The organism is Campylobacter anatolicus, assembly GCF_018145655.1.
GTDB classification, from domain to species: Bacteria; Campylobacterota; Campylobacteria; order Campylobacterales; family Campylobacteraceae; genus Campylobacter_A; species Campylobacter_A anatolicus.
The window spans coordinates 1-461373 of sequence record NZ_JAGSSY010000001.1 but is presented as its reverse complement, the minus strand read 5'-3'; the positions used below and the strand labels follow the sequence as shown (position 1 = coordinate 461373).

Below are 461373 nucleotides of genomic sequence, written 5' to 3'. Positions count from 1 at the left end.
AACAGTAATAATAACAATGGGTTTTTTAATAAAAATCCTATATTAATATTTGCTATTTTTGCTATCATTATCGTCCTGGCGTTTAGGAGTTTTACTGGTGATAGTATGACAGCTATGAATATAGGTCAGTCGCAAAGTAAAGTCATATCATATTCTGATTTTAAGAATATGGTAAAGGCAAAACAAGTATCTGAAGTCGCCATATCTGACAATACTATAAAGGCTGCTGGAATAGATAAAAACATATATGTAATAAGGCGTGTGAGCGATCATACTCTCATACCTCTTTTAGAGCAAAACGGTATAGAATATAGTGCATATAGCGATACAAACTGGTTTAGCGAGTTGCTATTTTCATGGGTGCTTCCAGTGTTTATATTTTTTGGAATTTGGATGTTGCTTGCAAGTAGGATGCAGCGAAATATGGGTAGTGGCATCCTAGGCATAGGAAGTGCTAAAAAACTTATAAATTCTGAAAAACCAAATGTAAAATTTGATAATGTAGCAGGTGTAGAAGAGGCAAAAGAAGAGGTTCAAGAGATAGTTGATTATCTCAAAAGTCCAGATAAATACCTAAATTTGGGTGCAAAAATTCCTAAAGGAATTTTACTTGTCGGACCTCCAGGCACTGGTAAAACGTTACTTGCACGTGCAGTTGCTGGTGAGGCTGATGTGCCATTTTTTTCAATGTCTGCATCTAGTTTTATAGAGATGTTTGTGGGTGTTGGTGCAAGCCGTGTTAGAGATCTGTTTGAAAATGCAAAAAAAGAAGCTCCTGCGATTGTCTTTATAGATGAGATAGACGCGATAGGCAAGAGTCGTAATAGCGGACCAATGGGCGGAAACGATGAACGTGAACAAACTCTAAATCAGCTACTTTCAGAGATGGATGGCTTTGATGCGGATAAGTCACCAGTTATCGTCATCGCTGCAACAAATCGTCCTGAAATTTTAGACGCCGCACTTTTACGACCAGGTCGTTTTGATAGGCAAGTGCTTGTGGATAAGCCTGATTTTAAGGGACGTTGCGATATATTAAAAGTTCATATGAAAGATGTAAAAATTTCAAAAGATGTTGATCTTGAAGAGATAGGGCGACTTACTACTGGCTTAGCTGGTGCAGATCTTGAAAATATCATAAATGAAGCAGCTCTTTTGGCTGGTCGTAAGTCAAAACCAGTAGTAGAACAAGCTGATTTAGTTGAGGCCGTCGAGCGTTCTATAGCTGGTCTTGAGAAGAAATCTCGTCGTGTAAATCCAAAAGAGAAACGAATAGTAACATATCACGAATGCGGACATGCTCTTATAGCTGAGGTCACAAAGGGTGCAAAACGTGTTACAAAAGTTTCTATAGTTCCGCGTGGTTTGGCAGCTTTGGGTTATACGTTAAATACACCTGAGGAGAATAAATTTTTAATGCAAAAACATGAGCTTATTGCAGAGGTCGATGTATTGCTAGGTGGTCGTGCAGCAGAAGAAGTCTTTATAAAAGAAATTTCAACTGGTGCTAGCAATGATCTTGAACGTGCAACTGATATCATAAAAGCTATGATAAGTATGTATGGCATGAGTGATGTAGCCGGTCTAATGGTACTTGAAAAACAGAGAAATACTTTTTTAAATGGCGGACAAACGATAAAAGATTATAGTGACAAGATGGCTGAAAAGGTAGATGAGTTTGTTAAAAATATGCTTGAGAAGCGTTATAACGCCGTGATAGATACACTTAAAACATATAATGGTGCGATAGAAAATATGGTATCGGCACTTTATGAAGAGGAGACAATCGAAGGCGAAAGAGTTCGTGCTATCATTAAATCTTATGAAGATGAAAACAGTCTTGAAAGTCGCCTAAATGTTTATGAAGATGACGAAACTCAAACAAAAAAAGAGGTGTAAAGATGGGATATGTCGCAAAGTCAAGTTATAAATTTATCGCTTTTTTTACTATTTTGTTTATTGTTGCGTTATTATTTGATATTGCAGTGATATTTTTTGCAGTTATACTTGTCTTTGTAATATACTTTTTTAGAGATCCTGAAAGAGAGCCTTATACGGATGATAAATTGGCTATTTTGGCGCCTATTGATGGTAGAGTTAAAGAGATCTCAACGACTAAATTTGAAGATAAGGAGTTTAGTAAAGTTGTGATAGAAAAGTCATTTTTCGGTGTTGGCTCACTTCGTGCTCCGTGCGATATGAACGTGAGCGAGATACGTCAAAGGCACGGACTTTTCTTATGTAATCATATGAAAATTTCAAACGCTATGAATGAACGCGTCCTTTATGTATGCCAAAATGATACAAATGAATTTATGATACGCATTATCGCAGGAGCTTTGACTCGTAGCATTTATATTAAAAATGTACAAAGCTTAAAGGCTTCTAGAAAATTTGGTTTTTTAAGTAGCGGTGTCGTGGTTATGCTTTTGCCAAAAGATACTAAAATTTGTGTAAGTGTTGGCGAGAGTGTATGTTCGGCTGGACTTTTGGGATATTTTAATAAAAGAGATTAGAAAATGAATAATTTACAAAAACCGCAACTTATGTATATATTACCAAATTTATTTACCGCCGCGAGTGCATTTTTAGGCATTGTAAGTATTATTTCTGCTATTCAAGGTTATTGCTTTGATATCCAAGATGAGCATTTAAAAGCTCAAGGTTATTACTCGCGAGCCATCATATATATCGTGCTTTCGCTTATATTAGATGGGCTTGATGGACGTGTGGCACGACTTACTAAGACGACTAGTAAATTTGGTATAGAATTTGATAGTCTTGCTGATATAATAGCATTTGGCGTTGCTCCTACAATTTTATTTTATCTTGTTATAGGCAATCAGTTTGGGCGATTTGGAGCATTGATCTCAGCGATGTTTGCAGTATTTGGTGCGATTAGGTTGGCTAGATTTAATGTTACAACAGGCACATATGAGCCAAACGTATTTATTGGACTTCCAATACCAACAGCTGCGATCGTGAGTGTGCTTTGGGTTGGCGTGTATTTAGATTATGATATTTTTCGTGGTTTTGAGTGGTTTTATATATTGCTTCACGCTGTTCTTGCTGTATTAATGGTGAGTAATATCCGCTATCCTAGCTTTAAAAAGATAGATCTTAAACAATCTCACGTTATGCGAATTCTTATAATACTTGTGGTGGCGTTTTCTATGCTATATCTTTATCCATTTGAAAGTGCAACAATTGTAATAAGCATTTACGTTTTATATGGTATAATCAGGGCATTAATGATGTTTAGTAAAAATTTAAAGAAAAAGGAGAGTGAATGAGCGAGGTCGGAGTCATCAAATCACGTAAAATTTTACCAAAAATCGAAATCAGAAACTCTCTACTGCTACTTTTAGTAGCATAAAATTACTCTTAACCCAACCAACTTTTCACTATAAAATTATAAATTTAAAAAGGATAAATAATGGATAATAATAAAATAATAATATTTGATACAACTTTAAGAGATGGAGAGCAAAGCCCTGGAGCATCCATGAATACAGCTGAAAAGTTACAGATAGCACTTCAGCTTGAACGTCTTGGAGTTGATGTTATGGAGGCTGGATTTGCGGCAGCTAGTCCTGGTGACTTTGACGCAGTTAATCAAATCGCAAAACAGGCATCAAATATAGTTGTTTGCTCGCTTGCACGTGCAGTTGAACGCGATATAAAAGTAGCCGGAGAGGCACTGTCTCCCGCAAAACACCGTCGTATACATACATTTATTGCAACTAGTCCGATACATATGGAGTATAAGCTAAAAATGACACCAGACGAGGTGATCCGTCGTGCTGTCGAAGCGGTCAAATATGCAAAAACATTTGGCGAAGATGTGGAATTTAGCTGTGAAGATGCGGGTCGTAGCGAGATAAACTTTTTAAAAGAGATATGTGCGGCAGTCATAGAAGCTGGAGTTAATACAATAAATTTACCAGATACAGTGGGCTATCGTTTACCAACAGAGCTTAGTGCGATGATAAGCGAGATGGCTAAATTTATAGATGGACGAGCAGTTATCTCAGTGCATAATCATAACGATCTTGGCTTGGCTACGGCAAATTCGTTATCTTGTATAGTTGCAGGGGCTCGTCAAGTTGAATGTACTATAAATGGCATCGGTGAACGTGCTGGCAATGCTGCACTTGAAGAGATTGTGATGGCTATAAAAACTCGTGCCGATGTGTTTGCACCGCTTTATACAGGCATAATCACGAAAGAAATTTATCCGACTTCACGTTTAATCGCTAGTATAACAGGTATAGAGCCACAACCAAATAAAGCTATAGTCGGCAAAAATGCTTTTGCACATGAGAGTGGCATACACCAAGATGGTGTATTAAAGCACAAAGAGACTTATGAGATTATATCGGCTGAAAGTATAGGACTTGAAAAAAACTCTTTAGTTCTTGGCAAACATAGTGGTCGCCACGCATTTAAGGATAAGCTAAACTCACTTGGGTTTAACCTCGATAATGACGCGATCAATATGGCATTTGATAAATTTAAAGATCTTGCTGATAAGAAAAAAGAGATCTTTGATGATGATTTGCGTGCGTTAGTTGCTGAAGAGATCACGAAAATCCCACAAATTTATGAGATAGTTAGACTTCTTCAAAGTAGCTGTAACGATGCGTTAGCTAGTGCATCTATCAGTATAAAACATAATGATGAGATCACGAGCGATTCTGCACTTGGAAATGGCACTGTCGATGCTATATTTAAAGTTATTGATCGTATAAGTGGTATAAGTGGCATACTTAAAGGCTATCAAGTAACAGCAGTTTCACAGGGCAAAGACGCATTGGCTAAAGTTGATGTTAAGGTTGAATTTGATGGACATAATGCTGTTATGGGGCACGGACTTGATATAGATACGATGATGGCAAGTGCGAAAGCTTATATCGGTGCTTTGAATAGCTATCTAAAGATCAAACAAATTTAAAATTTTATCTTGGCTTCATTGTCGATCATAAAATCATAAAATTCGTTTTTATGATCGATATTTCCGATCTTATTATATTGTATCATCGCGGCTTCGATATTGTTGATTTGTTGATACATATAGCCAAGTGCTATACGGTTTTCGATTGCACTTGGATCTGTTAGTCTTGTAAGCTCTAGTAAGGCGATCGCATTTTGTACCTGGTTTGCTCCAGTGGCAGCAACAGATGCTAAAAATAATGTGTTTGCATCATCTGATTTAAACTCGTCTATTAGCCTGTTGTATCTTGCGAAACTACTCTTAAAATCGTTTGTAAAAATTTCTATATATGCCAAAGTCTGGATTATATTTTGATTGGCAGGTGCATTTTTTAGAGCTTGTCGTAGCTTATCACGTTCGCGATTTATCAGCCCTGAAATTTGCAAGAGTTTGATATATTGCTTGCGTATTATACTTGCTCCGTGATAAAATGCATCAACGTCAAGATCTCTATTTTTAAAATAAATTTGCACCTGTTTTGCATACTCTTTTATATTCGTTGTTTCATTCTGTGCGATAAAATTTAATATATTTACTATGATGTCATTTGGTAAAATTTGCATTAGCTTGTTTGTTTTTTTGTTCATTATCGCATTTTGTGAGAGCATTTTAGCGATTATAGTGTCAAATGCAATATTTAGTATATTCTCCTCTTTTGGCTCTTCAAGCCATCGCATAAGGGCACTTTGGTTTTCATTGATTAAATTTAAAAGAGCATTATAAATATTTATTTGGTCTAAACTTTTATCATTTTCAAGGTTTGTGCTTATCTCTTCTATGAGTTTTTGATCAAGTGTTTGTGTTATATCTGCACTTATTGCACCAAAAATTCCAGCCAAATGGTTATTTGGGTCAAGATGATAACTAGCGATAAAATGCTTTGATGCAAGGCTAAAGTTGCCTAATTGTGCGTAGCTAAGAGCTAGATTATACTGAAGTATCGAGTGTTGTGGATGAGCTTTAGCAAGTGCAGCAAAGTCGCGATTAGCCTCTTTTAACTCGTAGTTTAAGGCTTTTGCGATAGCCGTGCTAAGCTCTATATTTACCTTTGAGATAGCCGAACTTTTTGCTAGATACTCATTTGCAGAATTAGTATCATCTAAAAATACATTTACGCCACCTTTTCTAATGTACTCCATACTTTGCTTTACATCAAAAACTTTGTAAGGCGAGAAGTAAAATAGAGTCTCATAGCGTCTAGTTTTATTAAAAAACATATCATCTTTAAAGTGTATTTGAGCTAAATTTACATCAAAAAGTTCAGGATTTAACACCGTTTTTATCTTATAAATTTGACTTGGTTTAAGCGGATCTTGTTTATAAACATCATTTATAAAACTAGCCGCATCTTTGTAATAGCCAGTTTTTAGATCTATTAAGGCAGCTATCATTTTTATAAGATCTGGATTTGTTGTGTTTTTACTCGCTCGTGCTAGATAATCACGTGCTTTATCATATTTTGCAATATTTGCATAAAGTTGAGCTAGGGTAATGTCGGCATTAAATTCTTTTTGATTTTCTAGTTTTGCTATCGCAGCATCATTGTTGCCTAAAACTGCTAAAATTTTTGCACTCAAATAGTCATATTTATCCTTATAATTTTGCATATTTGGGTGCGAAAGTGAGTGTAGAGCCTCGTAATAATTACCTTTGTAATAATTAATTACTGCGTGATAATAACTATAAAGTGGTGAATTAAGCTCGTTTTGCAAAAATGAATTTGCTAAATTTATGTAGTAGCTAAAATTTTTAGTATTATTTAATTCGAGCGAACAAACAGCTGCGTTTATTGCACTTACAGCGGTATTGTCTTGATCGCTTATGGCTTTGGTAAATGATATAATTGCCTCTTCACACTTATCTTGCTTCATTTGCGATACACCTAGATTGTAATTTGAAAGAGATTGGTTATAAGTAGCGATATTTTCATAAATTTTTAACGCTTCAAATTTATTGCCACGCTCGTAGAGTTGATTTGCCTTATTTATCATATCATCGATCTTTGATGCACCAAAACTTTGCGTTTGGTAGTTTTGCTCGATTTTTTGAGCTAATTCTTCTGTGTCTATTGTATCTTTTTTATCATCTTTTAGTAAAATTATCAGTATGATAAGCAAGATGATAACCGTAGCTGTCCCAATGATAAAAATAAGCTTTTTGTTGCTTTTTTTTACCTCTATGGGTTCAGGTATAATCTCTTGTTCGATATCTTCTTCATTTTCTTGGATACTTTCAATAGAGATCAGTTCTTCGGCATTTTCGATATCTTCCCCACTCTCTTCACTAGGTGGTTTAAGGATTAATACCTCTTCATCAGCCACTACATATACCTTTTAAGCACTTGTGGAATTTCTATTTGACCATCGGCATTTTGGTAGTTTTCCATTATTGCTATTAGTGTCCTGCCTACCGCTAAGCTAGAGCCATTTAACGTATGTACAAGTGAATTTTTCTTGCCATCTTTGTAGCGAATTTTAGCTCGTCTAGCCTGAAAATCACGCGTATTTGAAACCGAGCTTATCTCCCGATATTTGTTTTGTGATGGTAGCCAAACTTCAAGATCAATAGTCTTTGCCGCACTAAATCCAAGATCGCCACTGCAAAGTAGCATATGGCGGTGCGGTAGTCCAAGTGATGTGAGTAGATCGCTAGCACACGTAACCATCTCATCTAAAATTTGCTCACTTTGCTCAGGCCTTGTGATGCTTACAAGCTCCACCTTCTCAAACTGATGTTGGCGGATCATACCACGTGTATCACGTCCAGCCGAACCAGCCTCTTGTCTAAAACAAGCCGAATAGCAAGTCATCTTTATCGGTAAACTCTCGCCATCAATGATCTCGTTGTTATATATATTTGTTACTGGCACTTCGCTCGTTGGTATCAGATAGAGATCCTCATCTTTTACTTTATATAAATCATCTTCAAATTTTGGTAACTGTCCAGTGCCATAAAGTGTATTTGAGCTTACTAAAAATGGTACATTTACTAGTTCAAAACCACGTGAGCTATTAAAATCTATCATATAATTAACCAATGCTCTTGATAACCTTGCACCCACTCCACGTAGTATGGTAAAACGTGAGCCTGAAATTTTAGCCCCACGCTCAAAGTCAAGCCATCCAAGACTCTCGCCAAGCTCATAGTGTGGCTTTGGCTCGAAGTCAAATTTGCGTGGTGTAAGCACCGTTTTAACGCAGACATTATCATCTTCGTTCTCTCCAGCTGGCACGTCATCATCAGTGATATTTGGTACAGATGATGCAATCTCATCAAGCCTGATTTCAAGCTCACGCACTCTTTCTTGTTGTAAACTCATCGCATCTTTGTTTTTGCTAAGTTCGTCTTTTAGTTCTGTTACGTCTGCACCACTTCTAGCTAATACTCCAAGCTCTTTGCTCTTTGAATTTTGCACAGCTTGGTAATTTTCTAAGCTTTGACGTTCGCTTCTAAGTTTGGCAAACGTATCAAGAAGATTTTTAAGCGTCTCTTCACTTACTTTTTTGCCACGAAGTTTGGCTACAAACTCATCATAATTTGTCTCAAGAAGTTTTAAATTTATCATATTTTTTCCTTAAATCTATCTATAAATTCCAGTTGCGTTTCGCACCTTTTCTATCAAAGGAAGTGCAACTTTACGGGCTTTTGCTGCACCATCACTTAAAATTTGTTCCACTTTATCTGTATGGCTTATATAATACGCAAATTTCTCACGTGCAGAGGCAAAATACTCCCAAACAAGCTCATTTAGATACATCTTAAAGTGTCCGTGCCCCTCTCCGCCACGCTCATATCGTTGTTGTAGTGCTATTTGCTCATCAGTGTCTAAAAACAGTCGTGCAATGTTATAGACATTATCATCTTGCCATCGCTTTGGTTCTTCAACTGCGATCGGCTCAGTAACGATTGAGTTTATCTGCTTTTTAAGCGTCTTAGCATCGGCAAATATATCTATTGTATTACCATAACTTTTACTCATCTTAGCCCCATCTGTTCCGGGTACGGTCGCGACATTTTCATCTACTCGGTGCGTTGGTATAGTTAAAATCTCTCCGTGTTCGTTATTAAATTTTATCGCTATATCACGTGCGATCTCAACATGCTGAATCTGATCCTTACCTACTGGTACAATCTCTGAGCTATAAAGCAATATATCTGCTGCCATAAGCACAGGATAGCTAAAAAGTCCGTGCTGAGTGCTAAAACCTTTGGCAATCTTGTCTTTATAGCTGTGAGCACGTTCTAGCAGCCCCATCGGCGTGTATTGGCTTAGCACCCAGTAAAGCTCAAGTACCTCCTTAACATCACTTTGCACCCAAAATACGCTTTTATCTGGATCAATACCTAGCGATAAAAATGCAGCTGCTGCTTCAAGCGTGTTTTGTCTAAGCATTTTAGCATCACTTACTGATGTCATCGCATGATAGTTTGCGATAAATATAAACATCTCGCTGTTTTCTTGTGCCTTAACCATTTGTTTGATAGAGGCGAAATAATTTCCCAAATGTAGTTTACCAGAGGGTTGAAGTCCTGTTAATACTCTCAAATTTTGTCCTTATAAATTTAATGTCCTGCACCAAAAAGTTACAAATAACAACTCCAATGACAATTAGTGCTATACCAAGTAGTGTTATTATAGATACTTTTTCGTGAAAGATAAAAAAAGAAAGCATAGTCGCAAGGATGATACCTAGCCCACCCCAAGTTGCGTAAGCTATACTTAATTTTATGCTTTTTAATGATAGTGCAAGAAAATAAAAACAAAATCCATATGCCAAAAGTGTTGCAAACGAATAATTTAGCTTTGTAAAGCCATCTGAGAGTTTTAAAAAATTTGTCCCAGCCAACTCAAAAACGATAGCTAATCCTAAGAATAAATAACCTATCAATTTTTATCCTTTGCAAGTCTTTCTTTGATCTCTTTTACGATCTGCTTTGGTGTTTTGTTTTCTACATTTATGATGATATCTGCTTTTTTAGTATAAATTTTTTCTCTATTTTTATGTATCTCTCTTGCTCTGTTTAGATCACGTAAAAGAGGTCGCTTGGCAAATTTTTTATCACTATTTGGGCTATTTTTTAAACGCTGAATGATAGCATCAAAGCTTGATTTTAGATAAATGATAGTGCCAATTTTGTTTAAGTATTTGACATTTGCAAAGCCACCGCCTGTTGATATAACGGCATTTTTAACATTAGTGGCTAGAAATTTAGCCAGTTTTTTCTCTAAATTTCTAAAATGTTCTTCACCTTCAGCCTCAAATATATCAACTATCTTTTTATTTTGAGAGCTTTCTAACATATCATCACAATCAAGAAAAAATTTATCCAAATTTTTACTCAAAAGCCGTCCTATAGTGCCTTTGCCAACACCCATAAATCCTATAAAAACTATATTATCATTCTTTATCGTCATCATTTTCTCCACGTTTTTTAGGGATTAACACGAGTGGGACGCCACTTAGCTCAAATTTCTCACGTATTTTGTTGCTTAGATAGCGTTTGTAGCTAAAATGCAATGCTCTTGGGCGGTTCATTATCAGAGCTATTTTTGGCGGTGCGGATGCAAACTGCACAGCGTAGTAAATTTTTACACTTTTGCCCTTTTCGTGTGGGAGTGGATGTGCCTTAGTCGCTTCCAAGATTAGCTCATTTAGTTTTGAAGTTTGCATTTTTTGAATAAAGTTTTTATAAACTTCAAGTATTAGATCATAAAGCTTATGCACACGTTTACCTCCGAGTGCTGAGACACTAATGATCGGTGCGTAAGCTAGAAATTTAAAGCGGTCTTTTATCTCTTTGCAAAGCTTGTCAAACTCTATCTCACTCTTATCCCATTTATTTAGTACTATGATAATTCCTAGGTTAAATTTGCTTGCAACCCCAGCTATTCTCTCATCTAGCTCAGTTAGTGGCTCAGAGCTATCAAGCACGAGCAAAGCTATGTCTGTAGTCTCTAAAATTTTCTCAGTGCGGTTAAGTGCGTAACGTTCTATGCCATCTATCTTGCCACGTTTGCGGATACCTGCGGTATCAACAAACTCATATATTCGCCCATTATGTTCATAAATTTCATTCACCGGGTCTATCGTAGTTCCAGCGATGTCGCTCACAACGGCACGAGAGTCTTTTACAAGTGCGTTTAGTAAGCTACTTTTACCGACATTTACACGTCCAACGATACCTATGCGTATATTTTTATTTTCATAATTTTCTGAGTCGTCAAATTCGCCGTCATCGTTAAAGCTTTCTAAAAAATCATCAAAGTCTTCACTTTCATCATGCTTTATTACGTCTGTTTTTAGCTGTTTAAATATCCATTCGCTAAGCTCATCAATGCCTGTATTATGACTAACTGAGATGTTAAATATAAGCTTTGTGCCAAAGCTTACAAACTCCCATGCACGCTGCTCATCCTTTTTGCTATCTATTTTGTTTACAACTAAGGCAATTGGCTTTTTAAGCTTACTAAGCTCGTAAAATAGGGCTTTATCTTCATCATCTGGTAGCATTTTACCATCAACTAAATAGATGATAGAATCTGAGTTTTTAGCCTCGGCTAATGTTTTAAGCTTTACATTGCGAAATAACTCCGAGCTATCATCAAGCCCGCCACTATCTATGAGAATGCATTCTTTGCCTTCAATGTCAATCACGGCTTTATTTGTATCTCTTGTAGTGCCACTTACGTCGCTTGTGATAGCGATACGTTGCTTTGCTAGGCGGTTAAAAAGAGAGCTTTTGCCAACATTTGGTTTTCCAACTAATATAATCTTTTGCAAATTTATTCCTTTATTGTTGCATATTATACAAAAAATGGCTTATTTTATTAATAAATTTAAACATTTTAAGGCTAAATTTACTAAAATAAGACTTTAAAATTTAAAGGTTTGCTGTGCCAAATAGATTTATAGTGCGTCATCTTGGGATTTATTATATGCTTCTTGCTTGTGTTATGTTTGCTGCCACTGGGGCATTTGCAAAGTATTTAAGCAAGGATTTGCCTTCAATTGAGATTGTATTTTTTAGAAATTTGATAGGCTTTGCCATAATTATTTATTCAATTTATAAATATCCATTCCATCAAAAAGGCGGGCATCTTTTTTTACTTATGTTTCGTGGATTTGTCGGCACAATAGCACTTTTTGCTTTTTTTTATAATATTGCAAATATCAACTTAGCCGCTGCTTTTACATTTTCAAAAACAAGCCCTATCTTTGTCGCACTCATTGCTGCTTTTTGGTTTAAAGAGCGACTTAGTTCAAAAGGGTGGTTTGCGGTATTTGTAGGATTTGGCGGTATTTTGCTAATAATTCAGCCAAACTTAGGTATCTCAAAGACCGATATCATCGGCATTTGGAGTGGTCTTGGAGCAGCACTTGCATACACTAGTGTGCGTGAACTAAATAAAAGCTACGACACAAAGACAATAGTGCTTAGCTTTATGGCGTGGGGAACAGCTCTACCGCTTGTTTTTATGAGTATGGCTGAGTTTATGAGTTATGAGCCACTTGATTTTTTAATATCAAAATTTGTTATGCCAAATTTACATAATGCGATCTTTATACTTTTAGTAGGTATAACGGGGCTTTATTTTCAAATCTTTATGACAAAGGCTTACGCAGCATCCAAAAAGGCTGGAACGGTCGCTGTTGTGAGCTACGCTGATGTTATATTTACTATATTTATTGGCTATTTTATGGGCGATGGGCTACCAAATTTATTGGCATTTTTTGGTATAATGCTCGTTATTATAAGCGGAATTTTAGTAGTAAAGGAAAAATAGTGATACTGATCGCAGGACCTTGTGTTATAGAGAGTGAAGAGCTAGTTTTTGCAGTTGCAGAAAGACTCGTTAAATTTAATGAAGATAAAAGAATTGATTTTTATTTTAAGTCAAGTTTTGATAAGGCAAATCGCACGAGCATTAGCTCATTTCGTGGGCCAGGGCTTGAAAAAGGATGTGAGATTTTAGCTCACGTGAAGGAGAAATTTGGTTTTAAAATTTTAACTGACATTCACGAGAGCTATCAAGCAGCCCCAGTCGCAAAAGTCGCCGATGTGTTGCAAATTCCAGCATTTTTGTGTCGTCAAACCGATCTGCTAGTCGCAGCAGCAAAGACAGATGCTGTAGTAAATATAAAAAAAGGGCAGTTTCTGGCACCAAGTGCGATGAAACATAGTGTTAAAAAGGTGCTTGAGACTCGTTGTGTGAGTGGTGATGGATATGCAGTAGCAAAGCAAAATGGTGTTTGGCTAACTGAACGTGGTAGCACATTTGGATATGGGAATTTAGTCGTGGATATGCGAAATTTAGTACTTATGCATGAATACGCACCAGTTGTTTTTGACGCTACTCATAGTGTTCAAATGCCTTCAGCTCTTGGAGAGAAGAGTGGTGGAGATGCTCGTTTTGTACCTTATCTTGCACGTGCAGCAGCAGCTGTTGGCGTAGATGGATTTTTCTATGAGACACATATAAACCCTTGTGAAGCACTCTGTGATGGGCCAAATATGCTAAATTTAGATGAATTAGAGCAAAATGTAAATGAAATTTTTGCTATAAAAGAGGCTTTAAATTTAAAATAAAAAGGAGAAAGAATGAAAATAATAGAGGGCAAACTTGCACTAAAAGGTAGTGAAAAGATAGCCATTATAAATGCACGCTTTAACCACATAATAACAGACCGCCTTGTAGAGGGTGCAAAAGATGCGTTTTTACGCCATGGTGGAGATGAGAGTAATTTAACCCTTATTCTTGTACCTGGTGCTTTTGAGATACCTATGGCACTTGAACGTGCGTTAGAAAGTGGTAAATTTGATGCTATTTGTTGTGTTGGAGCGGTCATTCGTGGTTCAACACCGCATTTTGATTACGTTTCGGCTGAGACAACAAAAGGCATTGCAAATGTAACGCTAAAATACGGTAAGCCAGTAACATTTGGTGTTTTAACTGTTGATAGTATAGAACAAGCGATTGAAAGAGCTGGTAGTAAGGCTGGAAACAAGGGCTTTGAAGCTATGACAGGCGTTATAGAGCTACTTGATTTATATAAAAATTTGGGGGCGTAAATGGCTACGCGTCATCAGGTCAGACAAGCGGTAGTTTCGCTACTTTATGCGAGTGAGATGGGCAGTGGAAGTGCGGAATTTACAGATGAGTTTTTAAACGAGCGTAAGATTCGTAATGAACGCAGAATCGAAGCAGAGCAGACTTTTGAAAGTGTAGTTACTAAAAAAAATGAACTAGATAAGATTTTGAAAAAATTTTTAAAAGAGGGTGAGATAGAGCGTGTGGGTGCAGTGGAGCTTGCTATTTTACGGCTTGGAATTTATGAGATGAAATTTACCATAACCGATAAAGCCGTGATCATAAATGAAGCTATCGAGCTTGCAAAGGAGCTTGGCGGAGATTCTGCTCCAAAGTTTATAAACGGTGTTTTAGACGCATTAAAGGCTGAGATTTGAAGCTTTGTGTAGCACTTGATCTACCGACTCGTGATGAAAGTTTATCCCTTACTAAAAGCCTTAAAGGGCTTGATGTGTGGCTAAAAGTAGGTCTAAGAGCATATCTGCGTGATGGGGTAAAATTTATTGATGAGCTTAAAAGTTTGGGTGATTTTAAAATTTTTTTAGATCTAAAACTATATGATATCCCAAACACGATGGCAGATGCTGCGGAAGTTATCGCAAATTTAAATGTTGATATGATAAATATTCACGCAAGTGCCGGAGCCAGGGCGATGAGCGAAGTAATGGAGCGGTTAGCAAATTTAAGATACCGTCCATTGGTTCTTGCGGTCTCATCTTTGACTAGTTTTAACAAAGATGAGTTTATGGAGATTTATAACGAGAGTATAAACGAAGCAGTGCATAAAATGAGTATTGCAGCGTTTAATGCTGGGCTTGATGGTATGGTCTGCTCGGTATTTGAAAGCCGTGGGATAAAAAAGGTGACTAGTGATAATTTTTTAACGCTAACGCCTGGGATTCGTCCGTTTGGTGAGAGTGTGGATGATCAGGCTCGTGTGGCCGACATAGTGACCGCAAAGCGTGAAAGTAGCGACTTTATCGTGGTTGGTAGGCCGATATATAAAAGCAAAAATCCGCGTGAAGTGGTAGAGAAAATTTTAGCTCAAATTTAAATTTATAGCCTATTTTGTGTGAGATTTCGGTATAAATTTTCAACGAGTATGCCAAGCAAAAACTATACTCATAAGTGTTGTATAAATGACATTAGATATTTTATGCACATTAGATTTAATACACGCCTTATCAAAAAAGAAATATAAATATAAAGTTAATATATTACTACAGATAAAATTTAAGAAAATATAAGCATTAGATAAGTAAGCAGTATATACACAGCTTAATCTTAAAGCTTCTAGCTTAGTTGGTGCTTATAAATTGCTAAAGAGGTATTGGGCTAATTTTTTGTATCAGTGAGTTATCAATTTAAATGTTTATGATATTCGCGATAGAGTAGTTTTTAGTGGCAAATCTGGTTAAGCCTTTTTACTTTGTACTGATTTGAGCGATATTTGCCATTAGTACATTGTGACTTTAGGTTCAATAGTTTCTGTTTTAAGTAGTGCTAGTTTTTAAGCCATATATCAGCAGGATTTTATTATAATACGATTTCTTATTTTATGGACAGATGGGTGAGTGGCTGAAACCACACCCCTGCTAAGGGTGCAAGTCTTAATCGGGCTTCGAGGGTTCAAATCCCTCTCTGTCCGCCACTACTTGATTTGTTTTACTTCATACCAGTTTAAATTTATTTGTTTTGATTTATATTAATATAAGCAAAAATAACGGACAATTAATAAAAAATTTAATAAATTTAAAGACAGGTGTCCGTAAAAATACTAAACGATACGAAAATCAAATCTTTAAAGCCAAAGGATAAATGTTATAGGGTAGGTTATGGAGATAATATCTTTACGTGCAGATTATGCTAAAGACTTTTATTTTATATATGAGTTAAAGAGTAAAAGCACAGGTAGATATAAACGAATTTTTTGTAAGGGCATTTTTAAATAGCAGATTTATTACTTTATGTTGATTTGTATGCTTATTGTAAGAAGTGGACAAAATTGTAGATAAAAATTTAAAAGCAAAAATTTTAAAGGGTATTGGTGCGAGAGAGCTTATCAGGCATTTTAATAACACTTTTTGGTGGTATTTTATGGGGGTTTAGTGGGGTTTGTGGGCAGTATTTATTTGCTCAAAGTGTGAGTGCTGACTGGCTCGTGCCGTATCGGCTACTTATCTCTGGACTTATATTGATAGTATTTTACGCACTCAAAAGCCCGTGCACAGTACTTTTGCCTATACTTGATGTAAGACTGTTGCCACAGATGCTAATTTATGCAATTCTTGGACTTATGATGACGCAGTATAGTTACTTTTACTCCATTGAACTATCAAATGCTGCAGTCGCAACAACTATACAATATACCGCTCCAACGTTCATTCTAGCTATCGTTTGTTTTAATGAGCGTCGTCTACCACGCCTAACCGAGTTAGTTGCACTTATTTTAGCTATGTTTGGTGTGATTATGCTTGCCACTCACGGTGATTTAACGACACTTGTCATCTCAAAAGAAGCTTTATTTTGGTGCTTAGTTAGTGCGGTTTGCGTATGTATCTATAACTTCGCTCCAACAAAATTAAATTCAAAATACCCAGTTCCACTAGTGCTAGGCTGGGGTATGGCGATAGGTGGCGTAGTGCTGTGTGTGTTTATGCGTGTGTGGCAACTTGATGGGGCTAGTAGTACATCGCAGTGGGCTGCATTTTGGGCTGTGATAACGCTAGGGACGATATTTGCTTTCAGTTTTTATATGCTAGGTGTTAAGCTAATCGGTGCCAGCAAGGCAAGTTTGATTGCTTGTGTAGAGCCACTTAGTGCGGCATTTTTTGCATATTTTTGGCTTGAGACTGAGTTTGTATTTCTTGATTTTGTTGGTTTTGTGCTGATAATGTGTTGTATATTTTTACTAGCTAAAAAGGAAAAATAGGCTTGAGATATTGAGATTAAGACAAAGAGATGAGTTTGAAATTTTTAACAACTTCGATAAATTTTTACTGATTTTTATGGCTTGACGATAATGGCTTTTGATTTTATAAGTCACTATCGTCACTAGCAAAATTTATATCATCTCCAAAAATGCCTCTATACGCGTCTTTATCTGCCCAATATCGCTAGTAGAATAGTCGGTTTCAAGTGACATATATGGTGTCATCACACTAGAACAGGCTCTTTTCATACTTATCGTCTCTACACTGTATGTATGACAGGCTTGAAGTACAACGTCTATCACACCATCTGCATTGTATTCATCGATCATCTGTTTTATCACATTCTCGCGTCCCTTATTTGGTGACATTATTGAGCAAGGTATCGCCATATATCGCTTAGCTATCGCACTTATAGGCTCATCGTTTTCGTCTATTAAATTTTTAAAATTTTTACTACCAGTGCAGTTTTCATAAGCGACTACAATACCACCTGCTTGTTCAATAGGAGCTACTATCTTATCAAATACCCCACCACTAGGACAGCCTGTAATAATTATGCGTTTTGCACCTTTTTTGACTGGACTAATACCTTTTTTTACACGCTCTTTTAGCTTTTCTATGATGATTTTTAGCTCACGAATTTGCTCCTCTTTTTCATAGATAAAGCCATTTGCGTATAAAATTTGATGCAATTCATTACCGTTAAGTGGTGGATTCTCAAGTTGCATAAATGCCTGCAACTCATCCATCAGCCGTCTTTCTTCATTAAATATCGCTATCGACGCCTTAAGATCATCGGTTGAAATTTTAGTGTTGTATTTTTGTTCCAAACTATGCCTTAGTCGCTCGATCTCCTGTGTCCAAAGTTCAAGACTTTTTTGACTTTGCACGTGTGGTAGGTGCATAATATGCACATCTTTAAATTCGCTCATTAGCTCATACATTTTTTTCTTGCCATCACAGGTTGTCTCGCCTATAACTATGTCGGCATTTTTAATAAATGGACATTTATCTTGTTTAGCTAAGCCATAGCTTGCTTTTATAAGCGGACATAAATTTTTAGGCAGAAATTTCTCGCCCTCGTTAGCCGCTGCGTCTCCAGTTGCACAAACAGCTATACTAACAGCATTTGCAGCGTGTATCAACTCACGTGGTGTGTAGGTGCAAAATATCGCAGCGATACGCCTACCACTGTCTTTTAGTCCACCTACTGACTTCGCACTTTCGCTCTTTTGTGCTGCATAAGTAGCACAAATCTCTTCAAAACTCATACTCTCATCTATCATTTTATCTCCTTTTTAGCTTTTTTACGCCTATTAGTGCAGCACCTATAGCACCGCAATATATAGCGTTTTCGTCTGTTTTTATCTCACATCCTAGCTCATTTTGTAAGCACTCTTTCATATAAGCATTTTTACTAAAGCCACCACTTAAAAAATACCGCTCATTTGCCTCTTTTTTGACTAAATTTGCTATTTTATTTACAGCTGATTTGATTACGGCATTTGCAATATTTTCACGTGAGATATTCTGTGCAATTAGGCTGATTATCTCTGATTCTGCAAATACGGTACACATAGAGCTTATCTTGACATCTTTGTTAGAGAGTGTAGCAAGTGTAGTTAGCTCATCAAAGCTCACGCCAAGGCGGTTAGACATCACTTCTAAAAATTTACCAGTTCCAGCGGAACATTTATCGTTCATTATAAAGCTCGTAATTATGCCATTTTCAAGCCTTATAGCCTTAGTATCTTGTCCGCCGATATCAATGACTGTGCAGTCTTTACAGCTTAGGTAGTTTGCTCCCATAGCGTGGCAGGTAATCTCTGTAATGATTTTATGGGCGTATTTTACACTTACGCGACCATATCCTGTGGCGATATAAATCTCATTATCAAGATCTAGTGCATCTAGCTTCTTTTTGATAATTGTTGAAGTATCTACGACACTCCAGCCAGTCGGAAGTATAAAAAAGTGTATAAATTTATCTTTATCTGCGTCAAATACGGCTATTTTTGCCGATGTTGAGCCAATATCAATGCCAATAGAGTGCATTTTGTATCCTGATAATATGTATTTCTAAACTTAGAACTTCTCAGATTATACCAAAAATTTATAAATTTAATAGTATTATTATTTTATAAAAATTTATAAGGAAAACAGTGATATACCTAGCACAGACTGACACAACGGCAGGATTTTTGAGTAAAAACTTAGCAGAGATAAATTATATTAAAAATCGCTCAGCCAATCAACCTTGCTTAATCACGACTTCAAAGTTAAAAGAGTTACAAAATTTCACACGTGTCCCAACTAAATTTAAAAATTTAATCCGTCGTGCCAAAAAGAGTACATTTTTATATCCAAACCACCAAGCCATAAGAGTTGTTAAAGAGTGCGAACACGCTAAATTTTTAGACGCTTATGGCTGGTTTTACTCAAGTAGTGCAAATATACATGGAGAAAAATTTGATGAGAGCTGGGCTAGAGGTGTAGCTGATGTGGTGGTAGATGAAAATTTTAGTGAAAACTCTCCATCAAAAATTTATAAAGTTTCAAATAGTAACATAATAAAAATAAGATAAAAGTTAAGTTTTAAAATTTCTCTAATAAAATTTAAATTTTGTGTAAAATACACCTACAAATTTACACAAAGGACGTCATTATGAACGCATACATAAACAAGATCTTAGAAGATTTAAGGCGGTCGAGCCCGGGACAAGATGTATTTATACAGGCTGCGACCGAGGTACTTTTTAATCTTGAACCACTTTTAAAACGAGAGAATAAATACCAAAAACACGCTATTTTAGAGCGTATAACGATACCAGAACGTGCAATGCACTTTCGTGTTACATACGTTGATGATAGAGGGGATGTGCAGGTGCATAATGGCTGGAGAATTCAGTTTAATTCGGCAATAGGACCATATAAGGGTGGTTTAAGGTTTCATCCTAGTGTAAATGTTGGAATATTAAAATTTTTAGGCTTTGAACAAATTTTTAAAAATTCACTCACAGGTGTGAGAATAGGCGGTGCAAAGGGTGGTGCTGACTTTGACCCAAAAGGTAAAAGCGATAATGAAATTATGAGATTTTGCCACTCATTTATGGATGAACTTTATCGTCATATCGCACATACTACGGACGTTCCAGCTGGAGATATAGGCGTTGGTGGACGTGAGATAGGTTATCTTTTTGGACAATATAAAAAGCTTACTGCGAGATTTGACGGTGTTTTAACAGGTAAGGGGCTAAATTGGGGTGGAAGTCTTGCAAGACCTGAGGCTACAGGATATGGACTCGTATATTTTACTGAAAATATGCTTAAAAAAGCCGGACTTGGCTTAGAGGGTAAAAAGTGTAGTGTCAGTGGTTCAGGAAATGTCGCTATATACACGATAGAAAAGCTCTATCAAATGGGTGCATTACCGATAACTGCGTCTGATTCAAATGGTTATGTTTATGATCCTGATGGTATCGATGTGACATTACTAAAAGAGCTAAAAGAGGTCAAGCGTGAACGTATCAGTGAGTATGTAAAATTTAGAAAAAATGCAAAATACGTGTCAGTCAGTGAATATGCACCTGGACGAAATGGAGTGTGGGATGTGCCTTGCGATGGAGCCTTCCCAAGTGCGACGCAAAATGAGCTACATCTTGCAGATATAAAGGTGCTTTATGCAAATGGTTGTCGCTTTTTGGGTGAGGGGGCGAATATGCCTTGTACTTTAGACGCGACAAATTTTATGCTTGAGAAAAATGATTTTTACTTTGCTCCTGCAAAGGCTGCAAATGCTGGTGGTGTGGCTACTTCTGGGCTTGAAATGATGCAAAATGCAAGTATGGATGCGTGGAGTTTTGATGAAGTGGATCGCCGACTTCATGGTATCATGAATCACATTTTTGAACTTTCATATGCAACTAGCGAGGAATTTGGCGATGCTGGTAACCTTGTGCTTGGCTCAAATATCGCTGGTTTTAGAAAAGTTGCCGATGCTATGATAGATCAAGGATATGTCTAAAATTTAGATAAATTTTTAAATTTTTATGTATAATACTAGCAAATTTAGGAGTATCAATGAAGTTTGTAAACTCTTTTTTTGCTGGTATTATTTTCACTCTAGCACCCATATTTACGCTATTCGTTGGTCTTAAGAACAACTACTTCGATCATTATGGTGTAAATGAATACTTTAATACTATTTTTGTAGACAACGTCCCATTTCTATGGCTTTTGCCGATATTTTTAGCAGTTGGTTATACGATGTTTTATGCTCCCTTTAGACGTATTTTTCGTGCTTTTTATGCCACTTTCTTGCTTTTGTGTTTATTTGGCTGGTATCCTAAATTTGGTCTTATATTGGGCGATATTATATTTATGAGTGAGCCTTATGAGAGAACTATAGCACAGATAGACGGTAGTATTATCGGTATAAATGGACGCGATGTCTATATAGGACGTGATAAAATTTATTTTCTATCATCACAAAACGATAAAGTTTTAAAAATTAAAAAATAATTTAAATGAATGCCTTTATGGCGTTTTGCTTTAAATTTTAACGGAATTTTACTTTTATTTTGTTAGAATTATATAAAAATTTTAAAGGTTTAAAATGCGTCTAAAACTTCCCCATATTCCATATATATCACACAAAATTGCCATCGATCTTTTAAATTGTGGTCTTGTTAAGCTTAATCGTGGTATCGAGCCAGTAGCTCTAAAAGCTAGCGAAATATTAAAAATTGATATACAAAAAGAGAGAGCCTTAGAAGAGCGGACAAATGAACTTTTGGAGAAAAATGAAGATGAGATGGAAAGTATGCAAGTAGATCGTAAGAGTATGTTTAGACTTATTAAAAAACGCCTTGCATCAGAATTTGGCGTGATACTTTCACATGAAGATCGCTTTAGTGATATCGCACATAAAATTTTAGAAGCCACTTGGAAGGCTAGTTTGATAGACTATAGCGTCTCTGAAAATCGCGTAAAAAATATTATTTATAACTCAATGGATGAGTATTTTAAAAACTATGAAAAGATAGAAGATGACGTTATAGAGAAAATCGAGGGCTATAAACGCAAACTTATTCCTGGTACAGAGGAGTATGATGTGGTTTTTGAAAGACTTTATGAAGATGAGCTTAGAAAAAGAGGAATGTTGTAATGAAAGCTTATATATATGTTGAAAATGGCCTATTTTTAGAGGCTAAAGCTTTTGGAGTACACGGTGAATGTTCTGGCGAGCTTGTCTTTAATACTTCAATGACTGGCTATCAAGAAATTTTGAGCGATCCAAGCTATGCTGGTCAGTTTATAGTATTTACCGCACCAGAGATCGGCATAGTTGGGGCAAATGATGATGATATGGAGAGTCTTAGGATACACACAAGTGGTGCGATAATGAGAAATTATAACGAATTTTCGTCAAACTATCGCTCACAAAAGACACTTAGTAAATTTTTTGAAGAGCAGGGTAAATTTGGTGTTTATGATGTTGATACGAGATTTTTAACTAAAATGCTTCGCGACGAAGGTGCGTTAATGGCATATATATCGACAAGTATAAGCGATAAAGATGAGTTAAAACGTCGTCTTGAAAGTAGCGGTCGCATAGAAAATATAAACTATGTCAAAACTATCAGTGCTATGGATGAATATGAACACAAAAAAGCTGCATGGTCTTGCGAGATCAAGGCATATAAATCACCTAAAAATATCGGTAAGAAGGTCGTTGTACTTGACTTTGGTGTAAAGAGAAATATACTAAATGAACTTTGCGAGGTTGGGCTTGAAGTTCTTGTTGTACCACATGATACAAAGGCAGATGTGCTGATAGATAAATTTAAAAATGGTGAAATCAACGGAGTTTTTTTATCAAATGGTCCAGGAGAACCTAAAAATTTGATAGCTGAGATAGCCGAGATAAAAAAGCTTATTGACGCAAGATTACCGATATTTGGCATATGCTTAGGGCACCAGCTACTTTCAAATGCTATGGGCTATCCGACTTATAAGCTTAAATTTGGTCAGCATGGAGCAAATCATCCGGTATTAAATTTACAAACAAAAGCGATTGAGATAACTACGCAAAATCATAACTACAACGTCCCTGAAGAGATCGCTGAAGTAGCCGAGATAACACATAGAAATTTGTTTGATAATACGATCGAAGGTGTGAGATATAGGGACTTTCCAATATTTTCAGTACAGCACCATCCAGAGGCTAGTGGTGGTCCAAATGAGAGTAAATATATTTTTAAACAATTTGTGGAAATATTATGATTTAATGGATTTTGCACAAATTTTAACAATCATAAGTGTTGCTTTTTTAAGTAGCATTAGCCATTGTGTAGGAATGTGTGGTGGCTTTTTAAGCTTACAGTCGCTATTTTTAAAAGATAAAAATGCAGCAAGTGTTGCTACGCTTTCATTTTTTTATCATATCTTTAGAATTTTGGCATATATCCTTATTGGTGCAGTTTGTGGTGCATTTGGCGGTATTATTGCACTTTCAAGTAACTCGCGTGCAGTTTTATTTTTTATAGTTGGTATAGTTTTGATCGTCATTGGTGTAGCACTTTGGATTCGTGGTGAACTTTTAAAGTTTATAGAAAATGATAAATTTTCTAAATTTATAACTAGTTTGGCATTAAAAATTAGTAAAAAAAATAGTATTTTAAATTTTTTAGCACTTGGATTTTTAAATGGATTTTTACCCTGCGGAGTAGTGTATTATTTTGCTGCAATGGCGATAACGAGCCAGTCTGCGTTACTTGGAGCTGGTATAATGGCGGTTTTTGGGCTATCTACTTTACCGATTATGATTATCTTTTTAACACTTTTCAAATTTATAGGGGATAAATTTAAGCAAATAATGTTTAAAATATCACTCATTATTATAATAGCAAATGGGATTTATCTTGCATTTTTAGGATATATGGCAAATGGATAACATAAAGGCACGTTTCGCTCAGTATCAAAATGCGATAGAAGAGAGTAATATCGTATCAAAAACTGACATTAATGGCATAATAACTTTTGTCAATGATGAATTTTGTAAAATTTGTGGGTATTCACGTAAAGAGCTAATAGGCAAAAACCACAATATTGTTCGCCATCCAGATGTGCCAAAGGAGAATTTCAAACAACTTTGGGGAACAATACTATCAAAAAATGTCTATAAGGGAATTGCTAAAAATTTGACCAAATACAAAAAGGTCGTATATTTAAACACGACGATTATTCCAATACTTGATCTAAATGGTGAGATAGAAGAATTTTTAGCTATTAGACATGATGTAACACAAGTCATTGAGTTAAATGAGCAGCTTTTAAAGACGCAAAATGAGCTAAAGACTTTAAATTTAGGGCTTGAGGAGCGAGTTGCGGAGCAGACAAAGGAGTTAACGCAACTTAATGAAAATTTAAAAAGTATCGTTGAGGCTGAGATCGTAAAAAATGAAGAGAAAACACGTATAATGATAATCCAGTCTCATTTTGCGAGTATGGGTGAGATGATAGCAAATATCTCTCATCAGTGGCGACAACCGCTAAATGAACTAAGTATTGCACTTTTTAAGATGAAAAGATTAGTGCAAAGTAGCGACAATGAGTTTGAAAATTTATATAATCGTTGTAAAAATATAATAAAAAATATGTCAAATACGATTGAAGATTTTAGTGGATTTTTTACTATAAATAAACCACCACAAGAGTTTTATCTATCTGACGTAGTAAAAAATTCTATATTTATGCTACAAGGAGCACTTGAAAAAAAGGGAATAAAAGTAAGTATAAATGTAAAAAAAGAGACATATATCTTAGGGCATAAGCGTTATATTGAACAAGTTGTTATAAATTTAATAAACAATGCAAAAGATGTGCTTATAGAGCGAAACATAAAAAATAAACGTATAAAAATAGATATATCAAGCCAAGATAAATTTATTATCGTTGATGTAAACGACAATGGTGGTGGCATAGACAAGAGTATAATAGATAAAATTTTTGAGCCATATTTTACGACAAAACAGACGAAACAAGGTACTGGTATAGGGCTATATATGTCAAAACTGATAATTGATAAATTTAACGGTATTATAGAAGTTAAAAATAAAAAAGAGGGAGCTTGTTTTACGATCAAACTTCCTAAACAAGGAGACATGACAGATGAGTAAGATGTTTAAAAATTTGACTATTTTGATAGTTGAAGATGAAAACGAAGCAAGAAAGCTCATACAAGATGTTATGAGTGCTGAATTTGCTAAAGTTATCACGGCACAAAATGGTGATGAAGGGCTTAAAAAATTTAAAAAATACAACCCAGATATCGTTGTAACTGATATTGCGATGCCTATAACAAATGGACTTGATATGGCAATGGCTATAAAAGAAATCTCAAAAGATACACCAGTGATCGTATTAAGTGCTCATAGTGAAAAAGAGCGTTTGCTAAATGCGATTGATGTTGGTATCGATAAATATGTCATAAAGCCTATCGATATGGATGAATTTTTAGTTACGCTAGAGATCGTTGCTAAGTCAAGGCTAGAGAGTGCAAATTTGATAGAAATTTCACCTAACTATCAGTTTAATCAGATAAAACGTGTACTAATTAGAGATGGAGTAGAGATAACGCTAACAAAAAAAGAGTTGGCTTTTGTTGCACTTTTGATAAAACGACTCGGTACTTTAGTGCTTCACGATGAGATAAAGAGTGTTGTGTGGGTCGGTGAGGGCGTAACAGAAGCAGCTATAAGAACATTTGTAAAACGTGTGCGAGATAAAGTTGGTAATGATTTTATCAAAAACATACCGGGACTTGGTTATAAAATAGATGTAAATTTGTAAAATTTAAATTTTAATTTAAGATAAAATTATATCTTTTAAGTTTTTTCATAGAATTAATGTTATAGAATAACAAAAAATGTATTTTTAGTTAATGTAAATTTAATAAGGAGGACTTGAAATGCAACCAGGTCAGATGCTAAGCTATGATTATAGCGTAGCAAAGTTGTTTATGTTTTCCACGATCTTGTTTGGGTTCGTCGGTATGGCGATAGGCGTTGTCGTCGCTTTTCAGATGGCATATCCTGATCTAAACTATATCGCTGGAGAGTATTCGTTTTTTGGCAGGCTAAGACCGTTACACACTAATGGCATTGTCTTTGGCTTTTTGCTTTCAGGTATTTTTTCAACGTGGTACTACATTGGTCAGCGCGTTTTAAAGGTATCTATGAGTGAGTCACCATTTTTGATGTTTGTAGGGAAACTTCACTTTTGGCTATATATGCTTTTGATGGTGGGAGCCGTTATATCGCTATTTGCTGGCGTAAGTGCAGCAAAAGAGTATGCCGAACTAGAGTGGCCACTTGACATAGCTGTCGTTGTAGTTTGGGTATTGTGGGGAGTTAGCATATTTGGGCTTATTGGAATCCGTCGCGAAAAGACGCTTTATATATCAGTTTGGTATTATATAGCTACATTTTTGGGCATTGCAATGCTTTATCTATTTAATAATATGGAAGTTCCTACACGCTTAGTAACAGGATATGGCTCTTGGTTGAATTCTGTCTCTATGTATGCCGGATCAAACGACGCTTTGGTACAGTGGTGGTATGGACATAATGCGGTTGCATTTATATTTACTGTTGCTATTATAGCCCAAATTTATTATTTCTTGCCAAAAGAGAGCGGACAACCGATATTTTCATATAAGCTTTCATTATTTTCATTTTGGGGACTTATGTTTATATATCTTTGGGCTGGTGGGCACCACCTTATTTACTCTACGACTCCAGACTGGATGCAGACTATGGGATCGGTTTTTTCGGTAGTTTTAATATTACCTTCTTGGGGTTCAGCTATAAATATCTTGCTTACTATGAAGGGTGAATGGGTGCAACTACGTGAGAATCCTATAATCAAATTTATGGTTCTAGCTTCAACATTTTATATGTTTTCAACACTTGAAGGACCGATATTGTCTATCAAGTCGGTTAATGCCCTAGCACACTTTACAGACTGGGTGCCAGGACACGTTCATGATGGAGCACTAGGTTGGATAGGGTTTATGATAGTTGCCGCTATGTATCATATGACACCAAGATTTTTCAAACGTGAAATTTACTCAAAGTCTCTTATGGAGGCTCAGTTTTGGATACAAACAACAGGTATAGTGCTATATTTTGCTTCAATGTGGATTGCTGGTATTACACAAGGTATGATGTGGAGAGCGACCGATCAATACGGTAACTTGCTATACTCATTTATTGATACTGTTGTCGTGCTTATGCCTTATTATTGGATTAGAGCGATAGGCGGACTTTTATATCTGATAGGATTTTGTATGTTTATTTATAACATCTGTAAATCTATGTCAGCACCTAGCATTAGTGCAGAGCCTAAAAATGCGTCTCCTATGGGTGGACGTGCAAACGTGGAGGTGATGTAATGTTTAGTTGGTTGGAGAAAAATCCATTCTTTTTTGCAGTTGCAGTTTTTGTTGTGATCGCTTATGCTGGTATAGTAGAAATTTTACCTGATTTTGCTAATCGTGCTAGACCACTTGAAAGTGCTAAACCTTACAGTGTTTTAGAACTTGCTGGTAAAAATATATATATGCAAGAGGGCTGTAATGCTTGCCACACACAAATGATCCGTCCGTTTAAGAGCGAAACTGATAGATATGGCATGTATTCACTAAGTGGTGAGTTTGCATACGATCGTCCGCACCTTTGGGGCTCAAAACGTACAGGTCCAGATCTTATGCGTGTGGGGGATTATCGTACTACTGATTGGCACGAAAATCATATGAAAGACCCTATTTCTATTGTCCCAGGATCGATTATGCCAGCCTATAAGCATCTATTTAAGAAAAATGCTGATATCGAGACGGCTTATGCAGAGGCTTTGACTGTTAAAAAAGTATTTAACACACCTTATGATATGCCAGATATGCCTAAGCTTGGCACTTTTGATGAGAGCAAAGCTATAGTAAAAGCTGAAGCTGAAGTGATAATAGCAAATATGAAAGATGAAGATGTTAAAAATGCTTTTAAGAATGGTGAGATACGCGAAATAGTAGCACTTATCGCCTATTTAAATAGTCTAAAGTAAGGTGCTAAAATGGAAAATTTAGCACAGTTTCAAGCATATGGATACTTTTTCTTGACAGCCTTTTTAGTGCTTGTTTTGTATGGATATTTTTTTCATCTATATAAGTCAGAGCGTATTGGCAAGAGAAATTATGAGAAGTATTCAAATTTGGCTTTAAATGACAGCTTAACTGATGTTGTCATTGAGCAAAAAAAGTAAAGGGGCTTTTGATATGCAATGGTTTAATCTTGAAGATAACATAAATTTATTATCGCTTATCGGTGCATTTGCTATCATCATACTTACGATATATGTCGCTGGAAGATATGTCAATCAGATGAAACAGGCAAAAGATACTAGCATGGAACTAAGCGAACATGTATGGGATGGCATAGGCGAGTATAAAAATAATCCACCTATTGGTTGGATTATTTCATTTGTTTTAATACTAGTTTGGGCAGTATGGTATTATTTGATTGGCTATCCTTTAAATTCATATTCACAGATTGGCGAGTATAATGAAGAGGTAAAGGCTATGAATGCAAAATTCGCACAAGATCATGCAAATCTTGATAACAAAACACTGCAAGATATGGGTAGTGGAATTTATATAGTTCAGTGTTCAGCCTGCCACGGCATAACAGGTGATGGTATAAATGCTAAAGCAGCAGATCTACGCAATTGGGGTAGTGAACAAGCACTATATGAAGTGATCGTAAATGGCTCAAAGGGCATGGGTTATCCAGCTGGCGAGATGCCAAAAGGTATGGATCTAGGTGTAGATAATGACACTGCAAAAGCAATCGCAGCCTATGTAGCTAAAGAAATTTCAGGCATAAAATCAACTAAAAATGAAAATTTAGTTGAGAATGGTAAGGCTATGTTTGCTATGTGTGCAGCGTGTCATGGAGAGGATGGAAAAGGTGCAAATATGGCTCCAGATCTAACTAAATATGGTACGAGTGAATTTGTTGTAGACGTGCTTAATCATGGTAAATCTGGCACTATTGGAATCATGCCAAAATTTGATAACAGACTTAATGAAATTCAGCAAAAGGCTGTTGGCGAGTATATTATATCACTTTCAAGGGGTAAATAATGGAAAATACAAATAGATCAGTCTTCGCACTAAATGGTGCTACTGGTATGCTAATAGCCACTGTGCTTTTGCTTAGTATTTTGGCAATTCTTACCTATTTTGGGATCTTGGCTCAGCAAGATGTCGCACAAAAGCCATATAAACTTGACAATCCAAGCGGTGTGCAGATGAAAAGCACGTCAAATTCCAAACATATAGTTATAAAGGAGTGATTATGTCAGCTATTTTAGAGAAAGCCACGATAGTGTTAATCGTAGTTACAGGTATCATTTGTGCGTGGTCGGTGCTAACACCAAATCACCTCTTTGTAGGATAAGAGTTGGTTAAATTTATATTAAATGTTATTTTGCTGGGCGTATTGTCTTACGCTCAGCCTAACGCCAACAAATTTGTCGTTAAAAATGATAAGATTTTAAGCGAACAAGTCGTGCAAAAGATCGAACAGATTGGCACAGAACTATTTGGCAAGAGTGGGATTTTTGTCGGTATTTGTGCTTATGAAAACCTTGATGGGAAAAATCTCAAACAAAGCTTTAATGAACTAAATATTAATCCGCCTTACGCAGTCTTAATGATAACTAAAAAAGAACATAAAGTCGATATATTTGCTGATGATGATACGCTAAGACTCTTTGATAAGGAGCAAATTTTAAGCCCATTCCCAGAGCGTGGCACGATACTACCGATACTTACATCAAAAAATGGCAAAGACATCTACAATGCTGCTATATTAAATGGCTACGCTGATCTTAGTGAACAGATCGCTACAAAGTTAAATTTAACATTGGAAAATGGTATAGGAAATGCAAATAAAAATACATTAAATTTGATACGATTTTTCGTTTATGGTTCGATTTTATTTGTGATTTTACTAATATTTTATAGAAAATTTATGGCAAAATATGCAAAATAAAAAGACATTTTGGCCTTATGGCATCGTTTTATCCATCATTGCTTGTATCATTGCTTGTATCGCTACTATCATTATCGCACTTAAACATCCAGTTCAGCTAGATACTTTTTTTATCGATAGATACCAAAATGTTGATGATAATATCACTGAAATACAGATATCACAGAAGAGATTTGATGATAAATTTGAACTTAAATTTGACAACTTAAAGATTTATCCATTGACTAGTGATTTTAAATTTAAAATCATCTCTAAAAATGGTGAAATGCCTAAATTTTTAGCTCAAGCCATACTAAGTAAACCAGAAACAAATGAGTTTAACATAGATATTAACATCACTCAAAATGGTGATGAGTTAAGTACAGATAAGATAAAATTGGCTAAAAATGGGCGTTGGCAGATACTCCTTAAACTAAATGATGGTGTTAATACTAGATTTTACAAGTTAGAGTTTTTCGCTAGATAGACCATATAAAAATTGCAAAAGTCTAAAAATAAAACTAAATTTTAATAAATTTTTAGATATCATCTATCAAATTTTAAAAGGCTAAAGTTTGATAGATAAAATTTTATACGTTTTTACTAATTCGCGTAAAATTCGCGACTTTAATGCTAAATTTAGCGACGAGCTGATCCCAAAGGCGATCACGGTGGCAGACTTTGAGCGAAATGCAGTTTTTGTTCCTAATCGTTTTGAAGCCGATGATGCTTATCTCGTTGTGCTTATGCAACGTGCTTGTGCGGCAGTGCGTGAGGCAAATATAGTACTAAAAATACCAAATGAATTTTTTGCTTTTTTGAAAAATAATGAGTATCTTTTTTCATTTTTTAAGGAGCTTTCGATACAAAAAAAACAGATAAGCGATATCAAATTTAGCGATATTTATGCTGATTTTGAAGAGCATTTGAATATTTTAGATACTATTTTGACACAGTATAAAGCTTTATTAGAAAATGAAAAAATTTATGACGACATAACTTTACCTTATCTTTATGAGCTAAATAGCGATTATATTAGCGATTTTAGTGAGATTATCTTAGAAATTGACGGTTTTTTAAGTGAGTTTGAGTGGGAGCTTATGAGTAAAGTTGCTTCACTCACGACACTTAAAATAATATTTAAAACAAGTAAATTTAATAAAAAAATGACACAAAAATTGGCTCAAATTTCAAATATAAACTTTGATGAGTTTGAACAAAATTCCAAATTTGAGCTAAATTTAACCACTAAAACATTAAAAAAGCTTCAAAGCTTAGAGCATAAAAATATAATACAGACGAGAGGTTTTGCACTTGGTAGTTTGCAGTGTGCTTATGCTATGGCAAAAGTTAGTGAGTTTGTTAGTGATGGGATCGAGCCTGAACGTATCGCTTTGATACTACCAGATGAGAGCTTTGCTGAAATTTTAAGGCTTTATGACACACAAAGGATGTTTAACTTCGCGATGGGTGAGAGCTTTAAGCATACAAAATTTTTTCAAATTTTAAGCTACATTATTCGTGCTATAGACGAGGATAAAACGCCAGTTTTTGATGAAAAAGATGAGGATTATTACGATGAAATAAGCTTTGCTTTACGCTCATTTGGCGTCAGTGTAGAGCTGTTTTACAAATTTAAAAATAATTATGAAAGTGCCTGTGCATTTGAGTTTTTTAAATCACTTATAAGTGAAATTTTAAATTTGCAAAGCGAGTTACATATAGACGAAAAGATAGCTGAGCAGATGTTTATGTTACAAAATTTATCAAGGTATTTTGACTTTAGTTTGCGTCAAATTTGTGAGATATTTTTGATGGGCTTAAGGCGACTTAGTGTAGATGACGTGAGTGGTGGCAAAGTCAGTGTGATGGGGTTGCTTGAGAGTCGTGGTATGAGTTTTGATGGCGTTATTATTATTGATTTTAATGATGATTTGATACCAAAAAGAAGCGTTAGTGAGATGTTTTTAAACTCGCGTGTGAGAGAAAAAGCTGGACTTATAGGCTATAACGACCGTGAAAATTTGCAGAGATTTTACTATGAAAGCTTGATAAATGGGGCAAAAAAAGTTGCCATAAGCTACGTTAGCAATGAAGAGAAGATAGTATCTAGATTTTTAAAGGAATTTGATACGATTTTGGATACTAAATTTAGTGATGGGAGCTATGAGAGGCTACTTGGTGGCGGAAGCACAGGTATAAATTTAAAAAGCAATGAGATCATTTTAAAACATAATTTTTTTGAAAAAACACTCTCTTTTTCTACGTTGGATCGATTTTTAAGCTGTCCAAGAAAGTATTATTACAAAAATATAATGGGTATAAAAGAGCCAAAATCAATAAATGATGAACCAGCTAGCAAATTAGGTGAAGCCCTACATGCTGCACTTTGTGAGTATTATACTAAATTTGATAGATTTTATCTGGATAAGTTTAGCAAAATTTTAAAAAATTATACGATTTTACCACTTGATTATGAAATTTTAATGGTTAAGTTTAGAGAATTTGAATGTAATGAAAACGCCCATTTTGACGATGGATATAAGGTGCTGGAGTGCGAGAAAAATATAGAAAATACTTTTTGTGGTGTCAATATAGTTGGTCGTATCGATCGCATAGATGTAAGAGGTGATGAACTTTGCTTGATTGATTATAAAAGTGGTAAATTTGATACAAAATCATTACAACTACCATTTTACCAGGCTCTTTTAGGACGTGAGTGCGAAAGTTATTTTTATGATCTTTGTGATGAGATGAAGCTTGTGCCATCAACATTAAGTCTTAAAGAGTTACAAAACGAGATAGAAAAGTTAAAATCTATCAATAACACAGAGATAAATTTCGAGCAAAATATTTCACAAAGTTGTAGGTATTGTGAATATAAAATCATCTGCAAAGGCGAACTGTGAAGCCATTTTTAGCTCTAAAAGCCAGTGCTGGTAGTGGCAAGACATTTGCTCTTAGCGTGCGTTTTATTACACTTGTTTTAAATGGAGCAAATGCAAATGAGATCATTGCTCTTACATTTACTAAAAAAGCGGCAAATGAGATGAAAGAGCGAATCATAAACACCTTTTTAGGCTTAAACTCAAACGAATATGAAGCTGAGCTAAATACGATCTGTGATGAGCTTGATATGAGCCGTGAAGAGGTACTTAATCTGCGTGATAAAAGGCTAAATTCTTTTTTGCAGACTAATCTTAAAATTGGTACATTTGATTCATTTTTTGCTACGATATTGCGTCAATTTAGCTTAAATTTAGGACTAAGCTCTGATTTTGATATAAACTCAAATCTTAATAGTTTACAACGCATAAAATTTATAAAAAAAGTTAGCTGGGATGAGAGAATTTTAAGAAGTTTGGCTGAGTTTATTACATTTGCTGAAAGGAGTAAAAGTAGTTTTTTTGAATCACTTGAGATGTTTTACGAGAATTTTGACACCATTGGGGGAGATAATATTACAAAACTTCCAAATACTACCAAAATAGACAACACGTTGGCAAAACTTTATGAGTATGCCATACAGCACAAAGGTTCAAATATTGCGATAAATTCCTTTGCACCAGCGTCGGTGCAAGAGCTAATAAAGCGTGGATTTTTAGACCATGAGAGCTTGGAGTATAAAACTTATACAAAAATTTATACACCAAAAATGGATGAACTATTTTTTGAGCTTAAGACAAATTTAAAGCAGTATTTTGATGAATTCGAGGCTTATAAACTTAGTGAACTTAATAAATTTTTACAAATTTATAAAAATACAAAACTTGAGTTAAATCGTGAGCAAAATATGCTTAGTTTTGGCGATATAAGTAAGTTGACGCATAATTTGTTGGTAGATAATATCGACGCACAAATGCTTTATTTTAGACTTGATGGGCGTATAAACCACTTACTTATTGATGAGTTTCAAGATACGAATGTAACGCAGTATGATATAATGCGACCGCTCATTGCTGAAATCGTTGCTGGATACGGGCAAAACGGACTTGGAAGCTTTTTTTACGTTGGGGATACAAAGCAGAGTATTTATAGATTTCGCGGTGGCAAAAAGGAGCTTTTTGATAAATTAAAGAGTGATTTTCCACAAATTATTGATGATAGCTTAGATACGAATTACCGCAGTCAAAAGGCCTTAGTAAAATTTACAAATTCTATTTTTGCAAGTAAAATTGATGATTTTAAGCCACAAAAAGCAGGCGTGAAAAAGCAAGGGTTTAAAAGTGTTAGTGGCGAATGTGAGTATTTTAACGTAGAGCCAGATGACTATGGCCATTTGAGTGTAGTTGGTAGCAATGACATCGTATTTGAAGCAGTAAATCAAGTCAAAATTTTAATCCAAAACGGCATCAACGTATCTGACATAACGATACTTTGCTGGAAAAATGATGATATAAACAAGATAGCCACAGCACTTGAACTAGAGCATGTGCCTAGTATCGCAGAGGGTAATTTGGCATTACTTCAAAGCCCACTTGTTCGTGCGGTCGTGGAGTATGTGAAGTTTTGTATATTTGGAGATAGATTATACCAGCTAAACGTCCAAGCCATCATAAAAACAAAGATTATAAAGATTGAGATAAATTTCCATAAATCTGTGCCACAAACACTACACTATCTAGTCAAAAAACTTGGCATAGATGGTAGTAATGCCGATATTTTAAGGCTTATAGAGCTTTCAAGCGGATATGAAAATATCATAAATTTTATATTTAACCTTGATAAATTTGATGCTACAGCGAGTGCAAAAAGCATAAATGGTGTGCGGATAATGACACTGCATAAATCAAAGGGATTACAGTTTGAAAATGTCATAGTTTGTGATAAGATCGGTGGCGACAGAAACAACAAGCCAAGCTTTGTCACAGAATACAGTATAAAAAATGGCTGGAACATTAAATATAATGTAGCAAGAGAGAGTTTTGACAGTGATTTTAAAGAGCAACAAGAGCTTATAAAAAAGCTTGAATATGAAGAGAATATTAATAAAATTTATGTTGCTTTTACTCGTGCGATAAACTCGCTCACTATCATAAAAAAGACAAATCCAAATGGTAAAAATCCAAGCTTTTTTACAGCTTATGAGACTGGCAGCGGAGGTAATAAAAAGTTAGTCGAATATCTTGATTTAAAGGAATTTAGCTTTGGTGACATAATACCAAGTCAGGTTCAAAAAATAGTCAAAAATTCGAACTTTGAACATATTGAGCTGGTAAAAATCGCAAAACAAAATATAGATGAAAGTGTGAGAGAAAGTGGTAAAAATTTAAACGCTATATACATAGGTCTTGCACTTCATTATCTGCTTGAGATGAGTGTGAAATTTGATGAGCAACATTTGAGCGTAGCACGGGATTTAATGTGTAATAAATTTCATAAATTTTTATCTCAAAATGAGCTTGATGATATATTTTTGCGTGGTTTAAATTTGATAAATGATAAAAAATTTAAGACTTTAACGAGTAACAAAGAAATTTATAAGGAGCAACCATTTAGATTTGATGGAGCATTAAGACAGCTTGATCTGCTTTGTGTAGGCAGGAGTGAAATTTGTATAATTGATTATAAAACATCACGCAAAAACATCGATGAAAACATACTTCAAGTCATAGGATATAAATCAGCAATGAGTAAAATTTATAGCGATTTTAAGATAAGGTCAGTGATATTTTATGCATTAAAAGATGAAGTTTCTTGTATTGAAGTTTAAATAATACTTAATTTAAGCTATTCATAAGTAATTTTTAAATAAAATCACATTTTAAATTTATTGGCAAAGGTAAAAAAATGACAAAAATAACAAAGCCAAATGAAGTAAAACGTGATTGGATCGTGTTAGATGCGACTGGTAAGCGTTTTGGTAGATTGCTAACAGAGGTTGCAACACTTCTTCGTGGCAAACACAAACCTGGCTATACCCCAAACGTTGATTGTGGTGATTATGTTATCATTATAAATGCTTCTAAGGTTGAATTTACTGGTACAAATAAGGCAGAGCAAAAGCTTTATCATAGACATTCAGGATATTTTGGTAGCGTAAAGAGCGAGAAATTTGGTGAGTTACTAGCAACCAACCCTGTTAAGCTATATAAACTTGCAGTTCGTGGTATGCTTCCTAAGACAAAACTAGGCAAAGATATGATCAAAAAACTTAAAGTGTATGAGGGAAGTGAGCACCCACACACTGCACAAATCGCTAAAAAAGGAAAATAATAATGGCAACAGTTTATGCAACAGGAAAGAGAAAAACGGCGATTGCTAAGGTTTGGATAAAATCAGGTAGTGGTAAAATCGTAGTAAATGGAATGGATCTTAACACTTGGTTGGGCGGACATGAGGCGATAAAGCTAAAAGTAGTTCAGCCACTAGTAGCTACAAAACAAGAGAGTCTAATAGATATAACTGCTACGACCTTGGGCGGTGGATACTCAGCTCAAGCAGAGGCATTAAGACATGGAATTTCACGTGCATTAGCTGCTATGGACGCTGATTTTAGAGCGGCACTAAAACCAAAAGGGTTGCTAACTCGCGATTCGCGTGTTGTTGAGCGCAAGAAATTTGGTAAGAGAAAAGCAAGACGTAGTCCTCAATTCTCTAAACGTTAATATCTTAATTTTGTGAAGCAAGGCTTTGGTTTTTGCTTCACACCTCGTATAAAATTATCATCTCTTTTTAAATTTATTTTTTACTTTTTTGTATTTTTGCATATTTTTTATATTACTATTTATGCCACTATTTATAAATTGTAATAAATTTGTAATATTAATTTTTGCATAAATTAAACAAATATTTATATTTTTTTGCTAAAATATGCAATCTTTAACATAGAGAAAAATTAAATAAAGAAAGGAATTCTATTATGAAAAAGATTGCTTTAGCTATGGTTGCTGCGACTGCACTTTTTGCGTCAAATGCAGCATACAACTATGAGATTACTCCAACTATAAGTGGGGTTCATCCAGAGGATAACCTCGGAACAGACGAGCATTTAGCTATTGGTATAAGAGCTGCTAGAAATCTAGAGGACTTCTTTATAGACCAAATCGAGCTAGGTGTTGATTACTCACACAAAGTAACAGAAAGTGTATTAAAAAAAGGTCAACAACTAGAGAATAAGGGTCGTACTCTTAGATATTATGTAAATGCTGTCAAAGATATCGTAACATTCGATAAAATTGGACTTTATGGACTAATTGGTCTTGGTTATGAAGACGTTCCATCACAATTTATTGATAATGAAGATGGTGGTTTTGGCCAATATGGTTTTGGTGTCAGATATCAAGTAACAGATGTCTTTGCTCTTAAATTAGAGGCAAGAGATGCTATTAAATTTGAGAAAGCTGATCATAACTTCTTCTACACACTAGGATTTGGTATTGGCATTGACTCTAAGATGGCTCCAGTTGTAGCTGCCGCTCCAGTTGTAACTGCAACCGCACCAGTAGTTCTTGATGATGATAACGATGGCGTATTAAACGATGTTGATAAATGCCCTAATACTCCGGCAGGCGTTGTTGTAGATGAGAATGGTTGTGAGAAAGTTATCGTTCTTAGAGATCTAGGCGTAAATTTTGCATTTGATAGCTACAAAGTAAGTCCAACTTATGCTACTGAGATTAAAAAAGTAGCTGACTTTATGGCTAAAAATGATGGCTATAGGGTACTTCTAGCTGGACATACAGATAGTGTTGGTGCTGAAGCTTATAACCAAAAACTATCTGAAAAAAGAGCAGAGGCAGTTGCTAAGACTCTCGAAGATTTTGGCGTAAGTGCTGATAAGATAACAACAGTTGGTTATGGCGAGACCAGACCAGTTGCTACAAATAAAACAAAAGAAGGTCGTGCTGAAAACAGACGTGTTGAAGCTACTTTCAATAAATAATTATTAAACCACTTTTAGGGTTTTGGTCTTTGCACCAAACCCTTTTTAAAGTTAAATCACAAAGATAATCCTTGAAAAAAACTATATTTTTTGATCTTGATGGTACTTTGATAGACTCAACTCCTGCTATACTCGGTGGATTTGATGCGGCTTTTAAAGCACATTCAAGGAAAACTCCTAACCACGACAATGTAAAGTCTTTTGTGGGCCATCCACTTAGTATAATGTTTGCCAAACTTGGAGTAGAAGAACATTTAATAGATGATTTTATAATAGCTTATAAGAGCCATTATGAAAAGGTTTATCTATCCCAAACTACACTTTTACCGTTTGCAAAAGAGGCTTTAGCATTAGCAAATGAGTTTGCCGATATTGGTGTGGTAACTACAAAAACTTCTAAATTTTCTATTATCTTGCTTAAATATCTAGGTATCGCAAAATACGTTAAAACCATTGTTGGACGAGATGATGTTACGCATCCAAAGCCAAACGCTGAACCTATAAATTTAGCTCTTTCTAGACTTAATAAAGATAGTGCAGAGTGTCGCAAATGGACTTTTATGATAGGCGATACTTGTATGGATATGAATGCAGCAAAATCAGCTAATGTCAATGGTATAGCACTACTTTGTGGTTATGGTAGCCTTAAAAATTTACAATGTTGTTCTGATAAAATTTGCAATAATCCTCTAGAAGCGATTGAATACATAAAAAATATATAAAAGTGTGGAAAATTCCACACAATATTAAGCAAAAAGCGGTTTTATCTGTTCTATCCATGCAAGGATTCTACCCTCAGTCTTTTCGCTTTCGTTATCGGCGTCAAGCGCAAGACCTACAAATTTACCATCTCTTACCGAATCTGAACTATCAAAAGTGTAACCGTCAGTGCTAACTGCTCCAACAGGTTTTGCTCCTTTAGCCACTATAGCATCATAAAGTTTTGCCATACCATTGCAGTATTCATCAGAGTAGCTTTCGCTATCACCCATACCAAAAACCGCTACTGTTTTACCAGTAAGCTTTAATCCATCAAAGTTAAATGCATCCCAATCATCTTGTAGATCACCACTACCCCAGGTAGATGTGCCAAGTATTAGCTTGTCATAGCTATTGATCTTGTCTGCATCGACATCTGTAACGTTTAAAACTTCGTTTTCTAGACCCAAATTTTCACTTAAAAATTGAGCAGCCTCTTCAGTATTTCCCATACTGCTACCAAAAACAATACCTATCATCTATTTCCTTTTTTAAAAAATTTTATTACTAATTGTATAAGGCACGAGCTTTATGCTACCATTAACACAGTCGCAATGCTTAATGTCAATATGATGCTTAAACTTGTTATTTCGTGGAAAAACTATATAAATTTTCTCACATTTTTTTGAATTTATCGCTCCAACTGCACGATAAATTTCATCGTTTATATTTCTCATATCGTCTAAATTTATATGCTTAAAGCTTGGCATAACGCTAAGCAAATGCTCTTTGTTTTTAAAAATACTAATTATACCATTTTGAAAAACAATATCTTTATCTAAATGTTTTTTTGATATTTTATCATAAACAAAATGAAAAAACATCTCATTTGCATCAAAACAAATTTCAAAATCACCAGTTATATAAAGCATTTTTATTAGCTTTGCGACTGGATACTTTGGTTCTTTTGCAATAAATTTCAAAATCTCAAAATTTTTATCTAAATAGGCACGAATTATGACATTTGAAACTAAACAAAAATTCCAAGCCACTTTTGCATTTATAGATTTGTGTGTTAAAAGCTCATCTATATGGGCTTTAAATATCTTTTTTATGTTTTTAAATTTTGCATAATGCAGTGGAATTTGCATATCACGCTCTACGTTTGCATTGTAAAGCGTGATAAAAATTTTAGCTTTTGATACAGCACTAGCCTTTGCAAAAATATTTGGAGTTATTTCGCCAATACCTGATAAATATCCGAATTTCATCGATTATTCTACTTTGCATCCGAATTCCTTATCTAGCCCAAAGACTTTGCAATACTCGCAAAATACGCAACTAACACTTCTTTTGGCACATACGATTGGTATGTTGCGTTTTTTAGCTTGAGTTTTTATCGTTTTCATTGTATTGTGATTTAAGAAGCTTGTTAGCATCACTACGCACTCGGTGTCTTGAGGGATAGGTTTGCGATTTACACGATTTTCATTTCTGGCATCCCAATGTTCTATTTTTTGTGCTCCAAGATCTTTTAATACCGCTTTTATTGGTGTTATCTCATCGGCACCTATGACTAATACTGACATATCAAGCTCCTAAAATTTATATTTATTTTGATAGTGATTATAAAAAAAAATAGCTAAAACATTGCTTAATTATGAAATTTATTATCAGTATATAATACCAAAAGTAGCATAAAATTTTTAAGTAGAGTTAGTCCTATAAAATGCCTATGATTATTCGTTTTAAGTAAAAGTTATTTTAGTGAAAGTCTTTTATGATAAAATCATTTTGCTAATTTTTAAATTTAATACTATTTTGTATTGATTTAAATTTATCTATATAAATCATAGCACTATTTATACATTCAGACCAAAAATCAGTCGATTTTATATCCTTTTTAAAGTGTTTTAGTATAATATCATCTACGCTCATACATCCACAATCACGTAAAAATGGCTTATATATATCAATGAATTTATCTCCATCTTCTCTAAATTTGTTAATCAAAAATTGTGATATTAGATAGCCAACTGCATATGGATAGTTATAAATATATTGATCTGTTTTGTAAAAATGTAGTTTAAAATATGGTAAGAAAAGCTCGATGTCATCAGTTGTATCACCATACCATTTACGCCACGCATTAGCAAGTAGTTCTTGTACTTTTGCTGATGTTAAAATTTTTTCACTTCTAAATTTTATAAAAGATATCTCAAAGTCATATCTAACCATAATATGGAGCATAAAATTTGCTGCAGATTTAAGCTCTTGCCATAATATATCAAAAAAAAGTGTATCGTCGTAGCTATTTTGCTGTAGATAATCCCTTAAAACGGCTTCATTAAAAGTGCTGGCTATCTCGGCTAAAGACATAGGAAATTCAGTCTTAATTGTTGGCATATCACGCATTATCCAGTAGTGCCAAGCATGTCCTAGCTCGTGGGCTTGTTGTATCATATGGGCTTGAGTTCCCATATAGCTTGTAAATACCCGAGGTTGCTTAAATTCGTTAAATCTAGTATAAAACGCTCCACCAGCTTTATCGTTTCTATTTTGAGCCTCTATCCAACGATTTTTTATCATCATATCTATAAAATTACCTATTTGAGGGCTTAATGTATTTAAGGCTGATTTTATAGTAAAAATAGCAGTTTTATATGGTATAAGTTCTTTGCTAGAAAATGGCGAAGGTGCTAATAGATCATAGCTTGATAGTCTATCTTTATTTAAAAATTTAGCACGTAGACTTACAGCTTGTCTAATGTTATTAACATTATCAAAAAGTGCTTTATACATTGCATTTATCGCTTCAGAGCTTATCCTATTTTGTTGAAAACTTGGCGTAAAAGGATCGATATTTGCTACTTTAAACTCATTTAGCCTAAAACCTTGTAACATATTTAATACATCGATATATATGGGAGAAAATTTTTCATAATGACTATTTAGCCCATCAGAGATATTTTTTCTTAAAATTGCATCTGGGCTACCCTTTAAAATACCGCTGCATTTTGAGAGATTGTATGTATTTAAATCGCTATTTTTATCCTCTGCCTTAATGCTTATAAGGTTGTTTAAATGAGTAAAAATACTATATAGCGGTATAAAATTACTCTGTTTTAATTCGTTTAAATTTTGGTCATTTAAAGATTTTTTCCAGCTATTTTTATACTCATCATATAAAAATTTCCAACGTTCAAGTTGTGGCGAGTGCCAAATTTTATCATTAATTGATAATGCATCCATTTTATTAAATAAAATTTGTCTTATCTCATCAAGCATAGCAAGGCTTTTTGATATTTTATCTTCATTGATGGCTACTCGATCGTCTTTGGTGTTTTCGCTTAGCTTACAACGACAAAATGCTTTGAGTGAGCTTAGCTTATCAAAAGCCAATTCATATAAGTCTATCATAGTTGTAATAGACTCCATCTCATTTATACCTTTATAAATTTTATTTATAATCTCATCTGCATCTTTGAGTGATTGTATAAATTTATCATTTTCAAAATCTATATAGACATCATCAAATGTCCATTTGGGTAAAATTTCATTCATAGTATTTCTTCTTAAAGTGATAGTAAAAATACAAATATATGGTGACTTACAAGACCGGCAACAGCAGGCACACTACAACGTTTAACTAGCTCTAAAGGGCTGCATTTTAACATACCAGCTATAGCCACTACTACGCCTGATACTGGCGATAGTGGACGAGCTATAGTTGAGGCTTGATGCATTGGTAAAACAAGCATTACGGAGCTGACGTTTAGTTTTGAAGCTATATGTGGCACCATTTCGATAAGCGGATAAAAACTAGCACCATTTGAACCAGCTATAATGGTAACTAGTGTTGTAATGATGACAAATAAGATTGACATTCCAAGTCCGCCAAAGCCTAAAGTATTTGCTAGACTTACGATACTATCAAGCATCCCTAGTGCTTTAAATCCTTGTGCAAAAACACCAGCAGCAACGATAAGCACTACAACGCCACTAAGGCTTTTACCCATAGCTTGAAAAAATGCTTTTAGCCCATCGGCTATCGGATTAAATTTAAATTTGTATCTTATTATTTCACAAAATATCGCAATGATTACCGATAATAGGATAATGGCTGAGATATTTAGCTTTATTGAAGCTAGGCAATACTCAGAAAATACAACAACAAGTATCATCGGCAAAAATGGCAATATAGCATAAATTTTAGGAGCACTCTCATCTGGGCGTTTTACATTTTCACTAAAATCCAAACTCTCGCCGATATGCTCGCTACAAATCCAACCCTCTTTTTTATCTAAATATTTATTCCAAAAAACAAGTGCGATACCTATAACAATAGACGTTGGTAGAGCGGCTGGAATTTTATATGTAAAGACATAATCTAGTATAGAAAGTTGCGTTGCTTTTGCAGCAGCAGCCGTTGAAGCTCCGATTAATACCATTGAAGCAGCCCCTGACATACAACATATTGAACCAATTGTCATTTTATTAAGCCCAAGAGAGATCAATACAGGTCCAAGGAGTGCTAGGCATAATACACCAAGTCCAGCAGCACTAGTAATAACCATGCTAATTAGCTTTGCAATTGCAAATGCTGCAAATATCATAAAGTATGGATTTTTTATCTTTGTAAGACGTTTTGTAGTCATGGATACAAACGCATCGTTTGCACCGATGTGAGTCATATAGTTAGCAAAGCCAACCATAAACATAATAAGCAAACCAAGCTCTGCCATAGTGTTTGAAAACATATAACGTATATACTCGATAATATCTAAGTATTCGTTACCAGTTGGCATCGCTTTTTTTGGCATAAATTTTCCAGTTTTTAATATAGCGGAACAAACCAACATAAAAACACCAGAGGCAAAAAGCACGAGCGGTGCGTATTTGCCTTTAACTATCGCCCAACCAACAGCTATCAATATGATAATACCGATGATAATACCAAGCATTTATTATCCTTTATCACAAAAATTAGAAATTTTATATAAGGATATTATAATATTATTAATATAAAAAGAAACATAAATTTTTAAGCGAATTTAGGCGTATAAAACGCCTAAAATTATTTTGTATTTAAATTTGAGTGCCAAACTGCTATTGAGGTTGAATTTATAGGATCATCAGATAGGCTATTTTCAAGTATCGTATCATCTAACACGATAGTGCCTTTTGAAACAGCACTTTTTAATGCATCTATAAAATTTAAATTCCATTGATTTTCATTAAACATCTCTTTTTGAAGTTTTGTTGTCTCTCCCAAAGTTCTCACTTGAAAACCAAATGGTTCAAGGTGTATGCAACGCACATGTGAAGCGATAGATGCTACCACTTCAAACCAATTATCAGGTATCATAGTTACTTGCTCTATCGTATGACAAGTAAACACAAATGCACGTTTTATCTCACTTGTTAGAAAACTTATTTCTGGATTAAGGTGATTAAAATGGAAAAATTTTATATTCATATTTGGCGTAGCTGCAGCTAACTCCGTTGCTATCTGCACTCCGCTTTGAGTAAATTCCCCGCCATAATACGCCACATCAATAGGACCGCCACGATAAAAAATATCAAATAAATTTCTACCATATCCGCAACCAAGCTCGACTATAGCGTCGTACGGACCAGTTTTATCATAGGCATCTATGAGAAAATCTGCTATAATATTTTTTACATAAAATGGCACATAAAGAGCCTTTCCAAATAGTGAACTTTGACGCATTATAGGAAGTTTCGTAAAATTGAATGAATTTTCGTCTTCAAACTCTCTATTCTCCCATTCAACGCCTCTACCCCAATACATAGCAAGCTCACACATACGCTCCTTTTTTTCGAGTTGTCTTATGATTTGATAGGTGTTAAGACCCCCCCCCCATTTAGCAAACCACGCATAAACTCGGCTCTAAAAGCCCAAGCGTTTTCGTAGAAATTTTGCCACTTTTCTTCTTGATGAGCCATATTTTTCCTTTCAGTTTAAGATATTTTTGTATTTTATAGTAAAGTTATTTAATTTATATTAAATTTATAGCTTTTATGTAAGCAAGAATTTGGCTGTTTTTAGCAGCCAAATTTAGTTAGAGTTATCTATATTTTATGTTTTACTATGCGAGTTGTTCTACGCTATTTTCCGCTTCGATCTCATCACTAAAATCAGCTATGGATAGGCGTTTTAGCTGACGATAGCGACGTTGTGCATCCTGTTTGTTTTTGATTAGTAATTCATCAGCGTGTTCTGGATTGCTTTTTACCAACGCACTATATCGCACTTCGTTTAGTAAAAATTCTTTATAAAGCGACCAGTCTGGCTCTTTGGATGTGATTTTAAGCGGATTTTTGCCTTGTAGCCTAAGATCTGGTTCATAGATATAAGTCGGCCAGTAGCCACATTTTGTGGCTAGTTCTGCTTGATCGCCAGATTGTGTCAAGCCACCTTTTATACCGTGAGCGATACAAGGTGAGTAGGCTATGACAAGACTTGGTCCATCATAAGCTTCAGCTGCTGCGATGGCTTTTATCGTGTTTGCCTGAGATGCGTTTGAGTTTATTTGAGCAACAAAGATATTGCCGTAAGTCATCGCTATGTAACCTAAGTCTTTTTTTTGCATTGGTTTACCTGAAGCGGTAAATTGTGCTATCGAGCCAGCACGGCTTGACTTTGAACTTTGGCCACCAGTATTTGAATACACTTCTGTATCTAGCACAAGTACATTGACGTTTTCGCCACTTGCTAAAACATGGTCAAGTCCGCCAAATCCGATGTCATAAGCCCAGCCATCTCCCCCGATTATCCAATGGGATTTTTTTACAAGATATTTTTTGAGACTTAAAATTTCTTTTACGCCATCAACGTCTAAATTTTGCTCTAATATCGGCACTAAGACTTTAGCTATCTGGGCTGTTTTTGCTCCGTCTGTTTTGTGTGTTAGCCAGTCGGTGTAAAGGGCTGATAGTGCGTTAGGAGCGACGTCTTTTGTGCGTAACATTATATCTTCTATGCGGTGACGTATCGTTTCAGTTGCAACTTTCATACCCATACCAAACTCAGCATTGTCTTCAAATAGTGAATTTGCCCACGCAACTCCATGACCGTCCCTATTTGTCGTATATGGTGTAGATGGTGCAGAACCTCCGTAAATAGAGCTACAGCCTGTCGCGTTTGCCACGATCATACGATCGCCAAATAGTCGCGTTACTAATCCAATATATGGAGTCTCGCCACAACCCGGACAAGCTCCGTGAAACTCAAACAAAGGCTGTGCAAAACTTGAGCCTTTCACACTCTCTTTGCTCATAAGATCATCTTTGTAAGTTACTTGTTTAAATAGATAATCCGCATTTACCTGCTCGTTTTTATTTAGCTCTTCGCCAAGTGGCACCATAACGAGCGATTTTTCTTTGCTTGGGCAGTTTTGAGCACACAGCTCACAGCCTGTGCAATCAAGTGGGCTGACTTGAATTTTATATTTAAGCCCTTTTAGCTCCTTGCCTTTAGCATCTAGGACGTGATCTTGTATACTTTGTGGTGCCGCATTTAGCTCATCGTCATTTATCAAAAATGGGCGTATAACAGCGTGCGGACAGACAAAAGCACACTGGTTGCATTGAATGCAGTTTTCTTCTATCCATTTTGGTACCATAACACCTACACCACGCTTTTCATAAGCAGTAGTTCCAGCCTCAAAGTGTCCATCCTCATATCCTAAAAATGCAGAAACAGGCAGAGTATCACCTTTTGCGGCATTTATGGGTTTTACGACCTTTTCAACAAAGTCGGTGCCTTTATATGCTACACTTTGACTAGTATCAAATTTTAAATTTACCCATGCCGGATCGATGGAGACCTTAATGAGTCCATTTGCTCCAACATCGATCGCCTTATAGTTCATCTCTACGATCGCTTCGCCTTTTTTAGCATAGGCTTTATGGGCGTATTCTTTCATATATTTTTGTGCTTCATCAAACGGTATAATCTCAGCTAGTTTAAAAAATGCTGATTGCATTATGGTGTTTGTGCGATTTTTAAGTCCGATATCGTGGGCTAGTTTGGTCGCATTTATGATGTAAAAATTTACTTTTTTTGCAGCTAAAATTTGCTTTACTCTAGATGGGATTTTAGCAACCGTCTCATCAGCGTCCCAAATGGAGTTTAGTAAAAACGTTCCACCTTCGCGTATACCGTCAACAACATCGTAAATGTCAAGATACGCAGCGACTGAACATGCCACAAAGTGTGGGTTTGAAACAAGGTAGGTTGAACGGATAGGATTTTTACCAAAACGCAAGTGAGAGCGTGTGTAGCCACCGGATTTTTTACTATCGTAAGCAAAATACGCCTGTGCGTAAAGGTCGGTTTTATCACCAATTATTTTTATAGAGTTTTTGTTTGCTCCGACAGTGCCGTCTGCACCAAGTCCATAAAATAGACACTCTTTGACGCCTTCGTCACTAAGAGAAATTTTCTTGCCAACATCAAGTGAAGTAAATGTAACATCATCTATAATACCAACTGTAAAGCCATTTTTAGGCTTTGTAGCTTTTAAATTTTCATAAACAGCTATCATCTGAGCTGGATCAACATCTTTTGAACTTAGTCCATATCTACCACCCACGATCACAGGTGCATTTTCACGTCCATAAAATGCTGCTTTTATATCAAGATATAGTGGCTCGCCAAGACTACCTGGCTCCTTGGTACGGTCAAGAACAGCGATCTTTTTGACTGAATTTGGCACAACGTTAAATAAGTATTTTAGACTAAATGGACGATATAAATGCACCTTGATAACACCAACCTTCTCGCCATTTGCATTTAAGTGATCGATAACTTCTTCAAGTGTTTGAGTAACTGAACCCATCGCGACTACAACGCGATCAGCTTCTGGGTGTCCGTAGTAGTTAAATGGCTTATAGTCACGCCCAGTTATTTTTGAAATTTCTGCTAAATACTCAGCCACTATATCAGGCACAGCGTCATAAAAGCGGTTTGAAAGCTCACGAGTTTGAAAGTAGATATCATCGTTTTGTGCAGTTCCGCGTGTCTTTGGGCTTTCTGGATTAAGTGCTTCGTTGCGGAATCTTTGCACTGCATCTTTATCAAGCAGTCTATCAAAATGAGAATAGTCAATCACCTCTATCTTTTGAATCTCGTGGCTCGTTCTAAACCCATCAAAGAAGTGCATAAATGGCACACGACCTTTGATAGCTGCAAGGTGAGCGACACCGGCTATATCCATAACCTCTTGCACTGATCCGCTTGCAAGCATAGCCCAGCCAGTTTGACGACAGGCGTAGATATCTTGATGATCGCCAAATATAGAAAGAGCTTGAGCTGCTAACGATCTAGCACTTACGTGTATGACACCGGGTAGGAGCTGTCCGGATATCTTATACATATTTGGAATTTTTAGCAAAAGTCCTTGAGAAGCCGTATAAGTAGTGGTCAAAGCACCAACTTGAAGTGAGCCATGCACCGTTCCAGCTGCACCACCCTCGCTTTGCATTTCTACTACTTTAACCGGCATACCAAATAAATTTTTCTTGCCCTGTGCCGCCCACATATCGGTATAATCAGCCATTGGAGAGCTTGGAGTTATCGGATAAATTCCAGCAACTTCTGTAAAAGCATATGCTGCATATGCAGCTGCTTCGTTACCATCCATAGTCTTCATTATTTTATTCATATTAACCCTTTATGACGTAAATTTATTAATTATAAGACGAAAATTTAAAATATCCGCTTAACGTAAAAATCAAATTTAAAAATTTCTAAAAATACTAAGAAATGTCATTTTGTCGAGTTTTATTTCTCTTTCATATTTCTTGCATGAGTTTTTGGCGGGACGTTAAACATACGTGAGTATTCACGACTAAATTGTGATGCACTTTCATATCCAACAGCAAACGCCACATCAGAAGCATCCATATTTTTAAATTCAAGCATACTTTTAGCCTCTTGTAGCCTTAGTGTCTTTTGAAACTGTACCGGGGACATCATCGTAAGCTCTTTAAATTTATGATAAAGTGATGACTCGCTAAGGCCTAGAGTGTGAGCTAGATCTTTCATGTTTATATTTTCGCTAAATTTATTTTTTATCTCACCGATAGCACGTGCGATTTTATTTGTGGTGCTATCAGCTAGGACGTATTGTTTTAAAAACTCGCCACCATCCCCTTGAATGAGTTTAAAAAGTATCTCTTTTATGATGAGTGGGGCTATAAATTTGATATTTTCTTTGCTAGTGCTTAATAAATTTATAAGCCGTGCAACAGGGTCTAATAGCTCATAGTCAAGCTCTCCTAAAAATAGTCCATTATCGACGGATTTTTTATTTTTAGTAGTTTTGATATAGTCGCGAACAACTTCATAAATTTGCTCCATATCAAGTGTGAGTTTTAATCCAATGTAGTTTTGGTCTTTTGATGCTGAAGATATACGTACATAAGTTGGCACATATGTAAGTGTCAGGAGAAATTTTGTCCCATCTGATATAAAAGTTTTTGAACCAAAATTATAAGTTTTCTCACCTTGAAGGATGATACATAAAGATGGTTGATAGATAGTACTGACGAATTCATTTTTAGTACTTGAGGTAAAAAATGTCAACTGTTTTATCTGTGTCTCTATATTGCCCTCTTTTTTAAAATTTGAATTGATGAAATTTACTAGGTCAAATCTAGTTTGTTCTAAACGCGTATCCATCGTGTCTCCTTAATATAGTAAAATACTATAATTTTAACAAAAAATAGTAAATTTTGCAGAATTAGGCAAGAATCGTGCAGAATCGTTCTATCGTTTGGATAGTAAAATTTGTTAGAATATTTTTAAAATTTTAAAAAGATGTAGCGAGAGTTTTGATATGCTTACTATATTTACATTAAATTTAATGAAGTATAAATAGGCGGATTTAAAATAAAGGATAGTTTATGAAAGAAATAGTAAGAAAGAGCTTAGTTGGTGAAAGAGCAATGTTTGAAGCAAGCGATCTAAGGATAGTCGAATGCACCTTTGAAGATGGAGAATCGCCACTAAAACATAGTAAAAATTTACAAATTTTTCAAAGCCTTTTTAAGTGGAAATACCCGTGTTGGTACTCACAAAATTTGAGTTTTGAGAGTTGTATGTTTTTAGAGATGGCACGTGCTGGGATCTGGTATGCAAATGGTGTGATAATGAAAAATTGTACGATCGAATCACCTAAAATTTTTAGACAAACAAGTGGATTGGATTTGCAAAATGTAACTATATTCAAAGCCGATGAAACAATGTGGAACTGTCGTGATATAAAGATGAAAAATATTGTAGCAAAAGGGGATTACTTTGCGATGGGCTCGGCAGATATCGATATAGACGGCTTTGAACTGCTTGGAAACTACTCATTTGATGGATCTAAAAATGTTCATGTGAAAAATGCGAAAATTTTATCAAAAGATGCTTTTTGGAATAGCGAAAATGTCATAATTGAAGATAGCTTTATAAGTGGTGAATATATCGGATGGAACTCTAAAAATTTGACGTTTATCAACTGTATGATCGAGAGTTTGCAGGGGTTTTGCTATATTAAAAATTTAACGCTAAAAAATTGTAAACTGATAAACACAACTCGTGCCTTTGAATACTCAAGCGATATAAATGCCCAAATCATTGGCAGAGTAGATAGTATCGTAAATCCCATAAGCGGAGTTATCGTAGCTGATGAGATCGGTGAAATAACTTTAGACGATAGTAAAATTGATCCAAAAGAGACTAAAATTTCTACAAGTAAGTAAATTTAGATTAATAAAGTAGATAAATTTATTTGCTTTTATGATAAATTTTGTAGAAGAATTTAAGGGGTAAAACCCCTTAAATTTGCATTTGAATTAGTGTAGCTCACTCCAAACTTTACGTTTCCAAAGCCATGCAAATATGCCAAGGATAAAGAAGTATCCCATTATATACCAGCCCAGACTCTCACGTTCAGTTTTTTTGCTATCGCCGACTTTTTGTATATAATTAACTAGCTGATCTTCGCTAACTTTGCTTAATCCCACACGTGGCATAGCTGTGTTTGGTAGCATTTTTTGCGTATCGTTTATAAATTTATGTAGATACTCGCTACCTTTTGAACGTATCACTATAGATAGATCAGGCGGGTTTGAGCCCATATACGTAGCTAGATTTACTTTATTTGAAAGCGTATAAAGCTTGTCATATTTCATATCATGACATCTCTGACATGCATCTGCAAATAATCTCTTATCGCTTATCTTCCCATTTTGCTTCTCAAAATCAGCCGAAACTGACTTTAGATATGCTACAATGTCTGCTATCTCGGCATTCATATCCTCGCTACCTGCACCAAAAAATGTTGGCATCGGATACGGTTGCTCATCGTTAAATTTATGAGTCAACTTTAAAGCCATTGTAGGGTTTTTGATAATCGCTGCTAAAAATCTCTCATCATAAATTTTACCTGCTGTGCTAAGATCAGGTGGAACTACACCATAAGCTTGTGAAGCCGTCTCTGCATCCATAGGGGCTGGTAAATTTGCCACACTTATACCGTGGCAGCCTACACACCCACCAGCCATAAAGGTCTCAGCACCTTTTACTGCATCACCTTTGCTTAAATCAATCTTTTTAACATCATCCCAAAAAGCCATATAATCATTTAAAATTTTCTCTGCTACATCGACTTCATTTTTAGCAGATGCGATCTTACCTTCATCTTTTGATGCTTGGGCTATTGCTAGGTTTGCCTTTTTGCTCTCTAAAATTTTCTTAGCATAGTTTGTGTCTTCTACCGAAAAGTCATATATCGCATCAGTTGTATGTGGATGTAGCTTTGTATGAGCGTATGGTTCTATCCCCCAGTAAAGTATGCCTGAAAGAACAACAACTATGGCAAAAATTTTTAACTCTTTCATAATTATCCCCTTTTTCTTTCAAGTAAAGTAATCACCGGCAATGCTATGATAAATAAAAATAGGAATAATACTGATGAGTAAAATCCTATCCAGTCATTTATCCCGCCTACTGGGAGTTTTCCATAGATGGATAACACAATAAGATCGATGACAAGTATCCAAAACCAGATGAAGAACATAGGGCGTCTGTGAGCCGGTGCTACGACATCACTTCTGTCTAATAATGGAATGATTAAGAATGCTACTCCTGCAAATGCAAATGCTAGTAAGCCGATATTGTAGGCTGAAAATCCAGCTATATCAAAGAAAAATCCACGTAAAATTTCATACTGCCATAAGAAATACCACTCAGGATAGATATGTGGCGGTGTTTTTAGTGCGTTTGCTGGTTCAAAATTTATCGGATCCATTGCAAAATTAAAGTGATAACATACCAAATAGAAGAAAAATATCATAAAAAATGATACATACATAAAGTCTTTTGCTAAAAATCCGGGCCAGAAAGGTATAACTTTCGCCTTTGCTCTATCGCCATTTAAGTATTCGTTTGCCTCTATATCAAAGTCTATCTCTTCACTCTCTAGGTTATTGACGTGTGGAATTCTAAGCGAATAAAAATGTATAACTAAAACCACTATCGTAACAAGCGGAAGCAGACATACGTGAAGCATAAAAAAACGTGTAAGCGTAGAGTCGCCAACAGCGTAATCACCACGTATCCACTCAACTAAAGCATCGCCTATAACTGGCACACCACCAAATAGCTGAGTGATAACAGTCGCCGCCCAGTAGCTCATCTGTCCCCAAGGTAGCATATATCCACTAAATGCCTCTGCTGAAAAGCAGATAAATAGCACCATACCGCTTATCCAGATGACCTCACGACCCTTTTTATATGAACCATAATATAAGCCGGTAAGCAGGTGAATATACATAACTAAAAATATGACTGACGCTGAAACTGCGTGTATGTGTCGCCACAGCCAACCGTATTCAACCTCTTGCATAATAATGTAATTAACGCTATCAAATGCTAAATTTATATCTGGTTTGTAATACATAAGTAGTAAAAAGCCAGTAACTATAAGCAATATGAAAAGTGTTGTAAGGATAACACCCATCGCCCAAAGAAAATTTATATTTTTTGGGATCCAATATTCGCTAACTAAAACTTTCATAAGTTTTGTGAAAGCAAGTCGCTGATCTAGCCAGTCTATAACGCCGTTTGATTTATGAATTTGTGCCATTTTGACCTCCTTATGCTTTGCCTACGAGTTTTTCATACTCAGGACTACTTTCACCTAGCACAAGCTTTGTGCCGTCGATCTTAAACGGAGGTATTTCGAGCGGACGAGGTGGTGGACCGTAAGTTTGCACACCATCTATATTAAATTCGCCACCGTGACAGGCACAGACAAATAATGACTTGCTTACCTTATACTCAGGGATACAACCAAGGTGTGTGCAAAGCCCAATAACAACAGTATAACGAGCTCCATCGACTACTACATCGCGATTATCATTTGGAGCCATTTTGGCATCTTTTTTTAGTATAAATATAGGCTTTTTACGCCACTCCACTTTTCTCATTTCACCCTCTTTCATAGGGCTTAGATCTACGGTTGTAAAGCCAGCTGCTTTGACGCTTGGGAGCGGATCCCACGTTTTTTTAACAGCTACAAGCGATAAAGCACCGCCGACGGCGGCAACTGCACCAAATGCAAGACCGATAAAATCACGTCTTTCTTGTTTTACAGACATTGCTTTCCTTTCTTGATTATTAGACAAATTTTTAGTGTATTATACATTTGTAAAGATTAAAATTTCTTTTTATTTACTAAAATAAGAAATATTTTTAAAATATATTAAAACTAAATTAATAATCAAAAGATGTTATAATAATAAAAATTTGAATATCTGGAGAGCTTATGGATATCACAGCTATAGATCACATCGTGCTAACGGCTAAAAATTTGAAAGAGACGATAGAGTTTTATACGTATATTTTAGGTATGGAGTTGATAGAATTTGGTGAAAATAACTTACGAAAAGCACTTAAATTTGGTAATCAAAAGATAAATTTACACCAGCTAGGTAGCGAGGTTTTGCCAAATGCCATAAACGCAAATATCGGCACACTTGATATTTGTCTATTAACTTCTACGCCACTTGATGAAGTTTTGTCTGAGCTTAAGCAAAAGGGTATTGCACCCATAACTAAGATCGTGCAAAGAAGTGGTGCAAATGGAGCGATAAGCTCTATTTATATACGTGATCCAGATGGAAATCTAATAGAGATAAGTCAATATATTTAAAAGATTTAAACTTTTTTTGGACGCAGGGTAAAACTAGCTACAAGACCAACGATAGCCACTATCCACAAAATTTGCATCGCATTTTCTAATCCATAGTTATCGGCAAATTTACCAACTAGTGGTGTTATGATACCGCCAATGCTAACACCAAGACCTAGAGTAACGCCTGATGCAAAACCGATATTGCGAGCTAAGTAGTGCTGACCTAGTAATACTGTGGCTGAGTAGGGGGCAAATACCGCACCGCCGACAAAAAACAAAAGTAGCGTTGAGAGATAGACATTTGTGCTTTGTGTGAATGCAAAAAGTATCGGCACCATCGCCATATAGGCGTATCGTAGCATTTTTATGTTACCTAGTTTGTCCGTGATAGCACCACCTATGATAGTGACGACAACACCAAATGAAAATAGTATGGCAAGTGCGGAGCTAGCGGTAGTAGTGCTTTGGTGAAGGACGTTTATCCAATAAATTGGTATAAAGGTGTTTAGCGTGAAAAATATGATGGAGCGAGCAAAGATAACAAAGCTAAGACGAGCAAACATCCTCCAGTCATTTGTAGCTACTAAATTTGAAGTATTCTTAACGCTATTTGCAACCTTTTGCGATAGTCTTTTTATGCTCGGTAATGTGTATAAAAATACCACTGCGACACTACTGCATACTAAGCCAAAAGTGATGAGTGCGTAAAATCCTACATAATGCACTATAAATCCAGCTAAAAGTGGACCAACTGCAAATCCGATGTTACCACCTACTGCAAATAGGCTCATTCCCTTTGCTTTGCTGTCTTGTGATGAGATGGAGTTTGTCATTTTAGCAGCTTCTGGGTGAAATATCGCACTACCAATGCCTGAAATGATTGCACATATAAAAAGTGCGTGGTATGAGCTAGTAAAACCCATCAGGCTAACGCCAAGTCCTGATAGAAATATACCAAGGCTGATGAAATATGAGCGTGAAAATTTATCTGAAAAGTAGCCAAAAAATGGCTGCAAAACAGATGAAGCTATAGCAGAAGCAAAAACTAGAGTCGCCGCTTGTGCGTAGCTAAGTCCATACGCTTTTATAAAAAACGGTAAAAGTGCTGGCAGAGCACCGCTACACATATCATTTGAGGCGTGAGAAAGGGTCAGTAGATATATGTGGTGTGGTTTTTTCATTTAAATTTAGCTTTTCATATCGTAATTAATAAAAGTGATAATATTTTTATCTGCTTTCATTTAAAGCTGGTATTATATTGTATATAATATTAAAATTTTATACAACCAAATAACTTATAGATAAACAATTTTATTTTTATTATGCTATTTAATGAGTTATTATTTTAGAATATGTAAAATATTGTAAAAGCATAAAACACTCTTGATGTTAAATACTTTTTATAATATGTATTTTACATATTTTTAGTTTAAATATACATTTAATCAACATTATACTAAATGTGATTAGCATATTTTATAAGTTTTAATTAATATATTAATATGTAAAATACATCAATATTAATACAAAGGCATTTAAATGGATTTTGATGAATTTCTGATAAAACTAAAAGAGGCTAGTTTATCAAAAGAAGAATTTATAAAATTGAGTGGAACAAACATAAATACCTTAAAAGGTTGGGCGACTGAACGACAAGGCAGAAAAGTGCAGCATTGGGTTGAGAGTTGGTTGAATCTATATATTGATAATAAGAAAAAAGATATTGTAATTGAAGCATTAAGGAAATGAAATGACAAATAATGAGAAGAAATTTTGGGATATATTAAATAATCTTTTTGTGGGTGCAGAGGTAAAAGGAAAATCTGGTTTTATAAACCTTATGATTGCAAAGCAGACATACTTTAAAAAAGTAAAAGAAGATTTACTTAAACAGATAAATGAGTTCTGTAAAGACAAAGACAATGAAAATTTTAAAGATGAACTTTATGATAAGCTTTATAGCTTTTTTCATAGATATTTTAGTCAATCAGGTAGTATTTACTACAACTATACACCACTTTTTTACAATATCTACACAAAAGCTTATGGCGAGAGCTCAAATCAAGTTAAAACATTCTTTAGTGATTATGAACGAGTGATATCAAACAAGCAAGATACATCACTTTTTTACAAAACCCAAATGCTTTATTATGTCAAATCAGATAAAATTTTTAAAGACCTTGAAATTGAGATAGAAGATAAAAAGTATATTTTTGATGCTTCAAATATGGAAGGTAAAAGGGCAAATGAGAAGCGAAACCTTGTATATGAATTAAAACAGATAGAAGATAAAACATTATCTTTTAATGTAGCTTATTCTGAAAATGGAAAAATCACAAAAATTGCTGATATTATAAAAGAGGCAAAAAGATCAGATGTAGAACTAAACGAGGAAGAGCTAAAAAAGGCCTTTAGCGTATTTGAAAGACAATCAAATATAGACTATTTTATCAATAAAGATGCGAAAAAATTTTTAAGCGAACAGCTTGATATGTGGATATATCAATATATGTTTAGCCAAGAAGTTGATTTTAATATACAAAGATTTAATCAAATTCAAGGCTTTAAAAAAATAGCTTTAAAACTTATAAATTTTATATCTCAGTTTGAAAATGAACTTGTAAAAATATGGAATAAACCCAGATTTGTATTAAATTCAAACATTGTAGTAACCATTGATAGGTTAAGAGCTAAAGGTTTTGATATAGATAAACTTAAAAATCATCAAAATTTCAAAGAGCAAGAAAAAGAGTGGCAGGAGCTAGGGATAGTTCAAAGTAGCTCACTTTTAGAAAATGAATTTTTACCTATAGATACAAAATATTTTAGTGAGTTTAAAGATGAGATTGAAAGCCTTTTTGAGCCTGATGAGTTTGATGGACTTTTGATTAAAAGTGAAAACTATCAAGCACTAAATTCGATACTTCCTAGGTTTAAAGATAGAGTGGATCTGATCTATATAGATCCGCCATTTAATACAGGAGATGACTTTGCATATATCGATAGATTCCAAGATAGCACATGGCTTAGTTTAATGGAAAATAGGCTTGAGCTGGCTAAAGAGCTTTTAAGTAAAAAAGGGAGTTTTTATCTGCATTTGGATAATAATGCAAACTATATGGGTCGAATGCTTTTAAATAAGATTTTTGGTAAAGAGAATTTTAGAAATGAAATTGTATGGCATTTTAGAACATATCAAGGACAAGTAAAATCGTATTATCCGCGAAAACATAATACAATTTTATGGTACTCAAAAATTCAAAACAGTAAAACATATTTTGAAATAGGTTATTCGTCTAATTATCAAATTACAGTTGATTATGAAAGATGGAAGACATTCTTAGTAAATAATAATGAAATAAGGTATCCTAATTATCCAAAAACAGATAGTCGTTTTGATGGATATTTAAAACGATATTTAAAAACTGTAAATTATAAGCCAAAGGATGGTGATTTAATTATGCAAGTAAATGGATATGTTTTGGATGATGTTTGGGTTGACATACAGGCAATAGACCCTAAAAATTTAGAAGAACGTATTCAATCAGAAGAAAATTTAACCCAAAAACCAGAAGCACTTTTATTAAGAATTATAAAAGCAAGTAGCGATAAAAACTCAATAGTCTTAGATTACCATTTGGGAAGTGGCACAACCGTTGCAACAGCACAAAAACTAGGCAGAAAGTATATCGGCATCGAGATGGGAGAGCATTTTTATAGCGTTATAATACCAAGAATGAAAAAAGTTTTAAGCGGTTTTGAGTGTGGAATTTCAAAAGAAGTAGAGTATAAAGGTGGCGGAATTTTTAAATATTATGAACTAGAACAATACGAGCAAATTTTAAGAAGCACAAAATACAAAGATACACCAAATGATTATCTTGATAGTAAAGATAGCGGTGATATTAATGATTGTTTTTTATTTGATGAAAAACTATCAGATGTGATTATCTGTGAAAATGATAGCTTTAAAGTGGACTTATCAAAGCTTTATCCTGATATCGACTTAAAAGAGACTATTCATAACATCACCGGCAAAAGACCAAAAGAGATAACAGATACAAAAGTAATATTTGAAGATAAAGAGTATGAGCTTCTTGAGATATTAAAACCACTATTACTTTGGTAAGGAAGTTTTATGGCAAAGCAAAGAAAATTAATAGATGAGTATAGTTATAAAATAGTATTACAACAATTAGCTGAAAATGAATACTTAAGCGTTAATACAAGTGAGTTTAATTTTAAAAGCTTTTCAAATGAAAAAACTTTGTTTGAGTATCAAGCCAAGGCTTTAGAGAATGCTTTTAGAGTTTTATTAAAATTTTATAACGATTATAATGCAAATAAGAAGGAATTTTATAATAAAGAGTATAAAAAATATCCACATTCAAATTTAGACTATTTAAAACCAAATGATTTATTGCAAGAGTATTTCGAGCTGCTAGGTAAAAGAATAGAATTTTGTCATTTTGTAAATCGTATGAGTTTTTGGATGACGATGGGAAGTGGTAAAACTATCGTTATTATCAAGCTTATAGAACTTTTAGATAAAGCAATGGAATTTGGTCTAATACCTAAGAAAAATATCTTATTTTTTACAGCAAATGAAGGATTATTGGATAGATTTAAAAAAGAAGTTGATGAATATAATCTGCTTAAAGAAAAAAGCATTGATACGATTAGTTTAAAAGATTATGAAGATAGACAAAGATTTGGCAGTGTATTTGACTCTCAAATTATAAAGCTTTTTTGTTACAGGGCTGATTTAATAAGTGATGAGAGAAAAGAGGCAACGCTTGATTTTAAGGACTATCTTGATGATGGAAATAACTATGTAATCCTTGATGAAGCCCATAAAGGAGATAAACAAGATTCTAAAAGACAAAATATATTTTCAATACTTGCTAAAAATGGATTTTTATTTAATTTTAGTGCAACTTTTACTGATGAATCAGATATCGCAACGACTATTTATAATCTCAACCAAGCAGTTTGGGTTAAAAAAGGATATGGTAAAAAGCTATTTTTATTAGATAATGATTTAAAAGCTTTTAAGGAGAAAACTGATCTAAACGAAAATGAAAAGCAACAAGCTACGTTAAAGTCATTGCTACTTTTAGCTCTTGCAAAAAAATATAAATTATCTAATGCTTATCATGATCCAATGATGGTAGTTTTTACAAACTCAGTCAATACAGTTGAAGCAGATGCGGAGCTATTTTTTAAAACCTTGCAATCCATTGCAAAAGATGATCTTGAAGATACATTTAATGAAGCCATAAAAGATCTAAAAAGAGAATTTAAAGACACTAAATATCTTGTAACGGATAAAGACGGGGAGGGCGTATCTGAATTTGCAGAGCAAGTGGCTAAAATATCTTTTAATGAGTTAAAAGAGTTGGTTTTTTATGCAAAAAATGGAAATATAGAAGCTATTGTAAATCCCAAAGATAAAACAGAGATTGCTTTTAAATTAGATAGTGCAGATAAACCATTTTGTTTAATCAAAATAGGAGATATTAGTTCATGGCTTAAAGAAAAATTAAAAAATATAAAAATTGATGAAACATTTAAAGAAGAGAGTTATTTTAAGTCTTTAGACGATAGTAGTATAAATATCCTTTTAGGAAGTCGAGCTTTTTATGAGGGTTGGGATACAACAAGACCCAATATTATGCTTTTTTTAAATATAGGCATGGATAAAGAAGCTAAAAAATTTGTAACTCAATCCATTGGTAGAGGAATGAGAGTTGAATCAGTTAATGGAAGTCGTCAGAGAATAGATTTTATAGATACCGATAGAAAAGCTCAAATTAGTAAAAATGCAAAAACTTTAGAGACTTTATTTATTGTTTCTACAAACAAAGAGGCTATTGAGTCTATCATATCATGGCAAGAGGAGCAAAATAAAGGCATAGATTGGCACGAAGTAACGCTTAAAAGAGGTGAGATAAATAATAAAATACTTTATATACCTATATATAAAGAACATAAAATAAGTGCGGATAAGATAAGTAGCAAAAAGGCTTTTAAATTAAGCGATAAGAACAAAGAGGATTTAAAAATTTATATCAATAATCTTACTCCTCAGATGTTTGCTTTAAAGCATAAACTTTATAATAAAAAAGAGTATGACTTGTTTGCTCAAATGATAAAAAAAGATGACGCTTTTTTTATCGACAAAAATACTCATTATAAATCTTTAGATGTTTTAATCCAAAAGCTTACAAATAAGCTTTATATCAAACAAAGTGTAGTAGATACATTTAAAGCTTTAAACGATGAGATCATACACTTTAGAAAAATAAAAGTAAGAGAAGATAAAAAAGCGAAGTTTGAAGAAACTGTTTTAAAAGTAATTAAAATGCAAAATTTAACAGATGAAGAAGTAACACAAAAAGCAAAAGAAGATGGCATTTCTTTAAAAGAAGCGATTGATTTATACCAAACAACAGATATATATTTTAATAATGCAAAGTTTCAAAAAATTTTAAATCATTACTATAATCCTGTAATAAGTGGAGTAGATCTTGATTGGATAAAAAATATAATCTCAGAAGAGAGTGAGGTGGTCTTTTTAGAAAAGCTCACAGAAATTTGTAGAGATATTGATAAAAAATATGATTGGTGGATGTTTAGTAAAATAAGCCAATACCACGATAAAGATATCTATATCCCATATACAGAAGATGGGGAAGAGAAACAATTTTATCCTGATTTTATTTTTTGGTTACAAAAAGATAATAAGCAAACAATACTATTTATTGACCCTAAAGGGGATAGATTTGGAGATTATCAGCATAAAATTGACGGATATAATGAAGTTTTTTTAAATAAAAATTTTAATATTGAAAAAACTCAAATTGATGTAAAACTGGCACTAGTAAGGATAACAAATACAACAGTTGGAAAAGAGTATGAGCATTATTGGTTTTTAAAAGATAACTTGTTAAGTATTTTTGATTAAAATTTAATAATGTAACAAACACAAAGGTGCTGCAAATCTTTGTGTTTGTTCTAATCGATAGCTTTTTAGAAAATAAATTATATTATTAAAATACAGATTGGTTTTTGATCGCTAACCTATGCTTATACTAATGATCTTAACCATTATCAAGCTATAGCAAGTCTTTAAGCGAGTATGAGTATGCAAGAAGCACTGAATTTTGCAAAGCGAATATCTGTAAACACTATATGCATAAAATTCATAGGCGATACGATATTTATAGTAGGCGGAATTTGTTTATTTTATATAAATTTGTAAATTTATATTCGGCAGACCTATGCTTAAGGCTTAAAATAAAAACCTATCTCTACCATAGGAATAGGTGTGGCTAAATTTTAGTTTATTGCTTCTAATCACAACATTTTCTCAAATAAAAAATGAAGGGCTTGATTTGGTATTGAAAAATATAAAATTATTGAGCCGTACTTAAACCTGAAAATAGAACATTATTAATTGAATAAATAAATAGCAGAAACTTAACTTTAGAAGCTTTCGAATTTTTATCAAAAAATGACAAAGAAATGATTAATTATTGCAAACAAGATAACTGAATTGTATATCCTGCAACAAAATGTTAAATATTTTTAGATATTTTCAAGCACCGATTCTTTGCTTATTCTGCTAAAAGCATACTCCTGTATTATATTATATTTACTATATTTATTGCTTTTTGTTTTTCTATATTTATCTTATTCCTGCAAATAAAAAGTAACTATTGCTCACTACAAACATAAAAGCACTGCGGGCTGAAAGAGTATTTCCTAAGATGTATAATTTACCTTTTTAAAATAAGGGATAATTTTGCGATTTGATTTTTCTTGTCTTTTACCACAACTTTTGGTTATTTTATTTTTTAAAGTACTCTTTTAGGTTTTGTTTTTATAAATCTCCATTGTCTTGTACTACTATTTTTTCGTGTATTTTCTTATCTCGTTTTTTACTATTTCTTGATTAAGTTTTTTGGAATTTTAAATTGATTGTTCTCTTGTTTTCTTTTTGTATATTTTTTCTTTCTTGCAATAACAAAAGACGACTAGATTTTTATGTTTAATTGTCTTTAAGTAACAATGTTATATATCGAAAAGTTCTGTCGGATCTATTTTAAATTGTAACATATTTGCACTAAGCCTACCGTTATCTCCACCTTTTCTTTGTATTGTAACTTTTCCTAGTTTTATAGATCCTCTAGGACTAATTTCTACTTTCCCATCTGCAAAATAATAATTTATTACTTCATTTATATTTTTTAAAATCCATCTAGCATTTTCTTCTAATTTTTGAGCAACTAATACCCATTCTGCAGAAAATTCACCCCTTCCCTTTAATATATCCGATATAATAAGTAATTTATTATCATTTAACCAATTTAAAACTAAATTTATTTCTTCTTCAGTTAATTCATCCATAAACATTCTCCTATTATCTCTAACATTATTTTTATATGGTTTAAGCTCTCCAGTAAAATATTGTAAAATTTTATATATATCTGAAGGAATATTCCACAATTCATTGTAACTTTTTAGCCACCTTTTATCAACTTGATTAAATCCTTTTTTATTACTGACCAATTTTACTTGTATATTCTCAATGTCAAGAGCATCTTTTAATTTAACTTGAACTTTTACATTTAAATCTGATTTGTAGCCACTAATAACTATTGCTTTTACATAATCTATTCTTTCTAAATTATATCCCATTATTATTAGCCAATCTCTGCCCTCATTATCAATTTCCCAATTATTAAATTTATCAGCAATATGCTGTTCATTCTTAAAACCATCTTTTGCAGTTTTTGATCCTAACTTGACTCTATAAATTTCTCCCATTTTTTTACTCTTATACTTTAATATTTTTAATCATTTCTTTTACTATACTATCTATAACATTTACAGTCATCGCATTACCTGCCTGAGACAATACTTTATTGTTATTTAGTTTGTATTTCTTTATTTTTTCTGCAATATGCTTAGGAAACCCTTGTAGCAAGAGTGCTTCATATCCATTGAGTCTTTTTATTTTATTGTTTTTTATATAAAGTAGCCCATGTCTCCCTGTTCTAAGTGTAGGAAAAGTTTTATCATAACGCCTTAAATCAGACTGGCGCCAATCAATAACAAAATTTTCCCAACTTAATACTTCTTCATTGGTAAATTTATTATAATTATATTTGTTAGATAAATATTTTTGAAATGTTTTATCTAAAATATCTAGTTCTAAATTATTTTCTTTGTCTAAAAAATAGTCAAAATTTTTTTTAGAAATATTTTTAATAGGAAATTCAAATTTTCCATTATCATACTCTTTTTTAAACCCAATAATATATATTCTCTCTCTCATTTGCGGAACACCATAATCAAAGCTATTTAAAACTTTATAATAAATATTGTATCCAATACTTTCAAGTTCACTTTTTATTGTTTTAAATGTATTCCCTTTATTATGGTTTAATAAACCTTTAACATTTTCCAAAATAAAGTATTTCACTTTCTTTTGCTTCATAATTTTTATTAAGTAATATATTATTTGTCCCCGCTCATCTTCAAAGCCAGCCCTTTTTCCAACAATTGAAAATGTTTGGCACGGAAATCCTGCTATCATAAAATCAAAATCTGGTACCTTATTTATTTCTAATTTGGTTAAATCACCATAATTTCTATTATCATCAAAAAATAAATTATAAGTTTCAGCAGCCTTTTCATCTATTTCACAATGTCCCGCACATGTAAGTCCATTATTTTCTAATCCAATTCTTCCTCCTCCAATTCCTGAACAAAAATCAAAAAATTTTAGCATATCATTACTTTCCTATTTTTCAAAATTAATTACTTCTCCGATATTACAATCTAAAGCTAGACATATCTTCTCAATATTCTTTAAAGATATATACTATTCTTTTCCATATTTGCTATACAATTTGTAGTTAAATTAGATTTCTTTAGTAAATCTTTTTTCTTCATATTTTTTGATCATAATAGTTCCCACAATGGTTGATATGATATATGCATACTTTTCTATCTTTATTTAATAACTTTTTCTATTTATAACAAAAACTTGAGTTTTCTCAAAAATACTTTTTTGCCCTAGTGACCCGTAAATTGATCTGCTTTTAAGTAATATTTTTCGATTTGGCTCATATCTTTTACAATAACTGTTTCAATTGCCAATATTTACTTAGTTTCATCATTGATGTAAGACTAGGTCTATCAAATCTTGTTCCACTTGCTCATTTAATTTAAATTTCTTTTTGATAAATCTTTTATAATATCATCCTTAAAATATAAATTTATAAATACATCAATAGTATTTTGTATTGTTTGATCGTGAGAAATAATGGCTCAAGTGTTTGTCAATTTCACTCCTATTTTGTTTTCCGTATTATCAATTTTTATCCTCTATTCCCATCTTGACTTTGAGACATCATCTTTATATATATGTGTAATATATCTATCGCTGCTGGCGTTATACCAGAGATTTCACTTGCGGCAAATAGCGTTGGCGGAGCGAATTTTTCAAGTTTTTCAACCACTTCATTGCTTAGTCCGCTTATGCCACGGAAGTTGAAGCCTTCAGGGATCTTTACGTTCATCATATCTTTCATCTTGTCTATCTGTCGTTTTTGTTCAGCAATGTAGTGGCTGTATTTGCATTCGGTTAGAATCTGCTCCAAGCAAACATCGTCTAAATTTGTAAAAAACTCATCAAGCTTTACTAGCTTTTCGCGTGTAAAGCTCCTGCGTGCAACTATCTTTTGTAGCACTACTTTTTCGCTTATTATATCCTCATCAAGTGAAGCTAAAAACGATAAATTCTCTTTTGATGGCGTGATCTCTTTGGTATTTAAAATTTCAAGCCCTTGCTTTAAATTTGAGCGAATTTTCTCAATCCTTGCAAACGTCGCTTCATCTATCAGTCCAAGCTCACGCCCATATCTACCAAGTCTTAAAATGGCGTTATCTTCGCGTAAAAGTAGACGGTATTCGGCACGGCTGGTAAACATCCTATACGGCTCTTTTGTTCCTTTAGTAACAAGATCGTCTATCAAAACACCAATATATGCTTCATCTCGGCGTAAAATAAATGGCTCTTTGGCGTTTAAGCTTAAAACTGCATTTATACCAGCCATAAGCCCCTGAGCTGCTGCCTCTTCGTATCCTGTCGTACCGTTTATCTGCCCTGCTAAGTAAAGCCCTTTTAGTTTTTTAGTCTCTAGGCTGTGTTTTAGCTCAGTTGGGTCTACGTAGTCGTATTCTATAGCGTATCCGTGGCGAACGATACGAGCCTTTTCAAAACCCTTAATCGAACGTAGCATAGATACTTGAACTTCATAAGGTAGACTTGTTGAAAGACCGTTAATGTAGTATTCTGTCGCTTCAAGTGTTTGTGGCTCAACGAAAAGGTGGTGGCGGTCTTTATCACCAAAGCGATTTATCTTGTCCTCAATGCTCGGACAATATCGTGGTCCAACACCCTCAATCTGTCCTGTAAATAGCGGAGCTTTATCAAAATTTGAGCGTATCGTCTCGTGTGTGGTCTCGTTTGTATATGCGATATAGCAAGGTAGTTGTATGGGGTTGAAATTCTTCGTTCTAAATGAAAATGGAGTAGGAGTGGTGTCGCCATTTTGCAACTCAAGTACATTAAAATTAATCGTTTTAGCGTCTATCCTAGGGCAGGTACCTGTCTTTAGTCGCCCCATATTTAGCCCCAATCTCCTTAAGCTCTCGCTTAAATTTTTTGAACTTAGCTCACCTACGCGACCAGCTTCAAGCTTGTTAAATCCAACGTGGATAAGCCCATTTAAAAATGTGCCTGTTGTTATGATGAGTTTGCTCGTATTATAGGTGTTACCAAGATGAGTTGTCACACCTATGACTTCACCGTTATTTGTTAAAATTTCAGTTGCTATCTCTTGCGTTATCTCTAAATTTGGTGTATTTAGCAGTAAATTTCGCATAAAAACGCGGTATTTATCCATATCTATTTGAGCACGTGAGCCACGCACAGCTGGACCTTTTGATTCATTTAACACACGAAACTGAATACCTGTTGCATCCGTAGTAAGTCCCATCTGACCGCCAAGAGCGTCTATCTCCTTGACTAAATGCCCTTTTGCTAGGCCTCCTATAGCAGGGTTGCAGCTAGCTGCCCCGATCTGCTCGGCTAGTATTGTTATTAAAAGTGTGTTTTTACCCATTCTAGCAGCTGCTAAACTCGCCTCAATGCCTGCGTGTCCGCCACCGACAACTATAACATCATAGTTCATATTTATCTCATTTTTCACTAAATCTGCCTTTAAATTTTTGCGATTTTATCAAATTTGCTATAAAATAAGGCTTTTAAAAATTAAATTTAAACTTATAAAATAAAAATTAATAAGCAAGTATTTTTAAATCAAATTCGAATAATTAAAACAAAAAGGATAAGCCTTGCCCCGCAGATATCAATCCAAGCTTAGACTATCTCACATAAAAACTTTTAGAAGCCATATCAAACTAAATGGCACAAATACCAAATCTAATTTTTAAATATTTTGTGTTTTTTTGATTAAAGTCATTTTCTGATTTTTAGTTTAAATTTAAAATATCTCATAAAAGCTACCGCTAAAAACTCTTATGCTAAAAATTACAAAATTTTAAAGGAGATATATACTAAGCCCAGAAAACACAGTCCAAACTCTTCCAAATTCTATAGTGGATAAGGCTAAAATGCCACTTTTTGATGTGGTGATTTTAGCTATTATGACCGGAGTATTTATAGCTAATGGGAAGTATATTTTGTACTCACAAACTATACAAATATCATAAACTCAATCAATCGGCTTAGCAAATTTCATTGGTAGTATCGCGTTTAGCTGCGGCTTGATCATGGTTGTATTTTACGGTGCTTATCTTTTTTACGAGCTCAGTTTTAAGTGGTGTGAGCGTCTATGATGATAAGCTAAAATTTATGCAGATGTTGCGTTATTACGTAATTGTGTGAGTGTTTTACTTTATCGGTGCAGTGCTTGTAGCATATGCATTTTTACTCAGGATTGCCATTTAATTTGATGAATATATCTTAAAAAGTTTTATTGCAGTGGCTTCTGACAAAGCAGGTGCGGTATTTATAGAGCTATTTTTATGTGCGATATTTTGTAATATATTTGTCTGCACGGCGGTTTGGGCGAGCGAGTAGTACGAGCGATATAAATGGTAAATTTGCAATTATGTGGATGATAGCTACATTTGTGGCTTGTTCGATTGAACACTGTGTAGCAAATATATTTACCATAACTCAAGGCTTGATTGCAAAGTCGCACTATCTAAAACAAGCTTGGCGACATAGAGTCACTTTCGCATAAGTTTACACAGTTTAACTACATCGTATCAAAATCCATGTAGCCTTTTTAACTCAGGATCTATTAACTTTTTCTCGCCTGTTTTAGTAACACTAACATACGTTGCCACCGCACTTGTTACATGCACACACTCACGAAATCCACTCTCATTTAGCCTAAGTGCAGTTACTTCGATACGTGTTGTGATAGATGTTGAGCCTGCTTTTATGATCTTAGCGTAGCAACTAACGACATCACCTATAAAAACTGGCTGTTTAAAAACTATCTCTTGCATAGAGATGGTTACGACACGTTCAGGTGCGATCTCGCGTGCTGCAATCGCTCCTGCAAGGTCTATCTGGCTCATTATCCAACCACCAAAGATATTTCCAGCTGAGTTTGTATCCCTTGGCAGTGCGACTAGTTTTATGCGTGGTTCACCAAAACTTGATAAATTTTCCATATTTTTCCTTTTGCTTTGTTTTTATTGTATTGTAGCAGAAAAATTTGAAATAATATTAAATTATTTTATGATAAAATCTCTCTTTTAAAGGATTTATATGAATGATTTTAAGAGATTAAATGAGCTTGTGCGTGAGCAAAAAGCCCAGCTTAACAAACTTTATAAAAATTTAAATGATGAGCTAATTATTAAGGCTTTAAAAATTTGTGGTTTAAATGGTAACAAAAGTGAGCGTATAGCGGTGCTTCGCCGTATTGTAGACCTTAAAGTTGACCCACTTGAAAATGAGCTAAAAAAGCTTGGCATAGATGAAAATGAGCAAAAACGTATATTAAATTTGATGTTTGAATTTGTGAGAGAATTATATGAAAAACGCCACACAGAGCTTATAACACAGGTGAAAAATGAGAAGATATTAGATGATTTTAATGTGGCTATCATAGAGGCTATGCACTCAGTTGGACTTGCTTTAAATGCGTGGCAGACGGTTTGGCAGGAGCGGATCATCGACACGACAAATAAAGAGTTTGAAGCTAAATTTGATGATATTACAAAGGCAGTTGAGTTTATAAGCAAGAACACTCTGTTTCAAACGGATGCAAATGGTGTAAGAGCAGATAGAACTTATGGTGCGGTTGTAAAGTCAAGCGAAAATGGAGTGGAGAAGTTTAGCTTTGCACCTTATGCGGTGGCGTTTGCAGATGAGGTAAAAGTCGTGATAAATGCCTTTAAAAATGCACTTTTAAATTTAAAAAATCTAGCCAAAACAGATGAGCATAATAAATTTATAATATATTTTGAGCGACTTAAAAACGCCTTTGCCGAGCGTGAAAACGACAAGGTTATCGCAGCGTGGCAAGATGCCGAGATAGCTTGGATGGATGTGCGTGGAGCATTACAACCCGGACATCCGCTTGAGTATTACGAAGATATCTACACTCACGCAGTGGCTTTGGAGTGGGATATACGCTTAGTTGATGACGGTGGCGTTGATGAGAGTGAGTTTAAGGCTCGTGTTAAACGCAGTTACGCTCAAATTTGTGCGGATATAAATTTGAATGATATAGCACTAAATAGGCAGGTAAATGCAAATATTGAGCGAACCCAGCTTTACATCTCTGTGCCGATGATTTACTACGCGGCGGAGCTAAATGGTCTTTTTAGTGCACAGGTCGTGCCAAATGATGAGAGCGTGAGTGTGGCGTGCGGTAAGAAAATTTTTGCCTTTGTCAATCACGTCTATGAGAGTGCTAAAGCAAAGCCATTTATGCGTCTTGGAAGTGAAATTTTTAGCCATGAGTTTTTAAATTTTAACCGAGAGATTTTATTTTTAAAGCCTGATGTTTGGAAGAAAATTTATGAGATTTCAACTATCGGACATGAGTTTGGACATATTTTATTTATCGCAAATGATACAGAAGCTACTATGAATAAAAGCGGTGTGTTTAAATTTATTGAAGAGTATAAGGCTACAACTGGTGGGCTTGTTAATTTCTTTTTACACGAGGATGAGCGGTATAAGATGGGCGTGTTTGCTGAGCTTATCGCACGTTCTGTTGGGCTTGTTGGATGGCGAAAGGTAGATGAGGTTAGGGCGTATTACTGCGAAGGACTTATTCATCTTAGTCTGCTTTTTAAGACCGGGGTTTTGAAATTTGACGGTAAAAGTTTAAATGTAGATATGAGTGAAATGGCATATGAGAAGTTTAAAACGGCTTGTTTGGTAAATTACCGTGACCTAGCCACTCACTACAGCAAAAAGGTTGATGCGAGTGAGTTTTTACATAAATTTTGCGTTAAAGACGGTGTGAGTTACCTACCAAAAGATAGCAAAACGCGAGAGTTTGTGGAGTATTTTTATTCACGATATGAAGCTATTGGCAATGAGCTTGATGAGAGTGGCGAATGGGAGCGATGGCAGAAGTTAGCAAGTAAATTGGGATAAAATTTGATAAAAGTGTTTAAGAGACTTACAAATAACAATACACTATCTTTTTTATACACAGTAGCTCTTTTTACGATATATTTTATTGCTTTGTATAATCAAAATGAGTTTTATAGCAGTGTGATATCTGTTGCTATGAATGTTAGCATAGCTACTATTATAGCTTATAACGTAAAAGATAGTAAAAATTTAAAGCACTATTGGGCGTTGATAGTCACAGCTATATTTACTTGGGCTGTGGCTGATGCATTTATGCTATTTTATAGCTTAAAGGGGCATAATACCGAATGGATGACATATAAAAGAGTCGTTCATATCGTGTATTTGTTGCCATATATATTGTTTTTGATAGCTTGCATAATGATGTTTATAAAAAGTATGAGAAATCGCTTTTGGCTTCAGACATTTCTTGATATAACTGTTGTTGTTTTGTTATATCTTAGCTTTTTTTGGGCCGTAGTATTTAATCACGATATATCTTTGGCGTTTTCATCTATGTTTTTTATCCATACGATATACATTATCATTGATGTCGTGATGTTTTGCTGTGTTTTTATCATCTACTACTCTTTACATAATATTAAGCGTAGACTGTCTTTTTATTTTTGTCTACTTGCTATTGGCACCCTTTCTATTGTCAATACATATTTTAATATCACTTCTATGCACGATCAAGATATTATAAATACATACTTTAGACTATGTTTTGAGATAGTATTTGTGATATTTTTATTTAGCTCTTTTTATATTAGATATAATGAGATGTTTGCGAGATTTGGTAAAAATAGTGATGATTTTCATAAAATTTTAATCAGCAAAGTAGTAATGGCACTATTTTTGATAATTATTTCTATAGGTGCTATAGGAACATTAGACGTTACGTGGTTTATGTTTGTTATGATGACAATACTATTTTATAGTATCTTAACATATAACATATCAAGTATAAAAAATAGTAAAAATTTAATAGAAAAAGATAGACAGATAAGAAAGAAGCTAGACAGAGTAGTAAATGAGCGTATGCAAGAGCTTAATCAAACAAATAAGAGATTAAAAGAGTTAAGCGAGTATGACTTTTTGACAGGTTTGTTAAATAGATCTTGTTTTCTTGATAGGCTTGAAGAGATGATAAAGACTAAAGGTATTGGTGAAAATATATGCGTTTATAATATCGATCTGATACATTTTAAAGCTATAAATGATACTTACGGACACTATGTTGGCGATGAAGTTTTAGTAACACTTACAAAAAATATAAGTGAAATTTTGCCAAATGGTGCATTATTTTCTAGATTTGATGGTGATGATTTATATATCGTTGTAAAGAGTGATAAGTTTGAGTATTTTAAAGAGCTTATTGTAAGAATCTATTCTGTCATAAAAGCTTTGATTACTATAGATGAATATAAAATTTTACTAAATGCAAAGATAGGCTTTAGCATAACCGAAACTAGTGAAATTTTAATTGACGATCTGCTTGCTCAAGCTAGTGCTGCATTAAGTGTTGCAAAACGTGATATAAATAGTGTTTGGGTGTTTTATGATGATGTAAAAGATATTTTGCAAGAGCAAAACCATATCGAAATACTTTTAAATTCGATCGACTTTGATAAGGAATTTGAGCTAAATTTTCAGCCACAGTTTGAGCTAAATACTCAAAATCTTATCGGAGCAGAGGCTCTTTTGCGTTGGCATTCACCTATAAAAGGTAATGTTATGCCATCTAAGTTTATCCCTATAGCCGAGCAAAGCTCTATCATTATAAATATAGACAGATGGGTTGCCAAACAAGCCATAAAACAAATCGGCAAGTGGAATAAAAAATATGGCACAAATTTAAAGATATCAATAAATGTATCTTTAAAACAGATGGATAGTATCGTGTTTGCAAATGAGATATTAAATTTAATGTCAGCTTATGATGTCAACCCAAGTTGTGTTAATATCGAGATATCTGAGAGTAGTTTTGTAATAGCAGACGAGACTTTGCAGAAGGTGGCTAGTGTATTTAAACAAAGTGGCATAGGCGTAAGCGTAGATGACTTTGGTGCTAGTTTTTCATCATTTAACTACATCAAAAAATATATGATAACTAGACTAAAAATATCAAAAGAGCTAGTGGATAATATCGCTACGAGTGAATTTGATAAAGCTGTAATAAATATGATAATATCACTGACAAAAACCATAAATATCAAAACATTAGCTGAAGGCGTAGAAAGCATCATTCAGCTTAAAATTTTAAAAGATCTCGGTTGTGACGAGATACAGGGCTTTATCTGGGGTAGAGCTGTGAATGCAGATGAGTTTGAAAAACTGATAATAAATTCTATCTCACAACGCTAGAATACTCCAAATTTTCATATTTTAAAATATGTTTATTCGAGTTTTTAGCACTTAGGCTTATCATTTTTGTAGTTTCATCATTTCTTGGGATTATGATATGAACTTTCTCACCCAGAAATATAACAAATATATTTTTAAGCTCATAAATTTCACTAATATCGCTAAATGCAAATTTCTCATTTTCTCTTAACTCATCTTTATAATACGCCAAATACTCATCATTTACTTCAAATTTCATTGTTTTTTCTACTTCATTGCTTCTTAGATTTTTTAGTGCTTTTAGTCGTCTATTTTTTAAAAAAAATGGATAGAAAAATACCCAAAATATGCCAAAAGCAACGCCAATAATGGTAAAAATTTGATATCCGGTAAGTTTATCTATCACAAATCCAGCAATCATAGCTTCGCCAAATATACCTATCGTGTTTATCATCATCTGTTTTCTTGCTTTTTTTGAATAAAACAAAACAAATGCTTGATAATCAAGCAAATCCACACTTTTTAAATTTATCTCTTGTGTCATAAATGCTCCAAATTTTTAAATTTATAAGATTATATCAAAAAACAAGGATTTAATTAGTATAATTTGTGTTATTTTTAGGAGATGAGTTTGAGTGCGACTGAATCACTAAAGGCTTACCAAAAGCGATCAGTGTTTATTGTTTTAGTGATTTTTGTATTTGCTCAGATATTTTCTTTGATCGGATATGTCTATATCCAAAAGTTGCTTACTTTTATCGCCTATGGATTTATTATCGTAAATATTTATAAGCATATCGTAACGCCAGAAAATTATAGAGTGCATTGGATATTGTTGTGTTTGGGCGTAGCACTTTGGGGAGCTTGTGATCTTTTATGGTTTTTAAATACTGATCTCTTTATAAAGGACTATGATCGATATGAGTTTTTGCTCATAAGTTATTCTGTGCCTATGCTTTGCATACTTTTTGCTATGTCTATATATTTTTATATAAAATTTAAAGATGCAAGTGAAAAATCAATCATATTGCTTGATACATTTGGTGTATTTTTGATGATTTATACGCTATTTTTTAACGTTATTTTCAACTTAAATATCACTTTGATTTTTAAAAGTATATATGATTTTTGTATATTTTGTGTGATAATTATAAATTTGATCTTGCTTTTTGTTGTGCTAAGCGAATTATTTACGAGCAATTTTATATATATTCGCAAAAGTGGTTTTTATATGATCGTAGCCGTTATATTGTTTACGATGTTGAATTTATATATTTATTATAATAAATTTAAAATGCCACTTTATCAGCCAAATTTATTAGCACCGCTTTATATTTTGCCATTTTGTCTATTAATGATAGGTTCGTTTTATTTACAGACAAATAACTCTCGTGTCGCACAAAAAGACAATAACATAACTATGAGTTCAAAATGGTTACCGATAATAGCAATAGTACCAATATTTATAGAGAGCGATTTCTCTCCTATTCAAGCAGTTGTTTTACTCTGTATTATAGTCATAAATACGCTTACAAGCTACTATGTAAAAAGCTCTACGATAAGCGATAAGCTACTAACCCAAGAAAAGCTAATGCATAACAATCTTGAAAAAATTATACACGAACAGACAAATGAACTAAGACTTGCAAATTTACGTTTGCAAGATATATCTGAACGTGATTATCTAACTGGCGTAGGTAATCGGTTATTTTTATCAGATGGTCTTAAAAATTTATATTCAAGCCTTAAATCCGATGAAGAGCTTGCGGTGTATTATATAAATATCGATAAATTTAAATCAATAAACGCCTCTTACGGACATATTGTTGGTGATAGAATTTTAAGGGCCACTGCAAAAAGGCTATTAAGTCTTTGCAATCAAAAAGACATCATATCTAGAATGAGTGCTGGTGAGTTTGTAGTGGTTACAAAGATTGGAAAAGATGACAAGAGTGGAGCTTTAAATTTCGGTATAAATATTAAGAAAAATTTGCAAGAAAATTTACAAGTAGATAGATTTCATTTTATTATGAGTTGTTTTGTTGGTATAAGTATAGTTTCATACAGACAAGACATAGATATCAAGACGATTGTTAAAAACTCAAATAGAGCAATGTATTATGCTAAGGAAAATCCATCTTTAAATCCTACAATATACAGTAGTGAGATAGACGATCATATACATACGGCGTCGCGTATGGAGATTTTGCTAAGCAAGGTAAATTTAAGCGAAGAGATAAAGGTATATTTTCAGCCTATTTTTAACACAAAGACACTAAAGATAGTTTCGTTTGAGGCACTTCTTAGATGGGATTCAAAGGAGCTTGGATTTTTAGAGGCTTCTCAGTTTATGGATGTTGCTAAAGTAAATTCTGATACGCTTAATGGTATTTGTTCTGTTGCTGCCATAAAGACTGTGCAATACGTGAGTAGTTGGCAAAAAGATGGCATAAATATACCAAAAATCAGCCTAAATATCATTCCAACACAGATAAAAAAGAGTATCTTTATACAAAATATAAACGATCTTTTAAAGCTATATGGCGTGAGTCCAAAGGTTTTTGAGCTTGAGCTTGATGAGAGCGTATGGGTCTATCCGCCGGAGCTTTTAGATAAAATTTTTAATGATATAAATAGTAGCAATATCAGCGTTTGTATCGATGATTATGGTATTGGCTATACCTCGTTTGCCTATATGAAAAAGTATCATATTCGCTGTATCAAGATCGCACGTGAACTTATACAAGATATGTTAAATACAGATATCGATACTCAGATAGTCGCATCTATCATAAATTTAGCAAACAATACAAATTTAAAAGTCACAGCAAAGGGTGTGCAGTCTAAAGATGAGCTAGACAAGCTAATAGAGCTAGGTTGCAAAGAGGCTCAAGGATGTTATCTTAAAGAGCCTATGTGTGCTGAAGAGTTTAAAGAGTTCTTAAAGCAAAATTCATCAAATATAGATCAGATTTAAGCTTCGGCTTTTATCTCTTCGTTTGATTTTACAACCATACCAGATCCATGTATAACGCTAGGTATGCAGCTTGTGCATATATCTACATCTTCACCATTTTTGTGTGCTTTAATAAATACTGCATTTTCGTCATCTGAACTTTTTAAAGCACATACGTTGCATATAACGACATTATTTTCTATCATTTTTTATCCTTCTTGATTAGTAAAGGTGTATTTTAGCGATAAATTTATAAAAATTTAATGATTTAAGTCAAGCCTTGATTTATATTTATCTTTGAATTAATAAAATCTGATATAATTTGTCAAAAATTAAAGGTAAAATATGAATGAAAATGAGATAGTATTACAGATGTTAAAACTTCAGCAAAGTTTAAATGATGAGACAAATGGGCTAGGCTGGGAAAATGGATACACAAATAAAAACAAGCTCATAAGCTGGAAGCGTTGCATATATATGGAGTGTGCAGAGCTAATAGATAGCTTTGCGTGGAAACACTGGAAGAGCATAAATGCAGCGACTGATGAGCAAAATTTACGAGTTGAGGTCGTGGATATTTGGCACTTTGTAATGAGCTTTATGCTACAAATTTATAAGCAAAAAGGGCTAGGGGATGCAAAGATACTAGCTGATAATATCTGTGCAGCAAGTGGCTTTGCAGAGTTTTGCAAAGAGCCTTATAATGTGGCTAGTGAGAGTATATATGAGATAATGAACGATATCGAAAAGCTTATACATGAATGTAGTGGATTTGAATATAACATACATGATATTTTAAAAATTTACTTCAGCGTCGCACTAAAATGTGGCGTAAATTTGTACTCACTTTATGAGTGCTATGTTGCTAAAAACGTGCTAAATCGCTTTCGTCAAAACAACGGCTATAAAGAAGGCACATACAAAAAGCTCTGGGGAGGACGAGAGGATAATGTTGTGATGAGCGAGATTTTAGCTAGTGGTATAAAAAGCATAGATGCTATATATGCTGAGCTTAAAAGTGCTTACGACGCAGCAAAGTAGGTTGAGTTTGTGAGTATTTTTTGGCTTTCGTGGCGTGATTTTTTAACTGCTAAATTTATCACACTCTCTATCTTGCCACTTGTTTTAAGCGTGGCGGTATTAATAAGTGTGATGATGCTTGGTGGGTCTGAGCTGTGGGAGCTACTTTTAGCAGGTGCGATGAGCGGTGAGTATGTATTTTTTGATACAAGTTCGTATCCGTTGGTGGCTAAAATTTTATCTTTTGAGGTAGTACGTTATCTTATTAGTTCCTTATTTTACATACTCTCAACGTTTTTAGTTGTTATTTTAAGTGTGGCTATAGCTTTACTTATCGCTGGATTTTTAACCCCAATCGTAACACGCGAGATCAACGCAAGACATTATAACATAGCTCAAACTAGTATGGTTGGCACTTCAAGAGTTTTGTGGCTTATGACTACAGTGATATTTAAGTTTTTAGGGATTTTACTACTTTGTTTACCTTTCATTTTTATTATACCAATACTAAGCTTTTTTTTCATAAATATCCCGTTTTTTTATCTTTATTATAAATTTTTACTCATTGATGTGGCGAGTAATGCCCTATCAGAGTCTAAATTTGAACTAGTTTGGCTTGAAGGTGGCGGATTTAAATTTATACTTGCTTGTGCAGTATTTTACATTATCTCTCTTGTGCCACTTTTAGGACTATTTTTGCAACTATTTTTCATTATATTTTTAACACATATTTTCTATCAAAAGCAAACAATAGTGAAGTTTTAGTAGTATAAATTTATGGGGAGAGACCCCATATTAAGCATAAACGAAGAGTTTATTTGTAGTATCAAAAAGCCTATCAAATAGCTTTTTGGTATTATTAAGTAGATTTTTATCAGCACGATTTTGCTCTAAAAGTTCATCAAATATTTTTATAGTATTATCTGCGATTAGATTTTTATGATTGTCATTTTTGGGTTGTGGAAGTATCTGTTTTATATTGTTTGCTAGATTTGTTATACTCTCATCACTTCCTGCGATTTTATCGTCATTTTTGACATTTTTCATAAATTTATCTATTTGTGGACTAATGAGTTTTAACGCTTCATCAAGCTCTGCAAGATCTTTTGTGTCAAGTCCATCGCCTTTGTATGAGAAACTATAGCCGTATTCGTGTGTTAGAGTTAGGCTTTGGCTACTGCCACGCGAGTTTTTTTCGCTGACGTATTCTAGGCTTTTATTATCATACATTGAAAAATCTATCTCATCACCGCTACTTGTTTTAAATTTGAAATCCATATTATTATAACTAGCTTGTGAGTATAAATTTGAGAAATTTGTCTGCATTTTTGCTCCTTTTAAACTAAATCGACATAATTTTAAATTTATAAAGCTGTTTTTAACAAGCTTTTTGTAAAATTTAATAAAAAAGGTGTGAAATGTGTTGTTTTGGGACTCGGATATTTTTGCTAATGTTTATCACGATTTTAAGCTTTGTTTTGCATAAATTCTATCCCATTTTGCCAGTTGTTGGTTATTATTTTATATTTGCAAATTTACTTGCATTTACGATGTTTTCGCTATTTTTTAAAGAGCTTTTACCTACATTTGTAAAATCAAAGACGATACACTACTTCTCACTAATTGGCGGCTTTTTAGGCGGATTATTATCAATGGCAATCTTTAAGAAATTTAGTCGTGATATATTTACTTATACTGAGCTTTTTTTGCTTGTATTTTGGCTTGTGATTTTAATGGCTTTAGTAGTCAAATTTAATGAGATAGTGGAGTTTTTAGGCTATTTTTATGATTGATAAGAATATTATTAAATTTATAAAAAAGATGCACCTTGTCTCGGTTGCTGTTATAAGCGAGGATATACCATATGCGTTTAGTTGCTTTTATGCTTTTGATGAGGATAGACTAAATTTATTAGTCGCTTCAAGCTCTACAACTACTCATATAAAGGCTCTTGCACAAAATCCAGAAGTCGGTGGCACGATTGCACTTGATACAAAGATAGTTGGCAAGATAGAAGGCATTCAGTTACGTGGCACTATGCAAAAAGCTAATGAGCAAATGTCAAAAATTTACTTCAAACGCTATCCTTATGCACTTGCAATGAAGCCTGAGATATGGTGCATAAGTTTAAAATGGATAAAATTTACGAGTAACACGCTTGGGTTTGGCAAAAAGCTCATCTGGGAGAGATAAGATCTAGCTAGATGAGCTGATTGTCTTTGAAATTTTAAATAATAAGATGAGACTACTTATTTTAGTGCTTTTTAAGCCCTTTTGCATCTATATCAAGCTTTATACTCTCATTATCTATTATGCCAATACCAGCCTTTAATACGGCATTTGCGATCTCATGGGCCTCTTTTAGTGAGTGCATTTTATAGCTTCCACACTGATACTCGTTTAGCTCTGGTATGTCGCTTTGGCTTAGGACATTTGTTATATCTTTCATCGACGCTTCCCAAGCAGACACGACCTCTTCGCAACTTGGTGAGCCAATAAGACTCATATAAAATCCAGTACGACAGCCCATCGGCGAAATATCTATGATCTCTACATCATTTTTATTTAAATGATCTCTCATAAATCCCGCAAAGAGATGTTCTAGTGTGTGTATACCACGCTCTGGTAACATATCTTGGTTTGGTTTGCAAAAACGTAGGTCAAAGACGCTAATCTTATCGCCCTTTGGTGTATTCATCGTCTTAGCTAGTCGCACACCAGGTGCGTTCATAATGGTATGATCAACACAAAAACTATCAAGTAATGGCATATTTTCTCCTTATTTTATAAAATTTTATTTAAAATCTCACAAGCCTCATCTATCTCTTTTTCGCTCACATTAAACGGTGGGAAAAATCTCACGACATTATTGCCCGCACCAACGAGTAAAAGCCCGTTTGCAAGGGCTTTTGCGACTACATCTTTGGCGGTTATCTTGTTTTCATTAAATTTAATACCAAGCAATAATCCCTTTCCACGAATCTCTGTTATGCTATCAAATTTTTCTTTTAAATTTGCTAGTTTCTCTTTTGCGTATTTACCAATTTTTACTACATTTTCAAGTAGATTATTGTCTATTATCTCATCTAACACAGCGTTACCTACAGCACATACGAGCGGATTGCCTCCAAAAGTTGAGCCGTGATCACCCGGCATTAATACATCATTTGCTCTTTCATAAGTTAGCAAGGCACCTATCGGCACACCGCCACCAAGGGCTTTTGCGATGGTTATCACGTCTGGAATTATGTCAAAATTTTTATAAGCAAAGAGCTTACCGGTCCGTCCCATACCACACTGAATCTCATCAAATATCACAAGAGCATTATGCTTTTTGCTAAGTTGTTTTATAGCATTTATAAACTCATCAGTCGCACTCTCTAGTCCACTTTCGCCCTGAATAGGTTCAAGTATGATCGCCGCCGTTTTGTCGCTAAATTTAGATTCTAAGTCTGCTACATCATTAAACCTACACTCAGTTACATTTGTAATAAGCGGACGAAAAGGAGCTTGATACTTCTCTTGTCCAGTGATAGCCAAAGCCCCAGTAGAACGTCCATGAAATGAGTTTGACATATAGATTATCTCTGTTTTTTCACTTGAAATTTTACTACCAAATTTACGAGCGATTTTGATGGCTAATTCATTTGCTTCTGTGCCACTATTTGTAAAAAATACTCTTTGCATATCACTATTTTGCGTTAGTTTTTCTGCTAGATCTATTTGAGGTTGCGAGTAGTATAAATTTGATATATGCACTAGTTTTTTACTCTGTATAGTCAACGCGTTAGCCACAACATCACTCGCGTGTCCTAGGCAATTTACCGCGATGCCTGAGACAAAGTCTAGATATTTTCTGCCATTTGTATCATATATGTATGAGCCTTTGCCGTGATCAAAAATCACATCAAATCTATTATAAACATTTAGTAACATTTACTATCCTTATATGTCTTTTTTGATGAGCGTTCCGGCACCTTCTGTCGTAAAAAGCTCTAAAAGTAGTGAGTGCTCTAGTTTGCCATTTAGTATGATTACCTTATGTACGCCCATTTCTATGGATTTTAGGCAGGTTGTTACTTTTGGTAGCATACCACCACTTATCGTACCGTCGTTTATAAGCTCTTTTACGCCACTTACGCTTATTTCTTGAATTAATGTTGATCTGTCGTGATAATCAAGCATTATCCCATCAACGTCTGTTAGAAATATCATCCTATCAGCTTGAAGCTTTCCAGCTATCGCACCTGCGACATAGTCGGCATTTACATTATATGTTTGTCCGTTTTCATCGACGCCGATTGATGAGATGACTGGGATATAGCTGTTATCTTCTAATAAATTTATTATATTTGGACTGACCTGTTTTATCTCGCCAACAAAACCGATATCAATCTTTTTAAATTTTTTGCCATCTCTCTGCACTATTTTGCCATCTTCGGGACTATTTAAATTCTCATCGTAGATATATTTTTTCTCAACCATAACAAGGTTATTATCTTTACCGCTTAATCCGATCGCCTTTCCGCCATATTTGTTTATATCAGCGACTATGCTCTTATTTACCTTGCCAGATAGCACCATCTCTACGATCTCCATCGTCTCTTCGTCTGTTACGCGGTTACCACCGACAAAGCGACTTTGTTTACCTATCTTAGCCAACATCTCATTTATCTCAGGCCCTCCACCATGCACGATGACTGGGTTAATACCTACAAATTTCATAAGCACAACATCTTTGATAAACTGCTCTCTAGCTTTTTTATTTACCATTGCTGCACCGCCGTATTTGATAACGATCGTTTTGCCATAATATTTTTTAATGTATGGTAGGGCATTTACTAAAATTTCAGCCTTTAATAAATTTGAAACCATTTTTTACTCTTTTAATTTATTAAGTATGATATTCGGCGTTTATCTTGACGTAGTCATAGCTTAGATCGCACCCCCAAGCAGTGGCGTCAAACTCGCCATCATTTAACTCTATCACCACATCCACCTTTTCGCCTTTTAGTATATTGATTGCTTTTTGAGTGTCAAATTTTATCCCACGCCCATCAGCAGCGACTTGTATCTTTGTGTTTTCATTTGCTAGGTAGATATTTACTCGCTCTATTATAAGCTCAGCCTTTGAGTATCCCACTGCACAAAGTATGCGACCCCAGTTTGGATCAGCTCCAAAAACTGCTGCTTTAAATAAGCTTGATGTTACGACTGATTTAGCGACCATTTGAGCGTCTTTTAGGCTTCTTGCGTTTTTAACGACAACTTCTATGAGTTTTGTTGCACCCTCGCCATCTTTTGCGATTAGTTTGGCTAACTCTTTATTCACATATAAAACAGCTTCTTTAAATTTATTATAGCTTTCACTACTTTCACTTGTTATTTTAGTATTTCCTGCCGCTGCATTTGCTAAAATGCATGCCATATCATTTGTGCTAGTGTCACCATCAACGGAGATCATATTAAATGTATTATCTGCTATCTCGCTAAACATTTTTTGCAATAGCTTTTTTTCTATGTTTACATCAGTTACTACAAATGACAGCATAGTCGCCATATCTGGATGTATCATACCGCTACCTTTTGCAATACCAGCGACCATTACATCTTTACCGTCTATGCTCGTTCGCACGCATACTTTTTTCATAAAGGTATCAGTTGTCATTATCGCACGTGCAGCTTCATCTCCCTCACGCCCATTTTGTTTTATTAAATTTACGATATTTTCTATACCGCTTTCAACTAGTGGCATATCTAAATTTACACCGATTATGCCAGTTGATTGCACTAGTACCTCTTCTACTTTTAGTCCAAGTTTAGCTGCTACACTCGCACACATCGTCTTTGCGTCATTTAGCCCAACTTCACCGGTGCATGAGTTTGCGTTACCGCTATTTATTATGATAGCTCTTGTGTTTGCATTTTTGATATGCTCCATATCAAGCACGATAGGGGCTGCTTTTGCAAGGTTACGAGTAAACACAGCTGCTGCAACTGCTGGGATCTCACTATAAATTAATGCCAAGTCTTTTTTGCCACTTTTTTTAAGCCCTGCTGCGATACCTGCGGCACGTATACCACGAACGTCTGTTATACTTGCATTTTTTAAAATTTCCATTATCTCTCCTTCGCTCACTAAGTATACATTGATAAAAACTCAAGCCCATCACTTTGGCTTAGCCCAAACATCAGGTTCATACTCTGCACAGCCTGCCCACCAGCACCCTTTATGAGGTTATCTATCACTGAGATGACGATTAGATCTCCACTTTGCTCATTATAACGTAGCCCTATCTCGCAGATATTACTATTTTTGACATTTTTTATCTCTGGCAGATCACGAGTGATACGCACAAAGTAGCTATCTGCGTAAAACTCATCATAAATTTTATAAATTTTTTCCTGCGTCATCGTGCTTTTTAGCTCATCTTTTACTTGCAGATATATCGTTGAGAGTATGCCACGATTTATTGGCAAAAGGTGTGGTGTAAATATCAAATTTATATCACTCTTGCTTAGTTTATCCATCTCTTGCTTTATCTCTGGTGTATGGCGGTGTTTTAGTACGTTATATGCTTTAAAATTCTCGTTTACTTCGGTATATAATAGCTCTACTTTCGCACTTCTACCAGCTCCGCTCACACCTGATTTTGCATCTATGATTATGCGATCTGTTTTAGTGATACCTCCCCTTAAAAGTGGTGCAACACCAAGTATCGCTGATGTTGGATAGCACCCAGGAGAGGCGATAAGCTCAGCCTTTTTGATGCGATCTGTATAAATTTCAGGCAGACCATAGACTGCTACTTGATTAATGTGTGGATAGTTGTGTTTTACACCATACCAGCTCTCATAAAGCTCTGAGCTATCTAGGCGAAAGTCAGCTCCTAAGTCGATTACTTTTACACCACTATTAAGTGCCTTTTTAGCTAAATTTTCTGAAAGTCCATGTGGCAGGGCTAAAAATAGCACATCTATATCACTAAATTTACTCTCTGCCTCATCTTGTGAAACGAGCTTTCTTTCAAAGTATTTCTTATAATTTTTATAAATTTCACTTACATATTCATTTGAAAATGAGTGCGATGAGATAAATTTAAGCTCAACTTTTTTATGAGCGTTTAGTATCCAAAGTAGCTGCTGTCCGGCGTATCCTGTTGCTCCGATGATACCTGCTCTTATCATAGATTATCCTTTAAATTTAGCTTAAATTTTGTGGTTTTTATACTATAAAAAAGCGTATTAAACATTACTTAAATTTTTTAATATCTATAAATTTATACAAACAACGTTACTAACAATCCCAAATCACCTTATATCGCATAGTTTTTTCACAGCAAGTGCGGCTAAATTTAGCCCAAAAACTGCCGTTACCCCCATAAAACTACCAAGTGGTTTGCAGCTTGGTGCTTCGGTTGAGAAAACTACGCTAAAATCGCCATCAAACTTAGCTTGTTTTAGCTCATAACGAAACTTACGAGCGAGTGGATCGACACTTGTTTTCCAGATAGAAGTTACGCGGATTTTGCTTGGATCAAAGCGTTTTGCACCGCCCATTGAGCTGATGAGCTTATGAGAGTATTTTTTAGCCAAAGCTACTTTTGCGGGTATGTCATCTATAGCGTCAATTATAAGATCAAAGGGTTCAAAGTCAAAGCTATCTACAAACTCAGGCGTGATAAGTTCATATATCGGTGTTACATTTGGATAAATTTTGGCAAACTCATTTACCTTTACTGCTCCCACATTTTCGCTGTAAATTTGGCGATTTTGATTAGTTATGTCAAAGATATCTTTATCTATTATGGTGATAGAACCTACCCCGGTTCTAGCCAGAGCATCAACACACATACCACCCACGCCACCTACGCCACAAACTAGTACTTTTGCGTTTTGAAGTGTTGCGAATTTCTCATTACCAAATAGCCACTGTACTCTTGTGAAGCGATTTTTTTCTAAATTTTGATTTAAATTTTGCATTCTAGCCTCTTTTTTAGCGTCTTTAATGTTGCACGAGCGGTCATATTTAGCTGTATGGGTGTAATGCTTGCAAAACCCTCATTTACCACACTGATGTCGCTACTTTCCCCTTTTTCATAATCAAGTGAAGCCACACCCAGCCAGTAATACTCCACTCCACGTGGGTTGCGATTGAGTGTAGCGTGAGTAGCGTAGGTGCGTTTACCGGCAGGCACAACAGCAAAGCCTTTGAAGTCTTTGCGTGAAACGGCAGGAATATTTACGTTTAAAAATTCGCGTTCAGGTAGGTCTATCTCACCACTTAGCACCTTTTGTGTGATAGCTTTTACTACATCTTTTGCAAGGTCAAAGCCGAGCCTGTCTATGCTGTCATTTTGATAAAACTGCGAAAATGCAATACTCTTTATGCCATGCAAAACTCCCTCCATAGCCGCTCCGCACGTGCCTGAGTAGGTTATATCCTCACCTAAATTTGCTCCGTGATTTATGCCAGAGATTATAAGGTCTGGTTCATGCTTAAAAAGTGCGTGAAGTGCGAGATACACACAGTCGCTAGGCGTTGCGTCATCAAGCTTAAAAAAGCCATCATCTATTTTTATAAAACGTAGTGGTTTTGTTAGCGTCAGCGAGTGTGCACAGGCTGATTTTTCGCTACTTGGAGCGACTATCGTTACATTTAAATTTGGCAGCTCTCTTAGTGCGTTAGCTAGTTCGCTTAGTCCTTTTGCCTCAAATCCATCGTCATTTGTTATCAAAATTTCTTTCAATTTTATCCTTTTTAAAAGATTTATTTTATCATAGCTTTTGTTAGTCTTTGGTAAAATGTGCTTTTTGGGGGAGATTATGAGCAAAAATTTATTTATTGTCGGCACAGGAACAGACGTTGGTAAAACTTACGTGAGTGCATTAATAGCTAAAAAATTTATAGAAAATTTGCTAAGTCATGGATATTTTAAGCCAGTTGCAAGTGGAAACATTCGCTTTGCAGACGGCACGTTGTCGGTGGCTGATGTGGAGTTTGTGCGTAAATTCGTAAGTGAAAATGCAGCTAATAAATTTAATAATAAATCAGCTCGTTTTATAAACGCTTATGCTTATGAAAACGCCTACTCGCCGCATTTATCAGCCCAAATAGAAGGCAACGCACCAACACTTAAAGCTATAAAAGATAAATTTGATGAGCTTAGTAAAAATTGTGAGTTTATAAGTGTTGAAGGTGCTGGTGGGGTGATATGTCCGCTAAGATACGACTCGCAAAAGATAATGCTAACAGATGTTATTAAATTTTTAAATTTAAGTGTTATAGTAGTTGCAAATTCAGGGCTTGGAGCGATAAATTCTACTGTTTTAACAATAAGATACTTAAAAGATCAAAATATCAATGTAAAAGGTATCATATTAAATAATTATGAGCCAGAAAATTTAATACACCAAAATAACGCTGCGATGATAGAGCATTTAAGTGGCGTAAAGGTGCTTGAGTGCGTTACACATGGAGCTATTAAATTAGATTTAAGTATAGAAAATTTAATAAATTTATATGAGTGAGAAATGACACTATCTCAACTTGATTTAAAGCATATCTGGCATCCTTGTTTACAGATGAAGGACTATGAAGATTTTCCATCTATCGTTATAAAGAGTGACAAGAACGTATTTTTGTATGATGAAAATGGCAAAGAGTATATCGATATCATAAGCTCGTGGTGGTGCAACTTACTAGGACACACAAACGAGCAAATCATCGAAAATATCAAGGCTCAGCTTGATACACTAGAACACGTTATATTTGCAAATTTTACTCACGAACTAGCGATAAATTTAGCCATGAAACTAGCTGAGATTTTACTAGCTGGATTAGTGAAATTTAACTTTTCAGATAACGGTTTGGCAGCGGTTGAGTGTGTGTTAAAGATGGCATTTTGGTATCATTACCAAACGATAAAGCTTCAAAAAACACGCTTTATGTGCTTAATCGATGTCTATCACGGCGAGACGATCGGAGCTTTATCGGTTGGTGCGATGGATCTTTACTATAAAATTTACCGACCAATGTTAATGGATTTGATGCATACAAAAGCACTTGATTGCTACCGCTGTGAGTTTGGTAAATGTTGTGAAACTTGTCAAGCTGAGTGTTTTATCTATGCTAAGGAGGCTTTTACTAAATTCTCGGATGAGACTGTTGCTGTCATTGTTGAGCCACTGTTGCAAGGAGGAAATTACTCATCTCTTTTAAATTTAAGAATAATACTTATGATAATTATAATATTATTTATGAAAGAAAATACATAAGGATTTTAATATGGCTAAGGTATCTTTTATAATTGGGACTCACAATGGTTCTTTAAAACTTCATGATTGTTTTTTAAGCATACTTAATCAAACATATAAAGATTATGAAATTATAGTATGTAATGATGCTTCTAATGATGATACAGCTAATATATTAAACGACTATAAACTTAAGTATCCTAATATATTTAAAGTTATTCATAATGAAAACTCTTTAGGGGGGGGGCTTGCTATAGCATTAAATAAATGCTTAAAATTAGCTAGTGGAAGATATATCGCAAGAATTGATGATGATGATGTTTGTTATGAATTTAGATTAGAAAAGCAAGTGAAATTTTTAGAAGAAAATACAGATATTGATTGTGTTGGCTCTTATATAGATGTTTTTGATGGATCTAAGGTTACTTCTGTAAGAAAAATAGTTTTAAATCCTGATATAAATACTTTACTAAATGGTTTTTATGCTTTTCATCATCCTACAATATTAATTAAAAAAGATGTATTGCAGTTTTTAAATGGTTATGATACAAGTAGCAGATGTCATAGATGCGAAGATTTAGATTTATGGTATAGATTTTTTATTAATGGATTTAAAGGTTATAATTTAGATGAGTCTTTAATTAAATATCATGAAACACTTAAAGATTATAAAAAAAGAACATATCAGTCAGTTAAAATTGCAGTTGATTTAAGAAGATATTATAGAAAAAAATTAAAAAAACCTTTTTATTATGATTTGTTTTATTTAAAAACTTTATTAGTTTCCTTGTTGCCAAATAAAATAAGGTATAATTTAAAAAAGAGAAAAGATTATTAAAATGATTAAAGTATGCTTTATTTCAAATATCCCTTCACAATATAAGGATTAATTTAATGAATTTAATAGGTGAAGAAGTAAAATTAAAATCTTTATTTGTTAAAAGAGTAGAAAATGGTAGAGAAAATAGTTGGTACAATATAAACTTTAATACTTTTGATGTTGAATATTTAGATAAAAAAGCTATCTGCAAAATAGATAAAGCAAGTAAAGAATATGATATTTTACTTAATGCTGATTACGGTAATAAGTATTAGCTATGTATGCTAAATATAAGTTTAAAAAAGAAAATAAGCCAGTTGTTTTATTGGCTGATGGTGGTTTAGTTATAAAAAGAGGAATAATAGATAAATTTATATCAATTGTTATGAAAATTTATCCTAGTATATACCTAAAAAAACTAAGGACGTTTTGTGATAAGAGCAATGTGTTGCTTATCGCTGATGAGATTGCTACTGGTTTTGGTCGCACCGGGCGACTTTTTGCTTGTGATTATGCTGGGATTGTGCCTGATATTATGACGCTTTCAAAGGGGCTAACGGGTGGCTTTATGCCGATGGTTATCACCGCTGTACGACAAAAATTTATGACTCATTTTATGCACCTTATAATGAGAGCAAGGCATTTATGCACTCACATACTTATAGCGGTAACCCCTCTTGGTTGTGTAGCAGCTCTTGGTGTTTTAGCTCAGCTTGAAAGTGGTGAGATTTTAAAAGTAGTAGTAATTCGTGCTAAAAGGCTAAATGAGCTTTTAAATTTTGCTTTAAAAGAGTATAAAAATGTCGGAGATTAGAAGTTTGAGCCTTATAAATGCTATTGAGCTAGTTAAGGATAAAGGTAGTAAAGAGAGTTTTGACGCAGGGCTTAGAGTAGGTTATCAAATTTATAAAAAGGCGTTACAAAAGGGGCTAATACTGCGTCCTTTAGGTAATGTCATATGCTTTAATCCACCGCTTATTATTGATGAGCTTACCTGTGAAAGAGCGGTAAAGATATGCTGTGAGTGTGTTATTGAGATTTTAGGAGAGTGAATGAAAAAGGTATGGGTGCTGTTTAGCACGGAGATGTGGGAGAAGTTTAACTTTTATGGACTAAGGGCGATATTTTCGCTATTTATGGTGCATTTTTTAGGACTTAGTGAGACGGACGCGGCGATATATTATGGTGCATTTTTGGCTCTTAGCTATCTTACGCCTATCGTGGGAGGTGCTTTAGCTGATCGCATTTTAAGCTACAATGCGAGTATTATCATCGGTGCAATTTTACTTAGTATGGCTCAGCTTGTATTTTTTGTAGCTGCGTGTGGAGAGGGATTTGAACGTACTCTTAGTCTTATAGCAGCGGTGTTTATGATATGCGGTAATGGTTTTTTTAAGCCAAGTATTATGGCACTTTTAAGCTCTAGTATCGATGAGTCTTCTAAATTTGATGCGGTGTTTTCAACATACTATTTTTTTCTAAATTTGGGCGTATTGCTTGGTGTCTTTATAGTGCCTTTCTTCGCCGATGTCGTGGTAGATGGTGTCCGCGATATCAGTGCCTTTAAGTGGGGCTTTTTAGCGGCATTTTTTGCTATGCTGATAGGACTTATTATATATTTAAAATTTAGTGAGCGTCATTTAAAAGTTGTGCGTGAAAAAAGTATGAGTTTAACGATAGATAGTCGAAATTTAGTCATTTGCGTGGGTATTTTTGCAGTGGTTTTTATCACTCTTGTCTACTTTGCGAGTGGAAATTTGATAAAAACATATCTCTATCCACTCATATACGCTATTGGCATTAGTTTAGCGACGTATGTATTGCTTGATAAGAACTTAAGCCGTGCCGAGAGAGGTGATGTGGTTACTATATTTATAAGTGCGTTTTTTATCATCTTTTTTTGGGCGACTTTTGAACAAGCTGGGTCATCTCTCACGTTTATAGCAAATAATCAAACAGATAGAAATTTGCTCGGATTTAATGTTCCTGCTGCGATGGTGCAGATGTTTAACCCGCTTTTTGTGTTGATTTTATCTTTGCCATTTGCTGCGTTTTGGAGTTATTTAGATAGACAAAAAAAGAGTGTTTCAAATTTAGACAAACAAGCGTTTGGACTTGTGTTGATGGGACTTAGCTACGCTATTATCGCTTATGGAGTGAGTGGACTTGGGACTAATTTACTTAGCATAAAGTGGCTTATACTACTTTATTTTATGCAAACTTGTGCTGAGATGTTAGTCTCTCCCATTGGTTTTTCGCTCGTGGGTAAACTCTCGCCAAGGCGATTTTTAGGACTTATATTTGGCATATTTTATCTTGCAAATGCTGCAGGATATGCTCTTTCTGGCACTTTAGCAGCTCTTATGCCACCAACTGCAGATAAATTTATAAAAGCAAATGAACTTGGTATAAATTTAAATGATATTTTAAATGGAGCTATCACGCCAAATGCCGAACAGATCGTACTTTTAAACACATACAACTTACCGCTAAACTATCCGCAAATTTTTGGTTATCAGATAGTTAGCTTATATGATTTTTTTATGATATTTTGCGTTATTTGTTTACTTGGCGGAGTGATGTTATTTGGAATTGCTAGGATAAAAACGGCTTGAGAATTTCTCAAGCCGTGCAGTTTAAATTTATTAGAACTTATAGTTATAGCCGATATAAATTCCGTGGTTTGTCTCTTTTGTATCTCCGTATTCTTCTGACTTTTTGTAGTCTGTGCGGTCAAATTTATAACCAAACTCTATCTCGTTATGAGTATCAAAGCTATAAATTCCGCCCACTTTCGCACCTAATACCCAGCCATTTAGCATTGCTTGGTTTTTATCACCGTTAAATTCCTCGGTTAGTCTGTTTGAACTTAACCCTGTATATGCACCAAATGCAATTTTAAAGCTATCATTTATAGCAGGTGTATAGTCAGCTCCAACTAAGAAGTTATGCTTTTTCCAGCTAAATTTTGAATCTTCGCTTTCTTTTGAAGTCTTTAAGTCATAGCCGTATTCGCCATAAATTCTAAATATATCAAAGTCATAACCAGCTTTTAAATTTAAGCCAAATTGACCATCACTAAGTTTGTTATTTTCGTCGTCTTTTAAAGTTGATTTAAACGAATAATCGCCACCAAAGCCTACAAACGCACCATCTGCTAAAGCAACAGAGCAAACTAATGAGCCAATAAGAGCGGCTCTAACTAAAATTTTCATATAAACTCCTTTGTAATAAAATGTGTGAACTATTTTACCCCCCCCCCCCCTAAAATTTAGCTTAAAAATCTTAAAATGTAATTTCTAAATTCAAAAAGCTTAAATTTAGAGATATTTAGCGATAATTACTACCAAAATAAATAAAATCTAGGTTTAAATTTGAATAAAAAGTTACTAATATCTGCACTTGAACCATCTGCAAATTTGCATCTTCAGCAAGTGCTAAAACACGCTAAAGAGTGCGAATTACTTGGCATTTTTGATGAGAGGTTTGGTACTCCATTTTTAAGGAGTAGTGAATTCTCGGCTATGGGATTTGTGGAGGTTTTACCACTTTATTTTAAGGCCAAAAAAGCGTTAAAGCAAATGGTAGAACTCGCAAGAAATGCTGATGTTGTGCTACTTATAGATAGTCCTGCTTTTAATATACCATTAGCAAAAGCGATAAAAGAGGCTGGGATAAAAACGCCGATCACATACTATATCTTGCCTCAAGTTTGGGCATGGAAGGCACATCGTGTGACCGCGGTTGAGAGATATTGTGATAATTTAGCATCCATATTACCATTTGATGCTAAATTTTATAACCGTGCTACCTATGTAGGGCATCCTTTGCTTGATGAGATAAGAGAGCAAAAAACAAGCGTTACGCATAATAATAAAGTTGCGTTTTTACCAGGCTCAAGGCGATCGGAGATAACACGACTTATGCCTATTTATAGGGAAGTTGCGTTAAATTTAAAAGAGCAAAAACTACTTTGTGTGCCACCATTTTTGATGGATAAGCTTGATGAGTTTTACGGAGATGTTAGTGGCTTTGAGATAGTAAATGATACACCAAAAGCTCTGCTACAAAGCGACTTTGCCTTTATCTGCTCTGGCACAGCGACCTTGGAGGCAGCACTGATTGGAACGCCGTTTGTGCTTTCTTTTAAAGCAAAAGCGATAGATGTTTTTATCGCACGTAAATTTGTCAAAGTTCGTTACGCTGGACTTGCAAACATTATGTTTGACTTTATGGGGAAAGCAGCTTTGCACGATGAGTTTATCCAAGAGCAAGTGAGCGTGAAAAATTTATTAAACGCTTATGAGCGTTGCGATAAGCAGAAATTTATATCAGGCTGCAATGAGCTAAGGGAGTATCTAAGGCACGGTAGTAGCGAAGCAGTCGCAAATATGTTAAATATAAAATAGGAGTAAAATATGAATGAGCCAATGACAATATATGGATATGAAAAGATAGAATCTGAGCTAAAGGATCTAAAGTTAAATCAACGTCCGCAGATCGTCATCGAGATAGATATAGCTCGTAGCCACGGTGATTTAAAAGAAAATGCCGAGTATCACGCTGCAAAAGAGAAGCAGTCCTTTATAGACGCACGAATTGCTGAGCTTAGTGCGATACTTGCAAATGCTGAAGTCATCGACCCTAGCACATATGAGCATGATCGTGTTAGATTTGGCTCAAATGTAACGATAATGGATATAGAAACTGAGATCGAGCATACTTATACAATAGTTGGAACACCTGAGAGCAATCTTGATCGTGGATTAATCTCAATCAAATCCCCACTAGCACGTCAACTCATCGGTAAAGCCGAAGGAGACGAAGTTGTGCTAAATTTGCCAAATGGAAGAAGTGATGTAGAGATCGTGTCAATATGTTATAAACCTATTAAATTTGAAGATTGATGCATTTAAACGATAAGATACAGATAAAAGATGGTGCGATCTTTATCTCGGACGCACACGAAAATTCTAATCGCGATGGCTTTTTGAAATTTTTAAAAGCGATTGATAGTGGTGAGATAGCTGCAACGCAGCTATTTTTAATGGGAGATATGTTTGACTTTTTGAGTTTTTATGCTACAAATACTGTACAAATTTATGCCGAGCATATTGCACTGATAAATAAAATTGCCCTTAAAATAGAGGTCATTTATATTGAGGGCAATCACGACTTTAATCTTATAAATTTATTTAAAAATGTTAAAATTTTTCCGATAGAGCTACAACCACTGCGGTGTGAAACACCATGTGGAAATAGTGTGCAGATAGCTCACGGAGATAACTTTTTACCATTCGTTAGCAGATATACACTGCTGTTTTTAAGGCTAAAATGGTTTTTAAAATTTATGAATTTTCTTGATATTTTATGCGGATATAAAATTTCAAATGCTATTTTAAGTTCCCAGATAAATAAAAAGCTTGATTATAAAATACCAAATTTTAAAGACTATATAAGCACTAAAATGCAACATTATAATGCTAAATTTATAATCGAGGGACATTATCATCAAGGTGAGATTTTCGATATAAAAGATAAAATTTATATAAATTTGCCACTTTTTGCATACGACCAAAGTTATTTTATAGTAAAATACCAAGATGAAAAACTAAAATTTGCTCGAAAGAGTCTGAAAGGACATTGATGTTTGGAGACGACGTATTAAAAACGGGCTCAAACGAGATGGAGCTTGTTGATTTTCGTATCTTTAAAAAAAGTGACAACAAAATATATGAGGGTATATATGGTGTAAATGTCGCAAAAGTGCGTGAGATCATAAAGATGCCAAATCTCACTGAGTTACCAGGAGTTCCAGCTTATATAGATGGTATATTTGATCTGCGTGGTGTTGTGATACCGGTTATAAATTTGGCCAGATGGATGAATATAGTTGAGCCAACAGATGGCGTAATAATAAAACCACGTGTGATTATTGCTGAGTTTAGCGGAATTCTTATCGGTTTTATCGTCCATGAGGCAAAGCGAATCCGTCGTATAAACTGGAAAGATATAGAGCCAGCAAATTTTGCTAGCGGTACCGGTGGTGCATTGGATAAGGGTAAGATAACAGGTGTAACACGTATAGAAAATGATGAAGTTTTGCTTATCCTTGATCTTGAAAGTATCGTTGAAGAGCTTGGTATTTACTCACCTAAGCTAGATGTGAAAATAGATGAAAGCAAAAAAGTAAAAGGTATGGCTGTTGTGCTTGATGATAGCTCTACTGCTCGTAAACTTGTAAAAGATGCCCTTGAAAAGATGGGACTAAATGTAGTTGAGGCTAAAAATGGCGTAGAGGGTTTAGAGAGAATGAATGAGCTTTATGAGAGGCTTGGCGATGATATAACTAAAGAGGTGCGTGTCATACTTAGTGATATAGAGATGCCACAGATGGATGGTTATCGTTTTGCAGCACATGTTAAAGATGATGAGAGATTTAAAGATATACCTATCGTGTTTAATTCATCTTTAAGTAACGAATTTACCGCTAATAAGAGCAAAGAAGCCGGTGGAGATGCGTATCTGACTAAATTTGATGCAAATGTATTTTATCAAGAGGTGCTTAAAGTTATAGAAGCACATTCTAAATCTGCAAAATAGGGGTAAAAAATGGATGATATGACAGAAATAACACAAGACTTTTTAGTGGAAGCCTTTGAACTTATTGAGCAGATAGATCATGATTTGGTTGAGCTTGAGGCAAATCCTGAAGATCTTGAGCTTTTAAATAGAATTTTTCGTGTAGCACATACGGTTAAAGGAAGCTCTAGCTTTTTAAATTTTGACGTCCTTACAAAGCTAACTCACCATATGGAAGACGTGCTAAATAAAGCTAGAAAGGGTGAGCTTAAAATAACTCCTGATATTATGGATGTGGTGCTTGAATCAGTTGATATGATGAAAGGTCTATTGCACGGCATACGTGATCACGGTAACGATACTGATGTTGGCATAGATATTAAAAATATTTGTGAGCGTCTGACTGCGATCTCGGAGGGTGATGAATCCGTATCAAGTGAGCCTAAGACAGAAGATAAACCTAAACTAGTTGTAGAAGAGCCAGCAGCAGAGCCTGAAAAAGAGATCAGTGATGCTGAGCTTGCAAATTTAAGTGATGCCGAAGTTGAGGCTGAGATAGAGAGACTTTTAAAAGTAAGAAAAGCTGAAGATAAAGCACGTAGAGCCGCTAAAGGCGATCAGTCAAAATCAGTCGCACCTGTGTCCGCTCAAGCACCTACGCCAAAACCAGTAACACCAAAAGATAAAGATAGTGATAAAAAGGTCCCAGCCAATAGTGGTAGTGCGGTTGCACAAGAGCAAACTATACGTGTTGAGGTAAAAAGACTTGATCATCTGATGAATCTTATTGGTGAGCTTGTTCTTGGCAAAAATAGACTCCTTAAAATTTATGATGATGTTGAGGAGCGTTATGAGGGTGAGAAGTTTTTAGAGGAGCTAAATCAAGTCGTTTCAGCTTTAAGTCTTGTAACAACTGATATACAACTTGCAGTTATGAAAACTAGAATGTTGCCAGTTGCTAAGGTATTTAATAAATTTCCACGTATGATACGTGATCTTAGCCGTGAGCTTGGCAAACAAATAGATCTTGAAATTTCAGGCGAAGAGACAGAGTTAGATAAGTCTATCGTTGAAGAGATAGGTGATCCTCTCGTGCATATCATAAGAAACTCTTGCGATCATGGTATAGAAGATCCAGAAGTTCGTCGTATAGCTGGTAAGCCAGAAAAAGGCACCGTAGAACTTAAAGCATATAATGAAGGAAATCATATCGTTATCGAGATAGTTGATGATGGCAAAGGACTTGATCCTGTTATGCTTAAGTCAAAATCCATTGAAAAAGGTATCATAACTGAGCGTGAAGCTGATACGATGAGTGATAAAGAGGCATTTGGACTTATATTTAAGCCGGGCTTTTCAACTGCGACAAAGGTTACAAATGTAAGTGGTCGCGGTGTAGGTATGGACGTTGTTAAGACAAATATTGAAAAGCTAAATGGTATCATTGATATTGATAGTGAAGTGGGTAAAGGAACGGTTATGAAGCTTAAAATTCCACTCACTCTTGCTATTATTCAGTCGTTACTTGTTGGAACTCAAGAAGAGTTTTATGCTATCCCACTTGCTAGCGTCCTTGAGACAGTACGTGTGCCGATAGATGACATATATACAATCGATGGCAAAAATGTTCTTCGTTTGCGTGATGAGGTTTTATCTCTTGTGCGTCTTTCTGATGTATTTGGAGTTAATCGCGTCTTTGAAGGAGGAGACCAAACATATGTCGTTATTATCGGTGTTGCGGAGGCAAAATTGGGCATTATAGTTGATACGTTGGTTGGTCAAGAAGAGATCGTAATAAAATCTATGGGCGATTATCTACAAAACATACCAGGTATTGCTGGTGCTACGATACGAGGAGACGGACGTGTTACTCTTATAATTGATGTTGGTGCTATGATGGAGATGGCTAAGGAGATAAAAGTAAACATTAGAGCTGAGATGGATGAGTCTAAAAACGTAAAAGAAAAACCAAGTGATTACAAAGTGCTTATCGTAGATGACTCAAAGATGGATAGAAGTATAATGCAAAAATCTCTTGAGCCAACTGGTGTAACAGTTGTTGAAGCTACAAATGGTGTTGAGGCACTCAATATCATAAAATCAGGAGAGCATATGTTTGATGCGATACTTATTGATATAGAGATGCCTAGAATGGACGGCTACACTTTGGCTGGTGAAATTCGTAAGTATTCAAAATACCGAACGCTTCCGCTAATAGCAGTAACTTCAAGAACATCAAAGTCTGATAGGCTACGTGGTGTTGAAGTAGGAATGACAGAGTATATAACTAAACCGTATTCATCAGAATATCTTGAAAATGTTGTTAGAAAAAATATAAAATTAAGCTAGGAGTTGGATATGAATGATAAATTAAATCAGATCTTAGATAAACAACGTGAACAGATTACTGGACCAGAAGTTAAAAATGATGATATAGTCCAACTTGTAGGATTTGTTGTTGGTGAAGAGGAGTATGCGATACCTATTTTAAATATCCAAGAGATCATTAAACCTATTGAATACACTCGTGTTCCAACTGTGCCTGAGTATGTTCTAGGTGTGTTTAATCTCCGCGGTAGTGTTATACCTCTTATAGATTTGCGTAAGAGATTTTCATTAAATGTAACAAAGCAAACTCCAAGCACACGTTATATCGTGATGAAAGATAGCAATAATAATATCGCAGGATTTGTGATAGATAGGCTAACAGAGGCGATTAGAATAAATAGAAATAGGATAGATCCGCCACCAGAAACTTTGGTAAAAGATAAGGGTATGATATATGGCATCGGTAAGCGTGATAACAATATCCTCACGATTTTAAAAGTTGAGAGCCTATTAAAGCGTGATTTCTAAATTAAATTTGATTAAACTTTGCGTATTTGACTTTGACTCTACTATAATGGATGGTGAGACGATAGATATGTTGGCCACCGCTTATGGTGTGGGCGATGAAGTTAGTGCAATTACTAAAAAGGCGATGGCAGGTGAGCTTGATTTTTTTGAGAGCCTAAGTCGCCGTGTCGCCTTACTTAAAGGTATGTCACTATCAAAAGCTACTGAAATTTGTGCAAATCTACCACCTATGAATGGAGCAAAAGAGCTAATAACAAATTTAAAATCTCATGGTATTAGAGTTGTTATATTTAGTGGCGGTTTTCATCTAGCAACTGATGTTATGAAAGAACGACTCGGCTATGATGAGAGCTTTGCAAATATACTACATCATAAAAATGGCGTTTTAAGCGGACTTGTGGGTGGTGAGATGATGTTTGAGGCTTCAAAAGGCGAGATGATGCAACGTTTATCACGACTTTTAAATTTAAATAAAAATGAGATAATGTGCGTAGGGGATGGTGCGAATGACTTGTCTATGTTTGAGTATTCAGGTCTTAAAATAGCTTTTTGTGCGAAAGAAATTTTAAAGCAAAAGGCAGATCATTGTATAGATAGTAAAGATATGCGTGATCTATTAAATTTAATAAAATAAGTAGGAAAATATGTATAATAATGAGGCTAAATTTTCACTTTGGTGTGATTTTATTGAGCGTGATTTTTTAGATAGTGAGTTTGCCAAACTTCTTGCAAATGGTATTATAAACGGAGCTACAAGTAACCCAGCTATATTTAAGAGTGCTTTTGTAAACTCAAATGCTTACAAAGATGTGATAGCCACATCTAGCAAACGTTATCCAAAAGATCTGTATGAAATTCTAGCTACTCAAGACATAAAAATGGCTGCAACAAAACTGTTTTCAGAGTATGCAAGCGGCAATGATGGATTTGTCAGTCTTGAAGTTGATCCAAATTTAAGCGATAATGCTGTAGCTACTATAGATGAGGGCGTTAGGCTGCACGCTACCATCGCTATGCCAAATGTTATGATAAAAATTCCAGCCACAAAAGAGGGTTTTGAGGCGATGAGTGCCTTGATGGCTCGTGGTATTAGTGTCAATGCTACGCTGATATTTTCTCCAGATCAAGCACAGAGTTGTCTTGACGCTTTTGAGAGTGGGACGAAATCTTATCAAAAACGCTTTCCAAATACTAATGTGCCAAAGGGCGTTATAAGCATATTTGTTAGCCGTTTTGATAGACTTTTGGATACTAAAATGTATGAAAAGGGGCTACCAACAGGGCAGGTTGGCATAATGAACGCAGCAAAAATTTATAATCTCATTGAAAATAGAGGCTTAGAAAACATTCGTGCTTTATTTGCTAGTACTGGTGTTAAGGGTGGCGAACTAAGAGCTGATTATTACGTTAGAGAGTTGATGTATAAAAATGCCATAAATACAGCTCCGATAGAGACCATACGTGAATTTATAAAAGAAAAAGCCGATGTTAAAACTCCACCAAGTGATCAAAATATAGATAGCTTTTTTGATGTTGTTAAAGGGTATGGTATAGATATGAATGATGTTTATCGTGAGCTTTTAAATGATGGTTTAAAGGCATTTGTTGTGGCATTTGAAGATATAATCAAAACACTTGGAAAACCACTAGATAAATAATTTAATCTTAAATTTAATATTTTTTGGTAAAATCAGCCTTTATTTTTACGAAAGGACAACAATGTTAGAAGGTATTATTAGAGAGAGTATCGGTAAAAAAGCTTCTAAAGCTTTAAGAAGAGATGGTTATCTAATCGCGAACATTTATGGTAAGGGATTAGAGAATGTTGCAGCAGCTTTTAAAGTCAATGACTTTATTAAAGAGGCTCGTAAAAAGGAGACCCTTGCGTTTGATGTAAAGGTTGGCGACAAAGTATATAACGTTGTTATCGTTGATTATCAAAAAGATGTTGTAACAAACGAACTTAAACACGTTGATCTTAAAGTCGCATTACCTGGCGTTTTATCAAAATATATGATTCCAGTTAAGCCAGTTGGTACTCCAATAGGACTTAAAAATAAAGGTGTTTTGATTCAGTCAAAGAGACGTTTAACAGTAAAATGTACAGCTGAAAACTTACCAAATTCTTTTGATATAGATGTAAGCAAGCTTGACATAGACGATACTATCTTAGTGCGTGATATAACTGCACCTGCTGGTGTTACTATTGTTGATGCTGACCGCGTTGCTGTATGCGGAGTAATTAAAGCTAAGTAACCACGGAGCTTTTGTGATACTTATTGTGGGGTTGGGTAATCCCACCCCAAAATATAAAAACACCCGCCACAACGTAGGCTTTATGCTTGTAGATGAACTAAAAAGTTCAAATTTCTCTGACATTAGTTCAACTAAATTTCAGGGAGAACTCTTTAAATATTCAAATTTATTACTACTAAAACCGACTACTTTTATGAACCTATCAGGAAATAGCGTCAAAGCCGTAAGTGACTTTTATAAGCCAGATCGCATTATCGTTATCCACGATGATTTAGATCTGCCGTTTGGTGCGATTAAATTTAAAAAAGGTGGCAGTAGTGGCGGACATAACGGCATAAAGTCCATTGATAGTTTAATAGGTAATGATTATGAGCGTGTGCGTATCGGTATCGGTCGCAAGGGTAATGCGGTAAATTTTGTTCTTGGTGAGTTTAGCGATGATGAAAAAGGACATTTGAAGCAAATTTTAGCCTATGCAAAGCAAGCAATACAAGAACTTATGCATAGTGACATAGAGAGTGTTTCACAAAAATTTACTATAAAAAAGGGCGTTGTGTGAGCCTAAGCCTATACGCACGTTACATTGGCTGGAGCTATTTTAAGGCATTTTGGGTCATATTTGGAGCTTTGGAGCTTTTTTATGTTGGTATTGATCTGCTTACAAATTTAAAAGATCTGCCAAGCTCAGCAAACATTCAGTTGCTTTATTTGGGTTTGACTGCACTTACGGCGGTAAGCTATGTTATGCCGATTTCGCTGGTTTTTGCTCTAATTTTAACGCATATAAATATGGTTCGCTCAAATGAACTTGTTAGCTTTTATGCACTTGGAATTAGTAAAAATGCCCTAATAAAACCGCCATTTATCATTGCACTTATGATTACGCTTATATATATTGGACTTAACTGCACACCATTTGCATATGCATATGATTATCAGAAAAATATCTCAAAAAGTGCAAGTTTTTCTAAAAGCACAAAGGATGCATTTTTAAAATTTGATGGTAAATTTATCTATATAAAAGAGCTAAATGCCTTTGAAAAGAGTGCAACTGACGTGCGGATATTTGATACAAATGCCACTCTTTTGCACTCGGTAATTACGGCAAACTCAGCTAAATTTAAAGATGATACGTGGCAGTTGAATGATGTAAATGTGACAAAGCTACCTAAGACACTTGTGCTTGGTGGCGAAGGATTATTAGTGCAGAATTTTGAGCATCATAAAGCACTTAGTGGCTTTGCACCAAAGAGTATAGAGAGTGCAAACGCCGCACAAAATGCAAATTTTAGCATACCTGATACGCTTGGATTTATCTTTACGTTTAAAGATGAAGGTGTTGGGCTAAGGAGTGCAAAGTCGGTACTTTATAGCCTTGCGATTGCTCCATTTTTTGCACCATTTTTAATGCTTATACTCTACTATCATCTGCCTGTAACTGGGCGATTTTTCAACCTTGCGTTTTCAAGTTTTATTTTTGTTTTGATTACGCTTATTGTTTGGGGAGTTTTATTTTTACTCACTAGATTTTCTCAAAATTCAGTCATTTTACCTGAACTTGGTATAATGCTACCTGTTTTTTTACTAATATTTTATGCTTTATACTTGCTAAAATCTCATCGTTAAGCCAAATTTTGGCATTTTTTGTGTAAAATCTAACCATTTTAACAAAGGCTATTTTTATGGATTTTAAAGCTCTAGCACAAAAATATGGCACACCACTTTATGTTTATGATTTTGATTATATCTCTTCTCGCTATAACGAGCTAAAAAACGCATTTTCAGCGAGAAAATCTCTCGTTTGCTATGCCGTAAAAGCAAACTCAAATTTAAGTGTATTAAAGCTTTTAGCCTCTCTTGGGGCGGGGTTTGATTGCGTTAGTATCGGCGAAGTCAGACGCGTATTGCTTGCTGGGGCGAAAAAATATAATGTCATTTTAAGTGGAGTTGGTAAGCGTGATGATGAGCTAGCTGAGGCTTTGCAGAGCGAAATTTTAATGATAAATTTAGAGAGCGAAGCTGAGATGTATCGCTTAGAAAATATCGCAAAAAGTCTAAGTAAAACTGCACGCATTAGTATTAGAGTTAATCCTAATGTGGATGCAAAAACTCACCCATATATCTCAACTGGATTAAATGAGAATAAATTTGGCGTTGATATAAACACTGCTAAAAGGATGTATATCCACGCTAAAAATTCGCCAAATTTAGAGCCAATAGGTGTGCATTTTCACATAGGTTCACAACTAACAGACATCGCCCCCATCATTGAAGCAGCTGGTGTTGTGAGTGAGCTTATGCGTGAGCTTAAGGCGATTGATATTGATATTAAATTTTTTGATGTTGGTGGTGGCCTTGGTATCATCTATCAAAACGAGAATCAAGTTAGCCTATATGACTACGCACAGGGTATTTTAGCTAAGCTTGCCGGTCAAGATGTTACCATTGTGTGTGAACCAGGTCGTTTTATCGTAGGAAATGCTGGCTATTTTCTAACTAGTGTTTTGTATGAAAAATTTAATAAAAATAGGCGTTTTGTAATTGTTGATGGTGCTATGAATGATTTAATCAGACCTAGCCTATATGGTGCGTATCACGATATAAATGTGATTGGTAAGGACATTGGTGCTGGAGCTTGTGACGTGGTGGGTCCGGTGTGTGAGAGTGGCGATTTTTTCGGCAAAAATTTAAATTTACCGGTGTGTGAGAGTGGCGATGTGATTGCAGTTAAGAGTGCTGGGGCGTATGGGTTTAGCATGTCAAGCAACTATAACACTCGCTCACGTGCGGCAGAAGTGGCGATACAAAGTGATGAAAATGGTGTAAAAAGTGATAGATTAATACGTCGCCGCGAGAGCTTTGATGATGTTATTGCATTAGAACGTGAGTTTATTTAGGAGATAAAAATGCAAGAGATAAATGAGTTAAGACGCCACATAGATGCCATAGATGATGAAATTTTAAAAAAACTAAATGAGCGTATGGAGTTTGTTAAAAATATTGGCAAATTAAAACAAACTAGCGGAGTTCCGATATATCGCCCTGAGCGTGAAAGGTCTATTATAAATCGCTTAATAAACGAGGGCAAGGATGGACCATTAAACAAGGCTGCGATAGAGGCGATATATCTTGAAATTTTTGCTGTGAGTAGAAATTTAGAAATGCCACAAAAGATAGCCTATCTAGGTCCTGAAGGGACGTATTCGCACCAAGCAGCTGAGAGTCGTTTTGGTGCGATGAGTGAGTATCTGCCACTTGCTAGCATTGAAGCGGTTTTTACAAAGCTATCACAAAAAGAGGCAAAATATGGTGTTGTGCCTATAGAAAATAATACCGAGGGAGCAGTGGGGACTACGCTTGATTGTTTTAGAAAATTTGATGGTATAAAGATAGTGGCTGAGCTTTATCTTGACATTCATCATAGTTTTGTAAGCATTAGTGAAAATTTAAAGGATATTAAGCGAATTTATTCACATCCACAAGGATATAATCAGTGCCGTAAATTTTTAGAAGATCATATGCTTTTAGATATTGAATTTATCCCTGCTAAATCGACATCAGAGGCAGCTTTTTTAGCCTCACAGCAAAGTGATACGGCGGCTATTTGTTCTAAAATCGCAGCTAAAATTCATAATGTACCTATCCTTTATGAAACAATAGAGGACAATATGGCAAATCGCACACGTTTTTTGATACTAAGTGATTTTAAAAATGCACGAACAGATAATGCAAAAACGTCAATATTAGCTAAGACCGATCATAGACCGGGTAGTCTTGTGAATCTGCTACAAATTTTTAAAAATGAAAATATAAACATCACAAAGCTTGAAAGTCGACCACTAAAACAGCGTGAGTTTAAGTCTGTTTTTTATATAGATTTTGAAGGGCATATCGACGATGAACGCGTAAAAAACGTATTTGAAGCGGTCAGTGAATGTGGTGCTGAGATCACTTGGCTGGGAAGTTATTTAAATGGAGATGAGTGATGAGATTTAATGAAGAACTAAAAAATTTAGTAAATTATGAGGCAGGCAAACCCATAGAGCTAGTTGTGCGTGAGTTTGGTATAGAGGCAAAAGATGTGATAAAATTAGCGAGCAATGAAAATCCATTTGGCGTAAGTCCAATGGTAGTTGAGGCGATAAAAAGTGTCGCTATTAACGCACATTTGTATCCAGATGATAGCTATTTTGAGCTTAAAAATGCACTTGCTAATAAATTTAAAGTTGATGCAAAAAATATCATAATCGGAGCAGGAAGTGATCAAGTCATTGAATATGCCATCCACGCAAAAGCAAATGCAAACTCGGCTGTGCTAATGGCTGGTGTAACCTTTGCGATGTATGAGATTTATGCCAAACAAGTGGGGTCTAAGGTGTATCGCACAAGATCGCAAGAGCATAATTTAGACGAGTTTAAAGAGATTTACAGAGCTTATAAAGATGAAATTTCTATAATATTTTTATGTATTCCAAATAACCCACTTGGTGATTGTTTGGATGTGGAAGAGATTTATAAATTTATAAATGAAATTGATAAAGATACGCTCATAGTTCTTGATTGTGCTTATAATGAGTTTGCTAAATTTAAAGATGCTAAAAAGGCTATAGAGCCAAGCGATATTATAAAGCTTAGAAACGTTATATATCTTGGCACATTTTCAAAAGCTTATGGTTTGGGCGGTATGCGTGTTGGTTACGGTATTGCAAATGAAGAGATTATTTGTGAATTTGGTAAACTAAGAGCACCATTTAACATAACGACACTTAGCTTAAAAGCTGCCATTGAAGCATTAAAAGATGATAAATTTGTAGATGATTGTATTAAAAGCAACTTTGAGCAGATGAAACGATACGAGAGTTTTGCCTGTGAAAATGGTATAGAATTTATCAAAAGCTATACAAATTTTATAACATTTAAATTTAAAGAGCAAAGTGCGACGGACATATCGCAAAAAATGTTAAAAAAAGGTATAATTTTACGAGATCTAAAAAGCTACGGCTTAAATGCGTTTCGTATAACAATCGGACAATCGTGGCAAAATGATAGGGTATTTGAAGAGTTAAAGCAAATTTTAAAGTGAGAATATGGATTTTAAGGCGTTACTTCAACAGATAAGTCAAATTTTTCAAAAGCTTACATTAAAGCAAAAGCTAGTTGCGGCTAGCTCCGTAGTCGTAGTCGTTGGTTTTTTAGTATTTTTAAGCATTTATAAAGATATGAAGAGTGATGGTTATGCTGGTTATAGCGTATTGTTTGAAAATATAAATCCAAGCGATTCTGCTTTAATAGTTGATCAATTAAATAAAGATGGTGTGAGCTATAAACTTGCAAATGAAGGCACTATACTTGTGCCAACTAGCGATGTTTATAAGGAGCGTATAGCTGTTGCTACACTAGGAATCCCAAAAGAGAGCAAGATAGGCTTTGAAATTTTTGATAAGCAGGAGTTTGGTGCGACAGACGCCGAGCAACGCGTAAAATATCAACGTGCATTAGAAGGAGAGCTGGCCCGAACTATCGAGAGTCTATCATCTATACAAAAAGCGATCGTGCGTATAGCGATACCGAAAGAGACGGTCTTTACTGAGCGTCAGTCACCACCGACTGCGTCTATAGTTGTTGAGCTAAAACCAGGTGTTAGCCTAAATGCAAAGCAAATTTTTGGTATCAAAAACCTCGTCGCTGCAGCTGTTACAAACTTAAATGCTGAAAATGTAAAAATAGTAAATCAAGATGGCATAGCTTTAGGTGAAGAGGATGGTGAGTTTGATAGTGATATGATAGCACAACAAATTCGCTACAAACGTGAATTTGAAAATAACTATGAACAAAAAATAATCAATGTCTTAACTCCTATCGTAGGCGGTGCAGATAGAGTGGTGGCGAAAGTAAATATAGATTTTGACTTTGATAAAAAAGACATACAAAGTGAAATTTATGACCCAAATAACGTAGTGCGAAGCGAAAGTAATATCGAAGAGAAGCGACAAGGCAGTTCTCCAAATGAAATTCAAGGTGTCCCTGGTGCGGTGAGTAACATAGGTCCAGTGCAAGGGCTTGGAGATAATAATATAAAAGAGCAATACAACAAAAGCTCGCAGCAGACAAATTATGAAATTTCAAAGAAAGTTACAAGTGTCAAAGGGCAGTTTGCATCGATTGTGCGAGTAAGTGCTGCTGTAGTTGTTGATGGCTCATACCAAAATAAAAAAGATGAAAATGGTAACGATACAGGTGAGCTTGAATATGTGCCGCTTACTCAAGTTCAAAAAGACTCTATAACAAATTTAATACGCCAAGCCATAGGTTATAATGCACAGCGTGGCGATGAGGTAACACTTGATAATTTTGAGTTTAAATTAAACGATAGTATTAGTACAACTCAAAAAGTAGATAGCTTTATGCAAACTTATTTAATGCCTTTTATGCCGATATTTAAGTATATTTTTGCTGCATTTTTACTATATCTATTCTATAAAAAAGTAATCTTAATATTTATGCAAAAGATGATCGAGCAAACTCAAGAAGATGATGAGCAGATTTTACAAGATCAGCTTGAAGATATTGAGATGGATACTGAAGATACGCTTGAAAAATTTAAAGCAGCACGCAAAAAAGTCGAGGAGCAGCTTGGCATAAGCGGAGACTTTAACGAAGATGAGCTTAGGTATGATGTATTGCTTGAGAAGATGAAAACGATAGTTGTCGAACGCAACGAAGAGATTGCAACGCTGCTTCAAGATATGGTTAAAAATGATAGCGACTTTAATATGCGTAAGGAAATTTAATGTCAATAAAGCTAACCGAACAGCAAAAGATAATCTACGATGATCTTTCGATGCCAGAAAAGATCGCCATACTGCTTATCCAGCTAGGCGAAGAGGCAACTAGCCTTATATTTTCACATATGGATGTTGATGTTATTACCGATATTTCAGGATATATTGCAACGGCTAAAAATATAGATAAAAATGTAGCAGCAGCTATACTTGAAGAATTTTATGCTCTTATGCAGTCAAATCAATATATGAGAAGTGGTGGTTTAGAGTATGCAAAAGAGATACTTTACCGCACGTTTGGACCAGAGACTGCACAGAAAATTTTAGATAAACTTGCTAAAAGTATGGAAAATACAAAGAGTTTTGGATATCTTGCTAAGATAAAGCCACAACAACTTGCTGATTTTATCATTAAAGAGCATCCGCAGACGATAGCACTTATATTAGCGCATATGGATGCCACAAGTGCGGCTGAGACACTTAGTTATTTTTCAGATGAGCTTAGAAGCGAGGTCGTTATACGTATGGCAAATCTAGGAGATATAAGTCCATCTGTGATAAAGCGTGTCTCAACAGTGCTTGAAGGTAAGCTAGAAAGTCTTACCTCTTATAAGGTTGAAGTTGGTGGTCCTAGAGCGGTGGCAGAGGTGCTTAATAGACTTGGGCAAAAAGCTAGCAAGGCGACTATTGAGCGTATTGAAGAAAGTGATGATAAACTTGCAACAACCATTAAAGAGCTTATGTTTACATTTGAAGATATTGTCAATCTTAATGCAAATGCTATTAGAGAAATCCTTAAAAATGTTGACAAAAAGGATCTTATGGTAGCATTTAAAGGTGCAAGTGATGGCATAAAAGATAAATTTTATACTAATATGTCTCAACGTGCGGCTGATGCTTTCAAAGAGGAGATGGGCTATTTGGGGGCAGTGCGTGTTAAAGATGTTGAAGAGGCACAACGTCGTATTGTAGAAGTGGTACAAGAGTTGGCGAACCAAGGTATATTCCAAGTTGGCGAAGCGGATGAGATGATAGAATGAAAAGTAGCGTAATTACAAACGAAACATCATCGGCACATTTTATTGAAAATTATCGATTTAAAGTGCTTGGCAGCGAACAACGAGTAGATGATCATAGAGATAAAGTGGCTTTAAATGAAAATTCTACGGATAAAGTCGAGCAAGATAGTACTTCAAATTTTATCCAAAATCAGCTAGAACAAAGTCAAAGTTCAGAGCAAAATCAAAGTAATCAAGCTAGAGATTTTAGCAGTTTTGATGTAAATTTTGTCGAAGAGCTACTTAAAAAGACAGATGAATTAAGTGAAAATATCGTAAAACTACAAATGCAGATAGAAAATCAAGAGAGCGAGTTTAATAGACGTCTTGAAGCTGAGGTCGCACGAGCCAAAGATGATGGAAAAGCTGAAGGTATAGCACAAACTAGTAGTGAGTATGAGATAAAATTTAAAGAGCTTGAGACGCGTTTTGTTTCAAGCATAGCAAAACTTGATGATGAATATAACAAATTTGATGAGTTTTTAAAACGTAGTGAAGATGAGCTAAGTATCGCAGCTGTTGGTATCGCAAAAGAGGTGATATTAAAAGAGATATCAGCAAACTCAAATGCTATCGCTTATACCTTGGCAAGTTCGCTTGTGCGTGATCTAAATGATGCAAGAAATATACAAATCAGAGTAAATCCAAGCGATAGCGAATACCTCAAAATTCAGTTTGACAAGCAAGAACACATAAAGATTATCGCAGATGATGCTGTCGGAAAAGGTGGAGTTGTTATAATTAGCGAAGCTGGAAATATCGATGCAACGATACAAACGCGTTTTGAGAAGCTTAAAAATTTGGTTGGCGAGTAATGCAGAAATTTGAGAATTTAAAAAATTTAGACATAAAAGGACTTGAAAAACTCTGCCATAATCTACGAGAGAGAATTCTTCAAGTAGTTAGTAAAAATGGCGGACACCTTAGCTCAAACATCGGTGCAGTCGAGATCATCGTTGCTATGCACTATGTATTTGATGTGCGAAAAGATCCGTTTATATTTGATGTCAGTCACCAAAGCTACGCGCATAAACTATTAAGTGGACGTTGGGAGAGCTTTGATACGTTGCGTAAATTTGGCGGCATAAGTGGCTATACAAAGCCATGTGAGAGCGAGTATGATTATTTTGTCGCAGGACATAGTTCTACATCGATCTCGTTAGCTGTTGGTGCAGGAAAGGCTATAAGGCTAAAAGGGGAAGATCGCATACCAGTTGCGGTGATAGGCGATGGATCGTTAAGTGGTGGTATGGCTTATGAGGCGTTAAATGAGCTAGGAGATCGCAAATACCCATGTGTGATAATCCTAAACGATAATGAGATGAGTATTAGCCGTCCAATAGGGGCTTTGAGTAAATATCTTAGTCAGATGATGGCAGGGCAGTTTTATCAAAATTTTAAAAGTAGAGTGGATAAATTTTTAAGCTATATGCCTGACTCTGCGGCGTATATGGCTCGTAGGATGGAGGAGGGCATACGGCTTATTACTCCTGGAATGTTCTTTGAAGAACTTGGACTTGAATACATTGGCCCAGTTGATGGACACGATATAAGTTCGCTCATTAGCACGATGCAAACGGCAAAGGCGATGGGTAAACCTGTGATTTTACATGCTCAAACACTTAAGGGCAAGGGCTATGAGTATGCTGAAGGTCATTATGCTGGTTGGCATGGAGTCGGTCCATTTGATATAAAAAGTGGAGAATTTATAAAAAAGCAATCAGTAAAATCGGCCACGGCAATATATAGCCAACATCTACTTAAAATGGCAGAGGCTCATAACGACATAGTAGGAGTTACCGCTGCAATGCCCACAGGTACCGGGCTTGATGCGTTAATAGCTAAGTATCCTGAGAGATTTTGGGATGTGGCGATCGCAGAGCAACACGCAGTAACCTCAATGTCAGCTATGGCAAAAGAGGGCTTTAAGCCATTTGTTACTATATACTCAACATTTATGCAACGAGCATATGATCAGCTCATACACGATGCTTGTATTTTAAATTTAAATATCACATTTGCGATGGATAGGGCGGGGATCGTGGGAGAGGACGGCGAGACGCACCAAGGAGCATTTGACATAAGTTTTTTTAATGCCATACCAAATGTCGTGATGTTTGCACCCAGAAGTGAAATTAGTATGAAAAAAATAATGGAATTTGCTTATGAGTATCGCGGTGTTAGTGCATTTAGATACCCACGTGGAGCATTTTTACTTAATGATAGTGAGTTTGGAGTAGACGAGATACGTTTTGCTAAGGGAGAAATTTTACTAGATGCTAATAGCAATGTAGCTTTGATAGGCTATGGTAATGGTGTAGGAAGAGCAAATGCAGTAAGAAAGCTTATAAAAGATGAGCTTGATGTAGCACTTGTGGATCTTATCTTTATAAAGCCACTTGATAAAGAGCTACTTTTAAATTTAAGTAAAAAGTATAAACGTTGGTATGTATTTAGCGATAGTGCGAAAAAGGGTGGCGTGGGAGATATACTAAGTAGCTTTTTGCAAGAGCAGAAAATTTATGATGTCAGTGTGAAAAGCTATGAATATGCCGATGAGTTCATACCGCACGGAGCGATAGTTGATGTTGAGCGACATCTTGGAATTTTACCAGAACAGATAGCAAGTAAAATATTAACAGATAATTAATATTATCTAATAAAGCTAAATTTAAATTTAATTCTGATAGTATTGTTAAAAATAAAATTAGGATAACATAATGCAATACGTTTCACTACTAAAACAATCAGGTCTAAAAGTAACCCCACAACGTATAAGTGTTTTAAAGGTGCTTGACCGCCACACTCATCCGACGATAGATGAGCTTTATGCTGAAATTTTAAAAGAGAGTCCGTCAGTATCTTTGGCAACTGTTTATAAAAATTTAAATACATTAAAAGACGAAGGGCTAGTCATAGAGGTAAATGTAGCCAATCAAAAACCTCGATATGATATATACGAACATCCACATATACACGTAGTTTGTCAGACTTGTGGACACGTTGAAGATGTTGGCTACGACGATGCAAGTATAGGAGAGTATCAGCAGAAACTGGAGCAAAAGATAGGCAATTTTATCGAGAGATTAAATTTAGTTGCGATTGTGAAAAATTGTAAGCATTGCAGGTAAAAGCTGAGATAAAACTATAAATTTAAGCCGCAACTTGCTAGAATATAGGAAAATTTTTAGGAGAGTTGCATGGGCTTAGAGATAGAGCGTAAATTTCTTCTTAAAAATGAAAATATTATTGAGTTTTTAAGTAATGAGGGCGTGAGCTTTAAACGTCTAAATATACTTCAGTTTTATACTAAAATTTCAAAAAACGATGAGATCCGCTACCGTAGTGAGAGTGGCAAATTTATAAAAACTATAAAATTTGGTAGTGATTTGGTGCGTGAAGAAAATGAGAGCGAGTGCGATGAGAGTGAGTTTAAAGATGCTCTTAAAAACCGCATAGGATCACTTATTACAAAGAATCGTTACCTTTTTCGTATAAATAACAACCCTTGCAACATTGACATTTTTGATGGCGATTTGAATGGACTTTGCATCTTTGAAGTGGAGTTTAAAGACGAAGCAGAAGCGGTGTATTATCAGCTACCAAGTTTTCTTTTAAATTTTGTAGCAATAGATGTAACCTGTGATAAACGCTACAAAAACAAACACATAGCACTTTATGGCAACCCACACGCTAGTTTTGAGCTAGAAAGAGTCTTTGACGTGCTTGGAAATAGCACTAATTTGGAGCTAAATTTACCTAAAAATTTAAAAAGCAAGGATGCCTTACGTGTGCTATTTTTTAAACTCTATAAAGAAATTTGTGCGAAAAAAAGTGAGTATGAGAGTAGCGACGATGATGAAGCGTTACATCAGTTTCGTATAAATTTGCGTAAAATACGCTCAATATTAAAAGCTTTTGATGGCGTTTTTGATAAAAAGATCACTAAAATTTTTAGTGATGAGTTTAAAAACTTAGCAAATTTAACAAATACAACGCGTGATTTAGACGTATTTTTGCAGTTTTTAAAAAAACAAAAACATAGCGATGAGATAGTTTCTTTTATCACTCAAGCAAGAGCAGTTCAGAGTAAGCAACTTAAAGAGATTTTAAGCGATGATAAAAAAAATGAGTTTTTAAAGGAGTGGGAGCTATTTTTGCTTGAAGATAGCAGCTTTTATATTGGTGAGTTTGGCAGTAGTAGTATCGTGCAAATTTCTGCAAAGAGACTGCGTAATGAGCTAGTAGCCCTTCAGCGTCAAATTTCACGTTTAAATGATAGTTGTGAAAATGAAAGCTTTCATAAGATTCGCATTGAGTTAAAACGACTTCGCTATGTTTATGATAGTTTCTCTCATCTTTTTTATATTAAAGAATTTGATAAATTTAGTAAACGACTTAGATTTATGCAGGAGCTTTTTGGGGATTTACAAGACCGCGATATATGGCTAGGAATTCTTAAAAATATGCCACTTGGCGAAAATTTAGCTAAAATAGAGAATAAAATTTATAGACAAATTTATAAACTTCGTGAAAAGATACTGAAAAAGAACATCAAATTTATGCGTAGCTCACGCATTATATCACGAAGCTTAAAAATTTATTATATTTAAAAGGCAGTGTTTTGGAAAAACAAGAGAAGATAGTTCAGATGTTTAATGACATCGCACCGACTTATGACATCGCAAATAGAGTGCTGAGTCTTGGGGTCGATGTAAGTTGGCGTAAATATGGCTGCAAATGTATGCTGAAACGTTTTATAGATAAAGAGATAAATATCGTAGATGTGGCGTGTGGCACAGGTGATATGATGGGTATTTGGGATGAGATGGCTAAGCAACTTGGAGTGAATATAAACGAGCTAGTAGGCGTTGATCCATCAAGTGGGATGCTCGCTCAAGCTAAACATAAATTTCCAAATTTTAAATTTATTGAAGCTTATGCGGATAATACGACTTTGTCAAGCGATTACGCTCATATTTTAAGCATAAGCTACGGCATACGAAATGTAGTTGAGCGTCAAGTGGCTTTGCGTGAGTTTAACAGAGTGCTAAAAATGGGTGGTTATGTTGTCGTGCTAGAATTTACAAAACGCCATAAAAATGGGCTTATAACTACTTTGCGAGACTTTTATCTAAGTAAAATTCTCCCACTCATCGGTGGTATAATCTCAAAAAATAAAGAGGCATATGAGTATCTACCAAGCTCAATTGAAAATTTCTTAGACGCTAAAGCATTTTGTGCCGAACTAAGTGATGTTGGGTTTGAAGTGGAGCTTTGTAAGGGATTTAGTATGGAAATTTCAACTCTATTTATTGCACGAAAGGTGGCTGAGTGCTAAGTGTAGCCCAACTTAACGAACAGGTAAAGACACTGCTTGAAAGCACATTTGGTTATGTTGAGGTGAGCGGAGAGATCTCGCGGTTGACAAAGCATGGCTCGGGACATTGGTATTTCACGCTAAAAGATGAGAGTGCTAGTATTTCTGCAGTGATGTATCGTATGAATAATGCAAAACTTAAATTTAATGCCTGCGATGGTATGAAAGTCGTGGTATACGGCAAAGTCTCGCTATATACAGCAAATGGCTCATACCAGCTCATAGTTACAACTCTTAGACCAGATGGCGAGGGCGAGCTAGAGCTTGCGTTTAAACAGCTTAAAGAGCGATTGCAGCGTGAGGGAATGTTTGACATAGATCATAAAAAACCTATACCAAATTTACCAAAGCGTGTTGGACTAGTTACTTCTGTGACATCGGCAGCTTTGCAGGATATGCTAAAGATCGTTCGTGAGCGTTGGAGACTTAGTGAAATTTTGATATTTGATGCACTTACACAGGGCGAAAATGCACCAAATTCACTAACAAAGGCACTTATAAAAGCAGATGACTATGGCTTGGACGTGATAGTTTTAGCACGTGGTGGCGGTAGCAGAGAGGATTTATGGTGCTTTAACGATGAGAGTCTAGCTAGGGTAATATTTGGGTTAAAAACCCCTATTGTAAGTGCGATAGGGCACGAGATAGACTATGTTATCAGCGACTTTGTGGCTGACCGCAGAGCCCCAACGCCAAGTGCGGCTATGCTGGAGCTTTTACCTGATGAGGGTGCTTATTTTCAATACATTGATAGCATTTGTGATGAGATGGATAGAGCTATAAATTTAAAGCTAACAAGTAAGAAAAATGAGTTAGAATTTTTATCGCATAAGTTTTCAAACAAAGTGTTAAAAGCAAAGCTTCAAACCAAATTTACTGAGATAGACAGTATGAGAATGATGTATAAAAATGCATTGTTAAGTAAAATTTTAAAGCTTGGTTCAAATTTAAAATCTCTTGAAAGTGCATATGAAACGGCTGGTAAATTCTTTGAAAGCACAAGTGAGCTGACGCAAATTCGTGTGGCTGGTAAAAAGGTGACACTAGATAGTCTGAAAATAGGCGATGATATAGAGTTAGTATCGCAAAATACGCGTAAAATGGCTAAAATAACAAGCTAAAAAAGGAGATAATGTGAGTAGAATAATAAATTTTAGTGCAGGGCCAACAGGACTACCACTAAGTGTGTTAGAACATGCAAAAGCCGAGTTGACTGACTACCGCGGTGAGGGATATTCTATAATGGAGATAAGTCACCGCTCAAAAACTTATGAAGAGATACACTTTGGAGCGATGGATAAGATCCGCAGACTTTATAGCATCGGTGATGAGTATGAAATTTTATTTTTGCAAGGTGGAGCACACTTGCAGTTTGCGATGATACCGATGAATTTATACCTTGGTGGCGTGGCTGAGTATGCAAATACCGGTGTTTGGACGAATAAAGCAATAAAAGAAGCCAAAACTATGGGTATAAATGTCCATGTTGCTGCTAGTAGTGAGGAGCAGAAATTTTCTCATATCCCCGATGTAAAATTTAGTGATGACGCCGACTACGCCTACATCTGTACAAATAACACGATATACGGCACTCAGTATAAGAAGCTACCAAAGAGCAAAGCACCACTTGTAATTGATGCTTCAAGCGATTTTTTCTCAGAGCCACTTGATTTTAGTGACATTGGACTACTTTACGGTGGTGCTCAAAAAAATGCAGGACCAAGTGGTGTAACTATCGTGATAATCCGTAAAGACTTAACTGATCGTATAATGAATAAAAATGTGCCGACATTTTTACGTTATAAGACTCACGCAGACGCTCAGTCGCTTTATAATACACCGCCTACATTTGCAATATATCTGCTAAATTTAACTATGCAGTGGTTGCTTGATCAAGGAGGATTAGACGCTATAAAAGCACGAAATGCCATAAAGGCAAAGCTACTTTATGATGCGATAGATAGCTCAAATGGTTTTTACAAAGGATATGCAGATATTGCTAGTCGCTCAGTAATGAATGTAAGCTACAATATTGCTGCAAATACTGAGCTAGAGCCGATTTTTGTCGCAGAAGCTTTAAAAGCTGGTATGCTTGGACTTAAAGGTCATCGTTTGCTTGGCGGTATAAGGGCGTCGATATATAATGCGGTTAGTGTAGAAGATGTGAAAACTTTAGTTGAGTTTATGAGAGAATTTGCTAGAAAGAATGGATAGTAACAGCTTTCCTTGTAAATATTTTAAGTGAGCTAAAATTTTATATGTCTAGTCTTACTTAAATTTATGCTGCAACATTTAAAACCATCTTAAAATAAGCGAAGTATTTTTGTTATAGCAAAATGTTCCTTAAAAATACTTCGCCTCATTTCTTATGTTTAAATTTATAAATTAAATTTAAATACTATAACTTTTAAATCTTTATAAATGTTTTGGGCGTATCAAAAAATAGTTATAAGCACTATATGTCCGGTTATTTTGCTAAGTGAGTAGATATAAAAGGTATAACAATACAAGGTAAAAAAGTAGTTTTTATTTTATTGCACTCACGGACAAAGACAGAGTGCTATTTTAGCCTATGTAAAATAAAATTTTTTAAATTTTTCGACTACTTAATAAATTTTATCCTAAAAATATCTTTTTAAGCATTAAACATATCATCACGCCATAAAGCAGTAAAAACCACTTTTTAAGTGTCTTTTTATCAGTTTTATAAGTCATTTTTGTGCCAAAATAAACCCCCACTAACGCCCCAAGTCCTAAGAGCGAACCTTCTAAATACTCAACGTGTTTATAATAAGCTAGTGAGATAAAGCATGAAAGTGAGGCAAGCATTACGAAAAATACGCCCATAGAGATTGCCTTTTTCATATCAAAGCCTAAAAATCCAACTAAAATAGGCGTGATAAATACAGCACCGCCGATACCCACGCTAAGGGCTATGGCTGCTGAAAAAAAGCCGATTAAAAATAGCAATAAATTTGAACCATTCTCTACGCCTGCTCTCTCGGGTGAAAAATAAAGCCTAAAAATAGAGAAGAAAAATATTCCAAGTAATACACATTCAAGTACTATCTCAGGAGCTATACTTATGATATATCCGCTTAAACTCGCACCAGCAAAGCCACCGAGCCCGATATACAAGCCACGATCAAGCTTAAGCAGTCCATTTTTATAGTTCATCACTGAGCCAAATATCGCACCAAAAAGCATCTGCATAATGCTGATACCAATGGCAGTTTTTATGTTGTAGCCAAATGCTAACATAACAGGCACTACTATCGTGCCACCACCTATACCGAAAAATCCAGATATGAAGCCAACTACGATGCCGATAGGTGCGAGCGTGAATAAAGTTACGTCCATTTTGTATCCTTTGAAAGTTAAATTTTAGCAAAAAGGCTTTAAAGTTGTGTAAAATCGGTGTAAATTTAATAATTTTTTTAAATTTTAGAATATGCAAAAGCTTTTTTACTTATAATAGGGTAATCCAAAATTTACGAGGTGCGTATGCTTTTAAAAGAGCCACTATTTTATTATGAAAATTTAAGAAAAAAATTTAAAAATAGCTATCTTGCAGAGGATAAAACTCAAGCTATCATCGGTATAGACTGCTATTATATTGACGCAAATGAGTATAATTTGACCTCGCTTAAGGAGTATTTTGACATATGTGTAAAGGACAGTAAAGCACCATTTGCAGGACTTTTTGGTGTATTTGCTTATGAAGGAGTGCACTATTTTGAAGAAATTTACGAACACGAAAAAAGTGCTTATGAGTTTCCAAAATTTATCTATGCTAATGCTAGGGCATATCTACACTTTGATAAAATGAGTAAAATTTACACATTTTATGGAGATGAGACGAAGTATTATAAATTTTTAGAAACACTTGAGGCACAAAATGAGCCGACAAAGGATAGATTTTATCAAATTTTAACTGATTTAGACGCTGAAAAGAAGCATTTTATAGATATAGTAAAAGCTGCAAAAGAGTATATAAAATCAGGTGATATTTTTCAAGTTGTTCTCTCAAAACAGTTACAAATTCGCTCAAATTTAGATAGCTTTGAGTTTTATAAAAAGCTAAGCGTGGCAAATCCAAGCCCATATATGTTTCATTTTGCTACACCTTATGGTGATGTGGTTGGATCATCTCCTGAGCTGGTTTTTGAGATGAAATCAGAGCAAATTTTTGTCGCACCGATCGCTGGAACAAGAGCACGTGGAGCTGATGCAAATGAAGATGAACGCTTAAAAAACGAGCTTTTAAACGACACTAAAGAGCTAAGTGAACATAAAATGCTAATAGACCTGGCTCGTAATGACATAGGTCGTGTTGCACGCTCTAAAAGTGTTGTGGTTAAAAATCCTTTACATATTCAGTATTATGAGAGTGTTATGCATATCGTCAGCGAAGTCTATGGTAAACTCGCATTAAATTTAAATGCATTTGATGTTTTAGCCAGTATCTTTCCTGCTGGGACGCTGAGTGGGACGCCCAAAATTCGTGCTATGCAGATCATAAGCGAATTAGAAGATCAAAAACGCAATGTCTATGGTGGTGGCATAGGATTTTTGCATTTTAATGGCGATGTGCAGATGGCTATACTTATACGTTCAGCGGTATTTGTAAGTGTTGATGATGATAAATTCGACGTATTTGTAGGTGCTGGAGCTGGCATTGTGTATGATTCGGTGCCAGAGAGCGAATACACTGAAATATGTCATAAAAGAGCCAGTGTAGTAAATGTATTTAAGAAAAATAGCAAGGAGATTAAGTGATACTTTTGATAGATAACTACGATAGTTTCGTCTTTAACGTGCGTCAATACATTAGTGAACTAAGTGATGAAGAGATTTTATGTATTAGAAACGATAAGATAAGTATTGATGAGATAAAAAATTTACGTCCAAGCAAAATAATCTTAAGCCCTGGACCAAAACACCCAAGTGATAGCGGAGTATGTCTTGAAATTTTAAAGGCAAATTTAGATGTACCTATACTTGGGATATGTCTAGGACATCAAGCGATTGGACTTGTAAATAACGCAAGTATCAAGCAGCTTGAAACTCCACTTCATGGCAAGACTTCACTTATTAAAATTTTAAATACCGAGCCACTTTTTAGCGGACTTCCGAGTGAGTTTGAAGTTATGCGTTATCACTCACTTTATGTTGATGATGTGCCATCAAATTTAGAGATCTTAGCGATAAGTGATGATGGGGTTATAATGGCTTTGCGTGAGAAAAATCGCAATGTTTTTGGTGTTCAGTTTCACCCTGAGAGCTATTTTTCGCAATATGGTAAGAAAATTTTAGAGAATTTTTTAAATATTAAAACTGTTAAAGAGTGTCAAAATAGCAATAAAAAAGATCAAGGTATAGTAAATTTATCTCCATTTATGACAAAACTACAAAAGGGATTTCCTCTTGATAGTAACGACTATGAGATTATTTGTAAGGTGATAAATGACAAGGAGTATGATATTGTCCAGCTTGCCGGTCTACTTGTGCTAATTAGTGAAAAAAGCTTATATGCCGATAGCTTGGCAGCATTTGTGCGAAATATCTTAAGATACTCTATAACCTACACTGACACAAGCGATATGTTTGACATAGTCGGCACTGGTGGTGATAAGCTAAAGACGATAAATATTTCAACAACGACTGCATTTATACTCGCTTCACTTGGCGTTAAAGTCGCAAAACACGGCAATAAGGCGATTACAAGCAAGAGTGGTAGCTCTGATGTTTTAGTATCTTTAGGTGTGGAAATCGCTAAAACGATAGAGGAAAACCATAAAAGACTTCGTGAAACTGGACTAACATTTTTTCACGCACCACTGTTTCATAAGATTACAGCAGAGGTTAAAGAGGTGCGAGAACGCCTAAAAATAGGCTCTGTCTTTAATATGCTAGGCCCACTACTCAATCCAAATCTAGGGTTAAAATACCAAATGGCAGGGAACTACCTTGAAGAGGTCAATGAGCTTATGGCTCAAACTCTTATGAAACTCGGACGTAAACACGCAATAGTCGTGCATGGTATGGATGGAATGGATGAGATCACAATTTGCGATGAGACACTTATACACGAAGTAAAAGATGGAAAGATTTTTGAGTATAGGATAACGCCAGAGCAGTTTGGTTTTAAACGAGCGTTTCACGGTGAGATAGAGGGTGGGACACCTGATGAAAATGCTGAAATTTTACGTCGCACACTTAGAGGTGAAGAGCGTGGTGCAAAATATGATATAGTGCTGTTAAATGCGATGTTTGCATTATATACAGCAGATGTAGTAAGTAGCCCTGCAGAGGCAAAACCTATCATAGAAAATGCGATAAAAAGTGGCAGTGTTTATGAGTATTTTTGCAAATATATTAGCAAGAGTGGCTCGTGAAACCATTTATAAAGATTTGTGGTATCAAAAGTGTAGATGAGGCGATATTAGTTGCTTTGCTTGATGTGGATTATCTAGGGGTGATATTTACTAAAAGCAAACGAAGAGTAAGCCCACAAATAGGGAGTGACATATCTGATGTAGCTCATAAATATGGAAAAAAATGTGTTGGAGTGTTTGCTCAGCAAAGTGAATGCGAGGTGCTTGATATCTGCGAAGCAGTAGGGCTTGATGTGGTGCAAATTTATAATGATGTGAGTGAAAATTTAATGGCAAATTTGCATCAGATGGGTATAGAGCTTTGGCGAGTATATAGTGTGAGCGATGTCTTACCTGATGTGAGTGGTGGGCGTTTTGATATGATTATGTTTGATTGCAAGGGTGAGAAGGTCGGCGGAAATGGTGTAAAATTTGATTGGGAAATTTTAAAAGATATTAAATTTAACTTTGCTCTTGCTGGTGGTATCGGTGCAGATAATGTTCTTGAAGCAATCAAGTTTAAGCCATATGTTATAGATGTAAACTCAAAGGTCGAGAATGAAAATGGTATAAAAGTGCCAGAAAAAATAGAGAATATAATAAGGATGATAAAGTGACGTATTTAGAGTTTAGCAAAATACTAAATGAGCGGATTTTTGGAGATGATTTAAACTATGAAATTTTGCTAACCGTGCTTGAAAATCCCAAAAGATACATTGGTCTTTTTAGGGCAACTAATGCAAAAAACAAAGCTTATACAAAATATCACTCAAAGTTTTGAGATTAAATTTGGTGATTTTATGGAGGACATTTTTACTTTATATATAGAAGAAATGGGATATAAAAATTTAGATAAACGTATTAATTTTAATGAAGAAAATTTAAATTTAGATCAGCTTTTTACTGATAATAATGAAATTTATATGATAGAGCAAAAGGTAAGAGACGATCACGATAGTGCTAAAAAACGTGGTCAATGCTTAAATTTTATTAAAAAGATAGAAGCAGTTAAAGTAAAATATCCAGATAAATTTATAAATGCAGGTATGTGGTTTTGCGATGATAGTTTAACAAAAAATAAAAAATATTACACGGAGCAGATAAAAAATAACACATATGATAAAGTCAATATTTCACTATTTTATGGTAGGGAGATTTTTAAAGATTTATTTGAAAGGGTCGATATTTGGGATGAGCTTATAGCTCATTTAAGGCAAAACAAGATGGAGCGAAGTAGTGAAATCTTAAATGTGCCTGACTTTGATACAAGCAATGAAATAAAAATGGCGTTATTAGAAATTAAGAGACGACATCCAAGAATAATTAAAAAATTACTATCTGATAATAGTGATTTTGTAGAGCTTAGATTAGAGTTATTTCCAACTGGTAGAAATTTAAAAGGTTTATAATGGGTAGTATAATACAAGGCGATTCACTCATTGAACTTAAAAAAATAAAAGATAGTAGTATTGATCTTATATTTGCTGATCCACCTTATTGGATGAGAGTAGAAGGCATACTTAAACGTCCTGAGGGGAGCGATTTTAATGGCTGTAATGATGAGTGGGATAATAAATTTATAGATAATGATGACTATGTTAAATTTACAAAAGATTGGTTAAAGCAATGTTATCGCATTCTAAAGCCAAATGGCTCTATATGGGTTATTGGCGGTATGCAGTGTATCTATACGATAGGTGCGGTTATGCAAGAGCTTGGATTTTGGTTTATAAATGATGTGATTTGGCATAAAAGCAATCCAACCCCAAATTTTATGGGAACAAGGCTTAACAACTCGCACGAAACGTTAATTTGGGCTACAAAAAGCAAAAAATCAAAATTTACATTTAATTATAAAACAGCAAAAGAGTTAAATGATGAAAATATAGAGGTAAGTCTATTTGAAAAGGGCGAGAGAAGACAACTTGGTTCAATTTGGAAAATACCAGTTTGTAGTGGAAACGAACGTCTTAAAGATGAAAATGGAGAAAAGCTACATTCAACACAAAAGCCTGAAAGTTTGCTTTATAGAGTGATCGCGATCAGTTCTAAGATAGGTGATGTGGTTCTTGATCCATTTGGCGGAACGATGACAACGGCCGCTATTGCAAAGCGACTTGGACGCGAGTATATCAGCATAGAACAAGATGAGAAGTATGTAAATTTGGATTTAATAGAGTTGAAAAAGAGACTTTTATAGATAACGACATAGCACGTGCAAAATTTGATATAAAGCCACCTAAAGTGAGTATGAGTGAGATGATAGATGCTGACTTTTTCAGAATAAATGAGAAATTTTATCTAAAAAATAGCGATTTTATAGCTATTTTAAATAATGATGGAAGGCTGACATATAAGGGTGAAATTTATGATATGCATACATTGTCCGCAAAGCTAAAAAAACTCAAAGTCAGATAGGCTAAATGGCTTTAAATTTTGGTGTGTTATGCGTGAAAATAGACTAGTTTTAATAGATAAAATAAGAGAAAATTATAGATTAAATTTAATAAAGGCAAAATGATGAATGCAAAGGCATATTTTGGTAAATTTGGGGGACAGTTTGTGCCTGAAACCGCGATGTTTGCTCTAAATGAGCTAGAGAGTGCGTATGAGAGTATCGCTAAAACAAAGGAATTTCAAGATGAGCTTGACGACTTGCTTCGCAACTATGTAGGTCGTCCAAGTCCACTATATCACGCAAAGCGTTTGAGTCAGCATTACGGACATGAAATTTATCTAAAACGAGAGGATTTAAATCATACAGGAGCCCATAAGATAAACAACGCCCTAGCTCAAGCACTTTTAGCTAAAAAAATGGGTAAAAAGAAGGTCTTAGCTGAGACTGGAGCCGGTCAACATGGTGTAGCGAGTGCGACAGCAGCAGCACTTTTGGGACTAGAATGTGATGTGTATATGGGTGCTTTAGATGTAGAGCGTCAGCAACTAAATGCTTATCGTATGGAGTTACTTGGTGCAAATGTCATAAGTATAAACGATGGCTTAAAAACACTTAAAGAGGCGACTACTGCGGCGATACAAGCGTGGGTAAATGAGATAGAAAATATCTTTTATATCATCGGTTCAGCTGTAGGACCACATCCGTATCCTAGTATGGTGCGAGACTTTCAGAGTATTATTGGACGTGAGACAAAGCAACAGCTGGGCGAATACGGCATAAAGGCTGATTATGTTATCGCTTGTGTCGGTGGCGGTAGCAATGCTATTGGGATATTTAACGAATTTTTAACCGATGAGAGCGTAAATTTAATAGGCGTTGAGGCGGCTGGGCTTGGCATAGATACAGCATATCATGCAGCTACACTCACAAAGGGGCGTGAAGGCATCATACATGGCATGAAAACGATCGTGCTACAAAATGAGTATGGTATGATTGAAGAGGTTCATAGCATATCAGCTGGGCTTGATTATCCAGGCATTGGACCACAACACGCACATCTACACGATACAGGGCGAGTGAGATACGAAGCGATAAGTGATGATGAGTGCATAAATGCCCTGCGTCTTACGAGCCGTTTAGAGGGCATTATTCCTGCAATTGAAAGCTCACACGCCTTGGCATTTTTAGACAAGCTTTGTTCTAGTTTGGGGGGCAAAAAGACTATCGTCGTTAATGTTTCAGGCAGAGGAGATAAGGATATGAATACTATAATGAGCTATGAAAAAGGAAAAATTTATGGATAAGATAGCGACAGCATTTAAAGGCAAAAAGGCAAATATCGGTTACATAGTCGCGGCCCATCCTAGTGTGGAACATGCAAAGGAGTTTTTGTTAAATTTAGATAAGAGTTGTATCGATCTGCTTGAGCTTGGACTACCTTACTCTGACCCATTAGCAGATGGTAAGCTTATCGCCGAGGCTAGTTTTAATGCCGTGAAAAATGGTGTAAATACTGATACGATCTTTGATATGCTTAGTGAGGTGCAAGGCAAATTTAGTAAACCGATTGTGTTTTTAGTTTATTTTAATCTTATCTTTGCTTATGGGATCCAGAAATTTATAAAAAGAAGTGCTGAGCTTGGCGTAAGCGGTTTTATCATACCTGATCTACCTTGTGAGGAGAGTGATGAGATAGCTGATTTATGCAGTCGTTACAGCATTGCACTTGTGCCACTTATCAGTGTCACATCAGCATACAGAAGTGACAAAATTTTAAAAATGGGTTCAGGGTTTATCTATGCTATAGGAGCTATTGGTGTGAGTGGATCAAAAAGGGCTGATGATGAAAGATTAAAACGGCTTGTGAGTGAGCTAAAGCAAAAGAGTGACTTGCCTATTGCTGTAGGCTTTGGGATCAAAAATGCAGATGATGTAAAGAAAGTCAAGTCTTATGCAGATGGTGCGATCATAGGCACTGAGATTGTTAGGCTTACATCAAATTTTAGCGGTAGTGAGCTTATGAGTGAGATAGAGCATCTTTTTAAAAATCCTTTTTAAATTTATAGCCTTTTTAGTAAATGCAAAGTATAATAAGAGAGCTATTTTCAAATTTAAGGACATAGAATGAGAGAGGTTATAGACACTGCAACTAGGCATCTTTGTGTCGATACTTTGGGCTTTGAGATAGAGAATGGCTCAAGACTTGGTAGAGGCTTTTACGGTGCTGCGATACCTGTTTATAAGGGGAATACTGAGTTTCATTTTTATCTGTATTTTAAACGCAATACTTTAAAGTTATTTTTAAAGGCATTTTTTGATCGTGATGATCTCGAGGATGCCGATCTAGACGATCTTTGCAAAGAGATAGCTAACCAAATAATTGGTAAAGCTAAAAATTTATTAAATGAGCGTGAGAGTGGGGCATATAAGCTTGGTACGCCTGAATTTTTAGGTGAAGTTGACAAATTCCCTGTTAAGCTTGATGAGAATTTTATATACAAGATGAAAAACCGCACATTTCAGATAGGTTATAAAAAAGTATGAGTGAAGATATAACTGCCGAAGAGGCACTTACGCACGACCATTTGGGACTTTTTAAAAGCTATGATGAGCTTATGGATATAAGTGTTGATTTTATAGCAGAGCTTGGTACGACAAATATTAGTATAAATGAGTTGCTTAAATTTGAAGCTGGTTCGGTTATAGACTTAGAAAAACCAGCTGGTGAAAGTGTTGAATTATATATCAACAACCGTATATTTGGCAAGGGCGAAGTAATGGTTTATGAGCGGAATTTAGCAATCCGTATTAATGAAATTTTAGATTCAAAGTCGGTTATACAATACTTTAAAAAAGAGCTTTTATGAAATTCGTCCTAGTTTTTTTGCTATTTTTATCACAAATTTTTGCATCAAATTTATTGACGTATAATATCTATGAACGTACCGACCGTATTGATATTATGCTTAGTTTTGATGCACCTTATGAAGGAAATATCTTTCAAAAGCGTGAGCGAAACACGACTTCTCTTATACTAAATTCTCTAAATTACGATCAGATAGTTAGCAAAAGTATAAATTCTTCTATATTGCAAGAGCTTGATATAAAACCAAAACAAAACTCGCTCGTTTTAAATCTCCGCTCACGTGAAGCGATCATTGTGAATGCATCAAAAACTACTGATGGTTTTGGACTTCGTATACGTGTAAGCCCTAAAAATACAACTACTAATATAGCAAATATACCGCAAGCTAGTGCAAATATACAAACATCTTCAGCGACACAAACTAGCTCAGAATCACTTGTAGATGGTAGATGCTTTATAGTACTTGCAGTATTGCTTGCTTTACTTGTATTTTTGTATGTGTTTAAGAAATTTATTATTAAAAAACAGGCTAGTTTTGGTGGATTTGGTATGACAAATACAACTACGAAATCGATAAACTGGCTACTGAAAAATAAAAACAATGAAGTTGCTGTGATATATGAAAAGCCACTTGATAGATTAAATAAACTTGTACTTTTAAGCTATGAAAATCGCCGTTATCTTGTGTTAGTAGGTAGTTCAAATGTTATGCTTGATAGCTTTGGAGAGGATAAGATTAAAAACGAACAGGATTTTGCTGCATTTTTTGAAGAAAATAAAAAGAAATTAGGCTCATTTTTAAAAGAGCGACAAAATAGCTTAAATAATTATAAAGATAAGATCAGTCAGGATTGACGCAACTATTATATAAATTTATACAAAACTTATGGCGAAAATTTCTGGTTTTGGCATCTTTTTTATCTCTTTCCTTGCCATAATCAAATTTCTAGCACCATAAATTTGCAAAGTATGATTTATAAATTCAAATTTTAGTTTTGTATCGGCACAATTGAGATTAAGAGCTTTTGCAAGTGCTAAGATAAAGCTTAGCCATCTTATGCACTCTTGACTTGGTAATAAATTTTTATATCGATCATATTCGTATATTACTTTCTTGCCATTTGTTGCAATTATTGTTGCGATAAGAGCTTTTTGTTCGTGGGTAAAACCGAAATTTAGACCATTTAATATAATGTAGGCGGAGTTTTTATGATCACCGTAAAAGCCGATCTCCTGGCCGACATTATAAAGTCTCGCAGCTATAAGTAGTTCGTTTAGATAGTTGTCATCTAAGTTATGTAAATTTTTAAGTGATATAAAAATTTCTTTTGCATATCGAACGATAGTTTTGTTTATCGTTAGCGTGAAGCGATCTTGCAGACTTTTAACGCTTGGGTTAAAATTTTGTGGAAATTTCAAACTCGGTCGTAAAAAATCACTTAAAAATACGCCCTCTCTTACACCAACACCACTAGTAAATACTTTACTTGCTCCAAGTGTTGCACTGATAGATAAAAATATATGCACTCCTTCGCGTATTGTATCGTATCGATCTTTTTTAATAGGAAATTTATTTAGATCTAGCACATTTGCATTTGCTATACTTTCTAAAAAGCTTTTTTGTTCATTTAATCTATATAAAAATCCGTGTAATGTATCAAGTGTATAACTATCTTTTGTCATTATCGCCGAGGACATTGCACGCAATGAACCACCTATAGCTATGATATTATCACATTTAAATTCATTTGGGATTTGAGCAATAGTCTCTTTTAAAAATAGTGATAAATTTTTAGTATTTTTATTGTCGAAAAATAGTTCCTTTAGTCGCACTGTGCCGATATCAAGCGAGAGTGTGTGGGTTATCTTGCCGTTGCTTATCCGTGCTAGTTCGGTTGATCCGCCACCTATATCAACAGTAACGCATTCGTCAATAGGAGCTAATAAATTTTTGGCGGCGATTGCCCCATATGTCGCTTCAGCTTTGCCGTCTATCACACGGAGTCCGATATTTAGGCGTTTTTGTATCATTTTTATAAATTCGCCTGAGTTTGGTGCATCACGAAGTGCCGAAGTGCCGACGCATAAAATTTTATTGCATTTATAATTTTTAATGATACTTTTAAATTCGCTAAGTGCATCATAAGCCTTTCGCATAGATTTTTCACTTATAGCATTATTATTACCATAACCGCCTTCACCAAGACGAACACGCATTTTGTATTCACCAAGTATGAAAAACGCCCAACGGGATGTTCGCTCAAATATTGCCATTCGCATTGAGTTTGAGCCGATATCTATGACGGCTGTGCGTTTTGCCATTGCTTATCCTATTTAAATTTATTTTTTGTATTTCGCTTTGCTTGTGCTCTTTTTTGGCTCATTGGTAGCACTAGAGTAGCTATAGCGCCGCTTCTGTCACACCTATTTTTTATACTTATGCTACCACCAAGTGCTTGAGCTGCACCCTTTGCGAGAAATAGCCCAAGTCCAGCACCGCCTTTATCACCAAAGCGTTTAAATGGTGCAAACAGATCTTTACTTTCATCTATCCCTATGCCCTCATCGATGACTTCGATGATAAAATTTGCATCACTTATGTAAGAGTTTATTAGTATATTTGAACTTTGTGGCGAAAATTTTATAGCATTTTGGACGAAATTTTGTATCACGTGAGTTAGTAGAGTAGTTTGAATCTTTAAGTTTAAAATGCGTGGCTCAAGGGAGAGTATAATGTCTTTACCCTCACCACGTGCTAATATAGCAAAATTATTACCAAGCTTTTGTAAAAAGCTGATGATATCTATGCTTATGGGCTCTTCAAACTGAGCTCCCTCTTGTCGTCCGATCTCAAGGATCGAGCTTATCATCGCGTTCATATTATTTATAGATTCGTTGTTTGACTTAAGAGCTTCGATATAACGCTCACTTTCACGATCTTTTAAAAGCGTAACTTCATTCTTTGTTTTCATAACTGCAAGTGGAGTTTTAAGTTCGTGTGCTACGCCGACAAATAGCTCTTTTTGGTACTCAACAAATGTTTGTATACGCGTTATAAGTTTATTTATACTTTTAAGAAGTGGAGAAAATTCATCTGGGAATTTTTCATCTTCTTCTATCTCTTTTAAAAATTTTTCATCTATTTTTGTCAGCTTTGATGTTAAAATTTTAATTGGTATAAGAAGCATTCTAGATAAAAACATAGCATAAAATATAACAAGTAAAATGGCTATAGAATTTACTATTATAATATCTAAAAATATCTGCTCTACGATATCATGTTGCAAAGTTGTCTCTTTTTTAAGCACCATATATTCGCTGTCATTATACTGATATGTAAGTGTCGTATAACTCTTTCCATTCTCCTGCAATACTTTAAAAAATGAATTTTTATGCCCAAGCTCTCCGCGTTTTATCTCGACGGAAGTTTGAATTTTGTTTGGTATTTGGATTATAAAATTGCTTAAATTTTCAGGATTGTAACTATTGATGTTTTGTTCTATATGTTTGGCTTCGTAGCTTAGCTCTTGAACCGCTGTTTCAAAAACGGTAACCTTGATATAATAATACAACATCACCGATATAACTACAATTAGCATCATTGATGCTGATGCTAATTGTAGTATAAATTTACTTCTTAAGCTTTTTTGGGAAAGCAAAATCTATATCCGCGTCTTCTTACTGTTTCTATAGTTGAGATATTTAGTGGTTTATCCATTTTTTGGCGAATTTGATTGATTGCTACTTCAATGACATTTGGCGTTACTAGCTCAGGTTCTTCCCAAATCGCATCTAAAAGTTGCTCTTTTGAGACAATCTGATCTGAGTGGCGAGCAAGGTGAGTTAATACCTCAAATGGCTTACCTTTAAGTTCTATATCGCGTCCAAGATATGTGATTTTTTCTTCGTCAGGGTTTATGATAAGGTCATCTATCTTTATTATATTTGTACCGCCAAATCTTAAACGAGCTTCTATACGAGCTACTAAAACGTCAAAATCAAATGGTTTTCTTATATAATCATCAGCACCAGCTCTAAGTGCCTTTATCTCACTGTCTTTGTCATCTTTTGCTGAAAGTACGACAACGGAAGTGCGTGGTGATTTGTGCTTTATTATATTGATAAGATCTACCCCATCTCCATCTGGTAACATCCAATCGGTCAAAACTAGATCATAATTTCTAATGCCGATGTAGTATTCAGCGTCCTTAAAATTTTCTGAACTATCAGTTTGGTAGCCAAATTCTTGTAACCCCTCGCCGATTGTTTTATTTAGTGTCACTTCGTCTTCCACTATCAAAATACGCATTTTATTTCCTTTAGTAAAATTTAAAGGGATTATAACATAATTTAAGCAAGATTTCAAGATACTTTAATAAATTTTTAATAAACAATCTCTAATCTTGCACCCACAAGGGCATTTTTGACTATTTCAACCTTTAAAATTTCAAAATTTATTGAAGTTATGGTTTTAAAATTCTCTTTTAAAGCTTTTGTGCTAATCTGCAAACTCTCTTCAACTGAGTAAAATTTACGCTCATTATAAAATTTTTCTATAAATTCAATCACACTAACATAATCAACAAATTCAATGCTCTCAAAGCTTAAATTTATACGAACTTTTTGTGGGCTTGTCCGCTCAAAGTCAAGCATACCAATAATCGTACTAAACTCATAATCTTTAATAATAGTTGTTAAAATTTCTTTCATATTATCTGTTTTTCAGCACCACTTAGTAGGCGTTTTATGTTTGGTATATGCTTATAAACTACTAAAAATGATATGATAAGAAGCGGTGCGTGGCTGTGTATGCCATCTATGTCTGGGCTAATAATAAAGCTTGATATCACAAGTGTAAGTAGTGCTAAAAGTGATGCTAGTGAGCTTATTTTAAGTATTTTGCCAACGACAAACCAAGCCACAAGTGCGATCAAGATCTCAATCTGTAAAAAACACGCTATCACACCAGCACCTGTTGCTACACCTTTGCCACCTTCAAATTTTAAAAACGGCGAGAAGCAATGTCCGACTACGCTAAGAACTGCCATGCCCCACAGCACACTCTCATCCGTCCCAAATGCACGTGCGATAAGTATCGGCACGATACCTTTTAACACGTCAAAAGTCACTGTTAAAATAGCTATTTTTTTGGCGATTTTTGGATTATGCTCTTTTAGTACACGCAAGACATTTGTCGCACCTATGCTACCGCTACCTTCGTTTGTGATATTTATCTTGCCAAAAATTTTACCAAATATCAGTCCAAATGGCACTCCGCCAAGCAGGTAAGCTACCAGATAAAGTAATAAATTTTCATTCATTTTTGCCCTTTTTTTGCATTTAAAAATTTAAATGATATTAAATTGTAGCTGACATTTTTATAAATCAACTCCACAAAAGTACGACATTTTCATCATATATATCACTCTTCTTAGGCGTGATTTGAGTGATATTTAGAGTGATATTTTTTACGTCATTTGCCGATTTTACAGCCTCTATCTCACTTTGAAATTTAGCCATCAACTCATCTATTTGCATATTTATCTGAGCGACATTTTGCTCGCTGAGCTTGACATCGCTTCGCTCTTTTAACACCTTGCTTGCACTCCTTGCACTAGTTGCGATTTTAGTAGCGTTTGAGCTTGAAAGTAGCTTGGTGCCAAATAACGCTCCAAGTATGCTCGTACCTATACTAATCGCTGCATTTAGTCCACTTGTAGCCATATCTTTCTGTTCTTTTTCTAGCTTGATAGTAGCTTTATTTAGTCTATCTTCTAGCTTTGCTCTCTCTTTTTGAAATTTGGCACTCACCTGAGCTGTCTTTTGCTCTAAAATCTCGTTGCACTTATCACTAAGACGTATGTAAAACTCCTCTTTGCTTTCATTAGGAATTGAGTGTAGCCCTAGTGCTTCGTAAAGCTCAAGCTTATAACTTCGAAAAATATACTCCTTAAAGCTCTTTTTAAACTCGTTTAAATTTTTAGCACTCATCACAAAGCTAGGCAGTGGCTGATATGTTGCATTTTGTGGCTCATTATGCTCAAAATTCATGCTCATGCTCACGCTCGCTTGATCCCATTCCACGTTTCGCTCACTCTCATTAAGCACGTAGACTAAGTTTACATCTTTTATAGTATTTATACCTTTTTTTGCGTCGTAAAATCGCACCTTTGCACTAGCAAATAGGCTTGGACTTAGCTCATTCTTGTCGCAATTACAAGCAAAAACTTGCTCTATATCACTAGCAAGTATTGGTTTAGCACCGCCTTTTAAATTTTTAGTTTTTGATTCTGTATTGCTTTTTAAATTTGCTTTTTTCTTACTCATTAAATTTGTGATTTGTTCACGGCTAAGAGGTCCTTTTAGATAGCTTAATGCCCAGCGAGTTGAGATGACAGCAAGTCCATCTTCGTTTATATTTTTAACTAAAAAGTTGCGTTTTGCTAAATTTGAAATAGTCTTTTCTATCTCTGACTTATCTAAATTTGAACCACTTATACCGCTTAGTCCATCTATCACACGAGCCTTATCTTGTGCGGTTTGCAGTCGTCCAATGAACCACGTGCCGATATTGCTAAGTCCTTTGTAATCAATATCTACTGGGTTTTGTGTGCTTAAAACACATCCAATACCAAAGGCACGAGCCTGTTTTAGCAAGGTTAGCATAGGCGTTTTGCTCGGTGGGTTGGCATTTGGTGGAAAAAAACCAAAAATTTCATCCATATATAGCAAGGCTCTAAGCGAGCTAGTTCCCTCTGTACTTCTCATCCATGCGATTATCTCGTTTAAAAGCAGTGTTACAAAAAACATTCGCTCATCGTCATTTAAGTGCGAGATCGTAAAGATATTGCACTTTGCTTTGCCATTTTCATTAAAGAGCATCTTGGCGATATCAAGTTTCATTCCATCGCTCCAACTCTTAAAGCTTGGATTTGCAATGAGTGCGTTTAGCTTCATCGCTAGTTTCATTCGCTCAGCACTCGGATAAAATGTATCTACGCTAAAAACGCCGATCTTTTCAAACGGTGGTGTAGCGATAAATCCGATAAGTTGTTCTAAGCTCACATCTTCGCCGTTTTTAAATTTAGTATCAAATATCGTTGAAATCAATAGCTGCTCTTTTGAGCTCATATCATCATTGTTTATACCGATAAGAGATAGCACCGAAGCAGCGAGTGAGTTTATGTAGTTATTAAAACTCTCATCATCTTTTTCGTTAATGCCTTTAGGGCATACAAAATCACTAAGTAGCGATACGCCAATACCTGCTGAGCTTTTAGGTGTATAGATAGTCATATCAACACTATCTTTTAGCATTTTAACTCGCTCTAAGCTTTGATAGCTACTTTCTATCCCTTTTTGCCATATTTCGCTCTCCTGCTTGGCTACCTCATTCACACTAAGCCCTTTGTTTGTCGCCTCGCTCTCATCAATGTAAGGCCTAAAATCATCCGCACTCATCTGCTCAAAGGTAAGTGCAAGGTTTGTCATATCGCCTTTTGGATCTATTATTATTGATGGGATATTATCTATACAAGCCTCTTCAAGTAGCGTGATACCAAGACCGGTTTTACCGCTACCGGTCATACCGATAATGGCCGCATGAGTGGTTAGATCTTTATTTTTGTATAAAAATGGCTCGTTATTTTTGAGTCCAAGATAAAAAAGTTTTAAGCTCTCTTGTAGGCTTTTCATTTGTTGTCCTCTTTTGTTTTTTAGGATTATAGCAATTTTAACCACCAAGAACCTTTAAATGCATTATCTTATGAAGATATTTGTACTAGGTTTGAGAAAGTAAAATATACTTTTTAAATTAGATAAAAAGATGACTTGATGAGGTAGAATTTTAAGTTTATAATTTAAAGTGAATTAAGTGTTTGCTTGATTTTTAGATTTAAATATATCACACGGATACTTAACTTTTAGAAATTTTATAGCCTATTTTGGATATATTTTCTATCATATTATTATCGGTTTTTAGTCTTATCTTTTTTACTATCATCCTTAAGGCCTCGTTACTCATAGATTTTTCGCCCCAAACAAAATTTTCAATAACTTCATAGCTTACAACTTTGTCTATATTGCTTATTAACAAGAAAAATAGCTTAGCTTCTGTTTTTGGCATAAAAATTTGCTCACTATTTTTAAATAAAACCCTTTGGCTTAAGTCATATTCATAAATTTCTTTAAATTTTAGTCTATTTTCATAAATTTGTTTTGTTGCCATTATGATGGTTGTTTGAAGCTCTTCGATTTTTATCGGCTTTCTAAGATAATTGTAAGCTCCTAGCTCTATACTTGTTAATATATTTTCATTTGTATCATACGAAGTTATGACAATTGAAGTTAAATGCGGAGCTCGCTTTTTTATCTCATCTAGCATTTCAAGGCCATTTAAATTTGGTAGATTGATATCTGTTATAACTACATCAAAGTCATCTTTAAAAAATTGATTAAACCCTTCAAGTCCATCTTTAACGCATACTATCTTTTTGCAGTATAGACTTAAAGATTGATATAGGGCAAGTCTTGTGTTTTCATCATCTTCAACTAAAAGTACAGATATATTTTCAAGCTTTTTTAGTATACTAATATCTAACATTAGACATTTTCCTTTGCTATCGTTAGAGTAAAAATTGTTGGATTTTTACTTTTTTGTAACACCAAATCGCCTTTTAGTTTTTTATTTGCTATAAGTTTTGAGATATAAAGTCCTAGCCCACTACTGTTTTTAGTGCTAGAAAATGGTGTAAAAATTTTACCTATATTTTCAGTTTTTATGCCATCAGCATTATCGATTACGCGTATTATAAATTTATTTTGCTCTTTTGTTATATTAATTACTATTTTTGCATATTTTTTATCCTTTAATGCCTCTTTTGAGTTTTGCACCAAACAGGCGATGATTTGCTTAAATTCATTTATATAATTTATGCAGTTTGTATCAGTTTTACTTTTTAGTGTAACTTTTATATTAACATTTGAATGGTGAGTAAAAAGTATGAAAATAGTATCTAAAATAGCCTGTTTTATGTCAAATTTCTGAGTGGTCGTTTGCAATCTATAAAAATTTTTAAATATGCTCATTGTGTTTGCCATATAGTCTATATTCTCAAGTGATCTTTTAGTGTTTTCATAAAAAATATCATCGCTAAGTTTTCCCAGCTTTTTAAACTGAACAAGATTGCCTAAAAATATGCTAAGCGAATTTAAAGGTTGTATCCATTGGTGTGATATAGCACCTATCATCTGTCCTAATTCTGCCATTTTTGCCTGTGAAAACAGCAAAATTTCATACTCTCTTTTTGTTTTTTCAAACTCGGCCTTTTGTCTATTTATTTTTTTATTGTAAAAATACGCAAGTATTAAAAATAGAAAGATACTTAAAATGTATATTGCAAAATTTATTATAAATTGTTCGTTTATTTTGTCGTAGATATTATTTTTTGGTGTTTTTGCAATCAAAATTAACGTCGAATTTTCTAGCTTTTTAAAGCTTAATATCTCATTTTTTGTTTCAATATGGCTAGTGTCAACTTTATTTGTAGTTTTTAAAAACCCGTAGTTATTTTTAAAGTTATCATTTGGATATATTAGTGGCTTAAAGCTATCGTCTGTTAAAAATATAAAGCCATTATTTTCAAGTTTATAGCTACTAAGCTCATTTTTTATATCATCAAATAGTAATATGCCACACAAGACACCTAAATTTTGAATGCTATTTATCTTTTGACATATCGATACTACTGGCTTTTTAAGCCCAGCATCGATATATGGTTTTGTTATATAAATTCCACCACTTTTTATAGTATTTTGATACCAGGGTCGGTTTATAGGGGCATATCCGCTTGGGCGAATAAATTCCTTGCTTGATATTATGGTTGAGTTTTCATACCCCACATATGTACTTGAAAAATTTGCAATGCTTTCACTTTTTTGCAGTATATCTTTTATGATTTGTTCATCTTTTTCGGGACTAAATTTTGATATTAGTTGATTTATTGATTTTAGACTATGCTTTTTGTTTTCTAGCCATTTTTCTACTTTATTACTTGAATTTTTAAGCATACTAACTTGCTCGTTTATTAAAATTTCTTTAACAAACGAGCGATTTATAGTGTAGTTTATTAACATTAAAGTTAAGAATATGATAGAAAAAATAACAATTATATGATGTCTTTTAAAATTTTCTATCATAAGCTTTTATTTCTACCACTCTCCAACAGGTGGATTTTTTATCTCATAAAGTGTTTTGCCAAGCTCTTTATGTCCTACATTTTTATGGCAGCTTACACAACTTACTTTGTCAGTTTTACTATCTTTAAAATCAATATAAATTTTATGCATATCATCTATATTTTTATTTGTGCTATTTATATCTAAAATAGTTTTATGACAGCTTAAACAGCCACTATTATAGACAAATTTGTCCCTATTTTTTCTATTTTCTTGCCAATTTGCATCTTTTGCGTCGTTAAATGCCATATGAGTAACTTCACTAGCACCATTTAGTGCTTTTTGAAATACATATTTTATATAGCTATCATGTGGAAGATGGCAATCTACACACTTAGCTTTAAAGCCTATCTTATTTGTTCCACCATGAGTGCTTTTTTGATAGGTTTTAACAAAAGGATCCATCCACTCATGGCAGCTTACGCAAAATTTATCATCTCCGGTTGAATGTATTAAAGTATTTCCTCCAAAAAATACAATAAAAGCAAATACTAATAGAAAACAAATTTTTAAAAGTGTTTTTTTCATCACATCTCCTTAAGGCACTAATAAATTTTTCATACTGTCTTGTGAATGACACATAACGCAGTAATTTTTAGATGTTTTATGTGTGCTATGGCATAGATTACAATCCATTTTTGGATAGTGTGGGCTTGCATGTATGTTATCATCATAGCCTAGGTGGCCACTTCTTTCAGCAAGCATTTCATAACTTTTGTGACAACTCAAACACTCATTTGTACTTAAAGCTTTGTAATCATTAGGGTCGCTTTGCTTATGGCAGTTTTTGCACTCAAAATGTAATTTATCATGTGCCTTAAATGGGTAGTTTTCTTTTGTAAATTTATTAGATTCTAATGCATTTAAATTCGCACAAAAGATAAATAAAGATATTAAAAATACTTTAATGATATTTAGCATCTTTTATCCTTTTTTGCTAAATTTGCAGCATTTTTACCAGCAATCCTACCAAATACTAAACAATCTGGTATCGCACAGCTTCCAAGTCTGCTAGCCCCATGTGGTCCGCCAACAGACTCTCCTGCAGCAAACAACCCATTTATAGGCTTATTATCAGTGTCATAAACTCTAGCTTCAGTGTCTATTTTAACTCCTCCCATTGTGTGATGAACTTTTGGAATAGCTCTCCAAGCGTAAAATGGTGGCTTTGTTAGATCAGGAATGATATCTTTAAATTTAAAAAATGGCTTATCAAACTCATCATCTTTGCCAGCTCTTGCATATCTTGTATAATCATATACGCTTTTTTGCAATCTTTCATAAGGTATGTCGTAAAATTTAGCAAGTTCTTTAATAGTATCAAAAACTCTTATAACTTTTTTATGTATGCCTCGCTCAACGTTTGCCTTTGTAGTGCCTTGTGCACCTATGCTATCGCATATTACAATAGGGTGCGTTATACTTCCATCTGGATTTTTATGAATTTTTAAAATAGCATCTGAGCGTATTTTTCTATCTGCTAACTCATTAACAAAACGCTTTCCAGTTCTTGCATCTACCATTATGCCATATGAGAAAGCAGGTATCGCAAATACCGGAGATATGCCAAAGCCTTTCTCATCAGGGCTTCCCCATGGTCCAAGCTGTATCCATTCTAAATCAACGGTTTGTGCTTTATGTTTCATCATTACTTTTAACGCTTGAGCCGTTGCACCGTAGTGATTTGTGCAGTCTAGATCTGCACTTAGGCTAGGATCTATGCTTTGTCTAAAATTTATATCATAAGCAAAGCCACCAGTTGCCATAACAATACCGCCGTTTATCTTATAAAATTTAGTAACTCCACTTTTATTCTCACTCTCATCTTTTAATGGATCAAACTCAAAGTCATAGTTTTCTCTAACTTTTGCTCCAATAATATCACCATTTTCATTACGGATAAAATCATCTAAGATAACTCTAGTGCGTATAGTTGCACCATTTTTCATAGCATATTCTTGCAAAGGTATAGTTATTTTTCCACCTGAGTTAATCTCTGGCCAAATTGTTCGCGGAACACTGTGTCCGCCAAATTGACCAAGAGCATTTCTGTAATAAACGCCCTTTTGAAGCGTCCACTCATAAGCATCGTTGCCGTTTTTGGCTATAACTTCAACAAGATCCATTCTATTTAGATTAAGCCCAGCTTTTAAAATATCTTTAACATAAAGTTCGTAAGAGTCCTTTATGTTTCTATCTTTTTGAAAACTAGAATTTACAACAGCGAATGCACCGCCATTTATAGCCGAATTTCCACCAAGGACTGGCATTTTTTCTATCATAAGTGTTTTTGCACCTTCATCAAGTGCTTGACAGGTAGCGGCAGATCCAGCAAAGCCAGATCCAACCACAAGCACATCCCACTCCTCGTCCCATTTTATGCTATTATTAATAAAAGTGTCAGCATTAGCAAGTGTTGCTGCTCCTAGCAACACTACGCTATTTAAAAAATCTCTTCTACTAGACATTCATAATCCTTAAAAAATATAGCTAATTCCAGCACCAAGCTGAGTTAAGCTTGGGTAGCTGACCTGTTTTTTAAACACTTGATCGTATATGATAAAAGCATTTAAATTTTTCATTATCGGATAGCTAGCCCATACACTAAGCTCATTTTGTCTGTAATTTGTATCATCGCCACCTTTTAATTTATAGCTTGTAGTACCATAAAGTGCAGTAAGTGATAGCTTTTGTATCTGTGTTGAAAACATTGCATAAAGCGTTTTTACATCTCTTTCATACATTACATCGCCCTCTTCAAAAGGCACTATTTGATCGCCATTTAAATTTAAACTTCCCCAGCCTATCTTTTTGCCGGTTTTAACATATCCTAAAGTTAGTTTATTTTCATTGTATTTTGCATATGCTAGACCTTCGAACATACTTCCATCGTTATCTATGGTTTTCTCGTTACTTCTAGCATAATGAAGCGTTGTGCCAACGCCTAGCTCATCATTTATCATATCATCATAAATGATCTTGCCACCAACTCCAGAAAATATATCATCAGCATATAACCCATAAGTTTTTAAGCCAAAACCATTATCAAATTTGTATGTAGCACCTAAGCTAAACATACCTTTGTTGTCATTTATCTTTTTAAACCCCCACATCTCTTTTAGATAAGCTCTACCTTTTGCACGTGTCCATATCGCATCTATTGTTAAATTTGATATAGAGTTGTTTGTAATCCTAACGCCATCGTTTATTTTCCCTATCCAGTCAGTTATCATCTCCTGACGACCTATTTTTACATTTGTATCATTTGCGTTATATTCAAGATATAAATTTGATATTAAATATCTATCATCTTCATAAATTCTCTGAGTAGAATCCCCGCTTCCATGACCTGTTATAAATTTTTTATCACCTTCATAAATTGGTGCTGTTCCCCTAAAGCCAACGACTGCTTTAAAATTTTTATAAAAGTCAGTTTCGTATTTTAAACCTATTGAACCAACAGCCCAAGATGTGTTGTTATAATATCTATTTTTTTCACCACTATTTATATGGCGTCCCTCAAAAAAAGTAGAGATATCTCCGCTAAATTTACCATTTTTAAATGCATCTTCAAGCGTATCACTACTCGCAAAAGCTACACAATAAAGTGTACTTAATAATATTAAGCTCTTTTTCATAAAATCTCCTAGTTATACTCTTTTAAAAATTTAGCTGAGTTTTTAAAGTCATTTGTAAGCGGCCTGTCTATTTCTAAAAATTTAACTACATTTCTATACTTTTCGTAAAGCTCCTTTGTGGCTTTTGATAGTTTTAGATTCGGCTCTTTTTGCATTCGTAAGTCTATAGCTTGAGCTGCATGCATTAGCTCCATTCCTAATATATAGTAGAAATTTTCAATTTGCTTTTGAAATTTTTGTATAACAAACGGTGCGTTTGTAGCCACATCTTCTATCTCTCCAGCAACTGGAGTGTAATCAAGTGAGGCTGGATTTGCTAAAAATTCATTCTCTCCAGCAAGTGATACAAACGGTTTTTGCATAGCCCCAAATGCATGGATTGTGTTTTGTGTGCCTAAAAATCTACTAAGTTTTGTAAAGCCATCATTTGATAATTTTATAGTTCTTAATGCAGACGCTTTTGAATTATGTGCTAAGACAATTGATGCTTTTTCAAACTCGACAACCCATAAAAGTGGCTCAAAATTTGAAGTTGGTACTACTGCACCGCCATTTGTAAATAGCTTGCTTTCTTGAAATTTAGCATTTTGTGGCTTTTTACCAAGATAAATTCCTGGATTATCATCTGATGAGTTAAGTTGAGTTTTCATTAAATTATCAAGTGTATCAATGCTTGATTTTAATGCTGCAAAAAAGTAAGAAGCGTCGCGGTAACTTAGCGGGTCTTGCAGAGCTCTTTGCCCGTCTTGATCCCATAGATAGCTATCTTTTAAAATTTCCCTTATTTGTGCTGTTACCGATACAAAATCTGCAAAAGGTCTAAGTTCGCTAGCCTCTTTTGTAAATGGTGCGACATTGCCATTAAATGCCTCAATGCTTAATGCAAAGACTAGTTTTGATAGTTTAAACACCTGTTTTAAATCTTCCAACGCAAGACTTGCAAGTGCTGCTGAATATGAATTTGAGCTTAAAATGCTAAGACTATCTTTACCGAAAGGAGAAAGTTGTTTTAGATTCGCCTTTTTTAAAGCCTCATCAGCTCTCATTTTTTTACCCTTATAATATACTTCTCCCTCTCCAAGCATGGCAAGTCCTACGTGCCCTAATATAGTAATGTCAGCTTCTCCCATAGAGCCACCACTTGGCATTACAGGGATTATGTCTTGATTTATAAATTCTTTATATAAATTTATAACTTCGCTTTGAACCCCAGCTCCTGAAAACAGCATATTATTTAGTCTTGTTGCCAAAACTGCACGAGCCGTTTTTAAAGGCATCTCTTCGCCAACGCCACCACAGTGTGCATGGATAAGACCTTTATTAAATTCAGTAGAGGCTTTAATAACTTCAGCGTCTAAATTTCCTTTAACATCTACGAAATTTTTGTCTTTATTTAGACCAACACCAGCTGTTAAGCCATAAATTTTTTGTCCGTCTTTTGCTGCGTTTATCAGCACTTCATGAGCCTGTTTTACCTTTTTTATTGCACTATCACTAATTTTAACTTTAGCTCCATTTGAAATTTTTAAAATATCATTTGGAGTTATGCTTGTGCCATCCAAAATGATATCAGAAGCATTTAAGTTAAGTGCTAAAATAGCGACCAAGGATAGGAATTTAAAACCTTTCATGATGTCCTCCTAAGATTAAAGTTATGGTCTAATTTTAAAACAAAATAATTTCTAAAAAGTAATTTTATGTATTTATTTAATATAAAATTAATAATATTAAAATAAATTTTTATATTATTTTGTGAGTAAACCCAATTTATGTAAATATGTTAAATTAGCGGTATTATTATTTTTGTGTATAAATTTAAGATATCTATCCATAATAAAAATATTATAGATAGAATTTATTGATGATTTAAAATAAGTTTAATCTAAGAGTAGGGCGATCTCTCGCCCTTAAAAATTATAGTTTATCAGCGTTATGTGAAAGATAATCAGCAACACCAGCAGTGCTAGCCTTCATACCTGCATCGCCCTTGTTCCAACCAGCAGGACAAACCTCGCCGTGTTCATTTGTAAATAGCATAGTGTCAACCATTCTTACCATTTCGTCTATATTTCTACCAAGTGGTAGGTCGTTGATGACTGCGTGGCGGACTGTGCCATCTTTATCAAGCAAGAATGAGCCACGAAGTGCGACACCAGCATCTTCTATAAGTACATCAAAACCACGTGCGATAGCTTTTGTCATATCAGCAACTATTGGGAAGCGAACCTTGCCTATACCACCTTTATTTACAGGTGTTTCTTTCCATGCAAAGTGTGAGAATTGATTGTCGCAAGAAACTGCGATAACCTCTATACCACGAGCTTTAAACTCATCATATCTTTTATCAAATGCGATGATCTCACTAGGGCAAACAAATGTGAAGTCCATTGGATAGAAAAATACTACCGCTCCGTTTTTACCTATATTTTTATAAAGGTTAAAATCATTTACGATTTGATTATCTCCTAAAACTGCTGCAGCTGTAAAATCAGGTGCTTTTTTTGTTACTAACATTATTTCTCCTTATAATAAATTTTATTAATTACGAAAGTATATCACTAGAATTTTAACAAAATATAAATTTTTATATTCTTTCATCTTTTCATCTAGATAAATTTAGCACAATTTAGTTAATGCTTGGTATTTGTATATATTGATAAGAGTTGTTGGTTAAATATAGGATTTATCTAAATTTTAAAGTTCACTAAAGTTTTTGCCACCAAATTTAAGTATAGCAGAACCCCAAGTAAAGCCACCACCAAATGCGTCTAGTAGTAGCATAGAACCATTTTTAACACGACCGCTTTCATAAGCGTCATTTAGTGCCATAGGTATTGAAGCTGAGCTTGTGTTTCCGTATTTTGACACAGTTAGCACACATTGCTCATCTGTAAAGCTTAGTCTTTGTTTGACCGCCTCTATGATACGGATATTTGCCTGATGTGGGATAAAAAAGTCGATATCGCTACTTGAAAGACCATTGTGTTCTAAAATTTCTACAACGCTTTTTGTTAGTGTCTGAACGGCTATTTTAAAGACTTCATTGCCAGACATATGTATAAAATTTAGCCTTTTTAATAGTGTTTCGCTACTTGCAGGGTAGGCACTTCCGCACCCTGGTGTTATGAGTAGTTTGCCCTGCGAGCCATCACTAGCCGTGTGTACGTCTAAAATTTCATTGCTCTTGCTTATGCTAATAACCGCTGCCCCAGCACCATCACCAAATAATATACACGTACTTCTATCTGTGTAGTCAACTATGCTACTAAGTTTTTCGGCTCCAACTATTAGCACGTTTTTCTTTGCACCACTTTCAACTAGCGATTTTGCGAGCTCCAAAAGATAGATAAATCCAGTGCAAGCAGCACTTATATCAAATGCTGTTACGCCAAAATTTAGCCCTAAATTTGTAGCGATTTTACATGCAGTCGAGGGCATACAAAGATGATCTGGTGATATAGTCGCACATATAATCGCGTCTATCTCGCTTAGCTTTAGCCCTGATCTTTGTATGGCTAGACGAGCTGCCTTTGTGCCAAGGTCGCTAGTAATCTCATTAGTTGCTATGTGTCTTTGTCTTATGCCGGTTCGCTTAACTATCCATTCATCGCTAGTCTCTACCATTTTTTCAAGATCAAAATTTGTTAAAATTTTTTCTGGCACATACGATGCTATGGATATTAAAGAGGCTTTTGGCATAATTTACCTTGCAAAATGTGATAATTCTTCTTCTATTACTTTATTTATATTTGAGTTTGCAAAATTTATAGCTTGAAATATTGCGTTTTTGATAGCTTTTGCATTACTTTTACCATGGCTAATAATAACGCAACCATTTACACCAAGTAGTGGAGCACCGCCATATTCATCGTAGCTAACTTGCTTTTTAAGTGTTTTAAAAACCTTTTTCATTAGTACAGACCCAGCTATGGCAAGAGGCGATCTTTTAACCTGTTTTTTTATGATTTTAGTTATAGCATCGGCTACGCCTTCACTTGTTTTAAGTAAGATATTACCTATAAAGCCATCGCAAACTACGACATCAACGCTACCATCAAAGACCTGACTACCTTCCGCATTACCAGTAAAGCTATCTAACTTTGATATGAGTGTATAAGCCTCTTTGCTTATCTCATTACCTTTGCTTTTTTCCTCACCATTTGATAAAAGTCCGACACGTGGGTTTTTGCGGTTTAAAATTTCTTTTGCATAGGCTTCGCCCATTACTGCAAATTGAAATAGATGTTCGCTCTTGCAATCAACATTTGCCCCAACATCCAGCACAAGTGTTGTGCTATCCTTTGAGTTTGGCATTAGTGTGGCAATAGCGGGCCGTGCGACATTTTTAAGTCTACCGATACGAAGAGTAGCTAGGCTCATAGTTGCACCGCTGTGTCCGGCCGATACCACAGCGTCAGCCTCTTTATCTTTTACGAGTTCTACAGCTTTATATATACTACTTTCTTTGCGTTTGAGTGCGTCAGTTGCACCATCTGACATAGAGATAACTTCAGCTGCTTCAACAAATGTGATGTGTTTTAGGAAGTTGTTTGGTATGAGTGGTTTTATGACATTGCTATCGCCAACAAGTACAGCTGAAAATTCTACATCTTCTAGTGCCTCAATAACACCTGCAACAATAGGCTCAGGACCGAAGTCCCCGCCCATAGCATCAATAGCAATGCGAATCATTTTTAGTATTCACCAGTTGTTTTGTTTATGCGGTGAGGCATCTTCCACGAGCCGTCTTTATCTTTAACAGGTACAGGAAGTGTTACTTTGTAGTGTGTTCTACGTTTTGCTGCACGAGTGTGACTCACTCTTCGTTTAGGTACTGCCATTTTTTCTCCTTTTTATAAATTTTTACAATTTTTACAATAAAAATAATCGCTTTTAAAAGCCTCTACTTCGCTTTTAAAAACTTCGTCTAAATCAATGCTGCCATCAAAAAATTCAACAACATCGCATAGCTTGTTATCAATATCTTTGTAAATCCCATCACTTAAAATCAGCTCAACTGGCTCGTTTAAAACTAAATTTATATCTACGCCACATCTATCGCAGTTATGTGGTGTGTTTCCCTCTATCTTGCCGATACATTTGACCGATTTTATATCGATCTTTTTTAAAATTCCACTAAATTTAAGTTCGCTATCACTTATCATAAAGTCAAAATTTTGCGGAGTAACCTTTAAAAAAGATATTTTCATATATTTATTAGTTATTTATTAGTTATTAGCAAAGCTCTCTTGCTGCAAAGAAGAAATTTATCTCATTTGTTGCATTTTCTAAACTATCACTGCCATGAACTGCATTTGCATCTATACTCTCCGCAAAGTCCGATCTTATCGTACCAGGAGCAGCCTCTTTTGGATTAGTCGCACCCATTAGATCGCGGTTTTTAGCTACTGCGTTTTCACCCTCAAGCACCATAACCACAACCGGTCCGCTAACCATAAAATCAACCAAATCATTAAAAAATGGTCTCTCGCTATGTACTGCGTAAAACGCTTTTGCATCGCATTTACTTAGTTTGATTTTCTTAGCAGCGACTATTCTAAGCCCATTGCTCTCAAATCTATCAATAATCTTGCCTATAACATTTTTCTTAACAGCATCAGGCTTTATAATAGAAAGTGTTCTTTGCATATTTTATCCCTTAAATTTACATTGTTTTTGATGAAGTTGGCAATTATATCAAAAAAAAGTTAAAAAATAAATTAGGCTCAAAAAAGAGCCTAAAATTTATGCCACAACTGGAGTTGTACCAGCACGTAAGTCAGCACTGATCTCACTACGTGATGGTTGACCAGCAAATGGAGCATCCCAGACGATACAGCCATCGGTTGGACAGGCTGATGCACAGGCTGGTTCTGCATTATACCCTACACACTCAACGCATTTATCTGCATAAACATAGTATGCGTCTGCACCTGTTGGGTTATCACTATCATCTACGATAGCCTCCACCGGACACTCATCTATACATGAACCACAGCTAATGCAAATATCTGTAATCTTTACTGCCATTTTTTCTCCTTTGAAAAATTTTTCGTAGAATATCAAAATAATCTGAAAATGATATAAAATTTTCTAAATATTTTCTAAAAAATAGCCATTTACAAGCTTTGTATGTATAATATCTATGTAGCTTTTAACCATCTTTTTAAAGTCATCTTTTGAGTGTGATTTTAAAATTTTATCATTTTCCATAAGGTTTAGTCCACGATCTTTTATAAATTTACCAGTCTGTTTTTCTATAGCTTCAAGTGAGTTTTTGCCATTAAATTGAAGTGCTACAAAAGCGTCAAAAGTTGAGAAATCAGCAATACTGTTTAGTTCGTTTGCCATGCTAATCACCGGCATTTCATTTGCTGAAAAATACTCAAAATATCCTCTAAAATTTTGCTTTAATCTACTCTTTCCGACTTCGTATTTTATAGTTTTTAGTGGTTTTGTGCTTATAGCAACGTGACCTGTTGCAACTATCTCCATTAAGCCCATAAATGCTGATTTAAGTGCGTTTTCATCATCTTTTAGCAAGGCTGCTATATCGGCGAAATTTACACTATCCGGATATACGTCATTAAAGACTTGATAAAGCCAGTTGTATTCAGGCTTCATTTTTAGTCCAAAAGACTCATATCCATCTTCTGTGCGTTTAAATTGACTTGCTAAGTGCAATTTTGCTAGTTCGTTTGCTCCTATCTCAATGTGTGACTCATTGTTAAATAGCTCTTTATGTATTATCAGACTTTGTCTAAATTGCTTATTTACCATAAAATCAAGCATTTGCTCCTTATCTATGCGTGAGCTAACCGTCGAATTTATATACTTGTCAAACTCGTCTATACCAAGATCGGCTTTAAATATATCATCAAGGCTGGTTTCGCACAGATAGCTAAGTCCGTGTTTATCAAGATTTGTGGCAAAATCTTTAAAGTATATCGGATCGTTAAAGATCTCTAAAAATTCATGACATATATATGTATCGCTTTTGCTTAAAAGATCACTTACATGCATATCTAAAAGCTGAGAGTTTAGAAAAATTTTATTTATATCATCTGTATTTTCGCAGTATTTTGTATATTTAACTAAAAAATTTAAAAGCTCTCTTGCTTTTGCTGCTTTGTTTACTTCACCTTTGATGTCACTAACACCAAATGTTAAAAAATCTCGTATGATGTCTTTAACTTTCCAACCTGGATAGACGTTGTATGAGACGTAGGCTATGCCGTTTGGGCTTAGCAGTTTTTTGATACTTGTTAATATCGCGTCTTTAACTACATCAGGCACCCAGCTATAAACGCCGTGGCATATGATGTAGTCAAACTCGCCAAGCTCACGCACATTGGCTTGACTTACTTCACATATGTCTTTTTGTATAAATTTAATGTTATCCACACGCATTTGCTTTGCAAGTTCTTTTGCCTTATCTATTTGCGTTTTGCTTAGGTCTATGCCGACTGCTTTGGCATTTGGGTTTGCTATCGCAAAAGGAAATAAATTCCCACCATAGCTACAGCCTATCTCCAAAACTCGTGAATTTTGGCTATGGGGGGGGGTAAGCGATAAAAATGAAGCTATAGCTTCTATTCTAGTTGGTGAGCATTGAAAAAATGCTGTCGAAAAGTAGGGCAACTCGTCATAACTTTTTTGGATTTCGTCCATTATGTAACCTTAAATTTATTAAATTTTTATAGCTTTGATAATACAATAGAGCTTATTAAATTTAGTTAAAAAATGGATAAAAATGAACGATACGATAAAAATAACTGGTGCAAGAGAACATAACTTAAAGAATATAAATTTAGAAATCCCTAAAAATAGACTTGTAGTTTTTACAGGGCTTAGCGGTAGTGGTAAAAGTACTTTAGCATTTGACACACTTTATGCAGAGGGACAACGCAGATATATAGAGAGTCTTAGTAGCTATGCACGGCAGTTTTTAGACCGCGTTGGCAAACCTGATGTGGATAAGATAGAAGGACTTACTCCGGCTATCGCAATAGATCAAAAAACAACATCTAAAAACCCACGCTCAACGGTTGGCACGATAACTGAGATTTATGACTATCTGCGTCTTTTATACGCACGCGTGGGCGTTCAACACTGCCATAAGTGTGGCAAACCTATATCAAAAATGAGTGCAAGTGATATCATAAATGAAATTTCAAAGCTACCAACCGGAGCGAAAATTGTCCTTTACGCACCTCTTGTGCGTGAAAAAAAGGGGACTTGGGCGGACTTAATAGAAAATCTACGTTCAAAGGGCTTTGTTAGGGCCTTGATAGACGGCGTGATGGTTAGACTTGATGAAGAGATAGAGTTGGCAAAAACAAAAAAACACACGATAAAAGTCGTCATAGACCGCCTTGTAGTGAGTAAAGATAACTCGGCACGCTTGGCACAGGATGTGGAGAAAGCACTTAGTGAGAGCTATGGAGAGATAGAAGTAGAGATCACAAATGCCGATGAGCTAGGGCTTACACAGAGTTTCATACATTATAGCGAGCATCTGGCGTGTTTTGATTGTAAAATTTCATTTACGCCACTTGAGCCACTTAGTTTTAGCTTCAACAGCCCAAAGGGAGCTTGTGAGCATTGTGATGGTTTAGGTCTTCGCTACAGCCTTGATATGAGTAAAGTGATTGATGAAGAAAAGAGCATAGAAGGTGGTGCTATAAAGCTACTTTATGGCTACAATATGAGCTATTATTATAAATTTTTACTTGCATTTTGTGAGCAAAATGGCGTGGATGTAAAGCGTCCATACTACGAACTAAGTGAAGATGAGAAGCGACTTGTGCTTTATGGTAATGTGAAGGAAGTAGAGTTTTTCTGGAAGCGACATAAGCTAATGCGTAAATTTGATGGTGCGATAAAGATAACTTATGATTTGCTTAAAGATTATAAGGATTTTGATGAGTATATGAGTGAGAAGATCTGTTCAGATTGCAACGGACATAGGCTAAAACCGCAGTCTTTAGCAGTTAAAGTGGCTGGACTTGGACTAGGGGATATTTTAGATATGAGTATTGAAAACTGTACGGCATTTTTCTCTGATGTTTCTAAATTTAGCTATTTAAGCAAACAAGAGAGCATTATTGCTGCACCTATATTAAAGGAGATAAATGAGCGATTATATTTTCTTTATGATGTGGGGCTTGGCTATCTCTCTTTGGGGCGTGATGCTAGGACGATAAGCGGTGGTGAGGCACAACGCATACGTATCGCTTCTCAGATAGGTAGTGGCTTAAGTGGTGTAATGTATGTGCTAGATGAGCCAAGTATCGGTCTACACGAGCGAGATACGATAAAACTTATAAAAACTTTAAGAAATTTACAACAAAAAGGTAACTCTGTCATAGTCGTAGAGCATGATAAAAAGACAATAAAAGAGGCAGACTTTGTCGTGGATATAGGTGTGGGAGCTGGGAAATTTGGCGGTAGTGTGATCTTTGCTGGCGGTGTTGATGAACTACTAAAAAGTGGTACTACAACGGCACAGTATCTAAACGGCGAGAAAAGTATAAATTATCAAAAAAATAGACCGCAAGAAAAATGGCTGGAAATCTCAAATATAAATATTAATAATATTAAAAATTTATCCGCTAAATTTCCATTGCGAAATTTAGTTGGTATAACAGGCGTTAGTGGCTCTGGTAAAAGTTCGCTTGTACTCCAAACTCTACTACCAGAAGCACAAGAGCAGTTAAATCGTGCTAAGAAAGTAAAAAAAGTTGCAGGAGTAAATTTAAATGGACTTGAAAATTTAGATAAGGTTATCTATCTAGATCAAAGTCCTATCGGACGCACTTCACGCTCAAACCCTGCGACTTATACGGGCGTTATGGACGAGATAAGAAATTTATTTGCTCAAACCAAAGAGGCAAAGTTGCGTGGGTATAAAATAGGGCGATTTAGCTTTAACGTCAAGGGTGGACGCTGCGAGAAGTGTCAAGGCGAGGGTGAGATAACAATAGAGATGCACTTTTTACCTGATGTAAATGTCATATGCGATGTTTGTAAAGGAGCTAGATATAACACACAAACACTTGAAATTTTATATAAAGGTAAAAATATCGCTGATGTATTAAATATGAGTATTGATGAGGCGATAGAATTTTTCAAGGCTGTACCAAAGATCACAAATAAGCTTAAAACACTCTCTGACGTTGGGCTAGGATACATAACGCTAGGACAAAATGCAGTAACTTTAAGTGGTGGCGAGGCACAACGTGTTAAACTGGCTAAAGAGCTAAGTCGTAGCGATACTGGAAATACACTTTATATCTTAGATGAGCCTACTACTGGGCTTCATTTTGCTGATGTAGATAAGCTTGTAAAGGTACTTCATCATTTAGTGGATCTTGGAAATTCAGTATTTGTGATTGAGCATAATATGGATATTATCAAAAACTGCGATTATATCATAGATATGGGACCAGAAGGCGGTGCAAAGGGCGGTAAGATCATCGCTGTTGGAAGGGTTAAGGATGTCGCTAAAAATCATAAAAAAACCGGAAGTTATACCGGGATGTTTTTAGCGGAGGAGATTGAAGATATGAAAAAAATTAATAAAAAAGCTAAGTAGTGTCAAAAATTTAGTTGATTTTGTCTTAAATTTAAGCAGTTTAGAAAATTTTAATATAAAAATTCCTAAATCAATAAAAGCAGAACAAACATTATGAGCTATCGTAAAGATAGAAAAATTATGCTCTGCTTTGGCTTTAAGCCCAAGTTATCCATAGTTTATGGATTTGATTATGTTGTTGGCGATGAAATTTATTAAAGACTTAAATACACTGTAAAAAGTGATATTAAAGATGGCTGAGGGTGTGGGAGTTTGTCGCTTTGCTATCATTAAAATAATAAAGATTTAATAGCTTTTAAAATATAAATTTATTAAAACAAATGATAAAATTTTAATAGAAAATATCAAACTAAAAGACACAAATAATCCTGCTAAACTAAAATACTAAACTAATTACTTTTAAAGATTTAGAATGAATGTGATTATTCTTTTAAATGTGATTAGTTTTTAGCAGTGCTGATTGGGGTTGACCTTGGCTTTTAAAATGCTGGATTTATCGTTTGTGTCAACGAATATGATAAATAAATTTGGCAAACGTATGAGAAAAGTTATAAAACAAATATTATAAAAGGCGAAATGGGATAGTAAAACCAAAGTTCGCTACCAGGGTGTGATAGTATAATCAACAGTCTACTTTGTCAGTCATCTAGCGAGGCTTGTGCCAGTATGTTTAGGGAATGACGTTGATATGCAAAGAGACCTTGCAAAAAGGTTACTGACTAGTAATTGTTTCAAAAAGCAAGCTAAGCAAATTTAATCTGTAAGTTAGTTTTTGAATTTAATTAGATACTAAACTCTAAAATATTACAATTTTACCTTTTAAAGGTGTCAGTTAGACATGTTACAAAATTTATAAAGGCTTATAATGCTTGATTTTATTAACTCTTTTAAACAAAAATACATTGTAAATTTTTGGGATGTTGGCAAAGCTATGATAGCACTTGCTATTTTGAGTGCTGTTTATTTTGGCATTTTTCGTGGCGTTTGGGCGGTTACTGGTGAGATGACGCGTTGGGGTGGCGAGTTTTTAGAGCTTTTTGGTATGGATTTATCAAGTTATTCATACTATAAAATGCAAAATTTAAATGGTACTCCGCTTACACGTGTTGATGGCATTATGCTTATCGGAATGTTTTTAGGTGCCGCAATCGCTGCTTTTATGGCAAACAAAGTTAAATTTAGACTTCCAGCAAGTGGTATTCGTGTATTCCAGGCCATAGTTGGCGGTATACTTTCTGGATTTGGTGCAAGACTTGCTTTTGGATGCAATCTAGCTAATTTTTTCACAGGACTTCCGTATTTTTCACTCCATACTTGGCTATTTGCTGTGTTTATGATTATAGGAATTTACTGTGCCGTGCAAGTGGGAAAATTTAAAATTTTTCGCCCAAAAGTCGTGTTGCAAAGATATGGAGCAAATGGCAAAGGAATAGAATATGACAAAAATAGGGCAAATAGACATTTTGCTTATGGCGTTGCTATACTTGTGCTTTCTATTATCTGGTTGGTCTATCTTTTTATAAATGCACCCAGCTTCGATCTTAAAGTAAAAGCTAGTATTTTACCACTTGCCTTGATATTTGGTATAGCTTTTGGTTTCATTGTCTCAAAAGGACAAGTCTGCTTTACTTCTTGTTTTAGAGATCTGTTTTTGTTCGGTCGCGATACGGCTACAAAAGGTGCATTTTTTGGTATGATAATAGCAACTTTGATTATTTTCGTATTTGTGTCAAATGGCTATAACTCTAAAATTGTAAATTTTAGTCCGGCGGTGGCTATGGGAGCGTTTTTGTTTGGTTTTGGTATCGTTTTTGCAGGAGGTTGCGAGTGCGGTTGGACTTATAGAGCTGCTGAGGGGCAAATGCATTTTATGATAGTAGGTATCGCAAATTTTGTAGGAACTGCTATCTTGGCACTTAATTACGACCATTTTCCAGACTGGTTTAAAGCAGGTCCGAAAATAAATTTACTAGATACTTTTGGTCCTATTGGCGGGTTGGCTTTAAATTTAAGTCTATTTGTGCTAGTGCTATTGTTGGTTGTCTTTTATAAAAAACGCTTTTTTGCAAAAGGAGGATATTAATGAAAAATTATGAGATAAATTATACTCTTGATATACAAGGCGAGGCTTGCCCGATGCCAGCTGTTGCTACGCTTGAAGTGTTACCGACTATGAAAAGTGGTGAGGTTTTAGAAGTGCTTTGCGACTGTCCGCAGGCAATAAATTCTATCCCTGTTGATGCTAAAAACCGTGGCTTTGAAGTTTTATCAGTAGAGCAAGATGGCCCGACTCTTAGATTTATCATAAGAAAACCGTAGATCAACATGAGTAAATTTGGGCTAGTCTTAGCTCAAATTTTTAAATTTAATAGTGCGGTTTTTGCAAAATCACTTTTAAATTCAAAATCATTTTATGCTTAAGATCAAAGTGAGTTAAAAAACTATGTTTTTCACTTTGATTTCTTATAAAACTTTACATATTTTGTTTTGACTTACGGTTAGATATTTGTATAAGTATAAAACGTTACTTTATTTTTAACAATTTTATCATTTTATATTGGTTAATTTATTATTTTTTGCATATTTATAATCTGAATTTAGTTTATTTCTGCCATAATATCTAGCTTTTTGTATAATTTTATATCTTTTTATATCCAAATTCGCATTTAGTATATAGCTTACAGGATTTTTATTTCTAAATTTCTTCGGACTATGTATTATGCCGGTTTTGTTTGGTAAAATAGCTCTGAAAATATCTTTAAAATAGCTAAAATGAGTAAATTTAAGTATAAGTAAACTGCATTTGGTAGATCAAATAATATCTTTACTAGCAGTTATTGCTAATTATAGGCACTGAAAAACTACTTCTAAGCCCACTTATAATGCACTAATCGCTGTATATCTACGCCCCAAATTAGTCAATAATTAAACACAGTTTAAACAAAAGTGATTTTATACACGATTTGAGTATTATATTTTAATTTTATAAAGCTACTTAAAGATAAAATTATATTGTAAGATACGATAATACTACGCCTAAATGCATTTAAAGATGATAAAGATTGGCTAAATAAATTTATAAGTCTTTATCGTTATTTAAGCATTAGAGAGTGTGTGAGAATACAGTTTTTTGGTAGTTGTTGGTTTATTTATACTAAATTTGATAATGGATATAAAATTATAAAAATGTAGTGCTTGTGAAACTATCTGAGATTTTGCAAAGGCCATTTAAAAATTTTTAATAAACATTAATGATTGTTGATACTTTTTTCTATTTTGCACTATAAATTTACAAACTCTTAGAACTTAGAGTATGAAGCTATTTAAGAAAAGATAATTTTAAAGATCTGATTATTGTAGCTAGGTTTGCATATCGCAAACCTAGAGCTTGTATTAATGTGTTCCTTCACCAGGGAAATAGTTAGGATTTTTCCATGGTCCAAATTTTGTTTTTATAAATAGCATTGGGTCAAGTTGCTGTGGGGCTGAGCCAAAATACTCAGGCTTTATAGACGGTGCTTTTGAGTAAGCTGTGTCTAATCCTGCACGATTTTCTGTCGTCATCATAGGGTTTCTAACAAGTCCGGTATTTACAAAAGCTGCTACATCTAATGCATCTTCAGGCGATAGTATCGGAGCGTCTGCTGTTGCACCTAGTGGCATAGATGAACGTAAAAATCTAGCTAAAACTGGCAGCATAGACATATGTCCGCCATCTGTCCAGATTAGTAGCGATGGATACATATGCCCACCACCATTTTCAAAGTCATCATTTTTAACGCCTTGACCTCTCTCGCCGTGGCAAACCGCACAGGTATCCATATAAATTTGTTTACCTCTTACTGGATCAGCCATACGGTTAGGAAAGTCCATACGAGCTATAAAATCTCCTGTAAGTCTCATACCATCTTTGATCTCATAAGCTTTTTTAAGCCATTTAAAATATGCCATTATGGCTCTCATCTCTTTACTGTCGTTTGGAAATTTAGCAGAGCTTGTGCCACCCATTTGGCGTACTCGATCTTCAAGTGATATGATCTTCATTGTCTCTACATCAAGTTTTGGATAGTTGTTAAAGACGTTTAAAAATGGCATAGTATATTTTTTTGTACCAGGTAGTCCGTTGCCATTATCCTCCATATGACAGGCAGTGCAATTGACGTTGTTATTTGTCATTTTTAGTTTACCTTTTGGTCCAAGAGTACTTTCTGTTTTTGACAAAAGCTCTATGCCGTATTTGATTAGTTCACCTTCTTTAGTATTTGGAACATCATTTATGCTTAGCTCTTTACTAGGCCATGGTTGATGGGCGACCTCGCCATACTCTTTAAAGTATGCAATACCTTCAGCGTCTGTTAGCTGGTCTCCGACTTTGTAGTCAGATATGCTTTTAGCACTTAGGCCAAGGCACACACAGCTGGCAACTAATGCTAATTTAACTAGTTTCATTTGTTCTCCTTGTTTTAAAATGCATTGGAATTATATAAAATTTAAACATATAAAAAATGAAATAATAAGATTTATTTTTTATAATAAATAATAGATTAAGAAAATTATGTAAACCATCTTTATATCTCATATTTTTTGAAATATCGTTTGAGCTAATCTAAATTTTAATAGAAATTTGTATAATTATGTCAAAGGATAAACTAATGAAAACATTAACTATAATCGATACTTTCGGCTTCTTTTTTAGATTATTTTACGCACTACCAAATTTAAAAAACTCCGAAGGTAAGCCAAGTGGTATGATAAGTGGTTTTGCAAATTTCATCGCTAGTTTAAAGGACGAGTTTAGTAGCGATTATATTATTTTTGCACTCGATAGCAAAGGTAAGACGTTGCGTCATGAGATTTTAGGCGAATATAAAGCAAACCGCTCAGAGCCACCTGCAGCACTAAAAGAACAACTTCCGATATGCATAGATATGATAGAAAAAATGGGGCTAAGTGCCGTCTCGCGTGAGGGATATGAAGCCGATGATATCATCGCAAGTGTTGTTAAAATTTGCAAAGAGCAGGGCATTTTTGTGCGAGTTGTAACGCACGATAAAGACCTTTATCAGCTCATAGATGATGGCAAAGTTAGCATTTATAGTCCACAAAGCAAGATAGAGCATAATAGTGAAAGTTGTTTAGAAAAATATGGCGTTAAACCATCGCAAATTCGTGATTTTCTAGCACTTGCTGGTGATAGTTCAGACAATATACCAGGAGTAAAAGGCATCGGTGCAAAGGGTGCAAAAAAGCTTCTTGATGAGTTTGGTAGCTTAGAGGGAATTTATGAAAACTTAAGTTTAGTTCGCAACGACCGCACTCGCGAGATGTTGGCCACCGATAAAGAGAATGCCTTTTTAAGCAAACGTCTAACTTCACTTTTTGATGACGTGCAAGGCGTTTTAAATTTAGAAAAAGCAACCTTTCCAACGCAAAATCCACTACTAAATATCACGGAAATTCTGCGTGAATATAACCTTAATCGCATACTAAAAAATCTGCAAAATAGTGAAAATGTCAGTGAAACAAAGCTCGGTTTTAACGCACATTTGCTCACTAATGAGAGCGAGATAGAGCGATTATTAAGAGATATCACTGATGAAACTATCGTAGCGTTTGATACAGAAACTACCAGTATAGACACACAGAGTGCTGAGCTGGTGGGCTTTAGTTTTTGTTTTAATGGTGAAGATAGTTATTATGTGCCAATCGCTCATAGCTATCTTGGTGTGCCATCTCAAATAAGCTTAAAATTCGCCACTTGGGCTGTAGGACAAATTTATAAAGGCTGTGTTATAGGGCAAAATCTCAAGTATGATTTTAAAGTTATAAAGCGAAATTTAAGACTAAATCCGCCTAAAAATTTTAAAGATACTATGATACTTGCGTGGCTACTTGATCCAAGCTTAAGTGTCGGTATGGATGCCCTTGCAAAGCGACTTTATGATTATGATACGATAAAATTTGAAGATGTAGTAAAGCGTGGCGAGACCTTTGCTAGTGTGAGTGTGGAAAATGCTGCAAAATACGCAAGTGAGGATGCTTGGATAACGCTTAAATTTTATAATAGCCTTTTAAGTTTGCTTGAACCTGATCTTATTAGCCTTGCAAATTCGCACGAATTTCCTTTTATTTTGACTCTTTTTGATATGGAGAGCGAGGGCATAAAGCTAAATCAAGCTAAAATGCAAAATTTATTAGTGCAAAATGATGCAAAGATTAAGGCATTAACGGCTGAAATTTACGAATTAAGTGGTGAGAGTTTTAATATAAATTCTGTAAAACAGCTTGGTGAAGTGCTATTTGAACACTTAAAATTACCTATCAAAAAGAAGACAAAAACAGGCTATAGCACTGATATGAATGTGCTTAGTGAGCTTACAGACGCTCATCCTGTTATTGAGAAAATTCTATCTTATCGTGAGCTTTATAAGCTACAAAGCACCTACTGTGAGCCACTTTTAAATTTTGCAAAAAAAGATGCAAACAGCCGAATTTATACAAATTTTACACAAACAGGCACAAGCACAGGGCGACTTTCTAGTAATAATCCAAATCTGCAAAATATCCCAGCACGTGGCAGTCTTGCTTACGATGTACGTGAGACATTTGAGGCAAAAGATGGTTTTAGCCTTGTTGGGCTTGATTATAGTCAAATTGAGCTTAGGCTTATGGCACATTTTAGTCGTGATGAAGCGTTGCTTGAAGCATTTGCGAATGATGAGGACATACACGCAAGGACGGCTATATCTATATTTGGTGAGAGCAACACTCACAATAGAGCGGTAGCAAAGAGCATAAATTTTGGTCTAATGTATGGTATGGGTTCAAGTAAACTTGCTAATCAAGTCGGCATCTCAAGGACAGATGCAAAGGCTTATATAGAGAGATATTTTAAAGCTTTCCCAACTATAAAGGGCTTTTTAGAAAGCATTAAAACAGCGGCTAAAAATGATGGATTTGTAAGAACCTTGCTTGGGCGAAAATGCTTGTTTAACTTTACAAATGCTACGCCTATGCAAGTGGCAATGTATGAGCGAGAGGCGGTAAATGCAGTGTTTCAAGGCTCAGCAGCCGATATAATAAAACTAGCTATGGTAAAAATCAGCCGTGAGCTAATAAGCGAAAATGCAAAAATGCTACTGCAAATCCACGATGAGCTGATATTTGAAGTAAAAGATGAGTTTGCAGCGGAGTTTGGGGTTAAAGCACAAGCTATAATGCAAGAAATTTATAAACTAAACGTGCCACTTAAAACATCTTTAAACATCGCTAAAAATTGGGGAGAGTTGAAGTAAAATAGGTAAAAGCTAGACTTAAGCTTAAGTCTAGCATATTTTATATTATTTGATTTGTGTCATGTTGGCTCTCTCGTTAGCCGTCGTGTCGCTTAGCAGTTTTATAGTTATGCTCTCTTTTTGAGTGGTTATATTGTCAGCCTTTTCTGGGGCTAGATTCCACATACCGCCAGTTAGCGGATCGACTATTAGTATACCGATAAGTCCGCCAAATATGATGTTACCTATATACCATCCACTCAAGGTTGGTCTTATGTTAAAACTAACTGGTGCGTAGCCATCTTTCATCACAGATACGTTGTAGGTTTTACCTTTGAAGTATCTTTGCTGTTTCTCCAGTGTTACACTTAGTGGAGTTATGCCTTCATAAATTTTTGTATCGTCTGCTTTGTCTATAACGACTATCTTAGCCGCACTCGGATCTGAGTGTATGGTATATTTCTCTGATCCGCCATTGACTATAGACGCACAACCACTTAAAACAAGTGCTAAAGCACCAACTAAAAACAACTTAAATTTTATCATTAATCCTCCTTTTGGTAGTTTTGGAGTTATTTTACCCCCCCCCCCCCTAAAATTTAGCTTAAAAAATATTAAAATTTAAGCTTTAAGTTTAAAAATCTTAAATTTAGAGATATTTAGCAATAATTACTAATAAAATAAATAAAATCTAGGTTTAAATTTATAAAGTATTATATAGAATAGCCCCTAAAATAGGGACTTATGTAGGTTTATTTGATAAATCCAACTTGTTTGATTATCTCACTTGTAGCAGCGTCTTTTCTTTTGTTAAATTCTATTTTATTTGTTTCAAAGAGATTGTTGCCATTAGCGTCTATTGAGACTATAAGCGGACCAAATTCTTCTACTTTGCAGTTCCACAGAGTCTCAGGCATACCAAGCTCCATCCACTCAGCACCCACTATTTGAGTGACCTGTGTAGCGGCTATTACGGCACATCCAGCTGGAAATACGCAGTGTAAAGCACCAAATTCCTTGCATCCTTTCATCGTATTTTCTTTCATTCCACCCTTACCAACTATGAGTCGTACTCCGGTTTTTGCTATGAAGTCATACTCAAATTTTTCCATTCTCATACTAGTCGTTGGCCCAACTGAGACGATCTCATAGCTCTGTTTATCGTCATTTTTGCGGATGATAGGCCCAGCGTGTAGTATAGCTCCGCCGTTTATATCTAGCGGTAGCTCTCTGCCTTCATCTACAACGCGTCTATGAGCTACATCACGGCACGTTACGATATTGCCTGTTAAGTAGATGACGTCGCCTATTTTTATATCTTTTAAGTCCTCTGCTTTTATCGGAGTTGTTAAAATTTTCTTACTCATATTTAAATTCCTTGTGTGATTTTACTTGATAGTTTAGGTTTTTATCCCATACGATATGACCCTTTCTATGCGACCAGCAGCCGATATTTACCGCTACGGCGATGACAGATGGATGACGTGCACTGTTTTCTATATGCACTCCCATTACAGAATTTGCTCCACCCATGCCTTGTGGTCCAAGACCTATAGAGTTTATCCCATCTTCTAGCAACTTTTCAGTCATTGCGGCACGTTCATTTGGATTGTGTGTGCCTAGAGGTCTAAAAAGAGCCTTTTTAGATAGCAGCGATGCGACATCTATAGATGTGCCTATACCTATACCCACGAGCAATGGCGGACAGGCGTTTATGCCGTAGCTTGTCATTATATCCATAACAAATTTAACCACACCTTCATAGCCCATACCGGGCATAAGTACGGTTGCACTACCAGGTAAAGAGCATCCACCGCCTGCCATATATGTATGTATCTCACACTTATCACTATTTGGCTCTATCTGCCAAAATATAGATGGCGAATCCTTGCCTACATTTTTGCCGGTGTTATACTCATCAAATGTCTCAACACTATTATGTCGTAGTGGTGCTTCTTTGGTTGCTATCACTACCGCTTCTCTTAAAAGCATCTCTAGCTCTGAGATTAGTGGGAAATTTGCCCCACATTTTATGAAAAATTGTATCATTCCAGTATCTTGACAAGATGGGCGATCTAGCTCTTTGGCTAGTTTTTGATTTTTAAACATGGTTTCATAGATGGTTTTAGCTAGTGGAGCAGTCTCGCTCTTGCTTAGCTCCTCTAGCTTTGCTATTATATCATCAGGTAAAACTTTGCCACTGTAGCCTACAAATTTAGCCATTACTTCAGTCATTTTTTTACACAATGTGCTATCTTGCATAATATTTCCTTTAAATTTAAATTATTCACAGATGATTGATGATACTTGCGTTATATGCCGCACCGTATCCGTTATCTATATTTACAACTGTTATACCATTGGCACAGCTATTTAGCATACTTAAAAGTGCCGAGATGCCACCAAAGCTTGTACCATAGCCAACGCTAGTAGGCACAGCAATGACTGGGGCCTTTACAAGACCTGCGATAACACTAGGTAAAGCCCCCTCCATACCAGCCACAGCGATGATGACTTTTGCAGATTGTATCTCATCAAGGTGCGAAAATAATCTATGGATGCCAGCCACACCAACATCATTTATCTTTTTCACGCTATTACCAAGAAATTTTGCTGTCTCATATGCCTCTTCAACCACTACCGCATCAGAGGTTCCGGCTGATACGATGGCGATATGGCTTTTTGTTGGCTCTATCTCTTTAAAGATCACGCTTATCACACCAGCTCTTTCATTAAATTTGGCGTTTTTAAATTTTTGCTTTAAGGCTTCGTAAGTTTTTGTATTTGTTCTAGTGATGAGTATATTTTGACAGTTTGTGGATATGTGAGTAGCTATGGATATTATCTCGTCCGTGCTTTTACCAGCCCCATAGATCACTTCGCCAACGCCGTTTCTAAGCTCTCTTTGTTTATCTATCTTAGCACAGCCAATATCCTCAAGTGGATAGTTTTTAAGATATTTTATGACCATTTCGTTTGAGATTTTACCACTTTTTATGCTTTCTATTAGTTTTATTATCTCACTCTCTCTCACTTTAACACATCCTCTCTAAGCCCCTTTAGATCAAGCACTAGTTCAAATTTACCCATTGAGTTTATCGCCTTTATCATATCTTTAAATTTAATATCTGTAATAAATCTTGCCATATCAGCTACGCCCATTTGCAATTTTACATACTTACCGTCAAATCTAGCACGTATGTTTTTATAGCTATTTGTAATTAGAAAATTTTCTATCTTTTCTATTAGGCTTAACTCGTTTTTATTAAATTTATAATTATGTGGCAAACGTGTAAGCAAGCAGGCATAACTAGGCTTGTTATATGTATTTAGTTTAAGCCTTCGTGACAGATCTCTGATCTCATTTTTGCTTAAATTTATAAGCGGAGAGATGACGCCTAGTTCATTCTTTGCTTTTAGTCCGGGGCGGTATTCGTCTAAGTCGTCTTTGTTTGTGCCATCGGCGATGTTTGTAAAGCCAAGCTTATTCGCTTTTTCGATAAGCTTTGTAAAAACCGCCATTTTACAGATGTAGCAACGATTTTCTGGATTTGTTGTTATCTCATCTATGATGCCTACTTGCATTATTTCGTGCTGTATACCATACATTTTGGTAAACTCCACGGTTTCATTTATCTCACGCTCTGACATATAGGGTGATCTTATCGTTATAGCTATACTCTTGTCTTTAAGCACGTCGTGAGCGACTTTTAAGAGTAGTGAGCTATCCACACCACCAGAAAATGCAACTGCGATATTGTCAAGTTTTTTTATCTCATTTTTTAAATTTTGTAGCTTTGTCATAGTTTTTAAGTATCTCTTTTTTTACTTCATTTAGTGTTATATTGTGCTTTATGGCGGCACTTTTGCACTCATTAAATTCAGGCTTTGCCTTAAATTCACTATCATTTATATTTGATACTTTTAAATTTATATCACCAAATTTAGATGAAATTTTGACAAACTCACGTTTTAGCTCGGTCTTTAAAATCTCTATTTCACGCACTCCGATTGATGTTGTATGTTTAAAGATTAGCGATTTTATTTGTTCGGCGTCGCTCTCTTTACAGATGACGTTTAGTTCAAAACCTATGCGACCCTTTTTCATAAAAACTGAGTGGCTAAACACATCTAATGCTCCGTTTTGCAGCAGTGTCTCACAAGCAAAGGCAAAGCTTTCTGCGTCCATATCATCGATGTTGGTTTGTATTAGTTTTTGTTTTAAATTCTTTGTTGTCTCGCTTTCACAAAGCATTATACGAAGGATATTTGCAAACTCAGCCTCTTTATTTCCAGCTCCATAACCAACGGCCTTTATATTAAAGCTTAAGCTTTTACTAAACTCTTTGGTAAACTCACGCACTATTGCGGCTCCAGTTGGCGTGGTAAGCTCAAAATTTGCTCTACCTATGCTAACTGGCACGTCTTTTAAAATTTCACACACGGCAGGGGCAGGTACACTTAAAACTCCATGAGCACACCGCACTGCACCGCCACCAAGCTCTATCTTCGAGCTAATAATCTGTGTTACACCAAGATACTCAAGACAGATACAAGCTCCAACTATATCAACTATGCTATCGACCGCACCGACTTCGTGAAAATGCACCTTTTCAACACTTGTATCGTGAGCTTTTGCTTCAGCTACTGCGATACGCTCAAAAATTTTAATTGACCTATCTTTGCAAAACTCGCTTAAGTTTGAGTTTAAGATGATGCGTTTAATATCTTTAAAATTTCTATAATAAGCCGTTTTTTTAGTAAGTAAAACATCTATTTTAATACTACTTATGCCACGTTTTAAGATATCTTTTTTCTCTAAAACAAACTCATCATCAAGCCCAAGCTTGCTAAGCTCGCTTTTTAAATATTTAAAATCCACTCCAAGTCCCACAAGAGCGGCTAAGTGCATATCGCCACTGATACCACAACTTAGGTCATAATATAAAAATTTACTCAACTTACACCTTTGGCACAGTCATAGAGCCAAACGGCAAGATTATGATAGACGCGTCTGCACCGCGATCTGCGAGTGCGTCATCTAGTGCGATTTGTAGGTCGTGATACGGTTTTAAATGCACCGCTTTCATCTCATCATCACTTAAGTCAGTTACCGCCCAAGTCTTTGCCCAGAGTGAAATCTCAGCCATCTTTGCAGCTTTGTGATAGCCTAGATGAAATTCATCTTTAATCTTTTCTAACACCTTTTGTGGCGTGTCAGCCGATGCCATAAGGTTAAAAAATGGCTTTGGACCAATTCCAGTACGACACTTTGCAACCATTATCAAAACACCATCTTTTGCAAGGGCTAGTTTACCGTTATCAAGAGCTTTTTGTGCCTGATAAAGATCTACATCCATAGGATATGGTGCGACCGAGATGACAATATCAGCTTTTTTAGGGATATTTACACAAAAGACCTCATCAGCTTTTTTAATACAGTCATAAAATGAATCTTGTAAATGCCCGGTGCTGGCGTAATACACACTATGCTCGCTATCAAGCACGGTCATAATAGCAAATACATCAATATCGGCTAAAACTTTCATAGCATCTATCATATCTTCATGTACCGGGTTACCATCAAGACGAAGTGCTTGTGCGTCAGGACTAAGGGCTAGTTTGTGATTTTGCTCTATCGTCTCATACTTTGCAGTGCCTGGTAAAAATGCCTTTCGCCCACCTGTGTAACCTGCAAAATAGTGTGGCTCAACTGAGCCTATTACAATGACTTTTTTAGCTTCGGCGACTATTTTATTTAGATACATCGGAGTTCCGTTTTTACTTTCTCCAAGGTATGTCATCTCATCATTTTTAGAGTCGTGGCTATGTATCTCGCCATTTGGTGCGATCTCTTCATAAATTTCACGCGAAAATATCATATGATATTCATCCTCTGTTGGGTCACGATGGCAACCGTTTGCTATGATGAAAGTTTTGTCTTTGTTGCGTAGTTTTGGATAAATTTGAGCTAAGACCTTTGATGTTGGTGTTGGGCGAGTTCCGTCATTTACTATTATAACTATTTTTTCATCTGTATCTATAAATTTATCAAATTGAGCTTGATTTAGTGGGTTTGCAAGGGCATTTTTGATAAGTTCTGTCTCGTCTTGCTTCTTAACTTTGTTTGGGTCAAAAATGCCTAATAAATTTTTCTCATCTATATTGATATTTAAGACTTCATCTTTACCATAAGCTATGCCTATTTGCATTTTTACTCCTTGAAAATATTTTTAGGAATTATACCTAAAATTTTATTTTTAGCATTTTAAATTATAAATTTTCGTTGATTTGATTTTTAAATTTATAATAAATATAATTTAAAAATTTGAATTTTTTAATTATATTTTAATTTTAATGTAATTATAATTTAAATAATTTTTTAACGTTAATTTTTAGGAAAGGGAGTGAAACTATGGAGTTTCTAACAAGTTTAAGTGAAAGCACACAATTTACACTTCAGTTGATTGTCGTGCTTGGCTGTTTGTTCTACGGAGCAAAAAAGGGTGGTATGGCACTTGGTATTTTAGGAGGTATAGGGCTTATTATCCTTGTATTCTTATTTGATATGAAGCCTGGCAAACCAGCGGTTGATGTTATATTAACTATTTTGGCGGTTGTTGTTGCGAGTGCGACACTGCAAGCTACTGGTGGACTTGATGTTATGTTACAAATGGCAGAGAAGGCACTTAGAAAAAATCCTAAATTTGTCTGTTATTTAGCACCCATTTGCGGTTGGACACTGACTGTTTTATGCGGAACTGGACATACAGTTTATACGCTTTTACCTATCATATACGATGTCTCTATGAAAAGTGGCATACGCCCAGAGCGACCACTAGCAGCAACTACGGTATCATCACAACTTGCTATCATAGCAAGCCCTGTTTCAGTTGCGGGTGTATCTATGGTTGCGGTCTTGCTAGGCACTGGAACGGTTGTTGATGGATTTTCAAGCTATCTTGATTTGCTAAAAGTAACAATACCTTCTACGTTTATAGGTGTTTTAGCTATCGGCACATACTCCATTTTTAGAGGCAAAGACCTTGATAAAGATCCTGAGTTTCAGGCTAAACTAGCAGATCCAGCACAGAAAAAATATATCTATGGTTCTGATGATATCAAGTCATTTATAGGTGTTAAATTACCAAAAGTTCAGTGGAATGCGATGTGGATCTTTTTAGCAGCTATTGTTGTGGTTGCGATTTTAGGATATTTTAAAGAGCTTCGCCCAAGTTGGAGTACTTCAAAAGATGCAGCCATTGTTCAAATAATCGGCGATTTGCCAACTGAACAAAAGGTTTTAAAACAGATAGTCGTAAAAGATGGAAGTATCAGCACAAACTCATCTCAACTAAGTGTCTCAAAGAACAAAATAGGCTCAAACCAAAAGGCACAAGATGTTGAGATAACAAACAAAAAAGGTGAGGTTGAAAAGGTAGTTCGCTCAGAAAATGGCATGGTTTCATACACAAATGCAAAAGGTGAATATTTAACATTTCCTAACGCATATATAAATATCACAAACAAGCAATCAAGCTCTCAACCACTTAATATGGTTTTAACTATTCAAATTTTTATGCTTTTAGCAGCGTCTATTATGATGATATACACAGGCGTTAAGTCATCTAAAATCGCCGAAAATGAGATTTTCCACAGTGGTATGGTTGCTCTTGTTGCGATATATGGAATTTCATGGATGGCTGATACGATGTTTCACTCACACATTGAGATGCTTAAAAGTTCACTCGGTGCTGTTATGGTGGCATACCCATGGACTTATATCATTGTTGGTATGCTTATATCTAAATTTCTTAACTCTCAAGCAGCAGCAGCAGCGACATTTGTGCCACTTGCAGTGCAAATAGGCGTTGATCCTGGCATAATCATAGCGTTTGCGACAGCATGTTATGGCTATTTTATCTTACCAACTTACCCAAGTGACCTTGCAGCTATCCAGTTTGATCGCTCAGGCACAACAAGTATAGGTAAATACGTTATAAACCACAGCTTTATAATACCTGGCTTTATCGGAGTATTCTCATCTTGCTTAGTAGGATGGATATTAGCTAGTCTTTACGGATTTGTTAATTAATAAGCTTATAAGCCCCTACAATGGGGCTTATAAAATTTACTTTAATTTATCTTTAAATTTATTTTGATCTCCCATGTAAACAAAGCTTAGAACTTCTGCCACCGCACGGAATAAATTTACAGGGATGCTTTGATCTATCTCACAAAGCTTGTATAGCTCACGAGCAAGTGGAGGATCTTCAACTATCTGCACACCGTTTTCAGTGGCTATTTTGCGAATTTGTAGTGCCATATGATCAACCCCTTTGGCTAAAACTACCGGGGCTTCTTCGCGAGTTTTATCATATCGGATCGCAACAGCGTAGTGAGTTGGGTTTGTTATGATAACATCAGCTTGTGGGATATTTTGCATCATTCTACGCTTTGCGGCTTGCATTTGCATACGACGAATTCGCCCTTTAACCTGCGGGTCTCCTTCCATCTGTTTATATTCATCCTTTATCTCTTGCTTACTCATCCTAAGTCCTTTAAAATACTGAAAACGAACAATCATAAGATCTATAAGACCTATTACAAGTAAGATAATAAGCATAACACCGACTAAAATAAGCATTTTCTTTTTTAGCCACTCAAGTTGATCAAACATAGATAAAAAGAGCGTATATGGCAGCTCTTTAAGAAATTGCAAGAAAAAGTAAAATCCTACGCCAAAGACGATACTGACTTTTGCGGTGATTTTCACGCTCTCTATCGCTTTTTTCATTGAGAATAAATTTTTAAGCCCATTAATCGGATTGATTTTATTTATATCAGGAGTTATTGGTTTTGTGGTAAATATCAGCCCAAACTGCATAACATTTGCAATCACGCCAGCAATAGCGACACATATACAGATAGGTAGCACTACTAAAAGTGATCGAAAAAGTGTCATTATGACTATCTGATGCACGACCTTTGAAGTGATTTCAATACCTATAAATTTTTGATAATACATATAAAGTGTAATAACTTGATCTCTTATAACCCCAATCATAGCTATAAGTACTAAAATTCCAACAAATAGTGCAGCAAAGCCACTTATATCTTGACTTTTGGGAACGTTGCCGTCTTTTTTGGCGTCATCTATCTTTTTGGAGGTGGGTTCTTCTGTCTTTTCTTGATCGTCTGCTGCCATATACTCTTTTAGCCTAAATTTTTGTCTGATTATAGCTAATATTTTTTAAAATTTATATAAGATATATTTAGTCTTTTTTACTTAAAAATATCTAAAAATAAAATATTAAAATTAATAAAATTTATTATTATTTAATTTGAAATGTAATATAATTGTAACTCGATCTTAAATTTAAGGAGTAATTATGAAGACTAAGTTTAGCTTATTAAGCTGTGTTTTAGTGAGTTCACTTTTTGGTGATAATCTTATCAAGGATGCACTTGATAGCGGTATGGTGGCACTCCCTAGCGACCCAGTAGCTCTTACAAAGATGATAAACGATGCATCACCTGACTCAAAAGAGTATCCAACAACTATGGCTGCTTATGAATTAGGCAAGAGGCTATATTTTGATCCACGCTTATCAAAATCAGGTATAATTAGTTGCAATACCTGTCATAACTTAGGTCTTGGCGGAGTCGATGGAGTTCCAGCTTCAACGGGACACAAATGGGCACCAAATCCTCACCACGTCAATGCTCCGACCGTTTATAACTCTGTGTTTAATGCAGTTCAGTTTTGGGATGGACGTGCAGCACACTTAGCCGCTCAAGCAGCAGGTCCGATGACAGCAGATGTTGAGATGGCAGCTACTCCCGAACTTGTCGTAGATAGATTAAAGTCTATACCGGCTTACGTTGCTGAGTTTAAGTCAGTATTTAATAGTGAGATAAAATTTGAACTTGTAACGACTGCTATTGGGATATTTGAAAGGACGCTTGTAACTCCGTCAAGATTTGATAAATTCCTTGAGGGTGATGCAAATGCCTTAAGCGAAACTGAGAAAAAAGGACTAAAAACTTTTATTGACAAGGGCTGTGTAACATGCCATAATGGCGTGAATTTAGGTGGCACACTTCAGCCGTTTGAAGTGGCGGCTAAGTATAAATTTGCTGATGTTGGTGACTTTAAAGGTGATGCAAATGGTATGGTTAAAGCACCTACTTTACGTAATATTGAGCTTACTGCACCGTATTTTCACAACGGAACTATCTGGTCGCTTAAAGAGGCGGTTCAGACTATGGGGAGTGTCCAGCTTGGCATTGAGATAAGTGATAAAGAGGCAAACTCAATCGTAACGTTTTTAAATGCTTTAACGGGTAAAATGCCAAAAGTAGAGTATCCGATGTTTCCTGCTTCAACTTATACTACTTCAAAACCAGAGCTTGATTATTAAAAATTTAAAGGCGGACTTGCTTCGCCTTTAAATATCAAATATAATTTATATTTTGAGAAAAATAAATTAATATTATAGAAAATATTTTATAGTAACTTATGAATATGTCTGAAAATTTTATCATTTTTATGATAGATGAGATGAGTGCGGACGAAACACAATACAATGTAAATGAGATAATATTTATGCTAAATTTCAAGGGTTATGATAAATATAAAGGCTTTATGAGCTTGAAAGTGTGTAAAAAAGGACAAAAACGACAAGTCTTAAATTCTTTGGCGAGTGGATTACGACAGATGTTACATATACACAGACAAGTGTATTTTATGGCTATAAAAGATAAAAATAATAAAATTTATCACTCTGATGATATTGTGCGATTTACGAAAAATACAGTGCTTAAAGTAGAATAAATTTCTGATGGATTTTACGTAGAACATAGTCTTATAAAGTATAAATTAGCTTAAATTTAGCAAAAATTTATAAATTTTTAGATACAATCCACACCTTAGAACCAATAAAGCTCCTTAAATCTTTGTGTAAACAGAGTGCTTTTTGGTAACTTACCAATTTTAAGAAAGGTAGAGTATGTCAAAATACGCTATATTTAAGCATGGCGGAAAGCAGTATCGTGTCAGCGAGGGTGAATATCTTAAGCTTGATCGCTTTGAAGCTGAGCCAAAATCAAAGCTAGAGATCACAGAGGTTTTAGCTGTGAATGATGGTGAAGTAAAGGTAGGTGCACCATTTGTTGAGGGTGCAAAAGTTGTCTTAGAGGTCGTTAATCTAGGTAAAGACAAAAAAGTCGTAATCTATAAAAAACGCAGACGCAAAGACTCAAAACTCAAACGTGGTTTTAGAAGACAATTCACACGCGTTAAAATCGTAAGTATCGTAGCTTAAGGAGATAAGATATGGCACACAAAAAAGGTCAGGGCTCAACCCAGAATAACCGAGATTCTATAGGACGCCGACTTGGTGTCAAGAAATTTGGTGGAGAGTTTGTAAGAGCTGGAAATATCATCATCCGCCAAAGAGGCACTGCAACACATGCAGGAAGTAACGTAGGTCTAGGTAAAGACCACACTATCTTTGCACTTATTGACGGTTACGTTAAATTTGAAAGAAAAGACAAAAACAGAAAAAAAGTCTCTGTATATCCTGCTGCTTAATACTTGGGGCTTTGCCCCAAACTCTCTAAATTTATTTAATTAAATATAAATTCGATTTGTATCGTAAATTTAATAAAACAATTGTTATAATCTTTTAAAAATTACAAGGCAAAATATGTTTATAGATAGCGTAAGATTAACTTTAAGTTCTGGGCATGGCGGTGCTGGTGCTGTAAGTTTTCGCCGAGAGAAGCACGTGATTTTAGGTGGCCCTGATGGCGGTGATGGCGGTGATGGCGGTGATGTGTATTTCATAGTTGATAACAACACGCATACACTTGCAAATTATAAAGGTAAACGTGCAATGAGTGCTAAAGATGGTGAAGCTGGACAGGGTCGGCGTATGACTGGTAAAAAAGGTGAAAACTTGGAGCTTATTGTCCCGCCAGGCACGGCTGTATATGATGCAAATAGCGGTGAGTTACTACTTGATATGGTAAACGAAGGTGATCGTGCAATGTTTTTAAAAGGTGGCAAAGGCGGACTTGGCAATGTGCATTTTAAAAGCTCAACTAACCAAGCTCCAGAATATGCACAAAAAGGTACTCCTGAGCAGACATGTGATGTCCGTCTTGAACTAAAACTTATCGCAGATGTGGGACTTGTTGGTTTTCCAAATGTTGGTAAGTCAACGCTTATCTCAACTATCTCAAATGCAAAGCCACAGATTGCAAACTACGAATTTACTACGCTTACACCAAAGCTTGGGCTTGTTGAAGTTGATGAGTATAATGGCTTCGTGATGGCAGACATCCCTGGTATCATAGAGGGTGCAAGTGATGGTAGAGGGCTTGGACTTAAGTTTTTAAAGCATATTGAGCGGACAAAAATTTTGCTTTATATGCTTGATTTGGCAAACTATCGTGAGCTAAAAGAGCAGTTTGATACACTAAAGAGTGAGATTAATAAATTCTCGCCTAAACTTGCAAAAAGGGATTACGCTATAGCTCTCACTCGTATGGATGCGGTTGATAATTTAGAAAAAAAGATAGCTGAGTTTTTACGTGAGCTTGGCATTAATAGCGAGAAGCTAGGCTTTAAGCAAGATATTTATGAGTTTGATAACACAAAGCCATACTTTATAATGCCTATAAGTTCTGCTACAAATGAGAATATAAATGAACTTAAATTTAACTTGCTTGAATTAATGCAAAAAGATAGGCTAAAATGAATGTAGTCTTTATGGGGACGCCACAGTATGCAGTGGATATTTTAGATGCTTTAGTAAATAGTAATGTAAATGTAGTGGGTGTTTTTACTCAGCCTGATAAGCCTATAGGAAGAAAGCAAGCATTAACACCAAGCGAAGTTAAAATTTACGCCCAAACGCACCTAAAAAATGTAAAAATTTATGAGCCAAAGACGTTAAGAGATGAGAGTGTAGTGAGTGAGTTGGTAGCATTAAAGCCTGATTTTATCGTAGTTGCAGCTTATGGTAAAATTTTACCAAAAGTGGTTTTAGATATTTCTCCTTGCATAAACCTACATGCCTCAATCCTGCCAAAATACCGAGGTGCTAGTCCGATACAATCAGCCTTGTTAAACGGTGAAAAGCAAAGCGGAGTAACTGCGATGCTTATGGATGAGGGGCTTGATACTGGTGATATGCTTGATTTTGCTTATATTGATTGTCAAAATTTAATGGCTGATGAGCTTTTTAATGCTCTCGGTAAAATCGGTGGAGAGTTAATAGTAAAGACACTTAAAAATTTTAAAAACCTAATCCCTATAAAGCAAGAGGAGAGCTTGGCAACACATTGTAAAAAGATACAAAAGAGCGATGGACTTATAAACTTTGAAGAAAATGCGGAGCAGATTTATAATAAATTTAGAGCTTATATGCCTTGGCCTGGCATCTTTACGCAAAGTGGACTTAAAATTTTAAAGCTTGAATTAGTAGATACTAATGGCAACGTTAAGAGTGGAGAGATTTTTGAAATTTATAAAGATAGTTTTGTCGTTGGTTGTAAAAGCGGTGCGATAAAAATTTTTTACGTTCAAGAACCGAGCAAAAAGGCAGTTGCTGCGGTTGATTATATAAATGGAAAGAGGCTTAGAATTGGAGATTTTATTTATTGATGACTGCCCTTCAACACATCTTTATCTTTGTGATGGAGTAAAAAGCGGTGAGATAAAGCCACCATTTGCGATATGTGCCAAACGCCAAAATGCTGGAGTTGGTAGTCGTGGTAATAAATGGCAGGGTTTAGAAGGTAACCTATTTTTATCATTTTGCTTGGCAAAAGATGAGATGGCTGATGATATTCCAGATGCGTCTATTTCAATTTATTTTTCAATGTTAATGAGAAATTTATTACATGAATTTGGCTCAAAACTTTGGGTAAAATGGCCTAATGACTTTTACCTAAACGAGCGTAAAATAGGCGGAACAATCAGCACTAAAATAGGGCAAATTTATATAGGTAGTATAGGGTTAAATTTAGTCGTAGCTCCTAAAAATGCGGGGATTTTAGATATTAAAGTATCACCAGAGTGCGTAGCTACGGATTTTGTGAATGAGCTATCAAAAAAAAATTCGTGGAAGCATATTTTTAGCAAATTTCAGGTAGAATTTGAGCGTTCAAAAAATCATATCACCCATATTGGCCCTCAAAGCGTGAATCTATCGGACGCACAGCTTTGTGATGATGGAGCGATTTTAATAGATAACAAAAAGGTGTATTCATTAAGATGAGTGAAGTAATAACCATAGCCAATCAAAAAGGCGGAGTAGGCAAGACCACGACAGCTGTAAATTTAGCGGCGTCTTTGGCGGTTGCTGAGAAGAAAGTTTTGTTAATAGACATTGATCCACAAGCGAATGCAACAACTGGAATGGGCTTTAACAGAAGCGATTATGAATTTAATATTTATCACGTGCTAACTGATCGTAAGAAGCTATCACAAATTGTACTAAAAACTGAAATTCCAACGCTTTTTTTAGCTCCATCAAACATTGGACTTGTAGGTATAGAGCAGGAATTTAACGATCAAAACAAGGATTACAAACTAATACTTAGAAACAAGATAGCTGAGGTTATTGATGATTATGATTTTATTATCATTGATAGCCCTCCCGCACTTGGTAGCATAACAATAAACGCTTTAAGTGCAAGCGATAGTGTCATCATACCTATACAGTGCGAATTTTACGCATTAGAAGGGTTGGCACTGATTTTAAATACTGTTAAAATCATCAAAAAAACGATCAATCCAAAGCTTAGCATAAAGGGCTTTTTACCGACTATGTTTAGTTCACAAAACAATCTCTCAAAAGAGACGATAGCAAATTTAAAGCAGCACTTTAAGTCAAAGCTATTTGTTAGTAAAGATAGCGACGATGAGCTTGTCGTCATACCACGCAATGTTAAACTTGCTGAAAGTCCTAGCTTTGGTAAGCCAGTGATCTTGTATGATATAAAATCACCTGGCTCAATAGCGTATCAAAATTTAGCGTATTCTATATTAAACTAAGGAGCGAAGATGGCAAAGAAGAATAGTTTAGGTCGTGGACTTAGTGCGATATTTGAAGATGTTGAAAATGCTTATAAAAAAGAATTTGCTAGTTTGGATAAAAACTCTGATATGGTTGAAGAGATAGCCATCGCTGATATATTGCCAAACCCATATCAACCACGTCAGTACTTTGATAAGGAGGCGTTAAAAGAGCTTAGTGAGAGTATAAAACGTCATGGACTTATCCAGCCTATAATAGTTATAAAAAAAGATGACGGATATATGCTAATTGCCGGTGAGAGAAGATACCGAGCGACAAAGATGTTGGGGCAGAGCCATATAAAGGCTATAGTAGCGGATATGAGTTCACAAAATTTACGTGAGATAGCCCTTATTGAAAATATACAACGTGAAAATTTAAATCCTATTGAACTCGCAAATTCTTACAAAGAGCTTATAAATGAATATAAAATAACTCAAGATGGTTTATCAAGCATCATACATAAAAGTAGAACTCAGATAACAAATACAATGCGTCTACTTTTGTTAAGCGAACAAACACAGCAACTACTGCGTGAAGATAGACTAACACAAGGTCATGCTAAGGTCATTGTTGGGTTAAGTGTAGATGATGAAAAGATGGTGGTTGATACTATTTTAGGGCAAAAACTAAGCGTTAGAGATACTGAAAATCTAGTTCAAAAATTAAAAAATAATACAATAGAAAAAAAGCGAGTTACAGCTATTGCTAAAGAGTATAGTGATGGATTAAACAGATTAAAAGATGTGCTTGATGGATTAAAAATCAAATCAAAAATCAAATCAAAAAAGTTGATTTTAGAGTTTGAGAGTGCTGAAAATATAGATAAATTTATAAAGATACTCAAATAAGTTTTTAAATTTAATCTTATTTTTTACTAAAGTGTTGTAAAATACGGACTAATTTTTATTTTTTAAATGAAACTTAATATAAATAAGGAGAGTTGATGTTAGAGATAGATTTACCTTTAGTAATCTTGACTACTGTCGTTTTCTTGGCTCTTATTGCTATCTTAAATCCTCTACTTTATAAGCCTATGCTTAAATTTATAGATGACAGAAATGCCTCTATAAAGAGTGATGAGGAGATCACTAGCAAAAATGCAAGTGATTTAAGTATGTATGAAAAAGAGATAGAAAATATTATCTTGAATGCTAGGGCGGAGGCAAATAAGATAAGGCAAGATGCACTAAATTCAGCAAAAGAGATTGCAGCTAAAGAGATTGCAGCAAAAAAATCTATGCTTGAGAGTGAGTATAATGAATTTTTAAGTTCACTTAATTTACAAAAAGAGCAGCTTAAGGCTGATTTAGTATTAAAAATGCCTGAGTTTAAGTCTGCACTAAGTGCAAAACTATCCAAAATTTAAGGAGATAGAGTGAGGTTTAAAATTTTATTTTTATTAGTTTTACCTATATTTGCTCTTGCTAGTGATTATAGTGGCACGAACTACGATATAGTTGAGAGAACGCTTAACTTCTTGCTATTTTTTAGCATATTAGCATACTTTGTTGCAAAGCCATTAAAGCAGATGTATCAAAATAGGATAGATGGCATTGCAAATAAACTTGAAAGTATCCAAGAGAAGCTTCGTGCTTCAAAGGCAAAAAAAGATGATGTTTTAAGGCGTGTTGAAGAGGCGAAGGTCAGTGCGAATTTTTTGATTGAGACGGCTCGTGTTGAGGCTACAAATTTAGCTACAAAGATCAAAAAAGAGATGGAACTAGAGATAGCAAATTTAGAAAAAGGTCTTAAAGAACAAAAAGAGTTTGAAGAGCGAAAGATGACAAAAGGTGTTGTTAGCGATATGTTAAATGATATTTTCGCAAATGATGGCTTAAAATTTGATCAAAAAGAGCTTATAAACATAATGCTTAAAAAGGTTAGCTAATGAATGAAATCGTTTCAAAAAAGTATGTAAAAGCAATTTTTAATGATACAAACCTTGATCTAAACTTATTTATAGCAAATTTAAGTGAGACAGCAGTTGCTTTTAGTATTGATAAATTTAGAAATATTATAAATTTGCCAACCCTAAAAACTGCCCAAAAGATTGAATTTATCTTATCTTTAGTAAACAACCCAAGCTCTGAGTTTAAAAATTTTATCAAACTTTTGGGAGCAAACAAAAGACTAGAACTAGTGCCTACGATACTTAGTGAGATAAAGATGACGCAGTCGCTAAAGCAAAATATTTATAGTGGTAGCGTTTATGCAAGCGTCGCTTTAGATAAAGAGCAATTAAGCGTTTTGGAGGATAAATTTTCAAATCGTTTTGATGCAAAAGTTAGACTTGATGGTGAGGTAAATGGCTATAATGGCGTAAAAATTGAGCTTGATGAGCTTGGTGTAGAGGTAAATTTCTCTATGGATAGACTAAAAACACAGATTAGCGAATATATATTAAAAGCAATTTAAAAGGAGTAAAAGCGTGAGTGCGAAAATTAAAGCTGACGAGATTAGTGCAATAATCAAAGAGCGAATCGAAAATTTTGATCTAAGCGTTGATATTGAAGAGACTGGCAAAGTCATATCAGTTGCTGACGGCGTTGCAAACGTTTATGGGCTGAAGAACATTATGGCTGGTGAGATGGTTGAGTTTGAAGGCGGAGAGAAAGGTATGGCTCTTAACCTTGAAGAGAGTAGCGTTGGCATCGTTATTCTTGGCAAAACAAGTGGTATAACAGAAGGAAGTTCTGTTAAAAGACTTAAAAAACTTTTGCGTGTGCCAGTTGGCGATGCACTTATCGGACGTGTCGTAAATTCACTCGGTGAACCAATAGATGCGAAAGGACCGATTGAAGCTAGTGAAACTCGCTTCGTTGAAGAGAAGGCAAAGGGCATTATGGCTCGAAAATCAGTCCACGAGCCACTTCAAACAGGTATTAAGGCGATTGACGCACTTGTGCCAATTGGTCGCGGACAGCGTGAGCTTATCATCGGTGACCGCCAAACCGGCAAAACAACTGTCGCTATAGATACTATTATTAATCAAAAAGGTCAAGATGTCGTTTGTATCTATGTTGCTATCGGACAAAAGCAATCAACAGTCGCACAAGTCGTTAAAAAGCTAGAAGAGTATGGTGCGATGGATTATACCATTGTTGTAAATGCTGGTGCATCTGATGCTGCGGCACTTCAATACCTAGCACCTTATGCTGGTGTAACTATGGGTGAGTATTTTCGTGATAATTCACGCCACGCACTCATCATATATGATGATCTTTCAAAACATGCCGTTGCATATCGTGAGATGTCGCTTATCTTACGCCGCCCACCGGGTCGTGAGGCGTATCCAGGCGATGTTTTCTACTTACACTCAAGACTTCTTGAACGTGCAAGCAAGTTAAATGACGCACTTGGTGCTGGTTCGCTTACAGCTTTACCTATCATTGAGACTCAAGCTGGAGACGTTTCTGCGTATATTCCAACAAACGTTATCTCTATTACAGATGGTCAAATTTTCCTTGAGTCAGATTTATTTAACTCAGGTATCCGCCCAGCGATAAATGTTGGTCTTTCGGTGTCTCGTGTTGGTGGTGCAGCTCAGATAAAAGCAACTAAACAAGTTTCAGGAAATTTAAGACTTGATTTAGCACAATACCGTGAGCTTCAAGCGTTTGCTCAATTTGCAAGTGATCTTGATGAGAGCTCAAGAAAACAGCTAGAGCGTGGTCAAAAGATGGTTGAAGTATTAAAACAGCCACCATACTCTCCATTGCCAGTTGAGAATCAAGTTGTTATTATATTTGCAGGTTCAAAAGGCTATCTTGATGATCTGGCTACTTCAAGTGTTACTAAATTTGAAGCTGAGCTTTATCCATATATAGAGGCTAGATATCCTGAAATTTTTGAGCAGATTAGAAACAAAAAAGTTTTAGATAAAGAGATAGAAGAGCTTTTGCATAAGGCATTAAAAGACTTTAAAGCGACTTTTTCGGTTGCATAAGGCTAAAATATGTCAAATTTAAAAGATATAAAACGAAAGATCAAAAGCGTTCAAAACACACAGAAGACGACACGTGCAATGAAGCTTGTTTCTACTGCCAAACTTAGAAAGGCAGAAGAGGTAGCACGTTATTCTCGTGTATATGCAGTTAAGATCAACGAAGTTTTATCAGAGATAGCTTATAAGATAAATCAATACGCATCCGTTGTAAGTGAGAGTAAATTTTTTGACGTTAAAGAGGATATACAAAAGGTTGATATTATCTTTGTTACCGCTGATAAAGGGCTTTGTGGTGGCTTTAATGTTCAGACCATCAAAACAGTTAGACATATGATAAGTGAGCTAAAGGCTAAAAAAGTAAAGGTGCGTTTACGTGCAGTTGGTAAAAAGGGTGTTGAGTTTTTCAATTTTCAAGGAGTTGAGTTACTTAAAACTTATATAGGAGCTAGTTCATCACCAACTTATGAAAAGGCACAAAGTATCATAAAAGACGCAATCGATGACTTTATCAATGGTATAACCGACAAAGTCATACTTGTGCATAATGGCTATAAAAATATGATCTCTCAAGAGATAAGAGTGAATGATATAGTTCCTATTGAGCCAACAAAAATAATTAGCATTGAGACAAATTCTTTAATGGAATTTGAGCCAGAAGATAACTACCCTGTAATCTTAGACGAGTTGCTTAAAAAATACGTTGAGTATAGTATGTATTATGCAATGATCGATTCGCTTGCTGCTGAGCATAGTGCGAGAATGCAGGCTATGGATAATGCAACAAATAATGCAAAAGAACGCGTTAAAGATCTAAATCTTGCTTATAATAAAGCAAGACAGGCATCTATTACCACTGAGCTTATAGAGATTATCAGTGGTGTTGAATCAATGAAATAAAAGGAGAATTGATGAAAGGTATAATTTCTCAGGTAATGGGTCCAGTTGTCGATGTGGATTTTGATAGTTACCTGCCGAAAATTAACGAAGCGATCGAAGTTTTTTTCGATGTTGAAGGAAGAAAGCATAGGCTGATTTTAGAAGTTGCTGCCCATTTGGGGGATAATCGCGTTAGAACTATCGCTATGGATATGAGTGAGGGTCTTACTCGTGGTCTTATAGCCACTGCACTTGGTACTCCGATAACTGTACCTGTTGGCGATAAGGTTTTAGGTAGAATTTTTAACGTTGTCGGCGATCTTATAGATGATGGCGAAGGTATAGAATTTGATAAAAAATGGTCTATTCACCGAGATCCACCACCGTTTGAAGAGCAAAGCACAAAGAGTGAAATTTTTGAAACTGGCATAAAAGTCGTAGATCTTCTTGCGCCTTATGCAAAAGGTGGAAAGGTTGGATTATTTGGTGGTGCTGGTGTTGGTAAGACAGTTATTATTATGGAACTTATACACAATGTTGCATTTAAACACAGTGGCTACTCTGTATTTGCTGGTGTTGGTGAGAGAACTCGTGAGGGTAACGACCTTTATCACGAGATGAAAGAGTCAAATGTATTGGATAAAGTTGCCTTATGCTATGGACAAATGAATGAGCCACCGGGTGCAAGAAACCGTATAGCACTAACTGGTCTAACAATGGCTGAGTATTTCCGTGATGAGATGGGGCTTGATGTTTTGATGTTTATTGATAATATATTTCGTTTCTCTCAGTCTGGCTCAGAGATGTCAGCACTTCTTGGGCGTATCCCTTCAGCAGTTGGTTACCAGCCGACACTTGCGAGTGAGATGGGTAAATTCCAAGAGCGTATAACATCAACTAAAAAGGGATCTATCACATCAGTTCAGGCTGTTTATGTTCCAGCTGATGACCTTACAGACCCAGCTCCTGCGACTGTTTTTGCTCATCTTGATGCGACAACGGTTCTAAACAGAGCTATTGCAGAGAAGGGAATTTATCCTGCGGTTGATCCACTTGATTCAACATCGCGTATGCTTGATCCACAAATTTTAGGAGAGGATCATTATAAGGTAGCACGTGGCGTACAAGCGGTTCTTCAAAAGTATAAAGATTTACAAGATATTATCGCTATCCTTGGTATGGATGAGCTTAGCGAAGAGGATAAAGTAACTGTTGATAGGGCTAGAAAGATAGAGAGATTCTTGTCTCAGCCATTTTTTGTTGCAGAGGTATTTACAGGTAGTCCTGGCAAATATGTAACACTAGAAGAAAGTATAGCTGGATTTAAGGGAATTTTAGAAGGCAAATATGACCATCTTCCAGAGGCAGCATTTTATATGGTCGGAAATATTGACGAAGCACTTGCTAAGGCAGAAAAACTTAAGGCTTAAATTTAAAAGGAAGCGTGATGGATAAATTACATTTAGAAATAGTAACTCCTCAAGGTCAAATTTTTTCAAATGACGTGAGTAGTGTAGTGCTTCCGGGTAGCGAAGGCGAATTTGGTGTTTTGCCAAATCACGCCTCTTTAATTTCTTTGCTAAAAGCAGGTATTATCGATATAGAAGATAAAGATAAAAATCACGATATAGTTGCTATAAATTGGGGATATGCTAAGATCGATGAAGGCAAGGTGGTTATTTTAGCCGATGGTGCGGTGTATGTAGCTGGAAATAGCGAAAGTGAGTTAGCAAATTCTTTAGATAAAGCAAAACGTTTGATAGAGAGTATGAGTAGTGATACAAATGCATTTGCTGCAACTATCGCAAAGATGGAAAATATGGTGAAAGCAAAATAAAGTGGCTGGAATAGATCTTTTTTTAAATTACATTCAAAGAAGTAGTTTTATAACTATTGTTGTTTTGATTTGGCTTTCTATATATTTTATAGTTAGTTTTACTATACTTTTCTCGCGTATGGCTGGCATGAATGCATGGAAAGCACGAGAGCAAAATGCTCTTGAGTCCTTGATAATGGGTGCTAAAAATATCCCGAATAGCTCATCATTAAGTAAATGTGCATCTACTAAGCCAACGCGAGATAAACTAAATGTCTGCATAAGCGTAGCTGAGCAAAATGCCACTGGTGGACTTACTTGGCTTAGTATTATCGCGTCTACATCGCCATTTATAGGACTTTTTGGAACGGTTATATCGATACTTGAGACATTTTCACAGCTTGGTAGCGGAGCAAATTCATCTTTGGGTGTTATAGCGCCTGCTATATCGGAAGCATTGGTTGCGACTGGAGCAGGAATTTTTGTCGCCATTCCAGCATATACTTTCAACTTGCTCATTAAGCGTAAGGCATATGAAGTGATGAGTGTCATAGAGCGTCAAGCAGATGTGATATTGACACTTAAAAAAGATGATGAGTAGAGTTAATGGCGTTTAAATTTGTTGATGAGAAGCCAGAGTTAAATATTACGCCATTGGTTGATATTATGCTTGTGCTACTTGCTATTTTGATGGTAACGACACCAACATTGGTATATCAAGAAGAGATTGCTTTGCCTGATGGCTCAAAAAGTAAGGTATCAACGGCGAAACAAAAAGATCTGATAGTGTATATAAATATCGATAGAAAAGTCAGGATAGAGCAAAGCGTGATGAGTTTGGCTGAATTTCCTGACAATATAGCTTTAATGAGCGTCAAATACGATAAAACTATGCCTATTTATATCAAAGCGGATAAAAATTTAAAATACGATGACGTAATGTTTGTGCTAAAAACTCTTAAAAATTCAGGATTTAACAAAGTAGCCTTAGAGACCAACGGATAATATGCCAAATAATATTAAATTCCCAACTATTAGCTCATTTTTTGTAGCTTTGTCTATATATTTATTAATAATTTCTGTAGTATTTTTAAAGCTGATATTTTTTACAGAACCGGCTAAAAAATATACTGATGATAAAGATGCTTTTATGGATATTGTAGTTGTTGAAAGCGAAGTAGCAGAAAGCGTGAAGGCACTAGAGCAAAAAAAAGAGATAGTCAAAGAAAATAAGCCTGAGCCTACAAAAGAGCAGGAAGAGGAGAAAAAGGAGACAACAAATAAGCCAATAGTGCCTGATGAACCGTTGCCGACTCCTAGTATCCCAATTCAGTCAGAATTAGCCAAAGTCCCGCCTCCGACTAAAGAGCCAGCAAAAGAACAGCCAAGACCAGAGCCTAAAAAAGAAGAACAACCAAATATCAAGGACCTTTTTAGTGCTATTGATACATCAAAGCTTAAAAAAGATAGCGGTATAACAAAGACACAACCAAAAGAGCAAAGCCGAAAAAAAAGCGAAGAATCAAGCTCAAAAAGTAGTAAGCAAGCAAGCGATATAGTAAAAAGCCTTAAGCTTGATAGTACCGCAAAAGCACCAAAGTCGCAGATGACTGGAACATATAATCCACTAATGGGTGCAATACAAAAGCAAATTCAAAGAAAGTGGCAGAGCTATAGAGCAAATTCAAATAATATAGCTAAGATAAAAGCCATCATAGATATGAGTGGAAATTTTAGCTATGAAATTTTAGAGCTTTCGTATGATATCGAATTTAATGATAAGGTTAAAGAGTGTTTGGAGCGTTTAACGGCTGAAAAATTTCCATTTTCAGCTAATGAAAACATATCTTTAAATGTAAATTTAGAAGATAAATTAGAATAAAACAATGGAGTAGAAAATGAAAAAGATCATTCTTTTTTTATGTTTGGCATTTGGGCTTTATGCCGCTGATGCTACGATATCTGTTATAAACCAAGGCATCGCACTACCAAAGATAGCTTTGCAAGATGCGACAACAGCAATAGGTGATGTAAATCTTAAAGATAAATTTTTTAAGATTATGCTTGGAGATTTAAAGGTTAGTTCGGATTTTGAGATTATAGAAGAGCACGTGCTTTCGACATATGAAGGCTCACCTACTACAAATACAATGAGCGATAAGGGTGCAGAGCTCATACTAAGATACGCACTTGAAAGCTCAGATGGCTCAAATTTAAATCTAAAAGTAAAACTCATAAATGCTAAAACGGCAACTACAAAATATGAGAAAATTTATTCAATGCCAAGTGATAAGTATCCATTTTTAGCACATAAAAGTATTGTTGATCTTACAAATGAACTAGGATTACCGCCTGTTGGCTGGATGGAAAAATTTATAATTTTATCAAAATATACATCAGCACGCCAAAGCTCTATAATAGTAGCAGACTATACTTTAACATATCAAAAGACGATAGTCAGCGGTGGGCTTAATATATTTCCAAAATGGGGTGGTGCAGATCAGAGTAAATTTTATTATACAGCCTACATCGATGGCAATCCAACATTATTTAGATATGATCTAAATAATGGCACAAAAACAAGGATAATAAGTAGTCACGGTATGCTTGTCGCTTCTGATGTTAGTAAAGATGGCACAAAGCTACTTTTGACAATGGCACCAAAAGACCAACCAGATGTCTATATTTATGATATAAACTCAAAAAATTTAACACAGATTACGAATTTTCCTGGCATCGATGTTAACGCAAATTTTGTTGATGGCGATAAAAAGATTGTGTTTGTTTCAGATAGACTTGGTTATCCAAATATATTTGCAACTAGTATAAATAATGGTGGAATAGTCGAGCAGATGGTGTTTCATGGAAAAAATAATAACTCTGTTAGCACATTTGAAAATTATATAGTCTATTCAAGTCGTGAAAGCACTAATGAAGCTGGAACTTTTAATATATATTTAATCTCAACACAGACAGATTTTGTTCGTCAGTTAACAGCAAGTGGTAAAAATAACTATCCGAGATTTTCTAGTGATGGACAAAGCGTTGTCTTTATTAAGCAGATGGGTGGACAAAGTTCGCTGGGTATCATTAGATTAAACGAGAATAGAAGTTTTCAATTTCCATTAAAAGTTGGCAAAATTCAGTCAATTGATTGGTAAAATTTAGAATTTTGTGATATAATTCGAAGTAAATTTTTTAAAAGGATAATGTATGAGAAAAGTAGTTATGGCGAGTGTTGCTGTTGCAGCTCTATTATTTAGTGGTTGTAGCGACAAAAAACCTGAGGTAGATATGAATGCTAATACAAACGTATCAACAAATATGCCTTCAACAATGAGTGATGCAGATAGATTAGCTGCACTTATTGCTAATATCGAGAGTCAAGTTAAAAATGTATATTTTGACTTCGATAAATTTAATGTAAGAGCCGATCAGCAAGGTGTTGTAAGTGCGAATGCTTCAGTATTTAACCAAGTAGATGCCCAGGCGTTATCAGTTAAAGTTGAAGGCAACTGTGATGAGTGGGGAACAGACGAGTATAACTATGCACTTGGTCTAAAACGTGCTAAAAGTGTTAAAGATGCTCTAGTAAGAAATGGTGTAAATGCTGATAGAATCGCAGTAGTTAGCTTCGGTGAGAGTAATCCAGTTTGTACAGATAAAACTAAAGTTTGCGATGCTGAAAATAGACGTGCAGAGTTTAAAGTTCTACCATAACATATTAATGAATAAAAAGTTTATTTTTGTGGCTCTTTTTGGGGCCACACTTTCATTTCCGCTTATCGCTCAAGAGACTTCCGTTTTTGATGCTGGTAATCTAAATAGTGCTAATCCTTATGGACTAACGGACAGTGAAAAAGCACTTTTAAATAACAAAAGAAACGTCCAAAATATACAAGCAAATATGGATAGTGTATCTGAGCAGTTACAAGGTATGCAAAGCCTTATTGAAAGCTTAAGTTTAAGAATGAGCAAACTTGAACAGCGTGTAAATGATATAGAGCTTAAGATAAATGGTGAAGCTGGTGAAGCTGGGACAAATTTAGCTTCACTTAAAGCATATGTCGAAGAGACCAGGGCCATACAAGATAAAAACTACAAAAATATAAATGCTACATTAAATAAGCTTGGTGCAATGATAGATAACAAAGAGGCAACCAAAAGAAATATCAAGTCAAAAGCAACAAGTGATTCAAGCTCAAAGTCAAATTTTACAGGCAAAAATAGTGCTGATATCATGTCTGATTCAATCAAGCTTTTAAACTCAGGCAAAACGTCTGAAGCCGCAGAGGGTTTTGAATATCTGATAAAAAAGGGATATAAGCCATCCACTTCAAATTATTACTTAGGTGAAGTAGCCTATAAACAGAAGTCATATAGCACTGCTATCGGGTACTATCAAAAGAGTATCGAAGGTAATGACAGGGCTGATTATACACCAAAACTTTTATATCACACAGCTATAAGCTTTGATAAGATCGGAGATACTGCAAGTGCAAATCGCTTTTATAAGGCTTTAAAAGTCGGTTATCCTGATAGTAAAGAAGCCAAAGCATCTCCAGATAGAAATTAATCAAAATTTAGAAGTAAATTTAATCTTTTTTAGATATAATCTCACAATATTTAATAAAATTTTTGAGGAGAATATGTGAGTAAAGATCAAGTTATAACTATGTTTTATGAGTTAAAGGACGCTACAACTGGCGAAATTTTAGAATCAAATATGCAAAATGGTGGAGAAATTTCATTCATCACTGGTCGTGGACATATTATACAAAAGCTAGAGGAAGAGGTTAGTAAGCTAAAAGCTGGAGATAGAACTACTATAAATATCAAAGCTACTGAAGGTTGTGGTGAGTATAATAAAGAGGCTGTTCAATCATTGCCTAAAGAACAGTTTGCAGGCATAGACTTGCACGAAGGTATGGAACTTTTTGGTCAAAATGAAGACGGCTCAAGCGTTCGTGTCATAGTAAAAACTATTGGCGATGATGAAGTTGTTGTGGATTTTAACCACCCATACGCTGGTAAAGACTTGTTATTTAATGTTGAAATTCTAGAAATTAGAGAGGCCACGGAGGACGAAAAGGCTACTGGTATGGTTGCTGGAACACATACTTGTGGTTGTGGCGGACACGGACATGATCATGATGATGGCGGTTGTTGCGGTGGACATAGGCATCATCACCATGACGATCATGGACATAGTAGTGGTTGTTGCGGAAGACATCATCATTAAGAGTATATGATGGGATATGCATTTATCTTTGCAGGACAGGGTTCGCAAAGTGCTGGCATGGGACGAGAATTTTATGAAAATTTTAGTGTCTGCCGTGAACTTTTACAAAACGCTAGTGAGTATTTAAGGATAGATTTTGAAAATTTACTCTTTAGTGAAAACGAAAAGCTCAGCATTAGCGAATTTACTCAACCAGCTATTGTTTTAAGCTCCCTTATGGCTTATGAAGCGTTAAAGCAGAGCTTAAATTTAGAGCCTAAATTTAGCCTAGGGCATTCACTTGGTGAGTTTAGTGCATTAGCTGTAAGTGGTGCATTTAGTTATTTTAATGCATTAAAGATTGTCAATTTACGCGGGCGTTTTATGCAAGAGACGTGCGAAGGCAAGGATGCTGGTATGATGGTAGTACTAGGACTTAATGACGCTTTAGTAGAGCAAATTTGTGCCGATGCAAGAAAGCAAGGCTTACAAATTTATGCAGCAAACTACAACTGTGATGGACAGATTGTTGTGGCTGGAGTTAGAGCTGATTTGGCTAAATTTGAGAGCATTTTTAAAGAAGCTGGTGCAAAACGTGCAATGCTTTTAAATATGTCAGTTGCTAGCCACTGCCCGATACTAGTATCAGCAAGTGAGCGATTGGTCGTAGAGCTTGAAAAAAATTTAGCTGATAGTTTTGCTCCTGTTATTTCAAACGTAAGTGCGAAAGTTTACACGAGCAAGAGCGATGCTTTAAATTTATTAAAAGATCAGCTAGTAAAACCTGTGCTTTATAAGCAGAGTATAAAGACCTATGAAGACGGCATAGAGTGCTTTATAGAGCTAGGTACAAATACGCTAAAAGGAATAAACAAAAAAGTAACCGACAAGCCGACATTTAGTATAACAGATATGCCAAGTCTTGAAGAAGCGGTTAAAAATTTGGAGAGTAGATGATAGCGATACTGAGTGCAATGGATGAGGAGATAACACCCGTTTTAGAGCGTGTTGGTGCATATAAGACGATACAATATGCACAAAATAAATTTTATCTAGCCAACTATCACGGTAAGAATTTAGTTCTTGCATATTCAAAAATCGGTAAGGTTAATGCTGCTCTTACGGCTGCGATTTTAGTTGAGAAATTCAGAGCTGAAAAGCTACTTTTTACCGGCGTTGCAGGTGCTTTAAACAATAACTATAAGATAGGCGATCTTATGTATGCTACAAGTTTGGTTCAGCACGATCTTGATATAACAGTTTTTAAACATCCTTTTGGTTTTGTTCCGGGCATAGAAATTTTTGCAAAAAGTGATGAGAGCTTAAATGCCCTTGCTGTTGATATTGCAAAGGAACAGGGTTTAAATTTAAACAGCGGTATCATCGCTACAGGCGATCAGTTTGTATGTGATAAAGATAAAAAAGAGTGGATAAAGCATACTTTTAACGCTGATGCTGTTGAGATGGAGGGGGCGAGTGTAGCCCAGGTATGCACTCAGCTTAGCATACCATTTTTCGTGCTTCGTGCGATCAGTGATGAAGCTGGTGGAGGTGCTGAGTTTGACTTTGATGAATTTTTGCAAAGTTCAGCTAAAGTCAGTGCAGACTTTATGTTGGCGATGGTTGAAAAGCTATGATAGATCTTAGTAAAAAGCTTTTAAGTATTGTTGGTAAAACGAATGCCAGATATAAGATGATTCAAGGTGGAGATAAAATTTTGCTTGGACTTAGCGGTGGCAAGGATAGTTTGGCTCTCGCTCACGTTTTAAAGCATATGCAGTGTGTAACACCTAAAAAATTTGAGTTTAAGGCTGTAACTTTAAGTTATGGAATGGGCGAAGATTATGCGTATCTTACTGAACACTGTAATAGTCATGGTATAGAGCACGAAGTCATAGATAGCTCGATATTTGAGATTTCAAAGGATAAAATTCGTAAAAATTCCAGCTTTTGTAGCTTTTTCTCGCGTATGAGACGTGGCTATCTTTATACTTATGCACTAAAACATGGATACAATAAACTAGCGATTGCACATCATTTAGACGATGCTGTAGAGAGTTTTTTTATGAATTTCACATACAATGGAGCACTTCGTACACTCGCACCAAAGTATATGGCTAAAAATGGCATAGAGGTCATTCGTCCATTTATCTTTGTGCGTGAGAGGGCTTTACATGAAAATGCCGTGCGTAATGAGCTTCGCGTTATCGGAGATGAGGCTTGTCCTGCGATGAGATTTGACGTTAAGATGCCACACGCCAGATATGAGACCAAACAGCTGCTGGCACAACTTGAAAAGCAAAATCCAAAACTTTTCACATCACTTAAAGCAGCCTTTGAAAATATCCATCTAAGTACGTTTTTTGATGAAAAATTTAGTGTATAAATTACTATGATTAATGGCTTAGATACATAAAAAGATAAAATTTTAGTTTTTGAAATGAAGTCAATTTTTTACTTATAGGGAAGCTATCTTAAAAGTGTTAGGCTCTTCCCTCTCAAAAATTAACGTTTATAACAAAAAATTAAAATATACTTTTATTATATAAAACCAAATAAATATTTTAAGATTATAAATTTAAAAAGAAAAATTTATAGTGACTATCTTGCTTACACAAAAATAAATTATATTAATGATAAAATCTCAAATTTTAAACAAAATCATATTGCTAACTAACGCAAATAAAAAGAGAACTCGCAAGTTGCTAAAATTTCATAATATTTTTCATCTATTTTCACATATTTATTGTAATTATAGTGGTAATAAATATAAAAATTTATAAATCATTTTAGCTTTAATTCAAACAATATTATAGTTTTTGAAAATGATAATAATGAGATAAGAAATGCAGTTTTTGCAAATATACCAAGAAAAAATATTATAAAAGTTTAAAAATATAGAAATGATTATTTGCATAAAAATATTATTGGTTATTATGGTTTGGAGTATGTAGGATATGGGAAATCAAATAATCCAGATTTTATAAATGTGTTAAAAAATACATAGATGACATATATGCAAAAAATGTAAATGTCGACAATTGCTTACAGGCATTGTTAGACGTCGGTTATAATATTTTTATACTATAGCAAAAACTATTAAAAAAGGATAATAGGTGAAATATACAAATAATACTTTAAATATATAAAGATATAGGTAATGCTTGAATATTGAAAAATTATAAAAGCAATATGGGCGACAGAGACTTAATTTATCTTTTTGATAAGAAAGGATTAAAATTAGATATTGATAAATTTGTAGACAAAAAGATGAAATTAAATATAAAATAGAACTCTTGTCTGATTGTATTGATGACTACATTGCATTTGGAGATGAAAATTTCTGTGTAAAAATAGAAAATAATGAGAAAAATTCTATTTTTTGTGATACAAAAAAGAGTGCAAATAGAAATAGTAATGCTATATCATTGAGTGAATTTCCTGTGGTTTTGTTTTATAAAGGAGACTTGAGTTTGCTAGAAAATGATATAAATATGCCATTATTGTACTAACGACACTTGGTGCGGATATTGAAAAGTTAGAAAGTGCCGTTGTTGCAGAGTTTGCTAAATATAATGCTGTTATAGTTAGTGGACTGGTTATTGGATGTGATACAATAGCACACAAACAAGCTATCAAAAATAATGTAAGCACGATAGCAATATTGCCAAGCACCTTAAAAATATCATACCAAAAGAAAATAATGAACTTGCAAAGGATATAGTATTAAATGGAGGGTTATTAATAAGTGAATACTATCAAGATGCACGATCAAAGCAAGAACAGATAGCTAGATTTATAAAACGTGATAGATTACAAGCTATGTTTAGCGATATGGTCGTATTAAGTGCTAGTTATTCTAAAGAAGATACGTTGATGAATAAGAAACTTGATAGTGGTTCTCGTCACGCAATGCAAAAGGCAAAAGAGTATGAGATAAAAAGAGCAGTGATGTATGATAGAAATTTAAGCTATACGCAGGAATTTAATCTAAACACCGAGATAATAGAATAAGAAAAGCAAAAGCTTAGGATACTCAAGATTTCTGATATTAATAGGACATCATGTAATTTTAAAATTTTTGATGATACTAATACAAAAAAAATAGTGTATGCTTTTGTTAAATTTTTAAGATATTAAAACCCATCTAAAATAATTTTATAAAGTGTATTTATATCATCGTCATCAAGCTCTATAGTGCTTTTTGTGTCAAATAAATTTTCTATCTTCGTTCTATAAAATTTGCTCTTATTTAGACAGTGCGGATGCGATGGTAGAAAGCCACGTGTGAGCGAGACGATATCATAGATCGGCTCATCGCAAACAAAACACTCAAGCTCAGAATGCAATCTCCCTTCAAACTCTAAGATTTTGATATAACTTTCAATGATAAGACGTTTAGGGTTGGCTAGTTCAAAGCATTTAGCACACAGATCAAGCTCGTTAAAATAAATTTCATCTATACTATCCACATCTTTTAAGTGTTCGTAGAGCAATCGCATAAGTTGTTGCCAGATGATGAGTCTATCTCGATCTATCAGCCATTTATAGCCAAGATGCATAACATTTTTAAGCTGCGGTAGGAAATTTGTATTTTCTATAAGCTCAAAGTCGATCTTATATCCAGTCATCACGCTAGAATGCCTTGCTCCATAAAATCGGTAAGATTTAACCAAATATTGTCGCGTGAGTATATAAACGATTAGATCTTCGTCTTTGACCTTTTGTGTGCGTATGATAAAGCCTTGCATCTAAGCAAAAAATCCCTTTATAAGATCACGCATAATATTAGTGTTATTAATGTGATTTATCTCATTACGAAATGCTGTTGCACCCTCATGTCCTTTGCTGTATTGATGTAGGTGTTTGCGAAATATATTTGCCCCATGTTCGCCATAGTGTGCGATCATCGCATCAAAATGTGCCAAGATTATCTCACGTTTTAACTCATTACTAACACTTGTGCCATTTTTGATCTCAGCAAATATCCACGGGTTGCCTATGCTTGCTCGTCCTATCATAATCGCATCGCAGTTTGTTATTTTTAAAATTTCATTAGCATTCTGTGCGTTTATATCACCATTTGCGATGACAGGGATCTTTACATTTGCTTTTGCTTGAGCTATTGCATTATAATCAACCACGGCACTATATCCACCAGCCTTAGTGCGTCCGTGTATCGCAATGTAATCGGCTCCTGCGTCTTCACAAGCTTTTGCAATTGCAATTTGGTTTTTGTCATTAAATCCAAGCCTAATCTTCACGCTCGTAGAGCTTTTATTTGATGTCTTTTTTATAGTCTCAACTATGCGTTTTAGATGATCTAAATCATTTAGTAATGCCGATCCTGCACATTGTTTTATGACCTTTGGCACTGGACAGCCACAGTTTAGATCTATGCCGTCAATACCATCAAATTTATTTATAATTTGCACTGCTTTTTTGATATTTTGTATATCATTTCCAGCGATTTGGACGATATATGGTATCTCATTTGGAGATTTTTTGACCATTTCAAGTGTCTTTGCACTACTTTCATATACAAGAGCGTTTGCACTTATCATCTCACTTATAGTAACGTCGCAACCAAATTTTTTCACTACACTACGAAGTGGCAGATCTGAAAAACCTGCCAAAGGTGCTAAAAATAGTGGCTTTTTACTAAAATCTATCATTTAAAAAATATTGATGTTGATACGTTTTTGCCACTATCTCGTAAAAATATAAGTGTTTTTAGCTCTTTAAAGTCATCAATGTCGCTATTATCTAGTGCTTCCCTGGCTTGATCTAGCATTTGTAGCTCATAAAGTGCGTATATATAAGCCTCGTCTGCATCAGCGTGAGTATTTTTAAGCTTTTCAAATATACTCATAAATGCATCAGGTTTTAGCTTATTTTTTAGCATAATTGCCGCTTTTGTGTATTGTGCTTTTGTCATCTTGGCATCGTCTAAAAGCTCATAAATTTCATCAGGGCTTATATCCATCTCATCATTTATAAAACGATTTAGCACGAGCATTCTCTCATCTGCACTCATATCTGAATTTAGCTTTTTTATCTCTGTGTAAGGGGCGATTTTTAGTAGTTTATTAAATGCTGTGCGAGATAAAACATCGTTTAGATCGTTTGAGTTTTTTAAAATTTCCATATAATAATTTGGCAATTTTTCTATCTTGTTTAGCTCATTTTGCACACTTAAAGCATTGTCTTTTGGTAATTTAAATTTTTTAAGATCAACCACTTCGCCATTTTTGATGTTTCTTATTATTTGTATTATGTTGGCTATATCGATATTTTCTACACTTAAATCTTTGTAATTACCCCAAGGTGATAGCACTTTAAGAGTTTGAGAAGCAGTTTTGAAAAGATCGGTTTTAAACTCTTTGTTTGACTCTAGTCCAAGTAAAATTTCTTTTATCATATCATTATAGAGCTGTTTGTCTTTTTTGATGTTTTGTTTATTTCGATATATATTAAAACTATTAAAAAGCATATGAAATAGTGCAAGTAGTGCAAAAACTATTAACGGTAACACGACCCACGCGGCGATCGGCATTGTCATTGAAAATCCTAAAATTTCAGGTGACGAATACTCAGTGTTGTTAAGCGAATAGGTTAAAATTCCAACCAAACATATATACACGATAGAATAAATAAGAAATTTTCTCGTTTTCATACCATTCCTTTAAATTTTAGATGTTTTTTCTACGATCTCTCTACACGTTATACAGTATCTAGCATGTGGCTTGACTTTTAGACGAGCTATACCTATATCCTCTTCGCACATTTCGCATATCCCATAAGTCTTGTTTGCTATTTTGTTTAAAGATGTATCTATTTCGTTTAGCTCAGCTCTTTGTTGTGTAGATATTGATTGTTCGATTAGTTGATCTGTGTTTATCGAAGCTATATCAAACTCATCACTAGCACCACTATCACGAAGCCCGCTGACTTCACGAGAAGCGTCGTCTATATTTTTTTTGATTTGATTTTTTCTCTCTTCAAGAAGTTTTTTGAAAAATTCTAACTCATTTTGCGTCATTTGATTCCTTATTTGTGATATGGATGGTTTGCGTTTATGCAAAGCCCTCTAAAAATTTGCTCAAAAAGTACGAGCTTTGCTATCTTGTGGGCTATTGTCATTTTGCTAAGACTAATGACTCTTTGCATCTTTTGCTTTAGCTCATCGCTAAGCCCATAAGCTCCACCTATAAAAAAATTTATTTGAGCGTTATTTTCAAAAATTTTGGCAAATTTATAGCTATCTAGCGACTCTCCACGTTCATCAAGTGCGATGCAAAAACCTTTTAAATTTGGCTCATAAACTTCATTGTAGGCACTTAACGCCTCTAAACGTCCCAAGGTTTGTGCCTTTGCTATCTTGTCGCTAAATATAATCTTATCGTTTATATTAGCAAATTTGGCAGACATTTTTATATACTCTTTTATCTCATTTTCAAAGATATCTGCACGTGATTTTTGTATACTAAATACAGAAATTTCCAACGACTTAACCTTTGCTCTTTAGCTTCAGCTCAAACGGCTTATTGTTTGATTTTTCGTAATCATCCAGATCTAATTGAATTTTACTATCTTTGATGGTATTTTTTTGTTTGTTATCAAGCAAATTGAGCATATCGCTTATAAATTTTTTATGCTCATTTCGTGGCACGATAGCATCTATAAGCCCATGTTCTAGCAAAAACTCAGATCTTTGAAAGCCTTCTGGTAGATCTGAGCCGATAGTTTGCTTTATAACGCGTTGCCCAGCAAATCCTATGAGGGCACCAGGCTCAGCAATAATAATATCGCCCAACCAAGCAAATGAGGCACTTACGCCACCCATAGTCGGATCTGTAAGTATCGATATATAAGGTACTTTTGCCTCATCAAGTAGTTTAAGTGCAGCCGAGGTTTTAGACATTTGCATAAGTGAAAAGGTACTCTCTTGCATTCTTGCACCGCCAGATGCACTTATAATTATAAGTGGCTCTTGCTTTTTGATAGAGCGTTTGATTGCACGAACGATCTTTTCGCCCTCTACCGAAGCTAGTGAGCCACCCATAAAGTTAAAGTCAAAAACAACAAGTTGAATGTTAATTCCATTACATTTGCCTTCACCGCATATCACGGAGCTAGTTCGTCCAGTTTTTTCTTTGCTTTCGGTTATACGTTTTTTATATGATTTTTTATCTACGAAATTTAACGGATCGGTTGGTTTTAAATTTGTATTAAGCTCTACAAAACTGCCTTCATCACATAGTAAATTTATACGATCAATAGGCTTTAATCTCATATGATAACCACATTTTGGACATACGTTAAAACACGCTTCAACCTCTTTATAATACATCAATGAATGGCAACTATCGCATTTTACCCAATGCGTCGGTGCCTCTTCTGGACGTGGTTGTGCTTTTCTTATTTTAGAAAATATATCAGAAAAATTCATATCTAACCTGCTCATTAAGAAAAATTGCTCGATTATATCTAAACTTCACCTTATTTTTTCTTATATGGAGATTTTTAGTATAAAAAGGTGCAAGAAAACCCTTGCACCATAAATTTAAAAAGATTAAAAGCGTCTTCCGATAGTAAATTCAAAAGAGTTTGTCTCGTCGTTATATTTTTTATCAAGTGCTTTGGCAAATATCAGCTGCAGCGGTCCGATCGGTGTTATCCACTCTATACCAATACCAGTCGATGAGCGTTTGATCTCATCAAGATCAGTTTCGCCGATCATCCCATAATCATAAAACAATACGCCTCTCATTTTAACACGTTCGATAAGCGGAAAGCTTATCTCAAATGAGTTGTTAAATGATATTTCACCACCTGTTTCATACCAAGTAAGATCAGAAGCTCTGACTTTTGGAGAGACTGTTCTGCTCTCATATCCGCGTAAATTTCTTATACCTCCAAGATATAGCTTCTCGTTGATAGGTACATATCCACGATTCCAAATTTTAGCAAAACTTGATTTATACCTTAAAATAAGGTCGTAGTCGATATACTCTCTAAGTCCAAAATAGTAGTTAAAACTTGTGCGATTTTTTAGAAATTCTTCATCTCCGCCGAGTCCAGCAAATTCAAATGATGTGCTAGCTAAGATACCCCTACGTGGCAAATAGTAATCATCTGTGCTGTTATATGCTATAGCTGGTATGATAGAGCTTTTTATGTTTGAGCCATCTTTATAGCCGACCTCTTCTTTTAAGACTTTACGTAGCCCTTCGATCTTGCTTTGCTCTATCATATATGTAATGGATGCACTTAAATTTCTAGTGAGTTTTTTACCAAGTGTGGTAGTAAAGCCATATGATTTTTCATCGTAGCTATCCCAGTCATAGTCATTGGCATATATTGTGCCACCAAGGCTATAGTCACTATCAAAAATTCTAGGATTAGTAAGACCTATTTGCCCAGAAAGTTCATCATCGCTTTTGTCTATGCTTATAGTGCCTTGAAGACCAGAGCCAAAAATATTTGTATCAGACACTGAAGCACTTAATAGCAATCCGTCAGAGCTACCATAACCTATACCACCGCTTATAGAACCAGTTGAAGCCTCTTTTACCTCGACCTTTAGATCGATTGTATTTTTGTCCACTCTCTCTTCTTTTATATCAACATCTTCGAAGTAACTTGTCCTTTTTAGGGCGTCTTTTGAGTCTTGCAAGTCAGTGCGATTATATAAATTTCCTTCTGTTAGGTATAGCTCACGACGTATGACGCGATCGACCGTACGATCGTTGCCTGAAATTTCAACATTTCTTATATATACTTGCTCACCAGGTTCGATTTTATACTCTATATCTACTGTTTGATTCTCGTCATATTTTTGTGTTTTTGGATATACTTTGACAAATGCATAACCCTTATCTGCTACCATATCATCTATCTTTTTTATATCCTGACGAAGTCTAGCTGAGTTCATACGATCGCCACTTCTTAGCTTGAAATCTTTTAAAATTTCTTCTGTGTTTAGTTCTAATTCCTCAGGTGCATCTATGCTGACTTTTGCAACATCGTAAGGCTTACCCTCGCTTATATAATACGTAAGATCAGCTTGATAGTTATCGAACGAAGCATTTAGATAAGGAGCCGATACTGTTGCGTCTAAGTAGCCTTTTTGAAAGTATTTGTCTTGGATCCTGGTTGGGTCATTTGGAAGTTCATGGAGTTTAACTTTACCATCATTTCTGCCCCACATCCAGCCCATAAATTCGTAACTTTTGTTTGCCACAATGGGTTCTATATCGCCATAGTCAAATTCTTTGGCCCCGATTAGATGTACATTGTTTATTATCATATTTTCGCCACGGTTTATGTTAAGTGTTAAAAATAGTGAGCTATCATTACCTGCAACAGACTCTTTTTCTACGTCTACAACCGTATCAAAATAACCCTTAGATTCATAATACTGTCGAATTCTCTCTTTAGTTTTTTCGATAGTTAACTCATCATACATATTGCCTGGTTTTATACTTATTAGCGATTCTATTGCGGTTTTATCATTTGTTACCACGCCTTTTAGATCCAACCTTGCTACACTTGGCTTTTCTTTAACATTTATGACTATATTTCCATTATCATCCGCATTTATATAAATGTCGTCAAAGTATCCTTGTTTATATAAATTTAAAATAGCTTTATCGCTTAGATCTCCACTAAGATCTCTACCGACACGAAGCCCCATAATATCGTTAGCCACTTCTGGTGATAGATGTATAAGTCCATTGTAGTTGATAGACTTTATCGTCTGTGCTGACATACCGCTGAGTGCTAAAAAAATCAAAAATAAGCTTTTTTTCATAAGATTTTACCTAAATATTGAGTATAAAGTCGCTATAATAGCATATTTATTTTTGAAAATATATAAAATTTATAAATTTAAAGGCATTTTTATGAAAGTTGGTATAATTGGACTTGGACTCATGGGCGGTTCGCTTGGACTTGCATTAAAAGATGAGAAGCTTATATCTTGCGTCAGTGGATATGATATAAACGAAAAACATCGTGAGAGGGCGTTAGAGCTTGGACTTATACATGAAATTTTAAGCCTTGAGGAAATGAAAAAGAAGTGCGATATTATATTTTTGGCTATTCCAGTTGAAGCTATCATATCGATCGTGCAAGATCTCACAGATATTGATGATGAAACAACTATTATAGATCTTGGCTCAACAAAACAAAAGATAATAGATGCTGTACCGCTTAGCATACGTAAGAATTTCATCCCTGCTCATCCTATGGCTGGCACTGAGTTTTCAGGACCAGATGCTGCGTTTAAGTCATTATATAGTGGTTCAGTTGTTGTAATATGCGACTTTGAAGAAAGCAATGAAAAGCACGTAAAACGCAGTGTAGAGCTATTCTCTTGCCTTGGTATGAAGATAGTATTTATGAATGCCATCGAACACGATCATCACGTCGGTCTCATCTCGCACTTGCCACACGCTATAGCATTTTCATTGGCAAATGGTGTTTTAAATCAAGAGGATAAACGGCATATTATGGCACTTGGAGGCCCAACATTTCGCGGTATGATACGTGTCGCTAAGAGTTCGCCGATAATGTGGAGTGATATTTTTAAACAAAATAAACAAAATTTGATAGATTCTATAAAGATGTTTAAAGATGAGCTTAGCGAGTGTGAAAAACTTATCGCAGACGAGCGTTGGGACGAGCTTAGAGAGTGGATGAGTGATGCACGAAAGATACGTGAAATTTTATGATTAACCGTAAATTTATCGATATTTTTGTAAAATTTGCAAAAATTTTTAAGGTAAGTTGAATGAGAAGAAGAGGAATTGGTGGTTTTAGTATTTTTATGCTATTGTTTTTAGTGACGATCGTTGGTGGTATTGTCTATATACTAAACTCAGATAGTTTTGAGAGAAATGCACCGATAATCGGCATAAAAGATAAAGTTCATTGGAATTTGCGAACTCCAATGAACATTAAATTTAAAGACGATAGTGGCGTGAAATTTGTGCGTATTAGTATGAATGATGGCGTAAATGACTTAAATGTATTAAATCAAATTATCGAAAATCCAAGTACCGATCTTGATATAAATTTAACTTTTCCAAAGACTGCATTTTTTGCCACAAAAGATACATATGAGATGACAATAGAAGCGACTGATACTAGCAAGTGGGGATTTTTCAGTGGAAATAAATCTAGCAAAAAAGTGCAAGTTATCTTAGATACTTCAAAGCCAGACTTGTATATACTATCGCAGTCTTATTCGATCTCAAAAGGCGGAAGTGCAGCGGTGGTATTTCGTGCGACAGATAATCAACTAAAAGAGGTCTATGTACAAACAAGTTTTGGTAAAAAATTTCAAGCAACACCGTTTTATAAAGATGGATTTTATATGTCTTTAGTAGCGTGGCCGGTTCAGGTGGAAAATTTTAGTGCTGACGTCATCGCACGTGATTTTGCTGGAAATGAGAGCAAATCTCATGTCAGATATTTTTATCAGGATACTAAATATCGTGAATCGACAATTGCCTTAAAAGATAACTTTTTAGATGGTAAAATCGTCGATCTTACCGATCAATATGCAAAAGATCCAAATACACTAAATCGCTTAGAAAAGATGAAATTTGTTAATGAAACTTTACGAGACTCAAACGATAATAAGATAAGGGAAGTTACGTCAAACCATGATGGTGAGACAGTACATGAGATAAAGATAAAGCCGTTTTATCCACTTAGAAATGGTAAAAAAGTGGCAGACTTTGCCGATCATAGATTTTATACTTACAATAATGAAAAAGTAAGCGAATCGTGGCATATGGGCATAGACTTTGCTAGTGTAGCTGGTGCATCTATTGTAGCAAGTAATGACGGTAGAGTAACTTTTGCTGGAGAAAATGGAATTTATGGATTAAATATCATTATTGATCACGGATTTGGATTACACTCGCTTTATGCACACTGTTCTAGTGCAAAGGTCAAAGTGGGAGATACGGTAACGGCAGGGCAAGAGATAGGCAACACAGGAACGAGTGGTTTAGCACTTGGAGATCACTTGCATTTTGGAATTTTGGTGCAAGGTGAAGAGGTTAGACCTCAGCAATGGATGGATAAAAAATGGATGCAAGATAATATAACCAGTGTTCTTGAAGCAGCCAAAAAGATGATACAAAAGCAATAATTTTATGATTTATTTGTAAAATTTAGTAAATTTTCGCTATTATAACGCAGATAAAATTTAAAGGAAAGTCGTTGAAACAAACTACGATAGCAAGACGAGTTGAGACCATTGGTATCGGACTTCATAAGGGTGAGCCGATAAGATTGGTGCTTGAGCCACTTGAAGCAAATATGGGTATAGTTTTTTACAGAACCGATCTAAATATAAGCTTTAAAGCCGAGCCAAAAAATGTTATAAATACGCAAATGGCTACCGTCGTTGGTAATGAAAAAGGCTATGTTAGCACGATAGAGCACCTTATGAGTGCGATAAGTAGCTATGGTATAGATAACATTAGAATCAGTCTTGATGCAAATGAAATTCCAGTTATGGACGGAAGTGCGATAAGCTTTTGTATGTTGCTTGATGAGGCTGGCATTAGGGTTATCGATGAAAGTAAAAAGGTCATATTAGTACGTCGCGAAGTTGAAGTTTGTGAGGGTAATAAATTTGTCCGAGCATTGCCTTCACTTAATCCAAAATTTGATTATACAATTAAATTTGATCACCCAGTCATTGGCGAACAAAGATATGTGTTTGAGTTTAGTAAAACCGGCTTTATAAAAGATATAGCACGTGCTAGAACTTTTGGATTTTTAAAAGATTTGCAACATTTGCAAGCTCAAAATTTAGCACTTGGTGCATCACTTGACAACGCTGTTGCGATAGATGATACACATATATTAAATCCTGAAGGGCTTAGATTTGAAAATGAGTTTGTAAGGCATAAAATTTTAGATGCAATTGGCGATCTTAGTCTGCTAGGTGCTCCACTTCTGGGCGACTATGTAGCGTTTGCAGGTAGCCACGATCTAAATCATAAACTAACTTTGGCTATACTTTCTGATGTAAAAAACTATGAAGTAGCAACACTTAAAGGCGAGTTGCTAAAAGAGTATCAAAAGGTTTTTGCATAAAAAATATTGATATTTTGATAATATCGCTCTCATCGCCGCTTATGATAGGACTTTATAAAAATGGCGAGAAATTTGACAGCATAGTATCACAAGAACACGTTAGCGAAGCTCTTGTAGAGGTGCTTGATGAGCTAAATAATAAATTTAATATCCAAAAAATCATCTACGCAAACACACCAGGTAGTTTTATGGGGCTTAAAGTTGCTTATGTTATATTAAAGACATTTTCTATCGTAAAGGGTTGTGAATTTTATGCGGTTAGTGGCTTTGATCTAAACGATAATGCACCGATAAAAGCTAATAAATTTTTAAGTTTTGTTAATAGCGTAGATGGAGTAAGCTTACAAAAAACTAAACCAAAAGAATTTAAATTGCCTTTAAATTTATATAGTTTAAAACTAAATTCCGATACACTTCCAAACTATGTAATCCAAGCGGTTTAGGAGATATTTTGAATATAATAGTTCCAGCAACCAGTGCAAATTTAGGTCCGGGTTTTGACGCTTTGGGGCTTAGTATAGCACTTTTTAATGAAGTTAGTATAGAGCTGTCTAAATTTAGTAGTGTTAGTATAAAAGGTGAAGGTAATGACAATCCAAAGCTTAAACGTAATAATCTTTTTATAAATATTTTTAATGAAATTTTTACTGAACTAACTAATAAAAATGAGAATTTTCGTATAGTTTTTAATAATCAAATCCCATTTTCTCGCGGTCTTGGCTCAAGCTCTGCGGTAATAATCAGTGCGATTGCTAGTGCTTACGCTATGACTGGATTTAAGGTAGATAAGCAAACTATACTAAATAGAGCGTTGACCTATGAAAACCATCCAGATAATATCGCTCCTGCTGTATTTGGTGGTTTTGTGAGTGCAATAATTGAAAATAACTTTGTTTATGTAAATAAAGTTGATATAGATAAGAGTTTAAAAGCAGTTGTTGTGATACCAAATAAACCAATGAGAACGGTAGCTTCGCGTCAAATTTTGCCGAAAAATTATACTATAAAAGAGTGCGTGAATAACCTAGCTCACGCAGCATTTTTGGCGACTTGCTTTAGTGCAAGAAAGTATGATCTTTTACGTGTAGCGTGCAAGGATATGATGCACGAAGAACACCGTATGAACACACTTAGTGAGCTTTTTGAAGTGAGAAAACTAGCCTATGAAAATGGTGCGATTATGAGCTCACTATCTGGTTCTGGCTCAAGTTTTTTAAATATCGCCTATGAGGATGACGCTAAAAAATTAAAAGAGAAACTTGTGAAAAAATTTAATAGTTTTAGAGTTGAAATTTTTTCATTTGATAATGATGGTTTTGTGCTTAAACAAAGCTAAAAAAAAGAAAAAAAAAGATATAATGAAAGAAAATAGCCCCATAAGAATGTGTATTTCGTGTAAGCTTAAAACATCCCAACATCTACTTAAAAGATACCGAGTGATAAACGGCAAGATAGAGTTTGGCAGGGGTGATGGACGCAGTTTTTATATCTGTGATGAGTGTTTAAAAAAAGATGAAAAGACGCTCAAAAAAGTCATTCAAAGATATACAAAAGGTGCTTTGATCTTTGAAGCGTCAAATTTAAAGGAGAAACTCTTAGATGAGCAATGTTAGGATTTCAGAGATAGCAAACGAGCTTGGCTACCCAAGTAAAGAGATAGTTGAAAAGGCTCAGGAGCTAGGACTTAAGGTAAAAACTCACTCAAATGCGGTGAGCTTTGAAGAGGCTGAAGCCATATACGAATACGTTCAAAGTGGCGTTATACCAGATAAATTTAAAAAGAAAAAAGTAGAATCAAAGCCTAAAAAAGCACCAAAAATAGCAAAAGATGAGAGCTTATATACTGATAAAAATAGTTTAAAACAGAGTAAAAAAGAGCCTGTTAAACCAAAAGAACAAGACTCTACCAAAGAGCAAAAAAAACAAGATATAAATTTAGAAAAATCTGAACCAAAAATAGAGCTAAAAAAAGAAGAAAATTTACAAGAAGAGCAGTTAAAACCTACAGAGAGTTTAGCTGATGCAAGTCAAAAACGTCGCGGACTAGTTATAGTAAAAAAGAAAAAAGACATAAATACTCCAGTAGTTAACCCTAGGCGTGAAGATAACGATGCAAACGATGCTCAAAATCTACAAGTAAATAGCCTAAAATCAATGTTTGCAAATGCTGATGAAAATTTAGCTCGTAAAAAGAAAAAAGATAAAAAACCAAATATGGTTACTAAAAAAGATAATGCACAAAAGATGGATCTGCTCGGAGGTGGCGATTTTACCGACATAGTGCTAGAAGATGAAGATGTTGTTGTATTGCCTGATTTTACGTTTAAAACACCAGCACCTCAACCTATACAAAAGGCAAAACAGCCAAACGTGATGAAGCAGTCGCAAAATAACGCATTTAACCCATTTGGCGAAGGTGGCATTCAGCGTCGATCTCGTAAAAAACATAAAAAACCTGAAAATAAGCAAAATAATGAAGTTGTAACGTCAGTAGATATACCAAAAGAGATACGCGTATATGAGTTTGCAGAAAAATTAAATAAACAGCCAAGCGAGATCATAGGTAAACTTTTTATGCTTGGTATGATGACAACGAAAAATGACTTTTTAGATGAAGATGCGATAGAAATTTTAGCTGATGAGTTTAATGTTGATGTAAATATCATTGACGAACAGCATGAATTTGACTATGTCGCAGCTTATGAAGAAGAGATAAAAGACGATGAAAATTTACAGTCTCGTGCTCCAGTTATTACTATAATGGGTCATGTCGATCACGGCAAGACTTCACTTCTTGATTATATCAGAAGTTCGCGTGTAGCTTCAGGTGAGGCTGGTGGCATCACTCAGCATGTTGGTGCATATATGGTAAACAAAAATGGCAAAAATATCACTTTTATTGATACACCAGGCCATGAGGCATTTACTGCTATGCGTGCAAGAGGAGCTGGCGTAACAGACATCGTTATCATTGTGGTCGCAGCTGATGATGGTGTTAAGCCACAGACTAAAGAGGCAGTCGCTCATGCTAAGGCGGCTGGTGTGCCTATTATAATAGCGATAAATAAGATGGATAAAGAGGCGGCTAATCCAGATTTAGTAAAAACGGGTTTGGCTGAGCTTGATATAATGCCTACTGAATGGGGCGGTAACTATGAGTTTGTACCGATCTCTGCAAAAACTGGCATGGGCATAGATGATCTGCTTGAGATAGTGCTTTTACAGGCTGAAATTTTAGAGCTTAAAGCAAATCCAAAGGCAAGTGCAAAGGCATCCGTGATAGAAAGCTCACTACAAAAGGGTCGTGGTCCAGTAGCTACTATCATCGTAGAAAATGGCACACTTAGTGTTGGTGATACAGTTGTAGCTGGTGTGGCGTATGGCAAGATAAGGAGCTTGCTAGACGATCAAGGTCGTCCACTAAAAGAGATAAAGCCAGGAGAGTGTGGCGTTATAGTTGGGCTTAGCGAGATAGCTGAGGCTGGAGAGACACTAATTGGCGTAAAAACTGATAAAGAGGCACGTGAATACGCACAGAAAAAAGCCGAATACATTCGCCAAAAAGAGCTTAGTAAATCAACAAAAGTTAGCATTGATGAGCTTAGTGCAAAGATCGCTGAGGGTGAGTTAAAAACTCTTCCGGTTATCATAAAAGCGGATGTTGGTGGCTCGTTAGAGGCATTAAAAGCAAGTTTGGATAAACTTGCAAACGATGAGATAAAGGTAAATATTATACACTCGGGTGTCGGTGGTATCACTCAAAGTGATGTCTCGTTAGCTAGTGCTAGTAAGGACTGCGTGATACTAGGCTTTAATATCCGCCCAACTGGTGAGATAAAAGAGAAGGCTAAAGAGAGTGGTGTAGAGATAAAAACGTATAATGTTATATATAATCTAATTGATGATGTTAAAGCGCTTCTTAGTGGCATGATGTCGCCGATTATACGTGAGGAGCAGCTCGGACAGGCTCAAATTCGCCAAGTTATACATGTTCCAAAGGTTGGTGCAATCGCTGGCTGTATCGTAACAGAAGGCACGATAAATAGAGGTGCAAAGATTCGCTTGATACGAGATGGTGTTGTTGTGCATGAGGGCACTGTAAGCTCACTAAAACGCTTTAAAGATGACGTCCGTGAGGTGGCAAAGGGCTATGAGTGCGGAGTTGGCATAGAAGGTTACAATGATTTACGTGAGAATGATTATATTGAGAGCTTTAAAGAAATCGAGGAGCAAGTAAATTTATGAACGCAGCTGAGATAAAGCTTATGCGAACAGAGAGCGTGTTAAAAGAGTTAATACCAGAAGCCCTTGCTACACTTGAAGATAGTATGTTAAAAGGGCTTTGTGTTACCGATGTTGAGTGTAAGAAGGGTAGATATGATGCCTTTGTCTATCTTGATAAGATGGCATTTGATGAGCTTGAGCAAAAGTATGTGCTAAACCATCTTAAGCGGGTTACTCGTCATTTACAAAACCACTGTATGGCAGCAGAAGGCTGGTATAGATGTCCAAATTTTCACTTTAAATTTGATGATAGATTAGAGTATCAAAATCATATGGATAGCCTTTTTGATAAAATTTCAAAGGATTTAAATAAAGATGGATAACTTAAATGAGCTTGTAAAAGAGTGTGGCGTAGAGCTTTACGACACTGAGATAACAAATGAAAACGGTAGAGCAATATATAGAATTTACATCACAAAAAATAGCGGTGTGAGTTTAGATGATTGCGAAAAGGTAAGTCGTCTGCTCTCTCCTATATTTGATGTAACTCCGCCAGTTTCTGGAGATTATAATCTTGAGGTTAGCTCGCCTGGGCTTGAGCGAAAACTAGTTAAGCCAAGACACTTTAAGGCTAGTATTGGTGAACTTATAAAAATACAAACAAGCGAGATAAAAATGGCTGGTAGGCTTGTAAAGGCTAATGATGAGAGTATTGCCGTACAAAATGATGATGGAGTATTTGAGTTTTTAATAATGGATTTAAAAAAAGCTAAAACATATTTGGAGTGGTAATGTTAAGTGATATACAGATAACGCATCAAGCAAAATTAGAGCATATAAGTAATGTTGCAGCCAAGCTTGGGCTAAAAGATGATGAGATTGAGCTTTATGGTAAATTTAAAGCCAAAATTACCCCAAAATTTAAACATTCAAACGCAAAACTCATACTCGTAACTGCGACTAACCCAACGCCATTTGGTGAGGGTAAAACAACTATGTCAATAGGACTAGCCGATGCTATGCAAAGGCTAAATAAAAAGGTCTGTCTAGCACTTCGTGAGCCATCTTTGGGGCCAGTGTTTGGCATAAAGGGTGGTGCAGCAGGCGGTGGTTACTCTCAGCTTGCACCTATGGAGGATCTGAATCTACACTTCACGGGCGACTTTCACGCTATAACTTCGGCAAACAATCTTATATCAGCAATGATAGATAATAGCCTTTATCAAGAAAATCCGCTAAAAATAGAGAAAATTTTATGGAAGCGTTGTATGGATATGAATGATAGGGCATTGCGTTTTATCACGGTTGGTCAGGGCGGTAGAACTGATGGTGTAGAGCGGATGGATGGTTTTAATATAACCGCAGCAAGTGAGATAATGGCGATACTTTGCCTAGCAACTGACCTAAGCGATTTAAAACGTAGAATTGCAAATATTATGGTTGCACTTAATAGCGATGGTGAGCCGATATATGTTCGTGATCTAGGCTGCGAGGATGCTGTTTGTATACTTTTAAAAGATGCGATAAAACCAAATCTATTTCAGACACTAGAGCATACTCCGACGCTAGTTCATGGTGGACCATTTGCAAATATTGCACACGGTTGCAACTCTATAATTGCAACTAAAACTGCTCTAAATTTAGCTGATTTTGTGATTACCGAGGCTGGATTTGGCTCTGATCTTGGGGCGGAGAAATTTATAGATATTAAGAGTCGTGTAGCTGGTATAAAACCTGATGTCGTGGTGCTTGTAAGCACGATAAGATCGCTAAAGTATAACAGCGGAGTGGATAAAGAGGCTATCACTCATCCAAATTTAGATGCTTTAAAACAAGGCATAGCAAACCTTGGCGGACATATTGAAAATTTAAAAGAGAAATTTGGACTAAATGTCGTTGTTGCACTTAACAAATTTGGCTTTGATGTGGATAGTGAGATAGAGTTTGTGCGTGAGTATTGTCGCGAGTTTGGCGTTGATATGGCGGTTTGCGAGAATTTTGCCAAAGGTAGCGAGGGTGCGGTAGAGTTAGCAAATTTTGTCTTAAAAGCACTCAAAAGACCAAGTGAGCTAAAATTTGCTTATGAGATGAGTGATGATGTTTGCACTAAGATAACCAAAGTAGCTACTCAGATCTATGGAGCTGGCGAGATTATCTTTGAAGATGCGGCACTAACGGCACTTGAAAACATAAAACGCTTAGGGCTTGAGAGTTTGCCTGTGTGCGTGGCAAAGACGCAGTATTCGTTCAGCGATGATGCAAAGTTGCTTGGTCGTGCAAAGGGATTTAAATTTAGCGTTAAAGACCTAGAGATTCGCACAGGAGCTGGATTTATAGTCGCTGTGTGCGGTAAGATAATGTTAATGCCGGGTCTGCCAAAACATCCTGGGGCTTTGGATATGAGTATAAACGAACAAGGCGAGATAAGCGGACTTGCGTAAATAAACTGATAAATTCAGCTTGATATGGTAGCAATGAGTGATGAGTTTTATATGAGCCTTGCCATAAACAAGGCTTGGCAGTATCAGATACTTACCTATCCAAATCCAGCCGTTGGCTGTGTTGTGTTAGATAAATTTGGTAAAATTTTATCTTGCGAGGCACATAAAAAGGCTGGGTATCTGCACGCTGAACCGAGTGCGATTTTTTCTGCACTTTGTGTGTTGAGTGATAATTTTAGTGATAAATTTATCACTAAATACAATGCCGAGTTTCAAACTACCTTTAAAAATGCTGGTGAGCTTAGTGAAGTCTTGCTTGAACCAAGCTTCACTTATAAATTTATACTTGATAATCACGATGACTTATTATGCGATGCGAAGGCCTACGTTACGCTTGAACCTTGTTCTCATCACGGCAGAACGCCACCTTGTGCGAAGCTCTTTTTGGCTTTAAAATTTAGCGAAGTTATCATAGCACACAAAGATACGAATAAAATCGCAAGTGGTGGAGCTAAGATACTCAAAAATGCAGGAGTGAGTGTAAAAATTGGCGTTTGCAAGGACGAAGCAGCACTACTTTTAGAGCCGTTTTTATCTTGGCAAAGATCACATTTTAGCTTTCTTAAAGTCGCCTTGAGTAAAAATGGAGCATTTAATGGTGCTATCTCGAACGCTAAAAGTCGTACTCATCTGCATAAGATACGAGATGTGATAGAGCTACTTATCATCGGTGGTAACACTGTCCGCACCGACCGACCTACACTTGATACTAGGCTCATTAATGATGGCAAAGCTCCTGATGTGATGATATATTCACGTAAAAATGAAGGCGAATTTGATAAGAATTTACCACTTTTTAACGTGCCTAATCGTAAAGTGAGAGTATCAAAAACACTTGAAAATGATAAAAAACTTGTTATGTATGAGGGAGCAAACGAGTTTTTATCTCTGTTTGCAAAAGGTGAGTTAAATACAAAGTGGCTACTTTTGTATCAAAGCTCAAATTTTAATGATGCACCAAATATCCATATAAAGCTAAATTTAAAACGTATTTTTAGTGGAAATTTTGGAGATGATAGTTATACTTGGTATAAACTTAGCGAGTAAAATAGCTATCAAGATTCTGCATATATCGCCCAATTTTTCCAGCTCATTGTAAAAATATCTGTTTATTAGCTTTTATAAAAGTAGCCAAATCATCTCTTGGCTTAACTTTATAGCAAACTCAAAAATACTGTAATGTAATCTATCCGCGGTAGTGTAAGTTATAAATTCTATAGTAAACAAACAAGGAATTTTGACACCTAGTTGCTTTAAGCTTTTTAAACTAAATTAAAACAAGTAGTTTCTGTGTATCTGCCCTACCATATGTCGCTAAGTCGTGTCTGTCATATTTAACAATAGGTGCATATCTAAAGCTATTGTATATATTAGAATTTTTACAGCCTATCTTAAAGCAGTATAAACTTATACTATCAATGCCTATTACACTTTAGTATAAAAATTAACCAACTATCACCAAATTTCTTCTTCATAGTGGTATCTACGACATCTTACACTCATATCTAATCGCCAATATCGCACACTATTTTTAGCTATTGCTCTAAATTTTGCGGTATTTGTCGTTTAATTTTTTACAATCTATCCGTTTATATAGCATATAACGATATCTGCTTTCTTTAGATACCACTGAGATTATCTTAAATTTGAACTAAAAAATAGTGTTATGAGTGAATTTATTCCAGTTTTTGTAAGATTTTCTAAAATTTTTTCTATCTTTGGCTTCTCTTGCCATACTGGCTCACTTACCTCGCTTAAACGTATCAGCTCATTAACTGCGTCAAAGTATCCGCCTATGTTATCTATCAGTCCCATTTTTAGAGCATCGTTAGCTAAAAATACTCTTGCGTTTGCCCACTCGTCACGCATTTTTATATCTAAATTTCTAGCCTTTGCGACATCGCTTACGAACAGCTCATACGCTCCATCTACAAGCGTTTGTAGACTCTTTCGCTCCATCTGGCTCCACTCTCTTGTAAATGTCCCAGCCTCCTTAAACTCTCCAGCTTTAACAATTTGTTCGCTTATGCCTATTTTATGGGCTAGTTCGCTTATGTTTGGAGCTTGCATAATTACACCTATTGAACCAATAAATGCACCAGGATTAGCATAAATTTTATCAGCCCCAGCCCCAGCATAGTAGCTCCCACTAGTCATTGATCCAGCTGCATAAGCTATGACTTTTTTGCTCTGTTTTAATCGTGATATCTGCATAAATAGCTCCACACTAGGGCTTAATGCACCACCTGGACTATCTATGTAAAGCAATACACCTTTTATGCTCTCATCTACTCTAGCCTTTTCAAGCTGAGTGATAATCTCATCTGTATCAAGTATCATTCCATTTATATCTATCCGCACTAAATTTGGTTGCGTTATTGGCTTATTTGGCACAAATAAAACAAATAAAATCATCATAAAAATCAACACCTTAAAGTAGTTGTTTATAAATTTAAATACTGCTAAAATCGGCGTAAAAATTACCTTTAAAATTTGCAAATTTCTCCTCCTATATATAGTCTTTTTGCTAGTTTTGTATGAAGTATAAGTTGAGTTAAAAGAGTGTCGGTGTCACATTTTGGTGCAGTAAATACGGCAATGTCGGCTAATTTACCAACTGTTATCTCGCCACTTTGTAGCCCTAAAGCCCTAGCACCACCCCTTGTTGCTGCTATGAATGCAGCTTTGGCTAGTTTATTTAGCTCAATACGTGAGTGAGTTAAAAGCACTGCTCTAAGCTCGTCCCATAAATTTAAACTTATGTTTGAGCTAAGACCATCTGTGCCGATGTTTAGAGTAAGTCCTTGCTTTGAGATTTGGTTTAAATTTAAAGACTTTTTGCCAAGTAGCCTATTTGAGACCACGCAGTGTGTAATGCTGTGTAAGTCTTTATCAAATTTAGTAAAGTTATTCACATAAACACAGTGTGTAAAAAGTGTGCGAATACCATTAAATAATGACAAATACTCATTAATTTCATACATCGGCTTTGGTTCAGGCACGAAGTGTTTTAAATGCTCTTTAAATTTACCGTTTCCCTTTTCTAGCCACTGCCTTTCAGCCTTGCTTTCTAAAAAATGTGTTGAAACGATAAGCCCTTTTTCGTGAGCAAATTTCAGTGCTTTTTTGGCTAAATTTGGATGCACAGAGTATGGCGAGTGAAGCGAAAGAGCAGGAGTGAAATGCTCGTTTTTATATTTAACGCTTTCATTAAAGCGTAGCATAAAATTTAAGAAGTTTTGCTCTACAAATTCGCCATTTGAGCCTAAAATCTCGTTAAAAAATATAACCCTAGCGGACGAGAGAGCTAAAATCTGTAAATCTTTACCATAGCTAGATATCGCACCTATCGTCCCAACACCGCTTTTCATCATATTTTTAAGCGTTTGAGCCATTAAATTTTGAGTGCATTTTTTAGCTATTTTTGCTCCATTTATAACAATAGAGCCAAGCCAAGTTATAAAATCACCATAAATTAACTCTGAACGGTTTGAACTAAATTCAAGGTGAACGTGCGAATTTACCAAGGCTGGAGTAATGACGACATTACCTAAATCAGTAAAATCCGCATCTTTAAATTTAGCTCTCATCTCACTCTCATTACCCACCGCCACGATACGCTTATTAAATGCAACGCAGCTATTTTTTAAGATATTAAAATCATTGTCACAAGTGATTATATATTTTGCTTTTAAAATTTGCATATTAGCCTCTTATTTTTTCGTAATTGTAGCAAAAATTTAGGAATTAAAATGTATAATCAAGAGACATTTTAAAAAAAGGTAAAAAATGGATAAGAAATTAAAAATTATGGTAATACAAGGACCAAATATAAATATGCTCGGTGTGCGTGAACCAAGTATTTATGGTGCGATGAAGATGGAGGACATACATACTCAGATGAAGATCGTAGCTGAGCAAAATGGCGTAGATATTGAGTTTTTTCAAAGTAATCTTGAAGGTGAAATAGTGGATAAGATTCAAGAGTGTCTAGGCGAAGTAGACGGCATCATTATCAATGCTGCTGCCTTTACACATACATCTATTGCGATTAGAGATGCTCTTAGTGCGGTTGCTCTGCCAACTATTGAGGTGCATATAAGCAACGTTTATCGTAGAGAAGAGTTTCGCCAAAAGAGTCTGATAGCACCAGTTGCTGCGGGCGTGATTGTTGGTTTTGGACCTGTGGGCTATCATCTAGCGATGGTAGGAATGTTGCAAATTTTTGAGCAGATAAAAGCGATAAGAGCCAACCAAGCACAGCAATGAATGCTATATTAAAGGATGAGAATGCCGTATATTTTGAGTGCGGATACAGCTGTGATAATGAAATTTTAATCATCGCTAATGGAGTGAAGTATTTTCTAACCGACGCTAGATATTATTTTGAAGCAAAAGTGCTTGTAAATAGCGGTGTGATCGTCCTTTTAGCACAGAGAAATTTAATAAAAGAAGCTAGATTGCTTTTAAGAAAACTTAGCTTAAAAAACGTGGTTTTTAATCCTGATGAGTTGAGTGTGAGTGAGTTTGATGCACTCAGTAAAGGGTTAAGGACTAAATTTATCCCAAAGTCAAATTTCTCTCAATTAAAGCGAATTTGTAAGAGCGAAAGCGAAATAGCCGTGCTTAAAGAGGCGGCTAGGTTTGGGGCGAAGTGTTTTGATGAGTTTGCTAAATTTGTGCGTGAAAATGGTGAAGGTATGAGTGAGCGAGAGCTACATTTTAATGCGAGTTTGATATTTAGACAGAAAAACTCGCTTGGTCTTAGTTTTGATCCGATAATCGCCATAAACGAAAATGCCGCAAAAGCCCATGCACTTCCTAGTGATAAGCGACTAAAAAAGGGCGATTTACTCTTGCTAGATGCAGGGGTTAAGTTTAATCGTTACTGTTCTGATCGCACGAGAACGGCGTGTTTTGATGATGATTTTAATTTTTCAAAGACTCAAATTTTTAAAAACGTAAAGCAGCAAGAGATCTTTGATCTTGTATTAAAGGCACAAAAGGCAGCTATTGCGACAGTTAAAGCAGGGATAAAGGCAAAAGATGTAGATAACGCAGCAAGGCAGATAATAGCTGATGCTGGTTATGCTAAAGCGTTTTTTCACTCTACAGGGCATGGTGTTGGCGTTGATATACACGAACTACCAGTCATCTCAGCTAGAAGTGAGACGATTTTAGAAAAAGGTATGGTTTTTAGCGTAGAGCCTGGAATCTACCTTGAAAATGAATTTGGTGTGCGTATAGAAGATGTGGTCGTTGTGCGTGAAAATGGGGCTGAAATTTTATGAAGTTAGTTGGAGCTAGAAGGCTGATAAAAAGCCGTTTTTGTCATGCATATTTTGGCTTTAAAAGTGGATTTAAATTTAGTGCTTTTTTAGGGCTTGGTGGCAACATCGGCGATACACGTAAGAGATTTGACAAGTTTATAAGAGTGTTAATGGATGATAGGCGGTTTCATCTAGTTGAGGTTTCGCCTATTCTTGAAAATGCGGCATTTGGCTATACTGCTCAAGCTGATTTTAGTAACGCTGTTATAAGCTTACAAACGAGTTTAAGTCCAAATGAGACACTAAAGATAATGCAACGTTTAGAGCTTAAATTTGGTAGAAAAAGGAGCTTTAAAAATGCACCTAGGACGCTGGATATTGATATATTGTATTTTAGCACAAAGGTGCGAAAAACTGAGCGACTTATCGTGCCACATAAAGGTTCGGACAAGCGTCTTAGTGTGATAGTCCCACTTGGGCTTATGAGAGTTTTATAAGGTTTAAAAAGGCAAAAGCAAAATGGCAACAAAATTTTACACTTTTACTGGTGAAAGTAGCATAGAGGCGCTCAAAAAGGCTCAAGAGACATGCGGAGAAAAGGCTATACTTGTTACTACAAAGCAAATTCAAGCTAAAACAATAAACAAAAAACCACTTTATGAAATTTTAGTCAGTGTTGAGGAGGATGAGGCGTCGATGAAGCCCAAGCCAAATCCAAAAGCTGTGAGCTATGAAAATGCTTATTCTAAATTTAGTCAAAACTACGAACCGCCAAAGAAATTTAATATCACAGAAAAGCCAAGCGTGGCACAATCTCAGCCAAAAACTATTTCGCCTGAGCCTTATGATAAAAAAATTGATGATAAATTTAGCGATGAGAGTGTACTTTTAAACATCTCTGCTGCTGCAAAAGAGATAAGCGAGATAGCAAATGTCGGAGTTGATGAGATACGCTCAGTGGATGAGCAAATTGGCGTAAATAAGAAGATAGATGACGTGGCAAAACAAGTCAGTGCTATCAGCGAAAGACTGGGGCTTATAACTGATATGATATGGGATGAGAGAGCTCCAAACCGCAACAATCTAGTCATTCCACCTGAGTTTGCCTCAATATATAAAGCAGCAAAACAAAGTGGTATGAAAAGCGAGCATTTAGAAGCAATAATGAACGCTACAATACAAAATTTACCATCAACAATGAAGGCAAATCCAGCTGCTGTAAAGCGGTATTTTTACTCGCTTTTGCGTAATATGCTACCATGTCGCAAAGAGCGTAATGATCGAAAACAACGCATTATGATGCTTGTTGGACCAACTGGCGTAGGCAAGACAACAACTCTAGCAAAGCTCGCTGCTCGGTTTGCATACAGTGGAGATAAACGCTATAAAACAGGTATTATTACGCTTGATACATATAGGATCGGTGCGGTAGAGCAGCTCTTTCAGTATGCTAAGATGATGAAGCTTCCGATACTTGACGTTATTGAAGTTGAGGACTTTAAAGGTGCAATAAAGACATTAAATTACTGTGATATTATACTTATTGACACGACTGGTAACTCACAGTATGATAAAGAAAAGCTTGATAAGTTGGATAAATTTTTAAAGCATAGTGGAGCTAGTATAGATGTAAGTCTCGTGCTTTCGGCTGGATCAAAAGTGGAGGATCTGATAGAAATTTATAATGGCTTTTCTTTTTTAGATATCGACACGCTTATAGTTACTAAATTTGATGAGACAAAAATTTTTGGCAATGTTTTTTCGCTAATATATGAGACAAACACGCCCGTGAGCTACTTTTGTGTAGGACAAGAAGTTCCTGATGATCTTATAGAGGCTAAAAGTGAGTTTTTAGTTGAATGTATTTTGGAGGGTTTTGATAAAAATTTGATGGATGATCAAAATGACTAATCAAGCTCAAAAACTTCAAAGTCTAGTCGCATCTCAAAATAGCAAAAAAAGTACTCATTTTGTCGCTATAACAAGCGGTAAAGGTGGCGTAGGTAAAAGTACTATAAGTGCAAATTTAGCAAATATCTTATCTCAAAATGGTTATAAAGTTGCATTGTTTGATGCTGACATTGGTCTTGCAAATTTAGACGTGATACTAAACGTAAGGATTAATAAAAACCTACTTCATGTTTTAAAAGGTGAGTGTTCGTTGAGGGATATTTTAATACCAGTTAATAAAAATTTAATCCTAATTCCAGGTGAAAGTGGTGATGAAATACTTAAATTTAATAATCAATTCTTATATGAGAGATTTTTAAACGAAGCCAATGAGCTTGATAAGCTTGATTTTATGATCATTGATACAGGTGCTGGCATAGGGGGAAATACACAGCTATTTTTAGAAGCATCCGATGAGGTCATCGTAGTAACCGTGCCCGATCCAGCTGCGATAACTGATGCGTATGCGGTGATAAAGATAGTTTCTAGATTTCGAGATAGTGAGCTATTGCTTTTAAATATGGTAAAAAATGAAAATGAAGCAGTTAAAATTTTTGAAAATATCAAACGTGTGGCAGCAGCAAATATCGGATCAAATTTAAAGCTTAATATGGTAGGCTACTTGCAGTATGATAAGGGCGTGGCAAAGAGTATAAAGCAACGGACGCTATTTAGTGATGACGCACCTTATGGTGTGGCTAATGAGCAGATAAGAGCGATCACATCAAAGCTTTTGTATCGTTTGGAACGAAAAGTGCTTGACGATGATGGTAGCCGAAGTTTTGGTAACTTTTTTAAACGTTTGATAGAACAATTTTAAATTTGGAGTAGTTTGTGAAAGCAGAAAATTTTATAGCATTTTTTACGGTTTGTGGATTTTTTATCGGTATGCTTTTTACACTTATAAAAGTCTATGAACCTATCGATATGCTCGTATATACGCTACTTATAACATTTTTTTTCTATCTAGTTATCCATATTGTGATAATGAACTATGTTGATGTTCGTCGCACGATGAAACTATTTTTTGATAAGGAGCGACACGAAGAGATTGCTGATTATCTCATCTCTGAACTCGCGATTCGTGAGAAACGTATGGAAAATGTGATATTAAAAGTCGCAACAGCTGATAAAAATTTAGGCAAGAATAATGTACGAACTAAAGCAAAAGCAGCTTAATGCCTATCAAAGTGCGATAAAAAAAGAGCAAGATGATATAGTTTTGAAGTATATGCCTGCCCTTCGTGCGATGGCATTTCGTTTAAAGGAGAGATTACCGTCAAATATTGATGCAAATGATCTTATAGGTATCGGTGTTGAAGAGATGATAAAGCTAAGCCGTAGATATGATAAAGAGCAAAACGACTCATTTTGGGGATATGCTAAGAAGCGAGTTTATGGCTCTATGCTTGATTATTTGCGTGATTTAGATGTTGTTAGTAGGACTAATCGTAGGCTTGTTAAAGCAATAGATTCTGAGATAGATGCGTATTTTAATATCCACGAAGATGAGCCAGATGATGAGTATTTGGCTCAAAAACTTGGCGAAGATATAGAGAAAATTCGTGAAGCAAGGGGCGTGAGTAGTATCATTACTCTACTTCCGATAGACGATCAGATGGAGCTTTATGGAGAAAATGAAGTTGAGTCAAGTGTAGAAAAGCAAGATCTTATAGAAAAGATCGAAGTTATACTTGAGAGTTTTGAAGATCGTGATAAATTGCTCGTGCAACTTTATTATTACGAAGAGTTAAATTTAAAAGAGATAAGTGAAATAATGCAGATCAGTGAGAGTAGAATATCTCAAATTCATAAGCGACTTTTAGATAGAATAAGACGAAGTTTGGGGGCTTAATGGCAGATATTTTAAGTCAAGAAGAGATAGATGCACTGCTTGAGGTTGTAGATGAGGGTGGTGATGCTAGTTCGATAGAGCTACCAGAACGCGATCAAAGCGAACAAAAACAGATCATTATATATGACTTTAAACGTCCAAACCGCGTTTCAAAAGAACAACTAAGAGCGATTAAAGGCATACACGATAAGCTTGCAAGAAATTTGGCCTCTCAAATTTCAAGTGTTATGCGTAGTATCGTTGAAATTCGCCTTCATAGCGTCGATCAGATGACATATGGCGAGTTTTTGATGAGCTTGCCAAGCCCAACTAGTTTTAACGTATTTTCCATAAAACCACTTGATGGTAACTGTGTTTTAGAGATAAATCCAAGCATCGCATTTCCTATGATAGATAGATTGCTTGGCGGAACGGGCGAGAATTTTGAGACAAATAGAGAGCTGACTGATATTGAGGTGAATTTATTAGATGCAGTTTTGCGTATGATAATGCAACGCTTAAAAGAGAGTTGGGCGATGATAACTGATATGTATCCAAACGTTGAAGCAAAGGAGAGTAGCCCAAATGTTGTGCAGATCGTATCTCAAAATGAGATTGTTATAATGGTCGTGATGGAGATCATCGTGGGCAATTCAAGCGGAATGATAAATTTATGCTATCCAGTTATATATCTTGAGCCCATTTTAAGTCGCTTAGCTAATCGTGATATAATGCTAGGTGAAACGAGTGCAAAAAAGAGTCGAAATAAGGAGCTAAAAACGCTAATAGGACGTGCTGAGGTGCTTTATGAGGCGATACTTGGCAAGACTATCGTAAGTGTAAATGAGTTTTTAAATTTAAAAGAGGGCGATATACTGAGACTTGATCGTGGTGCTGATGATAAAGCGATCGTTAGCATTGATAAAAAAGAGATGTTTTTAGCTGAGGTTGGGTTGCATCGCTTTAGAAAATCTATAAAGATAGAGCAGCTCATTCGTTCAGATAAAGATGAGATCAAAAATATCTTAGAGCGATATGAAGAGGAGAGAAAAGCTAAGCTTATGGCATATGAACCTGAAGAAATTTTAAAAGAAGAGAATGAATACAATGATGAATGAGTTTTTTAATATATTTTCAAATGAGTTAAAAGCGACAATAGAGGGACTAACTGGAAATACTCCTGAGATAGGCGAACGTAACGACTTTGATGCACCAAGTCAAAATGGCATAAAGGCCCCAGTCGTTGTGGCAAATGTGATGGTAAATGGTGATGTTGCCGCAAAATCTGAGATATTATTTACACCAGTGTTAATAAGTGCTATTAGTGAATGGATGATGGGCGAGGAGGCGATTTCTCGTAATGAAAATTTAGGTGCAGATGAACTTGATGCAGCAAAAGAGATTATATCAAATTTATTAAGTGCCTTTTCAACGGCGATAGCAGCACAAAAACAGTTACCAAAGCTTGGATTTGATATAGTTAGTGTAAATTTTTTAGGTGAAAATGATACTCTAAGCTTGTCAAGCTATGAAAAGCTATTTTTATTTAATGTGAAAATTGGTGATTTAAACGAATTTGTTGGGTTTGTCTGTGATAAAGTATTTGCTGGGTTGTTAGATCCCTCAATTGCAAAAGTCGCTAATAGTGTAAATAAGCCACAAAGCGGACGTGGTGAGTTTGATTCTGAAGAGATGCGAAATATCGATCTAATAATGGATGTTAGATTGCCTATACGTGTGCGTATCGGCTCAAAACGTATGCTTTTAAAGGATGTTTTGACTATGGATATAGGCTCAGTTATAGAGCTAAATCAGCTCGCAAATGATCCGCTTGAAATTCTCATCGGTGATAAGGTTATAGCACTTGGTGAAGTTGTAATAATAGATGGAAACTTTGGTATACAAATAACACAAATCGGCACAAAGCGTGAGAGATTAGAGCAACTAAAATAGGGCGTTTATGAGCACTGATGTGGTTAATGACTTCTTAAAATTTCAAAGTGTTTTAAGACATACAAACAAAAATGTAACTTTCTTTGGCTCGGCTAGATTTGATAAGAATAACAAATACTGCAAAATGGCATATGAGCTTGCGTTTAAACTTGGTGAGCTCGGATTTGCCGTGATTACTGGCGGTGGGGATGGTATAATGAGAGCGGCAAATAAAGGTGCGTATGAAAGTGGTAAAAGTCCAAGTATCGCCTTTAACGTGCGTTTGCCATTTGAGCAAAATACAAATCCCTATGTAACAGCTGGATATCTATTTTCAAGCTTAAACCCACGCAAATTTGCTCTGACTGATAGCTCGGTTGCATTTGTTGTGTTTCCAGGAGGTTATGGTACACTTGATGAGTTATTTGAGATTTTAGTTCTAGCCCAAATAGGTAGTAAAAATGTAAAAATTTTTCTCGTTGGAACACACTTTTGGAATGGACTTGATAAATTTATAAAGACTACACTCGTAGTTGAAAAAACTATAAGTGAGAGTGATATAAATTTATATACTATCACTGATGATCTTGAATTTATAGTAAATGAGATATCAAAAAATTAATAAAAATAAATTTTAATATTAAATTTTCATTTTCTTTTACGTCTAACTTTTTGATATAATGCGACTGAGATTTTAGCTAAGCTAAAACTATAAATCCCCAAAAATTTACCTTTGTAGCACTTTAGGTTTTGCTGTTTGTGCGTTTTGAGCTTTGTATAAAGTCCGGAGTTATCTTTCAAATAATTTCCAAATTTTAAAGAAAGAGGTTTGTTATGAAAATAATGGTTGCAATGAGTGGTGGCGTGGATAGCACGATGACTGCAAAGATATTGCAAGAACAAGGGCATGAGATAATTGGTTGCTATATGAAGCTACACTCAAAGCCTGGTTATCATGAGGAGAATATACGTAAGGTAAATAAAGTAGGCGAATATCTAGGCATAAAGGTGCATATCCTAGACCTTCAAGATAAATTTAATGAGTTTGTTTATAATCCATTTATAAATTTATACAAGGAGGGTAAAACGCCAAATCCGTGTGCGTTGTGCAACCGCTTTATAAAGCTGGGTGCATTATTAAATTTTGCCAAAGAGCAAGGGTGTGAGAAGCTTGCTACTGGGCATTACGTGCAGGTGATAGATGGTTTTATCACGGCTGCAGTTGATCCAAGCAAAGATCAGAGCTATTTTTTAGCACAGGTACCACGCGATGTATTAAAAGATGTGATATTTCCACTTGGAGATAAATTTAAAAAAGATATAAAAGAGATGGCAAAGTCCATACCGGTTTTATATGAGTTTAGCGTTCAGGCTGAAAGTAGTGAGATCTGCTTTGTTGAAGATACATATATACAAGTGCTAAACAAGCACTATAACACTGATCTACCAGGCAATGTAGTGGATAAAAATGGCAAGATTATCGGTCGCCACCAAGGTTATATGCACTATACGATCGGTAAAAGGCGTGGATTTGAGGTGTTTGGTGCACATAAGCCACACTTTGTACTAAACATAAATGCCGATAAAAACGAGATCGTAGTTGGCAGCAAGGATGATTTAATACAAAATGAGGTCAAGTTAGAGAGTATAAATATGTTTATAGATGCAACTGAGTTTGAGTGCGAGGCAAAGATTCGCTATCGCAGTCCCAAACTACACACAAAGGTAGAGATAAATATGACTGACAAAACAGCGACTTTGATATTAGAAGAAAATGCCTTGGGTGTAGCTAAGGGGCAGTTGTGCGTAATGTATAGCGGTGAAAAAGTTATAGGCAGTGGCTTTATTGTCTCTTAATCTTCTATGTTGGTTAAATTTGGTTGAATATTTTTATATTTATCGCAGTTATATAGGGAAGTATAATCACAAATGTGAATGTATTTGTAGTGTTTTTAGACTTTGTGGCATATTGTCTGATCATTTACAAATAGAGAAAATTTAATCAAACTTCTACATAATATATCTTAAAATATAAGATTAAAACCATAACTATAAGATTATTAGTAAGACATTAGTATGCAGATTTTTTGTTTTACTACGCTTGTAATTAAAAAATTAATGAAGCGTAGTTTGATTTGCAAAAATCATAAAACTTCCATTATGTTTTACACCATTTTTTAAAAAATTGAGTAGATAAGCTTATAAATTTATTTTTTTATTGGGATTAAATTTAAAATTTTAAGCTCATTTTGGTAAAATTGCTAAAAATTCATAAAAGGTTTTCTACGATGAGAGGGTATAAAATTTTTTCAGGCACAGCCAATCTTGAGCTTTCAAAGAAAATTTCGCAGTATTTATCATTACCGCTTAGTGAGGTAAATATCAACCGGTTTAGTGATGGTGAGATCAGTGTGCAGATAGGTGAAAGTGTGCGTGGCAAGGATATCTTTGTTATCCAACCTACTTGTTCTCCGGCAAACATAAATTTAATGGAGTTACTCATTTTAACTGACGCCTTAAAACGTAGCAGTGCGAGTTCTATCACAGCTATCGTGCCATATTTTGGCTATGCTAGACAGGATAGAAAGGCAGCTCCAAGAGTGCCGATCACCGCAAAACTTGTGGCAAATATGATGCAAACAGCGGGGATTGACCGTGTTGTTACGATGGATCTTCACGCAGGACAAATTCAGGGATTTTTTGACATTCCAGTCGACAATCTTTATGGAAGCATCGTATTTATGGACTATGTAAAAGCTAAAAATCTACCTAATCCTATCGTAGCAAGTCCAGATGTTGGCGGTGTAGCACGTGCTAGAGCTTTAGCTAAAAATCTAAATCTTGATATGGTTATCGTTGATAAACGCCGCGAGAAGGCAAATGAGAGCGAAGTAATGAACGTTATTGGTGATGTAAATGGCAAGGACGTGATACTTGTTGATGATATGATAGACACGGCAGGGACTATTGTAAAAGCTGCTAAAATTTTCAAAGAGAAGGGAGCGACAAGTGTTATGGCATTTTGTACACACCCTGTTTTAAGTGGCAAGGCGTATGAGAATTTAGCTAAAGGCTATCTTGATGAGTTAGTTGTAACTGATACGATACCACTAAAAGAGCAATTACCGTGTATAAAAGTGCTAAGCGTAGCCCCACTTTTTGGCGAGGTTATCAGACGCGTTTATCATAATGAGAGCGTTAATAGCTTGTTTAATTAAAATTTAATAGATGTATGTCGTATAATAAAAATTATTTTGCTGGTTGTATTAGTAAATTTGTGTATTTTATCTTAATCGCATCGGACAAGATTGGTTTTGAAGCTATGACTGGATTTGTTGGTAATATATATGCTAAACACTCTTTATAAGGCTTTGGTTTAATCTCTGTAATTATTAAGATATTTTTAACGATATTTTCTTGATAGTTATTATTGATGAGTATATTCTAAAGTGCTTTGTGTTGATTATTATCAGTTTTGTATTTATCATTCCACCGTCTATAGACATACTCGTATTGACTATATATTTTTGTATACTCAACATCATAGCAGTCCAAGAAATTTAAAAATGCACCTAGTGTATTCATAACAAAGGCAACAACTTGAGCAACTTTGATTTGATGTAGTTTAAAAATTTGACATTTGATTTTTAAATTTCATATCTATAAACCTTTGTAATAAATTCATACCATCTTCTATTTTTTCTATAAGATTATTATCTATTTTTACATGAACCATTAGTAATTTTACGGCATTAGTTGTATTATTTTCCATTTTTTATTCTTTTTATTTTTATTATTTGTTTGATTTATAGTGCTGGTATTTCAGTTTTTAACATTAAATAAAGCACTACAGTCTATTGCGATCGTTGCTAGTACGATAAAATGCTATAATTGTTTTTTATTTAACAACTCCTTTTGTTTGGCATAATTCAGACATTGGGGGATCTAATATTTCAATCGTTTGTAATTAGAAAATTTAAAGACTACACGCCTTGAACTAAAACCAAATTTTAGACATAAATCATTCCTTTGTGTGAGATAGGTTTATATCTAAAAATACTTGTAAAAATATTACGATTTTGATCAAATTTGTTAAATAGCATTTAAATCCAAATTACATGAGAATTATAATAACTTTTATATTAAAAATTTTTATATAAATTTTCTTAAGAATTTTTTGATTTTGGATTGATTATCATTGATAATTCTTATTATAAATAAATTTTTTGACTTGATTTTTATTTAAAAGATATAGAGCCTAGAACATCTATACAGACTTGTGTTTATGCACTACATTTTCTTTATCACTTTAATTTTACAAACCTTTGATGCTCTAGTTTTTTCATTCAACTTCATATTCATGAGTGAGAGCAGTTTTTTAACTTCTCGCTCCAAGCACTCCATTATCTACTTAGCATACTTTTTACAAGTGCCTTTATAAATTTTTAATTTGTATTTTATGAAGCTTTTGAGCGATAGATCGGCTTTTGCTAGAGATACCATCGGAGTGTTGATCTATAAATTTATTAGGTTGTTCTCGCTAATACATAAAATATTAAATTTAATACTTAAAAGCTAATTTAAAATTTATCTTTTTCCCAACTCATTAAGTAAATTTTGTAGTGTTGTGCCCTTTAGTTCGTTATTTAGTGCATTTTGTGCGTCATTAAAATGTGGTGTTAATAGTGCATCTATACGCCCTCCGAGTGGACATGCTGCGGGGGAGTTTTTATGAATTTTAAATAGGTTATTTTCGCCCTCATTTACCGCCACAAATACATCATATAGGCTTATCTCACTCGGTGCTTTTGCTAAACTAACACCACCTACACCAGCTCTTGTGATTATTAAATTTGCTGACTTTAAAATACTCATTAACTTACGTACAATGACTGGATTTGTCCCAACGCCCTCTGCGATAAACTCGCTTGTTACTTTATCATCCTTAAAATATGCCGCTGAGAGCAAAATATGGATTGAGATTGAAAATTTTGTTCCTATTTGCATTTTTATCCGTTTATTAAATTTTTATCATTCTATCAAAAATTTAATAAAGGCGGACTTTACCGCCATTTTATCACAGCCAGCTTGGTTTTACATCATTTACTAACTCGCCATCGCTATCAGTATATAGCTCTAAGCTATCTTTTTTGGCTTGGATACAGATGTATTTCATACCACTATCTAAAGCTTTAAAGCACCTTTTGCCAACTGGATCTATGCGGATAGCGTCGCCTTGTTTTAGGGCTATCTCATCGCCGTCTATAAAAAGCACTCCACTTCCGCTAAGCACTATGTAAAGCTCCTCGTTTTGCTTGTGTGTATGCACGAAAGGCACACTCGTATTTGCTGATAGTTCGTTTATAGTAGCTTCACAGCCACTTAAGCTTAGAATATTTTTTAGTTCAACTCTTGGCTCACTTGGGATTGATACGATCTTATAATTTGACATTTTTTGCTCCTTAAATTTACTCGCCCAAAACGCTAAAACGCTTTTGGATGAAATTTGCATTTTTTATCTCATCTATCATTGCTATAGCATAGTCTGCATAGCTTATTATGCTCTCGCCCTTTGAGTTTAGCTTAAACTCTTCGCCACCTAAAATATACTTGCCTGTGCGTGGCAGATCTGGCTCAAATTCGGCCGCAGGAGATAGGTAGCTCCACTTCACATCGCTACGTTTTCGAAGTGCGTCAAGTCCCGCTGCCATCGCACTTGCCGTTGGTTTATACTCGGCTGGAAACTCAGGTGTATCCATTAATCTAATCGCGTGAGTCTCATCGGTGTATAGGCTACCAGCTCCGCCAACAACGAGCAAACGAGTGTCGGTGTTGCTTAGCAGGTCGCTTAAGTGTATTAACCCTGTTGTATGTCCGCCACGTGTATCATCGCTCCACGCTGCAAATGCGGTAATAACGACATCAAATTTGACTAAGTCGTCCTTTGTTAGAGCAAAGAGATTTTTGCGGATGATCTGCGTTTTGTCATTTTGATAACTCTCATTGCGAACGATAGCGGTCACCTCATATCCTTGGTTTAAAGCCTCTGTGACTAATGCTGAACCAGCTTTGCCGTTTGCTCCAATGATTGCGATTTTTTTCATTAAATATCCTTTAAATTTAGTTTTAAAAAGGTTTTGCGTTTTAAATTTTATCTTTTGAATTTAGTTTAAAACGTTGTAACATTTTTAATTACATCGAAGTATAACTTAATTTTATTGTAATGTCAATATTTACAACCAAAATATTTTTACTTCTTGTTGTAATCTTTAAATTTTTAGGAGAGAAATGTGCTAAAACACTTGAAAACATAATCTTATTAAATTAAAATGCATATCGTTTACACTCAGGCTTACTCTATTTGGAAATTTATATTCTTGCTCTACTTTGTATTTGTAAGGTTTTATAAAAATCACCTTGTTTAAGTCGTGTTGCTAGTCTTGATATAACCGCCGATTTGAGTTTGGATTCTATCTTTTTCTTATTTATGTCTTGTAGCACCGACAGTATCGGTGTGATTAGTATTATGAAGTGGCATTTTTATAATACAATGTGCCATTTAAGGCGTAGTTATTTGTATAGTTGAGAAAACAGTTTATTTTATTAGTGTGATTGTCTACATTACTATCACTATCGAACTTTTCTAATTTTTTATAGTCTTTGTATTCAAACAAAATTGGAAAGAAGTTTAATTTTTAATCTCATAAAATAATTTTTACGTCTGGGTGGTTTGCTTCGGATTCGCCATTTTTTAGTAAATACTCTTTTAAAGCATTATTGTCTCGCTATTTAATAAGCCGTTGCTCTACTTTACACTTAATCTAATATGCTTTTGTTTATTATTTATAATATCTGTGACTTTTTACTTAACGTTTCAAAGGCATTTATGCATATTTTAAATCAAATTTAGGCAAAATAAATCTCAAATCTTTAAATTGGATAAATTTTTAATGAAAAATATACGAAATTTTAGCATCATAGCTCATATAGATCACGGCAAAAGCACCTTAGCAGATAGGCTTATTAGCGAGTGTGGGGCTGTGAGTGAGCGTGAGATGAGTAGCCAGATAATGGACACGATGGATATAGAAAAAGAGCGTGGTATCACGATAAAAGCACAGTCTGTGAGACTAAACTACACGCTAAATGGCGAAAAATTTATCATAAATTTAATAGATACACCAGGACATGTGGATTTTAGCTACGAGGTTTCACGCTCACTAGCAAGTTGTGAGGGAGCGTTGCTAGTAGTTGATGCTTCTCAGGGCGTTGAGGCTCAAACGATTGCAAACGTCTATATCGCACTTGAAAATAACTTAGAAATCATCCCGGTGATAAATAAAATAGACCTTCCAGCTGCCGATCCGCAACGTGTAAAGGATGAGATAGAACATATCATAGGGCTTGACTGCACGAATGCGATTGAAGTGAGTGCAAAGACTGGCGTAGGCATAAAAGAGCTACTTGAGGCTATAGTTACACGCATACCAGCACCAAGTGGTGATATACAAAAACCCCTAAAAACGCTTATATACGATAGCTGGTTTGATAACTATCTAGGGGCGTTATCGCTTGTGCGTGTCTATGATGGAGAGATAAATAAAAATGATGAAATTTTAGTGATGGGAACTGGTAAGAAACACATTGTACTAGATCTAATGTATCCAAATCCGATTGCACCGATAAAAACGCCTAAAATAGGAGCAGGTGAAGTCGGCATAGTCGTACTTGGACTTAAAAATGTAAGTGACGTTCAGGTTGGCGACACTATAACCTTATCGAAAAATCCGACGAAAGAACCTGTTGGCGGATTTGAGCGAGCAAAACCATTTGTATTTGCAGGGATTTATCCGATAGAGACTGATAAATTTGAAGATCTTCGTGACGCACTTGATAAACTAAAGCTAAACGATAGCTCTATAAGCTATGAGCCTGAGACATCTATTGCACTTGGATTTGGCTTTAGAGTGGGATTTTTAGGTCTTTTGCATATGGAGGTTATTAAAGAGCGACTTGAGCGTGAGTTTGGACTTGATCTTATCGCCACAGCACCGACAGTTACTTATGAAGTGGTGCAAACTGACGGTGTTATCTTGCAAATTCAAAACCCCAGTCAGCTTCCAGCGGTCAATAAAATAGAGATGATAAAAGAGCCTTATGTAAAAGCAACTATCATCACACCAAGCGAGTTTTTGGGTAACATAATTACACTTTTAAACAACCGCCGAGCAGTGCAGACAAAGATGGATTATATCACTCCTGAACGTGTGTTGCTTGAGTATGATATACCGATGAATGAAATAGTTATGGACTTTTATGATAAACTTAAAAGCTCTACAAAGGGTTATGCGAGTTTTGATTATGAGCCGAGTGATTATAGGGTTGGTGATCTTGTAAAGCTTGATATAAAAGTCGCTGGAGAGGCAGTAGATGCACTCTCTATCATAGTGCCAGAGTCAAAGGCGGCTAGTAAAGGTAGAGACTTTGTTAAGGCTATGAAAGAGATAGTTCCGCGTCAACTTTTTGAAGTGGCGATACAAGCAAGCATTGGCAACAAGGTCATTGCACGTGAAAATGTCAAGTCAATGGGTAAAAACGTAACAGCTAAGTGCTACGGTGGTGACATTACACGTAAAAGGAAGCTACTTGAAAAGCAGAAAGAGGGGAAAAAGCGTATGAAAGCAATCGGCAAGGTAAATTTACCACAAGAAGCGTTTTTAAGCGTGTTAAAGATTGATTAGGTCTATTAATTGCTAAAATTTATAAATTTAAAGGATAACAAATGCCATTTGTAAATATCAGAGTAACTAAAGAAAATGGCACCCCAACAGCCGAACAGAAGCGACTTTTGATAGATGGTGTTACAAATTTACTAACAACTGTGCTTGGTAAAAATCGCTCAAGTACAGTTGTTATCATAGATGAAGTAGACACGGATAACTATGGGCTTGGCGGCGAGAGCATAACAAATTTGCGTAAGAAACAAGCAGAGTAAAAGGAGATAAAGTGTTGAAATTTGTAACATCGATTTTTATAGCGGTATTTTTAAATGGTTGTAGTTCGATGTTTTGCTCATCTTGCGTCGCACTTGATGGAAGTCATGGTATTAGCGTGAGTAATGCTGATAAGATGCATTTTGAGGAGGTTTTGCGTATCCAAAGCGATTGTAGTATGTGTAGTCCGAGTGGATCGGATCTGCTTATAAATGGTAGTGAATATACAAGCGATGTAGCGATAAAATGTTGCTTAGAAAAAAATATGATAGATACAAATATAGGACTTAAAAAAGTCTATTTTCACCGCATTACTGACGCAAGAAATAGTGCTAGAAGTATACATTTTGTATCAAAAAAAGGTAAAAAAGAGTTTTTCAACTCAAATCCACGCCTAGAAGTGCTATTTTATCTATTTTTACAACAGGAGCTAAACTCACGCGGTATCATTGTGGTCGATACTCAAACGTCACCTTATACATATAAACTTGATTTTGAGTTTAAATTTTTAGAAGGCAAATATAGCCAAACTAGCGAGATATTAAATGGCAGACTTGATGGAAATTTACGATTTCATAATATAAATTTAAATAGAAATTTAAGTCTTTCAACAAGGCAGCAAGTTAGAGTGCTAGACGCTAAGGAGTCCAAAGACTTTGACTTTTTCATCGCACTTTTAGTAAAACAGGCAGCTATGAAGGTCGCTGATGAGATATCAAAACTTTAAGGAGAGATAGAGATGATGAGAAATTTAAAATTTATAATAGTATTTATTTTTGTAGCGATATTTAGCGGTTGTTCGCCGACTCAAAGTGTGTTAAATTTAGATCCTTACAAGACAAGTATCGTATCATCAAAAAGCTCAAAAGATGTTTTGATAAAAAATATCTATGATAACCGCAAAAATAAAAGTACAGTAGCCACCATCACCGATAGCAAGGGTGGTGTGGATGAGTATGTGGTATTGCAAAATGATATATCAAGTTGGTTTAAAACGTCTCTTGAGAGTGAGTTAAAATCACGTGGAGCAAATATCGGAAGTATGGGTGGGGTGGTTATTGATGTGTATATAAACGAGCTTGGTGCAAATATGAGTGGCTACTCGCAAGATAATATGAAAGGTAATATCAAGATAACGCTTAAAATCACAAAAGGTGAGCAAAATATCATAAAAAATATCGCAGATAATCAAAGCAAATTCCAGCTTATACGCACAGGCGGGGCATTTAAGCCATTTTTGCAAGATATGTTAAATGATACGATAAGGCGATGTGCGGAGCAAATTTTAAATAACTAATGCGTTGTTTTAGTTGCAGTTGTTTTACATTTGGGGTGTTTTGTAGGAGTTGTCGTGAAATTTTATCTACCCCAAATGTGGCTGTGCGTGAAGTAAAAGATAGGCAAAATGAGCTAAGAATTTATAGCTTTTATGATTACTCTGATATAAAATGTCTTATTCATTCAAAACACCAAATGCACGGACTTTTTGCCTATAAGGCATTGGCAAATTTAAGTTTTAAACAATTTGCTTTAAATTTTACCACTCAAACTCCATTAAATGTCGTACCAATAGATGACCGCATAATACACGGCTACTCACATACGGCGATACTTGCACGTGCGATGAAGTCTTTAAATTTAAAGCCACTTTACCGCTGTTTGCACGCTACTTCACATATTAGCTATAGCGGGCAGACGCTTAAATTTCGGCAAAATAATCCAAGGAAATTCAAACTCTTAAATCACCCAAAATACCCAGTTATCTTAGTAGATGATATCATAACCACAGGCACAACGCTGCTTGAAGCCAAAACAACGCTTGAACGAAATGGTTTTGATGTGCTCTGTGGCATTGTTTTAGCTGATGCGAGATACTAAAATATGATATAATGTTATAAAATTTTAAGGAATAATGTATGTATGAGCTTATTAGGGAACTATTTTGTATCCCGCGAAGCATCACGGGACAGGGCTTTCGTGATAGTTTAGATGTGATAGATAGGCATATAGGGGGGGGGTAGCAGACGTTTTAGTATTAAAAGTAAAACAAAGTGTTTTGACTGGACCATACCACCTGAGTGGGTCGTTAAAGACGCTTATATCATTACCCCAGATGGTGATAAAATATGTGAATTTAAGAAAAATAACCTACATCTTTTAAACTACTCAACGCCTATAAATGCAAAAATTAGTCTAGACAAACTACAATCCCATCTTTACTCGCTACCAAATTTGCCAAATGCCATACCATATACTACGAGCTATTATGAGAGACGATGGGGATTTTGCATATCGCAAAATGAGCGTAATAGGCTCAAAGATGGAGTTTATAGGGTTTTTATAGATACCGACTTTAAAGATGATGGTGAGCTAAATTATTGTGAAGTAGATATAAAAGCTACTCGTGATACTAATGAAACTATACTCATCTCAACCTATCTTTGTCATCCCCAAATGGCAAATAACGAGCTAAGCGGTCCTGCTGTATGGTGCGAGCTGATAAAATGGCTTAGAACACAAGATGAGCGAAGATATAACTATAAATTTATAATCATCCCTGAAACTATCGGTTCAATATGCTATATAAGTATGAATTTAGAATTTTTACAAAGCCAAGTTGTTGCTGGATTTGTGCTTAGCTGCATAGGTGATGAGAGAGATTATAGTGCGGTTTTAAGTCCTGATGAGAATTCCTTAAGCGATAGGGCGGTTTTACATACACTTAAATTTATAACAAATGAGCCAAAAATTTATCCGTTTTTATATCGCGGTAGTGATGAGAGACAGTTTAATACCCCACGTTTAAATTTAGGAGTAACTACGCTTTGTCGCTCTAAGTTTGGTGAATATAAAGAGTATCATACAAGCCTTGATGATTTAAATCTTGTAACACCTAAAGGGCTTAAAGGTGGCTTTGAATACGTACGAAATACTCTTTTAAATTTAGAGATAAATGCAACCTACGAGCTTACAACTTACTGTGAGCCAAATTTAGGTTCACGTGGACTTATACAAACTATAAATGCCGATCCAAAATACCCAACCGATATGATGATGCTTAGAAATTTCCTTGCATTTTGTAATGGCAAGATGGATGTTATGGCTATTGCCGATAAGCTTGGTGTGGAGGCGGTAGAGCTAAAATATATAATCAAAAATCTTTTAAAATTTGAGCTTATAAATGAAGTATGATGAGTGAATTGATTAAAAATTTTGAGCTTTGTAAAGGCGATGTGGTAGTTGTTACTGGTGATTTTAATAGGTATATTTTTCAATCAAGAAAAAAGTGTAAAAGTATACAAAATCTATTAAATGATCTTATTGATGAAATGATAGACGCTCTTACACCAGAAGGAACGTTGATATTTCATACATTTACTTGGGATTTTTGTCATGGCATAAACTATGATATAAAACATACAAAGTCAAAAACAGGAGCTTTGGGGAGTGTAGCTTTGATACGAGATGACTTTGTTAGAACTAGACATCCTATATACTCATTTGCTGTGTATGGAAAATACAAAGATGAGCTACTAAGACTAGATAATACGAGCTCATTTGGAGATGATTCTCCATTTGCATTTATCCATAAAATGAATGCAAAAATGGTGATTGTAAATTTGTCATTTGATCATTCATTTACATTTGTACATTATGCTGAGCAACAAAATTTAGTTGATTATAGATTTGAAAAGACCTTTATTGGCGGATATATAGACGAGCTTGGAGAGTTTAGCAAGCGAGAATACTCAATGTTTGTTAGGCGAGATAATGTTTTTACGAATTTAACGCCACTTGAAGATATTTTTCTTAAGCAGAAAATAATGAAAATAAATATAGTAAATAATAACGAAATAAAGATATTTAAAGCAAAATCAGCATATGAGATAATCAAAAAAGACATAAAAGAGAATAGGGCAAGAAATTTATACACTATTAAGCTTTAAGATAGTATTTAGCCAGTTTTTATTAAATTTTGGCTACAATTTACGCAGTTATTTTTAAGGATAAGAATGGAAGAGAATATTTTAAATTTAAACCAAGACATAACTGCAGTTGATATTGAAGATTCGATAAAGGGCAGTTATCTTGACTACTCAATGAGCGTTATCATTGGTCGTGCATTGCCTGATGCTAGAGATGGATTAAAGCCAGTTCACAGGCGAATTTTATATGCCATGAACGACCTTGGTGTAGGCTCACGTAGCCCTTATAAAAAGTCTGCTCGTATCGTGGGTGATGTCATCGGTAAGTATCATCCACACGGCGATACAGCTGTTTATGACGCACTTGTTAGGATGGCACAAGACTTCTCTATGCGTTATCCGACAGTTGATGGTCAGGGTAACTTTGGCTCTATTGATGGTGATAGTGCAGCGGCTATGCGTTATACAGAGGCTAGAATGACGATACTAGCTGAAGAGCTACTTCGTGATATAGATAAAGATACGGTGGATTTTATACCAAACTATGATGATAGCACACTTGAACCCGATGTTTTACCTAGTAGAGTACCAAATTTATTATTAAACGGTTCAAGCGGTATTGCAGTCGGTATGGCAACAAATATTCCTCCGCATAGCCTTGATGAGCTTATAGATGGACTTTTGCTTGTTCTTGATAATAAAAATGCGACCCTTGAAGAGATAATGCAGCATATCAAAGGGCCAGACTTTCCAACCGGCGGTATTATATTTGGTAAAAAGGGTATCATAGAGGCTTATCGCACAGGTCGTGGACGTGTAAAAATTAGAGCTAAAACGCATATTGAGAAAAAGCCAAACAAAGATGTGATAGTCATAGATGAGTTGCCTTATCAGACAAACAAAGCAAGGCTTGTAGAACAGATCGCCGAGCTTGTAAAAGATAAACAGATAGATGGCATAAGTGAAGTGCGTGATGAGTCTGATAGAGAGGGCATACGTGTAGTCATAGAGCTAAAACGCGATGCGATGAGCGATATCGTGCTAAATAACTTATTTAAATCAACGACTATGGAGAGCACCTTTGGCGTTATAATGCTTGCCATTGATAACAAAGAGCCCAAAATTTTTACACTTATTGAACTTTTAAAGTTATTTTTAAATCACCGCAAAACAGTTATCATCCGTAAGACTATATTTGACCTTGAAAAGGCTCGTGCAAGAGCTCATATATTAGATGGTCTTAAAATCGCACTTGATAATATCGACGCTGTTATAGAGCTTATCAGAAATAGTGCTGACACTCAGGTTGCTCGTGATGGATTGATGGCTAAATTTGGTCTTTCAGAGCTTCAGTCAAATGCTATTTTGGATATGCGTTTAAGCAAACTTACAGGACTTGAGCGTGAGAAGCTAGACAACGAGTTAAAAGAACTTATGGCTGAGATAGCAAGACTTGATGAGATTTTAAAGAGTGAAACTCTACTAGAGCAGATCATTAAAGATGAATTGCTTGAGATAAAAAATAAATTTAAAGTGCCACGTGTCACTGAGATTGTTGATGATTATGATGATATTGACATCGAAGATCTCATACCAAATGAAAATATGGTCGTTACGATAACTCATCGCGGATACATCAAGCGTGTACCAAGTAAGCAGTATGAGAAGCAAAAGCGTGGCGGTAAAGGCAAAGTAGCAGTAACAACATATGATGATGATTTTATTGAGAGCTTCTTTACCTCCAACACGCATGATACGCTTATGTTTGTAACCGACCGCGGACAGCTTTACTGGCTAAAAGTTTATAAAATTCCAGAAGGTTCAAGAACTGCAAAAGGTAAAGCGGTAGTAAATTTAGTCCAACTTCAGCCTGATGAGAAGATAAAGGCTATCATTCCTACGACTGATTTTGATGAGAGTAAATCGTTAGCATTTTTCACTAAAAATGGCATAGTAAAACGCACAAATTTAAGTGAGTTTAAAAACATCCGTTCAATCGGCGTTAGAGCTATAAATTTAGATGAAAATGATGAACTAGTAACAGCCCTTATCGTAGATAACGATGATATAGAAGCACCAGATATGGATGAAAATTTAAAAGAGAATTTAGATAATGCGGAGATTATGGAACTTGAAGAGATACAAAACGAAATAGATGAAAACACAGAGGTTGAGGATACTGAAACTAATGAAAAGATGCTATTTATCGTTACTAAAAAGGGTATGTGTCTTAAATTTTATGTCAATAAAGTCCGCCAAATGGGGCGAACGGCTCGTGGCGTAACTGGTATTAAATTTAAAGAACCAGGTGATGAGGTCGTGGGTGCAGCGTTTATTGAGAGTAATACACAAGAGATTTTAAGCATATCTCAAAAAGGTATCGGCAAACGCACAACTGCTGATGAGTATCGCTTGACAAACCGTGGCGGTAAGGGTGTTATATGCATGAAGTTAACTAATAAAACCGGTGATTTAATTGGCGTCGTTATGGTTGATGACGAGCAAGATCTAATGGCTTTAACTTCAAGTGGCAAGATGATACGTGTAGATATGCAAAGCATACGCAAAGCAGGGCGTAACACGAGCGGCGTTATCGTGGTAAATGTAGATGGTGATGAGGTTGTAAGCATTGCAAAATGTCCAAAAGAAGATAGTGATGATGAGCTTGATAGCGATGATGGCTTAGAATTAGAGTAAATTTGTTAAAAGCAAAGGCTTAGAAGTTAAATTTAAAGGTAGAATATGAATACTAAATTTATAACACTCTTTTTAATGGTTGTGCTATTTGGTGGATGCTCTTGGAATGGCTTTTTTGGCGACAGTACAAGAACAGATAACCACAATGTAGTTATCCAAAAGGTTGACAAGGATGACCTTAGAGAGGTGATGAAAAAAGAGAAGATGATATATGATAGCACACCTGTTGAGACGACTATCAGGGCCAGTGGAGAGGGGATAGCACCGCTAAACTCTGTCTCATACGCTCAGTCACTAACTCTTGCTAAACGTGCAGCGATGGCTGATGCGTATAGTCAACTTGCAGGTAAGCTTTATGGCGTGAAGATTAATGCCGAAGATACCGTGCGTGATGCGATGCTAGGCGATTCAAGCATTACATCAAAGGTGCAGGGTCTAGTTAAAAACGCAAACATAGTAAGCGAAAGCTTTAAAGATGGGCTTTATAAGGTCAATATGGAGCTTAGGATAAACCAAGAAAAGTGGCGAGAAGTCTTTGCTTATTAATCTTTTTTATAAAATTTAGTTTTAGCTCAGAGGAGTTTATATTCTGGGCTAAACTATCAAGTCAAAACAATATAATAATCTCACAAGAGATCGCATTTTCAAAGGCGATGACAAGGACAAAAAGCTCATCACTTAAATTTTTATGTCAGATAGATGGCGTAAAGGATGAGAATACAACTGCCGAGCAATTTTTAAATTTGTATAAAGATAAGGTATTTGACTGCTTTTTAGGCACAAAAGTCGGTATATTTAGTGAATTTAAGAACGAAAATAACATTATTACACAAACTTCGGATTTGAAAATTTATCCTATAAATTTTATAATAGAATTTAAGCCAAATTCTGCTATTATCGGCGTATTTAAATAAGGGGGTAAGTGTGAATATCGCAATCGTTGAAGATGATATAAATATGCGAAAGTCTCTTGAGCTTGCCCTTAGCGAGTATGAAGAGCTAAATATAAAAACTTATAAAAGTGCCACCGAAGCCCTTAAAAAGCTTGATGAGAGTGTGGAACTTATCATCACTGATATAAATATGCCAGGCATTGACGGACTTGAGTTTATAAAACAACTTGGAGGCAAATACGATGTTATAATAATGACTGGCAACGCAACGTTAAATCGTGCCATAGAGAGTGTGAGACTTGGCGTGAAGGACTTTTTAACAAAGCCTTTTGATGCTACGACACTTTATGAGGCGATAAAGCGGGTTAAAACGCTAAATGAACGCACTAAAACCCACAAGATAACTACTAAAAAAGCGGATAAAAATTTATTTGATATTATTGACGATGAACTAAGCCAAAACAGTGATTTAAATTTAAAAAATAGTTTTAAAACGCAAAGCAGTAAAAATTTAAAAACAAGTACCAAAAAGTCCATTAAAAATCAAGCAAAGCCAACCTCTGTAGCCTTGCAAAAGACACAGACTATAGCATTAAAGGCTGCCAAAACTGACGCAAATGTCATGCTTATGGGTGAGAGTGGAGTAGGCAAAGAGGTTTTTGCAAATTTTATACACCAAAACTCACCGCGTAAAAATGAGCCATTTATCGCACTAAATATGGCAGCAATACCTGAAAATTTAATAGAGAGTGAGCTGTTTGGCTTTGAAAAGGGTGCGTTCACAGACGCAACGGTCGCAAAAAAAGGGCAGTTTGAGTTAGCAAATGGCGGAACGCTATTTTTAGATGAGATAGCCGAGATGCCTATAAATTTGCAACCAAAGTTACTTCGTGCCTTGCAGGAGCGTGAGATCACAAGGCTTGGAGCGATGAAGAGCATAAAGATAGATGTTCGCATAGTATGTGCGACAAATGCAAATTTAGATGAGCTGATGGCACAAGGCAAGTTTCGTGAAGATTTATTTTATCGCCTAAACACTATACCTATCGTGATCCCACCACTTCGCGAACGCAAAGAGGAGATAATGGCAATAGCAAACAATACACTTAAACAAACTTGCGATGAGTATAAAATTGGAGCTAAGTTTTTTAGTGATGAGGCAGTAATTGAGCTAATGAGCTATAGCTATCCGGGAAATATAAGGGAGTTAATATCTATCGTGCAACGTGCTGCAATACTTAGTGATACCGATGAGATCGGCGTGATGGATCTATTTATAAATAGTAGAAAGATGAGATAAATTTTATAAAAGGGGTTAAGATGAGAAAATTTAATATCGCTGTCGTAGGTGCAACTGGTGCTGTTGGCGAAGAGATATTTAATGTTTTAAGTGAGGTTGATTTTCCAGTAGGCGAAGTCTTGCCACTTGCAAGTGCAAAAAGTGCAGGGAGCCAGATAGAGTTTAATGGCAAAAGCTATAAAGTTGTTGAGCTAACTGAGAGAGTATTTGATGAACATGATATAGATATAGCGTTTTTTAGTGCTGGCGGGTCAGTTAGTGAGAAATTTGTCCCGTTTGCTGCTGCAAGTGGTGCAGTTGTCATTGATAATACGAGCCATTTTAGAATGGATGCTGATGTACCACTAGTCGTGCCTGAATGCAATCCAGAAGATATAAAACTCTGGAAAAGTCGCGGAATTATAGCAAACCCAAACTGTTCTACTATACAAATGGTGCAAATTTTAAAGCCGTTAAATGACGCATTTGGCATAAACCGAGTGGATGTCAGCACATATCAAGCTGCAAGCGGAGCTGGTAAAGAGGGTATGGAAGAGCTAGTCATGCAGATGCAGAAATTTTTTGAGTTTAAGCTTGATGAGTGTGAACCAAAGGTTTTTGCTCATCGTTTGGCACTAAATGTTATACCACATATTGACGTGTTTTTAGACAACGACTATACAAAAGAAGAGATGAAAATGGTCAAAGAGACACAGAAAATCTTGCATAAAAATATAGAAGTTAGTGCGACTTGTGTGCGTGTGCCAGTGCTTAGAAGCCACTCTGAGGCGATCACTATCCACTTTGATAAAGATATAGATGCCGCACGTGCGAGAGAAATTTTATCAAATGCTCCGAGTGTCGTTGTTTTAGACGATCCTTCTAATAAAGCCTATCCTATGCCATTGATCGCAAGTGATACAAATGAGACTTATGTTGGACGTATACGTCGCGATAACTACCGCTTAAATGTCTTGCATCTGTGGTGTGTGGCAGACCAGATCCGTGTGGGAGCTGCGACAAATGCTGTGAGAATAGCACAAAGATGGATAGAGCTACAGGAGTAAAATTTGCTTTGTTCGATTAAAAAATATACAATACACATTTTTAAATTTAAACAAAAGGATCTTAATGCCTAGTAAAATTTTTGAGAAAATTTTACTCTCAAGTAATATTTTTACTATTTTGCCAGTTATTTTTGGACTTCTTGGTGCGGTAGTGCTATTTATCATAGCTAGTTATGATGTAGCTGCCGTTATGGGTGATGTATATGATTATTTTTTCAAAGGTGTTCATCCTGAGAATTTTCACTCTGATGTCGTGGGTGAGATAGTTGGTGCGATAGACCTTTATCTTATGGCGCTTGTGCTTTATATATTTAGCTTTGGAATTTATGAGCTATTTATCTCTGAGATAGATACGTTAAAGGAATCAAGAAATACTAATGTGCTTGAAGTGCATTCGCTTGATGAATTAAAAAGCAAGATAGGAAACGTCATCATAATGGTTCTTATCGTAAATTTCTTTCAACGTGTGCTTCACGCAAACTTTACCACTCCACTTGAAATGGCATATCTTGCAGTTTCTATACTTGCACTTTGTCTTGGATTATATTTTTTGCATAAGGGTGGTCATTAAAATTTATAATGAAAAAGGATTGATATGATATTTGTTGATGCGTGTTTAAAAAAGCCAACGCCTTATACGCCTGTGTGGATGATGCGTCAAGCGGGTCGCTATCTACCTGAGTATATGGCAGTTCGCTCTTCTGCTGGGGATTTTCTAAGTCTTTGCAAGGACTATAAAAAAGCGAGTGAGGTTACTATACAGCCTGTGGATATTTTGGGTGTTGATGCAGCCATTTTGTTTAGTGATATTTTAGTTGTACCACTTGAGATGGGTATGAAGCTTGAGTTTGTTAAAGGCGAGGGCCCTGTATTTCCTAATCCTATAAAAACACGTGAAGATCTAGCTAAGCTTGATATTAAAGAAGCGATTAAAAATTTAAACTACGTATATGACACGATAAAGCTTACTCGTGATAAACTAGCTAAGGATAAAGCACTTATCGGCTTTTGTGGTGCTCCTTGGACTATTGCTACATATATGATAGAAGGTGGTGGCACGAAGACTTACGCCATAAGCAAAAAGCTACTTTATAGCGACCCTGAGTTTATGCACGATATATTAAATAAAGTAACAGCAACACTTATTGGCTATGTTAAAGAGCAAATCCATGCTGGTGTAAATGCTATTCAGATCTTTGATAGCTGGGCGTCAGCATTAGAGATGAGTGCGTATTTTGAGTTTGGATTTAGCTATATTATTAACATAGTAGATGCAATAAAGGCAGAGTTTCCTGAAATCCCAGTCATCGTTTTTCCAAAGGGAATAAGTGGATATTTGGATAAAATTTATGGAAATTTTGATGTTTTTGGTGTTGATTGGAGTACGCCACTTGATCTAGCACGTGAAAAACTAAGCCCACAATACGTCCTGCAAGGCAATATGGAGCCAGCTCGTCTTTACTCTGTTAAAGCCATTGATGATGGCATAGATAAAGTCTTTTCAGCGATGAAAGGTATGCCACATATTTTTAACCTAGGACACGGTATACTACCTGATATACCAGTAGAGCATGCAAAATACTTCATAAAACAAGTGCAAGAAAAAAGTAGAAAGTAAACTTTATAAAGCTAAAAGCCAAATTTTTAGGCTTTTAGCCTATCTTAAGTCTTTTTAGTTCATCTTTTAAATTTATATGTCTAGATTTTAGTTCATCTATATTTGTGAGCTTTTCTGTTTTTATCTGATTAAATTCACACGCAAGTTCATTGAGAATTTTGTTTAAAAAAGATGCATTTGAGAGCATTTCATTTTCAAATTCATATAAATTTAGTGACGTTAACACACGCTCGTATGTTTCGTTAAAACTTGGGATAAACAGTGCAAAGTGTAATGGATCTTTAGCGTAAGAAGTTGCTGCAATATCGATCTTTTCTTTGATAAAATATACAGCTATCTTAATCGCACTTTCGTAATTTGTCGCAACTTTTAAATTTAATTTTTCAAAAAATAGTGATATTTTCTGCTCTTTTGCAAATTTAGTTGTCTCAAAATCACGCAAAAATATCTCATATACCTGTCCGGCGTGTGTGCGAATATTTGCAAATTCCACATCAGATTGTGTGGCTACCTCTTTGCGTATATTTTCAAACTCGGATTTATATATCATAAATTTACATTCAAGTTCATTATAAATTATGTTTATATCTTGTTTCAGCTCATTTTCAAGCTTGAGTAAAGATCTTTTATAAGCCTTAAAAAATTTAGAAATTTTGACATCATTGTAGATGAGTTTTGAGAAAATTTCATCACTATCAAAACTCATCATCTCGTATTCGTTTTTGCTCCAGCTTTTACCACGAAAAAAACTTTTTTTTGGCTCATAATGTGATATTTTTTTAGATTTTAAGCTTGAGATAATTTCACTACTTATAAATTTGGCAATCTCTTTTATCTCATTAAAGGAGGCTTCAAGCTTAGGCTCAAATTTGTTCTTTATCTCGTTTAAATTTCCTTGTAAATTCGCATCAAATTCGGCCAAAATTTCAGCTGCTTTTTGATAAATTTCAGCCATATATTCATGTTGGGATATTGAATTGGTTAATAAAATTTGACACTTTCGCTTAATAAATCTCTCTTTGATATCTTCATTGCTAAAATTTACCCTTATCGCATCAATTACCGCATCAAAATTTGAACTTTCATATAAATTTTGATCACTATTTTGTTTAGCTAAAACCGCTTGTTTAGCTGATATAGCGATGATTTGATTAAAAATTTTATCATAAGTTAGTTGTGCATGAGAAAGGATATTTTCAAGTTCTGTTTTATTTAGTTTATCTTTTTGATTTAATACGCATATTGCTATCTTATCAGATTTGTTTAAAAATTCGTACAAGTCAGCTAACTCACTTGCACGAGCGGCATTATCAATTAGACTCAACCATACCACGCCAGCAACGCCATCTATCACGTCTTTTGTTGTGCGTGTATCTGAGCTTGAAAGTGAGTTTAGCCCCGGCGTATCAATAAAGCTAAAATGCTTTAAAATTTCACTTGGTGCATATATGCAAAGCTCTTTTATGTCATCTAAGCTCTCGCGTTGATCGACAAATCGTGATATTTCACTCACATTTAAACTAAGCTCTCTGCCATTTTTATAATAAATGTGAAGCGATAGGCTCGGAGCGTATCTAATGTGCGTTAATCGTGCAGTAACTGGAGTAACACCGGTAGGTAGAATCTCAAAGCCTAAAAGTGCGTTTAAAAATGTTGATTTACCACTTGAAAATTGCCCTACGATCGCGATAGTAAGCGGTTCACATATAAATAGATCAAGTTTTTTTAGTTCATCTTTTAACTCAACGCTTGGATGTAGTTTTGGCTCACAAATAGCGTTTGCAAATCTTTTAAATTTACCATAAAAATCATCACCAAATACTTGAAAATAGGCACTTTTATAGGCATTGATAAAGCTTTTAAACATTAAAAAGCTCCATTTTTATATTTTTTAAAGCTAATTCTAAATTTTTTAGTCTTTCTAGCTCATTTATCGCTTCGTTAGTTTGTCCTTTTAAGATAGTTAATTCATACATTAAACGCTCTTTATTTTTGTTAAATATCTCTAATTTTTCATTCATTTTTATCGCAACTAACTCTTTAAATTTATCCTTTTCAAACTCACAAAGCTCATACGCGAAGTCCTTTATTTTCTCATCTTGTAAAAACTCACTTAAAGCTTTATCCACTCTGTTTGCAAGCTCATTTGAGTTTATAAATTTATCTATATATTCACATACTTTATCATATTTAAATGTGATATTTTTAAGGCGTAGATACTCATTTATACTAAAAATTGTTTGATCTAAACTTATAAAAAGATCAGGAAAATTTAGTCGTATATTATCCGCACAGCTTTTTATTTGCGATAAGATCGCGTTGCGATTTTGTCGCATTAGTGCGATGATACCATCATTTAGACTACTTTGGATTATGTAATTTATCCGTTTTAATTCAAGTGGCTTTTTGCTGTTTTTAGTGAAATTTATCTCACTTAAAATCCGCTCTTTTGTGCTTTGCACTAGCGATCTTAGCCCAAGATCCCATTGTTTTTCAAGCTCATCAATGCTTATCTTACTAAGCTCTTGATCTGTAAAAATTTGTGCTTGTTTTACAGATACATTAAGTTCATTTTCATATAAATTTAGCTTTTCAAGTTTTTCGCTAAGCTCTAAATTTGAGCTATTTAAATTTAGCTTTTCATTTTGCGTAATCTCTAAAAACTCGGTGCAAATTTTAGTGAGTTCATTTTTATAGCCATTAAGTGCAAGTGTTGATTTTTCACTATCAGCACTGAAAAAAATCTTATATATATGGTTTTTAAAACTCTGTATACCACTATCATTTTTACCTTCAAAATACCGCTTTGCACTTATGCTAAAAAGTTCGATTTTGACATTGTTTTGAGGATTTAGCTCATTTTTTATACTTTTTTGTGTGTATGCTATGACCTCGTTTAACTCATCTTGTGAGAGCAAATCTGTGTGAGTTAGGACGATTATGAGCCGTACTATACGTGATCTATGAAGTGAGTTTTTGATAAATTCTATATCTTTTTGTGTCATACTTTGTGATACATTCATTAGATGAATCATCAAATCACACTCATTCATAAACTCTCGCACTAGCTGCTCTCGTAAAAATACTGCATCATCGATACCTGGAGTATCGACTATACATATGCCGTCCTTTAAAATATCTAAATTTTCAAACAGCTCAACGCTTTTTACAAATTTTGCTATCTCGCTCGTGGCTGAAGTGTAGTTTTTAAGCTCATTTAGTTTGATATTTAAGCTCTTAAAATTTAAATTTATATCTGTTTTATACACAATGTCAAGCTGTCTTAGCTCACTCTGGCTCCAAAAATTTACCACTGCGTGTGGCGTATCTGAGTGTTTTAAAAGCGTGAGATTTGTTGTCTCTGGGACGTTTGAAGTGCCTAAAATTCGTGCGTTTAAAAGAGCATTTAACATAGTTGATTTACCAGCATTTATCACGCCAGTTACCACGATATTAAAGTGTAGTTCACTCATCTTTTGCATAGCAGTTTTTAATCTTTTAGTAAAAATTTGCTCACTATCAAGATCTAATAAACGCAGACAAATTTGATGAAGTATATCCGTGCTTTGGTGAAACTGTTTTGCAAGTGTTGTGTGGTCGCTATCTTGTAATTCGTCTTGTTCGTTTAAAGAGATTATAAAATTTGATATTTGCTTATATTCATCTTTATTTAAGATATTTTCATCTTGGAGATTTTTAAGCGATAAAAGAAGCTTTGACCTTGAGATTTTTGAGCTTTTTATAGCGTTTATTATGCCTATTTGTGCGGTTTGTGTGCCGTATAAATTCGCTTTTAGCCCAAGTGAGCGAATAATGTTTTTAAACTCATTTAAGGCGATAAATCTATCATAATTTTGTGCATTTGTAGCGATGATTATTGCAAGTATACTCTCATCCGCTGTTATCGTCGTTTGCTCATTTAAAAATAGTCTTAAATTACCCCAAAAATGTTGCAGGAAATCATCCATTTAAATAGCTCTTTGCGTATAATTTTTGTGAGATTTTAGTATATTTTTGCTTAAATTTATAAACTAGCATATAAAAATCAAAATTTGTATGATATAATACATAGCAAAGCGTTATTGTATTGATTTTAAAATAGAATAATTACTTAAATTTTATAAGGAGTTTATAATGAAACTAAGAAGACTTAGTCTAGTTACAGCAGTTGCTCTTGGTTGCTTAAGTAGTGCAAATGCTGCAGATACACTAGCAGAAGCTTTTACAAATGGTAAGCTAAGTACAACTTTAAAAGCAACTTATGCAGATCAAACAAGTGAATTTGCTGCTAATAAGCCATTAAATAACGAGCATATATTTGGTATTGGTGCTGAGTTGGGGTATGTTACCGATCCGTTTTATGGATTTAGGATAGGCTTGACAGGCCAGACTTGGGGTAGTATAAGCCCAGAGAAAAATGCTAAAACTATGTATAAAACAGAGTGGTATGCAAATGGTGCTGTGCTTTCTGAATTGTTTTTAGGGTATGGTGTAGGCAAAACTGATATTAAATTTGGACGCCAGTATGTCTCATCTCCGCTAGTAGCTGGCAACCCAACACGTGCCTATAAAGAAGCTTTTGAAGGTCTTAGTATAACAAATAAAGACATCCCAGATACTACATTATTTGCTGGATGGTATTATAAATTCCAAGGCAGAAGCAAAACTGCTATGCAAGGAAGTGCTAATAGCGATGTAGGTGCACCGGTATTTAAAGATAGAGTTATTGTTTCTGGTATGAGCGGTCCATATGCTTTAAAATTTGATAATATCTTTACAGGTGCTATAATAAATCAATCAATCCCTGGCTTAAAGCTCACAGGTGCATATGCTAGAGGAACTGATATAAAGAGATCTGTTGATGTAAAAGGAGATGTAGATACATTTTTAGTCGAGGGTAATTATAGACTTCCGGTTAGTAATTTTAAACTCGGTTTTGACGCAATGTATAAAGGCTCACGCGTAGATAATGCATTAGGAACTTATGACGGTGATATGCTAGGATTTAGAGCTGGTATATATGATTTTTATGGATTTGGTTTTAGTTATGCGTTTACAACAGTTAGCGATGATGATGGACTTGTATTTGGTTTTGGTAACGGACCAGCATCGTATACTATGCTACCTATCCGCGGACCATATGTCTTTACTGGATATGCTGGTATGAATACACATAAGCTAACGCTTGATTATGACTTTAGCTCTATCGGTGTAAATGGACTTAAAACATCACTTCAATATGTAAAAGGAGAGCAAGATACCCCGTCAGCTCAAGCTGGTTCGACAGCTGCGGGCACACATATGGATGTAGAGGGTTGGTCGATTGTAGCTAACTATGCCGTACAACAAGTAAAAGGTCTAAATGTAGCTATCACATATACTGAGCTTGACAGAGAGAATTATAACGCGTCAAATGTGAGAACAGATACTGATAATGACGAACTTTGGGTCAAATTATCTTATAAATTTGATCTACTTGGCAAATAATCCCTTATAATTTTAGGTAGATGATGGCTCGTCTGCCTAAAATTTATCATCTTGCATAAACTTTTTCAAACAATAATCTTGATAAAACTAAAGCTAAAAAATTAAGATAAAATTTAATAAAATGTCTATTTTAAGATAAAGGTATATTTGTGAGAGAGCAAGAGAATATAAAATTTTATACAATCATCGTTATACTCAGTGTTTTGATGGTAATGCTTGGAATAAATGTCTATCAAAGTGCAAAAACACAGATTGTCGATCTCTCAAATAAAGATAAAGCAACTATCAGTAAAAATATCGTGCAAAGCTTCAGTATATGGGTAGATGAGCGGATAAACTCACTCCAAAGAGCATCTAAATTTATAGAAAATGGCGAGATGGTTGGCGATGATAATGAGATCAAAAAATTTATAAAGATATTTTCACAAAATGCAAAGGAATTTGATGCGGTTCAGTTGATGTATGATGATGGCAAAATTTTTATAAATGGTGAATACATCACGTCTGTAAAAGATGATGTAACAAAGCGACATAATCTTATATGGTATGCTGAGACCAAAGATAGCGGTAAGCCAACGATAAATTTTATGCCACGCCACAGTTTGCTAGATGAGCCTACACTAAATTTATGTGTGCCGACTTATAAAGGCAGAAGCGGCCAGATTGTGGCGGTGCTTTGCGGTATCGTAAAGGCAAAAAGTATATTTGATAATATAAAAAATTTTAAACTCCCGCCAAATGCATATTCGTTTTTGATAACGCATAGCGGTGAGATGTTGACTCCAATGAGTAATGAAAAGCTTAAAAATGATATAGAGCGATCGTTTAAAGAGATGTTTTTAACAGGTGATCCGCAAGGCGATCTAGTGCTTGGGACAAATTTTATCTCACTTGAAGAGATTCCATCGCTTAATTGGTTTATTGGTGCTGGAGCGGATAATGAGATGGAGATAAATGAGCTTTTAAACGTAGTTAGCAAAAATGCATTTGTATTATTTTTAGCATTTATCATACTTGTAGCGGTGTCAAATTTCTTACATAGCTTTATGTATAACACTATGAATAAACGTAAAAAAGAGTATGAAATAATACTGTCTCACAAAGCAAGAGTGGGCGAGATCGGAGAGCTAATAAGTGGTATAAATCATCAATTTATACAACCAGTAAATTCACTTAAGCTTATGATATCAAGTCTACAAATGCTACAAAATGAGAACAAGCTTGATAATGATACGCTAAAAAGTATGCTAAATAGTGGCTCAAGATCGGTTGCACTTTTAAGCAAAACGATAGATATATTTAGAAATTTTTACAAAACTAGTGAAAATATAAGTGAATTTGGCATTAGGCAAAGTATCATCAATGTCTTAACACTAGTGCATTCAGAGCTTTCATATGCAAATGTATCAGTTATACTTAAAGACTTCGAAGATAAAAAAGTAAATCAGATAGAAAATATAATACAACAAATTTTACTCATTCTAATACATAATGCAAAAGACGCACTAGTCGATAAATTCGAAGATATTTCACAACGTGAGATAATCATAGATGCTAAATTTGATACAAAAAAATGCTATATTTTAGTTAGTGATTTTGGTTATGGTTTGAGCTATGAGTTAAGTATGCGGATATTTGCCGAACCAAAAACGACAAAAAAACATGGTAATGGCATAGGGCTTTACTTTGGTAAAAAATTTGCTAATGATAATATAAATGGTGATGTGCGATTGATAAATCGTGTCAATCCAACCATGTTTGAGCTAAGTTTTGATATAGATTTAAAGGATAAAAAATGACAGATGATACACTAAAAATTTTATCGAAATTATCCGTTTTGATAGTTGAAGATGATGATATGGCACTAGAGCTACTTATAGGTGGGCTTAAGCCTTACTGTGGTGCAGTATATGGTGCAAATGACGGCTACTCTGGGCTTGAGTGTTTTAGCAAGGTATCACCAGATGTCGTAATGACTGATATACATATGCCTGATATGAATGGCTTTGAGATGATGAAGCGTATCTTAGCACTTAAGCCACATCAAAAGATTATCGTATTTACCTCAAATGACACTGATACAAATTTATTAAAGAGTGTTGAGCAGGGTGCAGCACTATTTCTTAAAAAGCCTATTGATATAAAGGAGCTTCGTTCGATGATAATAGCACTCACATATGAGAGCGATGAACAGGTGATAAAGATAAGCAATGAGATAAGTATAAGATTAAAAAATGAGAAAATTTATAAAAATGGCGATGAGATTTATCTTACATTTTTGCAAAATAAGCTATTTTGGCTACTTGCGTATAACTTAAATAAGCTTGTTACCTATGAAATGATAGAAGAGTTCGTATACGAAAACGAATCGGTCAGTAAAAGTGCGATACACAACGCCGTTATGCGTCTAAAAAAAGAGCTTGGCGTGAAATTTAAAAATGTCTCTGAGTCCGGATATATACTGATCTCATCGTAAAAATATAAAATTTATAAATTTGTAGGATTATTTTAACACTGAAATTTTTAAAATAGTTATGATTGTCTTAAAATCCTTAAAGTGCACAAGTTTTATTCTGATAAATAAATGGATAAATTTTGCAGAGAAGTTAAGAAGCATTTTATAATATTATTATGCACAAAAACCAAATTTATAAAATAGATATAAAGAGCAATGAAATTTAACCACAATATTAAAATGGCTAGAGATGAAGTTTTATCTTTGTTGTAGTAAAAATTTGTATTTGAAGTATGAAATAAATAAACAAGAATTTAAAGAAAAACTTTGAAGAGTATTTAAAAGGCTTTTTTGAAAAAGTAAAAGAGATACTTCAAAAATTTGATTTTAATAACCAACTTGCTAATATGACAAATTATGCCTTTTTCAAAAACTAATCCTGCGTGACTTTTTGCATTTTTTAAATCTATCAATCTAAAACTAAATCATTTTTTCAAAAATTCAGAATATTGTTTTATCTTTTTGTTCCCCAATGACTCGGTGCTTTCTTTGGTTAAGGTAGATTTGCTTCTTTATGACTCTTATACTTATCTATAAATCCTATCCAATACCTAATTTTTTAATTGGTATGTAATCTGCTAGGGCTAAATTTAAGCATTATATTAAAAAAATAAAATTTAAAAATGCCGATATGGATTTATTGAGTGAGGCGACCTTGAGTGTTTTGTAGAAGTTTTTATAAAATTTAAATTTAGAAAATATCTTGGTTTATTCTTTTGGAGTAAACCAAGATAGTAATGAATTAGTTATTATTTTTCGAATGCCTTTTGAAAATTTATAGGCATTGCTTGATAGCCCGTGCTACCAACGCCTGTAAATCTCATCTGGACACTTGGCTCTGTTGCTCCCCATTTAAACTCATCTATTTCAGGCTTTGGAGCACTTAGTGGTTTACCAGCTTTAAAATCAAACTGCATACCAGCCGTGGCTGAATAGACCATAATTGAGTTTTTATCGACTTGATACTCTGCTAGTGATGTTACTGGACTATACCACTCCTTGCCACGCTCTTTGCCATATTCCCAAATTTGCTCAACAGTTTTAGCTTTTTCATCCACTTTATACACAACTGCACGAGAGTATTTCATATCTGGTATCGCAGGTTGTTCAAAGCCACGACTATCACCATTATCAAAGACGGTAAGATAAACAATGCCCTTTTTAGACTTGCTATCTATCCTAAATGCTGTATGTTGTGTGTATGTCCAGTCAAATCCACCATTAGCTTCATCTGTATAGCCTGGACATTTTGTATACTCGTCATCACAAATGATCTTATTGCCTTTGCTATCAACTGGTTGAAGTAGTTTAGAGACAAACTCACCTTTCCAGCCTTTATGGCCGCCAAGTATCCACTTTACTTTTTTATCGCGTCCGATTTTGATAACAGCATTTTGATGGCGTGAGCTTATGATGATACTATCATCGCTTGGATCATAATCAACGCTATTTACGTGAGCCCAGTTGCGACCTGCCCCTGTTCCTGCTATGTCACCAAAACTATCACTAGCATCCATTTTAGCTAGATCTTCCTCGCTTAGCGTATGCCCTGCTTGTGATGCGTCTATATTTAGACAAACTGCACCTTGATCTAGAACTTTAACTACATCACTACGATACTGATCTAGTATGTCAAATAATCTCCACTCATCTACGACATTGCCCTGATGATCAACTTCAATTATGACATCGCGTACAGTGCGGACATTTTTTCCGTCAGGACGTTTATAATTTGAACTAGCTACGCGTAAAAGGTAGTTGCCATTTTGCATATTATCCATTGAATGTGAGAAGTCTTGGTAGCCTATAGGAAGTCTGCGGTTAAAAATTTCACGCCCTACAAAGTCATATTTAACATATCTTTGCCCAAACCCCCAGCTTAAAGCACCATCTGAATTTTGCCTAAACCCCATCATAATGCCAGTATTATAAATATTGTTATAATCAAGCAAATTGTCTGAGTTTATATACCATCTAATCTCACCTTTTGTATCAACTACAAAGGCATTTGATGGATAGTTCCATTCAGCTGCACCGCCTACTGGGCTGTTCCATACATAGCTTCCGCTTCTTATGGCAGTTTTTCCACGTATGTTATTTACAAGATACATCCTATCTTTAAATTCTGGATCTACTTTTGAAATTTCAACGCTTACAAAAGGATTGCCGACTTTACCAGCCGAACCTGCACTTATTTGATAAAATGGCGGAGTTGTGATATTATAAGTCTCTTTTACCTTTTCATCTTGACCTTTAAAAACTTTTGTATATTCAACTTCTACTTGATTTTGATAATCCGCATAAAGCCCTACTACTGGGATACCACCATAAGTTTTTAGGCTTTGCGGACCTACTTTGTATCTTATAGTTACGCCATCTTGTTTTGGTAATATGGTTACTTTTGCCTCTTTTATGATGTAGCCACCATTTAAGATAATCGCACTTAAAGGTGTAAGCTCGTAAGGATCCATATATATGCCACCAAGTTTACCCGTGACTTGATAGTCTGTCTTTGCTCCGCTAGTACCCCCTATAGCTAAGGCTGATGTGCTTAAACCACTTATTAACACACCCGTAGCTACGAATGACGAAAGAAATATTTTTGCTTTCATTATTTCTCCTTATTGGTAGTAAAAATTTATTAAATTATAAGTTATCTTTCTGCCAAACTAATGACACAGAGCTTAAACTATGATAATTTATACAATTATATACAAAACTTTTATCTTAAAAGTTATATCAAAATTAAAACAAATTTAAAAAATAGTATAAAATGCAAATTTATTATATAATAGGTTAAAAGTCATAAAAATACAAAAATGAAGAGCATAAACGATAATATAAAAATTTATATCACCATTTTTATAGCCAGTGTATTTGTCATAATGCTTGGTGCAAATGCTTACATGAGTGCTAAAAATGCAATGATAGAGCTGTCAAACAAAAATAAGATAAGTGATAGTGAAAATATCATAAATATGTTTAGTCAATGGATAGATGAGCGATTAGATTCGCTTGTTGTCGCTTCAAAGCTCATAGAGCGTTCTGGTATAGTGCAAGACGATGAGAGCGTGCAAAGCTTTATAAGAGTGCTGAGTGAGATGTCTAGTGAGTTTGATGTTGTGCAGTTTTTAGTAGATGGTGGCGGTATATGGGTTAACGGCGATAGAGTGGAAACTAAAAAGAGTTATTCGTATATATCGGGACTTATATGGTATGTTGATACTAGCACAAACCTAATGCCGACTGTGAATTTTATGCCAAAGCATAGGATGTTGGAGCAGGGGACTTTGAATTTTTGTGTTCCAAATTTTTACAATGGCGAGTTTAAAGCTGTTTTGTGTGGAGTTGTAAAGGCTCAAAGCTTGTTTGATAATATTAAAAACTTTAATTTACCATCAAACTCATACTCATTTATAATAGCAAATGATGGAGAGATTTTAACACCGATGAGCGATGAGAAGCTAAAACAAGAGATACAAAAGGAATTTAAAGAGCAGTTTTTAAAAGAGAGCATAACAAGTATAAATATAGGCTCAAATTTTATATCGCTTGCTCCGATAAAACACTTAAATTGGTATGTAGGAGCTGGTGTGGATAATAAAAAAGAGAGTGCCCATCTACTTGATCGTATCAGCAAAAATGCTATCATCTTGTTACTTGGATTTATAGCTTTGGCGACTTTTGCTAATCTCGCTCATAACTTTATGTATGCACGGATAAATCGGCGTAAAAACGAGTATGAGTTGCTTTTAGTGCATAAAAGTAGGGTGGGTGAGATAGGTGAGCTAATAAGTGGCATAAATCACCAGATCATTCAACCTATAAATTCATTAAAATTAATAATATCTGCATTGATTATGTTAAAGCGTGAAAATAGGCTAACTAATGAAAAATTAGAGAATATGCTTTTAAATGGTAAAAAGTCTATATCTTTATTAGCTGATACGACTGAAATTTTTAGAAATTTTTATAATACCAATGAAAATATAAGTGAGTTTAGTATTCGTCGTAGTGTAGAAAATCTTTTAACTCTTATGCATACTGAGCTTAGTTATGCAAATACTAGCGTAACGCTAAACGACACTAAAGATAAAAATGTAAGGCAAATGCAAAATATTATACAACAAATTTTGATTGTTTTGATACATAATGCCAAAGATGCGTTAGTGGAAAAATTTAAAGACGATATTAAGCAAAGGCATATATTTTTAAATATTAAATTTTTTAATGATCAATGTTTTATAGATGTGATTGAAAATGGCGTTGGAGTTGATAAAAACGTAAAAATATTTAGTGCTCCAAAAACGACAAAGAAATTTGGTAGCGGGCTTGGACTTTATTTTAGTAAAAAATTGGCAAATGAGAAGATAGGTGGTGATATTTTGCTTATAAATCCAAAAAATCCTACTATTTTTAGGCTCAAATTTAAAACAAATTTAAAGGATGTGGATGACTAATGAGACATTAAAGCTTTTAGGAAACATTAGCGTTTTGATTGTAGAAGATGATGATATAGCGTTAGAGACTCTGTACGATGGGCTTAGTCCATATTGTAAGTCTGTATATATAGCAAACGATGGGTATAAAGGTTTAGAGAAGTTTAATAAATTTAATGCTGATATAATTCTTGCAGATATACACCTGCCAATTATGAATGGCTTTGAGATGATGAAACAAATTTTAAAGATAAAACCTAGTCAAAATTTTATAATTATCACATCATATGACACTGATATAAATTTGTTAAAAAGTTTGCAACATGGAGCAACATTATTTTTAAAAAAGCCTTTAGATATAGAAGAGCTTCGCACTGCGTTAATAACACTCACTCATAAAAATGAAAATCAAATAATTAATATTAGTAAAAATTTAAGTGTAAATTTAGCTAAAGAGAAGATATATCATAATGGCGAAGAAATTTATTTAACATTTTCTCAAAATAAGCTATTTTGGCTATTGGTGTATAATTTAAATAGTTTAGTAACATATGATATGATTGAAGATTTTGTTTATGAAAATGAGCCGGTAAGTAAAAATACTATACAACACGCAATTTCAAGATTAAAAAAATATCTTAATATAAATATAAAAAATATCTTTGAAAGTGGCTATATGCTAAATGCATAAACCAAGCTCTACTCTAAAATTTTAGAGTAGAGCAAGATAATTTTTATTAGAAAGGATGGGAGCATTATCGATTTAAAGACGATAATGCAATAAGTTTTGCTATTATTTAGTGAAAGCTTTTTCTACGCTAAATGGAAATGCTTGATAGCCCATAGCATTTGTCATCTTAATCTCTATAGATGGCTCTTTTGCACCCCACTCAAATTCATTGATATGTGGGCTAGGAAGACCTACTGGTCTACCTGTTGCTATGTCAAACTGCATACCAGCAACAGCTGAATATACCATAACGCTATCTAAGTCATCTTGGTATTGTGTCAAGCTTGTAACTGAGCTATACCACTCTCTGCCACGCTCTTTGCCATATTCCCAAATTTGCTCAACAGTTTTAGCTTTTTCATCTACTTTATACACAACTGCACGAGAGTATTTCATACTCGCTATCGCAGGTTGTTCCATACCACGACTGTCGCCATTATCAAATACTGTTAGGTATACAATGCCTTTTTTAGATTTACTATCGATTCTAAATGCCGTGTGCTGAGTGAATTGCCAGTCAAACTCACCCTTAGCTTCGTCTGTATAACCTGGGCATTTTGAGTAGTCATCTTCACAAATGATCTTGTTACCTTTGCTATCAACTGGTTGAAGTAGATATTGTTTAAATTGATCTTTCCAACCTTTGTGGGCACCGAGTATCCATTTGATCTTTTTATCACGTCCGATTTTGATAACAGCATTTTGGTGGCGTGAGCTTATAATGATACTATCATCGCTTGGGTCGTGATCTACACTATTTACGTGAGCCCAGTTTCTGCCCGGTCCAACACCGACTATATCGCCCCATTTATCTAGTGTATCCATAGCCATTAGCTCATCTGTATTTGCAGTATGCCCTGCTTTACTAGCATCGATATTTAAACAAACTGCACCTTGATCTAAAACTTTGATAGTTGTATCTCTGTATGGATCTAAAATTTCATACAATCTCCAATCATCTACGGCATTACCGTCTCTGTCAACTTCAACGATTACGTCGCGAACCGTGCGAACATTTTTACCATCTTTACGCTTTAGGTTAGCATTTGCAACACGAAGCAAGTAGTGTCCGTTATCCATAACGTCCATTGAGTGTGAGAAATCTACATAACCTGCCGGTAGCTCTCTGTCAAATATCTCGCGTCCCATTATGTCGTATTTAACATATCTTTGTCCATGACCCCAAGTCATAGCACCATCTGAGTTTTGTTTAAAGCCCATCATAACACCGGCGTTAAATGGCTGTTTTAGATCATATATTTTGCTTGGCTCCAGATACCATCTGACCTCGCCTTTTGTATCAAGGATGAAGTTATTTGGAGTATAGTTCCACTCTAAAGCACCGCCAGTTGGGTTATTCCATACTACTTTTGTGCCTTTACCTGTTTTATTTACAAAGTTATTTACATAATAAAGCCTATTTGCAAATTTGGCACTTGGAGCTTTTACAACTTCAATTTTATCAAAAAGTGCTCCTTTTTGATTAGGCATACCGGTGCTTTCTAGATAGATAGCTGGAGCATAAATTTTATATGTCTCTTTTACTTTTTCTGGATTTGTTCCACCTATACTTTTTGTGTATTCAACTTCAATGGTGTTTTGATAGTCTGGATACATACCAAATACCGGAATACCACCGTGTGTGCGGATATGCTTGTCATTTACTACGTAGCTTATGGTTTGACCACCCGGTTTTGGAACGATGGTTACTTTAGCATTTGTAACTGTGTAACCGCCATTTTTAATAACTGCTGTTAATGGTGCAGTGTCGTAAGGATTGACGACTACTTCGCCTAGTTTACCGGGGATAGCGTAGTCAATGGCTGAGCCACTCGCTCCGCCGATAGCCATAAGAGCTGTTGGGCTTAATAGTGCGATTGCACCAGCAACTGCTACCGAAAGAAACATTCTTTTCATACTAATTTCTCCTTATTGAAATGTTTGATTGTGGTAATTGTATATAACAAAACTGTCATAAAACTAACACAGAAGTTAAAAATAGCTTAAAAGTATAAAATTTTAATAAATTTCATAAAATTTAAGATATAGATATAATGTTTTATATAAATTTAAGTTTTATTTTAGTTTTTGATAATGATTATAAAGTATTATATTATATAAAATAAAAATTTAGCCCCAGATTTGAGGCTAATGCTTTATTTAAATGTCTTTTGAATATCTATCGGCAATGAGCGGTATCCGATTGTATTTGAATTAACAAATTTCATCTCAAATTCAACCTCTTGTGTGCCGTATTTTATCTCCTCTAAATATGGTGTAAGCTGAGCTTTACCGGCACGGAAAGCAGCAACATCTCCAAGACCAGCAGTAGCTGAATAGATAAACATTGTATTGCGACTAGGGATATATTCTGTTACTGATGTGATAGGACTATACCATTCAAAACCACGTTGTTTACCATATTCCCAAACTTGCTCGACAGTCATATTTTTCTCATCAACTACGTATTCAACTGCACGGCTATATTTCATATTTATCATCGCAGGTTGTTCCATGCCACGACTATCGCCGTTGTCAAACACACTTATATGCACCTTATCGCCCTTTGATTTTTCATTGACTTTATATGCGGTGTGTTGCGTCCAAGTGTAGTCAAATCCACCTTTTTCATTCTCATATCCAGGGCATTTTGATCCACTTGCTCCGCAATCTATCTTGTTACCTTTACTATCAATCGGAGTTAGTACTTTTTTAGCTAGTTCGCCAGTCCAGCCCTCTTTGCTAGCAAGTATCCATTTTACTTTTTTATCACGAGTGATTTTTACAACGGCACTTTGATTTCTAACTGAAAGGATAATACTATCATCATGTGCGTCATAATTTACTGAGTTTATGTGAGCCCAGTTACGACCTACGCCAACGCCAGTTACATCGCCAAACGAAGCCTTCTCATCCTCCATCTCTTCTTTGCTTGCTGTCTGACCTGCCTTGCTTGCATCAACGTTTAGGCACACTGCACCTTGATCAAGTGCAAGCAAATTTACATCTCTATATGGATCAAGTATATCCATTATCTTCCATTCATCTATCACGTTGCCATTTGCGTCAAGTTCAATGATAACATCACGCACACTACGGACATTTTTACCATCGACTCTTTTATAATCAGCAGATGCAACACGCAATAAAAATGTCCCCTTTGAAGTCTCTTCCATATGATGAGAGAAGTCTATGTAACTCTTTGGTAGTTCACGTTGGAAAATTTTACGTCCCATTAGATCATAGCGGTTCATCATTTGGCTTTGTCCCCATATTATGTCACCATTTGCTGTTTGGTCAAAGCCCATCATATTGCCCTTTTTCTTGATGTTATCAGGATCTCTAAATTCATCTGTTTTTAAAAACCATCTTATATCGCCCTTGCCATCAACTGCCCAAACATAGCTCTCATAGTCCCACTCTAGTGCACCACCTATAGGGTTATTCCACGTTACTTGTGCTGCATTTGGTAAAATAGAGCTTAAGTGGTTCATTAGATAGATATTATTGTGGTATTTTGGATTATCTTTTGTGATAACAGCATTTGGTAGACTTTGCTTTTGACCTGTTCCAGAGCCATATACAGCGATATTTGGAGCATAAATTTTATAGCTTTCCTTAACCGCTTCGCCATTTCTTTTATAACTTACTTCAACTTCATTGACATAATCAGGGTATAGTCCCCATATCGGGATACCACCGTGTTGAAGTGCTTTTTGATTTGATACATCGTAGGCTATATCGACACCATCTTTCTTGGCTTTTACTACGACTTTTATGTCAGTTAGTGTGTATCCTGCATTTCTTATAATTGCAGTTAATGGAGCTACCTTATATGGGTTCATCTGCACAGCACCTATCTTGCCAACGCCACGATAAGTCTTAGGACCGCTTCCGCCACCAGCTGCAAATGCAAAAATGCCACTAAGTGCCAAAGCTGACACAACTGCAAATGAGATAAATTTAATTTTCATCTGTTACTCCTTAAAAAATATTGTTGTTATTTTAATGAATACAAATGATATAGGTATGACTTGAAAGTTAAAATAAGCTTAAAAATTAAAGAATGTAAATGATCTTGGTTTGATTAACTTAGTTTAATTTTTTTCAGAAAAGATTTAAATCCTTTATTTTGTTAACAACTTTTTTATAAATTTAAATACCTGGGTAAACGCAAATAAAGCTTATAATATAACAATCTATTTTGCAATTTAAGCTTATCTTCATTACTCAATCCTGTAAAGTGTCCATAGACATTTTCTAACATCTTAAGATCTTTGTTGCCCTAGATTTTCTTTAATGATTAAAGGATTCACCTTATCATTTAAAAGAATACTAGCATATGTATGCCTTAAAGAGTGCAATCCTGAATACTTTAGCCCAAGTAAGTTACAAAGGTTAATAAATTGTTGTATGCGAAAAATTAGACCCTTTAAAATTTTTTAATTCATTAAGTTAAGTGGTTACAAAAATATGGGAGCATTAGCTCCCTGGGTGTAAGATAGTATCTTCTTACCTTGAGTTCTTATAAATCTTTTAGCTTCTCTCTATTGTCTTTAAGAGATTTGATTTTATCTTCAGTGAGATTAAGTTCGCTAAGAGATTCATCTAAGCTTATCAAAGCTTCAGCCTTAAGATACTCAGTGCCAGCTTCTAGCGAAGCAACTACATTGTCTATTGAGCCTACAATCCTTGTAGACATTTTCTTAAAAGTTTTCCAAAACATTTTTGGCTCCTTAAAATAATTTAGGTTTACACCATAGACAAAACCTAGCAAATGGCTAGTAAAAAGAATTCTTATATCAGAGTATAGGGGGGGGGGGATAGAGAAATTTTCAGACACACAGGAGAGCTACTACCCTCATATTAAATTATAATTTTTCCTATTAAGTTTTCCTATAAAGTTTTTCTATGAAGTTTTCTTAGGAAGTTTTTCCTTACAAAGTTTCTCTCTCATCTTCTTTATCTTTTTATGTGATTAAAGCCAGACTATCTTATGACATACAAGATAGCAAATGTAACCACTAGTTACAGATAATATATTTGTGTTTTTTTTTGATTTTTTAGTTAATACTTTTTAATTTATTTAGTATAATAAATTTTAAATGAAATGGTTTGAAAAATTTTTAAGAGCTTCTATCGGTTTAGAGTATCTCCTTATAAGAGTTGGTATTAAGGGGATTAAAATATATAAATTTAACAGTTGCAAAATTTAGGGCGTAGTCATAGCGACTACGCTGTTTTAGAGTATCAGACGTTAAATCTAAAATGCATAATATCGCCGTCATTTACGATATAGTCTTTGCCTTCAAGTCGCATTTTACCGTTCTCTTTTGCACCATTTTCGCCTCCATACGCGATATAATCATCATAACTGATAACCTCTGCACGGATAAATCCACGCTCAAAGTCATTATGTATCACGCTAGCCGCCTTTGGTGCTTTCCAACCTTTTGTGATGGTCCAAGCTCTGACTTCAACTACACCAGCGGTAAAGTAACTTATTAAATTTAGTTTTGCAAATGCTGTGTGTATGATTTTTTCTAGCCCACTCTCACTAGCACCAAGTTCAGTTAAAAACTCATAAGCCTCCTCATCGCTCATACCTACAAGCTCCTCTTCCACCTTGGCACATAGCTTTATTACTTCGTGATCTGAGGCTGCTGCAAACTCACGTAGTTTTTTAACATACTCATTATCGTCTGCGATACTGTCCTCATCTACGTTTGCACCATATATCACCTCTTTTGCACTTAGTAGACGAAGCTCTTTGTTTATGGCTATATAAATTTCATTTTCACGCTCACTAAAGCTACTTGCACTCTTGCCATTATTTAAGTGCGAGAGTAGTAAATTCGCCATTTCAAGCATCTCTTTTGCACCCTTTGTGTTAGCTTTTGCTTCGCGAGTTAGACGCTCTATTTTTTTATTTAGTTGCTCTATATCAGCCAGTATCAGCTCTGTTTCTATGATCTCAACATCACGAATAGGATCAACTCCGCCTTCAACGTGTGTGATATTTTCATCATCAAAACAACGAACTATATGCAGTATCACCTCTGTTTCACGTATATTTGAGAGAAATTTATTACCGAGTCCTTCGCCACTACTTGCACCCTTAACAAGCCCTGCTATATCCACAAACTCAATAGTCGAGTATTGTATACGGTTTGGATTTACTATTTTTGCTAGTTCATTTAGCCTTTTGTCTGGTACTGGCACGACTGCTTTGTTTGGCTCTATCGTGCAGAATGGATAGTTCGCACTCTCTGCGTTTTGTGCCTTTGTAAGAGCATTAAAGGTTGTTGATTTGCCAACATTTGGAAGTCCGACTATACCTACTGCTAGACCCATTACAGCTCCTTTACAAGTGCATTTAGATAGTATAGACTCATACGTACGCCAGCACCTGTTGCACCGATTTGATTATATCCCCACGCCTTTTCTAGGTATGCAGGACCTGCGATATCAAGATGTATCCACTTGTCTTTATATTCATCTTTTATAAATTTTTCTAGGAAAAGTCCAGCCGTTATCGCACCGCCATATCGTCCACTAGCTGCGTTACTAATGTCTGCGATATTGCTTTTTATTAGCTCTTTTAAGTATTTGTTAAAGTGAAGTATTGTGCTTAGTTCGCCACTTTTTTCGCTCTTTGCTCTAAATTCAGCTTTTAGCTCCTCATTTACACCCATAATGCCACTTGTATATTCGCCAAGTCCGACCACACAAGCACCTGTTAGCGTCGCCATATCTATAAGCACATCAGGCTTAAAGTCTTGTGCATAGCTAAGACAATCTGCAAGGACTAAACGCCCTTCAGCATCTGTATTTCGTACCTCTATACTAATGCCACTTCGTGAGATAAGCACATCATCTGGTTTGTATGCATTGCCACCTATCATATTTTCAGTCGCACCTAAAATAGCATGAATTTCAAGTGGTAAGTTTAATTCGGCAGCACCAATTATAATACCCATTGCAGCCGCCGCACCACTTTTGTCAGCTTTCATTGTTAACATATAATCAGCCGGTTTTAGACTAAGTCCACCACTATCGTATGTAAGCCCTTTACCGACAAAGATGATACGTTTTTTAGCACCTTTTGGCTTGTATGTTAAATGTATCAAGCGTGGCGGATGTATGCTTGCACGATTGACTGCTAAAAACGCATTCATACTCTCTTTTTCTAAAAATTTCTCATCATAAACTTCACATTTTATAGTAGGGTAGGTTTTAGCTATATTTTGTGCTTCTTCTGCCATTTTTTGAGGAGTATAAATTTCAGGGATTTCATTTACTATGCTTTTAGTAAAATTTGTAGCACGTGCGATTATCTCGCCGTTTGTTATACCTAGTCTAGCCTTTTCTATATCCACTTTTTCGTCGTTAAACTCATCGGTACTAAATATAACTTCGCTTAATTTATAGCTCTCTTTTTTTTCTTTGTATTTATTAAACTCATACGCACCTAACACAAATCCCTCTACGATGGCTTGAAAACTTTGCTTGGTGCAACTTGCAATGTATGAGCCTAGCTTTACACTCTTTACATTTAGGCTTTTAAGCGTATTATATGCCTTTGCAGCTGCTGTGCGTAGCTCATCGTATTCAAGTTTGGCTAAATTTACATATAATCTCGCACTCTCACCTAAAAGTAGTGGATTTTCGCCTTTATAGTTATAAAATTTAAAAGCTTTTTCATCTTTTATAAATTTATGTTTTAAATTTTTATCTACTATAAAAATTAGCTCAATATCCGCTTTTATCGTATCTATGTGTTTGTTTGATATTTTAAATTCCATTATATCTATTTCCCCTTTGAGATAGTATTTTGCTTTCAATTCTTCTAAACATTAAAAATAGTCCACCAAAAAATGCTACGACGATAGGGATCGCAACATACCAGTGTTTTTCAGCGATGTTTATTATATTCCAAATTTCTTTGCCAAAGAACCATGCTAAAAGTATCGTGATTGCTGCCCAGCACCAACCACTTATCAAATTTATAAAGGCATATTTTTTAGCACTATATCGTGTCAGACCGATACTCATTGGGATTATTACGCGAAAGCCATACATATAGCGTTGCAAAAATATTATGGGTGAACCATATTTTTTTAGCATTAGGTGTGCGATAGCGAATTTTCGGCGTTGTGCATGAAGTTTTTTAGCGATGTATTTTTTATTGTATCTGCCAAGATAGAAATAAATTTGATCGCCTACAAATGCTCCAATCCCTGCTACAAATATCGCAAGAGTGACATTTACGTGTCCTTCGTGTGCTAATATACCACCTAATATCAGTGCTAGTTCGCCTTCCATAATACACCATAAAAATAGAATAATATATGCGTATTGATGATAGTTTAGCATTAAATTTTTTAGTGTCTCTTCCATAATCAAATCTCTAAAATACTATAAATTTTTGTAAAATTTTTAAGCTCTTTGCTTCCGCCAAGCTCTTTTAAATCTATCAAGAAACAAGCTTCAACGCAGTTAGCTTTGGTCTGGTTTATAAGCTCAACAGATGCTTTTGCTGTGCCCCCAGTAGCTATTAGATCGTCCATAAGCAGCACTCTTGCACCATCTTTTTGACCAAATGCGTCTATGTGAATTTGCACCTCATCTACGCCATATTCTAGACTGTATTTTTGTGAGATTGTAATATATGGTAGTTTTTTAGGCTTTCGTATTGGCACAAATGGTAATCTTAGACGTGCTGCTAAAGCTGCCCCAAAGATAAATCCACGAGACTCAATGCCGGCGATAAAATCGATATGCTTATCTTCGTAGTGAGCAACTAGGTGATCCATTAAAAAATTAAATGCATCTTTGTTATTTAATAGTGTTGTGATGTCACGAAATATAATGCCAGGCTTTGGGAAGTCCTTGATGGCACGGATAGAGTTTAGCAGATACTCTTTTTGTTTTTCATCTAAATTTTTCATTTTTCTCTTTCATTTTCTTATTATAACAATGCCTCGATCTTGCTCTCAAGCTCACGAATGCGTCCGCGAAGTTTATCGTTTTCTAAGCGGTATTGTGAGTTTCTAGTGCGAAGAGAGGTTACATCATTTTTTGTTTTGTTTAGCTCATCAGTTAGTATATCGATATTGCCAAGACTTCGTTGAAGCTGAATTTGTAGCTTTCTGATGACAATCTCTGTGTCTTTAAGGTTATTTTTCATAAAATCTTTAGTTATTCGCTCTTTTTTAAGTAATGTTTTAAAATAAAATACCATAACAACTAGATATAAACAGATACAAATTAGCAGTGTTAAAAATAGCCACTCAGTCATCACTACTCCTTTTGGCTAAATTTGGCTCGATCTTTGCGATACGCCTCTCGTGTCTTCCGCCCGAGAACTCGGTATTTAAAAAGATATTTAACATCTTTAAAGCCATCTGTTTTTCTATCACTCTTGCACCCATTGCGATGACATTTGCATCGTTATGCTCTCTTGCTAAAGATGCGGTTGTCTCATCGTGGCAAAGGGCACAACGCACGTTATTATGGCGATTTGCAGCTATTGAGATGCCGATACCTGTCCCACATATCAGTATACCGCGATCATCTGGTGTAATACTTTGTGCTAATGCGTGAGCAAAATCAGGATAATCAACGCTATCTTTATCATTTTGTGCTCCAAGATCAACGACTTCATAGCCTAAATTTATTAAATTTTCTTTTATTTCACTTTTTAATGCAAACCCAGCGTGATCGCTTGCTATAAGAATTCTCTTTGATTTCATAAAAATATCCGCAAATTTAAATTATATGAGATTATATCTCAAACCTTATTAAACAAAAATTTTAAAGCAAAAATCTAACTAAACTCAAAACATATCCTATAGGATAGAAAAACTGCTCTTTAAATGGCGAAATCATAATTATGATAAGTATGATAAAGCCGTATCTTTGGCTATTTGCATATGAATTTGCCAACGCGTGAAGTCTAAAAATTCTAAATACATATTCAAGTGCTTTTGAGCCATCAAGTGGCGGTATAGGATAGAGATTAAACAGAGCAAGTATTAAATTTACCGTAAAAAGTATGTATAAAAACTCAGCTAAAATTTGGCTAGGAAATGTTGCCTTTACCGCACCGAATGCAAAAAAAGCTAATACAAAAAGGGTAAGATTATATGTTATTCCAGCCAGTGCAACAGCTATCGCACCTTTATACCCACCATTTCTTATCACAGTATTTATAGCGATCGGCACTGGTTTTGCCCAGCCAAATACAAGCCCAGTGCTAAGATACATAAGTGCTGGTACGACTATAGTGCCGAGTGGATCTATATGATTTATAGGATTTATGCTAAGGCGACCTAAATTTTTAGCAGTGTTATCTCCAAATTTATATGCGACCCAGCCGTGAGCGATCTCATGTCCTACGATGGATATGATAAGCACTATCGTCATTATAATAAGCTGTTTTATATCGATATTATTAATGAAGTCCATCAACTTCGCCCTCACTCACAGCGTATTTTGTAAATTTTTCATCATTTTGTATCGTATCTACAAGACGACCTATGCGTTCCCAGCGAATTTTATACTCACTATCCCAGCTAAAATAGACAAACCAAGGTTTGCCAACTATAAATTTATAATCAACCGCTCCCCAAAAACGACTATCACTTGAGTGATCGCGGTTATCACCCATCATAAAATAGCTATCTTTTGGTACTTTAAAATAAAAAGCATTAAATGGATAATTTTTATTTTGTTCTAGCTCTGGAATGATGATGGGTTTCATAGCGAGTTTACCAGCATTTAGATACATAACCATTTGATCAAATAAATTTACATCTGTATCATAGTGAATGCCACTAAATTTATATGGCTCACGCACAAAAAGTTTACCATTTAATGTAACAATGTCCTTTGCATCGTAGTTTGAGCTGATATACTCATCGCCCTGTGATGGACGTAAGAATGTCTGTTTTTCGATGAAAATAATCTCATCTTCGCTTGTAGCAAAGCAGCGTTTAACATAATGCATCTTCTCATCGTATGGATAACGAAATACGACTATATCGCCACGCTTTGGTCCCGCACCTGTGATTAGATGTCCATTGTTATTTAGCTCTGGAAGTACTTTTACTTCAAGCCAAGGTATACGAGGCGTAGGCACTCCATAGCTAAATTTTTTAACAAAGAGATGATCGCCTATTAAAAGTGTGTTTTTCATCGAGCCTGATGGGATTACAAAGGCTTGAACGAAGAAAAATATCACTAGCAAGACGATTATAATCGTGCCAGTCCAACTGCTCGAAAAGTCGTATAGTTTGTTTAAAATTTTTCTCATTTTTTTGCTTTTTTATAAATTTATACCAAGTTTTTTGGCACGATATTTAGCTGACTTGATCGTGTTGCTTAGTAACATTGCAATAGTCATTGGTCCTACGCCACCTGGTACTGGTGTTATGTAGCTAGTCTTTGGTGCAACTGCGTCAAAGACTACATCACCAACTAAACGCCCATCATCAAGGCGGTTTATACCTACATCTATGACTATTGCACCATCACGTACCATATCAGCGGTGATAAAATTTGGCTTACCGATAGCTGCTACTATCAGATCAGCATTTTGGCAAATTTCCTTTAAATTTTTAGTCTTTGAGTGAGTTATAGTGACTGTCGCAGATGCGTTTAACAACAGATTTGCCATAGGTTTGCCTACAATGTTACTTCGTCCGATGATAACAGCATTTAGACCGCTTACATTTATATTATATTCGTTTAAAATTCGCATTATCCCAAGGGGTGTACAAGGCACAAATCCATCAAGTCCGCTTACCAACCTACCGACATTTATCGCGTGAAATCCATCGACGTCTTTGTCTGGGCGGATTGTTTTTAGTATCGTCATCGTGTCGATATGCTTTGGTAGCGGTAGCTGAACTAAAATACCATCAATGCTATCGTCTAAATTTAAAATATTTATAAGTGCGAGTAGCTCACTTTGGCTTGTGTTTTCGCTTAGGCGGTGCATAACTGACTTGATATTGTTTGCTATACACGCTTTTTCTTTCGATGCGACATAGGTTTGGCTGGCTTTGTCTTCACCTACTAAAATAACTGCCAAAGTTGGTTCAATACCAACATCTTTAAGCTTGATCGCTTGTGCTTTTACTTCCTCTTTAACTTTTACACTGATCGCTTTTCCATCTAAAATAGTCATTTTTGTCCTTATTTAAAAGCTTTTTTAATCACAAAAATAGTATGATATCCAAAATTTAATTAAAATTTTAAAAATTTGGATAATAATGAGAGCAATTTTTTGTATTTTCTTTTTGTGTTTGGCTATTTTTGGAGCTGATTTTATAACAAGAATGGAATATGCAAGGATGCTCTATCTAAATCCACGTGGTATCGGTTGTGACAAATGTCACGGAGCAAATGGCGAGGGCGGTGTGATCTCGAGATTTAAATATTTTAATAAAAAAACTAAACAGATCGTCGACGATGAACTGACTGCTCCGCGTATAAATAATGTTGATTTTGATAAATTTAAAAAGGCTATTTCAGAGCCAAAAAGCATAATGCCAAGTTACTTTTTAACTGATGAAGAGAGTGGCGTATTATACGAATATATCGTTAGTTTAGATAAACAAAATAAAAATAGCAAAAATAAGAAAATTAAAAATAAGAAAGGCGAAAAATGACAAATAAAGATGCTTTTAGTGAAGCTAAAAATTTTATTCCAGGTGGCGTGGATTCACCGGTTAGAGCATTTGGCAGTGTTGGTAGTAATCCGTTATTTATCGAGCGTGGAGATGGTGCATATATATATGATGTCGAGGGTAAAAAGTATCTTGATTTTGTGCAAAGCTGGGGGCCACTCATCTTTGGACATTGTGATAAAGATATAGAAAATGCCGTTATAAATGCAGTAAAAAAAGGCTTAAGCTTTGGAGCACCGACACTTGTTGAGACTGAGTTAGCTAAACTAATATGTTCAAAATTTGACAATATAGATAAAATTCGCTTTGTTAGCTCAGGCACAGAAGCTACGATGAGTGCGATACGTGTAGCTCGTGGTTTTGCTAAAAAAGATGGACTTATAAAATTTGAAGGCTGCTATCACGGACACAGTGATGCATTGCTTATAAAGGCTGGAAGTGGTGCAACGACTTATGGAAATGCCTCAAGTGCTGGTGTGCCAGAAGATATAGTTAAAAATACGCACCTCGCGATATATAATGATCTTGATAGTGTGGAAAAAATTTTTAAAACTCAAAGCATAGGGGTTTTAATCGTTGAACCGATCGCTGGAAACATGGGACTTGTGCCGGGCGATAAGGAATTTTTGCAAGGACTTCGTGAGCTTTGTGATAGATATGAAGCTGTGTTAATACTTGATGAGGTTATGAGTGGATTTAGAGCGAGTGAGCTAGGATCGGTACCATTTCACGGCGTAAAAGCTGATATTATAACATTTGGTAAGGTTATTGGTGGCGGTATGAATGCTGCAGCATTTGGTGGCAGACGCGAGATAATGGACTGTCTAAGTCCAGATGGTGCGGTTTATCAAGCAGGGACACTAAGTGGCAATCCAGTTGCGATGAGTGCTGGTATAGCTGCACTTTCAAAGATATATAACAATAAAAATTTATATCCTAAGCTTACAAATTTAGCCACTTGTTTGATGGATGGATTTAAAAGAGCGGCTGATGCGGCTAATGTAGCATTAGTTACTGATGTGCGAGGATCAATGTTTGGCTATTTTTTCACAGATAAAGCGGTTAAAAACTATAATGATGCTTTAAAAAGCGATACTAAAATGTTTGCTAAATTTCACACAGCTATGCTAAAACGTGGTATCTATTTAGCACCGAGCCAGTTTGAGACCGGATTTGTCTGTGATGCTATGATTCAGGCAGATATAGACTATGCGATAAATGCAGCTTATGAAGCATTCGCCGAGATAAGATAATGTCAAAAGATACAAGACTAAAAAAAATAGTTTCAGGTGCAGATCAGCTAAGTCTTGGCATATCGATCGTCGTAGCTATCGCACTTGGTGTTGGGCTTGGACTTTGGCTAAAAAGCCTTACAAGCTGGAGCTTTATGCTTTGGTTTGGTTTAGCACTAGGCATAGCAGCGGCAATATTAAATGTATATAAGGCTTATAAAATTCAGATAAGAAGCCTTGATGAGCTAAAAGATGAAAAACGCTATAAACCTATAAATGATGAGGATAATGAGTGATAAAAACGCTCGTTAAAATTTATGCCACTTTTTGGCTTGTTTTACTAGTGGTTGGAGCTTTTATATCGCTAGAGTTTTTGATTAGTTCTCAGGTGGCATTTTTCAGCACAGTTTTAATACTCATCACTAGTTTTTATGCATATAAAAGGCGAGTTGAGATAAAACTTGCAAATGAAAAAGATGAAATTTTAGCCCGTGAGCGTGAGCTTGATGAGAGTGAATATGATGAATGGGGGCTTGATAACACAGTAGTACAGACAAATACTGACACAACACAAGAGAGCCAAATATTTATAAAAAATGAGATAAAAACTTCAAAAATGTCTAATATAAATAAGGCTAGAATAAATTTAAAAGATGAAAAAGAACGTCTAAAGCGTAGAAAATATAAGCTAAAAGAGATAAATTTAACCACAGCATTTATGCCGTATAGACTTTTAGCGTATGGTGTTTTTGTGTTTTGCTTTTTAGTGTTAAAACGTAGAGATATGCTTGATATTGTTGGATTTTTGATGGGGCTTAGCACTATGCCTATTGGTATATTTGTCTTTGCATTCTTTAATAGGCAAGATAAAATTTAAAGGAAAGGTATGTCAAGTAGTACACGTGCAATAAATTCGATGCTACCGCTATTTTTAGGTATGAGTTTGCTATTTATCGGCAATGGACTTGTTATAAGCTCTGGTAGCGTGGAGTTAAAACGTATAGGTACGAGCGAGGTTATGATAGGAGCTATCAATACTTGCTTTTTTATCGGTGCGATGATTAGCACGATGACCTCTCACCTTATCGTTTTGCGTGCAGGACATATACGAGCATTTGCGATATTTAGTGCGATATTTAGTCTATCTGCGATGTTCCATAGCTTGAGTATGAATTTATATTTTTGGGCGATACTTCGTGCGTTACTTGGATTTTGCTACTACGCACTTTTGATGGTTATAGAGAGTTGGTTAAATTCAAAGACGCCAAACCGCATACGTTCGCGTATCTTGGCATTTTATGAAGCGGTTTTTTATATAAATTTTGGACTTGGTATATTGATACTTTCGCTTGAACTTAAGACGTTTGAGGTATTTATCATAGGTGCGGCATTTTTAATGCTTTCTACGATACCTTTGTATCTTATACGCATAAAAGAGCCACCTTTACCGCCACGTCAAAGTGTAAGTATGCCTAAAATTTTTACTATCGTGCCACTTGCACTTGTGGGAAGTGTAATCGCTGGAGTATTGATAAACGGCTTTTTCTCAATGTCTAGCGTATTTATTATGCTTCAAGGTTATGGAGCGAAAGAGGTCTCATTTTTTATGACGATAGCGATGTTTGGAGGATTTTGTGCTCAGTTTTTTATAGGAAAACTCTCTGATAAATTTGGTCGTCGTCCAGCGATTATATTTTCTTGTACTATTGCGTTTGTATCGGCTTTGGCGTTTTTGTTTAGTACAAATTTAAAAGTCCAGTATGGTTTGGCATTTTGTCTTGGAATGGGGATATTTTGCCTTTATGGATTATCGATAGCACGTGCAAATGATGCATTAACTGACAGAAGTAAAAGTGTCGAAGTTAGTCGTGCTTTGCTTTTTAGCTACTCATCTGGTTCGCTTATCTCGCCACTTGTTATGGGGGCTAGTATGGATATGTTTGGCACATTTGGATTTATCTATGTTTATCTTACTTTGAGTTTAGTTTTGCTAGTTTTTGCGTTTACTAAAGAGACGATACCAGTAGAGCTTCGCAAGAGTTATCATCCGCACGTTTCACGAACGATTGCTATCGATGGACTAAATACAACGGATAATTTTACCGATATGGAAAATAAAAAGTAAAAAATGGAAATTTCAACCAACCTAAGCACAAGTGTTCAAAGTGCTACGGCTACTCCTTCTCAGATCATTTCTGGCTCGACTAGCGTAGCAAGTCAGATCGCCACACAAAATCAAATTTTTAAATCACAGCAACAAAATACAACGATGAGTCAAACTGTATCAGAAGCATTTGATAATCTTGATAAACTCGTGGCTCGTGTGCTTGACGAGCTTAAAAGTGCTAGTAGTACTAGCAAAACAGCTCAAATTTTACAACAAGTTAAAAATACCCAGATCGCACCAAATTTAGCCAAAGATATGCAAAATCTTGCAAAAGTTTTAGAAGCCCAAGCAAATTTAAACGCAGATAATGATCTTAAAGGTCTAGCTATCAAACTGAAAGAATTTTTAAAACCGATAGCCGATCTAAGTAGTGCTGGGTTAAATGAACAGATAAAAAATTCAGGTATTATGCTTGAAGCAAATTTAAAAGACGCTATCACTGCTCAAAAGTTGCCACCATCGATACAAAAGCTACTTATGGATATAAAATATTTAAATAACAAAGAACTTTTAGCACAGATAATGACCTTAGCAAATGACGAAAACCTGGATAACTCAAAGTCATTTTCAAAGCTAAACACGATGTTGCTAGCTGCACAGGATAAGGCTGAAACGACGCTTAATAACTCAAGTTTAAAGTCGCTTTTTATCGATGTAAATAAGCTTGATAATATGGCTAAATTTTTAGACAAAAGCTTAACAAAGCAGCCAAATGCAGACGTAATAAAAAATCAAATTAGTAAAATACTAGAATTTGTATCAAGTTTGAATGATAAAATTTCAAATCTTCAGTCCGAAAAACTTAACCAAAATTTTTCATTTATTTCAAACTATAAAGATCTAAAAGTAATTCTAGAAAGCCTAGAAAAGAGCCTAAAGGGGATTAATAATATCGGCGATGAGATAGGCTTAGTTAAAGAGTTTCGCACTCAAACCGATGCTCATGGTCAAGGCACACTTCAAGATAAACTAGAGAGTGCAGCACGTAGGTTGGCTCAAACATTAAACGTTGCAGACCGTGATGCTAGTATAGCAAAGATAAACTTAGATGAAACAAGATCACTAATAAAACAGCTCAAACTAGCAAATTTAGATGAAGCAAATATTACACAAAAAAGCTCAGCCGATATAACAAAAACGCTAAGTTTAGATGTTAAAAACACACTTTTAACTATCACTGAAAAGAGCCAAAATGCCCAGATAAACCAAATGGCAAACAAAATGCTCTCACAGATAGAGATGCATCAAATGATTTCAAGTCTTCAAGGAGGAGTGCAGACTTATATGCCTTATATTTGGGATGGTGTTGAGGGTGGAAGTGTGGCGTTTAAGAGTGGAAAAAAAGATAAATTTTATGCTCAGATCAGTCTAAATTTTAAAAAATATGGCGATATAAATGTGATGATAGGGCTTATAGATAAACGTTATATCGATATATCGATCGCGACGCAAACTAAAGAGTTTAAAGAGCTTATAAAAACTGACGCAAGTGAGCTAAAACAGGCTATCTCACAGTTTGGGCTTATAGTGTCAAATTTTAATCTAAAAGCGATGTCAAAAGATGAGTTGTCAAAAAAATTTAAAAATTTTGACGGTTTTGACGTTGGATATGATAAGAAAATTTAATGCAGATAACTAAAAAAAAGGCAGTTGCATTAGGGTATAACAAAGCTAAAGATAATGCCCCTAAAGTCTTAGCAAGTGGTGCTGGAGAGGTCGCAAAAAATATCATAAATATTGCACAAAAATATAATATACCTATAAAAGAGGACCCAGACTTGATTGAAATTTTAAGCAAAGTTGAGATAAATGATGAGATACCGCCAAATCTGTATAAAGCGGTCGCAGAGGTATTTAGCTTTCTATATAAGATTACAAATAAAAAATAAATTTTAATAGTTATTTAAAAAGATTTATATTATTATTAGAAAATAATTTTCCAAAAGGAGTTTTTAATGAAAATTTCCACTAAAGTGGTTTTTATGAGTGTTGCATCTTTACTCGTGTTGTTTGTGGCACTTGTATTTTTAAATAACAATATGAGCAATAAAACGTTACGTAATACAGAAGGTTATCTTAGACAATTTGTGTTACAAGAGAAAGAAGTCGGACTAGTTGAAAACTGTGATATATTTGCTGATTTTATCAAAAATATACAGATTGAATATTTAAAAGCTGGAGAAAGCAATGATGACATCAAAAGCGATATCTTTGAATATATTAAAAATGTAAGATTTGGCCCAGATCGTGACGGATACGCATTTTTAATGGATGATAAAAGTAAAATGATACTCTACCCACCAAATTCAAATCTAAATAACACAGATCAATCAAATATGACAGATAAAAATGGTATTAAGATAATGCAAGAGTATGCAAGAACTAGTACAAAAGATGAATTTGTTCGATATATATACAATGATGATCCTAGGGTTGGTAACAGTAGAAGGGTAAATATAGCAGGAGAAGATATGATACTTGTTATATCTACTAGTTTAGCCGCTGATAAAAAAAGAATAGATGATGCTATTAAAATTTTAAATGCTGATGCAGAGCGAGGTATACGTACTTTTATTATTACCGCTGTTGCGATAGCTATCGTATTTATCCTTGCAACATTGTTGTATTCAAAATTTTCTATAACAAACCCACTAAATACACTTATAGCACGTGCTAGAAACCTATCGAGTGGAGATGGAGACCTAACTCGTAAATTAGAAATTCGTGGTAAAGATGAGATAGCACAAGCTAGTGAAGCTATAAATGACTTCATAGAAAAAGTTAGAGTACTTATATCTGACGCAAAGGGGCTTTCATCTGAAAACTCATCTGTGGCAAATGAGCTGAGTTCAACATCTCTTCATACAGGAAAACGCGTAGAGGATTCAACTACTATAGTTGCTAAAACAAGCAAGGAGTGTAATAATATCCAAACAAATATGAAAACATCCATAGAGATTGCTCAAAATGGTAAAAAAGATCTACAAGAGGCTATAAGATACGTGGATGAAGCGACTAAGGCTATATCAAATTTATCAAGTCAAATTTTGCATTCGGCACAAACAGAGAGCGAGATGGCTATCAAGATAGACCAACTAAGTCGTGATGCAGAGCAGGTAAAATCAGTCCTAGTTGTGATAAATGATATTGCAGATCAGACGAATTTGCTAGCACTAAATGCAGCTATCGAAGCGGCTCGTGCAGGTGAGCATGGTAGGGGATTTGCCGTAGTTGCTGATGAGGTTAGACAACTAGCTGAGCGAACTCAAAGAAGTTTAACTGAGATAAATGCAACTATAAATGTAATCGTCCAAGCCATCACAGAATCAAGCACCCAGATGAATGAAAACTCAAAACAAATTCAGACCTTAACATCTGTCGCAAGTGATGTTGAAAATACGATAAAAGTTATGAGTGAGGTTATGGGTAATGCTATAGGATTGTCTGATAAGACGATACAAGATTACATAAATACTGGTAAAAATATCGATGATATAGTCAAAAATATAGATGGTATAAATGCTATATCAACAGAAAATGCTAGAAGCGTTGAAGAGATCGCGGGAGCTGCCGAACATCTAAATAAAATGACAGATGCACTAAACGCAAAGCTAGGCGAGTTTAGAACTTGAGTAAAGATATATCAGACAAGCTTAGACTTGTCTGATATATAGCTAAGGAGTGCATCATTACTTAAAGTAGCAAGGTATAAGTTTTATTACAAAATGTATAGTAAATTTAATAAAATGTAATACTTAATTTGCTATAATCCGCCAAAATTTAAAGGTATTGTATGGCTCAAAAATTAGTATTAATAGGTGCATCGACAGGCGGACCGGGACATATAAAAAAGCTTTTAAAAGGCGTTAAAATCGGTGATGCCACTATTGTGATAGCTCAGCATATGAATAAGATGTTCATCTCATCATTTGCTACTCAGATAGGTAGAGAGTGTGAGATAGATGTTGAGCTTTTAAGCAAAAGACAATTACTAAAAAATAAAGTTTATGTATGTGATCAAAATTTTACTATAAATGAGACTTTGCCATTTGGTGCTAAACCAAATGCTGATACAAAAACCATCTATACACCAAATGTAGATATGCTATTTAGCTCAGCTGTTGGCATATGCAAAAGTGCAAGTGTTATGGCTATACTTTTAACAGGCATAGGCGATGATGGTGCTACTGGGCTTGATAAACTATACAAAGCTGGTGCAAAATGTATCGCTGAGAGCGAAGAGAGTGCGATAGTATATGGTATGCCAAAACGTGCAAAAGAGCTTAATCCAAATTTAAAATCATTAAATTTAATAAGCACCAGAAAAGAGCTTGAGGATTTTTTAAATGCTATTTAGAAAAAATAATACAGAAGAACAGGTGCAAGAGTCAGCCCCACAAGTCCCTACTGATAAAGATGGCTTTGATGAGTTTATGGATACGATAAGGGTTGTTTGTGGCGTTGATCTTGAACCAAAACGCGATATCACTCTTCAACGTCTTGGTGCGTTTGCTAGAGATAGACGGATAAAAAAATTTAAAGAACTCGCACAGATTATACGCTATAACAATGATACAAGACAGGATATATTAAATTTAGTAACAGTAAATGAGACCTATTTTTATCGTGAATTGCCACAACTTAAAGATGCTGTATCGTATGCTAAAGATCTTGGTGCTGTTAGAATTTTATGTGCCCCTTGTTCTAGTGGTGATGAAGTGTATTCGCTTGCAATGCTTGCATATGAGAGCGGAATGAACCTTGCTAATCTTAGTATAGTTGGTATCGATATCAACTCACAAGCGATAGCATCGTGTAAAAATGCTGTTTATAATGAGCGGAGTTTGCACCGACTTGACGCCTATCAAAAGGAGAGATTTTTTACAAAAGATGGTGATAAATTTATCATCAAAAAGCATATGTTTCCACACTGTGAGTTTAAAATTTTAAATGTTTTTGATGATGCGATATTTTCGCTTGGTAAATTTGATATTATACTTTCGCGAAATATGATGATATATTTTGATGATGAATTTAGATTAAAATGTGTTGAAAGGTTGCACAAGCTACTCAAAGATTATGGTAGGCTTTACACCGGGCACGCCGATATTGTGCCATACACTGATTTATACACTAAACAATTTTCGCTTTCTACTTCGTATTATGCTAAGGCTTAGAGTTTATAAGCCTTGTATATTTTATGATAATAAACTGCCCCTATGAAAAACATCGCTCCCATTAGGGCCGTAATGAGCTGTAAATTTATCCCTAGTTTAAATAAATATCCGACGGCAAGGGAAGTTATAACGCTAACGCTTAAGAAAAACATATCATTATATGCTATAACTCGCCCATAAAATTTCTCATCGCAGTTTTGTTGAATGAGTGTATATGTGTAGCTCCAAAGCGTTGATGTAAAAAACCCAGCCGCCAAAATACCAATGAGTGATATATAAAAGTTAAACTGAAGCATCGCCCATGCTAAAACACCAATACCATGCCCTAAGTAAAAATACACAAGGTTATCTTTTCTGACAAATTTACTAAGTAGCATCGGTGCAAACATCAGCGAGATCGAGCGAGTTGCATTTATAAAGCCGATGACAAGCGACACAGATAAGACATTTGCATATGGATAGTCAGCTAAAAGTGCAACTAGTGCATCATAAGCGGTAATACCTACAAAGCCGTGTAGGACGATAAGGTGTAAAATCAAAGGATTGCTTTTTAGGTATTTTAGCCCATTTTTTAGCATTACAAGACTTGGTTCTGTCAGTTCTTTTGCTATTTTTGGTAAATTTAGCTTAAAAATAAAGTAAAAGCTACAAATATAGATAATTCCGTCAAGTATAAATGCACTTTTGATGCCAAAAAAGTGTATGTAAATCCCTGCTAGTCCCATACCAGCAGTATATGAGACTGCCCATATTATGGAGTGTATTTCATTTGCTAATTTTAAGTTTTCACTACTTAAAATTTTTGGCAGCAGACTCATCTCTGCTTGAAATGTTATCGTACCAGTCCCCATTCTGATAAAAATCAGCATTAAAAGCAACCAAAGATAATCAAGTGAATCAATAAAAACGAGCATAAAAACCGTTATCGTCTCTATCATCATCATAATGATAAGCATAGGCTTCGCACTCACTCTATCTATCAAGACACCGCTAAATGGAGCTAAAATTACAGCGGGTAGATACGCCATCGCAGCACTTAGTGTGATTGCCCAAATGGGTGCGTCAAGGTTGATAAGTAGTGTAAAAATACCAGTGTGTGAAAACCATGCACCAAAGTAGCATATAAGCTGAACTATGCTAAGAAGCCTGAAATTTCGCTCTTCACGCAGAAGTTTTATATATGCGTTCAACTATTCATTCCAAAGAAGTAAAATTTGTTCGCATTTTGCATTTTCATCGATATCTTTGATACTTTTAATATTTTTTTTATTATTATTTTTTAAACGGATAAGCATATTTTCGCTCGGTATTTTTAGGCTTATAACATTATTATTTTTGTCAAATACCGCACTTTGCACCTTTAAATTTGTTTTAATATCCTTAAAACTTGAGCCGATTTTGATGCCATTTGGTGTTTTAAATTTATCCGATATTACCTCTATTTGTGTGATTATGCCGTTTGTGAGAGTGTATTTAAAAAGCGGCTTTTTGCTATCATCAAGCACATAAAAACTCTCTTTTTTCTTTTCGTTGGTATTGCGTTTGATATTTTTAGCACCATAAATACGAACTATGTCAGCATTTTTCATATCTGAAGTAAGATTTGAGATAAAATTTTTACCAAATAAATTTTTCATGCTGCTTTTGTGCCTATACCTACCGCTTATACTATTTTTGCAGATAGTTTTATCAGCGTTTATAAAAATTTCATCTTTTAGCCTATGTAAGCTTACTTGTTCTTTGGTATTTTTAAGATAATATATGCCATTTTTATAACCAAATTCTCCTTCAAACTCACACTCTATCTCACCTTTTTTATTTAAATTTGAGTATGCTTTTAGATTTATACCATCTTTAAAGGGAACTATAACAACGCTTAAAAAGTTATTTTTATCCTTAAATTTAACAAATTCTCCTAAAAAATCATCTTTGTAACTCGCTTTAATCATATCAAATTTATAAATTTCTGCCAAAGCACCTGTGCGTTTTTGTCTACTATCATCAAGCTGCAAAAGGCTATTTTTATTAAACTTAAAATAGCTACTTTTGTTATTGTTGTCTATTAAATTAATTACGTCGTTGTCTATCTTAAACGCCCCATTTTCAGTTATAAACTCGTGAGTTTTGCTTAGACTTAGCATAGTTTTTGTGTAGGTTTTGTCCTTGTTTAGAGTGATAATAGTCTTGATCCCATCGCATTTGTTGCACGGAAGTATGCTATGATATGAATGCAAGATATTATTTGTATTTACTATTTTGTTTTGTATTTTTTGTTTGGTTATGCTCTTATTTTGTTCTATGAATTTTGTGCTTTTTTGTGTAACATGTTGCATACAACCGGTCAAAAACATGGTCAGTAAGACCGCTAAAATCACTCTCATCTTATCTCCTTTTTTAGGATTATTCTGCCTTTTTAAAGATAAATTTATTTGCAAAATCCCTATGTATATCTTTACTATCTTTGTTTAGCATTTTTAAATTTTTACCGTCAAATTTATAGCTGATCTCTTCTTTGTATTCATCTGTTATTGTTATTACATCACCGTCTATTTTATAAGTACCTTTTGATATGCTTACGAAGTCATCTTTGCCTTTGTATATCATTTTATTCTCAAAAGTATTATCAGCATTTAGTATCAAAGTGCTATCTATACCACTACAACTTGCACAAGGAAGCATCGCTTTATATGTTCCGACAACTGAGATAAAGTCGACCGAGCATTTATTATCTTGCACGACTTCGCACGTTCCGTTTGGTATCATCACATTTTGTGAAGATGTCCCGCAACCTACTAAAAATAAAACTATGGTTATAAGTATAAAATTTTTAAATTTCATTGATATTTTTCCTTTGTTTTAAGATTTAAATGTGTATTATAGTAAAAAATATAGTTAAGTTTAATAAATTTAAGGAGAAAGTAATGGAAGTTGAGTTTTTGGGCTTTTTGGTCTTTGTTTTAGCTATTCTTGCGGTTGTATTTTTTAAAGCTGGTATTAAAATAGTATCACAAGCTGACATATTAATCATTGAGCGACTTGGTAAATTTCATAAAGTGCTTGACGGCGGATTTCACCTGATTATCCCATTTGTAGATCAAATTCGTGATACTATCACAATACGCGAACAGCTCGTTGATATAACAAAACAGCAAGTCATTACAAAAGATAATGTAAATATCACGGTTGATGGTATTGTGTTTTTAAAAGTATTTGATGGAAAAATGGCGATATATAACGTGGATAGCTACAAACGTGCGATTGCAAATTTGGCTATGACTACGCTTCGTGGCGAGATCGGTGCGATGAACCTTGATGATACCCTTAGTTCACGTGACCGGCTAAACGCGGCACTTCAAGTAGCCCTAGGTGATGCGGCTGATAACTGGGGTGTGAAGATTATGCGTGTTGAGATCTCTGAAATTTCTGTACCGATTGGTATTGAAGAGGCGATGAATATGCAGATGAAAGCAGAGCGTGAGAAACGTGCCATTGAGCTTAAAGCTTTGGCTGAGAAGGAGGCTTTAATACGCAATGCTGAGGCATTAAAGCAAGAAAAGGTGCTTCAAGCTGAGGCGATAGAGCGTATGGCTGATGCGAAAAAATATGAGCAAATAGCCATAGCAACGGCTCAAAAAGAGGCGATGGATATGATAAATGAGAGTATGAGTAAAAACGCAAATGCAGCTGAGTTTTTGTTGGCTCGTGATAGGGTTGTGGCATTTAATGAACTAGCTAAAAATAGCTCAAAGGATAAGGTATTAGTGCCTTATGAGGCCACTGAGCTTATTGGTTCATTAAGTGTTTTAAAGAACTTTTTGAGTAAGAGTGAGAGCAAGTAGAAAAGATGATAGACGCTTATTTTATGTTGGCTATCGGCGTGGTGCTAATGGTGATGGAGCTTGCTCTTTTTTCATTTTATCTACTCTTTTTTGGGCTTGGATTTTTCATCGTCGGTGTGCTAAATTTTATCATACCTTTTTCGTGGCAGTTTCAAATTTTAGTCTCGCTTGCTATTTCGCTAGTGCTTTTAGTACTGTTTAAAAATAGACTTCGGATCAAATTTGATAAAAAGACGATAAAAGAGGACTTTTTAGATGTTGAGGGTGTTGGGGTTATAAAGGGCGATATGCTCTATTATAAAGGGACATTTTGGCATTATGATGGAGATTTTAAGGATGAGGAACAGGTAAAAGTGATAAAAACTAGTGGAAATAAGGCTGATATACAAAAAATTTAGATTCAAAATGAATCTAAATTTGTCGGCATATATTTTAGTATATTGACGGTTAAGTACTACCCTAATAGTTCTCATTTAAGGTGATCAAAATGAATAAATTTAAACTAGCTTATACTAATTTTATTAAATTTTTGTAAAATTTTAATCCAAATTTTGCTAAACTATCTGAAAATTTAAAGGTAAAAATTTGAATAGACTTAGTATAGAACAAGCGGTTGAACTTATAGAAAATGCCGACTTACAAGAGCTTGGGCGTATGGCGTTAGCAAAAAAGCGTGAGCTACACCCTGATAAAATCACGACATTTATTGTAGATAGAAATATAAACTACACTAACGTTTGCTGGGTGGATTGTAAATTTTGTGCATTTTATCGCCACGCAAAAGAAGAAGACGCATATGTGTTATCCTTTGATGAGATCGGCAAAAAGATAGAGGAGTTAATTGATATTGGTGGGACTCAGATACTCTTTCAAGGTGGCGTTCATCCGAAGTTAAAAATAGAGTGGTACGAGGAGCTTGTAGACTTTATCACGCAAAACTATCCAAGCATCACGATACACGGATTTTCAGCGGTTGAGATTGATTATATCGCAAGAGTTTCTAAAATTTCAACTCGTGAGGTACTAAAGCGTTTAAAGGCAAAAGGGCTTTACTCTATGCCTGGTGCTGGGGCAGAAATTTTAAGTGACCGCGTTCGCGACATCATCGCCCCTAAAAAGTGCGATACGGCTGATTGGCTACGGATACACAAAGAGGCTCATGAGTGCGGTATAAAAACGACTGCAACTATGATGTTTGGTACGGTTGAGACCACTCGTGAGATAGTTAAACATTGGGAGCATATTAGAGATTTGCAAGATGAGACCGGCGGATTTCGTGCATTTATATTGTGGAGCTTTCAAGGGCTTAACACACGCTTGATTGCAGAGTATCCACAGATAGTAAAACAAAGCTCAAACCGCTATTTACGATTACTTGCGGTTTCAAGGTTATTTTTAGACAACGTACAAAATATCCAAAGTAGCTGGGTGACACAGGGTAGTTACGTGGGGCAACTCGCACTTCTTTTTGGAGCGAACGATTTAGGATCAACTATGATGGAGGAGAACGTAGTAAAGGCTGCTGGAGCTAGTTTTAGAATGAACCAAGAACAAATGATAAATTTAATAAAAGATATTGGTGAGTATCCAGCTAAACGTAACACAAACTATAATATTTTGGAGAGATTTTAAATGAAAATAATAAATTTAGATGTAAAAAATGTAAAAATTCCAGCTGTTTTTGAGAGCGACAAGGCTCTGCCTGTCGTATCGCTAAAACTTGTATTTAAGGTAGCTGGAGCGGTTAGAGACATCAAAGCAGGAGTTGCTAAGATGAGTGCAAATATGCTAAATGAAGGTACCTTAAGCCTTGGCTCATACGAGTTTGCAAGATTGCTTGAACAACGTGCGATAAGCCTAAATATCGATAGTGGATTTGAGACGTTTAGCATTGAGCTAAACTGCCTAAAAGAGCATTTTAGCTATGCGTGTGATATGATAAAGCATCTTTTGATAGAGCCAAATTTAACGACTGAAAGTCTAAACCGTTGCAAGGCAGTAACGCTGGGCGAGATAGCGAGTAATGACAATGACTTTGATTATGTCGCTAGGCGTGGGCTAATGGAGCTTTTATATCCCAACACTCCTTTATCACGTGCAAACATTGGCACAAGTGAGAGTGTAGCAAGTATGAATTTAGATGATATAAAGAAATTTATAAAAGAGCATTTGAATTTATCAAATTTATTTATTATTTTTGGTGGAGATGTGAGTGAGACACATACAAGCTTTGTTACCGAGATTTTGAGTGTTTTAGATGCGGGAGAGACAAGAGAACTACCTAAATTTATAACAAGTAACAAAGAGCAAAATAGCGAGATATTGCGTCCTAGCGAACAAGCCTATATCTACTTTGGGTCACCATTTAATGTGGTTGAACAAGAGCGATATAAGGCAAAAGTAGCGACATTTATCCTTGGTGAGAGTGGTTTTGGCTCAAGACTTATGGAAGAAATTCGTGTAAAGCGAGGTCTGGCATATAGTGCTTATGCACGAAATAGCTTTGCTCTAAGTCATAGCGGTATTTTTGGATATATGCAGACAAAGAACGAAAAAAAAGATGAGGCGATTGCCGTTATAAAGGACGAAATTTATAAATTTAGTCAAAATGGAGTAAGTAAAAGTGAGCTAACACAGGCTAAAAATTTTTTGCTTGGCTCACTGCCACTACGACTTGAGACACTATTTAAACGACTAAATATAGCACAAAGTGAATTTTACGAGAGTAGGCCACTTGGTACATTTTTAAGCGAATTAGAGCAAATTCAAAAATTAAGCTTAAATGAACTAAATGAATTTATAACACTTCATAGCGAGATAAATCGGCTAAGTTTTTGTGTATTAAGAAATGAAATTTGATTCAAAAGATAGAGTAGAACTAGCTCATATAGGCGTTGTAAGCTTACTTGATCTTGCTTTAACTCTACCTAAAAATTATGAAGATACAACGCTTTGTGAGAAACCACGAGAAGGAGCTATCTGTTTAGAAGTAGTGATAAAATCAATCACAAGAACTCGTAATGGGATGTTAAGTGGTGTGGCTTGGTGTGAAGCGTGGCAAAGTACGATTAAAATTATAATCTTTAACGCTAAATCTTGGCATTTTGGTGCCTTTAAAACGGGTAAAAAACTTATAATCACTGGCAACGCTACTCATAATTTTGGCTTATGGCAAGTCATAAACCCTAAAATCATCAAAAAAACTGGTGAGATTGTGCCAAAATACAAAACTGAAATAAAGGATGAGCGGTTAAAATCGCTCACAGCAAAGTATCTTAGCTTAGAAACACTTTTAGATGAGGGGCTAAATAAGAGTGAGGTAGAGCTTATTTTAAGTCTGCAAAGCCCTACACAAAAGGGTATTGAAGCACTTGCAAATCTTCGTAAAAACGATAGTAAAAATGAGAGCATTAATACTCTTAAATTTATAGAAATTTATAACTATATAAAAAAATTAAGTAGTAAAAAACTGCACTTTAAAAGTGAAATTCTAAAGCTTTTTGACATAAGCGAGTGGGTAAGAAATTTACCATTTATGCCGACAAATGACCAGCTAAACGCCATAATTGATATACGTAAGGATCTAGTAGAAAGTGAGGCTAAGCGACGTGTAGTAATGGGTGATGTGGGTAGTGGCAAGACGCTTGTGATGCTTGCTGCAGCTCTTAGTATATATCCACGCACAGCGGTTTTGATGGCCCCAACTAGTATATTAGCTGAGCAAATTTATAGCGAAGCGGTTCGGCTTTTGCCCGAATTTATGCAAGTAACGCTAGTAAAAAGTGGTGATAAAAATCCAAATTTAAAAGAGGCAAATCTAATCATCGGCACTCATGTTTTGCTATATCAAGAGCTGCCACCATCGCCACTTGTAATGGTAGATGAACAACATAGATTTGGTTCAAATCAGCGTTCAAAGATAGAGCAACTTACTCAAGATGTCGGTTTGCACCCAAATTTTGTGCAGTTTTCTGCCACGCCTATACCACGCACACTCAGTCTTATTCAGTCATCGCTTGTTGAGTTTAGTTTCTTGCGTGAGATGCCTTTTGAAAAACACATCAAAACACAGGTGGTAAAGTCGTGCGACTTTGGTAGATTGTTTGCTCATATAAAGGCTCAAATTTTAGAAAAAAAACAAGTTATTGTCGTCTATCCACTCGTTGAAAGTTCTGGTTTCTCAAACTATCAAAGTCTTAGTGAGGCTCAAGAGTTTTGGTTGGATAATTTTAAAAACGTATATATTACTTATGGTAAAGATAAAGAGAAAGAGCAAATTTTGCGTGAGTTTCGTCAAAATGGCGACATATTGCTCTCAACTACGGTTGTTGAGGTCGGTATCTCTTTGCCACGTCTTAGTACGATAGTTATTGTAGGTGCTGAGCGACTAGGACTTGCCACGCTTCATCAGCTACGTGGGCGTGTGGGGCGGAACGGCGGAGATGGGTATTGCTTTTTATTTACAAAGCTTAAAAGTGTACCTCCACGGCTAAATGAATTTGCCAATACGCTTGATGGATTTAAGATAGCTGAGCTGGATCTAAAAAACCGTCGGAGTGGTGATATCTTAAACGGAGCTTATCAACACGGGGCGACATTTAACTATTATGATTACGAAGCAGATATTACAGAGATGGCAAAAGAGCGACTAAATGCAAGAAATTTATAAACTTATCGCCAAATAAAACAGTATCACAGTTATATTATATTGTGCCTAGTGGACGATTATATTGTTGTTAAGTAATGAGATTACAAAAATAGTAGTAATGATATCGCATATCTTTAAAAACTTTATATTCCGTATTTTTTATCAGTTTAGTATACAAATGATAAGAATTTCATCTTGAAACATTCAGAGTGGATTTATAAAAACGTGCTAGAATATGCTAAAAATAAGGGAATAATATGAGTTTAAAAGATAAAATTTTAAGCGTTTCAAAACGTGTGATTATCGTAATAGCGGTGCTTTTGCATCTTATGCTTTTAGCGGTAGTAAATTTCATAACACCACATTATGAGATTACAAAGGTAAATGGCGTGGAGGTTAAGCGTGTGGATAAGAATGGTCCGATAACTAAGGCAAATCCAGCCGATGGACCAACTCGTGATGTTTATCAGATAAACACACAAAAGCCTGGTAGCACCGATGTGATGGTGTATCGCAATGAAGATACCCGCTGGAGCTTTCCATTTTACTTTAAATTTGGCTCGGCTGATCTTCAAGCAATGGCTCAAGGTTTTGCAAATAGCGATAGTATGGTTGTTGTGAAATATTATGGATGGCGTATCGTTATATTTGATGAGTTTAGAAACGCTCTAACTATCAAAGAAGCGGTTAGCCCAGAGAGTGAGCCGTTGCCAGTTCTTAGCTATGTTTTATATGTTTTAGTATTTATCTCACTTGTATTAAGTCTTAGGCGGATAGGTAGAATTTTTAGTCCAAAAACTGAGAAAATTTAATCAAAAAGTGAGCGTTCGGCAGTTTTTATCGCTGGATATTCGTGATTTTGTATCTGACTAAGAGAGATGTCTTTGTAGTCTTTTATACCACTTTTGTGTTTTCTTATCGTATTATGAAAGCTAAATGCCACACCTTGTGCTTTGCACTGTTTTTGTAAGCTTAAAATCCACTCAATCTTGCACTCACGTGCATTTGCTCCGCTCTCGGCACCTGCTACAAGCCAATTTATGCCACTTAAATTTAATTCTCCGATGTCACCAACAAGTGGCTCACAGCATATCCACTTTACACTAGCGTCCAAATCTCTAATAAACTCAATGCGGTTTTTCATAGATTGATGCTCAATCGTTGTACCAAGCCATAAATTTAGTGGTGCTTTGCGAGATGAGAAATATTCACGCATACGTTGTGGCCGCTTTGTCAGCATTTGATATTGGTGATGTGGGGTGGCATTTATGACCTTTAAAATTTCATCTAAAAATGTAAAATCCATACGCTCATGGAAAATATCGCTCATTGAGTTTATGAAAAATAGGGTAGAGTGTTTGTATTTTTTTGGTTCGTTTAGCCGCTGTGGCATTAGCTTAAACTCAAATCCATCTTTATAATCTACTACTCCAAGACGCTTAAAATTCAATGCCATACGTTCAGCGTAGCAGTTTTTACAGCCCGTGCTTACTTTATTGCAACCAATTGAGATATTCCAACTAGCTCTTTTAAAATTTAGAAGTTGCATTTGAGCTGTTTTAGCGGTTTAAATTTATATTTTTTAGCAAAGTTCATAAGATTAGTTTTAAATTTAAAAGAGTAGGGCAAAGTTGCCCTAAAAATTTAATAAAGTCCGAATTTGCCGTCTGTGCGTTTATATATCACACGCATTCTAGCATCTATATCGTTAAATACATAAAACTGTAAGTCGCTATTTTTAAGCTTCTCAAGTGCCTCTTCTATCTCAAGTGGCTTGTATAGTTCAAGCTCCATAGGCACGATCTCATCAATGCCTTCAATCTTTTCTTCGCCTATTCTAGCACGTATCTCTTTTCCTTCATCTTTGCCTTTTACAGTTGTTGCCTTGTCATGCTCACGACGAAGCACCTTTGAGGCACGATCTATTGCAAGATCAATAGCCGCATAGAGATCTTTGTCTCTTTGGCGGATAACGATTGTATCTTTATGTGCCATATTTAGTGAAAAGTCAGCACTAAAACCCTTTTTGCCTTGTCTTTCATCCGCCGCTACGACACATCTGCCTGAGATGATATCAAGGTTGTATTTACTGAGAGTATCAAAGGCATTTTGTATATACTCTTTGATAGGTTCTGTTAGTTCAAGCTGTCTGCCTACAATGCTAATATTCATTGCATACTCCTTATATGAAAGTATTTAGATTATAGCACAAAACGTTAAATTAATTTATAAAATTATAGTTTTTGTAAAGTACGTTTGTGAAATGAAATTTTATTTGTCGCATTCGTATCAGGAGAGTATACAAAAACATCGATCATCATCGTGCCTACGCTCTGTGGTGTTTGGATCTTTTCGCCCCTGCAAGCTGCAATATCGCCAAAAAATTTAATATAAACTTCGTAGTTTAGTAATATATTTACGTCATCATTTGTAAATTTTCCACTGATATATTTTATGCAACCACTATTAAAATCGTGTTTAAAAGCTTTTAACATAGCTACTTCCGTTGCTCCTTGTGCTAAAAGTTCTGCTTGTTCTCGTAGATAAATTTCACCACTTTGGCGTGATGTAAAATTTGCAAAACTCAAAGCCAATATAGACAAAGCTGAAACTAAGATCATAAAAAATATAGCAGTTATCAGGCTAAAAGCGTCTCTCACGTTACCGCCTTTGATTTACACACGACTAGTTCGCCATCTTTTAGACAAATTTTTATAATGATTGCTCCATTTTGCTCACTAAAGCTAAATTGTGTTAAATTTTGTGCCAAAATGCTACTCTCACCATTTTTATAATTTTGTCTATGCCACGGGCGATAGTTGTAGTAAAGTAAAAGATCAAATTTATCGCCACTATCGTTTTGTGGAACTAGGGCGTAAGCACTATGAGCTAGGTGGTATTGCTCTGAAATTTTACCACTAAAATCATCTGAAATTTTAAGTGTTGTGCTGTTTTGAATGGCAACTTTTGCTATATCTTTGGCTGGTAATCCATCGTATCCAAATGAACTTTCATTGTAGGCTATACCGCCAAATATCGCGATCACACCGCCATTTACGTCGCTAAAATTTACAGTTTTGTTACTTAAATCAGAAAAAATTTCTTTACCTAAGGTAAGATTGCTAAGTGGCGTTTTAAGCCCATTTTTGCTATCACTTGCCGTAAGATCAGCAAAGCCACTATAAACACCAGCATTAAATGCGTCATGAGAGTAGGCTATAAATTCTAAAATTTTATGATCTTTGTTTATGTTTTGGCTATTTAATAGTTTAAAATCCCCATTTTCGCTCCTTGCTATAACACTATCTTTTATACGATAGCTTAGCCGTTTGGCGATCATTTCTAGTGTTAGTTCTGTTTGATTTTGTAATAAATTTATAGTGCGATTTTGAGCGTAGTTTTGAAAGATCACATTTACTATCTCAAAGCTTGAAATACCGATGATACCGACCAAAACTATAACAAGTACGATCTCAATCATACTAAATGCAGATCTCATCGCCACTCTTTTGTATTTAGCTCGGCAGCATCGCCGATATTTGCGACAAATCCACTTAAATTTATCTGCGTATCATTGTTTGTTGCTATTACTTTTATGTGTTTTATGTCTTCGTTTTCATTAAAAATTTTATTATCATTTTTGACATCTATTTGATATGTTGAGCTTATGATAAAATCCAAATTATTACCATTTAGATTAAAATTTTCGCCACTAAAGTCATTTATGCTTTTTATATCATTTGCACCACAACTTTTGTTTAAATTTACACCATCTTTTGGCATAAAATTTCTACGCCCATCACCTTGTATGTGCCATTTTTTATAAAAGTCTATATATTCGCCATTTGTGCTTAAATTTCCATAAAATATCGGCAAAAGTTCATTTGGGTTATTGCTTATATGCTCACAGGTAAACGGTGCATTTAAGGTGGTTATAAGATAAGTTTTTGCATTCATTACACTCTCTTGCAATAGCGATGTTTTATTAGTTTGCGAGATTTGTTTGATTATAAGTGGAACACCCGTACTTATTAGAGAGATTATAATGATGCTCAAAACTGCTTCTATGAGTGAAAAACCAGCCCTTTTTACCATTGTATTCTGCGATTTGTTGCATCTTTTAAGCTTTTATCACCAACTATATTACCGACACCATTTTTGGCACTTCCAGCCCAGTTGCCACTACTTTTAAATTTGATATTAAACTCGATTTTATTTGCTTTTTTATCAAACTCATTATATATCAGCCAATTTGGTACTTCTGCTCTTATGGTGTCATTTGAGTATCCATTTTTAGATATATTTAAAGCCTGTATTCCATCTATTATGTTACTAGAAACTACTACCCTTTTACCTTTTTGTTCATAGCTATCGATACGACCCTGATCGTTTGTATGAAATTCGTTTATAAACCAACCATTGGTGTGTGGCACTCTTTGCCAGTCCTTATCTTTTTGCGATAGTTTGTATCTTTGAGTATCACAATTATTACAATAAACACTATAATATGCTTTTGCTTCTAGTGTTTTGCTTACTCCTTGCACCAAAGGCACATATATACGTCCGTAATAAAATTTAGCCGAAGTCTTGTCTATTTCAGCTGGTTTTTCATATATTACACCGATTATTTTACCATCGGTAATATTTATAAATTTAAACTCGTCGCTACTTATCTCAAATGGATTTGACTTTTTTGAGCTATCTCTTTTAAAGTTAAACTCTATCTCGCCATTTGCCACACCATTTAAGAAAATACTCTTTAGTGCGGTAAATTTATTGTCTTTTTTATTTTGATCTTTTTTGATAAGAGCTGAGTTTGGTATATAAAAAATATCACTTTTTTGTGTCGCATTAAGATCAATTTCAAAACTAACATCTTTTGCATAACAATTTGTGCTATACATTTTAGCCACTGTGTTATCATTTAACCTTGCAGTGATGTCAAATGTCGCACTTGCATACATATCGTGGTTGTTTGAGAGTGAGTTTAAATAAGTCATCGTACCATTTTGAAAATTTTTAATCTTGAGATTATCTATCATAATATCTTTTGGGATAAATTTAATAATATGCTTTTTGATAGGGATATTGCATCCTATCTTTCCTTCGGCTTCTATGTTAGAATCGCTATCTGCTATGCAGTCATTTTGTGCTTGATCCAGTGCGGTATAAGTGCTATCTGTGCCTTGTATATACACCTCTCCTATATCTTGAAAGCTTAAATTTTTAAGCTTTGCTTTACCGTTAATAAAATCAGCTTTTAATGAAATTTCATCTAAAAATGCAATCGAAGTGTTGCAATCTCGTGGAAGTTTTAACATAAATTTGATATTTTCAAGCGAATTTGAGTAGTTTAAAGCTAGATCATTGTTTGCATTAGTTGCTTTAAGCCCAATGTGATTATAAATTTTTGCTCCGATTAACTCATCACTTGAAAGCGGTTTTTCTGTATTTATATCATATAAAACAAGCTCTTTTGGTCTTACAGCAAATGGCTCAGTTTGGCAAAATTGTTTTATCTTATTTGTGTTTTTATCAAGATATGAGATACGAAAATGCAACTCAGGATAGGCTTTATTGATAACTAAATTTTTAAGAGTGATTAGGTTTTTATTATCCAAATTTACACTTCTAGCTCCGCCTTCAAGCACATTTTGTGAATTTTTACACTCATCATATGATGATACGATGTCTATGCTTATATTGCTATTTGCTTGACTTGACACAAAAGCCTTGTTTTGACGGTCAAATGAGATTAGATTAACATCAAAGGCTTTATTGGCAATCTGTGTAAATAAATTTGTATTATCATTTTGTGTTTTAAAATTTTTATTTACAACCATTATATTGTCTATATTGTCGTCATCATCGTTGATAAATACAAGATGGCTACTAAAACCACATACGCCTATTCTGCCCTGTTTTTTATGATTTGTCTCTTCATTTTTGTATAATACTTCAAAGCTCGTTCGTTTAAATTTATTTCTTAACGACATATCAAGCTGCACTATGGCTTTTGTAGTTTTATCTAAACTACCGCCACGTACCGTATTTATGCTATTTTGTGCACCTTTACCGACACGAAAATACAACGCATTATCATTTGGAATTTGCACAAATGTATCTGAGATCTTGTCCATTTGAGTTACATTAAATACTTCGGTTGTTGGGGCATTTGCAACATAGCTTGAGTTTTGTATATACTCAGCACTCTGTGTATCTATTGTTGCTTTAAGTGTTACGTCAGATACACGGACATCTTTTATGGTTTTTATCTCAAGTTTTGTGCGTAGTATATCGCCACTTTTTGCTGTAGCTATGAAGCCAACCGGTATAAATTCTGTCTCGTTGATTTTTTTGATCTCAAGTACCTCGTCATAACAAAGCTCACTTGAGTTACCAGAGTAGCGAACCACATCGCTACTGCTCTCACTCGCATATGCATAAATAACAAAAAGTAGAGCGATGATGGTTTTATGGGACATAAATTTATTTTTTTTCTATGAAATTTTCTATCTTTTCGGCTTGTCCGTATTGTGGATATGAGACAACGTCTAAAACGACTTGAGATAGTGTCATATTATCCATATTGCAAACTATCGGAGCGATAAAATTTACTGTTGAAGTTTCAAGTGGCAAGGATACTACTATGATGTTATAAACGCGTAGTTGTGAGCTCTCTTTTATCTCCATTAGCTCTTCGTAGTATGTAGGTATGTCAAATTCGTAGTTTCTTAGTGCGAATGGGTTTATCATTGTAAATGTTGTTTTATCATCTTTGCTGACTAATCTAACAAAAAAGTTATCAAGCTCAACAAGCTCCATTGTCTTTATATGTTCAAAGCCAAGTATCGGACTTTTGACTGAAAATATCATATTTTGATCCTTTTAGATTTATCTTTTTTCATATCGTCATATTTTACCATTTTTGTGATAAAAAAACAAAAATTTAAACTTTTATGCAAAAATAATGGCAAAAAATGTAAAATATGCGAAATTTAAATTTATAAGGGAAGTTATGCAGGAGATTTTTAAATTTATATTAAGCATTAGCTTTATAGCAATGCTTGTTGGTTGTTCTGAAAAGGCATCTACTGAGCTTTACAATCTAACCCCAGATGAGTGGTATGCTCAGATTATCACAGACATAAAAGATAGTGACTTAGAAGCTGCCGATAAGCACTATATATCGATGGCAAGTGAACACGTCGCAAGCCCACTTTTAGAGCAAATTTTACTCATTTTAGCTCAAGCACACGCAAATGATGAGGAGTATTTACTTGCAAACTACTATCTTGATGAGTATATCAAGCGTTACGGTGATGGTGGTGCAAAGACAGAATTTGCTCAATATCTAAAAATCAAAGCAAATTTTGATTCGTTTACTCAGCCAAATCGCAACCAAAAACTTATGCAAGATAGTGTAAATGAGATAGAAAAATTTTTATATATGTATCCAAACACGCAGTATAGACCGCTGATAGATACAATGCTTATTAAATTTAAGTTAGCACTTTACTATCTTGATCTTCAGATATTTGACCTCTATGAACGCACTGGTCGTATGGTCTCGGCTGAAATTTATCAGCAAAAGCTAGACGAGTCGCCACTAAAAGATGCAAATATGATAAAGCCTGATCTGGCTTGGTATAGAAAATTGTTTGAATAGGAGAGAAATTGCAAATAAATGATAATAAAATTTTACAGACAGATTTGCCGATAATTGTCGAAGATGAGCTATTTTTATATCCATTTATGATAACGCCACTATTTTTGAGTGACGAAGAAAACCTGCGTGCTCTTGATATGGCGTTGCAAAATGAAACACCGATATTAGTTGTGCCAAGTAAGCCACAAAATGATGGCTCAAGAGAATTTGATGGTATATATGATGCTGGAGTTATTGGCACGATAATGCGTCGTGTGCCACTACCTGATGGACGTGTAAAAATTCTATTTCAGGGTGTTGATAAAGGGCGTATTATAAGTCAAACTAATTCTAATCCACTTCAAGCTATAGTTGATATAATCCATGTAAATCGCCCATCTGCTGCAAAGACTGATGCCCTTATCGTAGTGCTTCGTGAGAAGGTTAGAGAGCTATCGCAGTTTAGCCACTTTTTCCCACCTGATCTACTTAAAACTATAGAGGAGAGTGCTGAGGCTACACGTGTTTGCGACCTTATATCGTCTGCGTTAAGGCTTAAAAAACAGATAGCTTATAACTTTTTCATAGAAGAAAATTTAGAACAGCGTCTGCTTAAACTTATTGATTATGTTATCGAAGAGATAGAGGCAAACAAGCTTCAAAAAGAGATAAAAAATAAAGTCCATTCTAAGATTGATAAGACGAATAAGGAGTATTTTTTAAAAGAGCAGTTAAAGCAAATTCAAGCTGAGCTTGGTACAGATGGTAACCGTGAAGAGGAGCTTGAAGAGTATCGTAAAAAGCTAGAAAATAAAAAGAAATTTATGGGTGATGATGCCTATAAAGAGATAAAAAAGCAGATAGATAAACTCTCTCGTATACACCCAGACTCGGCTGACGCAAATACCATTCAGAGTTATCTTGATTGGGTTTTGGAAGTACCGTTTGAGAACTTAGCTAAGAAAAAGTCATCTATTACCGAAGTTAGCAAACATCTAAATGCCGATCATTATAGTTTAGAAAAACCAAAAGAGCGGATTGAGGAATATTTTGCATTGCGTGAGCTTTTGGAACTTCGTGGCGTGAGTGATAAAGTAAATAATGGGGCGATTTTATGCTTTGTAGGACCTCCAGGTGTTGGCAAAACCAGTCTTGCAAACTCAATCGCAAAGGCATTAAAGCGTGAGCTAGTGCGTATCGCTTTAGGCGGATTGGAGGATGTCAATGAGCTTCGCGGACACCGTCGTACCTACATAGGAGCTATGCCTGGACGTATTGTGCAAGGGCTTATAGAGGCAAAGCAGATGAACCCTGTTGTTGTGCTTGATGAGATAGATAAAGTTGGGCGAAGCTACAGAGGCGATCCTACTGCTGTAATGTTAGAAATTCTTGACCCTGAGCAAAACAATAAATTTAGAGATTATTATCTAAATTTTAACATTGATCTTAGCAAAATTATCTTTGTCGCTACAGCAAATGATGCAAGTATGATACCTGCACCGCTGCGTGACAGGATGGAGTTTATCCAGCTTAGTTCGTATACACCGCAGGAGAAATTTGAGATAGCCAAAAAATATCTTTTACCACAAGAGCTTAAAAAACATGGCTTAAAACCAGCTGATGTTAGTATAAGCAAAGATGGACTCGAACTTATCATAAGTGATTACACTCGCGAAAGTGGTGTGCGTAACTTACGTCGTAGGATAGCTGATATTTTACGAAAAGTTGCTAAAAATATCTTAACAAAAAGAAGCGAGGGTAAAGTCTTAATAACTGCTAAAAATTTAAAAGAGTTTTTAGAGAAAAAGGTTTATGAGATAGAACAGGCTGATAAAAAAGATCAGATAGGGCAGGTAAATGGACTTGCATGGACTAGTGTGGGTGGCGACGTACTTCGTATAGAGGCGATACGCATACAGGGCAAGGGTGCCATGCAGATAACTGGACAGCTTGGCGATGTGATGAAAGAGAGTGCTCAGATAGCATTTAGTGTTGTTAAGGTGTTAATAGATAGTAAAAAACTCAAAGTACCGATGGCTATCGTGCCTAAATTTGACGATGACAAGCGAAAACTTGAGCCTAGTGATGTTTATCGTAGATATGACTTGCACTTGCACGTACCTGAGGGTGCTACACCAAAAGATGGTCCAAGTGCTGGTATAACGATGGTAACGGCAATAGCCTCAATACTAACTAACATCAAAGTAAGGCATGATGTAGCTATGACTGGCGAGATAACGTTAAGCGGCAAGGTATTACCTATTGGCGGACTAAAAGAAAAACTTATAGCCGCACACAAAGCTGGTGTAAAAACTGCTTTAATACCTCGTAAAAATTATGATCGCGATTTGGATGATATACCACAGGATGTAAAAGACGATATGAATATTATTGCCGTTGATATTATTGATGATGTCCTTAAAAATGCACTTGTGATTAAATAAAATTTTTATTTGATTAAAGTAGTAGTTTTATTATCTAAATAAGACTACTATAACAAAATCAGTTATAAGAAAGTTTTGAGTTTGCTAAAAATATAAATTTTTGAGTAAGATAAATAGCCTATCTAATTTGTAGATTTAAAATAGATAGGCTAAATTTGACTATAATCCTTCAAATGGGTTTGTTACTACATCATCTCTATCAACTATATAAGGTATTATAGCAGCTTGGCGTGCTCTTTTTATCGCTTTTTCTACCATTTCTTGGTATTTTTTAGATGTGCCTGTTAGACGGCGTGGCATTATCTTAAATCTCTCTGATAAGCAATACTTTAAAAGTGAAGTATCTTTGTAGTCAATAAAATCTATCTTTGCCTCTGTAAATTTGCAATATTTTCTTGAATATTTTCTTTTCTCTGCCATTTTTTATCTCCTTTGTTAAAACGGTATACTGTCGTCGCTTTCGTATTTATCAGCATCGACATTAATATCTGGAACATCACTATAATCATCTTGAACAGCTTGTTTATTATACTGCTGTATCTGTGGCTTTTGCGGTGCATTTTGATAACTGTTTTGGTTATAGCCACTTTGTCCATTAAAACCTGAGTTGTTTTGGTTTTGATAGCTATTTTGTTGCGAAAAACCACTTTGATTATTTTGAGTGTACCCACCTTGATTTTGCTGAGAATTTGAGCTTAACATCTCCATATTTTCGACGCTTACTGTGTGTTTGCTACGATTTTGTCCGTTGTTGTCTTGCCATTGATCAAATTTTAATCGACCTTCTACGAGTAGCTTTGAGCCTTTTGAAAGATATTGATTAGCTATCTCAGCTTGTTTACCAAAAAATGTAATATCAATAAAGCAAGTTTCCTCACGCTTTTCGCCATTTGTTGTAAAGCGACGAGTTACTGCTATGCTAGAGTTACCAATAGCTGCACCATTTGTAGTGTATCGTAGCTCAATGTCGCGAGTTAAATTTCCTATTAAAACTACTTTATTGAACATCTTTTATCCTTAATTATTCCTCTGTTGAGGTTTGCTCTTCTGTTTTTTCGACTCTTGGTTCACGAGGTGCTCTTGGTTCACGAGTCTCTTTTTTGATAGTTTGTTTAATGCCTTTGCACATTCTTTCCCAAGCTGCGATCTCTCTTTTATTTTCATACTTCACACTTAAAAATCTTATGATGTCTTCTGTGATTCTGATATTTCTAGTTAGCTCAGCTAAAAGTGTAGGCGGTGCTTTATAATATATTACAAAATATGTTCCGCGCTCATATTTTTTGATGGTATAAGCAAGTTTCCTTGTTCCCATCTCTACAATAGTGGCAATCTCGCCACCGTTTTTAGTAATGACCTCTTTTACGAAATCAACCTTTGCTTTAACTTCTTCCTCGGTCAGCGTTGGCTTTAGGATGAATAAAAGCTCATAATGTCTCATTGTCTCTCCTTATGGGTATTTAGCTCACTTTTGTGAGCAAGGATGCTTAGATTAAGCAAGTCTTGGATTATACTCTTTTTTTACTTAATTTTTGCTGTTGATATTAGATTTTGCAGATTTAGGATATTTGAGAGTAAAAAGGCACTTTTGTCTAGTTTTACGTTTGTTTTTAGCTCCAACTCACATAAATTTAGAGTCATAAAAATTTGCCTATAAACCTTTAAATTTATAGACAAACTCTGTGATTTTAAACTCTCTGCGACATTTTGTGGCGGTGCGTAGCCGATAGCTTCTTTGATATCAAATCTTCCGTTTATCTTTATATAAGAGTGTAATTTAAATAGCCTGAAAAATGCTTTGTAAAATGAATTTATAAGTAAAATTTCGTTAAAACTTGGGTCTTGTTCATAGGCAAAAAAGTCATTTTTTATATCTTTTAAACTTATAAATTTATTAAAAAAATCATCAAAACTAACACCACCCAGCCCAAAAACTAGTCGCCTCACTATATCTTGGTCAATGTGCGTGTTTAAACTAGCTAGTTTATTTAGCTCGCTTGCAGCAAGATAGAGATTTTCATTGTGTATAAAGTATAGCTCATATAGAGCATTTTTTGTGATATTTAGTCCTATTTTAGCAGCCGAGCGTGAGAGTAACATTACCGCTTCATCTGGGCTATTTGGCTTAAAAAAACGAGCAAAATTTATGCCAAAAATTTTTTGCGTTTCAAGAGCTATTTTCATATCTGATTCGTAAAATTCAAATAAAAAGTAGTTTTCGCTACTTGTTTCACAAGCTCTTACAAGCTCTTTTAGCTCCTTACCAACTATCTTTTTATCACTTTTTATGTGTAATAAATTTTTACCGCCAAATAGCGATGGCTCGCTGATATGTGCTTTTGCTTTGGCAAAATCATACTCATCAAAATACAAGCTAAGCATATTTGTATCGCTAATATTATATAAATTTAAAATCTCTTTTGCAAAAAGCTCTATCTGATACTCATCTGCACCAAATAGCAAGAAAAAATTTGCTACTTTATTATTTGCAAGTAGTCCTTCAAGCTCTTTTCTATACATTTTGACTCTTTTTATCAAGCTTAGCTACGACTTTACCGACGATCTTTGCGGTTGCTATATCAGCTTCGGTTATACGCACTATTACACGCTGCAAAAGCTCACATGTGTATCCTATGATAAAAATTCTAGCACCCTTTAGCTTATCGTCTAGTTTTGCAACAAGTGTACTTTGATTTTCAATGATGTAGCACTCATAGGTATTGCCAATGTTTTCATTCGCCCATCTAGCAAATTTTCTATCCATAAAGTCAAATGATACCTTATCGGCTTCCCTTTCAAGCTCACTTAAATTCGCACAAGTCTCAGCAATATTTAAAAGCAAGTAATTATAAAATTTATCATCATTGGCTAAATCTGCTTTTAAAAGGCGGTGCAAAATAAGATCTGAATATCGACGTATAGGGCTTGTAAAGTGTGTATATCTTTCAAATCCAAGTCCAAAGTGTCCGTGATTTTCACTTGCGTACTCAGCCTTTTTCTGGGCTTTGATGATAAGTTTGTCTATCTCTTCTCTGTTGCCGATAAGCTCAGCTTTTGCTTGAATTTTACGAATTAAATTTGCCAGATCGCTCTCATAAGCAAATTCAAGTCCAAGGGTAGCTAGATCGTTTAGAAGGTTATTTATCTTTTTTAGATCAGGTGATGCGTGATTTCTAAAAATACCACGTTTTATGCGTTTTGCGGCGGCTTTGTTGGCTAATAACATACAATCTTCAACAAGGCGGTGCGAGTCTGAGTCGCTCTCAAAGCGTGTTGCGTAAACCTTACCATCATCATCTAAGCTCATTCTAAGCTCTTGCGTATGAAAATCAAAGGCTTTGATAAGGCGTTTTTTACGCAGTTTGCTAGTTAGCTCAAATAGTGGTTTTAACCACTCTATCTTGCAAGGCATTGGGCTATTTAAAATTTTATCTATTTCATCGTAGTTAAAACGGTGTTTTGATAGGATTATAGCTTCAAAAAGCTCTTCGTTTATGACTTCACCATTTTCATCGAGTGAAATTTTAAAGCAAAATGCTAGGCGTGGTACGTTTGGTTTAAGCGAGCAGATATTTTCACTCAAAGCTCGTGGCAACATAGGCACGGCAATGTGTGGAAAATAGATAGAAAAGCCACGAGTTTTGGCCTCACTGTCAATGGCTGAGTATGGTGGCACATATTCGCTAACATCTGCTATAGCTACATAAATTGTATTTTTTCCTTTATCAAAATATATAGCATCATCAAAGTCTTTAGCATCAATTGGGTCTATTGTGCAAAAGTTAAGGTGTTGTAGATCTATTCGGTTTGGATACATTGCAGGATCTACTTCATCACCCCACGCAGCCGCCTCATTCTCACAAATCTCACTAAATTTATCATTTTTATTATACATAGCAAGTGAAATTTTATCATCGCTAAATGGGTCGTTTATATTCCCTAAAACTTTAACGATTTCGTTATTTACATTATTTATTTTTAATAAAGTGCCCTGCGGTAAGGCTTTTAGACTCTTTTGCGATGCTTTTAAAGATAGGTTTAAACCAGTTTTTAAATTTACTCCAAGTATGGCAGCACCAAAGCTTTTGGTGTATACTACACTCGTTTCGCTGGCTAGTTTTAGGCTCATTATGACTTTGCCACTATCACGCTTTTTCCTAGTCCTTAAAAGCTTTACAAGCACAATATCACCGTAGTGTGAGTTATTTAAATTTTTATTTTCTATAAGTATATCTTGTTTAAAACGCTTATCAAATGGTATCAAAAAGCCAGTACCATTTGAGCTTATGTCGAGTTTACCACAGACAAAGCCGTCATTTAGATAAAATTTATTTTTGTATTTGCTAACGGCATTTAAATTTAAAAGATTTCGTAAAACTTCCTTGTTTCTAGCAGAAACTTCTTTTTCGCTTATGCCGCTAAGAAGTGCTGTGAGAAATTCCTTCACAGATTGTCTTTGACCTTTGCGGTAGCCATTAAGAATGTATCGTGCCCAAAGCCGTATTCATCTAGCAATGGTAGAGTATTTTGTATGCTTGTTTCATCTAGTTGGTTAAAAATATTTACAGATGTTTTTACAACTTTTAGAGCTTTTGCATACTCTTTGATATGCTCGGGAGCCTCTTCTGGATCACTTGAGTAAAGGATAGAGTTTATCAGCTCATTCTCTAAATTCCACTGTTCAAAAATTTTAGCCGTTACCTCTTCGTTTGTAATCTCTAAAAATTCACTCTCAAGTAGCCCTAGATCGCTTGGATATACGATATTTTTAAGACGAAGTTTAAACTCATCATCAAGCCCACGTTCGATCAGCTCGTGTGAAAGGACGATCTTTCCGACTTCAAGCATAAATGAAGCTGGTGAGAGTATCTCAAGGTTGCGTGGTTTGATTTTAGAATACCAATTATAAGTAAGTGCATTTTGGATAGTTGAAATATTTAAAAAGTCTTGTGATGTGATGCCATATGGATCTAAATTTATAGCAAAGCTCCTTTTTATCGCACTAGCTATTGCAAATCCACGAATAGTCGCCATGCCAAAAAGTGAAATAGCACGAGCGATAGTTGTGATCTCTTGGCTAAAACCATAAAGTGGTGAATTTGCTGAACGTAAAATATTTGCTATAAGCATAGGATCACACTCTACAACCTTTGTTAAGTCATTGATAGAACTGTTTTCATTAGCACATAGACGCTGTATCTCGACGATCGTGTCATCAAGCGGTGGTAGAGTTTTTATCTTTTTATAAATAGAATCATTCATTTGTATTTACTTTCCAAATTTAAATTTTTTAGGCTATTGTATCAAAAATGGCTTTTTATAAAACTTAAATTAAAAATTTTAAAATTTTCAGCGATATTTGATTTCTTTAAATGTATAATCTCAAAAAATTTTAATTACAAAGGGGCATTTATGGCTGTAAATATCTATTATGACAAGGATTGTGATATAAGCTTGATAAGAGGCAAAAAAGTCGCTATCATCGGTTTTGGTTCACAAGGACATGCACACGCAGAAAACTTACGTGATAGTGGCGTGGATGTAGTCATAGGACTTGCAAAATGTGGCAAGAGCTGGGCGAAAGCTGAAGCTAAAAATTTTAGCGTAAAGAGCGTTTGTGAGGCGACAAAGGGAGCTGATGTCATTATGATTTTGACGCCAGATGAACTTCAAGCTGAAATTTATAAAAATGAGATCGAGCCAAATTTAAAAGATGGTGCGGCGATTGCATTTGGACATGGATTTAACGTACATTTTGGCCAGATAAAAGCTCCTAAAAATATTGACGTAATAATGATAGCTCCAAAAGCACCCGGACATACCGTAAGGAGTGAGTTTGTAAAAGGTGGTGGCATACCTGATCTCATCGCTGTTGAGCAAGATGCAAGTGGACAAGCAAAACAGATAGCTCTAAGTTATGCAAGTGCGATAGGCGGTGGCAGAACTGGTATCATAGAGACTACTTTTAAAGACGAGACTGAAACGGATTTGTTTGGTGAGCAGGCTGTGCTTTGTGGTGGACTTTGTGCCCTTGTGAATGCTGGATTTGAGACACTCACAGAGGCCGGTTATGAACCTGAGATGGCATATTTTGAGTGCTTACACGAGCTAAAACTCATCGTTGATCTTATGTATCAAGGCGGCATGGCTGATATGCGTTACTCGATCTCAAATACTGCTGAATATGGCGATTATGTGAGTGGTGTAAGAGTTGTTGGTGAAGAGAGCAAAAAGGCAATGAAAGAGATCTTAAAAGAGATTCAAAATGGCAAATTTGCAAAAGACTTTATCCTTGAGCGTAAAGCTGGATATGTTAGAATGAATGCAGAACGAGGTATATCAGAACGCTCATTACTTAATCAAACAGGCAAAAAACTACGTGCAATGATGCCATGGATAAGTGCTGGAAAGCTCGTAGATCAAAACAAAAACTAGACTTTGAACGATAAAAAACAGACTATAAAAAAGCGTCCAAAAATAAGCAAAAAAAACAAATCTGGACGCTTTGGCAGTAAAATTTATATCGGATTTTCACTACTTGCATTGTTGCTGGTTATCACATTGATTGTAGCTTTAAATAGCGTTAAAAATGGCAACAATATAACTAAAACAGTATCTAGTAATATTAATAAAATAGAAAATAATACAAAAAATATAGATACAAAAAGACAAGAGAAGCCTAGAAAAGAGCATGAAAGACTAAAATATCCTCTTAAATTTGATGAAGATGAAAATTTAAGTAAAATTTTTATAGATCCTGAGCTAGAGTCAAAAAAACAAAAGCAAAAAGCCAGTGATAAAGAGAGCATAAACATTTCAAAATCACAAAATTTAAGTGAAAAAAAGGGGGAAACAAAGCTAGAAAATTTAAATATAGATAAAAGCAAAACCATAGTATCGCTACCGACCCCACATCTTAAGGTAGAATCGGTTAAAATGGAGCTTAATCAGACTAAAGATTATAATCAAACAGTGCATAAAATAGAAAAATCAATAGAAGAAACAGAAAAGGTCGCTAGACATAAAAAAGAAGAAAAGCCACAAAAGCAAAAAGCACTATCTCCTGCTAAAAGCAATATGCAAAGTGAAAAATTTGATGGTAAACCGCGTCTTGTCATAATCATCGATGATGTGGCTACATTTGAACATGCTTTTATGATACGCTCAACTGGGCTTAAGCTCACTCCATCCATATTTCCAGCAACTAAAAACCACCCAGATACGCCTAAAATAGCTGATTTATTCGAGTTTTTTATGATACATCTACCAATGCAAGCAAAGAGCTTTGATCACCCTGAAATAGGTACTTTAAATATTAATGATAGCTTTGAGACTATATTAAAAAGGGTGCAAAAAGTAAGAGCAGACTTCCCGCGTGCAAGGTATATAAATAACCATACTGGCTCAAAATTTACAAGTGATTTTAAAGCTATGGATAAGGCGTATCGTGCTTTTATACAGGAGAAATTTACATTCATTGATAGTAAGACGATAGCGACAAGTGTCGTTGCAAGTGTCGCTAGTAAATACTCACAGCCATATATAGTTAGAGATGTGTTTTTAGACGATAGTGCAACATATGCAGCAGTAAAAAAAGAGTTGGCAAATGCTGTTAGAATAGCCAAAAAACGTGGTTATGCTATAGCGATAGGACACCCTAAAAAATCAACTATTCAGGCAATTAAAGACGCTAAAAATGGTATTTTAAGAGAAGTTGAAGTAGTTTATCTAAAAGATATTTTATGAAAATTTTAGACAAGATTCCAAATGTAGTAAAACGGCTTAAAAATCCACCTAAAATTTTATACTATGAAGGAAATTTAGAGCTTTTAAGCCGTAAAAAGGTCGCAGTTGTTGGCTCAAGAAAAGCCAGCATATATACAAAAGAGTGCGTTGTCCAGCTTTGCGTGAAGCTGAAAAATGCAGGAGTCTGCGTCGTTAGTGGCGGAGCTATAGGTGTCGATATAGCTGCACACAAAGGGAGTATGCCGCTGACTATAGGTGTTTTTGCAAGTGGACTTGACGTGATTTATCCGCAATCAAATGCTAAGTTTATAAAAGAAATTTACACTCACGGTTTGGCGATAAGCGAGTATCCTCCTAAGACATTGCCACTTGGATTTAGATTTTTAGAGCGAAATCGCATAGTTGTCTCTCTTTGTGATGCCTTAGTAGTCGCTCAAGCAGATTTGCAAAGTGGCTCTATGCAAAGTGCTCGTATGGCCTATGAGATAGGTGTACCTATATATGTTTTACCTCAGCGTATTGGTGAGAGTAATGGCACAAATATGCTACTTGCCGAACAAAAGGCTAGTTTGATAAATGATTTTGATGACTTTGTCGCTAGATTTGGCGATATTAAGGCTTTGACACCTGATTTTTTTGATGACGATATCATAGAATTTTGTAAAAATGGCGTATCATTAGAACAAGCTTTAGATAAATTTGGTGACGTAATATATGAATATGAGCTTGATGGACGACTAGAGATAAATCATCTGCGTGTTAAAAGTGTGATGTAGGGGTAAAATGGATAAATTTATAGCGATAGATGTTGGGCTTAAACGTATAGGAGTAGCTTTTGGTGTTGGTAGTGTTGTGCTTCCACAAGAGCCTATTTTGCGTAAAAATCGCAATCAAGCCGCACACGAAGTTAGTGAACGAATCAAAGAATATGGCATAAATGTCCTTGTCGTTGGAATACCACTTGGTGGAAGCAGTGAAGATGAGATGAGGCGTAGGATTGAGCATTTTGTTTCGCTATTAAATTTCAAAGGGCAGATAGTTTATCAAGATGAAGCATTTAGTAGTGATGAGGCTAGTGAAATTTACAGAAATACATCACGCGATGGCAGACTTGATAGCGTCGCTGCTATGATGATTTTGAAGAGATATTTAAAGATAGTTTAGAATTTTAAGACTATCTTGCCATCCCCCCCCCCATTGTTGGTTTTGATAAATTTTGTAAAAATAGTATTTAAAATATAATATGTATAAGGTTGTCTTAAGATTATAATCTGTTTTTTTAACTCTTGGCTAAAATTCTCATCACCTTCGCATATGGCTACGATGATAAAATTTTTAAGTTTTTTAAACTCAAGTAGATTTTTTGCCTTGTCTATATCATCTAAAAATTTCTTTTGAACAAATATCAAATCTGGCTTATATATACCATCTGTCACGTGTCTTTTTAAGCTTTCGTAGTTACTGCTTGGCCTGACATTGATACCGATAAATTTTAGCTGATTGTATAAAATTTTAAATCCAACTTCATCTTCATAGGCTATTATGGCGTTGTATTTTTTAGTATTTTGATCTTTTAAGCTTAATTTATTTTTAAAATTTGCATTGCTTACAGATCTAGCTTTGATTTCGAGTATAATTTTATCATCTTTGTCATTTATGACACTGATATCGGCTATTTTTGCATACTCTAAAGCTTTATTTAAGAGTTCCTCGTTTTTGTGTTCAAATGGTTTGTTTGAGCTGATGGTTACATTGAAAAATAGTATATTATCGCCGTAGCTAACTAGCTTAAAGCTGATTAAAATTTTTGCATTATGCTGCGAGTAGATAAACATTTTTGATATATTTTCTATCACTTTTATCACGTTTGATGCATCTAGCTCATATGTTTCAGGGTAAGTTGGATCGTATTCAAAAAGCAGTGTATTTTCATTTGCTTTTGCGTCATAGTATATCGCTTCAAGAAATAAATTTAGTCGCTCGATAAAATTTATACTTTTCATAGTACAAGCATCCCATCACCATAAGAGTAAAAGCGATAGCCTTTCTCAATGGCGATCTTGTAAATTTGCATAGTTTTTTCAAGCCCGATGAAGCTTGTTACAAGCATTATTAGCGTCGATTTTGGTAGGTGAAAATTTGTCAAAAGATAGTTTTGTCGGATTGGTGGGTTGTTTAAATTTAAAAATAGCTTACAAAAACCACTACTTTTGTGAGTTCTGGCAAATTCTTCCACACATCGTGTAACTGTCGTGCCAACGCCTAAAATCTTCTTATTACTATTTATCAGTTCTTGCGTCGCAGTCGGTATATCGTAAAATTCAGAGTGCATAACGTGATTATTTATATTTTCGCACTCAACACTCTTAAATGTCCCAGCCCCCACGTGTAGTGTCAGATATGCAGTTTCATGCTTTGCTTTGATAGCTTGTAGCATCTCATCGCTAAAGTGCAAACTAGCAGTAGGAGCTGCAACTGCACCATCTTTTTTGGCAAAAATACTCTGATACCAACTCTCGTCATTCTTTGTATCAGCTCTTTTTATATACGGCGGTAGTGGCACATGTCCGATCAGTTCTAGCTCTTTAAATAGATGTGCATTGTCTATTGGTTCGTTGAATTTGCTAAATTTTACCACTCGTGTGCCATCGTCGTTTAGACTTATGACTTGTGCGGATATGTCATTGTCAAAATTCAAAATACTTCGTTCATTTACTCGCCCTCTTATGTAGCAACTAAATTTATCATCATTAAGTGGCTGGTTTAGCATTATTTCCACTGCCCCACCACTTTGTTTATGTCCTAAAATTCGTGCTTTTATGACTCTTGTATCGTTAAATATGATTGCTGTATCATCAGGTATAATTTGTGTTAGATCACTAAATTTAAGGTGTTTTACCTCATCTGTATTTTTAAAATATACAAGCAATCTGGCGTTTTCTTTTGGTAAAACTGGCTGAAATGCTATCAAGTTTGACGGTAAATGATAATCGTAACTTAAAATATTATCTATATCACTCATCTTCTTTGGCTTTATTTTCGTCATCTTGAGCCTCTTCGTCGCTTTTTCTGACGGACTTTGCTATAAGTATAGACATCCCATAAAGTGCAATAAGAGGTGCTGCCATCAAAAACTGACTAAGCACATCAGGTGGTGTAACGATAGCAGCAAATATAAATATAATCACAATTGCGTATCTGAAATATTTTTTTAGCATGATGTCATCTACAAGACCAATTTTTGCTAAGAAAAATGTAACAACTGGAAGTTCAAACGATATACCAAATGCGATCAAAATTTTAGTGAAAAAGCCGACATATTCGCCGATACTTGGTAGTGCTGTAAATAGCTGACCACCAAAATTTATTAAAAATGCAAAGCCTAGAGGTACGACTACGTAGTAGCAAAAGGCTGCACCACATATAAACATAAAAGTTGCTGAGATGACAAAAGGTATGACATATTTTTTCTCATTATCATAAAGCCCAGGTGCCACAAATAACCAAAACTGCCAAAATACAATCGGTAAAGCTACGACTAATCCAGCAAAAAATGCCACTTTCATTGCTGTGAAGAATGGCTCTTGTACCTGTGTGAATATGATATTTGAACCTTGCGGAAGAGCTTGTTTAAGCGGTGCTGTCATCCATGCTAAAAGCGGATTCCAAAATAAAAAGCAGATACCAAATGCGATAAATATCGTTAAAACACTGATGCCAAGACGTTTTCTTAACTCAACTAAATGGGGTTTTAACTCTTCAAACATTATGCCCCTTTATCTTCTAAATTTTTATCATTTTTAGCACTAGCTATATCTGTATCTTTGGGCTTTTTGTCGCCACTAAATACTGCATCTTTTATCGCATTTGTTGGATTTTTTATAGTATCAGTCGCCTTTTTGACGTCGCTTACTACATCTTTTAGACCGCTAGTTACTTCACTCACGCCTTTTTTTATCTCATCAAGCTCTTCAAATGTTAGTTTTTTACGCACATTTTCTGTCGTCTGTGTGATACTTTCTTTGTATTTTCTAGCATCTTCTTTTAGTTCAGCTATCTTAACTTCTTGATCAAAGGTTGATTTTGCATCGTTTATACCCTTTTTAAACATCTTAAAAAACTTTGCGATCTGTACCATAGTGTCAGGAAGCTTATCGGGTCCTAGCACTAAAACAGCGATGACTGCGATAATGAGTATCTCAGAAAAGCTCATACCAAACATAATTATCCCTAAAATTTCAGTTTAAATTTGCTATTTTACCTTTAAAATTCTCAAAATTTGATAAATTTAGCCGTTCAAAAATAACGCCATCTCATCGGCTAGTAAAAAATCATTTGCAAAGTAGCGACCTTTTTTAAATTTAAGCTTACGAGCCTTTCGTAAAAGTTCAGCATTTTTTAGCTGTTGTTCGGTTAAATTTATTGCTTTTACGCCAACTTTACTACGCAATCCCATAAAAATCTGCTCCAACTTCATATCATAGTTGCTTAATCTCTCAACTTGCCTAAAAGTAGGCTCTGCTATGTAGCTGTTTAAGTTATCTTTTGCATAGTGTCTTTGTGAGTTAAAAAAGCCAACTGAGTAAGCCCCAACGCCGATATATTCACGTCTTTGCCAGTAGCCTAGGTTGTGTTTGCAGGTTTTGCCAAAGTTTGAAATCTCATACTGTTTTAGTCCAATACTCTCAAGCTCTTTCATTATAAATTTAGCCAAAACCACACTATCATTTTTAAGCTCATAACGCGTCTGAAATGGCGTATTTTCTTCAAGTGTTAGCGAGTAGGCACTAGCATGAGTAACTTTTAGTTTAGCTAGATTTGCCACCTCTTCACGTAAACGCCTTTTATTATCAAGCTTTGTGGCGTATATTAGATCAACGTTTATGTTTTTAAATCCAGCTTTTTTAGCATTTAAAACGGCCTTATAAATTTGCTCGACATTGTGTATACGACCGAGTAGCTTTAGCTTGTCAGCAAAAAAGCTTTGAGCCCCAAAGCTAATGCGATTAACGCCAAAATCTCTTATTTGTGTTAGCCACGAGAGTGTGGCTGAATTGGGATTTGCTTCACAGCTTATTTCGGTTGCTTTAGTGCAAAGAGGCGAAATATGAGTAAATATTTTCTCATAAAACTTCGCATTTACAGCACTTGGAGTGCCGCCACCTATAAAAACGCTCTTAAATTTATTAGGATTTAACAAATTTATATGAAATTTAAGATCAGTCAAAAGTGCGTCAAAATACGCTTCTGCAAGGCTATCTTGTCCTATATCAGAGCCAAAAGCACAATAAGGACACTTACTCTGACAAAATGGTATATGAATATAAAGTAACAAATTTTCTCTTTTTTGTTTTTATTATTGTAACTGAAATAAATTTAAAGCAAAATAGAGCAAGAGTTATGAGGACTTCATTTATACAAAAATCTTTACTTAATAAATAGCAGTAATGATTTAAAAGCAATTACAGAAGCTATTTCAATGCTGTGATTTACGGCAAAGTAAATGGGTTTTTTGTGATGTTGGTACGGATAGCGTTTATATGCACATATATAAAGGGTGTATTGCTAACCTTTTTACACAAAAGTAAAAAATAAATTTATATAAAAACTAGCGGTAAAGCCGTTTTTTATGCGGTTTTTTATAAAATCATCTAAATTTAAGGAGAGACAATGAAGGCAATAATCACAGTTGTAGGCAAGGACAAAAGAGGTATAGTTGCTGGAGTATCTGGCAAGGTAGCTGCACTTGGGCTAAATATAGATGATATCTCGCAAACTGTTTTAGATGAATTTTTCACGATGATGGCAGTCGTTTCGAGCGATGAGAGCAAGGACTTTACTCTGCTTCGTGGAGAGCTTGAAAAATTTGGTGATAGTTTGGGAGTAAAGATAAATATCCAAAGTGCCGCTATATTTGACGCTATGCATAACATCTAAGGGGCAAAGATGAATATAAAACAGGTAACTGAAACTATCGCGATGATAGAGGAGCAAAACTTTGACATTCGCACGATAACGATGGGTATTTCACTACTTGATTGTATAGACGCAGATATTGACGTGGCGTGTGAGAAAATTTATAATAAGATCACCACTAAAGCAAAAGATCTCGTAAAAGTGGGTAATGAAATTTCAGCCGAGCTTGGAATTCCTATCGTAAATAAGCGAATTTCGGTAACGCCAATCTCTATCATAGGTGCAGCAACAAGTGCACAAGATTATGTTCAAATCGCTAAAACGCTCGATAGAGCAGCAAAATTTGTCAGTGTGGATTTTATCGGTGGTTTTTCTGCACTTGTGCAAAAGGGCTATCAAAAGGGTGATGAAATTTTGATAAACTCAATACCCAAAGCCCTTGCGACAACGGACTTTGTCTGTGCGTCTGTAAATATCGGCTCAACAAAAACTGGCATAAATATGACTGCGGTGCGTGATATGGGGCGTATCATAAAGCAAACAGCAGATCTTTCAAATTTAGGAGCTGCTAAGCTTGTGGTGTTTGCAAATGCGGTAGAGGACAATCCTTTTATGGCAGGTGCATTTCACGGTGTTGGTGAAGCTGACATCGTGATAAATGTGGGCGTTTCAGGGCCTGGCGTAGTCAAACGTGCACTTGAGAAGGTGCGTGGTGAGAGCTTTGATGTGGTGGCTGAGACGATTAAAAAGACAGCATTTAAGATAACTCGTATTGGTCAGCTTGTTGGGCAGATGGCGTCAGAGCGACTTGGTGTAAAATTTGGTATAGTTGATCTAAGTCTTGCTCCTACTCCAGCCGTGGGAGACTCAGTAGCAAGGGTGCTTGAAGAGATGGGGCTTGAGGCAGTTGGCACTCACGGTACGACAGCCGCACTTGCACTTTTAAACGATGCTGTGAAAAAAGGCGGTGTTATGGCATGTAATCAAGTGGGCGGTCTAAGTGGTGCTTTTATTCCAGTTTCGGAGGATGAGGGAATGATAGAAGCGGTTAGAAATGGCTCACTAAATTTAGAAAAACTTGAGGCAATGACTGCTATATGTTCAGTTGGACTTGATATGATAGCTATACCTAAGGATACTCCAAGTGAGACGATAGCAGCTATTATAGCTGATGAGGCAGCCATAGGCGTGATAAATCAAAAGACAACCGCTGTGCGTATCATACCAAAGGGCAAAGAGGGTGATATGATAGAGTTTGGCGGACTTTTAGGTAGAGCTCCTGTGATGAGTGTAAATAAAAACTTATCTGCTGATTTTATCGCTCGTGGCGGACAGATCCCAGCTCCGATACATAGCTTTAAGAATTAAATTTACATATTTGTAGCCATTTTAAGCTTATGGCTACAAATTTATTATAATTGTTTTAAGAAGCTTATATCACTCAAAAACAAAATAAGAATTAGATTAAAGCTTCTGCTATGAGTGTTATTTTTTATATTTTCGTATTTTTTTATATAAATTTAAAAATTCTTGATTTTAATATTCTGTAGTTATACTTTAAATTTAACTTATTATCCCTGTTAGAAAAAGTTTTATAAATTTGCACTTCGCTCAAACCTTATTTAAAACTATATAATATCCATAGAAAACCTAGCACGAACTTTACCTACAATATTTAACTGTTCTAATTCATCTCCTTTAACCACTATATCTTGGTAAAAATCATTCAAAGATGTTAATTAACAATTTTTCTTATAGGGTCTAATAAAATTTTTACATAAATACTACCGCAAAGATTTACAATATGAGGTTGGCTGGAAAGGCTTAAACAGTAATAAAACTTCATTTGGCAAAAATGGTCATCAAGTAGCTACTATAGATAGTGATCCCTATTTAAATCAAAAACCATGGGTTGAATTTGATCTATATAGTAATGAAAATGGCAATTTGGATATGAATGATCTTTATAAAGGTGTAAAAATGTAAATTAAAACTTAGTGAGTTTAATCTCATAATAAAGTCTGATACTCCTAAAGATAAAGACTTCTCTTATAACAAATATCAAAGAGATAGCTTTATGAAGTTTTATAATGACTATTATAAAGAGCTTGATGCTTATACTAAAGATATAGAGTGGTTGAGTAAAAATTTAAAAGATTACAGTGTAGAAAATGCCAATGAATAACTAAATTAAAAGATACTAAATCATCTTTATGCTTGCTATACAAAATGAGTTTAACAAAGCTACAAGATTAGACTTTAATCTCTCAAATTTAGAAAATGTAAAAAGAGCATTAAAACAGACATCAATAAAGCTTCAGTCTCATTAAGTGATAGTGTAATAGCTATGAGAATGAATGCCAATGGAAGCATAACTTAAAATTTGATAGTATTAGAGAGATAGATGTAAGAGATTTATATACAGATACAGGTAAATTAAATACATCAGGAGATAAAAGAGTTAGTATAATCCTTGAAGCTAATAGTATGAATCATAAAGAGCTAAATGAGCTTGAATTTAAAACTATTATTATTAAACAAGATGATAAATTTGTAAGCTTAAAAGAGCTTGGAACAACATCGATAAGTAAGATAGTTAAAAACAATGATGTAAAATTTTAATACATCTAACAAATAATAATATAATAAGCTCCAATGAACTTTATAACATCTCATATCTTAACTATGCTCTAAATAATACCAGCAAGATACAATATAAGGATAGATTTTATAAAAGAGTGGATGTGAGGGTGGTAGGGATAAAGCCAAAGAAAATAAGGTGGGTTAAAAAAGTATGCAAATAAACCATATTTGCATATCATTAAAATTTTAAAATATAATATATGTAGTTTATAAAATTATTTTTTAAAATAGTTATAGTTTGTATAAAATTTTTTATTAAAATAACGGAGTGTTTATATAAAATCGCTCTGGCATTTAACCAGCCTTCGGCTACTCTTATTTTTGTTATAAGCTTTTATTGTATTAAATATAGATTTGCATTAAATTTAATTTATATAATTTGGATGTAAAGTGTAGAAAAGTGGGGCAAAGCCCCAAATTAAAAAGGATTATTTATCTCTTATACTTAACTCAGCGATAAGCTTAGAGTAAGTTGTATAATCTTTGTTTTTAAGATACTTTAAGAGCCTCTTTCTCTGACCTACAAGTTTTAACAAACCAAGGCGTGAAGAGAAGTCCTTTTTGGATATCTTAAGGTGTTCTGTAAGTCCAGAAATACGTGCAGTTAAAAGTGCTATCTGAACCTCTGGAGAGCCAGTATCTCCCTCTTTTCGAGCGAATTTCGCAACTATTTGAGCTTTTTGAGCCGAATCCAAAGCCATGATGACCTCCTGATTGGTAAATTAAAATAAAATGGCGATTATAACATAAAAAACATAAAATTAAATAAAATTTAGAAAAATTAAAAATATACTCAAAATTAATCAAAAATGCAGTAAAAATTCTATAAAATAACAAGTTAAACAATGAAAATCAAAGGTAATTTATGCTTTTTACAAAGGCAAGCGAATATGCACTGCTTTCACTCATCTTAATATCACAAAAATCATCTCCCGTAGATGTTGATACTATATCGAATGAGTTAAAAATTTCAAAGAGTTTTTTAGCAAAAATTTTACAAAATTTAGCAAAAGAGCAAATTTTAAAGTCCTATAAAGGGGCAAATGGTGGCTTTATGCTAAGCACGGACGCACAAAATGTTAGTGTAAAGACTATCATTGAGTGTGCCGAGAGACGTGAAGTTAGTGTATTTGAATGCTCAAGCTCAGTCGATGGTTGTCCGTCGAATAAAGCTTTAAGCTGTCAAATTTGGACTATGTTTAGCGGACTACAAAACAAGGTAGATGAGATGCTTGATGAGATTAAACTAAGCGATATTATTAAAAAATAATGGCAAAACAAAAAAATAACATCCTAACGCTTGTTGCACCATTTCTAGCACCTATTATTAAATTTAAAAGCTTAAGTATAGTTGGTGTAATAATGGCAATCCTTGCTATCATTATAGTGCCATTACCTAGCACGGTGCTTGATTTTTTCTTAGCACTTTCTATATCTGTTTCGGTTCTTATTATCCTAATCTCAATCTATGTGCCAAAGCCAACTGATCTAAGTACCTTCCCAACGCTTATCCTTATCATCACGTTATTTCGTCTCTCTTTAAATATTGCAACAACACGTATGATACTGAGTGAAGGACATAATGGACCTGAAGCTGTTAGTGAGATCATCTCAAGTTTTGGGCAGTTTGTAGTCGGAGGTAACTATATCATTGGCATCATCGTTTTTAGTATACTTGTGCTTATAAATTTTATGGTTGTTACAAAGGGTTCTACGCGTGTGAGTGAGGTGCAAGCACGTTTTACGCTCGATGCGATGCCTGGAAAACAAATGGCGATAGACGCGGATTTAAACGCAGGGCTAATAGATGAGAAAACTGCCAGAGAACGCCGTCAAGCTATCATTGGTGAGGCGAATTTTTACGGAGCAATGGATGGTTCGTCTAAATTTATAAAAGGCGATGCAGTTGCAGGTATAATTATAACCATCATAAATATAATCGGTGGCTTTGCTATAGGCGTATTTCAACACGACCTTGATATGGCGACATCGGCTCAGTTTTATACCATACTTACCATAGGCGATGGACTTGTTAGCCAAATCCCAGGTCTTGTCACATCTACAGCGACCGCTATCATCATCACGCGTGCGAGCAAAGATGATGATAACTTCGCAGAAGGGACGTTAAAGCAGCTTTTGGGCGATTATAAGACGCTACTTATCGTTGGCTTTATACTATTTATGTTTGCCCTTGTACCAGGGCTTCCGACACTCTCGCTTGGATTTATTGCGGTATTATTTTTAGGGCTTGGATATATTATAAAGCAGACGCAAGATGGAAGTTTGGACGTTTTGACAACTTCGAAAAAGAGCAAGATTGGAGTGAAATCTCCTGAACCAGTCAGTGGCACAACAGCTCAAAAAATGCCTAAAAAGAGCGATGAAGAGATAGCTCGTGAAGAAGAGACAAAGATAAATGATATATTAAAGCTTGAAATTTTAGAGCTTGACCTAGGTTATGGCCTGCTTAAATTAGCCGATGTTGATCTAATAGAGCGGATACGTGCTATGAGACGCAATATCGCCTCTTCGCTTGGCTTTTTAATGCCAAAAATTCGTATCCGTGATAACTTGCAACTTCCACCAAATGAATATCGCTTTAAGCTAAAAGGCATAGTTATAGGACAAGGTGAGATATATGCAGATAAATTTTTAGCAATGGATAGTGGGCTGGTGAGCGAGGGTATAGAGGGGATTCCGACAAAAGAGCCGGTATTTGGACTAGACGCACTTTGGATAGATGCAAACATTAAAGAAGATGCAATACTTAGCGGTTATACGATAGTTGATCCTGCCAGTGTCATCTCAACGCATATGAGTGAGCTTATCAAGCAAAATGCTGCCGAATTACTCACTCGCCAAGAGACGCAAAATTTATTAGATAAGCTTAAAAATGATTATCCTGTTATCGTTGAAGACACGTTGCGTATAGCTCCGATTAGTCTTATACAAAAGGTACTTAAAGCCTTACTAAAAGATAATATTCCTATAAAAGACCTACTAAGCATACTTGAATCACTTAGTGATGTGGCTGAAGTGAGTAAAAATTTAGATATGATTATAGAACATGTCCGTGCCGCTCTTGCAAGGGTGATAACTGCACTTTATACTGATGAGCAGGGACAACTTAGCTTTTATATCCTTGAGACATCGGTCCAGCAAAGACTTATGGATGCGGTGCAGTATAAGGATGGAGCGTATCATCTTATGATAAATGTCGCACAAACTTCTGCTATAGTGCAGGCTTTACGCACTGAAAAAGAGAAACGACCGCTAAGTCAACACGGAGCGATGATACTTTGCGTTGAGCCTAGTTTGCGTAAATTTATAGCAAATATATGCACAAATTTTGGCATTGACATCGTCGTGCTAAGTTTTGCTGAGATCTCAGCAAATACACCATTTGAAACGGTTGGTGTCATACAAGTAGAAAATTTATAAAGGACAAAAATGAAATTTTATCACCTTTCGCATACTGATTTGGACGGATATGGAGCACAATTTATTACAAATTTTTATTTTAAGGATATTAAATTTAGCAACTCAAACTATGGTCGTGAGATAGATGAGAAATTCGGTGCTATCGTCTCTGAACTTGGCGATGAAGAGGCGGTCATACTTATAACTGATTTAAATTTAACAATGACGCAGTGCGAGAGCTACGAGACGGCCTTACAAGGTAAAAATGCAAAACTATTTTTGCTAGATCATCACCAAAGTGGAGCTGAGTGTGCGAGTGCATATCCGTGGTATTTTTTAGATAGCTCACGTTGTGCGACAAAGATTACATACGATTTTTTTGCCTCTATGTTTGTGCAAAACACTGAGCTTAAAAAATTTAGCGATGTAGTAAATGCGGTAGATATCTGGCTAAAAGATGATGTAGATTTTGAGATGGGTAAGGTCTGTTTGGGACTTATTGCAAATGCTAAGGAGATAAATAAAGTAATGTTTGAGCGTGAAAACAACCTTTATATGTTTCACCTGCTCTTACATGCACAGCAGTTTTTTAACGCAAAAAACGACTATATCGGACTTGATATGCAGATACATACGATAAAAAAGGAGTTTTTTAAATTTGATAAAGATGATACGCTAAGCAATCTTATTTCGGCTTATGTCGTGCGGTTATTAAGCAAAAATCGTGATAAATTTAGCATAAGATATAATGGCTTTAATGGGATTTTGACTTATAATATAGGAAATACTTCCGTTATAGGCAATGACTTTTTAGTCGCAAATCCAGACTTTGACTTTTTTATAGACATCACAAACAAAAAAACTATGAGTTTTCGTGCAAATGGCAAGATAGATGTGAGTGCGATGGCAAAGCACTTAGTAGGCGGTGGCGGACACGTTAATGCAAGTGGTGGAATGTTTTCAAATTTTAAAGATAGCTTTGAGTATGAGATGATAAAATCGCAAGTTGTGGAGCTAATAAATAAAAAGACACAGGAGGGGTTATGAAAGAAGAGGTAAGTATAGATGAGCTTAGTTACGAGCTTAGCGTAGTACTTGATGGGCTTATGTATTATGCAGGCGTTAAGAAAAGTAAGCTTGAAGAGGCAGCACAGATATATGTGGAGTGCATAGATGAGGCATTGCAAGACTCAGATGCAGAGGGTGTTGATGAGGTAATAGCGATTGTTGAGTTTATGAAAAAGCGACATCCAAAATTATTTGAGAAGTAAGATTAAAAAGGAGAGAGAATGAAAAAATTTGCTATTTTAGCTTTTGTGATTGGTTTTATTGGCATTTCTGCGATGGCAAGTGAAAACTATGCAAAAGCAGAAGAGCTCTTTAAGGCTAGTAAATATGAAGCTGCATATGGGCTTTACGATAGGGCGTGTGGAGAAGGTATTAAACGAGCTTGTACGATGAATGGCATATTGCTTTTTAACGGTGATGGTGTAAAAAAAGACAAAGTCCACGCGGAGCAAATTTTTACAAAAATGTGCGATGATAATGAGCCTATGGCGTGTAGCAAGCTTGGTGAGATGTATGCTTTTGGATCTGGCAAAGAGAAGGTAAATGATGAGAGTAAAGTCCGTGCATTGTTTAAAAAATCTTGCGACGGTGGATATGAACCAGCTTGTGTGTTTGCAACTAAATAACGCTTAAAAGGAGCGAAAATGAGATATAAACGCAAGGATTTAATAGGACTTAGAGAGCTTAGTAAGGAAGAAATTTTATATTTTTTAGATGTAGCAAAGGAGTTTAAAGAGCTAAATTTAAAAGATGTTAAAAAAAATGACTACCTTCGTGGCAAAACTACGATAAACGCTTTTTATGAGAATTCAACACGTACCAGAACCAGCTTTGAGATAGCTGCAAAAAGACTTGGAGCTGATACGATAAATTTTACTGCATCAAACTCAAGTGTAAAAAAAGGTGAAACGCTCATAGATACGATGAATAATATGTCTGCAATGAAGAGTGACATTATCGTGCTTCGCCATCCAAGCTCAGGTGCTGCCAAACTAGCTGCTCAGCATACTGACGCTAGTATCGTAAATGCAGGAGATGGTACAAACGAACACCCATCGCAGGGGCTATTAGATCTATTTACACTTCGTGAATACGGCAAAGCACTTGATAGTAGCACGAGCGTCTCTATCATTGGAGACATCGCACGTAGCCGTGTGGCAAGGTCTGATATATGGGCGATGAGGAAGCTAGGTATTAACGTCAAGCTCTTTGCTCCGCCGATGATGATGCCAAAAGATGCAGAAGTATTTGAATGCCAAATTTGTAAAAATATGGAGGAGGCATGTGAGGGCAGTGATGTCATCATTATGCTTCGAATACAGCTAGAAAGGGCTGATGGGGACGTGGCATTTCCTAGCTCACGTGAATACTCTAAATTTTTCGGACTTAATAAAAATCGTATAAATTTAGCCAAATCTGATGCCATTGTCCTACACCCAGGTCCGATAAATCGTGGCGTAGAGTTAAATTCAGACGTAGCAGACGGAACGCACTCTGTTATATTAAACCAAGTTGAAAATGGCGTAGCTATGCGTATGGCAATACTAAATACACTTATAAATAATCGAGGCTAAAGATGAAAATAGCTATAAAAAACGGCACAGTCGTAAATAGTGATAAAAAATTTAAAGCAAATGTCTTAATAGAAAATGACAAGATAGTCGCAGTTACTAGTGATGATATAATGGCTGATGAGACGATAGATGCATATGGAAAGCTTGTTATGCCAGGACTTATAGATATGCACGTGCATTTTAGAGACCCGGGGTATGAGTATAAAGATGATATAATCTCAGGCTCACAGGCTGCAGTTGCTGGTGGCGTAACGACTTGTATGTGTATGGCAAATACAAATCCAGTAAATGATAATGCCTCAATCACTCGTGCGATGATAGAGAAAGCAAAATTGTGTGGGCTAATTGATCTTTTACCTATAGCGGCTATAAGTAAGGGATTAAATGGCTCTGAGATAGTTGAGATGGGCGATCTTATGGAGGCTGGAGCAGTAGCTTTTAGTGATGACGGCCTGCCAGTGTCAAGCTCAAGCGTTATGCGTGCAGCCTTGGAGTATTCAAAGATGTTTGGTAGTTTTTGTATAAGCCACTCAGAGGACTGTTCGCTTTGTCGTCAAGGAGTAATGCACGAGGGCAAAGTCTCTGCTATACTTGGACTAAAAGGTATGGCACGCGAAAAAGAGGAGATTGCGGTTAGTCGTGATATGCTACTTGCAAAGCTTACGGGAGCTCACATACATATCGCTCACGTAAGCTCTGAATACTCGCTCAAAATTATAGAAATGGGGCGAAAAGATGGCATAAATATCACTTGTGAAGTTACGCCACACCACTTTAGCTTTAGTGATGATGATATATTGCAAAACTCTTATAATGCAAATTTTAAAATGTCTCCACCTTTACGTGAAAAACGTGATATACTCGCACTTCGCGAAGCTTTAAAAAACGGCTTAGTTGATGTTATAGCAACCGACCATGCACCGCATCACAGTGATGAAAAAATAGTTGATTTTGACCACGCACCATTTGGTATCATCGGACTTCAAACACTCGTACCACTGACGCTAAAACTCGTAGATGAAGGCGTTATAAGCTTAGAGCGAATGGTAGAGCTAACATCAACAAATGCGGCAAAGATGTTAAATTTAAAAGATAAAGGACGCATAGAGAGTGGAATGCTTGCTGATATAGCGATCATTGACCCTGATGTGGAGTATATTTACGATGAGAATATAAATCGCTCAAAGTCGATAAATTCACCATTGTTTGGAAAGAAGTTAAAAGGAGCTGCAGTATTAACGATAAAAAGTGGACGCATCGTTTATAAATTTTAATAGCTTATTTTTTACGCTATACGTTGTTGATTTTTGGCTCAGCTTCGGTCATTGTCTATATAGTAACTCCATTGCTTTGCTAAAAATTACCACGTTTAGCGAAAGATATTTCGCCTTATTGTTTATGTTTAATTTTGACGTTACCTTAAAATTAAAATATAGCACAAAGTATTAGCAATCTTGAACATGTATGTATGGTGGTGAGTCAAGAAGACAGTGTTTCGTAGTAAAATCAAATTTTTATCCACTCAAAAAAATATAAGTATAAGAAAATTCATAACGAATAAAGCTAAGTTATGTGTAAGCTTTGCTATCTAGCAAGTAAATATTTCAAAAAGCATATTACAAAATAAGAAAGTAAGATTTTTGAATAATTGTAAGATAGGGTGAAATTTTACTTCGTTGTTTATTAATAGAAATAATATAAATCAGTTATTATAAGTTAAAATACTATAAATTTAACCTCTAACAACTTTTCTTTTTATCTTAAATTTAAGATCGCTAAACTTAGAAAACGCAAGTGAGTAAAATTCCTTGTAAAATTGCATGAATTTAGACTCTTTTTTTGTATAAATCACCGCAAAAACGCTCTCAAGCTCTATACGCTCCTTTTGTGTTAGCCTATCCATTTTTTTCTCCAATTAATTTTCTCATCTTTTTTATAACAAACAGCACTTCGTCATCGTCAAGTTTACAAAGCATTTGGCATACGGCACTAGCGGCTTGTGGCTTTGAAGTACCTAGTCGCCAGTCTTGATATGTCCTCATAGATACGCCAAGCTCTTTTGCCATCTGTGCTTGTGAAATTTTCTTGCCGATATTTTTTGATTCAACTGCATTATGAAGCAGATTGAAAATGTCATTTGTCTCAATCATCGCAAAATTATACAGATATAACTATTAAATATACATTAAATTTATTATAAATATATATATATTGTTTAATATATCTATATAAAATTATAAAATATAAATATTATAGTATATAATATACGTAAAAATGTATAAATTTAAAAATATCTATGTAATTATAGTCATAAAACTTTAGTATATAAGGCTAAATATATATAAATTAATTTTTTTAACTATATGACTTGACAATACTATACTCAATATTGTATAATTACATTAGCAATTAAAAATAAAGAGTGCTAAAAATGCAAAAGTTAAATAAACGTGATTTAGTGTTAAACTCTATCATACAGGCTTATTTAAGCGATAACACACCGATTGGCTCAAGCGAGCTTGGATCTCGGATGAATGTTGCTATGCCTGCATCTACGATAAGAGTTTATTTCAAAAAACTCTCTGATGAGGGTGAAATCACACAGCTTCACATTAGTGGTGGACGCATTCCAACTATAAATGCCATGAGACGCTACTGGAGTGATATATTTTATGGCAAAGATATAAGCGTAGATATAAATAATCCGCTAAATTTAAAGCTACTTTGTGATAAATTTGAGCTTTATTGTATGATATTTGGCGATTTTGATCAAAATTTAGAAGAAATTTTAAATTTAAATGATAGGTTTTTAGTGCTTAGCTTTGAACAAGATGAGATTGTATTAAAATATGACATTAGAGTTGAAAAATTTTTGCAAAATTTATTAGGTGTTAGTTTAAACAAGCTTGAAGTTGTATGTTCGCAAGTTGGCTTAAGCGAACTTAGAAGTAAGATAAGGGAGCTAAAGCGAGCTAAAATTTATTTTCAAGAGAATGAAGTTTTAGCATTTCAGATGTTTGACGATGAGCGTTATAAGATGATTTTTGAACCGTCATTTGCTGCTTTGATGAATGATGGTTTGACATTTGCACCAGTATTTAAAGATGAATTTATGGGATTAAAACTTGATATAAATTTTCAAGGTGATAGTGCCGTTATGATCTGTGCTGGTAGCGTTTATATTGATTATGTAAAATTTATAAATAAAATAAAGGAGGCAGCGTGAGCGAAGAGATAAAAGAGAATTTGCAACAAAATACAGATAGCGACACACAGACAAATGATAGCATAAGCTTTGATGCACTTAGTGGCGATGCGGCAAAGGTTGCAGAGCTAGAAACTCAGCTAAATGAGCTTACAGATAAGTATTATAGAGCAAATGCTGAGTTTGAAAACATAAAAAAGCGTTTTGAAAAAGAAAAAGCAGATATTGCAAACTATGCAAATGAGAGGTTTGCTCGTGATCTTTTACCTGCTATAGACGCACTTGAAGTTGGTGCGAGTTTTGATCCAAGCGATGATGAGTTTGCTCAAAAGATCAAAGAGGGTATGCTTATAGCTATAGATCAGTTTAAAAAATGTTTTGAAAAGCATGGTATGAGCGAGATAAGCACAGATTGTGAGTTTGACCCAAATGTGCATAACGCAATGATGAGAGTTGATAGCGATACTCACAATAGTGGTGCTATCGTGCAGGTTATGCAAAAGGGCTATATGATAAATGGCAGGGTTTTACGCCCAGCTATGGTAACGATAGCGAACTAAATTTAAAATCAAAATAAAGGATAAAAAATGGCAAAAGTAATAGGTATAGACCTAGGAACAACAAATTCTTGCGTTAGTGTTTATGAACGTGGTGAGAGCAAGGTGATCCCAAACAAAGAGGGTAAAAATACTACGCCATCGGTCGTAGCTTTCACTGACAAAGGTGAGGTATTAGTAGGTGATGTTGCAAAACGTCAAGCGGTAACTAACCCAGAAAAGACGATATATTCCATCAAGCGTATAATGGGTCTTATGAGCAATGAGAAAAATGCACAAGAGGCAAAAGCTCGTCTACCGTATCACGTGGTGGATAGAAATGGTGCATGTGCAGTTGAGATAGCTGGCAAGGTATATACTCCGCAAGAAATTTCAGCTAAAATTTTAATGAAACTTAAAGAAGATGCTGAGGCGTATTTGGGCGAGAAGGTATTAGACGCGGTTATAACTGTTCCTGCGTATTTTAATGATAGCCAAAGAAAGGCAACAAAAGAGGCTGGAACGATCGCTGGGTTAAATGTGCTTCGTATTATTAATGAGCCTACTGCTGCAGCTTTGGCTTATGGTCTTGATAAAAAAGAGGCTGAGAAAATTTTAGTCTATGACTTAGGTGGCGGAACATTTGATGTTACTGTGCTTGAAACTGGCGATAGCGTAGTGGAGGTACTTTCAACTGGTGGTAATGCATTTTTAGGTGGCGATGATTTCGATAACCTTGTTATTGACTGGCTTGCAAATGAGTTTAAAATCGAGACTGGCATAGATCTTAAAAAAGATGTTATGGCATCTCAACGCCTAAAAGAGGCTGCTGAAAATGCCAAAAAAGAGCTAAGCTCGGCTCAAGAGACAAGTATAAATCTGCCATTTATCACAGCTGACGCAACAGGTCCAAAGCACCTCGTTAAGACGCTAACTCGTGCTAAATTTGAAGGTATGATAGATGGTCTTGTAGCTGAAACTATCACTAAGATAAATGAGGTTGTAAAAGAGGCTGGACTAAGTAAGGATGATGTCAAAGAGATCGTTATGGTGGGTGGCTCTACTCGTGTGCCGCTTGTGCAAGAAGAGGTAAAAAAAGCATTTGGTAAAGAGCTAAATAAATCAGTAAATCCTGATGAGGTCGTAGCTATCGGTGCTGCGATACAAGGTGCGGTTATAAAAGGTGATGTTAAAGATGTCTTGTTGCTTGATGTTACTCCACTTTCACTTGGCATTGAGACACTTGGTGGTGTTATGACAAAGATAATAGAAAAAGGCACGACTATACCTGTTAAGAAAAATCAGGTATTTTCAACTGCCGAAGATAATCAAAATGCCGTAACTATCCACGTATTGCAGGGTGAACGAGAGTTTGCAAGGGACAATAAATCTTTAGGTCAGTTTAACTTAGAGGGTATCCCTGCTGCACCTCGTGGTGTGCCTCAGATAGAGGTTGAGTTTGACATTGATGCAAATGGAATCTTAACCGTCTCAGCCAAGGATAAAGCAACTGGTAAAGCCCAAAATATCACAATCTCAGGTTCAAGTGGTCTAAGCGATGATGAGATAAACAATATGGTAAAAGATGCTGAGTTACATAAAGAGGATGATAAAAAACGTAAAGAGGCAGTTGAAGCTAGGAATAGTGCAGATGCTCTCGTTCATCAGACCGAAAAGAGCATGAATGAGCTTGGTGAGAAAGTACCAGCCGATGATCGTGCTAACATAGAGGCAGCACTAAATGATCTAAAAGAGACGCTAAAAGATGAGGGTGCTACAAAAGAGCAAATAGATGCTAAAGTTGCAGCTTTAAGCTCTGCAAGTCATAAACTAGCTGAAGCTATGTATAAAAAGGATGATGCACAAGGTGGCGAACAGAGTGGTAAGTCTAAAAAAGATGATGACGTCATAGATGCAGAAGTAGAGTAAGACCAAAATTGAGAGCCGTTTGGCTCTCTTTATAAATTTATATTTTAAACTAAATATACGTTTTTAAATTATCCATTCATCTTTGAGAGTTTTTCATTTTTGAGATTTGCCTCCATTAGCTTTATCTCCTCTTCGCCACTTCGCACGATATCTTTGTCGCACATAAAATTATCCTTGTCTATCTTTTTACGATATTCAACATTTGACAAAATATGCCTAAATATATTTATCCTGGCTTGTTTTTTATTATTTGACTCAATGATTACCCAAGGGCAAGATGGTGTATTTGAAGCTAGTAACATTGAGTATTTTGCTATAGTGTATTGATCCCAAAGCTCTTGTGATTTTAGATCTACTGGTGAGATTTTAAATTGCTTTAAAGGATCGGTTAGACGCTCCTTAAAGCGTTTTTTCTGCTCTTCTTTTGAGACGGAGAGATAAAATTTAAAGAAAATTATGCCAGAGTTTTTTATCATCTCTTCAAATTTAGGCACTTCACGCAAAAACTCTTTATGCTCTTCTTGTGTACAAAATCCCATTACAGGCTCAACCCCAGCCCTATTATACCAGCTCCTATCAAAGATAACGATCTCCCCAGCACTTGGTAGGTGTGCGACATAACGCTGGAAATACCACTGCGACCGCTCAACATCGCTAGGCTTTTCAAGTGCAACTATGCGACATCCACGTGGATTTAGATGCTCTACAAGCCGTTTTATGCTACCACCCTTGCCAGCTGCATCACGCCCTTCCATTATTATAAGTACTCTAAGACCTTGCTCCTTTACGTGATTTTGAAATTTCAAAAGTTCAATCTGAAGCTTTCTAAGCTCGTGTTCGTAGTCTAGCTTATGCTCTTTACCATGATTTTTAGACATCTGCACTCCTTTAAGGATTGGTTTTTATTATTTTATTAAATTTCAGATAAAATTTATTTAAATTTAATATCCACTACCACCACCAAATCGCTACTAAATTATCCTCGCCAAATTTACCACGACTAATGTTAAGCTCGTTTGTGTAACTTGAAAAGGTATTAAGTGATTAAGTTATTTTGATTGTGATGTGATAAATTTGATCTAGTTTTTACTCTGTTTATTTATAAATAATATATTTGCAATTATATTATTTATAAAGATTTTCATGCTTCTTAATCATCGTTACATAATCCTTTCTAACTGCTACTAAGATATTTTCTGTATCTTAAAGTTGTCTTTAAAGTGCCAAGAAATCTTTATCTTGCGAAAAATGTCATACTCATTAAAAAGTCTGTATTTTAGGGATAAAGACAATCTAATAGTTTTATTTATATTTTAGTTGGGAATTTTATACAAATTTTACAAAAATTTAATAAAATTGACTAAAATTAAAAAAGATAAAGGAAAAAAATGGTTAATAAATTTGTTATTTCGATACTCTTTTTTTGTATGAGTATGTTTGCAGAAGTGCTTGATGTTAGCAAGGCTTTTATGATCAGCACAACTACAAATAGTCAAAATTTTGAGATAAAATTTAAATTTGCACAAGATATTTACATTTATAATGATACATTTGAGATTAAGATAGGTGGCGAAAAGATAAATCAAATTTTAAATATGCCTCAAACTCAAATAAGTGGCGAATACAATATAATTCCGCAGGATTTTTCGCTATTTGTGCCGTTTAGTTTGGTAGAGAAAAATTTGCAAAATAACGCTACAAAACTTGAGATTAGTTATCAAGGTTGTGCGAAAAATGGCATTTGCTATCGTCCACAAGAAAAAATTTATCATATTGCTAAAAATGCGGATAAATTTAGCATAAAAGAGCTAAAAAGCGATAAAAACGAGAATGATGATAGTCTAAACGAGGAGCAAAGTATCGCAGCTGAGCTTATGGATAGTTCATTTATCATTTCACTCGTTACATTTTTGGGTTATGGGTTACTTTTGGCATTTACGCCTTGCGTATTTCCAGTGATACCGATACTTTCAGGCATCATTGTATCAAAAAGTGGTGAAAACATGAGTGCAAAGCACGGATTTTTACTATCATTGATTTACGTTTTTGGTATGAGTTTAGCTTATGCTATAGCTGGAGTGATGGCTAGTGTGCTTGGTTTTGGTATAGCTGGTGCCTTGCAAAATGTCTGGGTTTTGAGTGCCTTTGCTATCATTTTTGTCGCACTTGCGTTTAGTATGTTTGGATTTTATGACATTAAGCTTCCATCTAAATTTGAAAATGTGATAAATAAAAATACGCAAAGCTCACAAGGGTTACTCGGCGTTTTTGTAATGGGATTTGCTTCCGCACTTATCGTATCACCATGTGTTGCAGCACCTTTGGCTGGAGCATTGCTTTATATTTCACAAAGTGGCAACGCTATATATGGTGGTATTATGCTCTTTGTGATGGGTGTTGGTATGGGAGTGCCATTACTAGTTATTGGTGCAACATCTAGTAAAATTCTGCCACGTCCAGGAGGGTGGATGGATAGCGTGAAAAATTTCTTTGGATTTTTGATGCTCATTATGGCATTATGGCTACTTGCTCGCGTGTTTGGCGTGATGTTTGAACTTGTTGGATACGGCGTTATAGGTGTGTTTATGGCAGTTTATTTTGGTGCATTTGATACTGCTTTGAGTGGCTGGGTCAAATTTAAAAAATCAGTTGCTATTTTAGTCTTTATCTACTCGGTTTTACTTATTGTTGGTGGGTTTTTAGGTGCAAAAGATCCATTTTTACCGCTTTCAGATTTAAAAGTATCACAAAATTTAGTACAAAATGAGCTAAATTTTAAATCAGTTCATAACTTAACCGAGCTAAAAAGTGTGATTGCGGAGACAAATAAGCCTATTTTAGTTGATTTTTACGCAGATTGGTGTGTGAGTTGCAAAGAGATAGAAAGTATTACATTTGCAGATAGTACGGTGGCTAAAAGGCTTAAGGAGTTTGAGCTGGTGAGAGTTGATGTTACTAAAAGTGGGGCTGATAATGACGCTATGTTACGTGAGTTTGGACTGATCGATCCTCCTGCACTTTTGTTTTTCAAAGGCAAGGATGAGCTAAGAAATTTACGTATTATAGGTTTTATCTCAGTGGATAAATTTTTAGAAAGATTATCAAAGATATTAGATTAATCTACGTTGGAATTTTTAATTATATATAAAAATTCCTTTTATTGTTTTTTAAGTTTTTATCTTTTTAAAGCAAGGACTATCATTCGGCGTAGCAACAGCTTATCTACAATCAATAAAGCTATCTTATCTCTCGTTATCTTTGATTGACTGCGGTATATAGTAAATGTTACTTCAACATCTGATGCTACTATTAAATTTGCTACGCATATCGTCTATGTTTGATATAATACATCTGAATATCGGTCTATTTCTATGCTTTTTGTATCCACACATCAAAAATGAGAGTATCTTGCATTTAAAATGATAGCGATTAAAACTTTATCATTTTTTCACTCTCATTTTAACCACTTTCTAACTATCTTTTTTAAATCAACTTCACATCCCTTATCAGTCCTATAAATTTCCCATAGCCTTGCACTCATGCTTATAAATCCTAGTAGAAGTATTAATTGGATAGAGTTTTAAATTTTATCTGGGAGTGAGTGGGCTAAGTATTACAACGCTTATTCATCATAAATTATAGTATGAAGTATAGTGAGTTATTATTAATTATACATATGAAAAGGGCTTGGTTTAAATGGCTTTTAAAAGGTTGTAAAAGATAGTGGAAAAAGTGTAAAGCTTTTGTAAAGTAATGTAAAATAAAATTTGTTAGTTTGATTTTAAGTAAAATATCTTTTAAACCATATTCTTAGGCTTTTATCGCTAAATTTATATCTGTTTATATATTTTATTAAAAATTTAATTAAAAATTTTAAGTCAAGCTTTAGTAAAAAGTATAAATTTTAGCTACTAATCTAATCACTACTACGTAAAAATAGTCTTTTTATCTTATTAAGTCCAAGCTTCATGCCACTATATTTCATCATCTTAGCCATTCTTTTCCACATATCAAGCTCATAGCAAGGGTGAGGACAGCAGTGGCAACGAGGCTTTTTTATATGCGGACACGCTTGAAGCCTAGCGTATGCATAGCGTAACATTTGCTCACACTCGTGACACAGCTCAAATTCAGTTTTTGTGACATTTGGCACAGTGTCATAGTTCAGATTCTCGCAACACTTGTGCTTTGGTTCATCCTTGTGCTTATCAGTGCAATAAATTTGTATAAACTTAGTAACAGTCGTAACTTCGTATATAAATTTTTCAGTTGTCATTTTTGGCCTTCATATATCAATACTACTTTAATAAATTTTAGCTATTTTTATCGGTCTCTATTAATTTTAGTCGTTTTAATGCAATTTTATAATCGGCTTCGCTATCTATGCCTATGCTATCGCTTTTTATTTCCAGCATTGCGATACATTTTCCGTTTTGTAATGCCCTTAGTTGTTCTAACTTTTCTGTGTTTTCAAGATCGCTTGATTTAAGCGAGCAAAACTCACGTAGGTTTGCTACACTATATCCGTAAATACCAAGATGTGCTTTGTATGCGTCACACTCTGAACGGTTAAAAGGTATGCGTGAGCGTGAAAAATACAGAGCAAATCCGTCAAAATTAGTTACAACTTTAACTAAATTTTTATCATCAACACTACTTTGATCTATCATTTTATAGCACGAAAACATAAAAGCCTTATCGCGTCTACTTTCGCAAAATTCTTTAAATTTAGCGATATTTTCAGGCTCAATAAATGGCTCATCGGCTTGAACGTTTATGATGATCTCGCTATCATTTAGCCCTAAAATTTGTGTAGCTTGATTTATGCGGTCAGTGCCACTTTGATGATCTTTATCAGTCATTACTGCTTTTAGCCCATATTTTTGAGCTATTTTAAATACACCTTCATCATCAACAGCTATACATACATCATCGCAGTCACTCACTCTTTTAGCGGTCGCTATAAACATTGGCACTCCGCCGATGTCGCATAAAATTTTATTTGGAAATCTCGTTGAAGCAAGACGTGCAGGTATGATTATCATTTTTTTATCCACTCTAAAATTTTATCTTCTATCTGACTTTGCTCTATCACATCAGGGTGTAAAATAGGTGCGTCAAATAGCTCTAAGATCTCGCTAGGCACACTATCTTTTAGAAGTTTTGACATTTTTAAAAGTCCAGCTTTTTCATCGCCACTATTTTTTATCTTGCATGCTTTTAACATACTTGGTGTAAATTTTACCCAGTGAGCGGTAGAAGTGATGACGCTTATGCGTTTTTTATCCATCATTTTAAAGCAAGTCGCTGTGTGAGGATCTATAGCAACGCCTCTTTTTGCCCATTTTTTTATAAATTTTTCACACTCTTTGTCAGTACAAAAGTCTGCTTCAAAGTCCGATTTTAACGAATTTAGCTCATCGTTTGTAAGTTTATATACTCTCTTATTTGTCAAATCATCCATTAGCTCTTTAGTCCGCACCGCACCAAATTTATCAAAGAGTAATCTCTCAATGTTTGAACTAATTAATATATCCATCGCTGGGCTTATCGTATTTACAAGGCTTTTATCGCGTAAGTCGTATACGCCAGTTGTGAAAAATTCGGTAAGAATATTGTTTGCGTTTGAGACGATTTTTATCTTGTTGATATTTGCACCCATTTTCTTGGCGTAGTATGCCCCCAAAGCGTTACCAAAATTCCCACTTGGTACTATCACGTCAAAGCTTTCGTTCATTTTTAACTTTTTAAATTTAAGTAAATTCGTATAAGCGTAGGCGTGATAGATGATTTGAAACAGTATGCGACCGAAATTTACAGAGTTTGCTGCACTTAGTTTTAATCCATTTTTATTTATCTCGTTCTTAAAATTTTCACTTTTAAGTAATGTTTTTAAGGCATGTTGTGCATCATCAAAATTACCCTTTATGCCAAAGACTTTTAAATTTTCGCCTTGCATTGTTACCATTTGTAACCTTTGTACCTCACTTGTGCCATCTGCTGGATATAGGCAAACAACTTGCGTGTTTTTATATCCTGCAAATGTTTTTAGAGTAGCTGGTCCAGTGTCACCACTAGTAGCACACATTATTAAGTATTTTTCTTTTTTTTGTGTGGCGAGTTCATTTAAAATTTCACCAAAAGGCTGAAGTGCCATATCTTTAAACGCACGAGTTGGTCCATGATAAAGCTCATTTATGTATAAATTTTTATCTATCTTTTTAAACTGCACTGGCGTATTTGGCAGATCAAAGCCTTTATAGCGTTTTATCGCACATTTAAAAACACTATCTTTTATATCAAATTTAAATAGTTTAATGATATTAAGTGCGAGTTTGGCGTAACTAAGATGTCTAAATTTTTTCCACATTTTATCACTTATATGAGGCAGTTTTGTGGGTGCGTAAAGTCCACCGTGGTTGCTACTAGGGCTTAAAAGTGCAGTACTTAGCTCTACTTTTTGTAGCTTTTCATTTTCGTTGGCCCTCGTTTGGACTAGTTTCATTTGTGTCCTTTCGTTTAAATTTGCGTTGATTATAGCTAAAATAGGCTAAATTTGAGATTGTATCGCGTTTTTTAGATTATCGCTTAGAGTAGTTTTTAGCGTAATGAGCGAAATAGGCAACTTAAAATGCTCCACTTTTACATAGTCTTTTTGTGTCATAAGTAGCGAAGTTGCGTTGTATGTTTTTAAAATTTGCTCTAATTCTGCTTTATTAAATCTATAATGATCAGGAAAAAATATCTGCCCACAAGTTTGTCTAAAAAATGGCTTTAAACGCGTAGGATTGGCTATGGCAGTTACTAGCACCATTTTTGGCGTAGGATCTAAAATTTCACTTTGTCGAAAAAAATCAACCCCATTTTCTGCTATAAAATCAGCAAATTTATAAAAGCTAATGGGATAACGATATCCGCCACTTGGTATAGCAAAGTTAAACGTCGGAGCAGGGTAGGGACGTAGCAAGATATTAAATTTTTTTATATGAAATTTGCCAAATCCATCATCAAGTAATACATATCTTGCTCCTAGTTCTTTTGCCTTTCGTATGGCTATGTCGCGGTTTTCGCTCACGATGACATTTGCATTTTTAACACCCTTTGCATACTCCATAGCTTCGTCACCGCTCACATCAACATCAGTTAAAATTTTACCATTTTGACAAACTATAACTAGTCCTTTTGAAGCTCTTTTATAGCCACGAAGCACGATAAAACCACCGCTAAATTCATTTGCGATCGCGATACAAAGGGGCGTTTTACCACTTCCGCCAAGACTTAGGTTGCCTATGCTTAAAATTTTTATATTAAAGTCTTTTTGACGACTTATAAGCTTTTTACACCAAATGAAAAATGCATAGATAAAACTAAGCGGAAGAAGTAAAAATGCTATAAATTTTTGTGTGAGAGTGGGGTGATAGATATAGCTCTCCACCCATTTATAGGCATTAGACGCGAGATCTTGCAATATCTTTTACCATATCGCAGATATAATACACCTCTTCATCTTTTAGCTCGTTGTAAATCGGTAATGATAAAATTTGCTGATATGTTTTGAGTGCATTTGGAAAGTCATTTACTTTTAGTGAATATTTATTTTTATAATAGCTTAACAGATGGATCGGTATATAATGAAGTGATGTGTGTATGCCACGCTCCAAAAGTTCACGAGCAAATCCATCGCGATTTTTATTTATTTTTATGATGTATTGAGCGTAAGTGTGATCGCGTTTTTTGATAGGTGTAGTGATATTTTTACACTCTGCAAGTTCGCTATTATATATCGCTGCTATTTCGCATCTTCGTGCTATAAATTTATCATTTTTTTCAAGTTGAGCTAACGAATAAGCGGCGTTTAGCGAGCTTATATCATATTTTAAACCAATATCTATAACATCATATATATAACCAAGGTTACCGTATTTATCGATGCCGTCTATCAAAGCGTAGTTGCGAAGGAGCTTTGCTTGTTTTGCGATCTCATCATCATTTGTCGTGAAAAATCCAGATGTTGATATAGGGTGTTGCACTTGTGTATTTATTTGAAAGCAGGATAGAAAATACTCATTATTGCCGATCTTTTTTCCATTGTATGTTAAACCAATTGCACGATTGACATCATCTAAAACTTTTATATCATATTTTTTAGCGATCTTGTTTATCTCATCTATCTGAGCACTTTGACCTGCTATATGGCTGACAAATACGCATTTTAACTTCTTGTGATGATAATCTTTTAACGTCTTTTCTAAGGCTTCTGGACTTATGTTAAAATCATCTTCGTTTATATCGACAAATATCGGTTCTGCGTCAAAATGGCGAATTGCTTGGGCGATGCTAGGGAAAGCATTTACTGAGCATATGATCTTATCTCCACGTTTTATCTGCATAGCACTTAGTGCTAAGTGATGTGCAGAGGCACCATTGTTTGTAACGATAACGTGCTTTGCACCGAAGTATTGTTTTAGATAATTATCAAATTTATCTATTATATTAGTTGTGTCTTGAGTGTGCAATACTTCGTTTATCAGCTCACTTTCGCGTTCTGAAACACTAGGCTTATAAAACGATATTTCTCTCATTTTTGATCCTTTATGTCATTATTTATTTTTGCTATCAGTGGCATTGTGCGTTTAAATTTATTACTTTTCACCATATTTAAAATTTTATCAACTGCTTTCTTGTCTAAATTTTTATCCAATTTTTTTACTAAATTTCCATCATCGTCTATAAATTTTAATATCTCATCTATCACGCCATAACTATATCCGATGTCAGCCTCATCACTTTGTCCATCCCATAGATCGGCACTTGGGGCTTTATTTATTATGCTTTCATCTACGCCTAAATATCTGGCAAACTCAAATATATCACTTTTATATATCTCGCCGATAGGGTTTATCGCACTTGCTAGATCGCCAAATATCGTACCATATCCGAGCATAAGCTCACTTTTATTGCTTGTGCCAACGACTAAGGCGTCGTTTGCAGCAGAATAATCATAGAGTAAACTCATACGTATCCTAGCACTTAAGTTGCCTTTGCGTAGGTTGCTTAGCGTTTCACCAATGACAACTTCGTAAGAATTTAAGATACTTTGTATATCTATAATTTTAAATTTTATATTTAGTTTTTCGCATAAAGCTATAGCGTCGTTTAGATTTTTAGGATTTGAGCTGTTAGTTGGCATTATAAGTGCATAAGTATGTGATGGTAATGCTTGTGTGCAAAGTGTCGCGACCACAGCAGAATCAAGCCCACCACTTATGCCTAAAACCAAATTTTTAACACCAGCTTCTAGGACATAGTTTTTTATAAATGTTACTAGAACATGTTGTATCTTTGCATAATCTTTCATAAACCTACAAACCACTATTTGCTATATTAATACGATTATACACATTTTTTATTAAATTCTTTTTTAAATTTAACAAAAATGTTGTAAAATCTTAAAAAATTTAATTAAAAGTGCAAAAATGGAAATTTTAGTAAAAGCATTCGGAGAATACGACACAAACTGTTATATAGTTAAATTTGATGATTTTAGTATTGTTATAGATCCTGGAAAGGGTGCAAGCAAATGGGTTAAACTAAACGCTTCTGATGCTGTAGCGATACTTTGTACTCACGGACATTTTGATCATATTTATGATGTTGCAACTATCAAAAGAGAGCTAAAAATACCTATTTATATACATAAAAATGACATATTTATGGCACTTGATGATGTCTTTGACTATGGATATGAGTGTTTTAGTCCAGATGTGCTTGTAAGTGATGAAAATTTTATCCATTTTAATGACATTTTTATAAGATTTTATCACTTACCCGGACATACTCCGGGATGTTGTATGGTGCAGGTGTCGCAGGGCATGAATGAAAAAAATGGAAGTGAAAATTTATATGAGAGTTTCACTCTTGAAAATAATATAAATGAGTATGACACAAATAGTATAGGTAGTGATATTAAGGATGATGTGAGTAAGAATAGGGTAAGTAAAAGCGTTATATTTAGCGGAGATTTTTTATTCCGTGGTAGTATTGGACGCTGGGACTTTCCATATTCTAATAAATTTGATATGATTAAAAGTTTGCAAAAATGCAAAGGTATAAATGGCGATTTTGCTGTCTATCCAGGACATGGCGATGCCACCACGCTAAAGGCAGAACAGGCAAATTTAGATATGTGGATAGAGTATATTTATAGAAGTTAGAGATAAATTATTACGCGATTTTTATAAAATCTCATTTTATTTTAATCATTAAAATAAAATGATTTATAACAAATTTATGGCAATATTTTTTAATTTAAATATCAGTGTCATTTATCGTGATAATTTTATTTTAAGTGGTTACAAATGCCTTGATATTTGGCATTCTTGACATAAAAAGCTCTTATCTGTGTAGTTATGTAGTGTATTTTAGAGTACTTTTATGTCGGTTTGACATTTGGGCTAATTGTTTTTAAGATAAGTTTAAATACTTAATTTTAAAGTGAGAGATTAAGGGGCTAGTTCTCCAGCCCCTTTTTTAATCCATAAATTTTTAATGGACTATGCAGTTTGTGAGATTAGAAGTTGTATCTAGCTTCAAATCTTACACGATCTTGTGTAAATTCTTTACCGCCTTTTTCATCTTTAGCTGATGCATACCAAGTTGTGAAGTTAAGTTTTTTGCTATGCTTATAACCTAGTTGGGCATACCATTCGCTTCTATCAGCTTCTACGACAGATAGTTTATGACTGTAGCCTTCACCATCGGTATATCCTGCACCTATGCTGTATTTGTCATAAGTGTAAGATGCATTGACAAACCAGAACTCATTATCATCTATAATATTATTGTAGTAGTTCTTGCTACCACTCATAACACCTTGTAAAATTTTACTTGGATTTATGAATTTGCCGTTAGCATCAAGAGATACAAAAGATTTGCCAACTGTATTGACATCTTTGTCGTCAGCTGAATAGTTTATATAACCAGCATTAAATTTAACGCCAAATGCACCTACGCCAGCTTGGACTCCATAAAAGTCGCCATCTGTGTAGTCTTTGTGGTCTGCTTCATTATGAGCGTATTGACCTTTTAGGCTTAGCTTTATATCATTTATATTAAAATTTAAAGCTATATCACCGGCATATATAGCAGCAACATCAGTTAAATTCGCATACCATACACTAAAAGCAACTGGATCATATGTCCCCATTGCACCGACTAGATAAAGATTTCCATTTGCATCAAAATTATCTGCTTTTATATCTTTTAGTAATGGACCGTCGTTTTCAAAAGTGTAGTTAGAGATAGCGTCAAATGCAGCTGCTGTTAGAGTTAAGCCCTCTATGTCTTTATTCATGATCTTAATACCAGTGCCTGAGATATCGCCATCATCAAAGTATGTTTTGATAAGTTGCTTACCAGCTGTGATAGTGGTATTGCCTATAGAGTAGCCTACATAAGCTTCCCAAACGCCAAATGTGCCTGTGGTATCGGTTAGATCTGTACCTTTTTCTCTACTGCCTGATCCATCTCTGGCATCATATCTAAGACCTAAAACACCAAAGAAGTTATCGTCTATTGCGGCTTTAAATGTTGCTACCACTCTAAATCTGTGATCTGCTTTAGTGTCTTTAACATTTTTGTCTTCATTTGTATCATTTGTATATCGATATCTAGCATATCCTGATACATCTACATTTTTTATAGCTTCTTCAAGTGGTGTAGCACACGCAATACTTGAAAATGCACCTAAAGCGACTATAGTCGCCAAACTTAATTTAGCTAATCTCATAAGAACTCCTTTTTTGGAATATTGCAATCGTAATTGTAACATATAAATAAATTTTTATAGCTTAAAATTTATATAAAATTTAAAAATATCTAATTATATATTAAAATTGATTTAAAATGTATATTTTGCCTCAAATCTAAATCGATCGTGTTTAACCTCTTTATAGTCTTTTTCATCTTTAGCCGATGCATACCAAGCTGTTAAATTTAACTTTTTGCTATATTTATAATCAAACTGCCCATACCACTCGCTCCTATCAGCTTTACGTGCTAGTTGGTAACTATAACCTTCGCCATCGGTATATCCTGCACCTATACTAAATTTATTAAACGTATATTTTGCATTGATAAACCAAAATTCATTTTCTCCTTTTATGGTGTTGTAGTAGTGGGACTCTCCTTTGTTTGTAGCTCCAGAACCAGCACTCATAGCACTATTTAAAATTTTAGTAGAATTTATAAGTTTGCCATTGCCTTCTATAGTCAAAAATGACTTGCCTACTTTGCCATTTTCTGAATCATCTACTTCAAAATTTAAATATCCAGCATTTACTTTTAGCCCAAATGCGTCTACGCCGGCTTTAAAAGCGTAAAAGTCAGCATTATTAAACTCATAGTAGTCTGCTTCGTTATGGACATATTGACCTTGTAGGTCTAATTTTATATTGTTAATATCAAAATTTAAGGCCATATCCGCAGCATATAGCTCACCTACATCTTTAAAATTTGCATACCATGCTTTAAATATTACTGGATTAAAATTTCCCATTACTCCTATAGTGTAGAAGTTGCCAGATATACCATGTTTGTTTTGCAGATATGGTAGCAACGCACCATCGTATTGAGTCGTAGCTCTGTTACTGCCACCATTTACTCCGCTATCAAATTTATCCAAAGCGTCAAAGGCTGCAGCTATCAAAGTTATATTTTTGATATCTTTGTTTATTATCTTTATGCCTACTCCAGATAAAATAGACTCAAAATATGTTCCTATATTTTGCCTACCAGCTGTGATGGTGGTGTTGCCTATGGAATATCCTAGATAAATTTTCTTTAAGCTAAAGCTATTTTCAGTGTAGGATTTGTCTGTAGCTGCATTCTTGCTTCCTGAATCATCTCTTGTATCATATAATAAGCCAACAACACCAAAAAAGTTATCATCTATGGCGGCTTTAAAATCTATAACAAATTTTAGCCTATGATCGGCACTTGTGGATTTGTTTCCTTTGTCGTCTATGTTGTTGTTTGTGTATCTGTATCTTGCGTATCCTGATACATCGACGTTTTTTATAGCTTCTTCAAGCGGTGTTGCGTTTGCGACACCTAAGCTATTACAAAATAAAGTAGCTATAGCTACCAAACTTAATCTAGTCAATTTCATTAGATACTCCTTTTAAATGAGATATTTAATGAAATATTAACATATAAAATAATAATTTTGCTTAAATTTTACTAAGAGTATTAAATATTTTTATTATTTTAAAATAAAAAGATTGAATTAAGAATTCAAATTCTATTTATTTTGTTTTTCACTCTCTTTAGCACGTCTTATAGTAGCCTCTCTTTGGATATTTTTTTGTTGAGCGAAAAATATATGTTCATCAAGCACTACAAGTTGAAAAATACCTTCAAAAATTTTAATGTCCTTGCACTTTCCTACAACACGCACCTCACGTTTTCTGCTCTCTTCAAAACGTGCTGTAGCATCAAAATCAACTATATCGCCAAGCTTAACAGGAGCAAAAAAATTTATCCTTGAGCTTATTGTTACACAAAACTCTTCATTTATCGCCAAAAGAGCTGCGTAGTTTGCCGCTGAATACACAAACCCACTATGCACTAGTCCTTCGCTATCTGAGACCATATCGGCGATAGTATAAAAGCGTGTTTTAGCGTGATTTAGCTCGAGTAAGGTTGCAGTTCCACTTAGATTTATCTTTATAGTAGTTGATGTTTTTATCTCGTTACGGAGCGGGTTTTCGTCCTCTGGTAAAATAACATTTGAGTCTTCGTTATCTTCGTAGATATTTTCATCAGCCATTTTTTATCCTTAAATTTTAATTTTTACATAGACGCGTTTTGGTGCTGGATAGCCTTCTATCGTGCGACTCGCATCATTTGGATCGAGAAAATTTTCTAAACTTTGTCCATCTATCCACTCAGTCTTTCGTTGCTCATCTGCGTCAGTGTCTTTTGTCGCTAAGATCTCAAACTCTTTAAATTTGGCCCTTTCGCACCAGTTTTGCAGTGCTTTTATGGTTGGGACAAAGTAGATATTTGGTATCTTTGAGTAGGTGTTTTTTGGTGTTAGAGCAAACTCGCCATCCATATCTATATACATCGTGTCTAAAAAGACCTCTCCATTTGTGTTTAACGCACCTTTTAACTCTTTTAGCATTTTAATAGGATCGCTTCTATGATAGATCACGCCAAGGCAGAAAATAGTGTCAAATTTACGTCCGTAGTGTGGCAAATGCTCTACACCAAGTGGCTCATAGATGATATTTGAACGCACGAAATGGTTTATAAATTTAAATTGTAAAAGAGTATGTAAACTCGGATCAAAGCCTACTATCTCTTTAGCACCAAGTCCGAGCATTCTAAACATATAATAACCGTTATTGCATCCCACATCCGCTACGCTTTTGCCATTTAGGTTTAAATGCGGTTTTAAAAGATTAAATTTTATAAAGCTTCTCCACTCTGTATCGATGAAAATTTCATCAAGTATAAAAGGACCTTTTCGCCATGGTTTAAGTAGCTTTGCAATGCTATAAATTTGCTCTTTTTCACTCTGGTTTAAGCTTTTAAATTTAATAGCGATAGTATCGTTAAATTCGCACTCGCACTCGTAAGGCTTTAGTGCATCTATGGCAGTTAAAATCTCTAAATTTAAGCCATTTTTTAGTCGCGAAAGTCGCTCGTCTTTTAAATTTTGCAGGTTCATTTATTTCCAGTCAATGACATTATGCGGACACTCTTTTTGATACGTCCCTGTTGCATCGTAATACTCTTTGCAGTCATTATAGTAATGCGTAGAGACACCTCGTTCGTTTAAAAAAAGACAACCGCTAAAAAATAGTGGTATAAGTGTTAAGATGATGACATTTTTCATAACGCCGATTTTAGCATATTTTAACTCAAAAAGCCAAAATTTATATTTGATTGAGTAAAATTATATCCAAAGAGCTAAGGTTTAGCTAGATTAATTTAAGGTATTTTTATGCAAAGAAGAGATTTTTTTAAATTTAGTGGGATTTTAGGTGCGATGAGTGTTGCTCCAAGCGTTGTTTTAGCTACTAGCGAGACAAATTTATGGGCTAAAAGTAGAAGCTTTGATGTAAGCTTAAATCATCATCTACTTGAAAAAGGTAAAGTCGCTAAAATTTGGCTACCACTTATACTAAACACCGAATATCAACACCTTACAAAAGATTATGCGATAAACACAAATGCAAAAGATGTGTTTATATCAGATACGCAGATCCCTACATTATTTGCTCAGTTTGACGAAGATGAGCAAAACGCTAGATTAAATGTAACTTTTCGTGTTCAAACTCAAGAGCGAAACACCGACTTTAGTAGAGTAAATTTTAATCCAAATGAGAAGCTTGAGCCGTATATAGCGAAATTTGTTAAGCCTTCAATACATATCCAAACTGACGGCATTGTACGTCAAAAAGCTTTAGAGATAGTTGGTGGCTTAAAGGGCGATTTGGAAAAAGCAAAGGCTATTTATACATGGGTGGCAAACACTATGGAGCGTGATAATAGCGTGATTGGTTGTGGTCTTGGCGACGTTAAGGCTATATTAGAAAGTGGTAAACTAAGCGGTAAGTGCACCGATATAAACTCTGTATTTGTGGGACTTTGTAGAGCTGTTGGCATACCAGCACGTGAGGTATTTGGTATACGTGTTGGGCAGTCAAGATTTTCAAACGAGATGGGTAAGGCAGTTGATGGCGTAGCGTCTATTTCAGGCGGACAGCACTGCAGGGCAGAGTTTTACCTAAAAGGATATGGTTGGATACCGGTTGATCCTGCAGATGTGGCGAAGGTTCGTTTGGGTGAAAAGCTAACAAATAACGATGCAAAAATAGTAGCACTTAGAGAGTATTTATTTGGTAACTGGGAGATGTGCTGGATAGGGTTTAATTATGCAAGAGACTTTGTGTTAAAGCCAGAACCAGAGCAATCACCGATAAATAACTTTGGCTACCCATACGCTGAGGTAGACGGCAATACGCAAAACTATTATGCACCTAAAGAGTTTAGCTATTCATATAGCTCAACTGAGATAAAAGCATAAATTTGAAGCGAGTTTTTGGGCTAGTGACGGCACTTTTTAGTGCATTTGCAGCAACATTGTGCTGTCTACCAGCTCTTTTATTTTTACTTTTTGGAACATCTTTTTCGTTTCTATCTTGGATGAATAGCTTGTATGAATACCGAACATTTTTAAGTGTTTTAGCGGTGATTTCGTTTGTTCTTTCTGCTTTTTTTGTTCTTGTTTATCCAAAGAGCTGTGTGGTCGGATCAGGGCGTAGAAAGTGGATACTAATCTATATAATGTCAGCTTTTTTAATAGTTATTTTACTTGCTTATCCAGAAATTTTAGGGAGGTTTTATGCGTAAAATTTTATGTATTATTCTGCTTTGTATGAGTGCATTTGCGGATAAAAGCTTAAATATATTTGTAGAGAGTATGCATTGTCCACTATGTACATCTCTTGTTCGCAAAGAGCTTATGAAAGTTGATGGTGTTATAAGCGTAAAAGTGAGTTTGCAAACTAAAACCGCTGTCGTTGTAGCAAGAGATGATGTCAGCGAGAGTGCATTACTAAAAGCCATAGCAGACATTCAGTATCCTGGTGTGATACAAAAATAGTTTAAAATTAAAAAGATAAAAGGCGTTAAAATGAGTGTTTTAAAAAGTGAAGTCTTAACTAAATTTGAAAAGCTATGCGAGATACCACATTGTAGCTATGAGACAGAGCAGATGCGTGAGTTTTTAGCTGACTTTGCACGCTCACACGGCTGTGATGTTCGTATTGACGATGTTGGTAACATACACGCTATAAAGGGTCAGCCAAAAATTTGTCTGCAAAGCCATTATGATATGGTCTGTATGGGCGATGCACCAAACATACATATAGAATACGGAGATGATGGCTTTATGAAAGCAAATAACTCATCTTTGGGTGCAGATAATGGCATAGGCGTGGCTTTGATGATGCAGATGATCGTTGAGTTTGATAATATTGAGTGCTTGTTTACAAATGATGAAGAGGTCGGTCTCATTGGTGCAAATGGCTTTAATGGTAATATAGTGGCTAAAAAGCTTTTAAATTTAGATAGCGAGGACGACAGTGAGGTCGTTACTGGCTGTGCTGGTGGTATAAATATCTTTGCTAAAATTGATGTGGGTGAGCGTGAGACTGTCAAGGGAGAGCTTTATGAGATCGTGGTAAGCGGACTGCCTGGCGGACACTCTGGTAATGAGATACATAAAGACATACCAAATGCGATAAAGGTTTTAGCTAAATTTTTACGACAAAATGAGTGCAAACTCGTTAGCTTTGAGGGCGGTGAGCGAAGCAACTCTATCCCAACATCTGCTAAAGCTGTTGTGATGAGTGAGAATGAGTTAGTTTTTGAGTGTGAAAATATGAGCGTAAAAAAGATCGATGGTAGTGAAAATGTTATAAAAAATGGCGATAAAATTTTAGCCCTAATCAATTCATTTTCACAAGGTGTGAGGAGCTATAATGCTGAGCTTGGCATACCAAATGATAGCGTAAATTTATCACTTTTAAAATTTTATGATAAGAGTGCCGAGCTTGAGTTTTTTGCACGTTCTATGAGCTGGGATGGACTTGATAGGATGGATTTTGAAATAAGTGAGATGGCAAAGGCACTTGGATTTAGTGTTAGCACAAAAGATCGTTCTGTGCCTTGGAAGCCACAGCCTGATGAGTTTGCATACTCGATACTAGCTGAGTTGCAAAAATTTGTCCCAACTGCAAAGCTAAGTGCAATACACGCTGGGCTTGAATGTGGTGTATTGCGTGATAAACATAAAGATATGGAAGCGTGTTCTATTGGTCCAAATATCTACTCACCGCACTCAGTAAGAGAAAGGTGTGATGTGAAGTCTGTAAAGATAATAGAAGAGGTTGTAAGAAGCATACTAAAAAAATACCAATAAGTTGCTTTTGTAGCTTGTATTTTTGCTATATTTTATAAAATATGCTACGCGAGTGGTTTTTATATGCTTTTTAAGGTTTTGATTTCGCTACGTAGATACTTGCTTTATCAATTTATGCTTCAAACTAATACTCCAACTTTTTTAAAATTTATTAGCAAGATTATATCTGATCGCTAAAGCTGTGGCACGAGTAAAAATGAAGCTGTAAAAATAACTCACTATTGAGTGAGTAAAGATTTTAAAAATATTACAAAATAAAATATAGGGCGATTTTTGCTTTACTCGTGACTAATAAGTAGAGCGTAACTCTATCCATCGTTTATTACTATAAAAATTTATAAATTTAATTTGGTAGAGTAATATCTAATCTTTTATCTTTACTCTTGCAAAGGTCGTTTAATAGGCATTTCTCGCAAAGTGGCTTTTGTGCTTTGCAGGTATAGCGACCAAACAACACAAGTGCTTGATGAAGCTTACCAAGATCGGTTTTAAAGGCTGAGCTTAGATCTGATTCTGTTGCTTCTGGTGTCTTTGCATTACTTAAATTTAATCTATGTGCCACACGAAATACATGTGTATCAACAGCCATCACATTTGCCCCAGTTGCTTCAAGCATAACGACGTGAGCGGTCTTTTGTCCTACACCTGCTAAATTCTTAAGTTTATCTTCATCAAGTGGAATAACGCCACTGTGATCAATCATAACGCTTTTTGCCATTTTTATTAAATTTTGTGCCTTATTGTTAAAAAAACTACACGAGTTTATAAGGGCTTTCACGCTCGCTAAGTTTGCATTTGCAAGTGCTTTAACATTCGGATAGGCTTCAAATAGAGCCGGAGTTATCAAATTTACACGTTTATCGGTGCATTGAGCACTTAGCATAACGCAGACAATAAGCTCATAATGGTTGCGAAATTTAAGCTCACTTTTAGCATCTTTAAACGCAGACAAAAGGCGATTTTTGATCTGTAATATGTCCTTTTTATTTCTCATTTGTATATTTTAGCGTAAAAAGTATAAAACTTAATAAAAAGTAACAGTAATCTTTGGTATAATGATTGCTATTTAAATTTTTAAAGGATTTTTATGAAAAAAATTTTATTTCCAGTTTTGAGTTTGGCTGTTGCTATGAGCCTAAATGCCGCTATCGTCGCAAATGTCGATGGTGAGAGTATTACAGACAATGATGTAAGTACGGTTTTAAATGCTGCAATGCCTGGATTTGATTATAGCAAACTTCAACCTGATATGAAAAAGCGTGTTATTGACGATCTTATAAATAGAAAACTTTTGTTAAAAGATGCAAAAGCTAGTGGCGTAGAAAAAGATGCTGAATACTCTAAGGCTATAGATATGGCACGTGAGAGTATTACACTTGATCTATATATGAAGAAAATTTTTGACAGCATTAAAGTAAGCGATAATGAATTAAAAGATTTTTACAATAAGAATAAAGATAGATTTAACCAACCAGCGAGTGCAAAGGCTAGTCATATCTTAGTTGGTGATGAGAAGGCTGCAAATGCTATAATTGCACAGCTAAAAGGGCTAAAAGGTGATGCACTAAGCAAGAAATTTGCTGAAATAGCTCAAAAAGAGTCAATCGATAAGGGTTCTGCCGCAAATGGGGGTGAGCTAGGTTGGTTTGGTCAAAGTCAAATGGTAAAACCTTTTGCTGACGCAGTATTTTCAATGACTAAAGGTAGTATTTCAACTAAGCCAGTGCAATCACAATTTGGCTATCACGTTATCTTAAAAGAGGATTCTAAGGCTGCTGGTGTGGTGCCATTTGATCAGGTTAAAACTCAGATCGATCAAGCTGTGAAAATGGAAAAATTCCAAAGTGCTATCAAACAAAAAAGTGATACACTTCGCACAAAAGCAAAAATCGAATATAAATAAAATTTGAAAGGATAAAAATGGGCGTTTTAGATGTCATAAAAGCTGGCGTGGTAAGCGGCGATGATGTAAATAAACTATACGCGTATGCAAAGGAGCAGGGCTTTGCTATACCTGCTGTAAATGTAGTCTCAAGTAACTCAGTAAACGCTGTACTTGAGGCTGCAAAAATAGCAAATTCGCCCGTTATTATCCAGTTTAGCAACGGTGGTGCGAGTTTTTACGCAGGTAAAAGTTGTCCAAAGGCTGATGTAGTTGGTGCTATTGCTGGTGCTAAGTACGTGCATTTACTAGCTCGTGAATACGGTGTTCCTGTCGTGCTTCACACAGATCACGCAGCACGAAAACTTTTGCCTTGGATCGACGCACTCATTGAAGCTAGCTATGAGTATAAAAAAGCTTATGGAGTGCCACTTTTTAGCTCTCATATGCTTGATTTAAGTGAGGAGAGTTTAGAAGAAAATTTAAGCACTTGTGAGAGATATCTAAAAGAGCTTAGTGAGCTTGGCATCAGCCTTGAGATAGAGCTTGGAGTAACGGGTGGAGAAGAAGATGGTGTTGATAATACAGGCGTGGATAACGCACTTCTTTATACTCAACCAGCTGACGTGGCTTTAGCTTATGAGCGACTTAGTAAAATCAGTGATAAATTTAGCATAGCGGCTAGTTTTGGAAACGTTCATGGCGTTTACAAGCCGGGCAATGTGGTGCTTCGTCCTGAAATTCTTAAAAACTCACAGATTTACGTGGCTGATAAATTTAAAACAGTTAGTAAAAAGCCGGTAAATTTTGTCTTTCATGGCGGAAGTGGTAGTGAGTTAGCTGATATTAAAGATGCCGTTAGTTACGGTGTTATTAAGATGAATATCGATACAGATACGCAGTGGGCGTTTTGGGACGGAGTACGTGAATATGAGGCAAAAAATCGTGCCTACTTGCAAGGTCAGATAGGTAACCCAGAAGGTGATGATAAACCAAATAAAAAATACTACGATCCACGCAAATGGATAAGGTGTGGCGAGGAGAGTATGGTAAAACGTCTTCAAATCACATTTAGTGATTTAAATTGCTTAAATAGGAACTAAAATGCCTAATCAAGATTTTACAGACCTCGTTCTGCCAAAAGCACAGGCAGGTCGTTCTGGTTTTGTATTTTTTAAGATTATCTTTCTACCTTTGATCATTTATATTTTTGCACTGCTTGCATATTGTAAGATTATAAATTTTTCGATTGGACTTCATACTATCGTCATGATGAGTGTGATATTTATATTTGCTTTGATATTTTCGCGACATAGTGCAGAGTTTGCATATACTTTATTTGTCTCTAAAAGTGATGATTTTAAAACTAGTTTGAAAGAATTTATTATATCTCATCTACTTGAATTTGGTGGAGTAAAAAAAGCAAATGCTAAATTTGATGATTTTTTGGATGGATATACAAAGGATTTTAGAAATGACAATCTAGCAGCAATAGGTGTTGCGGTATTTCCTATGCTTGGAATTTTGGGAACATTTATCAGTATCGCTATCTCAATGCCGTCGTTTAGCTCAAGTACTTCAGGAGAGTTAGAAAAAGAAATCGGAGTATTATTAAACGGCGTAGGGACGGCATTTTATGTATCGATATATGGTATATTTTTAGCACTTTGGTGGATGTTTTTTGAGCGTATAGGTATGTCTAAATTTGAGCGATTTGCAAATGAGCAAAAGCAGCTAAGCTATCAGTTTTTTTGGCAAAAAGAAGAGCTAGAGCAACAATATATGAGCACGTCTGTAAGCCACTATGCTGGGTTTGAGAAGATCTTTGCTCGTATCGGAAATGAGGAGTTTTTTAATAGATTAGATGATACGATAGAGGCAAAATTTAATACTTTTAAAGAACTTGAAAATTTAGAACGTAAAATAATCGGCGAAGCAAAAGTTGGTTTTGATGAAAATGTAGGACTTTTAGCAAAGATTTCAAGCCGTCAAGACGAGTTTTTAGCCATTCATTCTAGTATATTAAAAGCTTTAGTTGCATTAAATACAACCATAAAAGAATCGCAAACTCAGTTTGTTCATCAACACACAAAGATAAGTGAGATAGCTCAGAATAGGGCGGATAGCTTTGAGCGAAGTTTGATAAAATTTAATGCGGACTTAAAAACTCTCGAGCTTAGTTTGAAAAATTTTGCAGTTAAAATTTTAGATGAGCAAGATATGGCAATGAAATCATTTAGGGATAGTATATTTCAAGGAGCTCAAGCTTTTAACGCTATATACCAGCAAGAAATTCGTTCAAATGGACGCGAAAAAGAGCGTGAAGTGCTGATAGCAGAGCTAAAAAAGAGCATAAGCGAAATTGATGAAGAGGCTAATCGTATTATCAAAAATTTAGAAAACATAAAAGATGAAGTTAAATAAAAATCAACAAGATTCATCAACTTTTTGGATATCTTATGCAGATTTAATGGCTGGTTTGCTCTTTGTTTTTATGTTGCTTATTGGTGCTATAGTCGTTAAATACGTACTTTCGCAAAATACTTTGGCAAGTAAAGAGCAAGCAATATTAGTCGCTTTGGCTAGTCTTAAAGATGAGCAAGGTAAAAATTTTACTTTAGATAAGATAAACTCGGCTTTAAAGGACGAGCTAAACAAGATTAGCAATGAAAATATAAATTTGAAAAAATCAAATGAAATTTTTGTCATAGAGATAGATGCGTTTAAGAAAAAATTAGAGCAATTATATAGTGAAAATACCGAAGCAAACGCGAGTATAGCAGATCTAAATTCAAATATTTTAGGGCTTAATCAAAAAATAATCGTATTAAATGACGAGTTAGAACGTGCCAAGAATGAAGCTAGTGAGAAAAATGTAAGCAATGAGCAAAATTTACTTAAAATAGCTTATTTGCTCGAGCAAGTAAGTGCTAAAGAAGCCCAATATAACACACTTTTGCGTGATCTAAACGTTACGCAAAATCGCATTAAAAATTTAACCGGTATTCGTGTAAAAGTCATAAGTGAGCTTAAAGACAAGCTTGGCGATAGTATTGCGATCGATCCAAATTCAGGCGCATTAAAACTTAGCTCGTCAGTCCTTTTTGATAAGGCAAGTGCAGAGTTAAAAGATGAGGCAAAGCCAGAGCTTAAACAGACTTTAAAGAAGTATTTTGACGTACTTTTAAATGATCCACAAATTAGTAAAAATATCGACCAGATAATGATTGAGGGTTTTACTGATAGCGATGGCAGTTACCTTTATAACCTTGAGCTTTCGCAACGTAGAGCGTATGCAGTTATGGACTTTATCAATTCATATAACGAAGATGAAAATTTACGTAAGCATCTTATTGCGAGTGGGCGAAGCTATAATGATTTGATTATGAAAGATGGCGTTGAAGACAAGGACGCTTCTAGGCGGATCGAGATAAAATTTTCTATCTCAAATAAAGATGCGATACATGAGATAGAAAAATTTTTGGAGCTTAAGCAGTGATCGAGCCTTTTGAGTTTAGGGATCGTAAATTTTGGCTACTTAGAGATGATTTGCTAGGTGAGTTTAATGGCAACAAAGCACGAAAGTTGGAGTATTTTTTAAATGCTGATTTGAGTGGCTTTTCTCGTATAGTCTCGCATGGCTCAAGTCAGTCAAATGCGATGTATAGCTTAAGCGTATTTGCACGTCTAAAAGGACTTGAGTTTTTATACGTAGTCTCTCATTTGAGTGAAAATTTAAAGCTTAATCCAGTTGGAAACTATAAATTTGCATTGCAAAATGGTATGAAAATTTATATCTCGCTTGATCGCAAAGCTAAAGCAAGAGAGCTTGCAGATATGCCTAATGCGTTATTTATCCCTGAAGGCGTAGCTATGAGCGAGGCAGAGCAGGGATTTAAAACTCAGGCTAGGCTTATTAATGAGTGGAGTGATGAAACTGGCATAAAACCTGATGTTTTCTTGCCATCTGGCACAGGTGCGAGTGCAGTATATCTTGCTAAGCATATTGATTTAAATGTGTTTACTTGTCCTTGTGTAGGCGATACTGCGTATCTAAAAAGTGAGATAAATTTACTTGATCCGCACTCAAAAGTGAAAATTTTAAATCCACCTAGAAAGTATCATTTTGGCGATTTAAAACGTGAGCTTTATGATATGTGGCAGGAGCTTTGTGCGAGTGGCGTGGAGTTTGAGTTGATATACGATCCGGTTGGATTTTTAAGTATTTTTTCAAATTTAGATAAGCTAAAAGATGAAATTTTATATATTCATCAAGGTGGAGTGCTTGGAAATATCAGCCAAAAAGCAAGATATGAGAGAAAATTCAAAGGATAAAATATGCAATTTTTATATACTACAGATAGTGATTTTGAGAGTAAATTTGCAAAGCTTGTACATCGTTCGGATATAGATATGAGCGTTGTTATGCCAGTTGTTGGCAATATAATAGACGAGGTACGAAACGGCGGTGATACAGCACTTTTTACTCAGATAGCTAAATTTGATAACTTTACGCCAACTAACAAACAAGATATACTTATAGATGAAAATGATATGAAACAAGCATATGATGGGCTGGATTATAATCTACGTCAAGCATTAAATTTGGCCTATAATCGTATAAAAAGCTATCACGAACACTCAAAGCCACAGACTTGGACTATAAATGATGAGCTAGATATACTTTTAGGTGCAAAATACACACCAGTAGATCGTGCTGGACTTTATATCCCAGGTGGCAAGGCGGCATATCCTAGTTCGCTTTTGATGAATGCTATACCAGCAATAGTCGCAGGCGTCAAAGAGATAGTTGTTTGTACTCCTGCGATTAACGGAAAGGTAAATACACTTCTTCTTGCAGCTATGTATCTTTGTGGCATCAAAACAGCTTTTAAAGTAGGTGGTGCAAGTGCGATTGCTGCGATGGCTTATGGAACACAGAGTATACCCAAAGTAGACGTTATAACCGGACCTGGTAATATCTATGTAGCTACAGCCAAAAAGATGGTATTTGGTGAAGTAAATATCGATATGATCGCTGGACCAAGCGAGATAGGTATAATCGCTGATGAAACAGCAAATGCACGCCATATAGCCATAGATCTGCTCTCTCAAGCTGAACATGATGAACTTGCAAGTAGTTTTTTAATCACTCCAGTTGAATCTTTTGCTAAAGATGTACAAAAACATATCGAGAATGAGCTAAAAACACTAAAACGTGAACCTATCGCAGCTACAAGCATACGTAATAAGGCAGCTATTATTATAGCTCGTGATATGAAAGAGTGCATAAAACTTATGAATGAACTTGCAGTTGAGCATCTTGAGATAGCTACTGACGATGCTTTTAGTTATATGAATGATATAAAACATGCAGGTGCAATATTTTTTGGACATTTTACACCTGAGGCGATGGGTGATTATCTAGCTGGACCAAATCACACCTTACCAACAGGTGGTAGTGCGAGATTTTATTCTCCACTTGGAGTTGAAAATTTTATGAAAAAAAGCTCACTGATATCAATCAATAAACATGGCATAAAAGAGCTTGGTAAGGCTTGTATGCAGTTAGCACAGGCTGAAGGATTAGGAGCTCATGAGCGATCTGTAAAAGTTAGATATGATGATATTTAGCAAAAATTTAGTCAAAATAAGATAGTATCAAGTAAAATTTAAAAAGGGTTACTATGATTATAAATGGAGTATCTCAATCGTCGCATTTTGATACCACAAACAAGGCAGACGAGCAAAAAGGTGTCACTGATAAAATTCTAGATAAGATCTCTGCTAAACGTGCTCTTGGTGGTGTAGATGGTTCAAATTTAGCCATAGCTGACGCACTTTTAAGTCAAAGCAATGAGCTAGAGCAAGGAGTATCAAACGCAAATGATGCTATAGGAATGCTGCAAATAGCAGATAGCACACTATCAAATTTAAGCTTAAACGCTGACCGCATAAATGAGTTAAATGTCTCATTAAATAATGCCACTTTAAACGATAAACAACGCTCTATGATAAGAGAGGAGATAAGCTACATTGCAGAGTCAATGACTAAAAGTATTGAAAATGCGACGTTTAATGGTAAAAGTATATTTGGCTCGGAGCTTAGTTTTTATACCAATAGTGGTATAAGCAGTATAAATTTAAACACAAGTAGTATAACAAATGTTGCCCCAGACGGCTCAAATATAGATAAAATAAGTGAAAATATTACAATGCTTCGCTCAGATATTGGCTCAGCTCAAAATGGAATTTTATCAGGCATAAATAGCTCAATAGAGCGATCAATAGCGTTAAGATCGAGTGAGAATAATCTGCAAAATAACGATATATCTGAAAATTTAAATACACTTGATCAAGCGATACTACAAATGAACGCAATACTAATTGCAAATGTGCATACAAACTCGACTTTGCAAACTCAAATAAGCCGACTTTTAGCATAACATAAGCCTCTAAAATTGGGGCTTTTTCTTTATCTTTGTAAAATATATTAAATACAAAAGTTAAAGTATCTGATATAGAAGATTATGGATAAAGCACTAGTAATTAATAATATCACTACTTAGCATATATTATAACTTTAAAAGATTATATAATCTTAAGATGTTTAAGCTTAGTAAAGACTTTGCAAATTCTGGCTTAAATTTAAATGCAAACGATGTTTTAAGTATGATAAAAGACTTTAGCTAATAAATGAGTGCTTTACACATTATTTTTGCTTTCACAAAATTCACATAAAATTATAAATTCTTTTTAAAACATAAGCCATAATGTGTTAGAATACGTCTAAATTTAAGATAAAATCTAAGGTTACGCGTGGATATTTTTCAATTTATCGGTTTTTTGGGTATGATATGTATAGTTTTAGGTTACTTTTTGCTTCAAGCAGACAGGATAAGCAACGATGATATGCTCTATCAGGTTATAAATTTAGTCGGTGCAATACTGCTCATCATCTCGCTTTGTGTGCATTTTAATCTTGGTTCGTTTATGATAGAGGTTTTTTGGATATTTATTACGATTTATGGGATAGTAAAAATTTATAAAAGGAAGAGATATGAGAGCTTACGCTGAGTGGGAAAAACAGGAGCTTTTGTTTTTGTCATTACCACACAAGAGCAGTGATTGGAGTGAGTATCTAGATGAGATTTTGGCTAGTTATGAGGAACTTATTGCAGCTATAGTGCCATTTCAAAAGGTCGTGCTAATCGCACCAAATCAGAGCTGCTTTGAACGATTTAAAAAATTTAAAAATACACAGTTTGTCTGTATCGACACAGATGACACTTGGATACGTGATTATGGTATGATCGATGTGCAAAATGGAGATAAGATTATAAGCTATGATTTTAAATTTAACGCTTGGGGAGGGAAGTTTCAAAGCTCGAAAGATAACGCTGTCAATCGTGAACTTGTAAAAAAATATGCTACAAATTTAAAAGAGATTGATTTTATTTTAGAGGGTGGTAGCATTGATTTTAACGGAGCTGGGACGATGCTAACGACATCAGAGTGCCTACTAAATGATAATCGTAATGCTAATTTTAGCAAAGATGAGATAGATGTAAAGCTAAAAGAGCTTTTTGGCTTAAAGCGTATTATTTGGCTAGAACACGGCTTTATAAAGGGTGATGATACTGACAGTCACGTAGATACCTTGGCCCGTTTTATCACAGCTGATACGATCGCTTATGTAAGTTGTGATGATGAGAGCGATGAACACTTTGATGAGCTTAGAAAAATGCATAAAGAGCTTGAAAAAACGGGATTTAAGCTCCTGCCTTTGCCTCTACCGAAGGCAAAGTTTTATAAGGGTAAACGACTTGGCTGCACGTATGCAAATTTTATCTTTATAAATGACGCTCTTATAGTGCCGACATATAATGATGAAAATGATAAACTTGTTCTTGATAGACTTAGTCTTGCTCTACCAGATCGCAAAGTACTTGGTGTAAATTCGCTTATTTTTGTCCGTCAAAATGGCTCACTTCATTGCTCTAGTCAGAATAGATTTTTGGGAGCGAGATAGTTAAATTTAAAGTATGAAATGATAAAGCTAGTGTATAAGTTTAAACGAGATTAAGATGGCAAAGTTCGATTATGAGATAAATAAAAACTTATCTGCTACCAAGCAAGATGATGGAGAGAAAGTCGCTATCATCGTAGCTGGAACGACTGCATTTACTCTTTCTATTATTAAATTTATAGTCGGATTTATTAGTGGATCACTTAGTGTTATGGGTTCAGCGATAGATTCGGCACTTGATTGTATTGTATCGGTGTTAAATTTTTTCGCCCTTAAAAAATCGCGAGCCCCAGCAAATTTTAACTTTAACTTCGGCTACACTAAGCTAGAGGCCATAGCGGCATTATTTGAGGGTATTTTTATCATTTTTGTAGCAGTGTTTATATTTTATGAAAGTATCTTAAAATTTAAAACTCCAAACGCTGACATGAACGCACAAAATGCGATATATGTGATGATATTTTCACTCGTTATTACTGCCATACTCATTATATTTTTAAACTCTGTTGCAAAACGTACAAATAATCTCATCATAAAAGCCGATGCATTGCACTATAAGAGTGATTTTTATACAAATCTAGCCATTATTATCGCACTTGTGATTATCAATTTTACAGGATTAGTGATAATAGACGCTATCTTTGGAGTAATTATCAGTGGCTACATCGCACATTCGGCTATAAATTTGATAAAAGAGAGCTTTGCGGTTTTGTTAGATAAAGCGTTGAGCGGAGAGATGATTGAAGAGATTAAGCGTATCATTAGTGCGAAAAATGAAATTTTAAGCTATCACTATCTCACGAGTAGATACAGTGGAAATATCTGCTTTTTAAGCGTTCATCTTGTTTTTGGGCGACATATTTTACTATTTGATGCACATACGATCTCAGATGAGATAGAGAGCGAGATAAAGCGGAAATTTAGCCAGTTTGAGTGGGAGATAACCTTTCATTTTGACCCTTGTGATGATAGATTTGGCGAGTGTAGATTATAAATTTATAGTCGCAATAAAACTACAAAGATGACTAAAAATGTAATAAATTTAAAAGGAAAAATATGAAAATAGCACTTTTACAGCAAAAATTTCACGGCACAAAGGCGGCGACAAATGCTAAAACGTGTGAGCTAATAGCAATGGCAAAGCATGGTGGAGCAGAGCTTGTCATTTGTCAAGAGCTTCATCAAAGCCAGTATTTTTGTCAGAGTGAAAATACAGAGTTTTTCGATATCGCAAATAAATGGCAAGATGATGTGCAGTTTTGGGCGAATGTGGCTAGGCAAAATGACGTGGTACTAGTAACTTCGTTATTTGAAAAAAGAGCTGACGGACTTTATCATAACACAGCTTTTGTCTTTGAGCGTGATGGCAGTGTGGCTGGGAAATACCGCAAAATGCATATACCTGACGATCCAGGCTTTTACGAGAAATTTTACTTTACACCAGGCGACATTGGCTTTGACCCGATTGATACGAGCGTGGGACGGCTTGGAGTCTTGGTATGCTGGGATCAGTGGTATCCTGAGGCGGCAAGATTAATGGCATTAAAGGGGGCGAAAATTTTAATCTATCCGACTGCAATTGGATGGTTTAATGGCGATAGTGAGGAGGAAAAATCTAGGCAGCTTGAGGCTTGGGTAGCGGTACAAAGGGGACATGCAGTGGCGAACGGTATACCCGTTGTAGCGGTCAATCGCGTTGGATTTGAGCGTGATAGTAGTGGCGTGATGGACGGCATAAAATTTTGGGGTAATAGCTTTGCTTTTGGGGCTCAGGGTGAGCAACTGTTCCGTGCAGATAGCGTGAGAGAAGAGTGCTTTTTAGTAGATATTGATATGAAACGAAGTGAAGAAGTGCGTCGCATTTGGCCTTTTTTGCGTGATAGACGAATTGATGCATATGCAGATATCACAAAGCGGTTTATTGATTAAAAACTAGATTGTATTACAAATTTGGCTAATCTTGTTGTGTGAAATAATAAAGCTGTGGTACTTAATGATATTAATTGGGCTTGATTGTAGTGCCAGTTGTCATATGCTAGGCTAAAAAAGAGAATTTATTTTTAGGCATTATTTAGTATCTATCTTTTAGCCCAACGAAATGGTTTATGGTTATATTGGTTACAAATATGAACTACTCATAAGTGCCGAGTGCAATAGCTATGCAGAGCTTATTAAGATATGAAAATAGTAAATTTATATCTTAAAACGTGTAAAAATGTAAAAATTTAACTGCTCAAAATATAAAATTTAAACTCTTATATTTTAAATTTGTTATTTTTGTGCTACGATATGAAACATATAAATTTAAGGAGTGTAAAATGAAAAAAACTCACGTGACACTTGTTGGTATGCTACTTGCTTCAACGCTAGGAGCTAAAGATTTCGTCAGTATCGGCACTGGCGGTATGACAGGCACATACTATCCGATTGGTGGAGCGATATGCAGACTTGTAAATAAAGATCCAAATATCAAATGCTCAGTGCAATCAACCGGTGGTTCTGTTTATAATGTAAACAATGTGCTTAAAAAAGAGTTGACATTTGGCTTTGTTCAAAGCGATGTTGTGTATGATAAATTTAATGGTACAGGTAAGTTTGAAAATATGGCTGACAATAAGCTACGTGCAGTAGCAGCAATATATCCTGAGCTACTAAGCTTTGTTGTTTCAAAAGAGAGCGGCATAAAAGATATAGATGGTCTAGCTGGTAAAAAATACAATGTAGGAAATCCTGGTAGTGGTAATGAAGTAACGACTTTAGCGGTGTTTAAAGCTAAAAATTTTGACGTTAGCAAACTTACTTATCGTGGTGTTTTGACTGTGCAAGAGTGCCCACACGCCTTGGCTGATAAAAAGATAGATGGATATAGCTATATGGTAGGACACCCAACGGCAAACATCACAGACGCTGCGAATTCACAACCTATAGATATATTAAACATTGAGGGTGCAGACATAGATGCTATGATAGCTCAGTATCCATACTTTGCAAAAGGCGTAATACCAAAAGGAACATATCAAGGTGTTGATCATGATGTAAATAGCATAGGTGTTAAAGCAGTTCTAGTTGCTAGTGATAGCGTAAAAGACGATGTTGTAAAGGCTGTAATAAAGGCTATACTTGATAACTTTGATGAGTATCAGCAACTTCACCCTGCACTAAAAGCGGTAACAAAAGAGAGTATGGTGGAAGGTCTTTCGGCACCACTTCATCCAGCGGCTGAGGCAGTATTTAAAGAAGCTGGTATAATAAAATAATCTTTTAATTTAATGCAAGAGCTAACACTTGTGGCTTTTGCATTAAAGTTTAAAATTTAGCAAATGCTGATTTTCTTGGTTGTTTATGCTAAATGCAAAAATTTTTAGCTATAATTAACATTTTCTAAATTTTAAAAGGTTAAATATGCAAGATACTACGAACCAAAATAATAAAAAAGAATTTGAAGAAGATAATAAAGAGCAGTTTGTAGAGGTAAAAACAAGACAGGTAAAGAGCAACACATACAACTATATTGTTGCATTTTTATGCTTTTTGTGGTCTGTCTTTCAGCTTTATGTCGCATACTTTCCGCTAAATACGAATATTTCACGCTCTATACACCTTGCCTTTGCTATAGGACTTGTATTTTTACTAAATCCTGTCAAATTTCACAAAAAAGCCCAAACAAGTATGCCATTTTACGACATTGTATTTTGTGTTGTAGGTATTGGTGTGGTGCTTTATCCCGCACTTGATTTTTATGGTTTAGCTGAGCGTCCGGGGGATTATTTGGTGCGTGATATAGTGGTAGCATTTATCGCTATGTTTATACTTATGGAGGCCGGCAGAAGAGTTATAGGACCTGCACTTGGTATCATCTGTGCGATATTTTTGATGTATGATTACTTTGGTCCATATATGCCAGATGTCATTGCTCATCAAGGTGCTAGTTTAGAAAAGCTTGCAGGGCATATGTTTTTGACAACTGAGGGTGTATTTGGCGTTCCTATAGGCGTTAGTGTTAGTTTTATATATCTGTTTGTATTGTTTGGAGCATTGTTAGAAAGGGCTGGTGCAGGGCAGTATTTTATAAATTTGGCATTTTCATTGCTCGGTAGATTTAAGGGCGGGCCTGCAAAAGCTTCTGTTATAGCGAGTGGATTGACAGGCATGGTGAGCGGTAGCTCAACAGCAAATGTAGTAACCGTAGGCACTTTCACAATACCTCTTATGACAAAGGCTGGCTTAACTCGCACAAAGGCAGGTGCGATAGAAGTCGCAGCTGGTGTTAATGGTCAACTTATGCCACCTATCATGGGTGCAGCAGCGTTTATTATAGCAGAGTTTTTAGGTATGAGTTATACAAATGTTATGATGGCGGCGATTATACCAGCATTTGCATGTTATATATCTTTGTTTTTTATTGTGCATTTAGAGAGTTGTAAGTTGGGGCTTAGGGGTATAGCACAGAGCGAGTATCATTCAAGGATTAAAATTTTTCTTAGCGGTATCCACTATCTTACTCCTATTGCGATGCTTTTATACACACTTTTAGTTTTAAAAGGCTCACCGATAGCAGCAGCATTTAATGCGATTGGGTTTTTATTTTTGATTATGATATTTCAAGAACCAACTAAAAAACTCGCTATGGGGCAAAAGGTCAGTATAGATGATGTTTTAGTAGGATTTAGTGATATATTTTTGTCTATGGTCTCAGCAGCAAAGAGTATGACGACTATTGCTGTGGCAACAGGCTTAGCTGGTATCATCGTTGGCTCTATCTCGCTTACTGGACTTGGACAAGTGCTTTCAGACATAGTAGAGCAACTTGCCGGAAATAACATCTTGCTTATCTTGCTTTTAACTGCTGTGATGTCGCTTGTGCTTGGCATGGGACTTCCAACGACCGCAAACTATATCGTAGTTTCAAGCCTTGTCGCACCAGTTATTTTACTACTTGCGGCTAAGAATGGCTTTTTAATCCCTGCTATCGCGGTGCATTTGTTTGTATTTTATTTTGGAATTTTAGCCGATGACACGCCACCTGTTGGCATAGCAGCTTATGCCGCAGCTGGAATAGCTAAAGCAAACCCTGTAACGGTCGGACTTCAAGGCTTTTTTTATGATCTTCGCACAGCAATACTTCCATTTTCCTTTTTCTTTAATAGTAAACTTATGCTTATTGAAAGCGTAGATCCTGCTAATCCATATGACGCAAAAAGTATAGTTTGGATGAGTAATCCGCTTGAGATTATGCTTGTTTTTGGTATGGCAGTTGTAGGCATGTTTGCATTTTCTAGCATACTTCAAGGATATTTTGTGACAAAAATGAGATTTTGGGAGCGGTTATTGCTCGTGCCGGTAGTCCCACTTGCACTAGTGCCAAATGTATGTGCGAGATACTCCATTATACCAAATGAATATGCTGGATACGCTATCGGGTTAGGACTATATGCATTTGTTTTTGCAGTACAGTGGATGAAAAATAAAAGCGATAAGACAAAAGAGATTGCATAAGTGGTTATGGCTTAAAGCTTAACCTATACCATTTAGTTCTAGTTCGCGTTTCCTAAAATCAGGCATAATGTCGGCTATAAATTTATAAAAGCTTGACTTATGGTGTGGGTAGATCAAGTGTGTTAGCTCGTGCAGGACGACATACTCTATCAGATGTGGCTTTTTTGCGAGTAGATTGATATTTAAATTTATATAGCCTTTGTATGAGTTGCAACTACCCCATCGAGTTTGCATTTTTCTCACACTTATGCGTTTTATCGGCTTATTTATCAGCGGTGAGAATTTAGTTATAAATTCAGTAAATATCTCACGAGCCTTTGTCTTTTGAAATTTTTCAAGCTCTTTTTGTGAGGTTGCATTAATTATACCATCTTCAAATTTTACACTATCTACACTCTCGTCAAATTTAAGCTTATAAATTTTTCCAAGATAGGCAAATTCATCATCTTTTAGTTGCGTACTTAAAATTTTATTGCAAGTTTTGACTATCCAATGCTCGTATAGACTTAAAAACTTAACTGCCATTTTTTGCGTATAGTAATAGGGTAGACTGACAGAGACTTTACTATCTTTGCTGACTTTTAGACGTATGTTTTTTACATTTGGCTTGAAATTTAAAACCACATCGTAACCATTAAAGTCTATAAATATTGTCTTAGTTTTACGCATATATACCATTTAAAATTTTTGATATTTTAGTATATAATGCCTTATGGTTTAAGAAAAAGGCAGTTCGTTCCGCCTTTAAATTTATATAGTTAAATTTACCATATTGTCATTATTGATTATATTATTATCATTACACTAAACTCTCATTAAACCCGTTTAAATTTAAACTATCGTATTTTTTTAAGGTATTAAGGCGTTACTATTTATCATACTTAAAACATCATTTGCATTTAAATTTAAGCCAGAATTTGCAAAGTCTTTACTAAGCTTAAACATCTTAAGATTATATAATCTTTTAAAGTTATAATCTATGTTAAGTAGTGATATTATTAATTACTAGTGCTTTATCCATAATCTTCTATATCGGATACTCTAACTTTTTAGTAGTAGGTGCAGGATGGAGATGAATTATTCTCCACTTTTTTGACTTATCAAAACACCCTCTATTAGCTTTTTAATATCCCCATCAAGTATTGCGTCTGTTTGACTATATGCTAAATTTGAGCGGTTGTCTTTGACCTGCTGATAAGGGAAAAGCACGTATGAGCGTATCTGATGACCCCAGCCGATCTCACTTTTTGGTGTATTTGCGGTAGCCTCTTGTTGTTTCATTAACTCTAGCTCATACAGCCTTGATTTTAACATTTTCATAGCAGTGGCTCGGTTTTTGTGCTGACTTCTATCATTTTGACATTGCACGACTATGCCTGTTGGAGCGTGAGTTATACGTATTGCACTCTCAGTTTTATTTACGTGTTGACCGCCTGCACCACTAGCACGATAAGTGTCTATTTTTAGATCTTTTTCATCTATCTCAATCTGTATATCATCATCTATTTCAGGACTTACCATAACGCTTGTAAAACTTGTATGGCGACGTCCTGCACTATCGAAAGGGCTAGTGCGAACAAGACGGTGTATGCCATTTTCGGTCTTTAAATACCCATATGCATTCTCACCTTTAACGATAAAGCTCACATCTTTTAACCCAGCTTCATCGCCTTCTTGAAAATCAAGCGTTTCTACTTTAAAACCTTCACGTTCGCAAAAACGTAGATACATACGATAAAGCATACTCGCCCAGTCGTTGCTCTCTGTTCCGCCAGCTCCTGGGTGTATGGTAACGATGGCGTTTTTATTATCATCTTCACCACTAAGTAGCATAGAAATCTCTAAACTTGTTATCTTTTCTTCAAGTGTATTAGCATCATCAAATAGTGAGTTTATCGTCTCTTCATCATTTTCGGAATTTGCTAACTCATAAAGCTCATAAGCATCATCTACGGCAGCTTTAACATGGTTAAATTTATTAAGCATATTTGTTATCTTTGTCTTTTCTTTGCCGATAGCTCCTGCGGCTGCTATATCCTGCCAAAAATTTTCATCGTGTTCTAACGTTTCTATCTCTTTTAGCCTTGCTTTGATACTTTCAGGTTTGATGATAGAGCCGATATTTTCTACCTTTGAGCTTAGCTTTTTTAAAAGTTCGGTGTATTCGTAACTATCCAAATTTTTCTCCATTAAATTTTTACCGCATTCTAGCTAAAATTAACTTATATTTTTAAATTTAATCAGCCATTTAATCCGTTTTTGCTAAAATATACCCTTAAATTTAATAAAAGAAGTAAAAATGCAGGTATTAAAAAGTGTAAAAGAGCTTAAGGAATTTGTATCAACCGCACATGATGAGATAGGATTTGTGCCAACTATGGGGGCATTACATGCTGGACATGAGAGTCTTATAAAACGCTGTGTGAGCGAAAATAATGTGAGTATCGTCTCAACTTTTGTCAATCCAACTCAGTTTTTACCAGGAGAGGACTTAGATAGATATCCACGTACCGAGAGTAGTGACATAGCGATGTGTGAGAGAAATGGCGTTACGGCGATATTTATCCCAGATAGTAGAGAAATTTATAACGATACAGAGCCGCTTATAATAGCACCTAAAAAACTATCAACCATACTTGAAGGCAAGACACGCCCAGGGCATTTTGATGGCGTTTTGATGGTGCTGACAAAGCTATTTAACTTAACTCGTGCAAGACGTGTGTATATGGGCAAAAAGGACGCCCAACAGCTTGTCATCGTGCAAAATATGGTAAAAAGTATGTTTTTAAATTTAGAAATTGTGCCGTGTGAGATCGTGCGTGAGTCTGATGGTTTGGCACTTTCAAGTCGTAATGTATATATAAGTGATGAGGATAAATGCAATGCATTGCGTCTATCTCGTTCGCTAAATAATGCGTTAAATTTGATAAAAAGTGGCGAACTTGATGTGAGCGAGATAAAGGCAAATATGCTAAATACACTTGAACCACTTCAGGTTGATTATGTTGCGGTAGTGGATCGTGAGTTTAATGAAATTTCAAAGATAAAGCCAAATGAGAGCATTATCCTAGTAGCGGCAATGGTTGGCAAAACACGCTTGATAGATAATATATGGGTGTAAAATGACGCACATAAGGCAGGAGAAAAATTTAGAAAAACCAGATAATGGCGGTCAACAAATCGGTAAACTTCACCTTGTTTCGTTGGGTTGTAATAAAAATTTAGTTGATAGCGAGATAATGCTCGGTCGTCTTAGTCATTACGAGCTAACACCCAATATAAGCGAGGCTGACGTCATCATTGTAAATACTTGCGGCTTCATCGCTTCAGCTAAGCAAGAGAGTGTGCGAACGATACTTGAAATGGCGGAGAGTAAAAAACATGGTGCAACACTCGTAGTGACTGGCTGTCTTATGCAACGCTACCGTGAGGAGCTAATGCGGGAGCTACCAGAGGTAGATTTGTTTACCGGAGTTGGAGACTATGATAAGATAGATGAAATTTTGCTTAAAAAACAGAATTTATTTAGTCCTGATGTCTATTTGCAAAGTAGTGAGGAGCGTGTGATAACTGGCTCAAACTACCACGCATACATTAAAATTTCAGAGGGCTGTAATCAAAGATGTAGCTTTTGTGCGATACCGACATTTAAGGGGCAGTTGAAGTCTCGCTCACTTGAAAATATCATAAATGAAGTGCAAAAGCTTGTTAAAAAGGGCTATTATGACTTTAGCTTTTTATCGCAAGATAGTAGCTCATATATGCGTGATAAAGGCGTTAGCGATGGGCTTATCTCGCTCATTGACGCGATTGAGAGCATAGATGGCGTAAAGACAGCTAGGATTTTATATCTATATCCAAGCACAACTTCAAACGAGCTTGTAAAGCGTATAATAGCGTCTAATAAATTTGTAAATTATTTTGATATGCCAATACAACATATAAGTGATAAAATGCTACACGTAATGAGACGTGGAAGTCAAAAAGAACGGATAAAAGAGCTTTTAAATTTAATGAGAAAGGCTGAGAATTCGTTTCTTCGCACTGGTATTATCGTGGGTCATCCAGAAGAGAGCGATGAGGATTTTACTGAGCTTTGTGCGTTTTTTGATGAGATTAAATTTGATAGAATTTCAGCCTTTGCCTACTCACGCGAGGAGGATACGGCAGCGTATAATATGAAACAGGTACCAACTAAAATAATCTCCAAACGTCTAAGCACGGTTGAGAAAATTTTAAAAAGAGACATTGAGGCTAGTTTTGCTGCTCAGGTTGGAAAGGAACTCATCGTGAGCATTGAGGGCGAGAGTAGCGAGGGCGAAATGTTTTTCGGCGGTAAACTTGAGATTTGGGATAAAGATATAGATGGCGAAGTGTTAATCAATGAAAGTGATGAGAGTGACCTTGAAGTTGGCGGAAGGTATCTTTGCCAAATTTCAGACGCGGTTAGCAACAAACTAATCGCACGTGTGATAAGGCGAGTTTAGGCAGTTTGTGATGAGCGGTGACTTGGTGATGTAGGAGTGGCGAGTAATGTGCGAAAACCTTTGTAAATGGCTCTCAAGTAGTGTTTTGAAACGACTAAGAGACGGTAAAAATTTATTGGCATTTTCGCACGGCATAGATAGCACAGCACTTTTTTATATACTAAATGAGCTTGGTATTGGATTTGATATAGCTATGGTTGATTATCATCATAGAGAGCAAAGTAAGGCGGAAAATAACGCTGCCACAAAGCTTGCATTAAAATATAAAAAGCAAATTTATAGACTAAATGTAAAGCTAAGCCAGAGTAATTTTGAGAGCAATGCTAGGGCTGTGCGGTATGAGTTTTTTGATAAAATTTGTATTCAAAATAGCTATACAAACTTGCTTTTAGCACATCAGCTTGACGATAGACTTGAGTGGTTTTTGATGCAGCTTGGGCGTGGGGCAGGGCTTAGCGAGATGCTTGGTATGAGCGAAATTGAGAATAGGGAAAGATACGCTATCGTGCGGCCACTCTTATCTCACACAAAGAGCAAACTTAAGGCATTTTTAGACGAGCGTAAAGTAGAGTATTTTATAGATGAGAGTAACTTTGAGTATAAATATACAAGAAATTTTATCCGTCATAAATTCTCGCAGGAATTTTTGCGTGAGTTTGGTGATGGTGTGGTAAAAAGCTTTGAGTTTTTAGATATAGATAATGAGGTGTTAAAACCTAGTATCGTAAATTTACAAGAGCAGTTTTATATGGTACTAAATAATGCAAATGCAGTACGCGGTGTCGATAAAGTTTGTAAAATGCTTGGTGTTTTAATGAGCGAAGCACAACGCAAAGAGTGCCTAAATAGCGGTGTAATAAGCGGTAAGATTGCAGTTGGTATGAGCGATGAGTTTATATTTATTACGCCATACTTAAAGACTGTGATGGATAAAAAATTTAAAGAGAAGTGTCGAGTTTTGAGTGTGCCAAAGCACAATAGAGCCTATCTGTATGAGATCAAATTTGATCTAAATAGACTTAATAAATTTAAAAGTACTTTTTTATAAATTTAAAAATCCGAGCATAAATCTTTTGATAAATTTAGATCGTAGCTTTAATTTTAAACTTCTTAGACTTACTTTAGGCCATAAACACGAATATTAAAGCTCGTGTGAATTTTATCGTTTTCGCCTTTCATAGTTATAGGAAAGTCTGTTCGCACGATACTTTCGTATTTACTTAAAGCGTCTAAAAAGTCGTAAAATTTTTGTGGTGTATTCATAGATGTTGTAACATTTAGTTGATAGCGAAAGAAACTTTCATTGCTATCCTTTGGACTTACTTCGTTTAGACTGACCTCGTTAAAATATGTAGAAGCAAAGTTTATAAACTTAGTCTTATTAAATTTTACGTCATATGAACTGATGATAAATTTATCCCTCTCCTTTATCATTTCAAGTGTATTAAATTTTGTATCAAATATCTGTTTTATTTTGGTATATGCCGCTATTTGTGAGTTATTTTCACGTGTTAATCCGCGATACTCTTTGATATTTGGCACGAGAAAAGCAAATATTATAACCAAGCACACGACGATAAAGATGAGTATATAAAGTAAAAGCTTTGCTATATCGATATTTTCTAAGCTTGTATCTTTTTTACTCATTATAGCCCTCTGAGTTATCAATCTTGTTTGTGCTAATAAAACCATACCATCCATTTTTTATCTGATAAAAGCTCGTGTTTGATGTGGTAAAAATGGAGTGCAATGGCGATGCTAAAAGTTGGTTAAATACATCTTTGCTGGGCGTTATGCCACGTATTATTAGTGAGTTTTTATCCATGAAAATTTCTTCAAGCGTTATACTATCAGGTACTAAGTCAAAGAGATTTTTGATACTTTGTTTTAGTAGATTGTTTGACGTGTAGATGTCGTTTGCAACACCTATTTGTGTCTTTAATTTTGTGCTTAAGTCATCTATCTGAACTATCTTTTCACTTAGTCTTCCTTGCTCTGTAACTAAATTTGTAGTGCTTTGAGATAGGGCGTAGTTTTTATATACTATTAATAAATTTATTACACAAAGTATAACAAAAACAAAGCCAATAAGCCCAAACCAAAGCTTACTAAATAAGCTAAAAAGTGCTCTAGGCTCTGGTTTTATAAAACTAAAACTCATATTTTTATCTCACTAATCATAAGTTCATTCATAATCTCAAGCGTATTTATAGGATATACAGATGTCTCTACAAATAGCTCAGACTGTAAAAATTGCATAAATGTAGCACTTATTTTTGTATTATCGAGTATTATAACCTGTTCGATAAAGTCGCCTTTGTAGATTGGATTATGGTAATACTCCTTAATAGCCATCGTAATATATCTAAACATGCTCATATCTCGTCCAAATATCGCAACAGACTTAGCCACATCGGCAGAAGCTGGCATGCTTAAATCATAGCCAAGATCTTCAAATTCTTTAAATTTATCGCCATTTAACATCTCATCTAGGCTCTTAAACTCATCTACAGAACCAGCCTCATTCTCCTCTTTTACTATTAGATTGTCTATATCTGTTATGTCCTCTTCTTTAAAATTTTGCTCCATTTTTGGCTGAGTATTTTCGCTTTCAACTATCTTAAAAAATGTTGAAAGTCTCATTTGTCCATTGCTAAATATGCAAAGCGTTAAAGAATCTGTGTGATTGTAAAGATATAGTGTTGTTTTATCGCTTATGCCACGTTTTAAAAGCTCATAATACATCAACGCGATCGGTGAATAAATCAGATCTACACTATCATCGCCAAATGTATCTTTAGCTCTTCTTATAGCCATAATATCGCCATATATGCTCCAGTTATCCTGCATATTTATACTCATTAAATTTAATGAGTTGATATTAAATTTTTCGTATTCATCTTGTCTAGTTGTAGGCAATGCTCCTTGAGACTCATCACTAAAAAATAGTGAAATATATACATTTGAGTATGATTTTTCTAATCTTTTTATATAATCAAAGACTTTTTTGTCGATATTTGTGGGGTCTATCTCTGTAAATTTGGCATTTATAGTATTTATGACTTTGCCGTTTCGAAAGACACGTCCATAAAATTTACACTCGGAGTTTTCTATAACGGCACTTAAAAATAGATTTGAAAAAATGCGACGAATAGAAAATGACATATTTCTCCTAATTTTGTGCGTAATTTTATAATATTACCTAAAATCGCATTAAATAAGATTAAAAAAGCTCATTTTTAAGCTTTATAAAATTATCTCGCATTCTTAAGGCTTTACTTTTTAGCTCATCGTCTAAAAGTGGGCTACTTTTTAGCTCATCATATCCTTCGATCATCACATCGCACATAAGCCTTATACGCTCACGATCTGCGTTAGTTACTTTATTTTGACTTATACTTTTTATACGACTTAGATACTCATCACCTAAACTTATATACTCTGAAAATTTTATAGCCAAACGACTTTGATTGAGCAAAGTGTTTGCCATTTTATTGTATTTATCTAGCTCAAATGCTCTTTGGCTTAGCTCAAGCGAACGTTGGAAATTTCCAATCTCATAATAAAATTTAGCTTTAAAGGATAGCTGGTATGAACCATTTATCTCTAAAAATAGCCAACCAAAAATAATAATGGATATCGAGATAATGACAGCTAAATTTTTACCTTTCATCCTAGCTCTTTCGTGGTGTCGTTGCTCTGTTTTACCCCACTTTCTTGGCTTTGTGTTGAGTTTTTATTTTGTGATTGGCTTTTTTGATTTTTTATATAACTCTCGCTCTTGCCGTATTTTATCTCCTGTTTTGCCCACCACGCTTTTAAATTTATAATAAAGTCTTGTTTATTTTGTTCTACACTTTTACCACCATCTGTCTGGCTAGCTTGCCAAAGTTTGCTTTGTATCAGCTCTTTTGCACTCTCTTTGTCTAAATTTGATAGGCTAAAAGGCTCTGAAAGACTAAAATTTATAGTTGAAAATGGCTTTGGCACGATCATTTGATCCCAGCTTTTAAGCTGCCAAAAACTATCTGCTTCGTAGTTTAAAATTTGAACTGAGGCATTTTGTCTTTGTGCGATTATGATCGCTCCATCTGCTACGCTATGTCTTGGACCACGTGGACCATCTGGTGTGATGATGATATCAATGCTGTTTTTTATCTCACGCAAAGCCTCTATAAGTGCCTTTGCACCGCCCTTTGAGCTACTGCCTCTTATTGTGCCGATGGAGAAAAAATTTATTACTCTAGTGATGATTTCGCCATCATTATGGTCGCTTATGATGACTTTGCCTTGACGTTTGCCACCGCTTTTCTTGCTCCACCAGTGTCGATATGCAAAGCTCATCATCGCAAGTCTGCCATGCCAAAATAGCACAATGCAGGATTTATTGTTTAAATTTGTATTTGTGTAACTCTTTTTGCAGGTTAAAAAAATGAGCCAAATTAGCAGATATAGCCCAAATACTACTACATTTAGATATATTTTTTTAATCGTATCACGCAAGTTCACCATAAAGCACCATTCGCTTTGGATTTTTTATACACACTTTTAAAATTTTGCCAAGCAGCTCTTCGCTGCCATTTATTTGAACTAAAAAGTTGTTAAAGCTCCGCCCAGCAACGCCACCATTTGGGCGTAGCTCTTCAAAATAAACATCCATTATTTTGTCATTTTGCATTGCAGTTATCTCATCTAAAATTTGTGCGTGGCGATTTTGTAGATGACTAAGCCTTGTTGATGCGATATTTTCAGGGATTTGGTTGCTAAACTCAGCCGCTTTTGTAAGTGGGCGAGGCGAATATTTAAAGCTAAAAATTTGCTCAAATCGTACACGCTCTATCACATCCATCGTATCTGCAAATTCTTCGTCGCTTTCGCCCGGAAATGCAACTATAATGTCAGTTGAAATACTCACATCAGGACACATCTCACGAAGTTTTAAAGCCCTATCTAAAAACCACTCTTTTGTGTATCCACGTCTCATCTCACGCAAAACTTTAGTGCTTCCGCTTTGCAGTGGCATATGCATAGACTTGCAAATTTTATCATTTGTACTAAAAACCTCTAAAAATTTATCATCCATATGAAGTGGATGAGGACTAGTAAAACGTATTCGTTCAATGCCACTTATCTCACTGATTTTCACAAGCAGGTCACTAAAATCAATCTTTTGATGAGCCGCAGAGAAACGTTTGCCATAGTTGTTGACATTTTGACCGAGTAAAAATATCTCTTTTGCACCATTATCCGCTGCTTTTTGTACCTCATTGAGGATTAAATTTAATGGTATTGAGATCTCGTCTCCACGAGTGTGTGGCACAATGCAGTAGGTGCACTTTTTATCGCAACCGATTGAGATATTAATATAGCTTTTATAAGGTGAGCTACGAAATTCACCAAAAGCGTACTCGCTCTCATCATGATTTATATCTGTGCTTATAAATTTTGGCGTCTTAATGGCGGTTGAAATTTTACTGACATTTCTGGCCCCAAGAACAAAATCCACATAAGGAGCACGTTTGAAAATTTCACTTCCTAAGTGACTTGCCGTGCAACCACAAACTCCTATTTTCGCACCATTTTTCTTGACTTTTTCAAAGGCACCAACTTCGCTAAATAGCTTATGCACGGGCTTTTCACGCACTGAGCAGGTATTTATGAGTATGAGATCGGCGTCTTCTATATTGTTCGTAAGAGTGTAATTTTCTTTTTGATTTAGCTCAGCGATGATGTGTTCGCTATCACGAACATTCATCGCACAACCAAGCGTTTGGATAAATAGTTTTTTACTCTCTACGCTACTCAAAGAATGTGCACCTCATACATATAGTCATTCTCATCAAGTCCGTATTTAACACTTCTGTGATATACACTTAGCCCTTTTTCTTCAAAATACTCAACAAGAGCGATGAGTTGTTTATGGCTATTTTCTTTATCAAAATAGAAAATTTTTTGACCCTCTTTGCTGACCGCTGCTTCTATTTTATCAAGAGAGATCGCTTTTGCCTTTGCATCTATCTCTGTTCTGGCTAGTTTTAAGTCCATTTTGTATCCTTAACTTTTGCTTTTAGCTTTTTTGAATTCGTGAGTATAGCAAAAAGCTAATAAAACTCACATTAAACTTTTTATTAGTATCAAAATTGTATAATTGCTACACTGCACGATTTAAATTCCCAAAAATTTATCGTTATAAATGGAGAAAAAATGGAGAGAATTTCTGATATTATAGAGTCAATTGCCAATGAAAAAGGACTTGAGATAGATGACGTAAAAGAGCGTATTATACGTGCTTTGATAAATACTGCAAAGCATGTATATGGCGAAAACTATGAGTATGACGTTAGTCTTGATGCAAATAAAAATTTAAAGCTTTATCAAAAAATAGCCATTGTCGCAAATAATGATGAACGTTTGGGCGAAGACAATGAACATTTTATAAGCTTAAAAGATGCAAAAAAGATCGATAGTAGCGTGGAGGTAGGTGATGAGCTGACATACGAGCTAAGTCTTGATAATCTTGGTAGAACTGCCGCACAAACTCTTCACAAAGAGCTTGAATATCACATACAACGTCTGCTTGAAGAGAAAATTTTTCAAAAATATAATGATATGGTTGGACATATGGTTTTTGGCTCGGTTGTGCGTGTAGATAATGATGAGAATACATATATTGAGATAGATGAGTTGCGTGCTATTTTGCCACGTAAAAATCGCATAAAGGGTGAGAAATTTAAAGTAGGCAATGTCGTAAAAGCTGTTATTCGCAAAGTTTTTGTAGATAAAACGCAGGGCATTAGAGTTGAGCTAAGTAGGACTTCACCAAAATTCCTTGAAGCACTTTTAGCTGCCGAGGTGCCTGAGATAAAAGATGGCGGTATAATAATACAAGGTAGTGCGAGGATTCCTGGTGAAAGGGCGAAAGTCGCACTCATCTCAATCACACCAAACATTGACCCAGTAGGTGCGGCGGTCGGCACAAAAGGCGTGAGAATAAACGCTGTTAGCAAAGAGCTACATAACGAAAATATAGACGCCATTGAGTATGCGAGTGAGCCAGCCATCTTTGTCGCACGTGCTATGAGTCCAGCCATAATCAGCTCTGTAGTAATAGACGGCAAAAGGGCTGTTGTGAGCCTAGTGAGTGAACAAAAGAGCAAAGCTATAGGTAAAAATGGTATAAATATCCGTCTTGCAAGTATGCTAACAGGCTATGAAATAGAGCTTAATGAGCTTGGTGCTAGAGATACGAATGTTAATGATAGTGTAAATGGCGATAGCAAAAATGACTTTGCTAAGGATCTAAAAGCACTTTTTGGCGATGATTAAATTTAAAAGACTAGAGCGTCTGCTCTAGTCTTTTGTAATAAATTTAGCCTTATGTATTTTACTTCAACGCTAAACGCAATAGACATCGGCATAATTTGCCACTTTTGTTACTTATGTATCTGTATTAAAGTTTGCTACTAAAATTTTTGCCGATCTCTTTAAAATTTGGTGTAACATTCCATTTTAATTTCTTAAATTTAAAGCGATTTAAAATTTTAGCTATTAAAGTATATATTATAAGATGCTGTTACATCGGTGTTATCATATATGTCAAAATATGTTTTAGAATGAAATTTTATTTTTAAATTTGCTTATAAATTTAGCTATATCCTGCTACTAAATTCACAATCATTTATACTAATCACATAAGATTTTGTGTAGCCAATGAAAGCAAAAGTGTTTATATTCGCTTCTTTGCTCTATGCGATTATGTCATGCTTAACGCAATCAATAAAACTAAAAAGCAAATCAGCCATATTTAAAACGGTTTTAAATTTTTATTCATTTAATATAGAAAGTAACTCTTTATTATCTTTGGTTTTTAACATCTTCGCATATAAAAATTTAAGTGCTTCTATATCATCCATCGTGGCTATCGCTGAGCGTATAGCCCAAATTTTTTGAAGCTCGTCTGGTTTTTGTAGAAGCTCCTCTTTTCTTGTGCCTGATTTTAGCACATTTATGGCTGGGTAAATTCGGCGATCTGAGATGTTGCGGTCTAATACGATCTCACTATTGCCTGTGCCTTTAAACTCTTCAAATATAACCTCGTCCATACGTGAACCGGTATCAATAAGAGCCGTTGCGATAATAGTTAAGCTTCCGCCAAACTCAATATTCCTTGCCGCTCCAAAGAAGCGTTTTGGCTTATGCAAGGCGTTTGCATCCACACCACCAGTTAGTACTTTGCCACTTGGCGGAGTTACTGTGTTATACGCACGTGCAAGACGCGTGATACTATCAAGCAAGATGATTACATCTTTACCCATTTCAACTAGACGCTTTGCCTTTTCTATGACAAGTTCTGCAACTCGTACGTGATTAAGTGCTGGTAGATCAAAAGTAGAACTAAAAACCTCACCCTTTACACAACGTTGCATATCGGTAACCTCTTCTGGCCTCTCGTCTACAAGAAGCACCATCAAATGAGCCTCTGGATGATTTTTAGCTATGCCGTGAGCTAACTCTTTCATAAGCTCGGTCTTACCGCTACGTGGTGGAGCGACTATTAGTCCACGCTGACCCTTACCGATAGGGGTAAATAGGTCAAGAACGCGTCCAGTTAAACGCATAGGCTCATACTCAAGATGTAGTTTTTCAGTTGGAAAAAGTGGCGTTAAGTTATCAAATAACGGTCGCTCTTTGGCTTCTGCAAGTGGCATATAATTAACCGCTTCTATTTTTAGTAAAGCGTAGTATTTTTCCTGATCTTTTGGCTCACGCACCTGTCCTGTTACAATGTCGCCGACACGCAGAGCGAATTTGCGAATTTGCGAATTTGAGACGTATGCGTCATTTGAGCTGTCACTTAAATTTGCGTCAACGGAACGCAAAAAGCCATAACCCTCATTTGTAACCTCTAAAATACCCGTAAATAGGATAAATCCACCCTGTTTTGTCTGTGTCTTTAAAATTTCAAATATCAAATCTTGGCGACGAAATTCACGCGGATTTTCCACACCCACACTGTTTGCGATCTGAACTAGCTCTTCAAGCCCAAGAGTACGAAGCTCCTCTATTTTGTGTCCGTCTACTGGGATATGCGTGCGTGTATTTTGATGTTTTTTTGAATTTTTGGGGGTTTGAGTATTATTTTCACTTGGCTGATTTGCGTTATTTTCCATATTTCCTCTTTAAAATTATGCAATAATGTAGAATAAAATTAAGTTTTCAAAAGAAGTTTTGAAGTTGCTATTTTATATTAAATTTGAAATGTTGTCAAGTTTTGCGAGATTAAGAATTTTATATATTTTAATTAAAATTAACTTAAATTTACAGAATTAGGCAATAATTTTACTCAGTTATTTTATTGTCAATACGCTATTTTACGTTAAACTGTCTCTTTAAAATTTAAAACAAAAATGGCAAATTTTAAAAACACACGAGCCGTTTTCTGAATTGATTAAGTTCTGTCTGTAGGCGGTCTTTTGATATTTTTTGAGTTGTTGGATTAATATTTACTTAAAATATCTAAGCGATGAGGTCTACGCTACGGTTGATTAGTTTTAGATAGTTGCATGGTGCTTATAATCTTGTGGATAAAATTCCTTGTTAATACGGGTGTAAATATGGCTGAGCTAAAAGCTCGTTACGCTGCATACAAAAATATAAAACTAAAGTAGAAAAATCAGCCAAGAAACAATATAGCATAATACAAAGATAAAAGAGTAAAAAATGAAGAAATTTAAATATCTTTTATGTAGCTTAAAAAATATATAAATATATAAAAATTAAATTCATTAAGTTTTTTAATTTTAATTAAAGTAAAATAAGAAAAAGACAATTTATGTATTGCAAATTTTAAAAGAGTATCAAGTATATTTATTTTGATATCATTATTGTACTTCTTTAGTAACCTTTTATAGTTTTTAAAATCAAACATAGCCTAGAAGTACTACAAATATATTACTTCTAGGTTTTAATAATTTAAAATTTTATTTAGTGTTCGCTTTTTAATCCAGCACCGCAAAGCGAGATAATGCTATCGCCGTTTAGCTCGTGTTTTTTGATGTAGCTTTCATATGCCGCATATATCGCAGCTGTCGTATGCTCTACGTAAAATCCGTTAAGAGCTAATTTTTGCCTAGCTGGTATGATAGCGTCCTCTGGTATTGTAATCACCTCACGCTCACCACCGTAGCTACTAGATAAAATTTCAACTCCACGCATAGGCTTGCCAATGGCGATACCTTCGGCGTTTGTTTGTTTTGGATTGATATTAAGTGGCTTATCAATCGCTCCAAAAAACGGTGCACAGTTTTCGCTTTGTACAATAAAAATTTTAGGCAGTTTTTCTATGAGACCTGCCTCAAAAAGCTCAGTAAGAGCCAACTCGCAACCTATCAGCAAAGTGCCATTTCCAACTGGCAAGAAGAAATTTTCAGGTACGCGACCAAGTTGTTCATAAATTTCATAAACATAAGTTTTTGTGCCTTGATAAAATAGCGGATTATATACGTGATTAGCATAATAAATCCCTTCATCACGAGCTTTTTTGCGACACGCATCTGCTGTCTCATCACGAGAGCCTTCATACACAACTGCACTAGCACCAAAGGCTTTTATCATATTTATCTTCTTTTCAGATGTTCCCTTTGGTACAAAAATTTCACATTCAATACCAGCCCTAGCACAATACGCCGCCACCGAATTACCAGCATTACCACTACTATCTTGTAATACCTTTTTCACGCCTATACTCTTACACAGCCATATTAGCACCGCTGCACCTCGATCTTTAAAAGAGAGTGTTGGCATCGCATAATCAAGTTTAAAGTAAAGTTTGTCATTAAATTTAATACTTGCACTCATTCCCTCACCAAGGCTGATCTCACGCCACAGCTCATTTTGTAGTGGCATAAATTTGCGGTAGCGAAACAGACTAAACTCATCTTTATCAATCAAATCTAGTGAAAATTTAGGTGGTGTGTAATCAAGTCTAAAAAGACCACCACAGCTACAACTAAACTCGCGATGTTCTAATGGTGCGGACGCACCACAGCTTGTACATATAAACTTTGCCATTTTATATCCTTATATTTTATATTTAAATTTTACTCGCCAACTGCGACCATAGCTTCTATCTCAACCAAACAACCAAAGTGTAACTTGGTAGTTGGCACTACGACGCGAGCTGGTTTATGAGTCCCAAAAAACGCAGCGTACTCATCATCTATTTCATCCCAAAACGCCACATCAGGTGTATAGACTCTACACATTATCACACGCTCACGCTTTGCTCCCACAAATCGTAAAACTGTATCTAAATTTGCTAACGCTGCCCTTGTATGCTCTCTTACTCCACCTTGTGGCAAATCTCCAGTGGCAGGATCAAGGCTAAGCTGACCCGAGACATAAAGTATGCCGTTATGCTCTACAGCAGGTGCGTAATGAGCTTTTTTCTTTTTTGAAATTTTAGTTTCATAAATTTTCATATTTTTGCCTCTCTCTTAAAATTTAGAATATTTTATTATAATGGCTTTGAAAATAGATAAAATTTTATATTTTTTAGCAAAAATTTACTAAATTTGAGTAAATTTAGATAAAAAATTATATTTTTACTAAATTTAAATAAAATTTTGCTACACTTTTATAAAATTAAAAAGGTAAAATATGCACCCACTTATAAAGTCATTTATCCCAACAGCAGAGCTTATACAAAAAAGCTTTGGCTCGCACTGCGAAGTCGTTTTGCATGATATTACTACACCGCAAAACTCAGTTGTATATGTCACTGGTAGTGTTACAGATAGGCAAGTCGGACAGAGCTTTGATCACCTTATAACGCAAGTGATTTTAAGCAAAGACTTTAAAGATGATCTGACGGCAAACTATTTTTTTACTGCACAAAATGGCAAACCCATCAAGTCATCAACCGCACTTATTAGGGACGCAAATGGCGAAGTAGTTGGAGCAGTATGTCTAAACATTGATATAAGTCTTGCAAATGCTGCGTTTTTAAATTTACAGGAATTTTTAGGTAAAGCAGAGATACAAAATACGCAAAAGAAGAGTGAAAATGAGCCTGATAACGTTATGAAGATCTTAGAAAATTTAATAGATAAAATCATCTCTAAAAATAACAACAAAAAGTTAAAAAAAGATGAGAAAAAGGAGCTAGTGGCATTTATGGATAAGAAGGGGGTTTTTGCTATCAAGGGAGCCATTGATATGGTAGCAGCACGTCTTGGTGTCTCAAAAGTAACGATATATGGCTACATTGACGAGATAAAAAAAGCTTAAGAGAGTTTTTCGTATAATTGCTAAATTTAAATTTGAAAGTAAAATGTAACAAATGAGTAAATTTAAGTGCTCACACTGCAAACTCAGCTTTGACGATAGTGCGGCGATATTAACATCTCAAGGGCAGAAATTTTGCTGTAATGGCTGTAAAAATGTATATGAGATACTACATTCGTCTGGACTTGATGAGTTTTATGATAGGCTTGGCAAAAATACGCTTTCACCGGTCTGTGATACGCAAAATCTAAACAAAAATTTACAAAGCATATACCAGAATTATGTTAAAAATGACAATGGATTTAACAAGATAAATTTAATAATAGACGGCATTCATTGTTCAGCGTGTATTTGGCTAAATGAGAAGGTATTGTTTAATACGCATGGGGTTTTAGAGGCAAATATCAATGCTACAAATAACAAAGCAACTATCGTTTGGGACGAGTCGCAAGTAGGACTAGGCGAGATATTGATGCGTATCAATGCTATCGGCTATAATGCATATCCATATGATGCCGGGCGTGAAGAGACTAGGCTAGAGGCTAAGCGGCGTGAGTTTTACACAAAGCTACTTGTGGGTGTATTTGCAACTATGAATATAATGTGGATAGCGATTGCTCAATGGGCTGGCTATTTCACTGGTATTCGCTCAGATATTAAGGATATTTTAAGTTTTGCTGAATTTTTACTCGCTACACCGGTATTGTTTTATACTGGTAGTGCCTTTTTTTCTGGTGCAAAAATAGCCATAAAGAACAGATTGCCAAATATGGACTTACTTATTGCTACAGGTGCGTCTATGGCGTATCTTTACTCGGTTTATGCGATGTTTTCGCGTCATGGTGAGTGCTATTTTGATAGTGTTGCGATGATAATTACCTTTGTTTTTATAGGTAAATTTTTAGAAATTTTAAGTTGCAAAAGAGCTAGTGACACGATAGATGAGCTAAGTCAGATAGTGCTTAGCGAGGTTGATGTGTTGGTAGATGGAGCGATAGTGCCGATTAGTATCCATGACGTAAAAGTAGATGATACCATTGTATTAAGATCTGGGCAGAAAGCTTTGATAGATGGTGTGATAATTAGTGGTGAGGCTAGTTTTGACCTATCAAGCTTGACCGGTGAGAGTTTACCACTAAATCTATGTGTGGGCGAGGCGATAAAAAGCGGTGCGATATGCCTAAATGGGCGAGTTGAATACAAAGCAAGTGCTAGTTTTGAGAACTCATTTTTAAATAAAATCATAAATTTATTAGAAAATGCAAGCTTGAAAAAGCCTAGTATTGAACTACTAGCAAATAAAATTTCATCTAAATTTTCACTCATTGTAATAAGTATTGCAGTGGTTGTTTTTGCTTTTTGGTATATAAATTATGGCTTTGAAAAGGCGTTAATTGTAGCGATATCGATCATCGTCATCGCTTGTCCTTGTGCTTTGGGCCTTGCAACTCCTGTTAGCACACTTATTGCTCTTGATGTGGGATTAAAACGTGGAGTGATATTTAAGGAGGCAAAAGTAATAGAAAGTCTTGCAAAGTGTGATGTGGTAGTGTTTGATAAAACAGGTACGCTCACAACTGGGCGGCTTAGTGTGGATAGATTTATAAACTTAAAAGATACTGATATCTCGCTTATTTATACTCTTGCAAGTAGCTCAAAGCACCCAGTGAGCGTGGCTGTAGCAAAATATCTAGATCAAAATGTGTCAAGTCTTGCAAATTTACAAAACGTGCAAGAGATCGCCGCAAAAGGTGTGGTAGCAGAATTTGATGGCGTTAGTGTATGTGGTGGCGGTGCCGTGCTTATGCGTGAGTTAGGCATTGATGTTGGACAAAGCCAGACTAGTAGTTACTATGTGGCTATTGGTGGTGAGCTGGTTGCAAAATTTGAGCTAAGCGATAGATTGCGAGATGACGCGGTGGAGTGTGTGCGTGATCTTGTGCGTAGTGGTATGAGTGTTTATATGTTGACAGGAGATAATGAAAATATCGCAAGATCTGTAGCAGATGAGCTTGGGATTACGCATTTTAAGGCGTTATGTCTGCCTGATGATAAAGCAAATTTTGTACAGGAGCTACAAAGTAGTGGCAAAAATGTGATGATGGTAGGAGATGGTATAAATGATGCTTTGGTATTGAGCTATGCAAGTGTAGCGATATGTATGGGAAGTGGGGCAGATGTAAGCCTGGAACGAAGTGATGTTGTGGTGTTAAATGATAGCCTTAGCGATCTTTTGAATGCAGTTAAAACTGCACGGCAGACACTACAGACGATAAAACAGAACTTAACATTTTCACTTTGCTATAACGCCTTAACAATACCGATAGCTGCAATGGGCTACATAATACCGTTGTTTGCGGCTCTTTCAATGAGCTTTAGCTCAATAATTGTAGTGTTAAACTCGCTAAGAATAAGAAACTTAAAGGATATGCGTGGATAGTTCAGTTGTAGCGATTATGCTTTTACTCTCGGTTTTAATGGGAGCTTTTGGGCTTTTTGGCGTGATTTGGGGCATTAAAAATCGTCAATTTGAGGATTATCGTAAATTTTTAGATGGAACAAAATTTGACGATGAGGATGCATTAAATGATGCTTATGAGCTTGAAAAACGCAAAAACGACGCTATAAATCGGCTAAAAATGTGTTGTGGTGGCAGTAAAAATTTAGACGATATCGGCATTAAAGATGTTGCTAAGATGGCTCAAAATAGTGACATAAACGATAATAGTAATGCTAATAAAAACGATGATAAAAGCGTATTAAAAATCGACAAAGGGTATATGCCACCTGATTGAGCCGTGCGGATTAGTCAGTTATTGTTTAATGACATACGTTTTTGGTTTAAATTTTTTATGAATTAATTATATTTAAGTGGCGATAATATTATTTGCATTAAATTTATAATTTACAACTTGTTTATATTTTGGTTGCAAATTTACTCCACTTTTAGTATCGTTGGCTCGCCAAATAGCCTTGTTGCTTCATTTATTATGCCTTGCTCTCTCATCTTCTCAAGCTCTTCTGGGCTTTTTTGAGAGTTAAAATTTATATTTAGTCTTGAATTATTTTGTGATTGTATCTGTGTTGGTGTCTTTGTATTTTGTGTGGTTGGCTTTGATGTAGGATTTTTTATTTGTGGTTGTATGATTTGATTTTGTGATATATCTAGCTTTGATTTTGTATTAGAATTTTCTAAATTTATAGCACTTTCGCTGTTTGACACGCTAGTTTTTGTGAGCTTTTTTGAGATATTTGCTAGCTCATCATCAATGTAGCTTAGCTCATCTCCTTTGCTCTCATTTTGAGTTATTTTAGGACTAGATTCTTCCTTTTTGGCATTTACTATTTTAGCATTTTCACCAAAGATTGAATGCATTATTTTATTTACTATATTCCAGTTTTTGCGGAAAAAGACCATTTGTGGTTCTGGTGCATTAACGATTAGACTAAGTTCATTTTTTTCAAAGCTTACAAATTGCACAAATTTAGTAAAAAACTCTCCAAGTTTATAGTCTCTATTATAAATGCAAGTTACAAACTCTTGATATAGATTGCTTGATGGTATCTGGGTTGCTTGATTTGTCGCAAGTGTGTCTTGGTGAGTATTTTGCATTTGTCGTGTCGATTGATTTATGCTTTGAGCTAGATTATCAAGTTTGTTTAGCGTTTTACTCTCATGCTCTATCTCGCCTATCATATCGTCAATGCTTTTTAAGTTTAATGCTTCAATCATCATAAAAAAAGTCATAATAAATATAAAGCCGTTATCACTTGATACGTTTAACATACCTTTTGCCTGAGCCAAAATACGGAAAAATCGTTCATAGATAAGCAGTGAAAACTTTGCATCATTTTGTAAAAATTTCTGCTTTAAATTTGCGATTAACTCATCTAATATCATCTCGGCATCATAAATTTCAAGTTCACTTATCATATCTTTAATGCCTTCTTTATCGTGTGACATAACTAAATTTAATATATTTTCTATCCGAGCTGGATCAAGCAGTCCAAGCATAGATACCACGCCACTTTGAGTGATCTTATTTGCTTCATAAATTATGGCTTGATCAAGCAAAGTGAGCGTATCACGCAGTGATCCAGAACCACTACGAGCGAGAATTTCTAGAGCCTCACGTTCATAGCTTATATCCTCTTTGCTTAGGATAAACTCAAGGTGTTTGATGATGCTACTTTTGCTTATTTGCTTAAATCTAAAATGTTGCGTTCGTGATAGCACGGTTGCTGGTAGCTTGAGTGGATCGGTTGTAGCAAGGATAAATTTCACATAACTAGGTGGCTCTTCAAGTGTCTTAAGAAGTGCGTTAAATGCCTCTTTAGTAAGCATATGCACTTCGTCAATTATAAAAATTTTATACCGAGCTATCGCTGGTTTGTATCTGGTTTGTTCTATCAGTTCCCGTATATCATCTATCTTGCGATGGCTGGCAGCATCCATTTCTATGATATCCATATGACGCGATTCGTTTGCCATGATGCACTGTGGGCAGGTCTCGCATGGACGAGCAGATGGTCCGTGATCGCAGACTAAGGCCTTTGAGAAAATTCTTGCACTTGATGTTTTACCACTACCACGAAGTCCTGAAAATAGATATGCGTGGCTTATGCGACCATCTTCTAGGGCATGGGCTAAACTCTTGCTAACTGCCTCTTGTCCTATAAGCTCATCAAAATTTTTAGGTCTGTATTTAAGTGCGAGTGCTTGCAAGGCGTTGTCCTTTTTAAATTTAATATGTGATTTTACTAAAAAAAGGATAAATTTATAATAATAAATGCAAAAATACAGGTATAAATTTATTTTGCTAAAAGTATTTTTTTGATAGTATTTGCAAAAATTTAAAAGTAGTATTTTATGAAAAAATTTATCTTAATCTCTATAATAGCACTTTGCACATTAAGTTTTAGTGGTTGCGAACGTAACGATTACCAGCATCCTCTACATCGCTCAAGCAAATAAATTTGAGGCAAAAGCCTCAAATTTTAGCAAGAGTAGCAAGTCTTAAACTCATAAGGTGTAGGTCGTGCCTCGTAAGGCCAAACTTGAGTTTCAAATTTAAAATGCTGATAAGTGTCAATTAGCTCATCACTCATAACTGGTTTTAGATAAGCATTATCACGAATAAGAGCTTCTAGGCTGCCACGAAGCGTATGTGGGAGCTGTTCTATACCTCTTTCACGTATCTCATCAAGATGTAGGATAAATAGATTTTCATCCATTGGACCAACTGGTTCGTGCTTGTTTTTAACCCCATCAAGTCCAGCCATAAGCATAGCAGCAAAGGCTAGATATGGACAAGCTGTGCTATCAGGGAAACGCATCTCGGCTCTGACTGACTTCTCACCTGAGCCATAAGGTATGCGAATAGAAGCTGAGCGGTTTTGGCTAGAATATGTTAAAATAGAAGGTGCTTCAAAGCCTGGTATTAGGCGTTTATAGCTATTTGTGCTAGGGTTTGTAAATGCTGCCACGCTCCTAGCGTGTTTGAGTATTCCGCCGATATACCAGCGTGCAAAGTCGCTTAAATTTGCATAGTTACCCTCGCCATAAAATAAATTTTTACCATCTTTCCATACTGATTGATGTACGTGCATACCACTGCCATTATCGCCGTAAAGTGGCTTTGGCATAAATGTAGCCGTCTTGCCATTTAAGTGAGCTACCATTTTAACAACATATTTATAAATTTGTACATTATCAGCTGCTTCAACCAAATCTCCAAATTTTACGCCTATCTCGCCCTGACCTTGTGCTACCTCATGATGAACAGCAAAGGTTTCAAGTCCAACTTGTTCTAAAACATTTACCATCTCAGCCCTAAGATCTACCATACTATCTGTCGGCTGAACTGGGAAGTAGCCACCCTTTGTGCGTGGACGATGTCCTGTGTTGTAACTGTCAGTAAAATCTCTAGCGTCGTTCCACTCGCCCTCTTCAGTATCTACTTCAAACATCGCACAGTTTGCTTTGTCTATGATCTTGACGTTATCAAATACAAAAAATTCATTCTCTGGTCCAAAGTAGGCGATGTCGCCTATCCCACTATCTTTTAAGTGTTTTAGTGCCTTTTTTGCGATTGAACGAGGGCATTTTTCATACATTTGTCCCTTATAAATATCATAAATATCACAAAATACAATAACTGTAACATCAGCTGTAAATGGATCTAAAAATGCAGTTTGAGCTTCAGGCATTAAGATCATATCTGATTTGTGAATAGGCTGCCAACCACCAATAGAGCTTCCATCAAATGGGATCCCTTTTTCAAACATATTTCTTTCAACTGCTTTTGCACTATATCCTAGGTGGTGCCAAGTGCCGTTTAGATCAGTAAATCTAAAATCAACAAAAGCTACTTCATGTTCTTTACAAAAAGCAAAAAAATCATCAATATTTTTTACAAATTTTCCCATATCATCTCCTTGAAATTTTATTAAATCTGCGTAATTTTACCATTTTATATTTAAGCACTATTTAAATTTTAAAATTTAACAAAATATCTATCACGTTTTTCAAAACAAATACAGCTATCATATCCTATTTCACGTGCTAAATTCTCGCAAATATCGCCATTTGCACCGACTTGATCCACGGCGTGTGCGTCTGAACCAAAGCTTATAGGTATATCAAGCTCATAAATTTGCTCCAAAAGCGTATGGCTAGGATATTGCTCGCCAATAGGTTTTCTAAAGCCCGCTGAGTTTATCTCAATGGCCAAATTTGCTGATTTTATCGCTTTTAGAGCCGGAAGTGCTAAGATGCGAATATCTGTTTTTGGTAAAAATTTAAAAATTTTTATAAGGTCAAAATGCCCTACAATGTCAAATTTGCCACACTTTGCAAGGCTGATTATACATTCAAAATAATCTGTCCAAATTTTATCAATATCTTTATTTTTATACTCGCCGATAAACTCGGGGTTATCGAAGCCCCAGCCACTGATAAAGTGCACTGATCCAATAAGATAATCAACCTTACGCTTAAACACTCGCTCGTCCATAAACCCCTCTAAAAAATCAACTTCATAACCGAGTAAAATTTTTATCTTATCTGCAAATTTTTCACCTGCATCAAGTACTATTTTCTCATATATCTCCATCTGATCAAAACTCATACGATACGCTTGGTCATAATTCATAGGATTATGGTCGCTAAATCCAAAAACTTCAGTCTTACATGCTATTGCCGCACGGATATATTCATCTACACTACCACTAGCGTGGTTACAGAGGTATGTGTGATTATGCAAATCTATTTTCATTTAAAGCCTTTAAATTTTAGAAATTTTATCAAAAAAGTTATTAAAATTTTATCAACTCTCTTTAAATTTAAAGTTAGCTTTTAGCGGATTGATTGTATAATCTCAGTATTTTAATATGCAGGAGTTTTTATGACACAAGAAGAGCTTGATGCACTTATGGCTGGAGGACTTGATGATTTTGATGATACGCCAGAGATTATAAATGAACCAAAAGAGGAGATGACGCAAGAGATAGTCACTGAGCCAGAAAAAGAGAGTAAAAAAGAAGATATAAAGATGTCTATGGATCCGAGTGATTACCGTGTGAGTGCGGAGTCTGCATGGCCACCTCCTCCTCCAACTGATGATCATAAAATGGTTCATCAACTTGATGATGTAACTCGTGATAGCGAGAAAAAGGCTACCGAGATACTTGATAAACTTGACGTTATAAACAATTTTTTTATGGACGCTGAAAGTGTTTGCAATGAGCTAAAGAGTGGAATCGACGCAAATATTGAAATTTTTACGACATTAAAAGATAAATTTCCGCACGTTGGAGCTTTTAGCGAGGCATTAAATAGAAATGAGAGTTTAAAAAATAGTGTAGATGATATCGTTGGTAACTTGCAAATGGGTGAAGATGAGATAATGGCGACTATGGATATGATGCAATATCAAGATATCCACCGTCAAAAAATAGAACGTGTTATTAACGTTATGCGTGCACTTAGCAAATATATGAATACCTTATTTGAGGGCAAGATAGACGATGAGAAGCGTGTGAGTTCTGCGGTGCATATCGCAGGCGATACTACTACTGAAAATTTAGTAAGCAATGATGATATAGAGGCACTTATCGCAAGTTTGGGTAACAAAAAGTGAAGCGACCTGAGCTACTATCTCCAGCTGGGAATTTGACTAAACTTAAAATAGCTCTAGAGTATGGAGCAGACGCTGTTTATGGCTCGGTAGCTAGTTTTTCGCTACGCACACGCTCGGCTCGCGAGTTTAACCTGCAAAGCTTTGAAGAGGCAATCGTATATACTCACGAAAAAGGTAAGAAATTTTATGTGACTATAAATGCGTTTCCGTTTAACTCACAGATTGAATCACTTAAACGCCATATACAGACTATATCAAATTTAAAACCAGATGGCTTTATCGTAGCAACTCCGGGCGTTATGAGCCTTGCAAAGCAAATAGCACCAGAGGTTGATGTGCATTTAAGCACACAAGCAAACGTAATGAACTACCTTGATGCTAAAATTTATCACGATATGGGTGCGTCTCGCATCGTCGTAGCTCGTGAGATGAATTTAAAAGATGTTATAAAGATAAAAGAGTATTTACCGGATTTAGAGATAGAAATTTTTGTGCATGGCTCTATGTGCTTTGCATACTCTGGAAGATGTCTTGTTAGTTCAGTGCAAAGTGGTCGTATGTCAAATCGCGGTAGCTGTGCTAACGATTGTCGTTTTAAGTATGAATTGTATGCGAAAAATCCTGAAAGCGGGACGCTATTTCGTCTTGAAGAGGATGAAGAGGGTGGCACTTATGTTATGAACTCAAAGGATTTAAATTTATCAGCCCATATTGGTGACATACTAAAATCAGGTGTGATAGATAGTTTAAAGATAGAGGGTCGCACGAAGAGTGAATATTATGCTGCTTGTACGGCACGTGCTTATAAAATGGCAATAGATGATGCGATGGCGGATAAATTTGATGCTAAAATTTATGAAGCTGAGCTAAATACGCTGAAAAATCGTGGCTTTACAGATGGATATTTGATACATCGCCCATATGAGCGAACAGACACACAAAACCACGTCAGTAGTCTAGAAGAGGGCACTCATCAAGTCCACGCTATAAGTGAAGATGGTGAGTATTTTAAGTGTAAGTTTAAGATAGTAGAAAATGAACCTTATGAGATAGTCGCTCCGCTTGATACTAAGATCAAGTTTTGTGACAATGATATAGGTAGAGTTTATGAGCGAGATGGTAAATTTTGGCTTGAGTTTAGACGACTCATAACTAAAAAGGGTAAAGAGATGAGCGAGATACACAGTGGAAATGAAAATGAAATGTGTTTGCCTGCAAAACTACCCAAATTTAGCTTTTTACGAAAGGAAATTTGATGAAATTTGTATCTATTATAATGGGAAGTAAGAGTGATTATGATGTTGTGATAAACACTGCAAAAGAGCTTGAAAAATTTGATGTGAAATATGAACTCATTATCAGCTCAGCACACAGAAGTCCTGAGCGGACGCACGAGTATGTAAAAGTTGCTGAAGCAAAAGGAGCTCAAGTATTCATAGCTGCAGCTGGTATGGCAGCTCACCTAGCAGGATCGATTGCGGCAAATACAACTCGTCCAGTTATAGGAATACCGATGGGAGGCAGTGCTTTAAGTGGTGTTGATGCATTGTATTCAACCGTGCAGATGCCAGGGGGTATGCCAGTAGCTACTGTGGCGATAGGAAAGGCTGGAGCGATAAATGCAGCCTATCTTGCTATGCAAATTTTAGCTTTAAATGATAGCGAACTAGATGCAAAGCTAAGAGCAGATAGAGTGGCTAAGGCAGAAGGTGTAGTTAGCGATTCGGCGAGTATTGAAGTCATACTTTAAGGATAAGTCATGCAGACTTTTTTAAAGATAGATGAATTTTGTCAGTTGGTGCATTTAGATCGCGAGGTCATTGAAGGTATGATAAAGCGTGGTGTGCTAAATACAAAGACCGAAGATAATGGCGAAATTTATATAGAGGCGTCGCAAGGCACCATGAGCGTAGTGCCGACTACAAGCTCTGATCTTAGTGTAAATATGAACGCAGTTGTTGGGGAGAGCTTTATTGAAAAGACGATTGGCACGATATTAAATTTACACGAAAAGGTGCTTGACGCAAAGGATGAGACGCTGGATACGTTAAGAAATGAGAATAAATTTTTAAAAGAGGCACTATTTTCTATGCAAGAGTTATATGATGAAGATAGAAAGACGATAGAAACGCTTACAGCACAGCTTAAGCTTTCGCAAGATGAGGTTGAGTTTTTAAAACGTAAGTATAAGCTTATGTGGAATAAAGCAGTTGAAAATTTTAAATCAGAATGATAAATATAAAGCTCTTATAAAAGCTAAACAAAGCAAGCTTGATAACTTAAATATTAAGCTTTTGTGTGAAATTTTACCAGATTTGAAGGATTTCATATATAGTGTAAATAAACTAGGCTCGGCGTGGCAAGGATAATAGATATTAGGATATGTTTGATGAGGTTTTAGACGTATTACTTTTTTAGTATATAGCATTTATAATTAGTAGGACAGCAAGTGGATTTGAGGATTGTTTGCAAGTTGGTGTGATAAATTATATTTATAAAATTTAATAAAGATAAAAATTTAAAAGGATAAAAATGACATTTTCTCGTATTATTTTGACATTGCAAAATTATTGGCAAGAGCAAGGTTGTGTTATACTTCAGCCTTACGATATGCCAGCTGGGGCAGGAACGTATCATCAAGCTACATTTTTAAAAAGCCTTGGCAAAAAGCCGTGGGCGACTGCATATGTAGCACCTAGTCGCCGTCCGACTGACGGCAGATATGGAGATAATCCAAATCGCCTGGGGGCTTATTATCAGTTTCAAGTGCTTATTAAGCCAAGCCCTGAAAATATCCAAGAGCTTTACTTAAAAAGTCTTGAAAGACTTGGCTTAAATTTAAAAAATCATGACATACGTTTTGTTGAAGATAACTGGGAGAGTCCTACGCTGGGTGCATGGGGACTTGGCTGGGAAGTTTGGCTAGATGGTATGGAAGTAACGCAATTTACCTACTTTCAGCAAGTTGGTGGCATAACTTGTGAACTAATTAGTGCTGAGATAACCTACGGTTTAGAGCGACTCGCGATGTATCTGCAAGATGTAGATAGTGTTTATGATATCGTTTGGGATGATAGCAAGGGCATTGTAACCTACGGTGACGTGCATAAACAGGGCGAATATGAGTGGAGCAAATATAACTTTGAAGTAGCTGATACTGTGATGTTGTTTAATCAGTTTGAAAACTCATTTAACGAGTGTAAACGCTGTTTAGAGCATAAAATTTCACTCCCTGCGTATGATTATTGTATGCTTGCAGCCCATACATTTAATGTCCTTGACGCCAGAGGAGCGATAAGTGTAACGCAAAGGCAGGACTATATCCTTAAAATTCGCGAACTTGCTAAAGAGTGTGCCTTGATATACAAAGCTACGATAGATGAAAAAGAGACAAACGTATAGACAGTTTATATGATGAAAGTATCTGAAATTTATAAAATTTTAAATGATATTGCACCGTTTGATACGCAGGAGAGTTGGGATAACAGTGGTCTGATAGTAGGTTCAAATGAGAGTGAATTCGAGCGGATATATCTAAGCCTTGATGTAGATAGTGCACTTTTGGATATTGTTCGGCCAAACTCGCTCATCATTGCTCATCATCCACTTATATTTAAAGGGCTTAAAACAGTTGATTTTAGCACATATCCAGGCTTGATATTACGTAAGATGATAATGAAAAATGTCTCTTTAATAGCGATGCATACAAATGCGGATCTGGCATTTTTAAATGAGTATTTTGTAAGCGAAGTACTTGGGTTAAAAGTATATAAAAAAGATGGCTTTTTGATATACTCTAATCTTAAAATTAGCTTTGATGAGCTCACAAATTTGTTAAAATCAAAATTAAATTTAGTAAATTTAAGAGCTATTTATGCAAAAGATGAGATAAGATCTGTAGCCATTTGTACAGGAAGTGGTGGTGATCTTGTAAGTGAAGTAAGAGCTGATGCCTTTATAACCGGGGATATAAAATACCATCAAGCACTTCAGGCAAAAGAGAATAAACTAAATTTATTTGATGTTGGGCACTTTGAGAGCGAGTGCTATTTTGGGGCATCTTTAGCAAAATATTTGCAAAATCTTAAAATAGAAGTTATAATATCCAATTCTAAAAATCCATTCATGCATTATTAAAAAGGACATAAAAATGAATAAATACTTGCAGCAAGTAATTGAGCTATCTAAATTTGATAAGGCTATAGATGACTTTGCTCCACGCATCGATAGCGTTCAAAAAACATTTCGTGCGACACAAGAAGAGGTTAAATCTTTAAGCGAGAGCATAGAGGCACTTGTTGAAGAGATAGTAGAGCTAAAGACACAAAAATCAAACACAAACGCCCACATAGCCGAGTTTTCAGCAAAAATTAAAGATGTGGCTAAAAAGAGCGGTTCTGTAAAGAGCGAAAAAGAGATTAGAGCATTAAATCTAGAAGAAGAGATTGCTAAAGAGCAGCTTGAGGCGGCAAATGAAGAGATCGCAAGACTAGAGAAAATCATAGATAATAAAAATATTTATAAAGATGAGCTAGAGGCTAAAAAAGCTATGGCAGAGGCTAGTTTGTCGAGTATTGAGAATGAAATTTCGTCTGAGTTAGAGGCGATTGAGAAAGAGCGTGAAGAGGTCTATGATGGCAAAAACAAGCTTATTGGCGATATGAATCAAAAAATTCTTGCATTTTATCAAAAAATTCGCAAATGGGCTCATAACACTGCGGTAGTGCCAGTTAAAAAACAAGCGTGTTACGGCTGTTTTATGCAGATAAATGATAAGACATTTGCATCTGTTGTGCGTGGCGAAGATATCGTTACTTGTCCACATTGTGGTAGGATATTATACAAAGAAAATGTAGAGGCGTAAGCCTTTTGGTCTTTGTGTATTATGTTTTAGCTCTAATAGCATGGCTATTGGGGGCTATTGTCTTGATTTGCGTAAGCTTTAAGCAAAAGTATCACCGTTCCATACCAGCAAGATTTTTTTTGTATAAAAATTTATATTACAAAGCTGCAAAAGTACATTTTCACGCTGCCTCTTTTGGAGAAATCCAAGCCTTAAGTCCCATTTTACAGATGTTTGATGATAAATTTATAAGCGTGATAACAGCTACAGGATATAAGGCAGCAAAACAGATAAGTCAAAATGTCGCGTTTTTACCATTTGAAATTTTCTTGCCTTTTTGGCTAAAAAAAAGCAAGATTTTAGTGATATTTGAAGCTGAGCTTTGGCTTATGCTTGTATTTATGGCAAAGTTGCGTGGCACAAGAGTTATACTAGTAAATGCTAGAATCTCAGATAGAAGTTTTAACAAGTATCAAAAATTTACTTTTTTTTATAAGAGTATTTTTAAATTTATTGATAAAATTTACGCACAAAGTCAGGCAGATAAAGAACGTTTAATACGTCTTGGTGCGAGAGACATTGTCGTGTGCGGCAATATTAAATCAGCTTTTTTACCAAGTGTAAATAAAATTTATGCAAAGCCAAAAGAGCGTCTTATCACCTTTGCTAGTACACACGCTGGTGAAGAGAAACTGCTCTTAGATGAGTTTAAATTTAGACCAAATGACAAGCTTATTATCGCTCCACGCCACCCTGAGAGATTTTGTGATGTGGAGATTTTAGCTTGTGAGTGGGCAGATAAAAATGGATTAAAATTTAATAAAATTAGCTGTGATAGTGAGTTAAACGCACAGGTGATTTTGCTAGATACACTTGGAGAACTTGTAAATATCTATGCTATAAGCGATATAGTCGTGCTTGGTGGTAGTTTTGTGCCAAATGTTGGAGGACATAATCCTATAGAGTGTGCAAGCTTTGGTGCGATGATAGTTAGCGGTAAGCATATTTTTAATCAAAAGGTGCTTTACTCGTTAGTAAGTGGGATAAAGCTCATAGAAGCAAACGAGCTTGATATAGCGATAAATGAGGAGTTTATTCGCTCAAATATCATAAAAAAAGCGGATGCAAATATGATAATAAATGACATTAGGATGGCTTATGAATCAAGAGAAAGCATATAAACTTTTAGCTTTGCAAGAGAGGATTTCAAACAACGAGGCAAAGGCTTTGATTGATGATGGGTTGGTGTCTGCCAAGGGGCAAAAAGTCGTTATCGCAAGGGCTTTAATGGGGGTAAATACTAAATTTAGCATCCAAGAGGTATCTCGTCCCAGTGTGATTTTTGAAGATGAAAATTTAATAGCGATAAATAAACCTGCTTTTATCACATCAGAGCGTGTTAGTGAGGTTTATAAGACCCCACTTTTACACCGTTTAGATAAAGAAACTAGTGGCGTTTTATTGCTTGTTAAAAATGATGAATTTGGCAAAAAAGCAATAAATGAGTTTAAAAACCTACGAGTTAGCAAGACCTATATCGCTATGGTTAAGGGCATAATTAGTGAAGATATTAGTATAAATGAGCCAATACTTACAATAAAAGGTAAGGGCGGTGCAGTCTCTAAAATCTCAAAAGATGGCAAAGAGGCACTTAGCTATGTCTCACCACTTATGATAAGCGGTAAAAAGACACTCGTAAAAGTTGACATAAAGACAGGTAGAACACATCAGATAAGGGTGCATTTAGCAAACATAAATATACCTATTATAGGGGATGAAAAATACGGTAAAAATCGTGCGAATCGGATGTTTTTGCACGCCTATTCTTTAAAAATTTTAGGATATAAATTTAAAGCTACTTTGCCAACTGATTTTAATGCATTTGGGTTTGAGATACCAAAGAAATTTGAAATTTAAACCGCAATAAAGCTAAAATTTAGTAAAATACGCCCTTTAATGATAACTTAGAAAGGTAAAATGTGTTTGAGCAAATCAGCGAATCTTTTAGGCTAGCCCTTAGCAAAGTACGTTTTGTTGATGACGAGAAAGCCCTAAAAAACGCTTTGGAGGTGCTAAAAAAGTCACTACTTAAAGCTGATGTTCATCATAAAGTTACTAAGGATTTATTGGTTGCGATTGAGAGTGATTTAAAACAAAGCAGTATCGGACAAAAGCAGTTTTTAGATGCTATAAAGTCAAATTTAACGCAGATTTTAACCGCTCCTGGCAATCAAGGCTTTGTTTTTGCATCGATTGCACCGACTATTGTATTGATGGCCGGCTTGCAAGGCTCTGGCAAGACAACAACGACTGTAAAACTTGCAAATTATTTAAAACTTCGCAAGAAAAAGGTTTTAATTGCAGCGTGTGATCTACAACGTTTAGCAGCGGTTGAACAGCTTCGTCAGCTTTGTGATGTAAATGAAATAGATCTATTTTATATACAAGATGAGAGTGATCCGATAAAAGTCGCTCGTGAGGCTTTAGTAAAGGCAAAAAGTGGTCTTTATGATGTGCTTTTGATAGATACTGCAGGACGTTTGGCGGTAGATGAAGCTTTGATGAGTCAAATAAAGCAGATTAAAGAGATGATAAATCCACATGAGATATTTTATGTTGCTGACGCTATGAGTGGACAAGATGGTGTTAAGTCAGCTGCTTCGTTTAATGAAGTATTAAATATCAGTGGCGTAATACTATCTAAATTTGACTCAGATTCAAAGGGCGGCGTTGCTATAAGTATTGCAAAGCAGCTTGGTATACCACTTAGGTTTGTCGGTAATGGTGAAAAGGTAGCTGATATTGAGAGCTTTATACCTGATCGTATAGTTAGCCGTATAATGGGTGAGGGTGACCTTGCCACACTTGTTGAAAAGACAAGTGCGATAATAGATGAAAAAGAGGCAAAACGCTTAAACCAAAAGATAAAAAAGGGTCAATTTAACTTTAACGACTTCATTGAGCAGATGGAGAGTGTAAAAAAACTAGGTAGTATGAAGTCTATTATTGGTATGATACCTGGGCTTTCAAACGTGGCAAATCATATAAAAGATATAGATCTTGATAACTCAAAAGAGATTTTGCATATCAAGGCAATGATAAACTCAATGACACAAAAAGAGCGTGAAAATCCAGAGCTCTTAAACAACTCACGTAAAAGGCGTTTAGCTGCTGGTTCTGGACTAAGTCAGATGCAAGTAAATCGCTTTTTAAAGCAGTTTGAAAACGCTTCAAAAATGGCAAAGAAATTTTCAGGCAAGGGCGGTGCAAAGGGCTTAGCAAGTATGTTAGCCCAAGCAAATAACAATATCCCACGTTAAATAAGGCTTAAATTTATTCACAGCGGTGTTTAAATTTAAGCCTTATTTAAAAATTTAAAAGGAGAAAAGATATGGCAACAGTAGTAAGACTAACTAGAATGGGACGTAAGAAAAGACCATTTTATCGTATAGTTGTAACAGATAGCAGAAAAAGACGTGATAGTGGCTGGATAGAGAGCATAGGCTATTACAATCCTATGGTTGAGCCTGAAGTTATCAAATTTGATGCTGAGAAACTTGCTTATTGGAAGAGCGTTGGTGCAAAACTTAGCGACAGAGTTGCAAAAATAACAAGCAAATAAGAAATGGTTGAAGATTTTTTATACGAATATACTAAGCTCATAGCTGATTATCCCGAAAAGATAAAGATAGAGCGAGTTGAACTTGGTGAAAATTTTGCCGAGATCATCATAACTGCGGATAAAGTAGATACTGGTAAGCTTATCGGAAAAGACGGCAAGATGATAAACGCGATAAAAACTGTGATAATAGGTTGCAAAGCAAAAGATGCTACAAGCTACCGAGTGACGGTAAAAGCCTACGAATAATGGATCTCGTTGAAGTTGCAATAATAGGTAAAAGCGTTGGGCTGCAAGGGTATGTCAAACTTCATAATAGAAGTGACTTTCCCGAGCAGTTTAAGGCAAACACAAAATTTTTTACTAAAGATGGCAGAGAGCTTGTCATAAAATTTTATGACAGTTCGCGAGGATTGGCTTTGTTTTTGGGATATGAGAGTGTTGAGAGTGCCAAAACTCTGACAAATATGATGATCTATACTACAAAAGAGCAGACTCGTAAAACTTGCAAACTTAAAAAAGATGAATTCTTTTATTTTGACATTATAGGGTTAGATGTTTTAGAAGATGGCGAAAAGCTAGGTGTTGTTGAAGATATTTTTGACGCCACAAAAGATAATTTGCTATATATTAAAACTGATGAAAGGTTAGTAAAACTAGGCCTTGCAAAGAGCTTTTATATACCTTATCTTGATAACTTTATTGCAAATGTAGATTTGCAAAATAAAACAATCCTTACAAAAAATTCAAAAACACTGCTTGAAAGTTTATGAAATTTACCTTTGTTACGCTTTTTCAGAATTTGGTTAAGCCATATTTTAATGATTCCATACTTGCTCGTGCAGTTGACAAAAAGTTAATAAATTTAGACTTTATAAATCCACGTGATTACACAACCAATAAGCACAATAAGGTTGATGAGTATATGATAGGTGGTGGGGCTGGACTACTGATGCAGACGCAACCGCTTGATAGTGCCTTATCCAAATTTAAAATCGATAATCCAAGCTCGCACATTATATTTCTCACGCCAAGTGCTAAAAAATTTAATCAAAATGATGCAAAGCGTCTTGCAAAAAAGGATCATATATGCTTTGTTTGTGGTAGATATGAGGGCATTGATGAGCGTGTGATAGAGATGTGGGCAGACGAGATTTTTTGTATAGGTGATTTTATTTTGACAGGTGGTGAACTTGGTGCATTGTGCTTAGCGGACGCTATATCGCGAAATGTAGCTGGTGTTCTTGGTAATAATAAAAGTTTGCTTGTTGAGAGCTTTGAGAATGATTTACTAGAAGCACCATCTTTTGCAAAACCATATAATTTTAAAGAAAATTTTGCTGTTTCAGAGTTTTTAAAGGGAAATCACGCTAAAATCGCTTCTTTAAAAAATAATATGGCACTCTATAAAACAAGGTTCTTTCGCCCTGATTTATACAAAAAATTCAAGCCAAAAATTAAGGAATTATAATGAGAAATAAGTATATTGAAGCGTTTGAAAATGCTCAAATTGCAAGTAAGTCTGTGCCTGATTTTCGTGCGGGAGATACTTTGCGTGTAGCGATACGTATCCAAGAGGGCGATAAAACTAGGGTTCAAAATTTTGAAGGTATCTGCATAGCTAGACGTGGTAGTGGTGTTGGCGAGACTTTCATTATAAGAAAGATCGGTGCAAATAGCATTGGTGTGGAGAGAATTTTTCCTATATATAGCGAGAGCATAGAAGAGATTGTGGTTCTTAGAAAAGGACGTGTTAGACGTGCTAAATTATTTTACCTACGTAATCTACGTGGCAAAGCTGCTAAGATCCGAGAACTTAGAAAATAATACTAAATTTATGGGGTGGTGCTATTCACCCCCCCCCCCGTTTTTTTACTTTTTCAAATTTAAATTACTTATCTTAACCTTTGTCAATGAATATAGTTTAAAATCAGACTATAATGCTCCTATAAAATTTATTATAAAGGATAAACTATGCAAAAGATAGTATGGAAAAATGAGAGCTTTAGTGGCGTAACAGCGACAAAGTTACACGAGATGGACGGCGATAAAGAGATATGTATAAATATACAAAAAGGTGCCGAGATGAAAGAACATCAAGCACCTGGTGCGATAATAGTGCAAGTATTAAAAGGCAAGATAGAATTCGCACTTAAAGATGACAAGACCATACTTGATGAGCTAGATATGGTTACACTTGATGCAAATATTCCACACTCGATACTAGCACTCGAAGATAGCATAATAAGACTTAGTCTAAGTAGAAATGATGATGTTAGTCGTGTTTTTAGAGTACTTAAAAAGTAGGTAATTTTGCTTGATTAAATTTAAAATATTTAATCAAGCAAGAGCCTTATAGCTCTTAAATTTGATTGAAAGTTAAAATTTCTTCTTTCTAACGTCAGCAGTTATAGCCTTAGCCATCTCATCTACTTCAGATGTTATTTTGTTTGTTTGATTGGCTATCTCTACATTTTGTTTAGTCAAGTGATCAACTTGTGCTACACCTTGATTTATCATATTGATAGCTTCACTTTGTTCTCTTATTGATTCACTCATCTCATTTATTGATTGAGCTAAGACATTTGTATTAGCCTCTATCTCACCTAGTGATTTTTGAGTTCTCTCTGCTAGTTTTCTAACTTCATCAGCAACAACTGCAAAGCCTCTACCATGCTCTCCTGCTCTTGCTGCTTCTCATAGTAAGTTTTATCATTATTGCAAAGTTTAATAAATGTTAGCTTATGTTATAAGTGGTATTTTTAAACAAATCACGAGTAGTTATATTTATCTTTTGTTAATTCTAAAAATTATGAAGTTTTCCTTTTGAAAATTCAATATCATAAAACGGATTCATTATCTGTAAGTTTACAAACATCTTATTCAAATCAGATGCTATTTAATTTTATAATTTTTTAAATTATTTTCTTGTGGTTTCACCTGCCATAAGATTTAAATTTTTTAATATATCTATTATCAATTCTTTTGTCTTGATATACATTTAGAATGCAAACCATAGAAAAATAAAAGATCTGCGAGATGAATGATAGACTATTTGGTTTGATATTTAAAACATCAAACCGTCATTTTCTTGTTGTTGAATTATCTCATTTCTAGGTACTGTTTGCGGTAGTGGTGAGTCATTAGTATAAAGTTCGATAGAGCCATTGTAATTACCTTTATATACACCATCTGGTTGTTCAAATGCTTTTCGTGAAGTTGGGTATTGTTTCATATAATTTTCCAAAAATCGCTTAAACACAGGAGCTGCTGTCCTGCCACCTCCCTCAACTTTTTTCATAGGGCTGTTATCGTCATTTCCATACCAGATTATCGCTTCTACATCAGGAGAAAAACCACAAAACCACGCATCTATATTGTTATTTGTAGTGCCAGTTTTACCAGCGATTTGTATACCTGAAATTTTCGCGTTGCGTCCAGTACCATTATTGACAACATTTTGAAGAAGATCAATCATAAGATATGCTTGCTCTGGCTTTATGACCTGCCTTCTTTCGCTTTCAAATTCTATAGAGCGACCAAATTTATCCACTACATATCTAATAAGTGTCGGCTCAACGATCTCGCCTTCGTTTGGAAACATTGAGTAAAATTTAGAAAATTCAAGTGGGGATATACCAGCACTCCCAAGTGCGATCGATAAATTTAAAGGTATATCAGTAAAACCCATATCAACAAGCTCTTTATGAACCGAGCTAAGCCCAAGATCGCTTAATAAATTTACAGTTGCAAGGTTGCGTGATTGTGTGAGAGCAGATTTTAGAGTTATGTATCCTTGAAAACCACCACTATAATTTTTAGGGGCCCACTCTTTGCCATTTCCCATATCAAATATCCGTGCGATATCTGGCACTTCAGAGATAACTGAATAGCCACGATTTAGGGCTATTTGATAGATAAATGGTTTAAAGCTTGAGCCCGATTGGCGTTGACTTTGTGTTGCACGATTGTAATTGCTCTTAGTATAATCTACACCACCAACTAGTGCCAAAACATATCCAGTTTGCGGTTGAGTAACGACGATAGCACCATTTAAGACATTTATATTTGCTTTTTTATCACGTTTTAAAATTTCATTGTAACCAAAAATGAGTGCCTCACGTGCCATTTGCTGCACGCCTAGATCGATAGTGCTTTGTATGCGGTAGCCACCTGTTTTTATATCATCAAATTTTTGACTTGCCTGTTTTATGATCTCATCTACAGCATAAGGAGCTCTATTTTTAGTGAGTGTATCATCAAATACTACAGGCTCTTCAATGATTCCTTTTCGGTATTCATCTTCATTTATCCAACCAATGCTATACATACGCTCTAAAACACGATTTGCACGTCCGAGCGATAAGTCAAGGTGCTTTGTAGGGTCATAGGTGCTTGGGGCTTTTGGAAGTCCAACAAGTATAGCGATCTCTTTTATACTTAGCTCTTTTAACTCTTTTCTAAAATATCCATCAGCAGCTGTTTTGATACCATAGTATCCGTGCCCAAAATATACGTGGTTTAGGTATCTTTCTATGATCTGCTCTTTGCTTAGCTCACTCTCTATTTTCATGGCTAAGACAAATTCTTTTGCTTTACGAGTAAATTTTTTCTCGCGTGTTAGGACAAGGTTTTTAACGAGTTGCTGAGTTAGCGTAGATGCACCTTCTACCAGTTTGCCAGCTTTTATATCCTTTATGATAGCCCTCATAATTGCTTCAAAATTTACTCCGCCATGCTCAAAATAGCTTGTATCTTCAATAGCTACAAGTGCTTCTATTATACGTGCTGGTATATCGTCATATCGGACATAAACGCGGTTTTCATCAAAAACATTTGCTATAAGCTCATTGTTTCTATCAAAAATTTGCGTTGCAAGTTTTGGCTTGTAGTCTATTATGCTATATGCTTCAAATCGTACTAACGAATAAATATATAAAAATGCACCAGCTCCAGCCAGTGCAATTAGAGTAAAAAGTGTCAAGATATATCTCATAAAAATGCCTTTAAAAGCTCGATATTTAGCCCACGAGCATTGTTTGTATTGCCTATTTGTTTGATTATATGATTTTTATTAAAGCCCTCAACCATCATCGCACCAGCCTTGCCTATATACTCGCCACTTTTTATGTATTTATCGATCTCGTCATCACTAAAATTATCAAATTTATACTGCGTTTGGCTCACATTTATTACTTCAAATTTTTCACCCATAAATACGAATGCACTAAATACACTAGCAAAATTATTACTTTGAAGCTTTAACATCTGGCGTGCGTGGCATTCGTCTTTTGCTTTGCCTAAAATTTTATCATTGCAGGAGACACAGCTATCTGCGATAAGGACGTTTTTTAAATTTGGATATATTTTTAAAAATTGCTCTTTTTTCGCTTTGATTACCATTTGGACATAGATATTTGGTGGATATGTTTTTGATATGCCACTTTCGTCAAAGTTAAATGAAATTTGTTGAAATTCTATGCCGTTTTCAGATAAAATTTTGGCTCTTGTAGGTGAGCTGGATGCTAAAATGATCATCAAAAATCCTTATAAGATATACCTAAATATACCGCTGTGAGTGACACTATTATGTTAAAAGGAACGAGATAATAGGTAATGACTACTAAAATTTCATCTAGTTCTATAAATTCTCTATTTCTCAATGCATTTAGAGCTTTTTTATACTGAAAATATATATATGTCATATTTATCGCAAGCAGTGTTTCAAGTGTCCATTTTGTCGTGAGTATCGCATTTGCCATTGGGTTTGCAATTTTTATTAGTTTATCACTTTCGTCCGTTAAGATACTTGTTGTTGCAATAGTGATTAAAAAAATAACCAAAAATATACTAAAACGTTTGATTAAATTTAGTGTTGTTATATATTTAAACTCATCATCAAATTTATCTCTCATAAAATATCTGCAAACTATTATGAGTCCAGCTTGCATACCTATAAACATACCAGCTGAAGATATGTTTAAAAATGGCATTATCTGGTCAAGGTGAGCAAATGCGATATCGTATTTTTGCATTAGATTAGTTTTTCCTTGGCAAATTCAAATGCTTTTTCTGAGGCCTCATTTAAAAGTAGTAAATTTTTACCACCAGCAGTTGCAAAGTCGTCTCTACCACCGCCATTTCCGCCTAAGATATTAGCCGTTAGCTTGACCCACTCACCAGCTTTTATATTTGCATTTTTTACACCAGCTGCAATGAGTATTTTATCATCCTTAACTTGCATAAGCAGTATAGCTACACGCTCTTCTGCATTTTTAGCGTTATCTATCATCGTCTTTATATCGCCATTTTCTATAATAGCAACTGCAAGTTTTATCTCGTTTATCTTTGTAAATACGATAGCGTGGGAGTCACCGATATGTTTTAGCTGTTCTTTTAGATCTCTTATCTCATCTTTTAGCTTTTTGATGGCGACTATCGGTTCTGCACCTTTTAGTTCGTTTCTTATCTGACTTATCTCGCTTCTAAAACTCTGTGCTAAATTTAGTGCTGCACTAGAGCAAACTGCCTCTATGCGTCTAATTCCTGCACTTACGCCACTCTCTTTTGTGATGAAAAATGCACCTATTTCATTTATATTTTTTACGTGCGTTCCGCCACAAAGCTCTTTGCTGACATTGCCAAAGCTTAGTACACGTACTTTATCTTCATATTTCTCGCCAAATAGTGCAATCGCACCGCTATTTTTAGCAGCGTCTATATCCATTATCTCAGTCTTTGCTTCTGCACCGTTTGCTATGGCTTGATTGACAAATTGCTCAATTTTATCTAACTCATCGCTAGTGAGTGCCTTTGGATGTGAGAAGTCAAATCTTAGTTTTGTTGCCTCTACGCTTGAACCAGCTTGTGCCACATGAGTGCCTAAAATTTTGCGAAGTGCAGAGTGAAGTAGGTGTGTTGCACTATGATGACGAGCAATCTCACTACGCTCATTGCTAACGACTGCTTTTACCTCATCACCTATACTTAAATCCGTACTCGTCTTTATATAAGATAAATTTAGTCCATGAAATTTCTGTGTATCAAATACATATGCCTTATTTACAAGCTCACCGCTATCACCGCACTGTCCTCCACTTTGAGCGTAAAATGGCGTATGATCTAACATTACCCAACCACACTCATTTGTTTTTAAATTTGAAACTTTTTGGTAATTTTCATCAAGCAAGGCTAAAATTTTAGAATTTGCATTAAGCGTATCATAGCCTATAAAATTATTCTCGCCAAATTCATCTAAAAGTTGCTTGAAGTCACCCTTTGCGATCTTGTCGCCACTACCTTTCCATGCAGCTTTTGCGTTTGCTTTTTGCTCATTCATTAGCTCATCAAATTTAGCTTCATCTACACGTATACCACGATCTCTTAGCATATCTTGCGTTAGATCAAGCGGAAAGCCGTAGGTGTCATGTAGTTTAAACGCTGCCTCTCCACTAAACACGCCATCTTTTAAATTTTTAAGTTCAGCATTAAACAGCTCAAGCCCACTTGCTATAGTGCTTAAAAATCGCTCCTCTTCTAGCTTTATCTGCTCTTTAACCACATCTTTTTTCTCGTTTAGATATGTGTAGTGTCCGCCCATTATCTCACAGAGTTTATCTACTAGTTTATACATAAATGGCTCTTTTATGCCTAAAAAGTATCCGTGACGAACGGCTCGACGTAAAATTCTACGAAGCACATATCCGCGACCCTCTTTATCAAAAGTCATACCTTGTGCTAGCAAAAATGTAACCGAGCGGATGTGATCACTAATCACTCTATAACTAGCACCACTTTCATACTCGTAAGGTTTACCACAAAGCCCTGCTACTTCGTTAATAAGTGGCATAAAAAGATCGCTATCATAGTTGCTAAATTTACCTTGCATTATCGCCGTAACTCGCTCTAGCCCCATACCAGTGTCAATGCTAGGTTTTGGTAGCGGTGTGAGTTTACCGTTTGCATCTCGCTCAAATTGCATAAATACTAAGTTCCAAATCTCTAAAAAGCGGTCGCCATCGCCACCCATATAGTCCTCGTCTGTATTAAAATACTCCGCTCCTTGGTCGTAAAAAATTTCACTACAAGGTCCACAAGGTCCAGTATCACCCATCTGCCAAAAGTTATCCTTATCACCAAATTTATAAATTCGCTCCTTGCTTATATGCTCTTGCCAAAGTGTATAGGCTTCGTCGTCACTCTCGTGAGTCGTTACATAAAGGCGATCTTTAGGTAGTTTTAACACCTGAGTTACAAACTCCCACGCATAAGCAATTGCGTCTTTTTTAAAGTATTCGCCAAAGCTAAAGTTACCAAGCATCTCAAAAAATGTGTGATGACGTGCGGTATAGCCGACATTATCAAGGTCGTTGTGTTTACCGCCAGCTCGTATGCAGGTCTGACAGCTCGTGCGAATAGGTGGAGTAGGGCGTGGCACCTCACCTGTAAAAATACTCTTAAATGGCACCATGCCGGCATTTGTAAATAGTAGTGTCGCATCGTTTGGCACTAGCGGTGCAGAGGCGATTACCTCGTGACCCTTACTCTTAAAAAAGTCTAAATAAGCTTGTCTAACGTCTAAATTTTGCATACATTATCCTAATAAAAATTTAAATTTTGCTAGATTTTACCTAAAAAACGTTTGAAAGTTTATAAAATATAGTTAATTTTAATAAAACGCAGTTTAGTTACGTTTGTTTATATTAAAAAGCTCAGTTTTAGCTCTTAAAAAGTATAATAATAAAATGAAGAAAATTTAAAGGGCTTTGATGAAACTTAAAATCGGCATAGTTGGCTTTAACGACATCGGTAAAAGGCATTATAGTGAGTTGCGACGTTCGAGTGTCTTTGAGATCTGTGGTGTTTTTGACAAAGATGGCTGCGATGAGTTTTGTCGTGCAGAGTGCTTCACTGATTTTAAAAATTTTATAGAGACTGCCCAACCCCAAGCGATCGTGCTTTGTATATCGGCAAATGAGCTAAGTGAGGCATTTATCCAGAGTGCGAAATACTGCCAAAATATCTTGATCGCAAATCCAATATTTAAAGATATAGGTATGTTAAAAGAGATGAAATATATAGCCATAACAAATAAGACTAGAGTTTGTAGTGGTATGAAAGAGCGGTTTAATCCAGTAATAAAGTCACTTCAAAAAGCATTGCTAAGAGAGAGTGAAATTTATAGCATAAATATCTCTGAAATGTTACTAAAACCTGATGCAAATATCACAGATGAAATAAGTCTTAGTAATATCGACCTTGCAAAAACTATCATAAATAGCGAAATAGCCGACTTTTCGTGTATGCAGACAAATAGAACAAATGCACGTTCATCTGATAACTCGATAATAAATTTTAAGTCAAAAAGTCAAATTTTAGTCAATATCACAAACTCCTTATCAAGTCAATTTCGTCGATTTAGTATAAGAGTTGCAGCAAAAAATGGAATATATTTTGGCGATCTTATAAATTATCGTTTGTATCAACTAAATGAAAACGGACAGATAAATTTTAAGATAGACACTGATCAAAACGAGATAAAGGCACAATACGATGCATTTTTTGATCTTTGTATTAGTGGCGATAGTGCTGAGCTTTCGACGCTTGATGATGCGATAAAAATAAAGGAGTTGTTTGCGTGAAAAGGCTTTTGCTTCTTTTAAATATGGGTGGCCCAAGGGAGATGAGTGAAGTTGAAATTTTTCTCAAAAATATGTTTAACGACCCCTGTATCTTGGGTATAAAAAATAAATTTTTACGTAAATTTGTAGCCTTTATGATAACAAAAAAGCGACTAAAAATAGCACAGGGTAACTATGCACATATCGGTGGAAAATCTCCTATATGTGATATAACTCAAGCATTATGCGATAAAATTTTAAGTTTTAGCGACAGATACGCGGTTGATTATGCGATGAACTACACGCCACCATATACAAAAGATGTGCTTAAAAAATATATAAATTTTGATGAGATTATAGTATTACCACTATATCCACACCACTCTATTACTACAATAACATCGAGCTTAAATAGCTTTAATGTAGCATTTAAAGAGCTTGGGTTAAAAAGTAATGTTAAAATTATTAAGCCATTTTATAACGAACCAAGATACAATGAGCTAATCGTAAAAAATATATTAGCAAAAGCAAAAGGGTTAAATTTAAAAGATATAGATCTTGTATTTTCAGCTCACTCTTTACCACAAAAGATTATTGATAATGGCGATATTTACGAAAAACACATAAACGATCACGTGGGTAGAATATCTAAAATTTTAGAGCAAAATGGAGCTAAATTTAAGAGTATAAAACTAGCATATCAGTCAAGACTTGGACCTATGAAATGGCTAAAACCATCCTTAAATGATGTGCTAAAAGATTGTGAAAGTAAAAAAGCACTCATATATCCGCTATCATTTTGTATCGATAACTCCGAGACGGTATTTGAGTTAAGTATTGAGTACAGGCGTATAACCAAATGGCTTGGATTTAAATTTTATGATGTCGTCTATTGTCCTAATGATAGTGATGAATTTGCTAAATTTATTCTTGAGTATATAATGGAATAAAAATTGCTTGTACTTGTATATATAAAATCTTAGAAAGGATATATATGCAAGTAGAGAATAAGACTATTGTTGATTATCTATTGGAAGCTGGTAGTTCCAAAACCACTAAGGCAGACAAGGCAAAAGAGCGAAGCGATAGCTTTGAACATATACTAAATCTCTCGCTTGATAAGGCGGTAGCTAGTAGTTCTGGTACGTCTGATGTAGAAGAGTTTAAGCAAAAGTTAAGCGAACTCGGTGCTTATGGCTATCTAAGTCAGCTAAATTTAGATAAAATAGATGAGAAAATAGAGCAGAAAAAAGAAGAGCTTACTGAACTTTTAGGGCTTAATGATCCTAGCAAGAGCACAGATGAACGTACTGAGTTGAGTAAAATTTTAGAAAAACTTGTGGCTGATTATAGAAAAGAGCTTCAAAGTTCACTATCTAACAACTCGTTGCTTGAAAAACAGCAAAAACTAGCCAGAACATCAAGCTCAAACGTCAATCTAGGCTCTATATTGGCAGAATTTGGTAGAAATTATTAATCCAAGATCTGCTTTTCGTTTTTTTTATTTTTTTGTTTGTCTTTTTTAGCTTCTAGGTCGGCTATTATCTGTGCGTCTGGTACGAGATAGCCATCTTCAATCATGATATCCACTGCTTTTTTAAATGTAGGCAACGCACTTTGAGCACCAAAGTAATAATATGGCTTTTTAGGGTTACGGGCTAAAACTCCTATAGTGTAGCTATTGCCTTTTGTGTCGTTTACAAAGCCAAAAAATGAGCCATTATAATTATTGCTATATCCACCTTTGCCCGATGCGATATGTGCGGTGCCAGTCTTACCGCCGATCTCAAGCCCTGGTGTGTAGGTTTTTTGCCCAGTCCCCTTTTCTACGACCTTTATTAAGATACGTTTCATTACTTTTGCAGTCTCTTGGGAGATGATTTGTTGTGGCTCTGTTCGCGGGATTTCAAATTTTTTACCATTTTTTTCTAAGTAATCCACAATGTGTGGTATGACTTCAATGCCTTTGTTGTTAAACGCATTGTATGCTTTTAAAAGTTGCATAAAAGTCGCTTGTAATCCATATCCGTAGCTAACAGTTGCTTTGTATGTTGATGAGTTTAATTTATTGACCGTTGGGAGCATACCTACTTGCTCATAAGGCATATCTATACCGCTTTTACGTGAGAATCCAAATCCTAAAAGTCCTTTATAAATTTGTGTTCCATCTAATCGTTGAGCAAGCTGTATCATACCTATGTTTGAACTGTATGTTATGATATCTTCGGCACTCATAGATGGCTCTGGATGAGAGTCTTTGATGATCCTTTTGCCTAGTTGATAGCGTCCGTTGTAAGTATTTACTATCTCTAGTGGATTGACTTTTTTCTCTTCAAGAAGTAGAGCGAATATAAATGGTTTAAATACAGAGCCTATTTCATAGGCGTATTCTGTTGCTGTTGAGTTTAATGCACTATAATCTTGCTTTTTAATATTTGATGGATCATATCTTGAACTAGAAGCAAGCGATAAAATTTTGCCCGTTTTGCTATCCATTATACAGATAACTATCTCGTCTGTATTTAAAAATTCTTTTCTTTCATCTAACATTTGCTCTATTTTTGTCTGAAATTTAAGCGGTATCGATAATACAGCATTGTAGCCGTCGATGCGATTTGCTAAATTTGAATCGCTTGTTAGTATGATATTGCTACCGATGTCACGTGGTCCTAAAATTTTAGCATCTTGAATAGGGGCTAAAAAATCTTCATAAAATTTTTCGACACCTTTTACACCGGTTGTCTTTGTTATTCCGTTTTTTTCGACTTTTTTGACATATCCTAGTGCTGGAGTAAGTGCTTTTTGAGTCATATAACCCCTGCTTTCACCACTCTCAACGATACTCATACCTTGAAATGATGCTAGACCGGTTTTTGGATCTTGATATGAGATGAGTATGCTTTTGCGGTTTAGCTTTCTAGCGAGTTCTTGCAGATAGACAGCACCTTTTGCGTCGATCTTATAAGATAGTGTTACTTGTCCCTTTGTGGAGTTTATGATCTTTCTGACCTTTGCTGGATCATCACCACTATAAAGAGAATACAGCTTTATAAACATATCTTTTTTATTTGGATCGATATTGCGTGTATCTACCATTACTTTATATAGTTTTTGACTCGAAGAGACGCTAAATCCGTCTTTTGTGATAATATTGCCACGCAAAGCAGTGTTTATTTCACTAGTTTGTAGGCGTGGTAGACGTCTTTCTATAGTTGCACGATAAAATATAACGCTAACAAACAGAAGTATGCCAAGCGTTATAAATATAAAAAGTATAGTTATTTTTGATTTTTTGGAGTTCATAAAACTTTATTAAATTTGAGTTCTTGAGATCTCTTTGTATGCACTTAGTGCTTTATTGCGAATTTCAAGCATTAGCTTCATACTAACATCTGCTTTGCCGATAGCAAGGGCTGCTTGATGCAAATCTTTAACTTCTCCAGTAGCTAGATCAGCGATAGCTTTATCGGCATTTACTTGCACTTCATTTAGCTCTTTTAGTGAGTTGTTTAGCACGCTTGCAAAGTCATCACTATTTTGTGTTGGACTAATTTTTTTATTATTTTGTAGATTTGATATATTATTTATTTTATCTAATTGGCTTAACATTTTTATGATCCTGATATAAGTTGTATCGCACTTTGAGCGATAGTTTTTGCACTTTGAAATGCTGCGACATTTGCCTGATATGCTCTTGTGGCTTCGACTAGATCGCTCATTTCTATTACTGGATTGATATTTGGAAACGCTACATAGCCATTTGCATTTGCATCTGGATGGCTTGGATCATATTTAAGCTGAAAATCCTTGTCATCTCTGACGACTTTATCTACAATTACACTCATAAGCGATGGATGTGCGTTTTTAGGAGCATCTGGATCGTTAATTGGATTTTCATATCTTAACAAACTATCTGAGTTTTTAAGCTCTTCGTTTAAAATTTTATTAAAATCAACCGCTTTAAATATAACCTCTTGTCTTCTGTACGGGCCACCTTCTGCCGTGCGTGTAGTCTGGGCATTTGCTATGTTTGAGCTGATGACATTCATCCTAAAACGCTGTGCACTTAGTCCATATCCACTTATATCAAAATCATTAAGATACGACATATTTACTCCTAAATTTTTCCACTTGCATCTATAACGTTTTTAAATATCGTTCCGTTAGCTTTATAGGCACTATCAAGGGCACTTAACATTATGCTATTTTTACTAAGTTCTGTTGTTTCGATATCTAAATCTACTGTGTTTGCGTCATTTCTAGCCATATGCCCATCGCGTAAAAATATCTGTGCTTTATCGCTTTGTGGAAAGTCAAGCATTGGTATATGCTGATCGTCTGTTTGGGCTAGTTTTAGTGTTTTTGCACTTGATTTGTTATAAATTTCATTGGCTTTTTCTCTTAAAGTGTCTTCAAAATTTATATCTCTTGCTTTATAAAATGGCGTGTCTATGTTTGAGATATTGCCAGCGATGAGTTTTTGTCGTAGTTCTCGTCCTGCCATCGCAGCTTCAACTAATGGGCGAGACTTTGAACTTTGTAAAACAAACATTTTAAACCTTTTTATAAATTTATCTCTTAGCAACTAAAATACAATTTTGTATTAAAATTCTAGCTGACTTCAAGTTTTAATAAGCAAAAACTATTCCAAAAATAATACAAATTTAATTTGTAGTGTAAATTCTCTCTAAATCTTGTTTCATACTATTCATTTTTATCCCACCAAGATAGTAATGAACGCCAAATTTTCCACTATCGATATCAGTTAAAATTTGATATTTCCCATCTTTTATCACAACTTTAAATGGCAGTGCAATCTCGTGTTTATAGTCTATATCTCGCACTATTTGCTCTACTAAGCGATTGTTTATCTTTTGATCGTTTGTGATAAAATAATAAGCGTTGTATTTTTGGACAAACTCTTTTTGAACATATTCATTGGTTACATTTTCAAAGTGTGTTAGTCCAATTATCTTAAATTTGTCTATATTTTCTATCTGATAGTGCATTATCTCGGGAGCCTCTTTTTGGCAAGGCGGACAGAAAGTGCCAAATATATCGATCATTATAACTTTACCTTCATCGCCTTTTATCACAAAACCATCATTTTTTCGAACTAGAGTTATTTCACCTTGTGCGACACCTTTTAGTATAATCTCTTCACCTTGCGTGAATTCCTTGAAATTTTGTGTTACAGGTTGCTCTTCTTTACTGCAACCTAGTAAAAATACCACTAAACTTGCAACTATAAAAGTTAAAATTTTTTTCATATTTTTCCTTATTTTATATAAATTTTTTCATTGCAGCACGTGCTTCAAGGTCTGCTTCGCGTTTTTTGAGTGTTTCACGCTTATCATGTAAATTTTTACCTTTCGCTAGTGCGATTCGTGCCTTGACGATATTTTTATCGCTTAAATACAGTGAAAGGGCAACCATTGTTAATCCATCTTGCGTAACGCTACCAAACAGTTTATCGATTTGTTTTCTATGCATTAGTAGTTTTCTGGCTGCCCGCTCATCAGGGCGAAAGTGCGAATTTGTAGTATTTAAATGACTTATGTGTGCATTTAATAAAAAAATCTCACTTCGTATTATCCGCACGAAGCTATCTTTTAAATTTGCACGCCCAGCACGTAGTGCTTTAACCTCGCTACCTTTTAGTACGATTCCAGCCTCGTAAGTTTCAAGTATGCTAAAATCATGAAGTGCTTTTTTATTTTTGGCTAACTCTTTTATCATTTTTTATCCATTTTTAATACTAAACATTGAGCTACCGCTGCCACTTAAAAATTTATCTTTATAAATTTTAAGCTCTGGATACAGAGCGATGCAAGGTTTATAAAGGTCGTTTAATTCACTGTTTTTATAGTTTTTTAAAAGCTCTATCGAGCTTAAATTTATAAATTTATTTGCCAAGTTTAGATCGATATTTTGTATAAAATTATCTCTAAATTTTTTATAGACTGTAGGTGTTGAGCAAAAAACGTCAGGCGTAAAAAGCTCTAAGCTCGGTATATCGTCATCAAACTCACGCACTATTTCACCGATACCACTGACATTTGCTGCCCTAAAACCACTTACAAAAAATGCCACATCAGCACCGATATTAGCACCGATTTGGCTTAAACGCTCACGACTTAGATTTAAATTTAACTCATCATTTGCGATTAGTAAAAATGTCGCAGCATTTGAACTACCACCGCCAAGTCCAGCTCCCATAGGGATATTTTTTTCAACCACTATCTTATGCGTTTTAAAAAACTCATCAAGTTCATTTGCGAAACCAGCGTTTTTAAGCTCATTAACTGCTTTTAAAATGATATTGTTTTCTATATTTACATTACTTTCTATGCTAAATTTATCTGATTTTTCAAATTTTATCTCATCAAATATCTCATCGTATCGCACAAATCTCGATAATATCTCGTGATAATTACCATGTGTGCCGACAACTTTTAAGAAAATATTTATCTTGCCAAAACTTTTCATTTTTGTATTTTTTTTGCTAACTCTTCTAAAGTTTCATTTGATATATCTTTGCTTGCTTGAGTATTTTCTTTTTTGATACCATAAGCAAGCTCACTACGAAGTATCATTGTATTTTTGGGTGCCTCTATGCCAAGTTTTACACCACTTTTAGATATACCGACAACTATTATTTTAATATCGTCACCTAATAAAATTTCTTCATTTTCTTTTCTTGAAAGGATTAACATTTTTCAACCTTATTTAGACAGTAGCTAACCATCTTATTTTCTATTTTTATAATGGTTATAAATTTATCATATTTTAGTAAATATATACCATTTTTATCGTTTTTTAGCTTCGTTGTATCTATTTTTTTTCCGTCCATTATGTCGCTGATATCGCCCAAATACTCATTTTCAGGTAATTTTAATACCTCGTCAATTCCTAAAAATCTCTCGTTTTCAAATTTAAATTCACCTTCGCTTACTCTTTTTAATGCACTAAGCGTTGCGTCTACCCCAAGTTTTTGTGCAAAAAGTTTAGCGTATGAACGTATATATCCGCCCTCGCTCACACTAATACGAAAGCTTAAAAATGGATGACAATAGTTTGTAATATCACAACTAAACACCTGCATAGTTTGCGTTTTTAGCTCAAATTCATAGCCATTTCGTGCGAGTTTATACGCTCTTATGCCATCAATATTTTTAGCACTAAATTTAGGTGGTGTGTAGCTTACAATACCAAGTAAGCTTTTGCGTACTATCTCCAAGCTCTCGTTTGCAAAGGGCTTTAGTAAGGTTACTTTGCTTATATTTTCATTATCACCACTTTCGCTTTTTGCCCCTAGCCACATTGTTGCTTCATAAATTTTAGGTGATTTTTCTAAAAACTGAAAAAATTTAGTATAGCTACCAAATGCGACTATTAAACAACCACTAGCAAATGGATCAAGTGTGCCGGAATATCCGGCCTTATTTTCGCCATATTTTCGCTTTAGTCTACTTAAAAACTGATTTGAGCTAAGCCCTGATGGTTTATTAGCGACAAAAATGGCGTTCATACGGCTTTTTCAACGAAGCTTGACATTATCTCTCGCACGTTACCTGCAAAATTTATAGTGAGCTTAAACTCTTTTTTTATCTTGCTGACAGCTGTTACACGACCAATACCAAAAATTTTATGCTTTACTAAATCACCCTTTTTATACTCATCGCTTTTTTCGATAACTAGTGAGCCTTCTGTGACGCCACTTTCGCTTAAAAATCTACTCTTGTTTAGCTTTGTGCGTTGTCCTTTGTAAAAGCGTGAGTTTGCGAAGCTTAGTGTTAGAGCCTTTTTAGCTCGTGTGATAGCTACATATGCCAAGCGTCTTTCCTCTTCGATATCGCTTCCATCACCGATAAGTGGGAAAAATCCCTCTTCAAGACCGATGACAAAAAGGTATTCAAACTCAAGCCCTTTACTCGCATGAACGCTCATTATGCTGATAGCTTCGCCACTTATATTGTCTTGCTCACTAGTAAGAGCTAGCTCATTTAAAAATTCTTCTAGCTCAAAGCTCGGATTTTGTTTGATTTGATCTTTTAGCATAGCGTAAAACTCATCAATATTTGCCGCACGATCGCCACCATCTGGGAGACTTTCGTAGTATTTTTTGATACCAAATTTACTTTCAAGCTTATCGATAAGCTCATATAAACCATCTGCTCTGCTAAGCTCTTTTAAGATGTCTGTAAATTCAAAAAGAGCAGCTTTGATTTTTTTACTAAACGCCTCGTCATTTTCATCAATAGCTAAAATCGCATCAAACATAGATATCTTGCCGTCATACGCCATTTTTTCTAATTTATCAAGGCTAACCTTTCCAAGCCCACGTTTTGGGCGGTTGATGATGCGTTTTAGCGAGAAGTCATCGTTTTGATTTATTACTAGACGCAGGTAGCTTATGATATCTTTTATCTCAGTACGTTCATAAAATTTGACACCACCTACCATTTTATAAGGTATATGCTCTTTATTTAGACCATCTTCAAGTGAGCGAGATAGAGCATTTACGCGATAAAGTATCGCTATATCAGGTGCTAAGACTCCCTTATTTAGTAATTCTTTGATACTTTTTGCGATTTTACCAGCCTCTATGCTCTCATCAAAACTCTCTATTAACATCACGCTATCGCCACTACCTTTGATACTAACTAGCTTTTTACCAAGACGATTTCGGTTGTGATCTATAAGCTCATTTGCTGCTTTTAATATTGCCTCTGTTGAGCGGTAGTTTTGTTCTAGGCGGATTATTTTTGTATCTTTGAACTGATCTTTAAAATTTAATATATTATCAATTTTTGCACCACGCCAACCATAAATACTTTGATCGTCATCGCCAACAACGCAGATATTTTCGTGCGTTAGACATAGTTTTCGAAGTAGCTTATACTGAAGATCGTTTGTATCTTGATATTCATCTACCATTATGTATTTGTAGCGATTTGAAATTTCACGAGCTAGATCATCGTTTTTATCTAAAATTTTATACGTAAGTGCGAGCAGATCATCAAAATCAACAAGGTTGTTTGTACGTAGATATTCTTCGTATTTTTCATACACAGCGGCGACTTTTTGATAAAAGCCATCTTTGCCACGATCATCTCCTAAGAGTGTAGCGTTTTTATGTATCTCTTCAACGCTTAAAAGTGAGTTTTTATAGTTTGATATTTCATTTGCTAGTATCGATGTAGGTAGGGGACTTTCAAAACTCTTTAAAATACGTTTTTTATCGTCAGTATCGATGATTATAAAGTTATTTTTACGACCGAGCTTATCAATGTAAAATTTCAAAAATAGTAGACCAAATTTATGAAACGTGCAAAGCAACGGCGTGAAGCTCTTGTCTGCATTTTGTAGCATCGCTAATGCACGACTTCTCATTTCATTTGCCGCCTTGTTTGTAAATGTAAGCGTCAGAGTATTTGCCGGATCGATACCGACTTCACTTATGAGATAGGCTAGGCGTGTTGTTATCGTTTTTGTCTTGCCACTTCCAGCACCTGCTAGTATTAACATCGCTCCGTCGATATGCGTAGCAGCTTCGCGTTGTGCGTCGTTTAAATTTTTAAGTAGATCTTTCATAATTAGCTTTAAATTTTTATTTAAATTATAGCCAAAAATGCTTAAAAGTAGCCGTATAAATTTATTTTTTGTTAAAAAGTTCCCTATTTTTAGGATTTGACATAAAGACAGACATTGACTTTTGTGCCTCACTTTTTTGTGTCGGCTTTGACTTGTGTATAGCAAAATTTACGAGTATTGGACTATCTTCTATTAAAATTTGCACTATCGCACCGAGTGGCATAGATACAACAGAACCGTAGTTATTCGCACCAAAACCAGCTTCAAAGCTAAGACTCTCTTGCGACAGTTTCACGCTTTCAAAGGTATACCCAGCTAATGTAAATAAAATCACGGGCATAGTAAAGTTTGATGTTATCTCTGGCGGTAGTTCAGGTTCAAATTTAACTAGCGGAAGATTAGACATAACTGAAAAATTTATACCATTTTGTAGCAAAAAATCAATGCATTCATAAACGTGCATCTTCATTAAAAGTCCGAAATCTTGGTTATCTAAAAGATTTTCTAAAACATTATCTAATTGCATTTTATCTCCTTAAATTCGCTAACTAGTTTTGAAACTTCGCCCAATCCTATCTGCCAAAAGCTCTCATCATCTATGTCAAATCCAAACATACCTACAAGCTCTTTTGGGCTACGGCTACCACCAGCACTTAAAAATTCAGTATAAATTTGCACAAAATTTTCGCATTTCTCGCTCTTATAAAGTCCAAAAAGTGCTAAAACTAAAAGCTGAGCGTATGAGTAGGCGTAGCAATAAAATGGCGTGTGTATGAAGTGTGGTATATAGCTCCACCAAATTGCGTAATAATCGTTTAGTTTCACACTTTTACCAAACATATTTTTGCTCTCTTTTAGCCATACTTTATTTATATCATCAAGTGAGATTTCGCCTTTGTGTGCGTGAATCGTGCGTTCAAAGGTAGTAAAGTTTATCTGACGATAAAGCGTTGCAAAAATATCTTCTATCTTTGAAGCTAATAATGCTTGACGCTCTTTTGGTTTTAAGCCGTTTTTAACGTGGTCGAAGACGAGCATCTCGCAAAAAACTGATGCAGTTTCTGCAGTAGTTAGCGGTGTATCTGAGTTTAGATAACTAACGCTGTAGCTTAGTTTTTGATGTATGGCATGCCCTAACTCGTGAGCAAGTGTGAAAAGATCGCGACGTTCGTCGGTGTGATTTAGCAAGATATATGGGTGAGAATCGCTTGAGCCTGAATGGCTAAACGCACCGCCTCTTTTACCCTTGCTTGGATATGCATCTATCCAACCATTTTCAAAGGCTTCACGTGCTATTTTGCCAAATTCTGGGCTAAATTTATTAAAAGCATCTAAGACTATCTCTCGGCATTTTGCAAAGTTAAATTTAGTACTTTTGCTTTCAAGTGGGGCGTATCTATCGTAGTCATATAGCCTTGCAAGGCCTAAAATTTCACGCTTTTTCTCATAAAATTTATGAACTATCTCAAAGCTACTCTCACTCGCTTTTATGAGAGCATCTACGCTTTTTTGTGTTATTTGATTATCCAGATGGCGTGGTGCTTCCGGATTATCAAAATGTCGTAGCTCACATTCTGTGGCAAGGTCTGTTTTTATCATATTATATATGTAGCCTAGCAAGTGTTGGTGCTTTGCTAGTTCGCGACTTAGTGACTTTGCGGCATTTTTTCGCACAGTCCTGTCACAACTGTGAAGTTTGCTTAAAATTTCTTCCTCACTTAGAATTTCCCCCATAAATTTAAATCTCATTGCACTCATACTCTCATCAAACAGCCTTGCAAAGGCACTCGCACCTGTGTTGCTTTTGCGTAAAAGCACCTCTTCCTCTTTTAGACTTAGCTGATGTGGCTTGTGTGCTTTTAAATTTGATAGGTAATAGCCGTGTGTTTTTGAGGCTTTTATAAGCTCATTTTGTATTTTTTCGTCTAGTTCGTTAAATTTTATCTCAAAAAATAGTAGATCTTGTTGTGCTTTTGTGCATATTTCTTCAAATTTAGCGTAAAATGCTCCTTTGGTGGTGTCTTTGGCAAATACTAAAAACGCATAAGTACCGACCTTTGAGATGGCAGCAACAAGCGTTTCATACTTATCTAGGCATTTTAAAAACTCATCTTTATTTAAATTTATAAAACGACCTTCGTATGATTTTCTAAATTCTTTACACCTATTTTGCAGTGAATCTGCTGTATTTTCTAGCTCTTGTTCGTTTTTAAAAAGTGCAGTTAAGTCCCAACTACTCATAATGTATAAATCCTAAAATTTTATTTTTAGTATTTTACACAAATTTGGTTTGAAAAAAATAAAATTAGATTAAAAGGTCTGGTTTTACCAGACCTTTTATACTATAAAAACATAAATACGATAGATAATACAAACAATACAACTAAACCAAAGAGCATATTTGGTCTTTGAAATTTATTTGCTTTAACAAGATTAGAGCCAGAGATGACCGGTATTACGGTTGCAAGAGCCGCGACTGGACCACCTGTTAAATAATATTGCAGCATTGCACTTCCACCAGCAGCCATAACTGCAAGTGGCAAAGGATCGGCAGTACCTAATGCAAGAGCAGCTTGTAAAAATGGTATAGTTATTGCAACTGATGCGGCATTACTTTGTGTTATAAGCCCAGCCAAAGCTGAAACGATAAGCATTGTTTGAAGTGGTGCGTATGTTAGCATTGGCGTAAAAATATCGGCAATAACTTTTGCTAGTCCGATTTGTTTTATTGTCGCACTCATAAACAAAAATCCAATAGTGGCGACTAATGGAATTGCTATTTTACTTACTCCTTCAAGCATATGCTGTTCGCCATTTTTAAAATTTATCGTTGAGAGAAGTATGGTAAATATGGCACTTGCAACACCTACAATAAATACTGGATAACCCAATATAAATCCCATAAAAAGCATTAAAAATGGTAAAAATGCTTTAAAAGTAGGTATGCTTTTTTCATTATATTCAAATTCTTTTACTATTTTTTCAATATCATCTTTTAGAATTTGTACTCCTTCTTGTTTTTGTTGCTTTTTTAATCTAAAAAACGCACAAGCAAAAACCGATAAACTTACTAAAACGCCAATGACGTTTATAATGCCAAAACCGATATTTGTAACTGCTATGACCGCAACTTGTGTTGGATGAGTAAAACCACCATAATTACCAAGTATTCCAGCGTGTCCATGGATACCTGCTGATCTGTGCGGATCAACTCCAAGTTTCATAGATGCCGTTCCTGTAATCACAGCAGTTATGGCTGGTTGCGTAAAGCCTGTTAACATACCTATAACACCAGCTGTCACACCGCCAGCAACGGCTACGCCTCCACCTCCGCCAAGCTTATTACCAAGTCTTACGATAGCACGAATAATGCTATCCATAAAACCACTTGCTTGCATAACTCCGATAAACATCAAGATACCTGTCATATCAGCAATAACGGGGTTTAGACCACTATTAATTAAAGATGTAAGCGATATCGTATCTTTTGGGCCTATAATGGGTAAGCCCGCCACAAGTGCACTTATGGCTGAGCCAACTATTGCCGTTGTGTATAACGGAGTTTTACCGCTTATCATTAATAAAAGTGTTAAAACCATAACACATTGTGCAGCTACTAACATTTTATACCTCCAATATAAAAAATTTTATATTTTGTGTATTATACAATATTTTTAATATATTATATATAATATTTAATGTATAATTATAAAAAAATTATAAAGTGTGTTATAATTTTTTAAATTTTAAGCTAAGGAGAAATGTTATGTCTAAGCCAAAAATTTCCGTTGGTGCACTTGGAGGGACTATCTGTATGAGTGCAAATGGCGGTAGCGGTGGTGTAAAGCCTAGTTTTAGTGCAGCTGATCTTATTGGTGCTGTACCGGTTCTTACGAATATGGCAGAGTTTAATGCTAGGACTATATTGGCTATCCCAAGCGGAAGCATAAAGATAAAAGATCTGATTGAAGTGTATAATTGGGCAAAAGCACAGGTCGCACAAGGGGCTATTGGTGTTATTATAACACAAGGCACTGATACACTTGAAGAGAGTGCATTTTTTTTAAATTTAATATGGGATGAGCCAAATCCTTTGGTTATAACAGGTGCGATGAGAAATCCAGATAATATTAGTTCAGATGGTGCTGGTAATATTTATGCAAGTGTATTAACAGTTTTAAACGAGCAAAGTAGAAACAGGGGTGTTTTGGTTGTTTTAAATGATACAGTCCATAGTGCAAAATGGGCTCATAAAAGTGATACTTTTTCTCTTCAAACATTTGTATCTGTTAATGGTGGCATACAAGGAATTATTGCAGAGAATGATATACATTATATATCGGCACCGATTGAGCGGACGATCTATAAAGTGCCAAAAGATAAGATCGCAAAGGTTGCCATTATTGAAAGTTATCTTGAAAACGAAGGTGAAATGATAAAATTTATACAAAATTCAGACTTTGAAGGTATGGTTATAAGTGGTTTTGGGGCTGGACATGTATCTTACGATATGATGGATGAGATCAAAAAATTTACAAAACCAATTGTTATTGCCTCAAGAACTAGTAGCGGTAGATGTGCAGTTAAAACATATGGATATAAAGGATCAGAGATAGAGCTACAAGAATGCGGTTGTGTGATGTCTGGTTGGCTCTCTTCATTAAAAGCTAGACTTTTGCTTATTGTATTGTTAAGTAGCGGTGCTTCAAGAGATGCTATTAAGCAAGAATTTGCTAAATTTTAAAATTTTTATTTTGGGCTATTTATAGTATAATGTATGCAAAAAAGGTATTATTAAGATATGAATAGCCCAAATAGACCCATCACAACGACCGAGTTTATTGCAAATGAATTAAGAAAAGATATTTTAAGTGGCAAAATAAAATCAAAAGAGCGACTTAGACAAAATGAAATTTCGGCTAATTTTGGTGTTAGTCAAACGCCAGTAAGGGAGGCATTAAAGCTTTTGACGGCTGAAGGGCTTGTGAGTTTTGACTCCTATAAAGGTGCTATAGTAAGAGAGCTTTGCTACAAGGATGCAAAAGAAATTTATGATTTGAGAATTTTATTAGAGCCAATACTTATAGAAAATGGTTTTAAAAATTTTGAGCAGAAGTTTTTAGATGAGGCTTATGCCATACAAGAAAAGATAGAAAATTGTACAGATGTAAATGAATGGGCTATACTAAATGATAAATTTCATAATTGTTTTTGGAAAAGTGAGATTAATAGTAGACTTTTTAGCATTGTTGAAGGCTTAAAGACAGCAGCTATGTCATATGTTTCTCTCTCGTTAATTTATAAACATGATCATATTGCTCTTTCAAACATTGCACATCGTGCGATACTTGAAGCTTGTATGGAAAGGGATTTACCAAAGCTAATAAAACTTAGTGTTGAACATACGGATCAAACAAGAGATATCTTAGAAGACGTTATAAAAAATGTAGTATAAAATTTTGTTCAAATAATATACAAATACAAACGAAATACTAAAACTATAATCAACTGGCTTTATTATCAATTAGATAAAAATAAATTTTAGGGTAAAGTTACCCTAAAATTTGTATTTATATCCTTTTTATTCCATCGTCTCAGATACCACAGCGGTAAAAAGTACGTCAGATGAGCTATTTATTGCAGTCTCTACCGAATCTTGAATTACGCCTATTATAAAGCCAACAGAAACAACTTGCATCGCTATATCATTATTTATACCAAATAATGCACAAGCAAGAGGGATAAGTAGTAGTGAACCACCGGGCACACCAGATGCACCACATGCACCAAGTGCAGCCACAAAGCTAAGAAGCAGAGCATCAGCAAAATCAACTGTGATGTATTCAAGTGAATTTACTGCGGTTAATGCCATGATACTAATAACAACGGCTGCCCCACCCATATTTATAGTCGCACCAAGTGGGATTGAAATAGAGTAAAGCTCCTCTTTTAGACCAAGTTTTTTACAAAGTGCCATATTTACAGGTATGTTTGCGGCTGAACTTCTTGTGAAAAACGCAGTTATTGCACTCTCTTTTAAGCATGCCATTACAAGTGGATATGGATTTTTCTTTGTAACTAAAAATGCTATTAGCGGGTAGGCTACAAATGCAACGGTTAGCATAGCGGCAACTAGGATAACTACCAACTTGGCATAGCCCATAAGTGCCTCAAAACCTGTTGTATAAATATTTATCGTAACTATACCAAAGATACCAAATGGAGCTAGACGAATGATAAATCTAATGATTTTTGTAACGCCATCGCTTATATCTTTAAATACATTTTTAGTCTCTTTTGGGCAACATCTCATCGCTATACCACCAGCGACAGCCCAAGTGATGATACCGATATAATTGCCCGAGCTTAACGCACTAATTGGGTTTTGAACCATCTTAAACACAAGATCTTTAAGCACAGCAAATACATTTTGTGGAGCACTCATGCTTACCTGTTCTAAATCTTTTAATACAATTTCAACTGGAAATATAAAACTAAATATAACACCAACGGCAGACGCTAAAAATGTAGCAAAAAGATATAGTATTACTATTTTTTGCATACCTTTTGCACTACCAAATTCCTTTGTTATGATAGATGTCGCAATAAGCACAAATACTAAAATAGGAGCGACCGCCTTTAACGCACCTACAAATAAGTCGCCAAGGATGGCTATACTGTTTATCATATTATTGATAAACTGCCCTTCAACTACGTTTTTAGCCCCATCAAATACAACCGAGCTATGACCCCAAAAACCAACAACGATACCTAAAACTATACCAATTAAAATTTGAACTATCAAATTTCCATCGGCATATCGCTTAGCTATACTACTAAAAGCACTCATTTTAAACCTTTTTTAAAATATTAATTAATGAAGTATAACCAAAAAAATCAAAAATTTATAAAATTTGGCAGTGATTAATCTAAATTTTATAATAGCGTGTTACAATTTTGAGATTAATTTTAAAAAAATGGTATAAAAAAAGGAAAATTTTATGTATTTATTTACTTCTGAGGTTGTAAGCCCAGGACACCCAGATAAGTGTGCCGACATCATCTCTGATAGCATCGTTGATGCGATACTTACGCAAGATCCAAATGGTAGGGTCGCAAGTGAAGTGTTCGTTGCTGGTAAAAATATCATAATAGGTGGCGAAATAAACTCGAGTGTGAAACTATCTTTTAAGGACTATGAAAAGATAGTTAAAGACACGTTGGCTCACATCGGATATAACGGCAAGTCAAATTTTACTAAAGAGCAGTGTCTACACCCAGATGATATAGAAGTTAAAGTCTATGTAAATCAGCAATCACCTGACATAAATCAAGGCGTAGATCAGGCTGACGGTGAGATCGGTGCTGGCGATCAAGGTATTATGTTTGGCTTTGCGAGTTGTGAGGCAAATGAGTATATGCCAGCGGCTATCACATACGCTAGAATGCTTTGCGATAAGGTTTATAAATTTGCTAAAGCAAATCCAGATAAGCTTGGCGTTGATATAAAGACCCAGGTTACTATTGATTATGGTACGAAAGAAAACTTTGAGAGTTGTCATCCACAAAATATACATACGATAGTCGTTTCAGTCCCTTGTGTAGAGACTATGGATATAGTCGAGCTTAGAGCGTTAGTGCAAAACTTAATAGATGAAACCTCACTTCCAAAAGAGCTATATAATAAAGAAAAAACACTAATTTATATCAATCCAACTGGCAGATACGTCAATCACAGCTCACTCCACGACAGTGGACTAACAGGACGTAAGCTCATCGTAGATAGCTTTGGCGGATACTCGCCGATAGGTGGCGGAGCTCAAAGTAGCAAGGATTATACAAAAGTTGATAGAAGCGGACTTTACGCAGCACGCTGGATCGCTAAAAATATAGTCGCAGCAGGGCTTGCTAAAAAATGTATAGTTCAGCTTAGTTACGCTATTGGTATGGCAAAGCCAACATCTGTTAGTGTTGATACTATGGGTACACACATTAGCAAGATTGATGATGATAAACTTTCAGCTTTTGTAAGTGAGAAATTTGCTCTAACTCCAAGATGGATAACACAAAAATTTGGACTTGATAAGCCAAGCAAAGATACATTTTTATACGCCAAAGTTGCAGCCAAAGGACAAGTTGGAAATGCTAAATACCCGTGGGAAAAGCTTGACGGTGTTGAGATTTTTAAGATACTTTTAAAATAAATTTATAGATATTAAAACTAGCAAAAGAGCTATAGCTATTGCTCTGTTTTAAATTTTCTTAAAATTTACGTTCTTGATATAATTACTTTGTAAATTTAAAAAGATTAAGGATAAAATATAGGATCAAGTTTAGCAAAGATAATGCGATTAATTGGTGCTTTAAAAGGCTATTTAAAATTTGCAATGGCAAGAAAGTCGCTCTAGTATTATTATATGCTAAGCGGAGATAGCTCTTTTGATATAATAATCATAGATTTATAACAGCGAGTCAAGCTTGATCCACGCTTTTTTAGGTACGATAATCCCTGAAGGTGAGCCATTTACGCTGTGATATATCGTTTTTCCGTATTTTGTTGCGAAATATTTTAGTAAAATTTTTTGTAAAACTGGTTGAGTTGATGGCACGAACCAGCCGTTATTTGTAATAGCTATTATCACATCAAATTCTCCAGCATATATCTCATCGCGAGTGGCTTCATAGCAGATCGCATTACGAATTTTAATGCCATCTATGACGTAATCACTCGGTGCTTTTGCTGTTTTAAAATCACTTGCACCACTGAAAAACACTCTATTTATCCAGCCACTTAAAAATTTAGGCAAAGGTATCTCTTCACCAAATGGCACAAGTATCATTTTATCAAGTCGTCGCATTTTACCGTTATCAAAGAGATACGCCGAGTTGTAACTTTGATTATTTTCATATCCAAGCCCACCGGCAATTATTACGATGTGTTTTGATAGTGTTTTTAACTCAGCCATTAAATTTGGCTCATGGTCTATAAATGCAGGGAAGGCACTTTCTGGCATTATGATGGCACGTCTGTTTAGACTTATTGCTCCTGTTATTAAATTTAAGTTCTCGTCTATAAATTTATCTTTTAGTTCATGCTCCCAGCGAGATGATTGAGCGATATTTGTGTTGATTAATTGCACGTCAAATGGTAGCATTTTAGCTTCTGTGCTTTTAAATTGCAACGCACATATCAGACAGATAACTGCTGCTATAAATTTAAATTTATACTTTAAACTAAGGCAAATTGCAGCTAAAAATATAAAAGCTAGTCCTCTTACGCTTGGGTCAAATACGCCTAAAACTAGTGTGGCTTCAAGGTTAAACCAGTTAAAACCAAATGGATGAACGTAGCTTATTAAAAATAGCATGACACCCCGAAGTGGCACAAAGCTAGGAAACGAAGCGAATAAAAAAAGCATTCCATAAATTAATGCGATTACCAAAAATACAAGCGGCACGAGATAAGGTAGGTCGTAATAAATAAAACTAAAACTTATCCAATAAAACCATAATGCACCAGTGAAAAATCCAGCCACAAAAAAACTTGCACGAGTTGAATTAATGATAATAAAAATCCCTGTTAGAGTTAAGAAAGGTGAAATAAAATTTAAAAAAATATTATCAATCAGACTAAAAAATATAACATTTGCTAATAAAAAAGCACCGACAAAGGCTTTTATTATAATTTTAATGCTAAAATATTGTCTTAAAAATTTTAAATTTAAGGAAAACAATGCAAAACGGAGACTTCTTAACTTCACTTCTACCCCTTGTCGTGCTTTTCGCGATATTTTACTTTTTGGTTATTAGACCACAACAAAAACAGCAAAAAGCCCATACAGCTATGATTGCTGGCTTGCAAAAAGGCGATAAGATCGTAACAAGCGGCGGACTTATTTGCGAGGTCATAAAAGCCGAAGATGATTTTATCAAAGTTAAGCTTAACGATGATGTAATCGTTCGTATAGCTCGTGAATTTGTAGCAAAAAAATTAGAAGCATAGTATGCAAAGCTCAAGGATAACGTATAGGTTGATTATATTTTTAATCGCCTTAGTGTTTGGTGTCGGCTTTTCGACGCCATCCTTTTTGCAGACGCAGTTTGGTTCTAAAATTTCACTTGGACTTGACCTGCAAGGTGGACTTCATATGTTGCTTGGTGTTGAGACTGAAGAGGCGATACACTCAAAGATAAAGTCTGTCGCTGGAAGCATAAGCTACTATGCTAAAAAAGAGGATGTGCTTATTGATAAATTTAAGATAAAACAAGATAGTGTTGATTTTACTATTCTTGATAGCGATGAAGCTCCAAAGATAGATGAGATGCTAAAAGAGATAAAAGGGCTTGATGTCCATAAAGATGGGCTTTTTTATTCGATCTCTTTAACAGAGCAAGAGCGTCTTGATACTATAGAATATGCTATATCTCAAGCTGTCGAAACGATCAGAAATAGGCTTGACCAGTTTGGTCTAGCAGAGCCTACTGTTGCTCGTCAAGGCAAAGAAAATATTTTAGTTGAACTACCAGGTATAAAGACGGCAGAAGATGAGCAAAGAGCTAGAGATCTCATAGCAAAGGCGGCACATTTGCAGCTTATGGCTGTCGATGACAAGCGTCAAGATCAAGCCAACACGATGAGTGCAGCAGATGCCGAGAGCTACGGCGATGTGATATATCCTGATGCTAAAAATGATCGGATAAAGTATGCACTTAAAAATGTTCCAGTTTTAGATGGCTCTATGCTTACAGATGCAAAAGTTGCATTTTCTCAGCAGACAAATCAGCCTATTATAAATTTTACACTCAACTCAGAAGGTGCTAGAATTTTTGGTGATTTTACAGGTGAAAGCGTAGGCAAACGCCTAGCTATCGTACTTGACGGTAAAGTTTATTCAGCTCCTGTGATAAATGAACGTATCGGCGGTGGCAGTGGTCAGATAAGCGGTGGATTTACGCTTGATGAGGCTCACGATGTGGCTATTGCACTTCGTTCTGGTGCCTTGCTTGCTCCTGTAAAAATGCTAGAAAAACGTAGCATTGGCCCATCTTTGGGTGCTGAGAGTATTAATCAAAGTATGATGGCACTTGGCTCGGCGATGATTTTGCTCGTGATATTTATGGTTATTTACTACGGTATATCTGGAATTTTGGCAAATATCGCTCTTATAGCTGACGTATTTATACTTGTGGCAGTTATGGCTTTGTTTGGGGCTACGCTAACACTTCCCGGTATGGCGGGTATAGTCTTAACTATCGGTATGGCAGTTGATGCAAATGTCATTATAAATGAGCGGATTCGTGAGCTTTTAAGACAAGGATCGAGTGTGAGAGTCGCCGTGCAAAAAGGATACGAACATGCTATGAGTGCGATTGTGGATTCAAATTTAACCACGATCATAACCGTTGCAGTACTTTATGCGTATGGCACTGGTCCGGTTAAGGGCTTTGCTGTAACCATGAGTATAGGCATAATGGCATCGATGTTAACAGCAATACTTGGCACTCATGGTATATTTGATACACTTATGGATAAGATAGAAAAAAGTGGCAACACAAGCCTTTGGTTTGGTTATAAAAGGGGATAGGTATGCAAATTTTTACAAAGGCTATGGTCTATGATTTTATGAGATACCGATTTGTAGCACTCGCTTTATCGTTGTTTCTATTTTTAGGTTCTATCTTTTTACTTGCAACAAAGGGGTTAAACTACGGTATTGACTTTTCCGGTGGAACTTTAATACAGATAAAATATGAAAGCAAAGCTCCACTTGATAAAATTCGCGAAGCATTTTCTACAAATGAAGTGCTTAAAAACGCTTCTGTTACTGAGTTTGGTTCTGATGATGAGGTGACGGTACGTTTTTCTGGCTCAAGCTCAAATTTAAACAGCGATATTAGCACAGTCGTATCTGAGTTGCTTAAAGATACGGGAACGTTTGAAATACGCCGAGTCGATATAGTAGGTCCAAAGGTTGGTGATGAGTTACGACAAAAAGGTCTTATGGCACTTCTTATTTCATTTGGTGCAATACTTATATATATCGCATTTAGGTTTGAGTGGAGATTTGCTTTTGCCGCGGTTGCAACAGAGATTCATGATATTATTATCACTATCGGTGCAATTAGTCTATTCCAAATAGATGTAAATTTAGACACTCTTGCAGCAGTGCTGACGGTGCTTGGTTACTCTTTAAATGATACTATTATAATCTTTGATCGCATTAGGGAAGGTATAAAAGACAGTAAGAGAACTGATATTGTAGGTATCATAAATGAGTCGGTCTCAGCTACTCTTTCACGTACGATACTCACATCAGGAACAACGCTTATGACTGTCTTGGTACTATTTTTCTTTGGTGGCGATATGATACACGGATTTTCATTTGTGTTGATTGTTGGTATTTTGATAGGAACTGTGAGTTCGATATACATCTCATCGCCGTTTTTGATATGGTTTAAATTTAATGTAGAGCATTATCGTGCAAATGAGACACAAAAACAAAAGCTTAAAAAAGAGCGTGAAAAAGAGCGTGCGATGTTTGAAAAGGGCGTTGTATAAGGAGTTACGATGAACTGGGGAAAAGTTATATACATATTTTTTGCACTAATGAGTCTAACGACTGCGGTTGAGTTTTTGTATGATAAAAATGAGATCGCTCTTTTTATTGCTGCTAGTATAAATTTAGTCTCTACATTGCTTAAGATAGGTGTTAAAAATTTATTGGCAGCTGAGCTTTTTGCAAGCTCTTTAGTGGCGGATCTGCACTTGATACCAGCGTTTGTAGTGCTTCAAGTTTCTGGTAATATGACGCTTTGCTATTCGCTTGTCATAGGTGCGGTGATAGCAAATATCTTTTCGCTTGCTCTTGTTTTAATAGAGTCAAATAAAGCACAAGAAGAATTTTAGGAGATAAAATGGCACAAAACTCAAAATATGAAGCCATAAAAATTGAGAAAAAATGGCAAAAAATTTGGCAAGAAAATGGTGAATTTGAGCCAAAAGATGACTATAATCTGCCTAAAAAATACATTCTAAGTATGTTTCCATATCCTAGCGGACGCATACATATGGGACATGTTAGAAACTACTCAATAGGCGACGCATTAGCAAGATACTACCGAAAAAACGGCTATAACGTCCTTCATCCTATAGGCTTTGATAGCTTTGGCATGCCTGCTGAAAATGCCGCTATAAATCATAAAATTCACCCTAAAAAATGGACTTATGAAAATATTGATTATATGAAAAATGAGCTAAGCTCACTTGGTTTTTCATTTTCGCAAAAGAGGATGTTAGCCACCTCTGATCCGCTTTATACAAAATGGGAGCAGAGCTTTTTTATAAAGATGTTTGAAAAAGGGCTTGTGTATCGCAAGAGTGCCATTGTAAATTGGTGCGAACATGACCAAACCGTCCTTGCAAATGAGCAGGTAGAAGAGGGTTGTTGCTGGAGATGTGGAAACGAAGTTGTGCAGCGTGAACTACCTGGATATTATTTTAAGATTACTCAGTATGCGGATGAGCTTTTAAGTGACCTTAATACCTTAAACGGCAAATGGCCTAATCAAGTCATCACTATGCAAGAAAACTGGATATGCAAAAGTTTTGGACTTGAGTTTAAATTTTACCTTGATGAAAGCTCAAAGGCTGCTTTGGACGATAAATTTGATGGATTTGAAGTTTTTACGACACGCCCAGATACGATTTACGGTGTTAGCTATACTGCACTTGCACCAGAACATCCAATAGTTAAGGCTTTGCTTGAGAGTGAAATTTTGGACTATGAAAAAAAAGCAAAGATAAAATCCATACTTAACCAAAGCCCAAGAGAGCGACAAGCTAGTGAAAAAGATGGTCTATTTTTAGGTATTTACGTAACTCATCCACTAACAAATGAACGTATCCCTGTTTGGGTAGCAAATTTTATTCTAGCTGATTATGGTAGCGGAGCGATAATGGCGGTACCAAATGGAGATCAACGAGACTTTGACTTTGCTACTAAATTTAATTTGCCAATTATTCAAATTCTTAAGCCAAAAGATGGCGAAGCTGATATGAGTAAAGCAATGAGCGAATACGGCATAGCGATAAACTCACCTCTTATTGAAGGGCTTGAGAGTGAAGTAGCTAAGATGAAAATGATAGAGTATTTTGAAGAGCGAAACCTTGGCAAACGTATAACAAATTTCAAGCTTCGTGATTGGGGTATATCACGTCAGCGTTACTGGGGTGCACCGATACCAATTGTGCATTGTCCGCATTGTGGTGTAGTGCCAGAAAAGGATGAAAATTTACCTATTGCTTTGCCAGATGATGTAGAGATTACTGGCGAGGGTAATCCACTTGATAAGCACCCAACTTGGAAACATTGCAAGTGTCCAAAATGTGGAGATGATGCTATTCGTGAGACTGATACAATGGATACCTTCGTTGAAAGCTCGTGGTATTTTGCACGTTTTGCAAGCGATGAGAAAACATGGCAAGAGAGAGCACTTGATAAAAAAAGCGTGGATTATTGGATGAGCGTAGATCAATACATTGGTGGTATAGAACACGCTATTTTACACCTTTTGTATGCGAGATTTTTCCAAAAAGTATTGCGTGATCTTGGATATTTGCGTGATGATGAGCCTTTTTCAAATTTACTTACTCAGGGTATGGTGTTAAAAGATGGTAAAAAAATGAGTAAGAGCAAGGGCAACGTAGTTGATCCTGATGAGATTATCAACCGATATGGTGCTGATACAGCCAGGCTGTTTATATTGTTTGCTGCTCCGCCACAAAAGGAGCTAGAGTGGAATGATAGTGCGGTTGAGGGGGCGTATCGCTTTATAAATCGCCTTTGGGATAAAGCTATGACTATCCAAAAATGCACTCAAATTCCAGTGATAGATCACACAATTTTAGATAAAAATGAAAAATATGCACGACTAAAGGTATATGAAGCACTTAAAAAGGCAAATGAAGTATTTAACGATACTTTTGCATTTAACACGTTAATCGCTGCTTGTATGGAAGCATTAAATGCTTTAAATGCACAGCAAAATGAAGCGGTCAATCAAGAGGGCTTTTTTATCATATTAAATTTACTTGAACCTATCGTGCCACATGTAGCAAATGAACTTAGCGATGAGCTTTTTGATAGGGCAAATTTTGGCAGGATAAAGATACTTGATGAAGTCTTTGTAAAAGATAGTATAAATTTAGCCGTAACCATAAATGGCAAAAAACGTGCAGAGTTTGAAATTTCGACTGATATAAGTGAAGCTGATGTGATAAAAGAGGCGAAGGCTAAAGTGTTAAAATGGATAGAAGGCAAAGAAATTTTAAAAGAAATTTACATCAAAGGTAAGCTTGTGAATTTAGTTATAAAAGGATAAAATTTGAGATATTTTTTAGCTATTTTTATCACTATTTTTCTAATAGGTTGTGGATACAAGCCTGTTTCAAAACTAACTCAAGATACGATGGGTGAGAGCATATATGTTGATGTGGCGATAAGCAAGATAGAACCAAAAAATAGCGTACTTATAAAAGATGCCGTAAAAGAGGGTATGGTCTCGCGACTAAATCGTAGCCTAAGTGATGATAAAAACGCTGATACAAAGATAAATGTGCGTATTGACTCTATTGATTATCAAGCTACTATCTACGATGAATACGGCTATATTTCATCATATAAAGTCGTATTAAATTTAATCTATGAAACAAAATTTAAAGATGGCTCAAGCTCAAATATCACTGTTAGCGGAGAACACGATTTTAGCGTTGCAAGAAGAAGTAAAAGTATCAGATATGCAGATAGTGTCATAAGCGATACTGAAAAATATGAAGCGATAAAAGAGGCGTCAAAAGAGGCTTTTGACGAATATATAGCAAATTTAGCAATCAGAGGTTATAAAAATGGCAGCAATAAGCGTTAGTCAGATAGTTAAAGAGGCACTTACTGAGATTAAAAATCGCCATTTAATGCTCACGCCTGAAAATTATACTGATATTTTTAATGAAATTTCTAAAAAATATGGCTTTGTAACAGAAGAGAGTCGAAAGATTGAAAAGTATATCTCAAGACTTAGTCTTGAATACAGAAATCAAGCTTCGAATTTAAATATAAAAACGATAGATGAATTTGTTGCATTTATGACAGCACGACTTGTAAGAAACTCATCTCAGCAAAATACTCAGACTTCTGCCATAGATGAAAATATATTTAAGTCTTTAAATAGCTTTGCTAGGCGAGTTTTGCAAGCTATCACAGTGCTTCATAATAAAAATGCAAAGATTTTAGCAGAAGATGGAATGAAGTTGCTCGCTCAAAAATACGATGATAAAGACCTAGACGCTATGCGTGAGAAGTGGTTTAAATTTATAGATAGTTACAATCCTGAATTTTTAGATTTTCTTAAGTATTATGGCGTGAGAAGCTTTGATGATCTGCCTATGATGAGTAAGGAGCTTGAAAATTTCTTAACGCTCAAACAAGACAGATCTGGTATCGCACTTATAGCAGATCTTATCATGTTTGCTCTTGAACCAAGTATCACAAATGAACTGACAAGTGAATTAAATGAGTTAAAAAATGAGATAACTCAAAATCCAACTTTGCTTGAAACACAAGAGTTACGAGATAAGATAAAGGGCTTTGTGGAGCGTCGTATTGAAGAGGATAAAGCTGAGATAAAGCAACAGATAGGCTCATTAAATGACGTCTTAGAAAGCATTGGCGATAAAATTTCAGAGATAGTCATTAGTTCAAACTTAAGCTCACAAAAGATGCAAAATATAAGGCAAAACATCAAAGATATAAGTCTAAATACAAACACAATAGGGCAGGTCAAAAATATGATATTAGAGGTCGCAAATGCCCTTGAGATCGAGAGTCAAGAGTTTGGTATAGAGATGAGCAACAATCAAGCAACTATATCTGATTTGCAAAATCGCGTAAGCTCTCTTGAAAAGGAGCTTGAAGCCGCAAAACTTGAGAGTCAAGAGGATTATCTAACCAAAGTCGCAACAAAACGTGCGTTAATGAAAGAACTTGATAAGATTGAAAGCTCATATAAGCGTTACGGACATGATTACTCGCTATGTTTTGTAGATATTGACTTCTTTAAAAATATAAATGATAACTATGGGCACGACGCTGGAGATATTATACTCTCGACCGTAGCTAAAATTTTAAAGAAAAACTTGCGTGATATTGACTTTGTCGGTCGATATGGTGGCGAAGAATTTGTCATACTTCTTCCTAGTGCTAGTTTAAAAGATGCTGTAAAATGTGCAGATAAGCTTAGAGTTATGATAGATGGGTTTAAATTTATATATAAGACGGATAGGATCAAGGTTAGTATAAGCTCAGGCGTGGCGACTAGAGGTGCAAATGCTAGTAGTGCTTTGACACTTGAAGCGGCCGATAAGATGCTGTATGCTGCAAAACAGGGCGGACGTAACCAAGTAATGCCAAAGATCATCGATGAAATTTAATGAAATTAGAGCAGTTTTTACAAGATAAGCCACTATTTTATAAAGAGATAGACTACACGCGTATGCCGCGTGCTTGGGCTAGCATAAAGTTAAATTTAAAGCCATTTAAAATAATACACATAATCGGCACAAATGGGAAAGGCTCAACTGGGCGATTCCTAGCTCAAATTTTACGTCTAAATGGCGTTAGTGTTGGGCATTACACTAGTCCGCATATATTTAAATTTAATGAGCGTTTTTGGCTAAATGGTGAAATTGTTAGTGATGAGCTACTTCAAGACACTCACGAGCGACTTTTGAGTATGCTAAGTGATGAATTTCGCGTAAAAACTAGCTATTTTGAGTATGCCACACTCCTTGCAGCAGTGCTTTTTGAGAGTTGTGATTATTTCATTTGTGAAGCTGGTATGGGTGGTGAGCTTGACGCGACAAATGTTTTTGATAAGTGTTTAAGTGTATTTACTCCCATTGGTATCGACCACATTTCAACTTTAGGTAATACGCTAGAAGCGATCAGTGCGACTAAATTTAAAGCGATGTGTGATACGGCTTTATTAAATGATGATATGAATGAAACAAGCGTTAAGATCGCATTTAACATCGCTAAAAGTTTAGGTTCAAATCTTAAATTTGCTAGTGAAACTTTAAATGATAATGATAAAAAACAGATAAAAATATATGCTGATAAATTTGATTTGGCTGATTTTTTGCATTCAAATTTAACTCTTGCAAGTGCGGTAGCTAAAATTTTGTTAGAAAAGCTAGATATATCAAATTTGACTGATTTAGATCTTCGTGGTAGGTGTGAAAAGATAGCGTCAAATTTATACGTAGATGTTGGACACAACGAGCTTGGTGCAGTTGCGATCGTGAGTAAATTTAGTAGTAATGAGTTTAAAGATAAAAAATTAACACTTATTTACAATACCTTTATGGATAAAGATTTTCACGCGGTTTTAAGCGTATTAAAGCCTATTTTAAAACAGGTTTTGATCTATCATTATGATTGCGATGGGCGTGAACTAGGTGGCAAAAATTTGATAAAAGCTCTTGATAAACTTGGTATCATATATCGTAAGTTCGACAATAGTGATATGAGTGAAATTTTAGTTAAAAATAGTGATGAAATTTATCTAGCATTTGGTTCGTTTTACCTTGTTGAGGCGTTTTTAAGGGATTATTATGCAGGCAAAGGTTTATGAGTATCTTTTAAAAAATAACTGTGAAATTTTAGTTTGTGAAGATGAAAAAGAGGTAAATTTATGTGCGGATGTTGCTGAATTTGCTGGATTTAAAGCGTTTAAGCTTCCTGATTTTAGAGCCCATTTTGGAGATGACCTGCGTAGTTTTAGTCAAGAGCTTTTTGAGATCTCAACTGCTCTTAGTGCGTATTATAAATTTGATGGTAAAAAGCTTATCGTTAGTCCTTTTTCAACGCTTTTAAACCGCCTTCCAGGACAAAAACATCTCCAAAGTCGAGTGATAAGTTTTGGTGATAAGATAAATTTAAGAGAGCTTGTAGATGAGCTTTTACGTTTTGGTTATGAAAACGTAGATATAGTCGAGAGCAGGGGCGAGTTTAGCTCACGTGGGGATATCATCGATATATTTTCAATAAATGCCGATGAACCGACGCGTATATTACTATTTGATGATGAGATTGAGAGCATTCGTAGTTACTCATCAGCTACGCAGATAAGCTCAAAAGAGGAGCTTGAAAGTATTGAAATAACACCTTTCATAGCAAATTTAAATGCACAAGAATTTGACGAAGTAAGTGATAGAGTGCAGAGTATGCAGACTGATGCGATCGTTAGTGATCTAAATTCTCTTGGCTTTTGGGCAATTGATGACTTTGTTGATTATCTAGTAAATTTTAATGCTGTGCTTGTTAAAAATATCGATTTTGACGGCATTGACCGTGATGTAAGTGTGATAAGAAAGCTATCTGTCTTGCCTGAACCACAAATTTATAAAGACCTTGAAGTAACTCCGAGTGCTAGCTTTTTTGAACTAAATGCAAATAAGCAAATAAGCGTTTTGTGTCGCAATGAAGGACTTTTTAACTCTTATGAACTAAATGAGTTTAAAAATATAAAATTTATACAAAGTCCATTGGTTGTTAACTTAACCTCAAGTGATGAGATTATCATTTCACTTAATAAATTTGAGAAAAAACAGCGTAAAAAACGTACGAGTTTAGTTATAGATGAGCTTAAAGTAAATGATTATGTTGTTCATCAAGATTACGGTATAGGGCGATTTTTAGGGCTTGAGAAGCTAACTGTGCTTGGAGCTACAAAGGAATTTGTAATTATTATTTATCAAAATGATGATAAGCTGCTTTTGCCTGTTGAACACCTAAATTTAATAGATCGTTATATCGCTCAAAACGGCTCCGTAGCTGTGCTTGATAGGCTTGGTAAGGCTAGTTTTGCAAAGATAAAAGAAAAAGTGCGTGAAAAACTCTTTGTAATCGCATCTAAGATCATTGCTATCGCGGCTAAACGTGAGCTGATAAATGGCAAATTGATAGCTAAAAATGATCTTGAATACTTAAAATTTAGACAAAATGCTGGGTTTGAATACACTACCGATCAAGAGCGAGCCGTTGATGAAATTTTAACCGAGTTAAAAAGTGGTCGCGTGATGGATCGCCTGCTAAGCGGAGATGTGGGCTTTGGAAAGACAGAAGTTGCGATGAATGCGATATTTGCTTGTGTTAAGTCAGGTTTTCAGTCTCTGTTTTTTGTGCCAACTACGCTGCTTAGTGCTCAGCATTTTAAGAGCTTAAAAGAGCGATTTAACGGTTTTGGGATTAGAATTTATAGACTTGATCGCTTTACTAGCACAAAAGAAAAGTCAGCTATTATAAAAGCATTAAGTGATGGTGAACCTTGTGTTTGTGTTGGTACGCACGCACTTTTAAGCATCAAAGCGATAAATATAGGGCTGATCGTCATTGACGAAGAGCATAAATTTGGTGTGAAACAAAAAGAGCAACTAAAAGAACTCTCTGCTAACTCACATATTTTAAGTATGAGTGCTACACCTATACCGCGTAGTCTAAATATGGCACTTTCAAAGATAAAAACCTATTCTATTTTAACCACGCCGCCTAGTTCAAGGCTAGATGTGCGAACGAGCGTGAGAGAATGGGATGAAAAGGTGATAAAAGAGGCTTTTATGCGTGAGTTACGTCGTGGCGGACAGATATTTTATATCCATAATCATATAGATGATATCGAGCAAACTGCTACAGCTTTACGTCAAATAATGCCTAAAATCCGCATTTTAGTGCTTCACTCAAAGATAAATGCAAAAACAACTGAAGATGAGATGATAAAATTTGAAGATAGACAATATGATGTGCTTCTTTGTACCAGTATTATTGAGAGTGGTATACATCTACCAAATGCGAATACAATAATCGTTGAAAATGCAAATAAATTTGGTATGGCTGACTTGCATCAGCTACGTGGGCGAGTGGGTAGGAGTGATAGACAGGCGTATTGTTATTTTTTAGTAGAAGATAAAAATACTTTAAGTGGTGATGCATTAAAACGTCTTGTTGCACTTGAAAGTAACTCGTTTTTAGGTTCTGGCTCAGTTTTAGCTTATCATGACTTAGAGATAAGAGGCGGTGGCAACATAGTTGGTGAGGCTCAGAGCGGACATATCGAAGCGATTGGGTATTCATTATATTTAAAAATGCTTGAAGACGAGATAAACAAGTTACTAAATAAAGAAAGTATCAAGACAGAAAAGATAGATCTAAAACTTAGCATAAATGCCTTTTTAAATCAAGATTTTATACATGAAGATCGCTTAAGGCTTGAAATTTATCGTAGGCTTAGCAAGTGTGAAAATATAAGTAGCGTATATGAGATCCAAAGTGAGCTTGAAGATAGATTTGGAAAGATTGATGTTTATACAAATCAATTTTTACAGCTAATTATTATTAAAATTTTAGCACTCAAATGTGGATTTAAGGCAATTAGTAATGCTGAGACAAATATTGTTTTGACTAAATTTGATGATGAAAAAGTAAGATTAAAATCGCGAAGCAAAGATGATGACGATATAATAGATGAAATTTTGGTGTATTTAAGAAAAAATTTAAAAGAGGTGAGCTGATGATAGATTGGAGTGTGTGTTATGCCGCAATTTTTAGGGCTAGTAAAGGGCTTATTGAGGTGAAAGATATTGATTTTATCGAGCTTGATTCGCTGCTTGAGATTGATATACAAAAAGAGCAACTCGTATCAAATACTCATAAATTTTTAAACGGCACAGGAGCAAATCACGCTCTTTTATGGGGTGAGAGAGGTTGCGGTAAGTCAAGTCTTGTAAAGGCTGTTTTTACTAAATTTTATAAAGATGGATTGCGTATTATTCAAATTGGCGTTGATGATTTAAAACATCTAGCCGACATAATCGATGAGTTGCGTGAAAGTAGATATAAATTTATAATATTTTGTGATGATTTAAGCTTTGAAAATGGTAGCAGGGATTATAAATTTTTAAAGCCGTTAATGGAGGGTTCGATACAAAAACCACCTAAAAACGTGCTATTTTACGCTACTTCAAACCGCCGACATTTGCTAAGCGAGAGTAAAAGTGATAATGCAAATGTACAAATTTTAGAAGATGAGTTGCATTATGGCGATGCAGTGGAGGAAAAGATATCGCTATCAGATCGCTTTGGGCTAAGTATTAGCTTTTATCAGGGTAGTTTTGAGAGCTATCTTAAAATAGTTGATTTTTATTTTAAGGATATTTCTGTAGATAAAGATCTGCTTTATGAGTTGGCACGCAACTATGCTATGCTTAGAGCAAGTCGTAGTGGTAGGACTGCAAGGCAGTTTTATATAGCTTTTAAGGACAAATTTGATGAACTCAACTGAGATATTTTTGACGCTACTAAACTCAAAAAATCGTGATAATTTAGATGAGTTAAAATGGCCAAACGAAAATACTTTTGAGGTCGTAGTTGGAGCCATTTTGGTGCAAAATACTAATTGGAAAAATGTAGAAAAAGCTTTAATAAATTTGAAAAATGCTGATAAAATTAGTTTAGATAAAATTTTAAGTATATCTGTGCAAAGCTTAGCTGGACTTATAAAGCCAAGCGGATTTTATAATACAAAAGCTAAACGGCTAAATACACTTTGTGTAGCTATGCAACGAGAGTTTGGCGACTTTGAAAGTTTTCGTGAGAGTGTAAGCCGTGAATGGTTGCTTGGTATAAAAGGTATAGGAGCTGAGACGTGCGATACTATACTTGCCTATGCTTGTAGTAGACCTGCAATGATAGTTGATGCTTATGCATTGCGGATTTTGAGCTTTTTGGGGTATGAGTTTGGGAGTTATGACGAAGCTGCAGAGTGGCTTAGTTCGCTTGAATATGATAAAATTTATCAAATTTTGGGTGATAATTACAATGAAACAGAGATATTTAAACTATATCACGCGTTGATTTTAGAATTTTGCAAAGAGCATTTCAAAGGTAAAAACCTAGATGATAGTGGCAAAATGATACTTAGTACAATTTCTTAGATTTATTATAAATTTATTATTAAAATTACGATAAATTTACATTACATTTTTACAAAGGAGATATTATGGTTTATGACAACATCGCTAAAACCATTGGTGGCACACCCATCGTAAAGCTAAAAGCACAAAACGATGAGGCTGAAATTTATGCTAAACTTGAATTTTTTAACCCTGGAGGCTCTGTAAAAGATCGTATTGCACTAAATATGATTGTAAGTATGCAAGCTGACGGTATATTAAAAGATGGAGACACTATCGTTGAACCAACTAGTGGCAATACAGGCATCGGTATTGCGATGGTCGCAGCATCTTTGGGTTATAAAGTTATCCTTTGTATGCCTGAGAGTATGAGTATCGAAAGGCGTAAAATTTTAACAGCTTATGGAGCACAGCTTGAGCTAACTGAAGCTGCTAAAGGCATGAAAGGTGCGATAGCTAGGGCTACCGAGATCGCCACACAGCCAAATCACATAATGCTAAGTCAGTTTGAAAATAAGTATAATCCACAAGCACACGAAAAAACTACAGCAGTTGAGATAATGACCGATTTTGCTCAGCTTGACGCATTTATCGCTGGTGTCGGTACTGGTGGCACTATAAGTGGTGTAGCAAAAATACTAAAATCAAAAGGCTATACAACTAAATTTATAGCTGTAGAGCCAGAAACATCACCTGTATTAAGCGGTGGAAACCCAGCCCCGCATAAGATACAAGGCATAGGAGCTGGTTTTATACCAAATACAATGGATATGAGTATAGTTGATAGTATTGAAAAAGTCAGTAATGATGACGCTATGGCTGCTGCACGTATAGTAGCAAAGAGTGAAGGCATACTGCTTGGTGTGAGCGGTGGAGCTGCGTATGTGGCTGCTCGCCGTATAGCAAAAGCACTTGGTGCTGGCAAGAAGGTGCTATTTATCGCTCCTGATAATGGCGAAAGATATCTAAGTACTGATCTTTACGGAGTACAATAATATATGGTTTGGTGGGAAAATTTAAAGGAGCTTGTTAGCGTTGTTCGTGAAAAAGATCCATCAGTAAAGAACTGTTGCTTTTGGGCGATTGTGATAAATACGCCCGGAATTCATGCAGTATTTTTTCATAAAGTTTCCCACCTATTATACAAACGTGGACACTTTTTTATCGCACGTTTTATATCGCAGATTGGTAGGTTTTTAACCGGTATCGAGATACACCCTGGTGCAAAAATCGGTAGGAGATTTTTCATTGATCATGGAATGGGTGTAGTTATCGGTGAGACAGCTGAGATAGGTGACGATGTAATGCTTTATCATCAAGTAACGCTTGGGGGAACTGGCAAAGAGTGTGGCAAACGTCATCCTACTATAAAAAATGGCGTAACTATATCAGCTGGTGCGAAGGTGCTCGGTGCTATAACGATAGGCGAAAATGCTAAAATAGGTGCGAACTCAGTTGTACTAAAAAATGTTCCAGACAATGCAACTGTTGTTGGCATACCAGCACGGGTAGTGCGTGTGAGTGGGACAAAATTTGAACCTGAATATATAATATAACTTTAAGTTTGGTAATTAACTACTAAAAATAGAAATTGCGATATATTTTAAAGTTATACCTAAGAGACTCAAATATCATTAAACTTGCAAATCGCCCACTTAAAGACATCTAGACTACAAGTAAATTATAATAGCAGATAACATTGTTAGCCATTTATAATTTTGCATAATGATTGAAAAGTCAAATTTACTAATAAGAAAATTAAATGAAAAAAAGATACTCGTGTGTAGTAAACACTATTAGCCTTATGACGTTTGTTTGAATAAATTTGTAATCATAAAGCTTTTAAGAAAATAGGTTAAAATTATTAATATATCCTATGATGGAGTAGTGTAAGAGCCACAGCAACAAAAACATACATCCGCACTGACATATATGTTTAAATAGCAAGTGTAATGAAACAAATAAAAAGAAAGTCATACTTCGATATGCAAATATATTTTATCCAGTTTCATTTGAGTAAATTCTATATTTTTTAGGGGTGAGATAAATTTAAACATATTTAAATTCTTCTGGTTTGTGTTTACTTTTTATCACGCGTTTTGTTAATCGTATGCCCTCGACAGTGCCTATCACTAGTAGCTTTGTGCCGGTACCGATGAGTGTCTCGCCATTTGGCATAGCAATAAATTTGTTATTTATGTCGCGTATCCCAACGACATCAGCATTTGTGATATTTCGTAACCTAGTCTCTTTAAGTCGTTTAAATCGCACCCACGAATAATCAGGTACTAAAATTTCTTCTATATCTATAGGCGAGTTTTTCTTATACAAAAATTGTTCAAGTAAGTTTTCCATATCTGGACGCACGCTCATAGCACTTAGGCGTTGAGCGACGAGACGAGATGGACTTACTACGCTATCGGCACCAAGTTTTTTAAGTCTTTGCGTATTGTCTTCACTATCTGAGTTTGTGATGATATGATATGGCTTACGTCTTTGGATCTCTTTTTCATATAGACGCACAGATGCGATGAGGGCTATATTATCAGCTATATTATCACTAAGTGTTATAAGTCCTTTCGCACTTGAAAGATGTGTTTTTAAAAATGCTATTTGGGTGTGTGGTTGAGCCTTTATAAAGTATGGATATTTAAATTTTTGTGCGATCTCAGCTAGATCTTCACGATCGTCAACGACGACAAATGGTATATGATTTTCACGAAATTGTGCACTAAGTTCAATTGTGTAAAGGTTGTGATAGCATATCACAAAATGATTTTTTAGCCTTGCAATTTTATAAAGCATACTTCTTTCCTTTAAAATGCTTATTAGTGAGCCACGTTTTAAGACCTCTACGACAATACCAATGGAAAATGTAAATATGATAAAGCCTATCAATATAAACGTGATAGTAAATATTCGCCCCTTTGGTGTTATTGGTGCGACTTCAGTAAAACCAACTGTTGTAAATGTCATGCCAGCCTGATAAAAGGCGTCTATTAGTGAGAAGTTGTCGATATAGACGTATCCTAGTGTTCCAAAAAGAAGGAGCAAAACAACTGCAATGATTGGATATCTAAAAGGTTTTAGTTGTTCGTAGAGCTCAGTGTCTAAGCTGATGTCTGGCTTGTAAGAGCTTGAGAAATTGAGGAATTGTTTAAGTCTTGATAATAAAGACATAAATTCCTCTTATTTTTGCATATTTATTTTGACTGCTTTTTCATAGTTCTAAGAGTTGAAGCAGCGACTTTGATCTTTCTCGTTGTGCCGTCTTCTAGCATAACACGGATGGTTCGTAGGTTTGGCATAAATCTTCTTTTTGTCTTATTGTTGGCGTGGCTTACGTTATTGCCAACCATAGGACCTTTGCCTGTTATAGCACATCTTCTTGACATATTTTTTCCTTATAAACAAAAATTTCTGCTGATTGTATCTAAAAAAAGCAAAATCCACGCTTAAAGCATTAAAATAACTTATAAATCTTATTTATTGCTTTTTAAAAAAATAATAGATAAAATCTAAAAATTTTTTAAAGCATGGAAACATATGTTGCAAAAAGAGCAAGTAGATAAAATTTTAAATAATATTTTTAAGACACCAGAAGAGCTAAGCAAGTGTGATGAGATGTTAAGACTAGGCAATATAGCCAATGTTGTAGATATACTAACAAAAGATAAGGCTTTTAGCCTTTATTTTCTGGCTATCGTTAGAAAGGCTGATTTTTACGTAGATACGCAGAGTAAAGATGTGGGTATCATAGCACATTTGTTAGGTGTTGATATGTTTAAATTCATTATTCACTCGTATTTTGTATTTTTAAAACTTCCAAAAGATTGGCGGGTATTTAGCTTAAACACGGTAGTATTAATAGAGCTTAATGCTAAAATTTTATCTGATTGGAATAAAATTTTAATAAATCTTAACTCTAAAACTCAACGTAATCTGCTCTTAGCTCCATATATGCTTACAAATGTAATCGCATACGAAATGGTATTTGCTAATTATATACAAAGCTTAAATGAAATAGTAAATTTTGTAGATATTGATTATATAAATATATTTAAAAAAATGTATAATGTTGATATATTTTTTAAAAGTTGTCTTGCTGCTGGTTGGGATATAAACAAGCTAAACAATAATGATAAAAATATCGTTATGTATTTAAAATTTTTATTATCTTACGAGATATCGCGACCAAAGTTTAATAGTCTTGGTTTGGATAAAATTTTAGATATCAAAACAGATACAACCTTAGAAAATTTAATAAAATTTAAAAAATGTGTTGGTGCTAATGAGTGAGATTAGGCGATGAAATTAACATTTAATGGCTCATTCGCTATCATTCGTCCATTTGGGTTTTTAGAGTCAGACTTGATCGGGCAGTTCTTGCATCGTGATGATATAATGCTATTAGAGGCTAAAAAGCCTATTTGTATTTTATTGTCTTTAAAGGACGTTACGTTTTTTACTCCGGTTTGGTTTGGATATATTATAGATAAGCTAAACGACCTTTCTAAAGGCATTGGTGCACGTATCGGAGTATGTGATTATAGCGATAGTTTATATGAGCTAATGATAAAGACTTGTTATAAGCTTATAAATTTTTCACTATTCCAAACAGAACAGATTGCTACACTTTTTGTGGGGGATAGGGCGGTAAACGGTAGCGAGATATTGCTATTTCATGATAGTTTGGAGCAAAGATCGCTTATAGAGCTTAAGTTAAATAAGCGTGGTTACAAGGTCAAAATAGAGACAAATTTAAAAGAGTTTTTAAGACTTAAGGACAAATATCTGTATGCAATAGATCAAAAAACAAAGCTTTTTTATCCTGAAAAGTTTTTGCAAATCTTTACTATTGATAGTGTTGTGATTTACCGTATAAATGGGCTCATTGATTCGGATTTTGTCAGTAAATTTGATAGCAAAATGCATCAAAATTTACTAAAAACTGGCTATAAATTTTTTATATTTTGGGTCAATATAACGAGTGCGATGAATGCCCTTGGAGCTGATTTTTTGATAAATTTATCAAAACTTAGTTCAAAGTATAACTCTATAATCAGCATATGTGGGCTTAATCAAAATAGCATATCAGCTGGATTAGTTGATGATATGCAACGAGCAAGGATACTTTTGTATAAAAATTTACAAGAGTTTTATGGTGATAACGCAGTTATTTATATAAACAAAAATCCACTTCAAATTCCGCCATCTCATATCACGAAAAACATAGTCGAGATCTTACCAAATGTTATAAAATTTGTATTTGAAACCATATCCACACTATCAAAAAGCGAGATGACTTGTCTAAACACAAAGATACAAACGTATGCTTTGGATGATGAGCTTGAGTATATTCGTGCGTGTGTGCTTTTTTATGGCGATTTTGATATGCGACTTATGGTTGGTGTGAGAAAGTATAAAATAGCTGAAATTTGTAAATTTTTTAGTGGTAAAGATGAGGTAAATTTAGCCGAATATGAGATAATTTTTGGCATAATAATCAATAAAATTTTAAAATTTTTCGTTTTAAAAGGTATGAGCGTTGCTGCCACGATACCTAAGTTTTTTGATAAAGAGCATTTTTTTGATATCACAAGCAAAGGGGCTTTAACCTTAATGAGCGATAAAAATGATGATATAGCGGTGATATTTGTAAGTAAATAAGGAATGTAAATGTATGTAGCTCCAAGTATTTTGTCGGCTGATTTTGGAAATTTAAAGGCTGAGATAGAGGCTATCTGCGAGGCTGGATGTGATCTTATACACGTTGATGTTATGGACGGACACTTTGTACCAAATTTAACTATAGGACCACTTGTCGTGAACGCCGTCGCAAATGTGGCTACAAAGCCACTTGATATTCATCTAATGGTTGAAAATAACACTTTTTTTGCAAATTTGTTTTTGCCACTTAAACCAAAATTTTTAACATTTCACATCGAAGAGGAGAAGCATCCACTTCGCTTGATAGATTATATCCGTAAAAATGATGTAAGTCCAGGAATAGTGCTAAATCCTCACACGCCCGTCTCAAGCCTAGAACACATTATAAATGAAGTCGATATCGTGCTTTTAATGAGTGTTAATCCAGGTTTTGGGGCTCAAAACTTTATGCCGTTAGTTTATGAGAAGATTCGTGCTTTGCGTGAGATGATAGAGCGTAAAAACGCAAAATGTCTCATAGAGGTTGATGGTGGTGTAAATGGATTAAATGCACCAGATCTAGATGAGGCGGGAGCTGATATACTCGTAGCAGGAAATTATATATTTTCATCAAATTCTTATGCGGAGGCGATCCGTGCGATAAAGCTTGAGTTTTGAAACCAAACAAACAACGCCTTGAAAACTTGCTCTCGCTCTTAGCTACTCGTGATTTAAGCTATCGTGATTTTATCGCGATATTTAGCTCAGTTAGTGAGATTACAGAGGTGATAGATATCAAGATTATTGATATGTGGCGGACTTTAGGGCTTGATATTTTTAAAAACGAACATGGCTATATTGAGCTACGCACACGTACGAGAGATATTGCCGATCAGGTTTTTTGCGTAGTAGATATAGAGACAAGTGGTGGCACAACAGACGGACAGATTATAGAGATAGGTGCGATAAAGATAAAAAATGGTATAGAAATAGGGCGATTTGAAAGCTTTGTTGCAGCACCACATATCCCTGAGAGTATCAGTGAGCTAACTGGTATCACAGATGCCGATTTAAAGGACGCTCCATCACTTGCTTCGGTGCTTGAGCGGTTTAAAACATTTTTGGGTACGAGCGTGTTTGTCGCACATAATGTAAATTTTGACTATGGATTTATCTCATATAGTCTACAAAAACTAGGCTTTAGCATACTGCTAAACCGCAAAATTTGCACCATCGATCTAGCACGTCGCACGATACCATCACAAAAGTATGGGCTAGGTGCGTTAAAAGAAATTTTAGGCATCACAAATACTCATCACAGGGCGTTAAACGATGCGATAGCGGCGGCTGAGATATTTAAATATTCTCTTAAACAGCTTCCTTTTAGCGTTCAAAGTGTAGAGGATCTGATAAAATTTAGCAAAACTGCACCGAGTCTTCGCATAAGTCCAAAGGTGGAGACGATCACGCAAGGTGAGCTAAAATTTCAATAGTGATTTAAGTTTATAGCCTTTAAACATAGTGTCTAAAAGTGAAAACATTATAAATTTATTGCACCACCAGATAAACTAACATAGCAAAAGATAAAATTTGGTATCTACTACAATAGACACCAAATTTATAAATCCTTAACTCTCTTTTAATAGCTTAGTAGCGACAAGATCGGCCTTTGCTTTGTCGGTATCTTTTTTTACTGATTTGTAAATTTTGCTTATATAATTTTCTAATACTTCGTGGCTATTTATAGTTTTTTCGCCATTTTTCGGGCAAATTTGCTCGTATTCACCATCATTTTTTAGCTCAAAAGCAAGTTCGTTATCATTTAGCTGAAGTTCTAAAATTTCAAGCAATTTATCTTGCAAGCGTTCATCGAATATTGGTGTCATAAGCTCTAAGCGTCTCTCTAAATTCCGTGGCATCCAGTCAGCACTAGAGATAAATACCCTTGGTGTTGAGTGTTTAAAGTATAAAATTCGTGCATGTTCTAAGTATTTGCCAATGATTGAACGAACATGGATATTTTCACTTTTACCCCTTATATTAGGACGCAAACCGCACACACCACGCACTATTAGGTCTATCTTTACTCCTGCATTTGATGCTTTGCTAAGCTCATTTATCACATCGGCATCAATGAGTGCGTTCATTTTTGCGATTATCCGACCTTCACTACCTTTGCTAGCTTCAAGGCGAATCTTTTCTATTATCCGCTCTTTTATCTGAAATGGCGACATACTAAGCGTATTTAGGCGACGATTTTTATTATATCCTGAAAGGATATGAAAAAATGTCGTTGTGTCGTGGCTAAATTCTTCACGACTTGTAAAGAGACTCACATCTGTATAAATTTTAGCCGAACTTCCATTGTAATTGCCAGTACCAAAATGCATATAAAATTTAAGCTTATCACCGATTTGGCGGATGATTTGAAGTACTTTTGCATGCACTTTAAAGCCCGTGATACCATATATCACGTGTGCTCCAGCATCTTCTAGTGCCTTTGCCCAGTGCAAGTTATTCTCCTCATCAAATCTCGCTTTTAGCTCCACCATTACAGTTACTTGTTTGCCGTCACTTGCGGCATCTATTAATGATTGAATGATTGGTGAGTTTTTATCAACGCGGTAAAGTGTCATACGTATAGAGATGACTTTTGGGTCTTTACAAGCCTCTTTTATTAGATGAACGACTGGATCAAAGCTTTCAAATGGATGTATAATCATAACATCTTCTTTATCAATCGTATCAAATATCGAAATCCCGTCACCAAAAGGAGGTAGAGTTTTTGGCACATATGGGGAGTTAGCTAAGTGGATAAAGTCTTTATTTAATGCAATCTGCCAAAGTGAGCTAAGTGTGAGTGGAACGTTAGAATAGTATATATCTTTATGAAAAATTTTCATATGTGAGTTTAGAAACTCAAGTATGTCTTTATCTGCATCGTGAGCGATTTGCATACGGACAAAAGCACCTTTGCGACGTAGCTTTAGCCCTTGTTCTAGTATCATCATAAAATCATCCGCCTCTTCTTCTTCGATGACTATATCAGCATTCCTAGTTACTCTAAATGCACACGAGCTAAGTAGCTTATATCCAGGGAAAATTTCTTCTGCGTGGCGATGTACAATCGTCTCAATAGGTACATATACATTTTCACTAGGCTGGGTAAAACGCGGCAGGACACGTGAAATGCGTATCATTCCAAATTTTAAAATTTCAGGATGTTCTATATCTGCTAATTTAACTGCTAGTGAAAAGCTTAGGTTGTTTAGATGCGGAAATGGGTGTGTCGCATCGACAGCGATAGGAATGATGACTGGTAAGATATTTGAAAAAAAATACTCATCACATTTTCTCTTTAGTTCTTCATTTAATTCATCATAATTTTTTATAAATAAATTTTGTTTTGCAAGAGCATTTTTAGTCTCGTTATAGTGTTTTTCTACTAGCTTTTGCTCTTCTTGAAGGTATTTTCTGATATCACGAAGTTGTTCAAGCGGGCTCATTCCATCACTACCGCTCGTAACAACACCAGCAGCAAAAAGCTGTTTAAGTCCAGCGATACGTATCATATAAAACTCATCTAAATTTGTTGTATATATCGCTAAAAATTTAAGTTTTTCAAGCAGAGGTATATCTTTGTTGCATTGTGCTAAAACACGTGAGTTAAATCGTAGCCAACTTAACTCTCGGTTGATAAAAAGGGTTTTATCTTGACTCATTAGCTATCCTTTAAATTTTTTAGTTATTTTATGATAATTGACTTTATAAAGCCTTTATTTTATCGTTTTTTGTTAAAAATTTGTTATAATACGCAAATGCTTTAAAATTTTTTAAAGAGGTTAAATGTCTGATTATATTATTTTAGTTGGTGTATTTGTATCCGCAGTTGTTATCTTTGCTATACTTAAAAAAGTATCTTTTTAGGCAAGATTTGAGCTAAATTTAATGGTATATGTGATTTGATTTAGCTTTTATAGCTCGGTATAGTTGTTTGTTAAGTTGTAACTATTATATTTTGCTTTTAAAAATTTAAAAATATAAAATTTGCAAATAAGTTTTTAAAATTTATCTTTTAAATTTTTCTTTCCACCATAAGTAAGCAAAAAGAAGCCCAAACCCCTTTGGTTTGCTTTCATCAAACATAAAATCACGCATACTTTCACGTGGAATAAATACGAGCTCTATATTCTCGCCATCGCAGCCACCACCACTATTTACACGCATACTCTCATCTATCGTAGCGTAAAACATTGTCTGTGTGTTGCCACTAAAGCCAAATGCCCCATAAGTCATAACTACACGTTCAATATCTCTTAGCTCATAGCCCACCTCTTCAACCGCCTCTTCACGTATAGTTTGTTCGCAACTTAGTCCTTTATCCATAAGCCCAGCACACATTTCGTAGGTGTATCCTAACTCAGTTGAACTAATGTTTTCACTATTTTGCGAGTACCACACTGCAGGGCGAAATTGCTTGACAAGTAAAAATGCATCACGCTCTTTATGGTATAAAAATACTGAGACGCTGCTCATCGCTTTTACACAATCCCAGTTACGAAGCTGCCCGTTTTGTTTAAACTGCATACGAAATGGTTTAAGGTATTTTGACTCAGTCAGTGGTAAAATTTCAAGCTCGGTTATAGTAGTATCCATTTTGCAAGTCCTAAAAATGTGAAAAATCCAATCGCATCAGTAAATGTTGTAAGCAACACAGCTGAGCCGACAGCTGGATCTATGTCAAAGCGTCTGAGTGTTAGCGGTATGATCGTGCCAAAAAATCCTGCGAAAAATAAATTTATAACCATACTTGAGCCGATCACAATGCCTAGCATTGCTTTATCAAACCATAGCCAAGCGATTATACCCATTATCATACCAAATATAATGCCATTTGCAAGTGAGATGCTGATTTCACGCTTTAAAACACTCTTTGCATCTTTAAATTCTATCTCGCCCAAAGCTAAACGACGCACGGTAACGGCAAGGGCTTGAGTGCCTGTATTGCCACCCATTGACGCGACTATAGGCATAAGTATTGCTAATGCTACATATGTGGCGATCGTCTCATCAAAAAGTCCGATAATAAATGAACTAAATATAGCAGTTAATAAATTTACACCAAGCCACGCACCGCGTGCCTTTGCTGCCTTAACTAGCGTCTCATCATCCTCAGCCTCATCATCAACACCGACTAGGTTATAAATTTGCTCTGTTGCACTCTCTTGAATAAAGTCGTGTATATCATCGTTTGTGATACGACCGAGCAAAACACCCTTGCTATCAATGACTGGTATAACGTTTAAGTCATAATCTTGCACTACGATGACGACATCTTCTATCTTATCTATATCAAGTGCGGTGTGAGGTTTGTAATGATCTGGTTGTTCGTTTGCGATGATCTCGCTTAAACTTAAGGAGAAATCAAATAAGATGAGGTCCTCAAGTGGTATGCCATACTTAAGCACATCGTTTTCATCAGTAATAAAAAGTTGTGAGATGTTTTCTAACTCACCTTCGGACTTTAGCCGTCTAAGCCTTGCTACTGCGTCCCCTAGTTTTTCATTTAAACGAGCGGAGAAAAGCTCGGTTTGCATATATGCACCAGCTTCGTTTTCATCGTAGCTTCGTAGCCTTAGAATATCATCTTGATCCTCTCTGTCAAGCCCGTCAAAAAGCTCTTTGGCTTTTTCTTCATCTATGTCTTCAATATATTGAAGCAACTCTGTTGCGTCATCGCTCTCTAGCTCTTCAAGTGCTTCTACAATCTTTTCAGACGGCAATGTCTCAATGACATCTTTTAGCATATGATCAGGTAGTTCAATCGCTACATCACCAAGGCTTTGTGCATCAAGCTTCTCAAGATACTCAGTAAATAGCAATTCATCGTGTTTTTTAAGCGTTTTTAGGTGTTGTGCTAGGTCGTATGCACTGATCTCGCTTGCGTCGTTTTTTACATCATCTAGGTGCTGGTCTAACAGCTCTTTTGCTTGTTCTAGTTCGGTATTCATTGTTATCTTTAAATTTAGATTTTTAAAACTCGATCACATCAGGGAAAAACTCAATTTTAGGTGGCTTTTGATTGTTCGCTATCGCTTTTTTCATTAATGTATCGTTTTTAGCCACGATATTTTTAAATTTAGCAGTCTCTTTTTTATCCGCTATATCCTTGACTACTTTTAATGTGTTTTCAGGATTTATGGGTTTATTGTTTAGATATAGTCCAAAGTGCAGGTGCGGTCCAGTACTCATACCGCTTGTGCCTACGTAGGCTATCAGCGTGCCTTGTTTAACTTTGTTGCCGACTTTTATCCCTTTTGCAAAGGCGTTTAAATGTGCATAAAGTGTCTCGTATCCACCAGCGTGCTTTATGATTATGACTTTGCCATAGCCTGTTTTGTTACCGACAAATTTTATTGTGCCGTCCCCTGCTGAGCGTATCGGTGTGCCACGTGGTGCCCCATAATCAACTCCCAAATGTGCCCTATACCGTCTTAAAATAGGGTGCCAACGCTTAAGTGTAAAGCTAGATGTTATGCGTGCATTTAAGATAGGACGAACAAGTAGAAATTTATCGCTCTTTTTGCCATTTTTATCATAAAATTTATCTTCAAATTTATACATTGCATAGCGTTTATTTTTCGTCTCTAACATCGCAGCATATATCTCAGGTGTGCCAAAACTTCTCCCCATACGTATCTTTTGGCGATAAACCATTACGACTTTATCACCCTTGTTTATCTTTTTAAAGTCTATGCCTTCACCTTTAAAGACATTTTTAAAACTAAGTGCTAAAGTCGCTGAGCCGGTATGCTCATATATGTCTTCTGATATTGACTTTTCAACATCTAAGCTTAGCACTTTATCTGATTCTTGATAGGATATAGGCGTAAATTCAAGCTTAAAATTATCCTTTTCATCTCTAAAAATATGAACTTGCAACTCTTCGCTCACTGGTATTAAAACTTGGTTTGGTTTGCCATAAGAATCGTGTGAAATTTGATACGTCGAACCAGCTGTTATGTCAGCTACCAGCTCTTGATCTTCACTTGTTAGATCATAGTAAAGTGATAGTGGAATTTTGTTTTTTTCTAAAAAATTTAAGAATGATATGCCATTTTCCCAACTTAAATTTTCAACACTTGGTTTGATCGCGTATAAATTTAAAAATAAAAATCCAGATAGTATAAGGGCGCGAAGCATCAATGTCCTTTTTTAAAAATCCAGCTGATTTTACTAAAAATTTGCTTTAATTTTGCAAAAAATAAAGCATTTTAGGCTATAATCGTCAAAAATTTAAAATAGGAGAAATTTTTGAAACGTTTTGTTTTGTCTTTATTATTTTGTTTTAGTACACTTTTGAGTGCAGATTTTAACCTAAATGAATACCGATCTCCCATCATCAGCATAGATGAAGATGATACGGCTACTATCATAGATAGCCCTGAAATTCTGATCGGCTCAAGTGGTGTCGTCGTGCATAAATTTGAATACGATAGCTCAATTATCGCTCGTGTTAGTGTTATATCAAAAAATGGTGGCTTTGCAAAAATAAGATTTGAGGTGTTTGATACTCTAGCTCAACCAGCGTTACCGCTACCTGGTATAGCACCACAAGTTGGCGATACTGTCGTGCTAAACTATCTTTATAACCGCTCTTTAATCATCGTGCCAAATAAAGAAATTTATGATGAGATTATAGCAGCATTTCCACGAACAATATTTATCCATCCTGACTTAATAGGAGCGTATCTAAGCTATGAATATAAACCAAATCCAAGTCGTGATGATTTCCGTAAAATGTGCTCACAAAGTGCAGCTGGACTGATATTTATCGCAATGGATAGGCGTAGTGTGTTTGCAGATTGTCAAAGCTTTAAAATTTTAAAAGAGTTTAAAACTGGTGAAGTTGAGTATTATCAGTTGCCATTTTATACGCGTGTAAGTGATATAGATACTGTTTTTTGGAAGCTTGATGCAGCCCATATTAATAACTATGATGAACATTATGATAACCTTTTGTATCAGGAATAAAAAGAGTAAAATATGTGGGCTAAATTTAAAAATACTTTAAATATTGCATTAAATTTAGCCCTAGGCATAAAGGACACTCAGCTTATGCACTACGCATCAAGCCTAAGTTTTCACACCATTTTAGCAGTCATTCCTGTGCTACTTATCTCATTTTCTATCTTTACGCAACTGCCAGCATTTAGTGAGTACTATGCTAAAATTCAAGAGTTTGTATTCTCCGCACTTTTGCCAACTCACCAAAGTATTATTGCTGAGTATTTACAAAAATTTTTACAAAATAGTGTCAGCCTGGGTATTATTGGTTTTATCGCTATTATCTTTACTTCAGCGATGTTTTTTATAGACTATGAATATGTTGTAAATGAGATAATGCAAAGTCAGACTAAGCGTGGATTCTGGGTAGCTTTGAGTGCCTACTGGACGCTTATAACTCTTGCACCCATAGGGCTTGGGCTTAGCTTTTATATATCAAATTTATTACAAAATTTACTAAACTCAACGCAATTTACTAGTTGGATAAATTTTATAAGTATTTTTCCTTATCTCATCATATGGGCTATATTTTGTGTCACATATCTTATATCTGTTTCGCAAGGCATTAAATTCAAAAATGCACTTATTAGCTCATTTGTAGCATCTTTAGTTTGGTATTTAGGTAAGTCAGCATTTGTCTATTATGTCGTATATAACAAAACCTATCTGAGTATTTATGGCTCATTTTCAGTAATATTATTTTTCTTTTTATGGGTCTATATTTCGTGGATTATATTTTTATATGGGCTTAAACTTTGCAAATTTTTAGAGAGTGAAAGATAGGTTTATATAATTAAAACACCAAACGTAGTCGCTCCGATAAGTGCGAGAAATAGGGCTAGACTTTTAAATTTAATAGCTAAAAGTGATATTATATTATAAGTTATAAATACCAAAAATGATACCTCTAGGCTTGACTCTCCTATCCTAAAGTTTAATAAACTAAGCAAATACTCATCAAAAACTCCACCAAAGCCAAATGCATGTAGTAAGGCAGTAAGCGGATAAAATACTATAAATGCGTAGCTAAGCGGGATGACTGCAAACTGCTGAAAGCTAATGAGAGGGAAAAAGTAAAGTATGATGACTTGCATCGTAAAAAATACATAAAAATTTAGCAAAATAGAGTGCATTAAAATATTAAATTTATCCTTAAAATGGTGTAGATACAAAAATATATAAAACACACCAGCAATTGAGAAGTAAAATCTAATATCTAATGCAAGGCTTGGAAATAGGGCAATACAAAAGCAGCATATCATAAAAAGCGTAGTAAAGCTTAGCACTTTTAATCCGCGACATATCAAGTAAAATCCAAACATACTCATAGCAAATGCACGAACAAAACTTGAGATAAAACCGATAAGATAAAAATAAAATACAATAATGCCAAATGCGACAATACTTATATCAAATTTATAATTGCGGTATGGAGCGTAATGCTGCGAAAATACTCTATATATCGGTGCCATAAGAAAAAATAGTGTACCAAATATCACGCTAAGATGATAGCCACTAATGGCTATAAGATGAGCTATACCACAGTGAGCCACATCATCTCTAAGCTCGCCAAATACGGCTGTGCCGAAAAAAAGAGCAGAGTAAAGCTGTGAAATTTTAGGACTTTCGTGCTGCGAACTTATAAATTTAATAGCTCGTTCATTTAAGCTTTGTCTGAGTGATGGTTGCAAATTTGGATTATGAGTGTTTGTAAGATTTTGCTCTAAATTTATGTCATTTCTGGTACTTAAATTTATCCGCTCATAGCTTGGCATATAAAATGTCCCGCGTAAATAATCAGTAAAACTTACATCTATATTTTGCACAGCTAAATGTAAGATATCGCCAACTTTTATGGCTTTATTTTTTGATACAGTAGTGTAAAATTTAAACTCATCATTATCAAGTAGTAAAAGTCGATAGCTTCTGCCATTAGCATTTGTTTTTATATAATCAAGCTTTACTTTGGCAACTACATTATGCTCGCCACGCTGCATAAATTTGTGATACTTTATAAAATTTATATATAAATTTACGCTAAATATAGCCATACAAAATACTAAAAATATAGCATATTCTATACGTTTATCAAATAAATTTTGCATTATTCATTTTGTTGTAATCTCAAAGAATATAAGCTATTGTTTTTAAGTCTTAATGCTGGTTTTTCTATTAAAAACCAGCTTAAAATTCCTGATATTACAGAAAATAATATAATCAATAGTGCATACTTATAGTTTTGAATACAGCCAAGTTCTACGAAAATATTTACAAAAAATGAGTGATAAATGTATATACCATATGTGAAGTCGTTATTTTTAAAAATGTTATTTATACGAGAAAAACTAAATGCAAAAGAGAAAACTACAAAAGAAAAAATAATATAGTTTGTTAGTATATGGATTATAATATTTTGCATATAATGATCTAATAACTTAAATATCAAATATATAAACATATAAATAAAAAAATGATTGTGAATATATATATATATAATTTATGTATTTATAAAAATAAAATCCTATCAAAAATATAAACATATATGGAGCTATTGATACATTTATAAGTTTATTTATAAAAAGATTGTGATCGCTAAAGCGATTATATATAAAAAATACTATAGATATTGCAAAAAATATAAGGAGCATATATCTACTTTTTTTATATATCCAAAAAATTATTGGCAAACTTATATAAAAAAACAGTTCAATTGAGATCGTCCAAAGTGGTGCATTTATCTCACCTGCTCCAAAAATTTTACTTGCATTAAAGTTGTAAAATTGCAGAAATGTTAGTTGGCTAAAAAGCCAACTAAAAAAATCAAGATTAAAATCAAATGGATAAAAGCAGTATAATAATACTATGCCTATTAGTATATTTACATATAATGCTGGATATATTCTTAAAATTCTATTTTTGTAATACATTATCAAATTCGAATTTCTGTCATATGAATAGCTTATAAGAAAACCGCTAATTAGAAAAAATATAGTAACTCCATTGAAGTTGTTTAGAAAAATTGCCAAATAATCACACAAGATATTGTTTGGCTTGATATTATACATAATGTGCCCAAACATTACTTGAAATGCCGCAAATAGTCTTAAAAAATCAAAATTATTATATTTTATATTGTGTATTCCTGTCATTTTTAGCCTTGAAATTCCGCTGTATGAGCTGCACCATAAGGCTTGTCAGCAAAGCGTGAATGCTGCTTGTGAAATAGCACATCAATCGAGCCAGTCTCGCCGTTTCGGTTTTTACCGATAATGATCTCGGCGTTTTCTTGTAGTTTGTTAAATTGCACATTGCTCTTATACTCCTTGCCTTCGGCTCTAGCACGATTTTCTTTCTCTTTTTCTTCTTGTGCGAGATAGACCTCATCACGATAGACAAAAAGGATGACATCAGCATCTTGCTCTATCGCACCTGATTCACGTAGATCGCTTAGCATAGGACGTTTGTTTGCTCGGCTCTCTAAGCTACGATTTAGCTGAGATAGGGCGATGATAGGTAGGTCTAGCTCACGAGCTAAAAGCTTTAGTCCACGCGAGATCTCAGCGATTTGGACATGGCGGTCAGCGAAGTTGTTTGTACTCATCATAAGCCCAATGTAGTCTATTACGCAAAGCGAAATTTCAGGGTGTTGGCTCTTTAGTTTGCGTAACTGAGTGCGGATTTGATGGATATTGACATATCCGCTGTCATGCACAAATAGCTTTGAGTCAGCAAAGTCATTACAAGCGTGGCTTAGGCGTGAGTATTGCTCATCGTCCATTTTAGCAGTCATTATGTCTTGTAGTGGTATGGAGGTTCGGTCTGCCAGCATTCTCATCATTATCTGTTCTGCGGGCATTTCAAGAGAGAAAAATACTACGCCTTTTTTCTCTCTAAGTGTGTGACTTATAAAATTTAAACAAAGCGTCGTTTTACCCATACCAGGACGTGCAGCGATGATAATGAGATCTCCATTTTTAAAGCCTTTTAGCTTCTCGTTTAGCTCACGAAATCCAGTATCAAGTCCAACGATATCCTTATCCTCTAGCTCAGATTGCTTTTTGATATGTTCTATCATTAAATTAATTATTTCACGACTTTGCTTTATCGTACCCAAGCCATTACCATCAACGAGCGAGTAAAACTCCCTGCTTAGCTCATCTACCATATCACGACTGGCTTTGTCCTCGTTCACTTTGCTTGGAATTTGATGTGCGATTTTAATAAGACTTCGCTTTATTGACTTCTCGCAAAGCTCATTTGCATATTTTGCTATATCTATTATGGAATTTGTAGCTAGTATGTCAGCGATTAAATTTTCATCAAACTTCTCGCCCATTTTATTTTTAAGAAACGACGTAGCTATCGGTAGATCAGAATTTAGACACTCGATCATAGCTGAATAAATTTCAGCATGTCCTTTTAGATAGAAGTCCGAGGCTTTTATGATGTCATAAATTTCACTTAGCGTATCGTTGTTTGAGATGATAGAGCTTAGTATCGCTCTCTCCATATCAAGGTCATATAAATTTTGAAACTCCATCTCGTTTATCTTAGTCTTTGCCATTAAATCCTATTATCCTTTTTTGTTATTTAAATCTTTTATAACTCATTTAAAACTTTATATCACAAGCTTTAACTTTACCCACGTGACTTTATCTCATCATCTATCTCCGACAAAAACCTATCCACTAACTCACTTTCAGGTAGCTTAGCGACTACTTCGCCACGTCTTATGATAAGCCCATTACCCTTGCCAAACGCGATCGCCACATCCGCACCCTTTGCTTCACCGATAGCATTTACCACACACCCCATAACGCTCACATTTAGTGGCTCTTTTATGTGTCTGGTTTTTTCTTCAACTAGCTTTATCGCACGCATTAGATCGCTTTGCAAACGCCCACAAGTAGGGCAAGAGATGATATTTAGTCCTTCACGTTGGCGACCACTATCTTTAAGTATCGCCTTTGCGACTTTTATCTCCTCTTCAAGCTCGCCTGTTATGCTTACTCTCATAGTATCGCCGATACCCTCAAGTAGTAGCCCGCCAAGTGCGATAGCTGATTTAATAGTCGCGTGAAATGTCGTCCCAGCCTCGGTAACTCCAAGATGAAATGGATACTCCACTTTTGGGCGAAGGGCACGATACGCCGCCATAGTTCGCTCCACATCACTTGATTTTAGTGATATTTTTATATCAGTAAAGCCAAAGTCTTCAAGCAAATTTATATTATACATCGCACTCTCTACCATAGCTTTAACACTTCTACCATATCTATTCTCAAACTGCTCTTCTAATGAGCCTGAATTTATGCCTATTCGTATCGGTAGATCTCGTTGTTTGCAAGCATCAACGACTGCTTTTATCCGCTCTTTTGAGCCGATATTGCCTGGATTTATACGAATGGCATCCACATATTCGCTCGCTATTAAAGCCAAGCGGTAGTTAAAGTGTATGTCAGCTACGATAGGTAGTGGGCTAAGAGCTACTATCTCTTTAAGTGCTACTGCATCGTCTTTATCAAGCACTGCACACCTTACGATATCACATCCTGCAAAGTATAAGCGGTTTATCTGTTTTAATGTACCAGCTACATCCTTTGTCTTTGAAAAAGTCATAGACTGAACGCTTATAGGTGCGTCCCCACCGATCTTTACATTACGAATTTTTATCTGTTTTGTTGGGTATCTTTGCACGTTTTTTCTCTTTTATAAATTTAAATGTGATTATATAAAATTTGATATTTAAAAAGGATAAATTTAAATTGCCCCTATAAATCTATAGGGGCAGGACGGTTGTGAGTAGGGTTATTTTAAATTTTTAGCAAAAAACTCATCTATCTTATCAAATGGAATTTTATCGCCATTTTTACCGCCATCGTAAAGATCTACGTGATTTGCATTTGGCACGATAAGTAGCTCTTTATTTTCACCCACTAGCTTTTTAAACGCATCTTCACCAAAGTAACGCGAGTGTGCGATCTCGCCGTGCAGTATCATAACGGCATTTTTTATCTCATTTGAGCGTTGCAAAATAGGCATATTTATAAATGGCAAAGACATAGTCGCACTCCAAGCACCATTTGAATTATATGAACGCTTATGAAAGCCACGTTTTGTCTTATAAAAATCATAATACTCAGCGACAAATTTAGGCTCATCGCCGTTTAGTTTATCAGGTAAATTTTTATCTCCAAGGCTCATTTTACCACTTTTGGCATCTTGTGTGCGGATCGCATTTAGCCGCTCTTTTATCTCATAGCGTTGCTCGGCATTTATGCTATCATTATAACCATTTGCCATTACGCGTGTCATATCATACATCGTTGAAGCGACTGTAGCTTTTATGCGAGTATCGATCACAGCTGCATTTATGGCAAATCCGCCAAATCCACAAATACCGATCACTCCGATACGCTCACTATCTACGTTACTAAGAGTAGTGAGATAATCAACCGCCGCTGAAAAATCCTCAGTGTTTATCTCTGGAGAGGCGATATTTCGTGGCTCTCCACCACTTTCACCGATATATGATGGATCAAATGCAAGCGTGATGTAGCCACGCTTAGCCATATTTTGTGCATAAAGTCCAGAGACTTGCTCCTTAACTGCTCCAAATGGACCGCTCACGGCTAAGGCTGGGGCTTTACCTTTTAAATTTTTGGGTACATAAAGATCTGCGACTAAAATAATGCCATAGCGGTTTTTAAACTGCACCTTTTTGTGTTCAACTTTGTCACTTTTGGCAAAAATTTTATCCCAAGTAGTCTCAAGTCTTGGCTTGTTTGTTTGTGTATTGCTATCTTTTGATGTTTTGCTATTTTCATCTGCAAACATTGCTTTTGCACCTACTAGCATAGCTACTGCTGTGCTTATAAAAATTCTTCTTTTCATCTTTTGCTCCTTGTTTTGGTTTTGAAACATTGTAACAAAAAGAGTCTGCAAAGCTATAGAACAATTCTGCAAGATCCTTGCCTGATTCTGCAAAATTAAGTCAAATTTAAGCAAAAATTGAAAAATTTATAAATTTTTAAAGCCAGAGATGTTTAGCTAAAGTTTACTGGGTCAATGTCAATGTCAACATTTGAGTCTTTGCACTCATTTGCAGCAGCAATGAGCGGAGCGTATGAACTTGAACGTATTAAAATTTCATAGCGATATTTTGAGCCGATATACTCAACGCCACATTTACCGTAGCCTACTATCTCAAGTGGTAGTCTTTGTGTTAGCGGAGCCAATCGTGATAGCAAGGTATTCATCGTAGTCTTTGCGTTAGCATCGTTTGTATGGCTTATAATGATACGAAGTAGCCGTTTAAATGGCGGATATAGCTCATTGCGAAAGTTTGTATCATCGGCTAAAAATTTATCATAATCTTGTATATAACTTTCAAAAAACTCACGTTGGCGACTTTGCACTAAAACTCGTCCGACCCCAGCTCGTCCAGCTCGTCCAGCTACCTGCATAGCCAGAGCTAAAGTCCTTTCACGAGAGCGAAAGTCAGGATAGTTTAAAAGCTCATCAACGCCCATTATAACGGCTAATGCAACACTGTGATAATCATGGCCTTTGCTAAGCATTTGAGTGCCAACAAGTATGTCAACGTTTCCATCGTTAAACTCACGAAGTGCCTTTATTAGCTTATTTTGCGTAGTTATCTCATCTCTATCAAATTTAGCTATCCTAGCGTTGGCAAACTCATTTTGCAAAAGCTCCAAAAGCTCAGAAGTGCCGATCTTTTTAGCCTCTATCATTTCACTACCACATTTATCACAAGTCTTAGGCACGGCAGTTTTAAAGTCACAGTATTGGCATTTTAATACATTTTGCTTTTTGTAAAAGCTCATACCGACACTACAAAATGGACACTTGATCGTATCGCCACATTTTTTACAAACTAGGTATTTAAAATTTGCACGAGTTGGTAGACAGATCACGGCTTGTTTTTTGTTGCTTAGACAAAGGGCAATCTCTTGCTTTAAAGTATTGCTAAGACCAGTTTCACTCTCGTCGTATATAAAGCTTTTTTGTGAATTAAAAAATGTCCCACGCATACGAAAAGTAGGTTGTTTGTAAAAGCTAGTAAGGCTTGGTGTCGCAGAGCCTAGTATTACACGTAGATCAAATTTAGATGCTAAAAATAGAGCTAAATCTCTTGCATTGTAGTGCGGACGGCTTGAGTTTTTATAGCTATCATCGTGCTCTTCATCAACCACGATAAGCTTTAAGTTTGATAATGGTAAAAACAGGGCTGACCTAGCCCCTGCTATGAGCTTTATCTTACCATTTGCGATATCTTTTAAAATTTCTTGCTTTTTTTTAGGCGTTATCTTTGAGTGCCATATCGCTACGGCAGTGCCAAAAAAGCTCTCTAAACGTGTTTGCATTTGTGGCGTGAGTGAAATTTCTGGCATAAGAAATAGTGCTTGTGCATTGTCATTTAGTGTTCTTTGAATCGCACTGATATAGACCTCACTTTTGCCACTTCCAGTATCTCCAAAAAGCAAACTCGTAGGGTTTTGCTCTATAAAATTTAAAGCCTTGGTTTGAATGTCATTTAAATTTGGTGTGATATTAAATTTTTTTGTTGTATTATCGCAGCTTATGCTATTTGCTAGTGAAGTTTTGTTTTGTTTTGTTGTGTTGATATCTTTTGTGATTGAGTAAGATTGCTGGGGTAAATCAACTTTAATCTCTAAATTTTCAGGCTCAAAAAGCCCAAGTACTACAGAGATCTCGCAAGTGTAATAATAGCTTATAAATTTGGCTAGTTCTATTTGTGTATCTGTTAATTTAAGCGGTAAAATTTCAGATATATCAAGCGTATTAAAGCTTGGTTTTTCACAACTTTTTAGCACATATCCGAGGACTTGCTTTTTACCAAGTGGCACACGCACCACATGAAACGACTCTATCTCAAACTCACTTTGATAGGTTAGAGCGTTTAATTTTAGTCCATCAAGTGCAACTAAGTAATACTTCATCTTATCTCAAACGTTCACAAAGTGCTCCGCTACTGCACTCAAACACTCCATTTGTAGGACTATATGTGAAATTTGCACTTTGTTTTGCGATTATTAGTGTGTAGCTATTTTGTGCTGTTTTATGCCATCCACTTTTACCCATACCGCTATCTTTTACACCTACATTTAAAATAGCTGAAAATAGCAACTCACCATCATTTTCAAGTTTGGTAGGGTAGTGTGGTGAGCCTTTTAACAAATTTTCATTATATGCCGTAGTAATTGCACTTTGGATAGTAGTGATAGTGGTTTTTGCCGATGTTAACGTGGCGTCATCTCTGGTTACTAGTAGTTTTGGCATGGCTATGCTAACTAAAATACTAAGTATAATTATGACAAAAATAAGCTCAAGCATGCTAAAAGCTCTTTGCATTTTATTACCTATTTTAGAGTGTGGTTTATGTTTTGCATTATCTCTTTTGCGACTCGTTCGCTCTCGTAGTTTTCGTAGCATTTTTCTATAAAAGCATTTAAAAGCTCTTTAGGCTCAATGAATTTTCTTCCACCCATAAATTTTTGCCAATCACGCTCAAATATCGGTGCGAAATCATCATCAAGCGTGATTGTGTAGTCTCGTGATGATATGGTGAGCGTGATCTGTTTCATTATCTACCTAAAACTGCTTCAATCTTTTTAAGCACATCATCAGTTTCACTATTTTTTTTGTTTAAATCCTCTTCTAGACGCATTATCTGATTTGTTTTTGCCTCGTTTTGTGCCTTTAAGGTTATGACTTGATTATGTAATTCTTCGTTTGCTTTGCTTAGCTCATCATATTTTGCAATAAGATCATTTACTTTTTGTGTAAGTGTGCTTAAAATAGTGTCATTTTCAAACATAACATTCCTTTTAAATTTAATAAATTTTAGCTATTTTAGCACGAATGGGCTAAAAATTATATAATATTTTTTATTTTTGAGTTTTTTGTAGTTAATGGCCTGAGTTGTCAATCAAGCCAAATTTGTCAAATTCGATGTTTATAGTATATTTTTTCTATAAATAATCTGCAAACAAAGCTGATTTTGTCATAAATTAATAAATTTAATAGATAAATTTGATAATATTACGAAAAAGCAAAGGCAAAAAGTGGCAGAATTTCAAATCTCATCTAAATTTAAACCAAGTCCAGATCAGAAAAAGGCGATCGATGGCATAGTTAAAAGCATACAAAGTGGTAACCGCTACAATACGCTACTTGGTGTGACCGGTTCAGGTAAGACCTTTACGATGGCAAATGTCATTGCACAGCTAAAAATGCCAACGTTAATAATGACGCATAACAAATCTCTAGCTGCTCAGCTTTATAGCGAATTTAAAGGCTTTTTTCCAAACAATCACGTGGAGTATTTCATCAGCTATTATGATTATTATCAGCCTGAGGCCTATATACCGCGAAGCGATCTTTATATAGAAAAAGATAGCTCTATAAATGACGAACTTGAGCGTATGCGACTATCAGCGACTGCTTCGCTTCTTAGTTTTGATGATGTTGTCACGATAGCTTCGGTTTCAGCTAACTACGGCTTAGGTGATCCAAATGAATATCAAGGTATGGTGCAGTATCTAAATGTTGGCGATAGTATCTCACAGCGTGAGCTTTTGCACCGTCTAGTTGATATGGGTTATAAGCGAAATGACACCTATTTTGACCGAGGAGACTTTCGTGTGAATGGCGATGTAATAGATATCTATCCAGCTTATTGGGGAGATGAGGCACTTAGAGTGGAGTTTTTTGGCGATGAGATAGAGGAGATGTATCATTTTGATGTTTTGGAGAATAAAAAGTTAAAAGATATCACTAAATTTACTCTTTATGCAACAAGCCAGTTTATCGTGCGTGAAGAGCGGTTAAAAACTGCGATAAAAGGTATAGAAGATGAACTTGAAGAGCGACTTAAATTTTATCAAAAAGAGGGTAAGCTAGTTGAGTTGCAGCGATTAAAACAGCGAGTCGAGTTTGACCTTGAGATGCTAACTAGCACAGGAGTTTGTAAGGGTGTGGAAAACTATGCACGCCATCTAACAGGACAAAAGCCTGGCGAGACGCCTTATACGATGTTTGATTATTACGAGCTTTTAAATGGTGGCAAATACCTTGTTATTGTTGATGAGAGTCACGTAAGTTTGCCACAGTTTCGTGGTATGTATGCAGGGGATAGGAGCCGCAAAGAAACACTAGTAGAATACGGCTTTCGTCTTCCATCTGCACTAGATAATAGACCGCTTAAATTCGATGAGTTCATTACTAAAAATGCAAATTTTCTCTTTGTTTCAGCTACGCCAAATGAATTGGAGCTTGATCTTTCACGCGGACATGTTTATGAGCAGATCTTGCGTCCGACCGGACTACTTGACCCACTCATTGAGCTAAAAGATAGCGATAATCAAGTAGAAGTGCTTTATGATATGCTAAAAGCTGTCATTGCACGAAATGAGCGAGTGCTTGTAACAGTGCTAACTAAGAAGATGGCAGAGGAGTTGAGTCGCTACTATACTGAGCTTGGAGTGAAGGTAAAGTATATGCACTCAGATATTGATGCGATTGAACGAAACGAGATCATCCGTGGGCTAAGAAGCGGTGAGTTTGATGTCTTAATCGGTATAAATTTATTACGCGAAGGGCTTGACCTGCCAGAGGTTAGCCTAGTGGCAATAATGGACGCTGATAAAGAGGGTTTTTTACGCTCACGCACAAGCCTTATACAGACGATGGGTAGGGCAGCTAGAAATGTAAATGGCAAGGTTGTGATGTTTTGCAAAAAGATAACAAACTCAATGCAAGAGGCTATGGATATAACAAATAGGCGACGAAAATTGCAAGATGAATATAATAAGGCAAATGGCATAACGCCACGAAGTGCAACGCGAAATATTGAGGAGAGTTTACACATTGAAGATGACGGCGTGGACTATAAAAGGGCGAAAAATTTAGAGAAGATGCCAGCAACTGAGAGAGCACAAATAATTAAAGAGCTACGAAAGCAGATGCTTGAAGCAGCAAATGCTTTAGAATTTGAAAAGGCAGCTGCTTTACGTGATGAGATAGCTAAAATTCGAAAACTTTAATTTTAAATTATTTAAATAAATATCAATTTTTGCTTTGTGTATTTATTGATTTTTCTATTTTATCAAAATATACACCTAAGTCAAATGGTTAAACTAAAAAGCTACCACTAAATTAAAGTATATCCTTTGGTCTAGTTTTACAATCGAATGCAATTATCGGAATTTCAAAATATAACGCTTCTGTCATAACAAGCGGTAATCCGTTGCATCTTGTATTTTTGCTTGAATTTTATTATTTTCTTCTCCATCGCCTATTATATCTAAGCTCCAATCATTATATCTTTTATCAAAAACTACAGGATTATATATTCAAACACTTTTTGGATTTATATTTAAATATCTCGGTTATCATAATATGCAAGTATTGTTGTTATGTTTTACATAACGATATTTGGATTAAAATTTTTGATATTTTTTCGAAGCCAATAGATAAATTTAATCCACTTTATTTTAAATATTTTTTTAATTATGCCGCTTTTAGCAAATAACTCGTTACTATAAGGATAATGTAAAACCGCTTTTCAAATCAAAGTAGATTTACGCTTAAAATCAAAGTGAGTTAAAAATAGCATTTTCTTACTTTGATTTCTAAAGTAAAATATTCTTAATTAAACCCTTTAAAATGCTCTTTAAGACCAATTAATATGATAAGTGTTATAATGTCATACTTAAAATTGTAACAAACTAAAGCAAAATTAGTAGGTTTTATGTTTTTTAAGAAGAGTTAATTTTTGTGTGGAATAATATAATAGACAAAAAAGATATGCACAAGAAAGCATGGGATAAAGCAACATTGACGAAGCTGAATGTATTTGAGGCATTATTGTTTGAGTGGTTAAATATAGCATTAGAGGCAACGAAAAAATTTAATAAGAATAAAGAAATTGCAATATATGACTTATGTTGTGGAACAGGGCATGATGCTTATGGCAAAGAGGGTTCTCCATTAAGAATCATAAATGTACTCACTAAAAAGAAACTAGGTAGCAATATAAAAATTAATATTCACCTGAATGATAAAGAGACATATAAGATAGATAAACTAAAAGATTTTATAGTAAAAAACAATATTGATCAGAAATTAATGAATAAAAATATTTTTATTCATTTTTCATCTTTAGATATCTCTAGATATAGCCTAAATAAAAATGCATATTTTAATTTGATATTTTTAGATCAATACGGTATTGAACATTCACAAAAAATTAGTGAATTTATGTGCAAAGGAACCGATATCTTAATGTTTATATCATCTGCTAATATAAAAAGATTCAAAGATATGGATTCTTTTAAAAAATATTTAGGCAGTGAGATAAGCAAAATTAGCTTTGAAGGAATGACAAATTACGAAACTCATAAGGTAGTAGCCGGATATTTTAAGAAGATGTATCCAAAATACCATATAGGGCAATTTTCATTGGTAAAAGATAACAAAAATACAAATGGATTAATATTTTTCTCAGAGCATAGAAAAGGACAAGAAAAATTCCTAAAAGCTGCATGGAAAGTTGATCCAGCAAATGGAGAAGGAAATAAAAATTTGCATAATGATTTCTATAAACAAGAGGGTTCTTTGTTTTTTGATGAAAATTATCCTACTTCAAAAATGGAAAATTATAAACAGGATTTAATGGAATTTTTGAAAGAATACAGAAATAACATAGAGATTAAATATTTTAGTTTAGATATGGGCTTTTTAACAAAACACACCAATGCAATACTAAAAAAACTAGAAACAAATAACAAAATAGATAGAATAGGCGGCAAAGATAAGGCATTTTACTTATCTGAAGAAAATGAGAAAATGAAAATAAGGCTTAGATATGAAACCGACTAAAATAGAATGGGCTGAAGCTGTATGGAATCCAACCATTGGGTGTAATAAGGTAAGTAGTGGGTGTAATAATTGCTATGCTGAAATAATGGCCAGAAGACTTCAAGCGATGGGAAATGCTGACTATAAAGACGGTTTTAAATTTAAAATGCTCAAAGAGAGACTCAATGAGCCTAAAAATAATAAAAAACCAACACTTTACTTTGTAAATTCTATGAGTGACTTATTTCATGAAAAGATAGAAATTTCTTTTTTAGATTCAATAATGGAAATAATAGCTCAAACGCCACACCATCAATATCAAATTTTAACTAAACGACCGCATAGAATGAGAGAATATTTTATAAATAAAAATATTCCTGAAAATGCATGGCTTGGAACTACGGTAGAATCATATCAAGTTAAAAATAGAATAGATTTAATAAGAGATTTAAATGCCACTATAAAGTGGCTATCTTGTGAACCATTAATCAATGATCTAGGTAGTCTAAATTTAGATGGCATAGACTGGGTTATAGTCGGCGGAGAAAGTGGTTTTAATGCTAGGCCGATGAAGGAGGAATGGGCTATTAATATAAGAAACCAGTGTGACAAGCAAAATATAGCATTCTTTTTTAAACAGTGGGGAACTTGGGGCAGTGACGGAATAAAAAGAAATAAAAAAATAAATGGTTCTTTATTAGATGGAAGGATTCATAAAAATTATCCAGAGTCAAAATTAGTCTTACCATCTTCATGATTTACTATAAACCAGCAAATGAAATGAGAAAATAAATCTCACTGAAATAAGGAAAAGAGACACTTAAAATTCTCTAAACTAACTTTTCTAACTTTTTTCGTAAAAAATTTTTCTCATTTTTCACCTTAATGTAAAAAATGGGAATTTTATCCCTCAAACTCCACATTAATCATATAGCTTGTAGTGCTTAGGTTATGCGATACGCTTTTAATGCTAAACTCGTTATTTTCAAGCCCTGCTATACCTGTTATTTTAAGCTTTCCGCCCGCTCTTAGATCTCTACCGGTGGCTGTAAGTGAGCCATTTATTCCGCCACGTTGCAACTCATTTAGCTTTGCTTCACCTTTTTTAAAAGCTTCATTATCGCTCTTTGGTTCAGGGATTGTGAGTTTATAGGTTTGCTCTCCGTTTCCAATTTTAGTCTGTTTATCTTTGCCATCTTTTAAATCATGCCACTGCACAATTACGGCTGAGTAGCTATTTCGGTTTGCTTCAGTGACTGATAAGCTTTCACAATCGATCAGAGCTATATCAAAGCTTGGTAAATTTTCATTTTTAGGCGTGTTTGATGTTTGGCTCTCATCGCCCTTTGCATCCTTGTTTGTTATAACGATAGTGTTATTTGCTACCTTCATTAAAAAGCCATACTCAAAGCAAAGTCCATATAAAAAGTCAAGATCGCTAATATCGTTTTGCAAGGTTGAAGCTATGGGTTGATCGTTTGTGCTTGTTTTTATGCTTAGTTTGTTTTCATTGGCTATTTTTGAAGCTATGCTAAACAAGCTAGTATTCTCCCAGCTTCTACGTTTAGCTATCTTCCCTGGGCTTGCAAAATTTACAGCTGTTGCTCTTACTTCTGTTGTATTGGCTTTGTAATCACGTGTAGTTGTTTGGACGCTAAATTTACCGCAATGAAATAGATTATCACCATATCCCAACCAAAGCTCCAGCTGATCTCCAAATATAGGTTTAGCATAAATTCCATTAACAACAAAGCTTATCTCATCACTTTCGCTTCCCTCTTTATCTTCATAGTTTAGGCTTATTAAATTTGATTTTATTTTGGCGGTGATGTCGTTGCCTTTAGCTAAAAGCTTGAAATTTGGTTTTTTTACCATAACGTTTTATCGCTTTTTCTCGCTTTTGCTTTTATTTCAGGTAAAAACACCTTATCGCCTGCTTTTAAAATAGTATTTAGATAGCTATTAAAAGCTAAAATTTCACTGAAATTTGCTAATGTGCCGTAGTGTTTATAAACGATAGTATCTAGTCTTTCATTATCTTTAGCTATGTAAATTTTCATATAAGTCCTTTACTGCTCGCTATTGGCGAGCTAAATTCAAAGCTTAGTACCGCTCGTAGTCTCAGTGCGACATACTCGGGTTTTTCGTTCAGGCATGGACGACCAGCAGCGGTCATCCTATAAATGCCTTTACTCATAATCCCTTTTAAGCTCCAAGCTAAACCCTTGCGTAAAAAATAGTCCATTGTCAGTAAAAACAGCTTGGCTTTCACTTATCTTTACGATTACAAACTTTCCTAGATATTTGCCATAACCTGTTACTAGCGGATAGCTTATACCTGCCTTGGCTAGAGCGTAAAGCTCTTTTAATGCATCTTGTCTATCGCCTTGATATGGCAAGGTATGTCCGTCTATTTTTATGCTCTCACTTCCTAAATTTGCACGAAATAGTGCAGGATAGTTTCCTATCCTATCGCTTGAGCTTATACCAAACTCGCTCTCACGGCTTATGCCATCAGTCTGCTTCCAATTAAATTTAAATCCGCCTAATGATAAGACCATAAATAATCCTTTATAATACAAATTGCTTTACGTTTAAGCCTTAGCAAAAACCAAAGTATGTCGCATAGTGACTACAAGCGGTGCTACGCTTTGAATTTACAAGTAGCAAACAACGTTTATTGTCCTATAATACTTCTATTTTTAGCATTCATCTCATCAGTCCTTAAGGCTCTTTTTACACTAGCTACCAAAGCTCGCTCAAACTCAGCCATATCAAATTTGCCGTTATTTGTTGCGATATTAAAGTCGCCACTAAAATTTACATTTATTGTGGCTCCGTTTGTAGTCATTGCTAGTGCTTGAGATTGTGCGGTGGGGGTAAGGCTAGATGATATTAGATCACCGCCGTTACTAAATATACCATTTTGCGTATCATAGCTTTCATCGCCACCAAGCCCAACCCAATCAAGAGCCGTTTTAACTCCGCTTTTTATACCATCAAGCACAGAGCCAACCCAGCTAAATTTCTCTGCTAGCCAGTTAAATAGCGGTTCAAATACTTCTTTTATCCATTCTATGGGCTTTTGAAAAACTGTTGTCATAAAATCAGCCACACCGCTAAATATTGCTTTCCATCCATCGGCTATAAAGCTAAAAAATGAGCCAACCTTGCTCCAAATCTGTTTTATGCCGTTAATAACAGGTTTCCAAACGGGATGTAACCACTCTATGAATGTTATAAACCACGCTTTTACTTTATCCCAGTTTGCAATGATTATTCCGGCGAGTACAGCGATACTGCCAAGCACCAAACCCAAAGGATTAGCCATCATCGCTGCACTAATAGCTCTTATGCCAATAGCTAGAAATTTAAATGCTTTGCTTACTGCACCGGCTGTAAATTTAAGAGTATTTAGTGATACGTTGTAAGCTAAAACAAGGGATTTACCCACAACCCAAAAAGCACCTTTTATGACTTTGCCCAAAGCTTTCATAGCAGAAGTTAGCAGTTTTGTTGTAGCTGTAAGTGCTTTTATTGCTTTGTCTTTTAGCCAAAAAGCAGCCGTTAGCCCCTTTAATTTTATAGTAGCCAATGAGGCTTCAATCTTTAAAAGCAAAAAGACGTTTTTAAGTCTTAACAAACCGCCGCTTACAAAAGCTACCGCATAACCCATAGCCGGTAAAATCACAGCAAAGCCCATTATGGCTACGCCTAAACCACTGATAATCTTGCTTAAAATAGGGGATTTCTCGGTTAATGTGCTTAGCCAATTTGATGCCTTAGCCAGTCCATCTGCCAGTCCTGCAAGAGGCGGCAATAAAACACTACCGATATTTACGCCTAAATTTTTAAGCGAATTTGTAAGGCGTTCTAAGCTACTTTTTGTGGTTTTTAGCTTAAGCTCCAATGCCTCATCTAAACTCTTGCTACTATCTTGCTTTATAAGATTAAATGCGTTGTTTAGTATGTCTTTATTGATAGCTAATGAACCAAGATCATCGCTAAATTGCTTACCGAACATATCGGTTAAGACGCCCATTTGCTCATCGCCTTTTACGTTACTAATGGCTAAAATAAACTCTTGCACTGCTTTTGTGGTGTCTTTTTTTAACGCTATTTTTAAATACTGGGCATCTAGTCCCATTTTGTTTAGAGCTTTATGAAATTTCTCATCTTGCCCATCTAGGTTTGCTAAAGCATTAAACATTGAATTTAGTGCGGTAGAGGCTACTTCAGGAGCTTTGCCTACACTTAATAAACTAGCTCCAAGTGCTGCCGTGCTATCCGCACTAAGCCCTAAAATATTAGCATTTGATGAAGTTCTATTTAGGATATTAAACAGCTCGTTTGATTTTACCATTGACATTTTATCATCTAAAAAATTCATCTGGTTCCCAAGCTTTTCAAGCTCTTTAACGCTTAGTTTAAAGTTATTCATTACGTAAGCTGCCGCATCGCCTGCATCACGCCCGCTCATATCAAATGCTACGCCCATCTTCAAGACGAGCTTTGTATAATCCATAATTTGGTTTGCTTTTAAGCCTTGCTGACCTCCACTAGCAGCTATATTTGCAATATCAGCAAAGCCCACTCCAAACTGTGATGACAGCTGCTTGATTTCGCCTCCAATTTGCCTAAATTGCTCTTCGCTTTCAAATTCAACGTATTTTTTAACATCGACCATCGCACTTTCAAAGTCTATGGCGAATTTTACCGGCAAAGAAAGGCTTACGGCTGTAGCGGCTCTCTCCATAAACTCTGATTTAAAGCCGTCCATCTGACTTTTTATGCGGTTAAGTATAAGGTTATTTGCTTTTATCTGCTTTAACTCTTTCATCAAATAGCGTGCCTCTTTGCCTGCTCCTTTAATAGAAAATGCAAGCTTTTTCATAGAAGCACCGCACATATCGATATTTGCAAGTCCTTTGACCGCTAAATTTAAAGCTATACCTATAGAAGTATCAGCCATTTTTAATCCTTTTTACCGCATAATTACACCCAAAAGAGAGCTAAAATGAATAAAGTTAATAGAGATAAAATAAATGCCGAAGTTAATGCCGATTTGTTTTTAAATAAAGCCTTTGCCGTGCTTATCGGTTTTATCCTCCTTTTTATTTCTATGGATGATAAAAACGATCTTATTTATTCTCTTATCGGTGCTCCGTTTGCTGCACTTCTTTTCTTCCCTTTAACTATTCCTTTGTCGATATTTTGTTCTTTTGTGTTTAAAAAGATTTTTAAAAACTTTTATAAAAGCTTAACACAAATATTTTTTATAACACGCTCTTATTCTTAATGATCTCTTGCGAAATCTTTAAGAATTTTATAAATTCGCTAATTTCCATATCTAAAATTTCGTTGTAACCGAAATTTAGAGTATACCCCACAAGGGCAACGGCTTTTAGTCCGTAACCCCTGCTTTGGTCAAAAAATCCTGTAAGACCTTTTGTAAAGACATATAGTCCTTTAACCCAAGAGCTTCAATCTCCTGCTCAGTTTTATTGGTAAGCGCAGCTATCATGTAAATAGCCTTTTCCATCTCGCCTTCTTTTTTATCTGCGTTTTTTAGCACCCTTACGGTGGGCTCACTCATCTGTAAAATTTCGCCGTTTTTTAGTGTTATCTCTTTCATCTCTTATCCTTTCAAATTTTATTATTCGCCTAGATTACTTCTAACTTTTCCTAGATAATCCACTCCACCTATTAGACATATCATGTTTTCTACGTCAAACAGCACCATAGGTATTTTGCCTATATTTATGTCTAAAAAATGCACCGCAAGTTTAACCGTAACTTCAAGCTCTTTACCACTTTCAAAGCTGCCTGGGTCAATCTCTATAATATCCCCGGTTACTGCCATAGAAAAAGGCTGTGCTTCACCTTTGCCCGCTTGAAAGATACTTGCTTTAAATAAAAAAGGAATTTTATTATTCCAAGTATTAAGCCCGTATCCTAAATACATATTTTTATCTAGCACGTTTAGTTTAAATTCCATTTCCACCGGCTTTATAACTCCGCTTGCAAAGCTACCGCTTAATGCACCTTTGGCTTCTATCATATCTTGCTCTATCTTTGGAATATTAAGTGTTTTAACCACACCTAAATATCCTTGTCCGTTAATATATACGTTAGCCTCTTGGACTACTTGAGGAACTTGTCGTTTAATCATAATTTACTCCTTTATTTATTTAAATCATCCATTAACTGTTTTAAGTAGCTATCTACGTAGATAAAATCTAGCGTTAGCTGTTTTACGATAGGATTGTTTTGCATTCTAATGTCTAGGTAGAACTTACCTGTCGTTACGGTGGCATCTGTGTTTTTCTCGCTCCAAGATAGCTCATAGCCAAGCAATACTTTTGCTCCTACAAGCTGGCGAAGTAGCTCTTCAACGCTTCTTTTTGCGTGATAGAGTTGATCGGCCTTGCGATCAATAGCAAACAATACTCCCTTTTGAGCTGCCTGTGAAATACGGTCAAATACTCTAACACGTGCTAAATCCTGCCAGATACTGTCTTGATCTGATGTCTCACCACCCCAAGTTCTAAAGCCACTCTCTCTAATAATGGTTGAAATTTTAGCAGCTCTAAGCTCATCAGCCGTGCAAGTCTCACCCAGCTCAAAGTCTATATCATCAGCTAATCCTACAACTCCGCCCATTACGCGGTTTGAGTAGCTATCACTATATCCAAATTCACTTTGCCCATCAACGTAAGCTATCATGCCGGCTATGCGTGCTGATTGTGGCGTCATAGCATACTCATTCGTCTCATCATCCCACGTCTTTACGTATGGATAGGCTGCGATCAGGCGGTTTGTGCCAAAGTCTTTCATCTTTAAAATAGCTTCGCTTGCACTGCTTGCTTTTAAATCAATTATGCCCGTAGCTTTTAACCGCTTTGCGACACTTTCAAGCTTTGCTTTTATCGCGTCTTCACCGCTAAACTCAGGTGCTATGATGATATTTGGGCGATAGCTTGTTTTTACTTTTGCTTTTTCAAACAGACCTATTGCATTTAGGCATTCTGAAATTTCATCGTTGCTGTCTTCGTCATCATCTTTACTAAAGACTGATAAGATGATCTGAGTTTGCACCGCTTGATCTGATATAGCTTTTAAAGCTCTATAAATTGAGCCTTTTTTATAGCTCTCTTTAGCATCTTCTTTTGCTTCATATAAGGAATTGAGATAATCAAGTGCCTTATCAGTTGTCATAAAAAAGTGTAAGCCCTTATTTAAAACCTCTTCATAACCTGCAATACCAATAGGCGTGGTGCTTTCAACCTGAATGGGACGTGCCGCTTCTGCTGAAATGGTGACATTTACTCCAAATTTTGCTGCCATTTTTACTCCTTTATTAAAAATTTAAAAACAACCATATAAAAGCTATATCTTGCATGGCTCCATAAAAAACCTCTTGCCTGCCCCAAGCATCATTTACTTGCCATACGCCAAGATCTGTTATCCAGCGTGTGCGGTATCCCAGCTCGCAAGCCATAAGAAAGCCTATTGCAAGTGCTACAGCTAAAAAAGGTGCGATATAAACTCCTACAAACATAAGAGGTATAAATACCGGTAGCCACCAAACAAGACCACGCATAAAAAGACAAACTCTGCAATAATTTAGCCAATGCGTTTGTGGATTAAAAAACTTGCAAGCTATTTGTTCAATAAATTTGTTTTCTGACTCATCTTTGTAGCTACTATGAGATACCAATGCTCCTACCCATACGCCCCATCCTTTTGATTCGCCTACTAAATACCCCAGCCCACAGCAAATAGCAACTATGAAATTTTCATAAAATGCAAAAATTAAAAGTGCAATTAGAACTGCATTGATCTTTGCGAAATAGCTATATTCACCACGTATTCTATTAAGTACTAAAAACATAATCACTCCTTTGCTCTTGTTTTTACAATATCTAAAAACTCATCACTACCTAGATACCAAAAAGGCTTTAAGCCATTCTCATAGCGGAATTTTGCAAAGTCGTCTGGATGAGTAGCAAGGTGGGCTAATACTCTAAGAATATTCATCATATTGCTTTTATCCCATTGCTTACATTTTCTAGCACGTAGAAAAATAGCAAACGGAGCAAAAATCAAACCTAAGATAAAGGCACAAATAAATATTAAAAAATAGCTCATACTACCTCTTTTTCCTCTGCTTTTACCACCTGCTTATCTGCCTTCTCTTTTTTAATCATTTTAGCTATATTGCTTGGACACTCTTTCCACGGACATACACCCTTTTTATCAAGCTTTGAAGCACATATATCGCACCTTTTAACTCTTTTAAATTTAAACTTAGTCATTATCAATATCCTTTAACTCGTTTTGTAGCTTTGCAAGAGCGGCGAGCATATCTTTATACTCATCACGCAGCTCTTTTAAAGACGCTTCATTGCCTATTAATAAAGCTTTGCGTAAAAGGCTCTCTTGCTCTGTTATCTCAGCTTTAAGCTCATTTATATCGTTTTGTTTAAGCTCTTGCTCTGTTATCTTATGCTCTTTTATATAAAGCTAATTTGTCTTTAAATTTATATGCGTAGCGTTTTTATTAATTGCTTTGCTCCACTCTTCATTGCTAAGTGATATATTTGGCGTTGGAATGATTTGATGAATGCTATCATCATAATAGCCTAATATCTCATTTGTTTTATTATCATAGTGTGCGTATTTCATGCTCTCTCCTGTTTGTTTTATCTAATAACCTATTGCAAACCAAAAAAGCTTATAAACTTGTGTTGAGGCTGAATACTCATATATAAATGCATTAAAGCTATCTTGCTTAAAACTCATAAGCTCGGTTATGCAATTATTATTTCTATCTCCGCTATGTCCTGCACCACCGCTTAAGCTAACAGTTAAACACATATTTGGAAATGCTAAGTTAAAAGGTATTGTGTGTTTTCTCTCTCCTACTATATCGCCATTGCCCTTGCTCCATTGTCCCCACTGAATCATTAAATTATTTGGCAGTGTTACATAACCATTTTCGCTAAAGCTTTTGCTTTTATTTAGTAGTTGATAAATACCTCTTTGGCTTATTGCTGTATCACTAGCTGCTCCTAGAGTGTTATCACTAAGCTTTACA

At 35.2% G+C, this 461373-nt stretch carries 459 protein-coding genes, 1 tRNA gene and 4 pseudogenes (1 of these 464 only partly in view); 267 read left to right on the top strand and 197 right to left on the bottom strand.

All coding sequences use genetic code 11. The annotated features are described in order from the left end of the window. From ftsH to KDE13_RS02290, 4 genes are all read left to right on the top strand, one after another. A protein-coding gene (gene ftsH, locus KDE13_RS02305; protein ID WP_212141613.1) for an ATP-dependent zinc metalloprotease FtsH crosses the window boundary here: on the top strand, positions 1 to 1899 show its 3' portion. The gene continues 21 nt to the left of window position 1, outside the view; 1899 of the gene's 1920 nt are visible here — the last part of the coding sequence; the start codon falls outside the window, past its left edge; the stop codon is at positions 1897 to 1899. A 2-nt stretch (positions 1900 to 1901) separates the two neighbouring features. Then, positions 1902 to 2516, top strand: coding sequence for a phosphatidylserine decarboxylase (locus KDE13_RS02300; protein ID WP_212142735.1), 615 nt, complete (start codon positions 1902 to 1904; stop codon positions 2514 to 2516). A 3-nt stretch (positions 2517 to 2519) separates the two neighbouring features. After that, complete coding sequence (gene pssA, locus KDE13_RS02295) at positions 2520 to 3293, top strand: CDP-diacylglycerol--serine O-phosphatidyltransferase (protein ID WP_212140020.1); 774 nt, start codon at positions 2520 to 2522, stop codon at positions 3291 to 3293. Positions 3294 to 3436: 143 nt separating this feature from the next. Beyond that, on the top strand, positions 3437 to 4954 hold the full coding sequence (locus KDE13_RS02290; protein WP_212140021.1) for a 2-isopropylmalate synthase: 1518 nt from the start codon (positions 3437 to 3439) through the stop codon (positions 4952 to 4954). On the opposite strand, the gene KDE13_RS02285 is transcribed toward KDE13_RS02290, so the two are convergent. The 6 genes from KDE13_RS02285 to der are packed head-to-tail and all read right to left on the bottom strand — an operon-like array spanning position 4951 to position 11775. Next, positions 4951 to 7314 carry a tetratricopeptide repeat protein gene (locus tag KDE13_RS02285; protein WP_212142734.1) on the bottom strand — a complete coding sequence of 788 codons (2364 nt, stop codon included), beginning with the start codon at positions 7312 to 7314 and terminating at the stop codon, positions 4951 to 4953. The two genes, KDE13_RS02290 and KDE13_RS02285, sit on opposite strands and share 4 nt — an antisense overlap. Further along, complete coding sequence (gene serS / locus KDE13_RS02280; RefSeq protein ID WP_212140023.1) at positions 7314 to 8558, bottom strand: serine--tRNA ligase; 1245 nt, start codon at positions 8556 to 8558, stop codon at positions 7314 to 7316. Before serS ends, KDE13_RS02285 begins: the two co-directional genes overlap by 1 nt. A 15-nt stretch (positions 8559 to 8573) precedes the next feature. Next, a complete protein-coding gene (gene trpS / locus KDE13_RS02275; RefSeq protein ID WP_212140024.1) occupies positions 8574 to 9539 on the bottom strand; it encodes a tryptophan--tRNA ligase in 966 nt (321 codons plus the stop codon). After that, the gene (locus KDE13_RS02270) at positions 9505 to 9882 is read right to left on the bottom strand and encodes a DMT family transporter (protein ID WP_229204329.1); all 378 of its coding nucleotides are present in this window, start codon (positions 9880 to 9882) and stop codon (positions 9505 to 9507) included. Before KDE13_RS02270 ends, trpS begins: the two co-directional genes overlap by 35 nt. Next, positions 9879 to 10409, bottom strand: a complete 531-nt coding sequence (locus KDE13_RS02265) for a shikimate kinase (protein WP_212141619.1) — start codon at positions 10407 to 10409, stop codon at positions 9879 to 9881. Before KDE13_RS02265 ends, KDE13_RS02270 begins: the two co-directional genes overlap by 4 nt. Next, entirely contained in the window at positions 10393 to 11775 is a 1383-nt protein-coding gene (der, locus tag KDE13_RS02260; RefSeq protein WP_212142733.1) for a ribosome biogenesis GTPase Der, read from the bottom strand. Before der ends, KDE13_RS02265 begins: the two co-directional genes overlap by 17 nt. A 113-nt stretch (positions 11776 to 11888) precedes the next feature. Here der and KDE13_RS02255 point away from each other — a divergent pair, with 113 nt between their 5' ends. From KDE13_RS02255 to KDE13_RS02225, 7 genes are all read left to right on the top strand, one after another. Continuing rightward, a complete protein-coding gene (locus tag KDE13_RS02255; protein ID WP_212140026.1) occupies positions 11889 to 12779 on the top strand; it encodes a DMT family transporter in 891 nt (296 codons plus the stop codon). Then, positions 12779 to 13582: a 3-deoxy-8-phosphooctulonate synthase gene (kdsA, locus tag KDE13_RS02250; protein ID WP_212141620.1), complete on the top strand. Its 804-nt coding sequence runs from the start codon at positions 12779 to 12781 to the stop codon at positions 13580 to 13582. The genes KDE13_RS02255 and kdsA overlap by 1 nt, the downstream gene beginning before the upstream one ends. 12 nt (positions 13583 to 13594) lie before the next feature. Continuing rightward, positions 13595 to 14065: a 6,7-dimethyl-8-ribityllumazine synthase gene (gene ribH / locus KDE13_RS02245; protein ID WP_212140028.1), complete on the top strand. Its 471-nt coding sequence runs from the start codon at positions 13595 to 13597 to the stop codon at positions 14063 to 14065. Beyond that, positions 14066 to 14461, top strand: coding sequence for a transcription antitermination factor NusB (gene nusB / locus KDE13_RS02240; protein WP_212140029.1), 396 nt, complete (start codon positions 14066 to 14068; stop codon positions 14459 to 14461). Further along, positions 14458 to 15138, top strand: coding sequence for an orotidine-5'-phosphate decarboxylase (gene pyrF, locus KDE13_RS02235; RefSeq protein WP_212140030.1), 681 nt, complete (start codon positions 14458 to 14460; stop codon positions 15136 to 15138). The genes nusB and pyrF overlap by 4 nt, the downstream gene beginning before the upstream one ends. Positions 15139 to 15644: 506 nt before the next feature. Beyond that, positions 15645 to 15735, top strand: a tRNA-Ser gene (locus KDE13_RS02230). Between the two features lie 396 nt (positions 15736 to 16131). After that, on the top strand, positions 16132 to 17016 hold the full coding sequence (locus tag KDE13_RS02225; RefSeq protein ID WP_212142732.1) for a DMT family transporter: 885 nt from the start codon (positions 16132 to 16134) through the stop codon (positions 17014 to 17016). A 132-nt stretch (positions 17017 to 17148) separates the two neighbouring features. Here KDE13_RS02225 and KDE13_RS02220 read toward each other — a convergent pair whose 3' ends face one another. Continuing rightward, positions 17149 to 18303: a double-cubane-cluster-containing anaerobic reductase gene (locus KDE13_RS02220; protein ID WP_212140032.1), complete on the bottom strand. Its 1155-nt coding sequence runs from the start codon at positions 18301 to 18303 to the stop codon at positions 17149 to 17151. 1 nt (position 18304) lies between these two features. Then, positions 18305 to 19072, bottom strand: a complete 768-nt coding sequence (locus KDE13_RS02215; RefSeq protein ID WP_212141624.1) for an acyl-CoA dehydratase activase — start codon at positions 19070 to 19072, stop codon at positions 18305 to 18307. A 107-nt stretch (positions 19073 to 19179) separates the two neighbouring features. Here KDE13_RS02215 and KDE13_RS02210 point away from each other — a divergent pair, with 107 nt between their 5' ends. The 21 genes from KDE13_RS02210 to KDE13_RS02110 all read left to right on the top strand — a co-directional run bounded on the left by KDE13_RS02210 (position 19180) and on the right by KDE13_RS02110 (position 38715). After that, a complete protein-coding gene (locus KDE13_RS02210) occupies positions 19180 to 19602 on the top strand; it encodes a Sua5 YciO YrdC YwlC family protein (RefSeq protein WP_212140034.1) in 423 nt (140 codons plus the stop codon). Between the two features lie 80 nt (positions 19603 to 19682). After that, on the top strand, positions 19683 to 21041 hold the full coding sequence (gdhA, locus tag KDE13_RS02205; RefSeq protein WP_212141626.1) for an NADP-specific glutamate dehydrogenase: 1359 nt from the start codon (positions 19683 to 19685) through the stop codon (positions 21039 to 21041). Positions 21042 to 21097: 56 nt separating this feature from the next. After that, complete coding sequence (locus tag KDE13_RS02200) at positions 21098 to 21538, top strand: isoleucyl-tRNA synthetase (RefSeq protein WP_212141627.1); 441 nt, start codon at positions 21098 to 21100, stop codon at positions 21536 to 21538. A 94-nt stretch (positions 21539 to 21632) separates the two neighbouring features. Then, complete coding sequence (locus KDE13_RS02195; protein ID WP_212142731.1) at positions 21633 to 22184, top strand: DUF507 family protein; 552 nt, start codon at positions 21633 to 21635, stop codon at positions 22182 to 22184. Beyond that, entirely contained in the window at positions 22184 to 23302 is a 1119-nt protein-coding gene (gene carA / locus KDE13_RS02190; RefSeq protein ID WP_212142730.1) for a glutamine-hydrolyzing carbamoyl-phosphate synthase small subunit, read from the top strand. The genes KDE13_RS02195 and carA overlap by 1 nt, the downstream gene beginning before the upstream one ends. Then, a complete protein-coding gene (locus KDE13_RS02185) occupies positions 23259 to 23972 on the top strand; it encodes a sulfite exporter TauE/SafE family protein (RefSeq protein WP_229204327.1) in 714 nt (237 codons plus the stop codon). Before carA ends, KDE13_RS02185 begins: the two co-directional genes overlap by 44 nt. Then, the gene (locus KDE13_RS02180) at positions 23965 to 25197 is read left to right on the top strand and encodes a PAS domain-containing sensor histidine kinase (protein ID WP_212140040.1); all 1233 of its coding nucleotides are present in this window, start codon (positions 23965 to 23967) and stop codon (positions 25195 to 25197) included. Before KDE13_RS02185 ends, KDE13_RS02180 begins: the two co-directional genes overlap by 8 nt. Next, on the top strand, positions 25190 to 25870 hold the full coding sequence (locus tag KDE13_RS02175; protein WP_212140041.1) for a response regulator transcription factor: 681 nt from the start codon (positions 25190 to 25192) through the stop codon (positions 25868 to 25870). Before KDE13_RS02180 ends, KDE13_RS02175 begins: the two co-directional genes overlap by 8 nt. Positions 25871 to 25988: 118 nt before the next feature. Beyond that, positions 25989 to 27473, top strand: coding sequence for a cytochrome-c oxidase, cbb3-type subunit I (gene ccoN / locus KDE13_RS02170; protein ID WP_212142729.1), 1485 nt, complete (start codon positions 25989 to 25991; stop codon positions 27471 to 27473). Further along, positions 27473 to 28138 (top strand): cytochrome-c oxidase, cbb3-type subunit II, encoded by a 666-nt coding sequence (gene ccoO / locus KDE13_RS02165; RefSeq protein WP_212142728.1) that lies wholly within the window; start codon positions 27473 to 27475, stop codon positions 28136 to 28138. Before ccoN ends, ccoO begins: the two co-directional genes overlap by 1 nt. 9 nt (positions 28139 to 28147) lie before the next feature. Then, positions 28148 to 28336 (top strand): cytochrome c oxidase, cbb3-type, CcoQ subunit, encoded by a 189-nt coding sequence (locus KDE13_RS02160; protein WP_212140044.1) that lies wholly within the window; start codon positions 28148 to 28150, stop codon positions 28334 to 28336. 13 nt (positions 28337 to 28349) lie between these two features. Next, positions 28350 to 29216, top strand: coding sequence for a c-type cytochrome (locus KDE13_RS02155; RefSeq protein WP_212140045.1), 867 nt, complete (start codon positions 28350 to 28352; stop codon positions 29214 to 29216). Further along, on the top strand, positions 29216 to 29428 hold the full coding sequence (locus KDE13_RS02150) for a DUF4006 family protein (protein ID WP_212140046.1): 213 nt from the start codon (positions 29216 to 29218) through the stop codon (positions 29426 to 29428). Before KDE13_RS02155 ends, KDE13_RS02150 begins: the two co-directional genes overlap by 1 nt. Before the next feature lie 107 nt (positions 29429 to 29535). Next, entirely contained in the window at positions 29536 to 30129 is a 594-nt protein-coding gene (locus KDE13_RS02145) for a hypothetical protein (protein WP_229203766.1), read from the top strand. Next, entirely contained in the window at positions 30119 to 30595 is a 477-nt protein-coding gene (locus KDE13_RS02140; RefSeq protein WP_212141633.1) for a 4-hydroxy-3-methylbut-2-en-1-yl diphosphate synthase, read from the top strand. Before KDE13_RS02145 ends, KDE13_RS02140 begins: the two co-directional genes overlap by 11 nt. Positions 30596 to 30683: 88 nt before the next feature. Next, entirely contained in the window at positions 30684 to 33017 is a 2334-nt protein-coding gene (locus KDE13_RS02135; protein WP_212142727.1) for a PD-(D/E)XK nuclease family protein, read from the top strand. Continuing rightward, positions 33014 to 35821, top strand: coding sequence for a RecB-like helicase (locus tag KDE13_RS02130; protein ID WP_212142726.1), 2808 nt, complete (start codon positions 33014 to 33016; stop codon positions 35819 to 35821). Before KDE13_RS02135 ends, KDE13_RS02130 begins: the two co-directional genes overlap by 4 nt. A 77-nt stretch (positions 35822 to 35898) precedes the next feature. Then, positions 35899 to 36324 carry a 50S ribosomal protein L13 gene (gene rplM / locus KDE13_RS02125; protein WP_212140050.1) on the top strand — a complete coding sequence of 142 codons (426 nt, stop codon included), beginning with the start codon at positions 35899 to 35901 and terminating at the stop codon, positions 36322 to 36324. Positions 36325 to 36326: 2 nt separating this feature from the next. Next, positions 36327 to 36716, top strand: a complete 390-nt coding sequence (rpsI, locus tag KDE13_RS02120; protein ID WP_212141636.1) for a 30S ribosomal protein S9 — start codon at positions 36327 to 36329, stop codon at positions 36714 to 36716. Positions 36717 to 36970: 254 nt separating this feature from the next. Further along, on the top strand, positions 36971 to 37993 hold the full coding sequence (locus tag KDE13_RS02115) for an OmpA family protein (protein WP_212142725.1): 1023 nt from the start codon (positions 36971 to 36973) through the stop codon (positions 37991 to 37993). 71 nt (positions 37994 to 38064) lie between these two features. Continuing rightward, positions 38065 to 38715 carry an HAD family hydrolase gene (locus KDE13_RS02110; protein ID WP_212140053.1) on the top strand — a complete coding sequence of 217 codons (651 nt, stop codon included), beginning with the start codon at positions 38065 to 38067 and terminating at the stop codon, positions 38713 to 38715. Between the two features lie 24 nt (positions 38716 to 38739). On the opposite strand, the gene fldA is transcribed toward KDE13_RS02110, so the two are convergent. The 8 genes from fldA to KDE13_RS02070 form a co-directional block, all read right to left on the bottom strand. Then, the gene (fldA, locus tag KDE13_RS02105) at positions 38740 to 39231 is read right to left on the bottom strand and encodes a flavodoxin FldA (protein WP_212142724.1); all 492 of its coding nucleotides are present in this window, start codon (positions 39229 to 39231) and stop codon (positions 38740 to 38742) included. A 12-nt stretch (positions 39232 to 39243) separates the two neighbouring features. Next, positions 39244 to 39963 carry a hypothetical protein gene (locus KDE13_RS02100; RefSeq protein ID WP_212142723.1) on the bottom strand — a complete coding sequence of 240 codons (720 nt, stop codon included), beginning with the start codon at positions 39961 to 39963 and terminating at the stop codon, positions 39244 to 39246. A 3-nt stretch (positions 39964 to 39966) separates the two neighbouring features. After that, on the bottom strand, positions 39967 to 40281 hold the full coding sequence (locus KDE13_RS02095) for a DUF2325 domain-containing protein (RefSeq protein WP_212140056.1): 315 nt from the start codon (positions 40279 to 40281) through the stop codon (positions 39967 to 39969). A 208-nt stretch (positions 40282 to 40489) separates the two neighbouring features. Beyond that, a complete protein-coding gene (locus KDE13_RS02090) occupies positions 40490 to 42256 on the bottom strand; it encodes a M3 family metallopeptidase (RefSeq protein ID WP_212142722.1) in 1767 nt (588 codons plus the stop codon). A gap of 11 nt (positions 42257 to 42267) precedes the next feature. Then, positions 42268 to 43656, bottom strand: coding sequence for a C4-dicarboxylate transporter DcuC (dcuC, locus tag KDE13_RS02085; RefSeq protein WP_212140058.1), 1389 nt, complete (start codon positions 43654 to 43656; stop codon positions 42268 to 42270). A gap of 113 nt (positions 43657 to 43769) precedes the next feature. Then, entirely contained in the window at positions 43770 to 44522 is a 753-nt protein-coding gene (locus KDE13_RS02080) for a class I SAM-dependent methyltransferase (RefSeq protein WP_212142721.1), read from the bottom strand. Positions 44523 to 44805: 283 nt separating this feature from the next. Continuing rightward, positions 44806 to 48384 (bottom strand): pyruvate:ferredoxin (flavodoxin) oxidoreductase, encoded by a 3579-nt coding sequence (gene nifJ, locus KDE13_RS02075; protein WP_212142720.1) that lies wholly within the window; start codon positions 48382 to 48384, stop codon positions 44806 to 44808. Between the two features lie 119 nt (positions 48385 to 48503). Beyond that, positions 48504 to 49403 carry an AraC family transcriptional regulator gene (locus KDE13_RS02070; RefSeq protein WP_212142719.1) on the bottom strand — a complete coding sequence of 300 codons (900 nt, stop codon included), beginning with the start codon at positions 49401 to 49403 and terminating at the stop codon, positions 48504 to 48506. 224 nt (positions 49404 to 49627) lie between these two features. Here KDE13_RS02070 and KDE13_RS02065 point away from each other — a divergent pair, with 224 nt between their 5' ends. Further along, the gene (locus tag KDE13_RS02065; RefSeq protein ID WP_212142718.1) at positions 49628 to 50470 is read left to right on the top strand and encodes a DUF3737 family protein; all 843 of its coding nucleotides are present in this window, start codon (positions 49628 to 49630) and stop codon (positions 50468 to 50470) included. A gap of 93 nt (positions 50471 to 50563) precedes the next feature. On the opposite strand, the gene KDE13_RS02060 is transcribed toward KDE13_RS02065, so the two are convergent. The 3 genes from KDE13_RS02060 to KDE13_RS02050 are packed head-to-tail and all read right to left on the bottom strand — an operon-like array spanning position 50564 to position 53371. Continuing rightward, on the bottom strand, positions 50564 to 51610 hold the full coding sequence (locus KDE13_RS02060) for a c-type cytochrome (RefSeq protein ID WP_212140063.1): 1047 nt from the start codon (positions 51608 to 51610) through the stop codon (positions 50564 to 50566). 2 nt (positions 51611 to 51612) lie between these two features. Beyond that, entirely contained in the window at positions 51613 to 52857 is a 1245-nt protein-coding gene (locus tag KDE13_RS02055; protein WP_212142717.1) for a cytochrome b, read from the bottom strand. A gap of 10 nt (positions 52858 to 52867) precedes the next feature. Further along, entirely contained in the window at positions 52868 to 53371 is a 504-nt protein-coding gene (locus KDE13_RS02050) for a Rieske 2Fe-2S domain-containing protein (protein ID WP_212141646.1), read from the bottom strand. 167 nt (positions 53372 to 53538) lie between these two features. On the opposite strand from KDE13_RS02050, the gene KDE13_RS02045 reads away from it, so the two are divergent. Then, positions 53539 to 53925 (top strand): VOC family protein, encoded by a 387-nt coding sequence (locus tag KDE13_RS02045; protein WP_212142716.1) that lies wholly within the window; start codon positions 53539 to 53541, stop codon positions 53923 to 53925. A 5-nt stretch (positions 53926 to 53930) separates the two neighbouring features. Here KDE13_RS02045 and KDE13_RS02040 read toward each other — a convergent pair whose 3' ends face one another. Then, a complete protein-coding gene (locus KDE13_RS02040) occupies positions 53931 to 55088 on the bottom strand; it encodes an MFS transporter (protein ID WP_212142715.1) in 1158 nt (385 codons plus the stop codon). A gap of 358 nt (positions 55089 to 55446) precedes the next feature. On the opposite strand from KDE13_RS02040, the gene KDE13_RS02035 reads away from it, so the two are divergent. Genes KDE13_RS02035 through KDE13_RS02025 form a run of 3 tightly spaced genes read left to right on the top strand, consistent with a single transcriptional unit; the run spans position 55447 to position 60874 of the window. Beyond that, positions 55447 to 55656, top strand: a complete 210-nt coding sequence (locus KDE13_RS02035; RefSeq protein ID WP_212140068.1) for an XRE family transcriptional regulator — start codon at positions 55447 to 55449, stop codon at positions 55654 to 55656. Position 55657: 1 nt separating this feature from the next. Next, positions 55658 to 58036: a site-specific DNA-methyltransferase gene (locus tag KDE13_RS02030; protein ID WP_212142714.1), complete on the top strand. Its 2379-nt coding sequence runs from the start codon at positions 55658 to 55660 to the stop codon at positions 58034 to 58036. 9 nt (positions 58037 to 58045) lie between these two features. Beyond that, the gene (locus KDE13_RS02025) at positions 58046 to 60874 is read left to right on the top strand and encodes a DEAD/DEAH box helicase family protein (protein WP_212142713.1); all 2829 of its coding nucleotides are present in this window, start codon (positions 58046 to 58048) and stop codon (positions 60872 to 60874) included. Positions 60875 to 61983: 1109 nt separating this feature from the next. Here KDE13_RS02025 and KDE13_RS02020 read toward each other — a convergent pair. From KDE13_RS02020 to KDE13_RS01995, 6 genes are all read right to left on the bottom strand, one after another. Continuing rightward, a complete protein-coding gene (locus tag KDE13_RS02020) occupies positions 61984 to 62739 on the bottom strand; it encodes a PDDEXK family nuclease (protein WP_212142712.1) in 756 nt (251 codons plus the stop codon). A gap of 10 nt (positions 62740 to 62749) precedes the next feature. After that, positions 62750 to 63706 carry a DNA (cytosine-5-)-methyltransferase gene (gene dcm, locus KDE13_RS02015; RefSeq protein WP_212142711.1) on the bottom strand — a complete coding sequence of 319 codons (957 nt, stop codon included), beginning with the start codon at positions 63704 to 63706 and terminating at the stop codon, positions 62750 to 62752. A 12-nt stretch (positions 63707 to 63718) separates the two neighbouring features. Beyond that, entirely contained in the window at positions 63719 to 63796 is a 78-nt protein-coding gene (locus tag KDE13_RS09485; RefSeq protein ID WP_420838373.1) for a helix-turn-helix domain-containing protein, read from the bottom strand. 502 nt (positions 63797 to 64298) lie between these two features. Beyond that, a complete protein-coding gene (mnmG, locus tag KDE13_RS02005; protein ID WP_212141772.1) occupies positions 64299 to 66176 on the bottom strand; it encodes a tRNA uridine-5-carboxymethylaminomethyl(34) synthesis enzyme MnmG in 1878 nt (625 codons plus the stop codon). Positions 66177 to 67030: 854 nt separating this feature from the next. Further along, a complete protein-coding gene (locus tag KDE13_RS02000) occupies positions 67031 to 67183 on the bottom strand; it encodes a hypothetical protein (RefSeq protein ID WP_212142710.1) in 153 nt (50 codons plus the stop codon). Between the two features lie 95 nt (positions 67184 to 67278). Then, positions 67279 to 67692, bottom strand: coding sequence for an acyl-CoA thioesterase (locus KDE13_RS01995; RefSeq protein WP_212140072.1), 414 nt, complete (start codon positions 67690 to 67692; stop codon positions 67279 to 67281). A 97-nt stretch (positions 67693 to 67789) separates the two neighbouring features. Between KDE13_RS01995 and ciaB the strand changes: the two genes are divergently transcribed. Then, positions 67790 to 69637, top strand: a complete 1848-nt coding sequence (gene ciaB, locus KDE13_RS01990) for an invasion protein CiaB (protein WP_212142709.1) — start codon at positions 67790 to 67792, stop codon at positions 69635 to 69637. Between the two features lie 12 nt (positions 69638 to 69649). Continuing rightward, positions 69650 to 71983, top strand: a complete 2334-nt coding sequence (locus KDE13_RS01985; RefSeq protein WP_212142827.1) for a putative bifunctional diguanylate cyclase/phosphodiesterase — start codon at positions 69650 to 69652, stop codon at positions 71981 to 71983. Here KDE13_RS01985 and KDE13_RS01980 read toward each other — a convergent pair. Next, positions 71967 to 72506 (bottom strand): hypothetical protein, encoded by a 540-nt coding sequence (locus tag KDE13_RS01980; RefSeq protein WP_212140074.1) that lies wholly within the window; start codon positions 72504 to 72506, stop codon positions 71967 to 71969. The two genes, KDE13_RS01985 and KDE13_RS01980, sit on opposite strands and share 17 nt — an antisense overlap. 87 nt (positions 72507 to 72593) lie before the next feature. Between KDE13_RS01980 and KDE13_RS01975 the strand changes: the two genes are divergently transcribed. Then, positions 72594 to 74939: a GGDEF domain-containing phosphodiesterase gene (locus KDE13_RS01975; RefSeq protein WP_212142708.1), complete on the top strand. Its 2346-nt coding sequence runs from the start codon at positions 72594 to 72596 to the stop codon at positions 74937 to 74939. Here KDE13_RS01975 and KDE13_RS01970 read toward each other — a convergent pair. Beyond that, positions 74936 to 75124, bottom strand: coding sequence for a hypothetical protein (locus tag KDE13_RS01970; RefSeq protein ID WP_212140076.1), 189 nt, complete (start codon positions 75122 to 75124; stop codon positions 74936 to 74938). The two genes, KDE13_RS01975 and KDE13_RS01970, sit on opposite strands and share 4 nt — an antisense overlap. Before the next feature lie 139 nt (positions 75125 to 75263). Between KDE13_RS01970 and dut the strand changes: the two genes are divergently transcribed. Then, complete coding sequence (gene dut / locus KDE13_RS01965; protein ID WP_212142707.1) at positions 75264 to 75959, top strand: dUTPase; 696 nt, start codon at positions 75264 to 75266, stop codon at positions 75957 to 75959. 9 nt (positions 75960 to 75968) lie between these two features. After that, the gene (locus tag KDE13_RS01960; RefSeq protein ID WP_212142706.1) at positions 75969 to 76703 is read left to right on the top strand and encodes an EI24 domain-containing protein; all 735 of its coding nucleotides are present in this window, start codon (positions 75969 to 75971) and stop codon (positions 76701 to 76703) included. 30 nt (positions 76704 to 76733) lie between these two features. Here the strand turns inward: KDE13_RS01960 and KDE13_RS01955 are convergent, their stop codons facing one another. Beyond that, positions 76734 to 77264, bottom strand: coding sequence for an ATP/GTP-binding protein (locus KDE13_RS01955; protein ID WP_212141656.1), 531 nt, complete (start codon positions 77262 to 77264; stop codon positions 76734 to 76736). A 92-nt stretch (positions 77265 to 77356) separates the two neighbouring features. Here KDE13_RS01955 and KDE13_RS01950 point away from each other — a divergent pair, with 92 nt between their 5' ends. Continuing rightward, the gene (locus tag KDE13_RS01950; protein ID WP_212141657.1) at positions 77357 to 77731 is read left to right on the top strand and encodes an L-arabinose ABC transporter; all 375 of its coding nucleotides are present in this window, start codon (positions 77357 to 77359) and stop codon (positions 77729 to 77731) included. Continuing rightward, positions 77727 to 78131: a hypothetical protein gene (locus KDE13_RS01945; RefSeq protein ID WP_212141774.1), complete on the top strand. Its 405-nt coding sequence runs from the start codon at positions 77727 to 77729 to the stop codon at positions 78129 to 78131. Before KDE13_RS01950 ends, KDE13_RS01945 begins: the two co-directional genes overlap by 5 nt. A gap of 61 nt (positions 78132 to 78192) precedes the next feature. On the opposite strand, the gene luxS is transcribed toward KDE13_RS01945, so the two are convergent. The 7 genes from luxS to surE all read right to left on the bottom strand — a co-directional run bounded on the left by luxS (position 78193) and on the right by surE (position 84688). Then, positions 78193 to 78708 carry an S-ribosylhomocysteine lyase gene (luxS, locus tag KDE13_RS01940; RefSeq protein WP_212140081.1) on the bottom strand — a complete coding sequence of 172 codons (516 nt, stop codon included), beginning with the start codon at positions 78706 to 78708 and terminating at the stop codon, positions 78193 to 78195. 14 nt (positions 78709 to 78722) lie between these two features. Next, positions 78723 to 79874: an aspartate aminotransferase family protein gene (locus KDE13_RS01935; protein WP_212142705.1), complete on the bottom strand. Its 1152-nt coding sequence runs from the start codon at positions 79872 to 79874 to the stop codon at positions 78723 to 78725. A gap of 9 nt (positions 79875 to 79883) precedes the next feature. After that, positions 79884 to 80813, bottom strand: a complete 930-nt coding sequence (gene argB / locus KDE13_RS01930) for an acetylglutamate kinase (protein WP_212142704.1) — start codon at positions 80811 to 80813, stop codon at positions 79884 to 79886. A 19-nt stretch (positions 80814 to 80832) separates the two neighbouring features. Further along, positions 80833 to 82059 carry a bifunctional ornithine acetyltransferase/N-acetylglutamate synthase gene (gene argJ / locus KDE13_RS01925; RefSeq protein ID WP_212142703.1) on the bottom strand — a complete coding sequence of 409 codons (1227 nt, stop codon included), beginning with the start codon at positions 82057 to 82059 and terminating at the stop codon, positions 80833 to 80835. A gap of 17 nt (positions 82060 to 82076) precedes the next feature. Further along, positions 82077 to 83126, bottom strand: a complete 1050-nt coding sequence (argC, locus tag KDE13_RS01920; protein WP_212142702.1) for an N-acetyl-gamma-glutamyl-phosphate reductase — start codon at positions 83124 to 83126, stop codon at positions 82077 to 82079. A 123-nt stretch (positions 83127 to 83249) separates the two neighbouring features. Continuing rightward, a complete protein-coding gene (locus KDE13_RS01915; RefSeq protein ID WP_212140086.1) occupies positions 83250 to 83921 on the bottom strand; it encodes a tRNA threonylcarbamoyladenosine dehydratase in 672 nt (223 codons plus the stop codon). After that, on the bottom strand, positions 83909 to 84688 hold the full coding sequence (gene surE / locus KDE13_RS01910; RefSeq protein ID WP_212141664.1) for a 5'/3'-nucleotidase SurE: 780 nt from the start codon (positions 84686 to 84688) through the stop codon (positions 83909 to 83911). Before surE ends, KDE13_RS01915 begins: the two co-directional genes overlap by 13 nt. A 76-nt stretch (positions 84689 to 84764) precedes the next feature. On the opposite strand from surE, the gene bioD reads away from it, so the two are divergent. The 7 genes from bioD to KDE13_RS01875 are packed head-to-tail and all read left to right on the top strand — an operon-like array spanning position 84765 to position 89630. After that, a complete protein-coding gene (bioD, locus tag KDE13_RS01905) occupies positions 84765 to 85469 on the top strand; it encodes a dethiobiotin synthase (RefSeq protein WP_212140088.1) in 705 nt (234 codons plus the stop codon). 3 nt (positions 85470 to 85472) lie between these two features. Further along, on the top strand, positions 85473 to 86216 hold the full coding sequence (locus tag KDE13_RS01900) for an aminotransferase class III-fold pyridoxal phosphate-dependent enzyme (protein WP_212142701.1): 744 nt from the start codon (positions 85473 to 85475) through the stop codon (positions 86214 to 86216). Positions 86217 to 86226: 10 nt separating this feature from the next. After that, positions 86227 to 87033: a glycosyltransferase family 2 protein gene (locus tag KDE13_RS01895; RefSeq protein ID WP_212142700.1), complete on the top strand. Its 807-nt coding sequence runs from the start codon at positions 86227 to 86229 to the stop codon at positions 87031 to 87033. Positions 87034 to 87089: 56 nt separating this feature from the next. Continuing rightward, positions 87090 to 87290, top strand: coding sequence for a hypothetical protein (locus KDE13_RS01890; RefSeq protein WP_212142699.1), 201 nt, complete (start codon positions 87090 to 87092; stop codon positions 87288 to 87290). 2 nt (positions 87291 to 87292) lie between these two features. Continuing rightward, on the top strand, positions 87293 to 87829 hold the full coding sequence (locus tag KDE13_RS01885; RefSeq protein ID WP_212142698.1) for an aminotransferase class III-fold pyridoxal phosphate-dependent enzyme: 537 nt from the start codon (positions 87293 to 87295) through the stop codon (positions 87827 to 87829). Further along, positions 87816 to 88067: an aminotransferase class III-fold pyridoxal phosphate-dependent enzyme gene (locus KDE13_RS01880; protein ID WP_212142697.1), complete on the top strand. Its 252-nt coding sequence runs from the start codon at positions 87816 to 87818 to the stop codon at positions 88065 to 88067. The genes KDE13_RS01885 and KDE13_RS01880 overlap by 14 nt, the downstream gene beginning before the upstream one ends. Then, entirely contained in the window at positions 88068 to 89630 is a 1563-nt protein-coding gene (locus tag KDE13_RS01875; RefSeq protein WP_212142696.1) for a peptide MFS transporter, read from the top strand. A gap of 30 nt (positions 89631 to 89660) precedes the next feature. Here KDE13_RS01875 and KDE13_RS01870 read toward each other — a convergent pair whose 3' ends face one another. Beyond that, positions 89661 to 90230, bottom strand: coding sequence for an outer membrane beta-barrel protein (locus KDE13_RS01870; protein WP_212140095.1), 570 nt, complete (start codon positions 90228 to 90230; stop codon positions 89661 to 89663). A 159-nt stretch (positions 90231 to 90389) separates the two neighbouring features. Here KDE13_RS01870 and lpxB point away from each other — a divergent pair, with 159 nt between their 5' ends. From lpxB to serC, 23 genes are all read left to right on the top strand, one after another. Further along, on the top strand, positions 90390 to 91424 hold the full coding sequence (lpxB, locus tag KDE13_RS01865) for a lipid-A-disaccharide synthase (RefSeq protein ID WP_212140096.1): 1035 nt from the start codon (positions 90390 to 90392) through the stop codon (positions 91422 to 91424). A 9-nt stretch (positions 91425 to 91433) separates the two neighbouring features. Continuing rightward, positions 91434 to 91922: a transcription elongation factor GreA gene (gene greA / locus KDE13_RS01860; RefSeq protein WP_212140097.1), complete on the top strand. Its 489-nt coding sequence runs from the start codon at positions 91434 to 91436 to the stop codon at positions 91920 to 91922. Then, positions 91922 to 92662, top strand: coding sequence for a UDP-2,3-diacylglucosamine diphosphatase (locus KDE13_RS01855; protein WP_212140098.1), 741 nt, complete (start codon positions 91922 to 91924; stop codon positions 92660 to 92662). The genes greA and KDE13_RS01855 overlap by 1 nt, the downstream gene beginning before the upstream one ends. Beyond that, positions 92662 to 93618, top strand: coding sequence for a chemotaxis protein (locus tag KDE13_RS01850; protein ID WP_212140099.1), 957 nt, complete (start codon positions 92662 to 92664; stop codon positions 93616 to 93618). Before KDE13_RS01855 ends, KDE13_RS01850 begins: the two co-directional genes overlap by 1 nt. Before the next feature lie 9 nt (positions 93619 to 93627). Then, positions 93628 to 95946, top strand: coding sequence for a hybrid sensor histidine kinase/response regulator (locus tag KDE13_RS01845; RefSeq protein WP_212142695.1), 2319 nt, complete (start codon positions 93628 to 93630; stop codon positions 95944 to 95946). A 9-nt stretch (positions 95947 to 95955) separates the two neighbouring features. Further along, entirely contained in the window at positions 95956 to 96453 is a 498-nt protein-coding gene (locus tag KDE13_RS01840; protein WP_212140101.1) for a chemotaxis protein CheW, read from the top strand. A gap of 7 nt (positions 96454 to 96460) precedes the next feature. Then, the gene (gene serB, locus KDE13_RS01835) at positions 96461 to 97087 is read left to right on the top strand and encodes a phosphoserine phosphatase SerB (RefSeq protein ID WP_212142826.1); all 627 of its coding nucleotides are present in this window, start codon (positions 96461 to 96463) and stop codon (positions 97085 to 97087) included. Positions 97088 to 97097: 10 nt separating this feature from the next. Continuing rightward, on the top strand, positions 97098 to 98111 hold the full coding sequence (locus KDE13_RS01830) for a transaldolase (protein ID WP_212142694.1): 1014 nt from the start codon (positions 97098 to 97100) through the stop codon (positions 98109 to 98111). Between the two features lie 61 nt (positions 98112 to 98172). Further along, a complete protein-coding gene (locus KDE13_RS01825; protein WP_212140103.1) occupies positions 98173 to 98709 on the top strand; it encodes a 50S ribosomal protein L25/general stress protein Ctc in 537 nt (178 codons plus the stop codon). A 13-nt stretch (positions 98710 to 98722) separates the two neighbouring features. After that, the gene (gene pth / locus KDE13_RS01820; RefSeq protein WP_212142693.1) at positions 98723 to 99268 is read left to right on the top strand and encodes an aminoacyl-tRNA hydrolase; all 546 of its coding nucleotides are present in this window, start codon (positions 98723 to 98725) and stop codon (positions 99266 to 99268) included. Then, the gene (locus KDE13_RS01815; RefSeq protein WP_212142692.1) at positions 99265 to 100335 is read left to right on the top strand and encodes an LptF/LptG family permease; all 1071 of its coding nucleotides are present in this window, start codon (positions 99265 to 99267) and stop codon (positions 100333 to 100335) included. Before pth ends, KDE13_RS01815 begins: the two co-directional genes overlap by 4 nt. Before the next feature lie 56 nt (positions 100336 to 100391). Beyond that, the gene (gene lysA / locus KDE13_RS01810; protein WP_212142691.1) at positions 100392 to 101606 is read left to right on the top strand and encodes a diaminopimelate decarboxylase; all 1215 of its coding nucleotides are present in this window, start codon (positions 100392 to 100394) and stop codon (positions 101604 to 101606) included. A gap of 9 nt (positions 101607 to 101615) precedes the next feature. Continuing rightward, positions 101616 to 102695, top strand: coding sequence for a prephenate dehydratase (gene pheA / locus KDE13_RS01805; RefSeq protein ID WP_212140107.1), 1080 nt, complete (start codon positions 101616 to 101618; stop codon positions 102693 to 102695). After that, entirely contained in the window at positions 102695 to 103792 is a 1098-nt protein-coding gene (gene hisC / locus KDE13_RS01800; RefSeq protein WP_212140526.1) for a histidinol-phosphate transaminase, read from the top strand. Before pheA ends, hisC begins: the two co-directional genes overlap by 1 nt. Before the next feature lie 4 nt (positions 103793 to 103796). After that, positions 103797 to 105500, top strand: a complete 1704-nt coding sequence (fliF, locus tag KDE13_RS01795; RefSeq protein WP_212140108.1) for a flagellar basal-body MS-ring/collar protein FliF — start codon at positions 103797 to 103799, stop codon at positions 105498 to 105500. Then, on the top strand, positions 105500 to 106531 hold the full coding sequence (gene fliG, locus KDE13_RS01790) for a flagellar motor switch protein FliG (RefSeq protein ID WP_212140109.1): 1032 nt from the start codon (positions 105500 to 105502) through the stop codon (positions 106529 to 106531). The genes fliF and fliG overlap by 1 nt, the downstream gene beginning before the upstream one ends. Next, a complete protein-coding gene (fliH, locus tag KDE13_RS01785) occupies positions 106528 to 107364 on the top strand; it encodes a flagellar assembly protein FliH (RefSeq protein ID WP_212140110.1) in 837 nt (278 codons plus the stop codon). Before fliG ends, fliH begins: the two co-directional genes overlap by 4 nt. Further along, positions 107364 to 109199 (top strand): 1-deoxy-D-xylulose-5-phosphate synthase, encoded by a 1836-nt coding sequence (dxs, locus tag KDE13_RS01780; protein ID WP_212142690.1) that lies wholly within the window; start codon positions 107364 to 107366, stop codon positions 109197 to 109199. Before fliH ends, dxs begins: the two co-directional genes overlap by 1 nt. A gap of 70 nt (positions 109200 to 109269) precedes the next feature. Continuing rightward, positions 109270 to 109680 (top strand): Fur family transcriptional regulator, encoded by a 411-nt coding sequence (locus KDE13_RS01775; RefSeq protein WP_212140112.1) that lies wholly within the window; start codon positions 109270 to 109272, stop codon positions 109678 to 109680. Positions 109681 to 109749: 69 nt separating this feature from the next. Further along, the gene (locus tag KDE13_RS01770; protein WP_212142689.1) at positions 109750 to 111162 is read left to right on the top strand and encodes a CYTH and CHAD domain-containing protein; all 1413 of its coding nucleotides are present in this window, start codon (positions 109750 to 109752) and stop codon (positions 111160 to 111162) included. Positions 111163 to 111173: 11 nt separating this feature from the next. Continuing rightward, positions 111174 to 111890 carry a bifunctional demethylmenaquinone methyltransferase/2-methoxy-6-polyprenyl-1,4-benzoquinol methylase UbiE gene (ubiE, locus tag KDE13_RS01765; RefSeq protein WP_212140114.1) on the top strand — a complete coding sequence of 239 codons (717 nt, stop codon included), beginning with the start codon at positions 111174 to 111176 and terminating at the stop codon, positions 111888 to 111890. Continuing rightward, positions 111884 to 113050 (top strand): exodeoxyribonuclease VII large subunit, encoded by a 1167-nt coding sequence (xseA, locus tag KDE13_RS01760; RefSeq protein ID WP_212142688.1) that lies wholly within the window; start codon positions 111884 to 111886, stop codon positions 113048 to 113050. The genes ubiE and xseA overlap by 7 nt, the downstream gene beginning before the upstream one ends. A gap of 13 nt (positions 113051 to 113063) precedes the next feature. Next, complete coding sequence (gene serC, locus KDE13_RS01755) at positions 113064 to 114143, top strand: phosphoserine transaminase (RefSeq protein WP_212142687.1); 1080 nt, start codon at positions 113064 to 113066, stop codon at positions 114141 to 114143. Positions 114144 to 114545: 402 nt separating this feature from the next. Here serC and KDE13_RS01750 read toward each other — a convergent pair whose 3' ends face one another. Then, the gene (locus KDE13_RS01750; protein ID WP_212142686.1) at positions 114546 to 115289 is read right to left on the bottom strand and encodes a sulfite exporter TauE/SafE family protein; all 744 of its coding nucleotides are present in this window, start codon (positions 115287 to 115289) and stop codon (positions 114546 to 114548) included. Between the two features lie 144 nt (positions 115290 to 115433). Here KDE13_RS01750 and KDE13_RS01745 point away from each other — a divergent pair, with 144 nt between their 5' ends. The 12 genes from KDE13_RS01745 to KDE13_RS01695 all read left to right on the top strand — a co-directional run bounded on the left by KDE13_RS01745 (position 115434) and on the right by KDE13_RS01695 (position 124425). Beyond that, entirely contained in the window at positions 115434 to 116708 is a 1275-nt protein-coding gene (locus KDE13_RS01745) for an anthranilate synthase component I family protein (RefSeq protein ID WP_212142685.1), read from the top strand. After that, entirely contained in the window at positions 116705 to 118327 is a 1623-nt protein-coding gene (trpD, locus tag KDE13_RS01740) for an anthranilate phosphoribosyltransferase (RefSeq protein WP_212142684.1), read from the top strand. Before KDE13_RS01745 ends, trpD begins: the two co-directional genes overlap by 4 nt. Then, positions 118324 to 118923 (top strand): phosphoribosylanthranilate isomerase, encoded by a 600-nt coding sequence (locus KDE13_RS01735; RefSeq protein WP_212142683.1) that lies wholly within the window; start codon positions 118324 to 118326, stop codon positions 118921 to 118923. Before trpD ends, KDE13_RS01735 begins: the two co-directional genes overlap by 4 nt. Continuing rightward, positions 118920 to 119087, top strand: a complete 168-nt coding sequence (locus KDE13_RS09480; protein WP_229204325.1) for a hypothetical protein — start codon at positions 118920 to 118922, stop codon at positions 119085 to 119087. The genes KDE13_RS01735 and KDE13_RS09480 overlap by 4 nt, the downstream gene beginning before the upstream one ends. After that, entirely contained in the window at positions 119044 to 119715 is a 672-nt protein-coding gene (locus KDE13_RS01730; RefSeq protein ID WP_229204324.1) for an HpyAIV family type II restriction enzyme, read from the top strand. The genes KDE13_RS09480 and KDE13_RS01730 overlap by 44 nt, the downstream gene beginning before the upstream one ends. Beyond that, positions 119715 to 120506 (top strand): DNA-methyltransferase, encoded by a 792-nt coding sequence (locus tag KDE13_RS01725; protein ID WP_212142682.1) that lies wholly within the window; start codon positions 119715 to 119717, stop codon positions 120504 to 120506. The genes KDE13_RS01730 and KDE13_RS01725 overlap by 1 nt, the downstream gene beginning before the upstream one ends. Positions 120507 to 120556: 50 nt before the next feature. Beyond that, positions 120557 to 120724 carry a hypothetical protein gene (locus tag KDE13_RS01720; protein ID WP_212142681.1) on the top strand — a complete coding sequence of 56 codons (168 nt, stop codon included), beginning with the start codon at positions 120557 to 120559 and terminating at the stop codon, positions 120722 to 120724. Between the two features lie 102 nt (positions 120725 to 120826). Next, positions 120827 to 122008 (top strand): tryptophan synthase subunit beta, encoded by a 1182-nt coding sequence (gene trpB / locus KDE13_RS01715; RefSeq protein ID WP_212142680.1) that lies wholly within the window; start codon positions 120827 to 120829, stop codon positions 122006 to 122008. Next, positions 122001 to 122762: a tryptophan synthase subunit alpha gene (gene trpA / locus KDE13_RS01710; RefSeq protein WP_212142679.1), complete on the top strand. Its 762-nt coding sequence runs from the start codon at positions 122001 to 122003 to the stop codon at positions 122760 to 122762. Before trpB ends, trpA begins: the two co-directional genes overlap by 8 nt. Before the next feature lie 66 nt (positions 122763 to 122828). Continuing rightward, positions 122829 to 123248, top strand: coding sequence for a chemotaxis protein CheX (locus KDE13_RS01705; RefSeq protein ID WP_212140125.1), 420 nt, complete (start codon positions 122829 to 122831; stop codon positions 123246 to 123248). Then, positions 123245 to 123571, top strand: coding sequence for a flagellar motor switch protein FliN (fliN, locus tag KDE13_RS01700; RefSeq protein WP_212140126.1), 327 nt, complete (start codon positions 123245 to 123247; stop codon positions 123569 to 123571). The genes KDE13_RS01705 and fliN overlap by 4 nt, the downstream gene beginning before the upstream one ends. Then, entirely contained in the window at positions 123568 to 124425 is an 858-nt protein-coding gene (locus KDE13_RS01695; protein WP_212142678.1) for an excinuclease ABC subunit A, read from the top strand. Before fliN ends, KDE13_RS01695 begins: the two co-directional genes overlap by 4 nt. 18 nt (positions 124426 to 124443) lie before the next feature. Here KDE13_RS01695 and KDE13_RS01690 read toward each other — a convergent pair whose 3' ends face one another. The 21 genes from KDE13_RS01690 to KDE13_RS01590 form a co-directional block, all read right to left on the bottom strand. Continuing rightward, on the bottom strand, positions 124444 to 125892 hold the full coding sequence (locus KDE13_RS01690; RefSeq protein WP_212142677.1) for a Ppx/GppA phosphatase family protein: 1449 nt from the start codon (positions 125890 to 125892) through the stop codon (positions 124444 to 124446). Positions 125893 to 125900: 8 nt separating this feature from the next. Beyond that, entirely contained in the window at positions 125901 to 127169 is a 1269-nt protein-coding gene (locus KDE13_RS01685; RefSeq protein ID WP_212142825.1) for a sensor histidine kinase, read from the bottom strand. 38 nt (positions 127170 to 127207) lie between these two features. Beyond that, entirely contained in the window at positions 127208 to 127879 is a 672-nt protein-coding gene (gene hsrA, locus KDE13_RS01680) for a response regulator transcription factor (RefSeq protein ID WP_212140129.1), read from the bottom strand. Between the two features lie 74 nt (positions 127880 to 127953). Next, positions 127954 to 128280 (bottom strand): dihydroneopterin aldolase, encoded by a 327-nt coding sequence (locus tag KDE13_RS01675; RefSeq protein ID WP_212142676.1) that lies wholly within the window; start codon positions 128278 to 128280, stop codon positions 127954 to 127956. Then, positions 128277 to 128891, bottom strand: coding sequence for a glycerol-3-phosphate 1-O-acyltransferase PlsY (gene plsY, locus KDE13_RS01670; RefSeq protein WP_212141695.1), 615 nt, complete (start codon positions 128889 to 128891; stop codon positions 128277 to 128279). The genes KDE13_RS01675 and plsY overlap by 4 nt, the downstream gene beginning before the upstream one ends. A 64-nt stretch (positions 128892 to 128955) precedes the next feature. Beyond that, a complete protein-coding gene (locus tag KDE13_RS01665) occupies positions 128956 to 131265 on the bottom strand; it encodes a helicase HerA domain-containing protein (protein ID WP_212142675.1) in 2310 nt (769 codons plus the stop codon). 220 nt (positions 131266 to 131485) lie between these two features. Continuing rightward, positions 131486 to 132172, bottom strand: coding sequence for a response regulator transcription factor (locus tag KDE13_RS01660; RefSeq protein WP_212140133.1), 687 nt, complete (start codon positions 132170 to 132172; stop codon positions 131486 to 131488). Then, positions 132172 to 133704: a sensor histidine kinase gene (locus KDE13_RS01655; RefSeq protein ID WP_267873700.1), complete on the bottom strand. Its 1533-nt coding sequence runs from the start codon at positions 133702 to 133704 to the stop codon at positions 132172 to 132174. The genes KDE13_RS01660 and KDE13_RS01655 overlap by 1 nt, the downstream gene beginning before the upstream one ends. A 75-nt stretch (positions 133705 to 133779) precedes the next feature. After that, positions 133780 to 134334: a cytochrome c3 family protein gene (locus KDE13_RS01650; protein WP_212142673.1), complete on the bottom strand. Its 555-nt coding sequence runs from the start codon at positions 134332 to 134334 to the stop codon at positions 133780 to 133782. A 9-nt stretch (positions 134335 to 134343) separates the two neighbouring features. Next, positions 134344 to 134727, bottom strand: coding sequence for a cytochrome c3 family protein (locus tag KDE13_RS01645; protein WP_212140136.1), 384 nt, complete (start codon positions 134725 to 134727; stop codon positions 134344 to 134346). Next, positions 134721 to 136274: a flavocytochrome c gene (locus KDE13_RS01640; RefSeq protein WP_212142672.1), complete on the bottom strand. Its 1554-nt coding sequence runs from the start codon at positions 136272 to 136274 to the stop codon at positions 134721 to 134723. Before KDE13_RS01640 ends, KDE13_RS01645 begins: the two co-directional genes overlap by 7 nt. Before the next feature lie 9 nt (positions 136275 to 136283). Further along, on the bottom strand, positions 136284 to 137444 hold the full coding sequence (locus tag KDE13_RS01635) for an Opr family porin (RefSeq protein ID WP_212141699.1): 1161 nt from the start codon (positions 137442 to 137444) through the stop codon (positions 136284 to 136286). Between the two features lie 8 nt (positions 137445 to 137452). Then, the gene (locus tag KDE13_RS01630; RefSeq protein WP_212142671.1) at positions 137453 to 139075 is read right to left on the bottom strand and encodes an HAL/PAL/TAL family ammonia-lyase; all 1623 of its coding nucleotides are present in this window, start codon (positions 139073 to 139075) and stop codon (positions 137453 to 137455) included. Positions 139076 to 139358: 283 nt separating this feature from the next. Next, positions 139359 to 139958: a peroxiredoxin gene (locus KDE13_RS01625; RefSeq protein ID WP_212140140.1), complete on the bottom strand. Its 600-nt coding sequence runs from the start codon at positions 139956 to 139958 to the stop codon at positions 139359 to 139361. Between the two features lie 180 nt (positions 139959 to 140138). After that, complete coding sequence (locus KDE13_RS01620) at positions 140139 to 141143, bottom strand: beta-ketoacyl-ACP synthase III (protein WP_212142670.1); 1005 nt, start codon at positions 141141 to 141143, stop codon at positions 140139 to 140141. 3 nt (positions 141144 to 141146) lie between these two features. Next, positions 141147 to 142136, bottom strand: a complete 990-nt coding sequence (plsX, locus tag KDE13_RS01615) for a phosphate acyltransferase PlsX (RefSeq protein WP_212140142.1) — start codon at positions 142134 to 142136, stop codon at positions 141147 to 141149. 2 nt (positions 142137 to 142138) lie between these two features. Then, positions 142139 to 142285 (bottom strand): 50S ribosomal protein L32, encoded by a 147-nt coding sequence (gene rpmF, locus KDE13_RS01610; RefSeq protein WP_212140143.1) that lies wholly within the window; start codon positions 142283 to 142285, stop codon positions 142139 to 142141. A gap of 12 nt (positions 142286 to 142297) precedes the next feature. Beyond that, the gene (locus KDE13_RS01605) at positions 142298 to 142654 is read right to left on the bottom strand and encodes a hypothetical protein (protein WP_212142669.1); all 357 of its coding nucleotides are present in this window, start codon (positions 142652 to 142654) and stop codon (positions 142298 to 142300) included. 25 nt (positions 142655 to 142679) lie between these two features. Next, positions 142680 to 143093 (bottom strand): nucleoside-diphosphate kinase, encoded by a 414-nt coding sequence (gene ndk, locus KDE13_RS01600; protein ID WP_212140145.1) that lies wholly within the window; start codon positions 143091 to 143093, stop codon positions 142680 to 142682. Between the two features lie 96 nt (positions 143094 to 143189). Beyond that, positions 143190 to 143474: a DUF362 domain-containing protein gene (locus KDE13_RS01595; RefSeq protein ID WP_212140146.1), complete on the bottom strand. Its 285-nt coding sequence runs from the start codon at positions 143472 to 143474 to the stop codon at positions 143190 to 143192. Positions 143475 to 143537: 63 nt separating this feature from the next. Then, positions 143538 to 145115 (bottom strand): class I SAM-dependent methyltransferase, encoded by a 1578-nt coding sequence (locus KDE13_RS01590; RefSeq protein WP_212142668.1) that lies wholly within the window; start codon positions 145113 to 145115, stop codon positions 143538 to 143540. A gap of 82 nt (positions 145116 to 145197) precedes the next feature. Here KDE13_RS01590 and uvrA point away from each other — a divergent pair, with 82 nt between their 5' ends. The 3 genes from uvrA to yedF all read left to right on the top strand — a co-directional run bounded on the left by uvrA (position 145198) and on the right by yedF (position 150360). Then, a complete protein-coding gene (uvrA, locus tag KDE13_RS01585; protein ID WP_212140148.1) occupies positions 145198 to 148041 on the top strand; it encodes an excinuclease ABC subunit UvrA in 2844 nt (947 codons plus the stop codon). Positions 148042 to 148918: 877 nt separating this feature from the next. Beyond that, positions 148919 to 150124, top strand: a complete 1206-nt coding sequence (gene yedE / locus KDE13_RS01580; protein WP_212140528.1) for a selenium metabolism membrane protein YedE/FdhT — start codon at positions 148919 to 148921, stop codon at positions 150122 to 150124. Further along, positions 150124 to 150360 (top strand): sulfurtransferase-like selenium metabolism protein YedF, encoded by a 237-nt coding sequence (yedF, locus tag KDE13_RS01575; RefSeq protein WP_212140149.1) that lies wholly within the window; start codon positions 150124 to 150126, stop codon positions 150358 to 150360. The genes yedE and yedF overlap by 1 nt, the downstream gene beginning before the upstream one ends. Before the next feature lie 1074 nt (positions 150361 to 151434). On the opposite strand, the gene KDE13_RS01570 is transcribed toward yedF, so the two are convergent. Then, on the bottom strand, positions 151435 to 152490 hold the full coding sequence (locus KDE13_RS01570; RefSeq protein WP_212140150.1) for a c-type cytochrome: 1056 nt from the start codon (positions 152488 to 152490) through the stop codon (positions 151435 to 151437). A gap of 203 nt (positions 152491 to 152693) precedes the next feature. Between KDE13_RS01570 and polA the strand changes: the two genes are divergently transcribed. Further along, positions 152694 to 155336 carry a DNA polymerase I gene (gene polA / locus KDE13_RS01565; RefSeq protein ID WP_212142667.1) on the top strand — a complete coding sequence of 881 codons (2643 nt, stop codon included), beginning with the start codon at positions 152694 to 152696 and terminating at the stop codon, positions 155334 to 155336. 45 nt (positions 155337 to 155381) lie between these two features. Here the strand turns inward: polA and KDE13_RS01560 are convergent, their stop codons facing one another. The 7 genes from KDE13_RS01560 to KDE13_RS01530 all read right to left on the bottom strand — a co-directional run bounded on the left by KDE13_RS01560 (position 155382) and on the right by KDE13_RS01530 (position 161527). Beyond that, positions 155382 to 155861 carry a hypothetical protein gene (locus KDE13_RS01560; protein WP_212142666.1) on the bottom strand — a complete coding sequence of 160 codons (480 nt, stop codon included), beginning with the start codon at positions 155859 to 155861 and terminating at the stop codon, positions 155382 to 155384. Positions 155862 to 156067: 206 nt separating this feature from the next. Beyond that, a complete protein-coding gene (gene ttdB / locus KDE13_RS01555) occupies positions 156068 to 156682 on the bottom strand; it encodes a L(+)-tartrate dehydratase subunit beta (protein WP_212140153.1) in 615 nt (204 codons plus the stop codon). Further along, the gene (ttdA, locus tag KDE13_RS01550) at positions 156675 to 157577 is read right to left on the bottom strand and encodes a L(+)-tartrate dehydratase subunit alpha (RefSeq protein ID WP_212140154.1); all 903 of its coding nucleotides are present in this window, start codon (positions 157575 to 157577) and stop codon (positions 156675 to 156677) included. Before ttdA ends, ttdB begins: the two co-directional genes overlap by 8 nt. 25 nt (positions 157578 to 157602) lie before the next feature. Beyond that, positions 157603 to 158349, bottom strand: coding sequence for a nickel pincer cofactor biosynthesis protein LarB (larB, locus tag KDE13_RS01545; protein WP_212140155.1), 747 nt, complete (start codon positions 158347 to 158349; stop codon positions 157603 to 157605). Next, positions 158346 to 159119, bottom strand: a complete 774-nt coding sequence (gene larE / locus KDE13_RS01540) for an ATP-dependent sacrificial sulfur transferase LarE (RefSeq protein WP_212140156.1) — start codon at positions 159117 to 159119, stop codon at positions 158346 to 158348. Before larE ends, larB begins: the two co-directional genes overlap by 4 nt. Next, a complete protein-coding gene (larC, locus tag KDE13_RS01535; protein ID WP_212142665.1) occupies positions 159091 to 160275 on the bottom strand; it encodes a nickel pincer cofactor biosynthesis protein LarC in 1185 nt (394 codons plus the stop codon). Before larC ends, larE begins: the two co-directional genes overlap by 29 nt. A 1-nt stretch (position 160276) precedes the next feature. Further along, positions 160277 to 161527, bottom strand: a complete 1251-nt coding sequence (locus KDE13_RS01530) for a lactate racemase domain-containing protein (protein ID WP_212141707.1) — start codon at positions 161525 to 161527, stop codon at positions 160277 to 160279. A gap of 203 nt (positions 161528 to 161730) precedes the next feature. On the opposite strand from KDE13_RS01530, the gene KDE13_RS01525 reads away from it, so the two are divergent. Then, on the top strand, positions 161731 to 163410 hold the full coding sequence (locus KDE13_RS01525; protein WP_212140159.1) for an anaerobic C4-dicarboxylate transporter: 1680 nt from the start codon (positions 161731 to 161733) through the stop codon (positions 163408 to 163410). 36 nt (positions 163411 to 163446) lie between these two features. Here the strand turns inward: KDE13_RS01525 and flhB are convergent, their stop codons facing one another. After that, on the bottom strand, positions 163447 to 164523 hold the full coding sequence (gene flhB, locus KDE13_RS01520; protein ID WP_212142664.1) for a flagellar biosynthesis protein FlhB: 1077 nt from the start codon (positions 164521 to 164523) through the stop codon (positions 163447 to 163449). 184 nt (positions 164524 to 164707) lie between these two features. On the opposite strand from flhB, the gene KDE13_RS01515 reads away from it, so the two are divergent. The 26 genes from KDE13_RS01515 to KDE13_RS01390 all read left to right on the top strand — a co-directional run bounded on the left by KDE13_RS01515 (position 164708) and on the right by KDE13_RS01390 (position 184655). Further along, entirely contained in the window at positions 164708 to 165739 is a 1032-nt protein-coding gene (locus KDE13_RS01515) for a cytochrome-c peroxidase (RefSeq protein ID WP_212141709.1), read from the top strand. 104 nt (positions 165740 to 165843) lie between these two features. After that, positions 165844 to 166152: a hypothetical protein gene (locus KDE13_RS01510; RefSeq protein WP_212142663.1), complete on the top strand. Its 309-nt coding sequence runs from the start codon at positions 165844 to 165846 to the stop codon at positions 166150 to 166152. A gap of 175 nt (positions 166153 to 166327) precedes the next feature. Next, complete coding sequence (rplU, locus tag KDE13_RS01505) at positions 166328 to 166642, top strand: 50S ribosomal protein L21 (protein ID WP_212140162.1); 315 nt, start codon at positions 166328 to 166330, stop codon at positions 166640 to 166642. An 11-nt stretch (positions 166643 to 166653) separates the two neighbouring features. After that, a complete protein-coding gene (rpmA, locus tag KDE13_RS01500; RefSeq protein WP_034968623.1) occupies positions 166654 to 166911 on the top strand; it encodes a 50S ribosomal protein L27 in 258 nt (85 codons plus the stop codon). 115 nt (positions 166912 to 167026) lie between these two features. Continuing rightward, complete coding sequence (gene obgE / locus KDE13_RS01495; protein ID WP_212141711.1) at positions 167027 to 168082, top strand: GTPase ObgE; 1056 nt, start codon at positions 167027 to 167029, stop codon at positions 168080 to 168082. Next, positions 168079 to 168990, top strand: a complete 912-nt coding sequence (gene fmt / locus KDE13_RS01490; RefSeq protein ID WP_212142662.1) for a methionyl-tRNA formyltransferase — start codon at positions 168079 to 168081, stop codon at positions 168988 to 168990. The genes obgE and fmt overlap by 4 nt, the downstream gene beginning before the upstream one ends. After that, positions 168971 to 169606 (top strand): biotin--[acetyl-CoA-carboxylase] ligase, encoded by a 636-nt coding sequence (locus KDE13_RS01485; protein WP_229203770.1) that lies wholly within the window; start codon positions 168971 to 168973, stop codon positions 169604 to 169606. The genes fmt and KDE13_RS01485 overlap by 20 nt, the downstream gene beginning before the upstream one ends. Then, positions 169603 to 170385, top strand: a complete 783-nt coding sequence (locus tag KDE13_RS01480) for a ParA family protein (protein ID WP_212140166.1) — start codon at positions 169603 to 169605, stop codon at positions 170383 to 170385. Before KDE13_RS01485 ends, KDE13_RS01480 begins: the two co-directional genes overlap by 4 nt. Before the next feature lie 9 nt (positions 170386 to 170394). Continuing rightward, a complete protein-coding gene (locus tag KDE13_RS01475; protein WP_212140167.1) occupies positions 170395 to 171258 on the top strand; it encodes a ParB/RepB/Spo0J family partition protein in 864 nt (287 codons plus the stop codon). A 95-nt stretch (positions 171259 to 171353) separates the two neighbouring features. Further along, positions 171354 to 171776 (top strand): FoF1 ATP synthase subunit B', encoded by a 423-nt coding sequence (locus tag KDE13_RS01470; protein ID WP_212142661.1) that lies wholly within the window; start codon positions 171354 to 171356, stop codon positions 171774 to 171776. Positions 171777 to 171785: 9 nt separating this feature from the next. After that, positions 171786 to 172298 carry a F0F1 ATP synthase subunit B gene (locus KDE13_RS01465; protein WP_212142660.1) on the top strand — a complete coding sequence of 171 codons (513 nt, stop codon included), beginning with the start codon at positions 171786 to 171788 and terminating at the stop codon, positions 172296 to 172298. Beyond that, a complete protein-coding gene (locus tag KDE13_RS01460) occupies positions 172298 to 172825 on the top strand; it encodes a F0F1 ATP synthase subunit delta (RefSeq protein WP_212142659.1) in 528 nt (175 codons plus the stop codon). The genes KDE13_RS01465 and KDE13_RS01460 overlap by 1 nt, the downstream gene beginning before the upstream one ends. Before the next feature lie 13 nt (positions 172826 to 172838). Beyond that, positions 172839 to 174356, top strand: a complete 1518-nt coding sequence (gene atpA / locus KDE13_RS01455; protein WP_212140171.1) for a F0F1 ATP synthase subunit alpha — start codon at positions 172839 to 172841, stop codon at positions 174354 to 174356. Positions 174357 to 174365: 9 nt separating this feature from the next. Beyond that, the gene (atpG, locus tag KDE13_RS01450) at positions 174366 to 175253 is read left to right on the top strand and encodes an ATP synthase F1 subunit gamma (RefSeq protein WP_212142658.1); all 888 of its coding nucleotides are present in this window, start codon (positions 174366 to 174368) and stop codon (positions 175251 to 175253) included. 11 nt (positions 175254 to 175264) lie between these two features. Then, the gene (gene atpD / locus KDE13_RS01445) at positions 175265 to 176662 is read left to right on the top strand and encodes a F0F1 ATP synthase subunit beta (RefSeq protein ID WP_212141716.1); all 1398 of its coding nucleotides are present in this window, start codon (positions 175265 to 175267) and stop codon (positions 176660 to 176662) included. A 17-nt stretch (positions 176663 to 176679) separates the two neighbouring features. Then, positions 176680 to 177069, top strand: a complete 390-nt coding sequence (atpC, locus tag KDE13_RS01440; protein WP_212140174.1) for an ATP synthase F1 subunit epsilon — start codon at positions 176680 to 176682, stop codon at positions 177067 to 177069. Between the two features lies 1 nt (position 177070). Then, positions 177071 to 177649: a MotA/TolQ/ExbB proton channel family protein gene (locus tag KDE13_RS01435; RefSeq protein WP_212140175.1), complete on the top strand. Its 579-nt coding sequence runs from the start codon at positions 177071 to 177073 to the stop codon at positions 177647 to 177649. Positions 177650 to 177654: 5 nt separating this feature from the next. Then, on the top strand, positions 177655 to 178053 hold the full coding sequence (locus tag KDE13_RS01430; protein WP_212140176.1) for a biopolymer transporter ExbD: 399 nt from the start codon (positions 177655 to 177657) through the stop codon (positions 178051 to 178053). 1 nt (position 178054) lies between these two features. Further along, positions 178055 to 178930, top strand: coding sequence for a TonB C-terminal domain-containing protein (locus tag KDE13_RS01425; protein WP_212140177.1), 876 nt, complete (start codon positions 178055 to 178057; stop codon positions 178928 to 178930). A gap of 16 nt (positions 178931 to 178946) precedes the next feature. Continuing rightward, positions 178947 to 180209, top strand: coding sequence for a Tol-Pal system protein TolB (gene tolB / locus KDE13_RS01420; RefSeq protein ID WP_212140178.1), 1263 nt, complete (start codon positions 178947 to 178949; stop codon positions 180207 to 180209). A 52-nt stretch (positions 180210 to 180261) separates the two neighbouring features. Next, positions 180262 to 180768 carry an OmpA family protein gene (locus KDE13_RS01415; protein ID WP_212141720.1) on the top strand — a complete coding sequence of 169 codons (507 nt, stop codon included), beginning with the start codon at positions 180262 to 180264 and terminating at the stop codon, positions 180766 to 180768. 7 nt (positions 180769 to 180775) lie between these two features. Then, positions 180776 to 181624, top strand: a complete 849-nt coding sequence (locus tag KDE13_RS01410; protein WP_212142657.1) for a tetratricopeptide repeat protein — start codon at positions 180776 to 180778, stop codon at positions 181622 to 181624. 75 nt (positions 181625 to 181699) lie between these two features. Beyond that, the gene (locus tag KDE13_RS01405; protein ID WP_212142656.1) at positions 181700 to 182290 is read left to right on the top strand and encodes an FKBP-type peptidyl-prolyl cis-trans isomerase; all 591 of its coding nucleotides are present in this window, start codon (positions 181700 to 181702) and stop codon (positions 182288 to 182290) included. A gap of 9 nt (positions 182291 to 182299) precedes the next feature. Next, positions 182300 to 183226, top strand: coding sequence for an ACP S-malonyltransferase (gene fabD / locus KDE13_RS01400; protein ID WP_212140182.1), 927 nt, complete (start codon positions 182300 to 182302; stop codon positions 183224 to 183226). Continuing rightward, positions 183223 to 183906: a 5'-methylthioadenosine/adenosylhomocysteine nucleosidase gene (locus KDE13_RS01395; RefSeq protein WP_212140183.1), complete on the top strand. Its 684-nt coding sequence runs from the start codon at positions 183223 to 183225 to the stop codon at positions 183904 to 183906. Before fabD ends, KDE13_RS01395 begins: the two co-directional genes overlap by 4 nt. Next, complete coding sequence (locus tag KDE13_RS01390) at positions 183903 to 184655, top strand: tRNA 2-thiocytidine biosynthesis TtcA family protein (RefSeq protein WP_212142655.1); 753 nt, start codon at positions 183903 to 183905, stop codon at positions 184653 to 184655. The genes KDE13_RS01395 and KDE13_RS01390 overlap by 4 nt, the downstream gene beginning before the upstream one ends. Positions 184656 to 185689: 1034 nt before the next feature. On the opposite strand, the gene KDE13_RS09475 is transcribed toward KDE13_RS01390, so the two are convergent. Then, on the bottom strand, positions 185690 to 185944 hold the full coding sequence (locus KDE13_RS09475; RefSeq protein ID WP_229204322.1) for a hypothetical protein: 255 nt from the start codon (positions 185942 to 185944) through the stop codon (positions 185690 to 185692). Between KDE13_RS09475 and KDE13_RS09775 the strand changes: the two are divergent. After that, positions 185853 to 186085 (top strand): annotated as a pseudogene (locus tag KDE13_RS09775) (DNA-processing protein DprA); the annotation flags it as partial. The gene KDE13_RS09475 and the pseudogene KDE13_RS09775 sit on opposite strands and share 92 nt — an antisense overlap. Before the next feature lie 60 nt (positions 186086 to 186145). Next, positions 186146 to 186283 (top strand): hypothetical protein, encoded by a 138-nt coding sequence (locus KDE13_RS09470; protein WP_229204103.1) that lies wholly within the window; start codon positions 186146 to 186148, stop codon positions 186281 to 186283. Positions 186284 to 186405: 122 nt separating this feature from the next. Here the strand turns inward: KDE13_RS09470 and recO are convergent, their stop codons facing one another. The 7 genes from recO to bamA all read right to left on the bottom strand — a co-directional run bounded on the left by recO (position 186406) and on the right by bamA (position 193085). Then, positions 186406 to 187020 (bottom strand): recombination protein RecO, encoded by a 615-nt coding sequence (recO, locus tag KDE13_RS01375; protein WP_212140187.1) that lies wholly within the window; start codon positions 187018 to 187020, stop codon positions 186406 to 186408. After that, positions 187021 to 187944: a tRNA dihydrouridine synthase gene (locus KDE13_RS01370; protein WP_212142654.1), complete on the bottom strand. Its 924-nt coding sequence runs from the start codon at positions 187942 to 187944 to the stop codon at positions 187021 to 187023. Further along, complete coding sequence (locus KDE13_RS01365; protein ID WP_212142228.1) at positions 187941 to 188945, bottom strand: LapA family protein; 1005 nt, start codon at positions 188943 to 188945, stop codon at positions 187941 to 187943. The genes KDE13_RS01370 and KDE13_RS01365 overlap by 4 nt, the downstream gene beginning before the upstream one ends. Positions 188946 to 188954: 9 nt before the next feature. Next, a complete protein-coding gene (gene dksA, locus KDE13_RS01360) occupies positions 188955 to 189311 on the bottom strand; it encodes an RNA polymerase-binding protein DksA (protein WP_212142653.1) in 357 nt (118 codons plus the stop codon). 8 nt (positions 189312 to 189319) lie between these two features. Further along, positions 189320 to 189775, bottom strand: coding sequence for a 23S rRNA (pseudouridine(1915)-N(3))-methyltransferase RlmH (locus KDE13_RS01355; RefSeq protein ID WP_212142229.1), 456 nt, complete (start codon positions 189773 to 189775; stop codon positions 189320 to 189322). A 4-nt stretch (positions 189776 to 189779) separates the two neighbouring features. Continuing rightward, positions 189780 to 190721 carry an acetyl-CoA carboxylase, carboxyltransferase subunit beta gene (gene accD / locus KDE13_RS01350; RefSeq protein ID WP_212142652.1) on the bottom strand — a complete coding sequence of 314 codons (942 nt, stop codon included), beginning with the start codon at positions 190719 to 190721 and terminating at the stop codon, positions 189780 to 189782. Positions 190722 to 190844: 123 nt separating this feature from the next. Continuing rightward, positions 190845 to 193085 carry an outer membrane protein assembly factor BamA gene (bamA, locus tag KDE13_RS01345; RefSeq protein ID WP_212142651.1) on the bottom strand — a complete coding sequence of 747 codons (2241 nt, stop codon included), beginning with the start codon at positions 193083 to 193085 and terminating at the stop codon, positions 190845 to 190847. A 91-nt stretch (positions 193086 to 193176) separates the two neighbouring features. Here bamA and KDE13_RS01340 point away from each other — a divergent pair, with 91 nt between their 5' ends. From KDE13_RS01340 to ribD, 11 genes are all read left to right on the top strand, one after another. Beyond that, positions 193177 to 194007 (top strand): prephenate dehydrogenase, encoded by an 831-nt coding sequence (locus KDE13_RS01340; RefSeq protein ID WP_212140194.1) that lies wholly within the window; start codon positions 193177 to 193179, stop codon positions 194005 to 194007. Between the two features lie 59 nt (positions 194008 to 194066). Then, positions 194067 to 195437: a peptidoglycan metallopeptidase Pgp6 gene (gene pgp6, locus KDE13_RS01335; RefSeq protein WP_212142232.1), complete on the top strand. Its 1371-nt coding sequence runs from the start codon at positions 194067 to 194069 to the stop codon at positions 195435 to 195437. A gap of 71 nt (positions 195438 to 195508) precedes the next feature. Next, positions 195509 to 196393, top strand: coding sequence for a UDP-3-O-acyl-N-acetylglucosamine deacetylase (lpxC, locus tag KDE13_RS01330; protein ID WP_212142650.1), 885 nt, complete (start codon positions 195509 to 195511; stop codon positions 196391 to 196393). Between the two features lie 41 nt (positions 196394 to 196434). Beyond that, a complete protein-coding gene (locus tag KDE13_RS01325; protein ID WP_212140197.1) occupies positions 196435 to 196836 on the top strand; it encodes a glycoprotease in 402 nt (133 codons plus the stop codon). Between the two features lie 8 nt (positions 196837 to 196844). Continuing rightward, entirely contained in the window at positions 196845 to 197729 is an 885-nt protein-coding gene (gene thrB, locus KDE13_RS01320; RefSeq protein WP_212142649.1) for a homoserine kinase, read from the top strand. A gap of 22 nt (positions 197730 to 197751) precedes the next feature. Then, positions 197752 to 198006, top strand: coding sequence for a YlxR family protein (locus tag KDE13_RS01315; RefSeq protein ID WP_212140199.1), 255 nt, complete (start codon positions 197752 to 197754; stop codon positions 198004 to 198006). Then, a complete protein-coding gene (gene infB, locus KDE13_RS01310; RefSeq protein ID WP_212142648.1) occupies positions 197993 to 200638 on the top strand; it encodes a translation initiation factor IF-2 in 2646 nt (881 codons plus the stop codon). The genes KDE13_RS01315 and infB overlap by 14 nt, the downstream gene beginning before the upstream one ends. After that, entirely contained in the window at positions 200635 to 201000 is a 366-nt protein-coding gene (gene rbfA, locus KDE13_RS01305; protein ID WP_212140201.1) for a 30S ribosome-binding factor RbfA, read from the top strand. Before infB ends, rbfA begins: the two co-directional genes overlap by 4 nt. Then, positions 200993 to 201409, top strand: a complete 417-nt coding sequence (gene rimP, locus KDE13_RS01300; protein WP_212140202.1) for a ribosome maturation factor RimP — start codon at positions 200993 to 200995, stop codon at positions 201407 to 201409. Before rbfA ends, rimP begins: the two co-directional genes overlap by 8 nt. Next, on the top strand, positions 201409 to 203058 hold the full coding sequence (locus tag KDE13_RS01295; RefSeq protein WP_212142647.1) for a formate--tetrahydrofolate ligase: 1650 nt from the start codon (positions 201409 to 201411) through the stop codon (positions 203056 to 203058). Before rimP ends, KDE13_RS01295 begins: the two co-directional genes overlap by 1 nt. 33 nt (positions 203059 to 203091) lie before the next feature. After that, entirely contained in the window at positions 203092 to 204165 is a 1074-nt protein-coding gene (ribD, locus tag KDE13_RS01290; protein WP_212142646.1) for a bifunctional diaminohydroxyphosphoribosylaminopyrimidine deaminase/5-amino-6-(5-phosphoribosylamino)uracil reductase RibD, read from the top strand. A gap of 588 nt (positions 204166 to 204753) precedes the next feature. Here ribD and sppA read toward each other — a convergent pair. Together sppA and mqnF are read right to left on the bottom strand one after the other, a co-directional pair. Then, a complete protein-coding gene (gene sppA / locus KDE13_RS01285; protein ID WP_212142645.1) occupies positions 204754 to 205617 on the bottom strand; it encodes a signal peptide peptidase SppA in 864 nt (287 codons plus the stop codon). Continuing rightward, complete coding sequence (gene mqnF / locus KDE13_RS01280; RefSeq protein WP_212142644.1) at positions 205605 to 206822, bottom strand: aminofutalosine deaminase family hydrolase; 1218 nt, start codon at positions 206820 to 206822, stop codon at positions 205605 to 205607. Before mqnF ends, sppA begins: the two co-directional genes overlap by 13 nt. A gap of 85 nt (positions 206823 to 206907) precedes the next feature. Between mqnF and aroQ the strand changes: the two genes are divergently transcribed. Genes aroQ through KDE13_RS01230 form a run of 10 tightly spaced genes read left to right on the top strand, consistent with a single transcriptional unit; the run spans position 206908 to position 214726 of the window. Further along, entirely contained in the window at positions 206908 to 207387 is a 480-nt protein-coding gene (gene aroQ, locus KDE13_RS01275) for a type II 3-dehydroquinate dehydratase (protein WP_212142643.1), read from the top strand. Then, the gene (locus KDE13_RS01270; RefSeq protein WP_212142642.1) at positions 207384 to 208409 is read left to right on the top strand and encodes a M24 family metallopeptidase; all 1026 of its coding nucleotides are present in this window, start codon (positions 207384 to 207386) and stop codon (positions 208407 to 208409) included. Before aroQ ends, KDE13_RS01270 begins: the two co-directional genes overlap by 4 nt. Then, on the top strand, positions 208406 to 208885 hold the full coding sequence (gene folK / locus KDE13_RS01265) for a 2-amino-4-hydroxy-6-hydroxymethyldihydropteridine diphosphokinase (RefSeq protein ID WP_212142641.1): 480 nt from the start codon (positions 208406 to 208408) through the stop codon (positions 208883 to 208885). The genes KDE13_RS01270 and folK overlap by 4 nt, the downstream gene beginning before the upstream one ends. A gap of 22 nt (positions 208886 to 208907) precedes the next feature. Next, entirely contained in the window at positions 208908 to 210299 is a 1392-nt protein-coding gene (gene flhF, locus KDE13_RS01260) for a flagellar biosynthesis GTPase FlhF (protein ID WP_212142640.1), read from the top strand. Further along, on the top strand, positions 210292 to 211158 hold the full coding sequence (locus tag KDE13_RS01255) for a P-loop NTPase (protein WP_212142639.1): 867 nt from the start codon (positions 210292 to 210294) through the stop codon (positions 211156 to 211158). The genes flhF and KDE13_RS01255 overlap by 8 nt, the downstream gene beginning before the upstream one ends. Before the next feature lie 14 nt (positions 211159 to 211172). Continuing rightward, the gene (locus KDE13_RS01250) at positions 211173 to 211517 is read left to right on the top strand and encodes a hypothetical protein (RefSeq protein WP_212140212.1); all 345 of its coding nucleotides are present in this window, start codon (positions 211173 to 211175) and stop codon (positions 211515 to 211517) included. Next, positions 211489 to 212193, top strand: a complete 705-nt coding sequence (locus KDE13_RS01245) for an RNA polymerase sigma factor FliA (protein ID WP_212140213.1) — start codon at positions 211489 to 211491, stop codon at positions 212191 to 212193. The genes KDE13_RS01250 and KDE13_RS01245 overlap by 29 nt, the downstream gene beginning before the upstream one ends. Further along, complete coding sequence (fliM, locus tag KDE13_RS01240) at positions 212193 to 213290, top strand: flagellar motor switch protein FliM (protein WP_212140214.1); 1098 nt, start codon at positions 212193 to 212195, stop codon at positions 213288 to 213290. The genes KDE13_RS01245 and fliM overlap by 1 nt, the downstream gene beginning before the upstream one ends. Beyond that, positions 213280 to 214125 (top strand): flagellar motor switch protein FliY, encoded by an 846-nt coding sequence (gene fliY / locus KDE13_RS01235; protein WP_212142823.1) that lies wholly within the window; start codon positions 213280 to 213282, stop codon positions 214123 to 214125. Before fliM ends, fliY begins: the two co-directional genes overlap by 11 nt. 7 nt (positions 214126 to 214132) lie before the next feature. Next, complete coding sequence (locus KDE13_RS01230; RefSeq protein WP_212142638.1) at positions 214133 to 214726, top strand: LOG family protein; 594 nt, start codon at positions 214133 to 214135, stop codon at positions 214724 to 214726. A gap of 26 nt (positions 214727 to 214752) precedes the next feature. On the opposite strand, the gene KDE13_RS01225 is transcribed toward KDE13_RS01230, so the two are convergent. After that, complete coding sequence (locus KDE13_RS01225; protein WP_212142637.1) at positions 214753 to 214905, bottom strand: hypothetical protein; 153 nt, start codon at positions 214903 to 214905, stop codon at positions 214753 to 214755. Between the two features lie 33 nt (positions 214906 to 214938). Here KDE13_RS01225 and mnmA point away from each other — a divergent pair, with 33 nt between their 5' ends. Together mnmA and KDE13_RS01215 are read left to right on the top strand one after the other, a co-directional pair. Beyond that, complete coding sequence (mnmA, locus tag KDE13_RS01220) at positions 214939 to 215961, top strand: tRNA 2-thiouridine(34) synthase MnmA (protein ID WP_212142636.1); 1023 nt, start codon at positions 214939 to 214941, stop codon at positions 215959 to 215961. Between the two features lie 431 nt (positions 215962 to 216392). Further along, complete coding sequence (locus KDE13_RS01215) at positions 216393 to 217322, top strand: ribose-phosphate pyrophosphokinase (RefSeq protein ID WP_212140217.1); 930 nt, start codon at positions 216393 to 216395, stop codon at positions 217320 to 217322. 1369 nt (positions 217323 to 218691) lie between these two features. Here KDE13_RS01215 and KDE13_RS01210 read toward each other — a convergent pair. The 3 genes from KDE13_RS01210 to KDE13_RS01200 form a co-directional block, all read right to left on the bottom strand. Then, on the bottom strand, positions 218692 to 219111 hold the full coding sequence (locus KDE13_RS01210) for an RrF2 family transcriptional regulator (RefSeq protein ID WP_212142247.1): 420 nt from the start codon (positions 219109 to 219111) through the stop codon (positions 218692 to 218694). 70 nt (positions 219112 to 219181) lie between these two features. Then, positions 219182 to 219556 carry a cupin domain-containing protein gene (locus KDE13_RS01205; protein ID WP_212142248.1) on the bottom strand — a complete coding sequence of 125 codons (375 nt, stop codon included), beginning with the start codon at positions 219554 to 219556 and terminating at the stop codon, positions 219182 to 219184. 16 nt (positions 219557 to 219572) lie between these two features. Beyond that, complete coding sequence (locus KDE13_RS01200) at positions 219573 to 220208, bottom strand: NAD(P)-dependent oxidoreductase (protein WP_212142635.1); 636 nt, start codon at positions 220206 to 220208, stop codon at positions 219573 to 219575. Between the two features lie 846 nt (positions 220209 to 221054). On the opposite strand from KDE13_RS01200, the gene lepA reads away from it, so the two are divergent. The 14 genes and pseudogenes from lepA to hemE all read left to right on the top strand — a co-directional run bounded on the left by lepA (position 221055) and on the right by hemE (position 234577). Further along, complete coding sequence (gene lepA, locus KDE13_RS01195) at positions 221055 to 222845, top strand: translation elongation factor 4 (RefSeq protein ID WP_212142634.1); 1791 nt, start codon at positions 221055 to 221057, stop codon at positions 222843 to 222845. A 41-nt stretch (positions 222846 to 222886) separates the two neighbouring features. After that, on the top strand, positions 222887 to 223099 hold the full coding sequence (locus KDE13_RS01190; RefSeq protein ID WP_212140224.1) for a 2-hydroxymuconate tautomerase family protein: 213 nt from the start codon (positions 222887 to 222889) through the stop codon (positions 223097 to 223099). An 11-nt stretch (positions 223100 to 223110) separates the two neighbouring features. Then, positions 223111 to 223824 (top strand): hypothetical protein, encoded by a 714-nt coding sequence (locus KDE13_RS01185; protein WP_338083701.1) that lies wholly within the window; start codon positions 223111 to 223113, stop codon positions 223822 to 223824. 12 nt (positions 223825 to 223836) lie between these two features. Then, the gene (locus KDE13_RS01180) at positions 223837 to 224394 is read left to right on the top strand and encodes a YajG family lipoprotein (protein ID WP_229204321.1); all 558 of its coding nucleotides are present in this window, start codon (positions 223837 to 223839) and stop codon (positions 224392 to 224394) included. Continuing rightward, positions 224394 to 224975 (top strand): ComF family protein, encoded by a 582-nt coding sequence (locus KDE13_RS01175; RefSeq protein WP_212142633.1) that lies wholly within the window; start codon positions 224394 to 224396, stop codon positions 224973 to 224975. Before KDE13_RS01180 ends, KDE13_RS01175 begins: the two co-directional genes overlap by 1 nt. Positions 224976 to 225013: 38 nt before the next feature. Next, positions 225014 to 226289, top strand: a pseudogene (locus tag KDE13_RS01170) (DUF4910 domain-containing protein). Beyond that, positions 226289 to 227044, top strand: a complete 756-nt coding sequence (locus KDE13_RS01165; RefSeq protein WP_212142632.1) for an AAC(3) family N-acetyltransferase — start codon at positions 226289 to 226291, stop codon at positions 227042 to 227044. Before KDE13_RS01170 ends, KDE13_RS01165 begins: the two are co-directional and overlap by 1 nt. 66 nt (positions 227045 to 227110) lie before the next feature. Then, positions 227111 to 229720 (top strand): DNA gyrase subunit A, encoded by a 2610-nt coding sequence (gyrA, locus tag KDE13_RS01160; RefSeq protein ID WP_212142254.1) that lies wholly within the window; start codon positions 227111 to 227113, stop codon positions 229718 to 229720. 45 nt (positions 229721 to 229765) lie between these two features. Continuing rightward, positions 229766 to 230266: an LPP20 family lipoprotein gene (locus tag KDE13_RS01155; protein WP_212142255.1), complete on the top strand. Its 501-nt coding sequence runs from the start codon at positions 229766 to 229768 to the stop codon at positions 230264 to 230266. Next, positions 230242 to 230634: a hypothetical protein gene (locus tag KDE13_RS01150; protein ID WP_212140230.1), complete on the top strand. Its 393-nt coding sequence runs from the start codon at positions 230242 to 230244 to the stop codon at positions 230632 to 230634. The genes KDE13_RS01155 and KDE13_RS01150 overlap by 25 nt, the downstream gene beginning before the upstream one ends. A 10-nt stretch (positions 230635 to 230644) precedes the next feature. Continuing rightward, positions 230645 to 231913 carry a sigma-54-dependent transcriptional regulator gene (locus KDE13_RS01145; protein WP_212142631.1) on the top strand — a complete coding sequence of 423 codons (1269 nt, stop codon included), beginning with the start codon at positions 230645 to 230647 and terminating at the stop codon, positions 231911 to 231913. 20 nt (positions 231914 to 231933) lie between these two features. Beyond that, positions 231934 to 232959, top strand: coding sequence for an aspartate-semialdehyde dehydrogenase (locus KDE13_RS01140; RefSeq protein ID WP_212142630.1), 1026 nt, complete (start codon positions 231934 to 231936; stop codon positions 232957 to 232959). A 64-nt stretch (positions 232960 to 233023) separates the two neighbouring features. Then, on the top strand, positions 233024 to 233530 hold the full coding sequence (locus KDE13_RS01135) for a YqhA family protein (RefSeq protein ID WP_212140233.1): 507 nt from the start codon (positions 233024 to 233026) through the stop codon (positions 233528 to 233530). 24 nt (positions 233531 to 233554) lie between these two features. Then, the gene (gene hemE / locus KDE13_RS01130; protein WP_212142629.1) at positions 233555 to 234577 is read left to right on the top strand and encodes a uroporphyrinogen decarboxylase; all 1023 of its coding nucleotides are present in this window, start codon (positions 233555 to 233557) and stop codon (positions 234575 to 234577) included. A gap of 34 nt (positions 234578 to 234611) precedes the next feature. Here hemE and KDE13_RS01125 read toward each other — a convergent pair whose 3' ends face one another. Further along, the gene (locus KDE13_RS01125; protein ID WP_212142628.1) at positions 234612 to 236444 is read right to left on the bottom strand and encodes a dynamin family protein; all 1833 of its coding nucleotides are present in this window, start codon (positions 236442 to 236444) and stop codon (positions 234612 to 234614) included. Further along, the gene (locus KDE13_RS01120) at positions 236437 to 238545 is read right to left on the bottom strand and encodes a dynamin family protein (protein WP_212142627.1); all 2109 of its coding nucleotides are present in this window, start codon (positions 238543 to 238545) and stop codon (positions 236437 to 236439) included. Before KDE13_RS01120 ends, KDE13_RS01125 begins: the two co-directional genes overlap by 8 nt. 166 nt (positions 238546 to 238711) lie before the next feature. On the opposite strand from KDE13_RS01120, the gene KDE13_RS01115 reads away from it, so the two are divergent. The 3 genes from KDE13_RS01115 to KDE13_RS01105 all read left to right on the top strand — a co-directional run bounded on the left by KDE13_RS01115 (position 238712) and on the right by KDE13_RS01105 (position 242540). Next, complete coding sequence (locus KDE13_RS01115) at positions 238712 to 240064, top strand: OprD family outer membrane porin (RefSeq protein ID WP_212142626.1); 1353 nt, start codon at positions 238712 to 238714, stop codon at positions 240062 to 240064. A 149-nt stretch (positions 240065 to 240213) separates the two neighbouring features. After that, positions 240214 to 241863 (top strand): sensor histidine kinase, encoded by a 1650-nt coding sequence (locus KDE13_RS01110; protein ID WP_338083699.1) that lies wholly within the window; start codon positions 240214 to 240216, stop codon positions 241861 to 241863. After that, positions 241860 to 242540, top strand: a complete 681-nt coding sequence (locus KDE13_RS01105; protein ID WP_212142625.1) for a response regulator transcription factor — start codon at positions 241860 to 241862, stop codon at positions 242538 to 242540. Before KDE13_RS01110 ends, KDE13_RS01105 begins: the two co-directional genes overlap by 4 nt. Positions 242541 to 243328: 788 nt before the next feature. Here the strand turns inward: KDE13_RS01105 and KDE13_RS01100 are convergent. Next, complete coding sequence (locus KDE13_RS01100) at positions 243329 to 245191, bottom strand: aryl-sulfate sulfotransferase (protein ID WP_212142624.1); 1863 nt, start codon at positions 245189 to 245191, stop codon at positions 243329 to 243331. A gap of 207 nt (positions 245192 to 245398) precedes the next feature. On the opposite strand from KDE13_RS01100, the gene KDE13_RS01095 reads away from it, so the two are divergent. Next, positions 245399 to 247039: a sensor histidine kinase gene (locus KDE13_RS01095; RefSeq protein WP_212142623.1), complete on the top strand. Its 1641-nt coding sequence runs from the start codon at positions 245399 to 245401 to the stop codon at positions 247037 to 247039. Beyond that, entirely contained in the window at positions 247032 to 247709 is a 678-nt protein-coding gene (locus KDE13_RS01090) for a response regulator transcription factor (protein WP_212140241.1), read from the top strand. The genes KDE13_RS01095 and KDE13_RS01090 overlap by 8 nt, the downstream gene beginning before the upstream one ends. Before the next feature lie 102 nt (positions 247710 to 247811). Here KDE13_RS01090 and KDE13_RS01085 read toward each other — a convergent pair whose 3' ends face one another. The 12 genes from KDE13_RS01085 to folD all read right to left on the bottom strand — a co-directional run bounded on the left by KDE13_RS01085 (position 247812) and on the right by folD (position 259941). After that, a complete protein-coding gene (locus KDE13_RS01085) occupies positions 247812 to 249665 on the bottom strand; it encodes an aryl-sulfate sulfotransferase (RefSeq protein ID WP_212142622.1) in 1854 nt (617 codons plus the stop codon). A gap of 239 nt (positions 249666 to 249904) precedes the next feature. Continuing rightward, entirely contained in the window at positions 249905 to 251722 is a 1818-nt protein-coding gene (locus KDE13_RS01080; RefSeq protein WP_212142621.1) for an aryl-sulfate sulfotransferase, read from the bottom strand. A gap of 551 nt (positions 251723 to 252273) precedes the next feature. After that, the gene (locus KDE13_RS01075) at positions 252274 to 252474 is read right to left on the bottom strand and encodes a hypothetical protein (protein WP_212142267.1); all 201 of its coding nucleotides are present in this window, start codon (positions 252472 to 252474) and stop codon (positions 252274 to 252276) included. A 524-nt stretch (positions 252475 to 252998) separates the two neighbouring features. Further along, a complete protein-coding gene (gene ychF / locus KDE13_RS01070; protein ID WP_212140246.1) occupies positions 252999 to 254102 on the bottom strand; it encodes a redox-regulated ATPase YchF in 1104 nt (367 codons plus the stop codon). Beyond that, positions 254102 to 255553 (bottom strand): leucyl aminopeptidase, encoded by a 1452-nt coding sequence (locus KDE13_RS01065; RefSeq protein ID WP_212142620.1) that lies wholly within the window; start codon positions 255551 to 255553, stop codon positions 254102 to 254104. Before KDE13_RS01065 ends, ychF begins: the two co-directional genes overlap by 1 nt. Then, positions 255543 to 256148 carry a DedA family protein gene (locus KDE13_RS01060; protein ID WP_212140248.1) on the bottom strand — a complete coding sequence of 202 codons (606 nt, stop codon included), beginning with the start codon at positions 256146 to 256148 and terminating at the stop codon, positions 255543 to 255545. Before KDE13_RS01060 ends, KDE13_RS01065 begins: the two co-directional genes overlap by 11 nt. Positions 256149 to 256150: 2 nt before the next feature. Then, entirely contained in the window at positions 256151 to 256699 is a 549-nt protein-coding gene (locus KDE13_RS01055; protein ID WP_212140249.1) for an adenine phosphoribosyltransferase, read from the bottom strand. A 20-nt stretch (positions 256700 to 256719) separates the two neighbouring features. Next, the gene (locus tag KDE13_RS01050; RefSeq protein ID WP_212140250.1) at positions 256720 to 257052 is read right to left on the bottom strand and encodes a hypothetical protein; all 333 of its coding nucleotides are present in this window, start codon (positions 257050 to 257052) and stop codon (positions 256720 to 256722) included. Further along, complete coding sequence (gene rpiB / locus KDE13_RS01045; protein ID WP_212140251.1) at positions 257042 to 257503, bottom strand: ribose 5-phosphate isomerase B; 462 nt, start codon at positions 257501 to 257503, stop codon at positions 257042 to 257044. Before rpiB ends, KDE13_RS01050 begins: the two co-directional genes overlap by 11 nt. Positions 257504 to 257564: 61 nt before the next feature. After that, positions 257565 to 258218: a site-2 protease family protein gene (locus KDE13_RS01040; protein ID WP_212142619.1), complete on the bottom strand. Its 654-nt coding sequence runs from the start codon at positions 258216 to 258218 to the stop codon at positions 257565 to 257567. After that, complete coding sequence (gene lepB, locus KDE13_RS01035) at positions 258205 to 259065, bottom strand: signal peptidase I (RefSeq protein WP_212140253.1); 861 nt, start codon at positions 259063 to 259065, stop codon at positions 258205 to 258207. The genes KDE13_RS01040 and lepB overlap by 14 nt, the downstream gene beginning before the upstream one ends. A gap of 12 nt (positions 259066 to 259077) precedes the next feature. Then, positions 259078 to 259941, bottom strand: a complete 864-nt coding sequence (gene folD / locus KDE13_RS01030; RefSeq protein WP_212142618.1) for a bifunctional methylenetetrahydrofolate dehydrogenase/methenyltetrahydrofolate cyclohydrolase FolD — start codon at positions 259939 to 259941, stop codon at positions 259078 to 259080. Positions 259942 to 260026: 85 nt separating this feature from the next. Here folD and KDE13_RS01025 point away from each other — a divergent pair, with 85 nt between their 5' ends. The 10 genes from KDE13_RS01025 (at position 260027) to KDE13_RS00980 (ending at position 269019) form a co-directional block, all read left to right on the top strand. After that, positions 260027 to 260425, top strand: a complete 399-nt coding sequence (locus tag KDE13_RS01025; protein ID WP_212140255.1) for a c-type cytochrome — start codon at positions 260027 to 260029, stop codon at positions 260423 to 260425. Then, positions 260422 to 261696 (top strand): glutamate-1-semialdehyde 2,1-aminomutase, encoded by a 1275-nt coding sequence (gene hemL / locus KDE13_RS01020; RefSeq protein WP_212140256.1) that lies wholly within the window; start codon positions 260422 to 260424, stop codon positions 261694 to 261696. The genes KDE13_RS01025 and hemL overlap by 4 nt, the downstream gene beginning before the upstream one ends. Beyond that, the gene (locus KDE13_RS01015) at positions 261696 to 261971 is read left to right on the top strand and encodes an AtpZ/AtpI family protein (RefSeq protein WP_212140257.1); all 276 of its coding nucleotides are present in this window, start codon (positions 261696 to 261698) and stop codon (positions 261969 to 261971) included. The genes hemL and KDE13_RS01015 overlap by 1 nt, the downstream gene beginning before the upstream one ends. Beyond that, on the top strand, positions 261968 to 262552 hold the full coding sequence (locus tag KDE13_RS01010; RefSeq protein ID WP_212142272.1) for a hypothetical protein: 585 nt from the start codon (positions 261968 to 261970) through the stop codon (positions 262550 to 262552). The genes KDE13_RS01015 and KDE13_RS01010 overlap by 4 nt, the downstream gene beginning before the upstream one ends. 9 nt (positions 262553 to 262561) lie before the next feature. Next, entirely contained in the window at positions 262562 to 263800 is a 1239-nt protein-coding gene (locus KDE13_RS01005; RefSeq protein WP_212140259.1) for an MFS transporter, read from the top strand. A gap of 3 nt (positions 263801 to 263803) precedes the next feature. Beyond that, on the top strand, positions 263804 to 265468 hold the full coding sequence (locus KDE13_RS01000) for a hypothetical protein (RefSeq protein ID WP_212142617.1): 1665 nt from the start codon (positions 263804 to 263806) through the stop codon (positions 265466 to 265468). After that, positions 265468 to 265731, top strand: a complete 264-nt coding sequence (locus KDE13_RS00995) for a FlhB-like flagellar biosynthesis protein (RefSeq protein ID WP_212140261.1) — start codon at positions 265468 to 265470, stop codon at positions 265729 to 265731. Before KDE13_RS01000 ends, KDE13_RS00995 begins: the two co-directional genes overlap by 1 nt. A 66-nt stretch (positions 265732 to 265797) precedes the next feature. Further along, the gene (locus tag KDE13_RS00990; RefSeq protein WP_212140262.1) at positions 265798 to 267474 is read left to right on the top strand and encodes a methyl-accepting chemotaxis protein; all 1677 of its coding nucleotides are present in this window, start codon (positions 265798 to 265800) and stop codon (positions 267472 to 267474) included. Between the two features lie 161 nt (positions 267475 to 267635). Further along, positions 267636 to 268199 (top strand): CheB methylesterase domain-containing protein, encoded by a 564-nt coding sequence (locus KDE13_RS00985; protein WP_212140263.1) that lies wholly within the window; start codon positions 267636 to 267638, stop codon positions 268197 to 268199. After that, a complete protein-coding gene (locus tag KDE13_RS00980) occupies positions 268189 to 269019 on the top strand; it encodes a CheR family methyltransferase (protein WP_212142616.1) in 831 nt (276 codons plus the stop codon). Before KDE13_RS00985 ends, KDE13_RS00980 begins: the two co-directional genes overlap by 11 nt. Here the strand turns inward: KDE13_RS00980 and KDE13_RS00975 are convergent. Genes KDE13_RS00975 through KDE13_RS00965 form a run of 3 tightly spaced genes read right to left on the bottom strand, consistent with a single transcriptional unit; the run spans position 269016 to position 271857 of the window. Beyond that, a complete protein-coding gene (locus tag KDE13_RS00975; protein ID WP_212142615.1) occupies positions 269016 to 270209 on the bottom strand; it encodes an MFS transporter in 1194 nt (397 codons plus the stop codon). The two genes, KDE13_RS00980 and KDE13_RS00975, sit on opposite strands and share 4 nt — an antisense overlap. Further along, the gene (locus tag KDE13_RS00970; RefSeq protein WP_212142614.1) at positions 270210 to 271400 is read right to left on the bottom strand and encodes a copper resistance protein NlpE N-terminal domain-containing protein; all 1191 of its coding nucleotides are present in this window, start codon (positions 271398 to 271400) and stop codon (positions 270210 to 270212) included. It abuts the gene before it with no gap. Positions 271401 to 271419: 19 nt separating this feature from the next. Beyond that, on the bottom strand, positions 271420 to 271857 hold the full coding sequence (locus tag KDE13_RS00965; RefSeq protein ID WP_212140267.1) for a copper resistance protein NlpE: 438 nt from the start codon (positions 271855 to 271857) through the stop codon (positions 271420 to 271422). Positions 271858 to 271940: 83 nt separating this feature from the next. Here KDE13_RS00965 and KDE13_RS00960 point away from each other — a divergent pair, with 83 nt between their 5' ends. From KDE13_RS00960 to KDE13_RS00935, 6 genes are all read left to right on the top strand, one after another. Beyond that, a complete protein-coding gene (locus tag KDE13_RS00960) occupies positions 271941 to 272858 on the top strand; it encodes an SPFH domain-containing protein (protein ID WP_212140268.1) in 918 nt (305 codons plus the stop codon). Between the two features lie 5 nt (positions 272859 to 272863). After that, positions 272864 to 273256 carry an NfeD family protein gene (locus KDE13_RS00955; RefSeq protein WP_212140269.1) on the top strand — a complete coding sequence of 131 codons (393 nt, stop codon included), beginning with the start codon at positions 272864 to 272866 and terminating at the stop codon, positions 273254 to 273256. A 187-nt stretch (positions 273257 to 273443) separates the two neighbouring features. Further along, on the top strand, positions 273444 to 274490 hold the full coding sequence (locus tag KDE13_RS00950) for a dehypoxanthine futalosine cyclase (RefSeq protein ID WP_212140270.1): 1047 nt from the start codon (positions 273444 to 273446) through the stop codon (positions 274488 to 274490). Next, entirely contained in the window at positions 274491 to 275717 is a 1227-nt protein-coding gene (locus tag KDE13_RS00945) for a M16 family metallopeptidase (protein ID WP_212142613.1), read from the top strand. After that, positions 275707 to 277527, top strand: a complete 1821-nt coding sequence (recG, locus tag KDE13_RS00940) for an ATP-dependent DNA helicase RecG (RefSeq protein WP_212142612.1) — start codon at positions 275707 to 275709, stop codon at positions 277525 to 277527. Before KDE13_RS00945 ends, recG begins: the two co-directional genes overlap by 11 nt. 236 nt (positions 277528 to 277763) lie before the next feature. Then, positions 277764 to 278318, top strand: coding sequence for a DUF1523 family protein (locus tag KDE13_RS00935; RefSeq protein WP_212142611.1), 555 nt, complete (start codon positions 277764 to 277766; stop codon positions 278316 to 278318). Here KDE13_RS00935 and KDE13_RS00930 read toward each other — a convergent pair. The 7 genes from KDE13_RS00930 to fliW form a co-directional block, all read right to left on the bottom strand. Further along, the gene (locus tag KDE13_RS00930) at positions 278315 to 279055 is read right to left on the bottom strand and encodes a DUF5131 family protein (protein ID WP_212142610.1); all 741 of its coding nucleotides are present in this window, start codon (positions 279053 to 279055) and stop codon (positions 278315 to 278317) included. The two genes, KDE13_RS00935 and KDE13_RS00930, sit on opposite strands and share 4 nt — an antisense overlap. Positions 279056 to 279150: 95 nt before the next feature. Then, positions 279151 to 279678, bottom strand: a complete 528-nt coding sequence (gene hpf, locus KDE13_RS00925) for a ribosome hibernation-promoting factor, HPF/YfiA family (RefSeq protein ID WP_212140275.1) — start codon at positions 279676 to 279678, stop codon at positions 279151 to 279153. A 62-nt stretch (positions 279679 to 279740) separates the two neighbouring features. Further along, on the bottom strand, positions 279741 to 280166 hold the full coding sequence (locus KDE13_RS00920) for a type II secretion system protein (RefSeq protein WP_212142609.1): 426 nt from the start codon (positions 280164 to 280166) through the stop codon (positions 279741 to 279743). Then, entirely contained in the window at positions 280163 to 281005 is an 843-nt protein-coding gene (locus KDE13_RS00915; protein WP_212142608.1) for a type IV pilus modification PilV family protein, read from the bottom strand. The genes KDE13_RS00920 and KDE13_RS00915 overlap by 4 nt, the downstream gene beginning before the upstream one ends. After that, a complete protein-coding gene (locus KDE13_RS00910) occupies positions 281002 to 281601 on the bottom strand; it encodes a prepilin-type N-terminal cleavage/methylation domain-containing protein (RefSeq protein ID WP_212142607.1) in 600 nt (199 codons plus the stop codon). The genes KDE13_RS00915 and KDE13_RS00910 overlap by 4 nt, the downstream gene beginning before the upstream one ends. Further along, on the bottom strand, positions 281595 to 283991 hold the full coding sequence (locus tag KDE13_RS00905; RefSeq protein WP_212142606.1) for a hypothetical protein: 2397 nt from the start codon (positions 283989 to 283991) through the stop codon (positions 281595 to 281597). The genes KDE13_RS00910 and KDE13_RS00905 overlap by 7 nt, the downstream gene beginning before the upstream one ends. A gap of 4 nt (positions 283992 to 283995) precedes the next feature. Then, positions 283996 to 284382 carry a flagellar assembly protein FliW gene (gene fliW, locus KDE13_RS00900; RefSeq protein WP_212140280.1) on the bottom strand — a complete coding sequence of 129 codons (387 nt, stop codon included), beginning with the start codon at positions 284380 to 284382 and terminating at the stop codon, positions 283996 to 283998. 142 nt (positions 284383 to 284524) lie between these two features. Here fliW and KDE13_RS00895 point away from each other — a divergent pair, with 142 nt between their 5' ends. Beyond that, entirely contained in the window at positions 284525 to 285175 is a 651-nt protein-coding gene (locus tag KDE13_RS00895; RefSeq protein WP_212140281.1) for an outer membrane protein assembly factor BamD, read from the top strand. 8 nt (positions 285176 to 285183) lie between these two features. Then, a complete protein-coding gene (gene lon / locus KDE13_RS00890; protein ID WP_212142605.1) occupies positions 285184 to 287598 on the top strand; it encodes an endopeptidase La in 2415 nt (804 codons plus the stop codon). Positions 287599 to 287757: 159 nt separating this feature from the next. Here the strand turns inward: lon and rpsR are convergent, their stop codons facing one another. The 6 genes from rpsR to KDE13_RS00860 all read right to left on the bottom strand — a co-directional run bounded on the left by rpsR (position 287758) and on the right by KDE13_RS00860 (position 292860). Continuing rightward, positions 287758 to 288018 (bottom strand): 30S ribosomal protein S18, encoded by a 261-nt coding sequence (gene rpsR, locus KDE13_RS00885; protein WP_212140283.1) that lies wholly within the window; start codon positions 288016 to 288018, stop codon positions 287758 to 287760. Positions 288019 to 288033: 15 nt separating this feature from the next. Continuing rightward, positions 288034 to 288606, bottom strand: coding sequence for a single-stranded DNA-binding protein (locus KDE13_RS00880; RefSeq protein WP_212140284.1), 573 nt, complete (start codon positions 288604 to 288606; stop codon positions 288034 to 288036). A 13-nt stretch (positions 288607 to 288619) separates the two neighbouring features. Beyond that, positions 288620 to 289039: a 30S ribosomal protein S6 gene (rpsF, locus tag KDE13_RS00875; RefSeq protein ID WP_212140285.1), complete on the bottom strand. Its 420-nt coding sequence runs from the start codon at positions 289037 to 289039 to the stop codon at positions 288620 to 288622. Between the two features lie 80 nt (positions 289040 to 289119). Beyond that, positions 289120 to 290118, bottom strand: a complete 999-nt coding sequence (gene holA, locus KDE13_RS00870; protein WP_212140286.1) for a DNA polymerase III subunit delta — start codon at positions 290116 to 290118, stop codon at positions 289120 to 289122. Then, complete coding sequence (locus tag KDE13_RS00865) at positions 290111 to 292045, bottom strand: ribonuclease R family protein (RefSeq protein WP_212142604.1); 1935 nt, start codon at positions 292043 to 292045, stop codon at positions 290111 to 290113. Before KDE13_RS00865 ends, holA begins: the two co-directional genes overlap by 8 nt. After that, positions 292042 to 292860, bottom strand: a complete 819-nt coding sequence (locus KDE13_RS00860) for an HDOD domain-containing protein (protein ID WP_212140288.1) — start codon at positions 292858 to 292860, stop codon at positions 292042 to 292044. Before KDE13_RS00860 ends, KDE13_RS00865 begins: the two co-directional genes overlap by 4 nt. 150 nt (positions 292861 to 293010) lie before the next feature. Here KDE13_RS00860 and ilvC point away from each other — a divergent pair, with 150 nt between their 5' ends. From ilvC to ruvX, 4 genes are read left to right on the top strand one after another with little or no spacing between them, the layout of a single operon-like run. After that, on the top strand, positions 293011 to 294033 hold the full coding sequence (gene ilvC, locus KDE13_RS00855) for a ketol-acid reductoisomerase (RefSeq protein ID WP_212142292.1): 1023 nt from the start codon (positions 293011 to 293013) through the stop codon (positions 294031 to 294033). Between the two features lie 3 nt (positions 294034 to 294036). Beyond that, complete coding sequence (locus KDE13_RS00850) at positions 294037 to 295344, top strand: divergent polysaccharide deacetylase family protein (RefSeq protein ID WP_212142603.1); 1308 nt, start codon at positions 294037 to 294039, stop codon at positions 295342 to 295344. Beyond that, positions 295341 to 296120, top strand: coding sequence for a DNA-processing protein DprA (gene dprA / locus KDE13_RS00845; protein ID WP_212142294.1), 780 nt, complete (start codon positions 295341 to 295343; stop codon positions 296118 to 296120). Before KDE13_RS00850 ends, dprA begins: the two co-directional genes overlap by 4 nt. A gap of 7 nt (positions 296121 to 296127) precedes the next feature. After that, positions 296128 to 296508 carry a Holliday junction resolvase RuvX gene (ruvX, locus tag KDE13_RS00840; protein ID WP_212140292.1) on the top strand — a complete coding sequence of 127 codons (381 nt, stop codon included), beginning with the start codon at positions 296128 to 296130 and terminating at the stop codon, positions 296506 to 296508. On the opposite strand, the gene KDE13_RS00835 is transcribed toward ruvX, so the two are convergent. The 5 genes from KDE13_RS00835 to hemW all read right to left on the bottom strand — a co-directional run bounded on the left by KDE13_RS00835 (position 296505) and on the right by hemW (position 300679). Further along, positions 296505 to 297347 carry a hypothetical protein gene (locus tag KDE13_RS00835; protein WP_212142602.1) on the bottom strand — a complete coding sequence of 281 codons (843 nt, stop codon included), beginning with the start codon at positions 297345 to 297347 and terminating at the stop codon, positions 296505 to 296507. The two genes, ruvX and KDE13_RS00835, sit on opposite strands and share 4 nt — an antisense overlap. Then, positions 297344 to 298366 (bottom strand): tRNA preQ1(34) S-adenosylmethionine ribosyltransferase-isomerase QueA, encoded by a 1023-nt coding sequence (gene queA / locus KDE13_RS00830; protein ID WP_212142821.1) that lies wholly within the window; start codon positions 298364 to 298366, stop codon positions 297344 to 297346. Before queA ends, KDE13_RS00835 begins: the two co-directional genes overlap by 4 nt. Next, positions 298359 to 299111, bottom strand: coding sequence for a twin-arginine translocase subunit TatC (gene tatC / locus KDE13_RS00825; protein ID WP_212140294.1), 753 nt, complete (start codon positions 299109 to 299111; stop codon positions 298359 to 298361). Before tatC ends, queA begins: the two co-directional genes overlap by 8 nt. After that, a complete protein-coding gene (gene tatB / locus KDE13_RS00820) occupies positions 299111 to 299566 on the bottom strand; it encodes a Sec-independent protein translocase protein TatB (RefSeq protein WP_212142601.1) in 456 nt (151 codons plus the stop codon). Before tatB ends, tatC begins: the two co-directional genes overlap by 1 nt. 66 nt (positions 299567 to 299632) lie before the next feature. Next, positions 299633 to 300679, bottom strand: coding sequence for a radical SAM family heme chaperone HemW (gene hemW / locus KDE13_RS00815; protein WP_212142297.1), 1047 nt, complete (start codon positions 300677 to 300679; stop codon positions 299633 to 299635). A gap of 335 nt (positions 300680 to 301014) precedes the next feature. On the opposite strand from hemW, the gene KDE13_RS00810 reads away from it, so the two are divergent. The 3 genes from KDE13_RS00810 to KDE13_RS09635 all read left to right on the top strand — a co-directional run bounded on the left by KDE13_RS00810 (position 301015) and on the right by KDE13_RS09635 (position 303882). After that, positions 301015 to 301281 (top strand): ACT domain-containing protein, encoded by a 267-nt coding sequence (locus tag KDE13_RS00810; RefSeq protein ID WP_212140297.1) that lies wholly within the window; start codon positions 301015 to 301017, stop codon positions 301279 to 301281. 9 nt (positions 301282 to 301290) lie between these two features. Next, positions 301291 to 302628 carry a PFL family protein gene (locus KDE13_RS00805; RefSeq protein ID WP_212142600.1) on the top strand — a complete coding sequence of 446 codons (1338 nt, stop codon included), beginning with the start codon at positions 301291 to 301293 and terminating at the stop codon, positions 302626 to 302628. Positions 302629 to 303747: 1119 nt separating this feature from the next. Further along, on the top strand, positions 303748 to 303882 hold the full coding sequence (locus KDE13_RS09635) for a hypothetical protein (protein WP_267873696.1): 135 nt from the start codon (positions 303748 to 303750) through the stop codon (positions 303880 to 303882). Positions 303883 to 304331: 449 nt separating this feature from the next. Here KDE13_RS09635 and rpsO read toward each other — a convergent pair whose 3' ends face one another. Next, positions 304332 to 304604: a 30S ribosomal protein S15 gene (gene rpsO / locus KDE13_RS00800; protein ID WP_212140301.1), complete on the bottom strand. Its 273-nt coding sequence runs from the start codon at positions 304602 to 304604 to the stop codon at positions 304332 to 304334. A gap of 164 nt (positions 304605 to 304768) precedes the next feature. Here rpsO and KDE13_RS00795 point away from each other — a divergent pair, with 164 nt between their 5' ends. The 7 genes from KDE13_RS00795 to KDE13_RS00765 are packed head-to-tail and all read left to right on the top strand — an operon-like array spanning position 304769 to position 311239. Continuing rightward, on the top strand, positions 304769 to 305173 hold the full coding sequence (locus KDE13_RS00795; RefSeq protein ID WP_212140302.1) for an RrF2 family transcriptional regulator: 405 nt from the start codon (positions 304769 to 304771) through the stop codon (positions 305171 to 305173). Next, positions 305173 to 307344 carry a flagellar biosynthesis protein FlhA gene (flhA, locus tag KDE13_RS00790; protein ID WP_212140303.1) on the top strand — a complete coding sequence of 724 codons (2172 nt, stop codon included), beginning with the start codon at positions 305173 to 305175 and terminating at the stop codon, positions 307342 to 307344. The genes KDE13_RS00795 and flhA overlap by 1 nt, the downstream gene beginning before the upstream one ends. A gap of 9 nt (positions 307345 to 307353) precedes the next feature. Continuing rightward, complete coding sequence (locus tag KDE13_RS00785) at positions 307354 to 308370, top strand: DHH family phosphoesterase (protein ID WP_212141897.1); 1017 nt, start codon at positions 307354 to 307356, stop codon at positions 308368 to 308370. Beyond that, entirely contained in the window at positions 308367 to 308594 is a 228-nt protein-coding gene (locus KDE13_RS00780) for a hypothetical protein (RefSeq protein WP_212140305.1), read from the top strand. Before KDE13_RS00785 ends, KDE13_RS00780 begins: the two co-directional genes overlap by 4 nt. Before the next feature lie 18 nt (positions 308595 to 308612). After that, positions 308613 to 309017: a tetratricopeptide repeat protein gene (locus KDE13_RS00775; RefSeq protein WP_212142599.1), complete on the top strand. Its 405-nt coding sequence runs from the start codon at positions 308613 to 308615 to the stop codon at positions 309015 to 309017. Positions 309018 to 309035: 18 nt separating this feature from the next. Beyond that, on the top strand, positions 309036 to 309965 hold the full coding sequence (locus KDE13_RS00770) for an aspartate carbamoyltransferase catalytic subunit (protein WP_212142598.1): 930 nt from the start codon (positions 309036 to 309038) through the stop codon (positions 309963 to 309965). A gap of 2 nt (positions 309966 to 309967) precedes the next feature. Next, a complete protein-coding gene (locus tag KDE13_RS00765; RefSeq protein ID WP_212140308.1) occupies positions 309968 to 311239 on the top strand; it encodes a dihydroorotase in 1272 nt (423 codons plus the stop codon). A gap of 458 nt (positions 311240 to 311697) precedes the next feature. Here the strand turns inward: KDE13_RS00765 and KDE13_RS00760 are convergent, their stop codons facing one another. Further along, positions 311698 to 311868 carry a hypothetical protein gene (locus tag KDE13_RS00760; RefSeq protein ID WP_212140309.1) on the bottom strand — a complete coding sequence of 57 codons (171 nt, stop codon included), beginning with the start codon at positions 311866 to 311868 and terminating at the stop codon, positions 311698 to 311700. Then, positions 311861 to 312115 carry a helix-turn-helix domain-containing protein gene (locus KDE13_RS00755; RefSeq protein WP_212140310.1) on the bottom strand — a complete coding sequence of 85 codons (255 nt, stop codon included), beginning with the start codon at positions 312113 to 312115 and terminating at the stop codon, positions 311861 to 311863. The genes KDE13_RS00760 and KDE13_RS00755 overlap by 8 nt, the downstream gene beginning before the upstream one ends. 281 nt (positions 312116 to 312396) lie before the next feature. Between KDE13_RS00755 and KDE13_RS00750 the strand changes: the two genes are divergently transcribed. The 3 genes from KDE13_RS00750 to dnaK are packed head-to-tail and all read left to right on the top strand — an operon-like array spanning position 312397 to position 315635. Next, positions 312397 to 313191, top strand: coding sequence for an HrcA family transcriptional regulator (locus tag KDE13_RS00750; RefSeq protein WP_212142597.1), 795 nt, complete (start codon positions 312397 to 312399; stop codon positions 313189 to 313191). Further along, positions 313188 to 313730, top strand: a complete 543-nt coding sequence (gene grpE, locus KDE13_RS00745; RefSeq protein ID WP_212140312.1) for a nucleotide exchange factor GrpE — start codon at positions 313188 to 313190, stop codon at positions 313728 to 313730. The genes KDE13_RS00750 and grpE overlap by 4 nt, the downstream gene beginning before the upstream one ends. Before the next feature lie 27 nt (positions 313731 to 313757). After that, positions 313758 to 315635 (top strand): molecular chaperone DnaK, encoded by a 1878-nt coding sequence (gene dnaK, locus KDE13_RS00740; protein WP_212142596.1) that lies wholly within the window; start codon positions 313758 to 313760, stop codon positions 315633 to 315635. A gap of 68 nt (positions 315636 to 315703) precedes the next feature. On the opposite strand, the gene ppk2 is transcribed toward dnaK, so the two are convergent. Further along, entirely contained in the window at positions 315704 to 316513 is an 810-nt protein-coding gene (gene ppk2, locus KDE13_RS00735; protein ID WP_212140314.1) for a polyphosphate kinase 2, read from the bottom strand. Between the two features lie 510 nt (positions 316514 to 317023). Between ppk2 and dsbD the strand changes: the two genes are divergently transcribed. Then, positions 317024 to 318754, top strand: coding sequence for a protein-disulfide reductase DsbD (dsbD, locus tag KDE13_RS00730; RefSeq protein WP_212142595.1), 1731 nt, complete (start codon positions 317024 to 317026; stop codon positions 318752 to 318754). A 797-nt stretch (positions 318755 to 319551) separates the two neighbouring features. Here the strand turns inward: dsbD and KDE13_RS00725 are convergent. The 6 genes from KDE13_RS00725 to KDE13_RS00700 are packed head-to-tail and all read right to left on the bottom strand — an operon-like array spanning position 319552 to position 324993. Next, positions 319552 to 319911 carry a nitrous oxide-stimulated promoter family protein gene (locus tag KDE13_RS00725; protein WP_212140316.1) on the bottom strand — a complete coding sequence of 120 codons (360 nt, stop codon included), beginning with the start codon at positions 319909 to 319911 and terminating at the stop codon, positions 319552 to 319554. A 37-nt stretch (positions 319912 to 319948) separates the two neighbouring features. Next, positions 319949 to 320680 (bottom strand): 3-deoxy-manno-octulosonate cytidylyltransferase, encoded by a 732-nt coding sequence (kdsB, locus tag KDE13_RS00720; protein WP_212142594.1) that lies wholly within the window; start codon positions 320678 to 320680, stop codon positions 319949 to 319951. Then, positions 320677 to 322140, bottom strand: coding sequence for a threonine synthase (gene thrC, locus KDE13_RS00715; protein WP_212142593.1), 1464 nt, complete (start codon positions 322138 to 322140; stop codon positions 320677 to 320679). The genes kdsB and thrC overlap by 4 nt, the downstream gene beginning before the upstream one ends. Positions 322141 to 322185: 45 nt before the next feature. After that, on the bottom strand, positions 322186 to 323103 hold the full coding sequence (locus KDE13_RS00710; RefSeq protein WP_229204320.1) for a tetraacyldisaccharide 4'-kinase: 918 nt from the start codon (positions 323101 to 323103) through the stop codon (positions 322186 to 322188). Then, a complete protein-coding gene (locus tag KDE13_RS00705) occupies positions 323084 to 324217 on the bottom strand; it encodes a DegT/DnrJ/EryC1/StrS family aminotransferase (protein ID WP_212142592.1) in 1134 nt (377 codons plus the stop codon). The genes KDE13_RS00710 and KDE13_RS00705 overlap by 20 nt, the downstream gene beginning before the upstream one ends. Then, on the bottom strand, positions 324214 to 324993 hold the full coding sequence (locus KDE13_RS00700; protein ID WP_212140320.1) for an NAD+ synthase: 780 nt from the start codon (positions 324991 to 324993) through the stop codon (positions 324214 to 324216). The genes KDE13_RS00705 and KDE13_RS00700 overlap by 4 nt, the downstream gene beginning before the upstream one ends. 118 nt (positions 324994 to 325111) lie before the next feature. On the opposite strand from KDE13_RS00700, the gene KDE13_RS00695 reads away from it, so the two are divergent. Then, positions 325112 to 325849 carry an MBL fold metallo-hydrolase gene (locus tag KDE13_RS00695; protein ID WP_212142591.1) on the top strand — a complete coding sequence of 246 codons (738 nt, stop codon included), beginning with the start codon at positions 325112 to 325114 and terminating at the stop codon, positions 325847 to 325849. Between the two features lie 356 nt (positions 325850 to 326205). Here KDE13_RS00695 and KDE13_RS00690 read toward each other — a convergent pair whose 3' ends face one another. The 5 genes from KDE13_RS00690 to KDE13_RS00670 all read right to left on the bottom strand — a co-directional run bounded on the left by KDE13_RS00690 (position 326206) and on the right by KDE13_RS00670 (position 330537). Next, positions 326206 to 327423: a major outer membrane protein gene (locus KDE13_RS00690; RefSeq protein WP_212142590.1), complete on the bottom strand. Its 1218-nt coding sequence runs from the start codon at positions 327421 to 327423 to the stop codon at positions 326206 to 326208. A 111-nt stretch (positions 327424 to 327534) separates the two neighbouring features. After that, a complete protein-coding gene (locus tag KDE13_RS00685) occupies positions 327535 to 328803 on the bottom strand; it encodes a major outer membrane protein (protein ID WP_212142589.1) in 1269 nt (422 codons plus the stop codon). Positions 328804 to 328935: 132 nt separating this feature from the next. Beyond that, positions 328936 to 329463, bottom strand: coding sequence for a PaaI family thioesterase (locus tag KDE13_RS00680; protein ID WP_212140324.1), 528 nt, complete (start codon positions 329461 to 329463; stop codon positions 328936 to 328938). 9 nt (positions 329464 to 329472) lie between these two features. Then, complete coding sequence (gene cmoB, locus KDE13_RS00675; RefSeq protein ID WP_212140325.1) at positions 329473 to 330369, bottom strand: tRNA 5-methoxyuridine(34)/uridine 5-oxyacetic acid(34) synthase CmoB; 897 nt, start codon at positions 330367 to 330369, stop codon at positions 329473 to 329475. Then, entirely contained in the window at positions 330370 to 330537 is a 168-nt protein-coding gene (locus tag KDE13_RS00670) for a hypothetical protein (RefSeq protein ID WP_212140326.1), read from the bottom strand. A 108-nt stretch (positions 330538 to 330645) separates the two neighbouring features. Between KDE13_RS00670 and KDE13_RS00665 the strand changes: the two genes are divergently transcribed. The 4 genes from KDE13_RS00665 to KDE13_RS00650 are packed head-to-tail and all read left to right on the top strand — an operon-like array spanning position 330646 to position 333630. Then, entirely contained in the window at positions 330646 to 331731 is a 1086-nt protein-coding gene (locus KDE13_RS00665; protein WP_212140327.1) for a transglutaminase-like domain-containing protein, read from the top strand. Positions 331732 to 331733: 2 nt separating this feature from the next. Next, a complete protein-coding gene (locus KDE13_RS00660) occupies positions 331734 to 332057 on the top strand; it encodes an aryl sulfotransferase (protein ID WP_212140328.1) in 324 nt (107 codons plus the stop codon). Next, entirely contained in the window at positions 332050 to 332310 is a 261-nt protein-coding gene (locus tag KDE13_RS00655; RefSeq protein ID WP_212140329.1) for a heavy-metal-associated domain-containing protein, read from the top strand. Before KDE13_RS00660 ends, KDE13_RS00655 begins: the two co-directional genes overlap by 8 nt. Positions 332311 to 332340: 30 nt before the next feature. Then, positions 332341 to 333630, top strand: a complete 1290-nt coding sequence (locus KDE13_RS00650) for a M28 family peptidase (RefSeq protein ID WP_212142588.1) — start codon at positions 332341 to 332343, stop codon at positions 333628 to 333630. A gap of 343 nt (positions 333631 to 333973) precedes the next feature. On the opposite strand, the gene nth is transcribed toward KDE13_RS00650, so the two are convergent. After that, on the bottom strand, positions 333974 to 334624 hold the full coding sequence (nth, locus tag KDE13_RS00645; RefSeq protein ID WP_212141877.1) for an endonuclease III: 651 nt from the start codon (positions 334622 to 334624) through the stop codon (positions 333974 to 333976). Positions 334625 to 334717: 93 nt separating this feature from the next. On the opposite strand from nth, the gene KDE13_RS00640 reads away from it, so the two are divergent. The 13 genes from KDE13_RS00640 to KDE13_RS00580 all read left to right on the top strand — a co-directional run bounded on the left by KDE13_RS00640 (position 334718) and on the right by KDE13_RS00580 (position 349037). Next, complete coding sequence (locus KDE13_RS00640) at positions 334718 to 335533, top strand: peptidylprolyl isomerase (RefSeq protein WP_212140332.1); 816 nt, start codon at positions 334718 to 334720, stop codon at positions 335531 to 335533. A gap of 17 nt (positions 335534 to 335550) precedes the next feature. Next, positions 335551 to 336615: a class II fructose-bisphosphate aldolase gene (fbaA, locus tag KDE13_RS00635; protein ID WP_212141876.1), complete on the top strand. Its 1065-nt coding sequence runs from the start codon at positions 335551 to 335553 to the stop codon at positions 336613 to 336615. Between the two features lies 1 nt (position 336616). Next, positions 336617 to 337936, top strand: a complete 1320-nt coding sequence (locus tag KDE13_RS00630) for a MotA/TolQ/ExbB proton channel family protein (protein ID WP_212142587.1) — start codon at positions 336617 to 336619, stop codon at positions 337934 to 337936. After that, positions 337923 to 339011, top strand: coding sequence for an OmpA family protein (locus KDE13_RS00625; protein WP_212142586.1), 1089 nt, complete (start codon positions 337923 to 337925; stop codon positions 339009 to 339011). The genes KDE13_RS00630 and KDE13_RS00625 overlap by 14 nt, the downstream gene beginning before the upstream one ends. Further along, positions 339008 to 339847, top strand: coding sequence for a 1-aminocyclopropane-1-carboxylate deaminase (locus tag KDE13_RS00620; RefSeq protein WP_212142585.1), 840 nt, complete (start codon positions 339008 to 339010; stop codon positions 339845 to 339847). Before KDE13_RS00625 ends, KDE13_RS00620 begins: the two co-directional genes overlap by 4 nt. 3 nt (positions 339848 to 339850) lie before the next feature. Next, positions 339851 to 341146 carry a histidinol dehydrogenase gene (gene hisD, locus KDE13_RS00615; RefSeq protein WP_212141874.1) on the top strand — a complete coding sequence of 432 codons (1296 nt, stop codon included), beginning with the start codon at positions 339851 to 339853 and terminating at the stop codon, positions 341144 to 341146. Between the two features lie 53 nt (positions 341147 to 341199). Beyond that, a complete protein-coding gene (locus KDE13_RS00610) occupies positions 341200 to 341958 on the top strand; it encodes a flagellin (protein WP_212142584.1) in 759 nt (252 codons plus the stop codon). Between the two features lie 373 nt (positions 341959 to 342331). Continuing rightward, positions 342332 to 342589, top strand: coding sequence for a CBU_0592 family membrane protein (locus tag KDE13_RS00605; RefSeq protein ID WP_212142583.1), 258 nt, complete (start codon positions 342332 to 342334; stop codon positions 342587 to 342589). After that, positions 342573 to 343544 (top strand): agmatine deiminase family protein, encoded by a 972-nt coding sequence (locus KDE13_RS00600; RefSeq protein WP_212141872.1) that lies wholly within the window; start codon positions 342573 to 342575, stop codon positions 343542 to 343544. The genes KDE13_RS00605 and KDE13_RS00600 overlap by 17 nt, the downstream gene beginning before the upstream one ends. A gap of 55 nt (positions 343545 to 343599) precedes the next feature. Beyond that, on the top strand, positions 343600 to 344535 hold the full coding sequence (locus tag KDE13_RS00595) for a cation diffusion facilitator family transporter (protein WP_212140341.1): 936 nt from the start codon (positions 343600 to 343602) through the stop codon (positions 344533 to 344535). Between the two features lie 62 nt (positions 344536 to 344597). Further along, on the top strand, positions 344598 to 345470 hold the full coding sequence (locus tag KDE13_RS00590; RefSeq protein ID WP_212142582.1) for a carbon-nitrogen hydrolase: 873 nt from the start codon (positions 344598 to 344600) through the stop codon (positions 345468 to 345470). Between the two features lie 389 nt (positions 345471 to 345859). After that, positions 345860 to 346798, top strand: coding sequence for a TAXI family TRAP transporter solute-binding subunit (locus KDE13_RS00585; protein ID WP_212141870.1), 939 nt, complete (start codon positions 345860 to 345862; stop codon positions 346796 to 346798). A gap of 145 nt (positions 346799 to 346943) precedes the next feature. Beyond that, positions 346944 to 349037, top strand: a complete 2094-nt coding sequence (locus KDE13_RS00580) for a TRAP transporter permease (protein ID WP_212140344.1) — start codon at positions 346944 to 346946, stop codon at positions 349035 to 349037. A gap of 18 nt (positions 349038 to 349055) precedes the next feature. Here KDE13_RS00580 and KDE13_RS00575 read toward each other — a convergent pair whose 3' ends face one another. Continuing rightward, positions 349056 to 349706, bottom strand: coding sequence for a M48 family metallopeptidase (locus KDE13_RS00575; protein ID WP_229204319.1), 651 nt, complete (start codon positions 349704 to 349706; stop codon positions 349056 to 349058). Between the two features lie 408 nt (positions 349707 to 350114). Beyond that, positions 350115 to 351215 carry a peptide chain release factor 2 gene (gene prfB / locus KDE13_RS00570; RefSeq protein WP_212141867.1) on the bottom strand — a complete coding sequence of 367 codons (1101 nt, stop codon included), beginning with the start codon at positions 351213 to 351215 and terminating at the stop codon, positions 350115 to 350117. A gap of 121 nt (positions 351216 to 351336) precedes the next feature. Here prfB and panC point away from each other — a divergent pair, with 121 nt between their 5' ends. The 3 genes from panC (at position 351337) to tilS (ending at position 354572) form a co-directional block, all read left to right on the top strand. Further along, positions 351337 to 352158, top strand: a complete 822-nt coding sequence (gene panC, locus KDE13_RS00565; RefSeq protein WP_212140347.1) for a pantoate--beta-alanine ligase — start codon at positions 351337 to 351339, stop codon at positions 352156 to 352158. Positions 352159 to 352216: 58 nt separating this feature from the next. After that, positions 352217 to 353524 (top strand): 30S ribosomal protein S12 methylthiotransferase RimO, encoded by a 1308-nt coding sequence (gene rimO, locus KDE13_RS00560; RefSeq protein ID WP_212142819.1) that lies wholly within the window; start codon positions 352217 to 352219, stop codon positions 353522 to 353524. Positions 353525 to 353609: 85 nt separating this feature from the next. Beyond that, the gene (tilS, locus tag KDE13_RS00555; RefSeq protein WP_338083698.1) at positions 353610 to 354572 is read left to right on the top strand and encodes a tRNA lysidine(34) synthetase TilS; all 963 of its coding nucleotides are present in this window, start codon (positions 353610 to 353612) and stop codon (positions 354570 to 354572) included. Between the two features lie 68 nt (positions 354573 to 354640). Here the strand turns inward: tilS and KDE13_RS00550 are convergent, their stop codons facing one another. Genes KDE13_RS00550 through KDE13_RS00520 form a run of 7 tightly spaced genes read right to left on the bottom strand, consistent with a single transcriptional unit; the run spans position 354641 to position 359569 of the window. Further along, positions 354641 to 355171, bottom strand: coding sequence for a hypothetical protein (locus tag KDE13_RS00550; RefSeq protein ID WP_212140349.1), 531 nt, complete (start codon positions 355169 to 355171; stop codon positions 354641 to 354643). Continuing rightward, the gene (locus KDE13_RS00545; protein ID WP_212142579.1) at positions 355164 to 355685 is read right to left on the bottom strand and encodes a hypothetical protein; all 522 of its coding nucleotides are present in this window, start codon (positions 355683 to 355685) and stop codon (positions 355164 to 355166) included. The genes KDE13_RS00550 and KDE13_RS00545 overlap by 8 nt, the downstream gene beginning before the upstream one ends. Continuing rightward, positions 355682 to 356689 carry a hypothetical protein gene (locus KDE13_RS00540; protein ID WP_212140351.1) on the bottom strand — a complete coding sequence of 336 codons (1008 nt, stop codon included), beginning with the start codon at positions 356687 to 356689 and terminating at the stop codon, positions 355682 to 355684. Before KDE13_RS00540 ends, KDE13_RS00545 begins: the two co-directional genes overlap by 4 nt. A 58-nt stretch (positions 356690 to 356747) precedes the next feature. Further along, complete coding sequence (locus KDE13_RS00535) at positions 356748 to 357197, bottom strand: hypothetical protein (RefSeq protein WP_212140352.1); 450 nt, start codon at positions 357195 to 357197, stop codon at positions 356748 to 356750. Then, positions 357194 to 358036 (bottom strand): lysophospholipid acyltransferase family protein, encoded by an 843-nt coding sequence (locus KDE13_RS00530; RefSeq protein ID WP_212142578.1) that lies wholly within the window; start codon positions 358034 to 358036, stop codon positions 357194 to 357196. The genes KDE13_RS00535 and KDE13_RS00530 overlap by 4 nt, the downstream gene beginning before the upstream one ends. Further along, on the bottom strand, positions 358020 to 359330 hold the full coding sequence (gene miaB / locus KDE13_RS00525; protein ID WP_267873695.1) for a tRNA (N6-isopentenyl adenosine(37)-C2)-methylthiotransferase MiaB: 1311 nt from the start codon (positions 359328 to 359330) through the stop codon (positions 358020 to 358022). Before miaB ends, KDE13_RS00530 begins: the two co-directional genes overlap by 17 nt. Further along, positions 359327 to 359569: an HP0268 family nuclease gene (locus KDE13_RS00520; protein WP_212142577.1), complete on the bottom strand. Its 243-nt coding sequence runs from the start codon at positions 359567 to 359569 to the stop codon at positions 359327 to 359329. The genes miaB and KDE13_RS00520 overlap by 4 nt, the downstream gene beginning before the upstream one ends. Before the next feature lie 159 nt (positions 359570 to 359728). Here KDE13_RS00520 and nusA point away from each other — a divergent pair, with 159 nt between their 5' ends. Next, positions 359729 to 360850 carry a transcription termination factor NusA gene (gene nusA / locus KDE13_RS00515; protein WP_212142576.1) on the top strand — a complete coding sequence of 374 codons (1122 nt, stop codon included), beginning with the start codon at positions 359729 to 359731 and terminating at the stop codon, positions 360848 to 360850. A 497-nt stretch (positions 360851 to 361347) separates the two neighbouring features. On the opposite strand, the gene rho is transcribed toward nusA, so the two are convergent. The 3 genes from rho to KDE13_RS00500 all read right to left on the bottom strand — a co-directional run bounded on the left by rho (position 361348) and on the right by KDE13_RS00500 (position 365004). Then, complete coding sequence (rho, locus tag KDE13_RS00510; RefSeq protein ID WP_212140356.1) at positions 361348 to 362694, bottom strand: transcription termination factor Rho; 1347 nt, start codon at positions 362692 to 362694, stop codon at positions 361348 to 361350. Between the two features lie 814 nt (positions 362695 to 363508). Continuing rightward, complete coding sequence (locus tag KDE13_RS00505) at positions 363509 to 364594, bottom strand: threonine synthase (protein WP_212140357.1); 1086 nt, start codon at positions 364592 to 364594, stop codon at positions 363509 to 363511. 29 nt (positions 364595 to 364623) lie between these two features. Beyond that, positions 364624 to 365004, bottom strand: a complete 381-nt coding sequence (locus tag KDE13_RS00500; RefSeq protein WP_212140358.1) for a RidA family protein — start codon at positions 365002 to 365004, stop codon at positions 364624 to 364626. A 178-nt stretch (positions 365005 to 365182) separates the two neighbouring features. Between KDE13_RS00500 and KDE13_RS00495 the strand changes: the two genes are divergently transcribed. From KDE13_RS00495 to ccoS, 3 genes and pseudogenes are all read left to right on the top strand, one after another. After that, the gene (locus tag KDE13_RS00495) at positions 365183 to 365812 is read left to right on the top strand and encodes a helix-turn-helix transcriptional regulator (protein ID WP_212142575.1); all 630 of its coding nucleotides are present in this window, start codon (positions 365183 to 365185) and stop codon (positions 365810 to 365812) included. Positions 365813 to 365864: 52 nt separating this feature from the next. After that, a complete protein-coding gene (locus tag KDE13_RS00490) occupies positions 365865 to 368249 on the top strand; it encodes a heavy metal translocating P-type ATPase (protein WP_212142574.1) in 2385 nt (794 codons plus the stop codon). Then, a pseudogene (ccoS, locus tag KDE13_RS09465) lies at positions 368242 to 368442 on the top strand (cbb3-type cytochrome oxidase assembly protein CcoS); the annotation flags it as partial. The gene KDE13_RS00490 and the pseudogene ccoS, both read left to right, overlap by 8 nt. 302 nt (positions 368443 to 368744) lie before the next feature. Here ccoS and KDE13_RS00480 read toward each other — a convergent pair. From KDE13_RS00480 to KDE13_RS00470, 3 genes are all read right to left on the bottom strand, one after another. Further along, positions 368745 to 370535 (bottom strand): DNA polymerase III subunit gamma/tau, encoded by a 1791-nt coding sequence (locus KDE13_RS00480; RefSeq protein ID WP_212142572.1) that lies wholly within the window; start codon positions 370533 to 370535, stop codon positions 368745 to 368747. Positions 370536 to 370807: 272 nt separating this feature from the next. Next, complete coding sequence (glnA, locus tag KDE13_RS00475) at positions 370808 to 372238, bottom strand: type I glutamate--ammonia ligase (protein WP_212140363.1); 1431 nt, start codon at positions 372236 to 372238, stop codon at positions 370808 to 370810. Between the two features lie 68 nt (positions 372239 to 372306). Continuing rightward, positions 372307 to 373086 (bottom strand): histidinol-phosphatase, encoded by a 780-nt coding sequence (locus KDE13_RS00470; RefSeq protein ID WP_212141859.1) that lies wholly within the window; start codon positions 373084 to 373086, stop codon positions 372307 to 372309. Positions 373087 to 373215: 129 nt separating this feature from the next. Here KDE13_RS00470 and KDE13_RS00465 point away from each other — a divergent pair, with 129 nt between their 5' ends. The 16 genes from KDE13_RS00465 (at position 373216) to KDE13_RS00390 (ending at position 384719) form a co-directional block, all read left to right on the top strand. Further along, complete coding sequence (locus KDE13_RS00465; RefSeq protein WP_212142571.1) at positions 373216 to 373950, top strand: chemotaxis protein; 735 nt, start codon at positions 373216 to 373218, stop codon at positions 373948 to 373950. Next, positions 373947 to 375206, top strand: a complete 1260-nt coding sequence (locus KDE13_RS00460) for a peptidase U32 family protein (RefSeq protein WP_212142570.1) — start codon at positions 373947 to 373949, stop codon at positions 375204 to 375206. The genes KDE13_RS00465 and KDE13_RS00460 overlap by 4 nt, the downstream gene beginning before the upstream one ends. After that, positions 375206 to 375700: a 5-(carboxyamino)imidazole ribonucleotide mutase gene (gene purE / locus KDE13_RS00455; protein ID WP_212140367.1), complete on the top strand. Its 495-nt coding sequence runs from the start codon at positions 375206 to 375208 to the stop codon at positions 375698 to 375700. Before KDE13_RS00460 ends, purE begins: the two co-directional genes overlap by 1 nt. 9 nt (positions 375701 to 375709) lie before the next feature. Further along, complete coding sequence (locus tag KDE13_RS00450; protein ID WP_212140368.1) at positions 375710 to 376183, top strand: DUF3972 domain-containing protein; 474 nt, start codon at positions 375710 to 375712, stop codon at positions 376181 to 376183. Between the two features lie 299 nt (positions 376184 to 376482). Next, a complete protein-coding gene (glyQ, locus tag KDE13_RS00445; protein WP_212142569.1) occupies positions 376483 to 377352 on the top strand; it encodes a glycine--tRNA ligase subunit alpha in 870 nt (289 codons plus the stop codon). A 12-nt stretch (positions 377353 to 377364) separates the two neighbouring features. After that, positions 377365 to 378087, top strand: a complete 723-nt coding sequence (locus KDE13_RS00440; RefSeq protein ID WP_212142817.1) for a Nif3-like dinuclear metal center hexameric protein — start codon at positions 377365 to 377367, stop codon at positions 378085 to 378087. 13 nt (positions 378088 to 378100) lie between these two features. Next, positions 378101 to 378814 (top strand): zinc ribbon domain-containing protein, encoded by a 714-nt coding sequence (locus KDE13_RS00435; RefSeq protein ID WP_212140370.1) that lies wholly within the window; start codon positions 378101 to 378103, stop codon positions 378812 to 378814. A gap of 5 nt (positions 378815 to 378819) precedes the next feature. Next, complete coding sequence (gene waaA / locus KDE13_RS00430) at positions 378820 to 379974, top strand: lipid IV(A) 3-deoxy-D-manno-octulosonic acid transferase (RefSeq protein ID WP_212142568.1); 1155 nt, start codon at positions 378820 to 378822, stop codon at positions 379972 to 379974. After that, positions 379952 to 380710, top strand: a complete 759-nt coding sequence (locus tag KDE13_RS00425; RefSeq protein ID WP_212141852.1) for an RluA family pseudouridine synthase — start codon at positions 379952 to 379954, stop codon at positions 380708 to 380710. The genes waaA and KDE13_RS00425 overlap by 23 nt, the downstream gene beginning before the upstream one ends. Positions 380711 to 380772: 62 nt before the next feature. Continuing rightward, complete coding sequence (gene ffh / locus KDE13_RS00420) at positions 380773 to 382113, top strand: signal recognition particle protein (protein ID WP_212142567.1); 1341 nt, start codon at positions 380773 to 380775, stop codon at positions 382111 to 382113. Between the two features lie 71 nt (positions 382114 to 382184). Continuing rightward, on the top strand, positions 382185 to 382415 hold the full coding sequence (gene rpsP / locus KDE13_RS00415; RefSeq protein WP_212140374.1) for a 30S ribosomal protein S16: 231 nt from the start codon (positions 382185 to 382187) through the stop codon (positions 382413 to 382415). Between the two features lie 3 nt (positions 382416 to 382418). Beyond that, positions 382419 to 382661, top strand: coding sequence for a KH domain-containing protein (locus tag KDE13_RS00410; protein WP_212141850.1), 243 nt, complete (start codon positions 382419 to 382421; stop codon positions 382659 to 382661). Then, positions 382661 to 383185: a ribosome maturation factor RimM gene (gene rimM / locus KDE13_RS00405; protein WP_212142566.1), complete on the top strand. Its 525-nt coding sequence runs from the start codon at positions 382661 to 382663 to the stop codon at positions 383183 to 383185. The genes KDE13_RS00410 and rimM overlap by 1 nt, the downstream gene beginning before the upstream one ends. After that, positions 383182 to 383883, top strand: coding sequence for a tRNA (guanosine(37)-N1)-methyltransferase TrmD (gene trmD / locus KDE13_RS00400; RefSeq protein WP_212142565.1), 702 nt, complete (start codon positions 383182 to 383184; stop codon positions 383881 to 383883). The genes rimM and trmD overlap by 4 nt, the downstream gene beginning before the upstream one ends. Further along, complete coding sequence (gene rplS, locus KDE13_RS00395; RefSeq protein ID WP_212140378.1) at positions 383883 to 384239, top strand: 50S ribosomal protein L19; 357 nt, start codon at positions 383883 to 383885, stop codon at positions 384237 to 384239. The genes trmD and rplS overlap by 1 nt, the downstream gene beginning before the upstream one ends. A 147-nt stretch (positions 384240 to 384386) precedes the next feature. Further along, positions 384387 to 384719: a cupin domain-containing protein gene (locus KDE13_RS00390; RefSeq protein ID WP_212140379.1), complete on the top strand. Its 333-nt coding sequence runs from the start codon at positions 384387 to 384389 to the stop codon at positions 384717 to 384719. Positions 384720 to 384791: 72 nt separating this feature from the next. Here the strand turns inward: KDE13_RS00390 and KDE13_RS00385 are convergent. The 5 genes and pseudogenes from KDE13_RS00385 to alaS form a co-directional block, all read right to left on the bottom strand. Beyond that, positions 384792 to 385109: pseudogene (locus tag KDE13_RS00385) on the bottom strand (methyl-accepting chemotaxis protein); the annotation flags it as partial. 370 nt (positions 385110 to 385479) lie between these two features. Next, complete coding sequence (locus KDE13_RS00380; protein ID WP_212142564.1) at positions 385480 to 387408, bottom strand: transglycosylase domain-containing protein; 1929 nt, start codon at positions 387406 to 387408, stop codon at positions 385480 to 385482. Beyond that, positions 387405 to 387950 carry a septum formation inhibitor Maf gene (maf, locus tag KDE13_RS00375; RefSeq protein WP_212141846.1) on the bottom strand — a complete coding sequence of 182 codons (546 nt, stop codon included), beginning with the start codon at positions 387948 to 387950 and terminating at the stop codon, positions 387405 to 387407. The genes KDE13_RS00380 and maf overlap by 4 nt, the downstream gene beginning before the upstream one ends. Continuing rightward, on the bottom strand, positions 387950 to 388447 hold the full coding sequence (locus KDE13_RS00370) for a 3-isopropylmalate dehydratase (protein WP_212140383.1): 498 nt from the start codon (positions 388445 to 388447) through the stop codon (positions 387950 to 387952). Before KDE13_RS00370 ends, maf begins: the two co-directional genes overlap by 1 nt. After that, on the bottom strand, positions 388447 to 391002 hold the full coding sequence (alaS, locus tag KDE13_RS00365; protein ID WP_212142563.1) for an alanine--tRNA ligase: 2556 nt from the start codon (positions 391000 to 391002) through the stop codon (positions 388447 to 388449). Before alaS ends, KDE13_RS00370 begins: the two co-directional genes overlap by 1 nt. A 178-nt stretch (positions 391003 to 391180) precedes the next feature. Here alaS and KDE13_RS00360 point away from each other — a divergent pair, with 178 nt between their 5' ends. From KDE13_RS00360 to KDE13_RS00350, 3 genes are read left to right on the top strand one after another with little or no spacing between them, the layout of a single operon-like run. Next, complete coding sequence (locus KDE13_RS00360) at positions 391181 to 392053, top strand: Gfo/Idh/MocA family oxidoreductase (RefSeq protein ID WP_212140385.1); 873 nt, start codon at positions 391181 to 391183, stop codon at positions 392051 to 392053. Beyond that, complete coding sequence (gene hemH / locus KDE13_RS00355; RefSeq protein ID WP_212142562.1) at positions 392050 to 392982, top strand: ferrochelatase; 933 nt, start codon at positions 392050 to 392052, stop codon at positions 392980 to 392982. The genes KDE13_RS00360 and hemH overlap by 4 nt, the downstream gene beginning before the upstream one ends. A gap of 44 nt (positions 392983 to 393026) precedes the next feature. Further along, the gene (locus KDE13_RS00350) at positions 393027 to 393509 is read left to right on the top strand and encodes a response regulator (protein WP_212142561.1); all 483 of its coding nucleotides are present in this window, start codon (positions 393027 to 393029) and stop codon (positions 393507 to 393509) included. On the opposite strand, the gene KDE13_RS00345 is transcribed toward KDE13_RS00350, so the two are convergent. The 13 genes from KDE13_RS00345 to KDE13_RS00285 all read right to left on the bottom strand — a co-directional run bounded on the left by KDE13_RS00345 (position 393506) and on the right by KDE13_RS00285 (position 405252). Further along, entirely contained in the window at positions 393506 to 395335 is a 1830-nt protein-coding gene (locus tag KDE13_RS00345; protein WP_212142560.1) for a peptidoglycan D,D-transpeptidase FtsI family protein, read from the bottom strand. The genes KDE13_RS00350 and KDE13_RS00345 overlap by 4 nt on opposite strands. Before the next feature lie 9 nt (positions 395336 to 395344). Continuing rightward, the gene (gene fliE, locus KDE13_RS00340; RefSeq protein ID WP_212141841.1) at positions 395345 to 395641 is read right to left on the bottom strand and encodes a flagellar hook-basal body complex protein FliE; all 297 of its coding nucleotides are present in this window, start codon (positions 395639 to 395641) and stop codon (positions 395345 to 395347) included. Positions 395642 to 395643: 2 nt separating this feature from the next. Beyond that, positions 395644 to 396141, bottom strand: a complete 498-nt coding sequence (gene flgC, locus KDE13_RS00335; protein WP_212141840.1) for a flagellar basal body rod protein FlgC — start codon at positions 396139 to 396141, stop codon at positions 395644 to 395646. A gap of 8 nt (positions 396142 to 396149) precedes the next feature. Then, positions 396150 to 396584, bottom strand: a complete 435-nt coding sequence (gene flgB / locus KDE13_RS00330) for a flagellar basal body rod protein FlgB (protein WP_212141839.1) — start codon at positions 396582 to 396584, stop codon at positions 396150 to 396152. Positions 396585 to 396696: 112 nt separating this feature from the next. Beyond that, entirely contained in the window at positions 396697 to 397302 is a 606-nt protein-coding gene (locus KDE13_RS00325) for a redoxin family protein (RefSeq protein WP_212140391.1), read from the bottom strand. Positions 397303 to 397315: 13 nt separating this feature from the next. Next, positions 397316 to 397771 carry an SsrA-binding protein SmpB gene (smpB, locus tag KDE13_RS00320; protein WP_212142559.1) on the bottom strand — a complete coding sequence of 152 codons (456 nt, stop codon included), beginning with the start codon at positions 397769 to 397771 and terminating at the stop codon, positions 397316 to 397318. Positions 397772 to 397774: 3 nt separating this feature from the next. After that, the gene (locus tag KDE13_RS00315) at positions 397775 to 398521 is read right to left on the bottom strand and encodes a 4-(cytidine 5'-diphospho)-2-C-methyl-D-erythritol kinase (protein ID WP_212141837.1); all 747 of its coding nucleotides are present in this window, start codon (positions 398519 to 398521) and stop codon (positions 397775 to 397777) included. Continuing rightward, on the bottom strand, positions 398518 to 398748 hold the full coding sequence (csrA, locus tag KDE13_RS00310; RefSeq protein ID WP_212140394.1) for a carbon storage regulator CsrA: 231 nt from the start codon (positions 398746 to 398748) through the stop codon (positions 398518 to 398520). Before csrA ends, KDE13_RS00315 begins: the two co-directional genes overlap by 4 nt. Then, positions 398742 to 399563 (bottom strand): tRNA pseudouridine(55) synthase TruB, encoded by an 822-nt coding sequence (gene truB / locus KDE13_RS00305; RefSeq protein WP_212142558.1) that lies wholly within the window; start codon positions 399561 to 399563, stop codon positions 398742 to 398744. Before truB ends, csrA begins: the two co-directional genes overlap by 7 nt. After that, the gene (locus tag KDE13_RS00300) at positions 399560 to 401629 is read right to left on the bottom strand and encodes an ATP-dependent helicase (RefSeq protein WP_212140396.1); all 2070 of its coding nucleotides are present in this window, start codon (positions 401627 to 401629) and stop codon (positions 399560 to 399562) included. The genes truB and KDE13_RS00300 overlap by 4 nt, the downstream gene beginning before the upstream one ends. A gap of 61 nt (positions 401630 to 401690) precedes the next feature. Further along, positions 401691 to 402155: a hypothetical protein gene (locus tag KDE13_RS00295; RefSeq protein WP_212141834.1), complete on the bottom strand. Its 465-nt coding sequence runs from the start codon at positions 402153 to 402155 to the stop codon at positions 401691 to 401693. Beyond that, entirely contained in the window at positions 402146 to 403870 is a 1725-nt protein-coding gene (locus KDE13_RS00290; RefSeq protein WP_212142557.1) for a M3 family oligoendopeptidase, read from the bottom strand. Before KDE13_RS00290 ends, KDE13_RS00295 begins: the two co-directional genes overlap by 10 nt. Positions 403871 to 403971: 101 nt before the next feature. After that, complete coding sequence (locus KDE13_RS00285) at positions 403972 to 405252, bottom strand: citrate transporter (RefSeq protein ID WP_212142556.1); 1281 nt, start codon at positions 405250 to 405252, stop codon at positions 403972 to 403974. 143 nt (positions 405253 to 405395) lie between these two features. Between KDE13_RS00285 and KDE13_RS00280 the strand changes: the two genes are divergently transcribed. Both KDE13_RS00280 and KDE13_RS00275 read left to right on the top strand, forming a co-directional pair. Further along, complete coding sequence (locus tag KDE13_RS00280; protein WP_212141831.1) at positions 405396 to 406373, top strand: asparaginase; 978 nt, start codon at positions 405396 to 405398, stop codon at positions 406371 to 406373. A 57-nt stretch (positions 406374 to 406430) separates the two neighbouring features. Next, positions 406431 to 407084 (top strand): GntR family transcriptional regulator, encoded by a 654-nt coding sequence (locus KDE13_RS00275; RefSeq protein ID WP_212140401.1) that lies wholly within the window; start codon positions 406431 to 406433, stop codon positions 407082 to 407084. A 126-nt stretch (positions 407085 to 407210) separates the two neighbouring features. On the opposite strand, the gene sstT is transcribed toward KDE13_RS00275, so the two are convergent. Beyond that, on the bottom strand, positions 407211 to 408479 hold the full coding sequence (gene sstT / locus KDE13_RS00270) for a serine/threonine transporter SstT (protein WP_212142555.1): 1269 nt from the start codon (positions 408477 to 408479) through the stop codon (positions 407211 to 407213). 151 nt (positions 408480 to 408630) lie between these two features. Between sstT and metK the strand changes: the two genes are divergently transcribed. Then, complete coding sequence (gene metK / locus KDE13_RS00265; RefSeq protein WP_212142554.1) at positions 408631 to 409833, top strand: methionine adenosyltransferase; 1203 nt, start codon at positions 408631 to 408633, stop codon at positions 409831 to 409833. A 255-nt stretch (positions 409834 to 410088) separates the two neighbouring features. On the opposite strand, the gene KDE13_RS00260 is transcribed toward metK, so the two are convergent. Next, positions 410089 to 411390 carry an apolipoprotein N-acyltransferase gene (locus tag KDE13_RS00260; protein WP_212142553.1) on the bottom strand — a complete coding sequence of 434 codons (1302 nt, stop codon included), beginning with the start codon at positions 411388 to 411390 and terminating at the stop codon, positions 410089 to 410091. Here KDE13_RS00260 and yajC point away from each other — a divergent pair. The 13 genes from yajC to epsC all read left to right on the top strand — a co-directional run bounded on the left by yajC (position 411363) and on the right by epsC (position 426208). Continuing rightward, positions 411363 to 411632: a preprotein translocase subunit YajC gene (gene yajC / locus KDE13_RS00255; protein ID WP_212140405.1), complete on the top strand. Its 270-nt coding sequence runs from the start codon at positions 411363 to 411365 to the stop codon at positions 411630 to 411632. The genes KDE13_RS00260 and yajC overlap by 28 nt on opposite strands. 1 nt (position 411633) lies before the next feature. After that, complete coding sequence (secD, locus tag KDE13_RS00250; RefSeq protein ID WP_212141829.1) at positions 411634 to 413214, top strand: protein translocase subunit SecD; 1581 nt, start codon at positions 411634 to 411636, stop codon at positions 413212 to 413214. Between the two features lie 2 nt (positions 413215 to 413216). Beyond that, the gene (gene secF / locus KDE13_RS00245) at positions 413217 to 414188 is read left to right on the top strand and encodes a protein translocase subunit SecF (RefSeq protein ID WP_212142552.1); all 972 of its coding nucleotides are present in this window, start codon (positions 413217 to 413219) and stop codon (positions 414186 to 414188) included. 9 nt (positions 414189 to 414197) lie between these two features. Then, a complete protein-coding gene (locus KDE13_RS00240; RefSeq protein WP_212140408.1) occupies positions 414198 to 414536 on the top strand; it encodes a DUF6394 family protein in 339 nt (112 codons plus the stop codon). 8 nt (positions 414537 to 414544) lie between these two features. Beyond that, a complete protein-coding gene (gene leuS, locus KDE13_RS00235; RefSeq protein WP_212142551.1) occupies positions 414545 to 417010 on the top strand; it encodes a leucine--tRNA ligase in 2466 nt (821 codons plus the stop codon). A gap of 3 nt (positions 417011 to 417013) precedes the next feature. After that, entirely contained in the window at positions 417014 to 417553 is a 540-nt protein-coding gene (locus KDE13_RS00230) for an LPS assembly lipoprotein LptE (RefSeq protein ID WP_212141827.1), read from the top strand. Then, positions 417534 to 419114 carry a GGDEF domain-containing protein gene (locus KDE13_RS00225; RefSeq protein ID WP_212140411.1) on the top strand — a complete coding sequence of 527 codons (1581 nt, stop codon included), beginning with the start codon at positions 417534 to 417536 and terminating at the stop codon, positions 419112 to 419114. The genes KDE13_RS00230 and KDE13_RS00225 overlap by 20 nt, the downstream gene beginning before the upstream one ends. Next, positions 419114 to 420316 (top strand): Mur ligase family protein, encoded by a 1203-nt coding sequence (locus KDE13_RS00220; protein ID WP_212142550.1) that lies wholly within the window; start codon positions 419114 to 419116, stop codon positions 420314 to 420316. The genes KDE13_RS00225 and KDE13_RS00220 overlap by 1 nt, the downstream gene beginning before the upstream one ends. Next, a complete protein-coding gene (gene mfd, locus KDE13_RS00215; protein WP_212142549.1) occupies positions 420297 to 423251 on the top strand; it encodes a transcription-repair coupling factor in 2955 nt (984 codons plus the stop codon). Before KDE13_RS00220 ends, mfd begins: the two co-directional genes overlap by 20 nt. Next, the gene (locus KDE13_RS00210) at positions 423251 to 424021 is read left to right on the top strand and encodes an ATP-binding protein (protein ID WP_212142548.1); all 771 of its coding nucleotides are present in this window, start codon (positions 423251 to 423253) and stop codon (positions 424019 to 424021) included. Before mfd ends, KDE13_RS00210 begins: the two co-directional genes overlap by 1 nt. Next, positions 424008 to 424673 carry an endonuclease III domain-containing protein gene (locus KDE13_RS00205; RefSeq protein ID WP_212142547.1) on the top strand — a complete coding sequence of 222 codons (666 nt, stop codon included), beginning with the start codon at positions 424008 to 424010 and terminating at the stop codon, positions 424671 to 424673. Before KDE13_RS00210 ends, KDE13_RS00205 begins: the two co-directional genes overlap by 14 nt. A 65-nt stretch (positions 424674 to 424738) precedes the next feature. Further along, positions 424739 to 425647, top strand: a complete 909-nt coding sequence (gene cysK, locus KDE13_RS00200; protein WP_229204317.1) for a cysteine synthase A — start codon at positions 424739 to 424741, stop codon at positions 425645 to 425647. A gap of 3 nt (positions 425648 to 425650) precedes the next feature. Beyond that, positions 425651 to 426208 (top strand): serine O-acetyltransferase EpsC, encoded by a 558-nt coding sequence (gene epsC / locus KDE13_RS00195; RefSeq protein WP_212140416.1) that lies wholly within the window; start codon positions 425651 to 425653, stop codon positions 426206 to 426208. Positions 426209 to 426701: 493 nt separating this feature from the next. On the opposite strand, the gene KDE13_RS00190 is transcribed toward epsC, so the two are convergent. Together KDE13_RS00190 and rpmB are read right to left on the bottom strand one after the other, a co-directional pair. Next, on the bottom strand, positions 426702 to 427832 hold the full coding sequence (locus tag KDE13_RS00190; protein ID WP_212142546.1) for a potassium channel family protein: 1131 nt from the start codon (positions 427830 to 427832) through the stop codon (positions 426702 to 426704). A gap of 23 nt (positions 427833 to 427855) precedes the next feature. Further along, positions 427856 to 428047 carry a 50S ribosomal protein L28 gene (gene rpmB / locus KDE13_RS00185; protein ID WP_212140418.1) on the bottom strand — a complete coding sequence of 64 codons (192 nt, stop codon included), beginning with the start codon at positions 428045 to 428047 and terminating at the stop codon, positions 427856 to 427858. Positions 428048 to 428198: 151 nt separating this feature from the next. Between rpmB and KDE13_RS00180 the strand changes: the two genes are divergently transcribed. From KDE13_RS00180 to KDE13_RS00165, 4 genes are read left to right on the top strand one after another with little or no spacing between them, the layout of a single operon-like run. Beyond that, positions 428199 to 428951 carry a hypothetical protein gene (locus tag KDE13_RS00180; protein ID WP_212141820.1) on the top strand — a complete coding sequence of 251 codons (753 nt, stop codon included), beginning with the start codon at positions 428199 to 428201 and terminating at the stop codon, positions 428949 to 428951. A 9-nt stretch (positions 428952 to 428960) separates the two neighbouring features. Continuing rightward, positions 428961 to 430322, top strand: a complete 1362-nt coding sequence (locus tag KDE13_RS00175; RefSeq protein ID WP_212142545.1) for a hypothetical protein — start codon at positions 428961 to 428963, stop codon at positions 430320 to 430322. 9 nt (positions 430323 to 430331) lie between these two features. Beyond that, positions 430332 to 430979, top strand: a complete 648-nt coding sequence (gene rpe, locus KDE13_RS00170; protein WP_212140421.1) for a ribulose-phosphate 3-epimerase — start codon at positions 430332 to 430334, stop codon at positions 430977 to 430979. Further along, the gene (locus tag KDE13_RS00165) at positions 430976 to 431794 is read left to right on the top strand and encodes a 3'-5' exonuclease (RefSeq protein WP_212142544.1); all 819 of its coding nucleotides are present in this window, start codon (positions 430976 to 430978) and stop codon (positions 431792 to 431794) included. Before rpe ends, KDE13_RS00165 begins: the two co-directional genes overlap by 4 nt. A gap of 135 nt (positions 431795 to 431929) precedes the next feature. Here KDE13_RS00165 and KDE13_RS00160 read toward each other — a convergent pair whose 3' ends face one another. The 4 genes from KDE13_RS00160 to KDE13_RS00145 form a co-directional block, all read right to left on the bottom strand. Continuing rightward, positions 431930 to 434023 carry an RNA degradosome polyphosphate kinase gene (locus KDE13_RS00160; RefSeq protein WP_212140423.1) on the bottom strand — a complete coding sequence of 698 codons (2094 nt, stop codon included), beginning with the start codon at positions 434021 to 434023 and terminating at the stop codon, positions 431930 to 431932. A 346-nt stretch (positions 434024 to 434369) separates the two neighbouring features. Further along, a complete protein-coding gene (locus KDE13_RS00155) occupies positions 434370 to 434957 on the bottom strand; it encodes an NUDIX domain-containing protein (protein ID WP_212142543.1) in 588 nt (195 codons plus the stop codon). Continuing rightward, complete coding sequence (mgtE, locus tag KDE13_RS00150) at positions 434942 to 436312, bottom strand: magnesium transporter (RefSeq protein ID WP_212142542.1); 1371 nt, start codon at positions 436310 to 436312, stop codon at positions 434942 to 434944. The genes KDE13_RS00155 and mgtE overlap by 16 nt, the downstream gene beginning before the upstream one ends. Positions 436313 to 436334: 22 nt before the next feature. Then, a complete protein-coding gene (locus KDE13_RS00145; RefSeq protein ID WP_212141816.1) occupies positions 436335 to 437504 on the bottom strand; it encodes a peptidoglycan DD-metalloendopeptidase family protein in 1170 nt (389 codons plus the stop codon). Between the two features lie 111 nt (positions 437505 to 437615). Between KDE13_RS00145 and KDE13_RS00140 the strand changes: the two genes are divergently transcribed. Together KDE13_RS00140 and KDE13_RS00135 are read left to right on the top strand one after the other, a co-directional pair. After that, entirely contained in the window at positions 437616 to 438335 is a 720-nt protein-coding gene (locus KDE13_RS00140) for a plasminogen-binding N-terminal domain-containing protein (protein ID WP_212142541.1), read from the top strand. 12 nt (positions 438336 to 438347) lie between these two features. Beyond that, positions 438348 to 439151, top strand: coding sequence for a YihY family inner membrane protein (locus KDE13_RS00135; protein WP_212141814.1), 804 nt, complete (start codon positions 438348 to 438350; stop codon positions 439149 to 439151). A gap of 2 nt (positions 439152 to 439153) precedes the next feature. Here KDE13_RS00135 and KDE13_RS00130 read toward each other — a convergent pair whose 3' ends face one another. From KDE13_RS00130 to KDE13_RS00090, 9 genes are all read right to left on the bottom strand, one after another. Continuing rightward, positions 439154 to 440473: a ComEC/Rec2 family competence protein gene (locus KDE13_RS00130; protein ID WP_212142540.1), complete on the bottom strand. Its 1320-nt coding sequence runs from the start codon at positions 440471 to 440473 to the stop codon at positions 439154 to 439156. A 330-nt stretch (positions 440474 to 440803) separates the two neighbouring features. Continuing rightward, a complete protein-coding gene (locus tag KDE13_RS09460) occupies positions 440804 to 441433 on the bottom strand; it encodes an acyltransferase family protein (RefSeq protein WP_229204337.1) in 630 nt (209 codons plus the stop codon). An 86-nt stretch (positions 441434 to 441519) separates the two neighbouring features. After that, positions 441520 to 442932 (bottom strand): replicative DNA helicase, encoded by a 1413-nt coding sequence (locus KDE13_RS00120; protein ID WP_212142539.1) that lies wholly within the window; start codon positions 442930 to 442932, stop codon positions 441520 to 441522. A gap of 74 nt (positions 442933 to 443006) precedes the next feature. Continuing rightward, entirely contained in the window at positions 443007 to 444065 is a 1059-nt protein-coding gene (gene ispG / locus KDE13_RS00115) for a flavodoxin-dependent (E)-4-hydroxy-3-methylbut-2-enyl-diphosphate synthase (protein ID WP_212140431.1), read from the bottom strand. Between the two features lie 111 nt (positions 444066 to 444176). Next, positions 444177 to 445262 carry an alpha/beta hydrolase gene (locus KDE13_RS00110; RefSeq protein ID WP_229204316.1) on the bottom strand — a complete coding sequence of 362 codons (1086 nt, stop codon included), beginning with the start codon at positions 445260 to 445262 and terminating at the stop codon, positions 444177 to 444179. A 152-nt stretch (positions 445263 to 445414) separates the two neighbouring features. Then, a complete protein-coding gene (locus tag KDE13_RS00105) occupies positions 445415 to 447352 on the bottom strand; it encodes a primosomal protein N' (protein WP_212142538.1) in 1938 nt (645 codons plus the stop codon). A 1-nt stretch (position 447353) separates the two neighbouring features. After that, positions 447354 to 447764, bottom strand: coding sequence for a prepilin-type N-terminal cleavage/methylation domain-containing protein (locus tag KDE13_RS00100; protein ID WP_229204315.1), 411 nt, complete (start codon positions 447762 to 447764; stop codon positions 447354 to 447356). Positions 447765 to 447772: 8 nt separating this feature from the next. After that, positions 447773 to 447997: a hypothetical protein gene (locus KDE13_RS00095; protein WP_212140434.1), complete on the bottom strand. Its 225-nt coding sequence runs from the start codon at positions 447995 to 447997 to the stop codon at positions 447773 to 447775. Continuing rightward, on the bottom strand, positions 447997 to 448230 hold the full coding sequence (locus KDE13_RS00090; RefSeq protein ID WP_212140435.1) for a hypothetical protein: 234 nt from the start codon (positions 448228 to 448230) through the stop codon (positions 447997 to 447999). Before KDE13_RS00090 ends, KDE13_RS00095 begins: the two co-directional genes overlap by 1 nt. 247 nt (positions 448231 to 448477) lie before the next feature. On the opposite strand from KDE13_RS00090, the gene uvrB reads away from it, so the two are divergent. From uvrB to KDE13_RS00075, 3 genes are all read left to right on the top strand, one after another. Continuing rightward, positions 448478 to 450457: an excinuclease ABC subunit UvrB gene (uvrB, locus tag KDE13_RS00085; protein ID WP_212142537.1), complete on the top strand. Its 1980-nt coding sequence runs from the start codon at positions 448478 to 448480 to the stop codon at positions 450455 to 450457. A 733-nt stretch (positions 450458 to 451190) separates the two neighbouring features. Next, entirely contained in the window at positions 451191 to 452294 is a 1104-nt protein-coding gene (gene tcmP / locus KDE13_RS00080) for a three-Cys-motif partner protein TcmP (RefSeq protein WP_212142536.1), read from the top strand. Then, positions 452281 to 453030, top strand: coding sequence for a phage Gp37/Gp68 family protein (locus KDE13_RS00075; RefSeq protein WP_212142535.1), 750 nt, complete (start codon positions 452281 to 452283; stop codon positions 453028 to 453030). Before tcmP ends, KDE13_RS00075 begins: the two co-directional genes overlap by 14 nt. A 146-nt stretch (positions 453031 to 453176) precedes the next feature. Here the strand turns inward: KDE13_RS00075 and KDE13_RS00070 are convergent, their stop codons facing one another. From KDE13_RS00070 to KDE13_RS00050, 5 genes are all read right to left on the bottom strand, one after another. Continuing rightward, positions 453177 to 454148, bottom strand: a complete 972-nt coding sequence (locus KDE13_RS00070; protein ID WP_212142534.1) for a phage late control D family protein — start codon at positions 454146 to 454148, stop codon at positions 453177 to 453179. After that, positions 454142 to 454333, bottom strand: coding sequence for a tail protein X (locus KDE13_RS00065; RefSeq protein WP_212142533.1), 192 nt, complete (start codon positions 454331 to 454333; stop codon positions 454142 to 454144). Before KDE13_RS00065 ends, KDE13_RS00070 begins: the two co-directional genes overlap by 7 nt. Further along, positions 454330 to 454470 carry a hypothetical protein gene (locus tag KDE13_RS00060; protein WP_212142532.1) on the bottom strand — a complete coding sequence of 47 codons (141 nt, stop codon included), beginning with the start codon at positions 454468 to 454470 and terminating at the stop codon, positions 454330 to 454332. The genes KDE13_RS00065 and KDE13_RS00060 overlap by 4 nt, the downstream gene beginning before the upstream one ends. Further along, entirely contained in the window at positions 454463 to 454834 is a 372-nt protein-coding gene (locus KDE13_RS00055; protein WP_212142531.1) for a phage tail protein, read from the bottom strand. The genes KDE13_RS00060 and KDE13_RS00055 overlap by 8 nt, the downstream gene beginning before the upstream one ends. 116 nt (positions 454835 to 454950) lie before the next feature. Beyond that, entirely contained in the window at positions 454951 to 457245 is a 2295-nt protein-coding gene (locus KDE13_RS00050) for a phage tail tape measure protein (protein WP_212142530.1), read from the bottom strand. A 45-nt stretch (positions 457246 to 457290) separates the two neighbouring features. Between KDE13_RS00050 and KDE13_RS00045 the strand changes: the two genes are divergently transcribed. Then, positions 457291 to 457572 (top strand): hypothetical protein, encoded by a 282-nt coding sequence (locus KDE13_RS00045; protein ID WP_212142508.1) that lies wholly within the window; start codon positions 457291 to 457293, stop codon positions 457570 to 457572. A gap of 105 nt (positions 457573 to 457677) precedes the next feature. Here KDE13_RS00045 and KDE13_RS00040 read toward each other — a convergent pair whose 3' ends face one another. From KDE13_RS00040 to KDE13_RS00005, 8 genes are all read right to left on the bottom strand, one after another. Continuing rightward, positions 457678 to 457908, bottom strand: a complete 231-nt coding sequence (locus KDE13_RS00040) for a phage tail assembly protein (protein ID WP_212139760.1) — start codon at positions 457906 to 457908, stop codon at positions 457678 to 457680. A 21-nt stretch (positions 457909 to 457929) separates the two neighbouring features. Next, positions 457930 to 458445: a phage major tail tube protein gene (locus KDE13_RS00035; RefSeq protein ID WP_212142529.1), complete on the bottom strand. Its 516-nt coding sequence runs from the start codon at positions 458443 to 458445 to the stop codon at positions 457930 to 457932. 11 nt (positions 458446 to 458456) lie between these two features. Continuing rightward, positions 458457 to 459620 (bottom strand): phage tail sheath family protein, encoded by a 1164-nt coding sequence (locus tag KDE13_RS00030; protein ID WP_212142528.1) that lies wholly within the window; start codon positions 459618 to 459620, stop codon positions 458457 to 458459. Between the two features lie 13 nt (positions 459621 to 459633). After that, a complete protein-coding gene (locus KDE13_RS00025) occupies positions 459634 to 460167 on the bottom strand; it encodes a hypothetical protein (RefSeq protein WP_212142527.1) in 534 nt (177 codons plus the stop codon). A 2-nt stretch (positions 460168 to 460169) separates the two neighbouring features. Further along, complete coding sequence (locus KDE13_RS00020) at positions 460170 to 460424, bottom strand: hypothetical protein (protein ID WP_212142526.1); 255 nt, start codon at positions 460422 to 460424, stop codon at positions 460170 to 460172. Further along, a complete protein-coding gene (locus KDE13_RS00015; RefSeq protein ID WP_212142525.1) occupies positions 460421 to 460591 on the bottom strand; it encodes a hypothetical protein in 171 nt (56 codons plus the stop codon). Before KDE13_RS00015 ends, KDE13_RS00020 begins: the two co-directional genes overlap by 4 nt. Before the next feature lie 208 nt (positions 460592 to 460799). Beyond that, on the bottom strand, positions 460800 to 460961 hold the full coding sequence (locus tag KDE13_RS00010; RefSeq protein ID WP_212142524.1) for a hypothetical protein: 162 nt from the start codon (positions 460959 to 460961) through the stop codon (positions 460800 to 460802). A gap of 21 nt (positions 460962 to 460982) precedes the next feature. Further along, positions 460983 to 461373 (bottom strand): gp53-like domain-containing protein (locus KDE13_RS00005; RefSeq protein ID WP_212142523.1); only part of this gene is annotated, 391 nt, incomplete at its 5' end.

Bases quoted from the DNA above. Each gene is read 5' to 3' on its own strand.
- KDE13_RS02300 (WP_212142735.1), top strand. From the start codon at position 1,902: ATGGGATATGTCGCAAAGTCAAGTTATAAATTTATCGCTTTTTTTACT.
- pssA (WP_212140020.1), top strand. From the start codon at position 2,520: ATGAATAATTTACAAAAACCGCAACTTATGTATATATTACCAAATTTA.
- KDE13_RS02290 (WP_212140021.1), top strand. From the start codon at position 3,437: ATGGATAATAATAAAATAATAATATTTGATACAACTTTAAGAGATGGA.
- serS (WP_212140023.1), bottom strand. From the start codon at position 8,558: ATGATAAATTTAAAACTTCTTGAGACAAATTATGATGAGTTTGTAGCC.
- KDE13_RS02265 (WP_212141619.1), bottom strand. From the start codon at position 10,409: ATGACGATAAAGAATGATAATATAGTTTTTATAGGATTTATGGGTGTT.
- ribH (WP_212140028.1), top strand. From the start codon at position 13,595: ATGAAAATAATAGAGGGCAAACTTGCACTAAAAGGTAGTGAAAAGATA.
- nusB (WP_212140029.1), top strand. From the start codon at position 14,066: ATGGCTACGCGTCATCAGGTCAGACAAGCGGTAGTTTCGCTACTTTAT.
- KDE13_RS02220 (WP_212140032.1), bottom strand. From the start codon at position 18,303: ATGATAGATGAGAGTATGAGTTTTGAAGAGATTTGTGCTACTTATGCA.
- KDE13_RS02215 (WP_212141624.1), bottom strand. From the start codon at position 19,072: ATGCACTCTATTGGCATTGATATTGGCTCAACATCGGCAAAAATAGCC.
- gdhA (WP_212141626.1), top strand. From the start codon at position 19,683: ATGAACGCATACATAAACAAGATCTTAGAAGATTTAAGGCGGTCGAGC.
- KDE13_RS02200 (WP_212141627.1), top strand. From the start codon at position 21,098: ATGAAGTTTGTAAACTCTTTTTTTGCTGGTATTATTTTCACTCTAGCA.
- KDE13_RS02195 (WP_212142731.1), top strand. From the start codon at position 21,633: ATGCGTCTAAAACTTCCCCATATTCCATATATATCACACAAAATTGCC.
- carA (WP_212142730.1), top strand. From the start codon at position 22,184: ATGAAAGCTTATATATATGTTGAAAATGGCCTATTTTTAGAGGCTAAA.
- KDE13_RS02185 (WP_229204327.1), top strand. From the start codon at position 23,259: ATGAGAGTAAATATATTTTTAAACAATTTGTGGAAATATTATGATTTA.
- KDE13_RS02180 (WP_212140040.1), top strand. From the start codon at position 23,965: ATGGATAACATAAAGGCACGTTTCGCTCAGTATCAAAATGCGATAGAA.
- KDE13_RS02175 (WP_212140041.1), top strand. From the start codon at position 25,190: ATGAGTAAGATGTTTAAAAATTTGACTATTTTGATAGTTGAAGATGAA.
- ccoN (WP_212142729.1), top strand. From the start codon at position 25,989: ATGCAACCAGGTCAGATGCTAAGCTATGATTATAGCGTAGCAAAGTTG.
- ccoO (WP_212142728.1), top strand. From the start codon at position 27,473: ATGTTTAGTTGGTTGGAGAAAAATCCATTCTTTTTTGCAGTTGCAGTT.
- KDE13_RS02160 (WP_212140044.1), top strand. From the start codon at position 28,148: ATGGAAAATTTAGCACAGTTTCAAGCATATGGATACTTTTTCTTGACA.
- KDE13_RS02155 (WP_212140045.1), top strand. From the start codon at position 28,350: ATGCAATGGTTTAATCTTGAAGATAACATAAATTTATTATCGCTTATC.
- KDE13_RS02150 (WP_212140046.1), top strand. From the start codon at position 29,216: ATGGAAAATACAAATAGATCAGTCTTCGCACTAAATGGTGCTACTGGT.
- KDE13_RS02140 (WP_212141633.1), top strand. From the start codon at position 30,119: ATGCAAAATAAAAAGACATTTTGGCCTTATGGCATCGTTTTATCCATC.
- rplM (WP_212140050.1), top strand. From the start codon at position 35,899: ATGACAAAAATAACAAAGCCAAATGAAGTAAAACGTGATTGGATCGTG.
- rpsI (WP_212141636.1), top strand. From the start codon at position 36,327: ATGGCAACAGTTTATGCAACAGGAAAGAGAAAAACGGCGATTGCTAAG.
- KDE13_RS02115 (WP_212142725.1), top strand. From the start codon at position 36,971: ATGAAAAAGATTGCTTTAGCTATGGTTGCTGCGACTGCACTTTTTGCG.
- fldA (WP_212142724.1), bottom strand. From the start codon at position 39,231: ATGATAGGTATTGTTTTTGGTAGCAGTATGGGAAATACTGAAGAGGCT.
- KDE13_RS02100 (WP_212142723.1), bottom strand. From the start codon at position 39,963: ATGAAATTCGGATATTTATCAGGTATTGGCGAAATAACTCCAAATATT.
- KDE13_RS02095 (WP_212140056.1), bottom strand. From the start codon at position 40,281: ATGTCAGTATTAGTCATAGGTGCCGATGAGATAACACCAATAAAAGCG.
- KDE13_RS02090 (WP_212142722.1), bottom strand. From the start codon at position 42,256: ATGAATGAAATTTTACCCAAATGGACATTTGATGATGTCTATATAGAT.
- dcuC (WP_212140058.1), bottom strand. From the start codon at position 43,656: ATGCTTGGTATTATCATCGGTATTATCATATTGATAGCTGTTGGTTGG.
- KDE13_RS02080 (WP_212142721.1), bottom strand. From the start codon at position 44,522: ATGTGTGAGCTTGCTATGTATTGGGGTAGAGGCGTTGAATGGGAGAAT.
- nifJ (WP_212142720.1), bottom strand. From the start codon at position 48,384: ATGAATAAAATAATGAAGACTATGGATGGTAACGAAGCAGCTGCATAT.
- KDE13_RS02070 (WP_212142719.1), bottom strand. From the start codon at position 49,403: ATGGATACGCGTTTAGAACAAACTAGATTTGACCTAGTAAATTTCATC.
- KDE13_RS02065 (WP_212142718.1), top strand. From the start codon at position 49,628: ATGAAAGAAATAGTAAGAAAGAGCTTAGTTGGTGAAAGAGCAATGTTT.
- KDE13_RS02060 (WP_212140063.1), bottom strand. From the start codon at position 51,610: ATGAAAGAGTTAAAAATTTTTGCCATAGTTGTTGTTCTTTCAGGCATA.
- KDE13_RS02055 (WP_212142717.1), bottom strand. From the start codon at position 52,857: ATGGCACAAATTCATAAATCAAACGGCGTTATAGACTGGCTAGATCAG.
- KDE13_RS02050 (WP_212141646.1), bottom strand. From the start codon at position 53,371: ATGTCTGTAAAACAAGAAAGACGTGATTTTATCGGTCTTGCATTTGGT.
- KDE13_RS02045 (WP_212142716.1), top strand. From the start codon at position 53,539: ATGGATATCACAGCTATAGATCACATCGTGCTAACGGCTAAAAATTTG.
- KDE13_RS02040 (WP_212142715.1), bottom strand. From the start codon at position 55,088: ATGAAAAAACCACACCACATATATCTACTGACCCTTTCTCACGCCTCA.
- KDE13_RS02035 (WP_212140068.1), top strand. From the start codon at position 55,447: ATGGATTTTGATGAATTTCTGATAAAACTAAAAGAGGCTAGTTTATCA.
- KDE13_RS02030 (WP_212142714.1), top strand. From the start codon at position 55,658: ATGACAAATAATGAGAAGAAATTTTGGGATATATTAAATAATCTTTTT.
- KDE13_RS02025 (WP_212142713.1), top strand. From the start codon at position 58,046: ATGGCAAAGCAAAGAAAATTAATAGATGAGTATAGTTATAAAATAGTA.
- KDE13_RS02020 (WP_212142712.1), bottom strand. From the start codon at position 62,739: ATGGGAGAAATTTATAGAGTCAAGTTAGGATCAAAAACTGCAAAAGAT.
- dcm (WP_212142711.1), bottom strand. From the start codon at position 63,706: ATGCTAAAATTTTTTGATTTTTGTTCAGGAATTGGAGGAGGAAGAATT.
- mnmG (WP_212141772.1), bottom strand. From the start codon at position 66,176: ATGAACTATGATGTTATAGTTGTCGGTGGCGGACACGCAGGCATTGAG.
- KDE13_RS02000 (WP_212142710.1), bottom strand. From the start codon at position 67,183: ATGGTAAATATATTTGCTACACAGTGTTCAATCGAACAAGCCACAAAT.
- KDE13_RS01995 (WP_212140072.1), bottom strand. From the start codon at position 67,692: ATGGAAAATTTATCAAGTTTTGGTGAACCACGCATAAAACTAGTCGCA.
- ciaB (WP_212142709.1), top strand. From the start codon at position 67,790: ATGAATGATTTTAAGAGATTAAATGAGCTTGTGCGTGAGCAAAAAGCC.
- KDE13_RS01980 (WP_212140074.1), bottom strand. From the start codon at position 72,506: ATGACACAAGAGATAAATTTAAAAAGTGTGGATTTGCTTGATTATCAA.
- KDE13_RS01970 (WP_212140076.1), bottom strand. From the start codon at position 75,124: ATGATAGAAAATAATGTCGTTATATGCAACGTATGTGCTTTAAAAAGT.
- dut (WP_212142707.1), top strand. From the start codon at position 75,264: ATGAATGAAAATGAGATAGTATTACAGATGTTAAAACTTCAGCAAAGT.
- KDE13_RS01955 (WP_212141656.1), bottom strand. From the start codon at position 77,264: ATGCAGACAAATTTCTCAAATTTATACTCACAAGCTAGTTATAATAAT.
- KDE13_RS01950 (WP_212141657.1), top strand. From the start codon at position 77,357: ATGTGTTGTTTTGGGACTCGGATATTTTTGCTAATGTTTATCACGATT.
- luxS (WP_212140081.1), bottom strand. From the start codon at position 78,708: ATGCCATTACTTGATAGTTTTTGTGTTGATCATACCATTATGAACGCA.
- KDE13_RS01935 (WP_212142705.1), bottom strand. From the start codon at position 79,874: ATGTTACTAAATGTTTATAATAGATTTGATGTGATTTTTGATCACGGC.
- argB (WP_212142704.1), bottom strand. From the start codon at position 80,813: ATGGTTTCAAATTTATTAAAGGCTGAAATTTTAGTAAATGCCCTACCA.
- argJ (WP_212142703.1), bottom strand. From the start codon at position 82,059: ATGGAAATTTTAAAAAATGCAAGTATAACAGACGTTCGTGGTATACGT.
- argC (WP_212142702.1), bottom strand. From the start codon at position 83,126: ATGATAAGAGCAGGTATCATCGGAGCAACAGGATACGCCGGACAGCAG.
- KDE13_RS01915 (WP_212140086.1), bottom strand. From the start codon at position 83,921: ATGCAAAATTTAAATCAAAATTTAGAAAAAAATCGCTTCACAAGAGTA.
- bioD (WP_212140088.1), top strand. From the start codon at position 84,765: ATGAGCAAAAATTTATTTATTGTCGGCACAGGAACAGACGTTGGTAAA.
- KDE13_RS01900 (WP_212142701.1), top strand. From the start codon at position 85,473: ATGACACTATCTCAACTTGATTTAAAGCATATCTGGCATCCTTGTTTA.
- KDE13_RS01895 (WP_212142700.1), top strand. From the start codon at position 86,227: ATGGCTAAGGTATCTTTTATAATTGGGACTCACAATGGTTCTTTAAAA.
- KDE13_RS01890 (WP_212142699.1), top strand. From the start codon at position 87,090: ATGAATTTAATAGGTGAAGAAGTAAAATTAAAATCTTTATTTGTTAAA.
- KDE13_RS01885 (WP_212142698.1), top strand. From the start codon at position 87,293: ATGTATGCTAAATATAAGTTTAAAAAAGAAAATAAGCCAGTTGTTTTA.
- KDE13_RS01880 (WP_212142697.1), top strand. From the start codon at position 87,816: ATGTCGGAGATTAGAAGTTTGAGCCTTATAAATGCTATTGAGCTAGTT.
- KDE13_RS01875 (WP_212142696.1), top strand. From the start codon at position 88,068: ATGAAAAAGGTATGGGTGCTGTTTAGCACGGAGATGTGGGAGAAGTTT.
- KDE13_RS01870 (WP_212140095.1), bottom strand. From the start codon at position 90,230: ATGAAAATTTTAGTTAGAGCCGCTCTTATTGGCTCATTAGTTTGCTCT.
- greA (WP_212140097.1), top strand. From the start codon at position 91,434: ATGAATGAGCCAATGACAATATATGGATATGAAAAGATAGAATCTGAG.
- KDE13_RS01855 (WP_212140098.1), top strand. From the start codon at position 91,922: ATGCATTTAAACGATAAGATACAGATAAAAGATGGTGCGATCTTTATC.
- KDE13_RS01850 (WP_212140099.1), top strand. From the start codon at position 92,662: ATGTTTGGAGACGACGTATTAAAAACGGGCTCAAACGAGATGGAGCTT.
- KDE13_RS01845 (WP_212142695.1), top strand. From the start codon at position 93,628: ATGGATGATATGACAGAAATAACACAAGACTTTTTAGTGGAAGCCTTT.
- KDE13_RS01840 (WP_212140101.1), top strand. From the start codon at position 95,956: ATGAATGATAAATTAAATCAGATCTTAGATAAACAACGTGAACAGATT.
- KDE13_RS01830 (WP_212142694.1), top strand. From the start codon at position 97,098: ATGTATAATAATGAGGCTAAATTTTCACTTTGGTGTGATTTTATTGAG.
- KDE13_RS01825 (WP_212140103.1), top strand. From the start codon at position 98,173: ATGTTAGAAGGTATTATTAGAGAGAGTATCGGTAAAAAAGCTTCTAAA.
- lysA (WP_212142691.1), top strand. From the start codon at position 100,392: ATGGATTTTAAAGCTCTAGCACAAAAATATGGCACACCACTTTATGTT.
- pheA (WP_212140107.1), top strand. From the start codon at position 101,616: ATGCAAGAGATAAATGAGTTAAGACGCCACATAGATGCCATAGATGAT.
- hisC (WP_212140526.1), top strand. From the start codon at position 102,695: ATGAGATTTAATGAAGAACTAAAAAATTTAGTAAATTATGAGGCAGGC.
- fliF (WP_212140108.1), top strand. From the start codon at position 103,797: ATGGATTTTAAGGCGTTACTTCAACAGATAAGTCAAATTTTTCAAAAG.
- fliG (WP_212140109.1), top strand. From the start codon at position 105,500: ATGTCAATAAAGCTAACCGAACAGCAAAAGATAATCTACGATGATCTT.
- fliH (WP_212140110.1), top strand. From the start codon at position 106,528: ATGAAAAGTAGCGTAATTACAAACGAAACATCATCGGCACATTTTATT.
- dxs (WP_212142690.1), top strand. From the start codon at position 107,364: ATGCAGAAATTTGAGAATTTAAAAAATTTAGACATAAAAGGACTTGAA.
- KDE13_RS01775 (WP_212140112.1), top strand. From the start codon at position 109,270: ATGCAATACGTTTCACTACTAAAACAATCAGGTCTAAAAGTAACCCCA.
- KDE13_RS01770 (WP_212142689.1), top strand. From the start codon at position 109,750: ATGGGCTTAGAGATAGAGCGTAAATTTCTTCTTAAAAATGAAAATATT.
- KDE13_RS01750 (WP_212142686.1), bottom strand. From the start codon at position 115,289: ATGGACGTAACTTTATTCACGCTCGCACCTATCGGCATCGTAGTTGGC.
- KDE13_RS01745 (WP_212142685.1), top strand. From the start codon at position 115,434: ATGCTTTTAAAAGAGCCACTATTTTATTATGAAAATTTAAGAAAAAAA.
- KDE13_RS01730 (WP_229204324.1), top strand. From the start codon at position 119,044: ATGCAAAAAACAAAGCTTATACAAAATATCACTCAAAGTTTTGAGATT.
- KDE13_RS01725 (WP_212142682.1), top strand. From the start codon at position 119,715: ATGGGTAGTATAATACAAGGCGATTCACTCATTGAACTTAAAAAAATA.
- KDE13_RS01720 (WP_212142681.1), top strand. From the start codon at position 120,557: ATGAGTGAGATGATAGATGCTGACTTTTTCAGAATAAATGAGAAATTT.
- trpB (WP_212142680.1), top strand. From the start codon at position 120,827: ATGAATGCAAAGGCATATTTTGGTAAATTTGGGGGACAGTTTGTGCCT.
- trpA (WP_212142679.1), top strand. From the start codon at position 122,001: ATGGATAAGATAGCGACAGCATTTAAAGGCAAAAAGGCAAATATCGGT.
- KDE13_RS01705 (WP_212140125.1), top strand. From the start codon at position 122,829: ATGAGAGAGGTTATAGACACTGCAACTAGGCATCTTTGTGTCGATACT.
- fliN (WP_212140126.1), top strand. From the start codon at position 123,245: ATGAGTGAAGATATAACTGCCGAAGAGGCACTTACGCACGACCATTTG.
- KDE13_RS01695 (WP_212142678.1), top strand. From the start codon at position 123,568: ATGAAATTCGTCCTAGTTTTTTTGCTATTTTTATCACAAATTTTTGCA.
- KDE13_RS01690 (WP_212142677.1), bottom strand. From the start codon at position 125,892: ATGGCAAAACGCACAGCCGTCATAGATATCGGCTCAAACTCAATGCGA.
- KDE13_RS01685 (WP_212142825.1), bottom strand. From the start codon at position 127,169: ATGCTAATTGTAGTTATATCGGTGATGTTGTATTATTATATCAAGGTT.
- hsrA (WP_212140129.1), bottom strand. From the start codon at position 127,879: ATGCGTATTTTGATAGTGGAAGACGAAGTGACACTAAATAAAACAATC.
- KDE13_RS01675 (WP_212142676.1), bottom strand. From the start codon at position 128,280: ATGAAAGAAATTTTAACAACTATTATTAAAGATTATGAGTTTAGTACG.
- plsY (WP_212141695.1), bottom strand. From the start codon at position 128,891: ATGAATGAAAATTTATTACTTTATCTGGTAGCTTACCTGCTTGGCGGA.
- KDE13_RS01665 (WP_212142675.1), bottom strand. From the start codon at position 131,265: ATGAAAAGCCTACAAGAGAGCTTAAAACTTTTTTATCTTGGACTCAAA.
- KDE13_RS01660 (WP_212140133.1), bottom strand. From the start codon at position 132,172: ATGTTAGATATTAGTATACTAAAAAAGCTTGAAAATATATCTGTACTT.
- KDE13_RS01655 (WP_267873700.1), bottom strand. From the start codon at position 133,704: ATGTTAATAAACTACACTATAAATCGCTCGTTTGTTAAAGAAATTTTA.
- KDE13_RS01650 (WP_212142673.1), bottom strand. From the start codon at position 134,334: ATGAAAAAAACACTTTTAAAAATTTGTTTTCTATTAGTATTTGCTTTT.
- KDE13_RS01645 (WP_212140136.1), bottom strand. From the start codon at position 134,727: ATGCTAAATATCATTAAAGTATTTTTAATATCTTTATTTATCTTTTGT.
- KDE13_RS01640 (WP_212142672.1), bottom strand. From the start codon at position 136,274: ATGTCTAGTAGAAGAGATTTTTTAAATAGCGTAGTGTTGCTAGGAGCA.
- KDE13_RS01635 (WP_212141699.1), bottom strand. From the start codon at position 137,444: ATGAAAAAGAGCTTAATATTATTAAGTACACTTTATTGTGTAGCTTTT.
- KDE13_RS01630 (WP_212142671.1), bottom strand. From the start codon at position 139,075: ATGAAAGGTTTTAAATTCCTATCCTTGGTCGCTATTTTAGCACTTAAC.
- KDE13_RS01625 (WP_212140140.1), bottom strand. From the start codon at position 139,958: ATGTTAGTAACAAAAAAAGCACCTGATTTTACAGCTGCAGCAGTTTTA.
- KDE13_RS01620 (WP_212142670.1), bottom strand. From the start codon at position 141,143: ATGCCAAAAGCCTCTTTAATATCCATAGCATCGTATGTGCCAGAAAAA.
- plsX (WP_212140142.1), bottom strand. From the start codon at position 142,136: ATGATTCGCATTGCTATTGATGCTATGGGCGGGGACTTCGGTCCTGAG.
- rpmF (WP_212140143.1), bottom strand. From the start codon at position 142,285: ATGGCAGTACCTAAACGAAGAGTGAGTCACACTCGTGCAGCAAAACGT.
- KDE13_RS01605 (WP_212142669.1), bottom strand. From the start codon at position 142,654: ATGAAAATATCTTTTTTAAAGGTTACTCCGCAAAATTTTGACTTTATG.
- ndk (WP_212140145.1), bottom strand. From the start codon at position 143,093: ATGCAAAGAACACTTTCTATTATAAAGCCTGATGCTGTTAAGAAAAAT.
- KDE13_RS01595 (WP_212140146.1), bottom strand. From the start codon at position 143,474: ATGGCAGTAAAGATTACAGATATTTGCATTAGCTGTGGTTCATGTATA.
- KDE13_RS01590 (WP_212142668.1), bottom strand. From the start codon at position 145,115: ATGGACGAAATCCAAAAAAGTTATGACGAGTTGCCCTACTTTTCGACA.
- uvrA (WP_212140148.1), top strand. From the start codon at position 145,198: ATGAACGATACGATAAAAATAACTGGTGCAAGAGAACATAACTTAAAG.
- yedF (WP_212140149.1), top strand. From the start codon at position 150,124: ATGAAAAATTATGAGATAAATTATACTCTTGATATACAAGGCGAGGCT.
- KDE13_RS01570 (WP_212140150.1), bottom strand. From the start codon at position 152,490: ATGAAACTAGTTAAATTAGCATTAGTTGCCAGCTGTGTGTGCCTTGGC.
- polA (WP_212142667.1), top strand. From the start codon at position 152,694: ATGAAAACATTAACTATAATCGATACTTTCGGCTTCTTTTTTAGATTA.
- KDE13_RS01560 (WP_212142666.1), bottom strand. From the start codon at position 155,861: ATGATAAAATTTAAGTTGTTTTTAGTTGGTGCTTTAGCACTTGTTTTA.
- ttdB (WP_212140153.1), bottom strand. From the start codon at position 156,682: ATGAGTAAGAAAATTTTAACAACTCCGATAAAAGCAGAGGACTTAAAA.
- ttdA (WP_212140154.1), bottom strand. From the start codon at position 157,577: ATGCAAGATAGCACATTGTGTAAAAAAATGACTGAAGTAATGGCTAAA.
- larE (WP_212140156.1), bottom strand. From the start codon at position 159,119: ATGACAAAGCTACAAAATTTAAAAAATGAGATAAAAAAACTTGACAAT.
- KDE13_RS01530 (WP_212141707.1), bottom strand. From the start codon at position 161,527: ATGCAAATAGGCATAGCTTATGGTAAAGATGAAGTCTTAAATATCAAT.
- KDE13_RS01525 (WP_212140159.1), top strand. From the start codon at position 161,731: ATGGAGTTTCTAACAAGTTTAAGTGAAAGCACACAATTTACACTTCAG.
- flhB (WP_212142664.1), bottom strand. From the start codon at position 164,523: ATGGCAGCAGACGATCAAGAAAAGACAGAAGAACCCACCTCCAAAAAG.
- KDE13_RS01515 (WP_212141709.1), top strand. From the start codon at position 164,708: ATGAAGACTAAGTTTAGCTTATTAAGCTGTGTTTTAGTGAGTTCACTT.
- KDE13_RS01510 (WP_212142663.1), top strand. From the start codon at position 165,844: ATGTCTGAAAATTTTATCATTTTTATGATAGATGAGATGAGTGCGGAC.
- rplU (WP_212140162.1), top strand. From the start codon at position 166,328: ATGTCAAAATACGCTATATTTAAGCATGGCGGAAAGCAGTATCGTGTC.
- rpmA (WP_034968623.1), top strand. From the start codon at position 166,654: ATGGCACACAAAAAAGGTCAGGGCTCAACCCAGAATAACCGAGATTCT.
- obgE (WP_212141711.1), top strand. From the start codon at position 167,027: ATGTTTATAGATAGCGTAAGATTAACTTTAAGTTCTGGGCATGGCGGT.
- fmt (WP_212142662.1), top strand. From the start codon at position 168,079: ATGAATGTAGTCTTTATGGGGACGCCACAGTATGCAGTGGATATTTTA.
- KDE13_RS01480 (WP_212140166.1), top strand. From the start codon at position 169,603: ATGAGTGAAGTAATAACCATAGCCAATCAAAAAGGCGGAGTAGGCAAG.
- KDE13_RS01475 (WP_212140167.1), top strand. From the start codon at position 170,395: ATGGCAAAGAAGAATAGTTTAGGTCGTGGACTTAGTGCGATATTTGAA.
- KDE13_RS01470 (WP_212142661.1), top strand. From the start codon at position 171,354: ATGTTAGAGATAGATTTACCTTTAGTAATCTTGACTACTGTCGTTTTC.
- KDE13_RS01460 (WP_212142659.1), top strand. From the start codon at position 172,298: ATGAATGAAATCGTTTCAAAAAAGTATGTAAAAGCAATTTTTAATGAT.
- atpG (WP_212142658.1), top strand. From the start codon at position 174,366: ATGTCAAATTTAAAAGATATAAAACGAAAGATCAAAAGCGTTCAAAAC.
- atpD (WP_212141716.1), top strand. From the start codon at position 175,265: ATGAAAGGTATAATTTCTCAGGTAATGGGTCCAGTTGTCGATGTGGAT.
- atpC (WP_212140174.1), top strand. From the start codon at position 176,680: ATGGATAAATTACATTTAGAAATAGTAACTCCTCAAGGTCAAATTTTT.
- KDE13_RS01430 (WP_212140176.1), top strand. From the start codon at position 177,655: ATGGCGTTTAAATTTGTTGATGAGAAGCCAGAGTTAAATATTACGCCA.
- KDE13_RS01425 (WP_212140177.1), top strand. From the start codon at position 178,055: ATGCCAAATAATATTAAATTCCCAACTATTAGCTCATTTTTTGTAGCT.
- tolB (WP_212140178.1), top strand. From the start codon at position 178,947: ATGAAAAAGATCATTCTTTTTTTATGTTTGGCATTTGGGCTTTATGCC.
- KDE13_RS01415 (WP_212141720.1), top strand. From the start codon at position 180,262: ATGAGAAAAGTAGTTATGGCGAGTGTTGCTGTTGCAGCTCTATTATTT.
- KDE13_RS01410 (WP_212142657.1), top strand. From the start codon at position 180,776: ATGAATAAAAAGTTTATTTTTGTGGCTCTTTTTGGGGCCACACTTTCA.
- fabD (WP_212140182.1), top strand. From the start codon at position 182,300: ATGGGATATGCATTTATCTTTGCAGGACAGGGTTCGCAAAGTGCTGGC.
- KDE13_RS01395 (WP_212140183.1), top strand. From the start codon at position 183,223: ATGATAGCGATACTGAGTGCAATGGATGAGGAGATAACACCCGTTTTA.
- KDE13_RS01390 (WP_212142655.1), top strand. From the start codon at position 183,903: ATGATAGATCTTAGTAAAAAGCTTTTAAGTATTGTTGGTAAAACGAAT.
- KDE13_RS09470 (WP_229204103.1), top strand. From the start codon at position 186,146: ATGAATAAGAAACTTGATAGTGGTTCTCGTCACGCAATGCAAAAGGCA.
- recO (WP_212140187.1), bottom strand. From the start codon at position 187,020: ATGCAAGGCTTTATCATACGCACACAAAAGGTCAAAGACGAAGATCTA.
- KDE13_RS01370 (WP_212142654.1), bottom strand. From the start codon at position 187,944: ATGATAGATTTTAGTAAAAAGCCACTATTTTTAGCACCTTTGGCAGGT.
- KDE13_RS01365 (WP_212142228.1), bottom strand. From the start codon at position 188,945: ATGAAAACGAGAAAATTTCTTATTTATTCTATCGTGTATATATGTTTG.
- dksA (WP_212142653.1), bottom strand. From the start codon at position 189,311: ATGACGCAAAATGAGTTAGAATTTTTCAAAAAACTTCTTGAAGAGAGA.
- accD (WP_212142652.1), bottom strand. From the start codon at position 190,721: ATGAATTTTTCTGATATATTTTCTAAAATAAGAAAAGCACAACCACGT.
- bamA (WP_212142651.1), bottom strand. From the start codon at position 193,085: ATGAAAAAAAGCTTATTTTTGATTTTTTTAGCACTCAGCGGTATGTCA.
- KDE13_RS01340 (WP_212140194.1), top strand. From the start codon at position 193,177: ATGAAAGTTGGTATAATTGGACTTGGACTCATGGGCGGTTCGCTTGGA.
- pgp6 (WP_212142232.1), top strand. From the start codon at position 194,067: ATGAGAAGAAGAGGAATTGGTGGTTTTAGTATTTTTATGCTATTGTTT.
- KDE13_RS01325 (WP_212140197.1), top strand. From the start codon at position 196,435: ATGATAGGACTTTATAAAAATGGCGAGAAATTTGACAGCATAGTATCA.
- KDE13_RS01315 (WP_212140199.1), top strand. From the start codon at position 197,752: ATGAAAGAAAATAGCCCCATAAGAATGTGTATTTCGTGTAAGCTTAAA.
- infB (WP_212142648.1), top strand. From the start codon at position 197,993: ATGAGCAATGTTAGGATTTCAGAGATAGCAAACGAGCTTGGCTACCCA.
- rbfA (WP_212140201.1), top strand. From the start codon at position 200,635: ATGAACGCAGCTGAGATAAAGCTTATGCGAACAGAGAGCGTGTTAAAA.
- rimP (WP_212140202.1), top strand. From the start codon at position 200,993: ATGGATAACTTAAATGAGCTTGTAAAAGAGTGTGGCGTAGAGCTTTAC.
- KDE13_RS01295 (WP_212142647.1), top strand. From the start codon at position 201,409: ATGTTAAGTGATATACAGATAACGCATCAAGCAAAATTAGAGCATATA.
- ribD (WP_212142646.1), top strand. From the start codon at position 203,092: ATGAGTGATGAGTTTTATATGAGCCTTGCCATAAACAAGGCTTGGCAG.
- mqnF (WP_212142644.1), bottom strand. From the start codon at position 206,822: ATGCAAATTTTAAAAGCAAAATATATAATCACTTGTGACAATGATTTT.
- aroQ (WP_212142643.1), top strand. From the start codon at position 206,908: ATGGATAAGAAATTAAAAATTATGGTAATACAAGGACCAAATATAAAT.
- KDE13_RS01270 (WP_212142642.1), top strand. From the start codon at position 207,384: ATGAATGCTATATTAAAGGATGAGAATGCCGTATATTTTGAGTGCGGA.
- folK (WP_212142641.1), top strand. From the start codon at position 208,406: ATGAAGTTAGTTGGAGCTAGAAGGCTGATAAAAAGCCGTTTTTGTCAT.
- flhF (WP_212142640.1), top strand. From the start codon at position 208,908: ATGGCAACAAAATTTTACACTTTTACTGGTGAAAGTAGCATAGAGGCG.
- KDE13_RS01255 (WP_212142639.1), top strand. From the start codon at position 210,292: ATGACTAATCAAGCTCAAAAACTTCAAAGTCTAGTCGCATCTCAAAAT.
- KDE13_RS01245 (WP_212140213.1), top strand. From the start codon at position 211,489: ATGTACGAACTAAAGCAAAAGCAGCTTAATGCCTATCAAAGTGCGATA.
- fliM (WP_212140214.1), top strand. From the start codon at position 212,193: ATGGCAGATATTTTAAGTCAAGAAGAGATAGATGCACTGCTTGAGGTT.
- fliY (WP_212142823.1), top strand. From the start codon at position 213,280: ATGATGAATGAGTTTTTTAATATATTTTCAAATGAGTTAAAAGCGACA.
- KDE13_RS01230 (WP_212142638.1), top strand. From the start codon at position 214,133: ATGAGCACTGATGTGGTTAATGACTTCTTAAAATTTCAAAGTGTTTTA.
- mnmA (WP_212142636.1), top strand. From the start codon at position 214,939: ATGAAAATAATGGTTGCAATGAGTGGTGGCGTGGATAGCACGATGACT.
- KDE13_RS01215 (WP_212140217.1), top strand. From the start codon at position 216,393: ATGAGAGGGTATAAAATTTTTTCAGGCACAGCCAATCTTGAGCTTTCA.
- KDE13_RS01210 (WP_212142247.1), bottom strand. From the start codon at position 219,111: ATGCAAATAGGAACAAAATTTTCAATCTCAATCCATATTTTGCTCTCA.
- KDE13_RS01205 (WP_212142248.1), bottom strand. From the start codon at position 219,556: ATGTCAAATTATAAGATCGTATCAATCCCAAGTGAGCCAAGAGTTGAA.
- KDE13_RS01200 (WP_212142635.1), bottom strand. From the start codon at position 220,208: ATGAAAAAAATCGCAATCATTGGAGCAAACGGCAAAGCTGGTTCAGCA.
- lepA (WP_212142634.1), top strand. From the start codon at position 221,055: ATGAAAAATATACGAAATTTTAGCATCATAGCTCATATAGATCACGGC.
- KDE13_RS01190 (WP_212140224.1), top strand. From the start codon at position 222,887: ATGCCATTTGTAAATATCAGAGTAACTAAAGAAAATGGCACCCCAACA.
- KDE13_RS01180 (WP_229204321.1), top strand. From the start codon at position 223,837: ATGATGAGAAATTTAAAATTTATAATAGTATTTATTTTTGTAGCGATA.
- KDE13_RS01175 (WP_212142633.1), top strand. From the start codon at position 224,394: ATGCGTTGTTTTAGTTGCAGTTGTTTTACATTTGGGGTGTTTTGTAGG.
- KDE13_RS01165 (WP_212142632.1), top strand. From the start codon at position 226,289: ATGAGTGAATTGATTAAAAATTTTGAGCTTTGTAAAGGCGATGTGGTA.
- gyrA (WP_212142254.1), top strand. From the start codon at position 227,111: ATGGAAGAGAATATTTTAAATTTAAACCAAGACATAACTGCAGTTGAT.
- KDE13_RS01155 (WP_212142255.1), top strand. From the start codon at position 229,766: ATGAATACTAAATTTATAACACTCTTTTTAATGGTTGTGCTATTTGGT.
- KDE13_RS01140 (WP_212142630.1), top strand. From the start codon at position 231,934: ATGAGAAAATTTAATATCGCTGTCGTAGGTGCAACTGGTGCTGTTGGC.
- KDE13_RS01135 (WP_212140233.1), top strand. From the start codon at position 233,024: ATGCCTAGTAAAATTTTTGAGAAAATTTTACTCTCAAGTAATATTTTT.
- hemE (WP_212142629.1), top strand. From the start codon at position 233,555: ATGATATTTGTTGATGCGTGTTTAAAAAAGCCAACGCCTTATACGCCT.
- KDE13_RS01125 (WP_212142628.1), bottom strand. From the start codon at position 236,444: ATGTTTAAAAGCTTTATCAATGCCTATAAAAGTGCCTATTTTCAAGTA.
- KDE13_RS01120 (WP_212142627.1), bottom strand. From the start codon at position 238,545: ATGGATGATTTCCTGCAACATTTTTGGGGTAATTTAAGACTATTTTTA.
- KDE13_RS01115 (WP_212142626.1), top strand. From the start codon at position 238,712: ATGAAACTAAGAAGACTTAGTCTAGTTACAGCAGTTGCTCTTGGTTGC.
- KDE13_RS01105 (WP_212142625.1), top strand. From the start codon at position 241,860: ATGACAGATGATACACTAAAAATTTTATCGAAATTATCCGTTTTGATA.
- KDE13_RS01100 (WP_212142624.1), bottom strand. From the start codon at position 245,191: ATGAAAGCAAAAATATTTCTTTCGTCATTCGTAGCTACGGGTGTGTTA.
- KDE13_RS01095 (WP_212142623.1), top strand. From the start codon at position 245,399: ATGAAGAGCATAAACGATAATATAAAAATTTATATCACCATTTTTATA.
- KDE13_RS01090 (WP_212140241.1), top strand. From the start codon at position 247,032: ATGACTAATGAGACATTAAAGCTTTTAGGAAACATTAGCGTTTTGATT.
- KDE13_RS01085 (WP_212142622.1), bottom strand. From the start codon at position 249,665: ATGAAAAGAATGTTTCTTTCGGTAGCAGTTGCTGGTGCAATCGCACTA.
- KDE13_RS01080 (WP_212142621.1), bottom strand. From the start codon at position 251,722: ATGAAAATTAAATTTATCTCATTTGCAGTTGTGTCAGCTTTGGCACTT.
- KDE13_RS01075 (WP_212142267.1), bottom strand. From the start codon at position 252,474: ATGTTTTGGAAAACTTTTAAGAAAATGTCTACAAGGATTGTAGGCTCA.
- ychF (WP_212140246.1), bottom strand. From the start codon at position 254,102: ATGGGTCTAGCAGTAGGTATAGTCGGACTTCCAAATGTTGGCAAATCA.
- KDE13_RS01065 (WP_212142620.1), bottom strand. From the start codon at position 255,553: ATGGAATTTAAAATATCAAACAAACACATAGATACGATAAAAGCGGAT.
- KDE13_RS01060 (WP_212140248.1), bottom strand. From the start codon at position 256,148: ATGGAAGAGACACTAAAAAATTTAATGCTAAACTATCATCAATACGCA.
- KDE13_RS01055 (WP_212140249.1), bottom strand. From the start codon at position 256,699: ATGAAAAATTTAGATGAAAAACAAAAAGAGTATCTGCTAAACTCTATC.
- rpiB (WP_212140251.1), bottom strand. From the start codon at position 257,503: ATGAAATCAAAGAGAATTCTTATAGCAAGCGATCACGCTGGGTTTGCA.
- KDE13_RS01040 (WP_212142619.1), bottom strand. From the start codon at position 258,218: ATGGACTTCATTAATAATATCGATATAAAACAGCTTATTATAATGACG.
- lepB (WP_212140253.1), bottom strand. From the start codon at position 259,065: ATGAGAAAAATTTTAAACAAACTATACGACTTTTCGAGCAGTTGGACT.
- folD (WP_212142618.1), bottom strand. From the start codon at position 259,941: ATGACTATTTTAGATGGAAAAGCGATCAGTGTAAAAGTTAAAGAGGAA.
- KDE13_RS01025 (WP_212140255.1), top strand. From the start codon at position 260,027: ATGAGAGCAATTTTTTGTATTTTCTTTTTGTGTTTGGCTATTTTTGGA.
- hemL (WP_212140256.1), top strand. From the start codon at position 260,422: ATGACAAATAAAGATGCTTTTAGTGAAGCTAAAAATTTTATTCCAGGT.
- KDE13_RS01015 (WP_212140257.1), top strand. From the start codon at position 261,696: ATGTCAAAAGATACAAGACTAAAAAAAATAGTTTCAGGTGCAGATCAG.
- KDE13_RS01005 (WP_212140259.1), top strand. From the start codon at position 262,562: ATGTCAAGTAGTACACGTGCAATAAATTCGATGCTACCGCTATTTTTA.
- KDE13_RS01000 (WP_212142617.1), top strand. From the start codon at position 263,804: ATGGAAATTTCAACCAACCTAAGCACAAGTGTTCAAAGTGCTACGGCT.
- KDE13_RS00995 (WP_212140261.1), top strand. From the start codon at position 265,468: ATGCAGATAACTAAAAAAAAGGCAGTTGCATTAGGGTATAACAAAGCT.
- KDE13_RS00990 (WP_212140262.1), top strand. From the start codon at position 265,798: ATGAAAATTTCCACTAAAGTGGTTTTTATGAGTGTTGCATCTTTACTC.
- KDE13_RS00985 (WP_212140263.1), top strand. From the start codon at position 267,636: ATGGCTCAAAAATTAGTATTAATAGGTGCATCGACAGGCGGACCGGGA.
- KDE13_RS00980 (WP_212142616.1), top strand. From the start codon at position 268,189: ATGCTATTTAGAAAAAATAATACAGAAGAACAGGTGCAAGAGTCAGCC.
- KDE13_RS00970 (WP_212142614.1), bottom strand. From the start codon at position 271,400: ATGAGAGTGATTTTAGCGGTCTTACTGACCATGTTTTTGACCGGTTGT.
- KDE13_RS00965 (WP_212140267.1), bottom strand. From the start codon at position 271,857: ATGAAATTTAAAAATTTTATACTTATAACCATAGTTTTATTTTTAGTA.
- KDE13_RS00960 (WP_212140268.1), top strand. From the start codon at position 271,941: ATGGAAGTTGAGTTTTTGGGCTTTTTGGTCTTTGTTTTAGCTATTCTT.
- KDE13_RS00955 (WP_212140269.1), top strand. From the start codon at position 272,864: ATGATAGACGCTTATTTTATGTTGGCTATCGGCGTGGTGCTAATGGTG.
- KDE13_RS00945 (WP_212142613.1), top strand. From the start codon at position 274,491: ATGAAAATAATAAATTTAGATGTAAAAAATGTAAAAATTCCAGCTGTT.
- recG (WP_212142612.1), top strand. From the start codon at position 275,707: ATGAAATTTGATTCAAAAGATAGAGTAGAACTAGCTCATATAGGCGTT.
- KDE13_RS00935 (WP_212142611.1), top strand. From the start codon at position 277,764: ATGAGTTTAAAAGATAAAATTTTAAGCGTTTCAAAACGTGTGATTATC.
- KDE13_RS00930 (WP_212142610.1), bottom strand. From the start codon at position 279,055: ATGCAACTTCTAAATTTTAAAAGAGCTAGTTGGAATATCTCAATTGGT.
- hpf (WP_212140275.1), bottom strand. From the start codon at position 279,678: ATGAATATTAGCATTGTAGGCAGACAGCTTGAACTAACAGAACCTATC.
- KDE13_RS00915 (WP_212142608.1), bottom strand. From the start codon at position 281,005: ATGAGATCTGCATTTAGTATGATTGAGATCGTACTTGTTATAGTTTTG.
- KDE13_RS00910 (WP_212142607.1), bottom strand. From the start codon at position 281,601: ATGGTAAAAAGGGCTGGTTTTTCACTCATAGAAGCAGTTTTGAGCATC.
- KDE13_RS00905 (WP_212142606.1), bottom strand. From the start codon at position 283,991: ATGTCCCATAAAACCATCATCGCTCTACTTTTTGTTATTTATGCATAT.
- fliW (WP_212140280.1), bottom strand. From the start codon at position 284,382: ATGATATTTTCAGTCAAAAGTCCGATACTTGGCTTTGAACATATAAAG.
- KDE13_RS00895 (WP_212140281.1), top strand. From the start codon at position 284,525: ATGCAGGAGATTTTTAAATTTATATTAAGCATTAGCTTTATAGCAATG.
- rpsR (WP_212140283.1), bottom strand. From the start codon at position 288,018: ATGGCAGAGAAAAGAAAATATTCAAGAAAATATTGCAAATTTACAGAG.
- KDE13_RS00880 (WP_212140284.1), bottom strand. From the start codon at position 288,606: ATGTTCAATAAAGTAGTTTTAATAGGAAATTTAACTCGCGACATTGAG.
- rpsF (WP_212140285.1), bottom strand. From the start codon at position 289,039: ATGAGACATTATGAGCTTTTATTCATCCTAAAGCCAACGCTGACCGAG.
- holA (WP_212140286.1), bottom strand. From the start codon at position 290,118: ATGTATAGAAAAGAGCTTGAAGGACTACTTGCAAATAATAAAGTAGCA.
- KDE13_RS00860 (WP_212140288.1), bottom strand. From the start codon at position 292,860: ATGAATGATTCTATTTATAAAAAGATAAAAACTCTACCACCGCTTGAT.
- ilvC (WP_212142292.1), top strand. From the start codon at position 293,011: ATGGCTGTAAATATCTATTATGACAAGGATTGTGATATAAGCTTGATA.
- dprA (WP_212142294.1), top strand. From the start codon at position 295,341: ATGAAAATTTTAGACAAGATTCCAAATGTAGTAAAACGGCTTAAAAAT.
- ruvX (WP_212140292.1), top strand. From the start codon at position 296,128: ATGGATAAATTTATAGCGATAGATGTTGGGCTTAAACGTATAGGAGTA.
- KDE13_RS00835 (WP_212142602.1), bottom strand. From the start codon at position 297,347: ATGAAAAGTATAAATTTTATCGAGCGACTAAATTTATTTCTTGAAGCG.
- queA (WP_212142821.1), bottom strand. From the start codon at position 298,366: ATGAGTGATATAGATAATATTTTAAGTTACGATTATCATTTACCGTCA.
- tatC (WP_212140294.1), bottom strand. From the start codon at position 299,111: ATGTTTGAAGAGTTAAAACCCCATTTAGTTGAGTTAAGAAAACGTCTT.
- tatB (WP_212142601.1), bottom strand. From the start codon at position 299,566: ATGTTTGGTATGAGCTTTTCTGAGATACTCATTATCGCAGTCATCGCT.
- KDE13_RS00810 (WP_212140297.1), top strand. From the start codon at position 301,015: ATGAAGGCAATAATCACAGTTGTAGGCAAGGACAAAAGAGGTATAGTT.
- KDE13_RS00805 (WP_212142600.1), top strand. From the start codon at position 301,291: ATGAATATAAAACAGGTAACTGAAACTATCGCGATGATAGAGGAGCAA.
- KDE13_RS09635 (WP_267873696.1), top strand. From the start codon at position 303,748: ATGAATCATAAAGAGCTAAATGAGCTTGAATTTAAAACTATTATTATT.
- rpsO (WP_212140301.1), bottom strand. From the start codon at position 304,604: ATGGCTTTGGATTCGGCTCAAAAAGCTCAAATAGTTGCGAAATTCGCT.
- KDE13_RS00795 (WP_212140302.1), top strand. From the start codon at position 304,769: ATGCTTTTTACAAAGGCAAGCGAATATGCACTGCTTTCACTCATCTTA.
- flhA (WP_212140303.1), top strand. From the start codon at position 305,173: ATGGCAAAACAAAAAAATAACATCCTAACGCTTGTTGCACCATTTCTA.
- KDE13_RS00785 (WP_212141897.1), top strand. From the start codon at position 307,354: ATGAAATTTTATCACCTTTCGCATACTGATTTGGACGGATATGGAGCA.
- KDE13_RS00780 (WP_212140305.1), top strand. From the start codon at position 308,367: ATGAAAGAAGAGGTAAGTATAGATGAGCTTAGTTACGAGCTTAGCGTA.
- KDE13_RS00775 (WP_212142599.1), top strand. From the start codon at position 308,613: ATGAAAAAATTTGCTATTTTAGCTTTTGTGATTGGTTTTATTGGCATT.
- KDE13_RS00770 (WP_212142598.1), top strand. From the start codon at position 309,036: ATGAGATATAAACGCAAGGATTTAATAGGACTTAGAGAGCTTAGTAAG.
- KDE13_RS00765 (WP_212140308.1), top strand. From the start codon at position 309,968: ATGAAAATAGCTATAAAAAACGGCACAGTCGTAAATAGTGATAAAAAA.
- KDE13_RS00760 (WP_212140309.1), bottom strand. From the start codon at position 311,868: ATGGATAGGCTAACACAAAAGGAGCGTATAGAGCTTGAGAGCGTTTTT.
- KDE13_RS00755 (WP_212140310.1), bottom strand. From the start codon at position 312,115: ATGATTGAGACAAATGACATTTTCAATCTGCTTCATAATGCAGTTGAA.
- KDE13_RS00750 (WP_212142597.1), top strand. From the start codon at position 312,397: ATGCAAAAGTTAAATAAACGTGATTTAGTGTTAAACTCTATCATACAG.
- dnaK (WP_212142596.1), top strand. From the start codon at position 313,758: ATGGCAAAAGTAATAGGTATAGACCTAGGAACAACAAATTCTTGCGTT.
- ppk2 (WP_212140314.1), bottom strand. From the start codon at position 316,513: ATGTCTAAAAATCATGGTAAAGAGCATAAGCTAGACTACGAACACGAG.
- dsbD (WP_212142595.1), top strand. From the start codon at position 317,024: ATGGTTAATAAATTTGTTATTTCGATACTCTTTTTTTGTATGAGTATG.
- KDE13_RS00725 (WP_212140316.1), bottom strand. From the start codon at position 319,911: ATGACAACTGAAAAATTTATATACGAAGTTACGACTGTTACTAAGTTT.
- kdsB (WP_212142594.1), bottom strand. From the start codon at position 320,680: ATGATAATCATACCTGCACGTCTTGCTTCAACGAGATTTCCAAATAAA.
- thrC (WP_212142593.1), bottom strand. From the start codon at position 322,140: ATGAAACTAGTCCAAACGAGGGCCAACGAAAATGAAAAGCTACAAAAA.
- KDE13_RS00705 (WP_212142592.1), bottom strand. From the start codon at position 324,217: ATGAGAGAAATATCGTTTTATAAGCCTAGTGTTTCAGAACGCGAAAGT.
- KDE13_RS00700 (WP_212140320.1), bottom strand. From the start codon at position 324,993: ATGAAAGATTATGCAAAGATACAACATGTTCTAGTAACATTTATAAAA.
- KDE13_RS00695 (WP_212142591.1), top strand. From the start codon at position 325,112: ATGGAAATTTTAGTAAAAGCATTCGGAGAATACGACACAAACTGTTAT.
- KDE13_RS00690 (WP_212142590.1), bottom strand. From the start codon at position 327,423: ATGAGATTAGCTAAATTAAGTTTGGCGACTATAGTCGCTTTAGGTGCA.
- KDE13_RS00685 (WP_212142589.1), bottom strand. From the start codon at position 328,803: ATGAAATTGACTAGATTAAGTTTGGTAGCTATAGCTACTTTATTTTGT.
- KDE13_RS00680 (WP_212140324.1), bottom strand. From the start codon at position 329,463: ATGGCTGATGAAAATATCTACGAAGATAACGAAGACTCAAATGTTATT.
- cmoB (WP_212140325.1), bottom strand. From the start codon at position 330,369: ATGAACCTGCAAAATTTAAAAGACGAGCGACTTTCGCGACTAAAAAAT.
- KDE13_RS00670 (WP_212140326.1), bottom strand. From the start codon at position 330,537: ATGAAAAATGTCATCATCTTAACACTTATACCACTATTTTTTAGCGGT.
- KDE13_RS00665 (WP_212140327.1), top strand. From the start codon at position 330,646: ATGCAAAGAAGAGATTTTTTTAAATTTAGTGGGATTTTAGGTGCGATG.
- KDE13_RS00655 (WP_212140329.1), top strand. From the start codon at position 332,050: ATGCGTAAAATTTTATGTATTATTCTGCTTTGTATGAGTGCATTTGCG.
- KDE13_RS00650 (WP_212142588.1), top strand. From the start codon at position 332,341: ATGAGTGTTTTAAAAAGTGAAGTCTTAACTAAATTTGAAAAGCTATGC.
- nth (WP_212141877.1), bottom strand. From the start codon at position 334,624: ATGAGAAATAAAAAGGACATATTACAGATCAAAAATCGCCTTTTGTCT.
- KDE13_RS00640 (WP_212140332.1), top strand. From the start codon at position 334,718: ATGAAAAAAATTTTATTTCCAGTTTTGAGTTTGGCTGTTGCTATGAGC.
- fbaA (WP_212141876.1), top strand. From the start codon at position 335,551: ATGGGCGTTTTAGATGTCATAAAAGCTGGCGTGGTAAGCGGCGATGAT.
- KDE13_RS00630 (WP_212142587.1), top strand. From the start codon at position 336,617: ATGCCTAATCAAGATTTTACAGACCTCGTTCTGCCAAAAGCACAGGCA.
- KDE13_RS00625 (WP_212142586.1), top strand. From the start codon at position 337,923: ATGAAGTTAAATAAAAATCAACAAGATTCATCAACTTTTTGGATATCT.
- hisD (WP_212141874.1), top strand. From the start codon at position 339,851: ATGCAATTTTTATATACTACAGATAGTGATTTTGAGAGTAAATTTGCA.
- KDE13_RS00610 (WP_212142584.1), top strand. From the start codon at position 341,200: ATGATTATAAATGGAGTATCTCAATCGTCGCATTTTGATACCACAAAC.
- KDE13_RS00600 (WP_212141872.1), top strand. From the start codon at position 342,573: ATGAGAGCTTACGCTGAGTGGGAAAAACAGGAGCTTTTGTTTTTGTCA.
- KDE13_RS00595 (WP_212140341.1), top strand. From the start codon at position 343,600: ATGGCAAAGTTCGATTATGAGATAAATAAAAACTTATCTGCTACCAAG.
- KDE13_RS00590 (WP_212142582.1), top strand. From the start codon at position 344,598: ATGAAAATAGCACTTTTACAGCAAAAATTTCACGGCACAAAGGCGGCG.
- KDE13_RS00585 (WP_212141870.1), top strand. From the start codon at position 345,860: ATGAAAAAAACTCACGTGACACTTGTTGGTATGCTACTTGCTTCAACG.
- KDE13_RS00580 (WP_212140344.1), top strand. From the start codon at position 346,944: ATGCAAGATACTACGAACCAAAATAATAAAAAAGAATTTGAAGAAGAT.
- KDE13_RS00575 (WP_229204319.1), bottom strand. From the start codon at position 349,706: ATGCGTAAAACTAAGACAATATTTATAGACTTTAATGGTTACGATGTG.
- panC (WP_212140347.1), top strand. From the start codon at position 351,337: ATGCAGGTATTAAAAAGTGTAAAAGAGCTTAAGGAATTTGTATCAACC.
- KDE13_RS00550 (WP_212140349.1), bottom strand. From the start codon at position 355,171: ATGAGTAAAAAAGATACAAGCTTAGAAAATATCGATATAGCAAAGCTT.
- KDE13_RS00545 (WP_212142579.1), bottom strand. From the start codon at position 355,685: ATGAGTTTTAGTTTTATAAAACCAGAGCCTAGAGCACTTTTTAGCTTA.
- KDE13_RS00540 (WP_212140351.1), bottom strand. From the start codon at position 356,689: ATGTCATTTTCTATTCGTCGCATTTTTTCAAATCTATTTTTAAGTGCC.
- KDE13_RS00535 (WP_212140352.1), bottom strand. From the start codon at position 357,197: ATGAAAGGTAAAAATTTAGCTGTCATTATCTCGATATCCATTATTATT.
- KDE13_RS00530 (WP_212142578.1), bottom strand. From the start codon at position 358,036: ATGGTGAACTTGCGTGATACGATTAAAAAAATATATCTAAATGTAGTA.
- KDE13_RS00520 (WP_212142577.1), bottom strand. From the start codon at position 359,569: ATGGACTTAAAACTAGCCAGAACAGAGATAGATGCAAAGGCAAAAGCG.
- nusA (WP_212142576.1), top strand. From the start codon at position 359,729: ATGGAGAGAATTTCTGATATTATAGAGTCAATTGCCAATGAAAAAGGA.
- rho (WP_212140356.1), bottom strand. From the start codon at position 362,694: ATGGAAAATAACGCAAATCAGCCAAGTGAAAATAATACTCAAACCCCC.
- KDE13_RS00505 (WP_212140357.1), bottom strand. From the start codon at position 364,594: ATGGCAAAGTTTATATGTACAAGCTGTGGTGCGTCCGCACCATTAGAA.
- KDE13_RS00500 (WP_212140358.1), bottom strand. From the start codon at position 365,004: ATGAAAATTTATGAAACTAAAATTTCAAAAAAGAAAAAAGCTCATTAC.
- KDE13_RS00495 (WP_212142575.1), top strand. From the start codon at position 365,183: ATGCACCCACTTATAAAGTCATTTATCCCAACAGCAGAGCTTATACAA.
- KDE13_RS00490 (WP_212142574.1), top strand. From the start codon at position 365,865: ATGAGTAAATTTAAGTGCTCACACTGCAAACTCAGCTTTGACGATAGT.
- glnA (WP_212140363.1), bottom strand. From the start codon at position 372,238: ATGGGAAAATTTGTAAAAAATATTGATGATTTTTTTGCTTTTTGTAAA.
- KDE13_RS00470 (WP_212141859.1), bottom strand. From the start codon at position 373,086: ATGAAAATAGATTTGCATAATCACACATACCTCTGTAACCACGCTAGT.
- KDE13_RS00465 (WP_212142571.1), top strand. From the start codon at position 373,216: ATGACACAAGAAGAGCTTGATGCACTTATGGCTGGAGGACTTGATGAT.
- purE (WP_212140367.1), top strand. From the start codon at position 375,206: ATGAAATTTGTATCTATTATAATGGGAAGTAAGAGTGATTATGATGTT.
- KDE13_RS00450 (WP_212140368.1), top strand. From the start codon at position 375,710: ATGCAGACTTTTTTAAAGATAGATGAATTTTGTCAGTTGGTGCATTTA.
- glyQ (WP_212142569.1), top strand. From the start codon at position 376,483: ATGACATTTTCTCGTATTATTTTGACATTGCAAAATTATTGGCAAGAG.
- KDE13_RS00440 (WP_212142817.1), top strand. From the start codon at position 377,365: ATGAAAGTATCTGAAATTTATAAAATTTTAAATGATATTGCACCGTTT.
- KDE13_RS00435 (WP_212140370.1), top strand. From the start codon at position 378,101: ATGAATAAATACTTGCAGCAAGTAATTGAGCTATCTAAATTTGATAAG.
- KDE13_RS00425 (WP_212141852.1), top strand. From the start codon at position 379,952: ATGAATCAAGAGAAAGCATATAAACTTTTAGCTTTGCAAGAGAGGATT.
- rpsP (WP_212140374.1), top strand. From the start codon at position 382,185: ATGGCAACAGTAGTAAGACTAACTAGAATGGGACGTAAGAAAAGACCA.
- KDE13_RS00410 (WP_212141850.1), top strand. From the start codon at position 382,419: ATGGTTGAAGATTTTTTATACGAATATACTAAGCTCATAGCTGATTAT.
- rimM (WP_212142566.1), top strand. From the start codon at position 382,661: ATGGATCTCGTTGAAGTTGCAATAATAGGTAAAAGCGTTGGGCTGCAA.
- trmD (WP_212142565.1), top strand. From the start codon at position 383,182: ATGAAATTTACCTTTGTTACGCTTTTTCAGAATTTGGTTAAGCCATAT.
- rplS (WP_212140378.1), top strand. From the start codon at position 383,883: ATGAGAAATAAGTATATTGAAGCGTTTGAAAATGCTCAAATTGCAAGT.
- KDE13_RS00390 (WP_212140379.1), top strand. From the start codon at position 384,387: ATGCAAAAGATAGTATGGAAAAATGAGAGCTTTAGTGGCGTAACAGCG.
- KDE13_RS00380 (WP_212142564.1), bottom strand. From the start codon at position 387,408: ATGAGATATATCTTGACACTTTTTACTCTAATTGCACTGGCTGGAGCT.
- maf (WP_212141846.1), bottom strand. From the start codon at position 387,950: ATGATCATTTTAGCATCCAGCTCACCTACAAGAGCCAAAATTTTATCT.
- KDE13_RS00370 (WP_212140383.1), bottom strand. From the start codon at position 388,447: ATGCAAAAATACGATATCGCATTTGCTCACCTTGACCAGATAATGCCA.
- alaS (WP_212142563.1), bottom strand. From the start codon at position 391,002: ATGCAAAATTTAGACGTTAGACAAGCTTATTTAGACTTTTTTAAGAGT.
- KDE13_RS00360 (WP_212140385.1), top strand. From the start codon at position 391,181: ATGAAACTTAAAATCGGCATAGTTGGCTTTAACGACATCGGTAAAAGG.
- KDE13_RS00350 (WP_212142561.1), top strand. From the start codon at position 393,027: ATGCAAGTAGAGAATAAGACTATTGTTGATTATCTATTGGAAGCTGGT.
- KDE13_RS00345 (WP_212142560.1), bottom strand. From the start codon at position 395,335: ATGAACTCCAAAAAATCAAAAATAACTATACTTTTTATATTTATAACG.
- fliE (WP_212141841.1), bottom strand. From the start codon at position 395,641: ATGTTAAGCCAATTAGATAAAATAAATAATATATCAAATCTACAAAAT.
- flgC (WP_212141840.1), bottom strand. From the start codon at position 396,141: ATGTCGTATCTTAATGATTTTGATATAAGTGGATATGGACTAAGTGCA.
- flgB (WP_212141839.1), bottom strand. From the start codon at position 396,584: ATGTTTGTTTTACAAAGTTCAAAGTCTCGCCCATTAGTTGAAGCTGCG.
- KDE13_RS00325 (WP_212140391.1), bottom strand. From the start codon at position 397,302: ATGAAAAAAATTTTAACTTTTATAGTTGCAAGTTTAGTGGTATTTTTA.
- smpB (WP_212142559.1), bottom strand. From the start codon at position 397,771: ATGATAAAAGAGTTAGCCAAAAATAAAAAAGCACTTCATGATTTTAGC.
- KDE13_RS00315 (WP_212141837.1), bottom strand. From the start codon at position 398,521: ATGAAAAGTTTTGGCAAGATAAATATTTTCTTAAAAGTTGTCGGCACA.
- csrA (WP_212140394.1), bottom strand. From the start codon at position 398,748: ATGTTAATCCTTTCAAGAAAAGAAAATGAAGAAATTTTATTAGGTGAC.
- truB (WP_212142558.1), bottom strand. From the start codon at position 399,563: ATGAACGCCATTTTTGTCGCTAATAAACCATCAGGGCTTAGCTCAAAT.
- KDE13_RS00300 (WP_212140396.1), bottom strand. From the start codon at position 401,629: ATGAAAGATCTACTTAAAAATTTAAACGACGCACAACGCGAAGCTGCT.
- KDE13_RS00295 (WP_212141834.1), bottom strand. From the start codon at position 402,155: ATGCAATTAGATAATGTTTTAGAAAATCTTTTAGATAACCAAGATTTC.
- KDE13_RS00290 (WP_212142557.1), bottom strand. From the start codon at position 403,870: ATGAGTAGTTGGGACTTAACTGCACTTTTTAAAAACGAACAAGAGCTA.
- KDE13_RS00285 (WP_212142556.1), bottom strand. From the start codon at position 405,252: ATGTTAGTAGCTGCACAATGTGTTATGGTTTTAACACTTTTATTAATG.
- KDE13_RS00280 (WP_212141831.1), top strand. From the start codon at position 405,396: ATGTCTAAGCCAAAAATTTCCGTTGGTGCACTTGGAGGGACTATCTGT.
- KDE13_RS00275 (WP_212140401.1), top strand. From the start codon at position 406,431: ATGAATAGCCCAAATAGACCCATCACAACGACCGAGTTTATTGCAAAT.
- sstT (WP_212142555.1), bottom strand. From the start codon at position 408,479: ATGAGTGCTTTTAGTAGTATAGCTAAGCGATATGCCGATGGAAATTTG.
- metK (WP_212142554.1), top strand. From the start codon at position 408,631: ATGTATTTATTTACTTCTGAGGTTGTAAGCCCAGGACACCCAGATAAG.
- yajC (WP_212140405.1), top strand. From the start codon at position 411,363: ATGCAAAACGGAGACTTCTTAACTTCACTTCTACCCCTTGTCGTGCTT.
- secD (WP_212141829.1), top strand. From the start codon at position 411,634: ATGCAAAGCTCAAGGATAACGTATAGGTTGATTATATTTTTAATCGCC.
- secF (WP_212142552.1), top strand. From the start codon at position 413,217: ATGCAAATTTTTACAAAGGCTATGGTCTATGATTTTATGAGATACCGA.
- KDE13_RS00240 (WP_212140408.1), top strand. From the start codon at position 414,198: ATGAACTGGGGAAAAGTTATATACATATTTTTTGCACTAATGAGTCTA.
- leuS (WP_212142551.1), top strand. From the start codon at position 414,545: ATGGCACAAAACTCAAAATATGAAGCCATAAAAATTGAGAAAAAATGG.
- KDE13_RS00225 (WP_212140411.1), top strand. From the start codon at position 417,534: ATGGCAGCAATAAGCGTTAGTCAGATAGTTAAAGAGGCACTTACTGAG.
- KDE13_RS00220 (WP_212142550.1), top strand. From the start codon at position 419,114: ATGAAATTAGAGCAGTTTTTACAAGATAAGCCACTATTTTATAAAGAG.
- mfd (WP_212142549.1), top strand. From the start codon at position 420,297: ATGCAGGCAAAGGTTTATGAGTATCTTTTAAAAAATAACTGTGAAATT.
- KDE13_RS00210 (WP_212142548.1), top strand. From the start codon at position 423,251: ATGATAGATTGGAGTGTGTGTTATGCCGCAATTTTTAGGGCTAGTAAA.
- KDE13_RS00205 (WP_212142547.1), top strand. From the start codon at position 424,008: ATGAACTCAACTGAGATATTTTTGACGCTACTAAACTCAAAAAATCGT.
- cysK (WP_229204317.1), top strand. From the start codon at position 424,739: ATGGTTTATGACAACATCGCTAAAACCATTGGTGGCACACCCATCGTA.
- epsC (WP_212140416.1), top strand. From the start codon at position 425,651: ATGGTTTGGTGGGAAAATTTAAAGGAGCTTGTTAGCGTTGTTCGTGAA.
- KDE13_RS00190 (WP_212142546.1), bottom strand. From the start codon at position 427,832: ATGTCTTTATTATCAAGACTTAAACAATTCCTCAATTTCTCAAGCTCT.
- rpmB (WP_212140418.1), bottom strand. From the start codon at position 428,047: ATGTCAAGAAGATGTGCTATAACAGGCAAAGGTCCTATGGTTGGCAAT.
- KDE13_RS00180 (WP_212141820.1), top strand. From the start codon at position 428,199: ATGTTGCAAAAAGAGCAAGTAGATAAAATTTTAAATAATATTTTTAAG.
- KDE13_RS00175 (WP_212142545.1), top strand. From the start codon at position 428,961: ATGAAATTAACATTTAATGGCTCATTCGCTATCATTCGTCCATTTGGG.
- rpe (WP_212140421.1), top strand. From the start codon at position 430,332: ATGTATGTAGCTCCAAGTATTTTGTCGGCTGATTTTGGAAATTTAAAG.
- KDE13_RS00160 (WP_212140423.1), bottom strand. From the start codon at position 434,023: ATGAGTCAAGATAAAACCCTTTTTATCAACCGAGAGTTAAGTTGGCTA.
- KDE13_RS00155 (WP_212142543.1), bottom strand. From the start codon at position 434,957: ATGGATACTACTATAACCGAGCTTGAAATTTTACCACTGACTGAGTCA.
- mgtE (WP_212142542.1), bottom strand. From the start codon at position 436,312: ATGAATACCGAACTAGAACAAGCAAAAGAGCTGTTAGACCAGCACCTA.
- KDE13_RS00145 (WP_212141816.1), bottom strand. From the start codon at position 437,504: ATGCTTCGCGCCCTTATACTATCTGGATTTTTATTTTTAAATTTATAC.
- KDE13_RS00135 (WP_212141814.1), top strand. From the start codon at position 438,348: ATGTGGGCTAAATTTAAAAATACTTTAAATATTGCATTAAATTTAGCC.
- KDE13_RS00130 (WP_212142540.1), bottom strand. From the start codon at position 440,473: ATGCAAAATTTATTTGATAAACGTATAGAATATGCTATATTTTTAGTA.
- KDE13_RS09460 (WP_229204337.1), bottom strand. From the start codon at position 441,433: ATGTATAATATCAAGCCAAACAATATCTTGTGTGATTATTTGGCAATT.
- KDE13_RS00120 (WP_212142539.1), bottom strand. From the start codon at position 442,932: ATGGCAAAGACTAAGATAAACGAGATGGAGTTTCAAAATTTATATGAC.
- KDE13_RS00110 (WP_229204316.1), bottom strand. From the start codon at position 445,262: ATGAAAAGAAGAATTTTTATAAGCACAGCAGTAGCTATGCTAGTAGGT.
- KDE13_RS00105 (WP_212142538.1), bottom strand. From the start codon at position 447,352: ATGAAGTATTACTTAGTTGCACTTGATGGACTAAAATTAAACGCTCTA.
- KDE13_RS00100 (WP_229204315.1), bottom strand. From the start codon at position 447,764: ATGCAAAGAGCTTTTAGCATGCTTGAGCTTATTTTTGTCATAATTATA.
- KDE13_RS00095 (WP_212140434.1), bottom strand. From the start codon at position 447,997: ATGAAACAGATCACGCTCACCATATCATCACGAGACTACACAATCACG.
- KDE13_RS00090 (WP_212140435.1), bottom strand. From the start codon at position 448,230: ATGTTTGAAAATGACACTATTTTAAGCACACTTACACAAAAAGTAAAT.
- KDE13_RS00075 (WP_212142535.1), top strand. From the start codon at position 452,281: ATGAAACCGACTAAAATAGAATGGGCTGAAGCTGTATGGAATCCAACC.
- KDE13_RS00070 (WP_212142534.1), bottom strand. From the start codon at position 454,148: ATGGTAAAAAAACCAAATTTCAAGCTTTTAGCTAAAGGCAACGACATC.
- KDE13_RS00065 (WP_212142533.1), bottom strand. From the start codon at position 454,333: ATGAAAATTTACATAGCTAAAGATAATGAAAGACTAGATACTATCGTT.
- KDE13_RS00060 (WP_212142532.1), bottom strand. From the start codon at position 454,470: ATGAGTAAAGGCATTTATAGGATGACCGCTGCTGGTCGTCCATGCCTG.
- KDE13_RS00055 (WP_212142531.1), bottom strand. From the start codon at position 454,834: ATGGTCTTATCATTAGGCGGATTTAAATTTAATTGGAAGCAGACTGAT.
- KDE13_RS00050 (WP_212142530.1), bottom strand. From the start codon at position 457,245: ATGGCTGATACTTCTATAGGTATAGCTTTAAATTTAGCGGTCAAAGGA.
- KDE13_RS00045 (WP_212142508.1), top strand. From the start codon at position 457,291: ATGAATAAAGTTAATAGAGATAAAATAAATGCCGAAGTTAATGCCGAT.
- KDE13_RS00040 (WP_212139760.1), bottom strand. From the start codon at position 457,908: ATGAAAGAGATAACACTAAAAAACGGCGAAATTTTACAGATGAGTGAG.
- KDE13_RS00035 (WP_212142529.1), bottom strand. From the start codon at position 458,445: ATGATTAAACGACAAGTTCCTCAAGTAGTCCAAGAGGCTAACGTATAT.
- KDE13_RS00030 (WP_212142528.1), bottom strand. From the start codon at position 459,620: ATGGCAGCAAAATTTGGAGTAAATGTCACCATTTCAGCAGAAGCGGCA.
- KDE13_RS00025 (WP_212142527.1), bottom strand. From the start codon at position 460,167: ATGTTTTTAGTACTTAATAGAATACGTGGTGAATATAGCTATTTCGCA.
- KDE13_RS00020 (WP_212142526.1), bottom strand. From the start codon at position 460,424: ATGAGCTATTTTTTAATATTTATTTGTGCCTTTATCTTAGGTTTGATT.
- KDE13_RS00015 (WP_212142525.1), bottom strand. From the start codon at position 460,591: ATGACTAAGTTTAAATTTAAAAGAGTTAAAAGGTGCGATATATGTGCT.
- KDE13_RS00010 (WP_212142524.1), bottom strand. From the start codon at position 460,961: ATGAAATACGCACACTATGATAATAAAACAAATGAGATATTAGGCTAT.